Raw genomic sequence first — 461373 nt, 5'->3', positions numbered from 1 at the left:
CTTTTTGTTTTAAAGGAATGTTCGTTTAACTTTTTCCCAGAAGGAATTATTTTTTAATTTTACGGTTTTTATTTTTTTATTACTTAGTTTAATTTCTATTTTTTCAACGTGCCGAATACTTATTGCTTCATTGTCCATACCCATTGTTGGATGATCGTTCCCTTCTTGGCGGACTTTCAACGTAAGCGAATGATCACCACTAAGAATAAATGACGAACCTAACGTTCTGAAGCTATTATTGTTTAATGAAGCAAGTTCGCTTACTTGTAGACAAGGAAGAGCGTGATCAACAATTGCCCCTAAAACTGACTTGTTATAGGCAGTACTCCCAGTAGGGGTTGAAACGATAATACCATCTCCTCGGAACGTTTCAAAATGGAGTTGATCAATAAAAACATCGAGAACGAATGTCTTGATTATGGCTGAACGGATAGTGAATTCGTTTAGACAATTAAAGGTTGCCCCGTCATCAATAATCGCTTCAATAGTGGGATACCGAAGTACTTGAATTTGTTCATTCTGCATGGCTTCAATCATCTGAGGAATTTCATCTAAGTGAAAATCACAATACATATTTAAACTGCCGGTTGTTGATATTCCAGCATAAAGACAATCCTCTTTAAATCCGGTTTTTCTTACCGCTTGTAGAAAGGTACCATCATTGCCAATACTAACAATGATATTTGCTGAATTAGGATTCTCAGCAATCTTAAATCCATAATTTTCGGCCATTTGATAAAGGGGGTCTACCTTTTTTAGCGTTTCAGCGTCGTTGTGATGATAAAAAAATAAATGACTGCGGTCTGACATGTAATTTCCTCTTTTCAACAGAAAAATTTCGCATATTTTTACCATTGCTTCCATTATTTTAGTACAATGATTGATATTGAATAGTTTACCATATTTTTTTAAAACAATTAAAAATTGATTGAAGTTTTAGATAAAGGGAGGAGTTGTTTATATGAACGGAAAACGCTGGGCAGCTTTAGGGATTGCGACTGGATTATTTATTGTTTCCATTTTAATTAATGTGTTAAGCTCATTTGCTTTTTCAAACGTGGAAACGGGATTCAGTGATTTTTTTGCTGCAACAGATCAACCATTTACAGAAGAAATCGTAAAGGATGGGGATGAACTTAATAAGATTGCTGTCTTGGACGTCGATGGAGTGATTCAGGATACTGGTGATGTTGGCTCATTTCTACAAAGTCCTACATATAACCATCGTCTTTTTATGGAGAAACTGGATTACGTTAAAGAAGATGACACGATTAAAGGGATCATCCTCCGTGTCAACTCTCCTGGTGGTGGTGTGGTAGAAAGTGCTGAAATTCACGATAAGCTAGTCGAAATACAGAAAGATACAAAAAAGCCAATATACGTATCAATGGGGGCAACGGCTGCATCTGGTGGATATTATATTTCAACTCCTGCCGATAAAATCTTCGCAAGTAAAGAAACAATGACTGGTTCCCTTGGGGTTATTATGGAAAGTGTTAATTATGCTGGTCTAGCTGATAAATATGGCGTTGATTTTGTCACGATAAAAAGTGGTCCATACAAAGATATCATGAGCCCTACAAGGGAAATGACTGATGAAGAAAGAAATATCTTGCAAACCATGATTAATAATTCATATGAGGGATTTGTCAAAGTGATTTCGGACGGAAGAAAAATTCCGATTGACCAAGTTAAAAAATTGGCTGATGGCCGAATATATGATGGACGCCAGGCAAAAGAATTAAATTTAATCGATGGTTTTGGCTATTTGGATGATGTAATAGCAAATATGAGAAAAGATCTTCACCAAAAGGATGCTCAGGTTGTTCGATACACAGAAAGCTTTGGCTTCGGATCTTTATTTAATATGGGTGCTCAAAAAATTGCTGGCAAAGATGCTGAAGTAGCTAGCATAATGAAGCTGTTGTCTAGGTCGAATTCACCCCGACTTATGTATTTGTATGCTGAATAAGGGAGGTAATTAATATGAACTTTGATCATCAGTTAAACGAAGATGAACCAGGTCAAAATGAAAAAATTATTCAGCCTCCCAACCAATCGGAAAATAAAAATGAAGACAAGGTCTTTAACAATCAAGATATAACGACTAACTCTGAAATGGAGCGCCTTCGGAATGATTTAAGGAGACAAAGTTTTCAAGCATTCCCAATTCGTTATGCTGGTTTTTGGATGCGTTTTTGGGCATATCTTCTTGATTTAATTGTGATTGGGAGCTTAGGGAGAATCTTAATCAAGCCAATATTTCGAGTGTTAGATGTATCCCTTCATGATTCAAGTATGTTTGCACCCATTTCAATTGTGACTGCGCTCATTTTCTATGCCTATTTTGTATTCATGACAAAACTATTTGGGCAAACACTTGGAAAAATGGTTTTTGGATTGAAAGTTGTGACCCTATCTGGCAACCCGCTATCGTGGAATACGGTTCTTTTTCGTGAGTGGATTGGAAGATTTATCTCAACGACTGTCCTTATTGGCTATTGTTTAGTAGCATTTCTTCCCAAAAAACAAGGCTTACATGATTTATTTGTGGAAACGACAGTCATCCATAAAAATTAATGGCTGTTTTCTAAAAGATTGTTGTTTTTGAACTAGTTTTGAATTCATTACCGTTGAAAATGATTGGAGCGGAAGGTGCTCGACTCCTGCGGGAGTAGCGGGACAGGTGGGACCCCGCAGGCGTAAAACGCCGAGGAGGCTCACCGCCCGCCCCGCGGAAAGCGAGCACCTGGAGCGGAAATGAGCCTCCCATAAGTAAATAGCAACAAAGTTTACGAAAACAGCCAAATTAATAAACCCTAAACCTGCTGAACTATAACCAGCAGGTTTATTTTTTTGTTTTTAGCAGATAATAAAAGGCTGAAAGGTAGTGAATAAAATGAAATGGCTAGCCGTTGCTCTTATTATTTTATTTCTTCTTACCACTTTAATTATTTTTTCAAAAATAACCATTTTATTAAATTATCATCACAATAAAGATGATGATCATTTAACTATAAAGTTTAAAGTTTGGTTTGGACTGATCTCCTATAAAATTTCTGTTCCAGTTATTAAAGTTGATGACGATTCACCGGCGATTGTTTATAAAACGAAAGTGAATTCAGGAAAACAGGAAGGTTCAAAAAAGGAAATGACAGAAGAAAAATTTTCTGTTCATGATTTAATAGAAAGTTTGCATGACATGAAGGAATTTTTAAGACATGTTATTGCCTTACACAAAATAATCCGCTATTTTTTACGAAAAATATCAATTAGAAGGCTGGAATGGCATTCGGTAATTGGGATAGGAGATGCAGCACTGACAGGGACGCTTACTGGAGCTTTGTGGTCAGTAAAAGGTGGCTTGATAGGCCTGATTAGTCATTATATGAAACTTAAGGAAATGCCTCAAATGTCGATTACCCCGAACTTTCAAAGGGCGTCCTCACAAACTCTATTGCGATGTATGATTCAATTTCGAATCGGGAATGCTATGTTAGCAGGAATAAGACTAGTGAAATTTTGGAAGGGTGGACGGCCAAAATTTCAATCAAAACAGCTGTCCAAATTATCCAAAGATAAATCAAAAACAATGTAGACTAGGAGGAAGAAAGAATGTCCGATCATCCAATTCAAGGATTAATGACAACTGCAATGGAAAATTTAAAAGAAATGATTGATGTAAATACGATTATTGGTGATCCTGTTGAGACCCCTGATGGCAGTGTAATCTTAACTGTTTCTAAAGTAGGATTTGGTTTTGCAGCGGGGGGAAGCGAATTTATTCTTGATGGTTCAGGTTCTGGGTCGGGATCAGGTTCAGGTTCAAATTCAAATGGAGGTTCTAAGCAACAAGAGCAGAGCGGTTCGAAGCACCCATTTGGTGGAGGTAGCGGTGGTGGTGTTTCCATAACACCAATTGCATTCCTAATTGTCAGTACACATGGTGTAAAAATGCTTCATTTAGATGAAAATACGCATCTTTATGAAAAAATACTAGATTTAGCACCGCAGGCAGTTGATAAAATACAACAAATGATGTCTAAAAAAGATCAAAAAAATCAATCTGGGCAGCAAACCCAAAATGATAGCCCTAAGCAAGACCTAAATGATTAAAAACTCGCCGCCACCCGGCGAGTTTTGCTTTGGATTCAAAATACAGGTTTTTTTGGCTTGGTGCCACTGATTGTTAATTTGAAATCTTCTTAATTGCTTAAATGCTCTTGAAAAGTTATTATTAACACTATAAAAGATGGAATAAATGAGGAGGAAATAAAATGGCATCAATTACGTTTAAAGGGAACCCAGTTACCTTATTAGGAAATGAAGTGAAGGTTGGAGAAAAGGCACCAAATTTTTCAGTTCTTGCAAATGATTTATCACCAGTAACTTTAAATGATTCAAAAGGCAGTGTAAGGCTCATCAGTGTAGTGCCTTCTTTAGATACAGGCGTATGTGACGCTCAAACACGTCGATTTAATCAAGAAGCAGCAAAGTTAGATAATGTGAAAATATTAACAGTCAGCGTGGACCTACCATTTGCCCAAAAACGTTGGTGTGGTGCTGCTGGAATTGAAAATGTCCAAACCGTTTCTGACCATCGTGATTTGTCCTTTGGAGAGGCCTTCGGAGTGGCTATTCAAGAGCTTCGCCTTTTGGCACGTGCCGTATTTGTCATTGATTCAAATGATGTTGTTACATATGCTGAATATGTAAGTGAAGCAACAAATCACCCGAATTACGAAGCAGCAGTTGAAGCAGCAAAGCAAGCAAAATAGTATCGTTCCAGGGCCCTTAATCTTAAGGGTCTTTTTTTTAGGCTCTTTTCAAAAGATTGTTGTTTTTTAATAGGTTTTGCGGAAAGTAAACTGCTGATAATAAAGTTGATTGGAGCGGAAGGTGCGAGACTCCTGCGGGGGTAGCGGGATAGGTGAGACTCCACAGGCGCTTAAGCGCCGAGGATGCTCGCCCCGCGGAAAGCGAGCATCCTGGAGCGGAAATCAACCACACTTCTCTTTTGGTAAATAGCAACAAAGTTTACCTTTTTTTATTACTTGTGATTAGTTCGATTGCCCGTTAAAATAGGAAAATAGAATAAAATGGGGGTAAACTATGCTGAAAATTTCTCCAGTAGAAGAATTATTTACTTTAATGAATGAAACGGCGTTAATTTTACAAGAAGAACTATCGTGTACATATTTGGAAGCATTAGCTGAAACAGGAGAAAATTTATTTCAAGGCTCGATTCTTCAAGAAGAAATAAGTGAGTTGAATAAGAAACGCCTTGAAAAGATGTATCATACTATTCAATTAAGCAAGTATCAAAATGAAGAACTTCGTAAAGCCTATCAGCTCGTTATTTTAAAAGGAATGAAGGAAAGTGTCCAACCTAACCATCAAATGACACCTGATGCTGTCGGTATGCTAATGGGATATTTGGTGAATAAATTTATGAAGGAATCTTCTTTCACACTTTTAGATCCAGCAGTAGGAACAGGAAATTTACTTGCAACCGTTTTAAATCAACTACAACCAAAAGAAATAATGGCAGTTGGCATTGAAATTGATGATTTGTTATTAAAACTAGCTTATGTGAATGCGAATTTACAAAAACATCCGATTCAATTTTATAACCAGGATAGTTTAGATCCGCTTTATGTTGACCCAGTTGATGCTGTAATAGGGGATTTGCCAATAGGTTACTATCCGAACGACGAGAGAGCATCTGAATTTGAGTTGAAAGCTGATGATGGTCATTCTTTTGCACATCATCTATTTATCGAACAAAGTGTACGTCATACCAAGGATGGCGGCTATTTGTTTTTAATCGTACCAAACGGTTTATTTGAAAGCGAACAGGCACCCAAACTACATGAGTTTTTAAAAGAGAAGGTTATTATCCAGGGCCTCCTCCAATTGCCGCTAACCCTATTTAAAACGAAACAAGCAGCAAAAAGTATTCTTATTTTACAAAAAAAGGGGAATCAGGTGGTTGCTCCAAAACAGGTGCTTCTGGTTAATCTGCCTTCTCTTTCGAATGCTAGTGCTGTTTCTAATATATTAGCTCAGATTGATGACTGGATGAAGGAAAATAAATCATCTAAATAAATAGTGAAGTTGACCATGGTTCGATCTAGGGACGATGGTCAACTTATTTTATTATCTTAGTATTATTTTAATAGTCTAAAAATCAGAATATATTTATTTTGCAGTGAAAGCGCTAACAATATTAGTGACATCTTGTAAAGTGAATTTACACATGATTTAATGAGAAATTGAGAGATATATTTATAAACAGTTGTGCAAAATAACATTTGTACAGTTTTAAGGTCTCAGCTTAGATGGGGTTTTTATAAAAGGAGCGGTAGCACGATGTCAAAAATTATAGCAATTAACGCAGGCAGTTCTTCACTTAAATTCCAATTGTTTGAAATGCCGAGCGAGGAAGTTATTACAAAAGGTCTTATTGAACGAATTGGTTTAAATGATGGGATTTTTAATATTACTGCCAATGGTGAAAAAATACAAGAAGTGTTAGATATCCCAGATCATGGCGTAGCTGTAAAGCTTTTACTTGATAAGCTAACAAATTTGGGGATTATCCAATCACTATCTGAAATTGATGGAATTGGTCACCGTGTTGTGCATGGTGGTGAGGCATTTAATGATTCAGTATTAATTACTGAAGAGGTTTTGAATAAAATTGAGGAATTATCTGAATTAGCCCCTCTACATAATCCTGCAAATGTTACGGGGATTAAGGCTTTCCAACAGGTTCTTCCAAATGTACCAGCCATTGCGGTATTTGATACAGCTTTTCACCAAACAATGCCTGAAAGTTCTTATCTTTATAGCTTGCCATATGAATATTATGAGAAATATGGGATTAGAAAATATGGTTTCCACGGAACATCCCATAAGTATGTTTCAGAGCGTGCCGCAGAGATGTTAGGTCGTCCAGTGGAACATTTACGATTAGTTTCTTGTCATCTTGGTAACGGAGCAAGTATTGCAGCAATTGAAGGTGGAAAATCAATTGATACATCAATGGGCTTCACGCCGCTTGCTGGGGTTACGATGGGAACACGTTCAGGAAATATTGACCCTGCGTTAATTCCGTATATCATGGAAAAAACAGGGAAGAACGCTGAAGAAGTATTAACTGTTTTAAATAAGGAAAGTGGTGTCCTAGGGGTTTCTGGATTCTCTAGTGATCTTCGAGATATTGAGTTAGAAGCTTCGAAGGGTAATGACCGCGCTGAATTGGCACTAGAATTGTTTGCAAATAAAATTCATAAATACCTTGGTTCTTATGCTGCACGGATGTTTGGTGTTGATGCGATTATTTTTACAGCAGGTATTGGTGAAAATAGTGAATCGATTCGTGCTCGAGTGCTAAGCGGATTAGAGTTTATGGGTATTTATTGGGATCCTGCTTTAAATAAGGTTCGTGGAAAAGAAGCGTTTATTAACTACCCACATTCACCAGTTAAAGTCCTTATCATTCCAACGAATGAAGAAGTAATGATTGCACGCGATGTTACGCGACTTTCCAATCTGTAAACCTATCGTTAGAGGGCTGTCGAGATTTTTTTCTCGGCAGCCTTTTTTGCGCTTATTTACTGCAGGGGGTCGGTGTTTTTCTACAGTTTGTTGGTTATGTTATACTGTAAAAAAGGGCTTCAGGTTGGGAGGGTTTTGCGGATGCCGCTAACTGAACGAGAAGCAAAAGTTTTACATGAAATATTGGAATGGGAAAATCAACTGAATCAATATTTACCTAACGATTTCGAATTAACCTTTGATAAATATTTAGAACGTTCTTTCTCACTGCTTTCTGAAGATGTCCAGTCGCAGTTTTTTTCGATGCTGGATAGCTGGTTTTTTCATCTTCATGCGTTGATCCAAGGCTCCCAGTTACAAATGGATGCAAAAGAGCGCATCCTGTCAACTGGACGTATTTTTCATGATGACTTAACAAAGATAGAGGAATTACGTCATTTATCGATTGACCAACTACAATACATAGCAGAGCAACAAATATCTCGTCATCGTTTTTACTCACTTGTACAGGGGGGACTTTCAGGAACTGGGGGTACACTTCTTCTCGGAACAGATATACCAGCAATGGCTGTAATTAATTTGAGAGTTGTTCAATTGATTGCCATGACATATGGTTTTGAAGTCAATACACCCTTTGAAATGATGACTTCACTTAAAGTTTTTCACGGAGCATCACTCCCGCTAAGAATCCAAAGTAAAGTGTGGGAAGAAATGTTGAACGACTTAGATCATTCGGGAAATGAATATTTTTATGATGGAAAAGACGATATTACCAATATTACCTGGATGGAACAGCCTTTAAAGCAAATGTTAAAAATTATAGTTATTTCTTTATTCAAAAGAAAAACGATGAAAGGGATTCCGTTTATTGGTGTTGGTATAGGTGCTGGATCCAATTATTTTCTAACAAGAAAGATAACAGACTTTGCTCATAAATATTATCAAATGAGATATCTGCTAGCCAAGAAAGGAGAATAACATGAGTACACAGGAACATAAACAAGCAGCACCTAAAAGTGTGAATTGTAAAATTATCACCGTAAGTGATACGAGAACTAAAGATACCGATAAAAGTGGTAGATTAATGATTGATTTGCTTTCTGAGGCAGGTCATTTAATCTCAGATTATGTCATTGTAAAAGATGAAGCAGGACCGATTCTAGAAGAGGTATTAAAGGGATGTAAGGATCCTAATATTGATGCTATTCTCACAAATGGGGGCACTGGCATTGCGTTACGGGATGTAACCATTGAAACAGTAAGTGGAATTTTTACAAAAGAGATAACCGGATTTGGTGAATTATTTCGCATGTTAAGTTACCAAGAGGATATTGGATCTGCGGCAATTCTATCAAGGGCAATTGCAGGAACGGTGAACGATAAAGTTGTTTTTGCAACCCCAGGGTCGACAGGTGCGGTTCGGCTTGCGATGGTTAAGTTAATTTTACCAGAAATAGGTCATGTTGTTAGCGAACTAAAAAAGGACCTAGGATAGAAGTGCGATAGTGTAAGCCATCCCTTTACGACAAAGACTATGTTAAAGCTCATTGTTGATTTTGCAACTATGTTGATTGGAGCGGAAATCAACAGGCATGTTTAACAGAGCCTCTACAAAAAAAGAGCTTACTCTCCCATAAAGGAAGGCTAAGCTCTTTTTAGAAAGTTTTTTGGGTAATATGCTTGATGAAGATCAAGATGAGGTTAGCTTTTGATGAGGTAAGATTTACATTATTGTTCTAATTTATTTTCATTCATATCATCCGAAGAGCGATACCAAATCCAAAGGTCATTGATTACAGAGGCAAGTTCAGCAATTTCATTGTTTAAACGGCAAGAATACATAAAATCACTTTCGTCAGACAACTCAAGTTGTTTTTGATTAATTTTCTGTTCCAAGTATGCGATTCTATCTGGAATTTGACCTCGGATACCTTCCCAGTGTAAAAGGATTGAATGTTGATCTAGCATATCGAAATCATCCCAATTCCCTTGCATGGTTGGTACAGGAATACCCAAACGATCATCATGGAAAAAATAACCTTCCAACATAATAACTCCTCCAATCTTTTTTTGATTACTTTTATTCTACTACACTATTAAGTTTGTTTCTATTGACATTTTTGTGACATACATCACTGAAAATTATTTTTTGAAAGAATTATAGAATAAGTATTGAAATTTTCCTAAAAAGTTGCTAAAGTGTATTCATATTGAATAAAAATTAAATTTAATGAATGTTTATACAGTAGAATGGAGGAAAAAATAAATGAACAAGCCTAAATTAGTTCTAGCATATTCCGGGGGTTTGGATACTTCTGTTGCAATTAAATGGTTAATAGAAAAGGGTTATGACGTAGTAGCGTGCTGCTTAGATGTCGGAGAAGGAAAAGATTTAGCTTTTATTCAGCAAAAAGCAAAAGATATGGGAGCAGTTGAATCCTATATTATTGATGCAAAAGAAGAATTCGCAAAGGATTTTGCATTAGTTGCCCTACAAGCGCAAGCTTACTATGAACAGAAATATCCACTTGTTTCTGCATTATCTCGTCCATTGATCGCCAAAAAATTAGTCGAAATTGCGGAAAAAGAAGGTGCTGTAGCAGTAGCACATGGCTGTACTGGTAAAGGAAATGACCAAGTTCGTTTTGAAGTTTCCTTCCAAGCATTGAATCCTGATTTGGAAGTACTTGCTCCAGTCCGTGAATGGAAATGGTCTCGTGAGGAAGAAATTGAATATGCAAAAAAACATGCTATCCCAGTGCCAATTAATTTAGATAGCCCTTATTCAATCGACCAAAATCTATGGGGAAGAGCAAATGAATGTGGAATTCTAGAAGACCCATGGGCTGCTCCGCCAGAAGATGCATATGATTTAACAGTTAGTTTAGAAAACGCACCCGACTCTCCAGATGTAATTGAAATTGGTTTTGAAAAAGGTGTACCTGTTACATTAAATGGAGAAGCTCTTCCATTGTCAGAAATCATTTTAAATTTAAATACAATTGCAGGTAAACATGGTGTTGGTCGTATTGACCATGTTGAAAACAGACTTGTTGGAATTAAATCTCGTGAAGTATATGAAATTCCTGGAGCATTGACATTACTTAAGGCGCATAAAGAGCTTGAAGATTTAACACTTGTCAAAGAAGTGGCACACTTTAAACCTATTATTTCGCAAAAGCTTGCTGAAGTAATTTATAATGGCCTATGGTTTTCACCACTAACTGATGCACTTAAAGCATTCCTAAAGGAAACACAAGAGTATGTAACGGGTACAGTTAGAGTGAAGTTGTTCAAAGGACATGTGATTGTTGAAGGCAGAAAATCACCTTATTCTTTATATGATGAAAAATTGGCAACGTACACTTCAGATGATGAGTTTGATCATGATGCAGCTGTCGGATTTATTAAGTTATGGGGGCTACCAACAAAAGTTCAAAGCATTGTACAAACCAAGAAGGTGACAGTGTGAAAAAACTATGGGGCGGAAGATTTACTAAAACAGCAGAAGAGTGGGTGGATGAATTCGGAGCTTCCATTTCATTTGATCAACAGCTAGTGATGGAGGATCTTGAAGGAAGCATCGCCCATGTTACCATGCTTGCAAAATGTGGAATCATCTCACCTGAAGAAGGGGAAATGATTAAAAATGGACTTCTAGCTTTAAAGGAAGAAGCAAAAGAAAACAAGCTGCCCTTTTCTGTAAAACTAGAGGATATCCATCTTAATAATGAAAGCTTTTTAACTGAAAAAATCGGGCCTGTAGGTGGTAAATTGCATACTGGTAGAAGTAGGAACGACCAAGTAGCAACCGATATGCATTTATATTTGCGAAATCAACTAGGTCTGATTGTGGAATTAATAGAAGAATTTCAATCCTCTTTAGTAGAGCAAGCCGAAAAACATGTTGAAACGATTATGCCAGGGTATACTCACCTGCAACGAGCACAGCCAATTTCATTTGCTCATCATCTTTTAGCGTATTTCTGGATGCTGGAGAGAGATAAAGACCGTTTCATTCAGAACCTTAAGAGGACGAACATCTCACCACTTGGAGCTGGCGCATTAGCTGGGACAACTTTCCCAATCGATCGTCACTATAGTGCTGAGCTGTTAGAATTTGCCGGAATCTATGAAAACAGTCTTGATGCTGTTAGTGATCGTGATTTTATACTTGAGTTTCTATCAGCAAGCTCTATTTTGATGATGCACCTTTCACGTTTAAGCGAAGAAATCATTCTTTGGTCAAGCCAAGAGTTTCGTTTTATCGAGCTTGATGATAGCTTCTCTACTGGCTCTAGTATTATGCCACAAAAGAAAAATCCGGATATGGCTGAGCTTATTCGTGGTAAAACGGGTCGAGTTTATGGGAATTTAGTTGGTTTATTAACTGTATTAAAAGGCTTACCACTTGCCTATAATAAGGACATGCAAGAGGATAAAGAGGGGATGTTTGATACAGTTAAAACGGTAACTGGCTCTCTAAAAATCTTTGCAGGGATGATTCGTACTTTAAAGGTTCGCACAGATGAAATGACAAAGGCGACCAAGACTGATTTTTCAAATGCTACTGAGTTAGCTGATTATTTGGCTGAAAAAGGAGTTCCATTTAGAGAAGCACATGAGATTGTTGGAAAGCTTGTGCTTACCTGTGTCAATAAAGGATGCTATCTTGCTGACCTATCCCTTGATGAGTATAAAGCAGCAAATCCGTTATTCGAACAAGATATCTATGTGGCGTTAGATCCATACACTGCTGTAGAACGCAGAAACAGTGCAGGTGGAACTGGATTTAAGCAAGTGAATCTTGCCCTTGAAAAAGCAAAGGAATGCTTAAAAAAATAAACAAATGAAAGAGGCTGACTCTTTGGAGTCAGCCTATTATTATACCTAAAAACTTTAGCGATTAACCGCGTTAATTTATTATGGTGATATTAATAATTATGAATAAATAGGCTGTTAATTAGTTCCGTTGATTTCCGTTCCAGACGCTCGCTTTCCGCGGGGCGGGCGGTGAGCCTCCTCGGCGCTAAAGCGCCTGCGGGGTCTCACCTGTCCCGCTGCTCCCGCAGGAGTCTTCGCGTCTTCCACTCCAATCAACGGGGCGGTTCCAATACAGACCTTCCACTCAACCAATAAATAAAAAAACAAGTGGTGAAATCAATGTTTAAGCCAAACAATTAGAAGGAGAAATAAGAACAAGAGTCGCCTATCGCTGGTTTTTAGGTTTGAAATTCAAGGTCCAGTTCCATTACACTCTACGTTTAGTTGGAGTCGTCAACAAGGTTTTAAGGATACAAATATTTTTCAGGAGCTAATTGATGACTTAAACAAGGCGATAGAAGAGGATAGAATCCGAAGTGGCAGGAAAAACGGGAATCAAAGAGTCGCAATGATGCCCAGCTGCATGGGCTTCGCTACTGCCAGTTACGGGGTTTTAAGAATGTAAGTGAACAGGCTTTCCTTACTACAGCCTGCCAAAACAAAAAAATTGCAACACATTTATCCAGGTTGGATAAGGTGTGTGCAATTCTTTAGGTTGATTTGCCCTTGTTGATTGGAGCGAAGCCCTGGAGCGGAGATCAACAGAACCCTCAGCATAGATGATCTCATATTAAAAATCGGCTTTTATGTTCTAACAAAGTGAAAAATTGCCGAGAAAATAACCTTTTTCGACAATCTGAGGCTGACTCATAGGAGTCAGCCTCTCTTTAAGTATTTTTGGAGTTGGTTTTACTCCGGAATATTGTCGGTCCGAACAACTAAAACATCACAAGATGCATATCGAGTAATGTGTTCTGAGACACTTCCGATAAAGAAACGCTCAACGGCATTTAATCCAGTTGCACCACACATAATCAAGTCTACATCATTCCGTTTGGCAACATCCTTTGGAATTTTTATCTTCGGAGACCCATAGTCTATAACATAATCAACGTTTTTCACACCAGCATCAACTGCTTGCTTTTGATAATTCTGCATCAATTCTGCAGCGAATTGGTCCGCTCTTTCCGCAATGGCACGGTCATAGGCTTCAACAGTTGCAAATGTTCGTGTGTCAATAATGTGTGTTAATAGGAGTTTTGCATCATTTCGTTTGGCAACCTCAATCGCCTTTTTAAATGCCCATTCTGCCTCTTTTGAACCGTCAACAGCAACTAAAATCTTTTTGTATCTTAAGGTCATGAATATCTCCTCCTTTACCTTTATTATACAAATAAATAAAAACCGTGTATATATGTTTCGAAAACTCAAACAATAAGATTTCAGTTCAATATTAAAATATAAGGAGAGGGAAGAAAAATGAAGAAACAAGAAGAAAATAACCAGACAAATTTTTCATATGATGAGCAAGGGGAACAAGAAGTAAGTGAACAAATAATGGAATCGTACAATAGTGGAGTAATAGAACAAGCACAGAATAAAAAAAATGGAAGAGAACAAACTTCATAATTGTTCGTAATCGAAACAACTAGCTGCCGCTTATGGCAGCTTTTTCCTTCTTCTTCAATAACGAGGGTGGTATATTTAAAGTGTATTTCATGCAGGATGGGGGGCTTTTGAATGCGGATTGGTGTGCCAAAGGAAGTAAAAAATAATGAGAATCGTGTAGCAATGACTCCTGCAGGTGTGATGAACCTAAAGAAATTCGGGCATGAACTGTATATTGAAAAAGGCGCCGGCATTGGGTCAGGGTTTAGTGATGAAGATTATTTAGCTGTTGGAGCAAAAATAGTTGACACTGCTGTTGCAGCTTGGTCAATGGATATGGTTATGAAGGTGAAGGAACCGATCCCAAGCGAATACATTTATTTTCGTGAAAATTTAATTTTATTTACATACTTGCACTTAGCTCCAGAACCAGAGTTAACAAAGGCATTGCTTGATAAAAAAGTTATTGGAATTGCGTATGAAACGGTTCAGCTTCCTAATGGTACTCTTCCACTTTTAACCCCAATGAGTGAGGTTGCTGGCAGAATGGCACCACAAATAGGCGCGCAGTTTTTAGAAAAGATTCAGGGTGGAAAGGGAATTTTGTTGTCAGGTGTTCCGGGAGTAGCGCGGGGCAAAGTGACTATTATTGGAGGTGGCGTAGCTGGAACAAATGCGGCAAAAGTTGCGATTGGTTTGGGGGCAAAAGTGACCATGATTGATTTAAATCTTGATCGTCTACGTCATCTAGATGATATTTTTGGTATTGATGTAACGACCCTTATCTCCAATTCTTATAATATTGCTGAAGCTGTTAAAAACTCAGATTTAGTGATAGGAGCCGTATTAATTCCAGGAGCAAAAGCACCAAAAATTGTGACCCAAGACATGATTAAATCGATGAGCCCAGGCTCAGTTGTAGTGGATATTGCCATTGATCAAGGAGGAATCTTTGAAACAACTGATCGCATCACGACACACGATCACCCAACCTATGAAAAGTTTGGCGTGGTTCACTATGCAGTTGCTAACATGCCAGGTGCCGTTCCTAGGACCTCAACCATGGCCTTAACCAATGTAACCATCCCATATGCAATACAGTTGGCTAATAAAGGTTACAAGCAGGCATGCCTTGACAATGAGGCGTTATTAAAAGGAGTAAATACATTGGAAGGCTATGTCACCTATAAAGCGGTCGCAGAGGCTCTCAATTATCAGCATCATGATGCAAGCGTGCTTTTGCAAAAATGAAAATAAAAAGGATCCTCGAGATAACCTCAAAATCTCAGGATCCTTTTTTTATGTTTAAATGTGTTTTACTTGAAGACTTTTCGGGAATTGGGTTAGTACTTCACAGCCTGTTGCGGTCACTAACACATCATCCTCAATTCTCACTCCAGCCACATCTGGGACATAAATTCCTGGTTCGACTGTAAAGACCATTCCTTCCTCTAGCAACAGTGAGTTTTTCTCAGTCACTGAAGGATACTCATGAATGCTAATCCCTAAGCCATGGCCAAGTCGATGTGGGAAAAATTCTCCATAGCCTGCCTCAGCAATGATTCGTCTAGCTGTTAAATCAATCTCCGAACAAGGAACACCTGGCTTGATCGCATTGATTGCCGCAAGCTGTGCCTTCAAAACAGTATTATAGACGTCGAGTTGTTTTTCATTAATATCACCGTAAGCTACCGTTCTGGTAATATCAGAACAATAACCATCAACAATTACCCCTAGATCAAAAAGGACTAAATCGCCTTTTTTAATCTTTGTCTGTCCAGGAGTTCCGTGTGGTGAGGCAGCGTTTGCCCCTGTTAACACCATTGTTGCGAAAGACATTTGTGATACGCCTTTTTTCTTTAGAGCATATTCCACGGCAGCAAGAACCTCAAGCTCTGTTCTACCCTCTTTTATTTCATCCATTCCTGTTTTAATCGCAAAGTCTGCTAGTTCACAGGCTTCTCGCAACTTTACCAATTCTTTTTCGGTTTTGAGCATGCGTAGTTTTCGAAGCTTTTCCTCTGCAGACAAGAATGTTGCTCCCGAAAATAAAGATTTTAACGTCTCGAACCGTTCTACGTTCATATGTTCCTTTTCTATCACCATATTGGAAATGGACTTTACTCTTTTATTTACAGCTTTATGTACTAATTCCCAAGGTTGATCAATATCACTGTAGCCAATTATTTCATACGGCCACCCTGCATTTCGTGCCTCATCTTTTTCCATTCCAGGACAAATTAAAAATGGCTCTTCTTCTTGGAAAATCGCTAAGCCTAGTAAACGTTCGTGAGGATCGCTATTAAACCCGCTTAAATAAAAAACATTCTCAGATGAGGTTAAAAAACAAACCTGAACATCATTTTCTTTCATCCATTTTGAAATTTCATTCAAACCTTCTATCAAAATAAATACCTCCTTTTAAATATGCTACCATTCCAGTTAGTATAGTAGGACTTATTAATTGATTTATGTAATCTTTCATGCTACTTTTCAGATTAGCAAGTAAAGGCGAAAAAGTAAAACCAAAAAAAATTCAGAAGTTTTACGATAAAAAGGTAAACAGTAGGTAATTATGGAAATATTAAAGATAAAAAGCAGAGGAGATGAAAAAATGAACGTATCCTATCACGGACATTCTGTTGTAAAAATCAAAACGGGTGAAACGGTCATTTTATTTGATCCATTTATTACAGGAAACCCCATAACTGATCTAAACGCTGCTGAAGAAAAACCTAATGTTATCATTGTTACCCACGGGCATGGTGATCATTTAGGAGACACGATAGATTTGGCCAAAAAAAATGATTCCTTAGTCATTTCTAATTTTGAGTTAGCTACTTATTTAGGCTGGCAGGGGGTAAAGACACATGGTATGTCAATTGGTGGAGCCTATCAGTTTGATTTTGGAAAAATCAAGTTAACCACAGCTTTTCACGGAACGGGTCTGGTCACAGATAATAAGGAAATTATTTATCTAGGTATGCCGGCTGGAGTTTTATTCACTTCTGAAGGTAAAACTATCTATCACGCAGGTGACACGGGATTATTTTCTGATATGAAATTAATCGGCGAACGGAACCAAATTGACCTAGCTTTCTTGCCAATTGGAGATAACTTTACAATGGGACCTGAGGATGCTGCGACTGCTGCACAATATCTTAAGGCAAAAAAAGTTGTCCCAATTCATTACAATACATTTCCTCCAATCGTCCAGGACCCTAATAAATTTGTAGAGATGCTGGAAGAAGGACAAGGATTGGTTTTACAGCCAGGTGACGAATATCAACTTTAGGCAAAACGATTGATTTAATTGGTCTACTTTTTTTTCATTCCTTTGCATATGATGAAACAAGCCAACTAAGGAGGAGTGAGACCATTGAATAGAAACCGATACTTGCTATGTTTGTTATTATGTTGCGGTATGGTATATTACGCAATCCCTAAGCTCTCCCTATTTGCTACTGGTGTTAAGGGTGCCTTTGCAAGTGCCTGGCTTTTGTTTGCAATGATTGTGATTGCTGGGAATTTATCAGCCTTGCTTTACACACCAAAACGACAAAAAAATGACCGAGGAACATCTAAAAAGTTGAGTTCAAAAAGGAAAATCCGTTCCTTCCACGGCTAACTTCATAAGTTCATCAATATATAAAATTGAATCAAGCAACTATTCACCTTATAATATAAGAATAAGTATTTTTACTAGATGAATTTAAACTTTCGGAAATACTAGAAAAAGGGTGAAGCGCTTGGCTACAAAGCACGAACAAATTTTGCTATATATTGATGAACTGCCGGTGGGTGAGAAAATTTCAGTACGCCAGATTGCAAAAGCAATGAGTGTAAGCGAGGGCACTGCTTACAGAGCAATAAAAGATGCAGAGAACAAAGGTTATGTTAGTACCATAGAGCGGGTTGGCACAATCCGAATTGAAAGAAAAAAGAGGGAAAATATTGAAAAGCTCACCTTCGCAGAGGTAATCAATATTGTAGATGGCCAAGTACTAGGCGGAAGAGCGGGATTACATAAAACTCTTAATAAATTTGTCATTGGAGCAATGAAGCTTGAAGCGATGATGCGATATACGGGTGCGGGAAATTTATTGATTATCGGGAATCGTACAAAAGCTCATGAGTTTGCTTTAAAAGCAGGGGCGGCTGTATTAATAACCGGAGGTTTTGATACAGAAGATCATGTGAAAAAATTAGCAGACGAACTTCAAATGCCAGTAATCTCTACCAGCTATGATACCTTTACTGTGGCAACGATGATCAACCGGGCTATTTATGACCAACTGATAAAAAAAGAGATTGTTCTTGTAGAAGATATTTTAACACCACTAGAAAATACGATTTTTTTGAAAACGGATGATAAAATTTCCGATTGGTATCATCACAACCGTGAAACATTGCATAGTCGGTTCCCTGTTGTTGATCATAATATGAAGATTCAAGGTATGATTACATCGAAGGACGTAATTGGTAATGAGCAGGATACTCAGATTGATAAAATAATGACAAAGAACCCAATGACCGTTAGTGGGAAAACGAGTGTTGCATCGTCAGCACATATGATGGTTTGGGAAGGGATTGAAGTTCTTCCTGTCGTAGATGACTCAAACAAATTAGAAGGAATGATTTCTAGGCAGGATGTTCTTAAGGCATTACAAATGGTTCAGCGACAGCCTCAGGTTGGGGAAACAATTGATGATACAGTGACAAGCCAACTCACCCTTATTCAAGGAAAACCAAAAGGAGAAGAGGTTTATCGATGTCAGGTTACCCCGCAAATGACCAATCATCTTGGAACAATCTCTTATGGAGTGTTAGCAACGATTGTGACGGAAGCGTCCAATAGAGTCTTGAGAAGCTCAAAAAAAGGTGATTTGGTTGTTGAAAATATGACCATTTACTATCTAAAGCCGGTCCAAATTGAAAGTACACTTGAAGTTTGTCCCAAAATACTAGATGTTGGTCGGAAGTTTGGTAAAGTGGATGTAGAGATTTATAATGATGGAGTTTTAGTGGGAAAAGCATTGATGATGTGTCAGTTGATTGATCGAAGTTAATAAAAGCTAATCTATTTGAACTTATAGATCAGCTTCATAACATATCCTATCGACAAAGATTAATTTGTTATTTATGACTCCATTCTTCAGCTTCTTGTCGTGCATAAGGCAGATAAAACTTATACGCTTTTATTCCATTAAGCACACTAAGGCTGCCAATGATGATAAAAAGGGCTGAAACCACATAAGTAACTGTCGTATGGAATAAGAAAAGTTGGTTAATTCCAAACAGACCAACAAAAAGTCCAAGCGTAATACCTGATTTTGCAGAAAGCCAATTTCGTTCAGCAGGGCGATGGGAACGGAAATATTTTGTTTTATAAAAAAGAAATAGGGCAAGGGAGAATACAATCAAAAAAACAAGAATCGGCATTTTTACTTTCCTCCAAGCATTGATAATCTCTTCCTATTTTAGCTATCTTTCAGGCAAAATACCATTATCAAGCTATAAATTTTGAATTTTCATATAAAGGAGTCAGTTATGAAGGGAAAAATACTAGAAGCTATAAGCAAGTATGAAACAATTATCGTACATCGACACGTCCGTCCTGATCCTGATGCTTATGGATCCCAATGTGGACTAGTTGAACTACTGCAAGCAAACTATCCTGAAAAACAAATATATGCTGTTGGCAAGGAAGAGGTATCGCTCCAATTTTTACGAAGGCTCGATTCTATCCCTCAAGAAACATATAATGGTGCACTCGTTATTGTATGTGATACAGCAAATGAAGAAAGAATTTGTGATCAGAGATACAACACAGGGGATATGTTGATCAAAATAGACCATCATCCAAATGAAGATCCATATGGTGATATCGTATGGGTCGAAACAAGTTCTAGCTCAACAAGTGAAATGATTTATGAGTTGGCAAAGGAACAAGGTTTAACTATAAATGATGCAGCGGCAAGACTTCTATATGCTGGAATTGTTGGAGACACTGGAAGATTTCTTTATCCAAGTACAACGGATAAGACATTTTTATATGCAGGAGAACTGATTCATTACAAATTTTCCCGAACAGAGCTTTACGATAAGATGTATGAACTTAAGCCAAATATTGTGAAGTTAAATGGATACGTACTGCAAAATTTTGTGGCAAGACCAACAGGTGTCGCCTCGATGATTTTATCGAAAGAGCTACTACAAAAATTTGATGCGAGAGTTTCAGAAGCATCTCTATTAGTAAGCGTTTTAGGTAATGTAGAAGGAATTGTGGCTTGGGTTTTCTTCATTGAAGAGGATGACCAAATCCGCGTTAGACTTCGTTCAAAAGGTCCAGTTATCAATGGAGTTGCTAAAAAGTATAAAGGTGGGGGTCACCCACTTGCAGCTGGAGCATCGATTCATTCATGGGACGAAGTCGATCATGTCATCCGCGATATCGAGGAATTATGTAAATAAATAGGAATCAGGCTGACCGAAAACGGCCAGCCTCTTCCTTTATTCTTCTAAATGGATGTCTAGTTTAATCGATAGGGTTGTATAAATGAAGATTTCCTTAATTTCCAAGCGGTACCGCTTTCCGCTCACCTTAACTACTTTGTTTTCGATTGTTCTCCTTAATAGCTCTCTACTTTTGTAAACAGTTTCTAAATCCTTCGCAATCACCATATTGATGTCATCTTTAACACCTTCCTCAATTTGATAAATGCTCAGTCGATCCAAATTATACTTTTCCCCATTAGAAATCTTTATTTGAATTTTTTGAAGGGTCATTTGCTCAATATTCTTTTTGTTTAACGCTTGAAATTCATCTTGCCAAATTTTAATATCACTTTTCAATTCTTGAATATCTTCTTCTTGTTTATGAATCTGATTTGCTTGTTTTTCCTGCCAAACACCAAAAATATATAAAAACATACACCAACTAATTGCTCCCCCAATCGCTAATCCAGAAAAAAACTGTTGCCATGATGGTTTATGATAATAGGGAGGAATCCTCATGGCGCTAAATGCTCCTGCGTTAGCCATTTAATTAGGACTGCACCTGTTTGTGCGCCGCCTAATGCTGCTAAAATAAGCAAAAATTGCTTAAATAAATCCTTGGTTTCACCTTCCAGGAACCCTCTTTCAAAGCTGTAAACGGTATCGAAGGTTCCTCCTATTGCTGCGACAATAGCCCAAATTCTCAACAGATTAGAAAGTCGATAAATAGCTGTTAAGGGTGGATTTCCAGTTAGAAACGTTGCCAAACCACCAATAATGGAACCGCCCAGTAATACCCCAACTGCAATAAAATAGCTTTCAATAAATGATGGAAAAAACGACGCTTCCTTCACGAAATCAACCATCCTTTTTTGAGAGACATATTCTATTTTATGGACAAACCTTTGAGAATATGATTTTATCAAAAGTATTTTAATGGTCCGGAAAATTATAAATAAGAACATATTTTCTTTTCTTAATTAGATGTTTAACTTTATAATAAAAATAGATAGAAGTGATAAGGGTGTGAGGAAACTTGTCTTATATTCACCTACATGTATACAGTTCTTATAGCCTGTTATCCAGTACTGCCACAGTTTCCCAGCTTGTTAAGGATGCAAAGGCAAAAGGATTTTCGACGATTGCTTTAACAGATAGAAATGTTATGTACGGCATAATAGCCTTTTATAAAGAATGTCTCAAGCAGTCAATTAAACCCATTATTGGATTGACTGTAGACGTTGTAAGCGAGATAGATGAGATGCAAGCTTTTCCACTCGTCCTGCTTGCCCAAAATTTAACTGGATTTCAAAATTTGCTAAAAATAACCAGTACCATTCAAACAAAATCACCTCAAGGAATCCCAATTAAATGGCTAAAACACTACACAAGTGGTCTCATAGCCTTGACTCCAGGTCTAGATGGAGAAATTGAGGACCATCTTTTAAATGGTGATTCAGAGAGTGCAAAGGAAATTGTTGAATTATACAGTGGGATTTTTGGTGAAGGGGCCTTTTATTTAGCCCTTCAGGACCATGGGACCGCCAAAGAAAAGGAGTTAATTCTGTCATTGACTCAGCTTTCTAAAGTCACTGGTGCTCCACTGGTGACAACCAACCAAGTTCAATTTTTAGAAAAAGAGGATGGATTTGCTCATGAATGTTTACTTGCCATTAAGAATGGAGTAAAACTTCAGGATGAGAACCGCGAACGTTTGGAGACAGACCAATACTACTTGAAAGATGCTAAGGAAATGGTAGATCTTTTCGCGGATTTTCCGGATGCTTTGGAAAATACTATTAAAATTGCCCAAAGGTGCCAAGTTCACTTAGACCTTAATCAAAAACGACTTCCAAAATATCCAATCGAGGATGGACAAACTGCCGAACTCCTACTTGAAAAGCTTTGTATGGAAGGATTTCACCAAAGGTATCATAGTCCGACAAATCTACATAAAAAAAGGCTTCAATATGAGCTAAACATCATCAATAAAATGAAGTTTAGTGATTATTTTTTAATCGTCTGGGATTTTATGAGATTCGCACGTGAAAACGGAATATTAACAGGACCTGGAAGAGGCTCAGCGGCAGGTTCAATGGTGGCGTATGTTTTACAAATTACCGAAGTGGATCCTATCGAGCATCATTTACTTTTTGAGCGGTTTTTGAATCCTGAACGGATTTCAATGCCGGATATCGATATTGACTTTCCAGATACAAGACGTGAAGAAGTGATTCAATATGTCTCCCAAAAATATGGAGAGCTTCATGTAGCTCAGATTATCACATTTGGAACCTTTGCAGCTAAGGCTGCTATGAGGGATGTAGGAAGAGTTTTTGGCTTTAATCCCAAAGAGGTGGATCAGTTATCATTGTATATTCCGCCAAGGGTAGGAATTAGCTTGAAGGATGCTTACCTTGAATCAGAGCCACTTAGAAAGTTCGTCGAGGAATCAGAACAGAATCAGCGCTTGTTTGCTACAGCCAAAAAGCTGGAGGGATTGCCTAGACATACATCCATTCATGCCGCAGGTGTCGTCATTAGCGAACAACCCTTAGTTCAATCAGTCCCAATTCAATCTGGACATAATGAAGTGTATTTAACGCAATATTCAATGGAATATTTGGAAGATGTCGGATTGCTGAAAATGGATTTTCTTGGGTTAAGAAACCTTTCCTTTATGGAGTCCATTTTATCTTCCATCTACCGCCACAAGGGTAAAAGAATTGATATTCGTAAAATTCCTTTAGATGACAAGATAACTTTCGATTTGTTGAGTAAAGGGGATACCACAGGTGTTTTTCAACTAGAGTCAGATGGAATGAGAAAAGTATTAAAGCAACTTAAGCCAACATCCTTTGAAGATATTGTTGCTGTCAACGCATTGTATCGTCCTGGTCCAATGGAAAATATTCCACTTTTTATCAAGCGAAAGCACGGTATTGAGAAAATCGCTTATCCTCACCCTGACTTAGAGCCAATTTTAAAAAATACTTACGGTGTTATTGTTTATCAAGAACAAATCATCCAGATAGCATCAAGTATGGCAGGTTTCTCATTAGGGGAAGCAGATTTGCTGCGTCGTGCGGTTAGCAAAAAACAAAAGCAGACTCTAGATAAAGAACGAAATCATTTTGTAAAGGGAGCCATGAAAAATCAATATAGTGAGAAAACAGCTGATGAGATTTACGATTTAATCGTTCGGTTTGCGAATTACGGTTTTAACCGAAGCCATGCTGTTGCTTATAGCCTAATTGCTTACCAGCTAGCCTATTTAAAGGCAAATTATCCAGTTCATTTTATGTCTTGTCTTTTGACCTCAATCATTGGAAATGAAGCAAAATTGGTTCAGTCTATTCGTGAATTACAACAGATGGAAATTAAACTGCTGTCCCCATCCATTAACAAGAGCCATTATTCCTTTCATGTTGAAAATGGTGCGATTCGTTACTGTTTATCAGCAATTAGGGGAGTAGGCGTTAATGCGTTGAAGGAAATTGTTCAAGCTCGTAGGATAAAGCCTTTCCGTGATTTATTTGATTTGTGCTTGCGAGTTTCATTAAAAACAATTAATCGAAAAACCCTTGAATCTCTCATTTATTCAGGGGCTTTGGATGAGTTTGATCAAGATCGTGCCGTTCTATTAGCTAGCTTAGACGTTGCCATTGAGCACGCCCAACTAATGCAACCCCTAGATTCATCACAAACTGATTTATTTTCTGACGATGAATTTATCATTAAACCGAAATATGTTGAGGTCGATCCATTAACAATCGAGAATAAATTGACCCTTGAAAAAGAAGTATTAGGTCTCTTTCTTTCTGATCATCCAATTGTTTCATTTAAAAAACAACTTCACACCGCAGGGGCTACTCCGCTTGCAGAACTTCACAAAGGATCAAAGCAGGTAGTTGCTGGAGTTTACATTAATGATGTGAAGAAAATTCGTACTAAAAAAGGCGATTCAATGGCCTTTTTATCAGTTAGTGATCAAAGTGGGGAAACAGAGGCAGTCGTTTTCCCGGATGTTTACAAAAGGATTGCTAATAACCTTCAACAAGGGACAATGATAGTGATAGAAGGAAATATTGAAGAAAGAGTTGGGAAAATCCAATTTATTATCAAAAATGGAAAGGAAATTTCTGAATATTTGTTGAAAATGTATAAGTCTACCTTATACTTAAGAATAGAGCTTAGTAAACAAACACCAGAACATCTTCAACAATTAAAAGTATTAGTAAATCAACATTCGGGGGATATTAATGTTGTTTTACATTATGAAGGTTCTGAAAAAAATGTATTATTATCAGATGACGACAGAATAAATGGATCTGAGAAGTGTATAGGTGAATTGAAAGATTTCCTAGGGAATGATAATGTAATATTGAAAAAATAGTATCTTTACATCTAAAACAGGAATGGTATATATTGATATAGACAACGTGGTCAGACCACCATGAGGAAGAATTCAATAGCAAGGCGAGTATGCTATTTATTGGAACAATTGAGGGAGTGGGAAAATTGACTTTACGTGAAGAAGCATTACACATGCACAGAATGAATAAAGGGAAATTGGAAGTAATTTCAAAGGTGAAAGTTCAAAATGGTAAGGATCTTAGTTTAGCCTATTCACCAGGCGTTGCAGAGCCTTGCAAAGATATTTATGATAAACCCGAAACCGTATACGACTATACAATGAAGGGGAATATGGTCGCGATTGTTTCTGACGGGACTGCTGTTTTAGGACTTGGAAACATTGGACCGGAAGCAGCCCTGCCTGTAATGGAAGGAAAAGCAGTTTTGTTTAAAAGCTTTGCTGGTGTTGATGCTTTTCCAATATGTTTAAATACGACTGATGTTGAAAAAATTATCGAAACAGTAAAACTACTTGAACCTAATTTTGGTGGCGTAAATCTTGAGGATATTGCTGCTCCAAATTGTTTTGTGATTGAGGAGCGTTTGAAAAAGGAATCCAATATTCCAGTATTCCATGATGACCAGCACGGGACGGCCATTGTTACGGTAGCTGGGCTAGTCAACGCCCTAAAACTTTCAGGTAAAAAAATGAGTGAAATTAGAATCGTTGCGAATGGTGCTGGAGCTGCAGGAATAGCCATTATTAAGCTTATGTACAGCTTCGGTGTTCGCGATATTGTTATGTGTGATACAAAGGGAGCCATCTATGAAGGCCGCCCTAATGGAATGAATCCTGTAAAGGACGAAGTGTCAAAGTTTACTAATCGTGAGAATCGAATTGGAAGCTTAGCAGAAGTGATTCAAGGCGCGGATGTATTTGTTGGTGTTTCCGCTGCAGGTGCACTAACAGCTGACATGGTTAGATCAATGAATGAAAATCCAATTATTTTTGCGATGGCTAATCCAAACCCTGAAATTATGCCTGCCGTTGCGACAGAAGCAGGGGCAATGGTTGTTGGGACAGGACGGTCAGATTTTCCAAACCAGGTAAATAACGTACTTGCGTTTCCGGGTATTTTCCGCGGTGCATTAGATGTTCGTGCCACCCACATCAATGAAGAGATGAAAGTGGCTGCCGTAAATGCTATTGCCAGCCTAGTTAGTGAAGAAGAGCTGAATGCAAACTATGTAATCCCTGGTCCTTTTGATCCCCGTGTTGCTCCAGCTGTAGCTGCTGCAGTTGCCAAAGCTGCAATGGAAACTGGGGTTGCTAGGTTGAAAGTTGATATTGAGGAGATCAAGGAAAAAACGAGGAAGCTTGCTAGTATCGGAAAAAGTGAGTGACATAAATTTGAATACATCACAGAATTCAAAGGTTTATCTAGAGATAGTCAAACAATTGAGAATGATGATTGAATCAGACAATCTTAAGTCTGGAGATAAACTTCCCTCAGAAAGGGAACTGACAGAGCGCCTAAATGTAGGGCGCTCTTCTGTTAGAGAGGCACTTCGCTCGTTAGAACTTTTAGGTTTAATCGAAACAAGACGAGGAGAAGGAACGTTTATCCGAGACTTTCGTGGCCATCAACTTGTAGAATTACTGAGTACATTTGTTCTTCAAGATAAGCAAGCTAAAAAAGATGTGCCAGAAACGAAATATTTAATTGAATTAGACAGTTTACTACTTATAGTTCAAAGAAATAATGATGAAAAGTTAAATATTTTTTACAATTGGGTCCAAAATAACCCTTTTTCTGATGATGAGTATTTTTTAAACATTGTTAAATTATCCGAAAATCGGTTATTATTAAGAATCTGGTTAATTTTAAAAGAATACTACAATTCATTGCCGTCACATGAGAAGCCTATTCCAACAACTTATTATTCTGCTCTTGTGGAAGCCTTGATTGCTAAAGATCAATTAGCAATCATTTCCGTATATAGCGAACTACGAAAATTGTCGGGATACTAACGACATAATCCTACAGATTTATAATAGACACTCTCATATAATGGATAGACAAGCAGAATATTTTATGTGAGTGGTCTGGCCACTTAGACAATCCCAATGGATTGGGATAATAATGATATGTTGTTACCTGCTTAATTTTTAGCGTACCAACAAGGGAGGTTCCACCTTGCTTAAAGAACTTTTTACAAAGTCAAAAAAGAAGAAATATGCTACTGTTCCTTCAGAAACAGCAAATCAGGATGTACCTGAAGGAATCATGACGAAATGTCCAAATTGCAAAAAAAATATGTATACAAAAGAATTTGTAAAAAATTTAAAGGTTTGCTTACATTGCGGATTCCATCATCCAATGAATTCTAACGAACGTATGGAGAGTTTTCTTGATGAGGGAAGTTTTGTGGAAATCAACCAAAATATGATTTCAACTAATCCACTGCAGTTTCCTGATTATCTGGAAAAACTGGAAAGCGATCATGCAAGAACAGGCTTAAATGAGGCAGTTGTAACTGGAGTCGGCAAAGTAAACGATTTTACAGTGGTAGTTGCGATTATGGACTCTACCTTTCGAATGGGGAGTATGGGGTCTGTTGTTGGAGAAAAAATAACCCGAGCAATTGAAAAAGCCGATGAGTTATCCGTTCCGTTTATCATTTTTACTGCATCAGGCGGGGCAAGAATGCAAGAAGGTGCTTTAAGTTTGATGCAAATGGCCAAGACAAGTGTTGCTTTAAAAAGGTTTAGTGATCATGGTGGGTTGATTATTTCAATCATGACTCATCCAACGACTGGTGGAGTTTCAGCAAGCTTCGCTTCTCTTGGTGATATTAATCTTGCTGAACCAGGGGCATTAATTGGTTTTGCAGGTCGCCGAATTATTGAGCAAACGATTAGAGAAGAGCTTCCGGATGATTTTCAAACCGCTGAATTCCTTTTAAAGTGTGGTCAATTAGATGCAGTTATTACAAGACAGGAATTAAGGGAAAAGATCACAACCATTCTTGACATTCACCAACCGGGAGGTGAGCTTCAATGGTAGGAGAATTAGAATTTGAGCGCCCGGTCATTGAGCTTAGGAAAAAAATTACTGAGTTGAAAGAGTTCACAGTAAAAGCTGATGTAGATTTATCATCAGAAATAGCTAAACTTGAAATTAGGCTTGAAAAGCTAGAAAAAGACATATATGAAAATATGAAACCATGGGATCGTGTTCAGTTAGCCCGACTTCAGAACAGACCAACAACGTTAGACTATATCCCTCATCTTTTTACTGACTTTATTGAATGGCACGGGGATAGAACGTTTAGAGATGATGAAGCCATTGTTGGCGGGATCGCCAAGTTTCACGGTTTGCCACTTACAGTGATTGGTCACCAACGTGGAAGAGATACAAAGGAAAATATCCGAAGAAACTTCGGCATGCCTCATCCTGAAGGATATAGAAAAGCATTAAGGTTGATGAAACAAGCCGAGAAGTTTCGTCGCCCAATCGTTTGTTTTATCGATACTAAAGGGGCATATCCAGGAAAAGCGGCAGAAGAACGGGGACAAAGCGAAGCAATTGCCAGAAATTTGTTTGAAATGGCAAGTCTAAAGGTTCCTGTAATTTGTATAGTCATAGGAGAAGGTGGGAGTGGTGGTGCACTGGCTTTAGGCGTCGGAAATCGCCTCTTTATGCTGGAAAACTCAACCTACTCTGTTATTTCTCCTGAAGGGGCAGCCTCGATCTTATGGCGGGATGCGTCTCTTGCAAAAAAAGCCGCCGAAACAATGAAAATTACAGCTCCAGATTTGAAAGAGTTGGGAATCATAGATGAGATTATTCCCGAGATTAAAGGTGGAGCGCACAAAGATACTAAAATGCAAGCCGAAGAAATTGATAAGATGATCCTTACCTCTTTGAAAGAATTACTCAAGCTCTCAAAAGAGGAACTTGTTGACGATCGCTATGAAAAATTCAAGAAAATCGGCGCATACACATTTTCATCAGAGTTAAGTGTCGTGAAATAAGAACGTAGTCCCGTGGCTGCTATATAACAGTCACGGGTTTTCTATATCTATGTAGTATATGTTTGAGGAATCTGTAAGAAAAATCCTAGAAATGGGTATCGTTTTTCAAGTGAAGCGGTTGCATTTTCCGAATAATTCCGTCTATAAAAAATAAGTCGATGATTAGTTGTTATACGTCTTTCTTCATGTTATTTTAGAAATATTCCTAAGGATAATGTTCATAATAAGAGAGTCAACTTTTTTAAAGGCTTTTATGGGTTATTACATACTTTTTCTTAAATTTAATTAGGTGGTGTCAACATGAAAAGAATTGGCGTTTTAACTAGTGGTGGAGATGCTCCAGGCATGAATGCTGCAGTTCGTGCAGTAGTTCGGAAAGCAATTTACCACGAATTAGAGGTATATGGAATTTATGGTGGCTATGCAGGATTAATTAGTGGCAACATTCAAAAACTCGAATTAGGCTCCGTTGGGGATATTATCCATCGTGGTGGAACAATGCTATATTCTGCGCGGTGTGAAGAGTTTAAAACAAAAGAAGGTCAACAAAAGGGCATCGAGCAATTAAAAGCCCATGGAATTGATGGCTTGGTAGTAATTGGAGGGGATGGATCTTATCGAGGTGCCAAAGCTTTAACAGAACAAGGATTTCCTTGTGTAGGTGTACCAGGTACAATTGATAACGATATTCCAGGTACTGAGGTAACCATTGGTTTTGATACAGCTTTAAATACAGTCATCGATGCAATTGATAAGATTCGTGATACAGCAACTTCGCATGAAAGAACATTTATTATTGAAGTTATGGGCCGAGATGCAGGTGATATCGCGCTTTGGTCTGGATTAGCGGGCGGAGCTGAAACAATTCTTATTCCAGAAGAGAAATACAACATGGATGAAATCGTAGATCGGTTGAAGAAAGGTTCTGAGCGTGGCAAGAAACATAGTATAATTGTCATTGCAGAAGGTGTAGGTAGTGGAGTTGATTTAGGTAAGAAAATTAAGGAAGCGACAAATGCTGATGTTCGTGTTTCTGTATTAGGGCATATGCAACGTGGCGGCTCACCAACGGCAGCTGATCGGGTGTTAGCAAGCAGATTAAGCGCACACGCTGTGGAATTATTAATTAATAATAAGGGCGGACGAGCAGTTGGTATGGAAGGTAATCGTTTAGTTGATTACGACATTATCGAAGCTTTATCTCGAAAACATTCAGTGGATTTTGAATTGGCAAAACTATCAAAAGAGCTTTCTATTTAAGGGATTATTTCTAGAAGGAGGATTTCAATATGCGTAAAACGAAAATTGTTTGTACGATTGGCCCAGCAAGTGAAAGTGTTGAAAAGCTCACTCAATTAATTGAGGCAGGTATGAACGTGGCCCGATTGAACTTTTCACATGGGGACCACGAAGAACACGGCGAAAGAATTAAAAATATTCGCGAAGCAGCTGCAATGACGGGAAAAACTATTGCCATTTTATTAGATACAAAAGGACCTGAGATTCGTACGAACAACATGGAGAATGGAGCAATTGATTTAACATCTGGTCAAGAAGTGAAGATTTCGATGTCTGAAGTATTGGGGACCGTAGAAAAATTTTCAATTACTTATCCAGGGTTAATTGAAGACGTTTTTCCAGGTTCAACCATTCTGTTAGATGATGGTTTGATTGGTCTTCAAGTACTAGAAGTAAATAAAGAAATCGGTGAAATCACCACTAAAGTATTAAATGGTGGCACACTTAAGAATAAAAAAGGCGTTAACGTTCCAGGAGTTCGTGTCAATCTTCCAGGTATCACCGATAAAGATACTCAAGATATCTTATTTGGAATAGAACAAAATGTCGACTTTATTGCCGCATCTTTTGTTCGCAGAGCAACAGATGTTTTAGAGATTCGCCGATTACTTGAAGAAAATCATGGTGTTCATATCAATATCATTCCAAAAATTGAAAATCAAGAGGGTGTTGACCATATTGATGAAATCTTAATGGTTTCAGACGGATTAATGGTTGCACGTGGGGATTTGGGTGTTGAAATTCCTGCAGAAGAAGTGCCTCTTGTTCAAAAGCAATTGATTAATAAGTGTAATGCACTAGGAAAGCCAGTCATTACAGCAACACAAATGCTTGATTCTATGCAAAGAAATCCACGTCCGACTCGTGCGGAAGCAAGTGATGTTGCCAATGCAATATTTGACGGTACCGATGCTATTATGCTATCTGGTGAAACAGCAGCCGGTCAGTATCCTGTTGAAGCAGTTACGACAATGAACAATATTGCTTCACGTGCAGAGACAGCACTAGATCATCGGGAGATTTTATCAAACCGTAGCAAAAACACAGAACATAATTTAACTGATGCTATCGGTCAATCGGTGGCACATACAGCATTAAATTTAGATGTGAATGCAATTATTACACCGACTGAAAGCGGACATACAGCCCGAATGATTTCAAAATACCGTCCAAAAGCTCCAATCGTAGCTGTCACTTCAAACGATCATATTTTACGCAGATTATCTTTGGTTTGGGGTGTTTACCCGCAAATCAGCCAAAGAGCTACAACAACTGACGAAATGCTCGATTTTGCTGTTCAAGAAAGTGTAAATAGCACGATTGTGAAACGTGGAGACCTTGTTGTTATTACTGCAGGAGTACCTGTTGGCGAAACTGGGACAACCAATCTAATGAAGATTCACATTGTGGGTGATGTTCTTGCCAAAGCTCAAGGAATCGGTCGTAAATCAGCTTATGGCAGGGTTGTAATTGCTCAAGACGCAAATGAAGCACTTAACAAGGTAACAGAGGGCGCCATTTTAGTCACGATTGGATCTGATCGTGATATGGTTCCGGCTATTGAAAAATGCAGTGCGTTAATTACTGAAGAAGGCGGTTTGACTAGCCATGGCGCAGTAGTGGGATTAAATTTAGGGATTCCTGTTATTATCGGGGTTGAGAATGCAACCAAATTGTTAACGGATGGTCAAGAAATAACAGTAGATGCTGCAAGAGGCGTTATTTACAATGGCCATGCAAGTGTCCTCTAAGAACGAAGGCTAAAGCGCTAGGTGCATAGCTAGACAGAACGAAAAGTGGAAACTAGACATATAAATTGAGGATGGGACTTTTCCCATCCTTTTTTTGAAATAATAGGGAGATGGGGAGTTGATAAGGAAATGCGCTACTTAATATTACTTTTAATATTAATTCCAGCAGGAGAAATAGGATTTCTTTTATTATCAGGGCATATAATCGGAATCCTACCAACTATTTCCTTGATTATCTTTACAGGGGTAGTTGGTGCATATTTAGCGAAAAAGCAGGGAATGGAAACGATTAGAAAGGCTCAAGAGCAGCTTCGTTTTGGAAGGATGCCAGGAGAAGAATTGCTTGATGGGATATGTATCATAATCGGTGGGACATTGTTGCTCACCCCAGGATTCCTTACAGATGTGTTTGGTTTGGTACTTTTGATTCCGCAAACAAGGATTTATTTTAAAAAGCTGTTAACAAAATTTTTCAGAGACCGGCTCGACAAGGGGAGAATAACGATAATACGATAAAGGCAGGCTCCTAGAAGAGCCTGCCTTTAAGTTAGACTTCATTTCCTTTAATAAATGTCCAAACATCACGGAATACATTGGCACGATTGAGAGTGGTGATAATAACCAAGATAACAGGTCCGGCGATTAAACCAAGGAACCCGATTAATTTAAATCCAACAAAAAGAGCTATTAAGGTTGCGAGAGGGTCAAGTCCAATGTTGGAGGATAATATCTTTGGTTCCATCACCTGTCGTTGAACAAGCACGATAATATAGATGACACCTAAGCCAATCGCTAAACCAGTTTCTCCTGTTATGACTTCATAAATGATCCATGGAACAAAGATAGAACCTGTTCCTAAGTAAGGGATAATATCAACAATTCCTGCAATTAAAGCAATCGTAATGGCATAATCAACACGGAGGATAAGCAATCCGATTAAGATAATCACAGTAGTAATTGAAATAAGTGTTGCTTGTGCCTTCAAGAAACCAAAAAGCGCCCGTTTTAAGTCGACAAATACCGTTTTTCCGCTTGTCTTGGCACGGTTGGGTAAAAATTTGCCCGCCATCGCTGAAAATTTATACCAGTCTTTACTGATAAAAAACGTTGCTAAGAGTGAAAATATTAAAACAGTTGCCGCATTTGGAAACCAAGACAATACATTTGGAATATTCCCGAAAAAGTTTTGAATAAAGCTTCCGACAGTTGTTCCAAATTTTTTGCCAACGTTTTGGATGTTTTCCATGATTGTCCCTTGTTGGCCGGCATCAAGGTTTTGAAATAGATTCGTTAATTGATGGTATAGGGGTAGGATTTGTCCGGCAAATAGTTGTTCTATGTAATTAATCAGTGTATCTAAATGGTCAGGAACTACTGTTGCTAAATAATTTGCCCCAGCAACAATCTCAGCAATTAAGAGTGTAACCAAACCTGCAAAAATAGCAAATATGATAATTAATGTAACTAAAACGGAAAGGACTCTTGGCATCCTGGCCTTTTTTTCAAAGAAATTCACGAGCGGGTTCATCAAAAAGGCAATGACTAATCCGATTAGAAAAGGATAGGTAACTTTTGATAAGTAAAAAAAACTGACTAGGAACAATAAAACAATACCAATCACAAATAAAAAACGAAGCGATAGGTAAATATATTTTTTATTCAATGAAGGACCTCCTCTAGAAATCGATGTTAGTAATATTTTAACATTTTATAGAAAAAATAGCATCGAATATTCGCAAGGTGAGTGCCTGGAGATGAGAACAACAGACAAGTTCAACTCAGCCTAAAGAAAGGATGATCACAATATGAAATTCGAACCTATTTGGTTTTTAATCATATTATTAGTAATTGGTTCCGTTGCAAAAAATCAAACGTTAATCATTGCCGTAATCTGTTTGCTAATCATGAAAATTGCTGGTTTAGATGCGAAAGCCTTTACTTTCCTACAATCAAAGGGAATTAACTGGGGAGTTACAGTAATCACAATTGCTGTCCTAGCCCCAATTGCATCTGGGGAAATTGGCTTTAAGGATTTATCTGGTGCGTTTAAGACCCCTTTTGCTTGGATTGCCTTAATATCTGGAATGGCCGTTGCATTGTTGGCAAAAGGAGGAGTTACTTTATTAGCTGAGGATCCGCATATTACTACTGCTTTAGTGCTAGGGACTATTCTTTCTGTATCTTTATTTAAAGGTGTGGCCGTTGGGCCTTTAATCGGTGCTGGTATTGCTTATACAGCCATGAAAATTGTTCATCTGTTTTTTGTGAAATAATAATTTTGACATTTTAAACACTTTTCGTTCACAAAAGTCTGATAATTGTTTATAATAAGATTTGTAATAGTATCTATCAAAAGATATTACAACCATGTTAATAATGAATTTGTGAAAAATGAAAACCTTTTCTTTTTAGATTATTCAATAATTTTGAATGCAAATGAGGAATTTGGTTAGTATTTTGTCTTTAAACTGGATGTTTTTGAATTCTTTTTAAGAAACAGATTTTATTTTTCCAATTTGGATGTTTTCTGAGCAAGCGCTCAATCAAACTTTTTGATGATTTAACATTGGTCTGTGGCTTGGCTGTTCTCAGCTAACTTTAATTCGGGTGGACTTGTCCTCCCCTATATAGACAAAGGGGTTCTTTTCTGACTTGCTGGAAATGACTGATTTTTTCGGCAAATTAAATCAACGGATACAGACAAAGGGGTATTGGGGAATCTTTATATTGTAAAGGAGAGATTATTATGACAGTTACACGTGGTCTGGAAGGGGTAGTAGCAACGACTTCATCAATTAGCTCAATCATTGATGATACTTTAACTTATGTTGGGTATGACATTGATGATTTAGCAGTAAACGCTAGCTTTGAAGAAGTTATCTACCTTCTTTGGCATCGTAGGCTTCCTACTAGTAATGAATTAGAGGAACTAAAAACTCAACTTGCAGAAAATGCAGAATTACCAAAGGAAATATTAGAGCATTTTAAAATGTACCCTATTAAAAAAGTACATCCAATGGCAGCACTTCGCTCTGCAGTTTCTTTATTAGGTTTATATGATGATGAGGCAGACCTAATGGATGAGGAAGCTAACTATCGAAAAGCGATCCGAATTCAGGCTAAATTGCCGACAATCGTTACAGCCTTTTCAAGAATTAGAAAAGGATTAGAACCAGTTGCTCCTCGTAAAGACTTAAGTCTTGCTGAGAATTTCCTATACATGTTAACTGGGAAAGTGCCTGAAGGAATTGCTGTAGAAGCTTTTAACAAAGCCCTTGTATTACATGCTGATCACGAGTTAAATGCCTCTACCTTTACTGCTCGTGTTTGTGTGGCAACCTTATCTGATGTATATTCCGGAATTACCGCCGCTATTGGTGCATTAAAAGGACCATTACATGGTGGAGCAAATGAAGCTGTAATGAAAATGCTTTCTGAAATTGGTACATTAGCTAATGTTGAACCGTATGTTCGCGGTAAACTAGCAAACAAAGAGAAAATTATGGGATTTGGTCACCGCGTTTATCGTTTAGGGGACCCTCGCGCCAAACATTTAAGATTAATGTCTGAAAAGTTAACTCATTTAACTGGAGAACCACAATGGTATCAAATTTCTACTAAAATTGAATCAATCGTTACTGGGGAAAAGAATCTTCCACCAAACGTAGATTTCTATTCTGCATCGGTTTACCATAGCTTAGGGATTGATCATGATTTATTTACTCCAATCTTTGCTGTAAGCCGCGTATCTGGATGGTTAGCTCACATTCTTGAACAATATGATAACAACCGTTTGATTCGCCCACGTGCGGATTATACTGGTCCTTCATTGCAAAAATATATTGCAATTGAAAATAGAGATAAATAGATAGAGAGAGCATGAGATTTTACTTTTTTAGCAAAAACTGATGTAATATAGGGGACAGTTTTTGTTATTTTTTGATAACGGTGTAGCGACTTTAAGTCCGGTTCTTTTTTAGTATGTTAAAAAAGAACCGGACTGATTCAAGCAATCAAGTTGTCTGCACATTTTCATGAATTTGGAGGGGAAAGAAATGCAAGGAGAAAAAATCACAGTAAAAGACGGAGTATTAAACGTACCAAATAACCCGATTGTTCCATTTATTGAAGGAGATGGAACAGGACCAGATATTTGGGCAGCAGCTTCAAGGGTTCTTGATGCAGCAGTTGAGAAAGCATACAAAGGCCAACGTAAAATTGTTTGGAAAGAAGTTTTAGCTGGTGAGAAAGCATTCAATGAAACAGGAGAATGGCTTCCACAAGAGACTCTAGATGTGATCAATGAATATTTGATTGCTATTAAAGGTCCGTTAACTACTCCAGTTGGTGGGGGAATTCGTTCGTTAAACGTTGCATTAAGACAAGAGCTAGACCTTTTTGTGTGTTTACGCCCAGTACGTTGGTTCGAAGGGGTACCATCACCAGTAAAACGCCCCCAAGATACTAATATGGTAATCTTCCGCGAAAATACTGAAGATATTTACTCTGGTATTGAGTACCAAAAAGGTAGCGATAATGCTAAGAAATTAATAGCATTCTTACAAAATGAATTAGGGGTTAAAAATATAAGATTCCCAGAAACTTCTGGTATTGGTATTAAACCTATATCTGAAGAAGGTACTAACCGTTTAGTGCGTGCAGCAATTAATTATGCAATTAATGAAGGCCGCAAATCTGTAACGATTGTACATAAGGGCAATATCATGAAATATACTGAAGGCGCATTTAAAAATTGGGGCTATGAGCTTGCTGAAAAAGAATTCGGCGATAAAGTGTTTACTTGGGCTCAATACGACAGATTAGTTGCGGAGCAAGGTGCAGAAGCAGCAAATAAAGCTCAAGCTGAAGCAGAAGCTGCTGGAAAAATTATTGTAAAAGATGCAATTGCTGATATCTTCTTACAACAAATTTTAACTCGCCCTCGTGAATTTGATGTCGTGGCAACAATGAACTTGAATGGTGACTTTATCTCTGATGCACTTGCTGCACAAGTTGGAGGAATTGGAATTGCTCCTGGAGCAAATATCAATTACGAAACTGGACATGCCATTTTTGAAGCAACACATGGAACTGCACCAAAATATGCTGGTCTTGATAAAGTAAATCCATCATCCGAAATTCTATCTGGTGTTCTTATGTTAGAACACTTAGGTTGGAATGAAGCTGCTGATATGATCGTTAAATCGATTGAAAAATCAATTGATTCAAAGGTTGTTACCTACGATTTTGCACGACTAATGGATGGAGCTACAGAAGTAAAATGTTCTGAGTTCGGTGATGTATTAATTAAAAATATGGAATAAGTTTGTTTCAACAAGCGGTAACACCTTTTTGGTGTATATTTGGAATGAGAAATAATATTAGTTAGACGATTTTAGGGGGGAACTAAAAATGTCAATACAACGAAAAAAGGTTTCAGTTATTGGGGGAGGATTCACTGGGGCAACTACTGCCTTTCTCCTTGCACAAAAGGAATTAGCAGATGTTGTATTGGTTGATATTCCACAAATGGAAAACCCTACTAAAGGGAAAGCTCTTGATATGTTAGAAGCTAGTCCAGTTCAAGGATTTGATGCTAAAATCACTGGTACTTCTAATTATGAAGACACTGCTAACTCTGATATCGTAGTTGTTACTGCTGGTATTGCTCGTAAACCAGGAATGAGCCGTGATGACTTAGTTCAAACAAACCAAAAAATAATGAAGAGCGTTGCGCAAGAGATTGCAAAATACTCTCCAAATGCGTTTATTGTTGTGTTAACTAACCCAGTTGATGCAATGACGTACACTATTTTCAAAGAGTCTGGATTTCCAAAAAATCGTGTAATCGGACAATCAGGAGTACTTGACACTGCTCGTTTCTGTGCGTTTGTCTCTCATGAACTTAACATATCAGTTAAGGATATAACTGGTTTCGTGTTAGGTGGACATGGTGATGATATGGTTCCACTTATCCGTTACTCTTTTGCAGGTGGTATTCCATTATCAACACTAATTCCAAAAGATCGTTTAGATAAAATCGTTGAACGCACTCGTAAAGGCGGCGGCGAAATCGTAAACCTTCTTGGAAACGGAAGTGCTTATTACGCTCCAGCCGCATCGCTTGTTGAAATGTGTGAAGCAATTCTTAAAGACCAACGCCGTGTTCTTCCGACAATTGCTTACCTTGAAGGGGAATATGGCTATAATGGAATCTACTTAGGTGTTCCAACAATCATTGGCGGAAATGGTATTGAGCAAGTAATTGAGCTTGAACTAACTGCTGATGAAAAAGCTGCTTTGGATAAATCAGTTGATGCAGTTCGTAATGTAATGGCTGCTTTATTATAATAAAGGAGTTCAAGTGAAAAAATCCGGGGAATATCTCCGGATTTTTTTTTATTCAAGATGCCACCATTTGTTGAGTTTATGTAAATTCAACCCTGAAATTGTTGGCGAAAGTAAATTTTTCTACTATGATGAAACTAATAGAAATGACAACGATGACGGAATAGAAAAATTCGGAGGATGTTATTTGTGAAAAAAGTACTTGTGGTGGATGATGAACAATCGATTTTGACCCTTCTTCAATATAATTTGGAACAAGCCGGCTACCAGGTTTTAACAGCCATGGATGGTGAACAGGGCCGAAATATGGCTCTAGAAGATGAATTTGATTTTATTATTCTCGATTTAATGCTCCCAAAATTGGATGGAATTGAAGTATGTAAGCAATTGAGACAAGAAAGAGTGCCAACTCCCATTTTGATGTTAACTGCCAAGGATGACGAGTTTGATAAAATATTAGGACTTGAGCTTGGTGCAGACGATTATATGACAAAACCATTTAGTCCTAGAGAAGTGGTAGCACGTGTAAAGGCTATATTGAGACGAACAGAATTACAGCCTATCGAGAAAGCCCCCAGTAATAATATAGGTGGAGAAGGAAATATCATTGTTAAAGATCTTACTATTTATCCTGAACAATTTGAAGCGTTTTTCAAGGGGGAGCTACTCGAATTAACTCCAAAAGAATTTGAATTACTCGTACACCTTACAAAGCATAAAGGGAAAGTCTTAACCCGAGATCAGTTATTGAGTGCGGTTTGGAATTATGATTTCGCAGGCGATACACGGATTGTCGATGTACATATTAGCCATCTTCGAGAAAAAATTGAGCCTAACACTAAAAAGCCAATTTATATTAAAACCATACGTGGTCTTGGATATAAATTAGAGGAGCCGAAAGGAGAATGATAAAATTTCGGACAAGGCTACTATTTGCCCTTATAATGATTATCTTTGTAGTATTAATTGGATTAGGATTGTTATGGGGACAACTTTTTAAAAATTATTATTCTAATACTTTTAATGAACGGCTTAGCAATGAAAATAGTTTGGTGAAAACCTACATAGAGGAAGACGGAGGGATTGTCTCCTTTAATAGCCAAAAGGTTATTCGATTAAGCAAAGTCCTTGATGCAAGAATAACCCTGGTTGATCAGACTGGAAAAATCCTAAGCGATAGCGGTGAGTTAACGGGAAGTGTAAAAGCTAAAAGGCACCAAGAAATAGTACAGAATATTATCAAAAGCAAAAATATAAAGAAAGAACTTGTCGAAACCAACAACGGATATGATCTCCATTACTATTGGAATCCAATTGTAAAGGGGAAGATAGTAGAAGGATATGTCATAACCAGCACAGAAATGGATTTGTTGAAAAATACTTATGGTCAAATCTGGTGGTTGTTATCGGTAAGTTTTGTGGTTGCGCTTGTTGTCATCATTATCTTGGGTGTAAGTATCACTTCGCGGTATACAAAGCCAATTGAATCAGCTACGAAGGTTGCTATCGAATTAGCAAAAGGAAATTATCGAGCTCGGACTTATGAGGATCATATTGATGAAACGGGTATGTTGAGTTCCTCAATCAATATTTTGGCAAGAAATCTTCAGGAAATGATGAAAGCAAAGGAAATGCAGCAAGACAGGTTAACCACATTGATTGAAAACATGGGTAGTGGATTACTATTAATAGACAATCGTGGATATATTTCATTAATTAATCGAGCATTTAAAGAAAACTTTCAAGTTAGATCTTCTGAATATTTGTATCGCCTATATTATGAGGTCATTGAATATCATGAAATCTCCAACTTAGTTGAGGAGATTTTTATTACTGAACAAAAAATAAAAAGGCAAATGATGATTCCGCTAGGGATTGATTTACGTCATTTTGAAGTTTATGGGGCTCCTATTATCGGTACAAACGATGTTTGGAAGGGTATTCTGCTTGTTTTTCATGATATTACAGAATTAAAAAATCTCGAACAAACGAGGAAAGACTTTGTTGCGAATGTCTCTCATGAGCTAAAAACACCAATTACCTCAATTAAAGGATTTACTGAAACCCTTCTTGATGGGGCTAAAGAAGACCCAAAATCATTGGAGGCGTTTTTAAATATCATTTTTGTTGAAAGTGAAAGACTACAAACTTTAATTGAGGATTTATTGGAACTATCGAAAATAGAGCAACATCGATTTAATTTAGAGATTAAATCATTTGATCTAACTTCGATTATAAGTGAAGTTATTAGAATGTTAGATTTCAAAGCTGTTGATAAAGGGATAACATTGGAATTTAACGTGGATTTGCAAAGCCTTACAATTGAAGGCGACCCATTTAGGTTAAAGCAAGTCTTTATCAATGTTATTAATAATGCAATTATGTACACACCAAATGGAGGAAAGATAACTGTTTCTATTGAGGAAAAGGGCGATCTAATCCTTGTAAAAGTAGCAGATACGGGAATTGGAATAGAAAAACAGGAGATTCCGAGGATTTTTGAACGTTTTTACCGTGTCGATAAAGCACGAAGCCGTAACTCAGGGGGCACAGGGTTAGGGTTGGCAATTGTAAAACACCTTATTGAGGCTCATAAAGGAACAATTTCTGTAGTAAGTGAGCTCGGTAAAGGGAGCATTTTTACCATATCTTTAAAGAAAAAGCTAGGATAAGGGAAGTTAACATTAATTTAAACAGATTTTTATATCTTGTAAACCATTACTTGCTACACTGATTTTAATGCCCCCACAACAATCATTACGTATACAATCGAAGAAGACGAAGGCACCCCCGCTTTCGTCCTTTTTCATTTTGAGTTTGGGGGAATTAGAATGGTCAGCGCCCGACGAGTTTCACTTTATAAATCACTTCATGATAAAATGGAGAATAGATTGAGCTAAGTGAGAGGGGAATTTTGCTTGGAAAAGAAGCTTATTTTAATTGATGGAAACAGTATCGCATACAGAGCGTTCTTTGCTTTGCCATTATTAAATAATCATAAAGGTGTACATACCAATGCTGTATATGGCTTCACGATGATCTTGATGAAAATTCTCGAAGAAGAGAAGCCAACACATATATTAGTGGCATTTGATGCAGGGAAAACGACCTTTAGACATAAAACCTTTAGTGAATATAAGGGTGGAAGACAAAAAACTCCACCAGAACTGTCAGAGCAATTTCCATTTATCAAAGAACTGCTAGATGCTTATGGGATTTCTCGCTATGAGTTGGAGAATTTCGAGGCAGACGATATTATCGGAACAATGTCACGCCAGGCAGAGCAGGATGGATTTGAAGTTAAGGTTATTTCTGGTGATAAGGATTTAACCCAATTGAGTTCCGATAAAATCACAGTGTGTATTACGAGAAAAGGGATTACAGATATTGAAAGTTATACGCCTGACCATATACGAGAAAAATATGGTTTAAGTCCTAATCAGATCATCGATATGAAAGGGCTTATGGGAGACCAATCAGATAATATTCCAGGCGTTCCAGGAGTGGGCGAGAAAACCGCAATCAAGCTTTTGAAAGAATTTGAAACACTTGAAAAACTACTCAACTCCATTGATCAAGTCAGTGGGAATAAATTAAAAGAAAAGCTTGAGGAATTTAAAGACCAAGCGGTAATGAGTAAACAACTTGCAACGATTACAACAGAGGCACCCGTTGAATTACAGCTTTCGGAAATTGAGTATGAGGGATTTCAAAAAGACAAGTTAGTGAGTCTTTTTAAAGAACTAGAGTTTCAAACCTTATTAGACAGAATCGGAACAGAGTTAGTTGAGGATACAACAATAGAATTACAAGAGATTGATTTTCAAATAATCGAAGAAGTGGATAAGCAAATTTTCACTGAAGATACGTCACTTTACGTGGAAATTCTTGATGATAATTACAATCGTGGTGAAATAATTGGCTTCTCTTTGGCTAATAAAAATGGATGCTATTTTATTTCCACTAAGAATGCCCTTAAATCACCAGAATTTAAAAAATGGGCTGAAGATGAGCAGAAACGAAAAACTGTCTATGATGCAAAACGGTCAGTTGTATCTTTAAGACATCAGAATATTGATTTAAAAGGAATAGAATTCGATCTATTACTTGCTTCTTATATTGTTAACCCGGCTGAAGTAATCGATGATATTGCGGAAATAGCCAAACGGTATGGTTTTCATGATGTTCAATCGGATGAAGCATTTTATGGAAAAGGGGCTAAACGTCAGGTTCCGGAAGAGGCAAAGCTCGCCGAACATTTAGTGCGAAAAGTATATGCCATGGATATCCTTACCGAAAAACTTATTAAAGAATTACAGGAAAACCAGCTTTATGAATTGTTTACTGAGTTGGAAATGCCATTATCATTAATCTTAGCCGAGATGGAATTCCAAGGCGTGAAAGTAGACCAGGGTCGCCTTCAAAAAATGGGGCAAGAAAATAACGAGGAACTTGCGAGATTAGAAACCACGATCCATCAATTGGCCGGTGAAGAGTTTAACATTAATTCTCCAAAACAATTGGGAATTATATTATTTGAAAAACTAGGGCTGAACTCCTTCAAGAAAACAAAAACCGGTTATTCGACTTCTGCAGATATATTAGAAAAGCTTGAAAATGATCATGACATCATTAAGGAAATCCTGCACTATCGACAGTTGGGAAAATTGCAGTCAACCTATATTGAAGGTCTGTTAAAGGTCGTCGATCCCGAAACACTAAAGGTGCATACCAGGTATAATCAAGCACTAACCCAAACGGGCCGTCTAAGTTCTACTGATCCCAATCTGCAAAATATTCCAATCCGCCTAGAGGAAGGCAGAAAAATCCGCCAGGCCTTTATTCCTTCAGAACCGGGCTGGATGATGTTTGCAGCAGATTACTCACAAATTGAGTTAAGGGTACTCGCTGACATCGCTGAGGATGAAAAATTGATTGAAGCATTTAAAGAAGGACTTGATATTCACACAAAAACCGCAATGGATGTTTTTCATGTTGCAAAAGAGGATGTAACCTCCAGCATGAGGCGTCAAGCCAAAGCAGTTAACTTTGGAATCATATATGGAATCAGCGATTATGGACTTTCTCAAAATCTTGGTATCACAAGAAAAGATGCTGGGAAATTTATTGATTTATATTTGCAAAGCTATCCGAGAGTAAAGGATTATATGGAGGATATCGTCAAGGATGCAAAGCAAAAGGGTTTTGTTTCCACTCTCCTTCATCGCCGCAGATATATTCCGGAAATAACGAGTCGGAATTTCAATGTCCGTAGTTTTGCTGAAAGAACAGCAATGAATACACCGATTCAAGGCAGCGCTGCAGATATTATCAAAAAAGCAATGATTGATATGGCTGAAAGGTTAAAAACAGAAGGAATTAAAGCACGTTTATTATTGCAGGTGCACGATGAACTAATCTTTGAGGCACCAGAAGAGGAAATAGAAATATTGAAAAAAATCGTTCCTGATGTGATGGAGCATGCGATTGAGCTGAAGGTACCATTAAAGGTGGATTATGCTTACGGACCAACTTGGTTTGATGCGAAATAAGAAAAACAGAAGCGACTAGCTGCTAGAGCTGGACAAAGCGAAAAGCGGAGGCGCCCGGTTTATTATCTTTTTATGAAAGGTGGGGAGCAGGTTGCCTGAACTTCCAGAGGTTGAAACAGTAAAAAGAACATTAGAGGCACTGGTCCTGCAAAAAGAAATTAATAGTGTATCTGTTTTTTGGCCGAAAATAGTGAAACGACCAGATGAAGTTGTTCAATTTCAGGACGCTTTAAAAGGGCAGAAAATCCAAAAAATGGGGAGAAGAGGGAAGTTTTTAATTTTTTACACAGAAGATTATGCTCTTGTTTCTCATTTAAGGATGGAAGGAAAATATGGGGTTTTTTCAACAGAAGCTCCCGTTGAAAAGCATACACATGTTATTTTCCATTTTACAGATGGAACAGAGCTTCGTTATAAAGACATTCGTAAATTTGGAACAATGCACTTATTTTCCAAAGGGACTGAGTTTGAACAGCCACCCTTATCTTTATTAGGCCCTGAGCCATTTTCGGAAAAATTTACAGTGCAATATTTAACTGAAATATTAGCGCGAACAAATAGGAAAATAAAGGTAACTTTATTAGACCAGGCCACTGTTGTTGGGCTTGGAAATATTTATGTGGATGAGACGTTATTTCGTTCAAAAATACATCCAGAGAGACAAGCAGCTTCATTATCGAGCGAAGAAATTACGGCTCTCCACCAAGAAATTGTGGCGACGTTGACGGAAGCTGTAACTAAAGGTGGTAGTACAATTCGGTCTTATCTGAATTCCCAAGGGCAAATCGGAATGTTTCAATTACAATTGTTTGTTTACGGTAAAAAAGACGAACCGTGTCAAAGATGTGGAACTGAACTTCAAAAAATCAAAGTTGGTGGACGTGGTACTCATTTTTGTCCTAGCTGTCAACGACTATAAAAAATAGGCTCTTTTCTAAAAGATTGTTGTTTTTTTTATAGGTTTTTGGAAAGAAAACCGTTGATAAAGAAGTTGATTGGAGCGGAAGGTGCGAGACTCCTGCGGGAGCAGCGGGACAGGTGAGACCCCACAGGCGCTTAAGCGCCGAGGATGCTCACCGCCCGCCCCTAAGGTGCGCGAGCATCCTGGAGCGGAAATCAACCAGTTTACGAAAACAGTCAAAAAATAAGAAACAACTTAACATTGGATTGGCTCCTTCCATATACTATCGTAGCGATTGACAGGAAGGAGCTCTATAAATGGCGCATATCATCTCCCTTTTACTGCTTGCATTTGCTGTCAGTCTTGACAGTTTCAGTGTTGGTTTTACGTATGGGTTGAGGAAAGTACGGATTCCGTTAAAATCAATATTAGTCATATCTGGATGTTCGGCAGTCGTATTAATTTTTGCAATGGCGGTTGGACATTTGATTGAAAATTTTTTCTCACCCAAAATTGCCCAAAATGCAGGGGGATATATTTTAATTTTGCTTGGAGCATGGATTATATATCAATTTTTCCGACCGGAGAAGATGAAAGAACAAACTTCAATTGCAAGCACGATTATCAACTTTGAAATTAAGTCGCTTGGTCTAGTCATTAATATTTTAAGAAAACCAATGTCCGCAGACTTTGACAAATCAGGGACTATTGCTGGATTAGAAGCTTTGTTGCTTGGAATAGCTTTGTCACTCGATGCTTTTGGTGCTGGAATTGGAGCAGCAATGCTTGGATTTTCTCCCCTCTATTTGGCCATTTCTGTTGCGATAATGAGTTCATTATTTGTGTTTGTAGGAATGAAATTAGGATCTGTGTTCGCGCATTTTGAGTGGATTCAAAAGTTTACTTTTCTCCCTGGAATATTACTAATCGTAATTGGAATTTGGAAATTATAAGTTGAACTAGGAAAGGGATAGATTATGTCTTTAATAATTGGATTAACTGGGGGAATTGCTAGCGGAAAAAGCACCGTAACAAGGATGCTACAAGAACAAAATATTCCTGTTATCGATGCAGATGTGGAAGCCCATCTAGTCGTTGAAAAAGGAGAAAAGGCATATTATGATATTGTTTCGTATTTTGGAAAGGACATATTAATGGAGGATGACTCCATTGATCGGAACAAATTAGGAAGCATCATATTCCCTGATAAAGAAAAAAGGACCGTATTAAACAACATTGTTCATCCGGCTGTTAGGGGAAGAATGATCCAAAAAAAAGAACAATACCTTGCCTTGGGTCACAATATAGTAGTATTAGATATTCCTCTTTTGTTTGAAAGTAAATTAACTTACATGGTTGATAAAGTGGTCGTTGTCTATGTAGATGAGCAAACACAACTCGATCGATTAATGGTTCGAAACGGTTTTACGAAAGAAGAAGCAAAGTTTAGGATTGCTTCGCAGTTACCACTGATTGAAAAGCGAAAGTGGGCAGATGCGGTGATTGATAATAATGGGACTCCAGAAGAGACAGAAAAACAGCTAAAAGATATATTAAACAAATGGTTAATAACTATTAATACTAGGACATAAAAAGAAGAGGGGCGGATAGCTCCTCTTCTTTTTGTGTAGGATAATTAGTTGTAACTAGATTAGGTGTTTTCCAACACAGGCGTTGCATGCGTAGCTGGAATGGGTACTTCCATTTTTCTCATTATGTTCTCATATATACGGTTAATAACACTTATAATGGCGGAACTTTAAAAAATATACTTTTTTTGAGTGCAAAATAAAATTAATATGTTATACTAATTACATCTAAACGTAGAATAAAGTATAACATATTGCGGAAGGAGCCATACAATGAAGGCGAAGATAGCGATTAATGGTTTTGGACGAATTGGAAGAATGGTATTTAGAAAGGCAATACTTGAAGATGATATTGATGTGGTAGCCATCAATGCCAGTTATCCGGCAGAAACGTTGGCACACTTAATAAAATATGATACCACTCATGGAAAATTCCCAGGTGAGGTTATCCCTAACGATGATTCTATTATTGTGAATGGTAAGCGTGTTCAATTATTTGCAAGCCGAGACCCAAAAGAATTACCTTGGGGGGATTTAGGCATTGATATCGTGATTGAAGCAACTGGTAAATTCAACTCACGGGATCAGGCAAGTCTTCATTTAGATGCAGGAGCTAAAAAGGTTATCATTACAGCTCCAGGAAAAAATGAAGATATTACAATTGTAATGGGTGTAAATGATGATAAATTGGATATTGAACAACACGATATCATTTCAAATGCATCGTGCACAACCAATTGTTTAGCACCCGTAGTAAAAGTGCTTGATGAGCAATTTGGAATAATTAATGGATTAATGACAACGGTCCATGCCTACACAAATGACCAAAAAAATATTGATAATCCACATAAAGATTTGCGACGTGCTCGTGCATGTGGACAATCGATTATTCCTACAACAACCGGTGCTGCAAAAGCATTGTCATTGGTTTTACCACAATTAGCAGGTAAGTTACACGGAATGTCATTGCGTGTCCCAACACCAAATGTTTCTTTGGTGGATTTAGTTGTGGACTTAAAACAAGATGTAACAGTAGATGAAGTAAATTCAGCATTTTATGCGGCTGCTAACGGACAGCTAAATGGAATTCTAGACATTACGGAAGAACCATTGGTTTCCGTTGACTTTAATACAAATGAACATTCGGCAATAATTGATGGTTTATCTACCATGGTTATTGGTAACAACAAGGTAAAAGTCCTTGCATGGTATGATAACGAATGGGGTTATTCTTGCCGAGTAGTTGACTTATTAAAGCATGTTGCAAAAGTTATGGAAAATTGCCCAGCAGTTAAAGTTGGATGATTTAAATTAACTTTTCAAATACTCAACTAACTGTTTATCTGAGCGATCAGTAAGCAGTTTTTTTTTATTCTTTTTTATTTTTGGCTCTGTTAAATTAGAATGTTGATTTCCGTTCCAGGCACTCGCGCACCTTAGGGGCGGGCGGTGAGCCTCCTCGGCGCTTAAGCGCCTGTGGGGTCTCACCTGTCCCGCTGCTCCCGCAGGAGTCTTCGCGCCTTCCACTCCAATCAACATTGAGCTTTAATACAGTCTAATTTTAAATTCAATAAATAGTTTCCTAGTTTACTATCTACGCAAGTCGCTTAACAATTAGAACTCGCTTTTCTTTGACATGTACTTGTCCTTACCCCGTCTTTTTTATAAGATAGGTATAGAGAAACTTTAATTGAGGTTAATCAGTAAAAATAACTATAGGAATTGGAGAGCTGACAATGAAATGCCCTTCATGCCAATATCATAATACTCGAGTTCTCGATTCACGTCCTGTTGATGATGGAAAAGCGATTCGCCGGAGACGTGAATGTGAACAATGTGGTTATCGATTTACTACATTTGAAAAAGTTGAAGAAATTCCTCTTATTGTTGTAAAAAAAGAAGGAACAAGAGAAGAATTTAATCGAGAGAAGATTTTAAGGGGACTAATAAAAGCGTGCGAAAAACGCCCTGTAGCCTTAAAGGAACTCCAAGATATTACCCAAGAGGTTGAAAAAGAACTTCGGAATCAAGGAGTTTCAGAAATTAAGAGTGACATGATTGGTGAAATGGTAATGGACAGGCTAGCAAAAATTGATGAAGTAGCATATGTCCGCTTCGCTTCAGTTTATCGCCAATTTAAAGACATCAATGTATTTATTGAGGAATTAAAAGAACTAATAAAAAAGGAAATATAACATGAGCTAAAAAGCTTTTTAGCTCTTTTTTTAAAATAAAGAAAATATGTACTTTTATCTTAGTGAACTGTCTAGCTCCAGCGCCCAGCGACTAGTGGACTTCACCCACCTCCCTACGATAAGTCAACATCGGATCGCTTTGCTCTCCGTGTTTCCTTTATCTCAGGCGGTGTGCTCCAGTCCATACGTCGCTGAACGGGCGCTTGCGCTTTTCTTATGAAAGGTTTGGTTGTTATGGCCCAACATTGGCAAGAGCTTATCCCAATTGATCGTTATGTTGTCTCGGTAAACGGATTGATACATGATTTTGATCGGAAAGTCATGACTTTCTTGTATCAACCGTTAATTGGTACGACTAGCTTTAGTTTATATATGACATTATGGGCCGAGCTTGAGGAAAACCGGCTTTGGTCTGAACCAAGTTCCCATCATGGTTTAATGACAATTATGGGCTTGAATTTAAAGGAAATATATGAAGCAAGGCTCAGATTGGAAGGAATGGGGCTTATTACCACCTATGTTCGAAATGAAGGTGGGGAGAGAGCTTTCATTTATCAGCTTCAACCTCCACTAACTCCTGCACAATTTTTTTTAGACGGAATGCTAAATATATATTTGTACCGCAAAATTGGAAAAAAACAATTTGCCAGACTCAAACGATTTTTCAGTGATCAAAAGACTGTCGCACACGAAGGATACCAAAATGTTACAAAGGCCTTTCAGGACATATACGCCTCCGCCTCACCAAATGCATTGAAATCTAACCAAGAAACAGCAGAAGAACTAGCGGAGGGTGAAAGACAAGAATTTATTGGTCGCAAAGAGAACAGTGGAATTCAAATTGAACAAAATACCTTTAATTTTGAGTTATTGGAAACTGGGTTATCAGAATCCCTTGTTCCGAAGAAGGCTCTTACTAAAAAGGTAAAAGAAGCTATAAGCAATCTTGGCTTTTTATATGAAATTGATGCCATTCAAATGAAAAATATTGTCCTTAGTGCGATGACTGAGCATGACGAGATTAACTTGGAAGAGCTACGGAAATCAGCACGTGATTGGTATCAGTTTAACTACCAAGATTCGCTTCCTTCCCTTATAGAACGGACTCATCCGCCATTATACCAATCAAAAACTATTGAACCACAAACGCAGGAAGATAAGTTGATCCATTATTTTGACACTACCTCACCATTAAAGTTTTTAAGTGATTTAGCGGGCGGTGCAGAGGCATCCAATGCGGATATAAAAATCATTGAGGATGTTATGTTTAATCAAAAGCTTTTACCAGGAGTTATTAACGTTCTCATCCATTATGTTATGCTAAAGATGGATATGAAGCTTACAAAGGGATATGTTGAAAAATTAGCTAGTCACTGGGCCCGAAAAGAGGTAAAAACCGTTAAAGCAGCCATGGAGCTTGCTTTAAATGAACATAAACAATATCAACAATGGGCTTCTGGTGAAAATAAAAATAAGAAAAAAACTTCGAAAAAACCAATCCGGACCGAATTGCTGCCTGATTGGTTTAATGAAGAGAGTAATAAACAAGAAGTCAAACAAAAGGACGTTAACAATAAAGATTCAGATTTTGAAACCCGAAAACGGGCATTAGAGGAAAAAATTAAGAATTTAAGGAAATAGGGGGTGAAGGATAAAATATGGAAAATATTAATAAAACTTTAAAAAAACTGGGCGGTAATGAAAATTTTCAAAAGCGCTATCAGCAAAAGCGACGTGAAATTATAAATAACCCGTATGTGCGTGCGTTCTTAGCCGAGCACAGTCATGAAATTACAAATGAAATGATTGAAAAAGGCTTAACGAAGCTCTATGAGTATTCCACCCAAAGTAAGGATTGTCAAAATTGTTCAAGCCTCGATGGATGTGAGAATTTAATTAAAGGTTATTATCCTGAGCTTGTAATCAGAGCTAATTCGATTGATATCCAATATGACCGTTGTCCTCAGCAAATTATGTACGATGAGAAAAGAAAAAATGAAAAACTCATTAAAAGTATGCATTTTCCTAAGGATTTATTACATGTAACTTTCGAAAATATTGATATTCGCGAAAATACACCTGGTCGTGAAGAGGCACTTGATAAAGCCACTTCATTTGTTGCTAATTATACAGCTAGTATAAAGCAAAAGGGTTTGTACTTTTACGGACAATTTGGAGTTGGTAAATCATTTCTTTTAGGAGCGATTGCCAATGAATTAGCAGCAAAAAAAGTGCCATCAATGATCGTTTATGTTCCAGAGTTGCTTCGCGAATTGAAAAACTCGATTGCTAATTCGACCCTAAATGAGAAGATTGAAACCTTAAAAAAACAGCAAGTATTAATGCTTGATGATTTGGGCGCTGAATCGATGTCGAGTTGGACAAGAGATGAAGTATTGGGACCGATTTTACAGTATCGCATGCAAGAGAATTTACCGACATTTTTCACTTCTAATTTTGATTTTCAAGAGCTTGAGCATCATTTAACTTATAGCCAGCGCGGTGAGGAAGAAAAAATGAAGGCCCGCAGGATCATGGAAAGAATCAAATACTTAGCGGATTCCGTTCCAATTGATGGACCTAACCGTCGAATATAAAGTTTAGCCAGCGAAAAAATTCGCTGGCTTATTTTTTACTTTGCCTTTCTCTAGGAATACTTCTATTTTATGACTCTCCCCCATATACATAGAATTAGAGATTTCAAAAAAAGGGGGGATTTGGTTGATTGAAATCCATTTTCAACGAATAGAGGATACTACCGCTTTTTATCAGCAAATTAAAAAGAGCGTGTCCTCTCAGCCTGACAATCATATTCTTCTTGATGAAGATCGTCATATAGTAAAAATTTTAACAGAAACTTTAACAGAACCATCTTTCCACGAAATAAAAAAGGTCTTTTATCATTTTATTCTGCATACTAAATGTGATGATTGGTTTCGTACTCTCATTACTGACCGTTATTTTTATACGGATGAGGAAGAAATCCAACAAATACTTGAAATTATCCATTCTATTTTAGAAGGGGAACGAACGGAACTAACTGTATTTTTAAAGGATGCTGGTGAAAAAAATCTTCTTAAACAAGCTATTAATCAAGTTATGAAAAAGAAGATTTCATTTTCCTTTGATTCCTTTGTCACCTTTCGCTTACGTCCGTTTATCAACAGGCTCGAGAAGTATGTGGAGCTTTCCATAGATGAATATAAAATGGAACAGGAATATCAGATGTTTATTCAAACATTAAGGGATTTTATCTCTAGTCGGTCGGCCCAGAAAAACAGTCTTCATTTATTGATTGATGAGGAAGTGATGTTTTTTAATGAACATTTTTCGGAAATAAAACGGATTGAATTAACAAAAATGATTGATAGAAAGCTTTTGTTTAACCATCCTGTGTATGTGGATTCAACGACAATTGCCCCACTTTTATCAATCGCTCCCCAATTCATTTTTTTATATTCTAAAGATCCGGACCAACCACTTATTCGAACGATCCAAAACATTTTTGAGGAAAGGGTCTTCATCGAAAGTGTTTCACGGTTTCAAGAGAGGCAACAGCTTTATCTTTCGGAAATAAATAAAGAATCCCTTGATTTTCCTGAAATGACACACTATAATAACGTACATAATAACTCAAATAATTTTTTGTGATGATAAGGACAAGGGTATTCTTTTACGGTTTCTAGAGAGGGGAGGCAAGGCTGAAAACTTCCCAGCACGAATGGAATGCTTACCACCTTTGAACTTTAGCTGTGAATGTGAATCAGGCTTGTTTAGCTAACTTTTCACTAGTAATAGCTGACGGAGCTACCGTTACCAGTACCAAAGTCGTTTTTTTCGCTTCTATTTGGCTTTATTTTGCGGAAAAATGTGAACTAGGGTGGAACCACGTGTTAACAAACTCGTCCCTTCTATAGGGACGGGTTTTTTTTATTTTCATTTTTAAGGAGGAAAAAACAATGGCAGACGTTGTAAAAATTTCGTTTCCAGATGGATCAGTAAAGGAGTTTCCAAAAGGAACGACAACAGAAGAAATTGCTGCATCGATAAGCCCGGGGCTAAGAAAGAAAGCCATTGCTGGTAAGCTGAACGGGATTATGTATGATCTTCGTCGTCAGATTGAAGAAGATGGAGCAATTGAAATCGTTACTCCAGAACATCAGGATGCTTTAGAAGTACTTCGACATAGTACTGCTCACTTAATGGCCCAAGCAATTAAACGTTTATATAAAAATGTAAAACTTGGTGTTGGTCCCGTAATCGAAGGTGGCTTTTATTATGATGTTGACCTTGACGAATCATTAACGGCAGAAGACCTACCACTAATCGAAAAAGAAATGACAAAAATCGTCAATGAAAACATCGAAATTGTTCGTCAAGAAGTAAGCCGTGATGAAGCAGTCCAGATTTTTAAAGGGATTGATGATGAATATAAGCTGGAATTAATTGAAGCGATTCCTGCAGATGAGTCGGTTACGCTTTACAAGCAGGGAGAATTCTTTGATCTTTGTCGGGGTGTTCATGTTCCAACAACTGGAAAAATTAAAGAGTTTAAATTATTGAGCATTGCCGGTGCATACTGGCGCGGTAACAGTGATAATAAAATGCTTCAACGTATCTATGGAACAGCTTTTTACAAAAAAGAGGATCTTGCTGAGCACCTTAGACTTCTAGAGGAAGCAAAAGAACGTGATCATCGGAAGATTGGTAAAGAATTAAATTTATTCACTACGTCCCAAAAGGTTGGCCAAGGTTTACCATTGTGGCTTCCAAAGGGCGCTACCATTCGCCGGATTATTGAGCGTTATATCGTCGATAAGGAAGTTAGCTTGGGTTATGATCACGTCTATACTCCAATCATGGCAAGTGTAGAGTTATATAAAACATCTGGGCATTGGGACCACTACCAGGAGGATATGTTCCCGGTTATGGATATGGACAATGAACAACTTGTCCTACGTCCAATGAACTGCCCGCACCATATGATGGTTTATAAAGACAGCATGCACAGCTACCGTGAACTGCCGATTCGGATTGCTGAGCTTGGCACGATGCATCGCTATGAAATGTCCGGTGCCTTATCAGGTCTACAGCGTGTACGGGGTATGACGTTAAATGACGCTCATACGTTTGTCCGCCCTGATCAAATCAAGGATGAGTTCAAACGAGTGGTTAACCTTATTTTAGAAGTGTATAAGGATTTCGATCTTAACGACTATTCCTTCCGCTTATCCTATCGCGACCCGCAAGACACTGAAAAGTATTTTGATGATGATGCAATGTGGGAGAAAGCGCAAAGCATGTTAAAAGACGCGATGGATGATTTAGGTCTAGATTATTATGAAGCAGAAGGCGAAGCCGCTTTCTATGGTCCAAAGCTTGACGTTCAGGTGAAAACAGCGCTTGGTAAGGATGAGACTTTGTCTACTGTGCAGCTTGATTTCTTATTACCGGAACGTTTTGACCTTACTTATGTTGGAGAAGACGGGAAACAGCATCGTCCAGTCGTTATTCACCGCGGGGTTGTGTCGACAATGGAACGTTTTGTTGCCTTCTTAATTGAGGAATACAAAGGGGCATTCCCAACATGGTTGGCGCCAGTCCAAGTCCAAGTCATACCTGTTTCTCCTGATGTCCATTTTGATTATGCAAAAGAGGTTCTAGAGCAGCTGAAGTCACAAGGGTTCCGTGTTGAATTAGACGATCGTAACGAGAAAATCGGCTATAAAATTCGCGAAGCGCAAATGCAAAAAATCCCTTATATGCTTGTTGTTGGTGACAAAGAAGTTGAGACTAAATCTGTTAATGTTCGCAAATATGGTGAGCAAAATTCCGAAACAGTCTCATTTGAACAATTTTTGGCGAATATAAAGGCTGAAGTAAACCACTAATGGTGTTTCTTACCATTTAGCGTATTGTAAAAAAACTCTTGCAAAACTTCGCTAATTTTGTTAAGATTCTCTTTGTTGTTAAAAACTTGTTTGACACACTATCATTCTTTGTGATATAGTAACTCAAGTAATTGAATACAGTTTGAGAAAAAGAAGAAGCACCCGCTTCTCACCTGATTGACGCATTTAGTGTAGTTGATAGGGTTACGTGAAACTAATTTATTTCGTTTTCGTAGTGTGGGTGTGTTCACCCACACTTTTTTATATGCAAAAAATGCGGTTTTTAGGACTGCCGCTTCAACTCTGAGTCATATCAAAAGGTGAGATTCGGATTATTGACGCCTTCTTAAAGATTCTTGATCCAAACTTTGTATTCGTGAAAATAACTTGGAGGTGTCCAACTATTAGCAAAGACATGTTGTTAAACGAGGGTATTCGTGCCCGTGAAGTTCGTCTTATTGACCAGAATGGCGAGCAATTAGGGATTAAGTCAAAAATTGAAGCGCTTGAGATTGCAGCGCGCGTCAATCTTGATCTCGTTTTAGTTGCACCGAATGCAAAGCCTCCGGTAGGCCGTATTATGGACTACGGAAAATTTAGATTCGAGCAACAAAAGAAGGAAAAAGAAGCACGTAAAAATCAAAAGATTATTACGACTAAAGAAGTTCGCTTAAGCCCAACTATTGATGAGCATGATTTTAATACAAAATTAAAAAATGCGATTAAATTCTTGGAAAAAGGCGATAAAGTAAAAGCATCGATTCGCTTCAAAGGTCGTGCGATTACGCATAAAGAAATAGGCCAACGTGTTTTAGTTCGTTTTTCGGAAGCTTGCACTGAAGTTGCAACAGTTGAATCATATCCGAAAATGGATGGCCGGAGCATGTTTATGGTCTTAGCACCTAAAAACGACAAGTAACAAGGAGGAAGCCCTAATGCCAAAAATGAAAACTCATCGTGGCGCTGCTAAGCGTTTCAAGAAAACTGGTTCTGGCAAATTAAAACGTGGTCATGCATATACAAGCCACTTATTTGCAAATAAATCAACAAAAGCTAAGCGTAAACTTCGCAAAGCATCGCTTGTATCTAAAGGTGATTTCAAACGCATTCGTCAATTATTAACTTACATGAAGTAATCTAGAACTACTGAACGATTTATATAGGAGGAAAACTAATGCCACGTGTAAAAGGCGGGACAGTTACTCGCAAACGTCGTAAAAAAGTAATTAAATTAGCAAAAGGTTATTACGGTTCGAAACATACATTATATAAAGTTGCTAACCAACAGGTAATGAAATCTTTAATGTATGCATTCCGCGATCGTCGCCAAAAGAAACGCGACTTCCGCAAATTATGGATCACTCGTATCAATGCAGCAGCACGCATAAATGGTCTTTCTTATAGCCGTTTAATGCATGGTTTAAAGCTTGCTGGTATCGAAGTGAACCGTAAAATGCTTTCTGATCTTGCTATCACAGACGAAAAAGCATTTGCTGAATTAGCAGCAGCTGCAAAAGCTCAAATCAATAAATAATTGACTTTTTCATCCACAAAAGCCATTCTCTTAAGTGAGAGTGGCTTTTATTATTTAGGCTCTGTTAAACTAGAATGTTGATTTCCGTTCCAGGCGCTTCGCTTTCCGCGGGGCGGGCGGTGAGTCTCCTCGGCGCTAAAGCGCCTGCGGGGTCTCAACTGTCCCGCTGCTCCCGCAGGAGTCTTCGCGCCTTCCACTCCAATCAACATTGTGTATAAAATCAACATTGAGTTTTAACAAAGCCATTATTTAAGGGAAGTGATTTTTTTTGTCATACGTGACGACTTTTAATTGGGTATTATTATTTATAAATCTTATTGGTTTTTTTATAATGGGAGAAGACAAACGGAGGGCTAGACAGCACCGGTACCGTATTTCGGAACGAACGCTTTGGATGTTAGCTACCATTGGTGGAGCGGTCGGAATGACCATTGCGATGAAGTATTTTCATCATAAAACAAAGCATACAGCCTTTAAGTATGGTTTTCCGGTACTAGCTATCATCGATATCATTTTGTATGGCTATTATTTTGTTTATTAGCATAAAATGCGTAATGATTCTTATCGCAAAAATGATTGAGGAGGAAATTTCCCAATGTATAATGTAAAGGTTAAATTAATGAATAAGGATGCTCTAGTACCCTTTCAGGCTAATAAAGGTGATGCAGGATTTGATCTGTTTTCTGCCGAAGAAAAGGTAATCAAATCAGGTGAAGCAGAACTAATTAGTACAGGAATAATGATAGAACTACCTGAAGGTACAGAAGCACAAATAAGACCGAGAAGCGGTTTAGCATTAAAACATTCAATTACTGTATTAAATAGTCCAGGGACCATTGACGAAGGTTATAGAGGGGAAATAAAAGTAATATTAATTAATCATGGAAAAAAAGACTTTTTGGTGGAGAGTAAAATGAGAATTGCGCAAATGGTGGTTGCCCCAGTCGCAAAAATCAATCTCATTCAATCAGATGAATTAACGAATACTGAGAGAGGCGAAGGTGGTTTTGGTTCTTCTGGTACAAAATGATTAACAACTTTTTTACATTCTAACTGCTGTTTTGTATAATGGAAAACAAATACTACATATTGAGGGAGTCGAAATAAATGGCTAAATTTGATGAAACATTAATGATGTTAAAAGAATTAACAGATGCCAAAGGTATTCCCGGTAATGAACGCGAGCCTCGCGAAGTGATGAAAAAATACATAGCACCATTTTCTGATGAAATTACCACCGATAATCTTGGTAGCTTAATTGCCAAAAAAGTAGGAAAAGCTGGCGGTCCGAAAATTATGGTTGCTGGCCATTTGGATGAAGTAGGCTTTATGATTACAAATATTGATGACAAAGGCTTTCTTCGCTTTCAAACGGTTGGTGGCTGGTGGTCACAGGTTATGCTCGCACAACGTGTGACGATTGTAACGAGCAAAGGCGAAGTCACCGGGGTAATTGGGTCGAAGCCGCCGCATATCCTTTCTGCTGATGCTCGCAAAAAGCCAGTTGAAATTAAAGATATGTTTATCGATATTGGGGCGTCAAGTCGTGAAGAGGCAAAGAAATGGGGAGTTAAGCCAGGAGATATGGTGGTACCTTATTTCGAATTCACTGTGATGAACAATGAAAAAATGCTGTTAGCAAAAGCTTGGGATAACCGGATTGGTTGTGCAATCGCAATTGAGGTCCTAAGAAGGTTAAAAGATACAGAACACCCTAACGTTGTATACGGTGTTGGAACAGTCCAAGAAGAGGTCGGCACTCGTGGTGCTCGTACATCGGCTAACAAAATCGAACCAGATATTGCTTTTGGCGTAGATGTGGGAATTGCAGGGGACACCCCAGGAGTATCAGAAAAAGAAGCTCTTGGTAAAATGGGAAAAGGACCGCAAATTATTCTTTATGATGCATCAATGGTTTCCCATAAAGGATTACGAGATTTTATTACCAATGTAGCAGATGAACAAGAAATTCCTTATCAATATGATGCCATTCCAGGTGGAGGAACGGATTCTGGTGCTATTCACCTGTCTCATAATGGTGTTCCAGCTGTATCGATTGGGATTGCTACTCGTTATATCCATTCACATGCAGCGATGCTCCATCGTGATGACTTTGAGAACACCGTTAAATTAATTGTGGAATTGATAAAGCGTTTGGACCAAAAAACAGTCGATGCGATAACTTATCAATAAGAAAAAGAGGGTACCGTGTACAGTACGGTACCCTCTTTCCTAAGTTTCAAGCCAAGCTTAACGCTTTAGGCCAGTTTCGAGAAACCCTAGCATTTCGTTGCGGTCCTGCTCGGATGCATTTTGCCAAATGACTTCAAACAAAACACCAAGACCTGGTAGCATCTTTTCCTCACCATTTTGAATTGCATCGACAATCGTATCACGCAGTTCGTCTTGTGAATTACCTGTTACATTTTGGATAATTGCATGCCGTAAATTTAAATCCATCCAAATACACCCCTTTTTTATCCATTTCTAAAACTATCATTAACGAATTTTCATTTTTTTATGTATGAAATTTAAGCTATAATAAAGAAATTCGAAAAAGAAAAAGGAGTGACATTGGTGAAGCACATTCACTCTGTTAAAAACCCACAAATTAAAGAATGGAAAAAGCTCTTAACGAAAAAGGAACGCGATAAAACGGGCACCTTTTTAATAGAAGGTTTTCATCTAGTTGAAGAAGCATTGAAAAAGGAAGATGTGGTCCTGGAATTAATCGTGGACGAGCAGGTTGAACTTCCTGCAAAATGGAATTACGGATCAATTCCGTTAACGCTTGTGACCGTTGAAGTGATTAAGTCATTGTCGGATACCGAAACACCACAAGGGGTCATCGCCATTTGCCGGCAAGAACAGGAAAAGAATACCGATATCATCAAAAAAACATACCTGTTAATCGACTCCGTTCAGGATCCGGGCAACATGGGAACGATGATTCGGACCGCAGACGCAGCCGGAATCGATGCGGTGATTGTAGGGAATGGCAGCGTTGATATATACAATCCAAAGGTTTTACGCTCAGCGCAAGGAAGTCATTTTCATTTACCAATCGTAACTGGTGACCTAGCAAATTGGATTGATAAGCTTTCAATGGAAAACATCCCAGTTTACGGTACTTCACTAGAAAACGGGCAAATATTAACTAATGTTTCGCCGACAGAATCATTCGCATTAATTGTTGGTAACGAAGGGAACGGGGTTAGTCAACAACTGCTTGAGAAAACAACGGAAAACTTGTATATTCCGATTTTGGGACAAAGTGAATCATTAAACGTCGCTGTTGCAACGGGAATTCTTCTTTATTTTTTAAAAAAAGTCTTATAATTATTTGAAACCGTTAGAAAAATATACTATAATTAACAGCAAAATGCATGAACATAAAAACGTTGATGGAGAAAAGTAACTTATATCCTTCCATATAGGGAGAAAATGCCTTAGACTGAAAGCATTTTTATGGGTAGTGGTAAGTGAAGTTCACCTCCGGAGTTGGCATTAGGACCATTTCGATAAGCGGTCATTTCCGCTTTTCTATTGGAAATGTAAAGATGCACCGGCCTAAGCCGTTATCCGAATGAAGCGAACAAGCTCATTTTTTTGCTTGTTAATAAGGGTGGTACCGCGAACCAAACCTCGTCCCTTTTACCGGGAACGGGGTTTTTTTGTTGCAAAAATATGGAGTGAAGCTAAGAAAACGGAATTTATTACAATCCCAAAGCAGGGTTGTGGCAACTACAAAATTTTATTAAGCGTGCAAATAAAGGAGGAAACACACATGCAGGAAAGATTAAAGGAACTGCAAACTGAGGCTCTTCAACAAATTGAGCAATCAACGAATCTGAAAGAACTCAACGACATTCGCGTAGCTTACTTAGGTAAAAAGGGCCCGATTACTGAAGTTCTAAGAGGTATGGGAAAGCTATCTGCTGAGGAACGCCCGAAAATGGGAGCGTTAGTGAACGAGGTACGTGAGGGGATTGCTTCTAAGATTGAACTGAAACAGCAAAAGTTAGAAGAAGCAGCCATTAATGAAAAGTTAGCTGGGGAAACCATTGATGTAACTCTACCAGGTAGACCGGTAAAGGTTGGGAATCACCATCCACTTACAAGAGTCATTGAAGAAGTTGAAGACTTATTTGTGGGCATGGGTTATACCGTTGCTGAGGGTCCTGAAGTGGAAACTGACTATTATAATTTTGAAGCATTAAACTTACCAAAAGGACACCCGGCTCGTGATATGCAGGATTCCTTCTATATTACCGATGATATTTTACTTCGTACCCATACATCCCCAATGCAAGCTCGGACAATGGAGAAGAAGCAAGGAAAAGGTCCTGTAAAAATCATTTGTCCAGGAAAGGTTTACCGTCGTGACAACGATGATGCTACACATTCCCATCAATTTATGCAAATCGAAGGATTAGTCGTTGATGAGAATATTCGCATGAGTGATTTAAAAGGAACCTTGGATATTTTTGCGAAAAAGATGTTTGGAGAAGACAGAGAAATCCGCTTAAGACCGAGCTTTTTTCCATTCACTGAACCATCAGTTGAAGTGGATATTTCTTGTAAAATATGTGGAGGAAAAGGCTGTAACATTTGTAAGGGTACTGGCTGGATTGAAGTGTTGGGTGCAGGGATGGTCCATCCTAATGTCCTTGAGATGGCTGGATATGACTCCGAAAAATACACTGGATTTGCGTTTGGTATCGGTGCGGAAAGAATTGCGATGCTGAAATATGGTGTGGATGATATTCGCCACTACTATACAAATGATATTCGCTTCTTAAAACAATTCTCATTGCACGAATCATTATAAAACAGGGGGAGAATGGTCATGTTCGTATCATATAAATGGTTGCAGGAATACGTAGATTTATCTGATATTACTGCAGCAGAGCTAGCTGAAAAGATCACAAAAAGCGGTATTGAGGTTGAGGGAGTTGAGCTCCTTAACGAGGGATTAAAAGGCATAGTAGTTGGACATGTAGTTGAACGTGTACAACATCCAAATGCTGATAAATTGAGTAAATGCCAAGTAGATCTTGGTGGAGAAGCTCCCGTGCAAATTATTTGCGGTGCCAAAAATGTAGCCCAAGGTCAAAAGGTTGCCGTGGCAACAGTTGGTGCAGTTCTACCGGGTAATTTTAAAATAAAAAAGGCCAAGCTACGCGGTGAAGAATCGAACGGAATGATTTGTTCTTTACAGGAGCTAGGAATTGAAAGCAAGCTTGTAGCTAAGGAATATTCTGAAGGAATTTTTGTGTTCCCGAACGATACAGAAGTTGGGCAAGATGCTTTAGCACTTTTAAATAGAGATGATGAAATTCTTGAGCTAAGCTTAACACCCAACCGCGCTGATTGCCTCAGTATGTTAGGCGTTGCTTATGAGGTTGCAGCGATTCTAGGGAAAGAAGTTAAGTTGCCCCAGGCTGAAATAGAGGCATCAAACACAAATGCTTCAGATTTTATTAAGGTTAGCGTTGAAGCAAACAGTGATAATCCGCTCTATACGGCAAAGGTGATTAAGAATGTTAAAATCGGTCCATCACCGCTGTGGATGCAAACACGGCTTATGGCTGCAGGAATCCGTCCGCATAATAATGTTGTTGATATTACAAATTATATTTTGATTGAATATGGTCAACCGTTACATGCATTCGATTATGACCGTCTAGGTTCAAAAGAAATTCTTGTTCGTCGTGCGTTGGACGGAGAAGAAATCGAAACATTAGATGATGTAAAACGGACATTAACTTCAGAACATCTCGTGATCACAAACGGATCAGCTCCAATCGCCCTAGCAGGTGTAATGGGTGGAGCGAACTCTGAAGTTCAAGCCGATACAACCACTGTTTTATTAGAATCAGCCTATTTCACAGGTGGAGTGATTCGTAAAGCATCTAAGGATCACGGATTAAGAAGTGAAGCGAGTACACGGTATGAAAAGGGAGTTGATCCAAACCGAGTTCGAGCCGCAGCAAACAGAGCCGCAGATTTAATAGCAAAATATGCGAGTGGTGAAGTGCTTGATGGTTCAGTCGAAGTGGATACACTTGAGGCCAATCCTGCAGTTGTTTCAATCACGCTTGATAAAATAAATCGGGTTATCGGCACCCAATTAACGTTATCTGAAGTTCAAGCTATTTTCTCGCGCCTTCAATTTGAGTTTGTAGCAGATAACGATACGATTACAGTCACAGTGCCATCTCGTCGTGGTGATATAACAATTGAAGAAGATTTGATTGAAGAAGTGGCTCGGCTTTACGGTTATGATAATTTACCAATGACCCTTCCAGTGGGTGTATCCACTCCAGGACATCTCACTGACTACCAACAGAAACGTCGAGTTGTAAGGAGATTTTTAGAAGGTGCAGGTCTTTATCAAGCGGTCACTTATTCGTTAACGAGTGAAGATAAGGCGACTCAATTTGCCATTGAAAAAAGAGAGCCAATTCGTCTGGCAATGCCAATGAGTGAAGAACGTAGCATGCTTCGGGTCAGCATTGTTCCGCAATTATTGGAGGCATTAAAATATAACACAGCACGTCAAAACGACAGTATTGGTGTGTATGAAGCAGGAGCAGTTTTCTTAGCGAACGGCAGCGAGACTCTTCCAGAAGAGCAAGAACATTTAGCGGGTGCTATAACTGGTTTATGGCAGTCACATCCATGGCAAGGTGAAAAGAAGCCAGTAGACTTCTATGTGCTAAAGGGAATTCTTGAAGGTTTGTTTGGTAAGCTGGGTCTTACCGACAAGGTAGACTATCGCCAGGTAGCATTGGAAAATATGCACCCTGGACGAACAGCTACAGTGCTTATTAATGGCGAAACAATTGGGTTTATTGGCCAAATCCATCCAAGTGTTCAAAAAGATCTTGATTTGAAAGATACCTATGTATTCGAATTATCATTAAAGGTTTTATTAGAAACAGCAATCGCGCCCCTTCGTTACGAAACGATCCCGCGTTACCCATCGATCACACGTGACATTGCGCTTGTAGTTGAAAAAGAAAAGACTGCTGGGGAGCTTGAACAAATCATTGTCCAAGCTGGTGGGACATTATTAAAAGAAGTAAGTGTATTCGATTTATATGAAGGTGAACGGATGGAACAAGGTAAAAAATCAATCGCCTTCTCTCTAAAATACTTTGATCCAGAACGCACTCTAACAGATGAAGATGTTACAAAAACACATGATAAAGTATTATCAGCTGTTGAAGAAAAAGCAGGGGCCGTTTTAAGAGGCTAACCAAACATCACGATCAAAGAAAAAAGGGGACTCAAACGGGCGATTAAAACTTCCGATTTGAGTCCCCTTTTAATAACGCACTTTCCAGTATATTGACGTTCATGTTATAGTATAGAGTAGGAATTCAAAGGAAAAGGGGGAACAGACATTGTCAGAACCTCGAAAAAATCGAACGACGGTTGAAATATTCGGCCAACAATATACCATTGTAGGCACTGAAAGCAACAGCCATATTCGCCATGTCGCCTCAATGGTTGACGAAAAAATGCACGAAATTAGTACCTCAAATCCTTCACTCGATATCAATAAACTAGCTGTTTTAACTGCAGTAAATGCAGTTAATGATTTTATAAAAATAAAGGAAACACTAGAGTCTTACGAGAAAGATACTGAAAGGGTAAAGGACTAAAAAGCTATGCTTGATCTAATCATTATTATTTTATTTATCTCTGGTTTGTTTATCGGTTTTAGAAGAGGGTTAATTTTACAAATCATCCATCTTACCGGCTTTATTATTGCTTTTATCGTAGCAAAAATGTATGGAAATCAATTGGCTGAGAAGCTAGTTCTATGGGTTCCTTATCCGGACTTTGGCGGTGACACACCAATGAATTTTCTTTTTAATGGTGGTAATCTTGAAAATGCCTATTATCGTGGAATTGCATTTGTGATTATTTTCTTTACTGTGAAGATTGTCTTGCAAATTATTGGTTCGATGCTGGAGTTTATTGCTCATTTACCTTTACTAAAACAAATGAATACTTTGGCAGGTGGGTTCTTAGGATTTATCGAGGTTTATTTGATTATTTTTATTGTTTTATATATTGCCGCCTTAATACCGATTGAGTTTATCCAGACCGCCCTACATAATTCTTTATTAGCTGAAGGTATCGTCAAACATACTCCACTTTTGTCTCAGGATATTAAAGAACTTTGGATTGATGTGAAAGCATAACTTCTCTTCCGAGAGAAGTTTTTCTGTTATTAATAAGGGTAAATTAATAAGAGCTAGACAATCAGAAGGCGGTGGTAAAAATCGAAGCAAATAAAAAAGATGTCATTCGTTTATTGGAAACGATTGCAGTTTATATGGAGTTAAAAGGTGAAAATTCTTTTAAAATCTCCGCTTTTCGAAAGGCTGCTTCAGCGCTTGAAACAGATAATCGTAGCTTGTTGGAAATACCTGACTTTACCACTTTGACTGGAATTGGCAAAGGTACAGCAAGTGTAATAGAGGAATACATCCAAACAGCCCATTCAACTGTTTTAAAAGGGCTAAAGGAGGAAGTTCCAGCTGGATTAATTCCTTTACTTCAGCTCCCAGGCTTAGGTGGAAAAAAGATTGCCAAGCTTTATAAAGAGTTAGCCATTGAAAATGCAGCTGACCTCGAATTAGCCTGTCGGGAAGGTAAGGTACAAGGATTAGCAGGCTTCGGAAAGAAAACAGAAGAGAAAATATTAGCCTCCATTCTCCAGGTTGGAACAAGACCGGATCGATTTCCAATTGCAGTTGTAATACCAATTGCTGAAGCAATTGAAGCGGCACTGGCTAACTTCGATAAGGTTGAAAAGTATTCTAGGGCTGGCAGTTTGCGCAGAATGAGAGAAACGGTAAAAGACTTAGATTTTATCATTGCAACAAACGATCCCAATAGGATAAAAGAACAACTTTTGAACCTTCCTAATATAAAAGAAATCATTGCGGCAGGAAATACGAAAGTTTCTCTGACTTTTGCGTTGAGCTATGCTATATCTGTCGATTTTCGGATTGTAAGCCCTGAGCAGTATGCGTCAACACTCCTTCATTTTACAGGGTCAAAGGATCACAATGTTAAAATGAGGCAGCTTGCAAAGGAACGCGGAGAAAAAATAAGTGAATATGGTGTTGAAAATATTGAAACAGGGGAAATCTTGACCTTTGAAAATGAACCTGAATTTTACCAGCATTTTGGTTTGCCATTTATTCCACCAGAAATTCGTGAGGATGGAAATGAAGTAGATAATTTTTCAGACGAGGCCAGGCTAATTACCCTGAAGGACATTAAAGGTGACCTTCATATGCATTCAACCTGGAGTGACGGTGCTTATTCGATTGAAGAAATGGTTGAGGCTTGTCGCTCACGAGGTTATCAATATATGGCGATAACCGATCATTCTCAGTATTTAAAGGTTGCCAATGGCCTAACCGCTGTTAGATTGAGACAGCAACGTGAAGAAATAAAACGATTGAACGAAAAGTATTCTGATTTTACGGTGCTAGCTGGTGTTGAAATGGATATTTTACCAGATGGAACCCTTGACTATGATGATGAGCTGTTGGCAGAAATGGATCTTGTCATTGCTTCGATTCATTCTGCATTTTCCCAACCAAAGGAAAAAATAATGGAGCGGTTGAAGGCGGCCTTGTTGAATGCCCATGTCGATATTATCGCTCATCCGACCGGGAGAATTATTGGTCGAAGAGAAGGCTACGAAGTTGATATCGATATGCTAATTGAACTGGCAAAGGAAACTAATACTGCTTTAGAACTTAATGCCAATCCCAATCGCTTAGATTTAAAACCTGAATATTTGAGGCGTGCTCAGGAAGCTGGGGTCATGTTGGTTATTAACACAGACGCCCATAAAATTGATACGCTTGCCCATATGGAAATTGGGGTAGCTGTCGCAACAAAAGGATGGATTGAAAAATCATCGGTCTTGAATGCTTTGGATAAAGAAGAGCTAATAGCCTTCCTTAAGCGGAGAGACCTAACTTAAAGTAATGTTTGAAGGAGGATTAGCTCCATGCAGGAAAGAGTAATGAGAGTATTAGAATTTGATAAAATAAAAGAGCAATTGCTTGAGCACGTTTCCTCTTCATTAGGAAGAGATAAAGGGCAAAAATTATTACCATCCTCCAATTTTGAAGAGGTTGTAAGATGGCAGGAGGAAACAGACGAAGCCGCTAACGTCTTCCGTTTAAAGGGGAATATTCCACTTGGAGGAATATTCGATATCCGGGCTCATATCAAACGGGCAGCAATCGGAGGAATGTTGAGTTCGAATGAATTAATGCAAGTGGCTAGTACTGTTCACGTCAGTAGACAAATGAAGCGGTTTATTGAAGACGTTGCCGAGGAAGATGTTTCGATTCCGATTTTAGTCGAGTTTTCAGAGCAAATCATTGTGTTGGCAGAGTTAGAGCAATCAATTAAAATGGCGATTGATGATAATGGGGAAGTGTTAGATGGTGCAAGTGCCACGCTTCGCTCATTACGGCATCAGCTCCGCTCAAAGGAAGCGCGAGTCCGTGAAAAACTGGATAGCATGATTCGGTCCTCAAATGCACAGAAAATGTTATCAGATGCACTTATCACCATCAGAAATGATCGATTTGTACTCCCAGTCAAACAAGAATATCGCAGCCATTATGGTGGAATCATTCATGATCAAAGTTCATCCGGACAAACATTGTTCATCGAGCCACAATCAATTGTTGAATTAAATAATGAGCTTCAGGGAATTCGCTTAAAAGAGGAGCAGGAAATACAGCGGATTTTAATTGAGCTAACTGCTCATGTCGCGGAGTATCAGGAAGACCTTGCAACGGTCGTTGTGGTTTTAACTGAGCTTGATTTCATGTTTGCAAAGGCCCGTTATGCAAAAAGGATTAAAGCATCCAAACCGACGATGAATCATGAGGGAAGAATTTTTCTGAATAAAGCGCGTCATCCATTAATTCCGATTGATGAAGTCGTTGCAAATGATATCACAATCGGGATTGATTTTTCGACGATTGTCATTACTGGTCCTAATACCGGTGGGAAAACGGTCACCTTAAAAACAGTTGGCCTTTGCACGTTAATGGCACAGGCTGGTTTGCAGGTTCCAGCGTTTGACGGGTCGGAGATGGCTGTATTTGATGAAGTATACGCAGATATCGGCGATGAACAGTCAATTGAACAAAGCTTAAGTACATTTTCTTCGCATATGGTGAATATTGTTGATATTCTAAAAAAGGTAGACTCTAACAGTCTTGTGCTGTTTGACGAACTTGGTGCCGGAACAGACCCTCAAGAAGGAGCAGCCCTTGCTATTTCTATTTTGGATGAGGTGTATAAACGAAGCGCCAAGGTCATTGCGACTACTCACTATCCCGAATTAAAGGCATATGGTTATAATCGTGAAGGGGTAAGTAACGCTAGTGTCGAATTTGATGTTGAAACCTTAAGTCCGACTTATAAACTGTTAATTGGTGTGCCAGGTCGGAGCAATGCTTTCGAAATTTCCCGAAAACTGGGACTGGATGAAAGTGTAATAGAAAATGCACGTTCTCATGTAAGTGCAGATACAAATCAAATAGAAAACATGATTTCATCGCTAGAAGCAAGTAGGCGCCAGGCGGAAATCGAACAGGAAGAAACGAATGAACTGCTGCGGAACGCTGAAAAGCTTCATGATAATTTACAAAAAGAGATGATCGCATTTTATGATCGCAAGGATCAAATGTTTGAAAAGGCAGAAGATGAAGCATTAGAAATCGTTGAAAAGGCGAAGTCCGAGGCTGAAGGAGTTATTCGCGATTTAAGAAAAATGAGGATTGAGAAGCAGGCTGAGGTAAAGGAACATGAACTAATTGATGCAAAAAAACGCTTGGAGGCAGCAGCACCTACTAAAACTGTAAAAAGGTCCCCGGTAAAACAAGCTACGAAAAAGCATTCCTTTACTGCGGGTGATGAGGTAAAAGTGGTGAGTTTCGGCCAAAAAGGATTGCTCATTAATAAAACATCTGATCACGGATGGCAAGTGCAAATCGGTATATTAAAAATGAAGGTGGAAGAGGAAGATTTAATATATATTGGTAGTCCTGCACCACAAGAGAAGCGCCATTTGGCGACAGTGAGAGGCAAGGAATATCATGTCAGCCTTGAACTTGATTTGCGTGGCGAGCGGTTTGAAAATGCTTTGATGAGGGTTGAAAAATATATAGACGATGCTTTACTTGCTTCATACCCAAGGGTATCAATAATCCATGGTAAGGGAACTGGGGCGTTAAGACAAGGGGTTCAAGATTATTTGAAAAACCATCGTTCCGTAAAAAAAATACGGTTGGGTGAAGCTGGTGAGGGTGGAACCGGTGTAACCATTGTTGAATTTAAATAAGGTTTTAGGGAGAAGTCGGTATGAACCAATTTTGGGAAAATGAGTTTGTTCAAACAGCTGCCTATTACAGTGTAGTCATTCTCTGTTTAGTTGTTTTTTTAGCGATTTTCGAGCTTGTCACAAAATATAAAAACTGGGAGGAAATCAAAAAAGGAAATATTGCGGTGGCGATGGCAACAGCGGGAAAGATTTTTGGAATTGCTAATATTTTTGCGCATTCAATTTCTAGGCATGATTCGTTGACGACGATGATTGGTTGGGGGATCTTTGGTTTTTTCCTTTTGTTAATCGGTTATTTTATTTTTGAATTTTTGACGCCAAAATTTAAAATTGATGAAGAAATTCTAAATGATAATCGGGCAGTCGGTTTAATTGCAATGGTTATTTCTATTGGTTTATCCTTTGTAATTGGTGCAGGTATTCCATAAGGAGAGGTTAGTATGGAAAAATTAGCAAAAGTCCTTTTAGTTCTTTGCGGTGGTTTCTTAATCATTGGTCTAATTTATATGTTGTTCTTTGTGTAATGGGTAAGCAGGTTTGGAGGTTGACGAAGTCAGCCTCTTTTTTGTTTTTTCATATTGGCTCTGTTAAACATGTTCTGTTGATTTCCGCGGTCTCACCTGTCCCGCTACTCCCGCAGGAGTCTCGCACCTTCCGCTCCAATCAACATCGTTGACAACAATGAGCTTTAACACAGCCTTAATATTAAACGTTTTCCCTATCCACCTCATTGCCACATAAACAAGGTTGCTTTATAATAAAAGTGAATATTCAAATTTTTTACTCAGGAGAGATGGAGGTAATTATAATGGTTGAGCAAAAACCTTGGCTAAAACACTATCCTGATGAAATTCCTGCTGCCCTCACTTACGATGAAAAACCACTCCACTTCTATTTAAAACAAGCCGCTACTGAATTTCCTAATAAGATTGCTATTCATTTTTTGGGCAAAGAAATGACTTATAAGAAGCTTTATCATGAAACCTTGAAATTAGCTAGTTATTTTCAAAAAATTGGTATTGAAAAAGGGGATCGAATAGCCATAATGCTCCCCAATACTCCCCAATCTGTTATTGGCTATTTTGCTGTTCTGATGGTTGGTGGGATTGTCGTTCAAACCAACCCACTTTACACAGAACGAGAATTAGAATACCAAATGAAGGATTCTGGAGCAAAAGTTATCATTTGCCTAGACATCCTGTTTCCTCGAGTTGCAAAAGTCATGCGAAAAACTGACCTAAAACACATTGTTGTAACCGCTATCAAAGACTACCTCCCTTTTCCAAAAAACCTCATCTATCCATTCTTGCAAAAGAAACAATACGGAATGGTTGTCAAAGTTAATCATGAAGGAAACCATCATTTATTTACGGAAATTTTAAAAGGACCAGTTGACACGTTAAATTTCCCTGAAATTGATTTTGAAGAAGATTTAGCACTGCTCCAATACACGGGTGGAACGACGGGCTTCCCTAAGGGGGTTATGTTGACTCACAAAAATTTGGCAGCCAATACGCTGATGTGTAGTGCATGGCTGTATAAGTGTAGACGTGGAGAAGAAACGGTACTAGGCATTTTACCATTCTTTCATGTGTATGGAATGACTACGGTGCTACTATTAACCATTATGGAAGCAAACAAAATGGTATTGTTACCAAAATTTGATGTTGATTTGGTGTTACACACCATTGAAAAACAGCGACCAACGCTATTTCCAGGTGCTCCTACCATCTATATTGGACTTTTAAACCATCCAAAAATAAAACAATTTGATCTATCCTCGATTGATTCCTGTTTAAGCGGGTCAGCGCCACTACCAGTCGAGATCCAACAGAAATTCGAAGAAGTAACAGGGGGAAAACTCGTAGAAGGATACGGTTTGACAGAAGCCTCACCCGTAACTCATGCGAATTTTCTTTGGGACCGTCCAAGAATTAAAGGAAGTATCGGCGTACCTTGGCCTGACACGGATGTCGCTATTTTATCACTCGAAACAGGGGAACCTCTTCCACCTGGTGAAATGGGGGAAATAGCAGTTAAAGGTCCTCAAGTGATGAAAGGCTACTGGAATCGTCCAGAAGATACAGAACAATCAATCCGTAATGGCTGGCTATTAACCGGTGATTTAGGCTATATGGATGCAGAGGGGTACTTCTTTGTTGTGGATCGTAAGAAGGATATGATTATTGCGGGAGGTTATAACATTTACCCTCGGGAAATTGAAGAAGTATTATATGAACATGAAGAAATAGTGGAAGTTGTTGCTGCCGGTATCCCTGACCTATATCGTGGTGAAACCGTTAAAGTGTATGTGGTTTTAAAAGAAGGGGCAACCGTTACAAAAGAAGAACTTGATAAATTTGTCCGAAAACACTTGGCTGCTTACAAGGTTCCTAGAATATATGAGTTTAGAACCGAGCTCCCAAAAACCGCGGTGGGAAAAATTCTCAGAAGGACATTAGTAGAAGAAGAGAGAAAAAGAGTAGAAGAAGAAAAGGAAAAACATGCTTAAGGCCGGATTAAGCCGTTCTCTTTTGAGGTACCCTCATAGTAAAAAGTGGATATAAAAACAACTTTAAAAGCAGTGCGTTTCAAATACGGCATCACATTCCTTTTAGCGTCCGGCTGGTTTAACAATAAGTGCTGTGGCAATTTATATATAAGGACATCTTGGAGCTCTGTCAAGAAAGTGGACACCTAAATAACGAAACTTAATTAATATAGTGTTGCAGTAGCCTCTTCTTCACTTTTCAAATGATAGATGATTCCGTGAAAGCATCAAGCCAAAACCGCTTGACCCTTTCACGGAATCATCTGGCTAGTCGCTAAGTGAAGAAAAGGCAGCTTACTGCTTTTGATTGGTGTTCTACCCTTTATTAAGCCTTCCCCTGCAGTATTGTTGTGAATACTGCACTGGTGATACATATCCAATTGAACTATGAATTCTTTTACGGTTATAGAAAAATTCAATGTAACGATAAATCTCGGTGTAAGCTTGATCTTTAGTTTGAAATTTTCTACCTCTTAATAATTCTTTTTTAACCAGACTAAAGAAGGATTCTGCACAAGCATTATCATAACAGTTTCCTGTACGACTCATGCTCGCCTCCATTTTATATTCCTCAAGTCTTTCCCGGTAATCCTTAGATGCATACTGAGACCCACGGTCTGAGTGGTGAAGCAAACCTTTTTCTGGATTTCTTAACTTATAAGCGTCTTCTAAAGCATCAAGAACTAATTGAGTTTCCAGATGTCCATAAAGGCGCCAACCTACTATTTCTCGAGTGTACAGGTCAAGTACAGTAGCTAAATATAAGCGTCCTTCCCGACAAGGAATATAAGTGATATCTACTACCCATACCTTGTTTGGTGCTGTTGTAGTGAATTCTTGATTTAATCTATTAGGTGCTACAGGGTATTCATGATTCGAATTTGTTGTACAAACTTTAAATTTCTTGGAAACACAAGATCGTAAACCTAGTTCCTTCATGTAAATACTAACTGTTCTTTCCGTGATATTATATCCTTCTTTTAGTAATAACTTAGTAATTTTCGGACTACCATATACACTGTCGGAATCATTATAATAGTGTACAATACGTTCTTTAATCCGTTCCCTTTGTACTCCTTGTTGACTCGGTTTATGATTTCTCCATTTGAAATAACCGCTCGTGGATACCTCTAACACTTTACACATCTTCACCACCGAGAACTCCGAGCGATGGTCTTCAATGAATTGAAACCTCATGTTCTTGGTCTGCTGAAGATGTGCACCGCCTTTTTTACAATGGCCAATTCTTCTTCTGTGACAGCTAACTTTTTGTCTTTTTCCTTTAATTCACGTTCTTTTTCTTTCAATTCTTGTTCTAGCTTTTTTATTCGTTCTTCAACCGCCAAAGGTTCATATTCAAATTGACGATATTTTGTCATCCAGTCATGTAGGCAGCTAAGCGGAACTTTTAACTCATCCGCAATATCTCTCATAGTCTTTTTTTGTTGTTGTTCTTGTGCAAACTTAACTGTTTCTTTTTTAAATTGTTCACTATAACTCTGACGTTGGTCACCCATGGAAACCCCTCCTGGTAAATATCATTATTGCCACAAATGATTTCCGTTAAAGGGGTGTCCACTTTTTATTCTAGTTCCATCTGTTCAGTTATTTTGAAAAAAAGTGTTGTTTTGATAGACTAACCGGACATTGAATTCCTTATTTGTTGTTAAGCGAGCGTTATTCATTTGTTTTTATGTAAATAAGATATCCCATGTCCGCTAAAATAGAAAAAAGGGGAATAAATTAAAATTAGGTCACTTATGTCCGCTAAATACCCTAACTTATTTAGGGAACTTCAAACGAAGGCCGGAAACCGGTCTTTTTTTTACCTTGACAGATAATTGAAGGAATATTATGATAAAATAAATGAATGATTATTCATTCATGCGACAAAAACCGCCATTATACTACCTCTTGAGAGGATGAAAAAAATGAAAAAGGACAGACCAAAATACCGTCAAATTATAGATGCTGCTGTTGTTGTAATCGCGCAAAACGGCTACCACCAAGCACAAGTAGCCAAAATTGCCAAACAAGCAGGGGTAGCTGACGGTACAATTTATCTATATTTTAAAAATAAAGAAGATATCCTGATCTCTCTGTTTGAGGAAAAAATGGGGAATTTTGTAGAAAATATTCAGTCGAAAATAGCAGGATTTAATACAGCGGCAGAGAAATTATTAGTAATGGTCGAAACCCATTTTGAAATGCTATCAAATGACCACCACCTTGCGATTGTTACACAATTAGAACTAAGACAATCAAGTATTGAGCTACGACTTAAGATCAATGATGTTCTGAAGGGCTATTTAAAGGTTGTTGATCAAATATTGCAAGAAGGAATAGAAAATGGCGAATTCCCGGAAAACCTTGATGTCCGGCTAACTCGTCAAATGATATTCGGCACAATAGATGAAATGATTACAACCTGGGTAATGAATGAAGAAAGATATGATTTAACCGCTTTAGCTCCTAAAGTTCACCAATTGTTGCTCAATGGATGTGGAAAACACTAGCATGATAAGTGGAAAAATAAAAGCATAAAGGAGGAAATAAATTGGATTATTTGAAGTGGTCCTCCCAGGATTTGGTAGGAACAATCACTCTAGGAAATGCCCCAGCAAATGCCCTTTCTTCTAAAGTATTAAAGGAATTATCAGGACTTTTGGATGAAATTGAGCATGATGATAACGTTAGGGTAGTTTTAATTCAAGGGGAAGGACGATTCTTTTCAGCTGGCGCAGATATTAAGGAGTTCACCACGATTGAGAATGGGGAACAATTTAGTAATTTAGCCCGTCTAGGTCAAAATTTATTTGAACGCATCGAGAATTTTCCAAAGCCCATTATAGCTGCAGTTCATGGTGCCGCACTCGGTGGAGGCTTAGAACTTGCTATGGCCTGTCATTTCCGACTAGTTAGTGAAAAGGCGAAATTTGGATTACCGGAATTATCGCTCGGTTTAATCCCTGGATTCGCAGGAAGTCAGCGTTTACCACGTTTAGTAGGTACAGCAAGAGCGGCAGAGATGTTGTTAACAAGTGTACCAATTAGTGGGGAAGAAGCTGTGAAAGTTGGATTAGCAAATCATGCTTATCCAGAAAGCGAACTTTTCAAAAACGCTTTAAACATGGCTAAACAAATCTCTAAGAAAAGTCCAGTTTCACTTAAAGCAATCTTAGAGTTGTTAAGTTTTACAAAAACTAATGAGTTTCATGCTGGAGTTGAGCGTGAGGCAGTCTTATTTGGAGCGCAATTCGAATCTGCTGATGGTCAAGAGGGCATTTCAGCATTTATTGAAAAAAGGGAACCAAATTTCGTTGGTAAATAACCAGCAAAATTTTTAACTTAAATTTTTTCAATCTTTTGAACAAAAATAATGTTCAGATATACAGGAGGGAAAACAATTGAAAATTTTTGTATTGATGAAAAGAACATTCGATACTGAAGAGAAGATTACCATTTCCGGTGGCAAGATTAATGAAGATGGTGCTGAATTTATCATTAATCCATACGATGAGTTCGCAATTGAGGAAGCAATTCAAGTGCGTGACGCAAATAGTGGGGAAGTGATCGTGGTTTCTGTCGGAAATGAAGAAAGTGAAAAACAATTGCGTACTGCTTTAGCAATGGGTGCAGATAAAGCAGTATTAATTAATACTGAGGATGATGTAGAAGCAGCTGATCAATATACTACTGCAAAAATAATCGCTGAATATTTAAAAGATAAAGAAGCTGATTTGGTTATTGCAGGAAATGTGGCGATTGATGGTGGATCTGGCCAAGTAGGTCCCCGTGTAGCAGAATTACTAGAGATTCCATATGTAACAACTATTACAAAGCTAACAATCGATGGTAGTAACGCTACAGTTGTCCGTGATGTTGAAGGAGATTCAGAAGTCATTGAAACAACATTGCCATTACTTGTAACAGCACAACAAGGGTTAAATGAACCACGTTATCCTTCATTACCAGGAATTATGAAAGCAAAGAAAAAGCCTCTTGAAGAGTTAGAGCTAGATGATTTAGATCTTGACGAGGATGATGTTGAAGCGAAAACAAAAACAATTGAAATCTATTTGCCGGCTCAAAAAGAGGCAGGTAAAATCCTTTCTGGTGATTTGCAAGATCAAGTGAAAGAGCTTGTTCACTTGCTACATACAGAAGCGAAGGTAGTTTGATTGATTGAGCGCTCGTTCATAATTGGAAAATAAACCAAGCAGGAGGTAGAAATAATGTCAAGAAAAGTACTTGTATTAGGGGAAGCGCGCGAAGGCACATTACGTAATGTTTCCTTTGAAGCCATTGCAGCTGCAAAAACAGTATCAGAAGGCGGAGAAGTTGTAGGTGTTTTAATTGGAGATGCAGTAAGTGGTTTAGGAGAAGAACTTATTCAAAATGGTGCTGATAGAGTTGTAGTGGTTGAAGATGTTCAATTAAAACAATATACATCAGACGGTTTTACTCAAGCATTGATGGCAATTGTTGATGCAGAATCTCCTGAAGGAATTATATTTGGACATACTGCATTAGGAAAAGACCTTGCTCCAAGAATAGCTGGTAAGCTGTCTTTAGGATTAATTTCCGATGTAACTGGTGTGGAGGAAGCTGGTGGAAACATCGTATTCACTCGACCAATTTATTCAGGAAAAGCATTTGAAAAGAAAGTGGTTGTTGATGGAATTATTTTTGCCACAGTTCGTCCAAATAATATTGCTCCTTTAGAAAAGGACGAGTCTAGAACAGGTGAAGTAGCTTCAATCTCAGTTGAAATAAAAAATTTAAGAGCCATCATTAAAGAGGTTGTCCGAAAAGCAAGTGAAGGCGTAGACCTTTCTGAAGCAAAAGTAGTCATTGCTGGAGGACGTGGGGTAAAAAGTGAAGATGGTTTTGAACCTTTAAAAGAATTAGCTAATGTTCTTGGGGGAGCAGTTGGTGCATCTCGCGGAGCTTGTGATGCAGAGTACTGTGATTATTCCTTACAAATTGGACAAACAGGTAAAGTTGTAACACCTGATTTGTACATCGCATGTGGTATTTCAGGTGCGATTCAACACTTAGCTGGAATGTCAAACTCTAAAATAATTGTAGCTATAAATAAAGATTCAGAAGCAAACATTTTCAAAGTGGCCGATTATGGGATTGTCGGAGATCTTTTTGATGTTGTGCCACTATTGACCGAAGAATTTAAAAAATTAAAAGTTCTTTCTTAATAATTGAAGCGAGCAGGTTAATTCCTGCTCGCTTTTTGGTACATAATAGATAGCTTTAAAGGGCATATTATGGTCGCAAACAAATTATTAGCAAGTAAAGTTAAAATGGTGATATACTGTCGTTAAGATTTAGTCTACCTATAGGAGGATTTTGAATGGCAATTTCACATGTAACAGATCAAACATTTTCAGCAGAAACTAACTCTGGCGTTGTGCTGGTTGATTTTTGGGCACCTTGGTGCGGGCCTTGTAAAATGATTGCACCTGTATTAGAAGAGCTTGATAGCGAATTAGGCGGTAAAGTGAAAATCGTTAAAGTAGACGTTGATGAAAATCAAGAAACTGCCGGTAAATTTGGCATTATGAGTATCCCTACTTTACTTGTTTTAAAAGACGGTGAAGTGGTAGATAAAGTAGTTGGATTTTCACCAAAAGAAGCACTTGCAGGAGTTCTTGAAAAACACGTTTAAATCTATTTCGTTTTTTTGACACGATATAGTCTTAGGAGGCTGATCCGAGGTCGTTTTACACGACCGAAGATTAGCTTTTTTATTTTAGGCTGTTTTCTAAAAGATTGTTGTTTTGAATGATTACCGGTGAAAATCATCATTCAAATTTAGAAAATCTCTTTTTGTATCCAAAATGGTTTTCCTCTTTAGCTAAAATGAAGTAACATAATATAATAACTTTGGAAAAAACATCAGGGGCTGAAAAAGAATGAATGAAACAATAAAAAATAAGCTCACTATTTTGCCTGACCATCCTGGCTGCTATTTGATGAAAGATAGACAAGGAACCATCATCTATGTTGGAAAAGCAAAAGTACTTAAAAACAGAGTCCGCTCATATTTTACCGGCTCGCATGATGGTAAAACACTTCGACTGGTAAATGAAATCGTGGATTTTGAATATATCGTTACCTCTTCCAACATTGAGGCGCTTCTTTTAGAAATTAACTTAATAAAAAAATATGATCCTAAATACAATGTCATGCTTAAGGATGATAAAACCTATCCCTTTATTAAGCTGACAGCAGAACGCCACCCTCGCTTAATTACCACTCGAAAAGTAAAAAAAGACAAAGGTAAATATTTTGGTCCGTACCCAAATGTCCAAGCTGCAAACGAAACGAAAAAATTACTTGATCGAATCTATCCATTAAGGAAATGTTCGACTCTACCAGATCGGGTTTGTTTATATTATCATATGGGTCAATGCTTAGCACCTTGTGTCAAAGAGGTAAGTGAAGCAGAATACAAATCCTTAACAGACGAAATTACTCGCTTTCTAAACGGCGGATATAACGATATCAAAAAAGATTTGACTGAAAAAATGACCGAAGCAGCTGAGCAACTTGATTTTGAACGTGCCAAAGATTTTCGTGACAAAATCATTCATATAGATACCATTATGGAAAAACAAAAAATGACGATGACTGATTTTACAGACCGTGATGTATTTGGATATTCTGTTGATAAGGGTTGGATGTGTGTTCAAGTCTTTTTTATCCGGCAAGGAAAGCTGATTGAGCGGGATGTCTCGTTGTTTCCAATTTATGATGAGGCAGAAGAAGAGATGTTAACCTTCCTAGGTCAATTTTATGCAAAATCGGATCATTTCAAGCCAAATGAGATTTTAGTTCCAGAAACAATTGATACAAGTATGCTCGAACAACTTCTTGATGTAAAAGTGCTAATCCCAAAGCGTGGTCAGAAAAAAGATTTAGTGAAACTTGCCGAAAAAAATGCGACCATCGCCTTGAAGGAGAAATTTTCCTTAATAGAACGAGATGAAAAAAGAACCATCAATGCAGTAGAAAACCTCGGTGATAGCTTAGGGATTTATACTCCCCATCGAATCGAGGCTTTTGATAATTCCAACATTCAGGGAACCGATCCAGTTTCGGCATTAGTGGTATTTATTGATGGTAAGCCAAATAAAAACGAATATCGCAAATATAAAATCAAAACAGTAATAGGTCCCGATGATTACGAATCGATGCGAGAGGTTACAAGAAGAAGATATACGAGAGTCCTAAAAGAAAATCTACCTCTTCCAGATTTATTAATTATTGATGGAGGAAAAGGACATGTTGAAGCGGTAAGAGATGTCCTTGAAAATGAACTGGGGTTAGATATACCGATTACTGGACTTGTAAAGGATGATAAACACAGAACGTCCCAACTTTTATATGGAAATCCCTTGCAAATTGTCCCGCTTGCCCGAAATAGTCAAGAATTCTATTTGCTTCAGAGGATTCAAGACGAGGTCCATCGATTTGCGATTACTTTTCATCGTCAGTTACGAGGAAAAAGTGCCTTCCAATCGCATCTTGATGAAATTGCTGGTATTGGTGAGAAACGAAAGAAGCTTTTGCTTAAAACCTTTGGATCTTTAAAGAAGATGAAGGAAGCAAGCATTGAGGAAATGGTCTCGATTGGAATTCCTGCAAATATAGCCAAAGAGCTGTTGGAGAAAATAAATAGTTAGGATTGCTAAATAATATTTTTATATGCTATAATGTTAAAAACTTAAGAGTCGACACTTTAGATCGTTAAAGTGAAGGTAGAGGTGCGAACTTAATCAGTAAAAGCTTGGAGAAGGATGAGCTTCAAGGAAAAGCTTTGAAAGGAAAGTTCGCCGAAGTGAAGATAGTACTCATTGCTTTCTTTGCTGGTCCTGCATTGAATAAATGTTGGATTGTCAAGACGTCTTGTCTTGGAGAGCTATCTCACTGTGGTTACGTACATGATATTGAACGTTTTCACAGCAATGGGATATGATTTCTCATTGCTTTTTCTTATGCCCTGAAAAGGAAAGAAAAAGCAGATATAAAATTCAGATTTCTGCAGAGAGTAGGGGGAATAGTGGTGCTAATTGTTCAAAAATTTGGCGGTACTTCTGTAGGTAGCGTTGAACGTATTTTAAATGTAGCAGAACGAGTGATAGAAGAAAAAAATAGAGGGAATAGTGTTGTTGTCGTTGTATCAGCAATGGGAAAAACAACTGATCAGCTTGTGAGCTTGGCAAAGGGAATTACAGACAATCCGAACAAACGAGAAATGGATATGCTATTAACAACAGGTGAACAGATGACCATTGCTTTATTGGCAATGGCACTGAATGAAAAAGGACATGATGCGGTTTCCTATACAGGTTGGCAAGCCGGAATTATTACCGAAAGCGTCCATGGAAGTGCAAGAATTATGGACATTGAAACGGGAAGATTAAACAATGATTTGGAAGCGGGGAAAATTGTTATTGTCGCTGGATTTCAAGGGGTTTCGATAGATGGAGAAATCACCACTTTGGGTCGAGGTGGCTCAGACACAACAGCTGTTGCCTTGGCTGCTGCCTTAAAAGCCGATAAGTGTGATATATATACTGACGTAACTGGAGTTTTTACGACTGATCCACGTTTTATTCAGGAAGCGCGCAAATTGGGCTCTGTGTCATATGATGAGATGCTTGAATTAGCTAATTTAGGTGCAGGAGTCTTGCATCCAAGAGCGGTAGAGTATGCAAAAAATTATCAGGTTCCTCTTGAGGTCCGGTCTAGTTTGGAAAGGGAATCAGGCACAATAATCGAGGAGGAAGTATCAGTGGAGCAAAATTTAGTAGTGCGCGGAGTGGCATTTGAAGAAGAAATTACCAGAGTATCGGTAGTTGGGTTACCGAACTCATTAACGGGCCTTTCCACTGTATTTACAACTTTGGCATCCAATCGGATTAACGTAGATATTATTATCCAAAGTACTACAGAAAAACATACCACCAATTTATCTTTCTCAATCAAAAGTTCAGATTTGGAGGAAACCCTAGCGGTTCTTGAATCTGTAAAAGAAACTCTTGGCTATGAGAGAATTGAAGCTGAACAAGATTTGGCAAAGGTATCAATTGTAGGATCTGGTATGATTTCTAATCCAGGAGTTGCGGCGGAAATGTTTGAAGTGTTAGCAGCAAACGAGGTTGAGGTAAAAATGGTTAGTACTTCTGAGATTAAAGTTTCAGCAGTAGTTAAACAAAAACTAATGCTACCTGCAGTGGAAGCACTTCATCAAGCTTTTAATTTAGCGAGTGCATCAGTAAAATTATAAAAACATATATAAAGGCTGACTCGGATGAGTCAGCCTTTATATGTAAAAGTGGATAATTAACTGTCTATTTTATCTTGTAAATCCCATTTTACAGTAAACTGAACTTTGGCACCCTTTTTTCGTGGGTGCTCAAACGCCTCTGCCAATGCACCTTTTTGAAATTCTAACTGCTGCGCTAAAAAACCAGCCTCGAGATGGTAGGTAAAATCAGGATTTGTTTTTAGACGTAATGTGATGATGTCACTCTCAAGCTCAAATAGAATTTCTTGCTTGGATTCACTTTTAATCGTTAAAGTACCCCAGCCTGCTTTATTGAAAAAAATAATCGTTTCATCAATCGTATTAAGTTGGTATTTTCGCGCTAACCGCTTTCCAGCCCAATATAAAAGGTCAGGAGTATCTTTTCCGAGCAGATCCTTTAAGAGCTCTTCTCTTATTAAATCATAACCAAAAAAAGGGACTGAAAGAGATTCTTTTTCGGTTATTCTTTCTTGTATCGTAAGTTCACTCAATGTTCTCCCCACTTTCTCTAATTCTATTATATACATTTTTAGTTAAAAATCAGCACACAATTGTCGATTTAACCTGTAAAAGCATAAGGTAATAAAGGAATAATTTATCAAAAAGACAGCAAAAATGAAAAAAATGATAAATTTTTAGGTTTTGAATATAATAAAATAACTAATTATTCTAAAAATGTCTATTTTTCAACAATTTTTGTATCCGTTTTCTTGACGCTTGTAAAAGACAGATGTAAAATGTAAATGTTACACAATTGTTAGAAATAACAGAATCAATTTTAGAATCAGTACTATTCAACAATTTTGAAAATGATGAAGAAACTCGTAACGCCATCATTAAATTATTAGGGGGGGTAAGCTCATGGCAGAGAATCGAGAATTTTTTTATCGAAGATTGCACTCATTATTAGGGGTCATTCCGGTAGGACTTTTCCTTACGCAACATTTAGTTGTCAATCATTTTGCAACCAAAGGAGCAGAAGCATTTAACGACGCTTCACATTTTATGGAGAATCTTCCATTCAAGTGGTTCCTAGAAACCTTTATTATTTTCTTGCCATTATTGTTTCACGCAATCTACGGGCTTTATATTGCGTTTACAGCAAAAAACAATGTGAGTAGATTTGGGTTTTTCCGTAACTGGATGTTTGCCCTTCAACGGGTATCAGGGGTAATCACTCTTATTTTCTTAGCATGGCATGTTTGGGAAACTCGGATTGCGGCAGCAATGGGTGCAAAAGTGGATTTTGATATGATGGCTGATATTCTATCAAATCCTATCATGTTAGCATTTTACATTGTTGGTGTCGTTTCTGCTATTTTCCACTTTGCGAATGGTCTTTGGGCATTCTGTGTTAGCTGGGGAATCACTGTATCACCACGTTCTCAACGAATCTCTACATATGTAACGGTTGGAATTTTCGTTGCTTTATCCATTGTTGGAATACGTGCATTACTGGCTTTCGTTTAATAGTTTTGACGTTTACTAATTTAGTAGACCAATATGGTAGAAGACGTACTAGACGTACTAGCATTTAAGGGAGTGAGCCACGATGAGTAAAGGAAAAGTAATTATTGTCGGCGGTGGTTTAGCCGGCTTAATGGCTACAATAAAAGTTGCAGAATCTGGAACACCGGTAGAACTATTCTCCTTAGTACCCGTGAAACGTTCTCACTCTGTTTGTGCCCAAGGAGGCATTAACGGAGCCGTTAATACAAAAGGAGAAGGCGACTCACCATATGTACATTTTGATGATACCGTATACGGTGGAGATTTCTTAGCGAACCAACCACCGGTAAAAGCGATGTGCGATGCAGCACCAGGAATCATCCATTTGTTTGATCGGATGGGAGTAATGTTTAACCGTACGCCTGAAGGATTACTAGATTTCCGCCGTTTTGGTGGAACACAGCATCACCGTACAGCGTTCGCTGGAGCAACAACAGGGCAACAGTTATTATATGCACTTGATGAGCAAGTTAGAAGCTATGAAGTAGCAGGACTCGTTACCAAGCGTGAAGGCTGGGAGTTCCTTGGTACTGTAATCGATGATGATGGTGTTTGCCGTGGAGTCGTTGTTCAAAATTTACAATCAATGGAAATTAAATCATTTGCAGCTGATGCTGTGATTCTTGCAACAGGTGGACCGGGGATTATCTTCGGTAAATCTACTAACTCTGTTATTAATACAGGGTCTGCTGCTTCAATCGTGTATCAACAAGGGGTTACTTATTCAAATGGAGAATTTATTCAAATTCATCCAACTGCAATTCCTGGTGATGACAAGCTTCGTCTTATGAGTGAGTCTGCACGGGGAGAAGGCGGTCGTGTTTGGACTTACAAAGATGGTAAACCTTGGTATTTCTTAGAAGAAAAATACCCAGCATACGGAAACCTTGTTCCACGGGATATTGCTACTCGTGAAATTTTCGATGTCTGCGTAAATCAAAAGCTAGGTGTCAATGGTGAGAACATGGTGTATTTGGATCTTTCACATAAAGATCCACATGAACTTGATGTTAAGCTTGGTGGTATCATAGAAATTTATGAAAAATTCACTGGTGAAGATCCACATAAATTGCCTATGAAAATCTATCCAGCCGTTCATTATTCAATGGGTGGATTATGGGTTGATTACAACCAAATGACCAATATTCCTGGTTTATTTGCTGCAGGTGAATGTGATTACTCTCAACACGGTGGTAACCGTTTAGGAGCTAACTCGTTATTATCAGCCATTTATGGTGGTATGGTAGCTGGTCCTAATGCATTGAAATATATCAACGGTTTGGAAAAGAGTGCGGATTCTCTACCTTCTTCTTTATTTGATCGTTATGTGAAACAAGAAGAAGAAAAGTGGAACAACGTCATGTCACTAAATGGAACTGAAAATGCTTATGTTCTTCATAAAGAGCTTGGGGAATGGATGACTGAGAATGTTACGGTTGTTCGTTATAATGATAGATTGCAAAAAACAGATGATAAAATCCAAGAGCTTATGGAACGCGCTAAAAACATTAATATTAATGATACAGCTAAATGGAGCAACCAAGGTGCGGCATTTACGCGTCAATTGGATAATATGCTTCAACTTGCTCGTGTTATTACACTTGGTGCTTTAAATCGTAATGAAAGCCGCGGAGCTCATTACAAACCTGATTTTCCAAATCGTGATGATGAGAACTTCTTAAAAACGACTATGGCGGATTTTGTTGATGCAAATTCTGCTCCGAAAATTAGCTATCAAGAGGTTGATGTTTCTTTGATCAAACCTCGTAAACGAGACTATTCTAAGAAGAAAGGGGAGAATTAAACATGTCTGAACAGAAAACAGTTCGTTTTGTTATCACTCGACAAGATGGTCCTAATTCTGCCCCCTATCAGGAAGAATTTGTCATTCCTTATCGTCCGAATATGAACGTAATTTCCTCGTTAATGGAAATTCGTCGTAATCCGACAAATGTAAAAGGAGAAAAAACAACTCCGATTGCATGGGACATGAACTGTTTAGAAGAAGTTTGTGGTGCGTGTTCAATGGTGATTAATGGTAAACCACGCCAATCATGTACAGCGCTAATCGATCAACTGGAACAACCAGTTCGATTAGAGCCAATGCGCACATTCCCAATCGTTCGTGACTTACAGGTAGATCGTAGTCGGATGTTTGATTCCTTGAAAAAGGTTAAGGCATGGATTCCGATTGATGGAACGTATGATTTAGGACCAGGACCACGTATGCCTGAAAAGAAACGTCAATGGGCTTATGAGTTATCTAAATGTATGACTTGTGGTGTATGTTTAGAAGCGTGTCCAAATGTGAATAGTAAGTCAAACTTTATCGGTCCAGCACCGTTATCACAGGTTCGTTTATTTAATGCTCATCCAACAGGTGAAATGAATCGGTCTGAACGTTTAGATGCCATCATGGGTGAAGGTGGATTAACGAATTGCGGTAATTCGCAAAACTGCGTTCAATCCTGCCCGAAGGGTATTCCATTAACTACTTCAATTGCATCATTGAATCGTGAAACAACGTTCGCATCATTCCGTAATTTCTTTGGAAGCGACCAAATTTAATAAATTTAAACAAGCCCTTTTCCGATTTTGGAAAAGGGTTTTAAAATGATTAGCAAAAATCGGGCGATAAAGTTGTGATGTTCTTCTTAAAAAGCTTTCTCCATCAAGGAATTGTAGTCACTAGATAACTTTTACTCACATATGATATGGTGACTAAATATATACCCACCCCGCGGTTCATAGCTGGCGAAGGCAAGGAGGGTTACAGTACTTGAAAGAGAAAGAATATACTCACAAGCCATTACTCACCAAACGAGAAAGAGAAGTATTCGAACTGTTAGTCCAAGATAAAACAACAAAAGAAATTGCTGGTGAATTATTCATAAGCGAAAAGACAGTTCGAAATCATATTTCGAATGCCATGCAAAAGCTTGGCGTAAAGGGGCGCTCGCAAGCTGTTGTAGAGCTCCTTCGTATGGGAGAGCTAGAACTTTAATGAAGACCGGCTACCCGTAAGTAAAGGTGGCCGGTTAACATATTTATGATCTATCAAGTGACAATAGGCCGATGATTTTCACCATTTGCCTATTATTGTTGCTTGAAATTTTTTTGTAAAAGGTAGAAAATAAGAGGAAAAGTCCGAATCGTCAAAGTGCAAATGGGAGATGGATGAAATGAAAGTAGATGAGATGGGTCAGCAGGAAGTTTTCGCTGAGGTCGAAAAAGATCTGCGCTACATATCAGGAATAATAAAACAAAAGGGACGAGAAATCCTAAGTAATTACACGATTACACCTCCACAATTTGTTGCATTGCAATGGCTTTTTGAAGATGGTGACATGACAATAGGGGAACTTTCTAACAAAATGTTCTTAGCATGCAGCACGACCACTGACCTGGTAGACCGTATGGAGAAAAATAATCTAGTGGTTAGAGTGAAGGATTCATCAGATCGCCGTGTTGTTCGAATTCACCTGTTAGAAGAAGGAACAAGGATTATTGATGAAGTAATAAAAAAACGTCAGCTTTATTTAAAAGACGTGTTAAAGAATTTTTCAGATGAAGAGGTTTTTCAAATGAAAAACAGTTTAATCAAATTACACCAAGGTATGCGTGAAGAATGAGGCGATAAATTTGAATACACCAATTGGCATTATTGATTCAGGAGTCGGCGGCTTAACCGTTGCAAAAGAAGTGATGAGACAGCTCCCGTATGAAGAAATAGTATATTTAGGGGACACCGCGCGATGTCCTTATGGGCCTAGGTCTAGTGAAGAAGTTCAACTATTCACTTGGCAAATGACCCATTTTTTGTTGCGAAAAAATATTAAGATGCTGGTCATTGCTTGTAATACAGCAACAGCTGTCGTGTTAGAGCAAATTCAGAGTGAGCTTCCGATTCCTGTTATTGGTGTAATCAATCCTGGAGCCAGAGCTGCGCTAAAACATACTCATAATAATAAAATTGGCGTTATTGGGACTGAAGGAACAGTTAAAAGCAATGCGTACGAAAAAACGCTAAAATCGATTAATAAAATGATAAGTGTGAAGAGCCTAGCCTGTCCAAAATTTGTGCCATTGGTCGAAAGTGGTGAATACTTTGGTCCAGTGGCCAAAAAAATTGTTGCTGAGTCCCTACACCCATTAAAAAATGAAGGGCTAGATACGTTAATATTAGGTTGCACCCACTATCCTCTTTTAGAACCGGTTATAAAAAATATCATGGGGAATGGGGTTAGTGTCATTAGTTCTGGAGATGAAACCGCACGTGAGGTGAGCGCCATTCTATCATATAAAGGAATGTTGAATGATAATGAGGTTGAGCCTCATCATGAGTTTTATACGACAGGGTCTGGCCCGATTTTTGCAAAAATCGCTTCGGAATGGCTAGAGACCTCCATTGACGTTGTGGAAACTATTAAATTAGGCAAAAGGTTTGAATCATAGATTCAGACCTTTTTTTATATTAAATTTTTTCTAAGTCGGTCTAATTATGTGAAAAGCTCGTATACATGTAGTACAAACTGTCTTAGGAGGGATTTATGTGTCTTTAAATAAAAAATCTATTCTTTTTTCCGCTGTCTTGATATTCTCCTTACTTTTGTCAGGTTGCGGTCTGTTAGGTGGTGAGGCAACAAAAAAAATTGATCCTCCCCAAAACGTAACTTATGAAAGTAGTGATAAGGCAAGTTCTAAGGAAGCCAGTACAACAAAGAAGCAGTCAACTGAGGTCAAGAAAGAGGAAGATAAAAACGTGATGACAGAGCTATACTTAGTAGATAAAGAGGGCTATGTTGTTCCTCAAACATTAGCACTTCCGAAAACGACTGGAATTGCAAAACAAGCGATTGAATTTTTGGTTAAAGACGGACCGGTATCTGAAATGCTACCAAACGGATTTCAAGCCGTGATTCCAGCTGATACTCAGCCATCTGTTGATATTAAAGATGGTGTTGCGACAGTTGATTTTTCTAAGGAATTTAAAAACTATAAGGCAGATGAAGAGTTGAAAATTCTTCAGGCAATCACCTGGACGTTGACCCAATTTGATTCAGTAAAGTCAGTTAAACTTCAAATGAATGGAAAAGAATTAACCAAAATGCCTGTTAAAGGGACGCCAATCAACAACGGGTTGAGCAGAGCAGACGGTATTAACCTAGATACAAAGGATGTTGTAGATATTGCGAATACAAAGGCTGTGACCGTATATTATATTGGTGGGGAAGAAGGATCTTATTACTATGTCCCTGTTACTCGTAGAGTGGATAACAAAGTGAAGGATAATATTGAAGCAGCCATAAATGAATTGGTGGATGGACCCAATTATGCCTCTAGTCTTGCAACCGATTTTGTTTCAGGTGTAAAACTTCTCGATAAACCAAAGATTGAAAACGGGAAGGTAACATTAAACTTTAATAAATCTATTTATGGAAGCTTCAAAGAAAAAATTGTATCTGAACATTTATTAAATGCCCTTGTTCTTTCATTAACCGAACAAAAGGGGATTGAGAGTGTTTCCATTCTTGTAAATGGTAAGGCTGAGTTAGTAGATGAGCAAGGTAAAAAACTTTCTGCCCCAGTCACTCGTCCTGAAAAAGTAAATACAGGTAGTTTTTAAAAATTAATTTTTGTTATACTATATAATAAAAGATAAAAGAGGTTGGCAACTTTTGCCACCTCTTCTTTAATGAGAATGACGGGATGATTTGAAATATAATAAAAGATATTTGTAATAAAAGGAGGAAAAAAAGTGCGTTTTGATGGACGGGAAAATAATCAGCTTAGACCAGTAATGATTGAATCAAACTATTTAAAGCATCCAGAAGGATCAGTATTGATTTCTGTGGGTGATACAAAAGTAATTTGTAATGCCAGCGTGGAAGATCGAGTTCCACACTTTATGAGAGGAACTGGGAAAGGGTGGATTACTGCCGAATATTCTATGCTCCCCCGGGCAACAGAACAGCGGAACATCCGAGAATCTTCAAAAGGAAAAGTAACGGGAAGAACAATGGAAATACAGCGTTTAATTGGACGGGCATTAAGGGCAGTCGTTAATTTGGAAGCCTTAGGAGAAAAAACGATCTGGATAGATTGCGATGTGATCCAAGCAGATGGAGGAACGCGGACAGCTTCTATTACCGGGGCATTTGTGGCCATGACCCTAGCAGTGAGTAAATTACATCAGGAAAAAAGAATTTCAAAATTTCCAATTACAGACTTCCTAGCAGCGACAAGTGTAGGTGTCTTATCTGATGGAAAAGTAATTTTAGATTTAAATTACATAGAGGATTCAAAGGCCTTCGTCGATATGAACGTCGTCATGACAGGTAAAGGCGAATTTGTAGAATTGCAAGGAACAGGTGAAGAGTCTACCTTTACTTATAAGCAACTTCATGAGCTATTAGAAGTAGCTCAAAGTGGTGTGACTGAACTTTTTGAGGCTCAAAAGGCAGCTCTCGGAGAAAGTATTGTTAAGAGTATCGAAAAATAGATGAGAAAACATGAATATGGGGTTTACAATATTTCACTTCACAGGGGAGATATAAATTGAACGAGATTATTATTGCGACACAAAATAAGGGGAAAGCGAAAGAATTTGAGCAGATGTTTGCACCACGAGGATATAAAGTGCTGACACTTCTAGATTTTCCAGAGTTGAAAGATGTTGAGGAAACCGGAGCGACATTTGAGGAGAATGCCATTCTCAAGGCGGAAGCAATATCCCAGGCATTAGGAAAGATGGCGATTGCTGATGATTCTGGGCTTGTTGTCGATGCTTTAGCTGGAAAACCAGGGATTTATTCTGCTCGTTATGCAGGGGAAGAAAAGAATGATGAAGCCAATATTGATAAAGTACTAAAAGAATTAATAGAGATTCCTGATCAGAAGAGAACAGCCCATTTTTATTGTGCATTAGCTGTTGCTATTCCGGGTCAGGAAGCGTTTACGTTTTTTGGAACGTGTGAAGGTAAAATATTGCATGAGCGTAAGGGAACAAATGGTTTCGGATATGATCCGATCTTTTTTTCACTTGAAGAAAACCGCTCAATGGCAGAATTATCTGCTGAGGAAAAAAATCGAATAAGCCATCGGGCAAATGCCCTAAAAAAGCTGGACGAGCAGATTGATTTTTTCCTTGCAAAGGAAGCGGAACAATGACGAAAATATTAATAGTAAGTGACAGTCATCGATGGACCGAGGAGCTTGAGGCAGTAAAAAGGAAGCACCAGGCAGAGGTAGATTTGATGATCCATTGTGGCGATTCCGAGCTATCTGCTGATCAACCAGAAATGTCAGGTTTTGTGGTGGTAAGAGGAAATTGCGATTATGGTCAAGAGTTTCCAGAGGAGGCAGAGGTTGAAATAATTGGCCATAAAATTTTCGTGACACATGGACACCTCTTTGCGGTAAAGTCGACTTTGATGAATCTTTTTTATCGTGCTGAGGAATTAAATGCCGATATTGTTTGCTTTGGTCATTCGCATCAGCTCGGTATGGAGTTAATTGACGGAATCCTATTTATCAATCCGGGGAGTATAAGGCTGCCAAGGGGAAGAAAGGAACGTACCTATTGTCTACTTGAATTGAAGGAGGAAGCTGCAGATGTTCGTGTATATGATATACAAAAGGGTGAGATTCCTGAATTACGACAGCAATTTCCGCTTTCCATTCAGAAGTAATTATCCTATAATATAGAGGAAAGAAAATTCGTCTTTCCTCTAAATAAGTTTTCGATAAGTGTTGACATTTTCTTGTTAGACTAATATAATAAGAAATGTCCTTATTATAACAATGTCCCAGTAGCTCAGCTGGATAGAGCAACGCCCTTCTAAGGCGTGGGTCGGGAGTTCGAATCTCTCCTGGGACACTAATAAAAAAATGCCATGTCATATTAAAATGTACCCTATAGAGTAGACACTTAAAAAAAGTCTACCTATAGGGTACTTTTTTGTATAATTAAGAAACACAACTAGAGAAATACAACATGGGACTGGAGAATGGTTATGAGTAAAAGGATTTTTACAGAGAAAGAGATAAAGCTACTATCAGCTAATAATTACGTTAAATCTGTAAGTTCAAAGGGAATCACTTATACTGAGGAGTTTAAACATATTTTTATCGCAGAAAACGAAAATGGAAAGCAACCAAGGGAAATATTTGAGGAATGTGGGTTCGATATAGATATTATTGGTATGGATCGAGTTAGAGGATCGGGAAAGAGATGGCGTGCTAACTATCGTCAAAATGGGGTATCTGGGTTACGAGATACCAGAAAAGGGAACTCAGGAAGACCTAGTGAAAGAGAACTTAGCATAGAGGAGAAATACGTAAGATTGGAAGCTCAAAATAATTTATTAAGGGCAGAAAACGAACTCTTAAAAAAGATTCGTTTGGCAGGAAAGAGGATGAAGAAGAAGTAGTTCTCCCTTCTTTCCAAAAGTATCTTCTAATACGTTCAGTGATTGAAAAATATCGATTAAAACATATGGTGAGTTATTTATGTGATATATCAGGTGTATCAAGAAGTGGTTACTATAATTACTTCTCCCAAAAGTCACAAGAGCAAAGAAAGAGAAAAAATGAACAGGATGAAGAAGTGAAGGAAATCATCTTAAAAGCATTTCACTTCAAAAATCGTAAGAAAGGGGCACGCCAAATCAAAATGACATTGGCGGGTCAATTTAATGTTGTCTACAATTTAAAGCGTATACGACGAATCATGAAAAAGTTCAGCATTATATGCCCTATAAGAAAGGCAAATCCATATAAACGAATGATGAAAGCTACACAGGAACATCGTGTTGCCCCAAATCTCCTAAATAGAAAATTTAAGCAAGGGGTTCCAGGAAAGGTCCTCTTAACAGATATTACGTATCTTCATTTTGGCAAGGGGCTTAGAGCTTACTTATCGGCCATTAAAGACGGATCAACTGGTGAAATCCTAGCCTATCATGTATTAGATCGGATGACCATTGACTTAGCTACAGACACCCTCCTAAAACTAAAGAGAAACAAGAATTTCAAGAAAGCTAAGGACGCTTTAATACACTCAGACCAAGGCGTTCATTACACGCACCCTGACTTTCAAAAGATGGTAAAAAAATTGGGATTACGCCAGTCTATGTCAAGAAGAGGAAACTGTTGGGATAACGCTCCTCAAGAATCTTTCTTTGGCCATCTAAAGGATGAGGCCACTATTAAAGCATGTACAAATCTAGAAGAATTAAGAAAAGAAATTAAGCAATATATGATTTACTACAATCACTATAGATACCAATGGAATTTAAAAAAGATGACCCCTGTTCAATACAGAGATCATCTTCTTAAAACTGCCTAGGCTTTTTAAAAATGTCCTTTACAAAGGGTACACTTTATATTGACATGGTATTTTTTTGTGGTTTTAGGAAAAATTCCTTGCCTGTTTCCCATGTGAGAAAATCTGACATAAAAAACGTGTTTCTTCTATATAATAAAACATAACTTATCGTTCCAATAAGGAGCTCAATCTAATTTTTTGCAAAATCCCTCCATTTTGAAGCCTGAACGATCACTGTTGAACCTTTAAGCTGTGATCCTCTTGTTGATTTGTTAACTCCATTTTTTTGGTAAAATTTCATTGTAAATAGGAAAAAATCCCTATTAATAAATGGAAGAATAAAAAAAATCAAACTTTTTTAAAATTGTGTGAATGTGAATATATCAACAATGTAAGCGGATTCAATTGACGTAACTTATTATAATTATCAAATAATTACTAAAAATGGTGTTGACGAAGGCTTGAATTGGGCGTAAGATAATCCTCAAATATATAAACAAAATATTTTAAATCCTAGAAAAATAAAGACATGTATATAGGGAAATTCTACATTATATTTTCTGAATCTTTGATTAATTAGCTTCAATTGTTTTTATTCATTCTATCTGAATATGAAAAAACGATGAAGAGGATAAGTAATTTTATGAAATAGGGGTTAACAGAGAGCCGGATAAGCTGAGAACCGGTGATCCCGCATAAAATGAACTCACCTCTGAGTATCAGCCTGAAAGAGAAATCAAGTAGGGGTGGTCGGGTGTTTACACACACTCGTTACTAAAAAAGGAACAGAATGTAGTTCATGAGAGCACGCTAGAAAAGCGTGAACAAGGGTGGTACCGTGGAACAGGTTGCAAAGCCTTTTCATCCCTATGCCTAGAAGTAGTAGGCGAGTCGAGGGGGATGGGAGGGCTTTTTATATTGAAAAAAAATGGGATTAAAAGAGGAGGTCAACTCACGATGTTGCAAGGAGCTGCCTTTAAAGAAACGAAGGCGATCAAAAAGGCGTTAACTGGTGCAGACCTAATGCTAGAAGCGTTAAAAAAGGAAAATGTCGATGTGATTTTCGGATATCCTGGCGGTGCAGTCCTTCCGATTTATGACAAGCTGTATGATGCAAATATTCTCCATATTTTACCTAGGCATGAACAGGGAGGAATTCACGCAGCTGAAGGATACGCACGTATTACCGGTAAACCAGGTGTTGTGATTGCCACATCTGGACCGGGGGCAACAAATATTGTTACAGGATTGGCAGATGCATTTTTAGATTCCTTGCCACTCGTAGTTTTTACAGGTCAAGTAGCAACCGGTGTTATTGGCACTGACGCTTTCCAAGAGGCTGATATTTTAGGTATCACTACACCAATTACCAAATATAATTATCAAATTCGAAATACTGAAGATATCCCAAGAATTGTAAAAGAAGCTTTCTATATTGCTTCAAGTGGCAGACCGGGACCTGTCATCATTGATGTACCAAAAGATATTGCTGCAACAATAGTTGGGGAAATTCCTGCTGATGAAGAAATTAACCTTCCCGGCTACCAACCCAATCTTCAACCAAATTATTTACAGATCCGTAAATTGGTTGAAGCAGTAAGTAACGCAAAGCGTCCAGTCATTTTAGCGGGGGCAGGTATCCTGCATTCAAAAGCTTCAGCAGTATTAAAGCAATATGCTGAACAACAGCAAATTCCTGTTATTCATACACTACTAGGACTTGGCGGTTTTCCTGCAGATCATCCACTGTTCCTTGGATTGGCTGGTATGCATGGCTGCTACACTGCAAATATGGCCTTGTATGAATCTGACTTACTCATTAATATCGGTGCAAGATTTGATGATCGATTAACCGGGGATTTAAAGTCCTTTGCTCCAAACGCAGTTGTAGCACATATTGATATTGATCCAGCTGAAATAGGGAAAAATGTCCCAACTGAGATTCCAATTGTAGCTGATGCAAAAGAAGCAATAAAGCAGTTAGTTGAGAAAAATGGCACCAAACCCGTTCATGATGAATGGATGAATACTTTAAACACATGGAAAGAAAAGTATCCATACCACTATGAAAATAGCAAGGAATTGAAGCCACAAAGAGTTATGGAAATGTTATATGAAAAAACAAAGGGTGAAGCAACCGTCGTAACCGACGTTGGCCAGCATCAAATGTGGGCAGCTCAATATTATAAATTTAATAAAGCTGATAAATGGGTAACCTCAGGGGGCTTAGGCACAATGGGGTTTGGACTACCAGCCAGTATTGGAGCTCAGCTTGCTGATCGTGAAGCGAAAGTTTTAGCGATATGTGGTGATGGTGGATTCCAGATGTCCACACAAGAATTAATGGTCATTTCTGAGTTGAATTTACCAATCAAAATTGTTATTTTAAACAATCAATCTCTTGGTATGGTTCGACAATGGCAAGAAATCTTTTATGAAGAAAGATATTCTCACAGTAAAATTCCTGGTCAGCCCCAGTTTGAAAAGTTGGCTGAAGCATATGGAATCAAAGGATATACGATTTCCACTGAAGAGGAAGCTGAGCGTATCTTAACTGAGGTGATTAACAGCCCTGAACCAGTGCTGTTAGATTTCAGAGTTTCACCGACTGAAAATGTATACCCAATGGTCGCACCTGGGAAGGGGCTCCATGAAATGGTAGGTGTTAAGGAATGAAACGAATTATTTCATTAACAGTATTGAATCGTCCTGGAGTCCTTAATCGAATTACTAATTTATTTTCAAAACGTAATTACAACATTGAAAGTATTTCAGTTGGTCATTCAGAGCAGGAGGATATCTCTAGAATCACTTGTGTAGTTAACGTTGATAATGATGGTGTTATTGAACAGGTTACCAAACAATTAAACAAACAAATTGATGTATTAAAGGTAACTGATATCACCGAACAGTCGATTGTTGCAAGGGAACTTGCGCTGATTAAGGTGTTGTCGCTTCCGCATACACGTGGTGAGATTTACTCTTTGATTGAACCGTTCCGCGCTTCTGTTATTGATGTAAGTAAAGATAGTATGGTGATTCAAATTACCGGCGAATCCGAAAAAATAGAAGCTTTTATCGAATTAATCAGACCATACGGAATAAAAGAATTAGCTAGGACTGGAACGACTGCGTTCTCTCGTGGAACACAACGCTCCTCTAATACTCAAAAAAATATATCCATTTTATAAAAAAAGGCAATGTTAAAGCTCATTGTTGATTGGAGCGCCTTTCGCTGTAATCAACAGGCAAGTCTAACGCTGCCTATAAAAAAACAAAAATAACTAGGATGAAAAAGGAGAAGATTACAATGGCAAAAATGTACTATAACGGGGACGCAAACGCAGCATATTTACAAGGGAAAACAGTAGCAGTAATTGGATATGGCTCACAAGGTCATGCTCATTCACAAAACATGAGAGAAAGCGGAGTAAACGTAATCATCGGCCTTAGACAAGGTGGATCTTGGAACAAAGCAGTTGAAGATGGTTTTGAAGTATATTCTGTAGCTGAAGCAACTGCAAAAGCAGATGTAGTAATGATCCTTCTTCCAGATGAGCGTCAAACACAAGTTTACAATGAAGAAATCAAACCAAATTTAACAAACCAAGCGTTAATGTTTGCTCACGGCTTTAACATTCACTTCAATCAAATCAAAGCTCCAAAAGAGAGCGATGTATTATTAGTTGCACCAAAAGGTCCAGGACATTTAGTGCGCCGTACATATACAGAGGGCGCAGGCGTTCCTGCATTATTCGCAATTTACCAAGATGCTACTGGTGAAGCAAAAGAATTAGCTCTTGCTTATGCTCAAGCAATTGGTGCTTTAAGAGCTGGTGTGCTTGAAACAACATTTAAAGAAGAAACAGAAACAGATCTTTTCGGAGAGCAAGCTGTTCTTTGTGGTGGAGTATCTGCCCTAGTAAAAGCTGGTTTTGAAACATTAGTTGAAGCTGGTTACCAACCTGAAATTGCATACTTCGAGTGTTTCCATGAATTAAAATTAATCGTTGATTTAATGTACGAAGGTGGATTAGCTAACATGCGCTATTCTATTTCTGACACAGCTCAATGGGGCGATTTTGTAACTGGACGTCGAATTGTTACACCTGCTGTTAAAGCAGAAATGGGAGCAGTGTTAAAGGATATTCAAGAAGGTCGTTTTGCAAAAGGCTGGATTTTAGAAAACCAAGCTGGTCGTCCAGAATTCACTGCCATCAATGCTAGAGAAAATGAACATCAAATCGAGCAAGTGGGTAGAGAATTAAGAAAAATGATGCCGTTCGTAAACCAAAAGAATAAGGAAGTGGTTGCCGGTGCAAAAAATTAATATCTTCGATACAACGTTAAGAGATGGAGAGCAATCAGCCGGGGTTAATCTTAACCTTTCAGAAAAGCTTGAAATTGCCAGGCAACTGGAGCGCGTGAACGTAGATATTATTGAAGCCGGCTTCCCAGCAGCTTCAAAGGGTGACTTTTTATCCGTTCAAAAAATTGCCCAAACAATTAGAGGCTGTTCGGTTACTGGTTTAGCCCGTGCGGTCATTAATGATATTGATGCAGCGTGGGAATCACTTAAAGATGGAGCAGAACCGAGGTTGCATACTTTTCTTGCAACCTCTCCGATCCATCGGGAATACAAATTAAGACAAACAAAAGAACAGGTTATTGAGACGGCTGTAGAAACCGTCAAATACGCTGCTAAAAAGTTCCCGATTATCCAGTGGTCTGCAGAAGATGCAAGCCGAACTGAATTACCATATTTAGCTGAAATTGTTGAGGCAGTTATTCAAGCAGGAGCAAAAGTAATTAATCTACCTGATACAGTTGGGTACGGTACTCCACAGGAATACGGCAATATGTTTGCATACTTAAGAGAAAACGTACCATCGATTCATAAAGTAAGCCTTTCAACGCACTGTCACGATGACTTAGGAATGGCTGTTGCTAACTCTTTAGCTGCTGTTGAAAATGGAGCTACTCAAGTGGAAGGTACTTTTAATGGGATTGGTGAGCGCGCCGGTAATGCGGCACTTGAAGAAGTTATTATGGCACTTTATATTCGTAAAGATTTCTATAAGGCAGAATCACGGATTGTTTTGAACGAAATCTTCCGAACTAGTACATTAATCAGCAAGTTGACTGGAATGCCGATACCGGCAAATAAAGCGGTAGTTGGTCGAAATGCCTTCGCTCATGAATCAGGCATCCATCAAGATGGGGTTTTAAAGGAAAAAACTACTTACGAAATCATTTCTCCAGAATTAGTCGGTGTAAAATCCAATTCATTAGTTCTTGGAAAGCATTCCGGTCGACATGCATTTAAAATGCGCTTAAGTGAACTAGGGCTTAATGTCCCAGATGAAGAGATTCCACATTTATTTAGTATTTTCAAGGAATTGGCTGATCGAAAGAAAGAAATGACAGATGATGACCTAGTTGCGATTGTTCTTGATGAAAGACTTTCTAAGGACCAAGATCATTTCTACGAATTAAAGTCTGTTCAAATCCAAAATAATTCTGATCAAGTTCATACAGCGACTGTCACATTGTCAGGACGCGATAATGAATTCATTGAAGAATCCTCTACCGGTGCCGGAAGCGTTGAAGCACTTTATAATACTTTGGAACGTTGTGTCAAGGAACATGTTCACTTGCTTGATTACCGCATCCAATCTGTTGGTGCAGGACGCGATGCACTCGCTCAAGTATTTGTGAATTTAAATTATGCAGGAAAAGAATCAAGCGGACGTGGGCTTGCCCAAGATGTGATCGAAGCATCAGCGAAAGCTTATTTAAATGCAGTCAACAGAGTGATTTATTTAGAAGACCAAACTCATGCACTTCCAGAGGGGCTAATTTAATTAGAAAAGCGCAAGCGCCCGGTAAGCGACGTATGGACTGGAGCTCTCTGACTGAGATAAAGGAAACACGAAGAGCGGAAGCGATTCGATGTTGACTTATCGTAGGGAAGAGAGTGAAGTTCACTAGGCGCTGGGCGCTGGAGCTGGACAATTTTCAAAGGTTAAAATTTATTCTTACTTGATAACAAAGGGGATGGAATTCCGTGGAAAAACGTATTGCTGTTTTACCCGGTGATGGAATTGGTAAAGAGGTAACAAACGGAGCGATTGCAGTATTGCAGGCAATTGGCGAACGTTTCAATCATCAATTTAACTTTTCATATGGGAAAATTGGCGGTAATGCTGTAGATACAGACGGTTCTCCATTACCGCAAGAAACGATTGAGCTTTGTAAAGAAAGTGATGCTGTACTATTAGGTGCTGTTGGTGGACCACAATGGGATAACATCAAAGTTGAACTTCGCCCAGAGCAGGGCCTTTTAAAGATTCGTAAAGAGCTAAATTTGTATGCCAATCTTAGGCCCACAAACTATTATCGCAGTTTAGCAGATTCTTCACCTCTTCGTAAAGAGATCATTGAAGGCATCGATATTTTGATGGTACGAGAGCTTACTGGTGGAATCTACTTTGGGACTCCAAGAGAACGGACACAACGAAATGGCGAAGATGGCGCACTTGATACTTTATACTATTCTCGTAGAGAAATTGAAAGAGTCATTCGCACGGCATTTGAATTAGCAAGTAACCGTAGCAAAAAGGTTACATCTGTTGATAAAGCAAATGTTTTGGAATCAAGCAGACTGTGGCGTGAAGTGGCGGAGGAGATTGCTAAGGAATTTCCAGAAGTCAAGTTAAACCACATGCTTGTCGATAATGCAGCGATGCAAATTATTAAAAATCCGAAGCAATTTGATGTGGTCGTAACTGAAAATATGTTTGGAGATATTTTAAGTGATGAAGCTTCCGTGTTAACAGGTTCGTTAGGAATGCAACCGTCAGCAAGTATATCAGAGAATGGTCCGTATTTATATGAACCAATCCATGGTTCAGCCCCCGATATTGAAGGGCAAAATCTTGCCAATCCAATTGGGGCAATTCTTTCAGCAGCCATGATGCTTCGTGTATCTTTTGGATTAACAAAAGAAGCACATGCAATTGAATGTGCAGTAAATCAAGTGCTTGATTCTGGCTATCGAACAGCTGATGTCGCACAAGCAGACAGTAAAAAAGTCTCTACCACTGCAATGATTGAGGAAATTAAGGCGACCATTCTTGATACTGAAGCCTTATTAAAAATCATGAATTGTTACGCGTAAGTCATACCCTCATTTTTTAATCGGGAAAAAAGAATAAAAGGAAAAGGGGGAAAATACATGGGGAAATCAATTATCGAAAAAATCTGGGCTAACCACATCGTTCATCAAGAAGACGGTAAACCAGATTTATTATATATCGACTTGCATCTTGTTCATGAAGTGACCTCTCCGCAGGCATTTTCTGGATTAAGATTAAAAAAACGTCAGGTGAGAAGACCTGATAAGACTTATGCTACGATGGACCATAATGTGCCGACCGATAATCCTTTTGAAATAAAGGATTCAGTGGCGTTAAATCAAATTACCACACTTGAGAAAAACTGTGGTGAATTTAATATTACATTAGCTGATTTGGAAAGTCCGGAACAGGGGATTGTCCATGTTATTGGACCTGAATTAGGCTTAACACAACCTGGAAAAACGATCGTTTGTGGTGACAGCCATACGTCAACTCATGGTGCTTTTGGTGCACTTTCATTCGGTATTGGTACTAGTGAAGTGGAACACGTCCTTGCAACCCAAACCTTGTGGCAAACGAAGCCAAAAACGTTGAAATTAGAAATTAACGGAAGTTTGGCTCCTGGTGTAACAGCAAAAGATGTTATCCTGTTCATCATTGCAAAATATGGTATTAATTTCGGAACTGGTTATGTTATCGAATATTGTGGTTCTGTTATTCGCAATATGTCCATGGAAGAGCGGATGACGGTTTGCAATATGTCTATTGAGGGAGGAGCAAGAGCTGGTCTTGTTAGTCCTGATGAAACTACATTCTCCTATTTAAAAGGAAGAAAGTATGTGCCAACTGGTGAGCAGTTTGATCTGTCTGTTGCAGAATGGCGCGAGCTTGCATCTGATGAAGATGCTGAGTATGACGAAATTATTGCTATTGATGGGACTAGTATCTCACCAATGGTTAGTTGGGGAACAAATCCTTCTATGACTGCACCAGTTGACGGCAGAGTGCCACTATTATCTGAATGCAGTAGTGAAAACGATCGGAAAGCTGTGGAGCGTGCGATTCAATATATGGGATTAAAAGAAGGCCAAAATATTGAAGACATTGCTGTTCAGCATGTGTTCATTGGATCCTGTACGAATTCACGGATTGAGGATTTGCAGGCTGCTGCAGAAGTGATTAAAGGAAGAAAAGTACACCAAAACGTTCGGGCCCTTGTTGTTCCAGGGTCACAGCAGGTAAAAGCACAAGCCGAAGCAGAAGGTTTGGATAAAGTATTCACAGATGCAGGATTTGAGTGGAGACATGCAGGTTGCAGTATGTGCCTTAGTATGAATTCAGACATTGTTCCGGCTGGGGAACATTGTGCCTCTACTTCAAATCGTAATTTTGAAGGAAGACAAGGCTCAGGTGCTCGAACACACTTAGTAAGTCCAGAAATGGCCGCAGCTGCTGCAATTTATGGTCATTTTGCAGATGTTAGAAACCTAGCAACTTCCGAAGCCCTTTAAAAGCGGAAGCGCCAGGTTAGCGAAGTCAACTAGTCGTTGGGCGCTGAAGCTAGACAATAGAACATAGTGATTTAAAAACATAATTTGAGAGGAGGCGCTGTTTTTGAGCGGTTTTAAGGAACTTAACGGAAAAGCCATTGCACTTGATCGTGTGAATGTTGATACGGATCAAATCATTCCAAAACAATTTCTTAAAAGAATAGAAAAAACAGGTTTTGGCCAATTTCTTTTCTATGATTGGCGCTTCAAATCTGATGGTGAATTAAATCCAGAGTTTGAACTAAATTTTCCAGAAAACCAAGGTGCTTCAATATTAATAACAAATGAGAATTTTGGTTGTGGTTCATCACGTGAACATGCACCATGGGCTTTGTTAGATTTTGGCTTTCAAGTCATCATTTCAACCTCATTTGCTGATATCTTTCACCAAAACTGTTTGAAAAATGGAATCTTACCTATTAGGGTGACCCCAGAGGAAATCAAATATCTATTAGAAGCGGCTACAAATCAGCCATACAATTTGACAATTGATCTTGAGCAACAAGTTGTGAAGGACGATAAGGGATTTTTAGCATCATTCGTCATTTCTCCATATTGGAAAAATATGCTCCTTAACGGATGGGATGAAATAGAAATCACTCTTCAAATTCAAGATGAAATCTCGGAATATGAAAAAGCAGGTTCCGGTAAATAAGTGAAATAAGATTCACAGAGAAAGTCTGTGGATCTTTTTTTATCAACTTTTTTACCCCGTTTTTGTTTTTTTTTAACTCCCGTGCTAAACTTACCTCAACCAATTAAAAAGGGAGTTTAAAGGATGAAAAAACGGGATCGATTAATAAAAATGGATAATGTAATACTCTTTCCCGATTACGATAAACGATTAATGGAAAAGGGCCTCGACCGATTGCATGAAAAAAAATATCGAGAAGCAATTGAACTGTTATCAGAAGCTAAGTGTTTTAATCCTGATGGTGAGGATATATACGTTGGATTGGTTCTAGCCTATTTTGAATCAGGAAATTTAGTAGAAGCAAATAGATTAGCAAAAGAGATGCTCCAAGCGGGTATTGGGGAATACTTCCATATAGTTGATATGTACATAATGATATTGGTCCAACAGCATCAGTATGAAGAAATAGTTTTGACAATTGAGGCTTTATTAGAAGAAAGGGAGGTACCTTCTGAAAAATTGGACCATTTTATGAAGATGCTTCAATTTAGCCGGAAAATGGTTCAGGAAAAACCTGAGTTTCCTGAACCAATCCCCTCAGAACAAGAAGAAGAGGAACTAGAATTCGATTTATTCGATTTTTTTGATCAGGGCGATCAAGTGCAAATTGCAGGTAAGTTAGCAAATCATAATGCTCGTTATTATATAGAAGAAATTTCTAATTATATAGCTTCTGAAAAAGGAGATCCCTTTTTCAAAACAATGCTTTTAAATGTATTAAAGGATCAAGACTATGACAAAGAAATCATAGTTGAGAAGTTTGAAAGGCATTTAACCATCATACCAAACCAATTATATGATGTTCAACTTCATCCAGATTTATTATCTATTATTGAGCAGGTAACCGAGGTTCTTGAAAATAATAATCCGATTCTGTTAGACAGTATAAAACAATTAATGGAACGATATTTTTTCTTGCTGTACCCCTTTAGGACCGAAATAGATTTACCACGAGCATGGGCGGCAGCCTTTCATTTTGTAACTCTGGCCTATTTTGGTCAAGAGGAAAAGCTAGATAAGATAGCGGAAATGTACCGTGCTGAAGAAAAAAATGTAAGTGAAGCAATTAGTTTGATTAGCAGAATAGAAGAAATTTCTTACCCGTAATTAAGGCTTGGCAGTTGAAACACAAGGATCGTATGTTATAATATAATGGTTGTATTGTGTGGAAAATAGGGAAAATACTTATTTAATGGGATTTATCTTGTATACGAAGATAGTTTCAATCCAATCCGTTAAGAATGAAAAACGAGAATAGATTGTTGGAGGGAAAAAGTATGTCAGCAAAGTGGGAAAAATTAGAAGGGAACCAAGGGGTTCTCACAGTAGAAGTAGACGCAGCAAAAGTATCTGAAGGATTAGATGCTGCATTTAAAAAAGTGGTAAAACAAGTAAACGTTCCTGGCTTCCGTAAAGGGAAAATGCCTCGTCAAATGTTTGAAAAACGTTTTGGAATCGAATCTCTTTATCAAGAAGCAATCGATTATCTTCTTCCTGAAGCATACACAAGTGCACTTGAGGAAACTGGAATCGAGCCAATTGACCGCCCTGAGATTGATGTTGAACAAATCGAAAAAGGTAAGAACTTTATTTTCAAAGCTACTGTACAAGTTAAGCCTGAAGTTAAGCTTGGTGAGTACAAAGGTCTTGAAATTGAGAAATTTGATACTGATGTAACAGAAGAGGAAGTTGCAGAGGAAATCAAAAAGCTACAAGAACGCCATGCTGAATTAGTCGTTAAAGAAGAGGGTCCTGCAGAAATCGGAGACACTGTTGTTCTTGATTTTGCTGGCTTTGTTGATGGAGTAGCTTTTGAAGGCGGAACTTCTGAAAACTATACATTAGAACTAGGTTCAAACTCTTTCATTCCAGGATTTGAAGAGCAACTAGTTGGGTTAGTTGCTGGAGAAGAAAAAGATGTTGAAGTAACTTTCCCTGAAGAATACCATGCTGCTGAACTAGCTGGCAAACCTGCTATCTTCAAAGTGAAGTTGCATGAAATTAAAGGTAAAGAACTTCCTGAGCTTGATGATGAATTTGCGAAAGATGTGGACGATGAAGTTGAAACTCTTGATGCATTAAAAGAGAAACTTAAAGGCAAACTTGAGCATGACAAAAAACATCAAGAAGAGCATCACATTCAAAACACTGTAGTTGAAAAAGCAACTGCTAATGCTGAAATGGAAGTTCCTGCTGTTTTAATCGAAACAGAAGTTGGTCGTATGCTAAGTGAATTTGAACAACGCTTGCAAATGCAAGGAATGAACCTTGAGCTTTACTTCCAATTCTCAGGTCAAGATGAAAGTGCTCTACGTGAACAAATGAAAGAAGAAGCAGCACAACGTGTTCGTGGAAACTTAACTTTAGAAGCAATTGGAAAAGCTGAAAACATCGAAGTTTCTGAAGAAGATGTTGATGCTGAATTAGAAAAAATGGCTGAAATGTATAAAATGCCAATCGAAGATATTAAGAAGGCAATTGGTGGAGCAGAAGGTGTAAAATCTGACCTTCGCATCAAAAAAACTGTTGAATTCTTAGTTGAAAACAGCGTTACAAAAGCATAATAAAGAAAAGCTTAGGTTCGCTAGGTGCTGAAAGTAGACAGTAATCTAGCTTAAAAAAAACTATATTATTTTTCTTAAAAAAACAAGGCACGATTTTATCGTGCCTTGTTTTATACAAATCATACATACATATATTATAATAGAGATATAAATAATATCTTTAAAAGCAAATGGCTTTACTATTAGTTTCGAGCTTCTTCCTTAATAATTTTTCCGTGGATTTTCTTCCTTCCGATTTAAGTAGTTGATTTATGGTTATGCTTAATTAGTACATATTTTTGATTACGAATTTGGGCTAGCCCCCCTAATATGAAAACTTTTTCCATTCAAGTGTTATCATTTCCTGTCTGATGATAAAATGTGTTACAATCCAATACATAACTGTAGCAGTGTTAAGAAAAGGGCTACCTAAATTCGAGATTATGGTGTTTTTAGAGTATATATCGTAAAAGTTTTTTCAAGGGGTGATGTCATTGTTTAAATTTAATGATGAAAAAGGGCAATTAAAGTGTTCTTTTTGTGGTAAGACACAGGATCAAGTACGTAAATTAGTTGCTGGACCAGGTGTATATATATGTGATGAATGTATCGAATTATGTACAGAAATTGTGGAAGAAGAACTTGGCACTGAAGAAGAAGTGGAATTTAAAGATGTTCCAAAACCAAAAGAGATTCGTGACATTTTAGACGAATATGTAATTGGACAGGATCAAGCGAAGAAGTCTCTTTCCGTAGCGGTTTATAACCATTATAAACGGATAAATTCTAATAGCAAAATCGATGACGTTGAATTATCGAAGAGTAACATTTGTATGATTGGACCTACTGGAAGTGGAAAAACATTACTGGCTCAAACTTTAGCTCGTATTTTGAATGTTCCGTTTGCCATTGCTGATGCAACTTCGTTAACTGAAGCTGGGTATGTAGGGGAAGATGTGGAAAACATTCTATTGAAGCTGATACAATCAGCAGATTATGATGTTGAAAAGGCAGAAAAAGGGATTATTTATATCGATGAAATTGATAAAATCGCTCGTAAATCAGAGAATCCTTCAATAACACGGGATGTTTCTGGTGAAGGCGTTCAACAAGCCTTGCTAAAAATATTAGAAGGCACAGTGGCTAGCGTTCCTCCACAAGGTGGTAGAAAGCATCCACATCAAGAATTCATTCAAATTGACACAACCAATATCTTATTTATTTGTGGTGGAGCATTTGATGGAATTGAACCGATCATCAAACGCCGTTTAGGTCAAAAAGTAATTGGCTTCGGTGGTACCGATAATAAGCAGGTTGATATTAGTCAAAAAGAACTATTAGGAAAAGTTCTTCCAGAAGACTTGCTACGTTTTGGACTTATTCCTGAATTCATTGGGCGTCTTCCAGTAATTGCTAGCCTTGAGCAATTGGATGAAAGTGCTTTAATTGAGATATTAACTAAACCGAAAAATGCACTCGTGAAGCAATATCAAAAAATGCTTGAACTTGACGATGTTGAATTAGAGTTTGAAGAGAAGGCATTAACTGAAATTGCCAAAAAAGCAATTGAACGCAAAACAGGTGCCCGTGGACTTCGTTCAATCATTGAAGGAATCATGCTTGATGTTATGTTTGATTTGCCTTCACGTGATGATATCTCGAAATGTATTATCACTGACGAAACTGTCATTGAAAATAGCATTCCAAAATTAATCCTTGAAGATGGCACTATTTTTGATGAAAAACGAAAAACATCTGCGTGAAATTAAAAAAAACCAACCGAGATTCTTTTCGGTTGGATTTTTTATGGCTAAAATTAACCATGTGCACTGCGCTTTCCTAATTAAAATATTTTTTGTTTATTCCTTCTTTGGGTCGGGGATACTAGCTATTATCATAAGCTACTATTAAATCCAGGAGGGAATACGATGAATTGGACGGGGATTGCCTTATTTATACAGCTTTTTTTCGGGATTGTAATCGGGATTTATTTTTGGAACTTATTAAAAAATCAGCGAAGCCAAAAAGTTTCTATCGACAAAGAATCTCGAAAGGAAATGGAACAGCTACGAAAAATGAGATCAATTGCTTTAACCGAACCGTTGTCAGAAAAAGTACGCCCTTCCAGTTTTGTAGATATAGTAGGACAAGAGGATGGGATTAAATCCCTAAAAGCGGCACTTTGTGGTCCGAATCCGCAGCATGTCATTATATATGGTCCACCTGGGATTGGTAAGACAGCTGCAGCAAGGCTTGTGCTTGAGGAGGCAAAGAAATACAAAAAGTCACCATTCCAAAAGGAATCTGTTTTTATCGAATTGGACGCAACCACTGCGCGATTTGATGAAAGAGGGATTGCTGATCCATTAATAGGTTCCGTTCACGACCCAATCTACCAAGGGGCAGGAGCGATGGGACAAGCTGGAATTCCTCAACCAAAACAAGGTGCGGTAACCAATGCACATGGCGGTGTCCTTTTTATCGATGAAATTGGTGAATTACATCCGATTCAAATGAATAAGCTTTTAAAAGTGTTAGAAGATCGTAAAGTTTATCTTGAAAGCGCATATTATCATGAAGAAAATCCACAAATTCCAAGCCATATTCACGATATTTTTAAAAATGGTCTTCCGGCAGATTTTCGGTTAATTGGAGCTACAACTCGAACTCCAAACGAAATTCCACCGGCGATTAGGTCGCGCTGTATGGAAGTCTTCTTTAGAGAGTTAACACAAGAAGAAATATCCGCTGTAGCCAAAAGAGCAGCTGAGAAAGTGAATTTGACTATCAGTGATGGTGGATTAGATATTCTATCTACATATGCCCGTAATGGACGTGAAGCAGTCAACATGATTCAAATAGCTGCTGGACTCGCCATTACGGAGGAAAGAAATTTTATTAAAGATGAGGAGATTGAATGGATTATTCAATCAAGTCAACTAACTCCGAGAATAGAGAAAAAGATCAACCCTATTTCAACCATAGGACTGGTTAACGGGTTGGCGGTGTACGGGCCCAATTCAGGCTCGATTTTAGAAATAGAAGTAACGGTCATTCCGGCAAGAGACAAAGGATCAATCAATATTACTGGTATTGTTGAAGAGGAAAGTATCGGTGACCGCAGTAAATCCATTCGTCGAAAAAGTATGGCAAAGGGCTCGATTGAAAATGTGATTACGGTACTAAGATCAATTGGAGTACCCGCAGATGAATATGACATTCATGTGAATTTTCCTGGCGGTGTACCAGTGGATGGTCCATCAGCAGGAATTGCAATGGCAACAGGTATTTATTCGGCAATATATAAAATTCCAATTGATCATACGATTGCCATGACTGGAGAAATCAGTATCCATGGAAATGTGAAGCCAATCGGTGGTGTGTATCCAAAGGTAAAGGCAGCCAAAAAGGCAGGGGCCAAGGCAGTTATTATTCCTAAAGAAAACATGCAATCAATTTTACTTGAAATTGAAGGGATTACCATTATCCCAGTCACTCAGTTGCATGAGGTTTTTGAAATGGCCTTTGTGAAGGGAAATCCAAGAGATCAAATTATCTCAGCCACTATTGACTTATCGAAAAAGGAAAGTGTTTAATTTAATACGCTTCGGTTTGCCAGGAATACGTCAAACCGAAGTTTTTATTTGCTTGTCTCCTCTTTTCTTATGGAATTTAATACGTTAAGATTGTACAAACACTTTAACTGAATTATGATTAAAGTGGGTAAAGATAAAGAATTCGCATTTGGAGGTGTAACACTATGACGAAAACTGAAGAGCTCATCGTCCCCCTCCTGCCTCTTCGAGGGTTACTAGTCTATCCAACAATGGTCCTTCATTTAGATGTAGGCCGGGAGAAATCGGTGCAAGCCCTTGAAAAAGCAATGGTAGATGACCATTTAATTTTTTTAACAACCCAAAAAGACGTGTCAATTGATGAACCTGCAGAAGAAGATTTATATCATATGGGGACACTGACTCGGGTGAAACAAATGCTCAAGCTTCCGAATGGTACCATTCGGGTATTGGTAGAAGGCTTGAAACGAGCAGAAATCGTTCTAATGCATGATGATGACAATCATTATGTTGCAAGTCTGAAAACCTTTGAGGACGATCCATCTAAAGATATCGAAGATCAAGCATTAATGAGAACGATGCTCGAACATTTTGAACAATACATAAAAATGTCAAAAAAAATATCTGCTGAAACATATTCTTCTGTCGCAGATATTGATGAACCTGGCAGGATGGCGGATATTATTGCTTCTAATCTCCCATTAAAGCTGAAGGATAAGCAAGAAATTCTTGAAACCGTTGATGTAAAAGAAAGAATGAATCACGTAATCGATATTATTCAAAATGAAAAAGAAGTATTAAATCTTGAAAAGAAAATTGGTCAGCGTGTTAAAAGATCAATGGAAAGAACTCAAAAGGAATACTATTTACGTGAACAGATGAAAGCCATACAGAAGGAGCTTGGAGATAAGGAAGGGAAAACCGGTGAAATTGCCGAGCTAACTGAAAAAATAGAAGACGCAGGAATGACGGACCATGTAAAAGAAGTGGCTTTAAAGGAACTAGACCGGTATGAAAAGGTACCTACTAGTTCTGCCGAAAGTGCCGTAATCCGGAATTATATTGAATGGTTGATTTCCTTACCTTGGACAAAAGCGACAGATGATGACCTTGACATCCATAAAGCGGAACGTATCCTACATAAAGATCATTATGGTTTAGAGAAAGTCAAAGAACGTGTTTTAGAGTATTTAGCTGTCCAAAAGCTAACCAACTCTCTAAAGGGTCCAATTCTCTGCTTATCTGGACCTCCAGGAGTAGGTAAAACAAGTCTTGCACGTTCAATCGCGACTTCGATGAACCGCAACTTTGTCCGTGTTTCTTTAGGAGGCGTCCGTGATGAATCTGAAATACGTGGACATCGCCGGACATATGTGGGGGCAATGCCAGGTAGAATCATTCAGGGAATGAAAAAAGCAGGAACTATTAACCCTGTTTTCTTACTAGACGAAATTGATAAAATGTCTAGTGATTTCCGTGGCGATCCTTCGGCTGCTATGCTGGAAGTATTAGATCCTGAACAAAATAATAATTTTAGTGATCATTATATTGAAGAAACATATGATCTTTCAAAAGTTATGTTTATTGCAACTGCTAATAATTTATCAACTATCCCTGGACCGCTCCGTGACCGGATGGAAATTATCACGATTGCTGGATATACAGAACTGGAAAAGCTTCATATTGCTAAGGATCATTTATTGCAGAAGCAAATTAAAGACCATGGATTAACTAAAGCACAGCTTCAAGTTCGTGATGAGGCGATTACAAAAGTAATCCGTTACTATACCCGTGAGGCTGGTGTACGTAGTCTTGAACGGCAATTGGCAACTATCTGTCGTAAAACGGCAAGAGTGATTGTTTCTGGGGAGAAAAAACGGGTAATCGTAACAGATAAAACGATCGAGGAATTTCTCGGAAAGCCAATTTTTCAATATGGTCAAGCGGAACTGGAAGATCAAATTGGCGTAGCCACTGGACTAGCTTATACGACTGTCGGTGGTGATATCCTTCAAATTGAAGTATCCTTATCACCTGGAAAAGGTAAACTTATCTTGACAGGTAAGCTAGGTGACGTCATGAAGGAATCTGCTCAAGCAGCTTTCAGCTATGTGCGTTCAAAGGCAACGGAACTTGGGATAGATGAAGATTTTCATGAAAAACATGATATTCATATTCATGTCCCTGAAGGTGCCGTTCCAAAGGATGGTCCGTCCGCAGGAATCACGATTGCTACTGCCCTTGTTTCCGCTCTAACCGGAAAACCAATCAGAAGAGAGGTTGGGATGACTGGGGAGATTACGTTAAGAGGACGGGTGCTCCCAATCGGGGGCTTAAAAGAAAAAACATTAAGTGCTCATCGCGCCGGATTAACAAAAATTATTCTTCCTAAGGATAACGAGAAGGATATTGAGGATATACCGGAAAGTGTTCGGGAACAGCTTGAGTTCGTACTTGTTTCAAGTATTGATCAAGTTTTGAAGCATGCATTGATTGGAGAAGGAAATGAAAGTAAATAACGCAGAAATTATTATTAGTGCGGTAAAGCCAGAGCAATACCCAGGTGGAATAATGCCTGAGTTTGCACTGGCTGGTCGTTCCAATGTGGGGAAGTCATCTTTTATAAACAAAATGCTGAACCGCAAAAACTTAGCAAGAACATCTTCTAAACCTGGAAAAACGCAGACCCTTAACTTTTATTTAATCAACGAGCAATTTCACTTTGTAGATGTTCCTGGTTATGGGTATGCAAAAGTATCGAAATCAGAACGAGAAGCATGGGGAAAAATGCTTGAAATTTACATCACCTCGCGGGAGCAGTTAAGAGCCGTTTTATTAATTGTTGATTTAAGGCATCCACCATCCAAAGATGATGTGTTGATGTATGACTTTTTGAAGCATTATCAGATTCCTGTCATTGTCATTGCAACAAAGGCGGATAAAATTCCAAAGTCAAAGTGGCAAAAACATGTACGAATTACTAAAGAAACATTGAACATGCTTGAAAGTGATCTATTAGTCATGTTCTCATCCGAAACAGGCTACGGTAAAGAGAAGGCTTGGGCCGTGCTAGAAAGTTTTATGAAATAAGTAAAGAGGGCAGGGATTTTAAATCCTGCCCTCTTAGATTGTCATAAAAGATTATTTTCTCAGCAATATTCATTTTGTCAGAACATTAAATGCCTGTTTTTTATATAAAATTGTCTATGCTATGGGACTTGTTGATCTCCGCTCCAGGTGCTTCGCTTTCCGCGGGGCGGGCGGTGAGCCTCCTCGTCGCTAAAGCGCCTGCGGGGTCTCACCTGTCCCGCTGCTCCCGCAGGAGTCTTCGCACCTTCCGCTCCAATCAACAAGGGGGTCACCCAAAAGAATTGCAACACAACTTATCCACCTGGCTAAATGTGTTGCAATTTTTTTATTTTTTGGCAGGCTGCAGGAAGGAGAGGCTGTTCACTAACATTCTTCATTCCCGGTAACCGGCAGTAGCGAAGCCCATGCATCTCCATTAAGTCTGCGAAGCTTAGCTCAATTTTTTCTATTCTAAAGGCTGTTTTTACAAAAATTGTTGTTGTCCGAACAAATCTAAACGTTTTTAATACGCCACTAATTCGGAAGACGCTTCGGATATTGATTAGCATTGTAACTCTTCCCATTTTTCCTTGCCACTTCTGATTATGGCATCATAACAGCTCTTTGAGCCCCATTTTCCCACGAGTGTCCTTGAATTTCAAGCCTAAAAACCCACTGTTGACGACGTTTGTTCTCCACCACTTATTTTTTTACTATTGGTTGAGTGGAAGGTCTGTATTGAACCACCTGTTGATTGGAGTGGAAGACGCGAAGACTCCTGCGGGAGCAGCGGGACAGGTGAGACCCCGCAGGCGCTTTAGCGCCGAGGAGGCTCACCGCCCGCCCCGCGGAAAGCGAAGCGTCTGGAACGGAAATCAACAAACCTATTGAGCTGCCTATATATTAATATTTATTTCTATAAATTAACGCGGTGAATCACTAAAGGTTTTGGGTGAAATAATAGACTGTCGAGGGTTTCTCGAAAGCCTTAGAGGGAAAAGATACAATCCTGCCCTCTTTTCTTATTTCTTTTTCATTAAAAAATAGATCCCAAAGAGGATTAAGAAAATTGGCCAAAAGTCCCAGATATAGGTTACTTTGGATTCAACAGTCCCAAACCAGCCCATAACGCTATCCTGAAACAAAAGCAAGGCTGAGAGGATGGCGAACAATATACCTTGAACCAGTCCGACTCCTGTCTTCTGATACTTGAGAATATAGGCTAGAGCGAGGATCAATATAAAAATACCAATTTGGTCTGTCCAAATATGTAAATTGGTTGTTACATAAAAATGTAGGCCAAAACCGAATAAAACCACTCCTGGAAAAATTAATTCACTCTCTCTCCCAACATACCCTTGCCATAAAAATGCCAGACCAACAATCATCAACAAGGTTGGCCAACCAGTAAATTGTTGAAGGAATGCAATATTTGTGTGTTGCAGGAGAAAATAACCACCAAAACCTATAAAAATAATTCCGGAAAAATACCGCTGATTTTTCATTAAATTCACCACTTCCAGTAAGGTTCACTTGTATATTTTTCTTTTTTTTGGTACTGTACAAAAGGAAGTATATGTCGATTTTTTATATATTTAAGGTACCTTTCTAGACACCATCGGTCAACAGGCAATTATAAATTAATTCTTTAAAAGAAAAAATTCTTATCGATTAAAGGTAAGGAAAGCGTTATCAAAACAGACTTTTGAGCATAAACAGACCTCGAAAAAGAGGTGTTTAGACCAGTATTATCACTATAATTTCGGTTTCTGTTCACATCTTTTTAGCAGATAAAAAAAACACACATGTTATAATGAGTTAGGCGAATATGCAATTTTAGTGGGGGTGTCATTTAGAAAATGCATATTATAGTTGTCGGTCTTAATTATAAATCTGCCCCTGTCGAAATACGTGAGAAGTTGACGTTTAATGAGGCAAACATTGGGAATGCAATGCAGACATTGAGATCGAAAAAAAGCATCCTTGAAAACATAATTATTTCTACCTGTAACCGTACGGAAATATATGCGGTCGTTGATCAGCTCCATACTGGCCGATATTATATTAAAGAATTCCTGTCCGAGTGGTTTGGTCTTGAGCAAGACGAATTTTCTCCGTACCTATTTATCTATGAACTAGATGGAGCAGTTGAACATTTGTTCAAAGTAGCTTGCGGCCTAAATTCAATGATTTTAGGTGAAACGCAAATTTTAGGACAAGTACGGTCAAGTTTCTTATTGGCACAACAGGAAAATACGACAGGTACGGTATTCAATCAACTATTTAAACAAGCAATTACAATTGCAAAACGTGGACATTCTGAAACTGATATCGGTGCTAACGCCGTTTCAGTTAGCTATGCGGCCGTCGAATTGGCAAAAAAAATATTTGGAACTCTAATGTCTAAGCATGTTCTTGTTTTCGGTGCTGGAAAAATGGGTGAGCTCGCTATTCAAAATCTCCATGCCAATGGGGCTAGCAAAGTTACGGTCATTAACCGGACATTTGAAAAAGCACAGGGATTGGCAAGTCGTTTTGATGGAGAAGCGAAAACGCTTGAGGAGCTTCATACTTCTTTAATAGAAGCAGATATTTTGATTAGTTCAACGGGAGCAACAGAATTCGTCATCACAAAAGAGATGATGGTAAACATTACGAAATTACGCAAAGGCAAACCGTTATTTATGGTAGATATCGCGGTACCGCGTGACATAGATCCGCAAATCGCTGACTTGGAAAGTGTGTTTTTATACGATATTGATGATTTGGAAGGGATTGTTGAAGCCAATCTTCAGGAGCGTAAAAAGGCCGCTGAAAAAATCATGCTAATGATTGAAAAAGAAATTGTTGATTTCAAACAATGGCTAAATTTACTTGGCGTCGTTCCGGTTATTTCTGCTTTGCGTGAAAAGGCTCTTGTTATTCAAACAGAAACGATGACCAGCATGGAAAGAAAGCTGTCTCATCTATCTGATCGAGATATTAAAGTAATCAATAAACATACAAAAAGTATTATTAACCAGATGTTAAAGGATCCGATTCTCCAAGCCAAGGAGATTGCAGGTGAGCAAAATGCCTCACAAGCATTGGAATTATTTATTAAAATATTTAATATCGAGGAACAAGTTGAGAAACAACAACTCAAAAATAAAGCGGCCGAATCGAGACAGGAAATGATTCATGCACCACAGGCTTCCTTCCAAGCATAAGAGAGGTTCTGTCCATGTTTGACATTTATATGACCCGGCTGCACGAACTAACAGTTCTTGTGTATGCCTTAAGTGTTCTTTTATATTTTATTGATTTTCTTCACAATAACCGGAAGGCTAATCAAGTGGCCTTCTGGTTACTTGCATTTGTGTGGGGGTTGCAAACAACCTTTTTCTTAATCTATGTTGTAAAAACAGGTAGGTTCCCAATCCTATCGGTGTTCGAAGGACTTTATTTTTATACTTGGGTATTGGTCACTTTATCCTTAGGGATCAATAGGTTACTTCGCATGGATTTTATTGTCTTTTTCACCAATATCCTTGGATTTGTCATCATGGCGATTCACACTTTTGCGCCGGTTCAATATAATTCCGAAGTGATTGCTCAGCGGCTTGTTTCAGAACTTTTGTTAATCCATATAACAATGGCTATCCTTTCATATGGGGCGTTTTCCTTATCCTTTGTATTTTCCCTATTGTATTTGATTCAATATGATTTATTGAAGCGGAAAAAATGGGGGAAAAGGCTTCTCAGGATTGCAGATTTATCAAGGCTCGAACACCTCTCATATGTATTAAATGTAATTGGGGTGCCAATGCTTCTTTTAGGACTAATTCTAGGTATGCAATGGGCTTTTATTAAGGTGCCAAATATGACTATTTTCGACGCAAAGGTCATTGGTTCATTTATCGTGTTATGTACGTACAGTATTAATTTATACTTACGTGTTGTAAAAGGGTTACAAGGTAAGTCGCTCGCTCTATGGAACGTAGCAGCCTTTTTAATTGTTTTATTAAACTTCTTCTTATTCGGAAAACTATCATCATTTCATTTTTGGTACGCATGACACTAGGAGGCAGACATGAGAAAAATTATTGTTGGTTCAAGACGAAGCAAGTTAGCGTTAACACAAACGAACTGGGTTATCGATCAATTAAAAAAATTGGGTGGTTCGTTCGAATTTGAGGTTAAAGAAATTGTGACTAAAGGTGACCGTATTTTAGATGTTACTTTATCTAAAGTAGGCGGTAAGGGCCTTTTTGTGAAAGAAATAGAGCAAGCTATGCTTGATAAAGAGATTGATATGGCTGTCCATAGTATGAAAGACATGCCTGCAGTTCTTCCGGAAGGCCTAGTAATCGGAAGTATTCCAAAACGTGAAGATCACCGCGATGTAATTATTTCGAAGGGAAACATACCATTCGATCAATTGAAGCAAGGGGCTGTGATTGGGACAAGTAGCTTGCGCCGCAGTGCACAGCTATTAGCAAAACGTCCTGATTTAGAGATTAAATGGATTCGCGGAAATATTGATACAAGAGTGAACAAACTTGAAGATAGCGAATACGATGCAATTATTTTAGCTGCAGCAGGTCTATACCGTCTTGGCTGGGCGCAAGAAGTAATTACTGAGTTTATTGACGATGAAGTATGTGTACCTGCTGTTGGTCAAGGGGCGCTATCAATCGAGTGTCGCGAGGCTGACAAAGAATTACGAGACTTACTAGATCAATTCACTTGTAAAAATACTGACCGTGCTGTTCGAGCAGAACGTGCTTATCTACAAAAAATGGAGGGTGGCTGTCAAGTTCCAATCGCAGGGTACGCCTATATCAATGACCAGGACGAAGTGGTCATGACTGGACTTGTTGCATCTCCTGATGGAAATATCATTTATAAAGAACAATTGACAGGAAATAATCCTGAAGAAGTTGGAAATATTGTTGCAGACCGTTTAACAGAAAAAGGTGGCAAGGCATTGATTGATCAGGTTAAGCGGGAGCTTGAAAATGAATGACCGCTTCATCCTTGCCCTTATATCATAAAAAGGTGTTAGTCCCGAGGGGAAAAGGGCAAGCAAAGCCCTTTTCCGATTTGGTGAAAAAAAATGGGGGAATTCCGATTGAAATCCCTCTAATAGCTTTTAGGCCTGTCCAACTAAATGATAAACTAAAAGAAATGATTACGAAGCTTCATACATATGACTGGATTATTTTCACAAGTAATGTAACAGTTGATACTTTTTTAAGTATGGTTAATAGCCAAACTCTGCCAAAGGTGGCTGTGATTGGTGCAAGAACAAAACAAGTACTAGAAGAACGAGGTATTCCTGTAGCTTTTACACCTTCGGAATATGTTGCTGAAGGTTTTGTTAGTGAATTTTTGCCGCTCATTCAACCTGGGATGAAGGTATTGATTCCAAAGGGAAACCTTGCCCGAGATTATATTGCTTTAGCGTTAACTGAGCATGGAGCGATTGTCACAGAGTCGGTCATCTATGAAACATACGCTCCAGAGGAGAGCAAAAAAGAATTAGCTGAGATGTTATCAAATGAAGAGCTTGATATTTTAACTTTTACAAGTCCTTCGACAGTAGATCATTTTATTGAAATTGTTCAAGAATATAACTTATCTGATAAACTGAAATCTTGCTTAGTAGCCTGTATTGGGCCGGTGTCGACAAAAAGGGCAAAAGCCCTCGGATTAACGGTTCACGTCTCTCCGACCGAATATACGGTTAAGGATATGATCAAAGCGATTATAGAAAACCTGAATCAAGTTACCAGATAAACAGGAGGTTTATTTTATCATGAAAAAATTACAATTTACGCGCCATCGTCGTTTACGTTCAACTGCCAATATGCGGGCATTGGTTCGTGAAAATCAATTAAATGTAAATGATTTTATCTATCCTCTTTTCGTCATCGAAGGAAATAATATCCGAAATGAAATATCCACTATGCCTGGAGTATTTCAGCTTTCCCTTGATAACCTTGCTGCCGAAATGGATGAAGTTGTGGCATTAGGGATAAAATCTGTATTATTGTTTGGTATTCCTTCCGAAAAAGATGAATGTGGGACTGGAGCTTTCCATGATCACGGAATCGTTCAGGAAGGCACACGATTTATTAAAAAACATTATCCAGACGTTCTTGTTGTAGCGGATACATGTTTATGTGAATACACAAGCCATGGTCACTGCGGCGTCATCGAAAACGGCACAGTCCTAAATGATCCATCACTTGAACTGCTTGTTCAAACAGCAGTAAGCCAAGCAAAAGCAGGAGCAGATATCATTGCCCCATCTAATATGATGGATGGATTTGTCGTAGCAATTCGTGCTGGATTAGACGAAGCTGGCTTCGAAGATGTGCCAATCATGTCTTATGCGGTAAAATACTCTTCAGCATTTTATGGACCGTTCCGTGAAGCTGCTGAAAGCACACCTCAATTTGGGGATCGTAAAGCGTATCAAATGGACCCTGCTAATCGTTTAGAAGCATTCCGTGAAGCAGAATCTGATGTAATTGAAGGTGCTGACTTCTTGATTGTGAAGCCTGGTATGCCATATTTAGATATTGTTCGTGATGTGAAAAATAACTTTAATCTTCCAGTAGTCATTTATAATGTCAGCGGGGAATATTCCATGGTCAAAGCAGCTGCCCAAAATGGATGGATCGATGAAAAGAACGTCGTTATGGAAATGCTAATAGGTATGAAACGTGCTGGTGCTGACTTAATCATTACTTATTTTGCAAAAGATGCAGCGAAGTATTTAAAGGAACAATAAACCTGGTTTCTAAAAATGGAAAAAGGAGATTCAAACATGCGCTCTTATGAAAAATCAATTGCAGCATTCCAAGAAGCCAAAACATTAATGCCAGGCGGTGTTAACTCACCTGTTCGTGCATTTAAATCGGTTAACATGGACCCGATTTTCATGGCAAAAGGAAAAGGCTCGAAAATATATGATATCGATGGAAATGAATATATTGATTACGTATTATCTTGGGGACCACTTATTTTGGGTCACACAAATGACCGCGTAGTGGAAGCTATTAAAAAAGTTGCTGAGCTTGGTACAAGCTTTGGTGCGCCATCCCTAATCGAAAGTGAACTAGCTAAACTCGTTAGAGAACGTGTACCTTCAATTGAGATCATCCGCATGGTTTCATCTGGAACTGAAGCAACAATGAGTGCCTTGCGTCTTGCCCGCGGCTATACGGGCAGAAGTAAAATTTTAAAATTCGAGGGCTGTTACCACGGTCACGGAGATTCTTTATTAATTAAGGCGGGCTCAGGTGTTGCTACTCTTGGTTTACCAGACAGCCCTGGCGTACCAGAAGGTGTCGCCAAAAACACGATAACCGTACCGTATAACGACTTAGAAGGCGTTAAATATGCGTTTGAACAATTTGGGGATGATATTGCTTGTATCATCGTTGAACCTGTGGCTGGGAACATGGGTGTGGTTCCACCTCAACCAGGCTTCTTAGAGGGATTACGGGAAATCACAAGCCAAGCTGGTGCTTTGCTGATTTTCGATGAAGTCATGACTGGTTTCCGCGTTGGCTACAATTGCGCACAAGGATTCTTCGGAATCACACCTGACTTAACCTGCCTAGGAAAAGTTATTGGTGGTGGACTTCCTGTTGGTGCCTTTGGTGGTAAAGCAGAGATTATGGAGCAAATTGCTCCAAGTGGTCCGATTTATCAAGCAGGAACATTGTCAGGTAACCCATTAGCGATGACAGCTGGACTTGAGACATTAAGTCAATTAAGCCCAGAAAACTATGTAGAGTTTGTTCGCAAAGCGGATATGCTAGAATCGGGTTTTAAAGCATTAGCTGAAAAATATGATGTTCCGCTAACCTGTAACCGTGCTGGCTCAATGATTGGATTCTTCTTCACGAATGAAAACGTGATTAATTATGATACAGCCAAAACGTCTGATCTAGAATTTTTCGCTAACTATTTCCGTGAAATGGCGAACCAAGGAGTCTTCCTACCGCCATCTCAATTTGAGGGTATATTCTTATCTACAGCACATAGTGATGAAGATATTCAAAAAACAATTCAAGCTGCTGAAGTGGCATTTTCAAAACTTAAAGGATAAAAGACAGCCTGATTCTCGCTTTTTGCGGGGAATCGGGCTGTTTTTTTTATCATAAAAATCCCTTCTAATTCATAGAGTGTTAATGACATAGTGATTAACGTTAATGGTTTAGAAGGGAGGAAGTCGCTTTGTCTCATGAGCATCAATCGTTTTTACGATTTTCCTTAGAAGAGTCAGTGTGGTTTCAAAGAGGACAGGAAGTCGCAGAGCTAGTTTCGATATCTTTGGATCCAAACATAACTATTGTCGAAAATGATCAGTATGTTGCTATCCGTGGTTCGCTTGAACTTACAGGTGAATACGTGCGGATTAAAGAGGATGGACTTGAAACAGAGGAGGATATCTCCGCCCCTAAATTTATCCAGTCTGTTGAGGAAAGAGAAGAAGGAATTTGTGAATTTACGCACCGGTTTCCAGTTGATATCACAATCCCCAATAATCGCATTCAGAGCATAAACGATATTGGTGTGACCGTAGATTCGTTTGATTATGCAGTACCTGAGCGTAGTTGCCTAAGGCTCGCAGCTGAATTGACCATATCAGGTCTTTACGGTGAACAGCAAAATGTTCCGACTGAAGAGGATCAGCGGGAGCCAGAAGAGGTGCAGTCTTACAATGAGGAAGTAGTGAATGAAGATCATTTAGAGCAAGCTGAGGAAATATTTCTAGAGATTGATCAAGGTGAGGAAACACCTGAACTACAGTTATTACATCGGGCAGGTCAAACTGAAGAGTATGAAGAAACTCAGGGTTACAATCCGAATTTTATTCTTTCATATCCAAATGAGACGGTGTCAGACGAACTTGAAGAAGATGAATCAGGACTTTACGAAATTTCCCAGCCTTTTTCAGCTGAGGCAAAAAAACAGCCTAATGCAAATACTGCCCCCTCAGATTATGCCTGGGGAATCCCGATACAATCGAATCAACCACCTATATCAAAGGGGCCAGATTTCTCCTTTGCATCTCAACGAGAAGATCCGTTGGTTCCCAAAGCCGAAGTAGAATATCCGCAAGAATCTAGTTATGAACAACCTGGTGCTGAAAGTAATGACACTGTTGTGGTGATTGAGGTGGAACTGGATGAGTCATCCTCCTCATCATCTTCTGAACAAATTCAAATAAAAAAGAAAAAGTCCTCCAAGAAAAAAAGTATGTCAATCGCTGAATTTTTAGGTAGGAAAACAGAAAATGAACTTCAAGCAAAATTAAAGGTCTGCATTGTTCAGCATGGTGAAACACTTGATAGCTTGGCAGAACGTTATGCCCTTGGTGTGCAACAAATATTAAAAGTGAATCATTTAGAGGCCACACAGGATGTATACGAGGGGCAAGTCCTTTATATTCCGGAGCCTGCAAATAGTAGATAAGGATTGAATGAGCAGGTGATTTTTGCCTGCTCTCCTATTTTGGAGAAATCGCATTCAGTCCGAAAGAGAGTGAAGTCATGTGAATGCTAACAACAATCTTAATGGGGTAGCATCCATTTTAGCTCATTATGCGGTTGAACCTTATTATGTTGAGGACTTGGGAAAAATACAAAAGGTTTACTCTAACAAAGGTGCTTTTGCCTTGAAAATGATACCGCCGCAATTAGGCACCGAATTTATACGCCATATTCAAACGCTATATCAAAAGGGCTATAACCGAATTGTCCCGATTTACCCGGCAATGGATGGCCGTTATGCAGTCCTTCACCAAAATATGCTTTACTATTTAATGCCCTGGCTAGAGAATGAAGCGAAAGAGGACCCAGTAGAAAGAAATAAGAAATTATTTCGCGAACTGGCTAGGCTTCATACACTATCGTCTCGTGAGGTTCCAATAAAAAAAGAGGATCGAAAAGAACATTATGAAAATACATTGCTCTTGTTGGAAAAAGACGAAGAATTTATAACGGGGTTTCTTGAAAGCTCTGAAAAAAAAATATATATGTCGCCGTTTGAATTACAATTTTGTCTATATTATCATGAGGTCAAACAAGCCATTCAATATTCAAAACGTAGGCTTGAGGCATGGTATGAGAAAACAAAGGACCTAGAGAAGGTTAGGACCGTATTGATTCACGGAAAGTTTTCTCCTGAACATTTCTTGTTTGATGATAAAGGCTATGGATATTTTATGAATTTTGAAAACATCAAGGAGGGTTCTCCCTATCAAGACATTCTTCCCTATTTACATCAGACTTTAAAGGGGTTACCAAAAAGAAGCGAGGAATGTATTGAATGGTTGCTTATTTATTATAAATATTTTCCACTAAAAGAAGAGGAAAAGCATTTAATGTTGAGCTATTTTTCCCATCCTAGTGCCATCATCAAGGTCCTGAAAAAATATCATAAACAGCAACCAGGAAAAAAGGAACGAAAATTTTCACAACAGCTGCAGCGTAAGTATTGGTTGCTTAAAAATACTGAGTATGTGGTGATGCGACTCGAGGAAATTGAACAACAGAAGGCGCAGGCACTAGCACAGGCGCAACAACAAGAAGGAGCCCAAGATTGACAATCGTCAACTTAAGGCTCCTTTTATTGTTTAGCAACAGCACCTAGCCCTCGAGGTCAAAAGACAATCCCCTCCGGAAATCGGGATTTCCTGAAGAGCTCGATTTTTGCTTGTTGGGGATAACCAAGGCGCTTTCGCTTTTCATATCATATCAAATTGAAAGGCCAACGCGAGTAATATCAAAATGGTTAACAGGAGTGCATCGAAGGTAGTTGGCAGGATAATCGTTCGGATGACTTGGAAAACACACAACGGGATAATAAACTGGCAACAACTACCGCGAATATATCGGAGCCATGGCGGAAGTGCGTGAGGATTGTATCTTCGCTTCACCATTCTTCCTCCTTATAATAGCTTTTTGTTCTATAATATGACCTCCACTAGGTAAAAGTGCTATAAATATGTGAAAGGATCCTTAAAAAAATGTATATCCACCAAAAAAATTGGGTAATATGATTGACGATGTTCCCCTTTTTTAGGTAGTATAGCTTATAGAATAAAGTAAACTAACCCATATGTATGGGATACAATTGAAAATAATAGCGAAGATAGGGAAGAGTACAGTGTTATCTGTTTGTAGAGAGGGAAGCTATTAGCTGAAAAGCTTCCTATACAGACCATTGGAAGGTCGCCCTTGAGCATCTCCTGCGAACGGTTAACTAGTAGCCGGAGACGGAAAATCCGTTATCTAAGCAAGTGCCAATTAGGTCTTTTTCTAATTGGAAAAAAGGTGGTACCGCGAAGCTTACTCCATTCGTCCTTTTCATGGCGAATGGAGTTTTTTGTTTTGGAACGAATTTGATTGAGGTGTGTCGGGAGACTAGCTGTCAAACGAAGCTGATTTATTTTTAAAAAAATGGAGGTTTGATTATGGATACGAAGGAGATTTCAATGCCGACGAAGTATGATCCGCAGGCGATTGAACAGGGTCGATATGATTGGTGGCTAAAGGGTAAGTTTTTTGAGGCTAAGGATGATGAAACGAAACAGCCTTATACGATTGTGATTCCGCCGCCAAATGTAACGGGAAAGCTACATTTAGGGCATGCGTGGGATACGACGCTTCAGGATATTTTGACTAGAATGAAGCGGATGCAGGGTTACGATGTTTTGTGGTTGCCTGGGATGGACCATGCCGGAATTGCTACGCAAGCGAAGGTTGAGGAAAAGCTTCGTGGTGAGGGGAAAACGCGTTATGATCTTGGTCGTGATAAGTTTGTTGAGGAAACGTGGAAATGGAAGGAAGAATATGCTGGCCATATTCGCCAGCAGTGGGCAAAAGTTGGTCTTGGGTTAGATTATAGCCGCGAACGGTTCACTCTTGATGAAGGGCTGTCAGATGCTGTTAAAGAGGTATTTGTGAGTCTTTACAAAAAAGATTTAATCTACCGTGGTGAATATATTATTAACTGGGATCCATCAACGAAAACGGCGTTATCGGATATTGAAGTTATTTATAAAGACGTACAGGGCGCGTTTTATCATATGAAGTACCCGTTTGCTGATGGTTCAGGCTATATTGAAGTGGCAACGACCCGTCCGGAAACGATGTTGGGCGATACAGCCGTTGCGGTTCATCCTGAAGATGAGCGTTATAAACATATGATTGGTAAGACGGTTATATTGCCGATTGTCGGTCGCGAGATTCCAATCGTTGGCGATGATTATGTTGATATGGACTTTGGTTCTGGTGCTGTGAAAATTACACCAGCACATGACCCTAATGACTTTGAATTAGGGAATCGCCATAATCTTGAAAGAATCCTTGTTATGAATGAAGATGGATCGATGAATGCTCGAGCTGGACAGTATCAAGGAATGGATCGCTTTGAGTGTCGCAAGCAAATCGTTAAGGATCTTCAGGAACAAGGTGTTTTGTTTAAAATTGAAGATCACCTGCATTCAGTAGGGCATTCTGAGCGCAGTGGGGCGGTTGTTGAGCCTTACCTTTCAACTCAATGGTTTGTTAAAATGCAGCCGTTAGCTGATGCTGCTGTAGCACTTCAAAGTGAAGAAGATAAGGTTAACTTTGTTCCGGATCGCTTTGAAAAGACGTATTTGCATTGGATGGAGAATATCCGTGACTGGTGTATTTCACGTCAGCTTTGGTGGGGCCACCGGATTCCGGCTTGGTATCATAAAGAAACGGGTGAGATTTACGTAGAGAACGAGCCACCAGCTGATATCGAAAACTGGGTTCAGGACAATGATGTTTTAGACACATGGTTCTCGTCAGCGTTATGGCCGTTTTCGACTTTAGGCTGGCCAGATAAGGATTCAGCTGACTTTAAGCGTTATTATCCAACTGCTTGTTTGGTAACAGGATACGACATCATATTCTTCTGGGTATCACGGATGATTTTCCAAGGGATTGAATTCACGGGGGGACGGCCGTTTAATGATGTATTAATTCATGGACTTGTTCGTGATGCACAAGGCCGCAAGATGAGTAAATCGCTTGGTAACGGGGTTGATCCGATGGAAGTCATCGATCAATATGGGGCGGATTCACTGCGCTACTTTTTATCAACTGGTAGTTCACCTGGTCAAGATTTACGATTTAGTGTTGAGAAGGTTGAAGCAACTTGGAATTTTGCTAATAAAATTTGGAATGCATCCCGCTTTGCATTGATGAATATGGACGGTATGACATTTGAAGAGATCGATTTGAGTGGGGAAAAGTCGGTTGCTGATAAGTGGATTTTAACTCGCTTAAACGAAACGATTGAAAATGTTACGCGCTTGTCTGATCGCTACGAATTTGGTGAAGCGGGTCGGGCGCTTTATAACTTCATTTGGGACGATTTCTGTGATTGGTATATCGAAATGGCGAAGTTACCTTTATACGGTGACGATGAAGCGGCGAAGAAAACCACTCGTTCCATTTTAGCTTATGTATTGGATCAAACGATGCGTTTGTTACATCCGTTCATGCCATTTATCACGGAAGAAATTTGGCAAAACCTGCCTCATTCTGGAGAGTCGATTACAACGGCAAGCTGGCCTGTGGTTGATGCGGCGTTGGTTGATGATCAAGCTGCTGGTGAGATGAAGTTGCTGGTTGAAATCATTCGTTCTGTTCGAAATAGTCGTGCCGAGGTGAATACACCGCTTAGCAAAAAAATTAAGATGATCCTGAAGGCGAAGGATGCTGGCGTTCTTGCTGTGCTAGAGAAGAATCGTGGCTATATTGAGCGTTTCTGTAATCCAGAGGAGCTCGTGATCGCTGTTGAGGTGGAAGCCCCAGATAAAGCGATGACAGCGGTTGTTACGGGAGCTGAGATTATTCTTCCATTAGCTGGTTTGATTAATCTGGATGAAGAAAGAGCTCGTCTTGAAAAAGAGGTTGAGCGTCTGAATAAAGAAGTAGAGCGGGTTCAGAAGAAACTTGGCAACGAAGGCTTCGTTAAAAAAGCACCAGCAAAGGTAATCGAAGAAGAGCGTGCCAAAGAGCAGGATTACATTGAGAAACGTGCAGCGGTTCAAGTTCGTTTGAATGAGTTAAAAAGTTTATAATTGTTGTAGCTACTGCTAGCTGCGATTGAATTTTATAAAAAGTAAAGTGTGAGGGGAACCCGTTTTTTCGGGTTCTTTCCTGTTGTAGAATGATTGATTTATGCGGAAAACATAGGTTGGCGGATTGGCGTGTATTTTTCGCGGATTGAGGCTGGATTTTGGCGGATAGAACCGTAAATTTAGTGGGTAGCAGCAATTTTGGAGGTGAAAACAGTGTTTCAAACATACGATGAGGCTTTATCTTGGATCCACGGCCGACTTCGACTCGGAATTAAGCCAGGTTTGAAGCGGATGGAGTGGATGATGGAGCGACTCAACCATCCTGAACAAAAAATCAAAACAATCCACATTGGTGGAACGAACGGAAAAGGGTCAACCCTGACTTTTTTACGATGTATTTTGGAGGAAGCAGGTTACGAGGTTGGAACCTTCACTTCTCCGTTTTTTGAGCATTTTAATGAGCGGATTAGTGTGAATGGAAAGCCAATAACTGATGCTGAAATGCTGGAGCTTGCAAATGTGATTCTTCCATTAGCGGATGAGTTGGATCACTCCGAACTAGGCGGACCAACTGAATTTGAAGTGATAACAGCGATGGCACTGTATTATTTTGCAAAAATAAATCCTGTTGATGTGGCTCTTTTCGAAGTAGGATTGGGTGGCCGCTTTGATTCAACCAATATCATTCACCCGCTATTATCGATTATCACCAGTATTGGCTTGGACCACACCAATATTCTTGGTGATACATATGAAAAAATAGCAGCTGAAAAAGCGGGGATTATAAAAAACGGGACGGCAATCTTAACAGCTGTAAAACAAGACGAAGCAATGGAAGTTATTGCAGCAAAAGCAATGGAATCAAAGGCACCTTTATACCAGCTTGGTTCAGAGTTTTCCATTTCCGGCAATCATTCGTTAATGCGCGGCGAGGAGTTCAATTTCTCCTCCATTTTTCAAGAATTGCCACAGATACAAATATCTATGCTAGGGAAGCATCAAACCGAGAACGCAGCACTTGCCATCATGGCGGCACAGCTATTAAAACAATTCTATGCTTTGCTAATTGATGAACCTCATATCCTTCAAGGACTAAAACGTGCCTATTGGCCAGGCAGACTGGAATTGATTTTAGAGGAGCCGACCATCATTATGGACGGGGCACACAATGAAGAAGGAATTGAGGCCCTAGTGCATGAATTAAAGGCACGGTACAACGACAAACAAATCCAGATTTTATTTACTGCCCTATCCGATAAAAAATTGGACAAGATGATTCAACAATTGGATGCCGTTGCTGACAGTATTACCTTTACTGAATTCGCTTACCCCCGTGCCTCACAGGCACAATTCTTATATGAACTAAGTTGTTCACAAAATAAACATAAAGCCAAAGATTGGAAGCAGTACTTAAGAACGACAATACCAACCTTAAAGGAAAATGAAATCCTAGTCATTACTGGGTCACTCTATTTCCTATCGGAGGTAAAGCCGTTCCTAGTTAATCTTATAAAATAAATAAAAAGCGGATAAACTTCACTAATTGTGGGTTAGATCCGCTTTTTATTTTGAAACAGAATTTATCATTCTAGAAAATCCTTCTTTATTAAAAGTCTAAAATAGGATCCTTTTCGCGGTATCACCTTAAGATTGTAATGAATCTATCTGCCTGTTAAACTAAAAAATATGTCGATAAAACTAGAAATATATATAATGGTATTAGTATGAAGCAATCTAGGGGTGATGATTTACATGAAGAAAATTACTTGTTATTTCTCCTCTGAAAAAGGGATTACTTTGATTGAAATTTTAGCATCGATGGTGATCCTATCAATCATTATTGTGTCACTCATAGCCATGTTCGTTCAATCATCCCGTACTAATGCAATGTCGAAGAATATTATGGATGCCACCTATATCGCAGAAACTAATATGGAGGAAATATACAATATCGTGGTTGCATCCACCAGTTACGACATCGCTACTGCTGCAATCGTAAGTAAGGGATATACCCAAGCAAGCAAGACGACTACTAATGCTTTTTACCAAAAGAATGTCACCGGACATTATGTATCGATTGAGTTAGTACCAACCATTAATAGTTCACTAGTGAAGGTTCGGGTTAAGGTTTTCAAAGATAATACAAAGACAAAAAAAGAGGCGCAAATGGAGATATTACTATCATGGAAAAATTTGTAGGCTTTATTAAAAAAAATGAAAAAGGAATAACCTTAATAGAATTATTAGCGGCACTTGCTTTGGTCTCAATGGTGATACTGCTGGCAAGTTCTGTTCAATTATTTGGTCAAAAACAAGTGAATAACCAAACAAATGAAATTCAGAATCAATCCAATGTCAGACTGGCGTTAAATATAGTTACAAAGGAAATTAGGAAGGCTTCAAATGTAAGTGTGACAAATAATGTTTTAACGATTAACAATACCGATATATACAAACTTGAAAATAATATTCTTAAAAAAAATAACGAACCGTTAATTTCAAATATACAATCATTCACCATTACGAAAACAGAAGATAAAGTGACCATCACAATTACCAATACCCCATCAAATAATCAACCCAAAACAACACTATCAGCAACTATCTATTTAAGAAAATAGGTGATGTCAATGAAAAATTGGTATTCCAAAATAAAATCATTAAACAATGAAAACGGTGTAGCCTTAGTTACAGTACTACTAGTTTTTGTGGTCATCTCCATCATGGGATTCAGTCTTATGGGTCTTGCGGCAAGCAATATAAAAATGACCTCTGGGGAACGGAATAATCAATCATCCTATTACATTGCTGAATCAGGCATTACCTATAAAATGAATGATATTAGGACCAAGCTTAGTACCATTTATGGCCAATCGTTATCCTATACTGATTTTTTTTCTAGTGTGGATAATTTAATGGAATTAGGTCAGGAAAAAACAGTTGAAAATTTATTCGAAGAGTCGTTTGGTGGAAATCCTGTTGTTAAAATAAAAATCGAGAAATTACAGGATGGAACGGTTGTTTCCTATAGCAATAATTATAAAATCACCTCAACCGGCACCATCAATAATCGTTCTAGGACTGTAGTGAAAATCATTCACCTTACTTGGAAACCCAAAAGCGGTGTAACGATTCCAGCAGATACGGTATTATTTGTACAAGAAAATCTTACTTTAAAAAACGTTCCGGTCGATGGGTCAATTGGTACAAATGGAACTGCTACAGATATTACTTTAAACGGAAGCAAAGCAATTGTTACAGGTAATATTTATACGAATGTTGGGACACAATTAAATATTCCTGAGTTTCCTCTTTTTACTATTCCCACAAATGCAGCTAATTTTACAGACACTACATTGAAGATGGACCAAGATATGGTATTAAATAACCTTACTGTAAATGCCAACCAAACGTTAACGATTGATGTTGGTTATATAAACAAGAACTTAGTCGTTAATAATCTTACACTTTTGAGCGGGGCGAAAATTCAAATCGTTGGAAGTGCAAAGCTTTCTATTTATGCTAAAAATATTTCGATGACATCTGGAAGTATCTTGAATACAGGCGGCGATTTCGAAAAGGTTTATATTTTTTTAGAAGGGACAGCCTCGAATATATATGGACTTATTAATGCGTCAATGTATGCCAAAAATTCCAATTTGGTGGTTAACAATTTTGTATCCGGTGTTCAAGGCCACATTGTAACGAGTGGGACGAGTATTTCGATTGTTGGTTCCGGAACAGCTAACTACCCCAAAATGATCTTTGCTCCTAATGCAACTGTCAATATTAATGCTTCGTTTGCAGGTTCGATTATTGCTAAATCTTTATCATCACAAGGGAACGATGATAGTTTTATCTTCAAATTCGTTCAAATAAACTATGACAATTCCCCGCTATTTGTAGATAATGGTACGGGACTATCTCCGGTAAAAGACACGATCACCGGGGAACCAGTTCGCGAGCAATAAATAGAAGTGAATCGTTGAATAGTATAATGGAAAAGTGTGCGAACCTTCGTACACTTTTTTTATTATCGATTATAAGGGGGTTCTATGAACATCTGGTAGAAAAACCTTTTAATTAATCTATTTTGCCTATAATCCTTTAATGATATTCTTTTAAAATAGTATTTGATATTATACAATATGAGAAAGTCGTATATTGTATAAAATTGTTGATTTCACATATAAAAAAAATTTAGATTCCTAGTTAGGGGTGGAAAAATGGAGAGTTTACTATTTGCAGGAGTTTCATTACTCATCCTTTTTCCAATACTTTATTTTTTACCAATAGGCTTTACCGTAAAAGGGAAAGTCTTACTTGCTGTGGCTTCGTTTTTGATTGGACTGTTTGGTTTGGTAGCATCCATTGTATTCTCACTATGGCAAACTGGCTGGATCCTATTAATGTTTGTCGGCACATCTAGTTATTTTATCAATAAAAAGGGGGGGAAATGGCTTTATCTTCCCGAAGTAAACCAGGATCCATTTTTTAAAGAGGAACAACAACCGGATTCTCCTGCCGAAGAAGTGGTCATCAATGATAATTATTCTTATATTGCATCTTCCGATAAAAAAGTGGAATTAGATAAAAGAGACAAAAAATTTGCTAAAAAGCAAAAAACACTTAAAAGTAAAGATTCAGAAGTTATCCAACATACTGCTGAGAACCAAATTGCAGCAGCAGTCATTCAAAAGCCTGTACCAACCACTTTGTTAGAGAAACTTGTCTTTCAAAATGACCATGAACTTTCACTCATCAGAAAACCCGATGAAGACAATCTCGATGACACTGAAATCGAGGAGATAGTGTTGGATGAGGAAGATCGAATCAAACTTAAGAAACCAGTAGGCATTGAGGATTTAACTTCCGCTAAAGGGAATCTTGCCCTAGTCGAGAACGTAGAGTTGGACGTGCTTGATATTGATTTCGTTGAACCTGAACTTCAAGAACCAGGGTTTGCCGATACTTCGGACTCCAAGCTTGAGGATTATCGAATAGATTCTATTGAAATGTTAGAACCAAAATCATCTATTTCTGAAACAACTGATGATTTGGTGTTTGATCTTGAAACGTTACTAGAGGAGGGCGATGAGCCTCTCGAACAACAAGAACCTTCCTCAATAATAATCGAACAATCACATGATTACATGTCAGAAATTGAAAAAATGATTGAAAGTGACGAACTAGGATCAGACTCCATTCAACCATTGGAAGAAATAGCAATCCAGACCCCACAAACAGATGATAGTTTGGAAGTCATTTCAAATCCAAAAGCTCCAAAAGAGGAAATCAGTGAAGATGCTCCAGCACCATCCAATGATTTTGAAGTAGAGATTGAAGAACTATCACTTGAAGATTTGATAAAAGAAATAAATGGCAACGTAGTTCAGGAACAAAAGGCAGTCAAAGAACCAGAGTATGAACTTGAGGAGATGGTCTTTGCAAATCAAAGAATTCAGCGAACTACCACGAATCAAACACCAAAAGAGCAGGTACTTATCGAAAAAAGGTAAGGAAACCATAAAAGTTAAAATTGAAATTAATCGAGCCTGATAGTAAGGGGGTGGGTAATGTGAGGAATGGTAAAAGTATAAAACTGTTTATTGTCCTATTTTTGTGCACTGCATTTATTTATAGTTTCTCACATTTCGGCGCTTTGGCTTACGAATCAATGACTTCGACTAGTGACGAGTTTGCAACAGGTACGAAGATTGGTCCGATTGATGTTTCAGGTAAAACCAAATCCGATGCCTTAAAACTTTTAAGTGCACCGCTCCAAAAATGGCGTTCCGAAACAAAGATTAGCCTCCAATATAAAGAAAAGACGATTCCAGTAGATGTGGGCAAGTTTCAAATTGATTTAGAAAACTCCGTTGCGACTGCAAAGGATGGACAACAAAATGAAGTAATCGTCACGTTCAAATCTAGTGATCTGAGAGAATTGTTAAAAAATGCTTCTAAGGAGCTTGAGGATCCAAAGCTTATTATCGATCCAATCCTTACGGAACTTATATCATATTCTACCAATCTTAGTGCCAGGGAATACCAGCTTTCAGTCGAAAAGTTTTTACCAAAAGACTTCAATAAAAACGAAGTCTTAAGTGAAGCAACAATTACATGTGATTATACTCCGCTTGAATTAGGGATATTGGTTGAGAGATTGTCACCGATTAAAATAGAGGGCTATTCTCAAGTCTCGTTATTAAAATTAATCGAGGCTCAAAAGCTTGCAACGTTTTCTCCAGAAGCAGCCAGTATGCTAGCTACCACTATTTACGAAGCAATCTTATCCAGCAACTTCACGATTGTCGAAAGACAAACTGGGGTAGTTTTACCGGAATATGCCAGTCTTGGAATGGAAGCAAAGGTAGACTTGGACACCCATCTCGACCTTGTCTTTGTCAATCCAAACGATGCAAGTTATGAAATTCAGCTTCAAAGGCAGGATAACACACTAACTGCAACTCTTAACGGAAGTAAGTTCCTTTTCGACTATAAAATAAACATTGCGGAGAAGCAGGAATTTAAACCGAAAACAATTATTCAGTACAGTCCGCTCCTACCAGCCAATGGAACAAAGGTCCAACAGGAAGGCGCAAATGGTTTCCTTATAAAGGTTTACCGGGAAATTTACGATGAAAATGGGGCTTGGATCCGCAAAGAGGCCATTTCAGAGGATTTTTATCCACCTGTTCCACGGATCGAACTTCACGCTTTGACCTCTTCGAAAACAAGTGAAAGTTCTGATGGACAAACAGATACGAGCCAAGCAACCGTAGATTCAGGGCAAAATACCACCCAATACACGAATAATAAGGATGGAACGGCATCAACCCAGCAATCTACTTTGGAAAGTGATTTGTATGGGAAGGAAAATGAAACAATGAAATAAAAAAACGTCAAAGCGGTGATCCGTTATGAAATATACTCGAAAACGACTAGGTGATTTATTAGTGGAAGCTGGACTGATTACAGAGGAACAGCTCCAGTTAACTTTATCCGAAAAAACGCCAGGTCAAAAGCTTGGAGATGCGTTGTTACAAAAGGGTTATCTTACCGAGCAACAACTCATTGAGGTTCTCGAGGTTCAGCTTGGAATTCCGCATCTCAGCCTCTACAACTACCCGTTTGAAACGAATTTATTTTCGCTTGTCTCAAAAGAAGCAGCAATGCGAAATCTATTAATTCCGTTACGAAGGGACGGGGATAAGCTGTTGGTAGCAATGGCGGATCCGATGGATTTCTTTTCAATTGATGACTTGCGCCTTTCAACAGGGTTTCAAATCGAAGCGGTTATATCCACAAAAGATGATATCGTTCGTGCCATCAATAAATTTTACGACATGGACAATGAGTTTGATGATCTCCTTGATGGGATGAAAAAAGGGGATAATCCACAGGAAGAGACAATAACAGATGAGGATTCTCCGATTGTTCGCCTTGTCAACCAAATCCTCGCTAATGCTGTTGCCCATAAGGCAAGCGATATCCATTTTGACCCCCAAGAAACGAAGCTTGTTGTTAGATATCGTATTGATGGGTTGTTACGGGTTGAGCGAGTCCTACCGAAAAATATGCAAAGCTTTCTGACAGCGAGAATTAAAATTATGGCCAATTTGGATATTACCGAACACCGGATCCCGCAGGATGGACGCATCAAAATCAATCTTAATTTTTACCCAATTGATTTGCGGGTATCCACCTTACCGACTGTGTTTGGAGAAAAAATTGTACTCCGGATTCTCGATTTAAGTAACGCCCTGATTGATATCGATAAGATTGGCTTTAATAAGGTAAATTTAACACGTTTTTTACGAATGATTGAAAGGCCGAATGGGATTGTGCTGATCACTGGGCCAACCGGATCTGGTAAATCCTCAACTCTTTATGCTGCATTAAATAATCTTAACAACGAAACGGTCAATATTATCACGATAGAAGATCCGGTGGAGTTTCAACTAGAGGGAATCAGTCAAATTCAGGTCAATCAGAACGTTGGCATGACGTTTGCCACAGGACTTAGATCTATTTTACGTCAGGACCCGAATATTATTATGGTCGGGGAAATCCGCGACAAAGAAACCGCCGAAGTGGGAATTCGTGCCTCATTAACTGGGCACTTAGTGTTAAGTACCCTGCATACAAATGATGCCCTAAGCTCGGTTACACGCTTGATTGACATGGGAATGGAACCCTTTTTGGTGGCAACGTCATTATCTGGTATCGTCGCCCAGCGCCTTATTCGGAAAGTTTGTCGAGACTGTGGCGAACCGCATGATGCGACCAACCGCGAGATTGAAATCTTTGCCAATCGAGGCTTAAAAATTGACAAGATTATGCGCGGTAAAGGATGCGTTTCTTGTAATATGACTGGTTATCGGGGTAGGATCGCGATTCATGAAGTAATCGTGGTTAATGAGGAAATGCGTCATGTCATTATGAATAGTGGTTCGGTTGCTAATCTTCGGCAAATTGCCGTTAAAAATAAAACCATTTTCTTGATAGATGATGGCTTATTGAAAGTGAAACAAGGTCTAACAACAACAGAAGAGGTATTAAGAGTGGCCATTTCTGAATAGAGGTGCAAACTGGTGAGGGAAAGAATCGATCTATTATTACGAGCAGCCTTTGAGCTAAAGGCATCAGATATCCATTTAACAGTATCTGTACAACCCATTTTTCGAATCCATGGTGAATTGAAGCGCTATGGAAAAGAAGTTCTCAAGCCCGAGGATACCGAAGCGATGGCAAGGGCGATTACCCCAGATGGAAAGTGGGGGGTATTTGAAGAAATGGGGGAGTTGGACTTTTCCTATTCGATTCCTAATGTATCACGGTACCGTGTCAATATATTCAAGCAAAGAGGCTGTGTGGCCTTGGCGATCCGGACGGTTCCGACTCGTATTCCGACTATTGATGAGTTAAATCTTCCTGATACGCTACGGAGAATTGTCGAGAAGAAACAAGGTTTAATCCTCGTGACAGGACCAACCGGAAGTGGTAAGTCAACGACGTTAGCGGCGATGATCAATTATATGAACCAAACGATGCACGAGCACATTATTACGCTAGAGGACCCGATTGAATATTTGCACAAACATGGCATGTCAATTATCGACCAGCGCGAAATTGGCTTTGATACGAAGAACTTTGGGAATGCCTTACGGGCAGCACTCCGCCAGGATCCAGATGCGATTCTAGTTGGAGAGATGCGTGACTTTGAAACGATTCAAATTGCCATCACCGCTGCTGAAACAGGCCACTTAGTGTTTGGAACGCTCCATACATCTAGCGCACCTGCTTCAGTGGAACGAATGATTGATGTATTCGAGCCAGCCCAGCAGCCCCAAGTCCGTACCCAGCTTGCATCGGTATTACTATCGATTATTTCACAGCGACTGTTTAAAACGGCAGACGGAAAAGGCCGAAGAGCTGCACTAGAAATATTAATCAATAATGCAGCGATTGCAAACTTAATTCGAAATGATAAAATCCACCAAATTGAGTCGACCATGCAGACGTCTCGGTCACAAGGGATGCAAACGTTAGAAATGAGCATTAAAGAGTTGCTGGAAACGGGAGTCATTGCCCAAGAAGTTGCCGACCCATATTTAAAGGGACCGGTGAACTAAAATGGCGCGCTATAAATATTCAGGCCGAGATCGCAAAGGAAAAAAGGCGGGAACCATTAACGCAGATTCAAAACGTGAAGCCATTGATAAACTTCGTGAGGACGGCATACGGGTCCTCGATTTGACTGAAGTAAAAGATGCAGGTTTAAATAAAAGTATTTCTTTTGGCACACCTGTTAAACTTCAGCATATGGTTATTTATTTACGGCAATTTGCAACTCTTATTAAAGCAGGAGTAACCATTGTCGAGGCAACGAATATTCTCGCCCAGCAAACGGAAAGCAAAAAGCTGCGGGCAGCCTTGATTGACATTGAAAATGAATTGCGTAAAGGAAATCCGTTTTCCGAAGCGGCCGAAAAACACAAGAAAATGTTCACTTCGATGTTTATTAATCTCGTAAAAGCTGGTGAAGCAGGGGGGAATATGGAGGAGACGCTAGAAAGACTTGCTGTTTTCTTTGAGAAACAACACACCACCCGGCAAAAAATAAAGTCTGCGCTTTCCTATCCAATTGTAATTGGAATTGTGGCAATTGGGGTTGTTATCTTCTTATTAACATCAGTTGTCCCTACCTTTGTAAGCATGTTTGCTGATATGGGGGCAGATCTTCCGGCCATTACGAAGTTTGTTTTAAATGCCAGTGAATTCATGCAATCATTTTGGTGGGTTGTCATATTATTTGTAATTTTAATTGCCATTGGATTTGTCGGAGTGAAACGGAACAAAAAAACAAAATATTATTTTGATTATGTATCATTAAGGATGCCATTATTTGGAAAAATGTTACAAAAGGCAGCCTTAGCTAGGGTCACGCGTACATTAAGCTCCCTATTTTCAAGCGGGGTGCCCATTATGCAAGCTCTCTCAATTGTCGAAAATGTTGTTGAAAATGAAGTAATTGGCAAGGTCCTTCGCGCCTCAAAAGATGAATTAGCGAAAGGAAATTCGATGACCGGACCGATGCTCAAACACTGGGCATTTCCCCCATTAATCACGCAAATGATCGCAATTGGCGAGAACACAGGCTCTTTAGATTCCATGCTTTTCAAGGTTGCTGAATTCTATGAACAAGAAGTTGAGAATAGTACGGAAAAGCTAAAATCGCTTATTGAGCCGTTAATGATTGTTTTTTTAGCTAGTATTGTCGGGGTGATTGTTCTTTCGATCATGATGCCGATGTTTGACATGTTCAAAAATGTCGATAAAATGTAGAATGTTGTAAAATCTTCATTATTCCTTTGTGAAATTTCCTTGTATAATGAAATGGTTAGGCTATAAAAATTAACACCATTATCTTTAATAAAAGGAGTGAGAGAGTATGCTACAAAAGTTAAAAAAACGTCTTAAAAATCATAAAGGTTTTACATTAATCGAGTTACTTGCAGTTATCGTTATTTTGGGGATAATTGCAGCAATTGCGATTCCGGCTATTGGAAATATTATTGATAAATCAAGAAATGATGCAGTAAAATCATCTGCAATCCAAGCTATTGATGCTGGCAGGTTATTCATTGCATCAGAAGGGATTCCTACTGATAAAACCATAACTGCGGAAGAATTAAAAACTTATCTGGATAATAAAAATTCTAACATAACAATAACTGAACTCTATGTAGATACGACAGCTACTGGAGGCACTGAAATTTCCATAAAGGCTACTGGTGGAGATTTAACATTCGATTATGCCACTGTAGCTGACATAAATAGCGCGTCAAAAACTGAAACAACAATTGGAAATGGACAGTAAAAATAAGATTTACGGGAGCTAACCCTTGTTATATTTACTACTATTCATATACGGGATATTATTCGGCTCCTTCTACAACGTAGTCGGCCTCCGAGTGCCAGTAGGGCAGTCAATCGTTTCACCACGCTCAGCATGTCCAACATGCGGGCATCAACTTAGAGCTTTCGAACTAATACCAGTTTTATCATATTTATTTCAAGGGGGGAAATGCCGTGTCTGTAAAACGGGCATTTCGCCCATTTATCCTATCATTGAGCTTTTTACCGGAGTGTTGTTTGCAACCGCTCCATTAGTCGTTGGCTGGGGCAGTGAGCTGCTGATTGCCTTGACACTGATTTCACTGTTTATTATTATTCTAGTATCAGATGTTGCGTATATGTTGATCCCTGATAAAGTTTTGCTTGTATTTGCAGGGATTTTTTTAATGGAACGCCTTTTCTTTCCACTTTTGCCATGGTGGGACTCATTACTTGGAGCGGCAATTGGCTTTGTTGTTCTTTTAGCGATTGCGCTTGTTAGTAAAGGTGGTATGGGCGGTGGAGACATTAAACTATTCGCTCTTATCGGCTTTGTTGTAGGGGTCAAAATCTTATTACTAGCATTTTTTTTATCAACCTTGTTTGGTGCTATAATTGGTGGAGCTGGAATGGCTGTACGGATTTTCGAAAAAGGAAAGCCGATTCCGTTCGGCCCGTTTATTGGCGCTGGAACGCTCGTTGCCTATTATTATGGTGATAAGATCATTCAAGCGTATTTTAACTTATTTTTCTCATAAAGCTAGGGGGTCGACACATGGCTTTACCCCTCATCTCGGTTAGTAATAGGCCGATTGATATCATTATTAATGATCATTCGATTCGTTATCTTGAAATGAAACCATCTAACCCTCCGCTTCCAATTAAGTGGGGGGAAAGGTATTTGCCTCCGGGTGTAGTCAAGGAAGGTAAAATCATTGATCCAGATACCTTGAAGATCATTCTTGATGAATGTATTGATATTTGGAAAATTCGGCGACGAAAAGTCCGCTTTTTAGCCCCAGATTCTTATGTGACAATTCGGAGGATCACCATTCCCTCAGATGTTACCTATGATGAAATTAAGGGGTACCTTTATTTAGAAATTGGTTCAAGTATTCACTTACCGTTCGAAGATCCAGTTTTTGATTATATCGTTCTACCTGTACAGGAGGAAAAGAAGGAAATCCTTCTGTTTGCGGCCCATCAGCGCTATGTAATGCAATTTACCGATCTATTCTCAAGCTTAAAGTTAATCCCAGAGGTGGCTGATCTGTCTTCTCTTGCTCTTTATCGTCTTTATCACCAATTAAGGAAACCGAAACAAGAGGAGAAGCTGTTTGTGCTTCAGTTTGATTTGGACCTCGTGGTTATGAGTATTTTTGAAAATGAGATTCCCTTTTTTATTCGCCATATGTATATTCCTTTTGAGGAAAAAGACTGGGACATCCAGATTGGACGCAGTGGATTTCAACAATTAACCTTTATTGGCGAAAAGAATGAATTATATCAACAATTTGATGAATCGTTTAAGGAAGTCAATAAGCTGATAGAGTTCTACCAATATTCATTACATCAAGGTAAGAATGAAATTTCTAAAATATTATTAACAGGTGATCATCCTTTGTTAGATGACATCATGAAGGAACTACAAACTAGATTTGAGATCAAGGTGGAGATCCTTGATGCCGAAGAGCTCCAAACAGATAAAAATAAACCGCTGCCAAGGTCACATTATCTTGCATTTGGACTGGCTTTAAAAGAGGTGTAGTCATGCTTGTTGATATTAACCTGTTACCAAAAAAAGAACCGAAAAATGTAGCTTTTTTGACGATCATTTTTTCAGCGGTTTTTATTTTGCTGGTAGCAGGTATTGTTATATTTTGGCAAGGATACACCCAAGGTAATCAGTTGAAGAGTCTAAAAAACCAAATTTTTGCAGTGAACAAGCTAGCGGAAACTGAAAAAGCTAAGCAAACGAATACGGCTCAAGCCTCGGCTTCCCTCACACAGCTCGAAGCTGCTGTAAAATGGGCTAATGAAGAACCGTTAAAATCTGTTCCTGTGTTAAAGGACATCGATTCTCTCCTGCTTCAGCGTGGTTTAATCCAAACTATCGCTTATACGGAAGCAGGCACAGTAACCTTAACTGCCCAGTTTGATACGAGTCAGGATGCAGCTTATTTTTATAAAACTTTGCTAGATTCCAAATGGATTTCTGAAGCAAAGCTATCTTCACTGACTGTGAGTGAGCTTAAACAAACTAAAACGATTGATTCAGAACAAACCACTTCGGACCAGAGCCAATACATTCCTCGGTACATTGGTCAATATCAGATCACTTTGAATCGGGACTATATCAATCAAGAAGAAAAAGCCGAGAAAGACCAGCAGGGAGGGGATGCTCCATGACCCTTCGCTTTTCAAAAAAAGAAATCATCATTTTGATGGTCACCATATTCTTAACCATCTCAATGATTTTGTCAGGTTATTATTTCTATCTTAGCCCGAAAAAAGAAGAGATTGAAACCAAGTCTGTGGAGTTAAAATCAGCACAGGATTTGCTGACAGCACTTCAGAGTAAACCAACAGAATCAAGTCCAGTTACGGTTGAAAGTGTGGCGGCACTTCAACGGAAGGTTCCGGTTAAGCCACAGTCCGAGAAGTTAATCTTTGATTTAGAAAAAGCAGAGGTCGTATCTGGAAGCGAGATTAAGAATATGGCTTTTTCAGAAGCTGATGTGAGTGTTCCACAGCAAAACACAACCCAGCAACAGCCAGCCGCTACTGACGCCAATCAAAAATCAGATACAACCAAAAAGAATGAAAACACTGATAGCCAGCCGCAAACAACAGAGCAAATTAATGCAAGCACAACCAAAGCTACTGCACAAACACAAAAGGCGGCAGTTCCGACAGGAATCAAAAAGCTAACAGTAACGTTACAAGTTGAGTCACCTAGCTATGATGAATTGAAAATATTTATCAATACATTGGAGAATTCGACACGAATTATTGTTATTGAGTCTGTCGGATTTACTGGAAGTGGGGAAAAAACCAATTTAGACACAGAAAAGAAAAAGCTATCTTTTACAGTTACGCTTTCTGCTTTTTATATGCCAACATTGACCGATTTGCAGAGTCAGTTGCCAGAATTAGTAGTACCTAAATCAGATCCTTTATAGTCTCCTAGAATCTCCTAGCTGAAACTCAAACAAAATAGTCATATGTAACAGCTAAATCTAGTGAAAAATTTGGCGAAAGCATTCGATAACAAGACGACAAAAGTCTTGTTATTTTTTTTTGCCGATATGATAGGATGAAACCAATTAACCGCAGGCGCAAGGAGGGATACATGTGGACAAGCGGGAACCTGGTAAAACCATTACCATCAAAATCAACGGGAAACAGCAATCCTTTGAAGAAACTCGCCAGAAATCTGATCGGAAGCAGGATCAATTCATAAATGATAGGAAAGATATAGTAACAACTGAAAAGGTGCCAATGGAACAAAGATTTGAAAAGACAAAGCCAGTAAAGATGCCACAAAAAGATCGTGAAGATTTCACTACTATAAGTGAAGCAGCGGTAGCTCATGACCCAAGCGAAGAAAGCTTTGACTGGATTCTGCCTGATTCAACATCCGACATTCGAAAGATTAAAGAATACAAAATGACAGCGGAGGCGAATCATTCCCAAAAGAAATCGTCAAAAAAATGGCCGATTGGAAAACGGAAAATTGACAAGAGGATGTTCACGACTATCTTCACAGCTGTCTTTTTGGCGGTATTGCTTGGGACAAGCTTTGGTTTCACCATGCTCAAGCTGGTGTTCATTGAACATCCAGCCCAAACTAGTACTGTTCAAAAACCGACAACAACTCCAGAACCAGAGAAAAAACAAGCAGAGCAACAATCAGGCAAGCTTTCACTTGTACCGCCGACCATCACAACATGGGTCGTCCAAGAGGGTGTATATTCAAATAAGGATTCAGCCACTCAAATAGTAAACTCACTGAAGGAGAAGGGTGCCTCTGCAGCAACCTTTGAAAGCAATGGTCAGTCCTTCCTACTGTTAAGTGTGGCGGATACAAAGGACCACGCCAAGGAATTTGGAGAGATCTTAAAGGAATCGGGAGTGACGGAATTTATCGCAAAGGAAATGAGCTTTAGTGGACATGAAATAAGTGGGCTTCAGGTGCAGGAAAAGACGTACATTGAAGGAATCCCCCTCCTTTTTGAAACGATGACAACAGCCGCCTCTATCGCTTCTGCCACCGATTCATTCCCTAAAGCATTGTTGGATAGCATCAATCAACAGTCTAAAAAATTGGCACCAAAAAAAGACACATTATCAAATGAAAAAATCAAGGAATTAAAGGTACAAGTTGATGCGGCGACCCAAAATATCAATTCAATGGAGAAATCGGTTGGCAAGCAGAAGTTAACCTCGCTTCAACAACAGCTTCTTTCAATTTTAACAGCTTACCAAGCATTGTGACGAAATGACGGATCAAATTGAGTTTGTCGAATATTTTCCGGGCAATAAAAAATGGGTCTGATTGGATATTTATATCCACAGGCTCATTATTTTTGAAGAAAATATGGTTTTTTATATAAAAAATTGTTTGTGATGACAAATTTTGATACGATGAGACTGTATCTCCCCAAATAATACAATGAAAGGTAAGGTGATTTCATCATGCAACACCTCATTTTAGCCTCATCATCTCCACGGCGAAAAGAACTTCTTGAAAATCTTCAATTAATCTTCGACATTTCCAGCAGTGAAACAGATGAAAGCTTTTTACCAGGTACAGCACCTGAAGAAATCGTCATGGATTTGGCGGCTCGAAAAGCAACGGATGTTGCCGAAAAGCATCGTGATTCTATTGTCATAGGTGCTGATACGATTGTCTTCGCAAACAATCAGGTATTAGGGAAGCCAAAAGATAAGATTGAAGCAGTTAAAATGCTCAAAATGCTATCGGGTAACACACATTCTGTTTATACAGGAGTTGCCATTGTTACAGCTGATACAACCGTTCGTTTTTATGAAAAAACAGATGTCACGTTTTGGGATTTAAATGATTCAGAAATTCAAGCTTATATCAATAGCGGGGAGCCTTTTGATAAGGCTGGGGCATACGGAATTCAAGGCTTTGGAAGTATGCTTGTTAAGCGGATTTCTGGGGATTATTTTACGGTAGTCGGCCTCCCTGTATCGAAAACAATAAGAGAATTACAGAAGGCAGGCTTTGTTTTGCCCTATTAGGAATTTGCCCCTCATTATGAGCTCCCTGTATAGAAAGGGAGGATTTAATTGAATACAGATTCAATCATGATTCGTGATTTTCCGCAGGATGAACGACCAAGGGAACGATTTATGAACAGTGGACCGGAAAGCCTGTCGAACCATGAACTAATAGCAATCATGCTCCGAACAGGAACAAAGAGTGAATCGGTTCTGCAATTATCAAATCGCTTGCTTAACCATTTTGAAGGCTTACGATTGTTGAAGGAGGCCTCTTTAGAAGAAATCACGGCTATTAAAGGAATTGGGACGGCAAAGGCAATTCAAGTGTTGGCAGCTGTAGAGATTGGTAGACGCATTGCTAACTTGGTTCATGAGGACCGCTATGTGATCCGTTCCCCAGAAGATGGAGCTAAGTTGGTGATGAATGATATGCGTTTCTTATCGCAGGAGCATTTTGTTTGCCTATATTTAAATACAAAAAACCAAGTTTTGCATAAGCAAACGATCTTCATCGGCAGTCTAAACGCCTCAATCGTCCATCCTCGCGAGGTCTACAAAGAAGCATTCCGCCGTTCAGCAGCATCCATCATTTGCCTTCATAACCACCCCAGCGGAGATCCCGCGCCAAGCCGCGAGGACATTGAAGTTACAAAACGTTTAGCTGAGTGTGGAAAAATTATTGGGATTGATTTGCTAGATCATCTCATAATTGGTGAGAATAAATATGTCAGTTTAAAGGAAAAAGGTTATTTATAGCACTATGATTTTGGTTAGCGTTACGATATAATATTATTTATGATTTTTTGACAAAAACAGGCTAAAAATGAACGCTAAAACTAAAATCATGTGCGAATATTCTTGGAATATTTGAGCTTATCTTTACATTGTTTTTGAAAAAAAGGGGAGATACAAACCATGTTTGGATTTGGAACGAAAGATCTTGGAATCGACTTAGGTACCGCAAACACGCTTGTCTATGTAAAAGGAAGAGGAATTGTTTTAAGAGAGCCATCTGTTGTTGCTTTTCAAACGGATTCTAAACAAATTGTTGCGGTAGGAAATGACGCGAAGAATATGATTGGTCGTACCCCAGGGAATGTGGTGGCGCTTCGTCCGATGAAGGACGGCGTAATCGCTGACTACGAAACGACTGCAACAATGATGAAATATTACATTCGCCAATCAACGAAAACAAAGGGCTTATTTGCCGGAAAGCCATATGTAATGGTTTGTGTGCCATCTGGAATTACTGCTGTTGAAGAGCGTGCTGTTATTGACGCGACTCGTCAGGCAGGAGCAAGAGATGCCTATACAATTGAAGAGCCGTTTGCAGCCGCTATCGGAGCTAATTTGCCGGTATGGGAGCCAACGGGGAGCATGGTTGTTGATATTGGAGGAGGAACGACTGAGGTAGCAATTATTTCTTTAGGAGGAATTGTTACTAGTCAATCCATTCGAATTGCTGGAGATGAAATGGACGATGCCATTATTCTGTTCATCCGTAAGCATTATAACTTAATGATTGGTGAGAGAACTGCAGAAAACATTAAAATGGAAATTGGTTCTGCCGGTGACCCCGAAGGAATCGAAAATATGGAAATTCGTGGTCGTGATTTATTGACTGGTCTTCCAAAAACGATTGAAATTACGGCTGATGAAATTTCTAAGGCCCTTCATGATACAGTGTATGCGATTGTTGATGCTGTAAAGGTTACACTTGAAAAGACGCCACCAGAACTTGCCGCAGATATTATGGATCGGGGTATTGTGCTAACTGGCGGGGGTGCGTTACTCCGTAATCTGGACAAGGTAATTAGTGAAGAGACAAAAATGCCGGTACTCATTGCAGAAAACCCACTCGATTGTGTGGCGATTGGAACAGGAAAAGCACTTGACCATATTCATTTATTTAAAAACAAAGCTAGAGATTCACGTTAAAACGAAAAGCGGAAGACGCCGATGGGGTCTGGAGCTAAACAAAACAGAAAGCTAAGTGCCACATTAGGTACTTAGCTATCCTTTCTTATTTTATAAAAAAAGAGGTGTAAATCATGCCACAGTTTTTTCTAAATAAACGACTGATTATATTGCTCGTCAGCATGATTATTCTCGTGGCATTGATTGGTTTTTCTATACGGGATAGAAAGCAACTCACTTGGCCAGAGCAGTTTATGAAGGACACGACCGGATTTGTACAAAGCCTTGTTTCTAAGCCTGCCAATTATGTTGCTGGCTTTTTCGAAAATTTAAATGATTTGCAGAATACATATAATGAAAATAAGGAACTAAAGAAACGTGTTGACAAGATTGCCTCACTTGAAGCTGAGGTGCAGCTACTAGAGAAGGAAAATAAAAAGCTAAATGATGTTTTAGGCAAAAAGGAAACTCTACGAGACTATGACCCTACCCAAGCTACTGTTATTGCACGGAATCCAGATCGTTGGAACGAACAAGTGATTATTAATAAAGGTAGTGTGAACGGAATCGAGAAAAAAATGGCGGTCGTTACGGCAAGTGGATTGATAGGCAAAGTTAATTCGGTTAACAAGTTTACCTCTACCGTACAGCTATTAAGTGCAAACGATTCTAAGAACCGGATATCTGCGGTGATTTTGGGAGGCGAACAGGAAGTCCATGGCCTTATCATGGGGTATGACGAGAAAAAGAAATTACTTTTGTTAAAACAGATCCCAGCTGATGCCAAAGTGGCTAAGAAACAAAACGTGGTTACCTCCGGATTAGGTGGTATTTTCCCAGAGGGTCTTCCAATCGGTAAGGTTGTTAAAGTGGTTCCAGACGAATATGGATTAACGCAAACTGCTTATATAAAACCGGGTGCGGATTTTTATGATATTGAGAATGTCATGGTCATTCAAAGAAAAATGGCACAGCCGCAAAGCTCTGATATGGTAGATGATAAGGGGGAGGAGCTGTGAGAAGAGTTCTTCTTCCCGTATTATTCACAGGCTGCTTCATTTTTGAAAGTATTTTTATCGAACTCATGCCGGCTAAGTTTTTTAGTGGTCAGCATATCCTAGTCCCGCATTTGTTAATAATGGCGATTTTATTTCTGACGATTTATGGTAACAGAAATCTTGGGATTTTATATGGATTCATCTTTGGATTGCTTTTTGATGTAGTTTATACAGAAGTAGTGGGGATTTATTTATTTATGTTCCCAGTCATCGCTTATTTGATCTCTAAAATAATGAAAGTTCTTCAAACAAACCTCATTATCGTATCTATTGTCACTCTTCTTGGCGTTGGCCTCCTTGAGATTGGTGTGTATGAAATGAACTTTTTAATACATAGGACCACCATGGGATTTCCAAGTTTTTTCGGGAACCGATTAGTGCCAACGCTTGTTTTGAATCTCATTTTTATCATTTTGGTGGCTTATCCTTTAAAGAGACAATTTGAAAAATTAGCAGATCAGTTGCGAAATGAATAGTTTTTTGTCGCGAAAAAACAAATCTAATCAGCGTAATTAAAAAGGATTTTTCAGATTCCTGTCGAATTCTTTTTATCATTGAGGTGAACATTCTACCATGAAAAAAATGCAAAATGTAACCATTAAAGGAACTAAAGACGGAATAATACTGCATCTCGATGACTCATGCTCTTACGATGAGCTAAAAAAAGAACTGGATCAGAAGCTCTCAGCTAATTCTCGTATAAATGAGGATCAGCCCCTCACTTCAGTGAAAGTGCAAATGGGAAATCGCCTTTTAACAGAAAAACAAAATGAAGAGATTAAAGACCTCATTCGACAAAAAAAGAATCTAGTTGTTGATGAAATTGTCAGCAATGTTATTACAATTGAAGAAGCAAAAAGGAAAAAAGCTGAATCAGAGATTAAATCAGTTAACCGGATCATTCGCTCAGGTCAAGTACTTGAGGTTCCTGGTGATTTATTACTTGTTGGTGATGTTAATCCTGGTGGTACGATTAAAGCGGGTGGTAATATATTTGTGATGGGAACCCTAAAAGGAATTGCCCATGCCGGATGCTTTGGAGATGACCAAGCCGTTATTACTGCTTCAATCATGAAGCCATCGCAACTTCGCATTAGCGATTGTATCAATAGATCACCCGATCAATTTGCCGAAACAGAAGAGCGTTTGTTAGAGTGTGCTTTTATTGATGATAACCGACAAATTGTCGTTGATAGAATACAAGTTTTAATGCATCTTAGACCAAATTTAACAAGATTGGAAGGGGGACTTTAATATGGGAGAAGCAATAGTCATTACTTCTGGAAAAGGTGGAGTTGGGAAAACCACCACATCTGCGAACTTAGGGACTGCTCTGGCTTTGCAAGGAAAACGTGTGTGTTTAGTCGATACCGATATCGGCCTCCGAAACTTAGATGTTGTAATGGGGCTTGAAAATCGTATTATTTATGATTTAGTTGATGTAATCCAAGGTCGATGTAAAATTCATCAGGCGCTTGTTAAGGATAAGAGGTTTGAGGATCTGCTTTATTTATTGCCTGCAGCCCAGACACTTGATAAAACAGCGGTGACACCCGAACAAATGAAGAAACTAATCACTGAACTGAAGCAGGACTATGATTATATTGTAATAGACTGTCCAGCAGGTATCGAGCATGGCTATCAAAATGCCGTTGCCGGAGCTGATCGGGCGATTGTCGTTACCACTCCGGAAGTGTCTGCTGTTCGCGATGCAGATCGGATTATTGGACTGTTAGAGAAAGAAGAAAATATGGAAGCGCCGAAATTAGTCATCAATCGTATTCGTAACCATTTAATGAAAAACGGGGATATGCTTGACGTTGATGAAGTTACGGCACATTTGTCTATTGATTTAATTGGTATTGTGGCAGATGATGATGAAGTAATAAAAGCTTCTAATCACGGCGAACCGATTGCACTAAATCCAAATAGCAAGGCATCAATCGCTTATCGCAACATTGCCAGAAGAATTTTAGGGGAGTCTATCCCATTACAATCTCTTGAGGCTGATGAAAAAGGTGTTTTTACAAAAATTAAGCGTTTCTTTGGTGCAAAATAATTACTGCCTGTTTTCGATTTCTTCATCGAAGACGGGCATTTTTTGTTTTTTACAAAATAATAAATTTCAATACTGTGGATTGCTTTAACAAGGATGGACTCGGCCAGCCCCATTCTTATCGTGAGTTTGCGCTTTTGTTCATTTAGGCATACTCTCAACTGTCATTTCATAAACTTGTACAAATGTTTTATAGAAATGGTGGGGTGAATATGCGTTCTAGAGCGGATGATGTCCGAAAAAGAATAGAGAATAGAAAAAAAGGTCGGGAGAGGCAGGCAAGTCAGGTTCACAAACGTTTGTTGACCGTTGATGATGAAGAAAAGCATGGCTTTGACCGGCTACCAACCTATGAATCAGGACCTAACGAAGAAAACCATCCCCTTTTTCGCAAGGAAGTTTTTCTTTTAAAATTGCTAACATCAGCATGTTTAGTTCTGGTCATGGCTATTTTGTTTCGAAATCACGCAGCTTCATTGGATCCTGCCCGAGCCTTTGTCAAACAATCGCTCGATAAGGATTTTCAATTTGCGGCTGTCTCAAATTGGTATGAAGGAAAGTTTGGCAAACCTTTAGCGTTATTTCCAGTATCAGATAAGAAGGACACCACTAATGTTGCAACTGGTCAGCACTATGCTTTACCCGCTTCAGGGAAAATATTGGAGGATTTTGATGTGAGTGGCCAACGCATTACGATTGAAACGCCAAAAGATGCTGCAGTTGAGGCAATGAATGAAGGAATTATTCGTTTTGTCGGCGAAAAGGATGGTTTCGGAAAAACGGTGATCATTCAGCATGCTGACAAAAGTGAGTCATGGTATGGAAATTTAAACAATATTTCTGTCAGTCTTTATGAATATATTGAAAAAGGTAAAAAGGTTGGGACAGTCACCAACACTGAATCAGGTGCTAAAGGGGCGTTCTATTTTGCGATAAAAAAGGATGAAAATTTTGTTGATCCGATCCAGGTGATTCAATTTGAATAAGCTGTTTGAATTGCTAAAACAAGTTAATGTTCACCCGCTCCTATGGCTTGTCATAGCACTGGCAGTTTTGACGGCACGATTTTTAGAATTGTCGATGTTGTTGATAATTATCTTTATTCATGAATTGGGACATGCGGTGGCAGCTTCTGTTTTTTCATGGAGAATAAAAAAAATTACACTCCTACCATTTGGTGGTGTGGCGGAGATGGATGAACATGGTAACCGTCCTTTGTTTGAGGAAGCAATCGTCATATTGGCAGGTCCTTTCCAACATATCTGGTTGATCGGAGGTGCTTTTTGTTTTTATGAACTTTCCTGGCTTAGTCCTGAACACTATAAATTGTTCCTCTCTTATAATATGATGGTTTTGCTATTTAATTTGTTACCAATCTGGCCATTGGATGGGGGAAAACTTGTGTTTTTGCTGTTGTCATACTACAAATCCTTTCCTATCGCGCATCGAATGACCATTCTGGTATCACTAGTCTGTATGGTCCTGTTTGCCGGTTTCACTATAGTGCTCATGCCAAATAATTTAAACGTGTGGATAATCCTCGCCTTTTTATTATTTTCCCTTTATCATGAGTGGAAGCAGCATCGCTTTATTTTTATGCGTTTTTTACTGGAGCGCTATTATGGGAAAAGGAGCGACCTGCGCGTGTTAAGACCGCTTAAGGTTGCCGAAGATGAACTGGTTGTGCATGTCCTCGAACGGTTTTGTCGAGGCTGTAAGCATCCCATCATTATCGAAGAAAACGGAAAAGAAAAAGCCATTCTCGATGAAAATGAAATATTGCATGCCGTGTTTGCGGAAAAATTGTTAACAGCCAAAATTCGTGATTTACTTTACACATACTAATCGTTCTGACGAAAAAGAGAGGCAAACCATTGAAAAAACTAATTGTAAATCATGCTTTAACGGAAAAACGTTTTGCATTGGTTAGTGAAACCAGCGTTGAAAAAATAGTCATTGAACAGCCGCAACAGCAGTCATCGGTTGGCAGCATTTATTTAGGGACAGTTACCAAGGTTCTCCCTGGAATGAATGCTGTCTTTGTTGATATTGGTGAAGAAAAAAATGGATATCTGCAACGTGAAAAACTTTCTAGGTATGTTTTATCGAAAGATTCAGGTGAAGTAAAAAGAAATAAGTCTGTATCGGCATTTTCTTTTCAAGGAGAGAAATTATTGGTTCAAGTCGAAAAGGACGAAACCGGCACAAAAGGTCCAAGATTGACAGGAATCATAGAACTTTATGGTGAGTCGGTGATCCTGTTACCAAAAGGAAGGTCCGTTTCGGTTTCAAGAAAAATTCCTGACAAATTGGAAAGACAAGCATGGGAGAAAATGGCCACTCGTATCAAAACAGAAGAGGAAGGCCTTATTATCCGAACTTCTGCCCAAGGGCAATCGGAACAGAAAGTTAGCACAGAAATTGAGGAACTTCGGAAACAATTTGCTGACTTGATAAAGGCTTCTGAGCAACGAAAAAAACCAGGCATTCTCGTAAAAAGGGATTTATTTTTAGCTCAAATTGAGAAGGAATGTCGAATCCTTACTTCAGGAGAAGTTCTAGTAGATGACCTAGGGCTAAAACAAAGGCTTGAAAAGTTCGTGCGAGAGAATGTCACTGTAACCTACTATCAGGGGAAAGAGAATATATTCCATGTTCATCATATTGAACATGAGATTGAGCAAGCCTTACATAGGAATGTTGAGTTGGAAAATGGCGCCTATTTGGTAATAGACCAGACCGAGGCACTCACTGTAATTGATGTAAATACCGGGAAATTTTCTGGAAAGAATCATTTAGCAGAAACTGTCGTTAAGACCAATTTGGTTGCGGCAGTGGAGGTAGCCAAACAATTACGCTTGCGAGACATCGGCGGAATCATCTTAATCGATTTTATTGATATGAAAAATGAACAGGATCGCATGCAAGTTCAAAAAACATTAGAAATAGAGCTAAGTAAGGACGAGAAGCAATCTAAGGTGATAAGTTTCACTGCTTTGGGCATTCTGCAGCTAACGCGAAAGAAGACGAAACAAGCCTTGTCAGAAGCCTTGACGGTAGCCTGTCTGGTGTGTGAAGGGAGTGGACGGGTCCTTAGCCCAGAAACAGTAGCGTTCCGGCTTGAGAGGGAGCTGTGGGAACATCGTTTTACTGACAATGAAGCGGTTTGGATTGAAACAACGGAAGAAGTTCGTTCTGTCTTTTCTGGGGAAAATAACGTTCATCTATTCCGTTTTCAAGAACTGCTAGGTTTGACCATTTTTCTCACGCTTCAATCAAGTGCCAAACCTTTTTATCTTATTCGGCAATTTGGCAAGGTCCAGGAGCTTAAGGCGAGAATCCAGCTGTAATCACCTTTTTATCTGTAAGGCTGTGTTAAAGCTCATCGTTGTTTAGTAACGATGTTGATTGGAGCGGAAGGTGCGAGACTCCTGCGGGATTAGCGGGACAGGTGAGACCCCACAGGCGCTTTAGCGCCGAGGAGGCTCACCGCCCGCCCCGCGGAAAGCGAGCATCCTGGAGCGGAAATCAACAGACAAGTTTAACAGAGCTATCTGTAAAAATAGTAGGGTGGTATCCTTTGCCTATCAAGATTTTCTGTTGACATGATTAGGATAATTATGATAGGATTCTAATGTTATGTTTATAGCACACCGCACATAACAGGTACTAAGTTTTTGCTTTAATTAGCAATCCCCTGTAATGGCGAGTCTTAATCTATAAGGAGGTGCAAGTTATGTACGCAATTATCGAAACTGGCGGTAAGCAAATTAAAGTAGAAGCAGGTCAAGCTGTTTATATTGAAAAGCTTAACGCAGAAGCAGGCGAAACAGTTACTTTTGACAAGGTTCTTTTCGTTGGCGGCGAAACTGTAAAAGTGGGTAGCCCTGTTGTTGAAGGCGCAACTGTTACAGCTAAAGTTGAAAAACAAGGTCGTCAAAAGAAAATCATCGTTTTCAAGTACAAGTCAAAGAAAAATTATCGTAAAAAGCAAGGTCATCGTCAACCATACACAAAAGTTGTGATTGAAGCAATCAACGCGTAAGGTTTAATACGATGATTCGAATTAAGATTAATCGTACTGAATCCGGAAAAATTCATATGTTTTCAATGAGTGGACATGCCAATTTTGCTGATCACGGCGAGGATATCGTTTGTGCAGGAGCATCCGCAGTTTCCTTTGGTACCCTTAATGCTATCGAAGTGTTAACTGGCTTCGTACCAGAGGTTGACCTAGGAAAAGATGGCTTTCTCCGATGTGTATTCCCAGACAATCTAGCAGAGGATATACAAGAGAAGGTTCAATTGCTTCTTGAAGCAATGGTTGTTTCATTGAAAACAATTGAAAGAGAGTACGGAAAGCATATAAAAATAACCTTCAAAAAGTAGGAGGTGGAATAAATGTTAAGATTAGATCTTCAGTTTTTCGCTTCTAAAAAGGGAGTAGGTTCTACTAGAAACGGTCGTGATTCACAATCTAAGCGCCTTGGTGCTAAGCGTGCTGATGGCCAATTCGTTAGTGGTGGATCTATCCTTTATCGTCAACGTGGTACAAAGATTTATCCAGGTACAAACGTTGGTCGTGGTGGCGATGATACTCTATATGCAAAAGTTGACGGAGTCGTTAAATTTGAGCGTGTAGGACGCGACAAAAAACAAGTAAGTGTTTATCCTGTAGCACAAGAAGCGTAAGCTTTTTAACAGTGAACTCTAACCGTTTCGGTTAGAGTTTTCTTTTTTATTGTCTTTGTTAAACTAGAATGTTGATCTCCGTTCCAGGCACTTGCTTTCCGCGGGGCGGGCGGTGAGCCTCCTCGGCGCTAAAGCGCCTGTGGGGTCTCACCTGTCCCGCTGCTCCCGCAGGAGTCTTCGTGCCTTCCACTCCAATCAACATTGGGAAAAAAATCAACATTGAGCTTTATCACAGCCTTTTTATTAACTTTATTAGAGCTCCAGTCAATATGTCTTTAGCCGCGTAATTCCGCTTTTTTTGCTAAATTCTTCTTTTTTCGTTACGCAAAGTCTGTTTTTTGATATACTATCAGCAAGTAGCCTTATGATGCTAATATGACTATTTAGGAGTGCAGGTATGAGAAAAGACTGGAGTACCGTCGAAGTCCTTGCACATGCACGGCACGACTGGTTGAATAAAATACAATTAATTAAAGGTAATCTCGCTTTAAACAAAATAGAGCGTGTCAAACAAATTATCGATGAAATTGTAATCGAGACAAAACAAGAGGCAAAATTGTCGAACCTTAAAATTCCTCGTTTTGCATCATTACTACTTACAGCCAACTGGGAAGCACACTCCTTTCAGCTTGAGTATGAAGTGGTCCATGAATCTGGCGTTATCTTAAGCTTGGATGATCATCTTCTCTCCGAATGGACAAGTTCATTTTTTGAATGCTTACATACAGCAGTTGATGAAATTCATGAAAATAACCTTGCAGTTTCCGTTGAAACACAAAAAAATGGAATTCGTTTCTTTTTTGATTTTAGCGGAATAATAAAGGATAAGAACAAGTTACAACAGTTTCTAGACGCAAATCATAACAACCAACTTACGATAAAGGTATTGGAATTCTCTCAACAGGAACTTGCATTAGATACTTTTATGCCATTTAGATAGGAATGGTTATGAAAAGAGAGATTCTCGTCTTGAAAGAAAATTTGTTTTGTACTTAGTACAGACGGGAGGAACAAAAATGTTCGTCGATCAGGTGAAAATTTATGTAAAAGGCGGAGACGGCGGGAACGGAATGGTTGCATTCCGCCGTGAAAAATATGTCCCTAAAGGTGGTACAGCTGGTGGGGATGGTGGAAAAGGCGGGGACGTTGTCTTTGAAGTAGAAGAAGGCTTACGTACGCTAATGGATTTCCGCTACCAACGCCATTTTAAAGCACCACGTGGTGAACACGGGATGTCTAAAAATATGCACGGGAGAAACTCTAAGGATCTCATCGTGAAAGTACCACCGGGAACAGTCGTGTCAGATGAGGATACAGGCGAGGTCATCGGTGATTTAACGATGCACGGACAAAGAGCCATCATTGCAAAAGGCGGTAGAGGTGGTAGAGGAAACTCAAGATTTGCTACGCCATCTAATCCGGCACCAGAACTTTCCGAAAATGGTGAACCAGGCCGTGAACGAAACATCATGTTAGAGCTGAAGCTTTTGGCTGATGTAGGCTTAGTAGGTTATCCAAGTGTTGGTAAGTCAACACTTCTATCGGTTGTCTCTTCAGCGAGACCAAAAATTGCCGAATACCATTTTACAACGATTGTCCCAAATTTGGGAATGGTTGAAACGGAAGATGGCAGAAGTTTTGTATTAGCGGATCTTCCAGGATTAATTGAAGGGGCCCATTCTGGTGTTGGCCTTGGACATCAATTTTTACGTCATATTGAAAGAACTCGTGTCATTGTGCATGTCATTGATATGGCAGCAACAGAGGGGCGGGATCCCTACGAAGATTATCTATCAATCAATAAAGAATTGGCACAATACAATTTACGCTTAATGGAACGTCCACAGATTATCGTTGCTAACAAAATGGACATGCCAGGGGCAGAAGAGAATTTGAAGGTCTTCAAAGAGAAGCTAAATGATGAATATCCGGTCTATCCTATTTCAGCTATTTCTAGAAAAGGATTACGTGATTTGTTGTTTGAGATTGCCGATAAAATCGAACAGACTCCTGAATTCCCGCTAATAGAGGAGAAAGAGGAAGAGGAAGTTGGCCTCCATCGCGTTGTTTATAAACATGAAGCGGAGCAAGATGAATTCTTGATTACTCGTGAGTCGGACGGAACCTTCGTAATTTCTGGGGAAAAAGTCGAAAGATTGTTTAAAATGACTGATTTTTCAAGAGACGAATCAGTTCAGCGATTTGCACGTCAACTTCGTAGTATGGGAATTGACGAAGCGCTCCGTCAAAAAGGTGCGAAAGATGGAGATGCGGTTCAGTTGTTAAACTACGAATTCGAGTTTATTGAATAGACCTACGCAATTACGGGGTGGAGAAATGAGACATGATAAATTCGATAAAAAATTCTTTTTAGTTCGTGAAGACGTTCTGCCTGAGGCGATGAAAAAAACTCTGGAAGCAAAAGAGATGATTGAAAGAGGCAAAGCGGAATCAGTTTGGGACGCCGTAAATCGTGTCGATTTAAGCCGTAGTGCATTTTATAAATATCGTGACACGGTGTTTCCATTCCATACGATTGTGAAAGAAAGACTTATTACATTATTTTTTCAACTGGAAGACCGCTCTGGGACTTTATCAAAACTCCTGGAAGTTGTCGCTGTTTCCGGTTGTAATGTGTTAACCATTCACCAAACGATTCCGATTCAAGGCAGAGCAAACGTTACACTTTCGTTAAATGTTGCAACAATGGGGATTGACCTTGATGAGTTGCTTACACAACTTAAGCGGCTTGAATTTGTAGAAAAAGTTGAGGTGTTGGGATCTGGGGCATAGATGAATCTATGTCCTTAGATTTCAACCCGATTTTTATTGGGGGAGAAATCGTGAAGGTAGGATATTTGGGTCCGAAGGCGACCTTTACAGATATTGCAGTTCGTAAAATGTTTCCTGAATACACAGGAGTACCGTATTTAACCATTCCAGAATGTATGGATGCGGTTGTTTTAGGTGAAGTGGATCTTGCAGTTGTTCCGTTGGAAAATGCACTTGAGGGTTCGGTTAATATAACCTTGGATTATTTAGTTCATGAAGTGGACCTGCCTATTCTTGGAGAAATTAATGTGCCGATTCGTCAGCATTTCATGGTTCATCCTGATCATAAGGATACCTGGAAAGAGACCAATCGGATCTTAAGCCACACACATGCCATTGCTCAGTGCCATAAATTTTTACACTCAGAATTTAAAGGTGTATTTTGCGAAAATACGACTTCAACGGCTGCAGCTGCACAGTATATTCAGCAGCATCCTGAAATAAAAGCAGCAGCAATTGCCAATGATTTGGCTGCAGAGGAATACGGTCTAACCATCGTAAAACCAGACATTCACGATATATCATTCAATCATACCCGATTTATCATTTTGGCAAAAAAAACTTTAGCATTGTCTGAGGATCATCCGCATTTTCATGGTTATAAAACTACGATTATGGTGACCCTCCCTGCTGATCATCCAGGTGTTCTCCATCAAGTATTATCAGCATTTGCTTGGCGTAAGCTTAATTTATCTAAAATTGAGTCTCGTCCAATGAAGACGGGGTTAGGAAATTATTTCTTCATTATCGATATTGAGATGAAGGTTGATGATGTGTTAATTCCTGGTGCGATGCAAGAGCTTGAAGCTGTAGGCTGTAATGTAACCTTACTAGGAAGCTATCCTTCCTATAACCTAAAGTAGGCTAGAAATAAAAGGGTTTCGTCCATTTGATGTGGACGAAACCCTTTTGTTTTTTTTGCTGTGTTAAAGTAGAATGTTGATTTCCGCTCCAGGATGCTCGCTTTCCGCGGGGCGGGCGGTGAGCCTCCTCGGCGCTAAAGCACCTGTGGGGTTCACCTGTCCCGCTGCTCCCGCAGGAGTCTCGCACCTTCCGCTCCAATCAACATTGTGCATAAAATCAACATTGAGCTTTAACACAGCCATCTTTTTTAAAAGTAAGGAAGTATAAAACTTTGAACTAGAGAACTGTTTAGCTCCATCGCCCTTGCGGCTAGATTGCTTGCGCTTTTCTTATTCTATTAAGAAATTAGCCATTTCTAGGGCTTGAACCGCATCATCTAAAATCTTTTCAGATGGGGCGGAAATGGTGTGAAGATGGATTCCATTCGTTAGTTCAGATAAATAGGTTGCTTTCGTCATCCTAATTTTATCCATAAAGTGCTTTACATCCTTCCGATTGGCCACCATAATTGAAGCGGTTAAATCGCCATAAACAGGATGCTCGATCTTGACATCTCTTACCGTGACTCCATGATCGACCAGAATGATTAATTCTTCTTCTGTTCGGTCCGGGGGATGATTGCACGCTATCGTACGTTCATAAATGGAAGAGGAAGTAGGTTGTTTTAAATAAATATACCCTTGGCTAGTAGCGATAATCGGCTCTCGTTTTGCTTTTAAAATGGTAATATCGCCAACAATTACTTGTCTGCTTACCTTCGTTTTGGAGGCAAACTCACTTCCTGTAATGGGGACACTACTTTCTTTTAACATTTGTAAAAGAAAAGCTCGTCGTTCTTCTCCTAAAATCTTTTTTTGTTCTTTCATATTTGTACCCACCTTACCCCTGATGATTAAAAATTTTACCATACTTTCACCACTACATTAAGTAGGACCTCCGATAAAAAGTAATGAAAAAATAGTTATCACATATTATTTATTGAAAATGCATAAATATTTTTTGTGGATTGTTAGCAATTTGCCCACTTCAACATACAATGTATGGACTTATGCCACCTTAGGAGGGGAATCGTGTGAAGATCCATATCGTACAGAAAGGGGATACTCTTTGGAAAATCGCCAAGAAGTACGGCGTGAATTTTGAAGAGCTGAAAAAAATGAATTCCCAGCTCAGTAACCCGGATATGATAATGCCTGGTATGAAAATAAAAGTTCCAACCACAGGGGGAACCATAAAAAAAGAAGCCCCGTATGGAGGAGCACCGGCAACTAAAATCAGTATGGGTGCTAAAAAGGAAATGCCAATCAAAGAGCAGCCATTTGTGAAAGAACAACCAATGCAAATGCCAATCAAGGAAGCGCCAATCGCCATGCCGATTAAAGAGGCTCCAATAAAAGAGATGCCAATAAAAGAGATGCCAATTAAAGAAGCACCAATTGCACCTTACGTCCCAAAAATGCCGCAGCCTATCATTCCGGAAATTGACATCAATAATTACTACATGATGAATATGGCCAATATCCAACAACCACCACCACCACCACCGCAGCCACAATTGCCGCCTAAACCAGTGAATATTCTCCCAGTAGTCAAAGAAGAATGCCCTGAAGTACCCGTACAAATGCCAATACAAGGAGGTTGCGAACAGCCTATGTATCCATGTCCGCCATATATATATCCAATTTCACCGGTTTTGCCAGGATCAGGTTTGCCATGTCCGCCTTATCCGCAAGTTGCACCTTGTCCGCCAGTCCAAGGACCTATGCCAGGATACTATGGCATGCCTGGAGTAGAAGGTTCTGCATTTGTGCCACATGTGCATGATGAGTCTTCATCATTTATGCCAAATGCGCCAGTTCAAGGTTTTTCTGAAGCACAAGGGTTCCAACCACCAGGTGGATATCCTGCTGCGTATCCACAAGCAGCGCCATTTGCACAAGCAGCGCCATTTGCGCAAGCACCATATGGTTATCCTTCCTATCCACAAGGACCGACCGTACCCGTTTCACCAGTCTTACCGGGATCTGGCGTACCATATGGACAAATCCCATACGGCCAGACCCCTTATGGATATGGGTACCCAGAAAGAATGTATCCACAAATGCAAGGGCAAACACCTGTTTTTCCACAATATCAGGCTGAGTCAGCCGATATGATGCCATATCAACAAACACAAGGATTACCGACACAATACACAACTCCACCGCCTTTTGCAGGAAAAGCAGATTGTGGTTGCGGTGGACCGAAAGCACATGTTAGTGGAGGGGTCCCGTATCAAGGTATACCACAGTTTGTACAGGGAACACCCCCATATTCACAGGGACTAAACCCATATCCACCAGGAGTAGCGCCAGGGCAACCAGGTGTAGTAAATCCATATCCGCAAGGGATCTCACCTGTTCAAACAGGAACATCATTTTATCCGCAAGGAGGCGTTCCGTATCAGCAAGGGAATGTCCCAATTGAAACAGGGGGACCATCATATCCTCAATGGTCACCAGCTTTTGAGCAAGGAGGTGTCCCTATCCAGCAAGGTATGATGCCACAGGGCTATCCACTCCCTCAAGGCCAAATCTATTCGCCCCCATACGCTCAACAAGGCCTGTATATGAGTCCTTACGGAACTGGTCAAATGGGTGGAAGTCCAACTTCGATGCCTAGACAAAGCGATGAAAGCAGTGAGTATGAAGCATAAAAATGGTGGAGACGATTTGATTACCAATCGTCTCCTCAACATTTTAAAAAAGAGCGTTCCTTTTAAAGTCAACGAAATAAAACAAATACGTAAACATGTTTATTTTGTTAAAACAGATCATAAACCGTATATTTTAAAGGGATATTCTTCCTTACAGCGCTTATATCTACAAGAAGCCTTTACTGAGTCTTTAAAAGCTGAGGGTTTTCATCATTCCTATTCATATTACAGAATATTAGAAACACCCATCTATTTTAACCAAAAATATTTTGGGTGGATTGAATACATCGAGCCCCATCGCGACCGTTTTTCGTATCAATCTTCAAGTGATCGAAAAGAAGGGATACGATTACTTAATCGCTTTCACCGTACGACCAAGAGATTGGCTAAATCGTATGAGATGATGTTACCTCGTATAAATTTATATGAAAAATGGTATGAAAGAAGTAGTCGCTTCCAAAAACATATCCCCCTTTTACGGCACTATTTAAAAGATCAAATGATTAACGAGTTAATGGAATGGTCAAAAATTTCATTAGAGGGATTGAAAAATGAAAATCTTAATTTTGGAAATGATGATCTACAACCGGTCATCCTACACGGTGATGTTGCCCACCATAATTATTTAAAGTCAAAATCGGGAAACTTATACTTAATTGATTTTGATTTAATTTCGATTGGAAATGAAGGTTCTGACCTGCTCCAGTATGCGAACAGAATTTTTCCATTCATTAATTGGTCCATGCATGAATTATCAAAATATGAACACATTAATAAATATTTAAATAACCGGGCGTTTTTACTAGCATTGATGTATCCTACTGATATTTTTCGTGAATGGACTAGAATTATTAAGGATAAGACCTACCAATCGCCTGAAAAAATACTTCCTGTCATGGAACTAACGGTTGATCAATTTCATTTAAGAAGACAATTGATAAAAGACCTAAAAAATGTGGTAAAATAACTTGGAAATATTGTACTCGAAAGGAAGTATTAACAGATGGAGCAAGTCATTGAAAAATTGGTGCAATGGTTACAGCAAAAGGTGAAAGAGTCAGGTACGAATGGGGCAATTGTTGGGGTAAGTGGTGGAATTGATTCAGCAGTTGTAACCCACTTAATAAAAAGGGCATTTCCTAATGATTCCGTTGGATTAATTATGCCAACTAAAAGTAATCCTAAAGACAGGGAAGATGCATTAAAAGTAATTGAAAGCTGTGGGATTAAGCATTTTACTGTTGAATTAACAGAAACTCATAATACATTATTTTCGGAAATTGAATCTCAGTTAAAAGAAACGGGAGATTGGAATGAAGAAAAGTCAAAATTAGGCGATGCAAACACAAGAGCTCGTTTACGTATGACCACTTTGTATGCAGTTGCTAATAATTTTGGTTATTTAGTGGTGGGGACAGATAACGCTGCTGAGTGGCATACTGGATACTTCACAAAATATGGTGACGGTGGAGTAGACTTAGTGCCCCTCGTTCATTTTACGAAAGGGGAAGTGCGCGAGCTTGCTAAAGCTTTAGGTGTGCCTGATGAGGTAATTAATAAGGCTCCAAGTGCTGGTCTTTGGGAAGGTCAAACGGATGAGAATGAAATGGGTACAACATATAATATGATTGATCGGTATTTAAAAGGGGAAGAAATTCCTGAAAAGGATCAAAAAATTATTGATCGACTGCATGCTGTGTCAGAGCATAAACGCAATCTAGCGGCTGCACCTCCAAAATTTTAACTGGACTTATCTTACAGAATGAAACAACCCTCTCACACACAAGCTAAAAATGAGCTAAAGGCTCAATAGCCGCGAGGGGGTTTTTCGCTTGAATAAAAAATCATTACTTTTACCGATTGCTGGCTTTATCTCAATAGCACTAGCAGGCTGTAGCAATAATGGTGAGTCTGCGGGGCAGGCACGACATGTGCAAAAAACACAGCCACTCGGATATTATTCAAATGAAAAGCATCATAATGGCAATGCTCGTATTCTTGATGATAATGACGGTCCTGTAACAGAAATAATGGATCATTCCTTTGGCTCTGAGGGGAAATATGAGCGCAACCAGGAAAGTCGAATTCTTCAAGTTAGAGATGAAAATGGTAATCCTGAAAATCCAACTAAGCCGTTAGCGACAAAGGATCGAAACTTTTTTCAAAAGGACAATCGTTATAGTACAAGCGATGTCAATTACCACGGACATCTAGATGGAAAACAAAGAAAGCTTCGAAGTACGAATGACACAGTTTATGAAGTAAGACTTGCTGATAAAATTGATGGCGTCGCTGCAACAATTCCAAATGTCCAAGATGTCCATTGCGTTGTTTATAAAAACAATGTTCTGGTGGCTGTGGATGTAGCGGATGTTAGTAAAGAAGCGCAAACTAGACAAAAAGTGCTTCAAGCAGTTCAGCCTTATTTAAAAGGGCGTTCGGTAAACATAGTAACCGATGAAGCAACCTTCAGTAGAATTCGCGATATCGAGAATAACATTCGTGGTGGCAGGCTTCGAGACGGGATCGATATGAATATCAGAGATATTTTCGACTCGGTAAATAATCAGTCACGATAAACTTGGGTTGAATGTAGAGCACCAGGGATGAGCTTTAGGTCTAGTAAAAAACACCAAGGCCAATCAACGGCTTTGGTGTTTGATTTTGTTAGTGATAATCAACCGGTACCTCTGGACTACTTTTTATTCAAATTATACATTCGGAATAGTAAAATATCTTTGTTTATCGAACATTGCCAAAAACTTGACATTTTTGATTAGATTTTATGGAGACTAATAATTAACCAGTATTCTGATGTAGATGGATAATTTCCAAATAAATGGTCATTATAACATTGTCATGGATTGAAGTTTTCCGTTTTCCTATTTTTAAAAGAGGTGGTCATTTATGAATGCCAGAATGTCCGTACTAAGTGCAGTTGCAGCCAGCTTCCTGCTTGTTTTTTTTCATGAGTCAATTGGGTGCGCAGAAGGGAAGGCGGTATCTAGACATGAGGCAGAGATTCAGAGAGTAAAGGTAATTTTACAAAGAGTCTATTTAGATGGAGATTTAGGTGAGGAAATCGTAATGGAATCTGTTTTAACAAAACAGGAAATTCAAGAAAAATACAAACAGTGGCAATTAATTGAACAGCAAGGGAATATATTGATTTTCCGAAACCAAGTAGATGATATTTCCCCGCTACTTAAAGCAAATGGATACTTTGGGATCACCAAAGAAGGCACGCTCACCATTTTTAATGGGAGACCCAAACATTCAAAAGTAATCCACTCATTTTTTCAGATTGATGTGGGTAAGCTTGAGAGTAGAAAAAAACAGCAGTTAAAAAGAGGGATTCCTGTTAAGTCCAAGAATCGTTACCAGCAAGTATTGGAGACATTTAAGCCGTATTCAAAATTTGAATAGAGAAATAAAAAGGACCGGTTTCAATAAAACCGGTCCTTACTAATTATTTTTGAATGGCTGTAACAACATATGTATTATCTTTAAGTTCAACTGTATAAGTTACATTATCTTTTGTTTTAACTGTGGCTTTATTTGCATCGCCTTCGACCGTTACATCATCCTTTGTTGTATCTAAGATTGGTTTTGCAAAGAAAGGATCAGCCTTAACGATTGTTTGACCATCAGTTGTTTTTTGATCTGTTACGTAGTAAGTATAAATTTCTTTTGCAATATCTGCACTGTAATATTTTGATAAAAAGGCTTCTGCAGCAGCCTCATCAGCAAAAGTGGATGTAAGGACTGGTGTTGTTTCATCAGCAGCCATTTCCTTTGCAAATACTTCGTTTACTTTTCCTTCAGCAATACGAACAGCATTATACATTTTTGATTTTACTTGATCGGTTAATTCGGAAGTTTTCTCTGTTGCCTTTTTCTCTGTAGTAGTTTTAGAAGTATCATCTTTGGTAGATGAGCAACCTGCTACAGCAAACATTAATGTGAAGATAGTTAAGAATGCTAATAATCTTTTCATCTGTATTGGCCTCCAGTGAGAATTGGAATAATTTTACGACTTTATTATTATAGAATAGAAATTTATACAGTTGCAACATTTTTATTCATTCCTGCAAAAGTGTTATGATACAATGAGGATTAATGCAATAGCTAGACAATAGAGGAGCGAAGGCACTTGTTTGAATACATAAAGGGAACCATTGACTTTGTGGGTCCCGAGTACATCGTCATTGACAACCAAGGAATTGGTTATCAGGTGATTACTCCGAATCCATTTATTTTCTCAAAACAATTAGGGACTGAGGTCCGTATTTATACCTATCATTATGTTCGTGAGGATATCATGGCACTTTATGGTTTCCAGGCGCGCCAAGAAAAAACTCTTTTTACGAAACTATTAAATGTCTCGGGGATTGGCCCAAAAGGAGCACTAGCCATTTTAGCATCTGGGAACCCTGAGCAGGTGATTTATGCTATTGAAAGTGAGGATGAAGCCTTCCTTATCAAATTCCCTGGTGTTGGTAAAAAAACGGCAAGACAAATGATCTTAGATTTAAAGGGCAAATTACAATCAGTTGTTCCTGAAATATTTCCAGACCTTTTCACTGAAGATGCCAGTAGCTTTGATAGACATACCTTAGCAGATTGGGAAGAAGCCTCATTAGCGCTTAAAGCTCTTGGATATTCTGAAAAAGAAATAAGAAAAATTTCCCCAGAGCTTCAGAAAGAAAAGCTCACGACAGACCAATATATTAAGAAGGCGTTACAAAAGCTATTAAGATAGCCATTGTTGCACCTTATTTTCGCATGCAATTCATAAAGTCGCCATATAGAATGATTTAATAGGATAAACGGAGGTGATGGAACCATGGAAGAACGACTTATTTCGGGTGAAGCGGATTACCAAGACGAATCATATGAGCAAAGCTTACGACCACAAACCTTAAACCAATATATTGGACAAGATAAAATAAAGGCCAACCTTGATATATTTATTAAGGCGGCAAAGCTTCGGCAGGAGACGCTCGATCATGTTTTATTATATGGCCCTCCAGGACTGGGGAAGACGACACTAGCGACGATTATTGCTAATGAAATGGGTGTAAATATCCGTACGACTTCAGGACCAGCAATTGAACGACCTGGTGATTTAGCGGCAATCTTAACGGCACTTGAGCCAGGTGATGTCTTGTTTATTGATGAAATCCACAGATTACAAAGATCAATCGAAGAGATTTTGTATCCAGCAATGGAGGATTTTTGTTTGGATATTGTGATTGGGAAGGGTCCAAGTGCTAGGTCAGTTCGGTTGGATTTGCCTCCGTTTACCTTGGTGGGGGCGACCACTCGTGCAGGTTCAATTTCTGCGCCATTACGAGATCGCTTTGGGGTGCTAGGTAGATTGGAGTTTTATACAGTTGAGGATCTTGCCAATATTGTAACAAGAACGGCAGAAATTTTAGAAACAAAAATAGATCCGTTCGCTGCCTCAGAGATTGCCAAAAGATCGCGTGGAACACCAAGGATTGCCAATCGCTTGCTTAGAAGGGTTCGAGATTTCGCTCAAGTAGATGGTAATGGAGAAGTGGATTTTCATCTCGCAAATGAATCGCTTGAGCGATTGCAGGTGGACCGTTTAGGTCTTGATCATATTGACCATAAATTACTTAAAGGGATTATTGAAAGATTCCGTGGTGGACCAGTAGGGTTGGATACAATTGCAGCTTCAATTGGTGAAGAGTCGCAAACGATTGAAGATGTTTACGAACCCTATTTATTGCAGATTGGTTTTCTGCAAAGAACACCAAGAGGACGAGTGGTGACCGATTTAGTTTATCGCCATTTTAATATGGAAACACCTGAAATGTAACGATAAATATGAATATGAACGTAACAGGTAAAGAAGGGTGAAGGATGAAAGTAGATTTGTTTGATTTTGATTTACCGGAAGAATTGATTGCACAAGTTCCACTTGTCAATCGTTCCGACAGTAGACTTATGATTTTAAATAAGCAAACCGGAGAAATAAAACATGAAATTTTTAAAGATATTACCGATCATTTCCAAGCAGGAGATTGTCTTGTCTTAAATGATACAAAAGTCCTTCCAGCCCGATTATTTGGTTCAAAAGAAGAAACTGGAGCCAATGTTGAGGTATTGTTGTTAAAGCAAGTCGAAGGGGATCGTTGGGAAACCCTTGTCAAACCAGCAAAACGGATAAAGGAAGGTACGAAAATTACCTTTGGAGACGGACGCCTTACTGCTATATGTGTCGGGACTTCGGATCACGGCGGAAGAACCCTTGATTTTGGGTATGATGGTATTTTTTATGAGGTACTCGATACATTGGGAGAGATGCCGTTGCCACCTTATATTAAAGAGCAATTAGAGGATCGGGATCGCTATCAAACCGTTTTTGCACGAGAGCGTGGCTCGGCAGCAGCACCAACGGCAGGTCTTCATTTTACAGAAAGCCTTTTAAACGAATTAAGGGACAAAGGTGTTGATATTGCGTTTATCACTTTGCATGTTGGACTTGGAACATTCCGGCCTGTTAGTGTAAATGATATAAACGAGCACGAAATGCATGCTGAGTTTTACCAAATGACTGAGGAAACAGCTCAATTATTGAACAGGGTAAGAGATCAGGGAGGCCGGATTATTTCTGTTGGTACAACCTCGACGCGGACGCTTGAAACCATTGCCTCAGCGCATGACGGGAAGTTTGCCCAAGCTAGTGGCTGGACCAATATTTTCATTTATCCAGGCTATCAATTTAAGGCAATTGATGGGATGATTACTAACTTTCATTTACCTAAATCAACATTAATTATGCTGATTAGTGCATTGGCGGGGCGAGAGAATGTCCTGCGTGCCTACGAAAAAGCTGTTGCTGAAAAATACCGATTTTTCAGCTTCGGTGATGCAATGTTAATCGTTTAACTGAAAAAAAGGAGGACAGAATTAATTGTCTGCGATAACCTATGAATTAATTAAAACATGTAAACAAACAGGAGCACGACTTGGGCGTGTCCATACACCGCATGGTTCTTTTGATACACCTGCATTTATGCCGGTTGGGACATTAGCTACTGTCAAAACCATGTCTCCCGAAGACATTAAATCGATGGGAGCAGGAATTATTTTGAGTAACACCTATCATTTATGGCTCCGACCAGGAAATGAAATTGTCAAAGAAGCTGGTGGACTGCATAAATTTATGAACTGGGACCGGGCAATTTTGACGGATTCAGGAGGTTTTCAGGTCTTTAGTTTAAGTGATTTTCGCAAGATCGAAGAGGAAGGCGTTCACTTCCGAAATCATTTAAACGGTGATAAATTATTTTTATCACCTGAGAAAGCAATGCAAATTCAAAATGATCTTGGTTCTGATATTATGATGGCTTTTGATGAATGTCCGCCGTTTCCAGCCACATTTGAGTACATGAAGAAGTCGGTTGAAAGAACCTCAAGATGGGCCGAGCGTTGCTTAACAGGTCACCAACGACCAAATGATCAAGGCTTGTTCGGAATCGTCCAAGGGGGCGAATACGAAGAACTAAGGAAATTGAGTGCAAAAGACCTAGTTTCTTTAGATTTCCCTGGTTACGCAATCGGGGGGCTTTCGGTTGGGGAACCAAAGGATGTCATGAATCGGGTCCTCGAGTTTACAACACCGTTATTGCCAACGGATAAACCAAGATATTTAATGGGGGTAGGCTCTCCTGATTCATTAATTGACGGAGCTATTCGTGGGATTGATATGTTTGACTGTGTGTTGCCAACGAGGATTGCTCGTAATGGGACGTTGATGACAAGCTCGGGTAGATTGGTTGTTAAAAATGCCAAATTTGCTCGTGATTTTGGGCCGATTGATGAGGAATGTGATTGTTACACTTGTAAAAATTACAGTCGCGCTTATATTCGTCATCTCATTCGATGTGACGAAACATTCGGAATACGGTTAACAACTTACCATAACTTATATTTTCTGTTAAAATTAATGGAGCAGGTCAGACAAGCTATTCGAGAAGACCGCTTAGGTGACTTTAAAGAAGAGTTTTTTGAAAAATACGGCTTCAATAAGCCTGATGCAAAAAACTTTTAACCTATATATTTACTTGAAAGGAGGGGAAAAGATGCAAGGAGGATTACTTGGAACAGTTGGTCCACTTATTCTAATGTTTGCTTTGTTTTACTTTTTATTGATTCGTCCTCAACAAAAGAAACAAAAATCAGTAGCACAAATGCAAAATGAGTTGAAAAAAGGGGACAAAATCGTTACGATTGGTGGTCTGCATGGTATTATTGATGCTTTAGACGAAGGAACTTTTGTCATTAAATGTGGCGATGGAAGCCGTCTTACATATGATCGTAATGCAGTACGCGAAGTAACAGAAAAACTCGAAGATAAAACGATTAAATAAATAAAAAGGAAGCAGACAAACGTTCTGCTTCCTTTTTACTTTTATACCGTCCTAGTTTTTGATGAGGTAAGATTCACTCCTAGAATGCCGCCCATCATGGCGATTAAGATGAAGCAGGTGTGGTAAATGAGCTGCTCTTTGTCAAATAAACTATTAAGCCCAAGATACTGAAAAAGGAATAAGATGATTGAGTTTAGTAATCCAGTGGCTCCCCCAAGCATCCAGCCTTTTTCCTTTCCTTTGCCTCCTGAAATAAAACCTCCAAGAAATAATGAAATAAAGGACACAGCCGTAATTACAACCTGTAAACTAGCTTCCTGAATAGAAGAAAATTTTAGAATGAAGGCAGAAATTAGGCTGCTTACAATGGCAATGATCAAAATTGTAGCTAATCCGTGTAATACGGCTAGACCGAATTGTTTAGATGTAATGTTCATCCACTCCTTCGAGAATGATCTAGCGCAACCGCCAAGCCCCGTTTCAACATCGATACCTGGACGCTTCCGCTTTTCTTAGTACAAACATATTCAGCTTATGAATGGAATAGAATCTAAAGTTTTGCTCGCCCTGCTGTTAATTGGAAATTTCTTCAACTCATGATTTTAGCTTGATTGCAAACACTAGAATGGGCTAAATTTTGAGAGGAAGGGAAATGATGGCGGAGTATTTCATTATAATATTTAGAACATTGCTGCTTTATTTGCTCATTTTAATGATGTTTCGCTTAATGGGTAAACGGGAAATTGGCGAATTAAGTTTGTTAGATTTAGTTGTATTTATGATGATTGCTGAAATGGCAGCAGTGTCGATTGAAAATACACATGAACCAATTATGCGCACAATTCTACCAATGCTACTATTGATGGTGGTACAAATTGTGTTTGCTTTTATTTCTATTAAAAGTAAGAAGTTTCGTGACCTTATTGATGGGAAACCAACGATTATTATTAATAAGGGGAAAATTGATGAAACTGCAATGAGAAAACAACGCTATAATTTTGATGACCTCCTTTTACAATTAAGAGAGAAAGACATTCCTAACATAGCGGATGTTGAATTTGCTATTCTCGAAACTTCTGGTAAACTGTCGGTTATCGAAAAAGAAAAGAATAACGGCCAAACAAAAAGTGGTGGATATTCAGTTCCCTTAATCATTGATGGAACAATTCAAGAAAATAATCTTGTGACGATAAACAAAACAAATCTATGGTTAAGGCAGCAATTACGTCAAAAAGGATATTCAAATACAAAGGATATTTCGTTTTGTAGCTATCAAGATGGTGATTTTTTTATCGATATAAAGGATAAACAATAGAATTTCAGGAATTTTTCTCGTCTATGATCACTATCGTTTCACGTTTTTTTCAAGCCTCATTAGTGGAATATCCATTTAGATAGTGGTCTTCCAATCCAAGGGATACGTTTGACATCATCCTTATATACTAATTTGAAAACGAATAGGAGAATTACGTAAAGAATGGACATTTCGAATGTAGCAATGATGACTTTGACATAAAGTGGTGCTGTGATTGTGAAATGATCCATTATCCAAAATCCGCACCATGTAGTAAGTCCGATAACAATAAACGTTTTTAAATATTCACGGACATAAAAAGAAAACGAAATTTTTTTTAAAACGGTGGCAAAATGGAGAAAAGTTACCAGGACAAACCCGGTTATAATCCCTAATGCGGCCCCGTTGATCCCGAAGCTAGGTTGCCTTGCCAGCAGAAAAATGACTGCAGTCTTTACTACTGCCCCAATGAGACTGTTGATCATGGCGGCCCTTGCTAAGTTTAGAGCCTGCAGGGCTGCTTGCAATGGACCTTGATAGTAATAAAATAAAAAAAATGGGGCCATAATTTTAATAAATTGCGATCCACTTGTGGAGCCATACATCACCTTCATCAGTGGATCAGCCAATACAAACAGTAAGACAACAGAGATACCACCAGTTAGAAACGTGAACCTGAGTGCTTGTTGGAGGCGATACTCGATCAATTTTTTATCATTGTTAGAGTTGGCCTCACTAATTGCTGGAACAAGTGAAGTGGCTAATGAGTAGGTGATAAAGGATGGAAGTAACAAAAGCGGCATCGCGTAACCAGTCAATGCCCCATATTGTTTTGTAGCCGCGACCGTGGCTACTCCTGCAAGTGCAAGACTGTGCGCGACAACAATTGGTTCAAAAAACCAAGAAACCGAACCGATCATCCGGCTTCCTGTTGTTGGTAGCGCGATGGTCATCAGCTCGTTAAAGGTTTCTTTTCCTGAATGAATAAATTTAAAGAAATCCTTACGCAATTTAAAACGCTTCTTTATTTTAAAAGAAGTCACTAAATAAATAAGAGAGACTAATTCTCCAATTACAGAGGAGAACATGGCTGCGGCTGCGGCATATTCAATTCCATAAGGTAAAAATGTTTTGGTTAAAACAGCAATTAAGGTGATGCGAACGATTTGCTCCAATATTTGCGAAATTGCTGCCGGCTTCATATTTTGTCTTCCTTGGAAGTAACCGCGAATAACTGATGATATGGCGACGATTGGAACAATCGGGGCGATAGCGAGTAGTGGCAAATGAGTTCTTGGATCAGTAAATAAGGTTTTTGATAAATACGGTGCTAAATAGATCAGCGCAGGGGTGAAAAGGATCGATAAACAAATCGTGATAGCCAAAGAAACAACTAAAATCTTTTTTATTTTTCCGTAATCACCTTTTGCCTCAGCTTCCGCAACATTTTTGGAAATGGCAACGGGTAACCCCAGTTGGGTAATTGTGATGACTAAGATAAGAGTCGGAAAAGCCATCATATAAAGTCCGACACCTTCTTCTCCGATAAACCGGGCAATAACAATCCGGTTGATAAAGCCTAATACTCTTGTTAGGAAACCAGCGATTAATAGTATAATCGTTCCTCTTAAAAACTTAGACATCTAACTTCCCTGCCTTCTCAAACATGCTGATATCATATACAATTAACTATATGCACCAATGTGGACAAAGCATGACAAGTTGTTTCGGTAATAAACGGTAAATTGACCTGAACTTGGAGGCGGATAAAATGAATTTTGGCCATGACTATGATTGTTTTCATGAAGCAGTGTATCCAGCATTAAAAAGTAAATTGGAAGAGTTTATGCTACTTGGTTATGCAACGATATCGGAGCGGGAATTATGGACTTATTTAACAAATAAGAAGTGGCGAAAGTGTAAGGAAGACATTCACTTATATGAAATTGTCCAGGATATTTTATCTGTTCAAATCGGTGATTATATGAATTTTGCAACAGTGGAAGCATTTAAACAGCCTGATTTTTCATTTGAAAGTGAAGAGGATCGCAAGGAGTTGCTAAAATAGAAATAATATTAACGTTTTTTGACACTTGAAATGGTAAATTGACAGCTATTCCAAACTGTTTCATAATGGGATTATTGGTCAAAAAATGTTGGTCGCATGGCTGGTTAATCTAAGGAGGCTCTATACATAATGGTAAAACGGAATCGCATTGTTGTTTTCTTCCTGCTAATCATTCTAGTAGGCGGTTTGATGGGAACAACAACAAAAAATATCATCGACCGGATTAAACTGGGCTTGGATCTTCAAGGTGGTTTTGAGGTCTTATACCAAGTAAAACCAGCAGAAAAGGGTCAAGTAATTAACAAAGATATGATGGCCAGTACGGCTAAGGCTTTAGATAAACGGATCAACGTTTTAGGCGTAAGTGAGCCGAATATTCAAATCGAAGGAAAAGATCGAATTCGGATTCAATTAGCAGGGGTTGAAGACCAAAATAAAGCCCGTGAGATTTTATCCACTCAGGCGAATTTATCATTTCGCGATGTAAACGATAAATTAATGATGGATGGGTCAGATCTTTCACCAGGCGGGGCAAAGCAAACCTTTGATGAAAATGGAAAGCCGAGTGTCTCATTAACATTAAAGAGTGCTGATAAATTTAAAAAAGTAACCCAAGAAATTGTTAACATGGGTTCTCCAAACAATTTACTTGTTATCTGGCTTGATTTTGAAGAGGGAAAAGATTCTTTCAAAGCGGAAATTGCTAAGAAGGATCCGAAGTACTTATCTGCACCACGAGTAAGCCAAGTATTTAATCAAAAAACCGTATCTATTGTTGGGGATTTCACGCTTGATGAAGCAAAGACTTTATCTTCTTTATTAGATGCAGGGGCACTACCGGTTAAACTTACTGAAATTTACTCAACATCAGTGGGAGCGAAATTTGGGGAACAGGCTTTAAATAATACAGTTTTGGCAGGAATTGTGGGCGTTGTAATCATTTTCCTGTTTATGCTACTTTATTATCGCCTTCCAGGAGCAGTTGCTTGTATCTCGTTATCAGTTTATATTTATTTAATCTTGTTGGTGTTTGATTGGATGAATGGAGTTCTGACCCTCCCAGGTATCGCAGCGTTAATTCTCGGGGTAGGGATAGCTGTGGATGCCAATATCATCACGGATGAGCGATTAAAAGAAGAATTAAGGGTAGGGAAATCTTTGAAATCGGCCTTTCAGGCTGGGAATAAAATTTCCTTTAAGGCTATTTTTGATGGACACATCACGACATTTATTGCTGCAAGTGTCTTGTTCTTCTATGGGAACAGTTCAGTAAAAGGGTTTGCAACGATGTTAATCGTCAGCATTCTTGGTAGCTTCCTTACAGCTGTCTATTTATCGAGATTATTGACGGGTCTATTGGTACACAGTGGATTGTTTAATAAAAAGCTGGGCTGGTTTGGCGTTAAGCTTAGCGAAATTCATAATATAAAAGAAAACTTTGACACGATTGATTTACCGACCAAGTTTGATAAATTTGATTTTGTTAAACATCACAAAAAGTTTTTTGCATTTTCTGGGATTTTAACAGTTTTAGGGATTATCTTCTTAATTGTATTCCATTTGAACCTTTCGATAGATTTTTCAAGTGGAACAAGAGTCGAAATTATGGCTAAGGATACAATTAACTTGGCTGAGGTAAAACAGGAATTAAAATCGCTGCATTTAAATGCTGAAGATATCGTCCCTTCTGGGAAAAATCATGAAGTCGCCGTTGCCCGTTTAAAAGGGGTCTTATCAAAGGATGAGATTTCAACACTGAAATCCCATTTCAAAGATAAGTTTGGGGCAGAACCAAACGTTGGGACTGTTTCCTCAACAGTTGGGAAGGAATTGGCGAAAAATGCAATCATTGCTGTAGCCATTGCTTCAATCGGGATTATCATTTATGTAACATTACGGTTTGAAATGTACATGGCGCTTGCCGCGATTGTGGCATTGCTACACGATGCATTCCTCATCGTGACGGTGTTCAGTATCACAAGGCTTGAAGTAGATTTGACCTTTATTGCTGCTGTTTTGACCATTATTGGTTATTCCATTAATGATACGATTGTTACGTTTGATAGAATGCGCGAAAATATGCATAAGAAAAAGCGCTTGAAGACTTTTGATGATATTGTTGATGTTGTGAATACAAGTCTTCGCCAAACACTTCGACGCTCAGTGAATACGGTGTTAACGGTAATCATCACGGTAGTGGCATTGTTGATTTTCGGAAGTGACTCAATCCAAAACTTCTCTATCGCTTTGTTAATCGGTTTGATCACTGGAATGTATTCCTCTATCTTTATTGCCGCACAATTATGGCTGGTTTGGAAAGGTAAGGAATTGAAGAAAAAAGGTATTATCCGTACGGTTAAGGAAAAACGCAAATACTCCGATCAACCGCAAGTTTAATTAATATAGAGACAATCCACACCTGGGTTGTCTCTTTTTAATGTCTGTATTTTCAATCGTTGAAACGGCTGACAAGCTTCTGTATAATAAAAAGGTTGAGGGGTGTAAACGAATGTTAAAATCAAAAACAAGATGGAAGGTTCGTCAGTCAAATCAAGAAAAAATCCAGGCATTGAAAACAGAACTTAAAATTTCTCCTCTTGTTGCATCATTACTCGTCAATCGAGGATTTGAAACGGTTGCAGATGCACATAATTTTTTATTTACGAATGACCAATCCTTTCACGACCCTTTTTTAATGAAAGATATGGAGAAGGCTGTCGCTAGAATTCATAAAGCCATAGATTTACAAGAGCAAATATTCATATTCGGAGATTACGATGCTGATGGTGTCAGTAGTACAGCGATTATGATGAAGATTCTTCAGGAGCTGGGGGCAAAGGTTCAATTCTATATTCCAAACCGTTTTACGGAAGGATATGGTCCGAATGAACCGGCTTTTCGTTATGCAGCAGAAAATGGAGTTAGCTTGATCATTACCGTTGATACAGGGATCGCGGCCATTCATGAAGCTAATGTGGCTAAAGAACTTGGGATGGACTTGATCATAACTGACCATCATGAGCCCGGACCGGAACTTCCGAGCGCATTCGCGATCATCCATCCAAAATTAGAAGATAGCACATATCCATTTCGTGAATTAGCTGGTGTCGGTGTGGCCTTTAAGTTGGCACATGCACTATACGGAAAATTACCAGAGCATTTGCTCGATATCGCTGTAATTGGGACAATCGCTGACCTTGTCTCACTTACAGGAGAAAATCGCCTCATTGCTACCCGTGGGCTTCAGAAAATGAAGAATACAAAATGCGTCGGTCTTCAAGCACTTTTTAAGAAAACAGGTGTTAACCCGTCGAGTATAAATGAAGAGACAATCGGCTTTTCAGTTGCACCAAGAATAAATGCTGCGGGCCGTTTAGAAAGTGCCGATATCGCAGTTGATTTACTTTTAACAGAAGATATGAATGAGGCTAATAGTATTGCTGAGGAAATGGAAGAGCTCAATAAACAGCGTCAAGCCATTGTTAATAAAATTACTGAAGAAGCGCTTCGAGAAGTAGAAGAACACTTCCCCATCACAGATAACTCGGTATTGGTCATTGGAAAACAAGGCTGGAACGCTGGTGTAATAGGAATCGTGGCTTCAAAGCTCGTGGAAAGGTTTTATCGTCCAACGATTATTCTTAGTTTTGACGAAGAAACCGGCTTAGCAAAAGGATCGGCACGAAGTATCGCTGGATTTGATTTGTTTAAAAATCTGTCAACATGCAAGGAGATTCTTCCTCATTTTGGCGGACATCCGATGGCAGCGGGAATGACACTAAAACTTGATGACGTTGCTGAGCTTCGGAATCGATTAAATGCTCTTGCCAAACAGCAACTGACAGAAAAAGATTTCATTCCAGTTGTAAACATTGATTGTTCCGTCGACTTAACTGAAATAGATTTAGCAGTCATTCAAGAAATGCAGATGCTATCGCCTTATGGTGTTGACAATCCAAAACCAAAGGTTCTACTCGATCGTGTCGGGCTGTCTTCAATAAGAAAAATTGGTTCTGAACAAAACCATTTGAAGGTTACTTTAGAAAAGTCTTCTGCCACACTTGATGGAGTTGGCTTTGGTCTTGGACATTTATTTGAACATATTTCTCCCAATGCCAATTTATCCGTCATTGGTGAATTAGCAATAAACGAATGGAATAACATAAGAAAGCCACAAATCTTTCTGTCAGATTTAGCTGTTTATTCTTGGCAGCTTTTTGATTATCGTGGGGTAAAAAAACAACAAAAGAATTTTGATGCAATTCCTGCTGACAATCGAAAATGGATTGTTTTTCACAAAGACAATCTTAAACTCGTTCCACAGGATCAGCAACAGGATGTGTTATGGATTGATTCTATTGAACAAGCCCGATTAGCGGAAATTGATCAGGCAAATTTGGTATTGTTGGATTTGCCACCTTCAAAAGAAATGATTGAACATTTATTGTTAGGTAAAAAACCGGCACGGATTTATTGTCAGTTCTTCAAACGTGACAGTGATTTTTTCAGTACGATTCCAACCCGGGACCACTTTAAGTGGTTTTACGCTTTTCTTGCAAAAAGAGGGTCTTTTAATATGAAGCAGCAAGGTAATGATTTAGCAAAACATCGAGGTTGGACAAATGAAACAATCGAATTTATGTCACAGGTGTTTTTTGAATTGGACTTTGTTACAATAAATAATGGACTCATTTCATTGCAGGCACAGGCAAAGAAACGGGATTTAACAGAATCAAGTACTTATCAGTTAAAAATGGCACAATATTCTCTTGAAAATGATTTATTGTATTCTTCGTTTCAGCAGTTAAAAGGCTGGTTCGATGGAGTCATTCAAGAGTCGGTTAATAATGAGGAGGAAATACTAGAATGGATTTAAAACAATTTATTACGATTGTTCCTGATTGGCCAAAACCGGGAATCAGATTTAAGGATATCACGACTTTGATGGACAATGGACAAGCCTATAAATATGCCACAGATCAAATCGTATTATATGCTCTTGAAAAACAAGTTGACCTTGTTGTAGGACCAGAAGCGCGTGGGTTTATTATCGGTTGCCCTGTTGCCTATTCTTTAGGAGTGGGCTTTGCACCGGTACGGAAAGAAGGAAAGCTTCCACGGGAAACGGTTAAGGCTGAATATGGTCTTGAATATGGGAAAGATGTCCTAACAATCCATAAAGATGCCATTAAACCGGGACAAAGAGTGCTAATTACCGATGATTTATTAGCAACTGGTGGAACGATCGATGCCACGATTCGCCTTGTTGAACAACTTGGTGGAGTGGTAGCTGGAATTGCTTTTCTTATTGAGCTTTCTTACTTAGAGGGTCGGAGCAAACTTAACGATTACGATATTTTAACGTTAATGCAATATTAATTTTCATTAGAGCACTCGATTGAGGGTGCTCTTTTTTGAATAAAAATTTGTATTGTAATAAGTTGAGGTATCTTTTAAAGATTATTTCGAAAAATAAAAAAACTTTTTGACGATTCGTAATTTTGTAATATAATAGTGTTTTAGGACTTTAATTCGACAAAATTCTACCTTTCCAGAAAAATAACATTTCCTTTCTCTTTACATCTGGCCGTTTTTTTTCGATAATAGTAACAATCATTCAAATTAATATAATACAGTACAAGTCTTTAGGATAGTAAAAATACGTTAATAATAAAGGTGATTATATGGCGAACGATCAAGTCCTTAGCGCCGAACAAGTCATCGACCGAACAAAAGCATACTTAAATGTTGAGCATGTAGAAATGGTGAAAAAGGCATATGATTTTGCCAAACATGCTCACCGTGATCAATATCGAAAATCTGGTGAACCGTATATCATCCATCCTATTCAAGTGGCCGGGATACTGGCTGATTTAGAAATGGATCCTGAAACGGTTGCAGCCGGTTTTCTTCATGATGTTGTCGAAGATACTTCCGTTACCCTAGAGGATATCAAGACTGCGTTTAACGATGAAGTTGCAATGCTTGTCGATGGAGTGACGAAGCTCGGGAAAATTAAATACAAATCACATGAAGAACAACAGGCAGAAAACCACCGAAAAATGTTTGTGGCAATGGCTCAGGATATACGAGTCATTTTAATCAAACTTGCTGACCGTCTTCATAATATGCGGACGTTAAAGCATTTACCTTTTGAAAAACAACGTCGTATTTCCAATGAAACACTTGAAATTTTTGCTCCTTTAGCGCATCGGTTAGGTATATCCAAAGTCAAGTGGGAACTTGAAGATACTGCATTAAGGTATTTAAATCCTCAGCAATATTATCGTATCGTGAACTTAATGAAGAAAAAACGAGCTGAGCGAGAACAATATTTAGTGGATGTCATTGAGGAAGTTCGTGCAAGAATGGGTGAAGTCTCCATTAAGGCTGAACTTAGCGGACGTCCAAAGCATATTTATAGCATATATCGGAAGATGGCTTTACAAAATAAGCAATTTAACGAAATTTATGACTTGCTGGCTGTCAGAATTATTGTCAACAGTATAAAAGATTGTTATGCAGTGCTTGGAATTATTCATACTTGTTGGAAGCCGATGCCTGGTCGCTTTAAAGATTATATTGCGATGCCAAAACCTAATATGTATCAATCGTTGCATACGACTGTGATTGGGCCAAAGGGAGATCCGCTCGAGGTACAGATCAGAACAAGTGAAATGCACGAAATTGCTGAATTCGGGATTGCAGCTCATTGGGCGTATAAAGAAGGCAAGTCGGCATCAGACATTTCATCCTATGAAGCAAAACTTACATGGTTTAGAGAAATTCTAGAATTTCAAAATGAAACAGACGATGCTGAAGAATTTATGGAATCATTAAAAATAGATTTATTCTCTGATATGGTATTTGTATTTACACCAAAGGGTGATGTCATTGAACTTCCAGCAGGATCGGTCCCGATTGATTTTTCTTACCGGATTCACTCGGAAATTGGTAATAAAACAATTGGTGCAAAAGTAAATGGGAAAATGGTTACCCTTGATTATAAGCTAAAAACTGGCGATATTATTGAAATTTTAACATCCAAACATTCTTATGGGCCAAGTCAAGATTGGTTGAAGCTGGCACAAACCTCGCAAGCAAAAAATAAAATTAGACAGTTTTTCAAGAAACAGCGTAAAGATGAAAATGTAGATAAGGGTAAAGAGTTAGTTGAGAAAGAAATTCGTAATATGGAATTTGAAATAAAAGAAATCCTAACAACTGAAAATTTGAAGCGCGTCGCGGAAAAGTTTAATTTTTCTAGTGAAGAGGATATGTATGCTGCTGTTGGTTATAACGGAGTCACTGCATTACAGGTTGCAAACCGCTTAACCGAGAAATGGCGAAAAAAGCGGGATCTTGAGCAAGTTACCAATGTATCAACTGCTGTTTCCGAGCTAAAAGGATTTCCAAATCATAAGAAAAGAGAATCTGGGGTCCGTGTAACTGGCATCGATAATTTACTTATTCGTCTTTCACGGTGTTGTAATCCTGTTCCTGGTGATGAAATTGTTGGTTTTATTACAAAAGGAAGAGGTGTTTCCGTCCACCGAGCTGATTGTACCAATATTAATACAGACGATGCCAAGGACAGACTGATTCAAGTCGAATGGGAAACAGCCTTAAATGATCGGAAAGAGTACAATGTTGATATTGAAATTACTGGCTATGATCGCCGCGGATTATTAAATGAAGTCCTCCAGGCGGTTAGTGAAACCAAGACGAATATTACTGCTGTTACGGGCAAGTCAGACCGTAATAAAGCAGCATCAATTATTATGACGATCGCCATCCACAATGTTGCTCATTTACAAAAGGTGGTTGACAGAATTAAACAAATCCCTGATGTATATGCGGTAAGAAGGATCATGAACTAAGGAGTTATCAAATGCGAATAGTTGTACAACGTAGTAAGGCTGCAAAGGTAATAGTAGACGAGGTAGTTGTCGGTGCTATTAAGCAGGGCTTTGTTTTACTAGTCGGCGTTACTCACGAAGATCAATTAGTAGATGCAGCGTTTTTAGCTGAAAAGGTGGCTAATCTTCGTGTTTTTGAAGATGATGATGGAAAAATGAATTTTTCGTTATTAGATGTTGGGGGCGAAATTTTATCAGTTTCCCAATTTACCTTATACGGTGATTGCCGAAAAGGGCGAAGACCGAATTTTATGGGGGCTGCAAGACCCGACCATGCTCTTGCTATCTATGAGGCTTTTAATGAGCTTTTACGCGAAAAGGGAATAAAGGTCGAAACTGGTGTATTCGGTGCTATGATGGACGTTCAGCTAATTAACGATGGTCCCGTGACTTTGATTGTAGATAGTAAATAAAATAGTTGTGTTGGTGGCTCTCTCATTTGAGGAGCTATTTTTTTTTAGGAAGGCTGTGTTAAAACTCAATGTTGATTTTTTTGCACAATGTTGATTGGAGTGGAAGGCGCGAAGACTCCTGCGGGAGCAGCGGGACAGGTGAGACCCCGCAGGAGCGTTAGCGACGAGGAGGCTCACCTGTCCCGCCCCGCGGAAAGCGAAGCGCCTGGAACGGAAATCAACATTCTAGTTTAACAGAGCTTAATGAAAAGAAAAAGAGGCTGTAGTGGTAACAGCCTCTTTTAAATTAACAATCATTTCTGAAAATAACTAGCCAGTCCTTGGAAGATTCCTGAAGCGGCCTGCTCCTGAAATTGAGGGGAGCTAATAAGAGTTTCTTCGGCTGGGTTACTTAAATAACCTAACTCTAATAGAACAGCATTTTGTTTGTTTTCCCGGAGAACATGGTAATCACCGTACCTGACGCCTCTATCCTTTAAATTAGTATATTGCACTACAGCAGAATGGAGGGTGGATGCTAGACTTTTTTGATAGGAATGATAATAAAAGCCAGTGGTGCCCCGGACGCTTCTATCTGTAATGCTATCGTAATGAATGCTAATAAAAGCATCAGCATTATGATAATGGGATGTTCGAACCCTTGAGTTTAGTGAAATAAATGTATCGTTTGTACGAGTTAACACCACATTGGCTCCAGCCGCTTTTAATTTATTACTTAGCAGAAGGGCGGTCTGGATGGTAATATCTTTTTCTGAAGTGCCTCTGAATCCAGACGTCCCGTCATCTCTACCTCCATGTCCTGGGTCAACAACGATGGTTTTATTTTTCAAATGGATGAATGATCCAGGTTTCTCAACCTGTTGTGAAGAACCATTTGAGTTAACAACCCAACCAGCGACATAAGCAGTATCACCATTTTTGAGATGAATTTCATACCAGTCATTAACTAGTTTTGTCGTTTCGAATGTATCTCCCTGATCAGCTCTTAACATAACCTCAGATTGAACACTTGGTTTCTTCCTGATGTTCGTGCCATTATACAAAATTTCGATCGTGCTACCTTTTAATTCAGAACTGGAGGAGGTTTGAGTAGCTCCCTTTTCTATGTACCATGCTGCAACCCATCCGTATGAACCTGATTTATATTCAATTTTATTCCAGTTATTGCTTTCTTCTAAAATTGGGAATTTATCCCCTTTATAAACTTTCCCGATAACTTTTCCGTCAAAGGAATTTTGGCTGCGAACATACAAGGTTGATGCGGTCACAGTCGCGAATGTATCATCCTTTTTCGAGCTGGGCTTAGTTTGATTTGTTGTTTGGCCTTGTTTTTGTGGTTGATCGATTGGTTCTGCAAATTGGCTACTAATCCATCCACTGTTACCAGTATAGTCAATTTTAAGCCAATCCCCTTTTATATCGGTTATTTCTGCGGTTTTCCCTTTATTAAGTGAGTCAGCAACCTTATAGCTTGTTCCAGGGCCTGATCGTACTCGCAACCCATCGGTTTTAATTTTTATTTCCCCTCCTTTATGGAACGAAGAGGAAGAGGTTGTGCTTTTTTTCTGTTCATATGTAACGAGCCAATTAGCGACCCAGCCCTTTTTATTGTTGTCAAGTTGAATTTGAATCCAATCTCCATTTATTTTAATTGCAGCAAAAGTGTCTCCTTGATTGACTTGTCCAATTTGTTGATAACTTAACCCGGGACCTTCCCGGACATTTGTATGATTTGAAGTAATTTTAATATTGCTGTTATTTGCACTCGTTTTCTGGATGGGTTGCATTCCGGAAAAACTGAGAACAAAAATAAAAATCCAAAATAAATGCTTTTTTCTCACAAAGCGCCACCCCTCTTAGACATAAATCCATTTTAACGGACTACTGTTTGAAAATCATGTTCTTTTTGCTTGTTTCTCACAAAAGAAGATGAAAAGTAACAAAAGTATGAAACATTTTTTAAGCTGATGGGAATAATAAAAACAAGAAAACTTTGCAAAGGGTGAGCAAAATGAGATATGGCAACAAGGACACGTCCGCAATTGAGGGTGAAAATCAATTGTTTGGTGTTGATTTTCATGATTTTATCCAAAGACAACAACAGGCAAATATGTTTGAATTGGCATCGGAATTTGGACTTTCCCTAATGGATGTAAAAAAATTAAAAAAGCACCTTGAGCGTTCATAATGTTTTTATCCTTGACAATCCTTTTAATGCTCCGTATCATAATATAAATAAAATGACTTATTACGACAAGAACCGATGATCGAGAATAGTAATTAAGAACCACATGAAAAGAGAAGGAACGCCGTGGCTGAAAGCGTTTCTACATGATGACTTAATGAATGAACACTCAGTAGGTTTCACTCTGAAAAAGAACGATGTCTTTAGTAGGAGCTGGACGTGTACAGGCGTTAACTGTTTGAGCGGGAGCAAAGTTTGCTTCAACTAGGGTGGCACCACGGGATTAATTACATAACTCTCGTCCCTTTGTTATTTAGGTAACAAGGGACGGGGGTTTTTTGTTTTTTATATTTATAAATAAATAGCTTTTATGATAGATTCTTGGCAGAATGAGGAAAAAAGGAATGTTTTAAGGAGGATAAACATGGCTATTCATATTCCGAGAGGAACTCAGGACATTCTCCCAGGACAAGTGGAGAAGTGGCAGTTGATTGAAAAAAAGGCAAGAGAATTATGTGAAAGATATCAATATCGGGAAATTCGCACACCAATCTTTGAACATACCGAATTATTTCAACGTGGAGTTGGAGATACCACCGATATTGTCCAAAAGGAAATGTATACTTTTACTGATCGCGGCGATAGAAGTTTAACCCTCCGACCAGAGGGAACAGCATCTACTGTAAGATCCTTCGTAGATAATAAAATGTTTGGTAACGCCACACAGCCTGTCAAACTTTATTATATGGGACCGATGTTTCGTTATGAACGTCCTCAAGCAGGTCGTTTTCGGCAATTTGTTCAATTTGGTGTTGAAGCACTAGGGAGTTCTGACCCAGCCATTGATGCAGAAGTCATTTCGCTTGCCATGAATTTATATAGAGAGATGGGATTAACAAAACTTAAGCTTGTTATTAATAGTCTTGGCGACAAACAAAGCCGGGCCAATCACCGTGATGCGTTAATCAATCATTTTCAACCAAGAATCGGTGAATTTTGTTCTGATTGTCAAAATCGGTTAATTAAAAATCCAATGAGAATTCTTGATTGTAAACAAGATCGAGAACATGAATTGATGAAATCAGCTCCATCTATCATTGAGTTTTTGAATGATGAGTCTCGTCAATATTTTGAAAAAGTACAAAAATACCTTTCAGCACTTGATGTTCCGTTTGAAATTGATCCAAATTTAGTTCGCGGTTTGGACTATTATAACCACACTGCTTTTGAGATTATGAGTGATGCAGAGGGCTTTGGAGCTATTACTACTTTATGTGGTGGAGGGCGTTATAACGGTCTTGTCGAGGAAATTGGTGGGCCTGAGACACCTGGAATTGGTTTTGCGATGAGCATTGAAAGATTCCTAGCTGCACTAGATGCTGAGGGAGTTGAGCTACCCATCACTACAGACATTGATTGCTACCTTGTAGGACTTGGGGATGAGGCGAAGGATTATACGGTTTCCTTGTTACATCAACTCCGAAAGGCCGGATTTACTGCTGAACGGGATTATTTAGATCGTAAGATTAAAACGCAATTTAAAGCAGCTGATCGACTTCAAGCGAGATTCGTAGCAGTATTAGGTGATAATGAGCTTAGAGCGAATAAAATCAATGTAAAAACAATGGCAACTGGAGAACAAACAGAAGTAGAGCTTGATACATTCATCGAAACTTTAAAAGAGTTATGCAATTAGGGGGGAATAACATGTTTGGGAGAACATATTTTTGTGGAGAAGTACCAGAAACAGCAATTGGAGAAAAAGTTAACCTAAAAGGTTGGGTATCAAAACGTCGGGATTTAGGTGGTTTGATTTTTATCGATCTACGTGATCGCACCGGGATTGTTCAGGTTGTTTTTAATCCAGCTGTATCTGAGAGTGCGTTAGCGATTGCCGAAAAGGTCCGGTCAGAATACGTTCTTGATATTAAAGGGTTAGTCATTGCCAGAGAACAAGGAACAATAAATGAAAATCTAAAAACTGGAACAATCGAGGTTCAAGTTGAGGAAATAACAATTATTAACGAGGCAAAAACACCGCCGTTTCAAATCACAGATAAAACAGAGGTAGCAGAGGATGTTCGTCTCAAATATAGATATTTAGATATGCGTCGTCCCGTGATGTTCGAAACCTTCAAAATGCGCCATCAAGTGACGAAGTCGATTCGCGAGTATTTGGACGGTGAAGAATTTCTTGATATTGAAACACCGATTTTAACAAAAAGCACGCCTGAGGGTGCGAGGGATTATTTAGTTCCAAGTCGTGTCCATCCTGGGGAATTCTATGCACTTCCACAATCACCGCAACTTTTCAAACAGTTGCTGATGGTTGGTGGGGTAGAACGATATTACCAAATTGCTCGCTGTTTCCGTGATGAGGATTTACGTGCCGATCGTCAACCGGAATTCACCCAAGTCGATATTGAAACCAGCTTTATGAGTCAAGACGATATCATGTCGCTTACCGAAACCATGATGGCTAAAATCATGAAGGAAGTAAAAGACCACGATGTCAAACTTCCATTACCACGTATGTCCTACGATGAAGCGATGAGTCGTTTTGGTTCAGATAAACCTGATACACGATTTGGACTCGAATTAACGGACCTTTCCGAAATTGTAAAGGATTCTGGGTTTAAGGTATTCACAGGGGCAATTTCTTCTGGTGGTCAAGTGAAGGCTATTAATGTTAAAGGCTCAGCGGATCGATATTCCCGTAAGGATATAGATGCTTTAACAGAATTTGTCGCTGTTTATGGGGCAAAAGGCTTGGCTTGGTTAAAAGCAGAAATCGACGGATTAAAAGGTCCGATTTCTAAATTTTTAACAGAGGAAGAACAAAAACAAATTAGCGCTGCACTTAGTGTGGAAACAGGTGACTTAGTGTTGTTTGTTGCTGATAAAAAGAGTGTTGTGGCCGATTCTCTTGGTGCTTTGCGTTTGAAGTTAGGAAAAGAATTAGACCTTATTGATACAAGCTTATATAACTTCCTTTGGGTAACGGATTGGCCGTTACTTGAATATTCCGAGGATGATGGCCGTTATTACGCCGCTCACCATCCGTTCACGATGCCTTTCCGAGAGGATTTAGAGTTTTTAGATTCAGAACCAGGCAAGGTTCGGGCACAGGCATATGATATCGTTTTAAATGGTTATGAGCTTGGTGGGGGATCATTGCGGATATTTGAACGTCCGATCCAAGAAAAAATGTTTAAGGTCTTAGGATTTTCAGAGCAAGAAGCACTTGATCAATTTGGATTCTTATTAGAAGCGTTTGAATACGGAACTCCTCCACATGGCGGAATTGCCTTAGGTTTGGACCGTCTGGTCATGCTTTTGGCGGGAAGTACAAACCTTCGTGATACGATTGCTTTTCCGAAAACTGCTAGTGCTAGTTGTTTGTTAACGGAAGCTCCTGCTCAGGTTAGTTCAGCACAGCTTAGAGAGTTATACTTGGATTTAACTGTAAAAAAGGACAAGTAATTGCCACTTTTGAATTCTTGAATCCTGATAAAAATTATGTTAATATCTAGGTAAGTTAATAAGAAAGAGTCCTGATGTGTTAGTTGAATCAGCAGATGTTTTGACCTAACATTTTAACTTCGGGAGTTTGGAGTTTTCAGGTTGCGTACACGCCTCTTTTTAGGGGACTTACATAGGCTTGGGACAGAACACCCACCTGCAGAGAGCAGGATCAAAACTAAGCAATAAGCGACGGCACGATTGGGACTTTTTTGTAAACAAACCAACACACTCCATGAATGATTCATGGAGTTTTTTCTTGTTAATAATAATTAATTCCTATAGAAATACTTGTTTTTATTCCGAAGTATTATATAATCATTAACGGGAAAAAGATAAGAAGTAATTAAAATTTTATATAAGTATGTTTTTGGAGTGATTAGAGATGTTACATCAATTTTCAAGGAATGAACTAGCCATCGGTAAAGAAGGGCTGGAAAAAATGAAAGGCAGTACAGTTGCTGTACTTGGAATTGGTGGAGTAGGCTCCTTTGCCGCAGAAGCTCTTGCCAGGTCCGGAGTCGGTAGGTTGTTGCTTGTTGATAAAGATAATGTTGATATTACAAATGTGAACCGACAAGTGATCGCTTTATTATCAACTGTAGGAAAACCAAAGGCTGATTTAATGAAAGAAAGGATTAAAGATATTAATCCTGATTGTGAAGTGATCTCTCTCAAAATGTTTTACACAGAAGAAACCTACGAGCAGTTTTTTAGCTATGGCCTTGATTTTGTAATTGATGCATCGGATACGATCGTATATAAAATCCATTTGATGAAGGAATGCTTAAAGCGGAATATTCCGATGATCTCAAGCATGGGGGCAGCAAACAAGATGGACCCAACCCGGTTTCAAATTGCTGATATTTCTAAAACGCATACTGACCCACTTGCAAAAGTCATTCGGACTCGTCTTCGTAAAGAAGGAATTCATAAAGGAATCCCTGTGGTATTTTCTGATGAAAGTCCTATCGTTATTAGAGAAGATGTCCGCAAAGAGGTTGGAAATGATCAAGCGGTGATCCGAAAGGCGCAAATGCCACCATCGTCAAATGCCTTTGTCCCATCTGTTGCTGGTTTAATCATGGCAAGCTATGTCGTACGTCAGCTATTAGCTGGTATTAAAATTCAACGAGTTAAAGACGAAAAATAATAAGTTGAAAATGGCCCTTGAATGCTATCAAGGGCTTTGTATTTTGTGGCGTGAAACGCCATTTTAGTTTTGTGTGAAGCAGGTTGCACTATTTTGGATAAAAAGGTAAGTTGAAAGGGTGTAATACTCTTTAAAGAGAGAGGAGAAACGGTATGGGACCAATCGTCCAAATAGAAAATCTCACAAAAAGGATAAAGGGAAGAACCATTATCGATTCCATCAGTTTTCAAGTACATAAAGGTGAAGTATTCGGATTTTTAGGACCAAATGGGGCTGGGAAAACTACGACCATTCGGATGATGGTCGGATTAATGAACATAACATCCGGGGACATAAAGATTGCTGGTTATAGCATTCAAAGTCATTTTGAAAAAGCAGTGCGGTCCATCGGAGCAATTGTTGAAAATCCAGAAATGTATAAATTTTTATCAGGCTATCAGAACCTGCGACAATACGCAAGAATGGCAAACAATGTTACTGATGAAAAAATAGATGAAATCGTTGAATTGGTGGGGCTAACTGATCGAATCCACGATAAGGTGAAAACCTACTCGCTGGGGATGAGACAACGGCTTGGGTTAGCACAATCCCTTTTGCACGACCCGGAGGTTTTGATTTTAGATGAGCCAACAAACGGCTTAGATCCTGCTGGAATCCGCGAAATCAGAGATTATTTAAGATTACTTGCTAAAGAAAAAAATATGGCAGTGATTGTTTCAAGTCACCTATTATCCGAAATGGAAATGATGTGTGACCGAATTGGAATCATTCAAAATGGAAAGTTAATCGATGTTCAGCTTGTCCACGATTTTGTGCAAGGGACAGAAAAACTATTCGAGTTCGAAGTAGCTCCTGTCGATGAGGCGGTTAAGCTCCTAGAAAATGTCTATCCTAACAACTCAATAAAAAAGAGTGACAACAGAATTACCATGGCACAAAATAAAAAATCTGTTCCTGAAATGATAAAATTACTTGTTAACGCAGATATTGAGGTTTTTGGAGTAAGGGAAATCACCAAATCGTTAGAGGATCGCTTCCTTGAAGTTACAAATGAAAAAGGAGGACAAATCCAATGATGCCCTTAATTCAAAATGAATGGATAAAAGTTTTTCGTCGTCCTGGTACATACGTCATGATTGGTCTATTGGTGATAATGGTTTCAATTGCCGCGGCGTTTATGAAATATCAACACCTAGATGATCAGCCCTCGGAAAATGCTGGCTGGAAACAAACACTCCAAACAGAGAACGACGCGCTCAAGAAACAAATGAAACAAGTTGAACAAAGCCCAATCAACCAAGATGAATACTTCAAAAGAACCATTGCCATTAACGAATACCGAATTAAGCATAACCTTTCACCGAATGAAGCTTATACTTCATGGAGCTTTGTAAATGATGTTTCACAGCTAATCGAGTTTGTCGGATTATTTACGATTACGATAGCCGCCGGTATTGTCGCAAGTGAATTTAGCTGGGGGACGATCAAGTTATTATTAATCAGGCCAATCAGTAGGGCGAAGATTTTGCTTTCAAAATATATCTCAGTATTATTGTTCGGAGTTTTTATGCTCATTCTTTTATTTGGATTATCTACAGCCATCGGAGCGATATTGTTTGGATTCCCTGAGAACACCTCACCATATTTAAATTATTTTGCAGGGAAAGTAACAGAACAGCCAATCTGGGTCCATCTCATCATTTTTTACCTGTTTAAATCAATTAATATGGTGATGTTAGCCACAATGGCTTTTATGATTTCCGCAGTGTTTCGCAATAATTCACTGGCAATTGGGTTATCATTATTCCTTATGTTTACTGGTGGCCAAATTACCTCCCTTTTAGCGATGAAGTATGAGTGGGCAAAATATATTTTGTTTGCTAACACAGATTTAACGCGATATTTTGAAGGGACACCGGTCGTTGCAGGGATGACGTTGTCATTCTCAATCACCATGCTCTTATTGTATTTTTGCTTATTTCTATTTTTGGCCTATTTTGTTTTCAAAAAGAGAGATATCGCGGCATAAAGAAGAGGCTGACATTGCGTCAGCCTCATTTTTTTCTGATTTTTTCATAGACAGTTGCTAGCGCTTGTTCAAATTTCCCGGTTAACTTCGGCTTATAATAAATGCTGTTCTTTAATCTGTCAGGTAAATACTGCTGTTTTACCCAGCCGTTTTCAAAGTCATGGGGATATTTATAGTCAATACCACGCCCGAGCTCTTTCGCTCCTTTATAATGAGCATCGCGTAAGTGTGCGGGGACTTCACCCGACTTACCGCTGCGAACATCAGCGAGAGCAGCTTCTATGGCCAAAACCGCGGAGTTTGACTTAGGTGATAAACAAAGCTCAATGACAGCATTGGCAAGTGGAATCCTAGCCTCTGGAAACCCGAGCCGTTCAGCAGATTCGATTGCAGCAAGAGTTCTTGCACCTGCCTGGGGGTTCGCGAGCCCTATATCTTCATACGAGATCACTAACAGCCTCCTGCTGATGCTTGGCATGTCACCGGCTTCGATTAATCTACCTAAATAATGGAGAGCGGCATTTACATCACTGCCCCGAATCGATTTTTGAAAAGCCGACATGACGTCATAATGACCATCTCCATCCTTATCGTAGGAGAGACTTTTTTTCTGGATACATTCCTCGGCGGTCTTCAGGTCAATATGGACTTTTCCATCATCACTTGCGACAGTTGATAAAACAGCTAACTCGAGTGCATTTAATGAACTCCTGACATCACCATTCGAAGCATTTGCTAAATGGGTTAACGCCTCATCAGAAACTTCGGTATTGTACTTCCCAAGTCCTCGTTCAGGATCATGCAGTGCCGCTGTAAGAGCCAGCTTAATATCATCGGGACTAAGTGGCTTTAACTCAAATATTTGGCAGCGACTCCGAATTGCCGGGTTAATCGCTAAAAAGGGATTACTGGTGGTGGCACCGATTAAGGTAATCATTCCGCTTTCTAAATAAGGAAGTAGAAAATCTTGTTTTCCCTTATCAAGGCGGTGAACCTCATCGAGCAATAGGATTACTTTCCCAGACATTTTCGCTTCTGCTGCAACGATTTCCATATCTTTTTTATTGTTCGTGACGGCATTTAGCATGCGAAAGGCATATTTGGTACTGCCGGCAATAGCACTAGCAATCGAGGTTTTTCCGATTCCTGGTGGTCCATATAGAATCATAGAAGACAGTTGTTTTGCTGTGACCATTCGATTAATGATTTTTCCTTCGCCAACTAAGTGAGCTTGTCCGAACACTTCTTCAATAGTTTTCGGCCTCATTCTAAAGGCAAGAGGTTTATCTGACATATTCATCTCTCCATAGCTATTCGGTACTCTTTTAATAAGGACTCATTCCTTTTAACATATCATGAAGAAAAGAAAATTGCATTTTCTTGTGCTATAATGTGTAATACCTATCAAAATACTTAGGATTTTGATAAAATTTATTTGATATAATGCAGTTTAAGCGAGGTGTTATTAAATGGGGAATAAAAGAAAAGGACAAGTTATTCCAAGGCTATTTATATTTATCCTCGGACTAGCCCTGATGTCTTTAGGGATTTCATTGCAAATAAAAGCAAGTATAGGTGCGTCACCATGGGATGTGCTTCATATCGGTTTATTTTATCAATTCGGGTTAACGATCGGAACTTGGTCGATTATAGTTGGAATTTTCATTTTAATAACAGCTTCGTTGATTTCAAAGGAATTCCCACAATTCGGGGCATTTTTAAATATGGTCCTAATCGGTCTGTTTATTGATTTATATTTAGCACTTCCGTTTTTTTCGACACCCGACACAACAGTAGGTAAAATTATCATGCTGTTAAGTGCTATAATTATTAATGGATACGGTATGGGTATTTATATTTCTGCTCAATTTGGAGCAGGCCCGAGAGATAGCTTAATGATTGCTTTGACCTTAAAAACAGGTTGGAAGGTTAAATATGTTCGGGCATTTATGGAGGTCATGGTATTATTTGTTGGGTGGCTTTTAGGTGGCCCTGTATTTTGGGGAACGGTACTGTTTAGTATATCAATAGGGTATATTGCCGGGTTCGCTTTGCCACAATGCCAGTTCTTTACCAACAAAACGCTAGACAAGTTTAATAAACAATTAACAACAGTTAGTCATTCTTAAGTAAATTCTAAAAGAGGTGCTAGTATATGAAAATTTCTACAAAAGGTAGATACGGTTTAACCATAATGATTGAATTGGCAAAAAAACATGGTGATGGTCCGATTTCGCTAAAATCGATTGCGCAAACAAATGATCTTTCAGAACATTACTTAGAGCAGTTAATCGCTCCATTACGAAATGCAGGCTTAGTAAAAAGTATTCGTGGAGCATATGGCGGTTATGTATTAGGAAACGACCCAAATCATATTACTGCTGGCGACATCATTCGTGTCTTGGAGGGTCCAATTACTCCGGTCGAGGGGATTGAAGAAGAGGAACCTGTTAAACGTCAGCTTTGGATTCGAATTCGTGATGCTGTAAAGGATGTGCTAGACGGTACAACATTAGAGGACTTGGCTAACTTTAATGAAAATGAGGAAACTGACTCGTATATGTTTTATATTTAATTGATAAGGTTAAAAATGGTAACTAGTTAAAAGGCAGGTGGAAAAGGTTTTGGAAAGGATTTATGTAGACCATGCTGCAACTTCGCCGATGCACCCAAACGTGGTTGAAGCCATGCTTAAAGTGATGAATGAACAATATGGAAATCCATCAAGCATTCACTCATTTGGAAGAGAAGCACGCCATTTGTTGGATAATGCTAGAGAAGCAGTAGCGACAAGTATCGGAGCAAAGCCGAATGAATTAATCTTTACAAGCGGTGGAACCGAAGCAGACAATCTAGCGCTTTTTGGGGTTGTATCTGCTAACCAACATAAAGGCAAGCATATCATCACGACTGTCATTGAGCACCATGCCATTCTTCATTCCTGTAAACAACTTGAAAAAGACGGCTTTGACATCACCTATTTGCCTGTAGATGAGACTGGGAGAGTTTCTGTCCAATCGTTAGAAAGTGCTTTGCGTGATGATACGATTCTAGTCTCAGTCATGTACGGAAATAATGAAGTCGGATCCCTACAGCCAATAGCGGAGATAGGCAAAATTCTCACTAACCATCAGGCTGTTTTTCATAGCGATGCGGTTCAAGCATATGGCTTGGAAAAAATAAATGTCCATGATCTTCACCTTGATTTAATGTCTGTTTCTGCTCATAAAATCAATGGTCCTAAGGGGATTGGCTTTCTATTTGTAAAAGACGGGTTAAAGTTATCACCGCGAAGTTTCGGTGGAGAGCAAGAAAGAAAGAGACGGGCAGGAACAGAGAATGTGGCCTCAATCGTCGGATTTCACGAGGCGGTTAAACTTGTTCAAGCGGGATTAGAACAGAAGCGTGTTCAATATCAACAATTTAAACAAATAATGGTTCAAAAATTGACAGAAGCAAAAATAAACTTTTTAATAAACGGATTACTTGAAAATTCCTTACCACATGTTTTAAACTTAAGTTTTCCTGGTGTAAATGTCGAATCTATGCTAGTGAATTTGGATTTAGCAGGGATTGCCGCTTCAAGTGGTTCGGCATGTACAGCAGGTTCAATTGATCCTTCTCATGTCTTGGTTGCAATGTTTGGCAGGCAATCGGACAGAGTGACCAATTCAATCCGTTTTAGCTTCGGTATTACGAACACAACCGCGCAAATTGAAAAGGTTGGCGAAGAAACAGCTAAAATTATTAAAAGATTGACAAGTGAATGAATTTAGAAGGATCGCTATTTTAGCGAGGTGGATATAATGCAAAAAGCACCAAAGGATACACGAGTCGTTGTTGGGATGTCCGGCGGAGTGGATTCATCTGTTGCAGCACTACTTTTAAAAGAGCAGGGCTATGATGTCATCGGTATTTTTATGAAAAACTGGGATGACACAGATGAAAACGGCGTCTGTACAGCAACGGAAGACTATGATGATGTAATACGCGTATGTAATCAAATTGGCATTCCATATTATGCTGTCAACTTTGAAAAACAATATTGGGACAAGGTGTTTACTTATTTCCTCGAAGAATACAAAGCGGGAAGGACACCGAACCCAGACGTCATGTGTAATAAAGAAATAAAGTTTAAGGCATTCTTAGAGCATGCCATAAAGCTTGGTGCCGATTACTTGGCTACAGGGCACTATGCCCGCGTTGAATATCGAGACGGAGCCTATAAAATGCTTCGTGGGATTGATGAAAATAAGGACCAGACTTATTTCTTAAATCAGCTTTCACAAACTCAGCTTGAAAAAGTGATGTTTCCGATTGGTAATTTAGAAAAGTCTAAGGTGAGAGAGTTGGCATTAAAAGCAAATCTTGCCACAGCCACCAAAAAAGACAGTACTGGCATTTGTTTTATTGGTGAGCGGAATTTTAAAGATTTCCTTGGAAATTACCTTCCTGCACAGCCCGGTAATATGGAAACCTTTGATGGAGAAATCATGGGGCGCCACGATGGTCTTATGTATTATACAATTGGTCAGCGCCATGGTTTAGGTATTGGTGGTTCCGGAGACCCATGGTTTGTGATAGGTAAGGATTTGGAGCGAAATATTCTTTACGTCGGTCAAGGATTCGACCACGAAAAGCTTTATTCCGAAGCTATTATTGCTACAGATATTAGCTGGACCACTTCTAAACCTTTTGCACAAGAATTTGAATGTACGGCAAAATTCCGCTATCGCCAGCCCGATAATAAAGTTTTAGTGCAAATTTTGGATGATCAAAAGGTAAAGGTGATTTTCGACCAACCAATTCGTGCTGTTACTCCTGGACAAGCTGTTGTCTTCTATAATGGTGAAGAATGTTTAGGTGGCGCGACCATAGATACAGTGTTTAAGCATGGTGAACGCCTTACTTATGTAGGCTAATCATCGCAAAAAGTAAGCGGCTGACTTGCGTTAAGTCAGTCCCTTTTTTTGTCTTTAAATGTTATACTTTCAGTTAGAACGGAGTGAAATAAATGGATAAAAATCAACTCGGAATTGAAATGATGAAAGAAGGAAAATGGGAAGAAGCCGCTAAAATTTTCATGGAAGAAATTGAAGCGAACCCAACTGACGCTGTTGCTTATGTGAATTTTGGCAATGTATTATCGGCAGTTGGCGATTCCGAAAAGGCACTGAAGTTTTTTCAAAAGGCGATTGAACTTGGTGGCGGAGGCTCAGCCTATTATAGTGCAGGTACCTTATATTATGAAAATGAAAAGTATGATGATGCAAAAACAATGTTTGAACGTGCAGTAAAAGAGGGACTACATACAAGTGACAATTATTTTATGTTGGGAATGTGTTTAGTAAATTCGGGTAATTCACGATTAGCTCTGCCTTACCTTCAAAGAGGTGTAGAATTAAATCAACATGATTCTGAGGGCTTATTTCAGTACGGACTTTGCCTAGCGCAGGAAGGCTTGCTTGATGAGGCAATTGATCAATTGCAAAAATGCTTGAAAATCGAACCTAAGCACGCCGATGCCTATTACAATCTTGGCGTTGCCTTTGCCTTTAAAGAAAATAAACAAGATGCACTCTCAATGCTCGAAAAAGCATTAGAAATTCAGCCAGATCAAGAACTTGCTCAGAATACAAAAACTTTATTAGAGAGTATGGATCAACAAGCACATTAACCTAATCATTAAGAAAGGGGGGGATCCCGTGGAACAACAAAACTCGCTCGATTTGTTTTCGAATCAAGGGAAATTTATCAAGGGTAAACATCTTGTTACGATTTTTCATAATGAACAAAATTTATATACTGTAATGAGAATTCGCGTTGAGGAAACAAACGAGACGTATGAGGATAAGGAAGCTGTGATTACCGGGTATTTCCCCCGGGTCCATGAACAAGAATCATATATTTTCTATGGCGAAATGAAAGAACACCCTCGATTTGGTCTCCAATTTCATGCTACCCACTTTCGAAAAGACATGCCTCAATCTAAACAGGGTGTTATAAATTATTTGTCCAGTGAACTATTTAAAGGGATTGGAAAGAAGACAGCGGAAAAGGTTGTTGAAACCCTAGGGGAAAACACGATTTCTAAAATTTTGAATGAACCGTCTCTGCTTGATTCTATTCCAAAGTTGCCTCCGGAGCGAGCTAAGCTTCTTTATGACACACTCATGGAACATCAGGGTCTTGAGCAAATCATGGTCGCATTAAATCAGTATGGGTTTGGGCCACAAATCTCAATGAGAATCTATCAGGTCTATAAAGAAGAGACACTAGAAAAGATCCAAAAAAATCCCTATCAGCTTGTAGAAGATATCGAAGGAATCGGTTTCGGTAGAGCAGATGAGTTAGGGCACCAACTCGGTATTACAGGATCTCATCCTGACCGTATCAAGGCTGGGTGCCATTATACACTTGAAAATCAAAGCATTCAGGCGGGCCATGTATATGTCGAAGCTTCTAGTTTATTAGATCGAGTCAAAACACTACTTGAAGAAAATCAACGAGATATCATAGAGTTTGCAGATATATCCGCAGAAGTAATTAAACTGGCTGAAGAGGGAAAAATCATCATAGAGGACCAGCGTGTTTATTTACCATCGCTTTATTTCGCGGAAAAGGGAATCGTTAAGCACATGAAACGAATCATGGCTCAAACTGAATACGCGAACCAGTTTCCAGAATCGGAATTTTTGCTAGCCTTAGGCCAACTTGAGGAGCGCATCAGCGTTCAATATGCTCCAACCCAAAAAGAGGCAATTCAAACGGCACTCATGTCACCAATGTTAATTTTGACAGGTGGGCCAGGGACAGGGAAAACAACAGTCATAAAAGGAATTGTCGAGCTTTATGCTGAGCTTCATGGTTGTTCCCTGGATACTAAGGACTATAAAAAAGAAGAGCCTTTTCCATTTTTGCTTGCTGCACCAACTGGGCGTGCCGCCAAACGGATGTCAGAGTCAACAGGACTTCCTGCTGTTACGATCCACCGTTTACTTGGATGGAATGGGACAGAGGGCTTTGATCATCATGAGGACAATCCTTTAGAAGGGAAAATCCTTATCATCGATGAAACTTCAATGGTTGATGTATGGATGGCCAATCAATTATTTAAGGCGTTATCTGAAACCATTCAAGTGATTCTCGTTGGTGATGAGGACCAACTACCATCGGTTGGACCCGGGCAGGTTCTTAAGGATATGCTCCGCTCAGGTGTCATCCCTTTGGTTCGCTTAACCGATATATACAGACAAGCAGAGGGATCATCGATTATTGAACTTGCACATGAAATCAAGCGAGGACGGGTTCCGCAACAAATATCAATCCAACAAAAGGATCGCTCGTTTATTAGATGTTCTACAGGTCAAATGGCTGATGTTGTGGAAAAAGTTGTGCTGAATGCTAAGAAGAAAGGTTTTACCGCGAGGGATATCCAAGTTCTTGCACCAATGTATCGAGGTGTAGCTGGGGTTGATCGCTTAAATGTTTTGTTGCAGGAAATATTCAATCCAAATCCCGATGGTACGCGCAAAGAGCTTCTGTTTGCTGATATAAAATATCGGATTGGTGATAAGGTTCTCCAACTTGTAAATCAGCCAGAAAATAATGTATTTAACGGTGATATTGGAGAAGTCGTTTCGATTTTTTTTGCAAAAGAAAATGTTGAAAAACAAGATATGCTGATTGTCTCCTTTGAGGGGACAGAGGTAACTTATACGCGTCAAGATTTAAATAAGTTAACGCATGCCTATTGTTGTACTGTTCATAAAGCGCAGGGAAGTGAGTTCCCGATTGTTATTCTTCCTGTTGTCAAAAGTTATTATCGTATGCTAAGACGGAACTTAATTTATACAGCGATTACGAGAAGTAAACAATTCCTTATTTTATGCGGCGAGGAAGAGGCTCTTCGTATCGGGGTTGAACGGGCTGATGATCAAGCTAGAAATACCACTTTAACTGAAAAACTTCAAGAGGCATTGCAATTTAATAGCCATGAAGCCAAGGAGCAAATACCGGTCCCAAATGAAACCCTAGATGGACAAGAAATTTCCTACGAGGCTATGTTAATGGAAGTGGATCCGTTAATTGGGATGGACGAAGCTACCCCGTATGACTTTATGTAAGAAAGCGTGAATGACCGAATTTAATACCATGACTGCACCGCAAGATGGAGAAGTAATAGCTATTGACTGAGATTGATGCTGCTTCAACTCAAGCCGATTCTTTGCTAAAATTCTTATCCGTCGTCCGTTTAAACCCAAACGGACACAGAGGACCTTATTTTGATAAAGTTATGCATTTTTTAGATTTACCGGACACAGTGGAGCTCTGTCAAGAAAGTGGACACCTAAATAACGAAACTTAATTAATATAGTGTTGCAGTAGCCTCTTCTTCACTTTTCAAATGATAGATGATTCCGTGAAAGCATCAAGCCAAAACCGCTTGACCCTTTCACGGAATCATCTGGCTAGTCGCTAAGTGAAGAAAAGGCAGCTTACTGCTTTTGATTGGTGTTCTACCCTTTATTAAGCCTTCCCCTGCAGTATTGTTGTGAATACTGCACTGGTGATACATATCCAATTGAACTATGAATTCTTTTACGGTTATAGAAAAATTCAATGTAACGATAAATCTCGGTGTAAGCTTGATCTTTAGTTTGAAATTTTCTACCTCTTAATAATTCTTTTTTAACCAGACTAAAGAAGGATTCTGCACAAGCATTATCATAACAGTTTCCTGTACGACTCATGCTCGCCTCCATTTTATATTCCTCAAGTCTTTCCCGGTAATCCTTAGATGCATACTGAGACCCACGGTCTGAGTGGTGAAGCAAACCTTTTTCTGGATTTCTTAACTTATAAGCGTCTTCTAAAGCATCAAGAACTAATTGAGTTTCCAGATGTCCATAAAGGCGCCAACCTACTATTTCTCGAGTGTACAGGTCAAGTACAGTAGCTAAATATAAGCGTCCTTCCCGACAAGGAATATAAGTGATATCTACTACCCATACCTTGTTTGGTGCTGTTGTAGTGAATTCTTGATTTAATCTATTAGGTGCTACAGGGTATTCATGATTCGAATTTGTTGTACAAACTTTAAATTTCTTGGAAACACAAGATCGTAAACCTAGTTCCTTCATGTAAATACTAACTGTTCTTTCCGTGATATTATATCCTTCTTTTAGTAATAACTTAGTAATTTTCGGACTACCATATACACTGTCGGAATCATTATAATAGTGTACAATACGTTCTTTAATCCGTTCCCTTTGTACTCCTTGTTGACTCGGTTTATGATTTCTCCATTTGAAATAACCGCTCGTGGATACCTCTAACACTTTACACATCTTCACCACCGAGAACTCCGAGCGATGGTCTTCAATGAATTGAAACCTCATGTTCTTGGTCTGCTGAAGATGTGCACCGCCTTTTTTACAATGGCCAATTCTTCTTCTGTGACAGCTAACTTTTTGTCTTTTTCCTTTAATTCACGTTCTTTTTCTTTCAATTCTTGTTCTAGCTTTTTTATTCGTTCTTCAACCGCCAAAGGTTCATATTCAAATTGACGATATTTTGTCATCCAGTCATGTAGGCAGCTAAGCGGAACTTTTAACTCATCCGCAATATCTCTCATAGTCTTTTTTTGTTGTTGTTCTTGTGCAAACTTAACTGTTTCTTTTTTAAATTGTTCACTATAACTCTGACGTTGGTCACCCATGGAAACCCCTCCTGGTAAATATCATTATTGCCACAAATGATTTCCGTTAAAGGGGTGTCCACTTTTTATTCTAGTTCCACAGGATACCTTATGTTCATAAGAACCACTGAATCATGCACGCTTACTAACGAATAAAGGCTCTGGTGACCGTTAACCTATCAAAAACACCCCTTTATGCATTAATAGCGGCATTGGTGTCCGCAAACAGTAAAAGGCTGTTTTCTAAAAGATTGTTGTTTTTGAACGAGTTTTGAATGCATACCTTTGAAAATGAAACTGATTGGAGCGGAAGGTGCTCGACTCCTGCGGGAGCAGCGGGATAGGTGAGACCCCACAGGCGCTTTAGCGAGGCCACTGAAAAACATACGATTTTTACGTCTGTAAATAAATTTTGGTACAAAAAAGGCAATTTATCGTCTGTTTTTGGACGAAAAATTGCCCTTTTCCTTATCTTTTTTTATTCTTTTTCATTGAGGAGTTTTAGTATTCGTTTAAGGTTGACAGCGAATATCGCTGTAGCTCCCTGAATCTTCATGCCTAATAGACCCGCAGATGATGCAATATCATACCCGTGTCTATGTTTCAACTCACTATTTTTCGCTTCAATTTTATAGCGAGATTTCGCTAACTCTTTAAATTCTTCTGTGTTTTGAAATGCCTCCTGATCGGCATGTTCTGTTGATTTGATTGTCACAGAATAAGATTTACTTTTCGCTCCTTCTTTATAACAGCCATCATGAAAAGGGCACACTTTACATTTTTCAATATCAAAAAAGTACTTGATTCTAGGGTTTTTATCTTGTCCCTTTCGTCCTTCATATTTCCTTCTATTAGCCATATGCCCTGCTTTACATACATACATTCCTGCATCTTTATTAAATTCAAACTCTTCTTCTTTTGTGCGTCTGCCATGTGTAATATGCGGATGTAATTTGGAAACAAGTGCTAATTCATTTTCTTTCGCGAATCGAATATTATCTTTCTCAGAGTAGGCTGTATCTCCAATGATTTTGTCAATTTTCATTCCAGTTGCTTGGCTTTTTTTTGTTAAATCCCGCAGATATTTTCCATCACTTTTTTCACCTGTTGTCATAACTGCCGCTGTAATAATCCGTTCATTAGCCATCGCGTAATGCGTTTTGAACCCAAAAAAAGAAGAGTCCTCTGTTTTGTGTCCGACCCGTGCGTCTGGATCATTTGAATAGCTAAGTTGTTCTGTATAATCTTCTACGATCTCTTTTAGAACATTTAATTTTTCTTTGACCGCAGGTACCTTAGCGATTTGTGGTTCTTTTTCGACAACAGTAATGATTCGACGACAATAATCTAATTCATCGGTTACTTCAACAGAAGTTGTTTTCGCAGGGAATTTTTCCTTCATGGATTCATCAATTCGATACACGGCTTTTCGAACATTTTTCGCTTTCTCTTGTAAAAATTCCTTCGGAGATTTTTGGTTATAACGCGCTTTCGTATGTGTGGAATCCACGATAATGGTTTTACTTTTTATGATTTCTTTTTCCAGAGCAATCTCAACTGTTTTGCCAATGAGCAAATCTAATAAATCCTCATCTTGAAGACGGAGTTTACGAAATTTCGTTAAGGAACTAGGATCAATCACGGAATCTTCTGGTGCCATATCCAGGAAATATTTAAACGACATATCATATATTGAACGTTCTACTACATCCACATCAGATAGATCAAATATCGATTTTAGTAATAAATATTTGAACATGCGAATCGGTGAAATGGCATTTCGACCGTTATCAAGACAATATTTCGTTTTTAATTCTTCGAGAATAAATGAAAAGTCCACTAGTTCATTGATTTGGCGAAGCATATTACTTTTTGGCACAACTATTTCGTAGATTGCCATGAATGGGCTAAGATTAAGTGTTTCTTGATTGGAAATCATCGGGATATCACCTACATACATTTAATATCGTTATTATAAGGCAAAAAGACAGTTGAAAGTTTGGTTTAATCAAACTTTCAACTGCCTAAATTAAAAACTTGGACTTTTTCAGTGGCCTCCGCTTTAGCGCCGAGGAGGCTCACCGCACGCCCCGCGGAAAGCGAGCACATGGAGCGGAAATCAGCCTCTCCTCTCATTAGTAAATAGGAACAAAGTTTATGAAAACAGCCTAAAATAATAAAAAATGACTAACAATTTAACGTACATTTTGTTAGTCATTTTTAGTTACATTTTTTAGTGTTTGCGGTAGGAAACGGAACCCGTTGTTAAGCCACAGCTCTTTTTAATTTAGTGACTTATTCCATTGATGCTGAAATTTCTTGAATTTTACGTTCCACTAAAGGATAAAAAACATTTTTTGCATGATTTGTGGAATTACCCCCGAAAAATCCAGTACCTGGACAGGTTTTAACATTATATTCTGGACCCTTATCTAGAACTCTTTCTCCTGATTTCAAATTCCACCAGTGATGATAAGTGATACTGTCAACAGAAGGAGTTAATCCAAATTTTATACAAAGCAGCGCCGTGATATAAACAATGGTTTCCTTTTGTTCCTCTGTCATAACATCATGACCTAAATCAAAATTTCCAACATTTTCAATGCTTAACCCTACAGAATTGGCATTTGACCCAATTGAACCCTCAGGTGCTATATCAAATGGCCGGCAAACTGCTACTTTTCCATCCGGAAAGGTCGTTATGTTTTGAGCTATATTCTTCCAACCCTTTTCTTTTACATGAAAATTCTCCATTCCTTGCAACATTGAAAAATGATTGGAACCATTAAATTGCTTGTATGATGGTAACCATGTGTGATGTTCTTGAATGATCCTAATTTTTCTAGAAAATCTATTTGAAAATAACCAATTCCTAAATTCCTCCTTCGTCATAAGAATATATTGTCCTTGACTTGACCTATTATTGTTTGTGGTATTTTCAGCTGCAAAAGCAGGAGGATTATTCATTTGTATGATGAAAAGCAAACTAAATACAAGCATAGAACACTTTTTCATTTTTACTTTCCTTTCCTGTTGATATCATTTATATTTTTTAAAAATAATTAGTTGTTAATTTAGTCTGTGATTAAGCCGGAGAATCTAATTCTCTAATCCTTTATGACTTTATGGAATAACAGTGTTAATCATCCGGATTTGGAAAACGTTACTCATCATCTTTTTACAATAAACGACGGAAACTATAAATGTTCGAAAAGGTGGGGATAATCTTTGCGGACGTTTTCATTAGTCAAAGGGCTTCCAGTTTATGAGTTAAAAAGTGGGTCTAAACTTGGCGAAGTTTGTGACTTAAGCATCTCGAGTAAAGGGACAGTAAAAGGATTATTGATAAAAAAGCAAACTTTGTTTAAAAAAATGAATTTTATTGATATTAAAAATATCGTTTCTTTTGGTTGGGATGGGGTTATGGTAGGGCAACAGGAAGTATTGGAGCCGATTCCAGAACCACCAGAATATACGATTGAACACAAAAGAAGCTTGGTTGGTAAAATGGTCATGTCAGCAGAAGGTGAAAAGCTTGGTTTGATTGAAGATGTTTATTTTATGGAAGAATTGGGCACAATTGTAGGGTATGAATGTACGGATGGATTCTTTTCGGATATTAAGGAAGGAAAGCGCGTCGTAAAAACCGTTCAATCGCCTGCAATCGGGAAGGATGCCATCATTGTAAATGTAAAATCAATGTGAGGTGTCACCCGTGTTAAAGTGTCCAAACTGCCAAAGCAAGGATATTGGTAAAATCGGAATAAACCAATATTATTGCTGGAATTGTTTTATCGAGCTTACCTTAGGGAAAGACTTGATCCATACCCACCAGGTTGAAGAAGATGGTTCATTGAGTTCACTTGATGATTTATTTGATGAAGAGGTACGAAGGTACAGCATGTAAAATCAAATTAGAGGTGAAACATATGAACAAGGTAGTTTCCTCAGCTCTTGCAATAGGTGCCGGAATGGCTGCTTTTAATCTAATGAAAAATAACAACATGATGTCTACTAGGCAAATGAAAAAAATAGGAAAACGGATCAGTAAAGCTTTTTAATTTCTTCCCCCTCAGTACTGAGGGGGTTCCTTTTTTTTCTCTTTAAACTAGAATGTTGATTTCCGTTCCAGACGCTTCGCGCACCTTAGGGGCGGGCGGTGAGCCTCCTCGTCGCTAACGCTCCTGCGGGGTCTCAACTGTCCCGCTGCTCCCGCAGGAGTCTTCGCACCGTCCACTCCAATCAACATTGTGCAAAAAATCAACAGGGTGGGCAAAATCAGCAATGATATTTACCATAGACTTAGTATAAAATAACCACCACACTCCCAATAATAACAAGGAGGTGGTGGATGTGGACATCCAGGTAAAATGGTTTTATCGACTAGGCTTTTTTCTTTTATTGTTTGGCATCATCTTTATCTTTTTAAAGCTTCAACAAATTTGGTTACCAATTTTCACGGTAGTAATCACTATCTTCATTCCTTTTATCATGGCGGCTTTTATCACCTACTTACTTCATCCTATTATAGAAAAACTGCATCACACTGGGTTGAACCGAGGGATAGCGGTAATCATCATTTATTTATTGTTTTTTGGAGGAATTGGTTTCGGTTTATACAAGGGGATACCGATGATAATCAACCAATTGCAAGACCTGTCCAAAAATATTCCTACCTTTGCCGAACAATATATGATAATGGTCGATGAGATACAAGATCGAACGGAAGCTTGGCCAGATGGAATGAAGGAACGAATAGATTCTGGAATCATCGCATTAGAAGGCATGTTAAATCGGTTTCTTACCAGAATCTTAACAAGCTTAGTCCAGTTGATTAATTCCATTTTCCTATTTGCGATTATCCCGTTTATTGCTTTTTACATGCTCAAGGATTATCACCTATTAAAAAAATCAGTATGGTATTTAACACCAAGGGCTTGGCGTAAACAAGGAATCCTTTTTTTACGTGATGTAGATGACTCGCTGGGGAATTATATAAGAGGACAATTGCTGGTCTGTGTCCTAATCGGGACGATTTCGGCACTGCTCTTTTGGTTTGTTGACATGAAATATCCATTATTGCTAGGGTTTATCATTGGAGTAACCAATGTGATTCCGTATTTTGGACCGATTATCGGAGCGATACCGGCTGTTATCATCGCCGCTACCTTATCGGGTAAAATGGTGATTATCTCGTTGGTCATTATTTTTATTCTGCAGTTTTTAGAAGGGAATATTTTATCGCCTTTTATAGTCGGAAAAAGCCTCCATATGCATCCATTATTTATTATGTTTTCCCTTTTAGCTGGCGGAGAAATTGGTGGGATCCTTGGGCTAATCCTGGCTGTTCCTATATTATCAATATCAAAAGTAGCAATTCTACATGCAAAGGACCACTTTGTTCGGTATAGGCATCCAAAAGAAAATATCCGTCCTTAGCCAAACATTGACAAACTCGTTCTCAGTTTTATATAATTCGGCTATATGCATATGTAACATGAAGAAGGAACAAGTATGTTATAGACCATCATTTTTAGAGAGGAATTTCCTTAGGCTGAAAGAAATTCTTGATGAAGGATAACAGAACGCTAGTCCAGAGTGCAGCTAATCCCTGCCGTTTGCCGCGTTAAGGTGAATTGAGAGGTGGACATAAGAATGAATGTCCATAATCAGGGTGGTACCGCGAGAAGCAAAGCTTTCGTCCCTGTTAGGGATGAGGGCTTTTTATATTGTTTTTTTATAAATAGGAGGGTGTTCTAATGAAAAAGAACTTATCTGGCTCAGATATACGCCGATTGTTTTTAGAATTTTTTAAAGAAAAAGGACATGCTGTCGAACCAAGTGCACCGCTGGTTCCCCATGATGATCCATCATTATTATGGATCAATAGCGGTGTAGCAACGTTAAAAAAATATTTCGATGGTCGTGTGATTCCGGATAATCCAAGAATCACTAATGCTCAAAAATCAATCCGTACAAATGATATCGAAAATGTTGGAAAAACGGCACGACATCATACTTTTTTCGAAATGTTGGGTAATTTCTCGATTGGAGAATACTTTAAAGAAGAAGCAATTGAATGGGCTTGGGAGTTTCTTACTAGTGAAAAATGGATTGGATGGGAACCTGAACGTTTATCGGTCACAATCCATCCTGAAGACACAGAAGCATTTGAAATGTGGAACAAAAAAATTGGAATTCCAGAAGAAAGAATTATTCGTTTGGAAGGGAATTTCTGGGATATTGGTGAGGGTCCAAGTGGCCCGAATACAGAAATTTTTTATGATCGTGGCCCAGAGTATGGTAACGATCAAAATGATCCTGAATTGTATCCTGGTGGGGAAAATGAGCGCTATTTAGAGGTTTGGAATCTAGTGTTTTCACAATTTAATCACAACCCTGATGGGACATACACTCCACTTCCTAAGAGAAATATTGATACGGGGATGGGGCTTGAACGGATGGCTTCTGTTGTCCAGGATGTTCCCACAAACTTTGATACAGATTTGTTTATGCCAATTATAAAAGAGACAGAAGCAATATCTGGTGTTACATACCGTAATAATAAAGAAGCTGATGTTGCATTTAAAGTAATTGCTGATCACATTCGTACTGTTGCCTTTGCTGTTGGTGATGGAGCTTTACCTTCAAACGAAGGAAGAGGTTATGTGTTGCGCCGCTTGCTGCGCCGCGCTGTTCGTTATGCAAAGCAAATTAATATTAATCGACCATTTATGTTTGAATTAGTCCCAGTTGTTGGTGAAATCATGCACGATTTTTACCCGCAAGTAAAAGAAAATGTAGAATTCATTCAAAAGGTCATAAAAAATGAAGAAGAGCGTTTCCATGAGACGTTACATGATGGTTTAGCGATTCTATCAAATGTAATCGAGAAACAAAAAGAACAAAAAAGCGAGGTCATCCCTGGGGAAGACGTGTTCCGTCTCTATGATACTTATGGATTCCCTGTGGAGTTGACAGAGGAATATGCGGAAGAGAGCGGCATGAAGGTTGACCATGCTGGCTTTGAAAAGGAAATGGAACTTCAACGTGAACGTGCGCGCTCTGCCAGACATGATGTTGATTCGATGCAGGTTCAGGGTGGAGTATTAGGCGATATAAAGGTTGAAAGCAAATTTATTGGCTATCAGCAATTAGAAACCGACGCAAACGTCTTAGTTATCCTAAAAGATGGTGAACTAGCAGATGCAGCAAATGTCGGGGATGAAGTGAAGCTAATTTTAGATGTTACCCCTTTCTATGCTGAGAGCGGTGGTCAAATTGCTGACCAAGGGACTTTAGTTGCTACTGGTGTTAAGGTGAAAATTAAGGATGTTCAAAAGGCTCCTAATGGACAGAATTTGCATCAAGCTGTAATTGAAGAGGGAACGCTAAAGCCAAACGCAATGGTAAAGGCAATTGTGAACCAGGAAATTCGTGGCGACATTATCAAGAATCATACTGCAACCCATTTACTGCAACGCGCCTTAAAAGATGTCCTTGGTCCTCATGTTAATCAAGCTGGTTCACTTGTTGAGCCTGATAGATTACGATTTGATTTCTCTCATTTTGGTCAAATCCATCCTGAGGAGCTTGAGAAGATTGAAGCGATTGTCAATGAACAGATTTGGCGGAGCATTCAAGTTAACATTGATTTAAAACCAATTGCTGAAGCGAAGGCATTGGGAGCCATGGCTCTGTTTGGTGAAAAATATGGTGATATCGTTCGTGTCGTGCAAGTGGGAGACTTTAGCCTAGAGCTTTGTGGTGGTTGCCATGTTCCAAATACGTCTGTTATCGGTTTATTTAAAATCGTATCCGAATCAGGCATCGGTGCAGGTACACGCCGAATTGAGGCAGTAACTGGCGAATCGGCTTATAAATTATTAAACGACCAAATTGGAATATTGAAAGAAGTGGCAGCAAAGCTTAAATCAAATCCTAAAGAGGTCGTTAATCGGATTGAAACATTATTAGGGGAAATCAAGCAGCTTCAACGTGAAAATGAATCATTGTCAGCAAAATTGGGTAATATTGAAGCTGGAGGTCTCGTTTCTAAAATCAAAGAAATTGATGGAATTAAAGTGCTTTCCGCCAAAGTTCAAGCATCAGACATGAATAATTTACGCAATATGGCGGATGACTTAAAACAAAAAATTGGTTCCGGAATCGTGTTACTCGGAAGTGTCAATGATGACAAAGTTAACCTTATTGCTGGTGTCACCAATGATTTAATCGAAAAGGGCTATCACGCTGGAAAGTTAATCAAAGAAGTTGCTTCTCGCTGTGGTGGTGGCGGAGGCGGACGTCCTGATATGGCCCAAGCCGGAGGAAAAGATCCTAATAAATTAGAATCTGCACTTTCTTTTGTTGACGAATGGGTAAAATCCGTTTGATAACCGAAAGAAGTAGTGTAAAATATAGATAATCATTACTAGTTTTGCTCCACCAAAAAGCGAGGTGCAAAAAATGAGCTCATTTGACAAAACGATGAGATTTAATTTTCCAGAAGAGCCTATTGAGCATAATGTAACTGAAGTACTAAATCAGGTATATGGTGCTTTGCAGGAAAAGGGATATCACCCCATTAACCAGATCGTTGGTTACCTACTGTCTGGGGACCCGGCCTATATTCCTCGTCATCGGGATGCCCGTAATATCATTCGCAAATTGGAACGGGATGAAATTATTGAAGAACTGGTGAAATCCTATTTGAAAAAACAGCATGAGGATTAATCGATGCGGGTAATGGGATTGGATGTCGGTACGAAAACAGTAGGTGTGGCAGTTAGTGATGAATTGGGCTGGACTGCACAAGGACTGACAACCTTGAAAATTAATGAAGAAGAAAAAGAGTTTGGATTTGCGGAAATTGGTGAGATTATTAAGGAACAACAAGTTAGTAAAATTGTTGTCGGTCTGCCAAAGAACATGAATAATACTATTGGTCCTCGGGGCGAAGCTTGCCAAGCTTACGCGGGTGAATTAGAAAAACTTTTCTCCTTGCCTGTTGTCCTTTGGGATGAACGATTGACCACAATGGCTGCGGAAAGGGTCCTTCTTGAAGCAGATGTTAGCCGCAAGAAACGAAAAAAAGTAATCGACAAAATGGCTGCAACACTTATTTTGCAGGGATTTTTAGATAGTAAATTTTAATGAGGTGGAAAAATGGATCACGGAGAAAATAATATTACTGTAGTAGATGATGAAGGAAACGAGCAATTATGTGAGGTTTTGTTTACATTTGATTCAGAGGAATTTGGAAAGTCTTATGTTTTATACTATCCAATTGGTGCTGATGACGATGATGAAGAAGACATCGAAATTCACGCTTCATCGTTTACTCCAAACGAAAACGACGAAGACGGCGATTTAACTCCAATTGAAACAGATGAAGAGTGGGATTTGGTTGAGGAAATGCTCAATACATTCCTAGAAGAGCAAGAAAACGAAGAATAAGAAAGTTAATAAAAAAGCTGTCCGAGACCACTCGGCAGTTTTTTTTTTGCCTTTTCCTTATCAATTTTGTCGAATGTACCCAAAAAATCCGCTTTCATGTATTTTTTTGCGGTGAAAAATGAAAATATAGTATAATGATTCGGGGATGTAAAAAGATTAGGTAAAGCTCAAGTGAGTGGAGGGAACATTTTTGTCAGATAGGAATCAGGCAATAAAAGACTTTTTTCGCCAAAAAATGATGGAACGGCAAAGTGAAGCAAAGGTTGTTCGTAAAATTGTTCTCATCGTTTCGATGATCATTTTTTTACTAATGGGCGCTGTTGTAGGTGGAGGATATTTTTATATCAAATCTGCAATGAAACCAGTAGATCCAAACGATAAGCATGAGAAAAAGGTCACGATTCCGATAGGATCTTCTGTTACAGGAATTGGCCAGATTTTAGAAGAAAAGGGTATTATTAAAGACGCTAAAGTATTCAAATATTACGTGAAGTTCAAAAATGAAGCTGACTTTATGGCAGGAAACTACAAATTGACCCCAGCCATGACAATTCCAGAAATCATAAGTAGACTTAAGACAGGAAAACTGTTACAAAATGCAGCTTTCAAAATCACGATTCCGGAAGGTAAACAGCTTAAACAAATTGCTGATATTATTGCTGAAAAAACAAACCGGGGACATGACGAAGTATGGGCTCAACTAAATGATCCCGCCTTTGTAAAATCATTAATGGAAAAATATCCTGACCTGTTAACAGATGAAATATTAAATAAAGATGTTATATATCCATTGGAGGGTTATTTATTCCCTGCTACCTATTCTTTTTATGAGGAAAAACCATCAATTGAAAAAGTAGTTATGGAAATGCTGGATAAAACAAAATCTGTTTTAAATGGATACGAAACGCAAATGAGTGAGCAAAAAGTTTCTCCACATAAACTATTGACCATGGCTTCATTAATTGAAGAGGAAGCAACTGAAAAGGCAGACCGAGAGACAATTGCTAGTGTCTTTTACAATCGGGTTCAGGCAGGAATGCCACTTCAGACAGATCCGACCGTGCTTTATGCAACAGGTAAACATAAGGAGAGAGTCCTTTATGAAGATTTAAAGGTTGAATCCCCTTATAATACTTATAAATACAAGGGGTTGCCACCTGGCCCAATCGCTAGTTCAGGGACAATGTCTATTGAAGCGGCACTAAATCCCAAGAAAACAGACTTTTTATATTTCCTAGCTACAGCTGAAGGGGATGTTATCTTTACAAAAACACTGTCGGAACATAATAAACAAAAAGCGGAACATATAACAGATAAATGATTAAATTAGCTTTCTCCCTTCTGATATGATAAAATTATTCGAGTGTTTCGATGCACTATGGCAATAGCGTGACCCACAGATATGATTGGATTGCTTCATGTATCCTATCTGTGACCGCTATTTTTTCTTGTCTAAATGACTTAGTGCATGATCCCTAAATTCAGTTCGACCCTAAGGAAATCGTTGCCAAAGAAATAGAGGTGATGGCGGCTTGGATAAAGAAAAGCTGCAATTATATATAAATGAATTAATACTTGAACGGCCGAAAATTCTATTGGAAATGGAACAGTATGCAGCAGAAAATGGGATACCCATCATGGAATTAGCCGGTATCGAAGCCATGCTACAGCTACTCCGGATTCAAAATCCCAGAACTATTCTTGAAGTTGGAACGGCGATTGGATACTCTGCTCTAAGAATGGCTTTTGCCCTTCCAAATGTAAAAATTGTCACGATTGAGAGAGACAATGAGCGTTTAGAAAGAGCGGTTGACTATATCAAACAGGCTGAAAAGGGAGCACAAATTGTTTTAATTAGCGGAGATGCCCTTGAAGTTGAGGAGCAAATCAAACCTTTCGCCCCCTTCGATGTTATCTTTATAGATGCCGCTAAAGGACAATATCAACGCTTTTTTGAGATGTATTCCCGCTACCTTAGTAATGACGGATTAATAATAACTGATAATGTATTGTTTAAAGGTATGGTTGCTGAGGCAAACATTGAGAATAAGCGGTTACGCAATTTAGTCAAGAAAATTCGTGATTTTAATAGTTGGTTAATGAAGAATCCTGAATACGATACCGTCATTGTTCCAGTAGGTGATGGGGTTGCAATTAGTAAAAAGAGGTGAATAATGATGAAAAAACCGGAATTGTTAGTAACTCCGACAAGTGTTGACGAGATATCCCGTTTGGCAGAGGCTGGTGCTGATGCGTTTGTAATTGGAGAGCAGCGCTACGGCCTGCGTCTTGCTGGTGAATTTAATCGGGATGACATCACAAAGGCAATTGATGCTGCCCATGAACTAGGGAAAAAGGTATATGTAGCGATGAATGCCATTTTCCACAATGAAAAAATCGAAGAGCTAGCTGATTATGTTACATTCCTTAACTCCGCTAAAGCAGATGCTATCGTTTTTGGAGATCCTGCTGTACTGATGACAGCTCGAGAAGTTGCTCCCGAGATGAAGCTCCATTGGAATACTGAAACGACTGCTACAAACTGGTATACATGTAATTATTGGGGCCGCAAAGGAGCAAAACGTGCGGTTTTAGCAAGAGAACTGAGTATGGATGCAATCATTGAAATGAAAGAACATGCAGAGGTTGAACTTGAAGTACAGGTTCATGGTATGGCTTGTATGTTCCAATCAAAACGTAGTTTATTAGGTCACTATTTTGAATATCAAGGTAAGTCTATGGAAATTCAAAATCGTAAATATGAAAAAAATATGTTTTTACATGATAAAGAACGAGAAAATAAATATCCCATTTTTGAAGATGAAAATGGGACACATATCATGAGTCCAAATGATACCTGTATGGTTGATGAGTTGCAGGACATGATTGAAGCGGGTATTGATTCTTTTAAAATAGATGGAATTTTAAAAAGTCCTGATTATATTTTAGATGTGACGAAACTTTACCGAAAAGCAATCGATGTATGTGTTCAAGATCCTGATCAATATGAGGATTTAAAAACTGATTTGCTAGAAGAAATTGAAAAAATTCAGCCCAATCATCGTTCGCTTGACACTGGATTCTTCTTTAAAGAAACCGTATATTAAACAATCACGTTGTGTGCTAAACGAAAAATAAATAAGAAGGAGGCAAAAGGGATGACTGCTAGTGTGAAAAACAATATTTCTAAAATGATAAATGGCAAACGTGTTATTGTTAAAAAACCGGAACTCCTTGCGCCTGCAGGGAATCTTGAAAAATTAAAGATCGCCGTCCAATACGGAGCAGATGCCGTATTTATTGGGGGGCAAGAGTATGGCCTCCGTTCAAACGCCGATAATTTTACTTTCGAAGAAATGAAGGAGGGCGTCGAGTTTGCTAAAAAACACGGTGCCAAAATTTATGTAACGACCAATATTTTTGCCCATAATGAGAATATCGATGGGCTAGAAGAATATATGCTAGGTCTAAAAGAAACAGGGATTTCTGGAATTATTGTTGCAGACCCGCTTATTATTGAAACCTGCAAAAGAGTTGCTCCAGAAATTGAAGTTCACTTAAGCACTCAACAATCTCTGTCGAACTGGAAGGCTATAAAATTTTGGCAGGAAGAAGGCCTTGAACGTGTTGTTTTGGCGAGAGAAACCAGTGCTGTAGAAATACAGGAAATGAAAGAAAAGGTTGATATCGAAATTGAAACCTTTATTCATGGGGCAATGTGTATTGCCTATTCTGGACGATGCACACTGAGTAACCATATGACTGCCCGTGATTCCAACCGTGGCGGCTGTTGTCAATCTTGCCGTTGGGACTATGATCTATATCAGCTCGAGGGTGAAAATGAAACGGCTCTATACTCAGAAAATGATTCACCTTTTGCCATGAGTCCTAAAGATTTAAAATTAATTGAATCTATTCCAAGGATGATTGAAATAGGAATTGATAGTTTAAAGATTGAAGGCAGGATGAAGTCGATTCACTATATAGCAACAGTTGTCAGTGTCTACCGGAAAGTCATTGATACCTACTGTGCAGATCCCGATCACTTCGTCATTAAACAAGAATGGCTCGAAGAATTGGATAAATGCGCGAACCGAGAAACAGCAACAGCGTTCTTTGAAGGGGTTCCTGGGTATAAAGAGCAAATGTTTGGAAATCATAGCAAGAAGACTACATTTGAATTTGCTGGCTTAGTATTGGATTACAATCCTGAGGAAAAAATGGTTACATTACAACAACGCAATCATTTTAAACCAGGAGATGAGGTAGAATTCTTTGGTCCGGAAATTGACAACTTTACTCATGTAGTAGATAAAATTTGGGACGAGGATGGCAACGAGCTTGATGCAGCACGTCATCCACTACAAATCGTAACCTTCAAATTAGATCAACCAGTGTACCCTAACAACATGATGCGAAAGGAGAATTAATGTATGTATCGCAAACCTGTTGTGATAGGTGTTGCTGGTGGATCCGGTTCAGGGAAAACGAGCGTAACCAAAGCGATTTATGAACAGTTTAAAGGTCATTCAATTCTAATGATTGAGCAAGACTATTATTATAAGGATCAAAGCCATTTACCGTTTGAAGAACGTTTAAAAACGAACTATGATCATCCGCTTGCATTCGATAACGATTTATTAATAGAGCATATTGAGCAATTGCTAAAATATGAATCGATAAATAAACCAGTTTATGATTACTCGATTCATACACGTTCCGCCAAGGTTATTCCAGTGAAGCCGCAGAATGTCATTATATTAGAGGGAATCCTAGTTTTAGAAGATGAGCGATTACGTAATTTAATGGATATTAAGTTATTTGTTGATACAGATGCTGATATTAGGATTATTCGTCGTATGCAAAGAGATATACGAGAACGTGGTCGGACGATGGAGTCTGTCATAGATCAATATGTAAATGTTGTTCGCCCGATGCATAACCAATTTATCGAGCCGACTAAGCGTTATGCCGATATCATTGTTCCAGAGGGTGGACATAATCATGTTGCAATTGATCTTATGGTCACAAAAATCAAAACAATTCTTGAACAAAAATCATTTTTATGAAACAATAGCATAAATAATAAAAAAGCACTGGTTTTTGTCCCATCCCATAAGCAGATTAATGATTTCTTGGTTTAATTGTAGTTTATGGGAGAAGGATAGCTCCCGAGGGATTGTAACCGTTCTATTTCGCTTTTTTATGAAAAATAAAAATGGTGCGCGCCCCTTTAAAGGACGCGCTCAAATGTATTTATCTATATACTACATAATTTTTTTTATCCACAATTTCTCTGGGCGATTGTGAAGATTAGAAGGAGTGAAGAGCTTTGGCTATAGAAAAAGTATTCCCAATGACACAGGCTGGTAAAGAAAAACTTGAGCATGAACTAGAACAATTAAAAACAGTTAAACGAAAAGAAGTCGTAGAACGGATTAAAATTGCACGTAGCTTCGGTGACCTTTCAGAAAACTCCGAGTACGATTCAGCAAAAGAGGAGCAAGCATTTGTTGAAGGTCGAATTACGACTTTAGAAAATATGATTCGTAATGCCAAAATTATTGAAGAAGATGAAATGAACAGTGATACTGTTGCATTAGGTCGTTCTGTTACATTTATTGAACTTCCTGATGGAGAAGAAGAAACATACGCAATTGTTGGAAGTGCTGAAGCAGATCCATTTGAAGGTAAAATCTCCAACGATTCACCGATTGCTAAAAGCTTGTTAGGGCGTAAGGTAGGAGATCAAGTATCTGTTCAAACCCCTGGTGGAGAAATGAACGTTCGAATTACTTCTATTAAATAAATTCCAATCATTTGAGTTTGAAAATGTAAAACCTCGTCAAAACTTTTGACGAGGTGTTTTTTATGTTAAAAAAACGAGCATTGATTTGGTTCGCAGGCAGTTTTATATGTTTAGGTCTACTAATGGTTAGATTAATGCAAATACAATTATTTGCCACTGAAAGCTTTTCAAAACACCAAGTAAATTTATTGGAAGCGAGCGTTAAGCAACGTTCCCAGGAAGTGATTCTTGATAGTGGAAGAGGAAACTTTCTAGACAGAAGTGGTCAACCCCTGATTTACGAAAATAAACCTGTACTCATATTATTTCCATTTTTGAATAAGATAGATTGGGATGCTGAAAGAGTAGCGAAAATCATTGAAGTCCAAAAGAAAACTTTGCTTAATAAGGTTCAGAAAGCGAAAGAGCCATTTGCATTGGGCGACCCAGATCCCATGCAGTTAACCGGTTTGCAAATGAAAAAAATTAACGCCATGAAAATTCCTGGTGTGTTTGCTGTTGAACGAAAATATTTACTGAAAAATACACCAGCAGAACAGCTGATTGGGATCGTAAAAGAAAATCAAACAGAATTAAAAAAACGGTATCCAGACAAGGAATTTTCTCCACAAACCACTTTAGGAATTTCCGGCCTAGAAAAGAGTTTTGACGAGTTTCTAATTGCCGAAAGAAAATCAAAATTAGTTTACCATGTGGATGGAGATGGAGCGCCATTGTTTGGGGTGAATGTGAAATACGTTGATCCAGCTAACCCCTATTATCCAGTAAATATTAAAACAACAATAGATAAAGAAATGCAGACGGCTGCCGAAAAACTTGTGGATCAAAATGGCATTAAAAAAGGCGGTTTAATTCTTGTCGATATAGAATCAAATACTGTGTTAGCGATGGTTTCTCGTCCTAGCATCAATAAAAAGGACCCATACCTTGGAAATGGGATTGAAAATGTAATGTTAAATCAACAAATTATGGGCTCAGTTTTTAAAACCGTTGTGGCTGCAGCAGCTATTGATCATGGACTAGATGATCCAACTCGTACGTTTGATTGTAGTCGAAAAATTAATGGCGCGCCCGATTTAAAATACAATTATGGCATGCTGACATTTCAAAATAGTTTTGCTCGTAGCTGCAATCGCACCTTTGGACAAATTGCTAATGAATTAAAGGATATCGATCCCACCCTTATTGAAACATATGCACAAAAACTTGGATTAATTGGGCCGGTAGGTTGGAGAGGGTCTGTGTTTCATATTGAAAATTTCTCACAATTAAAGGATGAAGAAAAGGGCCGGGTATTTTTATCCGAAGGGGCTAAAAAAGATAAAAATTTTGTAGCAATGACCGGAATTGGTCAACATGAAGTAAGAGCAACTCCACTTGCTGTTGCCAATATGATGTCCACAATTGCTAAAGGTGGAAAAAAGGAAACGATCCGTGTTGCTTCAAAGGTAGAATACCAAAATGGGACAAACATGTATGAATTTCCAAAAAAGAAGATGAAGGGCGATACATTAGCCCCATATACAGCGATGAAATTGCAGGCTCTTTTGCGAGAGGTCGTGACAAACGATCACGGAACAGGGAGATGGTTTCAAGATTTACCATATGAAGTAGCTGGAAAATCAGGAACAGCAGAAACGGGAAAATACGCAAATAATCGCCAACTACATAATAAGTGGTTTGCTGGGTATTTTCCTTTTGATCATCCGAAATATGCACTTGTAACGGTAAATTTGGATGTGAATGATGACGAAGGAGGAGTAAACCCTTTATTTGCGGATATGGTGAAATCCATTTATGAAATTGATCACCCAACAGATAAGTTGCAATAAACTCCTTCAAGTTTTAAAGTTGTCATGGTAGAATATTAACAACTTGTCAAAGGAGGATATTTCTTTTGAAAAGCAATTTTGATCAATCAAGAGAAGGTATGCGCTCAATGCAGCGCTCCAAAAGAAGAAAAACAAATATTATCTTAAATGGTCTCATCGGTCTTGTGATTCTCTTAATCATTATTGTTTCTGTTAATATTTTCTCAGGGAATAATGATAATCAAGAAAAAAAGCAGGAGCAAAAAGTCGAAAAAAAGGTCAGCAGTAGTAACAGTGAAAATGATGCCAAAACGGCCTCGGGAACGACTAAACAAAAACAAACTAAAAATACACAAAAAACTACTGGTGATAATGCAAAAGAAGATACATCAAAAGTAGTCACGACAGGTGGCGGAGAAAACGTCAAGGGTACCATTGAAGATCCTGCTTGGGAGCCTGTTGGAACGACCCAGACTGAGCCATTTTCATCTGAAGCAGTCGATTGGGATGAAAGAGTCAAAGCCTTAGCCTATGCTACTGATATGGAAACGAGTAATATGACAGTTTGGTACTTAACCAGAAATGGTTCAGATCAATCAATTGGTACCGTGACTGCTAAAGGAGACTCACAAGCCTACCGGGTTTATCTGGTCTGGAAAGATGGCAAAGGTTGGATGCCAACTAAGGTTGAAGAATTAATAGAGAATGACAAGGGAAAAACCAGCGCTAGCGATAATTAATAAAAAATAAAGGGTCTGACTTCCACATTCATTATTTTATGTTCCTATTTTTTAAAAAGGGGCTAAATAATAGTGTAGGGTTTGACCCTTTTATTTTTTTGGCTCCGTTAAACTAGAATGTTGATTTCCGTTCCAGGCACCCGCGCACCTTAGGGGCGGGCGGTGAGCCTCCTCGTCGCCTACGCTCCTGCGGGGTCTCACCTGTCCCGCTGCTCCCGCAGGAGTCTTCGTGCCTTCCACTCCAATCAACATTGTGCAAAAAATCAACATGGAGCTTTAACACAGCCATTTTTTAAAAAATAAAAGGTATTGAGAGGAAGGACCGGATATGATAAATTAAGAACAAGTTTTATTCTAATTCATAGTATATTTATGTGAATTGTTAGAATAAAACAGGGAGTGGACATCATGGGTAAAGAATTCATCGAGCTGTTTGAACAATGGGCGGATTCTTATGATACAACCGTTTCAGGTAATGACATTGAATATTATGATGTATTTTTCCAATATGACGAACTTCTTCAGAAAGTAAATCATCGCTGCTTCGGACGTATATTAGAATTTGGGGTTGGAACCGGGAATCTAACGAAAAAACTTATAGCTAGTGGAAAAACTGTAACGGGTATCGAACCCTCAACATCGATGAGAAAAATTGCTGCTGCCAAACTAGGGGATACAGTTCGCTTATTTGACGGTGATTTTCTTGATTTTCCAGATGTGGGGGTTGATACAATCGTTAGTACCTATGCCTTTCATCACTTGACTGATGACGAAAAAGGAACATCTATCACGCGCTATGGCAATCTTCTTGCTACTGGTGGTAAAATAGTGTTCGCGGATACAATGTATGAATCTGAAGAAACCTATAAAAGGGCGATTGATGACGCATTGGAAAAGGGCTTTCTAAACCTTGCTGAGGATTTGCAACGCGAATTTTATCCAACCATTCCTTTTTTAAAGAAGTTGATGGAACAAAACGGGTTTCAGGTTTCGTTTGAGCGTTGGAATAACTTTGTATGGATTATGGAAGGCGTAAAACAATAGAAAGAGGTTCTAAAAATGAAAGTAGCAATCATCGGAGCAATGGAAGAAGAAGTTACCTTACTAAGAAACAATATTGAGAACCCAACGATTGAAACAATTGCAGGCTGTGAATTTACCAGTGGGAAAATGGACGGGGTAGATGTCGTTCTGCTACGTTCTGGAATCGGAAAAGTGAATGCAGCCATGTCTACCACAATTCTCCTCCAAAAATTTGCTCCTGATTACATTATTAATACCGGATCAGCTGGAGGCTATAATCCAAGTCTAAATGTAGGGGACGTCGTTATCTCTTCAGAGGTTCGTCACCATGATGTTGATGTTACCATTTTTGGTTATGAATATGGGCAAGTACCACAATTGCCTGCAGCTTTTGTGGCGACGGAAAAATTGGTGCAAATTGCAGAGAAAAGTGCCCAAGAAATATCCGATATTAACGTTGTTAAGGGTCTAATCGCTACAGGGGACTCCTTTATGAATGACCCAGCTCGGGTTGAGTTCGTGCGAACAAAATTTATTGATCTCCAAGCTGTGGAAATGGAAGCAGCGGCTATTGCTCAAGTAGCTCATCAGTTTGGGGTTCCGTTTGTGATCATTCGTTCTCTATCAGACATTGCTGGGAAAGAGTCGAATGTATCTTTTGATCAATATTTAGAAAAAGCAGCTGTAAACTCAGCAACCCTTGTGATGAAAATTGTCTCAGGTTTAAAAAACAGTTAAAGGGGAATATGGTTTGAAGGTTTATCAAAGTGTACACGAGTTAATTGGCAAAACGCCAATCGTCGAGCTTAATAGTTTAGCTTTACCACCCGGTGTTCGCCTTTTCGGCAAGTTAGAGTTTATGAATCCAGGTGGAAGCGTTAAGGACAGGTTAGGGATTGAGCTTTTGCGAGAAGCATTCGAGAGCGAAAAACTACAGGTGGGTGGCACAGTGATTGAACCAACTGCTGGTAATACAGGAATTGGTCTTGCATTAGCAGCGTTGAACAAAGGTGTAAAGGTAATTCTTTGTGTACCAGAGAAATTTAGTAGCGAAAAACAGGATTTAATGAAGGCGTTAGGAGCAGAAATTGTCCATACTCCAACAAGTGAAGGGATGAAGGGTGCGATAGAAAAGGCAACCCAGCTATTACAAGAAATCCCTGGAGCCTATTGTCCACAGCAATTTGCTAATCCCGCTAACCCAAATACGTATTACCAAACAATTGGGCCGGAAATTTGGGAACAGATGGAAGGGAATGTTGACGTTTTTGTTGCTGGTGCTGGATCTGGCGGAACTTTTATGGGAACCGCGCGTTATTTAAAGGAACAGAACTTAGGAATTAAAACGGTTATTGTTGAACCAGAAGGCTCGATTTTAAATGGAGGTTCTCCTGGTCCACATAAGACCGAGGGGATTGGCATGGAGTTTCTACCAGGGTTTATGGACACCTCCTATTTTGATGCGATTCATACCGTTAGTGATGATGATGCTTTTGCCCGTGTGAAAGAGGTTGCAGCGAAAGAAGGTCTTCTTGTCGGTAGTTCATCTGGTTCCGCATTACACGCAGCATTAGCGGAAGCAAAAACAGCCAAACCGGGTACGAACATTGTGGTCATTTTTCCTGACGGAAGCGAACGATACTTAAGCAAAAAGATTTTTGAAGGAGGCATATAGGTTCGATGAAAACTAAGACTAAACTCATTCATGGCGGAATGCCAAGCGATCCTCTTACAGGAGCGGTATCTGTCCCAATTTACCAAGTAAGCACCTACAAGCAAGAAGGGATAGGCGGTCATAAAGGATTTGAATATTCAAGGACGGGGAACCCGACCAGACAGGCCTTAGAGGCGCTAATTAGAGATTTAGAAAATGGAACAGCAGGTTTTGCGTTTGGATCAGGAATGGCCGCTATTACGGCTGTGATGATGCTATTTAATAGCGGGGATCATGTTGTATTAACAGATGATGTATATGGCGGTACTTATCGGGTGATATCAAAGGTTCTTAACCGATTTGGCATCGACAGCACATTTGTCGATACAAGTGCCCTTGAGAATATTGAAGGGGCTATAAGAGAAAATACGAAAGCCATCTACCTGGAAACACCGACCAATCCACTTTTAAAAGTAACTGATATTAAGGAAGTAGCCGCTATTGCGAAAAAGCATAAGCTATTAACCATTGTTGATAATACATTTTCAACGCCATACTGGCAAAATCCAATTGATCTTGGGGCGGATATCGTGTTGCATAGTGCAACAAAATATTTGGGTGGTCATAGTGATGTCGTTGCTGGCTTAGTGGTAGTTAATAGTGTACAGCTTGCTAGTGATTTGCACTTTGTCCAAAACTCCACCGGAGGTATATTAGGGCCACAAGATTCCTGGTTATTAATGAGAGGAATCAAAACGTTGGGCGTACGGATGGAAGAGCATGAAGTAAACACGGCCGGAATTGTTAAATTTTTATCGGAACATCAGGCAGTGAAAAAGGTGTTTTATCCTGGGCTTGAAACACACCCAAACCATGATATTGCTAAAAGGCAAGGACGTGGCTTTGGAGGGATGGTTTCTTTTGATGTTGGTAGTGAGGAAAATGCTAATAAACTGCTAAGTAAGCTGAAATATTTCACGTTAGCAGAAAGCCTAGGGGCAGTGGAAAGCTTGATTTCTGTTCCTGCTAAAATGACCCATGCATCGATTCCAAGTGAGCGTCGAGCCGAACTAGGGATTACTGACGGTTTAGTCCGCATTTCTGTGGGATTAGAAGACCTTGAGGACTTAATCGAGGATTTAACTCAAGCGCTAAAATAAGAATTTAAGGGGCTGACTCATCTCAGCTAGTCAGATTGTCGAGAAAGGCTATTTTCTCGACAATTTTTCATTTTGCCAGAACATTAAATGCAAGTTTTTAATATGAGATTGTTTATGCTAAGGAACCTGTTGATCTCCGCTCCAATTAACAGGGGGCAATCAAACTAAAAAATTGCGGCGATTTCGGACAGCTTTGGCCGGAAAATGGGAATAAAAAGCCTCAATGATGCCCAAAATCAAAGAGTCGTGGAAAAATAGGAATCAAAGGATCGTTTGGAACTAATTAATCAATAGACAAAAATTCATATTCACTGTGGCTAGACTCAATTTGCTTAAACATTGATTTCACTACATATTTTTATTTTCTATTGGTTGAATGGAAGGTCTGTATTGGAACCTCCCTGTTGATTGGAGTGGAAGGCGCGAAGACTCTTGCGGGAGTAGCGGGACAGGTGAGACCCCGCAGGCGCTTTAGCGCTGAGGAGGCTCACCGCCCGCCCCGCGGAAAGCGAAGCGCCTGGAACGGAAATCAACAGACCTATTGAACAGACTATTTAAAAATCATGATTAATAATGTTATAACAAATTAAGACGGTGAATAACTAAAGCTTTTAGGTCTCTGAGGGCTGACTCATCTCGGCTCCTTTTTTCCACCTTTGCTAAATATTACATCATCTATAAATCTGTTCTGTATGTTACAGTAGATTTATAGATTTTTTATAAGGCTAGGTGAGCGAATATGGAGCTTGAAATCGTGAAAAGTTTGTTTGCAAAAATGCTAGACTATAAGCGGTATGGTATTGTATTGCTGGCCGTGGGTGTATTTTTTTACTTAGGTGTGATTATTCCGTCTGTCGCAAAGTCAGATTTAGATATGAATATCATGATGGGGGCATCCCTTATATTTCTTACATTTTCAGTTCTGTTCTTAAATCAATCCAAGATTTGTAGGCGTAGATTGTTAGAATCAGAAGAAGGGCAAGAATACATGACGAAAAAGTAAACGTCCTATTAATCGGGGCGTTTTTTTTTGTATAGTTGTTACAAATGTCACATGTAACACAATGTTCACAATTCAGCAATTTAAATAAGGGGTCAATGTGGTAAATTGAAATTGTAATATTCAGATACTTACTGAGGGGTGTGGGGGATATGTTTTTAATGGTGATGGGACTTATTATTTGTGGGGCTATTGGAAGTATCGTTGCTGCTGAAGTTAGTGCAGATGCATAATAAAAGCACGAGAAAGCATTGACCTTGAGTGAGGTGAATGCTTTTTTACTTTCAAGATGGACATAAAAAAATTATCAGGACAGACAAAAATCCCTCTTTTTTCACATAGGAATTAGTTATAGGGAAAAGACCTAAACTAGTGGGGGTGAAACAATGTCCGGTATTTTGACAGCACTTGGCTACTTAGTTAAGGAAATCGTATTTCTAGTTTCTTATGTAAAAAATAACGCCTTTCCACAGCCCTTGTCAGCAGCGGAGGAACGAAAATATTTGCAGCTAATGGCAAAAGGAGATACACATGCAAGGAATATGCTGATTGAACATAATCTGCGGCTTGTTGCCCATATAGTAAAAAAATTCGAAAATACAGGTGAAGACGCCGAGGACCTCATCTCAATTGGGACAATTGGATTAATCAAAGCGATAGAGAGCTATTCTGAGGGGAAAGGTACAAAACTTGCTACGTATGCTGCCCGTTGTATAGAAAATGAAATCTTGATGCATTTAAGAGCTTTAAAGAAGACGAAAAAAGATGTTTCATTACATGATCCAATTGGACAGGATAAAGAAGGCAACGAAATATCCTTGATTGATGTACTTAAATCAGAGTCAGAAGATGTAATCGATACCATTCAATTAAACATGGAACTTGAAAAAGTTAAAGAATACATTGATGTATTAGATGATCGTGAAAAAGAAGTGATCGTAGGAAGGTTTGGACTTGATCTACAAAAAGAAAAGACACAGCGTGAAATTGCCAAAGAATTAGGAATCTCAAGAAGCTATGTATCTAGAATCGAAAAACGCGCACTAATGAAAATGTTTCATGAATTTTATCGTGCTGAAAAAGAAAAGCGCAAAAATGGAAATGGATGATGGGAATTCGCCATCGTCCATTTTTTTGCCTTAATATTTTTTCTGTTCTTTACTTTTAGCCCAACCATTGAGTGGTATGATTAACAAATGAACAGTTTGGGTATTTTTATAGACATACAAACAAAAAACAGCACCGTATAAGCGCTGTTGTCTTGTTTTCAGACTTTTTTAAGTTTAAATGAACTGACCATTAAAAATGATAGTAAAATGATTAAAAAGAAAAACGTCTGTGGCGGGGAATATGGTATTACAAGGAAACTAAGCGTTACCAGACACCCGGCAGCTGTGATAGGTAAGCCCGTAAAATAGCCATTACATTCAGTAATATTGAATCTGGCAAGGCGAAACGCCCCGCATCCAATATAGAAAACGGTAAAGAATATTCCAGGTGCCCCAAATTCATGCAAAATTCCTTGATATAATAATAGTGCTGGGGCTACTCCAAATGATATAATATCACTCATGGAATCGAGCTGCTTTCCAAGTTCAGATTCAATATTAAATCTCCTAGCGACCATTCCGTCAAAACGATCAGCCAACGCTGCAATAAAAATAAGCAGTAAACTAAGGTTTAGGTTTCCTTTTAGCCCAACAATAATTGCATAACCACCAAGGCCTAAATTTGTTAGGGTTAATACATTTGCTGTTTGACATTTAAGCTTTTTAATGGTTTGATCAACAACTTCTAAAAAAAACAATTCTCCTCACTCCTTAATAGCACGGAAGGGGTATAACTTAATTTATATAATAATATTTTATTTTAAGCTTTTTATGCATGTGCGTAAAGAGTAATTCACATATTTTGGAGGTATATATATTGGTGCAAGGTTTATATCGGCTCATGATTGAATTAACAAATGGGAAGTTTACTTCTAAAGTCTTAAAAAAATTTGCTACCTCAAAGGTTAGTCATTTTATTATTCCTTCTTTTGTTAAAGCCTATAAGATTAATTTACTGGAAATGGAAAAATCATTAGATGAGTATCCAACACTTCATGATCTATTTGTCCGTAGACTTAAGGTTGGAGCAAGGCCAAATGATCAACACCCATTGTCAATTGTTAGTCCGGTAGATGGAGTGCTTGAAGATATTGGGGAAATTAAGAAAACGAATGAGATAACAGTTAAAGGGAAAAATTATTCTATTGCTGAAATGCTTGGAAATGAGCAGGTTTTAGCTAAATATATAAATGGTCTATACATGATTCTTTATTTAAGTCCGAGTCATTATCATCGCATTCATAGTCCAGTTACTGGTGAAATTATCGGGCAATGGACACTCGGTAGGAAATCCTTTCCGGTGAACAAATGGGGCTTGAAATATGGTCATCAGACTCTTTCAAAAAATTACCGTCGGATTACGGAAATAAAACATGAGAGTGGTCATGTAGCAGTCGTGAAAGTAGGGGCAATGTTCGTAAATTCTATTGAAATGGTACATGAGGGCGGCAACATCGGAAAAGGTGAAGAATTAGCTTATTTTACGTTTGGCTCAACTGTTGTATTGCTTTTTGAAAAAGATACATTTGATGCGCTATCATCGATTAAAACACCTAAGGATATTTCAGTAGGTCAAAAACTAGGAGAAATCCGGGCAAAACAACAAAAAAAATAAGCCAAACCGGCTTATTCACTTTAAGAGGATACCTTGATTTTAAGAAATAAAGCTCGTCGTTGCAGTTCCTTTTCAATTAAGCGAATAAAATCGGGGTTAAGTTTAAGTTCTCTGGCCTTATAGTAAGCTTCAATTAGAAGATCATCAGTGAGTTTTTTCATGCCAGCTTGTCACCTCCATTAAAAGTTTTTATTCTATTTAACAAAATTAAGAATATAATGGTATGATCATTTGATGTAACATAACTCTATCAAAATATAGGGGTTGGAACAACCGTTCCCTTATCCACAACAAGCAGTGGATAACCTGTGATTAATTTGTTTATAAACACCGTATTCATAAAAAAACTAAGGTGTATAATGTGAATAAAGTTATCCACAGAAGTGGGTGAAGCGGGAAGTTGTCGAAAACTTTTCTAACTCCGGTGCTAATTTGTTGACATTTCGATAAGATTCTACATATTTCTTTTAAGCTTTAGTCACGACTAGTTTTACTTTGTTGAAAAATAAGCGATAATCATTTATACATATTAGCTTTATTTTGAAAGAGTCGTTCTTTTTCGGTATGATGGAATCGGTATTATGAGAATATGAGGTGTAAATAATTGTTAAAGAAGTTCTTACCAGACCAACATGTAAAAAGTGTGTTTGATATTTCTCCTGTAGCTTTGAAAGAAAAAGGAGTAAAGGGGATCATCACCGACTTAGACAATACCTTAGTCGAATGGGATCGTGAGTATGCTACCCCAAAACTGATTGAATGGTTTGAAGATATGAGAAAACACGATATCCTTGTGACCATTGTTTCTAATAATAATGAAGGACGAGTAAAATCCTTCTCCGACCCACTAGGAATTCCGTTTATTTTTAGGGCAAGAAAACCATTGGGGTTTGCATTTAGGAAAGCATTATCTCAAATGGGTCTGAACAAAGATCAAACCGTTGTCATTGGGGATCAATTATTGACGGATGTCTTTGGAGGAAATAGCAGCGGATTTCATACTATTTTAGTCGTACCTGTCGCAAGAACAGATGGATTTTTCACAAAGTTAAATCGTCAAATTGAAAGAAGACTTTTAAATTGGTTTAGAAAAAAAGGAATGATCCAATGGGAGGATTAATGTGTGAGTGAACAATATGTTTGTATAGGCTGTGGTGTGAAAATTCAGACGGAACAACCTGATGAACTTGGTTTTGCACCAAAATCTGCTTTAGAAAAAGAAACAATCATTTGTCAGCGTTGTTTTCGTTTGAAAAATTATAATGAGGTCCAAGATGTTCATTTGACGGATGATGATTTTTTAAAAATATTAAATGAAATCGGTACTAAAGATGCGCTCATCGTTAAAATTGTTGATATCTTTGATTTTAATGGGAGCTGGTTACCTGGATTACACCGATTTGTCGGGAACAACAAAATATTATTAATTGGAAATAAAGTAGACTTATTGCCGAAATCGGTAAAACCAGCAAAATTAATTCATTGGATGAAACATGAAGCTAAAGAGCAAGGTTTAAAACCAGAGGATGTCTTTCTTGTGAGTGCAGCAAGGGGTCAGTTTATTCAGGAAGCTGTTGCAGCAATTGAAAAACATCGTGATGGAAAAGACGTTTATGTGGTTGGGTGTACAAATGTAGGTAAGTCCACGTTTATAAACAGGGTCATTAAAGAGTTCTCCGGTGGTGAAGATGTCATTACTACCTCTCATTTTCCAGGGACAACTCTTGACATCATTGAAATCCCATTATCTGATGGAAAAGCATTGATTGACACCCCAGGGATCATTAATCACCACCAAATGGCTCATTTTATAGACAAGCGGGATTTGAAATTTATCACTCCAAAAAAGGAAATTAAACCAAAGATTTATCAGGTTAATGAAGGACAAACACTGTTTTTTGGTGGATTAGCTCGGTTTGATTATCTTAGTGGTGGCCGAAGATCCTTCGTTTGTTATATATCAAATGAACTTGGAATTCATCGAACAAAAATAGAAAAGGCCGATGAACTCTATCAAAATCATGTTGGGGAAATGTTAACACCGCCAAGAAAAGAGGGTTTAGACGAATTCCCTGAACTTGTTCGTCATGAATTCATGATAAAAGAAGGAAAAACCGACGTTGTTTTTTCAGGTCTTGGCTGGGTTACAATCAATGACCCAGGCGCAAAAGTTGCTGCCTATGTTCCAAAGGGAGTCCAAGTGATGATTCGAAAATCACTTATTTAGAGACGAGAAAAGAAGTGCTAAGGGGAGAGGAAAGTGAAAAAATTATTTGGAGTAATCGGTGACCCAATTGCCCATTCGATGTCACCAATTATGCAGAATGACCTTTTTCAAAATTATTCAATGGATGCCCATTATTTCCCGTTTCATGTAAAAAAAGAGGAATTGGTAGATGCTATTAAAGGATTGAAGTCTTTAGGGGTCAGTGGTTTTAATATTACGGTTCCGCATAAGGTGGCCATCATCCCTTTATTGGATCAAATTGATCCATTGGCTAGTGCAATTGGGGCGGTTAACACGGTTGTTAATATAGATGGAAAACTGACAGGATTTAATACCGACGGAAATGGCTATGTGAGAGGATTAACAGAGCAAATCACTAATCTCCAAGATAAATCGGTGCTTATGATTGGAGCGGGAGGAGCAGCACGTGCGCTTTACTTTTCATTAGCTAAAGCAGGGGTAAAAAGACTTGATATATGTAATCGTACGAAAGTTAAAGCGTACACGCTTATAGAAGAGTGCCCTTATCACGTTGATTCCACTGCATATGAAATGAAAGAAGCCGAGGAACGACTAGGTGAGTATGATGTAATCATTCAGACAACCTCGATTGGGATGTCCCCACATACTGAGGATATACCATTGAGCCTAGAACACCTTAAAGCTGGAACTTTTGTAAGTGATATTATTTATAACCCGCTTGAAACGGCGCTTTTAAGAGAAGCTAAGCAAAAAGGTGCCATTATCCAAAATGGATTAGATATGTTCGTTTTTCAAGGAGCACTTGCCTTTGAAATTTGGACAGGAATCTTTCCTGATACGGATCGAATGAAGAATATTGTAGAAATGCAACTAGGAGGAAAAAAATGCTAACTGGAAAACAAAAAAGTTTTTTACGTTCAAAAGCTCATCATCTTGATCCAATTTTTCAAGTTGGAAAAGGTGGAGTAAATGATAATATGATTGAACAGATTACAAATGCCTTGGAAGCAAGAGAATTGATGAAAATTAGTGTCTTGCAAAACTGTGAAGAAGACCGGGATGTTGTCGCACAAAAACTAGTTACTGGAAGTCGTTCCGAGCTTGTTCAAGTAATTGGGAAAACGATTGTCCTGTATAAGGAATCGAAAGAAAATAAGAAAATTGAATTGCCAAGATAGCAAGGAGGGCTGGTTTTGAAAAAAATCGGCATACTCGGAGGCACGTTTGATCCTCCACATAATGGTCATCTGCTCATTGCTAATGAAGTTTTAAATGAATTAAGATTAGATGAGATTTGGTTTATGCCTAACCAGGAGCCACCGCATAAGCTAAAATCAGACGGAGCCAGTACGCTTGACCGCTTGAACATGCTTGAATTAGCAATAGATGGACACCCTAATTTTTATATAGAAAAGATAGAGCTCGAACGCTCTGGGCGATCCTATACGATTGATACAATGAAACTCGTCAAGGAGAAATATCCAAGGTTTGAGTTTTATTTTATCATTGGTGCGGATATGGTTGAGTATTTGCCAAAATGGAGCAAGATTGATGAACTTATCAGGATGGTCCAATTTGTTGGTGTAAACCGGCCAGACTATCTTGAAGAAACTATCTATCCCATTATTAATGTAAAGGTGCCGGAGATGGGGGTATCATCGAAATTAGTCCGAAATCGAATTAAAGAAAAAAAACCAATTCGCTATTTGGTACCAGACCTAGTTCGAACTTATATTGAGGAGAATATGCTATATGAATCGTGAAACTGCTTTGAAAATAGTGAAGCCCCAGTTAACGGATCATCGCTACCAGCACACCCTTGGAGTGATGGAAACAGCTATTGTCCTTGCCGACAGATATGGCGCAGATCAAAAAAAAGCGGAGTTAGCGGCAATTTTCCATGACTATGCAAAGTTTCGGTCCAAGGAAGAAATGAAACAAACGATTATTGATCAAGGGATGAATCCCCTACTTCTTCAATTTAATAGTGAACTATGGCATGCCCCAGTGGGTGCCTATCTTGTTGAAAAGGAAGCGGGGATAACAGATGTAGAAATATTGGATGCGATTCGATATCATACCGCTGGAAGACCGGAAATGACCACCCTTGAAAAAATTATTTATTTAGCAGATTATATTGAGCCTGGAAGGCACTTTCCAGGTGTGGAAGAAGTAAGAGATATGGCGAAGGGCAATTTAACAGTTGCGCTAATTCAAGCGATGAAAAATACAATTGTTTTTTTACTTAAGAAAAATCAACCTGTTTTTCCTGATACGTTTGTAACCTATAATTATCTCATAAATAGTGAGGAGAAATAATTTTATGACAGAAAAGAACTTATTGAAAACCGTTGTCAAAGCGGCGGATGATAAAAGGGCAGAAGATATAATCGTCCTAAATATGCAAGGAATCTCAATGATTGCAGATTATTTTGTTATTTGCCACGGGAATTCTGATAAACAGGTTCAGGCCATTGCCCGTGAAATAAAAGAAAAAGTTGAGGAATTACAGCAACCAGTTAAACGAATTGAAGGTTTTGAAGAGGCTAGATGGATTTTGGTTGATCTAGGCGATGTGGTTGTCCATATATTCCATAAGGATGAGCGAAATTATTATAAACTCGAACGTCTTTGGGGCGATGCCAAGATTGAAAATGTATTAAGTGAGTTAAATCAATGACCTATAATAGGTTCGCCTATCTTTATGATGAATTAATGAAAGATACACCCTACGATGCATGGGTTGAAAAGGTTGTTAGTCAAGCTAAGAAGTACCAAGTTCAAGCGCATTCCATCTTAGATGTGGCATGTGGGACTGGTGAATTGTCTGTTTGGCTAGCTGAAGCGGGTTTTGCTGTAACGGGAGTTGACCTCTCTGATGACATGTTAGCTGTTGCCCATGCAAAGGCAGCAGATAGAGGCTTGTCGATTCACTTTTTTCAGCAAAACATGACGGAAATGGAAGGTTTCGGCCAATTTGATGTCATCACTATTTTTTGCGATTCATTAAATTATTTACAAACAGAGGAAGAGGTTATCAAAACTTTTCAGCGTGTATTTGAACATTTACAACCAGAGGGATTGTTTATGTTTGATGTTCATTCTCTGTTTAAAATGAATGAGATATTTAAAGGTGGAAACTTCTCCCTGAATGATGAAAAGATCTCTTATATTTGGCAATGCTTTGAAGGCGAATGGCCTAATAGTGTCGAGCATGATTTAAGTTTTTTTGTGTTGGATGACACTACAGGTCAATATGATCGATTTGATGAACTGCACTTGCAACGGACTTACTCCATCGATCAATATGAACAGTGGTTAAACGAAGCTGGATTTCAATTGCTAGATGTATCAGCGGATTTTAGCGATAATGAACCTCATAAGCATTCCGAAAGAATTTTTTTTACAGCAAAAAAACAATAAAGAAAAAGCCATCATTTTAACGATGGCTCAGGCTGTCGAGAAACTCTCGACAGCCTTTATTTCGCCTAAAAACTTTAATGATTAACCGCGGTCATTCGCTATAATATTATTAATAATTATTAATAAATAGGCTGTTCAATAGGTCTGTTGATTTCCGTTCCAGACGCTTCGCGCACCTTAGGGGCGGGCGGTGAGCCTCCTCGGCGCTAAACGCCTGCGGGGTCTCACCTGTCCCGCTGCTCCCGCAGGAGTCTTCGCGCCTTCCACTCCAATCAACATGGCGGTTCCAATTCAGACCTTCCACTCAACCAATAAATAATAAAAATAAGTGGTGAAATCAATGTTTAAGCCAAAAGGATGAATTAGTTCTGATCAGTTCCACACCACTCTAGGATTAGTTAAAATTGTCAACACTGTAATAAGGATACAAATATTTTCCAAGATCTTTTTGATAAGATTGTTCTTCTAGCGATAACTCATATGATGGTTGGCGTGTGTTTTAATTACAGTTTCTACACACATAAAGGCAAACGCAGATAAACACAAGGTTACAAAAAAGAAGTGGATACTCGGGAATATTTTGAGTACTGCCCACTACTATCCCAATGTACACGGTCAAAAAACAAATTTAAAGTTGTAACATGACATGTATGGGAGCAACACAAGGAAAAGGTATCTAAATCAGGAAAAATACTTTATAAATTTAGGAAGGAAATAATTGAGCGAAGCTTCGCAGACTTAAAAAGTGACGAATGGGCTTCGCTACTTCCGGTTAGGGGAATGAAGAATGTAAGTGAACAGTCTCTCCTTATGGCAGCCTGCCAAAGTATTAAAAAATTGCAACACACTTGGCTAGACTACAAAAGGTGTGTTGCAGTTCTTTAGGGGATTTGCCCCTAGGTTGATTGGAGCGAAGCACCCGGAGCGGAAATCAACCGGCCATTTAGCAGATTAAAAAGATAAACCAAAAAAATTGCCGAGAAAAATACCTTTTCTCGACAATCTTAGCCATCATTTTAACGATGGCTTTTCTTTATTTGATATTTCTAAAAAAACTTAATAATTTCGCAGGATTTTTTAAAAAAATAAAGAATGTTATAAATGGAATTGTTTCCTGACTTTCTCCAAGTCTTCTTTATATTTTTGTTGTGTCGCTAAAAATACATGTTCAAAAACATCTCCTAGTTCTTCTTCTAATATTTTTATTCCTTCGCCGGTAATTCCGCCTTTCACACATACTTTTTCTTGTAACGTGGGTAATGTATAGTATTGATTTTTTAACAATTCTCCAAGTCCAATTAACATTTCACTTGCTAAAGTAATCGCCGTTTCCTTGTCAATTTCTGTTTTCTTTACCGCAGCAGATATAAATCGTTGTGTTAAATAACTAAAAAAGGCAGGACCACAGCTTACCATGTCTGAAGCTACCCGGGTTACTTTCTCTTCGATTTCAACAGGGACGGAGATTCTTGATAATAATTGCACCAGTTTCTGTTTCCATTCCTCGCGACAATTCTCGCCAAATGTCATTAACGAGACGCCTGCTTTTGCTCGATTTGTAATGCTTGGAATGGCCCTTGCTACTGAGCAAGGAACAATCGATTCCAACTGGTGTACACTAACAGGACTTGTAATAGAAACAAGACACTTTTCTCGTGTTAAATAAGGTCGAATATCTTGAACGACACCTAAGACATCTAGAGGTTTCACACAAATGAAAATTAAGTCGGACCGCTTTGCCACATGTGCCGGTTCGTCAACCACTGTAATAGCTGGATATATATTTTTAAGCTCAAGGGCTTTTTTCTTTGATCGATTTACAATTGTCATGTCAGAAGGAGAAACAGCCTTTTCATCAAGCATAGCCTCTGTTATTATCCTTCCCATGTTACCTACCCCTATGATTCCAGTTTTCATCGCTCTATCCTCCTTTAAAAGCAGGTTTCTCATATAACCATATGAAAGTATATGCAGGAATATAACTATTGAAAGGAATGGTACGAATTGAAAGAATGGATTAAGGAGTATAAAATTTTCGTTTCAGTAATATTACTCGTGGTATTTTTATCCGTTTATTACTTTTTTTCACCTGCCCCCCCCCCAACCCTCCCCTCTAATGAAAATATTCCAACAGAAACTTCTGAGATAAAAAATGAACAAACGGAAGCGACTAAAAAGGTCACGCAGAAAATAATGGTTGATTTATAGGGAGCTATTAAAAATCCAGGTGTTTACGAGGCCAGAGAGGGGGAGAGAGTAGTAGAAATAATTAAAAGAGCGGGTGGTTTATCGGACAATGCTGATGAATCAAAAGTGAATTTAGCGATGCATGTTGAAGATGAAATGGTCCTGTATATTCCAATGGTCGGTGAGTTAGTTCAAGAGACACAAGGCTTCGTCCAATCATCAAATGGGGGACTGAGTGCAGGTTCCCTTGGGTCAGAATCTAATAAAATCAATATCAATTCTGCAGATGAAGCAGAGCTTGAAACCTTGCCAGGCATTGGTCCTTCAAAATCGGCAGCAATCATTGAATACCGTACAACGACGGGTCCATTCAAATCAATCGAGGATATCCAGTCCATAAGTGGTATAGGTGAAAAAACTTTTGAAAAATTGAAAGATAAGATTGCCATTGATTAAATTCTCTTGCAGAATAGGGTAGTACTAGCTTTATATAAGAAACTGCATGCACACCCTTATTGGCATGATAAGCGGAGAAATATCTGGAAATTGAGGGAGGAAAAATCATTGGAACGCATTTCTTGGAATGAGTATTTTTTAGCGCAAAGTCACCTGTTAGCACTTAGAAGCACCTGTACCCGATTGACAGTTGGGGCGACGATTGTCAGAGATAAACGGATTATCGCTGGAGGTTATAACGGTTCTATCGCCGGTGGGGATCACTGTATCGATAAGGGGTGTTATGTAATTGATAATCATTGTGTCAGAACCATTCATGCTGAAATGAATGCGCTCCTACAATGTGCGAAATTCGGAGTACCTACCTCAGGCTCAGATATTTATGTGACACATTTTCCGTGTCTACAATGCTGTAAAGCCATTATTCAAGCTGGGATTAAAACAGTATATTATGCTGAAGATTATAAAAATCATCCATATGCACTAGAGTTATTTTCGACGGCAAATGTCCATGTTGAACAAGTTAATAGTAGTCATTCTATTAATTGGAATAACCAAGAAAAAACTGATTTTGTTACATTATTATTATCGGAACTTGAGAAAAATGGTGTCAAAAAAGAAACTTTATCACAATTGACTGAAACAGCAAATGCACTGTTTCGGGAATAAAAAACCGCCGGTTGATGTTCCGGCGGCTTTTTAAACATGCGCTGCTGAAACTTTTGGTTAGCCAATATTAATTAAGGAGCAAGTACTATGAAGGGGAAGGGCATCTATTATTCTATTTGTGCGCTACTTGGGATATTTTGTGCTTTAATTGACTTTTTGCCATTTTTATTTATTTTTTTAATGTATGCGTATGTCCTGTATCGGTGTAAGTCTTTTTCGGTAAAACAAATGGTTTGCCTCATTATGGTATTTCTTATATTTATCATAATCGGAGTCACCGCTAACACTAAGAATAAAACCGTCTTGACCGGAAGCGAGAAGCTATTGTCGGTTCAATTGCAACAATGGGAAATTGACGGTGATCAATTAAAAATCGCGGTGAAGGATGAAAAAACAGATGAGAAGCTATTACTACAATACAGAATAAAATCTTTTCAAGAAAAAAGAAAAATTGAAAGTCAACTCACCTATGGTTCTACATGTACTATAAACGGCCAGCTTGAAACCCCATCATCCTCACGAAACCCCAATGCTTTCAGCTATCAACAATATTTGGCGAACAAACAAATTTATTGGATATTAACCCCTGATGAACTCTCAATTCGCTCATGTTCCCACAAAAAAGCTACTTTATTATCTTTCACAGAAAAAGTTCGCCACCAAGGAATCGACTACGCTAAGGGAAACTTTCCCGAGCCAATGGCCTCGCTCGCAATCGCTCTGCTTTTTGGTGAACGAAGTTTTATGTCAACAGAACTAGTTTCCTCCTATCAAAAAATAGGAATTGTGCATTTATTAGCGATTTCAGGACTACAGGTCAGCTTTTTAACGGGTGTTCTATTTTTAGTCGGAATAAGATTAGGTATTGTTAGGGAAAAAATGATTGACATCTTGCTCGTTTTTCTACCTTTCTATGCCTTGTTGACGGGTGCAACTGCCTCTGTTGTCAGGGCAGTTTTAATGATGTTGGTCATATTAATTAGCTTGAAGGTAAGCAACAATAGGATACAACCCTTAGATGCATTAAGTATTGCATTATTATTGTCATTGTTCTTTGGTCCTTTCCTCATTTTTGATGTTGGATTTCAACTAACATTTATCGCAAGTGCTTCGCTCCTTCTATCCACTGTTTTCCTTTCAAATGGTCAGGGACCCATTTCACAATTACTACTTACATCCATGATTGCTCAAATGTCCACTTTGCCCATTATTCTGTTTCATTTTTACGAATTCTCGGTTTTGTCCTTGCTTGCTAATTTTCTATTTGTTTCATTCTTCTCGGTCATTCTTACTCCGTTTATTTTTTTTGTATTTATTCTCCACCCTTTTTTTGGGGTTCTATTTGAACCGTTATTATGGATAACGAATCAAACCATCAGTTTCGCCAACCGCCTCATTGAGTGGCTTTCACTACTACCGTTTCAAATGATTACTCTAGGGCGTCCCGGGGTTTTGCTGCTTTTGATCTATATTGTTAGCATTACAGTAGTATTTTTTCATTGGGAAAGGACACCGAAAAAAGTGGTGAAAGTGACAATTTTATTGGTGCTCCCCATTCTATTGCAAATTATTGTGAACATAATGGACCCATATGGAGAAATCACCTTTATTGATGTTGGACAAGGGGATGCGATTTTCATAAAACTGCCCTATCATCAGGGAAAATACCTTATTGATACAGGGGGAATCGTTCCATTTGGTAAAGAGGAATGGCAGGAAAAGAATCAAAGCTTTGAGGTGGGGAAGGATGTGATCATTCCCTTTATCAAAAGTAAAGGAATTAGTTCGATTGACAAATTAATTTTGACCCATGGAGATTACGATCATATGGGAGGAGCAGAATCGGTAATGGAAGGACTGAATGTTAAGGAAATTTTGTTACCAAAAGTAAAAAATCAATCAGATCTCGAAGGAGAAATAATCAATTTGGCGAAACGAAAAGCCATTACAATCACTTATGTTTCAGAAGGAGCGGGCTGGAAGATTGGAACAAGCCATTTTCAAATATTATCACCGCCTGTAGAAATGGAAGGGGTAGATAAAAATAATGGGTCCGTCGTTATTTATGTTAAGTTAGGAGGATTGTCATGGTTGTTTACCGGTGACATGGAAGAAGAAATGGAAAAGAAACTTATTAAGAAACACCCCTCACTGCAAATTGACATATTAAAAGTAGGGCACCATGGCAGTCAATCATCTACATCAGAAGAGCTACTTAGGCAATATCATCCCGAAGTGGCAGTTATATCGGTAGGAGAAAAAAACCGATATGGACACCCAAAACCAGAGGTGATTTCCCGCTTACAGGAACATTCTGTTCAAATTTTACGGACCGACCAACATGGGGCGATTACATACATTTTTAAAAGAGGAAAAGGAACTTTTTCAGTGTGGATTCCATAGTATAGGGTAAACCGAAATACCCCTCAAACTTCTTGTTGAATTCGGACTTCTGATGTTAATCATTTCCCTAGCGTACATTTTTTGTTGGTAAAACAGCATCCACTGTAGCATAGTTAAAAAATGGCTCTTTTCAAAAAGATTGTCGTTTTTTAATATGTTTTTGGTAAGAAAACCGCTGATACAGAAGTTGATTGGAGCGGAAGGTGCGAGACTCCTGCGGGAGCAGCGGGACAGGTGAGACCCCACAGGCGCTAAGCGCCGAGGATGCTCACCGCCCGCCCCGCGGAAAGCGAGCATCCTGGAGCGGAAATTAACCACACTTCTCTTTAGTAAATAGCAACAAAGTTTACGAAAACAGCCAAAAAAAAGAAGGCTGCAAGGGAAGTGCAGCCTTTTGAAAAATGAAGCTATGTAGCGGAAATCTTAAGATCCGACAACTTTTATGACAGTTGCAATAATAAACATTGTTGCAAAAAATCCGAATGAAACAAAAAAACCTGCACCTGAATCTAAGGCATCATTACGTTTATCAACTTTATTTTCAAATTCGTTCACAGTCTTTTCCCCTCCCCTATTTCACTTTTTAGTATAAGCGAAACAAAAAGAAAAATCCAGAATTCTCTTTCATCTTCCTTTTATGACAAGAGTTGACACAAATAGTTTGAACTAATCCGGCTAAAATAACATTACACACGTGATACCGTCGCGAATTAAGTTCCTAGGTCTTATATTCACGACGTTTAAATATAATGGGAATTGGTGGACTGGGAGTACATCAATTCCCTCCTAAGTACTTGTCAAATCTCCTGCGCTTCTTTACGATAGAAGTATCAATTTAACAAAATCGAACGGAGCGAAGGACATTGGTTTTTGATTTATGGAAACAAATTAAAAAAAAGCAAATCTCTCCATTATATTTATTATTTGGAACGGAGACGTTTTTTATAAATGAAACTAAACAACTGTTAATAAAGCATGCCTTAGATGAGGACGAGTCTGATTTTAATTTTTCTGCTTATGATCTTGAAGAGACCCCAATTGAAGTTGTCCTTGAGGATGCGGAAACGTTACCGTTTATTGGAGATAGACGCCTCATCCTAGTACATAATCCAGTTTTTCTAACAGCTGAAAAAACAAAAGAAAAGGTCGAACATAATCTATCTAAGCTTGAGGCATACCTTAAGCATCCAGCCCCATTTTCGGTGTTAGTATTTATCGCACCATATGAAAAGTTAGATGAACGGAAAAAATTGACGAAGGAACTGAAGAAAACGGCAGTTACGTTTGAGTCAAAAAAATTGTCTCAACCAGAATTAAAGAAGTGGATACAGGAGCGTGCTTCATTGCATCAGGTTCAAATAACCGATGGTGCTGCTGACAGAATGATTGAACTTGTTGGTGCCAACCTATTTATGCTGACGAGTGAAATGGATAAAATGGCTTTATTTGCTAATGAGTCTAGGTTAATTGATGAAGGGATTGTTGAAAGTCTAGCTTCGAAGTCTTTGGAACAAAATATTTTTACTTTAATTGATAAAATCGTGAGTCGCAATGTCCAAGAGGCATTGCGGATTTATTATGATTTGTTAAAACAAAACGAAGAACCTTTAAAAATACTAGCAATCATTGCTGGTCAATTTAGGTTGATTTATCAAGTGAAGGAGCTTGCAAGGCGAGGTTATGGGCAGCAGCAAATGGCGGGTTTCTTAAAAACACATCCATATCGAGTAAAACTTGCCGCAGGGCATGCAAGGCAGTTTTCAGATGAGGAATTAACAAAAATGATTGATTTATTAGCTGATGCAGATTACCAAATGAAAACAGGTGGCATGAATAAAGAGATGTTGATTGAGATGTTCTTACTTCGTTTAAATCATCCGAATTAAAAAAAACGACCCTTAATGGGTCGTTTTTTATGCATAATTTACGCGTTTAAAGAATTTATTTTTTTCGCTAAACGTGATTTTTTTCTAGCAGCAGCATTTTTGTGGATTAGGCCCTTAGAAGCAGCTTTGTCTAGCTTGCTTGCAGCATCAACGAAAGTTTCTGACGCAACAGTGTCATTGTTAGCGATAGCAGCTTCTGTTTTCTTAACCGCTGTACGCATAGAAGATTTCACTTGGATGTTTTGAGCTTTTGCATTTTCATTTGTTTTAACGCGTTTAATTGCAGATTTAATATTCGGCATTCCGTTCACCTCCTAAAAAGCATCGAGATTATATCAACTCGACTTACACATTCATAACAATTATTAAGAACAAGTGATATTTTATCAAACGCAAGGGTATTTTGCAATACTATCCCTACATTTTGCTTAATAGACGAATGTTTTATTAATAGAAAGGTAAAGATAGTTTTGGATGAACATCTAGGAAGGCGACCAAACCGGTGTTGATCGCTAAAAATATGCTATGTTAAAAAATCTTCCAAAATTGACAATGGAGGGAAACCTATGAAGGATTCACTTGATTTGAGTAAATATTCCATTCGGACAGACCTTGCTGTTGAGGCTCGGGAAATGGCTATTGCTGAAAGAGCCAAGACAGTCCAGAACGAAGAAAATCTCTCGCAAATTGAGGGTGTCATCATTAAGGAAAAAGAAGAAGATGGAATGAAAATTTCCATTGTTGAAATTACCAAACAAGCAGAAGAGGCGATTGGCAAAAAACAAGGTCGCTATTTAACGATAGAAGTAGCGGGAATCAGACAGCAGGATAGTGAATTGCAACAAAAAGTTGCAAAGGTCTTCGCACAGGAATTTGCCCATTTTTTAAAAATGCTAGGTATTAGCGAAACTGCCTCTTGTTTAGTGGTTGGTTTAGGAAACTGGAATGTCACACCAGATGCATTAGGACCCTCTGTTTGTGAAAATTTACTGGTAACTCGACATCTATTTCAATTACAACCAGAAAATGTTGAAGAGGGGTTCCGACCTGTCAGTGCATTTGCTCCTGGTGTAATGGGGATAACTGGGATTGAAACGAGCGATATTATTTTGGGAGTGGTCGAAAAAACAAAGCCTGACTTTGTCATTGCCATTGATGCGCTCGCCGCAAGATCAATCGAGCGGGTCAATTCGACGATTCAAATTTCTGATTCGGGCATTCACCCTGGATCAGGTGTTGGTAATAAGCGCAAAGAAATTAGTCAAGCGACATTGGGTATTCCGGTTATTGCTCTAGGTGTTCCAACCGTTGTAGATGCTGTTTCTATCACGAGTGATACCATTGATTATATTTTAAAGCACTTCGGAAGAGAGTTGAAAGAGGGGAATCGGCCTTCTAAGTCTCTGACACCTGCAGGGATGAGCTTTGGCGAGAAAAAAAAGCTAACTGATGAAGATTTGCCTGAAGAACAACAAAGGAAAACCTTTCTTGGCATGATCGGCGTACTGCCTGATGAAGAAAAAAGAAAATTAATTTATGAAGTCCTAGCACCACTTGGACACAACTTAATGGTTACACCAAAGGAAGTAGACGTCTTTATCGAGGACATGGCAAATTTACTAGCGAACGGTTTGAATGCAGCCTTGCATCAAACCGTAAATCAGGACAACACTGGTTATTATACAAGATAAAAAAGCAAGTGGATTACTTGAATTAAAGTAACGCCCAAAGGTTCTATCCTCTCTAGCAAATTCATAGTATTTAATAGAATAGCTAATAGAGGTGGAATCATGAAACATAATAGGGGAACTGGATTAGTCGTAACCGTACAAGCGTCAAGTATTGTAAAAGCGTTCATTGCCTTTTTGCTGTTTTTATTTTTAGTATTCTCTCTTAGTGGCTTGATGACTTCGCTAAAGCCTGAATTTCGATTAACTTCCTCCTCTGTGAATAATGTAGCGACGAATATGACAGGGGAATGGCTCTATCATTTGATGGGTTCTGAGAATCATTATTTTCTTGGCGCTCTCCCTGTTACAAGTCAGTCTCCGAAGTTAACGAATATCCTGTTTAAAATGTCAGCGAATATTAATTTAGATGATCCTAGAAGTTTGTTAGGAAGAGAATTGCCTGGATTTTCATTGTTTGATGGGAAAATTGTTGTTGCTGGTGAAGGTACTAATTATACAAATATGCCAATGGAATCTGCGCCACCAGTTGAGGTGTTAAAAGCGGAGCAGGAGGCTTCACTTCAAAATACTGAGGGCATAGATGGGACAGGCAATAGCGGTGGTAGTTCACCCCCACCTTTAACAACAGGCAATAGAAAAGTGATGTATTTATATTTTACTCATAATCGAGAGTCCTATCTCCCTTACCTAAAAGGAGTAACTGACCCTGATAAAGCCTATCATTCACAGATTAATGTGATGAATATAGGGGATAAAATGAAAGAGCAATTAGAAAGTAGAGGAATTGGAACTGCCGTAGAAAAGGCTGATATTCAAGCAAATTTAAATAGAAAAGGTTTGGACTATACAAAGTCCTATCAGGAGTCAAGACCCGTTGTCCAAGCGGCGATGGCAAGTAATCGAGACTATACTTATTTTATTGATATTCACCGAGATAGTCATCGCAGGGAGATGACGACTAAAGTCATAAATGGACAATCTTATGCAAAGCTTGCCTTTATCATTGGAGGAAACCAAAGTAATTATGAAAAAAATTTAAAGCTGGCCACAGAGTTGCACAACCTCCTTGATAAAAAATATCCAGGTTTAAGTCGAGGTGTAATTGTTAAAAGAGAAGGAAATGGAAAGTACAACCAAGATCTATCACAAAATGCTATCCTGATTGAATTTGGTGGAGTAGATAATACCTTTGAGGAATTGTATCGATCATCTGATGCATTAGCTGATGTCTTCAGTGAATATTACTGGCAGGCGGAAAAAGTAAATCAAAACACAAACCAACCAACTAATCAAAACTAGCTTGTAGGTGAAATAAATGAAACTATTTATGTTAAAAAGCCTTCTACTTGCCTCCATTATGTTTATTTGTGTTCTGTTCGGGATGCAACAAGCAAATGATGGAATTCATCTAATGAAGGGGTACGATGACCCGAATACAGGTAGTGCTTTTACATTAACTGAGGGGAAACAAGGAAAAATACAAGCTTCTTTCTTAGGAAGAGATGTCACAAGTCATGATTTAGCAAAGAAAAAACAGGAACTAGAGAAGATGAACTCGTATAATTTTTTCTCAGCAACCGGGAAAAAGATTGCACAGGGAATTACTACCGTAACAGAAAAAACGATTGAAATGATTTCTAACTCAAAGGATAAATAGGTGCAGGGTGCGGAATATCGCCTCCTGTTTTTTCTTTGCCCAGGCTGACTCGTCTTTTGTTAGTCGCCGATGGGCGGGCGCCTTCCGGCTTTCTATTGAATGTTAATATCTCAATTGGTATAATGAAGAATAGTGTACATGCGCGAGAATAGTAGGAGTGAACGAGATGAACAGAGAAGAAAAATTAAAGAGACAAGCAAAAATCCGTAATTTCTCCATTATTGCTCATATAGATCATGGAAAATCGACGTTAGCTGATCGGATACTTGAAAAAACCAATGCACTAACAGCTCGTGAAATGAAGGATCAATTATTAGATTCCATGGATTTAGAAAGAGAACGTGGAATCACGATAAAATTAAATTCTGTCCAATTGAAATATAAAGCAAAAGATGGCGAAGAATACACAATGCATTTAATCGATACACCAGGACATGTCGATTTCACATATGAAGTTTCCCGCAGCTTAGCTGCATGTGAAGGAGCGATCCTTGTTGTCGACGCAGCGCAGGGAATAGAAGCGCAAACTCTAGCAAACGTCTACCTTGCACTTGATAATGAATTAGAGATTGTTCCTGTTATTAATAAGATCGATCTTCCAAGTGCTGACCCTGAGAAAGTCCGCCATGAGATTGAGGAAGTCATCGGTCTGGATGCATCGGAAGCGGTACTTGCATCTGCGAAAGCAGGAATAGGGATTGAGGAAATACTTGAACAAATAGTAGAAAAGATACCAGCGCCTGAAGGAGATCCGGATGGACCGCTTAAAGCTTTGATTTTTGATTCATTATTTGATGCTTACCGTGGGGTTGTCGCTTATATTAGGGTGGTTCAAGGATCTGTAAAAGTTGGCGATAGAATCAAAATGATGGCAACGGGAAAAGAGTTTGATGTAACGGAAGTCGGTGTTTTTACACCAAAACCAGTTCTACTTGATGAACTAACGGTTGGAGAAGTTGGTTTTTTAACTGCTGCAATCAGAAACGTCGGCGATACGCGAGTAGGGGACACAATTACCAGTGCGAAAAATGGTGCGACAGAAGCCCTGCCTGGTTATCGTAAGATGAATCCGATGGTGTACTGTGGTCTTTATCCAATAGATTCTGCAAAATTTAATGACTTACGTGATGCACTAGAAAAATTACAATTAAACGATTCTGCGCTTCAATTCGAGCCAGAGACGTCTCAAGCACTTGGCTTCGGTTTCCGCTGTGGTTTCCTTGGACTTCTGCATATGGAAATTATTCAAGAACGAATCGAACGTGAATTTAAAATAGACCTAATTACGACCGCACCAAGTGTTATATACCATGTCGTTATGACAGATGGATCTGACTTGAAGGTGGATAATCCATCCAAAATGCCCGATCCACAAAAAATTGATCGGATTGAAGAACCGTATGTAAAAGCAACCATGATGTCTCCTAACGATTATGTAGGAGCAATTATGGAGATTTGCCAAACCAAACGGGGTATTTTTATTGACATGCAATATTTAGATCAAAATCGTGTCAGCATTGTTTATGAAATTCCATTATCAGAAATCGTCTATGATTTCTTTGACCAATTAAAATCAAGTACAAAAGGTTATGCTTCGTTTGATTATGAGTTAATTGGTTATAAGCAATCAAAACTAGTGAAAATGGACATCCTTCTAAATGCTGAAAAAGTGGATGCATTGAGCTTTATTGTTCATAACGATTTTGCATACGAGCGCGGTAAAGTAATTGTTGAGAAGCTAAAAGAATTAATACCAAGACAACAATTTGAAGTGCCGATTCAAGCCGCAATTGGGCAGAAAATTGTAGCGCGATCAACGATTAAATCGATGGGTAAAAACGTCTTGGCTAAGTGTTATGGTGGAGATATTTCTCGTAAACGGAAGCTTTTAGAGAAGCAAAAAGAAGGTAAAAAACGGATGAAGCAGGTGGGGTCCGTAGAAGTACCACAAGAAGCCTTCATGGCTGTTTTGAAAATGGATGATAATAATACGAAAAAATAAAAAGGACTTGGGGTTAGACATGCTTGTTAACAAGCTGTGCTAGCCTCTTTTTCTTATAGGTGAAATGGAAGGTTGAAAAAATGATAAATGCTGCGTATCTTCATATCCCATTTTGTGAACATATTTGCCACTATTGTGATTTTAATAAAGTATTTCTCAAAGGTCAGCCAGTAACCGAGTATTTATTAGCAATGGAACAAGAAATCAAATTGACTTTTGAACAAAACTCACCCCCAGATAGGCTAAAGACGATCTTTGTAGGGGGAGGAACCCCAACTGCCTTAACCGAGCAGCAACTTCTCTTGTTTTGTGAAATTATTAAAAACAATCTCCCTTTTGATCATGAAACGGAATTTACATTTGAAGCAAATCCGGGTGACTTATCAAAGGAAAAGTTTCAAATACTAAAACAAGCAGGTGTTAATCGGATTAGTTTTGGTGTACAAACCTTTAACAATGAACTTTTAAAGAGGATTGGCAGAACTCATCGAGCAGAAGATGTATTTAAGTCGGTCGAGCTTGCAAAGGAAACGGGATTTGAAAATATTAGTGTCGACTTGATTTATAGTTTGCCGGGTCAAACAATCCAAGATTTTAAACAAACTTTGTCTAAAGCATTTTCTCTAGATATTACTCACTACTCTGGATACTCACTAATTATTGAGCCAAAAACAGTATTTTATAATTTATTAAGTAAAGGTAAGCTCCCGACTCAGAGTGAAGACATTGAAACAGAAATGTATGAAATATTGATGGATGAAATGGATAAGAATGGGTTTAATCAATATGAAATAAGTAACTTTGGTCTGCCGGGGTTTGAGAGTAAACATAATCTAACTTACTGGAATAATGAGTCGTATTATGGATTTGGTGCGGGAGCACATAGCTATGTTAATGGGAGTCGACGTTCAAATTATGGTCCGTTAAAAAAGTATATGGACCCGATTAAACGTGGGCAGCTGCCCATCTTAGATAATCATGAGGTAACTAAGCGGGAGGCAATTGAAGAGGAGATGTTTCTTGGTTTAAGAAAAATTGCAGGAGTATCTTTGTCGCATTTTCGCGAGAAATTTGCTGAAGATCCGTTGGCGTTATTTCAGGATGAAATTGCTGACTTACTAAACAGAGGGTTAATTGAAATTAATCATGACATGATTTTTTTAACAAAACAGGGTAAGTTTCTTGGTAACGAGGTATTTCAATCTTTTATTTGAAACATCTAAACGTTGACACTCTGCTTCATTTTTGATAATTTAATAATAGAATTAGCACTCGTTCATAAAGAGTGCTAACAGAGGTGATGTCCAGTTGCTAACAGATCGTCAAGTATTGATATTCCAAGTAATTGTTGATGACTTTATTCGATCTGCACAACCAATCGGCTCAAGAAGTTTGTCAAAAAAGGAGGAAATTTCCTTTAGTTCGGCGACCATTCGAAATGAGATGGCTGACCTAGAAGAAATGGGGTTTATTGAGAAAACCCATACCTCATCAGGTAGAATTCCTTCTGAAAAGGGCTATCGTTTTTATGTTGACCATTTGCTGTCTCCACCCGTTTTAGAGACTGGTGATGTGACTAAGGTAAAGTCGATTTTTGCCGAAAGAATTTACGAACTTGAAAAAATCGTTCAAAAGTCGGCTAGGATTTTATCTGAATTAACCAATTACACGTCTATCGTACTAGGGCCAGCAGTCAGGGAAAATAAATTAAAAAAAATCCAAATTATCCCTTTATACAATGATACAGCGATTGCGATTATTGTGACTGATACAGGGCATGTTGAAAATCGGATGTTTCACTTACCGGCAACGATGGACACAAGTGAAATTGAGAAACTGGTCAATATTTTAAATGAACGTTTAGTCGGTGTGCCGATTGTTGATTTAAATGAAAAAATATATAAAGAAGTCGCATCACTTTTGCGTCAGCATATTTATCAATATGATTCCATGCTGAGTACAATTGCCGATACATTTAAGCTTCCTACATCAAATAAGTTGTTTTTCGGTGGGAAAACGAATATGTTAAGACAACCAGAATTTCATGACATCGAAAAAATTCGTAGCTTAATGAATATGATCGAGCAAGAGGATGGGATTTATGATCTAATCCAAAGGAATCCTATTGGGATTAATGTCAAGATAGGCAGAGAAAATAACAACTCAGCGATGGAAAACTGCAGTTTAATTACTGCCACCTACTCAGTTGGTACAGAACAACTTGGATCGATTGCAATTCTTGGACCAACTCGGATGGAGTACTCCCGGGTGATCAGCTTGTTGAAAATGCTTACGGGCGATCTTTCCACGGTTTTATCAAAGCTGTATCAAAATAACTGACGCAGGAAATATTGATAAGGGTGGAGCGAGGGTTGTTCCATCCCCTTTCTATGTAATTTCTGGGGATGTGAAAGATTGAGTTAAAAGGCAAGCGACTTGCGTATTTCTTTTTAGGAGGTGAATATATGACACAGGAACAGAATCTTAAAAATGAAGAAGTTGTTGAAGAACAACAAACAGAGGAAACGGTCGAAACCATTTTTGCTGAAACAGACGACTCAGAAGTTGTTGTGGAATCTGGAACAGAAAAAGAGTTAGAAGAAGCAAAAACGAAAATTGCCGAGCTTGAAGGGCAGTTAGAGACTTCAGAAAACCGTTATCTTCGTCTTCAAGCTGACTTTGATAATTTCCGCCGCCGTTCAAGACAAGAAATTGAGGCGAGCGAAAAATATAGAGCACAAAACTTAATTACTGATATTTTACCTGCCATTGACAACTTTGAAAGAGCCCTTTCGATGACAGTTGAAAATGAACAAACAAAATCATTGCAACAAGGGATAGAAATGGTATATAACAACTTGCTAGATGCCTTGAAAAAGGAAGGTGTTGAACCAATTGAAGCCGTTGGTCAAGAGTTCAATCCTCATCTTCACCAGGCTGTGATGCAAGTTGAAGATGCAAATTTTGGATCTAATGTTGTTGTAGAAGAGTTCCAAAAGGGTTATGTCCTTAAGGATCGAGTTATTCGTCCATCAATGGTGAAAGTAAATCAATAAAAAATAAGGTCTATCACTTACATAGTAAGTAATTGGGAGGTTAAGGATTATGAGTAAAATTATTGGTATTGATTTAGGAACCACAAACTCTTGTGTTGCCGTATTAGAAGGCGGAGAACCAAAAGTTATTCCAAATCCAGAAGGCAATCGCACAGCGCCATCTGTAGTTGCATTTAAAAATGGAGAACGTCAAGTAGGGGAAGTAGCAAAGCGTCAAGCTATTACAAATCCTAATACGATTATGTCGATAAAACGTCATATGGGTACGAATTTTAAAGTTGAAGTAGAAGGAAAGGAATACTCTCCACAAGAGGTTTCAGCTATCATCCTTCAATACTTAAAATCTTACGCGGAAGACTATCTAGGAGAGCCAGTAACAAAAGCGGTAATTACAGTTCCTGCTTATTTTAACGATGCTGAACGTCAAGCAACAAAAGATGCTGGGAAAATTGCTGGTCTAGATGTTGAACGTATTATCAATGAGCCAACTGCTGCGGCTTTAGCGTATGGGTTAGATAAGATGCATGAAGATCAAACGATTCTTGTTTATGACCTTGGTGGTGGTACATTTGACGTATCCATTCTTGAATTAGGCGATGGAGTTTTTGAAGTAAAATCTACTGCAGGTGATAATCGTCTAGGTGGGGATGATTTCGACCAAGTTATTATTAATTACTTAGTAGATCAATTCAAAAAGGAAAATAGCATTGACCTTTCTAAGGATAAAATGGCATTGCAACGTCTTAAGGATGCTGCTGAAAAAGCGAAAAAAGACTTGTCTGGAGTAACTTCTACACAAATCTCTTTACCGTTTATCACTGCGGGAGAAGCTGGACCATTACATCTTGAAATTCCATTAACAAGAGCAAAGTTTGATGAACTTACTGCTCATTTAGTAGAAAGAACTATGGGACCAACTCGTCAAGCTTTAAGGGACGCAGGACTTTCTGCATCTGGAATTGACAAAGTTATTCTTGTAGGTGGATCTACTCGTATTCCAGCTGTTGTCGAAGCAATTCGTAAAGAAACTGGCCAGGAGCCTCATAAAGGGGTTAACCCGGATGAAGTAGTGGCTATGGGTGCTGCTATTCAAGGTGGAGTTATTTCTGGAGATGTAAAGGATGTTGTTTTACTAGACGTAACACCTTTATCTCTTGGGATTGAAACTATGGGTGCTGTATTTACCAAGCTAATTGATCGTAATACAACCATTCCAACATCAAAATCCCAAGTGTTCTCAACGGCAGCTGATAGTCAAACTGCAGTTGATATCCACGTTCTTCAAGGGGAACGCCCAATGGCTTCTGATAATAAAACTTTAGGACGCTTCCAATTATCGGATATTCCACCAGCTCCAAGAGGAATTCCGCAAATTGAAGTTACCTTCGATATTGATAAAAACGGGATTGTAAATGTTCGTGCAAAAGATCTTGGCACAAACAAAGAACAGACAATCACGATTAAATCTTCAACAGGCTTATCTGATGAGGAGATTCAAAAAATGGTAAGAGAAGCTGAAGAAAATGCGGATGCTGATAAGAAACGTAAGGAAGAAGTTGAACTTCGAAACGAAGCAGATCAGCTCGTATTTACAACTGAGAAAACATTAAAAGATCTTGAAGGCAAAGTGGATGCTGGTGAAGTAGCACAAGCCAACGAGGCGAAAGATGCTCTCAAAGCTGCAATTGAGAAAAATGACTTGGACGAAATTAAAACCAAGAAAGACGCTTTACAAGAGCTTGTTCAAAACTTGACTGTGAAGCTTTATGAAGAGGCTGCTAAGCAAGCTCAAGCTGCTCAAGGCGCTCAAGGTCAAGATGGAAAAGGCAAAGATGATAATGTAGTCGATGCCGAGTTTGAAGAAGTTAACGACGATAAATAAATTCAACCTTAAGAAAGAGTCAAAGTCAGGTCCTTCATGGCTTTGGCTTTTTCTTTAGTATTGCAAAGTTCAGATTCACAATGTTACAATAACCTTTATGTGAAAGGATGCGGGAGTGGTAGGCATGAATAAACGAGATTACTATGAAGTTCTTGGAATTAGTAAAAGTGCATCAAAGGAAGAAATAAAGAAGGCTTATCGAAAGCTATCAAAACAATTTCACCCTGATATAAATAAAGAAGATGATGCAGCCGATAAATTTAAAGAAGTAAAAGAAGCGTATGAAATATTGAGCGATGAGCAGAAACGTGCCCATTACGATCAATTTGGCCATACTGACCCAAATCAAGGTTTCGGTGGCAGCGATTTTGGCGGTGGCGGTTTCGGTGGATTTGAAGATATCTTCAATACCTTTTTTGGTGGAGGAGGCGGAGGATCAAGACGTCGTGATCCTAACGCACCACGACAAGGTGCTGATTTGCAATATACGATGACACTAAAGTTTGAAGAAGCAGTATTTGGCAAAGAAACTGACATCGAAATCCCACGGGAAGAAGAATGTGAAACCTGCCACGGTTCGGGTGCTAAACCTGGGACAAACCCAGAAACCTGTCCACATTGCCATGGTGCTGGTCAGCTTAATGTCGAACAAAACACACCTTTTGGAAGAATTGTTAATAGAAGAACTTGTCACCATTGTAACGGAACAGGAAAATTAATTAAGAATAAATGTTCTACATGCGGTGGAGCAGGTAAAGTGAAAAAACGTCGGAAAATTCATGTGAAAATCCCTGCTGGTATTGATGATGGTCAACAACTAAGAGTTACCGGTCAAGGTGAAGGCGGTATAAATGGTGGGCCTTCTGGGGATTTATATGTAGTGTTCCACGTTCGGGACCATGAGTTTTTTGAACGTGATGGGGAAGATATTTACTGTGAAATGCCAATTACCTTTTCACAGGCCGCCCTTGGGGATGATATCGAGATTCCAACCTTGCATGGCAAAGTAAAATTAAAAGTCCCTGCAGGTACTCAGACAGGTACGAAGTTTAGACTTAAGGGTAAAGGTGTTCCGAATGTAAGAGGTTATGGTGTTGGAGACCAGCATGTAATCGTTCGAATTATTACCCCATCTAAATTATCGGATAAGCAGAAACAACTTCTTCGAGAATTTTCTGAAGCTAGCGGTAAGGCACCAAATGGCAGTCATGAAGAGAGTATTTTTTCAAAAGTTAAGCGCGCCTTTAAAGGTGAATAAAGGATGAAATGGAGTTGGTAGAGATGAAATGGTCAGAGCTTAGTATTCATACAACAAATGAAGCTATTGAGCCAATCTCAAATATTTTACACGAAGCAGGCGCCAGTGGCGTTGTAATCGAGGATCCCTTTGAGCTAAGTAAGGAAAGGGTGGATCGATTCGGTGAAATCTACCAACTCAATCCTGATGATTATCCCGAGGAAGGGGTTATTATCAAAGCCTATATTCCGATTAACAGTTTTCTAGGGGAAACAGTTGAGGAAATTAAGGATGCAATTAATAATTTAATTCTTTTTAATATTGATATTGGAAAAAATAATGTGACTATCAGTGAAGTAAACGAGGAAGAATGGGCTACTGCTTGGAAAAAGTATTATAATCCTGTTAAAATTTCTGAACGGTTTACGATTGTTCCAACCTGGGAAAACTATACTCCTGTAGGCAGTGACGAGCTAATTATCGAATTGGACCCAGGAATGGCATTTGGTACAGGTACCCATCCAACCACTGTGATGTGTGTACAGTCCCTTGAAAGTACTATTAAATCTGGTGACAATGTCATTGATGTCGGGACCGGAACAGGAGTTTTAAGCATTGCTGCAGCACTATTGGGAGCGGAAAAGGTGACGGCATTAGATTTAGATGAAGTCGCAGTTCAGTCTGCATCGCTAAATATTAAGCTTAACAAGGTAAAAGATTTTGTTACAGTGGCTCAAAATAACCTATTGGATGGGATTGTTGGACCAGTAGATATAGTTGTAGCTAATATTCTTGCTGAAGTGATCCTTCGCTTTACCGATGATGTTGCAAGAGTGGTCAAAAAGGGTGGTTACTTCATAGCTTCCGGGATTATTCAACAGAAAAAAGAGCAAGTGAAAGACGGGATCATAAACGCTGGGTTTACAATTGAAGAAACGCTAGTTATGGAAGACTGGGTAGCGATTATCGCCAAGAAGAATTAGATACTTTTTTAGGGGCCTTTCCCCTACTTATTGCATTACAAAGGCTCGCCCGCTGGCGAGTTTATTTTTTGTATGTTTTAATATACATGGTAAGAAAGAGGGGATTTTCCTTGCAACGTTATTTTGTAAATACCAACCCCGAAACCAATCGTTTTACGATTAATGGTGATGACTATCACCATATTGCTCGTGTGATGAGAATGAAATCAGGCGAAACAATTGTGTGTGTTACCAAAGAAGGCAAAAGTGCAGTTTGTCAAATTGCAGAAATTACCGATGAACAAGTGGTGGCAAACGTTGTAAAATGGGAAGATGAGACAACTGAGCTTCCAATAAAAGTATCTATTGCGAGCGGATTGCCAAAAGGGGATAAGCTTGAGTGGATTATTCAAAAGGGCACAGAGCTTGGTGCAACGGATTTTGTTCCCTTTCTTGCATCTCGCTCCATTGTCAAATGGGATGAAAAGAAAGCGAAAAAAAAGGTTGAACGGTGGCAAAAAATTGCCAAAGAGGCAGCGGAACAATCCTATCGCAGCAAGATACCGCAAGTTTTTTCTCCAGTCCACATAAAAACACTCCTTGAACAGGCTGCGAATTATGATTTTAAACTAGTGGCCTATGAAGAAGAGGCAAAGCAAGGCGAAGTTGCAGTGTTAGCTAAAACGCTTAGTGAAATTAAGGCGGGACAGTCACTGCTAATGGTTTTTGGTCCAGAGGGCGGGCTTTCTACACAGGAAATCTCATTGCTGAAAGAAAATGGGTTTTCTGTTTGCGGACTTGGCCCCCGTATATTAAGAACGGAAACAGCACCCCTTTATTTTTTATCAGCGGTGTCTTATCATAAAGAATTATTGAGGTGATTATTATGCCTACAGTAGCGTTTCATACACTTGGATGTAAGGTAAACCATTATGAAACAGAAGCGATTTGGCAATTATTTAAAGAACAGGGCTATGAGCGGGTGGAGTTTGAAACAACATCCGATGTTTATATTATCAATACATGTACCGTAACGAATACCGGCGATAAGAAAAGTCGTCAAATTATTCGTCGTGCTGTGAGGAAGAACCCAGATGCTGTCATTTGTGTTACTGGATGTTATGCACAGACTTCACCAGCAGAAATCTTGGCAATCCCTGGTGTTGATGTTGTCGTTGGAACACAGGATCGTGTCAAAATGCTAGATTTCATTGAACAATATAAGCAAGAGCGCCAGCCTATTAATGGTGTCAGAAATATTATGAAAAGCCGTGTTTATGAAGAGTTGGATGTTCCTGCTTTTACAGACCGGACTCGTGCTTCTTTGAAAATTCAAGAAGGCTGCAACAATTTTTGTACCTTCTGTATTATTCCTTGGGCACGTGGCTTGATGCGTTCACGTGATCCAAAAGAGGTTGTACGTCAAGCACAACAGCTCGTTGATGCTGGCTATAAAGAAATTGTCTTAACTGGTATTCACACCGGTGGATATGGTGAAGATATGAAGGATTATAACTTGGCCATGCTTTTACAAGACCTTGAAAAAGAAGTAAAAGGCTTAAAGCGCCTCCGTATTTCTTCTATTGAGGCCAGCCAAATTACCGATGAGGTTATTGAAGCAATCAAAAATTCTAATATTATTGTTCGTCACCTCCATATTCCACTACAATCAGGCTCTAATTCTGTTTTAAAAAGGATGCGCCGTAAATATACCATGGAGTTTTTTGCAGAGCGTTTGGACCGCTTAAAAGAGGTTCTACCAGGTTTAGCAATTACCTCTGATGTAATTGTTGGCTTTCCAGGCGAAACAGAAGAGGAATTTATGGAGACCTATAACTTTATCGAAGAACATCAATTTTCTGAGCTTCATGTTTTCCCATATTCCAAGCGAACAGGGACTCCTGCTGCACGGATGGAGGACCAAGTTGACGAGGAAGTGAAAAATGATCGAGTTCATCGACTCATTTCTCTTTCTGATCAATTGGCAAAAGAATATGCTTCGCAATTTGAAGGGGAAGTTCTTGAGGTTATTCCAGAAGAAAAACATCACGAAAACGATGAGAGTCCTTTATACACTGGCTACGCGGACAATTACCTAAAAGTAGTCTTTGCCGGAACAGAGGCAATGATCGGGAAAATTGTCAAAGTTAAAATTACCAAGGTGGGCTATCCATACAACGAAGGTCAATTCATTCGGGTATTGAATGATGATATAGTCCAGGAAGAAGAAGCTGCAATTTAATATAATGCAAACAGGCTACCTAGATGGATCACGGTAGCCTGTTTTTTTATTTGGATCTGTTTAACTAGAATGTTGATTTCCGCTTCAGGCGCTTCGCTTTCCGCGGGGCGGGCGGTGAGCCTCCTCGGCGCTAGCGCCTGTGGGGTCTCACCTGTCCCGCTGCTCCCGCAGGAGTCTTCGCGCCCTCCACTCCAATCAACATTGTTCAAAAAATCACCATTGAGCTTTAACACAGCCTTTTATTTAAATTTGGTATAAATCCTTCCATTTCTTTTTAAACTAAAAGGGCTTGTAAAAACCCCTCGAATTTTCTTTTTGAGAATGATATGATGTAAGAGGTACGGACATCTTCAGGTCTGAAGGGAGAAAACAAATATGTCTAATAATGTTGCAGCAATGATTGATCATACCCTATTAAAAGCTGATGCAAAAAAAGAACAAATTGAACTGTTATGTAAGGAAGCGAAGGAATATAAGTTTGCTTCTGTTTGTGTAAACCCAACATGGGTGAGATACGCAAGCGAACAATTAAAAGATAGCTCCGTTAAGGTATGCACCGTAATTGGTTTCCCACTTGGGGCATCAACAACCGAAACAAAAGCATTTGAAACAAAAAATGCAATTGAAAATGGTGCTGAAGAAGTAGACATGGTTATCAATATTAGTGCGTTAAAAGATGGAAATGACGACTTAGTAGAGAATGATATTCGTGCCGTAGTGAGTGCTGCAAAAGGCAAAGCTTTGACAAAAGTCATCATCGAAACTAGTTTACTTACAGATGATGAGAAGGTACGAGCTTGTCAAATTGCTGTTAAGGCCGGAACAGACTTTGTTAAAACCTCTACAGGTTTTTCTACTGGAGGAGCTAGTGTGGAAGATATCGCACTAATGAGAAAAACGGTAGGACCTGAAATTGGTGTAAAGGCTTCAGGTGGAGTTAGAAATACGAGCGATGCCCAGAGTATGATTGCTGCTGGTGCAACTAGAATTGGCGCAAGCTCGGGTGTAGCAATTGTAAACGGCTTAACGAGTGATGCAGAATATTAAAATGGAAAAGGCTGACTTCTCATAGTCAGCCTTTTTAAATTTTTTTTCCATGGACATATAGGATCCATTTCCCGAAATGTTCAGCAAAAGGTAGTACGAACAAAGATGACATTACATTAAAAATCAAACTGGAATGGGCAAGTTGGACATCAGGGCTACTGGCAGCAACTGACGAGATGGATGCCAGCCAGCCTATTAACGGAAAAAAGATCGTTACTCCGACAACGTTTAACCATATATGTGCATAGGCACATAATTTGGATTCATGTCCAGCCCCAACAGCAGCTAAAAATGCAGTCACACATGTCCCAATGTTGGAACCAAGCATAATCGCGATTCCACTATCAAGGTTGAGGATTCTACCGGATAAAAATCCCATTGTTATACCGGTCATGGCAGTACTAGATTGTATTAATGCGGTGAAAATAGTCCCGAAAATAACGCTTAAAAAATGACTCTGGTTAAGAAACAATAAGATTTTTTCTACAAATGGCATGCTAGTAAGGGGGTGCGATAAAAATTCAAAACCTCTAATTGCAATAAAAACCGCAGACATTCCGAATAAAATAGATCCAGTGCTTTTGATCTTCAGATCTTTAAAAAGCATAAAAATTGCCCCTATAATTGCCATTGGAATAAGAATTTGATTGAAATCAAATGTGATAATTTCTGTCGTAAAGGTTGTGCCAATATTTGTTCCTAATATAATTCCAATCGATTTTGGAAAAGTGAGCATCCCAGCGGAAATTAAGCCTATGGTAATGACCATTACAGCTGCACTACTGTGAAGAGTTGCCGTTACCAGAACACTTGTAATCAGTGCCTTAAATGGGTTGCTGGTGACCTGTTCGAGAAGTTTTTTTAATTTGTCACCCGACAGCTGAAATAATCCGGCTCTTAAAACGGTCATTCCCATAATAAAGGCTCCAATTAGAAGCAAAAAAAGTAAAATGTATAACATGTCCGTCACTCCCTATCTTTATATATGAATGAGGATGGAAATTTAGACATTCCAAAGATGAAAGTATTCGTGATGGTAAGTTGATTTATCAACGTATTAATTATATTTGAATTATGGAAGAATATAGTCGAAATATAAAAATTTTTGCCGATACATAGTAACAATGCCAAATTCAGTTGACCTTATATCATCATTATATTATAATTGTCAAAGTACATGGAACTCCATGTCCTCGATGTTAGTGTGTTGTGTTCGGAGGGAGGGAAAGAGAATGTCTAAAACCGTCGTTCGTAAAAACGAATCGCTTGAAGATGCTCTTCGTCGCTTCAAACGTACTGTATCTAAATCAGGTACTATACAAGAAGCTAGAAAGCGCGAATTCTACGAAAAGCCTAGTGTAAAACGTAAGAAGAAGTCTGAAGCTGCAAGAAAACGTAAGTTCTAAGAGAGGGTGTAATTCATGAGTCTTCTCGAGCGTTTAAATAATGATATGAAACAAGCGATGAAAAACAAGGAAAAAGACAAACTCTCTGTCATTCGGATGATCAAAGCATCATTGCAAAATGAAGCGATAAAGCTTGGAAATAAAGAGCTATCCGAAGAAGAAGAGCTAACAATCCTTTCTCGCGAAATGAAACAACGCAAGGACTCCCTCCATGAATTTGAAAAGGCAGGTCGTGAAGATCTGGTTGAAAAATTGCTTACAGAATTGACATTTGTCGAGTTGTACATGCCGAAACAACTCTCTGAAGAAGAGTTGGCTGAAATAGTAAAACAAACAATTTCAGAAATAGGTGCAACATCAAAAGCTGAGATGGGAAAAGTAATGTCTGCGATCATGCCGAAGGTTAAGGGGAAAGCAGACGGAACACTCGTAAATAAACTTGTTCTACAACACCTTTCATAATAACAACATCAATGGCCGCAGAGTTTACTCTGCGGCTTTTCACCTTTAATAAGAAGTCATCACAGAATCTTTACTGAACCTCTTAAATTAACTGAAACTTTTTTTCCTAACTTGCGTATATATCTTGAGAACATAAACTAAGAAAGGAGGACAGAGCAATGCGGAAGATCCTTGCTTTTTTAGCATTATTATTCATAGTTAGCATATTGATTATTTTCGGTGGTGAGACACAGTCTTTAAGTGGCACCTTTTTGGAGAGTTTGGTTGGATTTCTTACTCATCCTGTTGTAATCACGATTTTGTTGGCTATTGCCAGTTTAGGTTTTGTAATGGAATTGTTTTCTCCAGGTTTTGGCTTTCCAGGGTTAGTCGGGCTTACTGCACTGGTATTGTTTTTTTATGGACATTTGGTTGCCGGATTGGCAGGTTTTGAAACGATCCTGTTATTTGTCCTAGGTATTGGCCTGATTATTTTGGAACTGTTTGTACCAGGTGGAATTATCGGGGTGCTTGGTACCCTATCAATTATTACTAGCTTACTTTTGGCATCTGATAACATGATTAATATGGGGATTTCAATCCTTATTGCCATTGGGTTATCTATTATTGTCGCTATTTTAATGGTAAAGGTGTATGGGAAGAAAATGAGATTATTTAATAAAATCATTTTGACTGACTCTACAAATACGGAAAATGGTTATGTTTCCAATCTAAACAGAACGGATTTACTTGGTAAGGCTGGAATTACCTTCACCGCTTTACGCCCATCAGGAACCGTTTTAATAGACGATGAACGGGTTGATGTTGTCAGTGAAGGAGATTTTATTGTAAAAGGTAAGCAAGTAAAAGTAGTGAAGGTGGAAGGATCTCGAATTGTTGTAAGAGAATGTAATAGTACTTCAAAGGAGGAGCTAAAATTATGAATGCTGGTGTTGCATTATTAATTATTGCCATTGTACTTGGGATCATTGTATTAGCGGTTTTATTTACTTTTGTCCCGGTTATGCTGTGGGTATCAGCACTTGCGGCAGGTGTTAAAGTCAGTATTTTCACCCTGGTTGGGATGAGACTACGGAGGGTTACACCGAGCAGGGTAATTAATCCTCTTATAAAGGCTCATAAAGCTGGGATAAATGTTACAACAAATCAGTTAGAAAGCCATTATTTAGCAGGTGGAAATGTCGACCGCGTAGTAAATGCCTTAATTGCAGCACATCGTGCCAATATTGAATTGCCGTTTGAGCGCTGTGCAGCCATCGATCTTGCCGGTCGTGATGTACTTGATGCTGTACAAATGAGTGTTAATCCTAAAGTCATTGAGACCCCATTTATTGCTGGTGTGGCGATGAATGGGATTGAAGTAAAGGCAAAAGCGAGAATTACCGTCCGGGCTAATATTGAGCGATTAGTCGGTGGTGCTGGTGAAGAAACCGTAGTGGCTCGTGTTGGTGAGGGCATTGTATCGACAATTGGTTCAAGTGAAAGCCATAAAAAGGTTCTCGAAAATCCAGATTTGATTTCCCAAACCGTTCTTTCCAAGGGCTTAGATGCAGGTACTGCCTTTGAAATCCTATCCATTGATATCGCGGATGTTGATATCGGTAAAAATATTGGGGCGGAATTACAAACCGAGCAGGCTGAGGCAGATAAAAAAATTGCTCAAGCTAAAGCGGAAGAACGTAGGGCGATGGCTGTTGCTTTAGAACAAGAAATGAAAGCAAAGGTTCAAGAAATGCGGGCGAAAGTGGTTGAATCTGAAGCAACAGTACCATTAGCATTGGCAGAAGCATTACGAGAAGGCAACATCGGCGTAATGGATTATATGAACTATCAAAATATTTCCGCGGACACGGACATGAGAGGTTCAATCGGAAAAATGTCGGGTGACCAAAAACCTAACGATAAAGACTAAGAATGTGTTGGGCATCTCTTGAAGGGGGAATCTCTAGTGAAAAGTTTGTTTGAAAATCCTTTCATTCTGGTGATTCTGATTGGAATTATTTCATCCGTTTATAAAAAGATGAAAGTGAGCGAGCCTGAAGATGGTAAAAGACGCACTCCTTTATCACAACGCGTTCCGACTTCATTTGAAAATCCGGTAAGGCAAATCAAGAGGGTAAACGAACATGATGAACAGAAAAAAAATGCAAAACAACAACAAAAAGCCCGAAAAAAGCCAAACGCTATTTATGATAAAATGAATCATCAGTTTGAACAATTAACAACTGAAACATCAAAGCTCGGTGAGGCTACCAGAATGACACCAAAGGGAAATGCCGTTAATTTACAAGCAAGGGTGAATTCTCCTAAAGTAAAGCAAGTACAGGTTGACCAATCGACTTTAATTGAAGGGCTAATTTGGTCCGAGGTTCTTGGTCCTCCTCGTGCCAAACAACCTTATCGTCCGATTAACCATAGGCGAAACTAAGGGTACTAGCCAAAAAAATGCGAACCCCCCATTCAATTCATAAATTTTGAAATGAATGGGGGGTTCTTTTACTCTCATCTAATCATTTAATCCCTTTCCATTGAGAATTTGCTGTATACATTTTTCAACCCTTGACTCTCGAGTTTTGGATTGTTTGGGCCCTGAAAAATGAAGAATGTATGCTCTTTGTCGTCCCGGCGTCAAGCTTTTAAAAGCAGTTTTTACGGCAGGGATTTCATCGAATTTATTTTGAAGTTCTTCAGGAATTATGATTTCTGTATTCTTTTTAAAATTCACTTCCAAACCGGCTTTTTCAACTTCAATGGCTTCATAAATATAGGATTTCAAAATGGTTTCCATCTCAACTATTTCTTGAGTATTGGTGAACCGAATCTGGCGCGCCGCCTGTACATTCTCCGTTTGTTGGATTAGAATCCCATGGGCATCCTTTAATAAGGCACCTTTGTGAAATAGAAGTGCGCAATATTCTTTAAATCCATGTATTAAAACTATGTTTTTTTTCTCAAACGTGTAACAAGGATGCATCCACTTAAATTCTTCGGTCAGCTCACAGTCAAGAACGATATTTCTCAACTTCTCATATTCTTTCTTCCACTTGTTAGCCTTACTAATAAATTCATCAACCTTAGGATTCATTTTACTATTTGTCATCAAGGAACACCCCTATTCATTATTCTATCAGCTGCCAGTCAAGTATGATCATTCTCCGGCTGGTGTCCAATGCATAATAGGACATTAATTGGTGTTGTGTCAAGCAGACGTGGATTGGAAAGTTACAGGGAGCTTATGTCGCTAATATGCCCCGTTACTTTAAGTTATGTATGATGGTTAGTGGTTCTTTATTTGAACTTGTCGGCATATTAGATAAACGTGGGAAAACGGAAATCAGGAACAATCAAAAATATCAAGAGAGAAATGATTGATTCATTTTAATTGTGGTATTGATCATCATTTAGTAATCAGGAAGAGAAACAAAGGTGTGTACAGTAATGTCATAAAGGCTTTCTAATCTTAATACAATTGAATAAGGAACTTATCATGGACTTCCTATATACAAATTATATACATATGAGATGGAAGGGGGTTCTATTTTTTATGGCAAAAAAATGGGGCCAATTTGTTCGCGACTGGATAACGAAAAAAATGGATCTTCCCTCAGATGTCATGATGGATTTGCCCAGGATTACGATGGTTGGACAAATTCATATTTATGTTGAGAACCACCGTGGATTACTTACTTTTTCCGATAAAGAGCTTCGTTTACTGTTAAAACAGGGCCAACTTTTAGTAAAAGGTAAGGCTTTTGTTATTAAAATGATATTGCCGGAAGAAATTCTACTTGAAGGAAAAATAGATCAAGTAATTTATATAAATGAGTGATTCAGGAGGAGAGCAATGAAGAACCAATGGATCGAGTTTTATTCCGGTATTGTTTCTGTGAAAATTACCGGGAAAGGGATTGAAAGATTCATTAATAAATTAATTAGAAGTGGTATTTCAGTTTGGAACGTTAAAAGGCACGGTGCAGAAACAGTTATCTTGTTTATGAAACTAAATGATGTAAAAAAACTACGACTGGCTGCTAGAAATAGTGGCTGTTCGATTTCCTTTCAACAAAGAATTGGTTTTCCGTTTTTATTTAAACAACTTTTGAGAAACAGTGGGATTTTTGTAGGGGCGTTCTTATTTCTATTCATCGTACTGTTTTTATCAAACATGGTTTGGCGAGTAGAAATTAGTGGCGCTAACCCAGCCACAGAATATAAGATTTACAAACAATTGGACAAGATGGGAATCAAGACGGGGAGGCTTCAGTTTTTCATTGATGATGTTGAGACGATTCAAAGGAAATTAACCAATAATATTCAAGCGCTAACTTGGGTTGGCGTGGAATTAAAGGGGACAACTTTCCATTTACAGGTTGTAGAAAAGAAGGAACCTGAGCAACCAAAAGTGGTTGGACCTCAAAATTTAGTTGCAAAAAAAGAAGCTGTTATCACGAAAATATACGTAGAAAAGGGAAAACAGCTTGTCAGTGTGCACGAGCATGTAGTTCCAGGGCAACTACTCGTTTCTGGGGTGATTGGAAAAGAAGGGCAGGAAGTTCAAGTTTCGTCAAAAGGTGAAATAATGGGCGAAACCTGGTTCAAGTCAAGTGTTGAACTCCCCCTAAATAGTACTTTTCAAGTGTTCAATGGAAACGAAAAAAGGAAGTATTTTATAAAGGTGGGAAATGTATCGATACCGATTTGGGGCTATGGAAAGACAAGGTTTTCCGAATATGAAACTGATTTAACTAATCATCGTATTCGCTTCCTTAAGTGGGAACTCCCTATTTCGTTTATTAGCATCACCTTAAGGGAGAAGGAACAAGTAACAAGAATTTATTCAAACGAGGAAGCAGTTAACATGGCAAAGGAAATTGCCAGAAAGGATATAAAAAGTAAGCTAACTGAAGATGCTACAATAAAAGGTGAAAATGTTTTACACCAAGCTATTGAGAATGGTAAAGTTACTTTATCAATACATTTCCAAATTATAGAGAATATAGCAGAAAGCCAACCCATAATTCAAGGAGACGAAGAATGACAGAAGAGCGAAAAACAGTAGACGTCAAATTAAATAATCAAAATGAAGCGATTACGTTATTTGGTAATTCAGATGCTAACTTGAAAGTAATTGAACAAGAACTTCAGGTATCCATTATTACAAGGGGGGAAAGTTTAACTATTTCTGGACCCGCCGAACAGTTGGAACTTGCAGCAAAAGTAATTAATAAATTAATTGAAGTCATTAAAAAGGGAATAACCATAAGTCAAAGAGACGTTAGTTATGCCGTGGGAATGGTAATGAAAGGTACTCTTGATTATTTTGGTGAATTATACGAAGAAGAAATCACCAAAAATGCCAAAGGAAAATCGATAAGAGTTAAGACATTCGGCCAGCGCCACTATGTTACTTCGATAAAAGAAAACGATTTGGTTTTTGGGATTGGTCCTGCGGGTACAGGTAAAACTTATTTAGCAGTAGTCATGGCCGTTAACGCCTTGAAAAATGGTCAAGTAAAAAGGATTATTTTAACAAGACCTGCAGTTGAAGCTGGGGAGAGTCTCGGTTTTCTTCCAGGTGACTTAAAGGAAAAGGTTGACCCTTATTTACGTCCTTTATATGATGCCTTGCACGACGTCTTAGGTATGGAGCATACACTTCGCATGATTGAACGTGGAACGATTGAGATAGCACCTTTAGCGTATATGCGGGGTAGAACACTAGATGACGCATTTGCCATTTTAGATGAGGCGCAAAACACGACTCATGCGCAAATGAAGATGTTTTTAACTCGTCTTGGATTTGGTTCCAAAATGGTGATAACGGGTGACAGGACCCAAATTGATCTTCCTAAAGGAGTAAAATCTGGTTTAATTGAAGCAGAGAACATCCTAAAGGATGTTAAAGGAGTGTCCATCGTCTATCTGGAGGCTTCGGATGTAGTCCGCCATCCATTAGTTGCAAAGATTATTACCGCCTATGATAAAGAAGATACAACAAAAAGCTGACTCATCATTTGAGTCTGCTTTTTGCATTTATGCACGAATTTGTTTTAATTATTTAAGATGAAACTTTTTCAAAAAACTGATATTATGTTACATAACATAATGTGCTATCGGGCTTCAGCCATGGTAGGAGGAGTTAGTTTTGGAGAAAATTCAGCTTCAACTTGCAAAAATAAAAAATTTATTCGGTGAAACCTTGTTTCAAATTTTTATATTTTTGATTCTTGGATTGATTCTATTTGGAGAAATGTACAGTAACATAAAACCAGAAAAGCTTGATCTTACTTTGTTTTCCGTTGCTGAACAGACAATCCGATCACCAATAACGGTTGAGGACAAACAAAGTACTGAGAAAAAACGCAAGGAAGCACTTGATCAGGTAAAGGATGTCTATATATTAAAAAAAGAATACACGCAAAATCGAGTTGATTTAATCACGTCCATTTTTGATTCCGTTTCTGAAGTTCAGGTAGAAGTTGCCGATGAAATGAATCAAAAGCAAAAAGAGAGCGTTTCAGATGGTGGAACAGTAAAAGATAGTGCACCATCCATTTCAGATCAATTGACTAGATTAAAGGGTAAACTTACTGAAAATGTTACCAAGGAGATTTCAGATCCTGTCTTTATAGCGCTATTACAATCTTCAAAGGATGAATTATCGATTTCGAAAGATTTAGCCATTACCGCAATCAATAACGTTATGAATTCTCGGATATCAGCAGATAATGTTGAAAATACTAAAAAACGACTTGAAGAAGAATTGAAGTACACTAGTTTAAATAGTAGCTTAAAGAATGCAACGATTGAACTCGGAAGATATGCCATTATTCAAAATGAATTTTATGATCCAAATGCTACCGAAGAGATGCGCCAACTGGCAATTGAGGGTGTTGAACCAGTAAAAATTCTTCAAGGCCAAATTTTAGTTGAAGAGGGTCAATTAATCAGCCGTGACATATATCGCCAGTTAGATCTTGTGGGTTTGCTTGCTCATAACAGTTCGCTGAAACCATTCTTGGGCTTAGCGCTTATCCTAGCTGTTTTATTGGGTGGATTGTATTACTTCTTTCATATTTTGAATATTAAGCAAGAAATGAAACAAACATATGTTTTAATTGTGAGTATTATTTTAATTTTATCTATCTCAATCATGAAGATCCTAAGTTTGTTTTTACAATTAAATTTCTCTGATATCGGTTATATTTTTCCTTCGGCGATGGGCGCAATGTTAATCAAATTGTTAATAAACGAAAGGATGGCAGTTGCCTTTTCAGTTATTTTAGCTATTTGTGGAAGCATCATTTTTAACGAAGGGATAACAGGAACGATGCAAGTAACCGTTTCGATATATATGGTTATTAGCGGACTTGCAAGTGTGTTATTTTTAAGTAAACATAATAATCGAACTAAAATTTTGCAGGCCGGACTTTTGGTTACAGTGGTAAATATTTTGGTCATCCTATCCTTAATGTTTTTGCGGAATGGCCAGTATTCTGGAATGGAATATGGTTTTTATTTAGTCGGTGCACTTATATCAGGGATTGGGTCAGCGGTATTAACGATTGGATTATTACCATTTTTTGAAGCAGGATTTGGAATTTTATCAACGATGAAGCTTATTGAGCTATCGAACCCTAATCATCCACTCCTTAGGAAGATTTTAACCAATGCACCTGGTACTTACCACCATAGTGTAATGGTGGCAAACCTAGCAGAAACGGCTTGTGAGGCAATTGGAGCCAATGGTTTATTGGCAAGAGTTGGTTGTTATTATCATGATATAGGAAAAACAAAAAGACCACAATTTTTTATTGAAAACCAAATGAACATTCAAAATCCACATGATCGAATTCCGGCGCAAACAAGCAAGAATATTATTCTTTCACATGTTATTGATGGAGCAGAAATGCTCCGGAGAAAAAAAATGCCGAAAGAAATCATTGATATTGCAGAACAACATCATGGAACTACACTATTACAATTCTTTTACCACAAGGCTACCCAAAGTGGCATTGAGACAACAAACGAAGCCGATTATCGTTATCCAGGTCCAAAAGCACAAACAAAAGAAGCAGCTGTTATTGGGATTGCTGATAGCGTGGAGGCAGCAGTACGGTCAATGATTCATCCAACACATGAACAAATTGAATCAATTGTTAGAAAAATTATTTCAGATCGCCTCCAAGATGATCAGTTTAGTGAATGCGATATAACATTGAAGGAACTTGAAACAGTTTCACAAGCATTATATGACACATTAAGAGGTATATTTCATTCAAGGATCGAGTACCCAGAAATCATAAAACAGAAGGTGAATCAAGCGTGAGTTTAATTATTGATTTTATTGATGAGACAGAAAAGGTTAATGATGACGATATAAAAATTGTTAAAGAATTATTAGATTTGGCAGCACGGCTTGAAGAAGTTGAAGACGATAGTGAAGTATCGGTAACGTTTGTTACAAACGAGAAGATTCAAGAAATTAATCGTGAGTACAGGGGAAAAGATCAGCCCACTGATGTAATTTCCTTTGCGATGGAAGAGTTAGGCGAAGGGGAAATCCAACTTAATGGGCTGGATATTCCTAGAATTCTTGGCGATATTATCATATCTGTTTCTAAGGCAGATGAACAGGCAGCTGAATATGGCCATTCTTTTAAAAGAGAGTTAGGATTCCTTGCGGTCCATGGATTTTTGCATTTGTTAGGATATGATCATGAAACGAGCGAAGACGAAAAAATAATGTTTTCAAAACAAAAGGAAGTCCTCGATGAGTACGGACTTCAACGCTAAGGTCCAAAAGGTTTATAAGTCCTTTTCCTTTGCGATACAAGGGATTATTCACGCGTTTAAACATGAAAGAAATTTAAAAATTCATTTTGTTGCCGCCTTGTTGGTTATTTTACTGGGATGTTGGCTTCAATTGACGACAACCGAATGGCTATTTGTTCTTCTTGCTATCGGTGGAGTGATTACGCTTGAATTGCTGAACACAGCAGTTGAGAGACTTGTTGACCTGGTGACAAAAGAGGATCATCCACTAGCCAAACAAGCAAAAGATATCGCGGCAGGAGCCGTTTTGGTTTACGCAATCCTTTCAGTTTTGATTGGGTTGATCATTTTTATTCCAAAGTTATTAAACATATTTGGATGAGGGGCTGAACAGAATCAGCCTCTTTTTGTACTCTAATTTTCTTATAATATTTAATGCTTTTTTGTGGATTTGAAATCACTCCTGCATTTAGTTAAAATAACAGAACATGGTGTTGCATAAAATAAAACACTATAATTTTTAGAAAATTCAAACTATTTATGTTGTGATTTTGATACAAACGGTGAAAAGATCGCAAAAATAAGATACAATAATGATACAGCGATCTCACTTCTGAAAGGGAGAATAGTTGTGGATATAAAACAATTAATTGAAGAAGCAAAAGTAGCAAGAGAAAAAGCCTACGTTCCGTATTCGAAGTTTAAAGTTGGAGCTGCTCTTTTGACAGTTGACGGGAAAGTTTACCATGGCTGTAATATTGAAAATGCCGCCTATAGCATGACTAATTGCGCAGAGCGTACGGCATTGTTTAAAGCGGTCTCAGACGGTGACACGGAGTTTGCGATGCTCGCTGTTATTGCTGATACGGAGGGGCCAGTTTCTCCGTGTGGAGCTTGTCGTCAAGTGATTTCAGAGTTTTGCTCAAAAGACATGTTGGTGGTCTTATCCAACCTTAAAGGGGACATCCGAGAAACGTCAGTCGGAGACTTGCTGCCCGGAGCTTTTTCACCGGAGGATTTGAATGATTAATAGTACAGGTAATAAAAATTTTAAATCGGGATTTGTTTCAATAATTGGCAGACCAAATGTTGGGAAATCAACGTTTTTGAACAAAGTTGTTGGTCAAAAGATTGCAATAATGAGCGATAAACCACAAACAACAAGGAATAAGGTGCAGGGTGTTCTAACTACCGATGATGCCCAGTTGGTTTTTATTGATACGCCAGGGATTCATAAACCACAGCATAAACTAGGCGATTTTATGATGAAAGTGGCAATTAACACTCTTAGGGAAGTAGATTTAATTCTATTTATGGTGAATGCTGAGGAAGGCTTTGGACGCGGTGAGGAATTTATTCTTGAAAAATTCCAGGAAGTGAAAACCCCTATCTTTCTTGTTATCAATAAAATTGATTTAGTTCATCCTGATAAGCTTTTTGAAATCATCGTTTCATATAAAGAAAAATATAATTTTGCAGAAATTGTTCCAATATCTGCTCTTCAAGGTAATAATATTGAAAAAGTGTTAGAACAAATAAAACGGTATGTACCTGAAGGACCACAATATTACCCAGCAGACCAGGTAACAGACCATCCTGAACGATTTATCATAACTGAATTAATACGGGAAAAGGCACTTCAATTAACCCATGAGGAAGTACCCCATTCTATCGCCGTGATAATGGAGAAACTTGATCGATCTGATAAAAAGGGAACGATTCATGTAATGGCATCAATTATTGTCGAACGGGATTCCCAAAAAGGAATCATCATTGGCAAACAAGGGAAAATGCTTAAGGAAATTGGTCAACGAGCGCGTAAGGATATTGAAAATCTGCTTGGATCAAAAGTGTTCCTAGAGCTTTGGGTAAAAGTACAAAAAGATTGGCGTAATAAAATGGGACAGCTAAGAGACTTTGGTTTTAGGGATGATGAATATTAATGATTTGCAACCCTAATTAAACTATTTGCAATGAACGAAATTTATGCATGATACCAATTTACAATTTTTTCGTCTCATGATTTTCATTTGACAGGCTATGATAATTGTAAGGGATTTGGGATTCTAGGAATTGCTAGTTGAATATTTGAAAGGTGGGGTTTTCGATGTTAGATTTTACCTGGAAAGTTTTTTCAAGCACAGGTAATATTGATACTTATCTTCTTTTCAAGGAAATTGAGAAGGAAAAACCAGAAATACCCGGTAATCAGGATGATGAGCTAGCAGAAATTGATTTTCCCATTTCGTAGGTTGGTGTCATAGCAGTGGATGGTGACTGCTAATGCTTCAAAAATGTGAAGGCATCGTCATTAGAACTACGGATTATGGTGAAACCAATAAGGTTGTCACTCTATATACACGCGAATGGGGGAAAATTGGTGTGATGGCTCGTGGAGCGAAAAAGCCAAATAGTCGACTTTCAGCTATCACCCAGCTTTTTACATATGGATACTTCCTAATTCAAAAAGGAAGTGGATTAGGAAGCCTTCAACAAGGTGAAATAATCTCTTCCCTAAGGTCCATTCGCGAGGATATTTTTATTACAGCGTACGCAAGTTATGTTGTTGAATTAACTGATAAAGCAACGGTAGATGAAAAAACCCCTAATCCTTTTTTGTTTGAATTGCTTTACCAAACGCTGAACTTAATGAATGAGGGATACGATTTAGATATTATGGCGAATATCTATGAGATGAAGATGTTGGATCTTTTCGGCTTACACCCATGTTTAGACCAGTGCTCAGTTTGTGGAAATACAGATGGACATTTTTCTTTTTCTCTTAGAGAAGGCGGTTTAATATGTCATCAGTGTGTAAATAAAGATCGGTATGCTTTGAAAATTACCCCAGCCACAGTCAAACTTCTAAGGATATTTTATTATTTTGATTTATCACGGTTAGGAAATATTGACGTGAAAGCTGAAACAAAAGCGGAACTGAAAAAGGTAATAACGGCATATTATGATGAGTATTCCGGTTTACATTTAAAAACAAAAAAATTTTTAAATCAAATGGATAAAATGAGAGATATGCTATCGTAACATGTCACTACAACGGCATTGTGTGTTGCTTTCACTTTTCTCCCTTGACAATATAATTTCTATCCTTTAACATCGAATTAAATTTAATATGTTGCAGAGAAGGAAAGAAGTACTTAATTACCTTTAATAAAGCGAGTCTAGAATGGTGGGAGCTAGATATAAAGCATTAAGGAAGGCGTTCTGGAGCAATTTGTTATGAAGAGGCTGCTTATTAGCAGCAAATAGGGTGGAACCGCGGGTTAACTCTCGTCCCTATGCATTTTATGCATAGGGACGAGAGTTTTTTTATTTGGTAAATGAAAGGGAGTATGGATGATGAGCGTTAATATGGAGCAAATTGTTTCCCATGCGAAACACAGAGGTTTTATTTTTCCGGGTTCGGAAATATACGGAGGCTTGGCAAATACATGGGATTATGGACCATTAGGAGTTGAGTTTAAAAATAATATTAAACGGGCTTGGTGGAAAAAATTTGTACAGCAATCTCGCTATAACGTAGGTCTTGATGCTGCAATTTTAATGAATCCAAGAACATGGGAAGCATCTGGCCATATCGGAAACTTTAACGATCCTATGATTGACTGTAAAAAATGCAAAGCGAGACATCGTGCTGATAAATTAATTGAAAATGCTCTTGATGAAAAAGGCATTGAAATGGTAGTTGACGGACTTTCATTTGAGAAAATGGAATTGTTAATTAAGGAGCATCTAATTGCTTGTCCCGATTGTGGAAGTCTTGATTACACAGGTATTCGTCAATTTAATTTGATGTTCAAAACCTTCCAAGGGGTAACTGAGTCGAGTACGAACGAAATTTTCCTTCGCCCTGAAACAGCCCAAGGCATTTTTGTTAACTTTAAAAATGTGCAAAGAACGATGCGCAAGAAGCTTCCGTTCGGAATTGCTCAAATTGGTAAAAGCTTTCGTAATGAAATAACACCTGGTAATTTTACGTTCCGAACAAGGGAATTTGAACAAATGGAATTAGAATTTTTCTGTAAGCCAGGTGAAGAGCTGAAATGGTTTGATTATTGGAAACAGACTGCGGAGCAATGGCTATTATCGCTAGGAATGAGCACTGATAAGTTACGTTTGCGCGATCATGGTGAAGAAGAATTATCTCACTATAGTAATGCGACCACTGATTTTGAATATAAATTCCCGTTTGGCTGGGGTGAGCTATGGGGAATTGCTTCCAGAACCGATTATGATTTAAAGCAACATATGGAATTCTCGGGTGAAGATTTCCATTATCTAGATCAAGAAACAAATGAGAAATATGTTCCTTATTGCATTGAGCCATCATTAGGTGCAGATCGTGTTACACTTGCCTTTTTAATTGATGCTTATGATGAGGAACAATTGGAAGATGGCACCTCAAGAACTGTTATGCACCTACATCCTGCATTAGCACCTTTTAAAGCAGCAGTCTTACCACTTTCTAAAAAATTATCAGAAGACGCAAATGAAGTGTACGATCTATTAGCTAAGCATTTCTTGGTTGATTATGATGAGTCAGGATCTATCGGAAAACGGTACCGCCGCCATGATGAAATCGGTACTCCTTTCTGTATCACGTTTGACTTTGATTCTAGAGATGACAAAATGGTAACCGTTCGTGACCGTGACACGATGGAACAAACACGTCTACCTATTTCAAAATTAGTTGAATTCATCGAAAGCAAAATTGAATTCTAATTTAGAAGGAAATTGTGAAGAAGAAAAGGAAAAAGTGCGGAATATCCGCACTTTTTTCAATAAACACATGGATTCAGTTCTTCTCATCTAGATTTAATAGTATATAATATTTTTATATAGTATAGCCTTGTTAAGAGTAATATAAATTTTTCGACATTAGTTGTCAGATCAGCGGCCAAGGGGCTCGGAGTTAAAAGCCGCATCCGCATTCTAAAAAGGTGGTGAGGAAAATAGAACTTAATAAGCGTCAAGATCTAATTCTCCAGATTGTAAAAGAAAACGGGCCAATAACAGGTGAACATATAGCTGATCAACTAGGTTTAACACGAGCGACTCTTAGGCCGGATTTAGCTATATTGACTATGGCAGGGTTTCTAGATGCACGACCTCGGGTGGGATATTTTTATACCGGAAAATCAGGAGCTCAGCTATTAACAGAAAATCTAAAAAAAATATATGTAAAAGATTATCAGTCCATTCCAGTCGTGGTTCATGAAAATATCTCTGTTTATGATGCTATTGTTACTATGTTTCTTGAGGATGTCGGAACATTGTTTGTCGTGGACCAGGAGTCGATTTTGGTTGGGGTTTTATCTAGAAAAGATTTGCTAAGAGCAAGCCTGGGCAAACAGGAATTGGCAGCTTTGCCAGTAAATATTATCATGACCAGAATGCCTAATATAACAATGTGTCAAAGAGAAGAGCTGTTAATCGACATTGCAATCAAATTAATTGAAAAACAAATTGATGCCTTACCTGTTGTAAAAGAAACGGAAAAGGGTTTTGAAGTAATTGGACGGATAACGAAAACGAACATTACAAAAGCCTTTGTCGCTCTTGCATCGGGAGAATAGGCTAAACAACCCTAGGAGATGGTTTAAAGGAATGAATAAGCTACCAATTATTTATGTTGTATCTGATTCAGTGGGGGAAACAGCTGAGTTAGTTACCAAAGCGGCAATTAGCCAATTTAATGGTGCAAATGTAACAATTAAACGATTTCCCTATGTAGAAGATAAGACAAATATAGATGAGGTAATTTCTTTAGTGAAATTAGACCGAGGGATGCTTGCATATACATTGGTTAAACCAGAGATTCGCAACTATATGCGGGAAATTGCAATTAGGGAAAACATTCATGCTTGCGATCTGATTGGACCACTTATGGACCAAATCGAGTTGCTATGTGGAAAGACACCAGCAAATGAACCGGGACTTGTACGTAAGCTAGATGAAGAATACTTTAAAAAAGTAGAGGCAATTGAATTTGCGGTTAAATATGATGATGGACGAGACCCGCGTGGGATTATTAAAGCAGATATCGTCTTAATTGGTGTATCAAGAACTTCAAAAACGCCACTTTCACAATATTTAGCTCACAAAAGATTAAAAGTAGCAAATGTCCCCATTGTACCTGAAGTGGATCCCCCAGAAGAAATTTTTAAATCTGCACCAGATAAATGCTTTGCATTAAAAATAAGTCCTGAAAAATTAAATCATATACGAAGAGAACGGTTAATTTCCCTTGGACTAAATGATAGTGCAAGCTATGCTAACATTGAACGGATCAAAGCGGAGTTAGCTTATTTTGAAAAAGTCGTGGCTAAAATTGGTTGTCCTGTAATCGATGTAACTAATAAAGCAGTTGAAGAAACTGCAAATGTTATTTTGAATTTGTATCAAAAGAAGGTACATGGGTAATGAATGTAGAATTACTTTAGGGCTGGCACTGAAGGGTGTCAGTCTTTTCTATGGGACAAGCGAAATCTTATTAAAATCAATTAATTATTGTGTCGGTTTTGTAAAATCTCTGATTAAAGAGGCTTTGATTCAAATTTTTTTATTAAATTCAATAGAAAAACGCAATGTTTTATACTATAATAAAAATTTGTGATAAAAAGTATCAGAAATAGGTTTAGAGTTGATTGTGAACGAATAAACTATTTATTGTGAGATGTCAAGGAGACCAACTAAAAAAAAATCGACACTTTTCCCTATTTAAAAGTTGATCTCAAAAGAAGGAATATGTGGAGTGATGTAGAATTATTAGTAATAAAATTAACTAAACGACTCTTTTTGTCGATGCCACGTCCAGTCAAACATGAAATATTGGAAGTTGCAAAGGAATTCTTGTTTGAGGTTATTTTTGTTACATCTTATGGACACATGTCCAACTACTCGTTTGATGAATGTTGGATTTATGTTGAGGAGGAGAAGGATACTGTTGTTACCCAGGATATTAGGGTAGCTTCCACTCTTTTGCCAAAGGAGAATTCTGTTCTCTCTCCAAAAGGAATTTTGTACAAAGAAAAAGACATGGATACAGCTCTTGATTTGAGATTCATTTCAGCAAGGCCCGCCGTCATGGATATTATGGAAAAGGTCCAAAACCATATTCCAAGGGGGATCGGTTGAGATTTATCAAACAATCGACTGTGGTTTTGTCGAAATTTGGAAAAATTCTTTTGTAACAGGATTGTGATGGTGTTGTTTTCATGGCAGAATTAATTGCCGAAGAAAAAATTAATCAAATTCGTCAATCAGTTGATATAGTGGATGTTATAAGCGAATATGTTCAACTGAAGAAGCAAGGACGCAATTATTTTGGACTTTGTCCTTTTCATGGTGAAGGCACCCCTTCATTTTCGGTTTCGCCCGATAAGCAAATTTTCCATTGCTTCGGATGTGGTGCTGGGGGAAACGTATTTTCATTCTTAATGGAAAAGGATGGACTAACATTTCAAGAAGCAGCGTTAAAGTTAGCAGATAAGGCAAACATCGATCTCCAGATTCAGACTAACCTTCCCGCTAAAACGATCCCAAAGGATTTCCAATTAATGTTGGATGCCCACGATTTATTACGTAAATTTTACCATCATTTGTTAATAAATACAAAAGATGGTCAGCATGCTCTTGAGTATTTGTTATCAAGAGGATTTACAACTGAATCAATTGAAAAATTCCAAATTGGATATGCCTTGTCCTCATGGGACTACACCGTCAAATTTTTAACAAAAAAGGGTTTTACTCTTGAACTGCTAGAAAAATCCGGATTGATTGCAAAAAGAGAACGGGATGGTGCCGCGCTTGACAGGTTCCGAAACCGTATCATGTTTCCGATTTTTGATCGAAATGGAAATACGATTGCCTTTTCTGGGAGATCGCTCGGGGGCGAAGACCCCAAATACCTAAATAGTCCCGAAACGGCAATCTTTAATAAAAGTAAAATTTTATATAACTATCATTTAGCAAGGTCGCATATTCGAAAGCACCAACAAGCTGTGCTTTTTGAAGGCTTTGCTGATGTCATAGCGGCAGACCGTTCCGGTGTAGTAAACGGCGTTGCCACAATGGGTACATCTCTCACAGAAGAACATGTAGAAATGATTCGTCGAAATAGCCAGTCTGTAACAATTTGTTATGATGCTGACCATGCAGGTATTGAAGCGGCCTTTCGAGCTGGTAATATGCTGGCAAATGCAGGTATCAACGTATCAATAGGAATTATGCCAGACGGACTAGATCCTGATGATTACATCAAACAATTTGGAGCAGACAAGTTTCTAAATGATGTAATTGGGGCTAGTGTCACTTTTATGTCCTTTAAACTTCTTTATTTTCGCCGTGGAAAAAATCTTCAACATGAAGGAGAACGTCTCCATTATATCGAAGAAGTAATAAAAGAAATCAGCAAATTATCAAAGGCCGTAGAAAGGGACCATTATTTACGGCAGATTTCGAATGAATTTTCACTTTCCTTGGATGCACTTTTACAACAATCACAGATTTACAGTGGTGCTAATCAAGAAAAAAAAGGAACACCGAAAAAAGAACAACGACCACCAATGTTGATCAAAAAACAAATAGATCAATTAAAGCCTGCATATCATAATGCGGAAAGGCATTTAATTGCACACATGCTAAAAAGCAGTCAGGTCACATATAGAGTTCAAGATTTACTGCAAGGAAATACCTTTAACATTGATGAGCACCAGGCTATTTTTACTTACTTACTTGGTTTTTACGAAGAAGGAAATCAACCAGATCCCAGTTTATTTTTAAACTTTATTCATGATAATCGTCTTCATAGAGTTGTAACTGAGATCGAAATGATGTTGGTTAATGAGGAATTAACCGAAAAGGAATTATCTGATTATATCAAGCAGGTGTTGAATTATCAAAAAATGTTAAAGATAAAAGAAAAAGTGGTAGAAGAAAAAGAAGCGGAACGTCAAAAAGATTTTTCTAAAGCAGCTGCTATCGCAATGGAAATCATTCAACTACGCAAGTCGCTATAGATATCAATATCGATTGTTCTTTGATTTTTGGAAGGAGGGGGACATATGGCTGAAAAACCAGCCCGTTCAAAAGAGGTTGATTCAGAGATGACCCTGGAACAAATGAAGGACCAGTTAACACTAACTGGTAAAAAAACAGGTGTCCTTAATTATGATGACATAGCAGAGAAATTGGCTCAGTTTGAATTAGATTCTCATCAAATGGATGAGTTTTATGAGTTCTTAGGGGACCAGGGGATTGAATTAAATGGAGATAGTGATGATGAGGACCCGAGTGGTCCGGATTTATCGAAAGAGGATGAGGAAGAGTTTGACTTAAACGACCTCAGTGTACCTCCAGGTGTTAAAATCAATGATCCAGTTCGAATGTACTTAAAGGAAATTGGCCGTGTCGATCTACTTTCAGCTGAAGAGGAGATCAATTTAGCAACTCGAATTGAAGAAGGCGACGAAGAAGCAAAAAGACGTCTTGCCGAGGCTAATCTAAGGCTTGTTGTCAGCATTGCCAAGCGTTATGTTGGACGCGGAATGCTTTTCCTTGATCTTATTCAAGAAGGCAATATGGGGCTAATTAAGGCAGTTGAAAAATTCGATTATCGAAAAGGTTTTAAATTCAGTACGTATGCTACATGGTGGATTCGTCAGGCCATCACTCGAGCAATTGCCGACCAAGCTAGAACGATTCGTATTCCAGTGCATATGGTTGAAACAATTAATAAATTGATCAGGGTTCAAAGACAATTACTTCAGGATCTTGGGCGTGAACCAACTCCAGAAGAAATTGCCGAGGATATGGATTTAACTCCTGATAAGGTTCGTGAAATTTTAAAAATAGCTCAAGAACCTGTATCTTTAGAAACTCCAATCGGGGAAGAAGATGATTCCCATCTTGGTGATTTCATAGAAGATCAGGATGCCACATCTCCTTCTGAGCATGCTGCCTACGAGTTGTTGAAAGAACAGCTGGAAGATGTGCTCGATACATTGACTGACCGTGAAGAAAATGTACTTCGTCTTCGTTTTGGTTTAGACGATGGCCGCACAAGGACACTTGAAGAGGTTGGTAAGGTCTTTGGTGTTACTCGGGAACGGATTCGCCAAATTGAAGCCAAAGCACTACGAAAACTTAGACACCCAAGTCGTAGTAAACGTTTAAAGGATTTTCTAGAATAAAGTTATTAAAAATAGCTTACTTCCTTTGAAGTAGGCTATTTTTTTATTCTATCTGTTTGAAACAACTTTAGGATGGCATCTAAAATACACTTCAACATTATTTGATATTATTTTACTGAATTATCTTTTAGTTTGCAAATGACTTCTAAAAACGGGTGAAACAAATTCTGAATGTTTTAAATATTTAGAATACCTACTTTGATTATAACTGTAAATGAAAGCGTATTCAATATGAATTTCAGTTCAATTATTATGGTTATTTATACAATCTTTGTAACTTCCTGTGATAAAGTTTACTTTAGGGCTTTTCCTATTTTGAATTTTCAAGTAAAATAGAATTGTTTGTAAGACTTATTTACTGATCGTTATTACATAGGAGGGTAAAATGATGAATCGTAATCCGATCATTCCGTTCGTGGTCATCATGGTGTTTGGAATTGGGTTAATGTTTTTGCTATCATTCAAAGGGCTAGGGGATGCAAAAGATCTTGCTGAAGAGAAAGATGGTGGCGGGACGAAAACTGAAACAGTTGCTGAAAAACCAGAAGACATCTATCAAAAGAGCTGTATCGGTTGTCACGGGGACCAATATCAAGGTGGCGTTGGTCCAAAGTTAAAAGGGGTAGGTACTCGTAGATCTGATGATGAAATTAAAACCATCATCACAAAAGGAAAAAATGCAATGCCTCCTGGTTTAGTTTCTGAGGATAAAGCACCTGAAATGGTAAAATGGTTAAAGACCCTAAAGTAACCTTTAGAAGAAGTCCTTTGCATATGCAAGGGACTTTTTCTATACTTAGGAGAGTGTTATTTAATATAAAGGCTGTGTTAAAGCTCAATGTTGATATTTTGTACAATGTTGATTGGAGTGGAGGGCACGAAGACTCCTGCGGGAGCAGCGGGACAAGTGAGACCCCACAGGCGCTTAAGCGACGAGGAGGCTCACCGCCCGCCCCGCGGAAAGCGAGTGCCTGGAACGGAAATCAACATTCTTGTTTAACAGAGCCAATATAAAAGCAAATGAATGAAAGTGTGGGTACTTATGAATACTGAAATATTATCGCATAGACTACAAACGGTTGTTAAATATATTCCGGATGGTTTTAGATTAGCGGATATTGGCTCAGACCATGCCTATCTTCCTTGTCATGTTGTCCAAAAAGGAATTGTTCCTTTCGCAATAGCTGGTGAGGTAGTAGAAGGTCCGTTTCAATCCGCTGTCAGGCAGGTGGAACTTGAGGGGCTTGTGTCAAAAATATTTGTTCGGCTAGGTGATGGGCTCGAGGTTATTGCACATGATGAGGTCGATTGTATTACGATCTGTGGGATGGGGGGGGCACTGATATCCGCTATTTTAGAACGAGGTAAGTCTAAGCTAGGAAAGATAAAACGATTAGTCCTACAGCCAAATGTGGGCTCTAGTACACTCCGTAAATGGTTAATAAATAATGGATGGAAACTTATTGATGAAGAAATTATTTCTGAAGACGGTAAGGTTTATGAAATACTTGTTGCGGAACAGGGGGATCCTCTTACGTGCTACGACGATGATATTGAAGAAGGACTATTACTCGGTCCTTTCTTAAAAAGACAGCAAAATGAGGCGTTTAAGCAGAAATGGCAAGGAGAAAAGGAAAATTGGCAACGTATCTTGGCAGCAATTGAACATGCAGGGGATAAACCTGAAAATAGGTTAAAAAGACAGGAGCTTTTGCAAAAAATAAAGATTGTTGAGGGGGCTTTAAAAGCATGAAAAAGGTCAATGGTCATGAAATCATAGGATTGTTTGAGCAATTTTCTCCGAAAGGTTATGCCATGGAAGGAGATAAAATTGGGTTGCAAATAGGACGCTTAAACAAACCGGTTGAAAACGTCATGATTACGTTAGACTTACTCGAGAATGTTGTAGATGAGGCGATTCAAAAAAATGTTCAATTAATTATTGCTCATCATCCGCCTATTTTCCGCCCCTTACAAAAAATAGCCACCGACACAGCCCAAGGGCGGACTATCGAAAAATTGATTAAGCATGACATTGCTGTGTATGCTGCGCATACAAATTTGGACGTTGTCAGCGGTGGGGTCAATGACCTCTTGGCTGAAGCACTTGGTTTGCAAAATGTAGAACTGTTAGTACCAACCTATGAAATGAAATTAAAAAAATTAGTTGTTTTTGTACCTAGAACACATAATGAACAGGTTCGGAACGCTTTAGGTGAAGTTGGAGCAGGGGCAATTGGAAACTACAGTCATTGTACGTATAGCGGTGAGGGAACAGGTCATTTTCTTCCCGGAAAGATGGCAAACCCGTTCATCGGAAGTCCCGGAGTAGTTGAAGCGGTTCAAGAGGATCGTATTGAAACAATTTTTCCGGAATCAATCGAAAAAAAGGTACTAATTGCCATGCTAAAGGCCCATCCATACGAAGAGGTGGCTTACGATATTTATCCTTTGGATAATAAAGGGGAACAGCTAGGTCTTGGCAGAATAGGAACGGTAGCTGAAATAAGCTTGGGGGATTTTGCTAATCATGTGAAAAAGGTATTTGGACTAAGCGGCATCCGCGTAGTAGGGGATTTGCGAACTCCAATTAAAAAGGTTGCTGTTCTAGGTGGTGACGGTAATAAGTATTGGAGTCAAGCAAAGTTTAAAGGTGCAGATGTGTATGTAACAGGCGATATGTACTATCATGTTGCCCATGATGCGATGCTTTCGGGCTTAAATATCATCGATCCAGGTCATCACGTTGAAATGGTGATGAAACAGGGGGTCACAAATGTTTTGGAGAAAATGTGTGGTGAAAAGGGCTATGAAGTTAATATCTTCCCGTCAGAGCTCAATACCGATCCATTTCAGTTTGTTTGATGATGGACGGAAGGCAGTGTCCGAAAAAGAATAAAAGTCAACAGAGCTTAAAAAATAAGAGGCTGTCTTTTGAGATAGCCTCTTATTTTCGAGAAAGGTTATTTTCTTGGCAATTTTTCATTTTGTTAGAACATTAAATGCCAATTTTAATATGAGTTCTATGTTAACGGACCTGTTGATTGGAGTGGAAGGCGCGAAGACTCCTGCGGGAGCAGCGGGACAGGTGAGACCCCGCAGGCGCTTAAGCGCCGAGGAGGCTCACCGCCCGCCCCGCGGAAAGCGAAGCGTCTGGAACGGAAATCAACAGACCTAGTGAACAGCCTATTTATTAATAATTATTAATAATATTATAACGCGGTGAATTACTAAGTTTTTTAGGTAAAAGAATAGACTGTCGAGAGTTTCTCGACAGTCTATTCGCCATTTCTTAAGTATTCTTTATCTTCGGTAAAATCTTATTTAAGGGAACTTTCTTTTCTTTTACCCAAGTCAACTCATTAGCTGGATCGAATTGTTCAAGAAACGTGATGACTTCCTTAGTGATAGGTGTAGGAGTGGAGGCACCTGAAGTAACAGCAACCGTCTTTGCATCCTTTAACCAGTCCAAATTCAATTCAGTAATATCTGCGATTCGGTAGGCCTTAGTTGAAGCAATTTCTTCAGAAACTTGGGCGAGCCGGTTTGAGTTATTGCTTTTGGGATCACCAACCACAATTAATACATCAGCCTCACTCGCTTTATCCGCCACTGCTTCTTGGCGCACTTGAGTTGCCATACAAATTTCATTATGGATTTCAACATGAGGAAATTTATTTTTTACTGTTTCCATGATGTGATTGACATCCCATTGGCTCATGGTTGTTTGGTTGGTCACAATAATATGATCTGCAGATAATGTGAGCGACTCGACATCTGCCACTGTTTCTACCAAGTGGACTGCGTGAGGTGCAACTCCGACAGCTCCTTCTGGCTCAGGATGTCCTTTTTTTCCTATATAAATAATTTGGTAACCTTCTTTTTCTTTTTCCAAAATCAAGTTGTGAGTTTTCGTCACATCAGGGCAAGTGGCATCAATTGTCACCAATCCCTTTTGTTTAGCTAATTCACGAACTTCAGGAGAAATCCCATGTGCAGTAAAAATAACGGTACCCTTATCTACTTTCTCGAGGATTTCAAGACGGTTTTTTCCGTCTAAGGTAATAATTCCTTCTTCCTCAAAGGCGTCGGTAACATGTTTATTGTGAACAATCATCCCTAGTATATAAATTGGTCTAGGTAAAGTTTTATCTAAAGCGGCATTTCGAGCAATGACCATAGCATCGACAACACCGTAACAATATCCCCGTGGTGAAATTTTAATAACATTCATGAATTTGTTTCCCCCTAATTTACATAAATAACTCCTTTTATATTTATTTATTATATAAGACTTCTCAATAGAATTCAAAAGCGTGGATATTCGAAGAATGCTTTTATATGAGGTTGTATTGAACATGTCTGTGGATTACCTCTGCAGGCACTAGAAAGCATATTAGGACGGTCCAGGAGCCTCCTCAGCGGGCTCTCCAAAGACCAGCTTCCGCCCACACAGGAGTCTCGCTGTATCCACACCAATCAAAATGTGCGCAAAACCAACAATGAGCTTTAACATAGCGGAATATAAAGAAATTTATCGAAAACTCCAAACAACAAAAAGGCTGCTCATATATGCCAGGTAGGCTATGGGCAGCTTAAAATAAGCATCAATAGTGTCATGGAATCCATAACATAATTATATATAAAGTCTTGGGATAGAGTTTCCTTTTTGAATCGGTTTATCCTCTGACTCATCATCCCAATCGTATTCAGTAGAATGACCTTTCCTTTCTTTATTGGCTACCGATTCACGGGACTTGTTTGTGATTTGGACTTTATTCTTCCTATCCTCGGTGGCGCTAGTGCTTCTCCTTCTTTTTCGGCTTCGATTATCCTGACTTTCTTCCTCGTTTGCCATTCTACCACTAAAATCTCTGTTCTCTACACCATTGGCTGTTAAAGGTTTACTTTTTCGAATGATTGACTGACGAGATTCTGCTCTAGAAGTTTTTTTATCTTTCGAAGTACTTGATGATTCATCCTTACCCTTTGACTCTGTAGATTGATCATCCTGATCTTCTGCGTTTTCTACTGTTCCATCTTTTAATCCACGGTATAGCCTCCACATGGCTGGTAAATTCCGCATGAGTGGTCCGTATTGTGAAACCATCGGTCCGATTTGTTGAGCAGCCCGTAGTACTTGTTGGGTATTATTTAGAAATCCAGAAATTGCAGTTGGGTTGGTGAACGACTTTAAAAAGGAACCTCCAGGTGCTGCTCCTCCACCGGCCATGGGGTTCATTCCAAGGAATCCTCCCCTTGCCGTTTTTCCTTTACCTAGTAGCCTTGAAAGGATTCCCCCACCTTGGCTGCCCTGGGGTGACCGCATTTGCCCCATTCGTGGCATTTGACCCATCTGACCCATCTGACCCATTTGCCCCATAGGTCTGTTCATTCCCGGATTAAAAGGGGGGCGTTGAAATTGACCCATTTGATTAGTGGGTATCCCCCAATTAAATGGCATTTGTTGTCTTTGTGGCATGTCTCATACCTCCTTTCGCACACTCTTTCTCTTTACAGTATGCAGTGAACCTCCATAGGGTTAGGTAGAAAGCGGAAGGCTCGAATGAATAATGTTGGTTCATATTTCGATAGTTGATGAGGATACTAATAAGATAAGTGGAGATTTATCGAAAACTTTATTATAATAAAATGATGGATGTTTTTAGAGAAAAATAAGGAGCAAAAAAAAATGAATAATACCAAGTTTGATCGATATGAATTTAAACCGTTCATAATAGATGCAATAAAAGAATTGGGGTTCCGTGAACCAACTGAAATCCAAGAACGAATCATACCATTAGTTTTAAAAGAAGAAAGCACTATTGGCCAATCGCAAACAGGTACAGGAAAAACGCATGCATACATTTTACCAATCCTGCAAAAAATCGACTGGACCCGTCCAGAAGTACAGGCAGTTATTCAAGCTCCAACCAGAGAACTAGCAGATCAGATTTACAGGGAAATCCTTAAAATGACTGCACATTGTCGACCTGGAGAAGAAATTACCGCCCGTTGCTATATGGGGGGGACGGATAAAAAGAGGACGATTGAAAAATTAAAAATTCAGCCTCATATTGTCGTAGGGACTCCAGGGAGAATCAATGAGCTTGTGAAAGATCTGGCTCTAGTTGTTTTTACTGCAGATATTCTAGTTGTCGATGAAGCAGATTTAGTGCTGGATATGGGATTTATCGAGGATGTTGACCAAGTAGCTTCAAGAATGGCAGGGAAGCTAAAAATGTTCGTATTCTCGGCTACTATTCCAGAAAAGCTAAAACCATTTTTAAAGAAATACATGGAAAATCCCCAATTTGTTCATATTGCACCAAAACACATCGCTGCGGAAAAGATTGAACACTTATTGCTTCCTTCACGTCATCGAAATAAGGTAACCTTAACTTACGAGGCGTTAAAGCTTTTAAACCCTTACTTGGCGATTGTATTTACCAATACAAAAAGGACAGCTGATGAAGTGGCAGATGCTCTTATTCAAAAAGGATTAAAAGTTGGCCGAATCCACGGAGACTTAACTCCTCGTGAACGAAAAAAGGTCATGAAGCAAGTGAAGGATTTAGGATTCCAATACATTGTAGCTACAGATCTTGCAGCACGTGGCATCGATATTGATGGTGTAAGCCACGTTATTAACTTCGAGCTACCAGCTGATTTGGACTTTTATGTGCACCGCGTTGGAAGGACAGCAAGGGCTGGTAATTCTGGAGTGGCACTCACTATTTATGACCTATCTGATGAGGATGCATTGATTCGTCTTGAAAAAATGGGTATTCAGTTCAAGCATGTTGATATCCAAAAGGGAGAATGGGCTGTAATAGGGGAGCGTAACAAGCGGAAAAGTCGTCAAAAACAAAACGATGAAATTAAAGAAAAAGCTAAAGCACATGTCCGTAAACCTAATAAAGTAAAACCTGGCTACAAAAAGAAAATGCAAGCAGAAGTAGAAAAAGTCGAAAAACGCCAAAGACGGTTAAATCGCGGAAATAAATAACATCTGGTGAGAGGGGAGGACGATGTTTATGTTGAAAATTGGATCACATGTTTCAATGAGTGGGAAAAAAATGTTATTAGCTGCTAGTGAAGAAGCGGTTTCTTATGGTGCCAATACGTTTATGGTATATACAGGAGCTCCTCAAAATACAAGACGTAAAAAGATTGAAGACTTGAATATTGAGGCCGGGCAAAAGCATATGGAACTAAATGGAATCGGTGAAATCGTCGTCCATGCCCCGTATATTATTAACATCGGTAACACCACTAACATAGCTACATTCGAGCTTGGGGTTAATTTTTTAAGGACCGAAATCGAACGCTCAGAAGCGATTGGGGCAAAACAAATTGTGCTTCATCCTGGTGCCCATGTAAGTGCAGGAACAGAGTTAGGTATAAAAAGGATAGTTGAAGGTCTTAATGAAGTAATAACAGGAAAAGAGAATATCCAAATCGCACTTGAAACGATGGCAGGAAAAGGATCAGAATGTGGCAAAAACTTTGAGGAACTTGCGATGATTATCGATGGAGTAAACTACAATGATAAACTATCTGTTTGCTTTGATACATGTCACACACATGATGCTGGTTATGATATTGTCGAGGATTTTGACGGGGTCCTAAACCAGTTTGATAAAATTATCGGAGTTGACCGGTTAAGAGTATTACACATTAATGATAGTAAAAATGAGCGAGGCATGAGAAAAGACCGCCATGAAAATATCGGTTTTGGGAAAATTGGTTTCAAAACGCTCAACTATATTGTACATCACCCACAATTAATGAGTGTTCCTAAAATACTTGAGACTCCATATGTTGGGGAAGATAAAAACGATAAAAGACCACCTTATAAGCATGAAATTGCTATGCTACGAAATCAGGTTTTCAATGAAAACCTTCTAGACGAAATCATGCAAGGATAAATTTTTAAATCATCAAAACAAAAAGCTGTGTTGATTTCACACAGCTTTTTGTTTATCTAGTAAATGTAATAAAGAGTTTATTAATTTCAATAGCTGTTTCAGGACCAGCAATTTTGGCGATGTCTTTAATCACTTGAGCACGTTGTGCATCTTGGAAGATATTAAGGCTGCTTCCTCTTAAGTATTTGGCGATTTTTTCTGCCTGACTTTTGGAAAGTTTAAGTTGGAATTGATTGGCATATTTTAATAATTCTTCAGCCGTAATGGATTTCAGCTTGTAATTAATAATGTTTTCAAAAATCTTCACTTCCATCACTCCTCATAATAACTTATGAGTCAAAATTTATAATCGTGACTGTTAATGATAATTTTAGTCCGATTGCATTGGTAGTGAAAAACGGTTTACAAGCATTAGAAGTTATTGTATACTACAACATGTTAAATCGGAATGATTCTGATATACAGGTGATAATATGAACCAAATAGAACCCATTATTCAAATACAACATGTTTCCTACCGCTACGAAAAAGAAAATGTTTTGGAAGACATTAATCTTTTGATTCATAAGGGAGATTTTCTTGGGATTGTTGGACCGAATGGATCAGGTAAATCAACTCTTCTAAAGCTTATTCTTGGCCTAATCAAGCCGCAAACGGGTAATATTCTCCTGTTTGGACAAGAAATACAGCGGTTTAGAGATTGGCAAAAAATCGGATATGTGTCCCAGAAAGCGAATGCATTTAACACTGGATTCCCCGCAACTATTTTTGAAGTAGTGGCAAGTGGATTAACAAAAAAATTAGGTTTGTTTAGGTATCTAACAAAAGAAGATCATGAAAAAGTTGTAAAAGCAATACAAATTGTAGGTATGGAGTCCTTCATTAAGCACAATATCGGGGAGTTATCAGGAGGGCAACAACAACGAGTTTTCATTGCAAGAGCTCTAGTGAGTGAACCCGAACTTCTCATACTGGATGAACCGACTGTGGGTGTTGATGCAAAAAACGTTTATTCATTTTATCAACTTTTGGAGGATTTGAATAAACAGCAAGGGATAACACTGCTACTGGTCACTCATGATATTGGTACAATTACAGATAAGGTAACACATGTTGCCTGTTTGAATAACAATCTCCATTTCCATGGGAAGACAAGAGAGTTTGAAGAACTTAAATTGGGAGATATGACAGAGTTTTATGGTCATGCTGTTCAAGTTCTTTCCCATCATCATATGGATATTGGGGGAACAAATGGATGATATCAGGAATTTTGCATTATGAATTTTTACAAAACGCATTTTTAACAGGAATTATAATAGGAATTATTGCTCCGCTGCTTGGCGTTTTTATCGTTGTAAGGCGCCTGTCGCTTATTGCAGATGCCCTAAGTCATGTGACACTAGCGGGAATTGCAGCGAGCTTGCTGTTGCAAAAGCAATTTGCTATTTTTGCTAATTTAAACCCATTATATTTGGGGATAGCATTTTCCGTTACAGGTTCGGTCTTTATTGAAAAATTACGAAGTGTATATAAACATTATCAGGAATTGGCCATTCCAATTATCCTTTCAGGGGGAATTGGCTTAGGAGTTATTTTTATCTCTTTAGCTGATGGATTTACTACAGACCTTTACAGTTATTTGTTTGGGAGTGTAAGTGCCGTAAGCCGTTCTGATTTATGGACCATCTTAATCATAAGTATTTTTGTGGTCATCATCGTCTTTTCACTTTATAAAGAATTATTTTTGTTATCCTTTGATGAGGAATTTGCAAAAGCTTCAGGAATAGCTGCAAAAAGTGTCCATTTTATTTTTATTGTAATGGTTGCACTTGTTATAGCCGCTTCGATGCGCATTGTTGGAATCTTGCTAGTGTCATCGTTAATGACCTTGCCTGTTGCTGCAAGTATTCGAATAGCAAAAGGGTTTAAACAAACGATTCTATTTTCAATCATATTTGGTGAAATAGCGGTACTTGGTGGTTTATTTATTTCTTATTATTTAGATTTGGCTCCAGGTGGTACGATCGTAATGCTTGCCGTTCTAATTTTAATCTTAACTATTTTATTGAAGAAAATAGAAAATTCACGACCTGTTTGATCGAGTAAACTTCTTTAAGTTAAGGAGTTATGTCCTGCTAAACGGTGTAAAGAGGTGATTTGTGTGAATGTATCAGAAGCACTAAATTTATTAAAGGATCAAGGATTTAAGCATACGGGGAAAAGGGAAGAGATGCTTCAACTTTTCGCTGTAAATAACAAATATTTAACGGCAAAAGATGTCCTAGACCAAATGAAGGATCGTTATCCAGGCTTAAGCTTTGACACAATTTATAGGAATTTATCTTTATTTGTTGAGCTTGGAATTTTCGAAATGACCGAATTATCTGGGGAAAAGCACTTTCGATTTTCTTGCTCACATTCACAACATCATCATCATTTTATTTGTATGGATTGTGGGAAAACAAAAGAAATTGCTGCCTGCCCAATGTCTGGGCTGAAGGAAGATTTAAAGGACTACGATATTTCTGGTCACAAATTTGAAATTTACGGTAAATGCCCTGAGTGCTCATAATTTAACACTTTGTTGATTGCAGCACCTGAAGCGGAAATCAACATCCAAATTTAATTAAGCTTAATAAAAAAACGGCTAAATTTTTTAGCCGTTTTTTAACCATTTTTCCACCCAGACATACGCTTCCTGCCAGTGATTGACTCGTATGACTCCATCCGGAATGGGATTCTGATTGTATGGAGTGTTAAATAAAATGACCGGTATATTACATTCTTCATGAATCATAACTGCATTATCATGTTTGTCCTCAAAAAATACATCCACATTATGATTTTTTGCTGCCTCTATTTTGTGGTGAGAACCAATTAAATCGATGTGGTCAAATTTTAAATCATTATTGATAAACCAATCCTCTGTTATCTTTAATAAGTCAGAACTTCGTGCGCTTATAAAAAATAACTCATGGGTTTGCTCCCATTTCGTTAAAATCTCCTTTGCACCTTTAGCTAGCGGCGAATTAGCATATATTTCAGGTTCTGTTTCAAGAAACCATTTTGCTAATTCCTCACTTGAAACATTTACAAAAGGTGTTAAATCATATTGAGTAATATCATTAAGAGATAAATTTAATTTGAAAGATGAGTTAATATAAGGTATTAATGCAGATGGGCAAGTAACCGTACCATCAATATCGATTCCAAAACGTTTTCTCATTGTGATTCAACTCCTTTTTCTCATAGGATAAATTCATGCCGTCTAAAAAAATGAAACAAACTACATAACAGTCAAACATTAACATAGTGAAAGGGTGATAATTCGCAAACAATAATAAGGCTCCAATAATGAAAGTGAGGGATCAATATGGCAGAAGAACGAAGTAACGGAACTCCAATAAGCGAGTTTAATGATAAGAATACAGTAGATATTCAGCACCGTTTACCTGCACCTGGTTATATTGAAGAAACCTCCACTGAAATTGCAGCTCCAGTAAATAGCAAGGTAGTTGTCACTAACAAAACGACACCTGTTTATCACGAAGAAACTGCGGCAGAATTAGCAGCACCTTTATCTCTAAATCGAAATGTTATCAGGGATCGAGATTCAAAAAATCAAGTTCAGGATAAAACCGAAACAGGGGGGAAAGGGATTGGTTTTACAGCCTTAGCCCTTTCTATCATCTCACTGTTTGTTTTACCTATTCTTTTTGGTGCTGTAGGGATAATCTTAGGGTTTGTAGCTCGACGTAAGGGAGCAGAAAGCCTTGGTAGCTGGGCAATTGGCATTGGTGCCATTGCCATTATCGTAGGTATTTTCATTCTCCCATTTTTTTAAGATATCTTCATTATGGAGCAATAAGAAAGCGCCTGGCACATGTGCCAGGCGCTTTTCTTATACCTTTACGCTTGGTTTTGCGTCTCAGCTAGTTTTGCAAAATACTCTGCCGCAACTTGATCGATTTCTTTTTTTAATTCTTCAACCATTGTGGCCTCAGGGACCTTACGAACGATTTTCCCTTTGCGGAAAAGTAAACCTTCACCTCTTGCGCCAGCAATCCCTATATCAGCTTCCCTTGCCTCTCCAGGCCCGTTAACGGCACAACCAAGAACAGCCACTTTAATCGGTGCTTTAATTTTTTGAATATATTCTTCGACTTCATTTGCGATACTGATAAGGTCGATCTCAATTCTTCCACACGTTGGACAGGAAATTAGGGTAGCTGCATTGGAAGATAGTCCAAACACCTTAAGAAGTTCTCGGGCTACCTTTACTTCTTCAACTGGATCTGCACTTAAAGAAATCCGAAGTGTATTACCAATGCCTTTACTTAAAATCGCCCCTAAGCCGGCAGCACTTTTAACCGTACCGGCAAACAATGTTCCAGACTCGGTTATTCCTAAGTGTAGTGGGTAATCAAAAGCCCTTGCCGCTTTTTCATATGCTTCAATGGCCAAAGTTACATCTGAAGCTTTCATCGAAACTATAATGTCATGGAAATCAAGGTCCTCTAAAATTTTAATGTGATGGAGGGCACTTTCGACCATTCCATCCGCAGTCGGATAGCCGTATTTATCTAAGATCCGCTTTTCCAATGATCCTGCATTTACACCGATTCGAATCGGAATTCCGCGTTCTTTTGCTGCTTTTACGACTGCTTCTACTTTTTCACGTTTACCAATGTTCCCTGGATTGATGCGGATTTTATCTGCTCCTCCAGCGATCGCTATTAATGCTAATTTATAATCAAAATGAATATCAACGACGAGTGGAATATTTATCCGCTTTTTGATTTCCGAGATTGCGTTTGCTGCTCTTTCATCAGGACAAGCCACACGAACCATTTGGCAGCCAGCTTCTTCAAGTCGCTTAATTTCTGCTACGGTTGCTTCAACATCATGAGTCTTTGTAGTCGTCATACTTTGGATTACTAGCTCACTGTTTCCGCCAATCGTTAAGTTCCCAACTTTTATTGGGCGGGTTTTTGTACGATGTATCATTTCACTCAATGGTGGTCGCTCCTTTAAAAAAATGGAATGTTGAATACAAACATCCAGTATAAACACATCCTCATTGTAACAATGAATGACCACAGTTGACAAGAATCACGGCGTCTTACCCTGTTAGTCAGGTTTGGGGTAAGTAGGAAATTTATAACTTTGGCCAATTTGAATTTCTTCTGGTTTTTTTCCTGCATTTAATTTTTGGAAATCTGAAATCAATTTAGTTATTGAGACAGGAAGAGGGTTCTGTGAGTTTTTTTCCACGATGGTAAGCACCGTGGCGCCTGGTTTTACTACCTCTTCAATATAAGTCATATCAGTAACGGTAGAGACTGGAATTGCATCATTCTTTTTATTTTCTGTGGGTAAGGTTCCGTCATTCAGATCGTGGTAAATAACATAGAGGATTAGAACTATTATTAATGCTCCGAATAGCCGTTTCATTTGGACACCTCTTCAAAATAGAAGTTTGTCCCATATATATGCGGATAAAGTAGGGTGTAGAACTAAAAAAGCGCATCATCGCTTGATGCGCTTTAGGTAAGGGGGAAAACTATTTTTTTGCTTGGGGAATTTCCTTAATTGCTAAAAATAGGACAATATAAGCAACGATCCAGTGAATGAAAAATGCTCCTGTAACTTCTGTTTTGATAGCGGCCATTATAGTGAAAAATAATGTTGGTAAGGTCACGCTATAAGCAGACATTCTCCAAAGTTGTCGGTAATGTAACTGTCTGCCTATCATATTTTTAATCATTAATCCAAACAGGGCAAGAATGGATACTTCAATAAACTTTATCCCTGAGGTAAAAATATAGATAACTAAGAATAATAATGGTAGTAAAATTAATAAGGAAGAATCAATGCTATCAATTAAATCTACCAGATCATTTTTTGTTAAGGTAAAATCCTGGGCCATCGAATAAGGATAGGCTTGTGTTTGCCCCCCAGCGATAAAGACCAGTTCGCTTTTTAAAAAGGCGAACCCGTTATCAATATTTTTAAGGTCTTTTTCGTTTGCAGCACCAGTTGAATCAAAAACAATGGCAAAACCATTTTTGGTTATAGTTTTAGGCTTCTCCAAGTCTGATTTTAGCACACCGTTTTTAATGTTAAACGAAGGGAATTCATGACTAACTGTGTCCTTTGCACTACTGACTCCTTCTGTAATGGCTGTACTGAGATGAATGACAGTTGGAATAATGGACAATAAGGAGAGTAAAAACACAAACAGGATTGTTTTTCCGATTCCCTGAAAGCGAAACCGGGCAATGTCTTGAGGAGAATAAATACTTTTTATTAATTGCTTAAAAATGTTCAATTTGATCACCCTTTTTTATAGTTAACACTTTATTTTAGCGTTACCTATGTTTTTGTACAAGTTTTCGGGTTATTCTAATCCTATACTTATTAGAATAGAGGTTTATTAGATGTCTATTTTAGCTTGGATTGTTATTATTTTTTTATTTGTTGTTGCCTTTGTTGGTCTTGTATATCCAATTATACCGAGTGTGTTATTAATAATAGCTGGTTTTATTGCCTATGGTTTTTTGTTTACATTTGAACGGTTTGGGTGGCTATTTTGGCTTATCCAAGGATTATTTGTAGTTCTCTTATTTGGAGCAGATTATATCGCTAATATGGTCGGAATAAAAAAGTATGGGGGCTCAAATGCTGGTATATGGGGAAGTACAATTGGTCTGTTGGTTGGGCCGTTTGTCATCCCAGTCTTTGGAATATTGATAGGCCCCTTTTTAGGTGCTATTCTAGCTGAAATGATCATTAATAAAAAAAGAATAAAAGAAGCTACCACCATTGGGTTTGGGTCAGTGATAGGCTTTGTAAGCAGCGTTATTACAAAGGGTGTGATCCAAGTAATTATGATCATTTATTTTTTCATTGTTGTTCGATAGAAGCAAAAAGATTGTGCACAGGCACAATCTTTTTGCGTAGTTCAATTAATTAACGCCGCATATTTCATAAGGGCAATTTTGACAATCAACATGTGCTTTAATATAAGCTAAATCTTTAACAATAAATTTTTGCTGACGATATATGAGAACATCGTTTTCCCGAAGTTCCTTCAGTAATCTTTGAATAACTTCACGAGTGCCGTAAGTTAGATTAGCTAGTTCTTGGTGTGTCAAAGGTAGGTCAATCAGTATGCCTTCATCTGTCATGACACCATAACTGTTGCAGAGGCGAATAAGGATGGAGTACAATCCACCTTTTTTTCCATTCATAATAAGGTCTTGACATTTCATTTGTGCTTTTAAATACTTCGTACTTATCCAATGACTATAAATCTGAAGGGCCAACATGTTATTTTCCAGGAATTTCTCAAAATCCTCTCTTTTGATCATCAGCATTTCACAGTCTGAGATCGTTTTTGCGCTATAGTGATAACGCGGAGATGGATTAAATACCTGATATTCCACTAATAGATCTTCACCGCTTAAAATTTTTAAGATAAACTCTTTTCCTTTTACATGAACCCGTCCAACCGCTATAGAGCCTTTTAACAAGATATAGACATGTCCGACAGGATCTTTTTCTTGGAACAAAATCGTTCCTGGTTTTATTTTTTGGATTGTTTCATTACTACTAAAATTTCGTATCATGACCTCATAAAGACTGAAACTAGTATTAATCATTTTCCTCACCTCGATGAATGCCTTCAAGTTGATTAAAAAGAAAAGTAAACAGCATGTCAATATTGATTTGGATTAAAACGGGGAGTGAAATGTCACATGCGACAAAAATCATAGACAAATCAAGGGGTTATAAAACTTGACAAATTTTCGAAACTTTATTAAAAACGGACATAAAAGTATAATCCAAAAAGTATAGGGATATTATATTTATGTTTCATTGAGCATTTTATTTGATAGGAGTTTCCAACTTTGGTAAATTAAAAAGGTAATCCTTTAGAAACATTCTAAAATGAGAATAATAGAAATGTTTTTGAAGTAAACTTAAATGTTACATAAGGAGGAATTTTTAATGGCTTTTGAATTACCGCAATTACCTTATGCCTATGATGCACTAGAACCACACATTGACAAAGAAACAATGAACATTCATCACACAAAACACCATAACACATATGTTACCAACTTAAATAACGCATTACAGGGTAACCCTGATCTACTTGGGAAATCTGTTGATGAAGTCATCGCTAATTTAGATGCCGTTCCCGAAGCTGTTCGTACTGCTGTAAGAAATAATGGTGGTGGTCATGCAAATCATTCATTATTTTGGCAGCTACTGTCTCCAAATGGTGGCGGTGAGCCAACAGGTGAATTAGCAGAAGCAATTAACAAAAAGTTTGGTAGCTTTGAAAGCTTTAAAGAAGAATTTGCAAAGGCTGCAACAACTCGTTTTGGTTCAGGTTGGGCCTGGCTTTCCGTTAATAATGGAGAATTAGAAGTGACTAGTTCTCCTAATCAAGATTCTCCTGTAATGGAAGGTAAAACTCCAATCCTTGGTTTAGATGTATGGGAGCATGCATATTATTTAAAATACCAAAACCGTCGCCCAGAATATATTACTTCTTTCTGGAATGTAGTAAATTGGGCTGAAGTAACAAAACGTTTTAACCAAGCAAAATAATAAGAACAGCGAAAGCGCTAGTCGCTGGAGTGAAGTTGAGAAGCGGTGGGCACTTGTTGCCTGCTGCTTCTCTTTTTAACGAATATGATTAAATAACTCTATCCACTTGTATAACCAGACTGTTTTAGTAAAAACTACCCTTTATATAAAAGGGGAGTTTTTTTATGTTCAAAAAATTAATTGGCGAAATCGAATTAACAAGGGACTTTAAATTTTTATTGCTCATTGGTGGGCTCTATTCATTAAGCACTGCACTTTCCAATACATTCGTTAATATTTATTTGTGGAAACAATCTGGACAATTCTCAGATATAGGCTTATACAATCTTGCAGTAGTGGTGCTTCAACCCATTACCTTTATTCTAGCTGGAAGATGGGCAAAAAAAATTGACCGTGTAGTTGTATTAAGAATTGGTGTGTCTTTTTTAGCCCTTTTTTATATTGCAGTTTTGTTATTCGGGAGTAGGGCAGCAGACTTTTTGCTTATTTTAGGTGGACTACTTGGTATTGGGTACGGCTTTTATTGGTTAGCTTTTAATGTACTCATCTTTGAAATCACAGAACCGGAAACAAGAGACTTTTTTAACGGGTTTCTCGGAGTTTTGTCCTCAGTAGGAGGGATGCTTGGTCCCATTGCTGCAGGGTTCATTATTTCACGGTTAGAAAAATTCACTGGGTATACTATTGTTTTTGGACTCTCGTTAGGATTATTCTCCATTGCTGTTTTTCTCAGTTTTTTTCTAAAAAGGAGGCCAGCCCAAGGGAAATATTGTTTTAAGAGAATTTTGGCTGAAAGAAGGAATGACGTTAATTGGCGGATGATTACCAATGCCCACTTTTTTCAAGGCTTTCGTGAAGGAACCTTTGCCTTTGTCATCTCAGTTTTTGTCTTTTTATCAACTGGAAGTGAATTATCTTTGGGAACCTTTGGCCTTATTAATTCTGGTGTATCGTTTTTGGCTTACCTTTTTGTTTCAAGAATGTTAAAAAAAAGTCACCGAAAAAAAGCCATTTTATTAGGAGGTATTATTCTTTATGCTTCGATTTTCCTAATCGTATTTGATATCACTTATATAAAACTTCTGATCTATGCCGCCACTATCGCAATTGCGTATCCATTATTACTTGTCCCATACATGTCGATGACATACGATGTAATCGGCAGGGGGTGGAAAGCTGCTGAAATGAGAATTGAATATATTGTTGTAAGGGAGATATTCCTCAATTTTGGCAGATTTATTTCAATTATTTTCTTCATACTGGCTGTTACCTTATTTGATGAACAAAAAAGCATACCGATATTGTTGCTAATATTGGGTGCAGGACATTCGGTTATATATTTCTTTATAAGAAAAATACATATTTCTATTCTTTGAACGGAAGATTTTTGTTAATCATTCCGTTTTTCTTTGGGGTCACAATTCTAAAGTCAGGCTGTGTTAAAGCTCAATGTTGATTTTTTTCACAATGTTGATTGGAGTGGAAGGCGAGTGCCTGGAACGGAAATCAACATTCTGATTTAACAGAGCCAAAAATAAAAATATTGGTAATCTCACTTCAAAGATAGAAAAATTCCCTGTTTTCTTTTACAATGGAGAATAGACAAGGTGTTGGTGAATTAGGTCCAACCCAAAAGGAAGTGTGCTTTAGTGAATAAAAAGAAAAAGAAAAAAACACATGTACCGTTTCGTCTTAACATGCTGTTTTTTGTTGTGTTTTTGTTGTTTTCAACTTTGATCCTTCGCCTTGGAATTGTCCAAATTGTTTATGGAGATGATTTTAAGCGGGAGATAGAACGGACTGAGGATGTCACGGTAAATAATCCCGTTCCACGCGGAAAAATGTTCGACCGAAGTGGGAAAGTGATTGTTGATAATATTCCGTTGAATGCGATTACTTACACAAAGTATCAAGGAACGGACCAGAAAGAAATGTTAAAGGTAGCCGAGCGACTAGCCAAGCTTATTGATAAAGACGCGTCAAAGGTTCAGGAACGAGATAAAAAGGATTTCTGGATTATGAAGCACCCTGCATTGGCGAAAAAGAAAATTAAACAAAAAGAATGGGACAAATACGAAGCGAAAAAGTTGGATGATAAAGATATATATAAACTCCAATTAGAGCGGATTACCGATGAAGAAATAAAAGACCTGTCAGCAGATGATCTTGAGGTACTGGCCATTTTCAGAGAGTTTAATAGTGGCTACGCGCTTACACCACAAATTGTGAAAAATGAAAATGTGACAGCCGAAGAATTTGCCGCAGTCAGTGAGAATTTAGAAAATCTTCCCGGGGTAGATACGACTACCGATTGGAAGCGAAGCTATGCTTATACTTCTACTCTAAAATCAGTGCTTGGAAATGTTTCATCCTCCGATGAAGGGCTTCCATCTGATCAATTAGATTATTATTTATCACGAGATTACAATCGTAATGACCGTATCGGAAAAAGCTATCTTGAAATGCAGTATGAAGACGTTCTCCATGGCCAAAAGGCAAAGGTGAAAAATAAAACTGATAAAGCTGGAAATGTATTAAGTACTGAGGTTGTATCAGAAGGTCAACGAGGTAAGGATCTTGTCTTAACCATTGATATGGATCTGCAGAATGCAGTTGAGCAAATCATCACCGATGAATTGTGGGCAGCAAAAAAAATGCCAGGTACCGCTTTGCTTGACCGTGCCTATGTTGTACTGGTGGATCCACATACTGGTGAGATTTTAACGATGGCCGGGAAGCGGATTGTCAAAAATGAGAAAACTGGTAAACAGGAAATGCAGGATGATGCACTTGGTACTTTTACGACATCTTACAATGTTGGATCAGCTGTTAAAGGTGCAACTGTTTTAACAGGGTATAACACAGGAGCAATTTCCCCTGGATCATCATGGGTTGATACTCCACTGAAAATTAAAGGAACTCCGGTAAAAAAATCATGGACAACAATGGGTAGAGTGAATGATTTAACTGCCCTTAAACGTTCATCAAACGTGTATATGTTTATGACGGCCATTGCAATCGGAAAAGGTCATTATGTTCCAAACGGACCTTTACCTATAGATACCGAGGCCTTTAACACCATTCGCGACTCGTTCGGTCAATTTGGTCTTGGGGTTAGAACCGGGATTGATTTACCAAATGAAACTGCAGGATTTAAGGGACCCGATAAAAAGCCAGGTTTATTACTTGACTTAGCAATTGGACAATATGATACGTATTCAGCCATGCAACTTGCACAATATGTTTCAACAATTGGTAATACTGGCTATCGGATTCAGCCTCATATTGTAAAGGAAATACGTGAACCACTTTTAGATAGTAATGAACTTGGACCGATTACCAAAGAAATTTCACCTAATATTTTAAACCGGCTTGATATGAAGGATGATTGGATTACACGTGTTCAGGAAGGTTTCCGCCAAGTAATGCAAGCACCTCAAGGGACAGCTGTTAGCTATTTTGGTTCGAAAGCATATAGTCCAGCTGGGAAAACGGGAACTGCGCAAGCATTTTATGATGGACCAGACCGAAAAAAATTCGGAAAAGAACCACCACAGACAATGAATTTAAGTCTAGTTGGATATGCACCGTCGAATAACCCAGAGATTGCCATGGCTGTGCTTGTACCATGGGCGTATCAAGGAAGTGTAGACAATCGGGCAAACTTGTTAATTGGTAGTAAAACCATGGATGCTTATTTCAATTTAAAACAAGCTCGCGAAGCGCAAGCTAACACTCAACAAGGCGCCACTCAAACCGCTGGCCAACCTACTGATCAAACCAGTAGCCAAATTACTGGCCAATAAACAAAGGAAAACTGTCTCATAACGAGGCAGTTTTTTTTGTTTTTGGAGATAATAAAAATATCAATTGTAAGTCGATAAAGCCCTTTATTAAGAAAAACAGTATTCTACCCAAAAACCGACAAATTCACACAAGATTCATGTGAATTTACAAAACCTTTACACTTAGTTAAAACCAGATTAACAGTCAACGCGTATATTTTAACTTGTAGGACAAAATAAAAAACAATCCTTAGGGGGAAATTAGAAATGAAAAGCTTTAAGACATTAGCACTAACTGCATTAATTGGAGGAGTGCTAACGCTCACTGCAGCTTGTGGAAATGCCGCTAACAATAACGCAAAAGGTGGCAAAGCTGGAGAAGATAATAAGCAACTCACAGGTGAAATTAAAGTGGATGGATCATCAACAGTTTATCCAATCATGGAAGCTGTTGTTGAAGAATATGGCACAGTACAGCCTGGAGTTAAAGTTTCTGTTGGGTCCTCAGGTACAGGTGGCGGATTTGAAGCGTTTATTGCTGGTGAAACACAATTGAGTAATGCTTCACGCCCAGTTAAAGATGAAGAAAAAGCTAAATTAGACGAAAAAGGGATTAAATTTACAGAAATGAAATTAGCATATGATGGTCTTTCAGTAGTTGTGAATAAAGACAATACATGGGTTGACCACCTAACAGTTGATGAATTGAAGAAAATGTGGCTTGAAGATGGAACAACAAAAAAATGGTCTGACATTCGTCCAAGCTGGCCAGATAAAGAAATTAAATTTTACTCTCCTGGTACTGATTCAGGAACTTTCGATTATTTCGATGAAGTAATCCTTGGTAAAAAACCGATTGTCCAAAGCGCAACATTATCTGAAGACGATAATATCCTAGTCCAGGGTGTTGAAGGAGAAAAGAATGCAATTGGTTACTTCGGTTTTGCTTACTACCTTGAAAATAAAGATAAGTTAAAAATTGTACCGGTTGATGGCGGGAATGGTCCTGTTACACCAAGTGCTAAGACAATTAAATCTGGTGAATATGCTCCATTATCTCGTCCGTTATTCACATACGTAAAGAATTCGGCAGTGAAAGATCAATCAGAAGTTTATGACTTTGTGAAATATACACTTGAAAATGCTGCGGATCTTTCAGAAGAAGTAGGATATGTTCGTCTTCCAGATGCAGAATACAAGAAGGATTTAGACAAACTAGAAGGTCTAAAGTAACGCTGATAATGAGTATGAGGTGGGAAGCACTTAGTATGTGCTTCTCATCTTGTCGTGTAATTTAACTCTTGTTGATGAAAGGGGTTATCTAAGGTGATCCAAAAGACTAAATCATTTTCTGTCCAGAAACTGATTCAGGAAAAAAAGAAACAGCAAAGTGTAGGGTCAATTTTTGAAAGAATAGTACCATTTTTATTGTTATTGACTGCTATTGTTTCGGTGCTTACAACAGTTGGGATAGTTCTTACTCTAATATTTGAAACCTTTCTCTTCTTCGATAAAGTATCTATTATTGAATTTTTTTCAGCAAAGAAGTGGTATCCATTCTCTGAAACCCATGGTTCATATGGAATATTACCATTAGTATCCGGAACGTTAAAGACAACAGGAATAGCTATTCTTGTTGCGGTTCCTGTCGGAATAGCATCTGCAATTTATTTAAGCGAATATGCGACAGATCGTTCTCGTAGAATCATTAAACCCATTTTAGAAGTCCTAGCCGGAATTCCAACGATTGTCTATGGCTTTTTTGCTTTAACGTTTGTCACGCCAATTTTGCGCTCATTTATGCCTTCCCTTGAAATATTTAATGCACTCAGCCCAGGGATTGTTATTGGAATTATGATTATGCCATTAATCGCCTCTTTGTCTGAGGATGCAATGTCCTCTGTGCCGAATTCGATGCGTGAAGGAGCATTGGCATTAGGGTCCACGAAGCTAGAGGTTTCAATTAAAGTAGTTCTTCCTGCTGCAATTTCAGGGATTATCGCGTCAGTCGTACTCGCTATTTCACGAGCAATTGGAGAAACGATGATTGTTGCCGTAGCCGGGGGCTCGACCCCAAATTTAAACTGGGATGTCACAAGTTCAATTCAAACAATGACAGCATATATTGTCCAAGTAAGCCAAGGTGATGCTGGCTATGGTACGACGATCTATTACAGTATTTATGCTGTTGGAATGACCCTGTTTGTCTTTACCTTGATTATGAATCTTCTTGCCCAATACATCTCTCGCCGGTTTAGGGAGGAATACTAAATGAATTTAGTTGAACATTCAAAGATAATAAAGAAAATGAAATCAAGACTTGTGGCCAATGTTGCCTTCAGAGGACTCTTTTTTGTGGCAACCATGTTTGGTCTGTTGGTTTTAGCAATATTATTATATCGAGTACTCACTCAAGGACTTGGATATTTGGATTTGCAATTTCTCCAAAGCCTGCCTTCAAGGCGACCTGAGCAGGCAGGTGTATATACTGCATTAATTGGATCGATATGGCTCATGGCTGTTGTCGCCCCTGTTTCCTTGATTTTGGGAGTAGGGACCGCCATCTATTTAGAAGAATATGCTAAGAAAAATCGATTTACGGACTTTATTATTATTAATATTTCAAACCTTGCAGGGGTACCATCCATTGTATTTGGATTATTAGGATTAACAGTATTTGTACGAGCGCTCGCACTTGGAACAAGTGTACTTGCGGCAGGTTTTACAATGAGTCTTCTGGTTTTACCGGTTATTATTGTCTCTTCACAAGAAGCAATTCGTGCTGTTCCTAAGGAATTAAGAGAAGCCTCCTATGGGATGGGGGCAACGAAATGGCAAACCATCGTTAGAGTTGTGATGCCGGCCGCTATTCCTGGTATTTTAACAGGCGCAATATTGGCACTATCAAGGGCAATTGGTGAAACTGCCCCGTTAGTAGTATTAGGATTACCACTATTTCTTGCATTTTTACCAAGATCAGTGTTTGACATGTTTACGGTTCTCCCAATGCAAATATATAACTGGACAGGAAGACCGCAAGAAGAATTTCATTCATTAGCAGCAGCAGGGATTATTGTCCTGTTGGCACTATTAATTGTGATGAATTCTATCGCTGTGTTGATTCGAAATAAATATCAAAAACGATATTAATTGATAAAGGATGAGGGAGGTTTTTCACAATGAATGCAACCTTGGAGAGAAAATTTATGGATGAAAATAAAATAGATTCAGCACCAGGCCAAAATAAAGATATAGTATATGAAACAAAGCAACTTAACCTTTGGTATGGAGATAATCACGCTCTAAAAAACATTGACCTTGATATTAACGAAAACGAAGTAACCGCGATTATCGGCCCGTCAGGATGCGGAAAATCAACCTATATAAAAACGTTAAACCGGATGATTGAATTAGTACCAGGTGTCAAGACATCAGGGGTGATCTCCTATCGCGGTCGAAATATTTTCGAAAAGTCTTATCAAGTTGAAGAACTTCGTACAAAAGTAGGAATGGTGTTTCAAAAACCAAATCCGTTTCCAAAATCAATTTACGAAAATGTTGCCTACGGCCCAAAAATACATGGAATCCGGGATAAAAAAATTCTAGATCAAATTGTTGAGAAAAGTTTGCGAGGTGCAGCAATTTGGGATGAGGTCAAAGACCGCTTGAATCAAAATGCATATGGTCTATCTGGTGGACAACAACAACGCCTTTGTATTGCTCGTTGTTTAGCAATTGAGCCAGATGTAATTTTAATGGATGAGCCAACATCTGCTTTGGACCCAATCTCCACCTTGAAAGTCGAAGAACTTGTCCAAGAATTGAAAAAAGAAGTGAGTATTATTATCGTAACCCATAATATGCAACAAGCTGCCAGAATTTCCGATAAAACAGCTTTCTTTTTAAATGGAGAAGTGGTTGAGTTTACTAATACCAATAAGATTTTCTCAACTCCATCTGACAAACGGACAGAAGATTATATCACAGGAAGATTTGGTTGATACCAAGTTGAATCCCATTTATAAATGATTAGGAGGCAACAGTGATGGTGGTACGGGAAAGATTTAATGAGGAATTAAATGAATTACAAAATAAATTGCTTGAGATTGGAAACTTTTCGATTGATGCATTAGGCAAGTCTTTAGAGGCTCTTGAAACAGGGAACGTCGAGTTGGCGTTGAAAGTCATGGAGGATGATACAGATGCCGATATTATGGAGGACGAAATCAATGATTTTGCGATATTGCTAATAGCAAAACAACAGCCTGTAGCAATTGATTTAAGAAGAATCATTGTAGCGATAAAAATTGCTACTGATATTGAGAGGATTGCCGATTTTGCTACCAATATTGCAAAGGCTGCGATTCGAATTGGGAATGAGCCGTTAGTAAAACCAATCGAACATATTAAGATGATGCATGAAATTACCTCAAGGATGTTAAAGCTCTCATTAGAGGCATTTGATGAAGAAGACATCATTAAAGCAAAAAAAGTGGCAGAGATGGATGATGAGGTTGATGATCTATATGGCCAATCGATTAAAGATCTTTTGGTCATTAATCAAAATAGTCCAGAGTTTATGCCCCAGGTTACCCAATTATCGTTTGTGTGCCGATACTTAGAAAGAGCGGCCGACCATGTTACTAATATTGCTGAAAATGTTTATTTCCTAGTTAAAGGTCGTCGTTATGATTTAAATAATTAATTTTGAAGAGGCTGATTTAACTGTCAGTCTCTTTTTATTTTGCTGTTTTCGTAAACTTTGTTGCTATTTACTAAAAGAGAAGTGTGGTTGATTTCCGCTCCAGGTGCTCGCTTTCCGCGGGGCGGGAGGTGAGCCTCCTCGGCGTTTTACGGAGGCCACTGAAAAAGTCCAAGTTTAATTTAGGTAGTTGAAAGTTTGTTTAAACCAAGCTTTCAACTGCCTTTTTACCTTATAATAATGATATTAAATGTATGTAGGTGGTATCCCGATGATTTCCAATCAAGAAACACTTAATCTTAGCCCATTTATGGCAATCTACGAAATAGTTGTGCCAAAAAGTAATATGCTTCGCCAAATCAATGAACTAGTGGACTTTTCATTTATTCTCGAAGAATTAAAAACGAAATATTGTCTTGATAACGGTCGAAATGCCATTTCACCGATTCGCATGTTCAAATATTTATTACTAAAATCGATATTTGATCTATCTGATGTGGATGTAGTAGAACGTTCAATATATGATATGTCGTTTAAATATTTCCTAGATATGGCACCAGAAGATTCCGTGATTGATCCTAGTTCCTTAACAAAATTTCGTAAACTCCGTCTTCAAGATGAGGATTTATTAGATTTGCTCATTGGCAAAACAGTTGAGATTGCTCTGGAAAAAGAAATCATAAAAAGTAAAACCATTATCGTGGATTCCACACATACGAAAGCGCGTTATAACCAAAAATCTCCGAAGGAATTTTTACAAGAGAAAGCGAAAAATGTTCGAAAAGCCGTGTATCGAATTGATGAATCCATGAAGGAAAAATTCCCTGCGAAAACAACTTCTGTTGAAGTAACCGATGAATTAGATTATTGTCGTCGAATCATTACTGTTGTCGAAAAAGAACCACAAATCGCTAAGGTACCTGCGGTCAAAGAAAATTAAATGTTCTAAAAGAGATCGTAGAAGATTATACAGAACAACTTAGCTATTCAAATGATCCAGACGCACGGGTCGGACACAAAACAGAGGACTCTTCTTTTTTTGGGTTCAAAACGCATTACGCGATGGCTAATGAACGGATTATTACAGCGGCAGTTATGACAACAGGTGAAAAAAGTGATGGAAAATATCTGCGGGATTTAACAAAAAAAAGCCAAGCAACTGGAATGAAAATTGACAAAATCATTGGAGATACAGCCTACTCTGAGAAAGATAATATTCGCTACACGAAAGAAAATGAAATAGCACTTGTTTCCAAATTACATCCGCATATTACGCATGGCAGACGCACAAAAGAAGAAGAGTTTGAATTTAATAAAGATGCAGGAATGTATGTATGTAAAGCAGGGCATATGGCTAATAGAAGGAAATATGAAGGACGAAAGGGACAAGATAAAAACCCTAGAATCAAATACTTTTTTGATATTGAAAAATGTAAAGTGTGCCCTTTTCATGATGGCTGTTATAAAGAAGGAGCGAAAAGTAAATCTTATTCTGTGACAATCAAATCAACAGAACATGCCGAACAAGAGGCATTTCAAAACACAGAAGAATTTAAAGAGTTAGCAAGATCTCGCTATAAAATTGAAGCGAAAAATAGTGAATTGAAACATAGACACGGGTATGATGTTGCATCATCTGCGGGTCTATTAGGCATGATGATTCAAGGAGCGACAGCGATATTCGCTGTCAACCTTAAACGAATACTAAAACTCCTCAATGAAAAAGAGTAAAAAAAGACAAGGAAAAGGGCAATTTTTCGTCCAAACACAGACGATAAATTGCCTTTTTTGTACCAAAATTTATTTAAAGACTTAAAAAACGTATGTTTTTCAGTGGCCTCGTTTTACGCCTGCGGGGTCTCACCTGTCCCGCTACTCCCGCAGGAGTCGAGCACCTTCCGCTCCAATCAACTTCTTTATCAACGATTTTCTTTCCAAAAAACTATTAAAAAAACATCTTTTAGAAAAGAGCCTTTTATTTTGCCATTATGTCCAAAAATCTCTTAGAAATATGTCGGTACACTACTAAGAACATGGGAAATCGATGTCGAAAAAACAATTTCCTCATTGTAATTCTTTTGTAAAAAAATATTTTTTCGGCGGCTAACTCTTGTGTAATCTAGTGATGCATAATCCGACAAAAAGCATTTATTGAGAAGGTTTACCAACAATGATAACATGTAAATAACAGAAAATACGGATAATTGTAAAAAAGGAATCATAGAGTATTAGTTTAGGAAAAGACCGATACCTCCAGGATATGAGTGAAGAAGGTACGAAGGGACAAGATTGAAATATAAATACACAGATATAAAGGTGGAGAGGGTGAATAAAATGAGAACCAGTATTTCCTTTCGAATTAAAAAGAAAACAGTAGACTTGACACGAATTCAAACATTGTTAAAGAGTAAAATTGGTTTATGGATCGATGGCAACATCTTCTGGATTCAAAACGGGACTGAAAAACTCATCCCTAAGAAAGCAATTTCTATTAAAATAAATCAAAAGGGTATCCATTCTAAAATAAAGTTTTTGGATATTTTTGTAACAAATCATAATGAGATCAAAAAAGACCTGAAATTAATTGTAATGCATCATTTTGATAAATATTCAAAAAATGATTTTACATTTATATCACCAACTGAAAAGGTGATTTTCCATCTTGCAAATCGTAATTTGTATTTAGTTAATGGTCAAATCAACGGAACCTTAATTGATGACTATACGGTTCAGCCCTCATGGAATATTTATACAGAAAAATTTTGGGATAGTCAGAGGAAAGGGACATTAAAGTATCAGCCGATGTCCCAGGGCCCTTCAACCAGTATTTTTACATTAAATATGGAAATTCCAGCCTTTAAAACACTTCAGGCAAATACATGGAAGATCTCAGGTATTGCAAAAGGCGACCTTCTTCGATTAAATCATTTGGTTTTAAAAAACACACTAGCTTTTCCATATAATAAGTGATATTATAGAAAAGTCGTATGAGCGAACTAGCTTTAAATTGTTTGGAGGGAAATACTATGCGCGTGAATATTACGTTAGCTTGCACAGAGTGTGGAGATCGTAACTATATTTCAACAAAAAATAAACGTAACAATCCTGATCGTCTTGAGCTTAAAAAATATTGCCCAAGAGAAAAACGTACAACAGCACATCGTGAAACAAAATAAGCAGTGGGAGCTTCCTGCTGCTTTTTTTGTTGCCTAAATTTAAGTCATTTAAGTCGGAATGAAGGCACTATATTCCCTTTTTTAAAGATAGGTTCTTTTCTAAAAGATTGTTTTTTTTTAATAGGTTTTGTGAAAAGCAAACCGTTGATAAAGAAGTTGATTGGAGCGGAAGGTGCGAGACTCCTGCGGGAGCAGCGGGACAGGTGAGACCCCGCAGGCGCTTTAGCGCCGAGGAGGCTCACCGCCCGCCCCGCGGAAAGCGAGCATCCTGGAGCGGAAATCAACCACACTACTCTTTTAATAAATAGCAACAAAGTTTACGAAAACAGCCTAAAGATATGATTTGTGAAGAGGTGTTGTCCTTTGGAAAAAAATAAACTTCGCCAAGAAATGAAACAGAAATTAGCATCCCAACAAAAAAAGGTTTACGAAGAAAAGTCAGATAAGATTGCTCAAAACCTTTTCAAAGATTTGAGTTGGGTTAACGCCAAAACGGTTGGGATAACGATATCCAATCCTCCAGAAGTGGATACATATCAAATAATTAAAAAAGCTTGGGAGCTCGGAAAAACAGTGGTTGTGCCGAAGTGTCAACCGAAAAATAGGCAGCTTCGTTTTAGGGTGATAGAGCATTTTTCCCAACTTGAGAAAGTATTCTTTGGCCTATATGAACCGATAGAGTCTATTACAAGCGAAGTTGATTCACACATGATTGATTTGCTCATTGTACCAGGTCTTGCTTTTTCTAGGGAAGGATATAGGATGGGATTCGGTGGCGGGTATTATGATCGATACCTTAAGAATTATCATGGAGACAAGCTGTCATTATGTTTTGATATTCAAATTGTCCCGCATCTTCCTGTTGAAGATCACGATCTACCTGTTGCAAAGATCATAACGGATCATGAGGTTATTAATACAAATGGTTAACATTATACTGTATATAGTTGTTATTTTAGCTACTGTTTTTTCTGGCTATTACCTTCGATACTTAACTTTTTCTGGTTCTGTGACAGCCGCAGCAGTTGGGATTTCTGTTGCACTTGGGTTTGGCTGGAAAGGATTAGTGTTATTGGGGCTATTTTTTTCTACATCAAGTTTATGGTCAAAGTTTAAGGATGATTTTAAGAGTCAAATTGAGCAAAAAAATGCAAAAGGTTCTCGGAGAGATTGGCAACAAGTACTTGCAAACGGTGGCATTGCTGTTGTTTCTAGTTTGCTTTTCTTTTATTATGAACACCCAATCTGGATTTTGGCGTTTTCAGTATCAATCGCAAGTGCAAATTCGGACACGTGGGCTTCTGAAATTGGAACTTTAAGTAAGCACCCGCCATTGTTCATTAGAACTTTCAAAAGGTCAGAAAAAGGAACTTCCGGTGCGGTTAGCCTGCTTGGATCCTTCGCAGCGCTCTTGGGCTCCCTCCTAATTGCTGTTTTTGCTACTTTCCTTTTTAAGTTGGATTTATATTATCTTTCCTTCATCTTCCTGTTTGGCTTTTTGGGCAATGTTTTCGACACTATTATGGGGGCCTTTCTACAAGCTTCCTACCTCTGTCCTATTTGCCAAACTGAAACGGAAAAAACAATCCATTGTAACCAACGGACAAAGCTAAAAAGAGGGATTCCATTTATGAATAATGAAGTTGTTAACTTCCTTTCAGGTCTTTTAGCAACAATTGTCGGTACCCTGTGCTTCTTAAAATAAATGTAACGATTTCTTCATAAAGCTTACGCTTACATTAGAAAAATTGACTTGAAAATGTTTGTGAAATAATGCACAATCTAATTAGCAGCAAAAATAACGTGTTTTTTTAGGCATCATGGAAATAATGATAAAAGAAATCTTATTATTCCGGAGGGTACAAAAATGATAGGTCGAGTGAATAGAGTCGCTTTAATTGGTACTGGTGCAGTTGGATCTAGTTATGCATTTGCTATGTTAAACCAAGGTGTAGTTGAAGAATTTGTACTAATTGATTTAAATAAGGAGAAGTCTGAAGGAGACGCAATGGATTTAAATCATGGTTTACCATTTGCCCCTTCAGCAACGAAAATCTGGTTTGGTGATTATGCTGATTGTAAAGATGCTGATATAGTGGTAATTTGTGCAGGTGCAAATCAAAAACCTGGTGAAACAAGACTTGATCTTGTTGGGAAAAATACAGCAATCTTTAAAGGGATTGTCGAACAAGTTATGGGAAGTGGCTTTGACGGAATTTTCGTCGTGGCAACTAATCCAGTGGATATTTTAACGTACGTAACGTGGAAATTTTCAGGCCTTCCAAAAGAACGAATTATCGGTTCTGGAACCATTTTAGATACAGCACGTTTCCGTTATTTGCTAGGTGATTATTTTGCTGTTGACCCGCGTAATGTCCATGCTTATATTATTGGAGAACATGGAGACACAGAGTTGCCAGTCTGGAGTCAAGCTGATATCGCTGGGCTACCTATCTCAGATTGGACAAAGAATAAACCGAATTTCCAACAAGAAGATCTAGATACGCTTTTCTTGAACGTTAGAGATGCGGCCTACCAAATTATCCAACGCAAAGGTGCAACCTTCTATGGGATAGCCATGGGACTCGTAAGGCTTACAAAAGCCATTTTACAAAATGAAAATTCAGTGTTAACTGTCTCTGCTTATTTGGAAAATAAGTATGGACAGGATGATGTTTTTATTGGTGTTCCAGCAGTTGTGAACCGAAATGGTATCCGTGAGGTAGTCGAAATAACCTTAAGCAAAGAGGAACAGGAGAAATTCAGCCATTCCTCATCTGTTCTAAAAAATCTTTTAGGAACCATTTTTCCTAAATAGTTTTATGAAAAAGACTGTCTACTAGAGGCCACTGCAAAACACTTACATTTTTTAGAAGAAACGCCCTTCGGGGCGTTTTTTTGTTAAAATAAAGATATATTAATTATCTGTATTGGAGTTTAAGCAATGTTACTTAATCATAATCAATCAAGCCTATCCTTTCATTCGGACCTATATTCTTTTGTGCCAGAAAATCATATTTTAAGACGCGTTCATGAACTAGTGGACTTTTCCTTTATTAATAATTTAGTTAAAGAATCATATAGTGAGTTTTACGGTAGACCTGCAAATGAGCCTGAATTGTTGTTTCGTCTCCTATTTCTCCAATTCCTTTATAATTTATCGGATGAAAGAGTAATTGAGGATTCGCAATACAATTTAGCCTATAAGTGGTTTTTAGGTTTAAATCCAGAAGATAATTTACCAGATGCTTCCCAACTTAGCCGATTCCGTGTACATAGACTAGGAGCAAATAGGGTTGAAATGGTTCTTGAGCATATTGTAAAACAATGTGTAGAAAAAGGATTGATTCAGTCTAAGGCTCTGATTATTGATTCAACTCATACTCTTGCTAACGCAGCCAAGGAAAAGCCATTAGATGTTTTGAAAAAAGCAGCTAATCGTCTTCTAAAAGGGGTAAAGAAACAGTATTCCAGTCTTTATAAAAAGCTTCCAACATTTCCAAAATTAAAGGGAACGGATGAGGAAAAGGCGAAACAACTTTTGCAATATTTAGTAGAACTAAAGGATCTATTAGATGAAAAACTCCCAGATGCCGAAGGCAGCTTGCTTGAAAAGATAAACATCGTAAAGCAAATTGTTGATGATGAGAGACTTTTAACTAACAAAGGGATTGCATCTGCAGTTGACCCAGATGCACGTTTTGGAAGGAAATCTAAGTCAAGATCTTTTTATGGATATAAGAATCACATTGCTATGACTGAAGAAGAAATCATTACTGCCATTCATGTTACTCCAGGAAATGAAGATGATGGAAAACAGCTACAAACTTTGGTTAACAAGACAAAAGAACAACAAATAACGATTGATGAAGTTCTTGCCGATACAGCATATTCTAGAAAGGAAAATTTAACCTTCCTTCAAACAGATGAGATTAAAGCTTCGATTCCTTTAAGTCCAGCAGTCTATGGAATTCGAGAAGATGATAAATTTCAATATGACAAGGAAAATGACGAAGTTATATGCCCTGCAGGGCATACAAGTATAAGGAAGGCTAAAACTGGAAGAAAAGAAACGGGTACTAACCAATGCTTAACCTTTTACTTTGATACAAACCTTTGTAAAAAGTGTCCTTTCAAGGAAGATTGTTATAACAATACAAAGGAAAAAACATATTCCATAAGTATTAAATCAGAGGAACATATTCATCAGATGGCATATTTGGAATCTGATGAATATCACCAAAGAAAAGGAATTCGTTCCAAAATTGAACATAAAAATGCTGAATTAAAGAATGCACATAGAATGACCAGGGCAAAATACCGTGGTCAATTTGGTATGCGAATACAAGCGTTTCTAACAGCGTTTGTAGTAAATGTTAAGAGAATGATAAAGCTAAAAATGTCCCTTTCAGTGTGATAGAGGGAACCTAAAATTCACTATGTTCAAAAAAGGAGCCGCCAATTAATGTTTTTCATTAATTGGCGGCTCCTTTTATTAAAATCAAAATGAATTTTTTAGCCTTTTTGCAGTGGCCTCTACTAGGCAGTCTTTTTTCGTGATGTTATGCCTTTTTATTCAGGAATTATTAAGGATAAAATGGAGCAGTATATCACACACTAGTGGTAGGAGGGATGGATTATGCGAACAATAGCTTCGATATTTATGATTGGATTGGCTGGATATTTAGCGTTTCAAAATCGTTTTCGACTCATAAATGTCCTGTTAGGAAGTGGATTTACACGGAAGCTGTTTGTTGGATCATTACTAAGTATTCCTGGAATTCGAAATAAGATGATGCAGACCGTTTTCTCGGGACCAACTGAATGGTAAAAAGGCCTAAATAGGTCTTTTTATTTTTTCTAAAATAGGTAAGTTTGGTTTTATCCTAAGTAATGAAACTCTTGGTCATTTCATTTTATGAATAAATTTAAATATAGTTTATAATAATTTAAATAATAAAAAATCTGCAGACTAAAAACTGCTAATAAAATAATGATAGCCATGCATGTTCAGAGAGAAAGTAGGGGAAGAGTTGGATTTCCAAGAGGATTATTTATTTTGGAGGTTGGCAGATTTTCTAATAATCAATCAAGATTATCGTCTTGTTCAAATGGCCAGCAATGATCAAGAACTTTGGCTTGAAAATGTTTCAAATAAACAAGCGCAACTGATCAGAATTGTTCGACGGAATTTGGATTGGAGCAATTCGCTACAGAGAGATATAGAAATAATTTCATCCGTAGGAGAAAGGTTTAGGAAACGATATTTACGAGGGGAATTACATTTAATTAATATTTACGTAACTCCTTATCCACCTGTGGATGATTATCAATTTCTAATCGATAAGCCATATTTAAATCAAGAGAGTAATAAAACGATCATTACAACTACATTACTAGAGTCAAATCAATTATCCAACTCGCTAAAAGGACTAAGTGACTGTCTCGGTTATCAAATTCCGATTGCATTAGAAAAGGAATATGATGAACAGGATATTAGCTTCCTTAAGCAAATTGCCATATCTCATTCCGCTAATAAGTTGAAAAAAGAAAAGGCAATATTTGAGAATGGAAAGCCATTTTTTACATATATTTTGTTAGTAATCCAAATTGCGGTTTTACTTGTAATGGAGTTAAACGGGGGAAGCACTAATTCAACTACCCTTATTAAGTTTGGTGCGAAGTTTAACCCGTTAATTATTGAAGGTCAATGGTGGCGGTTCTTGACCCCTATTTTCATCCATATAGGTTTCTTGCATTTAATTATGAATTCAATTGCATTATATTATATAGGACCCTTGGTTGAGAGGATTTATGGGAATTTTCGCTTTATTTTAATTTATTTGTTTGCCGGTTTTACAGGAGTATTAGCGAGCTTTGCTTTTAGTGCTAATTTATCAGCAGGGGCAAGTGGGGCCATTTTTGGCTGTTTTGGTGCGTTACTATATTTTGGTCTTATTTATCCAAAGTTATTTTTCCGAACTATGGGAATGAATATCCTGGTCGTAATCGGTCTTAATCTTGCTTTTGGGTTTTCCATGCAAGGAATCGATAATGCAGGACATATAGGTGGATTGATTGGTGGATTTCTTGCATCCGGAATTCTCTATTTTCCAAAAGGGAAAAAACCACTTTTACAAACAGCATTTTTAGTTATCAGCTTGGCTGCAGTATTTGGTTTCCTTCAATTAGGATATGGAGATTCAACTAAAGCTGTTGATACTCATTCAAGCTTTGTATTGGCTCAAACCTATGTTGAAAATGGGGATTACGACCAAGCATATACCGTGCTTAAGGATGTCCAAGATAATGGGGAGAAATCTGCTGAACTATTATTTCTTCTTTCCTACGTTGAAATCAAAAAAGGGATGGAGAATGAGGCGAAAGACCATCTACTGGAAGTCATAAAAATCGATTCGAGTTTTGATGAAGCTTATTACAATTTGGCGCTTGTCTGTATAAATGAACAACAACTAGAAAAAGCAAAAGAGTATGCTCAAAAGGCATTAAAATTGAAGCCGGAAAAAACAGAATACAAAGAGCTAGTGAAAAAAATAAATGCTTATTTAGCACAAAGCTCTGGTGTTGGAGAATCGTTATAGAATAAGAGGGAATGCATCCAGTGAAGATGCATTCAGATTGTCGAAAAAGGTTATTTTCTCGGCAATTTTTCATTTTGTCAGAACATTAAATGCCGATTTTTAATATGAGATTGTCTATGCTAAGGACCTGTTGATCTCCGCTCCAGGTGCTTCGCTTTCCGCGGGGCGGGCGGTGAGCCTCCTCGTCGCTAACGCTCCTGTGGGGTCTCACCTGTCCCGCTGCTCCCGCAGGAGTCTTCGCACCTTCCGCTCCAATCAACAGAGGGCAAATCAACCTAAAGAATTGCAACACACCTTATCCAACCTGACAAAATGTGTTGCAATTTTTTTGTTTTTTGGCAGGCTGCAGTAAGGAGAGCCTGTTCACTTACATTCTTCAATCCCCGTAACCGGCAGTAGGGAAGCACATGGAGCTCTTTTGAGTCTGCGAAGCATCGCTCAATTTTTTCTTTTCTAAATTTATAAAGCATTTTTCCTGATTTAGATAAGCGATTTAACCTTACCTTTTCCTTGTGTTGCTCCCAAACATGTCGTGTTACAACTTTTACCTTTTCTTTTAATGGCTTTTTGCCGTGTTTGATTCTATCCTCTTCTATTGCCTTGCTTAAGTCATCAAAATATTCCCGAGTATTCACTTCCACTTCTTGTTTTGTAAACTTGTGTTTATTTGCTTTTGCCTTTAAGTGTGTAGAATCTGTAAATAAAACACGTCCGCCAACCATCTTATGATTTATCGCTAGAAGAACAATCTCATCAAAAAGCTCTTGAAAAATATTTGTATCCTTAAAACGGTGTTGACGAATAAAACTAATCGAAGAGTGATATGAACTGGTTCCTTGAATTTCAAACCTAAAAACCAGCGGAAGGCGACGTTTGTCCTTATTTCTCTTTCTAATTATCGTTCAGAACGAATGCCATAAAGATAACCAATAAACATCATTGTAAAAAGAATAAGGGGATCAGTAGGGCATCCGTTATCATCGCTATAATAAGGACGGACCTTTTCAAGTAGAAACGAAAAATCGATATATTTGCAATCAAGCGAAGAAGGTGATTGTCTGGGACTAATTCATCAATAGACACAAATTCATATTCACTTTAGCTAGACTCTTTTGGCTTAACATTGATTTCGCCACTTATTTTTATTATTTATTGGTTGAGTGGAAGGTCTGTATTGGAACCGCCCTGTTGATTGGAGTGGAAGACGCGAAGACTCCTGCGGGAGCAGCGGGACAGGTGAGACCCCGCAGGCGCTTAAGCGCCGAGGAGGCTCACCGCCCGCCCCGCGGAAAGCGAAGCGTCTGGAACGGAAATCAACAGACCTATTGAACAGCCTATTTATTAATAACTCAACTTTCGCACCCAGAAAAATGTGCTAAGCTTAAATGTCTGTAAAGCTCGGAGTTGTTGAAATAAAGTACTTGCCCTTAAATATAGGCATGAAAAAGCACCTCTTCGTTTGGTATAGTTGATTTGTCGAGAATCACAATACCATACAGAAGAGGTGCCTCCTATATGATATCGAACAATGGTCAAAATAAGCAACTACCAAATGAACTAACATCCACATTTAAAGAATTACAAGTACTAAAGCATCTAAGAAAAGCTGGTATTACAAAGTCTCTGGGCTTTTCTTGTGGTTATCTTTTTCAATTAATTTTTTGTTTGATCTTTGAAAATAAGAATTGGTATCGGACGCTTGAAAGTAGAAAATCTGCCGATTTTCCTGCTAAGGACTCCGTCTATCGTTTCTTGAATCAGTCCACCTTTGCGTGGCGTAGATTTTTACTGTTTCTTAGTGTTCACACAATTGGAAAAGTAACGAAACTCTCGAATCATGAAAGACCGAAGGTCCTAGTATTAGATGATTCTTCTTATGATCGAAATCGTAGTAAATCCGTCGAATTACTAGCTCGTTGTTTTGATCATGCCTCTCAAAAAATGCGCTTTTATAAAGGCTTCCGTATGCTTACCCTTGGTTGGTCAGATGGTGCAACGTTCATTCCTGTGGACTTTTCTTTATTGAGCTCTAAAATAAGCCAAATTAACGGAATATCAAGTAAAATCGACAAGAGAAGCACCGGCTACAAACGCCGTCTTGAAGCCTTACAAACTGCTCCAGAGCAAATTCCTTATATGATTCAACGTGCATTGAACGCTGGGATTGATGCTTCATATGTGTTGATGGATACTTGGTTTACCCATCAACCACTTATTAAGAACATCAAAGAGCAGGGGCTTGATGTAATTGGCATGGTTAAAAATTTAAAACAACGTTACCTTGTAGATGATAAGCGTGTCAGCTTAAAGGAACTCTATCGTTTGGCAGCACCTATTCAAGGAAAAAAAGGGATTCTTCGCTCCATTCATACTACCCAAGCCAATGGAGTTGTAGTTAAAATGGTATTCGTTCAAAACCGTAATAAAAAGAGCGAATGGTTAGCGATTCTGAGTACAGACTGTACGCTAAGTGACCAAGAAATCATCAGAATTTATGGAATGAGATGGGACATTGAAGTGTTTTTCAAAACAACGAAATCCCTATTAAAACTCCAAAAGGAGTTTCAAGGTCGTTCCTATGATTCCTTAATTAGTCATACAACGATAGTTTTTGCACGATATATTGTTCTGGCCTGGCAAAACAGATGTAGTACGGACCAAAGAACATTAGGCGGTATGTTTTATGAACTTTGTGATGAAATCAGTGACCTCGATTGGGCAATTGCGCTTCAGCAATTAATCGAGCTTCTTGAAGATACCCTTAAAGAGAGTAACAAAAAAATTCAAAAGCTAATTAAAAGTCAACTACAACAATGGATCGCGGGCTTACCTAACTATATCAAGGCATACCTGCCTATTTCAGTCTGCGAAAGTTGAGTTAATAATTATTAATAAAATTATAATAAATTAACGCGGTGAATCACTAAATTTTTTAGGTGAAATAATAGACTGTCGAGAGTTTCTCGACAGCCTGAATGCATCCGGTAAAGATGCATTCTTTTTTTCGGAAATATCCTATTCTGCAGAAACTAGTAATACCTAAAATTGTATGATTTTACCTGTTCTTGTCCATGCTGTTTTATTATGTGTGAAACTATATAGCACTTAAAGGGACGAGGGATTTCAGGTGAGAACAATAAAAAATCCAGTGAAATCTAATATTGAAGAAAACATCGCTTTTTTAAGACCTGAATTAGGTATAGGAAAAAGTTTTGATTTGATTCAACTAGATGTAGAATACGCTGAGCGTAAAATGACCTTATTTATGGTCGACGGCCTTGTAAAGGATAACGCTCTGCATTTATTAATGAAGTTTCTAGCCAAGGTAAAAAAGGAACAGCTTGAATCAAATGTTCTTCAAAAACTTGTTAAAACAGACATCCCATATGTTGAAATAAGTATAGAATCTGATTTAGATAAAGTAGTGGACACCGTCTTGGCGGGACCAACTGCATTGGTAGTGGATGGTATCGATAAGGTCATCATGATCGATGCTCGTACATATCCTGTAAGGGGACCAGAAGAGCCGGACATTGAAAGAGTTGTTAGGGGTGCCAGGGATGGTTTCGTTGAAACGATTGTTTTTAATACTGCGCTTACAAGGAGACGGGTACGGGATCGAACCTTACGGATGAAATATCTCCAGGTGGGAAGGCGTTCAAAAACAGATGTGGTTGTATGTTATATAGAAGACATCGCAAATCCAGAAATGGTAAAGGAAATTATAGAGTCCATTTCGAAAATCGATACAGATGGATTACCTATGGCTGAAAAAACAATAGAGGAATTTATATCAGGCCGGCACTGGAATCCCTATCCTGTAGTAAGATATACAGAAAGGCCAGATACCGCTGCTACCCATTTGTTCGAGGGACATGTAATTATTATGGTTGACGGATCACCAAGTGTCATGATTACCCCGACAACCTTCTGGCATCATTTACAGCATGCAGAAGAGTACCGAAACAAGCCAGTAGTAGGTGCTTATTTGCGTTTTGTCCGTCATATAGCTGTTTGGACATCGCTTTTTTTATTACCCCTTTGGTTTTTGTTAGCGATTGATCCGGAATTATTGCCAAAGCAAATAGCCTATATTGGACCTGATGATCCTGGGAAAGTACCGCTGTTGCTTCAATTTTTGTTAGCGGAGGTTGGCATTGATGTTTTACGAATGGCAGCTATTCACACTCCATCGTCCTTAGCAACTGCATTAGGCCTTGTTGCGGCATTGATGATTGGCCAAGTAGCAGTTCAAGTTGGTTTGTTTACGAACGAAGTGATACTGTATTTGGCCATAGCAGCCATTGGGACGTTTGCTACTCCAAGCTATGAGTTAAGTCTTGCGAACCGGATTGTTCGAATAGGACTGTTAATCTTGACGGCCCTGTTTCATGTCTATGGTTTTGTGATTGGTGTAGTTTTATTTATTATTATGTTATCGAGAATGAATTCATTTGGCGTTCCGTATTTGTGGCCATTTATTCCCTTTAATTTCCGGGCGTTTCGTGATGTGGTCATTCGGTCACCAATCCCACTAAAAAATCGCCGACCACGTTTTTTACATCCTAAAGATCCAGATCGCTAAAATGCTAAGTAAAGAACTTCTTGAGACCCTTTCATGTTTCATTTATAATTTGAGATGAATAGGAATGTGGGGTTATACAATGAAAACTATTTATGATATCCAGCAATTCTTAAAAGGTTTTGGAACATTCATTTATGTTGGTGATCGGTTAGCCAATCTCGAATTAATGGAAGAAGAAATAAAAGAACTTTTTTATTCAAAACTGATTGAAAAGAATGAGCTTTCAAATGCTATGCAGATTTTAAGACATGAAATACAGTTTGAAAGAGAAAAGCAAGAGAGAAAAAACAGGTGATGAATTTGGCTGATAAGTGGGTTGTAGGTGTTGATTTAGGGGGTACCACCACGAAGCTTGCATTAGTTGACTCTATTGGGGACATTATTTGTAAATGGGAAATTCCAACGGATGTTACAAACTCAGGAAAAAACATTACCAAAAATATTGCTAATTCTATTGATCATAAAATTTCAGAGTTGGGAAAATCAAAATCAGATATTTTGGGGATTGGTATGGGCGCTCCAGGTCCAGTTGATTTAGAAAACGGTATCATTTACGAAGCAGTAAATCTTGGATGGAAAACAGAGTTTCCTCTTCAGCGAGAATTAGAGGCTGTTACTTCTCTACCTGCTGTTATTGACAATGACGCCAACTGTGCTGCCTTGGGGGAAATGTGGAAAGGGGCCGGAAATGGGGCCAAAGACCTTGTTTGTATAACTCTTGGAACTGGTGTTGGTGGCGGAGTTATTGCAAATGGCGATATTATTCATGGAATCAATGGGGCTGCAGGCGAAATTGGTCATATAACAGCTGTTCCAGTGGGCGGCGCACCTTGTAATTGTGGAAAGTCTGGATGCATCGAAACAATCGCTTCAGCAACTGGGATCGTGAGACTGGCAAAAGAAAAATTACATAATCAAGAGATCGATGGGGAACTTCTTCAGCTCTATAAAAAAACCGGAATGATTACAGCAAAGGATGTTTTTGATGCCGCCCGAAACGGTGATGAAGTGGCTCAAAACGTCCTTAATGATGTGACTTTGCATCTAGGACTTACCTTAGCAAATGTTGCGAACACACTTAATCCTGAAAAAATTGTCCTGGGGGGAGGAGTTTCAAAGGCAGGTGACATTCTATTGGCATCGGTTACAAAATACTTCGAAAAGTTTTCATTTATTCGAGTTGCTAAATCCACGAAGCTAACCTTAGCGACCTTAGGTAACGATGCAGGTGTTATTGGTGCTGCTTGGCTTGTGTTGAACAAAAAATAGTCTTCTCCGAATCGTTTTGTAGGATAATGGAATTAGAAAATGTTGTTAAATATTACATTTTTGGTTTACGCTTGGTTTTTAGGGAGAGTAGTCCTATGTTAAAAATAAAATGGCCAAATGGATCATTGATTATCCTTGCCACAGTTTTACTTTGGATCAAAACTTATATAGTATATAAAACTAGCTTTGATATAAACATTGAAAATTGGAGACAGGAATTTATTTTACTTATTAATCCACTGAGCTTTATTATGATTGTTTTTGGAATTAGCTTATTTATGAAAGATAAAATACGAAATCGCTACATTCTAAGTGCAAGCTTTATCATTTCAGTTATTTTATTCTCAAATGTTATCTTCTTTCGTTTTTTTAACGATTTTTTAACAATCCCTGTGTTGTTCCAGACCAGTAATATGTATGATCTAGGTAGCAGTGTTCATGAACTTGTTAGAGTTACCGATCTTTTATATTTTTTAGATTTTTTCATTCTTCTTTTACTTATTAGGATAAAACCATCTCTACGTGCTGATTTCTATGTTTCAAAAGCAACTCGCAAGGTTTATTTCCTATTTGCATTCGCAGTAGCTTTTTTAAATCTTGGATTAGCAGAAATAGAACGCCCACAATTATTAACAAGAACATTTGATCGTGAAATGCTGGTTAAAAATATTGGAGCATACAGCTACCAGTTCTATGACGTTTTTTTACAGTCTAAAACCTCTGCTCAACGGGCGTTGGCAGATGGCAGTGAACTAGTGGATATTAATAACTACATAAATGCAAATTACAAAGAACCAAATAAAGAGATGTTTGGGATTGCTAAAGGAAAAAATGTGATTTTGATTTCAATGGAATCCATGCAAAGCTTTGTCATTAATCAAAAGGAAAACGGTCAGGAGATTACCCCGTTTTTAAATCACTTTATTAAAGAGAGTTATTATTTTGATAATTTCTACCATCAAACAGGTCAAGGAAAGACGTCGGATGCTGAATTTTTAACCGAGAACTCGATCTATCCACTTAACAGAGGGGCTGTGTTTTTCACTCATTCTGGAAATGAGTATACAGCGACTCCAGAAATATTAAATAGTCATGGGTATTATACTGCTGCTTTGCATGCAAATAATAAAACCTTCTGGAACCGAGATATTATGTACCAATCTCTTGGATATCAACGTTTCTATAATATGGACGATTATCATATCAATGAGGAAAACTCTGTAGGTTGGGGACTTAAGGATAAAGACTTTTTAGAACAATCGATTCAACATTTAGAAGATATGCCAAAGCCCTTCTACGCTAAGTTTATAACACTTACCAATCATTTCCCATTTGAGCTAAGTGAAGCAGACAGTCTGATTGATCCGTATACTTCTGATGATAAAACTTTAAATAATTACTTTCCAACGGTTCGTTATACGGATGAGGCTTTCAAGAACTTTGTTCAAAAACTAAAAGGTGATGGATTATATGACGACACGGTCATTATCCTTTATGGTGACCATTACGGGATTTCTGAAAACCATAATCAAGCAATGGGTGAATTTCTGGGTAAGGAAATTACCCCTTTTGAAAATACACAATTGCAACGTGTCCCATTCTTTATCCATGTACCAGGACAAAAAGGAAAAACGATGTCTACAGTTGCAGGACAAATAGATGTTAAGCCGACCATTCTCCATTTACTTGGTATTAAAACAAAAGGAAATATTGAATTTGGATCGGATTTATTTTCTAAGGATAAGTTGGATTTCACAGTTTTAAGAGACGGAAGCTTTATTACAAAAGATTATGTCTATACAAGAGGTACTTGTTACCGAAAGGACTCAGGTGAACAAATTGAACCGAGTTATTGTGAGCCTTTTATGGGAAAGGCGAAAACAGAGCTTGAATATTCTGATAAAGTTGTTTATGGTGATTTACTTCGATTCAACAAAAATACGAAGTTACTTCCTAAATCAGGGGTAGGTCAAAAAAAATAAGCTGAGTTCTAATAGGCTATGTTCTCGAATTTATTTCAAAATTTTCGAGAGTATGGCCTATTTTTATTGTTAAGCTGATAGGTTTTTTTTCGGGGAACACCTCATAAAGTATTATAACGGGAAAGGGGGAGCATCATGAAGGTTCGGATAAGGTCAGGAGATAGTTTATGGTACTTTAGTCAAATGTTTATGGTACCTCTTAACCTAATTATCGACTCTAACCCATTAGTGAATCCCCAAAGCCTGGTTGAAGGACAAATGGTAGATATTCCTGGTTTTATAAAACTAGAATATAAGGTAAATCAAGGAGACACATGTTGGAAACTTGCGCATACTAGAAACTTGTCGGCTGATGCTATTGTTCTCCTTAATCCATCTATCAATCCTAATCAACTGGCGATTGGAGAAACCATTTGGTTACCTAAAAGAGTGATGAAACCTATTGTGAATGGAAAGAGGAAATATGACTTTTTGACAATGTTAGGAGAAATTAATGAATTAAGCAAAATATATCCCTTCATCCGGGTAAATTCTATTGGAGATTCAGTCTTAGGAAACCCGCTTAAAGAAATACGAATTGGGAAAGGGTATAAAAAAATCAACATCAACGCTTCCTTCCATGCGAATGAGTGGATAACCACGTCAATCGCCATGACTTTTTTAAACATATATCTATTGTCGTTAACTAATGGCCAGAGCTTAGATGGAGTGAGACTGCTTCCTTTCTATCATGAGATTGAATTGTCAATTGTCCCAATGGTAAATCCAGATGGAGTGAACCTGGTCTTAAATGGTCCTCCAGAATCGCATACGAGGGATATAGTCAAAATGAATAATGGTAGTTCAGATTTTACTGCGTGGAAGGCTAATATTCGGGGGGTAGATTTAAATAATCAATTTCCTGCTAATTGGGAAATTGAAAAGGAACGAAAAGAGCCAAAGGCCCCTGCTTCCCGCGATTATCCAGGAGAAGCCCCACTTACAGAACCTGAAGCCATTGCCATGGCCAAACTAGTTAGGGATTCAGGTTTTGATTGTCTTATTGCGCTTCATACCCAAGGGGAAGAGTTTTATTGGGGCTACGAGGGGCTAGAACCACCTGATTCGGCTGTATTAGCAGAAGAATTTGAAAGAGTCAGTGGCTATAAAGCCATTTGCTATGTCGACAGTCATGCAGGCTTCAAAGATTGGTTCATACAAGAGTGTCGAAAGCCAGGGTTTACACTTGAGTTGGGAAAGGGGATCAATCCTTTGCCACTTTCACAATTTGATAAGATTTTTCAAAGGGTCGCTCCGATTTTTTGGGCAGCCTTAAATATGAAAAAGCAGAAATTTGTTTAAAGAATTTCCTTGTATTTTGACAAAAAAGTCATTAGAATAAAAATCATTGTAGAGCCTTTGGAAAAAAATTCAAAAGCCGACGCATCGGCTTTTTTCTGTAAAAATAAATATCTTTAATGTGAAGTAATAAGTGAAACATTTCCGTGAATATTACGTCCTGTTATATGATGGATAGAGAGGTTGGTCTGGGTATGGTATGTTAACAAAAAGATACACACTGATGCTTTGCATGATTATCATTTCCATATCACTGTTAAATGGCTGCACGGATGCATCATCCGCTAACCCAAACAGTTCAAAAAATGAATCTGGAAATGAATCGGACAAGTCTAATAAATCGTCAAATTCCTTCAAGAAAATCAAGGCGCCATTTACTATTTCAGAAGGTGAATTTGGAGCGATTGAGGGATGGTTAAATGATCAAACTATTGTGTATTTAACAAACACTGATAAAGTTTCTATTTTATGGACTTTTAATTTATATACTGGAAAAAACGTTAAAATGTTTGAGAGTGATAGCCCGATTGTTTCAGTTAATATTAGTCCTTCAAGGGAACGCCTGTTAATCCATTCCTCCTCAACCAGTGAAGAAGGTATTATTACTGTTATTGATAAAAAAGGGAAATCCTTGGCAACAAAATCAATCATTTCCTCAGAAATTACCTTTGTTTGGAATCCATTTAATGATGACTTGGTTCTTGTTTCTTCTTTTAATGAACAATGGGACTTTCAAGTATCCGTCTTAAATATTAAAACGAATGAATTGAAGGATAGCACATTAACACAGCAACCATTTGCTTCTTGGGTAACGAAGGATGAATTAATTTACCTAAATTGGGATAATGATGATCCTGCATTCTTTGCTCCAGTTATAAAGCAGGGGATTTCAGAAGCAACTGGTGAAGAGCTTGAGTTCTCAAACATATTTCAATTGTCTTCCTTTAATGATGTGGTATTGATGATTTCAGTGGATAAAGATAACAAGGAAAAAGCGGTCTATACTTTTTTATCAAATCGTTTTAAAAAGTTAACAACCTTTACTATTCCGCAGTTGACGAAATTCTCTGATTGGCTTGTGCCTTTTTATGATTTCTCCCAAAGCAAAAATCAGTTTTTAACATTTCGCCCACTATCAAGCGGAGAAGTGGATACATACAAAGATGGATTTCAATTAGTGCAATATCATCTTGATAGTAAAGAGGAAAATGTGTTGCTTGAGGGAATGGAGAATAAGCCAATCAGCCTTTCACCTAATGGGAATCTATGTTTATACGGCTTTCAATTAGAAAATATAATCGATTTGCAATCAAAAAAAATAGTTCCACTTGTTAAGGATTAAATTCCTGTAAAGAGAGAGAAAGTAGCAATAATTAAAGACGGACTGCTAAAAAAGCAGTCCGTCTTGTTAATTATTAAGCGATGTAAAGAAAAATTATTAGTGCGCAGTTGGAAATCCGTGGTGTAAAACAGTCATAACGGTAAACCAGCCAAAAACAGCGAAAGAAGCAGCTGCAAAAAATAAGCCAAGGAAATTTTTACTCTTTAAAGTTCTTAATGTTCCGATGGCTGCAAGAATCGTTACTAAAGCAAATACAATGACCAATCCCATAATCATAGCCCCCTTTTTCTACAAGTCGTTTGATGACACGCTCATTTTGAATTGAGCAAAACCCTTTTTGTCCCACTTTGTATGTAATATCCTAAATATTCACATTCGTTTCTATTTTATATTTTTTCTTTGGTTTTGTCGAGATTAAAAATAGGTCTATTTTCGATACACATTAAAATTATTTTATCAACCTTCCGACAGAATCCCCCTTCCTCAAGGAATGTGAAGGGCGAAGCCCGATGAGTAGGGAGGGGATGAATGTCGGTTGGCGATAGCCAAAACTTTCTTCCTTGTGTTATAATAAGAACAAATGTTCCTGTAAGGTGAGGCGAAATATATGCTAGTAAACAAGGCTTACAAGTTCCGCATCTACCCAAATAAAAAACAAATTGAACAGATTAACAAAACCATTGGCTGTTCAAGATTTGTTTTCAATTTCTTTCTTGGTAAACAAAAAGAAAAAGATGCTTACTGGTATATCGTCGAGGAAATGAGACAAAACGGTCAGCTCCCAGCGAATAACTGGAAAGGCAAATTCTTAAACAAATTTGAAACTGTTAAATCGCTACCTGAACTGAAGAAACAGTACTCATTTTTGAAAGAAGTCGATAGTATTGCTTTGCAAAAATCAGTAGAAAATTTAGCTGATTCCTATGATCGCTACTACAAAAAGCAAAATAAACAACCTCGCTTTAAGTCAAAAAAGAATCCAGTGCAATCTATACAACAAAGTATACAAACGGAAATATAGCTATCATAGACAACCACATCAAACTCCCCAAACTAGGGTACGTCCGTTTTGCAAAAAGTCGTGAAGTCGAAGGTCGTATTATAAGTGCCACGATCAGAAGAAACCCCTCTGGTAAATATTATGTTTCTTTAGCCACTGAATCGGGAGTAAAAGAATTGCCTAAAACTAATTCAGCAATTGGTATTGATGTAGGACTGAAAGATTTCGCTATTCTTTCGGATGGAACGATTTACCCTAATCCGAAGTTTTTTCGTTCATTAGAAGAAAAATTAGTCCATGCGCAAAGAGTTACAAGCAGACGAAAGATAGGTGGTGCGAACTGGTATAAAGCCAAAAGAAAAGTCGCACGTATTCATGAAAAAATTGTAAATGCAAGAAAAGATTATTTGGACAAGATTTCTTCCAAGATTGTCAAAAACCACGACATTATTGGGATGGAGGACTTGTCCGTATCGAACATGTTAAAGAACCACCATCTTGCTAAAGCAATCAGCGAAGTATCTTGGTCACAATTCAAATGTATGATCGAATATAAAGCTAAATGGAGCAGCAGACAAGTGGTAACCGTTTCAAAAAACTTCGCTAGTAGCCAGCTTTGTTCTGGTTGTGGCTACAAAAACAAAGACGTTAAAAATCTCGGATTACGTGAATGGGAATGTCCTCAATGTCATACCCATCATAATCGAGATATTAACGCAGGAATCAATCTTAAAAACGAAGCCCTAAGACTTCTAACCGCAGGGACTGCGGGGATCGCCTAATCAATAACTGGTGGATACACTGGTGTTCTTAGGAATCCCCTTCTTCAAACAACCCGTACGGGTGTTAAGGAGGGGTAGTTCAATAACTTATTGTTAAGACCTGATCTATATTGGTAAGCCTTCTTTTACTCTTTTTCAGATCTGATGTAGAATAAGCATGTAAGATTGTGAAAATGGAGGTGCAAAGATGGAGTGGAGAAAGATACCGCTAGGGCCATTACAAACCAATTGTTATCTTTTAATAAAAGAAGAAACATGTTTGGTCATTGATCCGGGTGAAGAAGGGGATAAATTGATTGGGTTAATTGATGAGCTTAACACAAAACCTCAGGCAATATTGTTAACGCACGCTCATTTTGATCATATTGGGGCAGTTGATACAATCCGAGATTATTACAAAATCCCTGTTTATATTCATGAAAAAGAGGCTAAATGGTTGCTTGACCCATCCCTAAATGGATCTCAAATTTTTATGAATGACCATTTGGTTCGAATCAGGCCAGCAGATTATTTTCTCGTTAACGAGGAAACCCGAAAAATTGGCGATTTTTCCTTTAAAATATTTGAAACACCAGGCCATTCTCCTGGCAGTGTATCTTTTTATTTCGAAGATACAGAAATTGTTTTGTCTGGAGATGCTTTATTTAATGGAAGTATCGGTCGTACCGATTTACCAGGAGGAAATCTCGAAACACTATTGCGTAGCATACATGAAAAAATTCTTACTTTGCCAGAAGAAACTAAGGTTTTATCTGGACATGGACCGATAACGACTGTTGGCAACGAAATGGATTCAAATCCATTCCTTCATGGATTTGAATAGACTATGGAAAAGTGAAAAACCCTTCTCACAGGAGAAGGGTTTTTCTGGGGGATGTTCTTTTCATAATGGGAGGGGATTAAGTTAAGCTACCTTAATCTTATTGTAAAGTTAACACTATGTCAATAGTGTAAATTAAAGTAATAGGAGTTATTATGGAATTTTTAATAAAAAAACAAATATTTGATTCACCTCGAGGTTTTATTACGTATGCCGATTTTATTGACACGGTCCTATATCACCGGGAATTTGGTTATTACATGAAGGATGGAATAAAAATTGGTAGGGAAGGTGATTTTTTTACAACCAGCAATGTCTCTGATATTTATGGAAGAATGGTTGCTAAGTGGTACAGCCAGCTGGCATTAAAATTTAGTTTACCTACCAATGTATGTGAAATTGGGGCTGGAACCGGCAGGTTTGCTCAAGCGTTTATCGAAGAGTGGGACAAGTGTGCCACACTCAAACTATCATACACGATGGTAGAAACAAGTCCCTACCATCGGAGGTTGCAACAAGAAAAAATAGTGATGAACGAGAATGTTAAACAGGTTAAAAACTTGGACGAAGTAAACTCGTTTGAGGGTCTTATTTTTTCAAATGAATTGTTTGATGCTCTTCCGGTACATGTCGTTCAAAGGTTGGATAACGAGCTATTTGAAATGATGGTGACTGTCCAAAATGATCAACTTGTAGAGATTCCTGTCCAACTTGAAAACGAAAAAATTATAGAATTTCTATCCACCCAAAATCTTGTCCTTCAAGAATCGCAAAGAATTGAAGTTCCATTGGCAATGACAAATCTAATTGGCTCGATTTCAAATATCCTCACGAAGGGGATTATCCTGACAGTAGATTATGGTTACACCAATAAAGAGTGGATGGACCCCATTCATCGGAATGGAAGCTTAAGAGGCTATTATAGGCATCAACTAATAAACGATATCCTTCAGCATTTTGGTGACATGGATATTACTAGTCATGTCCACTTTGATGCATTGATTGAGATGGGGGAAAATTCTGGTCTTTCATTCATTGATAAATTAAGACAGGATGAATTTTTTCTTTCAATTGGGATATTAAATGAACTTCAAAATCATTATGATTCAAATCCATTTTCGGAGAAAAGTAAGCAAAATCGAGCGATTCGTAGCTTGATCATGCCTTCAGGTTTAAGCCCGTCTTTTCAGGCAGTTCTTCAACATAAGGGCTTACAGGACCAAGCCTCACAAATTTTAATGAAAAAATGGATATAAAAAAGACGATGGATATCCCATCGCCTTTTTTATGGCTAAAACTTAATTTGTTGCTCCCGGTATCAACATAAAGGTTGTCCAGTATGTAAACCCGGCAAAGAAAACCGTTAAATAAGCACCGAATACATACATATACATACGTTCGGACAATTTCAAGTAACTCAATAAGACGAAAAATCCAGTTTGACCGAAGAAAATTAAGGACGCAGTATACATATCGCCTAAATAAAACATTACAGCGAAAATACCTGTCCAAAATCCTAAGACTCTGTACATACGATCCATCGGTATCCCTCCTTTTGCCCTTTTGTCCATCGTACAATATTATATATGAAATTTCATTAAAATGTAAATATTTAAATAATTATTTCATAGTTATACTGTAACTAACGCTTGGTAATTGCAGGAGTGACATCCAGTAATCATATTTTCCTTTTCAATAAGCTCAACAGAATTAAAGAGGGATTCGAACATTCCTTTTAGGAATTCATAATGCATCCCACAAACGGATTCAGTGTGATCAACAGCAACCTCTTTAAAAGGACAATTGAAGATTTCAAAATAAATTTTAGTTTGATCTTCATTTGCTTCAAAGTCAGGGTAAAAGCCGGCCATTGTCGCAGCACTTCTCATAATGTTTAGTTTCTGGTCGAAAGATAAATCTACGCTATTTTGGTGCTGTGAAGCCATTTCTTGTTCAACTAGTTCCATTCCAAACCTTTTTCCAGTAATATAAAGTGCTTTTCTTCCTTCTTCACCTAAAGAAAGCATTGTTTGGATAGCGATATTAGATAGTAACTGGTAATCTCGATACGGAAAGTTAAGTTGAATGACATCATCTGATAAACGATACAGTCTGCTTGGTCTTCCCCCTTTACCTGTTTTCTTTGTTTCAGAAACAAGCATGTTCACATCTTCAAGCTTTGATAAATGAAGTCGTGCCACATTAGGATGGATATTAAAACCATCAGCAATTTCCTGTACTGTTACTTCTTGATGACGTTTCGTAATGTATTGATAAATATAATACCGGGTTGGATCAGATAATACATTTGTTATTTTTAATGTTTGTTCCATTACAGTTCACCTCAGGACTACAATAGTTTAATCTCATTATAATACAGCAATTGGAAGTTGGGAATGGAGTTTCCAAGGTAAACACTATAAGTTTATAAAAAGTTCACAACAAAATGTCGAATTGTTGAACAGAATCAAACTGTTATATAAAAGAAATATGCAAGCGGGGAGTGCTTTCAGCCATTATCTAATATAACTGTTATAATTGAGAACTGTTACTATTTCGAATGTTGAAATATGACAAAACAGGTAATAGGTATCCATTTTTAATACCTGTAGCCAATAAATGGATACAAGATCGAGCCGCCTCCGCTTTTCATCTGTCTAGCTACGGCGGCTAGGGGCTCGAGGTCATAAGCCAATCCGACCAGAAGGTTAAAGAACAACCTTCTGCCCGGCTCGTCTTATGCTTGTCGCCCCTGGTCGAGCCGCCTCCGCTTTCATACTGGGCTAGTAGGGATCGAACCTACGAATGACGGAGTCAAAGTCCGTTGCCTTACCGCTTGGCTATAGCCCAAGGAGTTGTTTATTTATTATTTTATAAACAATCTATTCTTATTATGAAAAAATGTTTTAATTTTATTCAAAAAATATTTATTAAACGGGAAGGAATTAATTGAAGAATAGCGAATCCTACCTTTATCAAATAAAAAGGTGGTGAAAATATATTGTGAGCTCGATCGAGCAATTAGCCGAAAGAGTTATTACCGACGCAGTTCGAAACAACGCAACCGACATCCACTTCCTTCCTCGAAAAAATGACACCTTAGTACAACTACGAATCGGAAACAATTTGATCCCAAAATTTTCTCTTCCCAAACAAGAATGTGATCGACTGATTTCCCACTTTAAGTTTACATCCTCAATGGACATTGGGGAGCGAAGGCGACCTCAAAGTGGTTCGTTTTCTCTCGAGGTGGATCAACATGTCATTGGCCTCCGCTTATCAACATTGCCAGCCAGCAATAGTGAAAGCTTAGTGATTCGCTTACTTCCACAGCAACAACAAATTCCTTTTTTTCAACTTTCTTTATTCCCTATTATGACTAGAAAACTGATTGCCCTCCTTAAGCATTCTCATGGATTAATCATTTTTACTGGACCGACATGAAAAGAATCTAAGGACAACAAAAAAATAACTGGTTTCCCAATAAATTTGGTAGGAAGTCAAAGGTTGGTCTTTAATAATAAAAAACCAACCATGACTCTAATGATTTATGAAGTGGATTTAGTTTCCATGCTCTCATAATATTTACCTGTATAGCTTTTCTAATTGATTACCTTTATACGTATTTCAGTTGAATTACCGATATTTCCCTGCGTACTGTGAGATGTGAAAAAATTCCAAGAAAACTAGTGCATAAAATACTATTATTTAATGAGTTTTAAGTTATTGAGAATAGCGTTCTAATAAGGTTTTTACTGAAAATGTTGACACCCTGCATTTTCTAATCAGATAAAAAAAGAAATCAAACCCATTCCATATTTACCCTAAGGACATGATCAGTAGTTTGTAATAAATTTCATCTAACTCTTGAACAGCTTTGTCATAGAAAAGAATCTCTTCACTAATAATCGAATTCATCTTCGTCCGCTCCATTTTTTGTATTAAAATGGGCAGAGCTTCTAAAATAACTCTTTCGGTTAAGGTTGAATCATTTAACAAGATATAAGGAATATCATCGTTATCCGCTGGGGCTGAACTTACTGTCAGTTCCCAATCACCCTTGGTGAATTTCGCACCCATAGCATAGACATTATTTTTATCAAAGTGGTATCTAGATAATTCCTTTACTCTGAAAATTTTACGATTAAAATCAACTGTCGCTTGTTCCATCTTTTAGCATCTCCTTTAATAATTATTTGGTATTATGGGGTATTAACCTTTTAAATAGTGGATAGATCAATAATTTTTCTGAGGTTTAAAAACATCTATCCACGTCCACAAAACCATACGTACCAAGGGTTGAGGTTGATTTTGGATAGATTGATAGATAAAACCGATAAAGTCACTTAGTATGCCAAAAGCTGAACCCCACATTTTAGGCTCTTCACAATAGCACTTATAGCATTTTTTAAGTGTATATTATTAAAAACATCTATCCATCTATCCAGATAATAGCTTAAACCCTTGGTATTATTGACTTTTTAGTCAGGATAGATTCTTTGGATAGATGGAGGATAGATGGTGATCTATCCTTTAAAGTCTTTGAAAAGTTGTAACTTTTCCATAATTTCCTGAAGGGAATCTGACTTGTCCGAGGTTTTTCCATTTGCGGTGTTTCTTAATAACTGCGTTGATTTGTCGTGCTTGATAAGTAGTTAAAGAGAAGATGGGATTTCCGAGGACTTCAACCCACATATGTTTGGCGCAGGTGTGATCAAAGTCTATCTTTTCTTTACCACCAATAATAAGTCCCTTAACCATATAATAGCCATCTTCCAAAGCTTGTTCGACTTCTCCGTGGTACAGACCAAAGTCTGTGTTGTCAGATTGGACAATTTTCGCCTGTTCTTCTAAGTGCGGTGGAAGGCAAAGCGGTATCTTGGACTCAACCATTTGTTTGTAAACGTGAACAGCTTCTGCCCATAATTGGTCAACATCTGGTCGTATCGCCTTTTCATGCCATTTCTCTTTGACTTCAACAATCCACCATCGACGACCGCCTGTTTCATCCTTTAAAGGATTTTCATCATTGGTTGAAGCAAAGAATACACATTGTCGTTTATGGACTTCTTTTCGTCTAGCATAGGCAGCTCGGTATTCATCAGCCTGCACAGTGATAAACTGTTTAACCTTGTTACTTTCTTTCTTGCTTACTGCGGACATTTCCGCAAGTTCAATGATCCATTTTCCTTGTAATTGTTCTTTGGCATCCTTGCCTTCTACGGTCTCTAAGTTATCAAAGAACCATTCGTCATTAACTGCAAGTAAACGAAGGAAAGATGATTTTCCAAGTCCTTGATTGCCCTTAAACGTAAGGACGTGATCAAACTTACAGCCTGGTTCGAAAACTCTAGCAACCGATCCAACAAAAGCAAGACGTGTCATCGTGTGCGTTAATTCAGTGTTATCAGCGCCAAAGTAATAAACAAGTAGGTTATCAAGTCTTGACTTTCCATCCCATTCTAGGTTGTTTAGATAATCTCTGACAGGGTGGAAAGAGTTCTTTCGTACTAGCTGGGTCATCACATCTCTGATTATTTTTTCACCAACGATTCCATACTTAATTGATAAATAGTTTTGGAGACAAGCATCATCATAATCCGTCATGGCTTTTAACATATCGTTACGCTCCCATGGAAGGTTTCCGATAACTTCTTCCTGCTTGGTGAAAGAGTTAAAGCCAAATTTATCTCGTAAAGCTTCGTCGTTCTCCAACACAAGTAACACATTTCCCACACAGTTCTTTACTGTGCCGTATTGGGTTAATTCAATTTTGTGTTCCCATGCGTCACTTGGAAGGTCATAAAACGGACTATTTGCGGATTTTTTCTTGGTGAGGGTATTATTAAATTCACGATTAAATGCTGATTCTAAAGTTCTCTCAACTTCATCATAGTCTATTGGCTCTGTAAGCAAGTACTGGTTGATAAGTTCAACAGCAATGACGGTGTCTTTCTCGGTTTGGTTAAGTTGTCTTAATCTACAAGCCCAACTAAAAAGAAAATCGTTTCTGCTACCTTCAGTTATTGGATACTCTGGAATTGCATCCTTATTCTTATTACCGTTCCATAAAGGGAATAACCATGAAGGGAGCTCGTTTAGGGGTTCAAGAGAAGTTGTGAGAACGAAACGTTCAGGGGTGTTCTGTGAAGGGAAAACGATGTAGCCTTTATTTGCAACTCTGTAATCAACAATGATTCCAAGTGGTGTAACGTATTTGACTTTCTGATTGATGTCATCACCTGAGTGTTTAAATATAAACTGATATCCGTTTGGAGTTTTTATACTGTGATGATGGATGTTCTCTGATTCGAGGATATTTTTAAGAAGTTGACCTTGGGTGTTGTCATCAATGTCAACAACAATGCAGCTATCTGGAATTCTTGCACCAATCCAATAGCCTTGTTTCAGCTCTTTTTCAACTTGCCAAGGCTCTAAGCCTTTAAAATTTTCGTTGTTCCAACCTGTGAAGGCTGGCCTTTTTGCGTCTTTGTAATCTTTTTTCTTATTGCGGTATGAATAGCCAATAAGCTTAAATGCTTTTGCATTGGGAAGTAATTCCTGAATTTTTTCAGCTGTTGTTTGCATGTTGATAAATCTCCTTTGTAATTTGTATTAATTTGATTTTTGATATTATTGAGAGTGGTTGTAACGATAGCAGAATTGATTAAATGAATAATAACGAGGCTTCTCAGTAGAGGGGAGGGGAAAGTTAAAGATAAGAAATGAAGTTGATACGAGGTTTATAATCCATGGTGCAGTTATTTATTTTTCATATTGTGATTCTCCTTTCTTAAAGACATTTTTTGTATTGAGTGGCCTCGTTACGTGGCATATTATAGCGACCGAGGTTTAAAAAAACTAGATAGGACTGTTTCCATTCCTGCCAATAATGATCAAAGGAAGAGGGTTTTGGAAATTTAGAAAAACAATAAAAAAAAGCCTAACTTAATGCTAGGCTCATTAATCCATCATTTTAGCGGTCTGCTCATTCTTTCTCCTTATTAGTGTACGTTTTGTGATTCCTGTCAATTGCTCGACTTCCTTATATGTATGGTTCTTTAACAGCTTTAAGGCATGTTCAACTTGTTTCTTACTGTGCTTTCGCGGTCTACCTTCTCTAAAATCGTCACGCTGCTTTGCGATCGCTTTGCCCTCCTGGGTACGTTCTACAATCATATCCCTTTCAAATTCCGCAAAAGAAAGCATTACATTGAGTATCAATCTTCCTGTGGGAGTGTTTTCAATTAATCCCATATTTAAGATATGCACTTTAACACCTCTTTCAAATAGTTCTTTTACAGTTTTAATTCCGTCTGCTGTTGTCCTAGCAAAGCGATCTAGTTTAGTAACAACTAATGTATCTCCTTCTTTTAATACAGAAAGCAACTTGTTAAATTGTGGGCGGTCGGTTTTCGTTCCCGTGAATTTTTCATCATAGATAGAATCACAACCCTCTTTTGTTAAAGCCGTAATCTGTGCTGTTAAATCTTGTGACCATGTGCTTACCCTAGCATAACCATATTTCATATGTATTTTCCCCTTATTTATGTCACTAATATATGGCACCTTCTAACCCCCAGATAGTACTACACGCTGAAAGAGGTGTCAATAACTTTAAGTTTTGTCACCTCCTACGAAAGGGTTTTCGTCTGCCCAATGTGGAAGAAAAGGGAAAACACCGTTATTTTATTAAAGGAAAAGTTAGGAAACTTCCCGTAGACTTAATTTACAAGTGATATCCTATTCTTAAATTCTCTTTATTTATATAATTACTCCTCACAGATGCTGTTGGCCCTAAGCGGTCAAGTGAAGTAAAAATTATTACCAGTAAAATTTAAAATTTTTTGATTTTTATTTCAAATCTAATCTTGATCATCTTTTATAGATTTTCGAACCCGGGGGTAGGACCCTTAAAGGTACTTTTCCCTAATTACCTTCCCGTCCCCAGGTAAATTGGTAAAAGCTCCTCCCGTATTTATTTCAAAATTTTATATAGTTCATATCGGTAGCTAATTTAACTAACTGGGAGTTTAAGAAGGAATCATATCCAAAGTCAGTGTTTTCTATTGGCTTTTTTATTTTGCAGTAGAAGGGATTAAGATAGAAATAGGATTACAATCTTAAGTTACTAATTTGAATATAACTTTAAAAGGTATATATCCTTTTTTTGTCGAATATTAGTAATAAAATACGACAAAAGGAGAGGCAAATGAGTTACTTGATCTTTATAGATACTAATGTTGTGCATACTGATTTTTTCTTTAAAAGTAGCGCTATTAAAAAATTACTGAAGTTCACTAATCATGAACCAGTTAAACTTTGCATTACTGAATTTAACTATAATGAAATCATAAAAAAGTATAGAGATAACGTCAGACCAGCAATAAAAGAAGTGAGACAGGTTAGAAATAGTGTAAGTAAAAGAATGGAAGAATTAGGAATTGACGAATTGTTTGATATGGAGAAACTAAGGGCAGAAAAGTATGTTGAGAATTATAAGCAATTTCTAGATGAGATGATTGAAAATAATAATATACAAATAGTTGGTTATCCAACTGGAGAACATGTTACTGCTCAAATATCAGAGAAATACTTTAACGGAATTAAACCTTTCGGTGAAAGTAAAATATCCTTTCAAGATGCAATCATTTGGGAAAGTATTGTTGAATATTGTAAAAATGAAGATCCGGAGACTGTAGTGTTCATTTCAAACAATACTACAGATTTTGCTGATAAGAGCAAAAATAAAATACACAGTGATATAGAAGACGATATTTGCGGGCTGCTTTTTTACAATTCAGTTGGTGCATTTCTTGAACACGAAGAAGATAACTTACATGATTACTTCATCGATAATTATGAATATGATAAAGAACTATTGGAAAGCGAGTTAAGTACCTTTTTCGATGGGAATTCTTCTTTAGATCATACAATCAATGATCTCCTAATGAATTCAGAGTTTGAAGGAGAATACTTTAGCGGATGGGGTACCGACGGTTACATTGATGAGATGGACTTTGAGATACTTGAAGTTACTTTTGATATCGAAGAGAATGAATTATTAATCTCATTTGGCGTAGAGTTAAGTGTTAGTTTTAGTATAGAAACGATAGACCCATCTTTCGAAAGAGGTGATTCTGGAGACGGGATGCTGTCGGAAAGTAGCAGTACAAATATATATCTACAGGGAGATATAACATATTCTCTTAATGAAGGAAAAATGTCTGACTATGTAGAGAAAGAAATAGACTTTCTATAAGTATCTTAGATAAGTATCATGAAAAATTCTTGGGTCCAATAGAGAGTCCCTTTGAGGCTCACTTTATTTGAAGGTAGCGAAGATTCGTCATATTGAAATGAAACAGTTAACAGTAACGGATTTTTGATATTTGTGCTAGTAGTTGCTTATATATCGGTGTCATTAAAAAGGATAGTAATAAACACAATGCAAGTATTTAATTGTTTTCGTTTTTCAATGAGAGTCCTTTTTTTATTTCATATTCTATTCATATACGTTGTTAAGCTATAAGGTGCGTTACTTCAATTATGATATTCAGCTAATGATGGTGTAAATTAGGATTCTACGCCATCTTTTTTATTTTAAACTTGTATAATAAACACAATGTTATTTATATTCATATAAAGTGAAAGGACGAAAAAATGGATTACTTATATATTGATGAAAAAGGACCTCAAGAAACAATTAGGATGACGACTCCCTATGATGAAGAAAAGAAAATTAAGTTAGGAAATGACAACATGTATGTTTATGTTGCTGACTTAATCAAGATAAATGAGGAAACACTCCTTGAAATTGAAGAAAAATATAAGATGTTAGAGAGAAAATACATATCTTCCAGAAAATTTCCTGACGATAGAGAATTAAAAGGAAAAGACATTTTGGACAAGAATTTTAAGTATGGTATCGCTAGTCTTAAAGGTCGTGAACTAGATTTTTATGATTCCTTATTTGACCTACTCCTTGAAAATCACGTTGATAATTTATTATTTTCAATAAATAAAATGTCTCTAGTTGCAGACAATAGATTGACAGGTTGGATTCTTAATTTAGAAGAAAAAAGATATATAGAATCGGCACGGCTTCTAAAATATTCTCTTGTAAAATATTTGGAGATTGAAGCTAGTGATAGTGTGATTCAATCTATTTTTAACTCGAATAAGGGAAATAGAGAAGTTCTTACAGAAATTCAGAAAGATATGGCAGCTTTTGTTGAAAAGAACAAGCATATTCCGAGGATGAAGGTCCAAATACAGGATTATAGGAATATAATTCAAACTATTAGAAAAGCAAAGCATTTTATTCAAGACATTCCTTTTAATGAAGTCTCATTTGATTGGAACAAGGTGTCATTTGACATTGATTTGTGGATTACAGAAATGGACCTTGTAAATAATTTTAATTTGCAATCCTCAGAGTTGATTCTTGATGAAGGGATTCCATTAGAACCGTTCAAGAAATTAAATTTTCCATCAATAAAATTAGATGAAGATTCTAAAAATCATGTTGGACTTCGAATTTCTGATGTTTTGGTGGTGATTTCAGGAAAATATATTTCAAAATTAGCAATTGAACACAGGTATGATAAAAACAATCCAGAAAAAAGAAAACTTTTGCCTAATGAGTGGTTTCAATTAGATGAAAGGCAATTTGATTTATTCAAAAAGATGAAGAAGTATTTTTTCCCTACTAGTTCAACGTATTGTTTTATAGTTGATACATATTTTGATGATGCACTTCTATTTGAAACCTATTTTAGTTATATAAGTTCTTATGAGTTTTTTAATGATTATAGAAAAAATTTGGAAACACATGTAGAAAAATTTTATTTATTAATGGCTAGGAATCTTAGTTCTAAATGGAATACAGCAAGAGAAAACGAAAGTGTAATAAGAAAAGTAAATGGAAGCATGATTTCTGGTATAGAAGCTGGAATTATCCGTCCTTTATGATCAAACAAGTAAATTCGTGGGGACGAATAATGAATGTGACAATTGAAATACATTACAAAGTTAGCAGTAAATTAATGCAACGGAACAACCTCCCACTAAGAGGAAAACGGCATGAATTTGTTGCTTACTAGTGGTGGAAGCAGATAAGAAAAGAAAAAGAGGTGCAATATGCAACAAAAATGGTATCAAAAATCATGGGGGATTATTTTATTACTCCTTTCACTACTTATTTTATTTACTAGTTGTTCACAACAAAATAATACGGAAATCAAAAAAAATAAAAATCAAGAAGTAAGCAAAAAGATATCAGCCTCTGTTGAAAGCAAAAAAAGTACACCTGACGATGAAGCTGAAAAAACGACTAGTGAAAGCGAAGTCAGTCCAAGCGTTCCTGCCACTAGTACACCAACCATAACAAGTGTTAATGGTGACTTTGACTACAGTAAATATACATTAATTGTAGTAGATGGCGGAGATATGTCAGGTTATAGAAAGACGAATGTCCGAGTTGATGTCGGCTTTGGTGACAGGGAATATTGGGCTTTTACAAATGAATACGGTCAGCTAATTCGTGTTGAGGCGAAAAATATAACACTTCAAAATCCGAATACTGATCATGTTTTGTCATCAGGTAGATATTACTCTGATGAAGCAAATGTTCCTGGTACAGAGAGTTCAACCTTGGATAAAGGGCACGTGATTGCTGACTCGCTTGGGGGAGTATCAAACGCTTATAACATTACACCTCAGGACAGCATTCTCAATAGGCACGGCGATCAAGCTTATATGGAAAAAGTGATTCGAGATGCAGGAGGTTGTACAGATTTCGTAGCAGTGATTCAATATCCAAATACTCAGACACAAATACCGAACCATTATAAATTCACATACAAAATTCAGAGCAGGACCATTACAGATGAATTTGACAATGTAAACCCAGACGAAGTGAACAAAAATTTAGGGAAAACGACAGGTACGAGCAGTACGCCACCGAAAACAGACAATGTCTCTGCAAACGAAACGGAAAATAGTAACGAAGATGTTAGTAAGGTAGATACCAATCAGAATGGACAAGTTACGATCGCCGAAGCCAAAGCTGCTGGCTTTAAAATGCCAATTACGAGAGATTCATGGATTTATAAATATATGGATGATCGAGATGGTGATGGCTTAGTAGGTGAATAAATGGGGTTATGATTCCTATGCGATTATGGAGCGTCCTTTTTCAATTTAAAACAACAAAGTGTTATTGTAAACAAATGTAATTAATCTAAAGGGGGCATTACTGGAACAACGGTAATGCTTTTTTCTTATTGAAGTAACGAAGCAGTTTAGTTCGAAGCTGTCGGTTGCCGAAAACTTTATTCCATTCCTGACAGAAAAACCCAATGCAATTGCATTGGGTTTTTCTTTGGTATACCCGCGTTCGCCAAGTAACCCAGTCCATGTAGCCGCATCTGAACAGCAAACTCGGTAGACCAACAGAGCTTAAATGGTGACAAGTTCTGCAAGCTTGGTCACCACGTCTTCTATCGGTTCTTCGGCAGTACTCAGACCACTTCGCGAACCGAGCAAAGGACTGACTTCGCGTAAAGCTTCATACGTTGTGCCGTGAACAATCGGGATGAGCCGCTCTCCAGAGAGGAGTACCGAAAGTTCTTTGTCGGCAATACCCTCTGTTTGGAGGCGACTTAGCAACGCAGGGGTCACCAGCACAAGCCCGACTCGCGATTTCGCCAAGCCCTTGTCTATTGCACGAAGTAACGGCACGCCGAGGCCAACGTCTTTCTCGCTGAACCAGACGGAGACACCTTTTGACTCAAGCAGATCGTGCAGCTCCTTGGCGACTCCCTTCCGGTCGTCCCATGCATGGCAGAGGAAGACGTCCCTAAGGTCAAGGTCAGGTCGCTCTGCCAGCTTTTCGACGCTGTTGCGGATTGGTGTGAGTGCCCTAACTTCTTGAACCGTGTACACCACGGACGAACCTGCTCCCGACCAACGTGGCTTTGCACTGCTGCCGGACCCTCCGCTACTGCTTCCGCCGCCTCCACTTCTATAAGACGGGGAATAAGACGGGGTTGAGTACGACCTGTAGTTGCTACTATAACTCCCACCACACGCTGGGCAGTTGGCTCGTGCGCTTGCTGATTGATGTCCCCTTACTGGGGCCGTGCATCTAGCCATGTTTCTACCTCCCTAATCGAGTGAATAATTCTGACAAATTATATCACTTTTCTCCAATAAAATACAGAGGATTTGGTATTATGAAAGCAAGATTGTGAAAAATGTACTTAAGCTAACGGAGTGCTTTAGCTTCACAACAAATGGAAACGAAGGGAAATTTTTTTATGGTAATGTTTGGTGGGATCATTCTCTTTTTAATAGGTATTGTTTCTTTAATATCGCTATTGGTTTATGGTTATAAAGAATTTAAGGCAGATGAGTCTAAAACATCAAAAAAAGCGGTCTATTTAGTTTTAGGAATACTTGATACCTTTTTCGGTACAGGTGGTGAATTAACGGGATTTGCTCTAATATTATCACTTGCAGCTATCCTTATTGGTCTTGTGATTATGGGGGTATTTCATTAATACATTAATGTGAAAGTTTGTGAAATATTGTACTTAAAGTAACGGGTGCTTTAGTTGAATAAAATGATAAAGATTGCTTATAAAGTGGTCTTTTTCTTTTTGTATTAATGTAGAACGTTTGTTTGTGTATAATAATAAAGAGGTGATTATTATGGCGATACGTGACCGAGGTATAGTTAAATGGCAGGCTGCTTTTCAACTGCCAGAGCTTGTTAAAAGTCAGCGAGATTTTTGGCATGACACTAAACGAATAAGGAAGCCAATTATTATTGATGAACAAGAGACCGAGGAGTTCGATCTGCGAATATTTTACTCGATGGAATATAACCATTCAGTAAAGTTGAAAGTTTGGGATGACGGATTTACTCACGATATTTATGGTCGAGTTCATTATGTGGATCCAATTACGCATGAACTAAGCATTGAAGTGAAGAAGGGTGAATTTGAACGAGTTTCGTTTGATAATGTAGTCGGAGTAAAAGTCGTTGATTAGTAACATTAAAAGCCGAATAGTGATCAACTTTTTATCTTTTATTGTATAATAGTGACAACAAAAGAGGGTGAGATAATGGCTAAAACAGTACAGCCAACATATTATAGCGGTGCATTTAATTGTCCAAGGTGTGACGTTCTATGTCCCCAAAATTGGTTTTCAATAGATAGACAGGCACAGAATTTACCTGAAACAATAATAAACAAAATAGATGAGGAATCAAGAACTATTAGCATACAGCAGTATAATCGCTCGTTAATGAATGGACATGAAAATCAGCTTAATTGGAAACTGGATATAAGTATCTGCCATCATTGCAAAAAATACACAATTTGGGAAAATAGAAAAATTATTTTTCCCTTTGAAACAGCGTTACCTGAACCACATGAGGATATGCCTCAAAATGTACAGGGTATCTACAGAGAGGCTGTGAATGTGTTTAAGGATTCACCAAGGGCATCAGCTGCGTTACTTCGATTAGCTATTGAAACCATGATTCCTCAGCTTGAAGAGTATCAAATAAAAAAGTCGAAAATCAATACTATGATTGCAGAGCTGGTGAAGAAGGATATTCCAGAACATATTCAGCAGGGAATTGATGCTATTCGCATTTATGGCAATGAGGGGATTCATCCAGGTGAGATTGTTTTAAATGATGATCAAGAAACAGTAATGTTTCTATTCGATCTTATCAACATCATGGTGGAAGAACTAATAACGAGGAAGAAAAAGATTCGAAAGTTTTATGGAAAACTACCGGTTGATAAAATTAAAGGGATCTTAAATAGAGATAAAGTTACAGAGGATAGCAAATAAGCTATCCTTTCATACACATTCGGACTAAACAATATAAACAGTAATAGTCTACAACTTTTCTTTATGGATTTCATTTCCATATAATGTATTGATGATTTTTTGTTGTTTTTCCACTTTTTTCCTCAATTCGTAAATTTCTGTTTTCAGTTGTTTAGTGTATCTAGATTGTGTTCTGTCATATAAGAAGAACGCAACCACGACTATAAATGAAATTATGATATAAACAAATCCCACAATGTTCTCCTTCTTTTAGTAATATCAAACGTTGTTTTCCATTTAAAAAAATTAAATGTTCATCATTTAAGCACATCACTGTTATGCGACTGAATCAGGTGCTTTTTTATAAAGCCATCTAATATATTGCCAATATCATTATAATGCCAGTATGGAATAATTAATAATGAGAGATTCTTTTCCTTAGCATATTTAGCCTTTAAAATATCATGTTGTATTTGTTGCTTATATTTCTCCATTCCGCCAAAATATGCAATGGGTTGATAGTGTTGGATTCCTTGAAATTCAATCATCATAACGGGGTTCTGATTGCTAAATATCACGAAATCAAACCTTAATGATCGCTTGCTGATTAAACCTTTAAAAGAATGCTCTTGTTTAAAGGAAATACCACAGTTCTCCAGGTATTTTCTTATTTTTCTTTCCCCTTTAGATTCTGCAATACTTTTGGAGCATCGAGGACAATTTTGACCATTTAAAACATTACTGGGTGTGACATTCCAAACGTACCCACATTTATGTACCAATTCTACTATTGTCCAACTATTAATATACTCACCAATTAATTCGTATTCATTTCCTCTTTTTTTCAACAGTTTTGCTTCAAATGATTCTTTAGTGTCCTTTTTGCTAGGACTGCATTTAGGGCAACGTTGATTTGCAGAGAGGAAAGAGTTTGGCCTCATTTTAAAATATGGAAAATTACTTTCTTTACAATTTACGTGTTCAAAGGTTATCTCATTTTTATTCCCAAGGTACTCTCCGATTACCCTATATTCATCTCCAACTAAATCGAATATTTCCTTTTTAAATTGTTCTGTAGTTTTTTTGGGTGTTCCATAGCAAGATGGGCATCGATGCCCCCCTAAAAAAGAATTTGGGGTCATAGGAAAATAATTGCCACATGAAATATGTAGAAATTCCAGTGTTTTATTTGTTTTTGTATATTCCCCTATTACTTTATAGTCATGTCCAACTAGTTCCTTTACCTCAAATATGAATTGTTCATGTGTTTTGGTTCTGGTTTTAATACTCCTTTCAAGTGCACACTCATTGCAGCCATTACCACCTAATACTGCGTCGGGTGTCGCCCTCCAATAGTGGTTACAATCAAAGGAATAGAACAAAATTTTTTCGTCTCTCTTAATATATGGCTCTTTACTTATTATTCTACTGCCGCACTTTTTAAACAGTCTTTCTTGGAATTGGTCTTCACTAAGTGTATTTTTATTTGCGCCAATCCTTCTACCGCACTTGCTACATCCATTATTTAATAGATGTTGTGCTATCATCATATGTTCTGAATGGCAGCCATTACAGAAAAAACTTATTTTAGAACGATTATTCTTGTAAGGGGATTTTAGGGTGTATTTATTACCATATTTTAGATTAATCTCAGCATAAAATTCCGTGTTTGTTTTTGCTTTTGGCACAATAGCAATTCTCCTAAATGAATATATACTATAGGTATGATTTTACTACAAAATATACCCCTTTGGAATATTCATGTAATTTAACTAGTGAGTTTTACTAACCTTAAGAGGTGGTAAAATGGAGGATTTAGCTAGAAGAATCGGTGATTTGATTAGGCAGCTTAGAAAGAATAAAGGGTTTACTCAAGAGGATTTAGCAGACCAAGCATCATTGCATGAGACATATATTGGAAAAATTGAACGGGGAGAAAAAAACCTAAGCCTAGAAAGTCTAGTAAAAATTTCAAAGGCTATGGATATTTCATTGGGAGAATTCTTCAACATGGTTGAGCCAAATATAGAAAATACTAATAATGTTCTATATGAACTTATTGATTTGCTTAAGGATAGGAGCTTAGAGGAACAAACAGATTTCTTAACGATCACTAAAACGTTCACAAAAATGTTGGATCGGAAATAAAAGTGGATCTTTGTAGGTGGCAGATGCCACCTTATTTTTTATTTAATTAAATGTACCTTTTAGCATCTTGGTGACTATAGTAGTATAGAACCAAGCTCTACTTGAAAAATTGAATTTAGGAGATTACAACATGGCAGAATTAAACTCAAAATTATTTAGTGCCGCAGACAATTTGCGAAGTAAAATGGATGCATCAGAATACAAAAACTACTTATTAGGATTGATCTTTTACAAGTACTTATCTGATAAGTTATTAGAAAAAGTAGTTGAAATAGCAGATGAATCGCTAGAGGAATACAACACACAAGAAAAACAAACTAAATTGTATAGGGATTTATTAGCAGATGAAGATATAAAAAATGACTTGATTGAAACGTTAGTGGATACATTGGGCTATGATATTGAACCAGAGTATTTATTCACTGTATTAACCAATCAAGCTAAACAAAATACGTTTCAGTTGAATAACTTGAATAAAGCCTTTATCGATTTGTCTTCGAAATATGATCAATTCAACGGATTGTTTGATGATGTGGATTTGAAATCAAAAAAACTGGGATCAGATGATCAACAACGAAACATTACCATTACAGAAGTACTGAAGAAACTAAATGATGTCGATGTGTTGGGACATAATGGTGATGTCATTGGGGATGCCTATGAGTTCTTGATTGGTCAATTTGCCTCAGAAGCTGGTAAGAAAGCTGGAGAGTTCTATACACCTCATGAAGTATCTGACATGATGGCTCGTATTGCCGCAATAGGTCAAGAGGACAAAAAATTGTTTAGCGTATTTGACCCAACCATGGGATCAGGTTCCTTGATGTTGAATATTCGAAACTATATTAACCATCCCGAGAATGTAAAGTACCATGGACAAGAACTAAATACAACGACCTATAATCTAGCGAAGATGAACTTGATCTTGCATGGTGTTGATAAAGAAGATATGCGTTTACGCAATGGGGATACATTGAACAAAGATTGGCCCACAGATGAGCCTTACACCTTTGATTCTGTCCTTATGAATCCCCCCTACTCTGCAAAATGGTCTGCAGATGATACATTCTTAGATGATTCACGTTTCAATCGTTACGGGAAGTTAGCGCCACAATCAAAAGCAGACTTTGCCTTTCTTTTACATGGGTTCTATCATTTAAAAGATACGGGAACAATGGCAATCGTATTACCACATGGGGTACTGTTCCGTGGAGCTGCAGAAGGCGTGATTCGTAAGAAATTATTAGAAGATGGAAGTATTGATACCGTGATTGGCATGCCAGCAAATTTATTCTTTGGGACATCGATTCCAACAACAGTCATAATCTTGAAGAAAAATCGTGCCACTCGTGATGTTTTATTTATTGATGCAAGTAATGACTATTCGAAAGGAAAGAACCAAAATAAACTTTCCAAAGAAAACATTGATAAGATTGTCGAAACGTATAAGAAGCGAGAAGATGTGGAGAAATATGCCCACGTCGCAACCTTTGATGAAATAAAGGAGAATGAGTTCAATTTAAACATCCCTCGATACGTAGATACCTTTGAAGAAGAAGCGATTGTTGATATGGCTGCAATTAGTTCAACAATCCAAGACATTCGAAAAGAAAAAGCAGAACTAGAATCTAGCCTATTTGACATGATTTCTTCTCTACAATTTGATGAAAAAAACGCAGAATGGATTAAGGGTGCATTAGAGGTGTTTAATCGTGAAAAATAACCATACACCAGAAATACGATTTTCAGGATTTACTGGAGATTGGGAAGAGCGTAAGTTTGGGGATATGTATGATGTAGTTTCTGGCTATGCATTTAAAATGAGTGATTATGTTCAGGTGGGTGTCCCCATAGTTAACGGCGAGTCAATTCAGCATGGAAGCATTTCTGCTAAAAACTTGAATTTTCTTCCGGAAGAATTTTCAGATAAATATCAAAATTTTATTCTTGATACTGGTGATATTGTATTAGGTCTAAATCGACCAATTACAAATGGAAACTTAAAAATTGCTCAAGTACCAAAGGATTTACATGGTGCACTACTGTATCAAAGAGCGGGAAAAATTATTATTTTAAATAACTCTAATATCAATTTTTCATATCAATTGCTTGGAAAAGAAGTTTCAAAATTTGTATTAAAAGAAGCTGTTGGATCGGATCAGCCGTTTATTTCTACCACTAAATTAAAACAATGGTTGATTTGCGTTCCTACTTTAGAGGAAGAACAAACCAAAATTGGTAACTTCCTTAAGCAACTCGACGACACGATTTCCCTTCATCAGCAAGAACTAACCACCCTCAAACAAACAAAACAGGGATTCTTGCAAAAAATGTTTCCAAAAGAAGGGGAGTCCGTACCTGAGGTTCGGTTCCCAGGATTTACTAGAGATTGGGAACAGCGTAAGTTGAATGAAGTAGCTGAAATTATTGGTGGGGGAACGCCAAGCACGGATGTCCAAGAATATTGGGATGGTGATATTGATTGGTATTCACCTGTAGAAATTGGAAAAGAAACATATGCTTTTGGTAGCCAAAGAAAAATAACTGCACTTGGATTAAAAAAGAGTTCTGCCAAAGTACTGCCTGCGAACAAAACTATGTTGTTCACCTCTCGTGCTGGAATAGGAGATATGGCTATCTTAAAGAAAGATGGAGCTACAAACCAAGGCTTTCAATCTTTAGTAGTAAATAAAAATTACGATATTTATTTTATTTATTCTATGGGATATAAAATAAAAGAGTTTGCATTAAAATATGCATCAGGATCAACCTTTTTGGAAATATCAGGAAAAATATTAGGGAAAATGGATCTATTTGTACCACCATTAGAAGAACAATCTAAAATAGGTAACTTTTTCAAACAGCTAGACGACACTATAGCTCTTCATCAACATGAATTAGATTCCTTGAAAGAAACGAAAAAAGCATTCCTACAAAGGATGTTTGTCTAAGCGAATAGAAGAGAGGAAGACCATGACAAAGATACCACATAACGATGAAGCTGAAGTGGAACGTCGCCTGATCGAAGTACTAGGAGAAGGGCATAATCAGTGGAATTATCGTCCAGATTTAAAATCAGAGGAAGACCTATGGAAAAACTTGCGCCAAAAGATTACGCAAAATAACTTATCAGAAATTGGGGAACATCCCATTTCTAATAAAGAATTTGACACTATAAAAACAGAATTACTATCGAAAACACGGACACCCTTTGAAGCTGCCAGATGGCTTAAAGGGGAGAATGGGATCTCACGGATAACAATTGAACGTGAAGATGTATCTCTGGGTTCAATGTCGTTGGTGTTGTATTCCAATCAAGACATTGGTGGCGGAATCTCTACATACGAAGTGGTTCATCAGATTGCAAAACAAAAGGCAATCGTTGATGGTCGTGATCGTCGATTTGACGTGACACTCTTAATCAATGGGTTGCCAATTGCCCAAATTGAATTGAAACAGGTCGGTGCCAAAGACGGAGTATTCCAAGCCTATAATCAAATCAAGAAATACGCAGAAGAAGGGATGTTTAGAAATAATATCTTTTCTACTCTTCAGTTATTTGTCATTTCCAACGAACAAACGACTCGCTACTTTGCCAATGCGATGCCAAAAGACATGCATAAGAAATTTGTCTTTAGCTGGCGGACCACAGACAATCGAAAAGTAGAAAATCTCTATGAATTTGTGAAACAAGTCTTAAATATTCCAGATGCACATCGCTTGATTGCCAATTATACGATTGTGAGCGAGGACCAAGACAACAAAGTCTTAATGGTGTTACACCCGTATCAAATTCATGCGATTGAAGCTTTGTTTACATCTGCCATGAAACATGAATCCGGATATGTTTGGCATGCGACTGGTTCAGGAAAAACGTTGACAAGTTTTGTTTCTACGAAGTTATTAGCTCGCAAACCAGGTGTAGATCGTACAATTATGCTCATTGACAGAAAAGACTTGGACAATCAAACTACGAGTGAATTCACTAAATTTGCTTCCGAATTTAATACCGGTATTTCTTCTGGTAAAGCCAAGTCTAATAGCTTGATTGTGGGAACTGGAAGTGCGAAAGAGTTAAGTGATACTCTATTATCTGATACTAATTCTAATACAGTGATTATTACCACTCGTCAAAAATTAGAAGCTGCCTTGCGCTATGCCCAAAAACAAGAGGAACAAAAAGGCACCCAGCGCTTTAAGAAACTAATGGGGCAACATATTGTCTTTGTCGTAGATGAATGTCATCGTGCGTTAAGTGCAGAAGGGATGGAAGTGATCAAGGAATTTTTTCCTAATTCCACATGGTTTGGGTTTACAGGTACACCAATATTTGATGTAAACAAGAAACAAGCTAAAGGCCGATTAGCTCGCACCACTCATGATCAATATGGAGAAGTCTTGCACACCTATACCATTAAGAATGCGTTAGATGATGGGGCTGTTTTAGGGTTCCAAGTAGAGCACGAAGATACGATCGAACCAACATCATTAAATAATTATATTTTTAATCAACTTCGTCAAAATGAAAAGTATGTCAATTTTAGTGATGATGAAATTAACGATATGATCGATCAAATGGATGGAATAGAAAAGGAAGTATATCTTGAACCATCTTCTTTCGAAAGTGATGATCATATTCAAAAAGTCATTCATAAGATTTTTCGACCAGATAATGCCTATACCAAGTTTGATTTTCAAAATGGCCGCCCACAAAAGTCTGCCATTTTAACTACAAGTTCCATTGATATGGCAAAACGCTACTATCATGCAATCAAGGAAATGACCAGAGACCCAGAGTGGCTGGCAAAGAAATTTGCTGGACATCCGATTCGTACGGGGCGTACGATTGAAGATCCAGATTTCCCACGGATTGCTATCACCTATTCGATGCAAGAAAACGAAGATAATTCCAAGCAAATTCAAGATGAAATGAAAGCAATTATCAAGGACTATAACGATTATTATCACACTGCATGGTCAATAGAAGATATTGACCGATATAATGGCGATATCAACAATCGCTTAGCTCGTAAGAAAGCAGAGTTCAAAGAATTTGGAAAACAAATTGACTTAGTAATTGTTGTAGAGCGCTTATTGACTGGATTCGATGCACCAACGATGCAAACGTTATTTGTGGATCGTAATTTAAGTTATGCCAATTTGATCCAAGCATTTTCTCGAACCAATCGTACCTATCCAGGAAAGACAAAAGGTTTGATTGTGACATTCCGGAAACCTTCGACCATGGAACAAAATGTGAAGGATGCAACGAAGTTATATTCTGAAGCACAAGAGGAATCTAATCTTGTGTATCCAACTTATGATGAATCGAAAAAACGCTTCAAAAAGGCTAACAAAGTGCTAACAAAGTTAGTTCCAAATCCAACCGATATTAACGAACACTCACCACTTGAAATCCGGATTGAATTTGTGAAAGCATTCCAAGAATTAAACAATGCCTATGAAGCTTTAGTTACGTATGATGATTACAATGATGATATGGAGAAATCAACAGCACTTCAAGAACAGGTGAAGACCTTAGAAGAATATATTGGTGTATACAACACGGTTAAGGGTTCATTAGTAGATGAAGGGGGCGAAGTTGGACCGGGTCCAGATTTCTCAGGCATTGAATTCTATGGAGAAAATGAGATTAAGATCTATGATATTGACTCAACCTACATTGACCGATTATTAGGAACGTACTCAGCCAATAATAAGAATATCCGTGACGAGATCGAAAAAGCACTTCAAAAACTGAAGAAATCAGAAATTGTTAAAGACGTCTACCGTGCGATTTTAAACGCTATTGATACCAAAGAAATAGATTCAGAGGAAGATATTCTTGTTGTGAAACGACGCTTCTTCACTGAAGCCTATAATAAAGCGATTGAAGAATTTGCAAATACTTGGTTTGTAGATGAAAATGAGCTGCATTTATCCGCGATTCAATATGTGTTAGGAACAGACCCTATTCCTAATATTGGGGGAATCATCAACAGCAAGCAATTTGATAAGTATAAAGCTGTACATTCAGATGCAAAACCATTGAAATACGGACCAGAAATGAAACGTCAGTGGAGAAAGACATTAGAAGAAATCATTGTACCTTTGGCTGACGAATTAAGATAAGATCTTTTCAAAGTTAATGTTTTACTTTAAAAGGAATCGGAATTGACAGGGTTGGACTCTTTTTATCAGTAAACTAAATAAAAAAGCCTCTGTAAACGTAAGGAATGGGGTTTACAGAGGTTTGTGTCGGTAGCAAAAATGAAGGCTGTTAATTATCCTTTTTAGAACAGAATATTGGCACCGGTTTGGCACCATATTGGCACCAAACTAAATATTATTAGTGATAACTAGAAATAACATATTTACATTAAATTACTCAAAAACCCTTTTAACTCTTGGATTTTTGATAACTAAAAATAACAAGAGATAACACTTTTCCTCTAACTTCAAAACCGCTTGTGAGCTGCGTGCCAATTAGGTGGGTTCGATTCCCACAGTCCAGCCAAAACATGATATATAGGTGTTTATGAGGGTTTTTATTCCATTTGAAACTAATTAAATTTTTTCAAAATAAATTATTTTAACAATGTACCTATTCTAATCAAATGACCTGTATATGATGTTAATAAAACATTTCCCTTGATTATCTCTTTTCCAAAGTATGGCAAGAATTAACGTGTGAAGTGCCTTGTTAATGCGTTCTTCTGACCATAAATCCCATTCATCTTTGAGTATCTCAAACAATTTTAACCTCAGTTTAATTGAATTAATTTTTTCGGTGTTACTGACTAATAAAGCCGACTGTTTCTTCAGTTCTAATAGTTCGTTCTGTCGTCCTGTCTTACGTTGTCGATATGTTGGTAAATCAATCTCGCCTTCTTCAAATAAAATATCTATGTTGGCGAGTGCTTTCTCAATCCTTTGTATTGCCTTTGAGAGCTGTTCCTTTTCATCATTGTTATTCTCTAAGCCGAAGTCAATCTGTGAAGCCAAAAGAGTGTGTAGGTGTTCTCTGCAAGTCTCTAAGATGTCATTTTTAATTGTTTTTAGTACTTTCTCGTATCTAGCACTCCTGTTACCACATGGACAGTGTTTAATATAAATCCTACCATCTGGTCTTGTGTTACACCCTTGTAACTTACCACAATTGGCACAATAGATAAGATTTGAAGTTGGATAAATTTTATTCTTTGCCCTTGGGGACTTAAAAAAAGGTTTATTTACTATCTTATTTGCTTTGTTCCATATTTCCTCTGATACAATAGCTGTGTGTGCATTATCAATGATAATCCACTCGCTCATTGGTTTATTACCGTTATGTTTGCCAATTAGTTTGTTAGATATGTTAGTGCCCTTGTAACAATCGTTTTTAATGATGCGGAGAACCGAATTATAGCGAAACGAAAAGCCGCCACGGGTCCGAATGGCCTTCTCATTTAATTTTGAAACAATCTGAGGAATGGTTTTACCGTTGACAATTGACTCAAAAATATATTTTATTGTGTTAGCATGTTCGTTAGTCTTTAATTTTTTTGTAATGTTATCCTTAGAATAACCAAGGGGAGGAGCCCCATCTGTCCAAACCCCCTGCATTTGAAGATGTCTCTTACCTCTTCTCATTCGCCTGTGAATCATCTTATATTCCTGTGCAGCTATTAGGCTTGATACACCCACTAGTAGGCTGTCATCGTCGCTATGTAAGTCATATGTGCGTGTTGGTGTCAATATAAGTGTTTCTGTTTCATATAGAATGCGTTTAATATCATTGCTATCGTACTCATTCCTCGACAAGCGGTCAATGTCCATTACTGCTACAGCGTCAAAATGGTATTGCTTAATACGATCTAATAATTTTACCATTTGTGGCCGGTTCTCAATTGTACTAGATGACGCAATTTCCTTGAATACCTCATAACTGCAATTATATTGCTTGCACAAGTCTTTTAAGGCTTTCTCATGACCTTCTAAAAGCTTCTCAATGCCTTTCCCTTCCTCATCTCTTGATCGTCTTAAATAAATGGCTACATGCTTCATTTTTAAGATCCTCCCACTAATATTATGAATGTTATCCCCAAGTTTTATTCTTACAGGATCAGGGAAAACCACAACTCTCTACTCGCTATTAAATGAAACCTCACACCTATTTCAGCGTAACGTCATCACATTAGAAGACCCAATTGAGAAGGATAATGATAAGGTCCTCCAAGTACAGGTCAATGAGAAAGCTGGGGTATCATATACCACTGGTTTAAAAGCAATCTTAAGACATGACCCAGACATTATTATGGTCGGGGAAATCAGAGATGCTGAGACAGCCCAAATAGCCGTTAGGGCGGCATTAACAGGACATCTGGTTTTAAGTACCTTGCATACTCGCAATGCGAAAGGTGCGATATTTAGATTAAAGGAATTTGGTGTAAACTGGCTGGAAATCGAACAAACGCTTGTTGCGGTAACTGCTCAAAGGTTAGTTGAGTTAACCTGTCCGTTTTGTCAAGGTGAGTGTTCGCCATTTTGTTATTCCTACGGGAGAGGGAAACGCGCAAACGTAATGGAATTGTTAAACGGGAAAGCTTTGTCATCAGTACTTAAGGAAGCGAAAGGAGAACAACCTCTGGTCCGATATCCATATCGAACCTTAAAGGACTATATTAAGAAAGGAATTGCTTTAGGATTTATCAAAGAAAACGAATATGATCGTTGGGTGTATATGGATGAATAAGAAATGGAGCAATCAACAACAAGCGTTATTTTTGCAAAGAACGGGTGAATTACTTTCAAGGGGATATTCTCTTTCTGAGGCTATAGATAGCTTGGCCTATTATTTTCCAGCAGCCAGAAAGAAGGACATTAACCAATGTATTGTGGAATTGCGAGAAGGTTATCCACTGTACCAAATTCTTACCAACCTTCATTTCAATAAGAACTTGATAGGGTATGTTTATTTTGCTGAGCAGCACGGTGGATTAGCTGAGGCTTTTAAAGAAGGAAGCACAATTATGTTAAAACGAAGCCAGGATGTTCAGAGATTGATGAGGATGTTGTATTACCCTGCGATACTAATCTTTATAACAGCCATCCTGTTTTATTTTGTCGAACAAGTATTACTTCCGAAATTCACCTCTCTGTTTCAATCAATGGATTTAAAACAGAATTTGTTTACCCGTGTCATATATTTTTTCGGTGACATGGTCCCATACTTTTTAACGTTCCTTCTGGGTCTCACCATTATTCTATTTTTGTATTATATTTTCCGCATACGGCGTCAGTCACCACTCGACCGAAGAAATCAAATGGTGAAAATTCCTGTTATTGGTTCGTTTTGTAAATTGTTGTACACTCATTATTTTTCGGTTCAAATGAGCTATCTATTATCGGGTGGATTATCAGTTTTGGAAGCGTTGAGAATGTTTGAAAAAAATCTTGAGCAACCTTTTTATGGGCAAATTTGCTTAGAAATGAGGGGGAGGTTATCGAAGGGGGATAATTTAGAAATGATTATTTCCAGCTTCTCTGTTTTTGAAAAAGACCTTTCCCATATTGTCAAGCATGGTCAGGAAAAAGGAAAACTATCTCAAGAGCTTTCCTTTTACAGTAAGCATTGTGTGATGGTTTTAGAGGAAAAAACAGAAAGGTGGATAAAAACAATTCAACCTATTCTTTATATGATTATCGGTTTATTAATAGTGTCAATGTACTTAGCTATTTTGCTACCAATGTTTCACCTATTAGACGGAATATAAAGAGGAGTGAGTGAAATGAAAAATGAAAAAGGATTTACTCTAATAGAAATGATGATTGTCTTATTAATTATTTCAGTGTTACTAATTATTACGATTCCTAATGTTGCAAAGCATAATGCAAATATCAATACAAAAGGCTGTCAAGCTTATGTGAAAATGGTTGAAGCACAGGTCCAAGCGTACCATCTTGATCTTCAAAAATACCCAGCAAGTACCCAAGAGTTAATTGATGAGGGTTATTTAAAGAGTGGTGAAACAGCTTGTCCCGATAGTACCAATATTGTGATTGGGGCAGATGGGGAGGTAACCACGACTACAAGTGGTTCCTAATGAAATTGGATCAAAAAGGATTTACCTTGACTGAAATGTTGTTGGTTTTTTCCGTATTCCTCGTAATTTCTTCTATTACCCTCATCATGGTAAAACCTCAGTCTAACATGCTCGAAAAAAATTTATTTTTTTCCCAATTCAAATCTGATATTTTTTGGGCACAGCAGTATGCGATTTCAAATCAAACACAAATTACCGTAAACATCATGTCTGGAGGAAATTATTATTATTTCCGCGAAAAGGTAAGTGGACCGATTATATTGGAGAGGAAATATTCAGAAGGAGTAAAGATTACTGAGGGTTCTTTGCCACTTTACTTTCAATTTTCGGAGAGTGGAAACATCAATCGCTTCGGTTCCTTTTTTATTAGGATGGGGACTACAACCTATCGAATCACTTTCCAAATAGGAAAAGGGAGGTTTTATGTTACGAAGGAGTGAAGGTTATTTTTTGGCAGAATTGCTGTTGTCTTTAACGGCATGGTTCCTAATTACCGGTTTCTTACTTCCAATCGTGATTTTATTAAAGGAACAGGCAGTTCAAGTTTATTTAGAAAACACTGCAGTCCACTTGTTATATGACGAGATGGAGAGACAGATTAATGAGGGTTTCCTAGTTGGTAACAAGACTGAAATCTTAAATGGGATCATTTATGAGATAAGCTGGAGAGATGATACGTCACAAACCGAGGTGTGTGTCGAATATAAAGATGTCAACTCAATCCCCCATAAAAAATGTAAAAGTCCTGAATAGCAATGGATTTACATTGATTGAAATGTTGTTTGCTTTTTCAATTTTTTGTATCATCGTTTCCTTCCTCCCTTTATCCTTTCGATTGATGCTAAATGAGGTACCATTCGAAAAGAGAATCCAGCGCATGGAGTGGGAGGTTTTTACTAGTCAGATAAAAAAAGAAGTAAGAATGAGTACTAACATTACAGTTTTAAATCAAACCCTCTTATTACAAAAAGACGGTCAAACGATTATCTATGAAAAATACGGCACAAATTTAAGAAGAAGGGTAGATTATACGGGGCATGAAATTTTATTGCAGAATGTAGGAACTTTTCAATTTGAAAAGATTGGTAACGGTGTTCGAGTGAAAGTGGTTGATAAATATGGTCATGAATACAGGGAAGATTTTCAGGTTTTTATTCGAGATGTGGTTTCCTAAATGTTCATAAATCAAAAAGGGTTTACCTATCCGCTCTCACTTTGTATGCTCCTGCTTTTCTCAACATTTGTTTTGCTGCATACCCAACTATATTTGAATGAAAAGAAACTTGCCCATGAAACAGAAACCATTTTAAATCAAGAATATTATTTATTATCTTCAGTAAGAAAAATTGAAAGTCAGCTACGAAACGGGGAACCAATTAATAACTCAGGGGTCTTATCGTTTAGGGAGGGGAAAGTGGACTATATTAAAGAGGATTTGGGTGTTTCTTTAAAAATCACATTTACAATGACCCTTAACACTGGTGAAAAATCAATAGGTTTTGGTTATTATGACAAGAACCTAAAAAAAATGATTAAATGGGTGGAGAAGAACTGATTGGAGCTAAAAAATTGGGTAGCAGAATGTCGGTTGACTTAAATGTTAGAAATTGGGCATGCTTATACTGGTAGGAATATGGAGGTATGCTCAATGAAATCAAATGATTACGTCAAATATATTACGCAAACGTTTGTTAAATATATTGATCAACCAAAAGACGAGCGAAAAAAACACAAGTATCAAAAGAAGGATGTTAAAGAACCATTTCTTTTCCATTGGTTCGGGGTCATCCCGTTCCTTTTAATCTCTTTGTTCAAACGGAAGCATTAACTTTTGTGGAGACTGGCTAACTTTGGCTAGTCTCCTTTCCTTTTGTGCCTTGATAGGGACGCTTCCATTCCTAGTTAAATGGCCTTTTCTGTTAAGTAAAACAAACCTCCGTTGATAATGGAGATATTTATTTTTGGTTCATACTGATCTTGTAGGGCGGATTTTTCATTTTCATATCCTTCTTTGTTCTCATCATCCTCGTAAAAGTGCTGTAACAATTCTAGATCCTGCTGCCACCTATTTTTTGCTTCCTCCGCCCAGGTATGATCTTCTAGTTCAAGCGCCCTTTTCAAATAATGCTCTATTCTCGTGATTCCGCTTTTGGGCATCACGAGCGGGGATAGGGTGAAAAAATAATCCGGGATTTTTGGTGTCAATGAAATTCCCAGTAGTTTATCGTGAAAATTTTCAACGATCATCCCATTAATTAGATGTAGACCTATTGATTTAAATACATCCCGCTTTCGGTCACACTGATACGATATTTTAACATTTAACACCAGCCAAGGAAATAAGGGGGTTTGTTTTCCAATATTATGTCCGTTCCCCTCGTAGAGTCTGATATAGCCAGCTAAGCTCTTGGTGGATTGGAAAATTTGGTGAAGGCGCGGAGAACCAAAATGGATTGTTTCTCCTTTCAGATTGTCTGGGACGATTTGCGGGTTTGTAATAAAAGTGAGTTTCATTGGGTTTGGACTTCCACCGGTTTTTTCAAGGTAATGCCAATAAAAGGGGCGGTTCATTAGTTCTTTATCCAGCTCGTTCGTTAACTGTACGACCATGTAACCTTGACCACTTTCCTCAATTTCACAGCTGTTCGAATGAAAATACTGTTCCAAAAAATTATGAATTTCCTGCTGCTGCATTTATTTCACCTGCTTTCATTTCTTCCGCAAATTGAATCATTGAGGTTAAATTTTCCATTTTAATCCGCATTTCACCTTCAGATGAGGAGTGGCCAAATATATCGATCATATGATCTTCGAAATTTCCAAACTCTAATCGCGTTAATATATCATCCAACTCACCCACTACTTTTTCGAAAAGATGAATTTTTTCATATAAGAGTTTTAAGATATGTTCTTCGACCGTATCTTTAGTAGCGAAGTTATAAATCAAAACATCTTTTTCTTGACCAAGTCGGTGAATACGTCCAATCCTTTGTTCAAGTCTCATAGGATTCCAAGGCAAGTCAAAATTGATAATATGATTGCAAAACTGGAGGTTTATTCCTTCACCACCTGCCTCTGTAGCAATCAGCACTTGGGCCTGTTTTTGGAAAAGTTCTCGCATCCAGTCTTTTTTACCACGTTTGAAACCACCCCGAAATGGTACGGACGAAATCCCATGCTGCTTTAAAAACCATTGTAAATACATTTGTGTTGCGCGATATTCCGTAAAAATGATTACTTTATCATTGGCTGATTGTATTAATTCCAACGCTTTATTCGCTTTTGTGTTGGTTTGAATCGCCTCCACTTTGTTTATTAATGATTGAATCATTTCTTGGTAAAAGATTGAAGGCGATTCTTGTTTTTTAAGCATATTTTTTAAGGTAAAGTATACCGCTTCTCTACTGCTACAGGCTTCTCGCTGCAGGGTCATAAGTGAAAACTGGCTTGAAGTCATCCAATCGCCATCGGAACGGAGGCCAGAAATTGAATCATAAAGGTCGCGTTCCTCGTTTGTAAATTCAATTGGAATAGTTTCGACTAGTCGTTTTGTCCACTCTATTCCCGTGTCAGCTCGGCGATTCCGAATCATCACTTTATTGACAAGCTCCTTTAAGTGCTCATCATCATTAATCGATCTTGCGTCACGTTTGTATTTTTCAAAAAAGGCCGATTCATTCCCTAAATGGCCAGGTTTAAGTAAGGATACAAGATTAAAAATTTCCTCAATCCGGTTTTGGATGGGAGTGGCTGTAAGGAGTAAGCAAAATTTCTTTTTTAAGCTTTGAACAAACTCATAGTTTTTTGTTTTATTGTTTTTGAGCTTATGAGCTTCGTCGATAATAATTAAATCATAGTTTTGTTCGAAAATTATCTCACGGTGGGGGCTGCGTTTTGCCGTATCGATAGACGAAACGACTACATCATATTGTTCCCAAACATAGCTTTTTCGTTGGGATATAGCAGGAATAAAAAACTTTGTATTCAATTCCGACACCCACTGGGTAACGAGTGAAGCCGGGACAAGGATCAATACTTTTTTTACAAGACCGCGAATCATATATTCTTTTAAAATTAAACCGGCCTCAATTGTCTTACCAAGTCCTACCTCATCGGCTAAAATGGCTTTACCATTCATATTCTCGACTACTTGTTTAGCGACCTCGAGCTGGTGAGGCAACGGGGTTAAATGAGGAAGATGTTTAGGTGCTTGAAGTCCTTCGAATTCTGGAATGACGGTGTGCTGTTCCACATCCACGGCTAATTTGAATAGTTCCCAGTTTCCCCATGGGCCGTCATTGATCATTCTTTGCAAAAATTCATCCTGCCATGAAGAATCAAAATTGATTTGCACGGACATATATTACAGCTCCTTTTAATTAAATAAATATATTGCTCGACCAGGCTTAGCAATGGTAGGATGAAAATAGTTGATAATATTTTGAAATTTGCCACATTAGTAAGTTTTAAAATAATGTCATCTTATATTCCGTATCATTTGGGTATTATCGTACCCATTCTTTAAAAAAATATTGATGCGAATGATAACAAGGGGAGAGACTACTTTAAGTAGCGCCGAAGGAGCAAGCAGATTAGTGAATCTCTCAGGCAAAAGAACTCTTGTTTGACGCACCTCTGGAGAGCGCTCCTTTTAATGGAGCCACCAAAGGGGAAAGCCGGTAACGGTAAACTCTCAGGTACTAGGACAGAGACCACTCGTTAGATAAACGGGAGGTTTCTGTCCTTTTTTTATTTTGGCTGTGTTAAAGCTCAATGTTGATTTTTTGCACAATGTTGATTGGAGCGGATATAGCGGAGACTCCTGCGGGAGCAGCGGGACAGGTGAGACCACACAGGCGCTTAAGCGCCGAGGAGGCTCACCGCCCGCCCCGCGGAAAGGGAGCGCCTGGAGGGAAATCAACATTCTAGTAACAGAGCCTTTATTTTTAGGAAAAGGGCAAAACACCGCTAACTATTGTTGAGGGGGAAAACAATGTCACAGTTGAAACGAACACCTTTATTTGATGTTTACAAACAATATGGCGCGAAAACGATTGATTTTGGAGGGTGGGAACTTCCAGTCCAATTTTCTGGGATTAAGGAGGAACATGAGGCAGTTAGAACAAAAGCAGGTATATTTGATGTTTCCCATATGGGGGAAATTGATGTAACTGGTCCTGACAGTCTTGCTTATCTCCAAAAAATGATGACGAATGATGTTTCACAATTAAATATTGGATCCGCACAGTACACCGCGATGTGTTATGAAAATGGTGGAACTGTAGACGATTTACTTATTTATAAATTGGCGAAGGATCATTTCCTTCTAGTTGTAAATGCCTCAAATATTGAAAAAGACTTCCAATGGTTAACCAAACACCTTAATGGAGATGTCCGCCTTGTTAATTTTTCAGAAAAAACGGCGCAATTGGCTTTACAAGGTCCAGCGGCAGAACGAGTATTGCAAAAACTTGCGAAAGGGACGAACTTAAGTGAGATTGGCTTTTTCCAATTTCAAACCGATGTAATGTTGAATGAAGCTCAGGCTTTGGTGTCAAGGACGGGGTATACCGGAGAAGATGGGTTTGAAATCTATTGTGATACCGAAGATGTTGCGACCATATGGAACGATATTTTAGCAGTGGGTAGCGCTGATGGAGTGATCCCATGTGGATTAGGTGCTCGAGATACACTTCGGTTTGAGGCCATGCTTGCCCTGTACGGACAGGAACTCTCCTCTGATATAACCCCAATCGAGGCTGGAATTGGCTTTGCGGTTAAGGTAAATAAAGAAGCTGATTTTATTGGGAAATCAGTATTAAAGGCGCAGAGAGAGAATGGAGCTTCTAGAAAGCTAGTTGGATTGGAAATGATTGATCGGGGGATTCCGAGACACGGATATCCAGTTTTCAAGGATGGGAGGAAAATCGGTGAAGTGACTACAGGTACACAATCCCCAACTTTAAAAAGAAATATTGGTTTAGCTTTATTACAAGTTGAATATACGCCATTAGGTACTGTGGTCGAAGTAGAAATTCGTGGCAAACAATTGAAGGCCCAAATCGTCAAAATGCCTTTTTATAAAAAAAAGGTTAAGTAAATTTTTATTTGGGAGGAATGATGAATGAAGCATCGCTATTTACCCATGACAGAAAATGATAAGACTGAAATGCTAGCAGCAATAGGCGTTAATTCCGTCGGTGAGTTGTTCAGCGATATTCCAGAACAAGTTAGGTTTAAAGGCGAGTACCAGATCAAGGAAGCAAAATCAGAGCCAGCATTATTGAAGGAACTTACCATATTAGCTGGGAAAAATGCAGATTTAAAATCACACACATCGTTCCTTGGAGCCGGAGTCTACGATCATTACATTCCAACGATTGTTGACCATGTTATATCACGCTCAGAATTTTACACAGCCTATACCCCGTATCAGCCGGAAATTTCGCAAGGCGAGCTTCAAGCTATATTCGAATTTCAAACAATGATTTGTGAGTTAACTGGAATGGATGTGGCTAACTCTTCAATGTATGATGGGGGAACTGCATTGGCAGAGGCCGCAAGCCTGTGTGCTGGTCAAACACGACGGAAAAAAGTACTAGTTTCAAGTACAGTCCATCCAGAAGCCAAAGAAGTATTAAAGACTTATGCGAGAGGCCAATATCTCGAGGTCATCGAAATCCCATACATGGATGGAGTTACTGATTTAGTCTCTCTTCAGGAGTTAACTACTGATGATGTTGCCGCTGTAATCATTCAATATCCAAACTTTTTCGGTAGAATTGAACCATTAAAGGAAATTGAAGAAATTACTCATGCCAAAAAGGCGATGTTTGTCGTCTCTAGCAATCCACTTTCGCTTGGAGCATTAACTCCACCGGGGAAATTCGGGGCTGATATCGTGGTAGGGGATGCACAACCGTTTGGTATCCCTACAGCGTTCGGTGGACCACATTGCGGATATTTTGCTGTGACCACTAAGCTAATGCGAAAAGTACCAGGTAGACTTGTCGGTCAAACAGTAGATGAAGGCGGACGCCGTGGTTTTGTCCTAACCCTCCAAGCAAGAGAACAGCACATTCGCCGTGATAAAGCGACATCGAATATATGTTCAAACCAAGCCCTAAACGCATTAGCAGCATCCGTGGCAATGACCGCCCTTGGAAAGCAAGGCGTTAAAGAAATGGCATTAGCTAATATTCAAAAGGCACATTATGCGAAAAATGCTTTGGCGGAAAAGGGATTTGAGATTGCTTTTAATGGGCCGTCATTTAATGAATTTATCATTAAACTTGGGAAACCTGTTAAGCCAGTGAATCAAAACTTGCTTAAAAAGGGAATCATCGGTGGTTTTGATCTAGGCCGGGATTACCCAGAACTGGATGGCCACATGTTAATCGCAGTAACGGAATTACGGACAAAACAAGAAATCGATCAATTTGTAAAAGAATTGGGGGAGCATCATGCCTAAACAGGATCAAGCACTGATTTTTGAGTCAAGCACACCAGGCCGCATTGGTTATAGTCTGCCGGAAATGGATATCCCAGTTGTTGATTTAGCTGAATTGATCCCAGTAGGATATTTGCGTGAGAAAGAGCCGGAACTTCCAGAAGTTTCAGAGCTTGATATAATGCGTCATTATACTGCACTCTCAAGACGAAATCATGGGCTCGATTCAGGATTTTACCCCCTTGGTTCTTGTACAATGAAATATAATCCAAAGATTAACGAGTCGGTTGCAAGGTTTAACGGCTTCGCCCACCTACACCCTCTTCAAGATGAAAGCTCAGTTCAAGGAGCACTTGAGCTTCTATATGACCTGCAACAGCATTTAAAAGAGATTACGGGGATGGATGAGGTGACTCTCCAACCAGCAGCAGGTGCTCACGGGGAATGGACAGGGTTAATGTTGATTCGTGCCTTCCATGAAGCCAATGGGGATCTAAAACGGACTAAAGTAATTATCCCTGATTCGGCGCATGGAACAAATCCTGCATCAGCTACGGTTGCGGGGCTTGAAACCATTACGGTGAAATCGAATGAAAAGGGTCTTGTTGACCTCGAAGATTTAAAACGGGTAGTTGGTGAAGACACAGCTGCCTTAATGTTGACAAATCCAAACACACTTGGATTGTTTGAAGAGAATATATTAGAGGTAGCCACAATTGTTCATGATGCAGGTGGAAAGCTTTATTATGACGGCGCTAATCTAAATGCGGTCTTATCAAAAGCACGACCAGGAGATATGGGTTTTGATGTTGTTCATTTGAATTTGCACAAAACTTTTACTGGCCCACATGGTGGTGGAGGACCTGGTTCAGGTCCAGTTGGGGTGAAGACAGAGCTGATTCCGTTTTTGCCGAAGCCTCTTATTGATAAGCATGGAGACGAATATGTCCTAGATTATAATCGTCCACAATCAATCGGGCGTGTGAAACCGTATTATGGGAACTTTGGAATTAATGTTCGTGCCTACACCTATATTCGCTCAATGGGCCCAGACGGTCTGAAGGCGGTAACTGAATATGCGGTGTTAAATGCAAATTATATGATGAGGCGGCTCGCAACCTATTATGATTTGCCGTTTGATAAGCATTGTAAGCATGAATTCGTATTAAGCGGAAGCCGCCAGAAAAAGCTCGGTGTTCGCACACTTGATATTGCCAAACGACTGCTTGATTTTGGCTATCATCCACCAACGATTTATTTTCCATTAAACGTCGAAGAATGTATCATGATTGAACCGACGGAAACAGAATCGAAGGAAACGTTAGATGCTTTTATAGATGCGATGATTCAAATCGCTATAGAAGCTGAGGAAACTCCAGAAATCGTTCAAGAGGCTCCGCACACGACGGTTGTCGGTCGGATGGATGAGGCTTTGGCAGCCCGTAAGCCGGTATTAAGGTATCAAAAGCAGTGATTATATATTTAAAGAAGAAATGGTAATAAAACAGGAGACCTTCCCATCAATGCGGGAAGGTCTCATTTTTTTAAAAATAATCATCGAGGATGAGTCCAATGGCTGATAATAAATTTAAAACAGAGCGGAACAATATATCACAAAGTAACTAAAGGGAATGATATTTATGAAAAGGCTTGTTTTTTCTCTATTAATGATTTTTGCGTTGTTTGCTCCAACTCGAGTTTTGGGAGTACAAAAAGTGCCAATCCTTGTTTATCATTCGATCGATGCGTTCAACGGCCATGGTTCTAGAGAGTTGTATGTGACACCAGAAAACTTTTTAAAACAAATCCTGTATTTAAAAAATCACGGTTATACTTTATTAACATTTGAGAATTGGCAGGATATCAACAAGGTGGAGAAACCTGTTTTTATTACCATCGATGATGGATATAAAAATAATGAGAACGTTTTTGCCATTTTTCAAAAGGTAAAGGATGAACGGTTTAACCCAAGAGCGACCCTCTTTGTGATTTCAGATTTTATTGGAAAGCAAAATAGATTATCAAAATTGGAATTGAAAAGGATGGTCGATTCAGGTATGTTTTCGATTCAGTCTCATACTGCGACACATCTAGATTTAACAAAAAATCCAGATTTTGAAAATGAGTTAAAGGGTTCAAAAGAAAAAATTCAAAAGATTACAGGGAGGCCGGTTATCGCACTTAGTTATCCATATGGGAATTATAATAATCGTGTCATTTCCGAAACGAAAAAGTATTATCAATTTGGACTTACTACTACACCAAGTTTATTTTCAAAAAAGGGAATCGAAAACGAAAATTTCTTCCTCCCACGAATCTATGTAAAATATTCAACAACGCTAGACGACTTTGCTAACATTGTAAAATGATTAATTTTTATTAGAAAATAAAAAGCACTCTCTTATTTAATTAGAAAGTGCCCTTTTTTATTTAGTGAGAACCAGAGGTATTTATGCTTTTTAAATGTTTTTCTTCAATTTTTTTCTCGATTCTTTCCATTTCGAAAGGGTTCGTTTCGATTTCTAACCTGTTTTGATTAACGAGTTGTTGAAAGTTTTTGCGATTTCTTCTTTTCATTGTCATTTCCCTCTTTAATTTACATCATAACAGTAGTGTTAATGATGTGAACGGGTGAAATATTACAATTTTTCGAACACTTAAAAAAGGCAATAGTTTCATCAGTTCTTAACAACAACCGTTAACATTGCGTTTCATAAAAATAGGCTGTATTAAAGCTCAATGCTGATTTTTTGCACAATGTTGATTGGAGTGGAAGGCACGAAGACTCCTGCGGGAGTAGCGGGACAGGTGAGACCCCACAGGCGCTTAAGCGCCGAGGAGGCTCACCGCCCGCCCCGCGGAAAGCGAGTGCCTGGAACGGAAATCAACATTCTTGTTTAACAGAGCCTATAAAATAAAAGGCTGATCGATGGATCAGCCTTTTGGTTAAAAGATCATTGTTATTTTGCTTTTACTTTACCTGTCCAAAGTTTGAACCCGCCTTTTAGATGCGATAGTTCTTTGTAGCCTCTTCTATATAAGAATTGAGCTGCGCGCCCACTTCGCATGCCACTTTGACAATACAAGTATACAGGTTTATCTGGGCGAATTTCCTTCATACGCATTTTCATTTGCGAAAGAGGGATGTTTCTAGCTCCAAGAATATGCCCTGCTTCAAATTCATTCGGTTCACGAACATCAATCAATTGTGCTTTCCGATAACCAGCACGAAATTCTTCTTCTGTCAGGGTTTTAACAATTTTTCGCTGATAGAGCCATGTGAAGACAGAGTAAATTAAAAAAGCTCCGGTAATGATTAGAAGGAAATATAGTGTATCCAATGTTCCTGCTCCTTTCAAGCTTTCATAAGCCAACTTATATTATATAAGGCGAACCACTTAAGAGTAAAGGGAATCCCAAAAAAACTTTGCGGAAAATGAACCAAAATCGTCTTGTTTTGTTTTTAGCAAATGTTTGCTAGAATGTTACCATTGACAGTTTATTAACATAAAGAAGAGGTTTTTGTATGAAAAAAGAAAAAGAAGTTTGGCGTTTCATTGATTCAGGTGATTGCTCACCATCTTTTAATATGGCTTTAGATGAGGTACTTTTACAATGGCATAGTGAAGGGAAAATCCCACCAACTATCCGGTTCTATGGCTGGAATCCTGCGACTTTATCGATTGGTTATTTTCAAAAGGTGGGCAGGGAGATTGATATGGATTCAGTAAAAAAACATGATCTTGGATTTGTCCGCCGTCCAACTGGTGGGCGTGGTGTCCTTCATGAACATGAGCTAACATATAGTGTTATTGTCTCCGAAGATCATCCGCAAATGCCCAAAACGGTTACAGAGGCGTATCGTGTCATTTCTGAAGGCATCTTAAAGGGGTTTCATCACTTAGGACTTGAAGCGTATTTTGCAGTTCCAAAGACGGAGGATGAAAGAGATTCCTTAAAAAATCCACGATCTGCTGTTTGTTTTGATGCCCCAAGTTGGTATGAACTAGTTGTTGAAGGACTGAAAGTTGCTGGGAGTGCTCAAACAAGGCAAAAAGGTGTCATCCTTCAGCATGGTTCAATCCTTTTGGACCTTGATGAGGATAAACTTTTTAGTTTATTCCAGTACCCAAGTGAGCGAGTGAAAGAACGGATGCAAATGGCTTTTAAAAATAAAGCAGTTGCCATTAATGATATTAGCCCTCGGCGGATTACTCTCTCTGAAGCGAAGGAAGCGTTTAGAAAGGGTTTTATCGAAGGGTTAAATATTGAACTCGAGCCATATCAGCTTTCCGCTGAAGAATTAGAGGTTGTAAATAAGCTTGCACAAGTCCGGTATGAAAATGATAAATGGAATTATAAACGTTAAAAAAAGGCGAGGAATCGCTTTTTTATTTTGAATGATAATATTTTCTGATAAAGGAAAGTGCAACCTTCAAATTTTGTTGAAATTTCTCTTTTTATGAGGAATTCCCTAGTATTTCTCTCATATTCTCCATTTTATACTTATTTTTATGTTTGACAAAATAATGATTTGTAAGCTTCAACACAATATGTAGTAGTGTCGAAAATATTCACAATACTATATGTTGAATTAAACCTTTGATTATGATAACTTTAGATTTAACAAACAACTAGATTTACAAATGGTTCTATTATTTTCTTATTAAGAGAAAAAGTAGGACAATTTTTTTGAAGGAGATGTGATCATGTCTGTTGTGCTACCCCAAAAATTGAATATGAACATTGAAAGATTGAACGAGGATATCCGATTATTTCCACAGGTTCATCCGATTACTCCCGATATGAAGATTACGCATAAAGGGGTATCAAAGCTGGTAATGCTGGATCGGTATACGTTTAAAGATACTGAGAAAATTACCTTAACAACTGGAGATTTCGTCGTTCTAACGATTAAAGAAGACCCAAAATTCCCAGCACGCGGACTTGGTTTCATTCTTGATATTGATTGGGAAAGTAAATCTGCAAAAGTTTTGGTAGATGAGGAATTCCGTGGGGTCCTTGATGATCCTGAAGAAGCTGCAACTGGTGTGATCAAGCGACCACTTGACGTAATTGAGAAGCCGCTCGAGGTATTTTATGAGCAGATTGCAAAACGGAATGCAACTGGGCTTGCTTCTGTTGAAAAGACAGATGAAAAGCGGAAAGAATGGTTTGATAAGTTCTATCAAGAGCTTGTGAATTTGAACTTTATTCCGGCTGGTCGTGTTCTTTATGGAGCAGGTGCAGAAACAGAAGTTACGTTCTTTAACTGTTACGTTATGCCATTTGTACCGGATTCTCGTGAAGGAATTTCTGAACACCGTAAACAGGTAATGGAAATCATGAGCCGTGGTGGTGGGGTTGGAACAAATGGTTCAACTTTACGTCCACGAAACACACTGGCAAAAGGTGTAAATGGAAAATCATCTGGATCAGTTTCATGGTTAGATGATATTGCTAAGTTGACGCATCTAGTTGAACAAGGTGGATCAAGACGTGGTGCTCAGATGATTATGCAATCGGACTGGCATCCTGACATTATTGAATTTATTATTTCTAAAATGCAAAATCCAAGAATTTTGCGCTTTTTGATTGAAAATACAAAAGATGAAATGATTAAAAAATTAGCAAAAGATAAATTAAAATTCACTCCATTAACTGAGCAAGAAAACGCGATGTACCAAGGAATTGTAAATTACAAAAGCATTCCTGGTTATGGTGGATTCAGCCAACAGATTATCGCTGACGCTGAAGAAAAGCTTCGCATCGGTGGAACTTACAGTGTTCATAACTCTGAATTCTTAACAGGAGCAAATATTTCCGTTTGCTTAACTAAAGAATTTATGACTGCCGTAGAAAATGACGGTGAATACGAGCTTCGCTTCCCAGATGTTGAAAGCTATGATTCGGAAGGCATGAAGATTTACAATGAAGAATGGCACAAAGTTGGCGACGTTCGTGAATGGGAAAAACTCGGCTACAAAGTGCGCACCTACAAGAAAATTAGAGCAAAAGAGCTTTGGAATCTAATCAATATTTGTTCAACATATTCAGCAGAACCAGGTATTTTCTTTATCGACAACGCTAACGAAATGACCAATGCCCAGGCGTACGGTCAAAAGGTTGTAGCAACGAATCCGTGTGGGGAGCAACCACTCGCACCTTATTCTGTCTGTAATCTTGCAGCAGTAAATTTAGCTGAAATGGCAGATAAGCAAACTAAAACAGTTAATTATGAAAAACTAATCCGTACGGTTGAAGTTGGAGTCAGGATGCAAGATAACGTAATTGAAGCAACTCCATACTTCCTTGACGAAAATAAAACGCAAGCACTTGGAGAGCGCCGTGTTGGACTTGGTGTAATGGGTTTACATGACCTACTTATCTATTGTGAAACAGAGTACGGTTCTGAGGCCGGAAACAAGTTGGTCGATAAAGTGTTTGAAACAATCGCAACAACTGCATATAGGACATCAGTAGAACTTGCAAAAGAAAAGGGTAGCTTCCCATTCTTACAAGGAAACTCCCAAGCAGATACGAATCGTCTACGGGATGCATTCATTCACACAGGCTTCCTGAAAAAAATGCCTGAAGACATTCGTAATTCGATCTTAGAATATGGTATTCGTAATTCACACTTACTGACTGTTGCTCCCACAGGATCTACTGGGACAATGGTTGGGGTATCCACAGGATTGGAACCATATTTTTCCTTTTCTTATTACCGAAGTGGTCGACTCGGTAAATTTATTGAAGTTAAGGCAGAAATCGTTCAAGAATATTTGGATCAACATCCGGAGGCAGATCCTGAAAGCCTTCCAAACTGGTTTGTCGCAGCGATGGAGCTTGCACCTGAAGCCCATGCTGACGTACAGTGTATCATCCAGCGCTGGATTGACAGTTCCATTAGTAAAACAGTTAATGCGCCAAAGGGCTACAGCGTAGAACAAGTTGAAAAATTATATGAGCGTTTATACAAAGGCGGTGCTAAAGGTGGTACCGTATATGTTGACGGTTCACGTGACAGCCAAGTATTAACATTAACAGCCGAAGAAAATAGCTTTGAAGAATCAAAAACAATTTTCAAAGAAAAAGCAAAACAACACGTTGTTCTTGTGGATACTATTAGTGAACTTCGCTCAACAAATATGACAATCGGATCTGAAGTCGGCAACACTTGTCCTGTCTGTCGTAAAGGTCAAATAGAAGAAATGGGCGGTTGCAATACCTGTACGAATTGTGGCGCGCAATTAAAATGCGGTTTGTAAACTAATATGCAAAAGAGGATGGGAATAACTTTTCCCTCCTCTTTTTTTTGTTTTCCGGCTGTTTTGCTCATACTAGAAAAATGCACTCACTAATGAAGAAAAGAGGAAAAAAATGGAGCCATTTATCCCTCAGCTTGTCTATATTGAGCCGCAAGCATTAGAGTACCCAATTGGAAGAGAACTGAAAGAGAAATTCACCAAAATGGGATTAGAAATTCGTGAAACCACCTCACATAATCAGATTCGTGGTATTCCTGGTGATAATGAGTTACAACAATATCGAAACGCCAAGTCCACACTTGTAGTGGGTGTTAGGAGAACGTTAAAATTTGATACATCTAAGCCGTCGGCAGAATATGCGATCCCGCTTGCCACTGGATGCATGGGTCACTGTCATTATTGTTACTTACAGACCACACTCGGTAGCAAACCATACATCCGGACCTACGTCAATTTAGACGATATTTTTGCTCAAGCTCAAAAATATATGGATGAAAGAAAACCAGAAATTACTCGATTTGAAGCAGCATGTACATCCGATATTGTGGGGATAGACCATTTAACTCATTCGTTGAAAAAAACTATAGAGTTTTTTGGACAATCAGAGTTGGGAAAATTACGGTTTGTTACAAAATTTCATCATGTCGACCATTTGTTGGATGCAAAGCATAATGGAAAAACACGTTTTAGATTTAGTGTGAATTCCAGGTATGTCATCAAGAATTTCGAACCGGGAACTTCTTCCTTCGATGAAAGGCTTGAAGGGGCTAGAAAGGTTGCCCACGCTGGGTATCCCCTTGGTTTTATCGTTGCCCCAATCTATATGCATGAAGGCTGGCAGGAAGGCTATTACGAGCTTTTTGATCGGCTAAGTCATGCTTTACAAGGAGTGGACTTGAAGGGGTTAACCTTTGAACTAATTCAGCATCGTTTTACAAAGCCAGCGAAAAGGGTCATTGAAAAAAGATACCCGAAGACTAAGCTAGAGATGGATGAGGAAAAGCGAAAATATAAATGGGGTAGATATGGAATTGGAAAATATGTTTATCCAACAGCCGAAGCCCAGGATCTTGATCAGACACTACGACAATATATTGGATCATTTTTTCCAGAAGCAGAAATAGAATATTTCACTTAAATAACTTGTACGCCGTACTATTTTTTCATGTAAGTGCTTAAAGATGTATCGAAGGAATACATCGATGGGAGTGGCTAACATGCTAATAGACGGTGTTTTTTCAGGTGGTGGTATCAAAGGCTTTGCCTTAATAGGTGCTTATGAAGAGGTTGAAAAAAAGGGTTTCCAGTTTGCAAGGTTAGCTGGAACAAGTGCAGGATCGATTATTGCAGCGTTAGTGACCGCAGGTTATACGAGCAAGGAAATATATAACCACCTTGATGGGCTTAACTTAAAGATGTTTATGGATGTGGGGAGAAGTTTAATTCCATTTCCGTTGGCTAAATGGCTTCTTGTTTATTGGAGGATGGGTTTATATAAAGGAAATCATTTGGAGAATTGGTTAACGGAAAAATTAGCAGCAAAAGGATTGCGAACTTTTTCAGATCTCCCTCCTCATACACTACGTATCATTGCATCGGACTTAACAAGCGGTCAAATGTTAGTATTACCAGATGACCTTACAAAGTATGGGATATCACAAGGCTCTTTTCCTATTGCAAAAGCGATTCGAATGAGTTGTAGTCTTCCATATTTTTTTGAACCAGTTAAATTAAAAACACCGACTGGAACTAATGTTGTGGTGGATGGTGGGGTGTTAAGTAATTTTCCAATGTGGTTATTTGATCAGGATCATATAAAAAAAATTCGGCCCGTTCTTGGAATTAAATTATCGAACCGTTCACAAGATCTTCCAAAAAAAAATATCAATAATGCTGTTAAACTTTTTGAAGCTTTATTTGAAACGATGAAAAATGCACATGATGCTAGGTATATTTCAAGAAAACACGAAAAGAATATTATTTTTATCCCCACAAAGGGAGTTATTAGTTTCGACCTCCAACTAACTGAGGAGGAAAAGCAAGCACTCATGGTATTAGGCAGGAACTCGGCGACAACCTTTTTTAAGACATGGAGTTATTAGCAAAAAAACTTAAAAGAAAAATCGAGTCAAAAAGAGGCTCGATTTTTCTTTTTACCTTTTTTTCCTTCAATGACAGTCAAATGAGCTGTAGGTTTTTTCTTTGATTTCATGTTTTTTTTCATGGTTGTGATCGGAGATACAGACCGGCGCGTCCCTTGACCTGATTCTTTTTGATGTAACCTTTTCTTTGACCTTTTTGCAGCCTTAACAAATGCCCGTTGCTCTCGCTTCTCAGGGTTGGAATTGTAAAACCGTGTTACGATAAAATAAACTGCCGTGCCAACGATAAGTACGACAGCTATACTTTTTAAAAAACCGGTCGGATTGGCAATATAATTACCAGCGACCCCAATAGCTGCCAAAATAATGAGTCCCATTACAATTAAAAGTGAAGTCCGATTTTTCAAGAAAGCCACCTCCCTAAGAGCATAATGAGCAAAAATAACCATTTTTAAACTACAAAGGTAAAGACTTTAGACAATTTCTTCACTTACACCATTTTCTTCTGTCTCTTTCTCTCGCTTTAAAAGTTCTTGAAAAGAAAGAATTGCCACTTCTACTTGTTCATCATTCGGTTCTTTTGTGGTAAGCATCTGTAGCCATAAGCCAGGCAACCCCAGCCATTTTAATACAGGAAGACTTCTCACCTTATTGGTTAGTTGTAACACTTCAAAAGAAATCCCTAATACAACTGGAATCAAGGCTACTCGGTTGACTAGCCGATACCACAATGGATCTGTTGGGACAAACATATAAATAAACACCCCAATAATTACGGTAAATAAAATGAAGCTACTGCCACAACGGTAATGAAGGCGTGGTTGGGATTGGACATTCGTAACTGTTAATTCCAAACCGTTTTCAAAGGTATTAATTACTTTATGCTCTGCACCGTGGTATTGAAACACCCTTTTGATAATTGGGGTAAAGGACACAAAATATATATATGAAAGGAGCAATAAAAGCTTAAAAAAACCTTCAACAAGAACTTGAGCAAAATGCCCAGGGAAAACAGGCTTGGTCATAGCTGCTAGAAAAACAGGAATCAGTGTAAAAATAAATTTTCCAAATAAGAAAGAAATGACACCAATGGTCGCAACCCCAAGATACATAGCCAATTTTGAAGTTTCCTGTTCTTTAAGAAGATGGTCCTCATTTGGATCCACATCGTACCTTTCCGTGGAAAAGTTTAAGTGTTTTGATCCATTAGCGCTGGCTTCAACTATTGCCACAATTCCTCTAATAAATGGGATACGCTTTAAATAAGCGGCAGTTGGATTGGTTTTTCGAGGTAAATGATAATAATCGATTGATGAATCTTTCCTTCGGACAGCAGTAACATAGTGATGTTTTCCGCCAAACATCACCCCTTCAACAACTGCCTGACCTCCGTAAATCGGTTTTTGTTCTTTTGCCATGGGTGTTAACACCAACCTATATTCTGTGATTTGACATAACAGCAAGAAAAGAAACTGTTCCTATCTATATTTATTCTACTAAAAAATAGATAAAACCTCTAGGCTGGAAGATTTCTTTTATTTTAAGTAGTAAGAATGAATAGTTTGTTAAATTTTATTGCTATGCAATGGAATAAATCCTCGTGGACATAATAGAAAATGGAGGTGTATAAAATGGCGGAAGAGCAAGCGAAATTGGAACAAGCAGAACAAGAAAAGCCATTATCATTTATGGCTATGGTCGTAACGATTGGGTTTGTTGGAGGAGTTTTTTGGAGTGCACTTGCTTATTTAGCATATGTGTTAAACTTTACTGAAATTCGACCTAGTGTCATTATTGAACCTTGGACAATTGGGGCATGGAAAGAAGAATGGTTGGGCACAGTTATATCCATTATATTACTTGGTGTTGTTTCGATAGGTGTTGCCATATTATATTACGTGACATTGAGGAAATTTGGAAGCATGTGGGTAGGGATAGGATATGGAGTTGCTCTGTTTTTACTGGTGTTTTTTGTATTAAACCCAATATTCCCAGGAATTCAGCCATTCAATGACCTAAAAAAAATGACTGTCATTACGTCTATTTGCTTTTATATATTATACGGGGTATTTATTGGATACTCGATTTCCTATGAAGAAAGCGAAATCCGAAATAGTGAGAAAAAGGAAAATGAGGTTCCTTCATAAGGGTTCGAGTAGTACGGACAAAATTAATTATGATAAAATGAACATATTCGATTTTGATTTAGAATCGGGTATTAGTTTGAATTAACGAGAAATAGATAACAAAATACCCCCTGATTCGCAAAGGAGAGGAAATACGATGGAAAAGCTTGAGAAATTGCGTTCAAATTTTGATAATCTTGGAATTGATGCTCTTCTGATAACCAGTCCTTATAATCGTCGCTATATGACTAATTTTACCGGGACTGCAGGAGTTGTCCTTATTTCCAAGGAAAATGCATTATTTATTACTGATTTCCGCTACATTGAACAAGCCTCAAAACAATGTGAAGGTTACACAATTGTTAAACACGGTAGTTCTTTGCGGGAAGAAATAGCTAACCAAACTGAAAAATTAGGGATTAAAAACCTGGGATTTGAGCAGGATTATGTTTCTTTTTCAGATTATAGTTCCTATAATGATGCTATAAAAGCAGAGTTAGTGCCAATTTCAGGAATAATAGAAAAGTTGCGCTTGATTAAGACGGATTCAGAGATTAAGATATTAAAGGAAGCAGCGGATATTGCAGATGCCGCATTTAAGCACATATTAGACTTCATTCTCCCAGGCTTAACAGAGCTTGAGGTGTCAAATGAATTAGAGTTCTTTATGAGAAAAGCTGGGGCAACATCATCTTCCTTTGATACAATTGTCGCTTCAGGACTTCGTTCTGCCCTTCCACACGGGGTGGCAACAGATAAAGTGATTGAAAAGGGCGATTTTGTCACACTTGATTATGGTGCATATCATAAAGGGTTTGTATCCGATATTACTCGTACTATTTCTGTTGGTGATCCAGATCCCAAACTTAAAGAGATTTATCAAATTGTCCTCGATGCTCAAGAACGCGGTGTAGAGGGAATTAAGCCAGGAATGTCTGGTAAAGAAGCGGACGCTTTGACTCGAGATTACATAACAGAAAAAGGATTCGGGGAATATTTTGGACATTCAACAGGACATGGTATTGGTCTTGAAGTCCACGAAGGTCCAGCCCTCTCTTTTAAATCTGACATCATCTTAGAACCTGGAATGGTGGTTACAGTCGAACCTGGTATCTATATCCCTGGTCTTGGCGGTGTTCGGATAGAAGATGATACATTGATTACAAAGGATGGCAATGAGCTGTTAACACACTCTACAAAAGAACTGATTATTCTTTAATTGAAACATTTAGGAGGATATTTTGCATGGTTTCTGTAAATGATTTTCGCACAGGATTAACGATTGAGGTTGACGGCAGTATTTGGCGTGTAATTGATTTCCAACACGTGAAGCCAGGAAAGGGAGCTGCGTTTGTACGGTCAAAACTTCGTAATATACGTACAGGAGCGATCCAAGAGAAAACGTTCCGTGCTGGTGAAAAAGTAGCAAAAGCACAAATTGATAACCGTAGAATGCAATACTTATATGCGAGTGGTGATCAACATGTTTTTATGGACAATGAGTCTTATGAACAAATTGAACTTCCGGCAACTGCAATTGAATATGAGTTAAAATTCCTAAAAGAGAATATGGAAGTTTCCATCATGACGTTCCATAGCGAAACACTTGGAGTTGAACTACCAAACACGGTTGTGCTTGAAGTAACTGAAACAGAGCCAGGAATTAAAGGGGACACTGCCTCTGGCGGTACAAAACCAGCCATTCTTGAAACTGGACTATCTGTTCAAGTGCCATTTTTCATAAACGAAGGTGACCGCTTAATTATCAATACTACGGACAGTAGCTATGTCTCTCGTGCATAATAACTTATGATAAAAAACTCGTTGGTCAATGACCAATGAGTTTTTTTATTTTACCCACTATTAGTCTGGATTCTTTCGGTTGGATAATGGAGTGAATCAACTTTTAGTTGCCAAGACCATTGAAAAAGGGGTTTCTTTAAGCTTTTAACAGTGATCATGGTTTTTTATTAAGGCTCTTTTCTAAAAGATTGTTGTTTTTTTAATAGGTTTTTGAAAAGAAAACCGTTGATAAAGAAGTTGATTGTAGCGGAAGGTGATCGACTCCTGCGGGAGCAGCGGGACAGGTGAGACCCCGCAGGAGCTTTAGCGACGAGGAGGCTCACCGCCCGCCCCGCGGAAAGCGAGCACCTGGAGCGGAAATCAATCACACTTCCATAGCAACAAAGTTTACGAAAATAGCCTTTATTAATTAAAGTATATATTTTCACGAAATAGTAATAATTAAAAGGATTTAACTAAAGATAATATTGTTAAAATAATCATAGTAATATCATCATCAACTAAGGAGGGGTGACAGCATTGAAACGACTCACAGCATTACTACTAACTGGAATAATAGCATTGAGTATACTTTCTGGCTGTAGTTCGAATAAAGAAAAGCTTTCATTAGACTCTAAGGACAAGGCATTACCAGATTACGTTTTAAACACATCGGACAAAATTAAAGAAACATATATTATGGCAGCAACATATCCGCAAGTGCTTGCATCAGTACCATGTTATTGCGGCTGTGGCGCAACTGACGGACATAAAAGTAATCTTGATTGCTTTGTTGATAAATTTGGAGACGATCAGAATGTCGAAGAATGGGATTCAATGGGTGTTTCCTGAGACCTCTGTATTGACATCGCCCGGGAGGCGGTAGAAATGGATCAAGCAGGAAAAGATTTAAAATATATCAATCATTACATTGTCGATAAATATAAAGATTTAGGTGAACCAACTCCAACTCCTGAACCAAAATAAGGGGAAATATATGAAAAAACTTTTAATTGGGATCTATATATTGGTAACAATAGGCATCATAGTTGTAGTTAGCAATAGTGGTTTATTGACAAAAAAAGATCATAAAGCCATTGATGCAGGGGAGAGAATTTATAACCAACAATGTTTTGCATGCCATGGAGAGAATGGAAAAGGTGAAGGTGCAAAAGAAGGCACGGCGATAAATAATCAACATTTTCTAAGCGTTTTTTCAGACAAAGATCTATTTAACCAAGTTAAGTATGGTCGAGAAGGAACGGTCATGCCAGCTTATGGTGCTAATTTAAGTGAAGAGGACTTGAAGCATTTAGTTGCCTATATTAGAAATTGGCAAACTAAATCTGTCGATCAAGACGTTCCTAAGAATATTAGTGGTAATCCAGAAAACGGACAGAAATTATACAAATTGTATTGTGCAAATTGTCATGGCTTCGAAGGGGTTGGAAAGAAAAAGATGGGAACTGTTTTAGCAAGTCCACAGTATTTGCGGTACACGAGTGATAAGCAAATCTGGGCAAGCACGGCATATGGTCGTGAAGATACTAGAATGGGTCCATCTTTAAAAGGATTAGAGGGTGTTAGACAATTTAGTGAATCACAAATTAACGATATCGTCACCTATATTCGAACTTTCCAAAATAAATAATCGTAAACACTCTGTATTTTTCAAAAAGTGCAGAGTGTTTTTTGCGTTCAATTGATGAAGGCTAACATTACAATTTTTAGATTATTCGGCGATTATTTGTAAGAAAATGTTCGGAAATGAAATGAATTATTATAGCTTGATTATATTAATATTCCTTTGTAATCCAAAAATAAAATTCACTTGAATAATGATATCTTGAAAAACTAATATCAAGACGGCAAATGTGAATATTTTCCGATTATTATTTGTCAAAAAGTTAACTATTTATGTTTTTAACAAAATGTTCACCGATGTCATCACTTTAGGATGCTAGAAAGGATTATAGTTTTTCTAAGAGGATTATAGTGAAAAATTGATTTAGATGCTAGTGAGGAGGAATATCATGCTTAAAAGATTAGCAACATTGTTCATGACTACGTTATTTTTGGCTAATATTGCCATTCCAAATGCAAAAGCAGAAGGGGAATTTCCTACAGAACAATTCCCGTATAAAGAAATGCAGATTCAAGTGATGCCAGAATTTGATTATCCAGATAATTGGCCAAAAGACCAGCCTTCCTTATTAGTGGGAAACTATGGAACCTACCAGAACAAAACAGGTTCGGACTATAATGGCGAAATTGAATTCCCAATTCCAGTTAACGATAAAAACTTTCAGATATATTTAGTGGCTGAGTTTCCTGCAGCTGATCAACCAGAGGTTCAACGTCCTTTTGAAATTAACAAAGAAAAAGGGGTCGTTACCTGGAAACCATCAAAAGCGGTTAAAAAAGATGGTACGTATCAGTTTGTTGTTGAGTATTATACAAACCCATTTGAAGCAGGAGACACAAAGAAGTTTAACTTTGAATATGTAAACCCTTCCGATGTTGAGAAATTAGATATCATCATGTATGCACCGCTTAATGCGAAGAATTTTAAAACAGACCCTAAAGCGGCCAATACTTCAAAAAGTGATTATGGTGAAGAGCTATATTATTACGAATATACTAACCTAAAAAAAGGGAACTCTGTAAAACTAGCAACTTCATACACTAAAAAAGATAATGAATCTACTTTGTCACTAATTAATAAACAGAACCCGCCAGATGATGCCAACCATAGTGGTACAACTGCTACCGATCAAGTAGCGAACGGCTCAACAGATAATAGCAAAAAAGCAGCAGACCAACCGATTATTGGAATCGGTGGAGCATCGGTCATTGGTGTCTCACTCATTATTGCTGGACTCTTTGTATTCTTTGGTTTAAAAGGTAATGTTCGCGGTGTGAAACCATCTATGAATAGTAATAAAAAAACTCAAAACAAGACAGTCGTTCAAAAAACAAATAAAAAAGATAAAACTGATCAAAAAACAAGTAAAAATGATACGGCAGATCAAAAAAAGAAACTTAGATCATTGTTGCTAAGTGGAAAGATCGATGATGAAACATATGAAAATGAAATGAAAAAATTAGGTTAAAGGGGTAGAGGGAATGAAAAAGAATACCATTGTCATGTTGGGCGGTTTCGTGATTGTTGGAGCAATTATTTTCCTTCTGATGGCTGCAACACCAGGTTCAAGCGGAATTGAATTAAAAATGGACGAACTTCTGAAAAATCAAGAAAAGTATCAAGACGACTATGTTACTGTTGAAGGTCTATTAATAGGAGATTCCATTAAATGGGACGCTGACAAGATTCAGTTGAAATTTGATTTAAAAGATAACGATGGAAACGTAATGCATGTAATCCATGATGGTATTAAACCTGATAACTTTGCAGAGGGTGTTATCGTGATTTTACAAGGGTCTCCAACGAATAAGAATACTTTTGTTGCAGAAACTGTAAAAACAAGATGTCCATCTAAGTATGAAGGTAAAGATATGAAAAACTACGACCCAGAAACGCACAAGGACAAACTTAACAAGAAGCCTTCAAGCGAAGAGTAAGAGGCAAAACTAAAAGAAGGTGACATAATGAATTTATTAGCTAACGCGACAATTTATGTAGGATTTGCACTGGCGATTTACTCATTTCTAATTATGACTCTTGGAATCAGTACCAAAAATCAAAAGCTTGTTAACAGCGGTAAGGGTGGAGTAATTGCAATTTTAGTTTGTTCGTCCCTAGCCATGATAATTCTTCTTTACTTTTTGGGTACATCGCACTTTGAGTACAAATACGTTACAGACTACACAAGCAGCGACCTGCCAGTCATATACAAATTAACTGCATTATGGGCAGGAAACTCTGGATCGCTTTTACTTTGGACATTCTTTTTAACATTATACATGGTGATGATTACCTTCTCTCGGAAAATGAAAGGTAATCCAATGGTTCCTTATATTGCATCGATTTTATTAGCAAATGCAATTTTCTTCTTCTTCATTCTTGGCTTTGTGGCAAAACCTTTCGAACTCTTAAGCCAGATACCAGCAGAAGGAAAAGGACTTAATCCTATGCTTCAAAATCCGGGGATGATTATCCATCCGGTTACTCTTTATTTAGGATATGTGGGACTTGCTGTACCGTTTGCATTTGCAATGGCAGCCCTAATTATGAAGAATATGGATGACTTCTGGATTAAGATGACAAGAAGATGGACGATTATCGCTTGGTTATTCTTAAGCTTAGGAAATATTTTTGGCGGACAGTGGGCATATGTTGAGCTCGGTTGGGGTGGATACTGGGCATGGGATCCAGTGGAAAACGCTTCGTTTATGCCTTGGTTAACTGCAACTGCCTTCTTGCATTCTGTTATGATTCAAGAACGCAAAAATATGCTCAAGGTTTGGAATATCAGCTTAATTGTCATTTCTTATGCCTTAACTTTATTTGGAACGTTCTTAGTGCGAAGCGGAGTACTAACATCTGTGCATGCCTTTGCCGATTCAAATTTAGGATTATACTTCCTTATTTTCATGGGTGTTGCCGTCATTGGTGCACTTTATGTCTTGATGAGTCGTTACAATTTAATCAAGCGCAGTGCTGGTGAATTCCAATCGTATGTTTCAAAAGAAAGTAGTTTCTTAATTAATAATCTATTATTGGTGGGCGCTGCATTCGCAGTTTTCTGGGGAACCATTTTCCCGCTTGTTTCTGAAGCCGTTCGCGGAACAAAGGTGACGGTTGGAATGCCTTTCTTTAATAAAGTTGAAGCACCAATATTATTATCGATGATGTTCATTATGGCTGTCTGTCCACTATTAGCTTGGCAGAAATCAACCTTAAAGAACCTACGAAAAAACTTTTTAATCCCAGCAATTTTAGCTGTGATTGGAATGGTATTAATGGTTATTTTAGGAATTCAAAAAGCATGGGCGGTTATTGGATACGGAGTAATTATTATCTTATTTACCACTCACTTCTTTGAATTCTACCGTGGCGTAAAAGCAAGAAGAAAGATGACTGGAGAAATGCCACTAATTGCGTTATACCGCTTAATGACTAAGAATAGAAGAAGATATGGCGGTTATCTCGTTCACATCGGTATTGCTTTCATCGCAATGGGTATTATCGGCTCACAAAACTATGATCTTCAAACGATGAAAACAATTGAGCTTGGTAAATCGATTGAAATTAAGGATTATAAACTCATTTATGACAAGCTTGATCAGCGTAAAGAGGGGATAAATGATATTGTTTATGCTGATTTGACAGTATTTAAGAATGGGAAAAAATTAGGTAGTTACGAAGCACAGAAAGTCTTCTATGGTAACTGGGAAGAGCCTTCCTCAGAGGTAGCCATTATCAGTTCACTTAAAGAGGATTTGTATATTGTTCTAAGTGCTTGGGAAGATGATGGACGTGGAACGTTTATTGTAAAAGTTAACCCAATGATGAATTGGTTATGGATTGGCTCCTTCATGATTGTGATAGGTTCTTTATTCGCAGTATGGAATGGCAGATATCAAAATATTACTCCTAGATATACCGGAGTAGATAAAGAGGTGTCTTAACGTGAATAGAAAGCTTTCAATAGGGCTTCTCATATTCTTGTTTATCTTTCAAGGTGCCTTGGCTGTTTTTGCGGCGGGAAATAAAAACTACGACTATAAGTCAAAGGAATTCAAGGCAGTAGGGTCACAGTTTATGTGCACATGCGGTTGCGGCCAGGATATCTATAACTGTGATATGCCAGGTTGCAGCGTTTCAAAAACGTTTAAAGAAGAAATAGTTGGCATGATGAATAAGGGAATGGATAAAGATCAAATAAAAAATTATTACGTCAATGCAATTGGGGAAGAAATCTTAACCGCTCCTGAACAGAAAGGATTTAGTTTAGTAGCTTGGATTCTTCCGTTTGCTGTTATGGGCGGGGCTGGAACAGGAGTTTTCTTTGTTATCCGTAAATGGGTGAAGAAAAAAGGAACAAATGAGCAAGGGCAAGAAGAAACCCAATCCCATGACGAAGTAGAAGAAGAAATCCTTTCTAGCATGATCGACTCGGAACGCAAAAAGTATCTTTAGGATGTGAACAGTATGGAGGATATTTCAATCATCTCAATGGTTTTTACAGCCGTTCTTGTACTAAGCTGTTTGTTTCTCATTTTAGCACCGCTGTTTAAATGGGATTCATATGTTCAGTTTCATTCAAATGAACAAAATTCTGCAATTGGAAAAGAAGTTCTATTTTCAACTTTGAATGAACTCGAATTTGAGTACAGGATGGAAAAAATATCCGAGAATGATTATAAGAAATTAAAGAAGCAATATGAAAGTCAAATATCAAAAGTGATGAAAACTGATGAGCTAAAAGCTGAAAAAACGGTTGACCCTTCAATTTTGGCAGAGGTGGAACGTGAAATTGAAGCAACGATGAAGCTTAATAAGGAGAAGAAGGAGGGAGGACGTTGATCAAGAGAATAACCGTGTTCCTTCTAGCCCTCATGCTTTTACCGACATTAAGCGCTTTTGCAAGTTCGGATTCAAAAATCAGCGCTGATATGGAGTATATTGTTTTATCTCCTGGCAATGATGGCTCAACACTAGTTACGGATATGGTGAGCTTTAAAAATCTAACAGACGAAGAGTATAAGGGTGATGGACAGACTGAGGGAGTCTTAAACATCTTATTACCTGTTGGAGCAACCAGCTTTTCGATGATGGATGGGAAAATTCAGTATAAGCTGACAGATACTGGGTTTATTACAACTGACCCAATCCCGGCGAAGGGGTCAACCACTTTGCCGTTCAGCTATCAAGTGAAACAAGGTCAAGATATTGTTCTGAAATTTACTTATCCAGTTGATCTATATCAAGTCTTAATTCCTGAAGGATCAGGTAGTGTTGATATTAAGGATGCAGAATTCACTAACCAAGGATCATTGAACTTTGATGAACAAAACTATACAGGTTATTCCATCCAAAACATTAAAGCAGGTCAAACAGTGACGATTGCTTATGACAAAGATAAACAGCCAACAGGAACAAATGCTACTGGAACTGGTACTACTTCAACTGAAAATAAAAACTTAGGCGATGTAACAAAATCCGCCCCGGCTTTTCATAATCCAGGGCATTTAAGAATGTGGGCTCAGTCACCTTTGCACAAATTTAACCCTCATATTTTGATGATTGTTCTCGGCGCTATTTTATTAGCAGGTATTGGTTATTATTCTTATTTTAAATTGAAGAATAGAGCTAAGAACGAAGCAAACGGAGTAGATAAAGAAGAACAAGTATTCAAACAACTGATGGCAAAGCAAAAGGCAATCTTAGATAAAATCATTGAATTAGAAGATAATCTTGGTAACGGACAGATGACTGAAGATGAATATAAAACAAAATTAGAGGCTTACAAGCAACATCTTGTTCAAGTTAAACTAAGTCTCCGTCAATTTGTTGAATAGCATCTGTGATTGAGGAGGGCCTCTAATGATTGAAATAAAGAAGCTCATAAAACAGGCGGATAATAAAGTAATATTACGAGGCATTGACCTCTCTATTAAAAAAGGTGAAACAGTAGCTATTTTGGGCCCAAACGGTGCTGGGAAAAGTACCTTATTAAAGGTTATTGCTACATTAATTAAACCTTCATCTGGAGAAGTTAACATTAACGGTATGGAATTAAAGAAAAATGCAACTGAGATTAAAAAGCTGATGGGGTATTTACCCCATTCTAGCTTGTTATATGAACACTATTCTCCACTTGAAAACCTTGTTTTCTTCGGGAACCTATATGGTGTTAAGGGAGTAGAGGAAAAAGCAATTGAATTAGTAAAAAGAGTAGGATTGTCATTCTTCTTAAAAGAACCAGTAAAAAACTTTTCACGAGGAATGATTCAGCGTATTGCGATTGCTAGGGCGATAGTGCACGATCCGGAATTGTTATTACTAGATGAACCACATACTGGGTTGGATCAAGGCGCCATTTCAATTTTGAATGAAGTCATTATTTCCATGAAAAATAAGGGTGCGACAACATTAATGGTCACACATGATTTTAAGCAGGCGGCAGAAATTTGTGACCGGATTATTTTTATAAAAGACGGTAAAATTGTCGATGACTTTTTGATGACTGAAAAAGAAATTGATTTGCTAACTGAAAAATATCAACAGCTGATGGAGGGAGTATCATGAGTTTTTTTAAAACAGCCCTCTTAATTGCTCAAAAAGATTTGTACTCTGAACTAAAAACAAAGCAAGTGCTGGCAACGATGATCATTTTTGCGGGTCTTACGATTTTAGTTTTTAGTTTTGCGTTTGACCCATCGAACAACACGACGAAGGCCGTTATTCCAGGTGTTATCTGGGTAATTATCGTGTTTTCGGGCATTTTAGGATTAAACCGTTCGTTCATTTCTGAACAAAAAAATGATACGATGCAGGGTTTATTAATTTCGCCAATGGAGCCTGCTAGTATTTATTTAGGAAAGTTCATGGCGAACTTCACTATGATTGCCATAGTTGAGTTAGTCTCGATTCCATTTTTATTCCTATTATTTGATTTTAATTACATTGGTAGCTTTCCTTATTTTATCTTCGTCCTTCTGATAGGGAGCTTTGGATTTGTCAGTATTGGAACGTTCTTGGCATCTCTCGCAGCTAATTCAAAAAGTAGCGAAATGTTGTTGCCACTTTTGTTATTTCCGGTAACGAGTCCAATCCTTATTGGGGCTGTACAAGCTACAAGAATTATCCTTACCAATATTGAAAAATTGCCAGATGCAATTGCTTGGATCCAGTTAATCGGAGCTTATGATGTCATTTTCTTTGTACTTTGTTTGATATTAATTGATTACGTCCTGGAGGTATAAAAATGAGTATGAATATGGAAAAAGGGCAAAATGGTTTAAAGCCTGTTCCCCCGACTTTTGAGAAAGCATCTACCATCCAAAAAATATTGGCAGCTGCCACTGTTATTGCCTTGATTGCTGGATTATCTTTAGTTTTTCTGTATGCACCAGTTGAAAAGGTAATGGGAATGGTACAAAAGATATTTTTTGTGCATGTTCCAATTGCTTGGGTTGCATTCCTGGCCTTTTTTGTAACATTTGTATTTAGCATACTTTTTCTAGTAACAAGAAAACGCTTATATGATACTTATGCTTATATTTCTGCTGAAATAGGGGTTGTCTTTACAACTCTAGTATTAATAACTGGTATGATTTGGGCAAAATCTTCTTGGAATACATGGTGGGCATGGGAGCCAAGACTTACAACTTCTCTGATCCTTTGGTTTATCTATCTTGCATATGTCATGATCCGTCAAATGGATGGAGTTTGGGAGAAAAAAGCAAGATTAGGTGCAGTATTTGGGATTATTGGTTTTGTTGATGTGCCGATTGTATTCATGGCAATTCGTTGGTGGAATACAAAATTTCATCCAGTTGTTTTTGGAGAAGGTACTAATCAATCTGGTGGAGGGATTTCTCCAGAAATGCTTGTTGCTTTGCTTACGATGATTGCAGCTACAACGCTCCTTTATTCTTTCCTTCTTGTAAGAGGAGTTTCTCTAGAGAAAATGAAAATTAAGGTTGACCATTATAAAGAACAAGTGAGAGAAGCAATTAAATAAGGAGGATGGAATGATGGGTTACATGGTTGCTGCGTATACAATTGCAAGCGTCACTATTTTTGGTTATGTATTGCTTCATGGGGTGCGTCGAAAAAAAATCCATAACGAAATCGAATACCTTAAGCAATTAGACTAAATAAAAGAGTCAAGGCACCTGCTTATCGGTGATCAGCACAAGACAAATTGGCCAGAAGGTCGTTCTTTGACCTTTGGACTGATTGGCTTGTGAACTCGAGCGATGGAGCTGGCGTATCTAACTAACTTACTGATATTTGAAAAGAAAATCTCAAAAGGAAGATCCGGGGGAGAAGTACTCATGAATAAACGAAGTATCAAAATCCTCGTTTTATTGTTGCTAGTAGGTTTATTTGTCTATTTTGGAGTAGCATTAGCAAATAGAGGAAAATTTGTTGATGTTGGTGATAAAGCATATGACTTCCAAATGGAAGATCTTAAAGGGAAAACGATCAAGCTGTCCGATTATAAAGGCCAGGTAGTTGCAGTTAACTACTTTGCCACATGGTGTAATCCATGTGTGGAGGAAGCGCCTGATCTTGAAGCTTTTGACAAAGAATACGGTGACACATACAAACTGTTAATAATTGATCGTGGTGAAACAAGAGACCGTGTAAATAAATTTGTAAAAAAGAACAAAACAACCTCTACCTACTTAATGGACTTCGATAATAAGGTTTCAAAAGCATACAATGTTGTAGCTCAACCAGAGACTTTCATTATCGATAAAAAAGGAGTCATTCGGGAGCATTATATTGGACCTATTTCTAAGGAAGACTTATACGGGCTCGTTTCCAAATATGAATAGTTGAAGGTAAGGACGCAATGCTCAGTCAGCATTGTGTCTTTTTTTATGCTATTCAAGTCAACCAAAGCTATTAACTTGAAACGGAAAATAAGCTTTTATCCGTGCCTGTACAGCTAGTTTCCCGGGCAATACCGGTGTTTGAGCCTCGGACTTTAGGGCCGAAAAGGGGATTGGAACGGGTCTATTAGTCACTTGTTCTTCTAATATTAAATAGGGTATTCGATAAAAGGAAACCCCGAAAGTCCGCGCAAGTGTTTCCGCCTTCTGAACTGCATCCTTTCCAGCTAGCGAAAGCGCATGTTGGTAGAAGGCCTCGGAATTCTTTAAGGAAAATTGGATGCTCTGGACGGCATTCGCCCCATTTTGGACAGAAGCATCGACAATTTTTCCTGCTTCGCTGATTTTAGTAGAAGTAATTTCTAATAAATGGGTGACTCGATAGCCTTGAAAAACCTGTTTTCCATCTTCATATCGATATTGAGGGTCAATGCGATAGTCCACCGTTCTAATGTCATCTCGGATTATTCCCATTTCGATTACACCCGTGATAACTTTAGTAATCATGATTCCATTCTGTGTTTGTGCTGATTGTAATTCTATGCCATCAGTAAAAACACCCAGTGTGATTTTCAAAACATCGGGCTCAGCTGAAACGACACCCTCTCCAAAAACGTGAATTCCATGATTGTTTGAGGATACCCCCATTTTGTTGCCCCCAATCACATTCTTTTTTTTAATGTATTCAGTGATCCTTTTTCTGCTCATAAACAGTCTGAGAAATATTTATTCCACCTCCACAAGTCCTGTTATAGCAAAATTGAAAGTCATATTGTAGCCAAGCAGGCATACATTTTAAATAATGAAAGGCAAGCTTTGAGGAGGAAATATTGTGAAAACCGTTCTATCCTTTTTACCAAACACTATTGCTGATGCAGTAAAAATGCTCCCTCCTATGATAAAGGATAGTGTCGAGGAAATTCGGATCCGAATCAATCGACCTATCGAAATAACCGCCAATGGGATTCCTCAATTTATGGCACATATCGTAACAGAAGTTGATGCCGTTCAGCTCATCAATAAAATCAGTCATTTTTCTATTTATACATTAGAGGAAGAGTTAAAGCGTGGCTATGTCACTATCGATGGTGGTCACAGAATAGGACTAGCTGGGAAAGTTATTCTTGAAAATGGGCAGGTCAAAGCAATTAGAAATATTTCGTCATTTAATATTCGGATTGCCAAAGAAAAAATTGGCATTGCTGATTCTCTTATTCCTTATTTATACAAAGAAAATTGGCAACATACGATGATTATTGGCTCCCCGCAAACAGGGAAGACGACCCTGCTTCGTGATATTGCACGGATTATTTCAAGTGGTTATCTGCCAATGCAATTACCACCATTTAAGGTAGGAATTGTGGACGAACGGTCGGAAATAGCGGGATCTGTAAACGGAATTCCACAACTATCCTTTGGTCCGCGTATCGATGTTTTAGATGCTTGTCCAAAAGCCGAGGGAATGATGATGATGATCCGATCGATGAGTCCAGATGTTTTGGTGGTAGATGAAATTGGTCGTAAAGAGGATGCTGAGGCAATTATGGAGGCAGTTAACGCTGGGATTAAATTGATTATGACGACCCATGGTAACTCGTTAGCAGAAGTCCAGAGACGGCCATCACTTCAATATATTCTTAATCAAGGGATATTTGAGCGATATGTGGAATTAAGCCGAAAAAACGGCCCTGGAACTGTTACATGTATAAAGAACAGTTCTGGGGAAGAGATTTTTCAAAAAGTGAGAGTGAACTAAAATGATAAAAATCATTGGAGCGGTGTTTATCATTGTGGCCACCACCTGGATAGGATTTGAAGCTTCAAGACATTTAAGTGAACGCCCTCGCCAACTTAGATTGCTAAAATCAGCTCTTCATTCATTGGAAGCAGAAATTATGTATGGACATACTCCGCTCCATGAAGCTGCTCGGAGGTTATCTACACAAATGGCAAAACCGTTATCATGGTTTTTTGAAAGCTTTGCAGGAAAATTAACTAGCTCTGAGACAACTGTAAAAATAGCTTGGGATGAAAGCCTTAATGAGATTTGGAAATTAACAGCCTTTAAGCAAGGCGAATATGAAATTATGAAACAGTTTGGTGAGACACTAGGCCGTCATGATCGAGTCTCCCAACAAAAACAAATTATGCTTACGCTTTCTCATCTAGAGAGAGAAGAGGTTGATGCATATGAAAGGCAATCTAAATACGAAAAAATGGTGAAAAGTCTTGGGTTCTTGTCAGGTCTGCTACTGATCATTTTACTGATGTAAATTTAGGGAAAATCGCAACTGTAACTGTATTCATCATAACGATAGGAGTTTAGGGGGAAAACGAATGGGTTTAGAGGTCGATGTAATATTTAAAATTGCCGGTGTTGGTATAGTCGTAGCCTTTTTGCATACCATTCTCGAACAAGTTGGAAAAAAGGAATACGCCCAGTGGGTGACCCTATTTGGATTTATCTATATATTGTTCATGGTTGCATCGATTGTTGATGACCTGTTTCAAAAAATTAAGTCAGTCTTTCTATTCCAAGGATAAAGGAGGGACTCGCTATTGAAATTCTTCAAATTGTCGGAGTAGCGCTTGTCTCAACCTTCCTTGCACTGATTTTAAAGGAGCAAAAGCCCAACTTTGCTTTTCTCCTGATTGTTTTTGTTGGTTGTGCGATATTCCTTTTCCTTGTCGATCAAATTTACGAAATTATCCAAATGATTGAAAAAATAGCTATAAATGCCAAAGTTAACCTGATTTATGTTGAAACCATTTTGAAAATAATTGGAATTGCTTATATCGCAGAATTTGCAGCCCAAATTACTAAGGATGCAGGACAAGGTGCAATCGCCGCAAAAATTGAACTTGCTGGCAAAATACTAATTTTAGCGATGGCTATTCCCATTTTGACAGTGATGATTGAAACCATTATTAAATTAATCCCGAACTAGTCACAGCAAATCCCATCGTTTAGGTAGGTGAATCATTTGAAGCAGCGATTGTCGTTTGTTCCTTTCATCATTCTCTTGGTTTTTATTTTTTTCATACAACCGGTACAAGCCATTGGAAATCAAGATACCTTAAGCCCTGATAAGCTGGTAGATTCGCAATTAGAGAGTTTGAATATTGATGAGTTAAAGCAATATTGGGATGATATCGAGCAAAAATATGGAGGGTTCTTACCAGAAAGCCAAAAAGGGAGTTTATATGATTTCATAAAAGGAAGTAAAGATTTTTCCCTTAAAGAATGGTCTTCAGGAATAGTCAAATTCACTTTTCATGAATTTATCATAAATGGAAAATTGCTTGGTTCTTTGATCATGCTGACAATCTTTAGTATGTTTTTACAATCATTGCAAAATGCCTTTGAAAAGGGTGCTGTTAGTAAGGTTGCTTATGCGATTGTGTTCATGGTTTTGATGATTATTGCGTTAAATAGCTTTCATGTCGCTATCAATTATACAAATGAAGCCATAGGAACGATGATCGACTTCATTCTTGCGTTAATTCCCTTACTCCTGGCCTTAATTGCATCATCAGGTGGCTTGGTTTCTGCAGCATTCTTTCATCCGGTAATTTTGTTTTTAATGAATACCAGCGGGATCTTTATCCAGAATATTATTCTGCCTCTGTTATTCTTATCCACTCTGTTAAGTATAGTGAGCATTTTAACTGAACATTACAAAGTAACTCAATTGGCACACCTTTTGAGAAATTGGAGTATCGGCCTACTAGGGTTATTTTTAACAATATTCCTAGGCGTTATTTCCGTTCAAGGGGCTTCGACGGCTGTAGCGGATGGGATTACCATCCGGACCGCGAAGTTTGTAACCGGAAACTTTATCCCGGTGATTGGCAGAATGTTTACCGATGCTACAGATACTGTGATCGGTGCTTCCGTTTTGCTTAAAAATACAGTTGGGATTGCAGGTGTTGCTATTCTTTTGCTCATCGTAGCTTTCCCAGCGATTAAAATTCTTATGATCGCCTTTATATATAAATTCGCAGCAGCCATTCTTCAGCCGCTTGGTGGAGGTCCTATCATTTCTTGTTTGGATATCATTAGTAAAAGTGTCATCTATGTATTTGCAGCTTTAGCCATTGTATCGCTTATGTTTTTCTTAAGTATTACAGTGATTATTGCAGCGGGGAATTTAACGATGATGGTTAGGTAGGTGAGGGAAAATTGGAGTTTCTTAAAGAGTGGATCACCAATATCATTCTATTTATCTTACTAGCTACTGTAATAGATATGCTTTTACCAAATTCCAATATGCAAAAATACACGAAAATGGTCATCGGGCTCCTGTTAATAACCATTATCCTTTCACCAATCTTTAAACTAATCTCCAGTGATTTTGAAGGGCGACTTGCCAGAATTCCGAGTCTGGAGAAAACGAGTGACAAAAAGATGGGAAATTTAATAGAAATGAAGAAAAAAGAAATACAAGCTTCACAACATGCATATATTTTAGAAACAATGGCTGTCCAATTAGAAAAGGACGCAAAAAAGGAGCTGATGGATCAGTACGGATTACAAATTGCCAATATCGATATTTCTATAAACGAAAAAGATCAGCGAGCTTTCCCTGGGAATTTGGAAAAGGTCATTGTTGATGTTCAAAAGCCTAATCCTAAATCTGATGCAATAGAAGTAATAGAGTCAGTAGACATCAGTACAGCTGAACCTCTTCCATCTAAGCGAAATAATGATAAAGCAAAAATTGCTACACTTCTTTCGAAAAAATGGAATATTGACGAGCAAACCATTGAGGTGGAAATGGTAGAGGGGGGGGGATAGATTAGAATGGAAAATGAAAAAGGTCCAATATCTTGGGTTAAAAAACTAATTTCAAATGATTCCTCGGGGAAAAAAAAGGGCAAATATCAATATTTAATCATTGTGTTTTTGTTGGGAGCAGCCATTATGCTCATTAGTAATATATTTTTAAAAGATAGTACGGCTAACAAAGAATCACCCGTATTCAGTAATATTAAAGAAACTCAGAACAATGGCGGTGATGTAGCTGCCTTTGGTAAAAAAAGTTCTAAACAAAATGGAGAAATTACTGATTACGAGCGTTCATATGAAAATCAGCTAAAGGATGCACTTGAAGGGATTAAAGGGGTTAGTGATGTAACAGTAGTAGTCAACGTTGAAGCAACCGAAAAACAGGTGCTTGAAAAAAACAACAAAACCCAAACACAAGTTACCGATGAAATAGATCGTGAAGGTGGAAAAAGGAAAGTAGAGGATGCTTCGCAAGAAGATTCATTGGTGATAATTCGCGATGGTGAAAACGAAGTTCCGGTGGTTGTAGAAACAAAGAAACCGGAGATTCGAGGAGTCCTTGTGGTAGCAAAAGGTGCGGATAATATTCAAGTGAAAAGCTGGATTATTGAAGCTGTGACTCGAGCATTGGGTGTGCCAAGTCATCGAGTTGCCGTAATGCCCAAAAAAAATTAAGGGGGATTTTATAGATGTTATTGAAAAAGCAAACCGTTTGGCTTCTTACGATGCTAAGTTTAGTGGTGGTTTTATCGGTGTATTACATTACATCACCAGAACAAAAAGTATCGAACATGGCAAATGTTGAAGGTCAGTCAAAGGTAACACAAGAGGAAAAGCCAGCCGATTCAACTACGAAATCAAATGATGGAAAGACTGTCATTTCTGGAGTGGCTAGTGACGAAGCCTTTGAAGCGTTGCGACTGGAATTAGAGGACAAACGAAATCAATTAAAAGAAGAACTAAATACCATTATGGCTTCAACCAACTTACCACCCGAAAAGCGTAGCGATGCATACGATCAAATGAAACAGCTCGATGAACTTTCTACAAAGGAAAGTGTCTTGGAAACAATGATAAAAACAATGGGATATGACGATGCACTGGTGCGTGCAGATGGTGAAAAAGTACGTATTACAGTAAAATCCGCAAAAAACCATTCACCATCAGCAGCAAATGATATAATTCAACTGGTTAGATCCGAAATAGGTGAACTACAAAACGTTGCTGTAACCTTCCAACCCTCAAAGTAAAATAATAATTTGTTTAGATGGGATAATTTTATTTCTTGTGTCCATACTAGACAAATAAAGGGGAGAGCCAAGGTGGCTTTCCCTTTATTTTGAGGTTTATTACGTAGGTAATTGTGAATTTTATAAATTTCGAATAAAAAAAATTCACTTTCTTTTCAGAAAAGTTTATTATATTATTGTAATTTGATTAGCGAATAAACTCAAAGATGAATCCGATGTTGAACTTTGATGAGGTAATATCGTATGATGTTAGTAGCTAGTCATAATAAAATAATATAATTATTGGGGTAGGGGAGTGTCAAAAAATGTTAAAAGTGCAAGAGATTCGGGAATTGATTAAGTTGGTCGATCAGTCTAGTATTAATGAGTTTGTTTATGAGCACGAAGGCTACAAAATTGAAATGAAAAAGAACAATGTTGAAAGAATCGTGGTTTCAGAACCGGTAGCACCAGTTGCACCAGTAGCTGCTGTCCAAGTGGCTCAACCAAAAGTTGTTGAAACAGCAGCTGTAAGTCAACCTGTTGTTCAAGAAGCTCCTAAGGCAGCACCAGTGAATGTTGATCAAGAAAATTTACATAAGATCACTTCACCAATGGTAGGTACATTCTATCAGTCACCATCTCCTGATACAGATGCTTATGTAAAAGCTGGTTCAAAGGTTTCTAAAGACTCAATCGTCTGTATCGTTGAGGCTATGAAACTATTTAATGAAATTGAAGCAGAAATTAACGGTGAAATAGTGGAAATATTGGTTAAAGATGGACAACTAGTAGAATACGGCCAACCTCTATTCCTGGTTAAGCCTGAATGAGGAGCGGTTCTAACATGATAAAAAAATTATTGATTGCAAACCGAGGAGAAATCGCTGTACGTGTTATTAGAGCTTGTCGCGAACTTGGAATAGAGTCAGTAGCCGTTTATTCTGAAGCGGATAAGGATTCTCTTCACGTCCAAATTGCCGATGAAGCTTATTGTATTGGCCCAACTGCTTCAAAGGATAGCTATTTAAATACTACGAATATTATTAGTGTGGCAAAGAAAACTGAGTGTGATGCTATTCACCCTGGGTATGGTTTTTTGGCCGAAAATGCAGATTTTGCCGAGTTGTGTCGTGATGTGAACATTATTTTTGTTGGTCCAACTCCTGAAGCAATTAACAAAATGGGAACGAAGGATGTTGCCCGTGAAACGATGAAGGAAGCTGGGGTACCAATTGTTCCAGGTTCACAAGGAATTATTAAAGATGTGAATGATGCCATTCACCTTGCAACCGAAATGGGATATCCTGTTATCATTAAGGCTACTGCTGGTGGCGGAGGTAAAGGAATTCGTGTTGCTCGTGATGAAGATGAATTAGTAAAAGGTATTAATATTACCCAGCAAGAAGCTTTAACTGCGTTTGGAAATCCAGGTGTATACATTGAAAAGTTTATTGAGGATTTCCGTCATGTTGAGATTCAGGTTTTAGCTGACCAACATGGAAACGTTCTTCACCTTGGGGAACGTGATTGCACGATTCAAAGAAGACTTCAAAAACTTCTTGAAGAGTCTCCATCACCTGCACTTGATGGCGAAACTCGTAAAGAAATGGGTGAAGCAGCAGTAAAAGCTGCAAAAGCAGTTGATTATACTGGTGCTGGCACGATAGAATTTATATATGATTATCGCAATCGGAAATACTATTTCATGGAAATGAATACTCGGATTCAAGTTGAGCACCCAGTAACAGAAATGGTTACGGGTATTGACTTAATTAAAGAGCAAATTAAAGTTGCTTCTGGCGAGCGTCTTCAATATACCCAGGATGAAGTTACTTTCAATGGTTGGGCAATTGAATGTCGGATTAACGCCGAAAATCCATTGAAAAACTTTATGCCATCACCAGGTAAAATTAATATGTATTTAACTCCTGGTGGTTATGGAGTTCGGATTGATTCAGCTGCTTACCCTGGTTATTCAATTCCACCATATTATGATTCCATGATTGCGAAAGTCATTACTTACGGAAACAGCCGTGAAGAAGCGATTGCAAAAATGAAGAGAGCGTTGGGCGAATTTGTTATTGAAGGAATTCATACAACGATTCCATTCCATCTAAAGCTTCTTAACAATGAAACATTTGTGGAAGGGCAATTCAATACGAAATTTTTAGAATTGCATGATGTGATGAAGGAAGACTAACTGGAGGTGCTATTTAGGATGAGTGAGAATATCTTGGAGATGAATCAAGGAAATAATGGGCATGGCAAGGTTGAAATTGCACCTGAAGTGATTGAAGTAATTGCTGGAATCGCTGCGGCAGAGATTGAGGGAGTTTCCCAAATGCGTGGGAACTTCGCCGCCGGCGTAGTAGAACGATTAGGGAAAAAAAATCATGGTAAAGGGGTCAAGGTTGAACTTTCGGATGAAGGCATTAAAGTAGATGTTTATTGCATTCTAAAATTTGGAGTCTCCATTCCGAATGTCGCCCAACAAATCCAAGACAATATTCGCCAAGCACTTCTGAATATGACGGCTCTTGAACCAGTAGAAGTAAACATTCATATTGTCGGAATTCAATTCGAAAATCAAAAGACTGAACCCGACTTTGAACAAGAGGTTTAATCAGAAACCAAAGACACCGTATCGTGTCTTTGGTTTTTCACTTTAAAGGACCATAACTAATCATATTATAAATTTTATAGCTTCGTCTTTCTCTGTTATGTAAATTTTCTTCCTTACCTGGCTATAATTTATTAACAAAAATAGAGAGAAGGGTGCGAAGTATTTTTACATGTGCTATTATCTTTGTAGGAAATCGGTTAATAAAGCCGTAAAGGAGTATTTATTTTGATGAAAAGAAGAACAGCAAGAGAAAAGGCCCTACAGGCATTGTTTCAAATTGATATGAGTCAATCACAACCAATGGAAGCCATTGAGAATGTTTTAGAAGACCAACCACATGATGAGTATTTAACACATTTAGTTACAGGTGTTGTCTTACATAAACAGCAAATCGATGAAATGATTAAAGGCAGCTTAGAGAAATGGACAATAGAACGATTAGCAATTGTTGATCGTAATCTAATGAGAATCGCCGTGTTTGAGTTATTGTTTTGTAAAGAAAGTGTCCCGGCGAATGTTGTCCTTGACGAAGCGATTGAAATTGCTAAATTATTTGGTGATGATCAGTCCAGCCGATTTGTGAATGGAGTTTTATCAAAAATTAAAGAACAAATCAATAGTCTTTAAAAGCTTTTGGAACAAGGGGGAGTAGGTATGTCAGCTGTACTTATTGATGGAAAACAAATTGCAAAAAAGAAAAAGAATGAAATAGCCCAAGAGGTAGAAACATTAAAAAAAGCAGGAATTACTCCAGGGTTGGCAGTTATCCTAGTCGGAAATAATTCTGCTTCACAAACTTACGTGAAGAGTAAACAGAAATCTTGTCTTGAGTTAGGAATGTACTCACTTTTGATCGAGATGCCTGAATCAACCAGTGAGCAGGAACTCTTAAACAAAATTGATGAGTTAAATAAGGATGACGCAATCCATGGGATTCTTGTGCAGTTACCATTACCTTCACAAATTAATGAATCCAACATTATTGAAGCTATTATCCCTGAGAAGGATGTAGATGGGTTTCATCCAATCAACATAGGGAAAATGATGACTGGAAAAGATGCCTTTTTACCGTGTACACCATACGGGGTTATGGTAATGTTGAAGGAAATGGATATTGAAATTGCAGGACGCCATGTTGTTGTTGTCGGTCGAAGTAATATTGTCGGGAAACCCTCTGGACAATTATTTTTAAACGAAAATGCAACGGTTACTTATTGTCATTCAAAAACAGTTGACATTAAATCTTTCACAAAAAGTGCAGATATTCTTGTGGTTGCAATTGGTAGGGCGAATTTTATTACCGCCGATTATGTGAAAAAGGGTGCAGTAGTCATTGATGTCGGGATGAATCGAAACAGTGAGGGCAAGCTGTGCGGGGATGTTGATTTTGAGCAAGTGAAGGAAATTGCTGGCTATATCACACCGGTTCCTGGAGGAGTTGGCCCAATGACGATTACGATGCTTATGTATAATACACTGAAATCAGCAAAGTGGGTTCAACAAAAACTTCAAAGCACAAGTGAAGTGCGTTAATGGAGGAAACCTATTCCAACTTTATTAATTTTGATTTTCCAATTCATTCCTGACCAAGGTGCGAATTGGAATTCTAAATTTATAATAAATGGGATAGGTTTTTATTTTTGATAAAAGGCTGTTTTCGAAAACATTGTTGCAATTAGTGAAGTGGTTGATTTCCGCTCCAGGTACTTGCTTTCCACGGGGCGGGCGGTGAGCCTCCTCGGCGCTAAAGCGCCTGTGGGGTCTCACCTGTCCCGCTGCTCCCGCAGGAGTCAAGCACCTTCCGCTCCAATCAGCTTCATTTTCAACGGTATGAATTCAAAACTCGTTCAAAAACAACAATCTTTAAGAAAACAGCCTAATAAAAAGATAATGAGGTTTTTTCGGTAGCTTATTTTTAGTGGAAAGGAGTTAAACATGGAACAACGTTATTTAACGGTAAATGCATTAACTAAATACATAAAAAGAAAGTTTGACGCTGATCCGCATTTGCAGGACTGTTATGTCAAAGGCGAAATATCTAATTTCAAACAACATTCCAGTGGACATATGTATTTTACGCTAAAGGATGATAAAGCAAGACTCCTGGCGATTATGTTTGCGAGTGCTAACAGGAGCATGAAATTTAAACCTGAAAATGGCATGCAGGTATTAGTTAGTGGAGATCTTTCAGTATACGAAGCAAGCGGACAATACCAAATCTATATAAAAGATATGAAACCAGATGGAGTTGGGGAATTGTTCCTCGCTTTTGAACAACTAAAAGCAAAATTAACAGAAGAAGGTTTATTTTCGCCTGAAAATAAACTAGCACTTCCAAAATACCCAAAAACGGTAGGGGTTGTAACATCTCCAACAGGGGCAGCAATTCGTGATATTGTTTCGACCATTAAAAGGCGGTACCCAATCGCCAATATTTTATTGCTACCTGCGCTTGTTCAAGGAGATCAGGCGGCTGCTTCAATCGCAAAAGCGATTAAATACGCAAATACAACAGGAAAGATTGATGTGTTGATTATTGGTCGTGGTGGAGGTTCCATTGAGGAGTTATGGGCTTTTAATGAAGAGGTGGTTGCAAGGGCAATTTTTTCTTCAAAAATACCAATTATTTCTGCAGTTGGACACGAAACTGATTTTACAATTGCTGACTTTGTTGCGGACCTTAGAGCTCCGACTCCAACTGCAGCAGCAGAGTTAGCCGTCCCACATATTGATGAATTAATCGAGAGAATCTTAAATCGACAAACCAGAATGCTGCGGGCGATGAAGGAAAAAATCAGCTCGCAAAACGAGCGATTAAACCGACTAAATAAATCCTATGCGTTCCGGTACCCACATAAGCTATACCAACAAAAACTCGAACAACTCGACAGGCAGACCGAACAGCTCGTACGGGGATCGAAAAAAATGCTTGATTTAAAAAAAATGCAGCTTGAAAACCAACATAGACGTCTCTTACGGAATGCACCAGATAAAAAAATAATTGAAGCCAAAGAAGAGCAATTCCGATTAAAGAAAGCTTTAAATCGAGCGATGCAAAATATTCTATCTAAAAAGCAAACTGACTTTTCACACAGGATAGCAAAGCTTGAAGCATTAAGTCCGCTCAAGGTGATGGAAAGAGGATACAGTCTTATTTTTACAGAAGATCAAAAACTGGTAAGTAAGGTATCCCAAGTGAAGCAAGATGAAGAAATATCCGTGAGGTTGGCAGACGGAAGCTTACAATGTAAAGTAATCGACATTAAAGGAGAGTTACTAGATGGCTAAAGAACAAATTTTATCATTTGAAGAAGCGATGGAAAAATTGGAGGTCCTTGTTGAAAGGCTTGAAGAAGGCGATGTGCCCCTTGAAGAAGCCATTTCAATTTATAAAGAAGGGATGGGGCTGTCGAAGCTCTGTCATGATAAATTAAAACAGGTTGAAGATTCACTTACGCAAATATTAACTGATGATGGCCAAATTGCTAGTTTTACCATTAATGAGGAGGAATAACGTTGTCTAATCAATCATTGGCCTCTTTTTCAAAAGAACATAAAAATCTACTTGAGAGTCAAATGGAGGCATTAATAAAAAAACTTCATGCACCAGACATTCTAAAAGAATCCATGCTTTATTCGTTAAAAGCTGGGGGAAAACGGATTCGCCCATTACTTTTGTTTGCTACTTTACAGGCCTTTGGAATGGATCCGAGAAAGGGTTTGTATCCTGCAGTAGCAATAGAAATGATTCATACTTATTCATTGATACATGACGATCTTCCAAGCATGGATAACGATGACCTTCGGCGCGGAAAGCCGACTAATCATAAGGTGTTTGGTGATGCTGTTGCCATTTTAGCTGGGGATGGTTTATTAACCTACAGTTTTCAGGTTTTGAGTGAAATGCCGGAGCAAGATAGCGATGTCCGGACAAAGGTTGGTTTAATTTCCTTACTTGCCCAAGCTGCGGGTGCAGAAGGGATGGTAGGTGGACAAGTTGCTGATATTGAGGGTGAAGGAAAACATCTGAATTTAACTGAATTGGAATATATCCATTTACATAAAACAGGCAAGTTATTAGTTTGCTGTGTCATGTCGGGGGCATTAATGGCGAATGCAAGTAAAGAACAGGCCAGCAATCTCGAAGCATTTGCGAAACATTTAGGGATGGCCTTTCAAATTCGTGATGATATTTTAGATTTAGAGGGAAATGAGGAATTAATCGGGAAGCCGATTGGAAGTGACGAGGAAAACTTAAAAAATACCTATCCCTCATTGTTGACGATGGATGGGGCAAAAAAAGCAATGCAACAGCACTTTGAGGCATCCAAATATCATTTAGGGTTAGCTCAATTAAATACCAAAATGTTGGGGGAAATTGCCGACCTTGTTGTAGCTAGGGAATATTAACATTCGGTGAAATTTGAAGAAGGTTTGAGACGACATTATTTTTATGATATAATACAGCCGAAGTATAATTTGATACTTGTACTAATACGAACGAATATACTAAAGGCATTAGTTAGAATAAAGTTTTTGTCCAAAGGATTTAAGCAACTGGCGTCGAGTAGTTAAGCGCCTTGTGCTTGATAAAAATTGGACATTACGGTTGCCGTTATCACTTCTGTGTTAGCGGCTATTTTTTCAATTATTTATCAAATACTAGATATCATTTAGTACGAAAAATATCAGTATTCTGTCGTCAGAACTTAGAAACGAAAGTGAGTGATCCGTTAAATGGATCTTTTATCAATTAAAGACCCTTCCTTCCTTAAAGGGCTAACCAATCAGGAATTGGAACAACTAAGTAAAGAAATTCGCAAATTTTTGATAGAAAAATTATCAAAAACAGGGGGACATATTGGGCCCAATTTAGGTGTCGTCGAATTAACGATTGCACTACATAGATGTTTTGAAAGTCCAAAGGATAAGATTATTTGGGATGTCGGACATCAGGCCTATGTTCATAAAATACTAACTGGACGTGCATCAGAATTTGATACATTACGTCAATTTCATGGATTAAGTGGCTTCCCGAAACGTGGTGAAAGCGAACATGATGTTTGGGAGACGGGACACAGCTCAACCTCATTGTCTGCTGCGATGGGCATGGCAATTGCAAGAGATCTTAAAAAAGAGAAATCCTATATTCTTCCTGTCATCGGTGATGGTGCATTAACCGGAGGAATGGCATTAGAAGCGTTAAATCATATAGGTCACGAAAAGAAAAACATGATTGTGATTTTGAATGATAATGAAATGTCGATTGCTCCAAATGTGGGAGCCTTGCATACTGTTCTAGGAAGACTAAGAACAGCCGGAAAATACAACTGGGTTAAAGATGAACTAGAAATCCTTCTAAAAAAGGTGCCAGCAGTTGGTGGGAAACTTGCTGCCACTGCTGAAAGGATTAAGGACAGCTTAAAATATTTATTCGTTTCAGGAATGTTTTTTGAAGAATTAGGTTTTACTTATTTAGGTCCAGTCGATGGCCATAATTTTGAAGAGCTATTTGAAAACTTAACCAATGCCAAAAAAATTGAAGGGCCAGTCCTTTTACATGTTATTACTAAAAAGGGAAAAGGCTATCAACCTGCTGAGAGCGACAAAACAGGAACATGGCATGGAACGGGTCCCTATAAAATTGAAACAGGTGCGTTTGTAAAACCAGTTAACCCACCTCCAGCCTGGAGTTCACTTGTGAGTGAAACGGTTCGGAGATTGGCCAGAACTGATTCAAGAATTGTGGCTATTACACCTGCGATGCCAGTCGGATCAAAGCTTGAAGGCTTTGCAAGCGAGTTTCCAGATCGAATGTTTGATGTCGGCATTGCCGAACAGCATGCAGCAACTGTAGCAGCGGGACTTGCAACACAAGATATGAAACCATTTTTGGCTATTTATTCAACTTTCCTTCAAAGAGCATACGACCAAGTTGTTCATGATATCTGTCGGCAAAATTTAAATGTATTTATTGGCATTGACAGAGCAGGGTTGGTTGGAGCAGATGGTGAAACTCATCAGGGGGTATTTGATATCGCCTTTTTACGACATGTGCCTAACCTTGTATTAATGATGCCTAAAGATGAGAATGAAGGGCAGCATATGGTCAATACAGCGGTACAATATAATGATGGCCCAATTGCCATGCGTTATGCACGTGGGAATGGTCTTGGTGTCCCAATGGATAAGGAGTTAAAGACAATTGAAATCGGGACATGGGAGGTTTTGAAAGAGGGTAAGGATGCCGCTATTCTAACCTTTGGTACAACAATCCCAATGGCAATGGAGGCTTCAGGTATTTTAGAAAAACTTGGATATTCAATCAAGGTTGTGAACGCACGTTTCATTAAACCACTAGATGAAAGTTTATTGGGTCAGATTCTAGTTGATAATATTCCAATTTTAACGATAGAGGAAGCCATTCTTCAAGGTGGATTTGGTAGTTCGGTGTTAGAATTTGCTCATGATCACGGACATTATCAAGCGATCATTGACCGAATGGGGATTCCGGACCAATTCGTTGAACATGGAGATGTTAATGCATTGTTAAAAGAAATCGAATTGACTACCGAAAATGCAGTTAAGAAGCTGCAAATTCTTGCCGGAAAGAAACAGCAAAGGGCATGAAGATGAAAATTAAAAAAGAACGAGTAGACGTTTTATTAGTAGATAGAGGTCTTATTGAAACAAGAGAAAAGGCTAAACGCGCAATTATGGCTGGCCTAGTATACAGTAATGAAATGCGACTGGATAAACCTGGCGAAAAAGTGAATGAGGATATCCAGTTAACGATAAAGGGCAATGTCTTGCCCTATGTAAGCCGTGGAGGATTAAAGCTTGAGAAGGCGCTTAAGGCATTTGATATTGACGTGAATGAAAAAATTATGATTGATATTGGCTCGTCTACGGGTGGATTTACTGATTGCGCTTTGCAAAATGGAGCCGCGATGTCTTACGCAGTCGACGTAGGCTATAATCAGCTCGCCTGGAAGCTCCGACAGGATGAACGGGTTGAGGTTATGGAACGAACTAATTTTCGTTATATGACCCCTGCAGACCTCCAGAGAGGGATGCCTAATTTTGCATCAATCGATGTATCGTTTATTTCCTTACGGATAATCTTTCCGGTTTTAAAAACACTCCTTGTCCCTGGAAGTAATATTGTGGCGCTTGTTAAGCCTCAGTTTGAAGCTGGACGAGAACAGGTTGGTAAAAAAGGAATTGTTAGAGATCCATCTGTTCATGAAAGTGTTCTCGAGAAAATGATTGAGTTTTCAAGTGGCATTGGGTATACAATTGTTAATCTATCCTTTTCTCCGATTACCGGAGGGGACGGCAATATTGAGTTTCTTCTTCATTTACGATGGGATGGGGAGGATGCAACCACCGGAGAAATATTATTGTCTCAAACTCCGGCTCAAGTAGTAGCGGAGGCTCATCGGGAATTAAAAAAGAAAAAAACAACTGAGGAATAAGCGAGTTGCTGCTTATTCCTTTTCTATATCTATGTAATTTTTTGCAAAATGTTGATTGGAGTGGAAGGCATGAAGACTCCTGCGGAGGCTCACTGCCCGCCCTTAAGGTGCGCGAGTGCCTGGAACGGAAATCAACATTCTAGTTTAACAGAGCCTATCTAATAAGAATGATTGTGTCTAATTCGTGAAAAGTTGTACTTCTTGTTAAATATCGGCTACCATATTATTATAATTACAACAAATTGCGCGAACTTTCGAGTGAATATTTTTTGAGGTGAAATGATGAACAAAGGTCAACGACATATAAGAATACGTGAATTAATTGCAAACAACGATATCGAAACACAGGATGAGCTTGTCGACCGTTTGAAGAACGCGGGATTTAACGTCACCCAAGCTACAGTATCAAGGGATATTAAAGAGTTACATCTTGTGAAAGTACCATTAATGGATGGCAGATATAAATATAGTTTACCTGCTGATCAACGTTTTAACCCATTACAAAAGTTAAAAAGAGCCTTAATGGATGCATTTGTAAAAATCGATAATTCCAGTCATTTGCTCGTAATGAAAACATTGCCTGGAAATGCAATGGCAATCGGTGCTTTAATTGACCATCTTGAATGGGATGAAATCATGGGAACCATTTGCGGTGATGATACGATATTGATCATTTGCAGAACACCAGAAAACACAGAGATTATCTCTAAACGCTTTCTGGATATGCTTTAAGCTGAGGTGACAGACTATGCTAAGTGAATTATCGATTCGAAACTTTGCTATTATTGAAGAGTTGTCCATTTCATTTGAAAAAGGTTTAACGGTATTAACCGGTGAAACCGGAGCGGGGAAATCGATTATTATCGATGCCATCCATCTTCTCGTAGGAGGCAGAGGATCTTCTGAGTTTATTCGACATGGAGAGGAAAAGGCTGAAATCGAAGGACTATTTCTTATAGAAGATCCCGGCCACCCATCTTTTGAGAAAGCCAAGGAAATTGGAGTCGAAATCGAAGATGGAATGGTGGTTTTACGCAGAGATATGACCCGAAGCGGGAAAAGTGTTTGCCGTGTAAATGGAAAACTGGTAACAATCGCTGTGTTGCGAGAGTTTGGCGGAACTTTGATTGACATTCATGGTCAACACGAACATCAAGAACTCATGAATGAATCCAAACACCTATCATTATTAGACCAATTTGGTGGAAGTAATATTACAACAGCTCTTTTAGAATATCAAAGAGTGTACAAACGATATGATGAGACCTTAGCACGATTAAAAGCACTCAGTGAAAATGAACAAAAAATGGCTCACCGGCTTGATTTAATTCAATTTCAGCTTGAAGAAATTCATAAGGCAGATTTGAATTTACACGAGGATGAAATACTATTTGAAGAAAAGGGAAAGCTGTCAAATTTCGAAAGAATATTTGCGGCACTTCAGGCAGGATATTCAGCACTTTCTGGGGAACAGGCTGGTTTAGATTGGATTGGAATGGCCATGGGTCATCTTGAGAATGCTGCCGAGCTGGATGATGAATACAAAGAGATGTATGAGTCCGTATCAAATAGTTTTTACCAAATGGAGGATACCATTCACTCGTTACGAAATAAACTCGAGGTAATGGAATACGATCCACGGCGGATAAATGAAATTGAAGAAAGACTGACTGAAATAAATCAACTAAAACGTAAATACGGGAAAACAATCGAAGAAATTCTCGAGTATGCAGCTAAAATTGAAGAAGAAATTGAAACAATACAGAACAAAGAAACGCATATTCACCAGCTTGAAACTGAGCTGGCCTCACTAACAAAAGATTTACGTTTAGAGGCTAAACAAATGAGTGATCTCCGAAAAAAATCCGCAAAAACTCTTTCTAAGTTAATCCATCGTGAGTTAAAAGAACTCTACATGGAAAAAACAATATTTGAAGTCAATTTTAAGCATTATGACGGATTTTATAAGAATGGAACAGATATTGTTGAGTTTTTCATTTCAACGAACCCCGGTGAGCCATTGAAGCCTTTAGCAAAAATCGCCTCTGGTGGAGAAATGTCTCGTATCATGCTGGCATTGAAAAGTATTTTTTCTATTCATCAAGGAGTAACATCTATTATCTTTGATGAAGTTGATACTGGAGTTAGCGGAAGAGTGGCACAGGCTATTGGAGAAAAAATACACAAAATCTCAAATAATTCACAGGTTCTTTGTATTTCACATTTACCGCAAGTTGCGGCAATGGCGGACATGCATCTGTTTATTACCAAGAAAACAAAGGACGGAAGAACAAAAACTTCAGTCACTCCTTTAACGGAAAAGGAGAAAATTGGAGAAATTAGCAGAATGATTTCTGGAGTGGAAATTACTGATTTAACAAGGCAACATGCAGAGGAATTATTGCATTTAGCCCACGAAATGAAGCCATAACATGCAAAGCTATCCAACTCGGGTAGCTTTTTTATATTGTTGGCAGTTATAAATGGCTCAGAAGCAGGCAAAATTAAAGATGTAGCCAACAATTGTGTGTGGACTAGAAGCGAGGAGAGTGAAGGATTTGAAATATGATCAACTTAGAAAAATAATTGGTGGAATTCTCCTTGTTTCATTAATTGCTCTAGGGTTCTTTAAACCCTTTCAAGAATATATCTCAATTCCCAACCAGATTACCCTTTTCGAGGGTCAAAATTATAAACTTTCGAAAGCTGTTTCTGTTTCAGCATCACTATCAAAAGATGATCAAACGATTCAAATGGCTCAAAACTCAAAATCGTTATCCGTACATGCAAATCAACAAGGAAATGATGAAATGGTGTTAAACCTTGCTGGTATTCCGATAAAAAAAGTGGATGTCAATGTGTTAAAAGATTTTAAGGTCATTCCAGGTGGACAATCAATAGGAGTAAAACTGAATACAGTTGGCGTCTTGGTGGTTGGACACCATCAAGTGGACACACCTACCGGAAAAACTTCACCAGGAGAGCTAGCAGGAATAAAAATTGGTGACATCATTACCCAAATAAATGGTAAGCGAATTGAACAAATGACAGATGTTGCCCCTTATGTACAGGATTCTGGAAAAACCGGAGTACCCCTAGATATTGTTGTTACTCGTGAAAGCGAAAAATTCACGGCTAAACTGAAACCAATGATGGATAAAGATGAACAAACTTATAAGTTGGGGTTATATATCCGAGATTCTGCTGCTGGGATTGGGACGATGACATTTTATCATCCTGAATCTAATAAGTATGGTGCACTCGGACATGTGATTTCAGACATGGATACAAAAAAACCAATTGTAGTTCAAGATGGTCAGATTGTTCGGTCCACTGTTACCTCAATTGAAAAAGGAAGCAATGGGGACCCAGGGGAAAAACTGGCTCGTTTTTCTTCCGACCGTGAGGTAATCGGTGATATAAAAAGAAACAGTCCGTTTGGAATATTTGGTGCATTAAATAAAAACATTAAAAATGGTGTATTGGATAAACCAATGCCAATTGCATTATCACATCAAGTAAAAGAAGGACCAGCTCAAATTTTAACAGTTGTTGATGATGATAAAGTGGATCTTTTCGATATCGAAATCGTTAGTACAATTCCCCAAAAGTTTCCGGCAACAAAAGGAATGGTCATTAAAGTTACCGATCCAAAATTGCTCGAAAAAACAGGTGGGATAGTGCAAGGAATGAGTGGAAGCCCAATCATTCAAAATGGGAAAGTAGTTGGCGCAGTTACCCATGTATTCGTAAATGATCCAACTAGTGGGTATGGCGTTCATATCGAATGGATGTTGAATGAGGCAGGAATCGATATATACCAAAAATCGCATGAAAGAGCTTCGTAAAAAAAATAGGCGAGTAATCGCCTATTTTTTATGGTAAAATTATACTTGATAAAGTTGCCTTAAATATTTTTCGACAAAACCAAAGCTATTTAGTATGACAACTGCCGAAACTAGTCGAAACGGTTAGAATAAGCGAGAATAAATCAGATATGATAGATTTTTTAGAAAATTTTAAATAAAACAAAAGGATTTTCAGTTGCATTGTCGAATTTCTCAATTAGTATAGAACACAGGGATAGGTATAAGAAGAAAACAAAGGGACTGAGGAGGAAACGATTAGTGAAAAAAATAAAAGTGTGCGTTGTTGATGACAATAGAGAATTAGTTGGATTATTAGAGGAATACATTTCATCCTTGGATGATATGGAAATTGTCGGAGTTGCTCATAACGGTCAAGAATGTCTCGATATTTTAGAAGACACCACTCCAGATGTTCTTGTTTTAGATATTATTATGCCACATTTAGATGGTCTTGCTGTATTGGAAAAACTTCGTGAAACGAAAAGAAGTAACTTTCCAAATGTAATAATGCTAACTGCGTTCGGACAGGAAGATGTTACGAAGAAAGCAGTTGAATTGGGTGCATCGTATTTTATTCTTAAACCATTTGATATGGAAAATTTAGCTAACCACATTCGTCAGGTTAGTGGCCAAACCAATACTGGTATGAGAAAGTCAGCGCAGTCCCCGTATCGTCCAGCTCAATCAGAGCAAAAGCCTAAAAATTTAGATGCATGTATCACGAGCATTATTCACGAAATTGGCGTACCAGCACATATTAAGGGTTATATGTATTTGAGAGAGGCAATTTCTATGGTCTATAATGACATTGAACTGCTTGGATCGATTACAAAAGTTCTATACCCTGATATTGCAAAGAAATTTAATACAACCGCAAGCCGAGTTGAACGGGCAATCCGCCACGCAATCGAAGTAGCGTGGAGTCGGGGCAATATCGATTCAATTTCTTCTCTGTTTGGCTACACCGTCAGCATGACAAAAGCAAAACCAACAAATTCGGAATTTATCGCGATGGTTGCAGATAAACTAAGATTAGAGCATAAAGCATCATAATTTTGGAATAAGGGGTTAGACTTCCAACAATTATCAATATTTAGTTACCTATTGTTTTATTGGGTTTCAGATATTGTATTGTGGAGTCTAACCCCTTAATTGTTTATTTTTCTTTTGGAGGGAGAGACCTTTATGACTTTGATTTTTGCACACCGCGGTTATTCGGCGTTAAACCCAGAAAATACGTTGAAGGCATTTGTTGAAGCTGAAAAGGCAGGAGCAGATGGGGTGGAATTGGACGTTCAAATGACCAAGGATGGAGAATTGGTTGTGATCCATGATGAAAAAATTGACCGAACAACTGATGGAACAGGATATGTTAAGGATTTAACCTATAACGAATTGAAGAAATACAATGCGGGACACAAATTTAAAAAGTGGTTTCAAAAAACAACGATTCCTACACTTCAAGAGGTATTTGAATGGATGACTTCTAATAATCTACACTGTAATATTGAATTGAAAAATGGCATCATACCTTATATTGGCATGGAGGAAAAGGTGATCGATCTTATTAGAAGGTACCGATTAAGCGATCGAATCATTATTTCTTCCTTCAATCACTACAGTATTGTTTATAGCTATCGACTTGCACCTGAGATAGAAACAGCACCTTTATTATCCGAGTCCCTTTATATGCCGTGGATATATGCACAATCGATTCAAGCACGGGGAATTCATCCAAAATATTTCCGAGGCTTAGAAGATATTTTCAAACAATCTATCGCTAACGGGATAGCTGTTCGACCGTACACTGTGAACAAGGATCCTGCTTTAAAGCGTTTGTTTGCACTAGGTTGCAGTGCGGTCATAACAGATGATCCTCTTAAAGCTGTTAACCTCAGAAAAGAGTACCAATAAAAAAGAAGGCTCTTTTCTAAAAGATCGTTGTTTTTTTAATAGGTTTTTGGAAAGAAAACCGTTAAGAAAGAAGTTGATTGGAGTGGAAGGCGCGAAGACTCCTGCGGGAGCAGCGGGACAGGTGAGACCCCGCAGGCGCTAAAGCGCCGAGGAGGCTCACCGCCCGCCCCGCGGAAAGCGAAGCGTCTGGAACGGAAATCAACAGACCTGTTGAACTGCCTAATTATTATAAAAAATTAACGCGGTTCACTGCTAAATTTTTTAGGCGAAATAATAGGCTGTCGAGAGTTTACGACAGCCTAGAAAGACCACTATGGTCTTTCTTTTTTTTGAAATCGTGTTTGTACTTTATTCCCCTTGCGATCCTTATGCAAAATAAATCCGGCAATAAAACCTAACCCCAATAAAAATGATAATAACCCGATAATAAACTGTAACCATAAAGTTGGAATGGGTTGTTGTAAAATGCCAAACACCATATCACGCATTAACTTGATTCCTAAAGCAGCCATAAATCCGGGGATTAACATGATTACCAACGCAATAATTCGATCCATATACTAAGTTCCCTTCAGAAATAATCTTACGAAAATCATAATTCATATTTAATATTTGTCAAGGTAAACGAATCCTTTTAAGATGAGAGGGAGGCTGTGAAATATACTGCAGGGTATTTAAAAAAATGTATGAAAAATTTTGCTGAAACGTGAGGGGATATAAGTGCAAACGGTCATGATTGTTGGTGCTGGAAAAGGTGGCACAGCTATTTTCAAAATTCTCAAGGAAACGGCAGCATTTGACATAAAGGTGGTTATTGATAAAAGCAAAACTGCCCCAGGGGTAAAATTGGCGTTTGAAGAAGGAATTCAGATTGGAACAGATTGGCGTCCTTTTATCAATGAAGGAATTGATATAGTCATTGAAGTGACCGGTGATCCTATGATTTTTGAAACGTTAAGGAGATCAGCTGGAAAAAAGACGCTTTTGATTCCTGGAAGTGTCGCCTTCCTTTTCGCGTTGTTGATGGAGGAAAAGGAAAAACTTATTTCAAAGCTTCAAAACCAAACCTATGAGCATGATTTAATTTTTGATTCTGCTGATGAAGGTATGATTGTCATTAATAATCATTCGCGTATTATCCTGTTTAATAAGAGTGCAGAAAAAATAACAGGAATAAGTAAGAGTCGGGCAATTGGCAACCATATCCTTGAGATCATTCCAAATAGTAAGCTTCCGTTTGTCTTAGAAACCCGGAGATTGGAAGCAAATCAAGAACTGCTGTTAGAAAATGGACTGAAAATCATTACCACTCGAATTCCGATGATTAATGAAAGTGGATATTTAATGGGTGCTTTTTGTGTTTTTAAAGATATTTCTGAAATCCTTAGCTTAGCTGAAGAAATTACCAACCTTAAGGAAATCCAAACCATGCTTGGGGCCATTATTCAATCAAGTGATGATGCGATATCAGTGGTCGATGAAACGGGAAGAGGCTTAATCATTAATCCAGCCTATACAAGAATTACTGGTTTAACAGAGCAGCAAGTGATTGGTCAACCTGCGACGGCAGATATTTCCGAAGGCGATAGCATGCATATGAAGGTGCTTCAAACAAGAAGACCAGTTCGAGGTGTTCCGATGCGGGTTGGCCCAAATAAACGAGAAGTCATCGTAAATGTTGCTCCAATCATTGTTGATGGAATTTTAAAAGGAAGTGTCGGCGTCATCCATGATGTTTCTGAAATCCAAAGCCTAACTACTGAGCTAACTCGAGCCCGGCAAATTATTCGAACACTAGAAGCAAAATATACTTTTGAGGATATCATTGGTGAATCTGAAGAGATGAACATTGCCATTGAACAGGCTAAATTAGCTGCGAAAACTCCTGCTACCATTTTACTTAGGGGTGAATCGGGAACGGGAAAAGAGTTGTTTGCCCATGCGATACATAATGCAAGTGATCGAAAATACAATAAATTTGTTCGAGTAAATTGTGCGGCTTTAACGGAGTCATTGTTGGAAAGTGAATTGTTTGGATACGAAGAAGGAGCCTTTTCAGGAGCAAAACGTGGCGGGAAACGTGGCTTATTTGAGGAAGCGAACAATGGAAGTATTTTATTAGATGAGATCGGTGAATTGACTGCCAGCACACAAGCTAAGTTATTGAGGGTATTACAAGAACGTGAAATTGTTAGGGTAGGGGGTACAAAACCAATTTCTATCAATGTTCGAATCATCGCCGCTACGAACGTTAATTTGGAAAAAGGCATTGCCCAAGGCACTTTTAGGGAAGACTTATACTACCGTTTGAATAGGATGCCCATTCAAATCCCCCCTTTACGGAGAAGGATTGAGGATATTCCTGCTTTATGTAGCAGACTTATTCAAAAAATTAATCAAGACTATGGACGGAATGTTGAAGGTGTTTCTAATCTATCCATAGATAGACTAATTAACTATGACTGGCCTGGAAATGTAAGAGAACTTGAAAATATCTTAGGCAGAGCCATTATATTTATGAAAAATTATGAAACGATTATTGATGAGTCCCATTTACCCGATTTAAAGGCTGTCACTCATCATAAAATAGCCGATAATAAAACATCAAATTTTGGTGACTCCCAGTCCTTATCGTTGATAATGGAGCGGTATGAGGAATCAATTATTAGGCAGATGTTAAGGGAACATGGTGGTAATAAAACGAAAACGGCAAAAGCGTTGGCCGTATCCGTTCGGAATTTATATTATAAGCTCGAGAAATACGGTCTTGAATAATTTTGCATGCAGTATTTTTCAGGTTTTGCAATTTTTTGCAGGGATTTGATAGTGAAAATCTTAGCAGATGAGTGTTTTTAATTTGGCACAATTATTGCAAGTATATTTAAGAAGTGCATTCTATTTTATTCCCTAGCTCTTGCACTGTGTTCAACAAGTAATGAAGCATCTTGATAGGGAGGATTTTTAGATGGGAATCTTTGAGAATTTGGAAATATACGATTATGAGCAATTAGTATTTTGTCAGGATAAACAATCTGGATTAAAGGCGATTATTGCCATACATGATACAACTTTAGGGCCTGCTTTAGGCGGCACAAGGATGTGGACATACTCATCGGAGGACGATGCAATTGAAGATGCCCTCAGATTAGCAAGAGGAATGACCTATAAGAACGCTGCTGCTGGGCTAAATTTGGGCGGTGGAAAAACTGTAATTATAGGTGATCCTCGCCGCGATAAAAATGAGGAAATGTTTCGTGCTTTTGGCCGCTATATTCAAGGCTTAAACGGCCGGTATATTACTGCAGAAGATGTTGGTACAACAGTTGCAGACATGGATCTAATTCACGAAGAAACAGATTTTGTCACTGGGATTTCTCCCGCCTTTGGTTCTTCGGGAAATCCATCACCAGCTACTGCGTACGGTGTTTATCGAGGGATGAAGGCAGCCGCAAAAGAAGCATTTGGCACTGATTCATTAGAAGGTAAAGTTGTTGCAATTCAAGGTGTTGGTAATGTAGCAATAAACTTGTGCAAACACTTACGTGGAGAAGGTGCTGAATTAATTGTTACCGATATTCATAAAGAGTCTGTCCAAAGAGCGATTGATGAATTTGGGGCAAAAGCGGTAGAACCAGACGAAATATATGGGGTGGTTTGTGATATTTATGCTCCCTGTGCGCTAGGAGCAGTCATTAATGACGAAACTATTCCACGGCTAAAAGCAAAAGTGATTGCAGGGTCAGCGAATAACCAATTAAAAGAAACAAAACACGGTGATATGATTCATGAATTAGGCATTGTCTATGCACCTGATTACGTAATTAACGCTGGTGGAGTTATCAATGTTGCAGATGAATTATACGGATATAATCGAGAGCGAGCCTTGAAAAAGGTCGAAGGCATTTACCAAACAATTAATAAAGTAATTGAAATATCAAAGCGGGATCAAATTCCAACCTATTTGGCAGCTGACCGATTAGCAGAAGAACGAATTGCCAGGATAAGAAATTCCCGCAGCCAATTTTTGTTGAATGGGCACCATATTTTAAGCCGTCGTTAAGGAAAATAGATCAGGACTTTTCTTCTTTTTTGGAGGTACCTATGACACCCGAATACCGAATTCTTGTGATTAACCCAGGTTCAACATTGACCAAAATAGGTATTTTTGATAATGAAATTCCTTTGTTTGAAAAAGCAATTCGTCATGACGTCGACATGATCCAATCCTGTCTAGGAATCTCTGAACAATATGAGTTTCGAAAACAAACCATCCTGGAAACATTAGAATATGAGGGAATAAATATTTCAAAAATACATGCCGTTTGCGGACGAGGGGGATTACTTCGCCCGATAACTGGGGGAACTTATGCTGTCAATTCCTTGATGCTTGAAGACTTGAAGACTGGCTTTGCCGGGCAGCATGCTTCCAATTTAGGAGGAATACTTGCGTTCGAAATTGCTTCTGGGCTAAATATTCCATCTTTTATTGTAGACCCTGTTGTTGTTGATGAACTCGAGCCAATTGCTAGGATTTCTGGCCTTCCACTTGTGGAAAGGAAAAGTATTTTCCATGCATTAAATCAAAAGGCAGTTGCCAGAAGAATTGCAAAGCAGTTCAACAAAAAGTACGAGGACCTAAATTTCATAGTCATCCATATGGGTGGAGGAATCACTGTCGGAGCTCACAAGCTTGGAAAGGTAATCGATGTCAATAATGGCCTTCATGGTGAGGGGCCATTTAGCCCAGAGCGTGCCGGAACAGTACCTGTTGGTGATTTGATCACCTTATGTTTTTCAGGTGAATATGATCTTGAGGTAATGATGAAAAAACTTGTTGGTGCCGGTGGATTAGTTGGTTACTTAGGAACAAATGATACATTAAAGGTTGAAAGAATGATTAAAAATGGTAATGAAAAGGCTAAATTAATTTATTCGGCCATGGCTTATCAAGTTGCGAAGGAAATTGGTGCAGCTAGTGTAGTGTTAGCAGGTAAGGTTGACGCCATTATCCTTACAGGCGATCTTGCCTACGGAAAAGGCTTTGTCGCAGAAATTACCGAGAAAATAAACTGGATTGCTGATGTGATTGTAGAACCAGGTGAAAATGAACTCCAGTCTTTGGCTGAAGGTGCTTTACGTATTTTACGTGGTGAAGAGGAAGCGAAGGATTATCCAGGCGAATTAATGAAAAGTAACTTGCATTATAGATAGAGGAGGAAACCAAAAGTGGCTCAAGAATATGATTTGGTCATCCTTGGTGGTGGGACAGGTGGGTACGTAGCAGCAATTCGTGCTTCCCAACTCGGGTTAAAAACAGCCATCGTTGAAAAAGCGAAGTTGGGTGGAACGTGTTTACATTCTGGATGTATTCCTAGTAAAGCACTATTGAGGAGTGCTGAGGTTTTTGCCACCATGAAAAGAAGTGCCGATTTTGGAGTTTTTGCTAACGATATCACTTTTGATTTTTCAAAGGTACAAGAAAGAAAAAATAATATTGTTGCTGGTCTTCATAAAGGTGTACAGCATCTTATGAAACAAGGGAAAATCGATGTATATGAAGGGCTCGGGCGGATCCTTGGTCCCTCAATTTTTTCCCCGATGCCTGGCACGATTTCCGTTGAAATGAATAACGGGCAAGAAAATGAAATGCTCATTCCCAAAAATGTTTTAATTGCTACAGGTTCAAGACCTCGTTTGCTTCCTGGTTTAGAAGTGGATGGAACTTTTGTATTATCTTCAGATGAAGCTTTAGCGATGGTAACATTACCAAAAACAATCTTGATTGTCGGAGGTGGGGTTATTGGGATTGAGTGGGCCTCGATGCTCTCAGATTTTGGCGTTCTTGTGACTGTAATTGAGTTTGCCGATCAAATTATACCGACCGAAGATAAAGAGATATCAAAAGAAATGCAACGTTTAATGAAGAAAAAAGGTATTAAAATTGTAACGGGAGCAAAGGTTCTTTCTGAAAGTTTACAAAAGGATAATGGCGTTTCTGTTAGCGCTGAAGTAAAAGGCGAGATTAGACAATTCTCAGCCGAAAAGCTCCTTGTATCGGTAGGACGTCTTGCTAACGTAGAAGGAATAGGAATAGAAAATACCGAGATTCAAATTGATAAAGGTTATATAGCTACGAATCAATTTTTCCAAACGAAGGAATCTCATATTTATGCGATTGGTGATGTGATAGGCGGGCTCCAATTGGCTCATGTAGCTTCTGCTGAAGGGGTTATTGCGGTTGAGCATATTGCTGGACTAACTCCTACTCCGCTTGCATACAATCTAGTGCCAAAATGTATCTACAGTAAGCCTGAGGTAGCCAGTGTTGGACTTACCGAGGACGAAGCAAACAGCAAGGGACATCAAATAAAGATTGGCAAGTTTTCGTTTAGAGCAATTGGAAAGGCACTAGTTTTTGGGGAATCTGATGGGTTTGTAAAAATCATTGCAGAACAAGATACGAATGATATTTTAGGTGTTCATATGATTGGTCCACATGTCACTGATTTGATCTCAGAGGCAGGGCTGGCGATGGTATTAGATGCAACCCCTTGGGAGGTCTCAAAAGCCATCCATCCACACCCCACATTGTCAGAGGCTATATCAGAAGCCGCTTTGGCTGTTGATGGCAAGGCTATCCATTCATAATTATGGTGTAAACCAGATTAAGATTGGCTTTTTTAGTACAAAAATGAGTTATTAGGAGAGGAATTTGCTTGCCTCTCACATTTCCCGTTTGGAGGTTAATCATATGGGTGAAAATCGCCACCAAGCTTTAGGTTTAAGTGATGAGAAGGTTTTGGAAATGTATGAAACCATGCTGTTAGCTCGACGGATTGATGAACGAATGTGGCTACTGAATCGAGCTGGGAAAATACCATTTGTTATTTCGTGCCAAGGACAGGAGGCCGCACAAGTGGGTGCCGCTTTTGCCCTTGATAAAGAGCAAGATTATATCCTCCCATACTATCGAGATCTCGGAGTGGTATTGACATTTGGGATGACCACAAAGGAAATCATGCTGTCTGGATTTGCAAAAGCAGAAGATCCGAATTCAGGAGGTCGACAAATGCCAGGCCATTTTGGGCAAAAGAAAAATAGAATCGTTACTGGATCATCTCCCGTAACAACACAAGTTCCCCATGCTGTCGGAATCGCTCTTGCCGGAAAAATGGAAAAGAAGAATCTTGTCACGTTTGTGACCTTTGGAGAAGGTTCTTCAAACCAAGGGGATTTCCATGAAGGAGCAAATTTTGCAGCGGTTCACAAGTTACCAGTCATTTTCATGTGTGAAAATAATAAATATGCGATTTCCGTTCCGATTTCAAAACAAATGGCTTGCGAAAAGGTTTCTGACCGAGCAATTGGCTACGGTATGCCGGGATTTACGGTAAATGGGAATGATCCACTTGAGGTTTATCAAGTTGTAAAAGATGCATGCGACCGGGCGCGTCGCGGTGATGGACCTACCTTGGTTGAAACAGTCTCTTATCGCTTAACCCCTCATTCATCTGATGATGATGATCGTAGCTATCGTGCACAGGATGAAGTGGCAGAAGCTAAAACAAATGATCCAATCCTGACTTTTGGTGCCTATTTAAAAGAAGTAGGTATTTTGGATGATCAATTAGAAAAACAAATCAATGATCGTTTTTTAAAGATGATCAATGAGGCAACGGATTATGCGGAGCTCGCTCCGTACGCAGAGCCAGAAGAAGCCTTGAAATTTGTATATGGAATTGAGTAAGGGGGACCAATCATGGCAGTAATTTCTTATATAGATGCGGTTACTATGGCCATTCAAGAGGAAATGGAACGAGATTCGAAAGTTTTTGTCCTTGGTGAAGATGTTGGGAAAAAAGGCGGTGTCTTCAAAGCTACTCAAGGATTATATGAAAAATTTGGGGAAGAACGTGTGATTGATACACCACTTGCTGAATCAGCCATAGCCGGAGTTGGAATTGGTGCAGCGATGTATGGAATGCGACCGGTTGCCGAAATGCAGTTTGCTGATTTTATAATGCCCGCAGTCAATCAAATCATTTCAGAAGCAGCAAAAATTCGTTATCGATCCAACAATGACTGGAGCTGTCCACTGGTCATTCGTGCTCCTTATGGTGGCGGAATTCACGGTGCTCTTTACCACTCACAATCAGTAGAAGCAGTATTCGCAAATCAGCCGGGTTTGAAGATTGTAATGCCTTCAACTCCATATGATGTTAAGGGGTTACTTAAAGCAGCAATCCGTGACAATGATCCAGTCTTGTTTTTTGAACATAAACGGGCTTATCGCTTAATTAAAGGGGAAGTTCCTGAGACGGATTATACATTGCCGATTGGAAAAGCAGATGTGAAGCGGAAAGGTGATGATATCACTGTTATCACTTATGGTTTATGCGTCCACTTTGCCCTTCAAGCTGCCGAACGACTAGCGAGTGAAGGAATCTCTGCCCATATTTTAGATTTACGTACAGTATACCCTCTAGATCAGGAAGCCATTATCGAAGCTGCATCCAAAACTGGAAAAGTATTGCTTGTTACAGAGGACAATAAAGAAGGCAGCATAATAAGTGAAGTGGCTGCAATTATTGCCGAAAACTGTTTGTTTGAACTAGATGCTCCGATCAAACGACTGGCAGGTCCTGATATTCCGGCCATGCCATATGCACCTACAATGGAAAAATATTTTATGGTGAATCCTGATAAAGTTGAAATTGCTATGCGCGAACTGGCGGAGTATTAGAATAGAACCACTTGAAAAAGGAGGGTCATCCATTGGCACTAAAACAGATTAAGATGCCTCAGCTTGGCGAAAGCGTTACGGAAGGAACAATTAGTAAATGGCTCGTTTCTATTGGGGATCAAGTAAATAAATATGACCCCCTAGCAGAAGTCATGACCGATAAAGTTAATGCAGAAATCCCTTCATCTTTTGCCGGTGTTATCAAAGAATTAAGTGCTGCAGAAGGCGATACATTGTCTGTAGGAGAAATCATTTGTTTAATTGATGTTAATGATTCAGAGGTTATGTCGAAGGTAGGCCAAACTACTGCCTATCAAGCTCTTGGGGGGGCCCCGACTAATAATCAAGGGAATAAAACCCGTTATTCTCCTGCTGTCCTAAAGATGTCCCAGGAACATGGCATCGATTTAACGCAAGTCCAAGGAACTGGTGCAGAAGGCCGGATAAGCAGAAAAGATTTATTGAGGCTTATTGATTCAGGAATGATACCAAAGGCGGGAGAACCAACTCCATTCTCAGGTGCACGTCAAGAACAGGCTTTGCCACGCCAAGAATTAGAAACTACACAAAAGCAAACAGTTACAGTCCCATCCATTTCAGTTGCAGCAGGTGATCTCGAAATCCCCGTGACTGGAGTGCGAAAGGCCATTGCGGCCAACATGCTAAGAAGCAAGCATGAAGCACCACATGCATGGACGATGATCGAGGTCGATGTGACGACCTTAGTTGAGCTTCGGAATTCCTTGAAAGATGAGTTTAAGCAAAAAGAAAGTTTTAATTTAACCTTTTTTGCCTTTTTTGTTAAAGCGGTGGCACAATCGTTGAAGGAAGTCCCACAGATCAATTCAATGTGGGCTGGTGATAAAATCATACAAAAAAAAGATATCAATGTATCAATTGCGGTGGCAACAGATACGGCATTATTTGTGCCAGTCATTAAAAATGCTGATGAAAAAACAATCAAAGGAATTGCTCGAGAAATTTCCGAATATGCAAACAAAGCACGTTCAGGAAAATTAACCTCTGAAGAAATGCAAGGTGGGACGTTTACGGTAAACAACACTGGATCGTTTGGTTCAGTACAATCTATGGGTATAATCAATTACCCGCAGGCAGCGATTTTACAGGTTGAAACAATCATCAAACGCCCTGTTGTTCTGAACAATAATATGATCGCCATTCGCGATGTAGTTAATCTCTGTATGTCTCTTGATCATCGAGTATTAGACGGTCGGATTTGCGGACGTTTTTTACAGCGTGTAAAAGAAATTCTCGAAAATACAAATAAAGAGAACACCTTAATTTATTAACAAACAAAACCGTTGCCGTTAAGGTGACGGTTTTACTTATGATTTAAGGCTGACTCTGGATGAGTCAGCCTTAAATGAAGCACCTTCGATTCTACGACACGCATCCTTACCAGTGGTGGGCTTTCGCGTTACTTCTCAAAATGATGGTGGTTTGGGTATCTTTAGTTTCTCCGTTCACCTGTGATTTTGAACGTTTCCGCCGTGTCCAGTTGTGGTGAAAAAGCTCTGAGTGTGGATCTAAATGATCTTTATAGCTCATCAAATCACCTCGTAGGTAGGATACTTGAACCGTTGCAATATTCGATAAAGAATATCACACTTTTAGATTTTGTTAAAAAAGAAAAAGTATTCGTGGGAAACATTTTTTAGGCCTAAAGAATGCGGAATTAGTCGATTTATTTGGTATTTTCCCAAAACCATTATTTTACAACCGTGAAATAAAATGATTCTTTCTGAGTTTCTCACGTTGCCAGTTTTGTCAGGATATACTAAAATAATATGGGATGCTTGAATAATTAGAATTTTAATACTATTTTAGCTAAGTAAATAATTGGAGGGAGGGGAGGTTGTCCTTGAGACAGCCGGCTTATGAGTATAAGTAAAATGATCAATGAAGTTTTTCCCGCGGCAACTGCCGAACAATGGAAGCAAAAAGCCGAAGAGACCTTAAAAGGAAAACCTGTTGAGACACTAGGGAAGAGTACATACGAAGATATCAGGTTGAAACCGTTATATTCAAAAGAAGATTTGGAAAACCAAATCGTTTCCCAGTTTCCAGGATATCAGGATTACCGAAGAGGAATTAATCCACTAGGGTATGTGACAAGTGACTGGAAAGTTGCACAAACAATTACAGCAACAAATCCAGATGAATTAAAAGAGTTGCTTTTGTCCTCATTCCAAAAAGGGCAAACAGCTATTTCTTTTGAGGTATCAGAAAAGTTAATTTCAGAAATTTCCTCCATTTTAGCTGATATCGTTACCTCATACCCATTCAATGTAAATGCAAAGGAATTTCAAGCTGAATTATTGAAAGCGGTACAATCCTTAGCAGAAAAGTCTGATGGGAGACAAGAATTATCCGGATATATTGGGATGGATCCAATCGCTATCGCTGTTGAATCAGGTTCTGAAGTTGAAGGTGTTTACGAACAATGGGCAAACACGATTAGGGATACAACAGAAAGCTTCCCAAATCTAAAAACCATCTTAGTTGATACCACTCCTTACCACAATGGTGGAGCTAATGCTGTGCAGGAATTGGCTATCGCCTTAGCTACTGGTGTTGAGCACATAAGCAAATTAACAGAACAGGGACTTAGCTTGGAAACGGTTCTTGATAAAATGGTGTTTAAATTTGCAATCGGTTCCAACTTTTTTATGGAAATGGCTAAATTACGTGCCGCAAGATTACTGTGGAGCAAATTGACTGAAAGCTATGGAGCTACGCCTGAATTGCGAAAAATGGTGATTTCTGCTGAAACTTCTAAATTCACAAAAACAAAGTATGATCCATATGTGAATTTATTAAGAGCAGGAAATGAGGCATTTTCTGCTATCCTTGGTGGAATCCAATATTTGCATGTAAGTCCGTTCAACGAGCCTGAGGGTCAAGCGACTGCTTTTTCTGACAGGATTGCCCGCAATACTCAACTGATTATTAAAGAGGAAGCCCATTTGAAGAAGGTGGTCGATCCAGCCGGAGGTTCATGGTATATTGAATCATTGACCAATGAAGTTGCCCAAAAAGCATGGGATCTTTTCCTAGAAATAGATGCAAAAGGCGGAATTATTTCCACCCTACGCTCAAATTGGCTTCAGGAGCAAATTGCCGCGGTCAAAGAAAAGCGACAAAAAGATATATTCACACGAAAGCAAAGTATTATCGGAACCAATATATATGCAAATCTACAAGACCAGCCACTACAAGTTGCGGAAACTAAAATGAGTTCCAATGCTGAATTCGCTATCAAGCCAATTGCTCAAGAACGTTTGGCCCAGGGTTATGAAGAATTGCGTAGTCGTGCTGAACAATTAACTGAGCAAACAGGTAAAGGTCCAGCTGTTGGCTTGATTGCACTTGGTGCATTAAAACAGCATAAAGCTCGTGCGGATTTTATCACTGGTTTTGTTGCTCCTGGAGGGATCCAAACTGTAAAAAGTGAGGAAATCAATTCATTTGAAGATGCAGTAGCATTTGTAGAAAACACTCCATTAAAGCATTACTGTATTTGTGGAGGTAATGACCAATACAATGAAATTGTACTTGAATTGGTAACGAAGCTTAACAAACAATATCCAAATGTACAGCTATATTTAGCAGGAATCCCTGAAAATCAATCAGATTTTTCCGATGCTGGGGTTACTGATTGCATTACGCTAAAAAGTAATTGCTATGAGACACTCTCAAAGCTTCTAGATGAAATGGAGGTGGAATCAAAATGAAAAAACCAGATTTTAAATCAATAGAAATTTTACAGGACCAAGAAGTTTCAAAAAAAGAGTGGCAAGTTAAAGCAGAAGCAGAGGTTTCTAAATCTCTTGATGATCTGTTATTTGAAACAAATGAATATATCAAGCTTAAACCGCTTTATTCCAAAGATGATCTCGATGGCATGACGCATCTTGACGATAAACCAGGGATTGCGCCTTTCACTCGTGGACCCTATCCGACGATGTATGTAAATCGTCCATGGACAGTTCGACAGTATGCAGGTTTCTCAACCGCTGAGGAAAGTAATGCTTTCTATCGCCGGAATTTAGCGATGGGACAAAAAGGTCTTTCCGTTGCTTTTGACTTAGCAACTCACCGTGGTTATGATTCTGACCATCCGCGTGTAGAAGGTGATGTTGGTAAAGCCGGAGTAGCAATCGACTCGATCCTTGATATGAAAACATTATTTGACGGGATTCCACTCGATCAAATGTCTGTTTCTATGACCATGAACGGTGCAGTTTTACCAATTATGGCTTTCTATATTGTGACGGCTGAAGAGCAAGGAGTAAGCCAGGAGAAATTATCTGGTACGATTCAAAATGATATTTTAAAGGAATACATGGTTCGGAATACGTATATATATCCACCTGAAATGTCAATGAAAATTATTGCTGATATTTTTGAATATACGTCAAAATATATGCCTAAGTTTAACAGCATCAGTATTTCCGGCTATCATATGCAAGAAGCAGGGGCTCCTGCGGATATTGAGTTAGCTTACACTTTGGCTGATGGACTTGAATATGTAAGAACTGGTTTAAAAGCAGGAATTCCAATCGATAAATTTGCGCCTAGACTATCGTTCTTCTGGGCAATTGGCATGAACTACTTCATGGAAGTCGCAAAAATGCGTGCTGCACGTACTATTTGGGCGAAAATGATTCAAACGTTTGAACCTAAAAATGCCAAGTCACTTGCACTGAGAACACATTCGCAAACTTCCGGCTGGAGCTTAACAGAGCAGGATCCATTTAACAATGTCACTCGTACGCTTATTGAAGCTCACGCAGCGACAATGGGACATACTCAGTCACTCCATACAAATGCCTTGGATGAAGCGATTGCTCTTCCAACTGACTTTTCGGCACGGATTGCGCGAAATACGCAGTTATTTTTACAAGAAGAAGCAGGAGTTACCAATGTAATCGACCCATGGGGAGGCTCCTATTATGTGGAGGCCCTTACTGAGCAATTAGTTAAACGTGCTTGGGAGCATATCGAGGAAATTGAAAATCTTGGCGGAATGGCAAAAGCGATTGAAACTGGGCTTCCAAAAATGAAAATTGAAGAAGCTGCCGCCCGCAAACAAGCACAAATTGACTCAGGCAAAGAAATCATCATTGGGGTTAATCAACATCGCCTTGAAAAAGAAGAAGATATTGATATTTTAGAAGTTGATAATACCGCTGTTAGATTAAAACAGCTTGAAAAACTCGATTTGTTAAAGTCAACACGTGATGAGGAAGCGGTTCAAGAAGCACTTGCTGCTATTACTCGTGCTGCTGAAACAGGTGAGGGCAATTTATTGGAACTTGCAGTTAACGCTGCTAGACTAAGAGCGTCACTAGGGGAAATTTCCACCGCGATTGAAGTCGTTGCAAGCCGTCATAAGGCGATCATTCGCTCTATTAGCGGAGTTTATAGCACTGCTTTTTCAAATGAGGAGGAAATTTCCATTGTTAAGCGAATGACAGATGAATTCTTAGAAAATGAAGGAAGAAGACCTCGGATTCTTGTAGCTAAGTTAGGTCAAGATGGTCATGATCGTGGTGCCAAAGTTATCGCAACTGCCTTCAGTGATTTAGGCTACGACGTCGATATGGGTCCTCTATTCCAAACACCTGAGGAAACTGCTCGACAAGCAGTTGAAAACGATGTTCATGTCGTCGGCTTTAGTTCACTTGCAGCTGGACATAAGACATTGTTGCCACAGTTGGTTAATGAATTGAAAAAGCTTGGGCGTGAGGATATCCTTGTTGTAATCGGCGGGGTAATTCCGGCACAAGATTATGATTATTTATATGAACACGGAGCAGCAGCCATTTTTGGACCTGGTACCGTCATTCCGATTGCCGCGCAAAAAGTAATCGAAACGATTTATCAACGATTGGGCTATGAGGAAGTGGTAAAATAATGGGCGTGAACAAAAACACGGATAGGGATGAACCGGGAAATTTGAATCGTATGTCGAATTCCCCTCAAAAACGGTTCAGGAAACGGTCAGATGTTTTTGAACCTAGTGTCGAGGAGCTAGCCACCGGAGTCCGCTCTGGTGATAGGAGCATGCTAGCTCGTGCGATTACTCTCATTGAAAGTAACGCTGAGCATCATTTTCAAAAGGGACAGCAACTTTTACAAAGTCTACTTCCATATTCAGGCAATTCAATCCGTATCGGCATTACTGGTGTTCCTGGAGCTGGGAAAAGTACCCTCATTGAGGCCTTTGGCACATATTTATGTGAACAAGGGCATAAAGTTGCTGTACTGGCTGTTGATCCTAGCTCAAGCATTAGCGGTGGTAGTATATTAGGCGATAAAACGAGAATGGGAGAATTGGCCAATAACCCTCGTGCTTTTATACGCCCCTCTCCTTCACAAGGTAAGCTTGGAGGAGTACACCGCAAGACAAGGGAGACTCTTGCTTTATGTGAGGCTTCTGGTTTTGATGTTATCTTGATTGAAACAGTTGGTGTCGGTCAAAGTGAAGTAGTTGTCCGTAATATGGTTGATTTTTTCATGCTAATTGTTTTAACTGGAGCTGGGGACGAGCTTCAAGGAATGAAAAAAGGGATTATGGAGCTCGCTGATGCGATTGTTGTCAATAAAGCAGATGGGGCCAACAAACCACTTGCTGAAAAGACACGTCTTGAGTATATGCGGATTGTCCATTTTCTGTTGCCAGCAACGAAAGGCTGGGCAACAAAGGTGGCTACATGTTCTGCATTGAATGATGAAGGAATTAATGGGATTTGGGATATCATCTGTGATTTTGATCGTCAAACGAAGGAATCTGGTGTTTTTGATTCACGTAGACGGATTCAAACGAAAGAATGGATTTATGCGATGATCATAGATCAACTCCAATCTAGCTTTTTCCATCATCCAGAAGTCAAATTTTTATTACCAAAGGTGGAAAACGAGGTCATTTCCGGTGACCGAACCGTTACATCCGCGGTTGAAAGCTTGTTTAAAGTATATTTAGGTTAAAGGAAGAAAGGGTGGGTCCTGATCATTTGGGAGTCATCCTTTTTTTCAAGAACAATAGATTTGTCTAAAATAAAACCTGTTTGTTTGAATCATCGCATATGTATTGGTATCATATAAATACAATTAAAAACTTATTAACTAAGAGGAGAGCGATCCAATGAATATAGATTTTAACTTTTTCATGAATGATACGGTTCGTCAAGCACGTCAGGAAATCGTTGCAGCAGGTTATGAAGAACTTACTACACCTACAGCAGTCGATGAAGCCTTATCTAAAAAAGGGACCACCTTGGTTATGATAAATTCGGTTTGTGGTTGTGCTGGTGGCGTTGCGCGCCCTGCAGCAGCACATGCTCTTCATTATGATAAGCGTCCAGATCATTTGGTTACGGTATTTGCTGGTCAAGATAAGGAAGCGACAGAAAAAGCTCGCAGCTATTTCACTGGTTTCCCCCCATCCTCACCATCATTTGCCTTATTAAAGGATGGGAAAATCTTAACAATGGTTGAACGCCACGATATTGAAGGCTATGACCCAATGACCGTGGTCCAAAAAATTCAAAACACATTTGAACAGTATTGTGAGGAAGTATAAAAAAGATGGGGTCTCCCATCTTCAGATTGTCGAGAAAGGTTATTTTCTCGGCAATTTTTTATTTTGTCAGAACATTAGATGCTGATTTTTAATATAGGATTGTCTATGCTAAGGGACCTGTTGATCTCCGCTCCAGGTACTTCGCGCACCGTAGGGGCGGGCAGTGAGCCTCCTCGTCGCTAACGCTCCTGCGGGGGTCTCACCTGTCCCGCTGCTCCCGCAGGAGTCTTCGCACCTTCCGCTCCAATTAACAGGGGTAAATCAACCTTAAGAATTGCAACACACCTTTTCCAACCTGGCTATATGTGTTGCGATTTTTTCTTTCAAAGGCGGTTTTCACAAAGATTGTTGTTTTTCAAACAAATTTAAATGTTTTTACCTAGGAACCTTGGATTTTTGCACGATCTTCATTGGAATCACCTAAGCTGTCCGAATACGCCACTCATCTGGACCGCTTTAGAATTGGTCATCATAGCGACTCTTTGGTTCCTGTTTTTCCACGACTCTTGGATTTTGGTCATCATAGCGAATCTTTGGTTCCCGTTTTTCCGCGACTCTTGGATTTTGGGCATCATAACGGCTATTTAATTCCCTTTCTTTTTTTTGTATTTAATATCTACCTCAACAACGTCGCTGTTGTCCTTTTGAATTATCTGATAAAATAAAATAAGGAAAAGATAGATCATTTATTCAAAATTCATAAAAGAAATATTGGAGAGAAATATGGAATTTAAAATTGGGTATCGTACGATAAAGACTGCTGTCGGAACCTCTCTATCTATCATTCTTGCACAATCTTTAGGACTTCATAATTTCGTATCAGCAGGAATATTAACAATCCTGTGTATACAAGTAACCCGAAGAAAATCGCTAAGAGCTTCTTGGGACCGTTTATTAGCCTGTCTTCTAGCTATGTTATTTGCTTCGGTCTTTTTTGAGATTATCGCCTATCACCCTCTCGTTATCGGTCTACTACTACTATTTTTTATTCCCACCCTTGTGATGTGTAAAGCTCAAGCTGGAGTTGTTTCAAGCAGTGTCATCCTGCTCCATATCTATTCGGCAGGGAAAATTTCATTAGATATCATTTCCAATGAGTTTGGAATCATCATCATCGGAATTGGTGTAGCCTTGATCATGAACCTCTATATGCCAAGTGTTGACCTAAAACTAGATGTCTATCAAGAGAAAATTGAAGAAAAGTTTAAAAAGATATTTATGGAAATTGTTCATTATTTAAGAACAAATGAAAGTGATTGGGATGGAAAAGAAATTACTGAAGTAGCAAAATTGATTGATGAAGCAAAAATTTTGGCGTTTCGTGATGTCGAAAACCGCTTGTTGAAACAGGAAAATATTTACTATCATTATTTCAGAATAAGGGAGAAACAGTTCGAAATAATTGAACGGGTTTTGCCAATTGTTACCTCGATTGAACATATGGTAAGGCAACGTGAAATCATTGCTAACTTCATGGAGGAATTAGCGGAAGGGATTAATCCCGGTAACAGAACTTATTTTTATTTAGAAAAATTAATGAACATGAAACGTGAGTTTGAGAATATGGAAATGCCAAAGTCAAGAGAAGAATTTGAGGCAAGGTCGGCATTATTACATTTCACGAATGAAATGGAACGATATTTAATTATCAAAAGTACATTTAAAGGGCTAGAAAAAAATAGTAAAGCGAATCGAAAGCGGACAACTGAAACAAACTAACTGTAAAAACACCATAAGCAGGTGATTGGATGGTTCAGTTTATTTCCGCTTTCCTTTTTACACTCGCGTTTTCACCTCTATGGCCGTTAGGTACTAACCCAATAGTTGGTGATCCATTTGTGATTGTTAACAAACAGACTAACCAAATTGCATTAGTCGATGAAAATAGAGTACAAACAGTTGTTGGTGTCGCAACCGGAATAACGAATGATTTGACTCCAGAGGGTCTGTTTACTGTTACCGTGAAGGCGATTAATCCCTATTATCGAAAGAAGAATATATACGGTGGTGACCCTAATAATCCATTAGGGACGATATGGGTTGGGTTTGACGCAAGAGGTACAGATGGGCGGATTTATGGATTGCACGGTACAAATCACCCTGAATCGATCGGACGTTACGTTTCTCAGGGCTGTATTCGACTACAAAATGAAGCGATTGAATCTTTGTATGAATATATCCCGCTTGGAACAAAAATATTAATTTTATCAACAAAAAAAGATTTTGAACAATTAGCAAGAGAATATGGGGCTATGGATTAGCAAAAGCGGAATCTGTCCAATTAATCCCCCAAAAAATAAGGCTGTGTTAAAGCTCAATGTTGATTTTTTGCAAATGTTGATTGGAGTGGAAGGTGCGAAGACTCCTGCGGGAGCAGCGGGACAGGTGAGACCCCCACAGGCGCTGTAGCGCCGAGGAGGCTTACCGCCCGCCCCTAAGGTGCGCGAGCGCCTGGAACGGAAATCAACATTCTAGTTTAACACCGGCAAAATAAAAAGAGGCTGGCTCATCATTTGAGTCAGCCTCTTAAATTATCTAGTTTATAGAAATCTTGAAAGACCTAATAGGAGGGTAGAAGCAAGCATAGCACCAAGCATTAGCATAACAATTACTTTTCTAGCTTTTCGGTTTCCCAATGTAAAATCCTCCTTCCAAAAACTAACGAACCTACACTATTCATTTTACAAAAAAAAAATCATTTCAACAAATGAAAAATTTATGAAGGATTTTTGACAAATTAGTAGAATATTTTATATTATTATATTATTCTGAAGAGAGCATGGTGGAGGAAAATGGTGAAAAAGGTCGACCATATTGGGATCGCAGTAAAATCTTTAGAGCAAAGCTTGTCATTTTATACAGAAATTCTTCGTTTGCCATTAATTCAAATTGAAGAAGTTCCTAGTCAAAAAGTGAAAGTTGCCTTTATTCAAGTTGGAGAAACCAATATAGAGTTGCTCGAACCAACAGCTGAAGACAGTCCAATTGCAAAATTTATCGAAAAACGGGGGGAAGGAATCCATCATATCGCTCTTGGGGTTGGTTCTATTCAAGAGAGAATCATGGAAGTTAAAGAAAAAGGGGTAAGAATGATTGACAATGAACCAAAGACAGGGGCACATGGAGCAAAAGTAGCATTTATGCATCCAAAATCAACGGGAGGGATATTATATGAGTTCTGTGAAAAGCAAGGAAGTAACGAACATGCCTGATATTTATGAAAAAATTTATGAACTTTATGATTTAAAAAGAGAAATAGAATTAGGTGGCGGAGATGCCCGCATTGCGAAACAACATGAAAAAGGCAAGTTAACAGCAAGGGAAAGAATTGAGTTATTAGTTGATCCAGGAACATTTGTAGAACTAAATGCTTTTATTGAACATCGTAGTTTGGATTTTGGTCTTGAAAATTTAAAAGGACCAGGTGATGGAGTTGTAACCGGGTATGGCAAAATAAACGGACGTCCAATCTATCTATTCTCTCAAGACTTTACCGTGTTTGGTGGAGCATTGGGTGAAATGCATGCGATGAAGATTGCTAATGTAATGGACCTTGCTGCAAAAAATGGAGCACCGTTCGTTGGTTTAAATGATTCCGGTGGTGCACGGATTCAAGAGGGTGTTGTTTCACTAGATGGGTACGGACAAATATTCTACCGTAACGCCATTTATTCTGGTGTGATTCCACAAATTTCTGTAATCTTAGGACCATGTGCAGGCGGTGCAGTTTATTCACCAGCCATTACTGATTTTGTTTTCATGGTTGAGAAAACAAGCCAAATGTTTATCACTGGACCAAAAGTAATTGAAACCGTTACCGCAGAAAAAATATCAGCTGAAAACCTAGGTGGGGCTAAAGTACATAGTACCATTAGCGGAAATTGTCATTATCATGCGGAAACAGAAGCAGAGGTTATCCAAGCTGTTAGAGATGTACTAAGTTATCTTCCTAACAATTGTAATGAGATGCCACCTCGGTTAGAACCAAGTGAAGATGATGATTACCGCCCTGAATTAACTGAAGTAGTGCCTATCAATGCCACCAAGCCTTATGATGTCCGTGCTGTTATACAACAGGTTGTGGATTCTGAATCTTTTATGGAAATACACAAAGATTTTGCCAGAAATATTGTAGTTGGTTTTGCGAGAATTAAAGGAGAACCCGTCGGTTTAGTCTGTAACCAGCCTAAATTTATGGCAGGAGGGCTTGATATCGATTCTTCAGATAAAGCCGCTCGCTTTATCCGCTTGTGTGACTCTTTCAACGTACCAATCATTACTTTTGAAGACGTAACGGGGTTCTTCCCTGGAGTTAAACAAGAACATGGTGGAATCATTCGTCACGGAGCAAAAATTCTTTATGCTTATTCTGAAGCAACTGTACCAAAACTTACTGTTATCACAAGAAAAGCATACGGTGGCGCCTATGTTGCATTAAACAGTAAATCAATTGGTGCTGATTTAGTTTTTGCATGGCCAAATGCGGAAATCGCTGTTATGGGACCTCAAGGTGCTGCAAACATTATCTTTGCTCGTGAAATTGCAAACAGTCCAGATCCAGAAGCTACTCGTGCTGCAAAAATCGAAGAGTATCGTGAGAAGTTTGCCAACCCTTATGTTGCTGCAAGCCGCGGGATGGTTGATGATGTTATCGATCCTCGTGAAACAAGAATCAAATTGATTCAAGCACTTGAAATGCTTCGTAATAAAGAGGAAAAAAGACCAAAGAAAAAACACGGAAATATACCTTTATAAAACGAAAAGCGTAAGCGCCCGGTTAGCGCACGATAGGACTGGAGCACACCGACTGAGATAAAGGAAACACTACGAGCGGTAGCGATTAGATGTTGACGCAATCGTTGCGGAGGTGGGTGAAGTCCACTAGTCGCTGGGTGCTGGAGCTAGACACTAATAGTATAACAATACAAAAACACAAACGGACCTTGTTCCGTTTGTGTTTTTGTATATTTGCTCAAGAAATAGCATAAGGGTATACTTAGGTAGTGATTACTACAGTATAGTATGGAGGTTTCCAGGATGATCATTAATCAAGAACGATTACTTAATGAATTTTTAGAACTCGTCCAAATTGATTCAGAAACGAAGTTCGAAACAGAAATAGCTAAAGTGCTAAAAGCAAAATTCACCCAATTAGGGGTCGATGTATTCGAAGACGATACAACTTCAATCACTGGACATGGAGCTGGTAACCTTATTTGTACCTTAAAGGGGACCAAAGAAGGAGTTGATACAATCTATTTCACCTCCCATATGGATACGGTTGTTCCTGGTAACGGGGTAAAACCAAGTATTAAGGACGGTTATGTGGTTACCGATGGAACGACGATTTTAGGTGCTGATGATAAAACAGGGCTTGCTGTCATGCTTGAGACTGTTCGACTTTTAAAAGAACAAAATATACCACATGGAACGATTCAATTTATCATTACCGTTGGTGAAGAGTCAGGTTTACACGGGTCAAAAGCGCTAGACCGGAATCTAATTACTGCAAAATATGGTTATGCTCTAGACAGTGATGGGAAAGTAGGAAACATTATCGTCGCTGCACCTACGCAAGCAAAAATCACGGCCGTTATCCACGGGAAAACAGCTCATGCTGGAGTGGCGCCTGAAAAAGGAATTTCCGCGATTACCATTGCAGCAAAAGCAGTTGCAAGAATGTCGCTTGGAAGAATTGATGAAGAAACCACTGCTAATATCGGTCGTTTCGAAGGTGGGAAACAAACAAATATTGTCGCTGATCGCGTTGATATTTTAGCAGAGGCTCGGTCGCTTATCCCTGAAAAAATGGAAAAGCAAGCTCAGAAAATGAAAGAAGCGTTCGAAAGTGCAGCTTCTGAAATGGGTGGAACGGCTGAAGTGACAATTGATGTGATGTATCCAGGCTTTAAATTCGGAGCAGGAGATCATGTTGTAGAAGTAGCTCGAAAAGCAGCAGAAAAAATAGGACGTAATTGTGAATTGCTTCATAGTGGTGGTGGAAGTGATGCAAACGTGATCGCAGGCTTCGGAATCCCTACCGTGAATCTTGCAGTTGGGTATGAGGAAATACATACAACAAACGAACGGATGTCAGTTGAAGAGCTTTATAAATTAGCTGAGATGACGATTGCCATTATTGAAGAGGTTTCAGCCAGTTAATTTTTTTCTATGAAAGAGAGGGGGGGCGAAGACGTTTCGCTCTCCTTTCCTGTTTTGTTATAATTTAAATACAGAATTCCAGCAAAGTGAGGTGGTTTTTATGAAGGAAATGTATCCGAAAAACGGAAGAGTTATTTTGCACGTTGATATGAACAGCTTCTATGCTTCTGTGGAAATGGCACATGATCCTTCATTAAAAGGAAAACCATTAGCCATTGCTGGAAATGTAGAAGAACGCCGCGGTATCATTGTGACCTGTAGCTATGAAGCAAGAAAATTCGGTGTGAAAACAACGATGCCATTATGGCAGGCAAAAAAGCTTTGTCCACAGATTATTGTGCGAAAGCCTAATTTTGATCGGTATCGTGCAGCTTCCACGAGTATGTTTGATATTTTGCGGCGCTACTCCCAATTGGTTGAGCCTGTTTCGATTGATGAAGGTTATATGGACATTACTGATAGCTATGAGCTTGGATCTCCCCTGCAAATTGCTGAGTCGATTCAAGAGGTCCTTTTGAAGGAATTAGACATACCCTGCAGTATTGGCATTGCTCCAAATAAGTTTTTGGCGAAAATGGCTTCTGATATGAAAAAGCCCTTGGGTATCACAATCTTGAGGAAACGGGATATTTCTTCTGTCCTTTGGCCAATGGAAGCGGGCGAGATGCATGGTGTTGGTAAAAAAACGGCAGAAAAGTTAGCGCCTTTGGGCATTCTAACAATTGGTGATTTAGCAAAAGCTAATGATATTCAGTTAAAAGCATTATTAGGAATAAATGGGTTAAGATTAAAGGATCGGGCAAATGGTGTGGATAAACGAACTGTAAATCCTGAGTCAGTCTATGATTTTAAAAGTATTGGAAATTCAACCACACTGGCAAAGGATGTTTCCAATCAGCATTTACTTTTTCAAGTAATTGAAGGGTTAGTTGAAAAAGTAACCCAAAGATTAAAAAGAAAAAAAGTGCTTGCCCAAACGATAAGTGTGACCATCCGTTATAAAGATCGAAAAACGATAACACGCAGTAAAAAGCTGACAAATCCTATTGGAAGCTCTGAAGATATTAATGCAGCCGCCAAAAGGTTGTTTCTCAAGCATTGGAATGGGGAACCGATAAGGCTCTTAGGTGTAACAGGAACCGATCTATTGGAGCAGGATGATGCTATTAAACAGCTTGACCTGTTTTCATTTGAACAGGAAGCCAAAAAAGAACCTCTGTACCATACAATGGAAATGCTTCGGGAAAAATACGGGAAGCATATTATTGAAAAAGCAGGAGATTTGGCAGACCATCAAAAGAGCACGCCCACAATCGGGACAGACACAAGTTTTAACAAGGATTTTCTACAAACTTCTTCTCGGTCATGGAAAAAAAATCACGATAAAAAAGAAATTGAATAAGTCGTTTATTTTCCCCCTGATTTTATAAAAATAAAAGAAGTAGGTTGAATAGTTGAATCTATACTTGAATCTTGCTAAAGTATAGGTTGCATGCAATTTAGGAATAAGTGCTAGAAGGGACGTTAAATCATGAGTAAACAACAAATTGGTGTAATTGGTTTAGCTGTAATGGGCAAAAACCTTGCAATGAACATCGAAAGTAGAGGATATACGGTTTCAGTATACAATCGTTCCCGTGAAAAAACAGACGAGATGTTAGCTGAAGTGGCGGGGAAGAATATTGTAGGTACATACTCTCCTGAAGAATTTGTACAATCTTTAGAAAAACCCCGTAAAATTCTCTTAATGGTCAAAGCAGGTGCAGCTACTGATGCAACAATCGAGCAGTTAAAACCATTGCTTGATAAAGGTGATATCGTCATTGATGGAGGAAATACCTTCTTTGTCGATACTCAGCGTCGAAATAAGGAATTAAGTGCCCTTGGCATTCACTTTATTGGAACAGGGGTTTCTGGAGGAGAAGAAGGTGCTTTACGTGGACCTTCAATCATGCCAGGAGGCCAAAAGGAAGCACATGAGCTTGTTGCTCCTATTTTTGAAGCCATTTCCGCAAAAGTAGATGGCGAACCTTGTACGACTTATATTGGTCCTGATGGAGCCGGTCATTATGTGAAAATGGTTCACAATGGAATTGAATATGGAGATATGCAATTAATTTCTGAAGCCTATTTTCTTTTGAAAAATACTTTAGGATTAAGCGCGTCTGAGTTTCACTCGGTTTTTGCTGAGTGGAATAAAGGTGAGTTAGATAGCTACTTAATTGAGATCACTGCAGATATTTTCACCAAAGTCGATGAGGAAACTGGAAAGCCACTTGTTGATTTAATTCTCGATACTGCTGGCCAAAAAGGTACTGGTAAATGGACAAGCCAAAGTGCTTTGGATTTAGGTGTGCCATTACCAATTATTACTGAATCCGTATTTGCTCGGTTTATTTCAGCGATGAAGGATGAACGCATTGCTGCCAGTAAGCTATTAAAAGGACCGAAAACAAATGGATTTACTGGAGATAAGCAAGCATTTATTGAAGCGGTTCGTAAAGCATTGTACATGAGTAAAATTTGTTCCTATGCACAAGGTTTTGCGCAAATGCGGTCTGCGTCTGAGGAATATAATTGGGATCTTCGCTACGGCGATATTTCGATGATCTTCCGAGGCGGTTGTATCATTCGCGCTCAATTCTTACAAAAAATTAAGGATGCATATGATCTTGACCCAGGTCTAAAGAACTTATTGCTTGATCCGTATTTCAACGAAATCGTCGGAAGCTATCAGGATGCCCTTCGTGAAATTATCGGAGTGGCTGTACAAAACGGTATTCCGGTTCCGTGTTTCTCTGCGGCATTGTCTTATTATGATAGCTACAGAATGGAAACTTTACCGGCCAATCTTTTGCAGGCACAACGTGATTATTTTGGTGCTCACACGTACCAACGGATTGATAAAGAAGGTATCTTCCATACTGAATGGATGGATAAATAGTAATAACGAGAGGGTGACTTCGTTTTGCGAGGTCGCCTTCTTTTTTTGTTGAGAAAATTTGAATTCAATAAGAAACCCGCATCCGTAAGGGATGCGGGTAAAAGTATTAGCATGTTTCAACGTCTAAGTTTGTTACAGGCCACCAGTGGAATCCATCTTTTTCTAACAGGTTAATGGCGCCTTGAGGTCCCATTGTACCCGATTCATAATTTGGATACCTGGTTTCTTTTGTTTTTTCCCATACATTTGAAATATTATCAACGAAGCTCCACGATAGGGCGACTTCATCCCAATGCGTAAAGTTTGTGGCATCACCACGCATGCAATCATAGAGCAACAATTCGTAGGCTTCTGGAGTGTTCATCCCATTAATGCCTTTGTTTGCAAAGCTCAGCTTAACTGGAGTGGCATCAAGGCTTTGTCCAGATTTTTTCGCATTAAAATGGAGCGTAATTCCTTCCTCGGGTTGAATATGAATCACGAGTAGGTTAGGATTTAACATTTTCTCGGTTTGATAATATAAGTTCATCGGAATATCTTTAAATTGGACCACGATTTTTGTTTGCTTTGTTAACATCCTTTTACCTGTACGGATATAGAATGGAACTCCAGCCCAACGGAAATTATCAATCATCAATTTTCCAGCAACAAAAGTTTCAGTATTGGAATTTGGATCAACCATTTCTTCATTTCGATATGCTGGAAGCTGATCCTCGTTTATTTTCCCTTCCCCGTATTGGCCACGGACGAAGTATTTATCAACATCTAGCCCTTGGACTTGTCTTAACGCTCGGAGTACCCGCACCTTTTCTGAGCGAATTTCGTCGGTTGTAAGGCGAATGGGTGGTTCCATGGCTAATAATGCAACCATTTGGAGCATATGGTTTTGAACCATATCCCGAAGTGCTCCACTTTTTTCGTAATAGCGACCCCGTTCCTCCACTCCAAGCACTTCACTTGAGGTGATTTGAATATTGGATATGTAACGATTATTCCAAAGAGGTTCAAACATAGCATTCGCAAACCGAATCACTTCAATATTTTGGACCATTTCCTTTCCAAGATAGTGATCGATTCGGTAAATTTCATTTTCTGAAAAAGCAGTACGAATTTGTTGATTTAATTTCTTTGCAGAGGCTAGGTCATGCCCAAACGGTTTTTCAATGACAAGACGTTTAAAGCCATCAACATTGGTTAACCCATCTAATTTTAAATGTTCGGCAATGGTTCCAAAAAACTCAGGTGCCATCGCTAAATAAAAGATTCGATTCCCATCGAGCTGAAAACTGCTGTCCAGTCTACCTGCAAGCTGGTTTAGAGCAGTATAAGAGCTGGAATTGGTAACGTCATGTGAGTGATAGAAAAAGTGTGAAATAAACTCATCAATATTTTCACTACTATTACCTGAAGATAATATGGAGTCTTTCACATTTTGTTTAAACTGTTCATGTGAAAGTGAGCGTCTCGCTACTCCGATAACAGCGAAACGGTCTAAATTTCCTTTTTCATACAGCTGATAAAGGGATGGAAATAGCTTTCGATTTGCCAAATCCCCTGTTGCTCCAAATATCATGATTAATGCTGTTGGTTTCTCATTCTGTTTCACAATGCTGTACCCCTTTATATATATTCTCGAAAATATGTAGATAATGATGATGACCTATACAAATATTAAATTTTATCTTGTTACTCACATTTAAGCAAATAAAAAGTGACATATACCGATAGTTTTCTTCTTTTTTTGCATCACTATCCTCTTATTTTTCTGGGACGCTCACGGTTTCATTGTATGGTATAGTAATGCTAGCATGTTACAAATGATCTGAAGTTGCATGAACATCAGATTTATTAGATGAAAGGAAGGTAAGTTAAAGTGGACGTTTTCTTTTTAGGAACAGGTGCAGGAATTCCGGCCAAGCTTCGTAATGTCACTTCAATTGCCTTAAAGCTGTTGGAGGAGCGGGGAAGTATTTGGCTGTTTGATTGTGGAGAAGCAACCCAGCACCAAATTTTACATACATCGATCAAACCGCGTAGAATTGAAAAAATATTTATTACCCATCTTCACGGTGACCATATATATGGATTACCTGGCTTACTATCGAGCCGATCGTTTCAAGGTGGGGAAACAGAGGTTATTATTTATGGTCCAAAAGGTTTAAAGGAATACATAACGGTAAGTTTATCTGTTAGCCAAACGTATTTGAAATATCCGTTAAAGGTGATTGAAATCGATGAAGGCATTATTTTCGAAGATGAGCAATTTATCGTGGAGACGCATGTCTTAGAGCATGGCATTCCTTCTTATGGATACCGAATCATTGAAAAAGATCGCCCTGGAACATTGCTTGCCGACAAACTAGCTGAGGCTGGCATTAAGCCAGGTCCGATTTATAAAAAAATAAAAAACGGTGAGAATGTTACAACAGAAGATGGAATGTTCATTAAAGCATGTGAATTTTTGGGGCAGACGCTAAAGGGGCGTATTGTAACCATTCTTGGTGATACAAGACAATGCGATCATGCTGCAAAACTGGCAACCGATGCCGATTTATTAGTTCATGAAGCTACTTTTTCAAAAGGAGAAAAAAGCCTAGCTTACGATTATTTCCATTCAACCACCCACCAAGCAGCCAAAATCGCCAAAAGGGCGGGGGTTAAGAAACTCTGCCTTACCCATATTAGCTCAAGGTATGACCGAGAGGCATGGAATGAGCTAGTGGCGGAAGCGAAGGAAATTTTCCCAAACACGGAAATAGCAGAGGATTTTAAGGAGATTACGGTTCCAGTGGATAAAAACATGGATTAGGTCGAAAACCTGAAAATACTAAAGGACAAGGGTTAGGAGAAATCCCTAACCTTTGTCCTTTTATTTATTTTCATCTTTTTCATTTTCTTCCATATTAAACCAAAGTGGATCGTCGTTATCTTCTTCCCCATTATAGTTAATTAAGATTTCTTCTCCTGCTTTGATGTCTGTGTAAGCAAAAAAATCAAATGTGTGGTTTGAAAAATTAATTTCATAAGTTGCATTAGGTGTATACGAGTGATTAAACAGCATACCATATCCCAACAGCATCGCAGTGTGGTTAATCCCATATTCAAATGCATAATCAGCAAGGAGCGTTTTCTCGATGTGAACATGCTCGTCATTTGGATAAGCAATAACGGGAGCTTCATGGAGTAGCTCACCTTTTTTGATATCACGTTTTGCGAATACTCCTCTATTGAACTCCCCATCGCTGAGTTTGGATGTTTTTATTTCAATCATATTAGTCTCCTTCGAGCGCTTGTCTTTTTAATACTATCTTCTAAGCTAACAGTTGATCTGGATGAAAGCAACTATTTTTAATTATGGGTGAGGAAATCATTATGGGAAAAATCGAATCAAATAGGGATATAACTAACAGAATAATAAAAAAACGGTTATGATAAGAATGGTTATTTGATTTTTGGAAATCGAGGGGAGAAATTTATGTTTTCGAATGAAGAAAGAGAATCCATTTATAAAGTGATCTATCAGAGGCGGGATATTCGTAGTTTTTTGTCTGACCCTATCCCGGAAGAAACGATACATAGAATCTTGAATGCTGCCCATCATGCACCATCTGTAGGCTTTAGCCAGCCATGGAATTTTATCTTAATTTCCTCAGAAAGCATAAAAGAAAAGTTAGCTTGGGCCGCTGACAAGGAAAAGCGAGCATTAGCAATCCATTATGAAGGAGAAAAAGAAACGAAATTTCACGGTTTAAAAGTTGAAGGTTTAAAAGAGGCTCCATTAACGATATGTGTAACATGCGATCCAACTAGAGGGGGTTCACATGTTTTAGGGAGAAATTCCATTCCTGAAACAGATATTCTCTCAACCGCTTGTGCAATTCAAAATATGTGGTTAGCAGCCTGTGCTGAAGGGCTTGCAATGGGCTGGGTTAGTTTTTATAAAAAAAATGATATCCGTGACATTCTAGAAATTCCACCACATATCGATCCGATTGCCTTGATTTCTGTTGGGTACACTGACGAATATCCAGAAAAACCATTACTAGAGCTGGCGAAGTGGGAAAAAAGACAAGAATTAGAACAACTCATTTTTACTAATAAGTGGGGAGAAAAATAATCTTATTTTTAGGGGAGAGGAAGGGAATTAGCTGGATTCCTTCCTCGTCATTCTTATTTGATCCCAATAACTCGAATCCTTTTGTAATCTGCAATCCAGCTTCCATCTTTGTATAAAAGTTTTCTTAAGCTATCTTCGCAATTTGCTATGACAATATCTTTGGTAGTTTCATCTATATCTCCAAATAATCCACTTCCGAACATGTTAAGCCAATTTCTTAAGCCATTCGATCCCTCTAAAGGTGTCGGTCGTTCAAAATGATGTGCAAAGGTTACTTTAAATCCAATTTTCTCCATCATAGTTGTATATTCACCTATTGTCGGAAAATACCATGGGAATTGTTCCATTTCGTATTTAATCCCTAACTTTTCGTACTGATTAAAAATTTCATCTGTTATTGTTCGTACATTTTCGTTACCACCGAATTCTGCAACAAATCTACCACCAGATTTTAAAGCTGTATAAATACTGTTCAATGCCTGTTGTGGAGTTTTGATCCAGTGAAGGGTAGCGTTAGAAAACACGGCATCAAATTCGTTTTGGAAATTCAGATCAATCGCATCTCTAACCATAAATTTCACTTTTGGATACTTCCCTTGTGCTTGTTGGACCATATTTTTCGATTTATCAACTCCGACAATTTTTGCTCCAAGGTCATGGATTCTATTAGCCAAGTCTCCTGTTCCACAGCCAAGATCAAGAATGTGTTCCCCTTTTCTAGGGGCTAATAAGTCGATTAGATCATGACCAAACCTCGATACAAATGAGTGTTTACCATCGTATAATTCCGCATCCCAACTGTCCTTTTTAAAATGAACTTGTTCCAATCCACTTCACTCCCAACATTCTAATATGGAATCTTGATTCTTGTTAATTGAATTATATGTCAAAAGTTATATAATGGAAATTAACAAAAATGGAGAATATTAATAACGGTTTGTTATTAAGGTAGGGGATAGCATGGATATTAAATGGCTAAAGACTTTTATCGTTGCCGCTAAATATGAAAACTTTCGGCAGGCATCTGAAGAGCTCTTTTTAACTCAACCTGCAATCACCAAGCACATTAAACGGCTTGAAGAAAATCTTAATATTCCCTTGTTTAATAGAATGGGGAAAAATGTTTCGCTATCGCCAGCAGGTCATAAATTCCTTCCGTTTGCTCTTGAAATGATAGACCAGTATGATAAAAGATTAGAAGAGTTTGAAGCGTGGAAACAGGGGTATAATCGGAAGTTAATGATTGCAACTGCCCCACAAATTGCCTCATCCATTCTACCTTCCATTCTTAGGAAGTTTATCGATGAGAATCCAGATATTGAAGTGATCATAAACGTTGTTAAATCTTATGATATTGGCGAGGAAATTAGTTCAGGCAAAGCAGATCTAGGGTTAACCAGGATACAGCCTGTTCAAACAAACGTTAACACTGAAATGGTTCACAAAGAACCAGTTATATTAGTTGGACCTATTGATAAACAAAAGGGTGCATCCCTTGCTGAAGAGCAGGTCCTTCAAAAATACAGACTACTCACTCATAACCACCCAGAATATTGGGATGACCTCTTAAACGACATTAAGAGGCACTATCCAATCATTCGCACCATGACTGTTAATCAAGTAGAAATCACAAAACGTTTCATTGAAGAGGGGCTTGGCGTTTCATTTTTGCCTTTGACGATGGTTAAAGAAGAAATCAACAATAATAAAATGGTTCAAATATCCCCTGATAAAATCAGCCTTCCCACATCCTCAACCTATGTCGTAACAAAGGTTGAAACAAATGAAGTAGTTGCGTTTATTAAATTTTTCAAAGATGAGCTTGAGAGTATGTGTATGTAGACAAAGATCCAGCTGCCATTTCAGCTGCAGCTGGATCTTGTTCATACCTTATTATCCACCGAAGAATAGGTCAATAATATTTGAAGCTGCCGATGTTTTTTTGTTATAAAACTCGGAATACCCACAGTTCTTGCAAAAAACTACCGTGAAGGTATTATGTTGAAGATCAAACATTTTTGATAGACCTGTGCCTGTCATGGCTACTTCTTTCGTTCCAGTCTCTCTGCTTCCACATTTAATACAACCTTTTTCGCTCATAATATCCCTCCTGGTATATCATTTCTCTTATTATCTACGATTAAACCGATTAAAAGTTTCCTGTTTCTAATTCAATATTAATTAAAATAGTTAAAAAATTTGTCCATATACCATAGGTATGGCATTAATGTTGACTTTCTATTTAGTACTATGGATATTCTATTACAGGCTAGGCAGTTTAGTTTAAAAATTGAAAAAGTAGCCACTTAATTATAATAGGTGGCTTTCTTTATTTCCTTGATTTAAATAATTTTACCTGGATAAAATAATAGATGCTATTTGTGAATCGGGCTACTAAAAAAAAGAAATAAAAGTATTAAGAAGAGAAAGGAGTGTTTGCTTATGCTGTCTAAAAGGCGCTTGGCTTTTAATACTGTTCTGATATTACTTCCTTGGCTATCATTGTTATTTTTAGGAAAGCGTACTATAAAACATTTTTTTCTAGCAGGGTTAGTAACTGTAATTTTTGAAGTGTTTAACGCTAAAATTGGACAAAAGCGTAAGTGGTGGTTTTTTTATGATAAAAGAAACTCATTTATTTCAAATGAACTGCCTTTTAGTATAGGTCCATATTTACCTCTATCAATTTGGATGCTAAAATTTTCGTACGGGAACTTTAAAAAGTTCCTGTTACTTAATACTATTTCAGATGGATTTTTTGCTTTTCCCTTACTTAAATTTCTCAAAAAGGTGAAAATAGTAAAATTATACAGATTAAATGAGGTTCAATTTTTTCTGTACTTATTTTATAAAGCATTTTCATTGTATAGCGTCCAATACTTTGTTGAGTATAAAAAGCGATTGAAAATAAAGAAAATAGCTCAGTTGAACTGAGCTATTTTCTTTATTAATTACAAAAAAACCGCCGTTATATGAGGTGCGATTTGTCATACAGAAATCCCAAATCTTAAGACTAATAATTCCAGCCTCGTTCATACTGTCTAGGGCTTTCTATTTTCACACCAAGCTGCTTGGCTGCTGTTCTTGGCCAATAGGGATCACGCAGTAGTTCTCTAGCAAGAAGGATTAAATCGGCGCGATCATTTTGCAAAATTTCTTCAGCATGTAATCCAGATGTAATCAGTCCGACCGCGCTAGTTGGAATTCCGGCCTGATGCTTGATCGTTTCTGAGAGCGGTACTTGATAGCCTGGATAGATTGGAATGCTTGCATGTACTAATCCACCCGAACTCACATCAATCAAATCGACGCCTTGTTCCTTCATCCAGCGACCTATCGTAACATAATCTTCGACGCCTAAGCCATGACTATTGTAATCATTTGCCGTTACTCTAACGAACAATGGCCCATCCCAAACCGTTTTTACCGCTTCAATAACTTCTCTTAAAAAACGATAGCGATTTTCTGCGGACCCACCATATTCATCTGTCCGCTGATTTGTTAATGGTGATAAAAATTCATTGATTAAATAACCGTGTGCTCCGTGAATTTCAATCACATCAAAGCCGGCCCGTTTTGCTCGTTGGGCTCCTTGTTTAAATGCTTCAATTGTTTCTTTAATTTCTTCTAACGTCATTTGTTTTGGTGTTTTCGACTTATCATCAAAGGCAATCGCTGATGGAGCCAGGATTTCTCCATCAACTCCAGCTTTTCTTCCGGCATGGGCTATTTGTATGCCAATCTTGGTTCCGTGTTCTTTCACTAGTTGAGTTAGCTTCGTGAAACCTTCCACATGTTCGTCGTTCCAAATTCCTAAATCGTAATTAGAAATTCGACCTTGGGGAGTAACTGCTGAGGCTTCAACAATGATCAATCCAACTTGGCCAACCGCTCGGCTTACATAATGGGTGGTGTGCCAGTTACTCATTGTTCCGTTCTCCTTTTCGGAGGAATACATGCACATTGGTGCCATGACAACACGGTTTTTCAAGGTTAGCCCTTTAATTGAATAGGGAGAAAATAATTTTGCAGTCAAAATAAAAAAGCCTCCTTTTATTTCGTGAATCAAAAGATATCACTAGTATACCAGAGGCTTTTTTAGAATGTAATTTTATCCAATTGATTTTTGCTAAATATTTTAGGAATTATTTCACCGGATATAGTTCATCACTTAGTGCGATTCCAAGCCGTTTTGATTGTGCTGTTGCTTCTTTAATACAATTAATAAATGCCTTTTGCACATCGAATGACTCTAACACGCGAATCCCTGCCTCAGTTGTGCCGCCTGGACTGGTTACTTCAGCGCGCAATTGTTGGGAAGGTTTTGTTGATGTTGCGACCATTTCGGCAGCACCAAGTAGTGTTTGCACAATTAGTTCCTTAGCTACTTGTTTGTCGAGTCCGATCTCATCGGCACCTTTTTCCATTGCCTCAATGAGATAATAAATATAAGCTGGGCCGCTTCCTGAAAGGCCAGTAATGGCATCAATCTGACTTTCTTCTACAAATGTGGTTAAGCCAACTGTTTCAAAAATTGTTTGGACAATATCTTTTTGACGATCGGATACACGATTATTGATCGCAAGTCCGGTTGCTGATTTGCCGACTGTTGCTGATGTATTTGGCATTGCTCTAACAACGGGTAACTTCTTTTCAGCAAGCAGTTCAATGTTTTCAATCGACACACCTGCTAAGACACTAATCAGCATTGTATTTTCGGTTAGATAAGAGCGGATTTGTGAAATAGCAGTAGCGGTATCTTTTGGCTTCATTGCTAAAATTACTGCATCAGCATTCTCCAACAGCTCACTTAATTCATATGTGCCGTTAACTCCATATTTCTGGTTGAGGTTGTCTAATTTTTCTTGATTGCTTCGGTTCGTCACCCAAATTTGCTTACCAGTAAGCAATTGACTTTCGACAATTCCAGAAATCATTGCTTCTGCCATCGAACCGGCGCCAATAAATGCAAGTTTTTTCATGTTCTTTTTATACCCCTTTATATTAAAGATTTGGTAATTTTATACAATTAACCAAAAAGACCCTTCGCCCGTAAAAAGGACGAAAGGTCTTAGCTTCCGTGGTACCACCTTCATTCACCTTTTTAAAATATTGAAAAGGTGCAACTCAACTCCGCTAACGTCGGATTCACGTTTAGGTTTCCCTAACAGCTCGTATGGTAGGTTCAATGGGGAATAGGACGGTGAAGCTTTTCAGCCGAGGGCTTCACTCTCTTTCGTCTTTTTCCATTTACTAGTCATACTCATAGCCTATTTTCAAAAGTAAATTTTAATTGTGATTATGCAAGATGGATAGCTTGTCTGTCAAGTGATTACTAAAAGAATTTTCTTATTTTTTCAAAAGTGAATTATGTGAAAATAATGACAATTTGGTTAATTTTAGGTTATACTTATTTTTATACTTTAACATATTAAGTTAGTCTATTTTCAATTACTTCACCTTGTTCCTCAGTTTTTATCGAAATATAATGTTTTGGAGTTGGTAGAATGACAAAATGGAGAAATGGTATTGCTAAAATTGCGCTGCCGACCCCTTTTCCCGTTGGTGATGTGAATGTTTATCTCATTAAAGGAGATCAATTAACACTAGTTGATGCCGGAACAAATACAAATGAAGCATGGAATGCCCTAGTTAAACAGCTCAATGATTTGCACTTAACCCCAAATGATATTGAGCAAATAATACTTACCCACCATCATCCGGATCATGCTGGGCTATTAAATTACTTTCCGGAAGCAGTTGGAGTTTATGGACATCAGCTTAATCAGCGCTGGTTAACGATAACAGAGCCGTTTATTGAGGAAAATGAAGCCTTTTTTATTCGGACTATACAAGAGTTTGGTGTATCTGAGCGCTTTCTCTCTTTGAAAAATGAGTTTCGCAAAAGGACAAAGTACTCCTGCAACCGAACTTTATCTGGTCATCTTGTCGAAGGTGATACACCGCCGGGCTTAAGTGGTTGGAAAGTGCTCGAAACACCTGGTCATGCCTCAAGCCATATCGGGCTGTTTCGAGAAACGGATGGTGCTTATATCGGTGGCGATCATTTGCTTCCGCATATATCACCAAATCCAATTCTAGAGCCACCATTACCTGGAGACCTAGAGCGTCCGCAGCCACAGCTACAGTTAAACGCCTCTTTGAAAAAAATATCCAAGTACCCGATTCAATGGGTTTATCCGGGTCATGGCGATGAAATTACTGAAGTCGGACCCTTGATTGAAAAACGTCTTGGACGTCAGCATGATCGGGCTATGCAAGTGAGAAAATGGCTTGCAGAGGATGCGATGACGGTTTATGAAGTTTGCCAACGTTTGTTTCCACATATTTATGAGCGGGAACTTATTTTGACCTTATCTGAAACGGTTGCTCAGATAGACTATTTGCTTTCATTGCAGGAAATTACTATGATTAATAGGGAGTTTCCTTATCGATATAAAGCAAATTGAGGTGTCTATAATGAAAAATGACCGACTTAAAGGGAAAAATATTTTGATTACTGGAGCATCAGGGGGAATTGGCGCCGAAATGGCGGCACTTTGTGCTGAGTCTGGAGCACGACTTGTCCTGATGGCCAGAAGCATAGATAAGTTAGAAAAACTTAAAGATGATTTGCAAGCACGGTATCAGGCTGAAGTGCTCGTATATCAGCTTGATGTGTCGGACACGAACGCAATAAAAATCGTTTTTTCAGACGTGTTTGATCGATTGGGGCATGTAGATATATTAGTAAATAACGCCGGCTTTGGCATTTTCCGAGCGGCTCATGAAGCGCCCATCGAAGAAATCAAAAGCATGTTTGAGGTGAATGTGGTAGGGCTAATGGCCTGCACAAGCATGGTTCTTCCTATCATGCGTGAACGACGCTCTGGCCATATCATTAACATTGCCTCCCAAGCTGGAAAAATGGCTACGCCGAAATCAAGTGTGTACTCGGCAACGAAGCATGCTGTCCTTGGCTATTCAAACAGCTTGCGGATGGAGCTTGATGACCTCAATATTTATGTAACAACTGTTAATCCTGGTCCAATCGCCACCAATTTTTTCAATATTGCTGACGAAGAAGGAACCTATTTGAAAAATATTCAAAGATGGGTTTTGAAACCTGAATATGTCGCACGCCAAATCGTCGAGCGCATGCTCACCAGAACGCGGGAAATAAATCTGCCGCGCTGGATGAATACCACAAGTATCTTTTACACGTTGTTCCCTCGTGTTGTCGAACGGTTAGGGAAGCGGGCGTTTAATCAGAAGTAATGAGGTAACCTTTTCTGTTCTTTTCCGTCGATAATGGTAAGAGGTGGTTGTTGATGCGGATTAAAAGGCTTGTTGCTGTGGTAATTTTTTTAGCTATGTTTTCGGTATTGGCAGGGTGCAGCAGTTTTAGTCGTACTACTGATTTGACGAAAGCAAAAACAGGCTATATTACTGATATTGCTAATATGCAAATTCTCGTGAACGATACATGCTTTTCTGCTGATAAAAATACAGAAGTTGTCTCTGAAAAAGGAGAGCAAATGAAATTTACCGATCTCGCTATCGGGGTAAAGGTCGAACCCTGGTTTGAAGGCGGTATACGCGAATCCTTTCCAGCTCAGGCAGATGTGAAAAAGATTGTTGTTATAACAGATAAGGACAGCGGGCTGATGCAGACTGCCGTTAAGGCAATTGTTGATTATGCGAGAGCAAATTATGGAAATACAGTTATTTTTCAAGATACCCAAGTGAGTAAAGCGTATTTTCAAGCGACGATCGCCGGTGTAACCTTGGGAAATCCGAACCCTGTCACGATTCAGTACGATTTTGAGACGAAGCAAATCTTGAAACAATAAAATGGTGCCATCCTCACGGTTTGGAGGAGGCACCTTTTTGCGCTAACCAGGGCACTTGCACTTTTCTTATAATATTTTTCTGATTGCGATAAAATAGACGACGATTTGCACCGCAGGAATGATCATGACCATCAAAATTGGGAAGTATGGAAATGCAGTCTGGATGAGAGGATAGATGGATAATAAAATTGCAATGATTGGTGCTGAGTACCAAGTAGATATAAAAGCTTTTCGGCAGGCTTCTCCTGATATCATCTTCTCCCGCTCATCGTCCTCAGAGAATTGAAGTGGAAAAAGCCAGAATGAAATCGGTTTTTTCTTCTTTTGTTTAATCACTAAATACACCACGGTTAATATTAATCCGAAGGTGAGAAGGGAAAATAGGGGAATAGCGTTCATACTGATTTCCCATGGTGGTTCAGGATATTTCATAATTTTTGCGAATTGTATGTTCGCATTATACAGTGATGTAGTTGCCCATCCTATAAAAAACAGTGACGCAAGACTTAAAATTAGTGTACTTACTGCACGTTTCAAATTTCTCCCTCCTTTTTCTTCAACCAGAATATTTCTTCCATCGGCAAATGAAAAATATCGCATAGTAAGAGCCCGAGCAATAGGGAAGGAACATAGTCGCCTTTTTCAATTGCAGCGATTGTCTGGCGGGTTACGCCAACCTTTTCGGCTAAGTCCGATTGTGAATAGCTATGCTTTGCTCTCAGTTCTTTCACGCGGTTTTGGATTGCCACATTTATGCTCCTCCTCGTTAAAATGGTAATTTAGGCTAACATATTTTCTTTTTATTGTATAGTTAACTTAACATTTTGTAAAGTTAATATAACACTGATATCCAATTTTTTACAAAAGATAGATATGCTATTGATAGATGATAGTTTTCTGATGATTAAACCCTCCAAAAAATTCCATTGAAAACGAACGTATATTCGCTTAAGATTAGGAGTACAATAAAAGAACTAACGTTCGTATTTTGAGAGGGGACCATTATGGTGGATTACAGCACAATGCCAAAACAGCATGTATTATGTGTCGACATGAAGAGCTTTTATGCAAGTTGCTCTGCTGTCATACTTGGCCTGGACCCGCTGGAATGCTACTTGGCGGTGGTCGGAAACCAAGACCGGCAAGGCAGTGTTGTCCTTGCTTCCTCTCCCCGTATGAAAAAAGAATATGGTATTAAAACTGGATCACGTATGTTTGAGATCCCAAAGGATCCGCAAATTCGCGTTGTTGAACCGATGATGGCGATGTATTTGCGCATTTCCACCGAGCTTACGCGTGTGTTTCATCGCTACGTTCCAAAAGAAGCCATTCATGTTTATAGTGTTGACGAGAGTTTTTTGAAGGTGGACGGTGCATCTAACCTTTGGGGGGATGTCTGGACGATTGCCCGAAAAATTAAAGATGATATCGAAAGAGAGTTTCAGTTGACCTGTACGATCGGTATTGGTCCGAACATGCTGATGTCAAAGCTGTGCCTTGATCTAGATGCAAAAAAGACCGGCATCGCTGAATGGACGTATGATGATGTTCAAACTAAGTTGTGGCCCGTTTCGCCTTTACGGGAAATGTGGGGGATTGGCAGACAAGTGGAAAAAACGTTAAATAGCATGGGGATTTTCTCCGTTGGTCAGCTTGCCCGCTATGATTTAAAGAAACTCGAGAAGAAATTCGGCATTATGGGCAACCAGCTTTATTATCATGCCTGGGGAGTCGATTTTTCCGAGATTGGAGCTCCGATTATAGAGGGGCAAGTTAGCTTTGGAAAAAGTCAGATTTTGCTTCGAGATTATAAAGATGAGCATGAAATTAAGAGTGTGATTCTTGAGATGTGTGAAGAAGTGGCTAGAAGGGCGCGCAACCGTCGGAAAGCAGGCAGGACGATTAGCTTTAGTCTTGGCTATAGCAAGGATGAGTTTGGCGGTGGCTTTCATCGTTCGCGAACCATTGCCGAGCCGACTAATATTACGATGGATCTTTATCGGGTATGTCTAGAACTTTTCCGTGAGAACTATCAAGGAAAAACAGTTCGGCAAATCGCCCTTTCATTAGGTAACCTTGTTGATGACCATGAAATGCAGTTAAATCTGTTTGAAATGAATAGGTGGAAAAAGCGGGAGCTTGGTTACGTTGTTGATGGGATTCGTAATCGGTTCGGTTCGGGTTCCTTATTACGTGCCGTTTCTTACACGGAAGCCGGGACATCAAGGCATAGAGCCAAGCTGGTGGGCGGGCATAAAAGATAGGTTTTATTTTTGAAAAGAAGAGGTGAACCGGGATGATTCGTGATCGCGGTAGAATTAAATGGACATCGATGATGCTTCCTGAGCATGTAAAAATGCTACGGGATTGGGTGAAAGAAGATACGTACGAGTACAAAAAGCAATTGGATGAACAACAGCTTGATTTGATGAATGAAACGATTTCGAGTGCAATGGAATTTAATCAAGTGGTAACGGTCACCCATTACTGTGCAAAACATTATGAACTGGTGATTGGGAAAATTCATCATTGGGACGCACTTGATCAGAGGCTCCAAATTATTGACCGATTTGATGAGGTTCATCAAATTAAGCTGTCAGATATTTTCGATGTTCGGTTGTCGGATTAGGATAGAAACACGGTTTTACAGTCATAAAAAGAGAAACGGAAATTGCAAATATGCTAAAATAGGGGGGCACAAAGGGAAGGGGAAAAAACATGAAGATTACAATCAGTGAGGCAGCAGGAAAGAAAATTAGTGAAAAGACATCTGGAAAAAATGGTTATTTAAAGCTAGTGTATGATATAGATGGTTGTGGCTGTGCAGTTAACGGTGTACCGGTGTTATGGTTCGTGGCAGAAGTGGAAGCTGATGACGTGGAAGTGAAAACCAATGATCGATCTATTTACGTCGAGAAGGACAAGCAAATATTTTTTGATGAAACGATGCAGGTTGATTTTTCGCCTAGCAGTAATACTTTCCAATTAAAAAGTACCAGTCAGTATTTAAATCCGCGGATGAGTTTGCTGGATCAAACAAAATAAATATATATGGACATCTGTTCCGTTATTTTGACAAAAAGGGTTGTTTTGATAGGCTAACCGGACACTGGATTCCTTATTTGTTGATAAGTGAGCATGATTCATTTGTTTTTATGTAAATAAGATATCCCATGTCCGCTAAAGTAGAAAAAAGGGGAATAAATCAAAAATAAGGTCACTTATGTCCGCAAAATGCACTACCTCAATATGTTTTTATTGTTGCTGATACTCCAAAAGAGAACGGCTTACCCAATTGTGGTCAGCCCTTTTTAACTATTCCTCCTGGTGCTCCCGAAACACAAACTCCTCCAAAAATTCATCAACGACATTCTCATAATCTTTTCGGTTTTCATTAAAGGATTGGGCATGAACACCATTGGCAGCTAGAAATAGCTTCTTTGGACCCTTTTTCTTTTCATATAAAGCCTCAGACATCGATGGTAAAATGAAGTCATCCATCTGGCTGTGAATAAAAAGAATCGGGTTTTTAATGTTTTCAATTACGGAAATAGGTGAAACCTCTTTCACTGAGTATTTGTCACGAAGCCGCAAAAATAAATCGCCAATCGGGAGCACCAGGCGAGGTGGCAATTTCATGTCTTCTTTAATCTGGTAGGTCAGCTGTTCCTTAAAATCAGAAAAAGGACAATCGGCAATATAAAAATCGGCTCCATCTTGGATCATTCCTGCGTAAAGCAGCATCGTAGCAGCGCCCATTGACTCACCATGAATGCCTAAAAGAAGCTCTGGCCCTTTTTCCTTTTTGAGCCAATCTACCACTGCCTTTAAATCCAATTTTTCATAGTGGCCAAAGCTCGTTGTTTTACCCCCAGATTCCCCGTGACGACGATGATCATAAATCACTGCGTTAAAGCCTCGTTCAAGAAAAAGGTTCATATATTTAACCGAATTCACCTTAGTTTCGGTAACACCATGACAAATAATAATATAGCGGTTTGTATGATGTGGTTCGACCAAAATGGTCTTTAGTGTATATCCAAACGGAGAAGCAATTGACACCTCCTGTTTAGGTAAGCTTTCAAACTTAACTGGATCATACCGTCCTGACTCGGTTTCCCGCTTCAGAATTAATTTCTCATCTTTCTTTTTCATATACATAAGGCGATTTGAAAAGTATACGCCAATGGAAGCCGTCACTAATAAGAAAGACGCGAAGTAACGAAAAGTCTTTTTCAAGCCAACCCCTCCAAACCGATGTTTTCTTTATTTTACCACTATTGTGAAGTTGTAGACAAAAACCCAACCTTGCATGGAAAAGAATGAATAAAGAGCAGTACCCCAACATAATAAGGCGGTGTGAGCAGAGCTAACTTCAACTATATAAAGTGAAAGACGTATGTTTCTCACAACATATAGTTAAGTTGATTTATTTATGCGGCGCTCCGCCCCTTTTCCACAAAAAAAGAGGTGATCCAAATATGGAGTCACCCTTCTAAAATACTACTGTTTGGCATTTTGTCGTTTGGTTGGATGGAGGGCTTTTTCCATATCCTCTGAAGCCATCACTGGTCTGGTTGTATCACTTGAGGATTTTCCTTTTTGACTAAATCCTTTTGCACGCTTCTGACTCATGTTTAACATCCCCTTTCCCTTATAAGATGGATGAAAGACGGCAACGTTATACATGCTGAACTTTCCTGGAAATGATATAATAGTAAGGAAACTTTCAGTGGGGGATTATCATGAAAAAACAACATTCAAAATTAAAACAAAAACCTAAAAAAGATGAAGCCGCTGTGACATTAGGCGATATGCTGGGTAGCGATTTAGTGAATCAGTTAAAAAATAAACAACAGGAACTTAAAGCAGAAGAAGAGCGTAAGAAGGAAGCGGAAGAACAGCGCCAGAAAGAGGAGAGAAGATTAAAAGAGAAAAATAAATCCTTTGAAGAGCTGTTAAAAGAAAGCCCGATGAATTGGAAAGAATTTAAATAAGAAAATTCAATAAACCAAGGTATTCACCGACGATAAAAAGATAACTCAGTTACTGCGACAACGCAGTATCAGGGTTATCTTTTCTTATAGGATAAGAAAGTATAAAATTTTGAACTTAGATGGATGTCTAGCGGAAGGCGCCATCGGCTAGTGTACTTCGCTCTTTTCCCTACGATAAGTCAACATCGAATCGCTGGCGCTCTTCGTGTTTCCTTTATCTCAGTCAAAGCGCTCCAGTCCATACGCCGATAGGCGGGCGCCTTCCGCTTTTTTAATTCCATTAGCGGTGTTGGGTATAACGATTGGCTTTTGCTAAACTTCGGATTAACTCAACTTCATCGTTTGTTAGCGGGCTACTGCATACGGCGGCAGCGTTGGCCTGAAGCTGATCAACTGAACTGGCCCCGGTAACAATTGATGTAACCGCTGGGTTCGCTAAGTTATACTGCAAGGCAATTTCTGTGAAGGAACGTGCGGAAGCCAGTTTTTCTTTTAGCAATGGAAGCAACCCTGCTAATTCACCAAAGGAATAATTTAAATAACCCTTCGATCGCACAGCAGCGGAAGCCTTTTCAAGCAGATGATTGCTGAGTAAACCGTGTGCTAATGGGCCGCGAGTCACCACACCTATTCGGTTTTTTTGTAACAGTGGCAATGCTTCCTCTTCAGGGCGTCGATCCAGGATGCTATACTGCATCATCACAGATACAATATTGGATTTACTTATATATGCGCGGATCACATTTGGACGAATCGATGAGATCCCATAGTGTTTGATAAAGCCTTCAGCGCGTAATTCTTCAAACGCTTCAATTGTTTCGTCGATAGGATCATCAAGCGTACCACCATGCAGTTGGTACAAATCGATATAGTCAGTGCCGAGTCGCTTTATGCTTTGTTTCACTTCTTCTTTAATATAAGCCTTTGAAGGATCCCAGCTCCAGCTTTTCTTTGAGTCCGTCCAGCGATTGCCCACCTTAGTAGCAATGATCACCTGTTCACGGATGTTTTTTAGGGCTTGTCCAACAATATTCTCATTTTTTCCGAAATCGTATAAATCAGCGGTGTCAAAATAATTAATGCCTTCCGCCAATGCTGCTTCGATGATTTCGTGAGCTGCTTTTTCGTCTGTCCCAAGCGACATGCAACCTAGACCAAGTCGACTGACATAAAGATCAGAGCAGCCTAATTGGCGTTTTTCCATTTGCCTCACTCCATTCCCACGTTTTTTGTCTTTATTTTAACGAATGGAAGAAGCCAGACACAAATTTGAGGATCCATTACTTGGAGACATCCTCGACCCAATCCTTCAGTAAATCAAATTGGCGTCGGTATTCCGCAAGCTTTTGTCGTATTTCCGATGCTTTTCCTACGAGGATAAATCCTTTATCATGACCATAAATTTTCATTCGTTACTCCCCCAAAATAAAGTATGATAAAATGTATGAGTCTAATATCGGAATAGAACAGGAGTGACGAAAAAAATGAGTCGCCTTGAAGAAAAAACAATTAGAACAGAGCAAATCTTTGCCGGCAAAGTGATCAGCCTTCAGGTTGATGAAGTGGAATTACCGGATGGAAAAATAGCAAAAAGGGAATTAATAAAACATCCAGGTGCCGTTGCCATTATTGCCGTAACAGATGAAGGCAAAATTGTGATGGTTGAGCAATTTCGTAAAGCACTTGAACGAAATATAGTGGAGATTCCTGCAGGTAAACTTGAAAAAGGCGAAGAACCACTTGCGTCTGCTGCTCGGGAGTTAGAGGAAGAAACAGGTTATGTGTGTGAAACGCTAGAGTTAGTGACTTCATTTTATACATCACCAGGCTTTGCTGATGAAATTGTGTATGTATATGAAGCACGAGGTCTTTCGAAAAAAGAAAATCCAGCCGCACAAGATGAAGATGAATTCATCAATCTAATTGAATTGTCGCTAGACGAAGCGTTAGAATATATAGCACAGCAAAAAATCCACGATGCCAAAACGATTTTTACCGTTCAATACTTACAGTTGAAAGAGGCGTTAAATCGTTAATGAACCACTACTATGTTGATTTACATATACATATCGGCAGAACATTTACAGGCAAGGCTGTAAAAATTACCGGGGCAAAATCATTAACCTTTTCGAATATCATTGATCATGCTCGAAATGAAAAAGGCTTGAATATGATTGGAATCATTGATTGCCACTCGCCCGAAGTAATTATGGAAATGGAAAAATTAATGGAGTCCGGTGAACTGACGGAGCATCCCGACGGAGGACTCAACTATGGGGGCTTAACCGTTATCCCGGGCTCGGAGCTGGAAATCTACGATGATGATTGTCAAGGACCCATCCATTTACTTTGTTATTTCCCAACGCTTCAGGTCATGAAACAGTTTTCAGGTTGGCTTTCCGGTCATTTGAAAAATATTAACCTTAGCTCACAGCGAATTTATGTCAGCGGCAGGGAGCTGCAAAAAAAGGTCAAGGAGCTGTCTGGAATCTTTATTCCGGCACATGTGTTTACTCCTTTTAAAAGCCTTTATGGTAAGGGAGTCGTCCGCTCATTAACTGAAGTATTGGATCCAGAGCAAATTGACGGAATCGAACTCGGCTTGAGCTCAGATACGTTTATGGCTGATCAGTTAGAGGAGTTGCATCAATATTCATTTGTAACGAATTCTGATGCGCATTCATTGCCGAAGATTGCCCGTGAATACCAGGTAATCGCCATGAAAGAGCCGTCATTCGCCGAACTTGCAAAAGCGTTAAACCGCCAAGGTAATCGAAGAATTGTCGCCAATTACGGTTTAGATCCATTGCTTGGTAAGTATCATCAAACCGTTTGTGCAACTTGTCAAAATCCATACTCGCCAGAAGAATCGCAGTGCCCACATTGTCAGGATACAAAAACAGTGAAGGGCGTTGCTGATCGGATTTTGGAATTGAAATCGGATGCAAATCCTCCCGAAGATCGTCCGCCATATGTTCACCAAGTCCCGCTTGATTTCATTTCAGGACTTGGACCGAAGTTACTAAGAAAGCTGCTTGATCATTTTGGCACTGAAATGGCGATTCTCCACGAAGTTCCAGCAGAAGCACTTAAACAGGTGATTCCCGAAAAGGTTGCTGAGTTGATTATCAAGGCCCGCCAAGGAGAGTTAAAACTTGCCGCTGGCGGGGGTGGAAAGTATGGCAAAATTGCCGACTAAAGTGGATAAAACATGGTCTGTCCAGATACTTTGGGCAGGCTTTTTTTGCATAAAAGAGTAACTGATAAGGTGTAAATTGTAATAAGTTTTATGTGATAATTTCCACATTGACCCACAAAATCAGAAAAGCGACCCATAAAATCCGAAACAACTCACCTTCCTCCAAAAATTACTAGATTCGGAGTCATAGATAAGCTAGACAAGCATAGAATGTAATAATTAAATCTAGGAGGAAGACAATGAAGAAGAGATTATACCAGAACATCGCGGCCAATCATTTTCGTGAATATTCCTCAGTCTATATATTCGTGATTGTGCTTTTTTTAATGGGAGTCATTTTTGGGGCAGTTGTCGTCAACAGCTTGAGTTTTTCACAAAAAGAGGATTTATTCTATTATTTGTCACAATTTTTTGGTCAGCTATCAGATGGTAAAGAAGTGTCAGCAAATGATTTGTTTGTACAAAGCTTGCTTCATAACAGCAAATTTATTGGCTTAATGTGGTTGTTGGGCATTTCAATCATTGGCTTGCCGATTATTCTTATCCTTCTATTTATTAAAGGAATGGTAGTTGGATTTACCGTCGGTTTCTTGGTCAATCAAATGGGCTGGGATGGGTTTTTGCTGTCGTTTGTGTCTGTGCTACCACAAAATTTTATTATCATTCCTATTTTTATCATTATGGCCGTCATTTCGATTACCTTCTCATTACAAATGGTGCGAAGGCAGTTTATGAAAAAGATAAGCCATCCGATTTTACCATTGTTATCACGATACCTCGTCACGTTAGTAGTAGCAGTTGTTTTTTTAACCGCGGCGGCTGCGATTGAGGCATACCTTTCTCCTTCACTAATGAAGTCGGTTATTGGTGCTCTTCATTAAATTGTAATCATTATTATATGATAAGTAATATTTTTTCTTATTTAGAATTATTTTTTTTGAAACTGGCTCTCCTTCTGTTATAATGAGAATGGAAAGTGGCGAGGGAGGGACCTGTAGTGACTGAGAGTATGGAAAGTAGAATTGAACGGATAAAAAAACAGCTTCATTCATCTAGCTATAAATTAACACCACAGCGTGAAGCAACGGTTCGAGTCTTGTTAGAACATGAAGAGGATCATTTAAGTGCGGAAGATGTTTACCTCCTCGTTAAAGAAAAATCTCCGGAGATTGGTCTAGCAACTGTATACCGAACATTGGAATTACTAACAGAATTGAAAATAGTTGATAGAATTAATTTTGGTGACGGAGTATCCCGTTATGATCTCCGTCAAGAGGGTGCTGCACATTTTCACCACCACTTAGTTTGTATAGAATGTGGAGCGGTGGATGAAATTCAAGAGGATTTACTTGATGATGTCGAGGCAGTTGTTGAACGGCAATGGAAGTTTAAGATCAAGGATCACCGTTTAACATTTCATGGAATCTGCCATCGCTGTCAAGAAAAAAACGCTAAAAAAATTGCTGAATAAACCAAAGAGGTCGAACTCATTTCAGTTTCATCCATTTTTATTTTTCTTGGGTGTTCAAAAAAAGAGTTTACCTCTTTTTAATTTATCATTTTTTTGCTAAAAATAGTGCTGTAGGTATAATTCCTGCCGGGTTTGGCATACCTTGTACTAGTATGCATTGGCTGGAGGATGTAAAATGAAAGCATGGTTTAGGCTATTTTTCAAATCAATAAGGGTATTTGTTTTGTTCACAGGATGCACAGTCCTTTTTTATTATGGGATGATGTGGGTTAATGAAGAATATCAAAATTATCATCGTTATGATGAGCCACAAGGGTCCGCACTAAAGGTATCGGCATCAGTAGATAGCAAGAGTATGCCCTGGCTTGATCGCCTAAAACTGTTTTATTTAAACGGGGAGTAATGATATCATGGAAGATCGACTTCGAGATTTTATCCACTTTTTAATTGTAGAAAAGGGACTTGCCAAAAACACAATCGTTTCCTACGAACGGGATCTTCACGGCTATCTTCACTATTTAAAGTCGATTGAATTGCTGAACGATTTAAATGAAGTCCAGCGATTTCAAATTATTCGTTTTTTAGCACAACTAAAAGATCAAGGGAAGTCTTCGAAAACGCTCGCGCGTCATATTGCCTCGATTCGAGCATTCCATCAATTTCTACTAAGAGAAAAAATAGTAGAACGCGATCCAACTGTTCACATCGAATCGCCAAAGAGAGAGCGTTCCCTCCCAAAGGTTCTAAGTATCCAAGAAGTAGAAAAATTGTTGGATTCCCCGCAGGTTCACGACCATTTTGGCAAACGGGACAAAGCCATGATCGAACTTCTCTATGCCACAGGTATTCGTGTGAGTGAATTAATTGGTTTAGATTTGGGCGATGTTCATTTAACGATGGGCTTTGTTCGTTGTATGGGAAAAGGAAGTAAGGAACGAATTATTCCAATCGGAAGAACGGCTACACATGCGATTCAAGAGTATCTGGAGAATGGTCGACCTTTATTTTTAAAAAAACAGAAGGATGACGCCTTGTTTTTAAATCACCTTGGAAAAAGGTTAACCAGGCAGGGTTTCTGGAAAATATTAAAGCGCCTTACAACAAGTGCAGGGATTAGCAAAGACTTGACTCCACATACATTAAGGCATTCGTTTGCGACCCATCTTTTGGAAAATGGAGCTGACCTACGGGCAGTCCAAGAAATGCTAGGACATGCGGATATCTCAACTACACAAATATATACGCATGTAACGAAAACGAGATTAAAGGATGTATATAGTCAATTTCATCCGCGAGCATAATAGTTTAATAGAGAGGGGAAAAGCCGCCGTGAAATTTTGCGGCTTTTTCTTGTCTATTGGGAGTATTTATTAGTACAATGTAGATGTCAGACTTCTGACGAATAAAGATGATTATTCGGATTAAAGTAGGGAATTCTATTAGGTATATTTGAAACGGATCAACCGAAGGAGGATGAAACGGATTATGCATACATATAAGCGTATTTTTATTATTGTAATGGACTCGGTCGGAATTGGTGAAGCACCTGATGCCGAAGTATTTGGAGATCAGGGTTCAAATACGATTGGTCACATCGCTGAAAAAATGAATGGCTTGAATATGCCGAACATGGCAAAGTTGGGGCTTGGTAATATAAAAGAAATAAGCGGAATTGACCAAACGGGTAAGCCGCTTGCTTTTTATACAAAAATGCAAGAAGCATCTAATGGAAAAGATACGATGACAGGACATTGGGAAATCATGGGCTTGAATATTCAAACACCATTCAGAGTGTTTCCAGATGGTTTTCCGGATGAGTTAATCTCTGAGCTTGAATCTCGAGCTGGTAGAAAGATTATTGGGAACAAACCGGCGAGTGGAACTGAAATATTAGTTGAGTTAGGCGAAGAGCACGTTAAAACGGGTGCCTTAATCGTCTATACGTCTGCGGATTCAGTCCTGCAAATCGCAGCACACGAAGACATCATCTCTATCGAAGAGCAATATAAAATTTGTAAAATAGCCCGGGAATTAACCTTGGATGAAAAATATATGGTGGGACGCGTTATTGCTCGCCCATTTGTTGGAGAGCCTGGTAACTTTAAAAGAACCTCGAACCGTCATGATTACGCATTAAAGCCATTTGGTCGCACAGTGATGAATGAGTTGAAGGATTCTGGATTAGATGTTGTGGCAATTGGTAAAATCGCTGATATATACGACGGTGAAGGGGTCACGAAATCACTAAGAACCATTTCGAACATGGATGGAATGGATAAATTGTTAGAGTCTTTCGATATGGATTTTACTGGCATTAGCTTTGTTAATCTAGTTGATTTTGATGCTTTATATGGTCATCGCCGCGATCCGATTGGTTATGGAAAGGCGTTAGAAGAGTATGATGCTCGGTTACCGGAAGTTTTTGAAAAAATGAAGGATGATGATTTATTAATTATTACGGCCGACCATGGAAATGACCCTGTTCACCCGGGCACAGACCACACGAGAGAATACGTGCCACTCATCGTTTATTCAAAAAACATGAAAGAAGGTAAAGAACTACCAGTTCGCGAAACCTTTGCAGATATTGGAGCAACCGTTGCGGAGAATTTTGAAGTGAAGGCACCAAGCTTTGGGAAAAGCTTTTTGCATGATTTAAAATAGAGTGGGGTGAAGACAATGAACAGTGAAAATGCAGCAATATTTTTAAAAGAAAAATATACTAAAACTCCAAAAATTGGACTGATCTTAGGTTCAGGTTTAGGAGTTTTAGCTGACGAAATTGAAGAACCAGTGAAAATACCCTATCACCAAATCCCGGATTTTCCAGTATCAACGGTTGAGGGGCACGCAGGCCAACTCGTATTCGGGTTGTTAGATGGCGTTCAGGTCGTAGCAATGCAGGGACGTTTTCATTATTATGAAGGTTACAGTTTTGAAAAGGTAACGTTTCCGGTTCGCGTTATGAAACAATTAGGAGTCGAGATATTAATCGTGACCAATGCAGCCGGGGGAATTAATGAGAATTTTGAGCCAGGAGATTTAATGCTAATCTCTGATCATATTAATAATATGGGTTCCAATCCATTAATCGGGAAAAACGATGCCAAACTTGGACCGCGGTTCCCGGATATGTCGGATGCCTATCGTCATGATTTACGAGAACAAGCAAAAGTAATTGCGAATGAGTTACAGATTCCTGTCAAAGAAGGGGTCTATGTCGGGAATACCGGTCCAACTTATGAAACTCCTGCAGAAGTGAAAATGCTGAGAATCCTTGGCGGTGATGCAGTCGGCATGTCAACTGTTCCAGAGGTAATTGTTGCACGGCATGCTGGTTTAGACGTATTGGGAATCTCCTGTATATCCAATATGGCTGCCGGGATTGTAAATCAGCCCCTTTCTCATGAAGAGGTAATGGAGACAACGGAAAGGGTAAAAGCAAATTTTCTTAAATATATAAAAGCGATTGTTGCCTCGCTTAAATGAGAACAAACAAAGCTAATATTGAGAAATGTGGTGTCCATAATGAGAATGGTCGATTTAATCGAAAAAAAACGTGATGGCCTTGAACTTACTAAAGAGGAAATAAAATTTATTATAGATGGTTATACGATTGGATCCATCCCAGATTATCAAATGAGCGCCCTAACGATGGCGATTTATTTTCAGGGGATGACTGAAACCGAGCGAGCCGATTTAACAATGGCGATGGTTGAATCTGGTGATCAAATTGATTTGTCTGAAATTGAAGGGATAAAGGTAGATAAGCATTCAACAGGTGGTGTAGGTGATACAACGACGTTGGTGCTTGGTCCTCTTGTAGCTGCAGTGGGTGTACCTGTAGCTAAAATGTCTGGACGCGGATTAGGCCATACGGGTGGGACGATTGACAAGCTTGAGGCGGTCGCGGGCTTTCATGTTGAAATTAAAAATGAAGAATTCATTGAACTTGTCAACAAGAATAAATTAGCGGTGATTGGTCAAAGTGGCAATTTAACACCAGCAGATAAAAAGCTTTATGCGTTGCGTGATGTGACAGCAACCGTAAACAGTATTCCGCTCATTGCTAGTTCGATTATGAGTAAAAAAATTGCCGCCGGTGCAGACGCTATAGTGTTGGATGTGAAAACGGGTGCCGGAGCTTTCATGAAAACACTAGAGCAGTCACGAGAACTTGCTAAGGCTATGGTGGGAATCGGGAATAATGTTGGTCGGAAAACGATGGCGGTCATTTCTGATATGAACCAGCCACTTGGATATGCGATTGGAAATGCCCTTGAGGTAAAAGAAGCGATTGATACGTTAAAGGGTGAAGGTCCTGAAGATTTAACTGAACTTTGTTTAACATTAGGAAGCTATATGGTTTTATTGGCTGAAAAAGCGGAGACGCTTGAAGCAGCCAGAAAACTGCTTGAAACAGCGATCAATGATGGTTCCGCTCTTGAGAGTATGAAGTTATTCCTACGTTCACAAGGTGGAGATGGCTCAGTCGTGGATGATCCGACCAAGCTACCACAGTCAACCTATACCTTTGAATTACCAGCGTTGGCTGATGGGTATGTCGCTGAAATCGTTGCTGATGCGGTAGGAACCGCGGCGATGTTACTCGGAGCAGGAAGAGCGACAAAAGAATCGGAAATAGATTTGGCTGTGGGTCTGATGTTGCGTAAGAAAATTGGTGATAAAGTGGCGAAGGGCGAATCACTTGTAACGATTTACAGCAATTTTGAAAACGTCACTACTGTGGAGGAAAAGCTCTATCAAAGCATCAAACTTTCCAATACAGCAGTTAAAGCCCCAAAACTAATTTATGAACAAATAACAGAATAAGCTCAGCTGAGAAAGCGCCAAGGTTAAACATGATCTTCAGATTGGCCATGCTAACGGACCTGTTGATTTCCGCTCCAATCAACAGGGCGTCAACCTAAAGAATTGTAACACACCTTAGCCTACCTGACTAAATGTGTTGCAATTTTTTTATGTTTTGACAGGCTGCAGTAAGGAAAGCCTCTTCACTTATATTCTTCAATCCCCGTTACCGGAAGTAGCGAAGCATCGCTCAATTTTCCCTTTTCTAAGGGCTGTTTTCACAAAGATATTTGTTTTCCCAACAAATATAAATGTTTTATCTAGAAACTCTGATTTGGGCAAGACCTTCCTTGGTACCATCAAAGCATTCGGACGACGCTTCGGATTTTGGGAATCAAAGCGGCTCATTGATTCCCATTTTTCCGCGACTCTTGGATTTTGGGCATCAAAGCGGCTCATTGATTCCCATTTTTCCGCGACCCTTGGATTTTGGGCATCAAAGCGGCTCATTGATTCCCATTTTTCCGCGACCCTTGGATTTTGGGCATCATAGTGGCTCATTGATTCCCATTTTTCCACAACTACCCTTGAATTCATCAAAGCTACTTTCTCCTTTTCTTCTAATGCGAATGCCATAAAGATAACCAATAAACAGCATGTTTAATTGGTTGAGTGGAAGATCCTTATTGGAACCACCCTGTTGATTGGAGTGGAAGGGGCGAAGACTCCTGCGGGAGCAGCGGGACAGGTGAGACCCCGCAGGCGCTTTAGCGCCGAGGAGGCTCAGCGCCCGCCCCGCGGAAAGCGAAGCGCCTGGAACGGAAATCAACAGACTTATTGAACAGCCCATATTTTAATAATGTTATAACGAATTTACGCGGTGAATTACTAAATTTATTAGTTAAAATAATAGACTGTCGAGAGTTTCTCAAAAGCGCCAAGGTTAAACATAACCTTGGCGCTTTTTTGTGCGATTGAATATGAAAATTTTACCTAAACAAGAAATTATTTGTATAAAAAGGATTTGAATGGTGAAAAATGAAGGCATTAAGAATGGGAGGTTTATGGTAATGAAACGAATTATGCCAATCGTAATAGCGATATTACTTACACTAACTTTTGTTATACCATCAGTTTCAGCAGAGGAACAAAGTACACAGCTTGTCGACAACGCCAGGTCTGCCATTTTAATTGAACGAGATACAGGCACGGTGCTATACGAGAAAAATAGTAACGAACAATTGCCGCCGGCCAGTATGACAAAAATAATGACTATGTTACTAATCATGGAGGCTCTTGATAAGGGAAAGATTGATATCAACGAAAAAATTCGCACAAGTGAATATGCTGCATCAATGGGTGGATCACAAATTTTCTTAGAGCCTGGCGAAGAAATGACTACACAAGAAATGCTAAAAGGAATTGCGATTGGCTCCGGGAATGATGCTTCCGTTGCAATGGCCGAACGGATTGCAGGCTCAGAACCAGCATTCGTAGAAATGATGAATAAAAAGGCCAAAGAATTAGGATTAAAAGATACCAAATTTCAAAATACAACAGGTTTACCAATTCAGGACCACTATAGTACTGCCCATGATATGGCCATGATGGCTAAGGAACTTTTAAAATATCAAGACATCACTAAATTTACGGGGACGTATGAAGCCTATTTGCGAGAAAATACCGATAATAAGTTTTGGCTTGTGAATACAAATAAGCTTGTTCGTTTCTATCCTGGTGTAGATGGCTTAAAAACAGGATTCACAAATGATGCTAAATATTGTTTAACAGCAACCGCACAAAAGGACGGTATGCGTGTCATTGCGGTTGTATTTGGTGCTCCAACATCAAAGGAACGAAATGCTCAGGTGACAAAGTTGTTGGATTACGCATTTGCTCAATACAAAACTCATCCAATCTATAAGCGCAATATTGCCATTGGCGAAGCAAAGGTAAGTAAAGGAAATAAGAAAAAATTAACCGTGGTGACCAGCGAGTCGGTTTCTCTTTTAACCAAAAAAGGAGAAAGTATTAACGATGTAAAGAAGCAGATTATCATTGAGAAAAAAATAAAAGCACCGATCAATAAAGGTGATAAAGTCGGGACACTACAGCTTGTTAGTAAAGGAAAAGTAGTTGTCCAAAGTCCGTTGGTTTCAGGTGATAAAGTGAAAACAGCAACATGGTGGGAATTATACAAACGATCATTTGGTATGTTTTCTAAAATAGGAGATTAACCACTGTCGAAACATTGTTTTTGAAAACTACTTTTAGCGAATCAACACTAGTTTTGTCCTTAAAGAAGGATTCAGTTCTACCAGCAGCGAATTGACTCACTATATCAAAGTAAGGAGGCATTGGATAGTGAGTCTAAACATTGAATTGGTTATCAAGCATGATGTATTATGCATTCGTTTAGCTGGAGAATTAGACCACCACACCGCAGAAGAGCTTCGCGAACTTGCATCCAAAGCAATAGAGGAATCTAATATCCGTCATATTGTGTTAAACCTCGAGAGACTGACATTTATGGATAGTTCTGGATTAGGGGTTATTTTAGGAAGATATAAGCAAATCAAGCAGGTCCATGGTGAAATGGTAGTATGTGCGATTTCTCCGGCAATTGAAAGACTATTTGATATGTCAGGTTTATTTAAAATCATTCGGCTAGAGCAGACGGAAGAATTTGCTTTACAAAGATTGGGGGTAGCCTGACATATGAAAAATAAAATGCAACTTCAATTTAGTGCATTAAGTCAAAATGAATCATTTGCCAGGGTCACAGTAGCTGCATTTATTGCACAACTTGATCCAACCATGGATGAATTAACCGAAATTAAGACAGTTGTGTCCGAAGCCGTAACGAATTCAATTATTCATGGCTATAATCATGATCCAAATGGGATTGTTTATATCACTGTAACGATTGAGGATGGTTTGGTTGAAATGAAAATTAAAGATGAGGGAATCGGTATTGTTGATGTGGAAGAAGCACGACAACCTCTTTTTACAACAAAACCTGATTTAGAAAGGTCAGGGATGGGCTTTACAATCATGGAAAACTTCATGGATGAAGTAGAGGTTTCTTCGCAAACAGGCAATGGAACTGAAATCACGCTAAAAAAGCATTTATCTAACAGCAAAATGCTATGTAATTAAGGAGTCCTGCTATGGATGTGGAGGTTAAGAACAATAATAAGCAAATTTATCTAAAGGACCATGAAGTAAAGGAACTGATAAAAAGAAGTCAGACAGGTGATCAAGACGCACGTGATTTGATTGTCGAAAAAAACATAAGACTAGTATGGTCTGTTGTTCAAAGATTTCTTAATCGTGGCTATGATCCAGACGATCTTTTCCAAATTGGTTGCATTGGACTATTAAAGTCAGTTGATAAATTTGATTTATCATATGATGTTAAATTTTCCACCTATGCAGTTCCGATGATTATTGGAGAAATCCAGCGTTTTATCCGCGATGATGGAACGGTTAAGGTAAGTAGATCATTAAAAGAATTGGGAAATAAAATTCGCAAGGCTAAGGATGAACTCTCAAAGAATTTCGGGAGAATTCCTACTGTAGGTGAGTTATCTGAGTACTTGGAGATTTCTCCAGAGGATATTGTAATGGCTCAAGAAGCAAGCCGGACACCATCTTCTATTCATGAAACTGTATTTGAAAATGATGGGGACCCAATCACCCTATTAGATCAAATAGATGATGGAATGGAAGAGAAGTGGTTCGATAAAATTGCATTAAAAGAAGCTATTCTTGAGCTTGAGGATCGGGAACGATTGATTGTTTACCTAAGATATTACAAGGATCAGACGCAGTCAGAGGTCGCGACCAGACTTGGTATTTCCCAGGTGCAAGTTTCAAGATTGGAGAAAAAAATACTTCAACAAATGAAAGGCCGTATGGATATCTAATCCGTACGGTCTTTTTTTCCTATTATGGCTATTATTTATGCCATTTCCTCCATATTTTGGCCATGATGAAAAAATTACATTAAACTCATACTACCTATAAGAAATCATTGTGTTTGGGAAGTGAATGGGATGGAAAAAACAATCTACATTCGCATGCGTAATCGCAGTCAAGTTCGACAAGAAGGAACCGTTTATTTAAAGGATATCGCACAAATTATTGCAGATGATGATATTTATAAAGCGCTTCAACAGCTAAAAGTACACAAAGTAAAAGAAGAAGATCGCAACATGATTGTTGTCGATGCAATGACCGTCATCAAATATATTACAAAGGTTTTCCCAACTGTAGAGGTGCAAATCGTTGGACCTTCACAAACTATTGTAGAAGTAATTTTTAAAAAGAAAAGAATCTCAGTCCCGCTCTTTTTGTTAATTTGGTTTTTATTATTTTTCGGGGCGGCTTTAACAATTATGAATTTCCATGAAGATGTTAGCATGCAAGCGGTCCAACAGCGCTTGTATACCGTAATTACGGGAAGGGTAGCAGTAAAACCGCTCTTATTCCAAATTCCCTACTCGTTTGGCTTAGGATTAGGGATGGTACTTTTTTTTAATCATTTTTTTCGTAAAAGGTTTAATGAAGAACCAAGTCCATTAGAAGTGGAAATGTTTAATTACCAGCAAGATATCGATCAATATGTCGTGATGCACGAAAACAAAGAAAGTATGAAACAAATTGATGATCATTAGTATTTTAATCGTTGTTTTTATCGGATTTGCTGGGGGACTTTCTGTTGGGGCAGGATTTGTTGCCTTTTTAGCCGTTTTAGGAATTATTCCAAGGTTGACTCAACTGTCTAAAACCATGAAGATGATTCATTGGTATGAATGGGGAATTGTTTTTGGAGCCATTGCTGGAACATTTTCCAGCTTAAGGGATCCAACCTTTTTTCTACCCGTTCTTTTGCTTATTCCTCTTGGTGTGTTAGGTGGAGTATTTGTGGGGATGTTGGCTGCTGCGTTAACTGAAGTTTTGAATGTTTTCCCAATTTTAGCAAAACGAGTCGGGATTGAAGAAGAAGGAATTAAAATTCTCTTAATGGCCATTGTTTTAGGAAAAGTATTTGGGTCGTTATTCCATTGGATTTATTTTGTGAGTTGAAACAAAAAAACGCAAGCGTATGGTTAGCAACGTATAACCTTGACCACTCTTTATGCTGGCGTAAACGAAAGAGGGATCAAAACATGAGTGAACGACGACGGGTGATCTTAGTTACGGATGGTGATGAGTATGCCAAACGGTCAGTGCAAGGAGTAGCATCTGAAATTGGTGGTAGATGCATTTCTATGTCACAAGGGAACCCGTCAGTCCTAACTGGCCCAGAACTTGTGAAGCACATCAAAAGAGCCAAAAATGATCCGGTATTTGTAATGTTTGATGATAGTGGTTTTATAGGTGAAGGTGCAGGAGAAATCGCCTTGAAATATGTCGCAGAGCATAATGAAATAGAAGTGTTAGGAATAATAGCTGTAGCTTCTAAAACAAGACAAGAAGAATGGACAAAAGTGGACGTTTGTATAGATCGGGACGGAGTATTAACTCCGTATGGAGTAGATAAATTTGGTGTTCCTGAATTTGAACTTGGCAGGATAAACGGTGATACCGTTTATTGTCTTGACCAGTTAAAAGTTCCTATCATAGTAGGAATTGGAGATATCGGTAAGATGTCACAACATGATCATTTTGAACAGGGTTCTCCAATTACCAAAAAGGCTGTTGAGATTATCTTAGAAAGGAGTGGATATTATGGCAACCACGACAAAGGAAAGGCATCCGATTCCGGAGTCAGTCGATGAAATAGAAAAATATTTCAAGGAACGGATCGGTTTAGGTGTAAGCTTTGACCTAGGAGTCCGTAAGCTTAAAATAAATAAGAGAAGTGTGCACCTCTATTATGTTAATGGGTTATGTGATACAAGTTTCATTATTGAAATTATGGAAACGCTTCTTAGGATTAATGAGCATGAAAAACTATCGACCAATCTTTTTAATAATATCGAAAACAATCTTGTCCATCAGTCGGTCACACCGATTAAAACATTGGATGAAGTTGTTGATCAAGTATTGAGTGGTTTAATGGTTGTAGTGGTAGAGGGTGTGCAGACAGCATTATCTATCGATGTCCGTAGCTACCCAGGAAGGCAACCACAGGAACCTGATACGGAGAAGGTAGTTCGTGGTTCACGGGATGGTTATGTTGAAAACATCATTGTGAACACGGCGTTAACGAGAAGAAGAATTCGGGATGAGAGATTGCGTTTTGAAATCATAAAAGTGGGGGAAAGATCTAAAACGGATATTGCCATTGCCTATATTAAAGATATTGCTGATGAAGATCTGGTTGAGGTTATTAAAAAAGAAATTAAAGCGATTAAAATCGATGGCCTCACGATGGCAGAGAAAGCTGTTGAAGAGTTTTTATTAAAGCAAGGATATAATCCTTATCCATTGGTACGATACACGGAGAGGGCTGATGTGGGAGCAACCCATTTGTTAGAAGGGCATGTCCTGATTTTTGTGGATACATCTCCAAGTGTAATTATTACACCCTCCACTTTTTTTCATCATTTACAGCATGCAGAGGAATTTAGACAATCTCCAGCAGTTGGGACCTTTGTAAGATGGGTTCGATTTCTGGGGGTAATCATCTCCTTGTTCTTGTTACCCTTATGGTTCTTATGGGTTCTTGAACCACATCTCTTACCGGAAAAGTTAGCCTTTATTGGACCAAATGACAGTACAAATATTCCGATTGTGATTCAACTGTTTCTTGCAGATATTGGGCTTGAATTTTTACGACTTGCCGCCATCCATACCCCAACCCCACTTTCGACCGCAATGGGCTTAATTGCAGCTGTGTTAATTGGGCAAATTGCCGTTGATGTCGGACTGTTTGTTCCAGAAGTAATATTATATGCATCGCTAGCGACAGTCGGGACATTTACTACTCCAAGCTATGAATTAAGTATTGCGAACAAAATGGGTAGACTTGCATTATTGGTTGCCGTTGCCCTATTTCATGCTCCGGGGTTTGTTATCGGTAACACCTTATATTTCTTGTTCTTGGCTGGAATTCGGTCATTAAATACGCCCTATTTATGGCCACTCCTTCCCTTTAATCCACAGGCATTTCTTCAAATCATTATCCGGACAAGCGTTCCTGGCTCAAAAAAACGGCCAAGTATCGTTCATCCTAAGAACCGTTTTAAACAGCCTGCTAATTCCTAGAAAACCATTTACAGAGTGCTGTTGTTATGATAAAGTTGGATTAATTTATTTTTGGATAGGTTGTGTTAAAGGAAATTGTTGATTTTTAGCACAATGTTGATTGGAGCGGAAGGTGCTCGACTCCTGCGGGAGCAGCGGGACAGGTGAGACCCCGCAGGCGTATAACGCCGAGGAGGCTCAGCGCCCGCCCTGCGGAAATCAACATTCTAATTTAACACAGCCTTTGGATAAAAGAGACAAATAGACAGTATCTCTCGTAGAAACTGTCTATTTTATTATATTTGAAGTGCTTTAACGGAGGGGAAAAGAATGTATTTTCATGGAACAACAAAAGTAAATGACAAGGGGCACCTAGAAATTGGTGGTTTAGATACAATCGACTTAGCTGAACAGTTTGGGACACCACTATATGTTTATGATGTGGCCTTAATTCGGGATCGAGCTCGAGGATTTAAAAAAACCTTTGATCGACTAGGGGTACCCGCGCAGGTTGCTTATGCCAGTAAAGCTTTTTCTACTATTGCAATGCTTCAATTAGCTAATGAAGAAGGATTATCCCTTGATGTCGTGTCAGGAGGAGAATTATATACGGCACTTCATGCTGAATTTCCAGTAGAGAAAATCCACTTTCATGGAAATAATAAAAGTAGAGAAGAATTAGATATGGCGATTAAAGCGAAAATTGGCTGTATTGTGGTTGATAATTTCTATGAATTGGAGCTTTTAAACCAAATTTGTGCGGACAAGAAAATTAAAACAAAAATTTTGTTACGAGTAACACCTGGAATTGAAGCGCATACACATGATTATATTTTAACTGGACAGGAAGATTCAAAATTTGGATTCGATTTGCAAAACGGCCAAGCTGAAAAGGCAGTGACCATCGCAATTAAATCGGAATGGCTGGACTTGCTTGGGGTTCATTGTCATATCGGTTCCCAAATTTTTGAAACAACAGGTTTCTTGTTAGCGGCAAAGAAAATTTTTGAAAAGTTAGCTGATTGGAAACACAAGTTTAATTTTAGTTCAAAAGTATTAAATTTGGGCGGCGGTTTCGGAATTCGTTATACAAATGAAGATGAACCGATGCAACCGCACCATTATGTAGAGGAAATCATTGCTGAGGTAAAGATACAGGCAAAACAATTAGAAATGAACATGCCTGAGATTTGGATTGAACCAGGAAGATCTTTAGTAGGGGATGCAGGAACGACCCTTTATAAGGTTGGTTCGCGTAAAGAAGTCCCAAATGTCAGAAATTATTTAGCTGTTGATGGAGGAATGAGTGATAATATTCGCCCAGCTCTTTATCAAGCAAAATATGAGGCCGTATTGGCCAATCGTCCATTAGCTAATATAGAAGAAACTGTGTCAATTGCTGGGAAATGCTGTGAATCAGGTGACATGCTTATCTGGGATCTTCCTTTGCCTAAAGCAGAAGATCAAGAAATATTAGCAGTGTCATGCACGGGTGCTTACGGATATTCAATGGCAAATAACTACAATCGAATTCCGCGTCCTCCAGTAGTTTTTGTTGAAAATGGTGAAGCAACCCTTGTGGTAAAAAGAGAAACCTTTGAAGACCTTTTGAGACTTGATTTACCGTTAAACTCAAAAGTAGAAATCTAAGCTGTGATTTATTTGCAGCTTTTTTCTTTTGCTTAAAAAAATTTTTAGGAGAGTAGAAGAAAGTTTTGGAAATCCATGCTTTACAAATTACAGGATAGGGTAGTATGATAATCAACAGTTTCATATTTCTAATTCGCTTAATCCAAAAGGAACGGGGAAACCAGATTGTGAGCAAAAAGTTGTTCACTCGGGGTGAATCCTTTTTTTATGTCTAGCTGTAGCGGCAAGCCCTCAATGGGTTGAAGGAGACGCTTTTGCTTTTCATATTAAGAGGTAGGGCTATTCTATGGTCCGAATCCGACAGCTAACCTCGTAAGCGTTATGGGAGAGGAAGATGACACTGATGCGACATCGTTAATATGTCCACAGGGGTATTTTTCATGCTCTGTGGACTTTTTTTGTTTAGATAACTTATTACCTTTTTGGGTAACCTAACTTTCAACAAGATGATGGTGGTGGAAACATGTTTACTTCGGTTAAAAGGTTTTTAATCGGTCGGCCATTAAAATCGGCCGAGCTTGGTGAGCAAAAACTTAACAAGCTAAAAGCTTTAGCTATACTTTCTTCTGATGCATTGTCCTCGGTTGCATATGGGACAGAGCAAATCTTACTCGTGTTGGTCACGGTGAGTACACTGGCATTTTGGTACTCCTTGCCTATTGCAGTAGGCGTATTATTCCTATTAACTGCACTTATATTATCGTACCGGCAAATAATTTTTTCCTATCCACATGGTGGAGGAGCATATGTCGTTTCTAAGGAAAATATTGGGGTTAACGCAGGGCTTGTAGCGGGCGGGTCTCTATTGGTTGATTACATCTTAACCGTTGCAGTTAGTGTTTCAGCTGGAACAGATGCGATTACATCTGCTTTTCCTCGGTTACACGAACATACGGTTTTAATTGCAATTATTTTGGTTATCTTAATTACGATTTTAAATCTTAGAGGAGTCACGGAATCTGCCACAGTTTTAGCTTATCCAGTTTACCTGTTTGTGTTTGCTATGGTATTTATGATTGGTTTGGGAATATACCATATTGTAACTGGAGATGTGTCTCCGGAACTACACCCGGAAATTGGGACACCTGTTGCAGGGATTACCTTATTTTTATTATTAAGAGCTTTTGCCTCAGGTTGTTCTGCCTTAACTGGTGTAGAAGCCATTTCTAATGCTATTCCTAACTTTAAAGATCCTGCACCTAATAATGCTGCGAAAACGTTAATATTAATGGGATCTCTGCTTGCAGTTTTATTCACAGGAATTACGTATTTAGCCTTTTACTATGGGATTTCACCATCTGGTAAAGAAACGGTCGTATCTCAAATAGCTGCGCAAATATTTGGAAGAAACGGAATGTATTATTTTGTCCAGGGTTCAACTGCGCTTATTCTTGTTTTAGCAGCAAATACTGGTTACTCAGCCTTCCCTTTACTTGCCTATAATTTAGCTAAGGATAAATATATTCCGAGAATGTTTACAATCCGAGGAGACCGTTTAGGTTATTCAAATGGAATCTTGACGTTAGCAATTGGTTCAATTGTTTTAATTATTGCTTTTAAAGGACAAACAGATCAGCTTATCCCACTTTATGCAGTGGGGGTTTTTATTCCCTTTACGTTGTCGCAAACAGGAATGATTATAAAGTGGTTTCGTGAAAAACCAAAAGGGTGGGTTTATAAATTTATTATCAATTTGGTTGGAGCCTTAATTAGTTTCACCGTTATGATGATATTCTTTATCACAAAATTCGGTCAGGTTTGGTCAGTGCTAATCTTTTTACCGGTTATTGTTTATGGATTCCATCGGATATCTAAACATTATGATTCAGTTGGTGAGCAATTGCGGCTTAAAGCAGGAGAAGCCGCCGTTCCGATTAATGGAAATATCATTATTGTTCCGGTAGCTGGAATTACCCAAGTGGTTGAGAACTCGATTAATTATGCTAAAACTTTAAC

At 38.4% G+C, this 461373-nt stretch carries 445 protein-coding genes, 2 tRNA genes, 1 other RNA gene, 6 pseudogenes, 3 riboswitches and 8 other annotated features (1 of these 465 only partly in view); of the genes and pseudogenes, 379 read left to right on the top strand and 75 right to left on the bottom strand.

Annotated elements, in window-relative coordinates; genetic code table 11:
- Nucleotides 1-9: 9 nt before the first annotated feature.
- Nucleotides 10-810, bottom strand: coding sequence for an NAD kinase (locus B1NLA3E_RS17945; RefSeq protein ID WP_015595254.1), 801 nt, complete (start codon nt 808-810; stop codon nt 10-12).
- Nucleotides 811-961: 151 nt separating this feature from the next.
- Here B1NLA3E_RS17945 and sppA point away from each other — a divergent pair, with 151 nt between their 5' ends.
- The 9 genes from sppA (at nt 962) to B1NLA3E_RS17900 (ending at nt 9058) form a co-directional block, all read left to right on the top strand.
- Nucleotides 962-1972: a signal peptide peptidase SppA gene (gene sppA, locus B1NLA3E_RS17940; RefSeq protein ID WP_015595253.1), complete on the top strand. Its 1011-nt coding sequence runs from the start codon at nt 962-964 to the stop codon at nt 1970-1972.
- 146 nt (nt 1973-2118) lie between these two features.
- Nucleotides 2119-2580 (top strand): RDD family protein, encoded by a 462-nt coding sequence (locus tag B1NLA3E_RS17935; RefSeq protein ID WP_041581189.1) that lies wholly within the window; start codon nt 2119-2121, stop codon nt 2578-2580.
- 319 nt (nt 2581-2899) lie between these two features.
- The gene (locus tag B1NLA3E_RS17930; protein ID WP_041580655.1) at nt 2900-3598 is read left to right on the top strand and encodes a DUF2953 domain-containing protein; all 699 of its coding nucleotides are present in this window, start codon (nt 2900-2902) and stop codon (nt 3596-3598) included.
- A gap of 17 nt (nt 3599-3615) precedes the next feature.
- Complete coding sequence (gene ytfJ, locus B1NLA3E_RS17925; RefSeq protein WP_015595250.1) at nt 3616-4116, top strand: GerW family sporulation protein; 501 nt, start codon at nt 3616-3618, stop codon at nt 4114-4116.
- A 161-nt stretch (nt 4117-4277) separates the two neighbouring features.
- Nucleotides 4278-4778 carry a thiol peroxidase gene (tpx, locus tag B1NLA3E_RS17920; RefSeq protein ID WP_015595249.1) on the top strand — a complete coding sequence of 167 codons (501 nt, stop codon included), beginning with the start codon at nt 4278-4280 and terminating at the stop codon, nt 4776-4778.
- 337 nt (nt 4779-5115) lie between these two features.
- Nucleotides 5116-6108 carry a class I SAM-dependent methyltransferase gene (locus tag B1NLA3E_RS17915; protein ID WP_041581188.1) on the top strand — a complete coding sequence of 331 codons (993 nt, stop codon included), beginning with the start codon at nt 5116-5118 and terminating at the stop codon, nt 6106-6108.
- 264 nt (nt 6109-6372) lie between these two features.
- Complete coding sequence (locus tag B1NLA3E_RS17910; RefSeq protein ID WP_015595247.1) at nt 6373-7563, top strand: acetate kinase; 1191 nt, start codon at nt 6373-6375, stop codon at nt 7561-7563.
- Between the two features lie 141 nt (nt 7564-7704).
- Nucleotides 7705-8541 carry an EcsC family protein gene (locus B1NLA3E_RS17905; protein WP_015595246.1) on the top strand — a complete coding sequence of 279 codons (837 nt, stop codon included), beginning with the start codon at nt 7705-7707 and terminating at the stop codon, nt 8539-8541.
- Between the two features lies 1 nt (nt 8542).
- Nucleotides 8543-9058 (top strand): MogA/MoaB family molybdenum cofactor biosynthesis protein, encoded by a 516-nt coding sequence (locus tag B1NLA3E_RS17900; RefSeq protein ID WP_015595245.1) that lies wholly within the window; start codon nt 8543-8545, stop codon nt 9056-9058.
- Nucleotides 9059-9291: 233 nt separating this feature from the next.
- On the opposite strand, the gene B1NLA3E_RS17895 is transcribed toward B1NLA3E_RS17900, so the two are convergent.
- On the bottom strand, nt 9292-9609 hold the full coding sequence (locus B1NLA3E_RS17895) for a hypothetical protein (protein WP_041581187.1): 318 nt from the start codon (nt 9607-9609) through the stop codon (nt 9292-9294).
- A 220-nt stretch (nt 9610-9829) separates the two neighbouring features.
- Here B1NLA3E_RS17895 and B1NLA3E_RS17890 point away from each other — a divergent pair, with 220 nt between their 5' ends.
- Both B1NLA3E_RS17890 and argH read left to right on the top strand, forming a co-directional pair.
- A complete protein-coding gene (locus B1NLA3E_RS17890; protein ID WP_015595243.1) occupies nt 9830-11035 on the top strand; it encodes an argininosuccinate synthase in 1206 nt (401 codons plus the stop codon).
- The gene (gene argH / locus B1NLA3E_RS17885) at nt 11032-12408 is read left to right on the top strand and encodes an argininosuccinate lyase (protein WP_015595242.1); all 1377 of its coding nucleotides are present in this window, start codon (nt 11032-11034) and stop codon (nt 12406-12408) included. The genes B1NLA3E_RS17890 and argH overlap by 4 nt, the downstream gene beginning before the upstream one ends.
- 888 nt (nt 12409-13296) lie before the next feature.
- Here argH and B1NLA3E_RS17880 read toward each other — a convergent pair.
- Nucleotides 13297-13749, bottom strand: coding sequence for a universal stress protein (locus tag B1NLA3E_RS17880; protein WP_015595241.1), 453 nt, complete (start codon nt 13747-13749; stop codon nt 13297-13299).
- 117 nt (nt 13750-13866) lie between these two features.
- Between B1NLA3E_RS17880 and B1NLA3E_RS25405 the strand changes: the two genes are divergently transcribed.
- Together B1NLA3E_RS25405 and ald are read left to right on the top strand one after the other, a co-directional pair.
- Nucleotides 13867-14016, top strand: coding sequence for a hypothetical protein (locus B1NLA3E_RS25405; protein WP_187292114.1), 150 nt, complete (start codon nt 13867-13869; stop codon nt 14014-14016).
- 111 nt (nt 14017-14127) lie between these two features.
- Nucleotides 14128-15246: an alanine dehydrogenase gene (gene ald, locus B1NLA3E_RS17875; protein ID WP_015595240.1), complete on the top strand. Its 1119-nt coding sequence runs from the start codon at nt 14128-14130 to the stop codon at nt 15244-15246.
- 54 nt (nt 15247-15300) lie between these two features.
- Here ald and B1NLA3E_RS17870 read toward each other — a convergent pair whose 3' ends face one another.
- Entirely contained in the window at nt 15301-16401 is a 1101-nt protein-coding gene (locus tag B1NLA3E_RS17870; protein ID WP_015595239.1) for a M24 family metallopeptidase, read from the bottom strand.
- Nucleotides 16402-16609: 208 nt separating this feature from the next.
- Between B1NLA3E_RS17870 and B1NLA3E_RS17865 the strand changes: the two genes are divergently transcribed.
- From B1NLA3E_RS17865 to B1NLA3E_RS17855, 3 genes are all read left to right on the top strand, one after another.
- Complete coding sequence (locus B1NLA3E_RS17865) at nt 16610-17290, top strand: metal-dependent hydrolase (protein WP_015595238.1); 681 nt, start codon at nt 16610-16612, stop codon at nt 17288-17290.
- Between the two features lie 84 nt (nt 17291-17374).
- The gene (locus B1NLA3E_RS17860; protein ID WP_041580654.1) at nt 17375-17623 is read left to right on the top strand and encodes a hypothetical protein; all 249 of its coding nucleotides are present in this window, start codon (nt 17375-17377) and stop codon (nt 17621-17623) included.
- A gap of 121 nt (nt 17624-17744) precedes the next feature.
- A complete protein-coding gene (locus B1NLA3E_RS17855) occupies nt 17745-19064 on the top strand; it encodes a CBS domain-containing protein (protein WP_015595237.1) in 1320 nt (439 codons plus the stop codon).
- Nucleotides 19065-19131: 67 nt separating this feature from the next.
- On the opposite strand, the gene B1NLA3E_RS17850 is transcribed toward B1NLA3E_RS17855, so the two are convergent.
- Nucleotides 19132-19437, bottom strand: a complete 306-nt coding sequence (locus tag B1NLA3E_RS17850; RefSeq protein WP_015595236.1) for a YtpI family protein — start codon at nt 19435-19437, stop codon at nt 19132-19134.
- Between the two features lie 108 nt (nt 19438-19545).
- Here B1NLA3E_RS17850 and B1NLA3E_RS17845 point away from each other — a divergent pair, with 108 nt between their 5' ends.
- Nucleotides 19546-20469, top strand: coding sequence for a DHH family phosphoesterase (locus B1NLA3E_RS17845; protein ID WP_015595235.1), 924 nt, complete (start codon nt 19546-19548; stop codon nt 20467-20469).
- A 39-nt stretch (nt 20470-20508) separates the two neighbouring features.
- Here B1NLA3E_RS17845 and ytrI read toward each other — a convergent pair whose 3' ends face one another.
- A complete protein-coding gene (gene ytrI / locus B1NLA3E_RS17840; protein ID WP_236619585.1) occupies nt 20509-21039 on the bottom strand; it encodes a sporulation membrane protein YtrI in 531 nt (176 codons plus the stop codon).
- Nucleotides 21009-21458 carry a YtrH family sporulation protein gene (locus tag B1NLA3E_RS17835; RefSeq protein WP_015595233.1) on the bottom strand — a complete coding sequence of 150 codons (450 nt, stop codon included), beginning with the start codon at nt 21456-21458 and terminating at the stop codon, nt 21009-21011. The genes ytrI and B1NLA3E_RS17835 overlap by 31 nt, the downstream gene beginning before the upstream one ends.
- Before the next feature lie 71 nt (nt 21459-21529).
- Between B1NLA3E_RS17835 and dnaE the strand changes: the two genes are divergently transcribed.
- The 8 genes from dnaE (at nt 21530) to B1NLA3E_RS17795 (ending at nt 32454) form a co-directional block, all read left to right on the top strand.
- Nucleotides 21530-24889, top strand: a complete 3360-nt coding sequence (gene dnaE, locus B1NLA3E_RS17830) for a DNA polymerase III subunit alpha (protein WP_015595232.1) — start codon at nt 21530-21532, stop codon at nt 24887-24889.
- A 125-nt stretch (nt 24890-25014) separates the two neighbouring features.
- Complete coding sequence (locus B1NLA3E_RS17825) at nt 25015-26253, top strand: NAD(P)-dependent malic enzyme (RefSeq protein WP_015595231.1); 1239 nt, start codon at nt 25015-25017, stop codon at nt 26251-26253.
- Nucleotides 26254-26317: 64 nt separating this feature from the next.
- On the top strand, nt 26318-26881 hold the full coding sequence (locus tag B1NLA3E_RS17820; protein WP_051120232.1) for a FadR/GntR family transcriptional regulator: 564 nt from the start codon (nt 26318-26320) through the stop codon (nt 26879-26881).
- A gap of 166 nt (nt 26882-27047) precedes the next feature.
- Nucleotides 27048-27917: an acetyl-CoA carboxylase, carboxyltransferase subunit beta gene (accD, locus tag B1NLA3E_RS17815; RefSeq protein ID WP_015595229.1), complete on the top strand. Its 870-nt coding sequence runs from the start codon at nt 27048-27050 to the stop codon at nt 27915-27917.
- Nucleotides 27911-28888 (top strand): acetyl-CoA carboxylase carboxyl transferase subunit alpha, encoded by a 978-nt coding sequence (gene accA / locus B1NLA3E_RS17810; protein WP_015595228.1) that lies wholly within the window; start codon nt 27911-27913, stop codon nt 28886-28888. Before accD ends, accA begins: the two co-directional genes overlap by 7 nt.
- Nucleotides 28889-29188: 300 nt before the next feature.
- Complete coding sequence (gene pfkA / locus B1NLA3E_RS17805; RefSeq protein ID WP_015595227.1) at nt 29189-30148, top strand: 6-phosphofructokinase; 960 nt, start codon at nt 29189-29191, stop codon at nt 30146-30148.
- Nucleotides 30149-30177: 29 nt separating this feature from the next.
- Nucleotides 30178-31938, top strand: coding sequence for a pyruvate kinase (gene pyk / locus B1NLA3E_RS17800; RefSeq protein WP_015595226.1), 1761 nt, complete (start codon nt 30178-30180; stop codon nt 31936-31938).
- 129 nt (nt 31939-32067) lie between these two features.
- Nucleotides 32068-32454 (top strand): FxsA family protein, encoded by a 387-nt coding sequence (locus tag B1NLA3E_RS17795; protein WP_015595225.1) that lies wholly within the window; start codon nt 32068-32070, stop codon nt 32452-32454.
- A gap of 31 nt (nt 32455-32485) precedes the next feature.
- On the opposite strand, the gene ytvI is transcribed toward B1NLA3E_RS17795, so the two are convergent.
- The gene (gene ytvI / locus B1NLA3E_RS17790) at nt 32486-33601 is read right to left on the bottom strand and encodes a sporulation integral membrane protein YtvI (protein WP_015595224.1); all 1116 of its coding nucleotides are present in this window, start codon (nt 33599-33601) and stop codon (nt 32486-32488) included.
- A gap of 142 nt (nt 33602-33743) precedes the next feature.
- Here ytvI and B1NLA3E_RS17785 point away from each other — a divergent pair, with 142 nt between their 5' ends.
- The 22 genes from B1NLA3E_RS17785 to B1NLA3E_RS17680 all read left to right on the top strand — a co-directional run bounded on the left by B1NLA3E_RS17785 (nt 33744) and on the right by B1NLA3E_RS17680 (nt 58141).
- Nucleotides 33744-34211, top strand: coding sequence for a DUF441 domain-containing protein (locus B1NLA3E_RS17785; protein WP_015595223.1), 468 nt, complete (start codon nt 33744-33746; stop codon nt 34209-34211).
- Nucleotides 34212-34684: 473 nt separating this feature from the next.
- On the top strand, nt 34685-35806 hold the full coding sequence (gene citZ / locus B1NLA3E_RS17780; protein ID WP_015595222.1) for a citrate synthase: 1122 nt from the start codon (nt 34685-34687) through the stop codon (nt 35804-35806).
- Between the two features lie 187 nt (nt 35807-35993).
- Nucleotides 35994-37262 carry an NADP-dependent isocitrate dehydrogenase gene (gene icd, locus B1NLA3E_RS17775; protein WP_015595221.1) on the top strand — a complete coding sequence of 423 codons (1269 nt, stop codon included), beginning with the start codon at nt 35994-35996 and terminating at the stop codon, nt 37260-37262.
- A gap of 88 nt (nt 37263-37350) precedes the next feature.
- A complete protein-coding gene (gene mdh / locus B1NLA3E_RS17770) occupies nt 37351-38289 on the top strand; it encodes a malate dehydrogenase (protein WP_015595220.1) in 939 nt (312 codons plus the stop codon).
- A gap of 177 nt (nt 38290-38466) precedes the next feature.
- Nucleotides 38467-39195 (top strand): response regulator transcription factor, encoded by a 729-nt coding sequence (locus B1NLA3E_RS17765; RefSeq protein WP_041580652.1) that lies wholly within the window; start codon nt 38467-38469, stop codon nt 39193-39195.
- Nucleotides 39192-40958 (top strand): two-component system histidine kinase PnpS, encoded by a 1767-nt coding sequence (gene pnpS, locus B1NLA3E_RS17760; RefSeq protein ID WP_015595218.1) that lies wholly within the window; start codon nt 39192-39194, stop codon nt 40956-40958. The genes B1NLA3E_RS17765 and pnpS overlap by 4 nt, the downstream gene beginning before the upstream one ends.
- A gap of 246 nt (nt 40959-41204) precedes the next feature.
- Nucleotides 41205-43838 (top strand): DNA polymerase I, encoded by a 2634-nt coding sequence (gene polA, locus B1NLA3E_RS17755; RefSeq protein WP_015595217.1) that lies wholly within the window; start codon nt 41205-41207, stop codon nt 43836-43838.
- A 91-nt stretch (nt 43839-43929) separates the two neighbouring features.
- Complete coding sequence (gene mutM, locus B1NLA3E_RS17750; RefSeq protein ID WP_015595216.1) at nt 43930-44757, top strand: DNA-formamidopyrimidine glycosylase; 828 nt, start codon at nt 43930-43932, stop codon at nt 44755-44757.
- Between the two features lie 299 nt (nt 44758-45056).
- Nucleotides 45057-45692, top strand: coding sequence for a sporulation membrane protein YtaF (gene ytaF, locus B1NLA3E_RS17745; protein ID WP_015595215.1), 636 nt, complete (start codon nt 45057-45059; stop codon nt 45690-45692).
- A gap of 24 nt (nt 45693-45716) precedes the next feature.
- Nucleotides 45717-46331, top strand: a complete 615-nt coding sequence (gene coaE, locus B1NLA3E_RS17740) for a dephospho-CoA kinase (protein WP_015595214.1) — start codon at nt 45717-45719, stop codon at nt 46329-46331.
- 270 nt (nt 46332-46601) lie between these two features.
- Nucleotides 46602-47633: a glyceraldehyde-3-phosphate dehydrogenase gene (locus tag B1NLA3E_RS17735; RefSeq protein ID WP_015595213.1), complete on the top strand. Its 1032-nt coding sequence runs from the start codon at nt 46602-46604 to the stop codon at nt 47631-47633.
- Between the two features lie 431 nt (nt 47634-48064).
- Entirely contained in the window at nt 48065-48523 is a 459-nt protein-coding gene (gene nrdR / locus B1NLA3E_RS17730) for a transcriptional regulator NrdR (RefSeq protein WP_015595212.1), read from the top strand.
- A gap of 234 nt (nt 48524-48757) precedes the next feature.
- Nucleotides 48758-50164: a replication initiation and membrane attachment family protein gene (locus tag B1NLA3E_RS17725; protein ID WP_041580650.1), complete on the top strand. Its 1407-nt coding sequence runs from the start codon at nt 48758-48760 to the stop codon at nt 50162-50164.
- 17 nt (nt 50165-50181) lie between these two features.
- Nucleotides 50182-51120, top strand: coding sequence for a primosomal protein DnaI (gene dnaI / locus B1NLA3E_RS17720; RefSeq protein WP_015595210.1), 939 nt, complete (start codon nt 50182-50184; stop codon nt 51118-51120).
- Between the two features lie 124 nt (nt 51121-51244).
- Nucleotides 51245-52174, top strand: a complete 930-nt coding sequence (gene ytxC / locus B1NLA3E_RS17715) for a putative sporulation protein YtxC (protein WP_015595209.1) — start codon at nt 51245-51247, stop codon at nt 52172-52174.
- A gap of 308 nt (nt 52175-52482) precedes the next feature.
- Nucleotides 52483-54414 (top strand): threonine--tRNA ligase, encoded by a 1932-nt coding sequence (gene thrS / locus B1NLA3E_RS17710; RefSeq protein WP_015595208.1) that lies wholly within the window; start codon nt 52483-52485, stop codon nt 54412-54414.
- Nucleotides 54415-54558: 144 nt separating this feature from the next.
- Nucleotides 54559-54683 (top strand) — a sequence feature (ribosomal protein L20 leader region).
- Between the two features lie 146 nt (nt 54684-54829).
- Nucleotides 54830-55333: a translation initiation factor IF-3 gene (gene infC, locus B1NLA3E_RS17705; RefSeq protein ID WP_015595207.1), complete on the top strand. Its 504-nt coding sequence runs from the start codon at nt 54830-54832 to the stop codon at nt 55331-55333.
- A 16-nt stretch (nt 55334-55349) separates the two neighbouring features.
- A complete protein-coding gene (gene rpmI, locus B1NLA3E_RS17700) occupies nt 55350-55550 on the top strand; it encodes a 50S ribosomal protein L35 (protein WP_015595206.1) in 201 nt (66 codons plus the stop codon).
- 38 nt (nt 55551-55588) lie between these two features.
- On the top strand, nt 55589-55948 hold the full coding sequence (rplT, locus tag B1NLA3E_RS17695) for a 50S ribosomal protein L20 (protein WP_015595205.1): 360 nt from the start codon (nt 55589-55591) through the stop codon (nt 55946-55948).
- 277 nt (nt 55949-56225) lie between these two features.
- Entirely contained in the window at nt 56226-56489 is a 264-nt protein-coding gene (locus tag B1NLA3E_RS17690; RefSeq protein WP_015595204.1) for a DUF1294 domain-containing protein, read from the top strand.
- 54 nt (nt 56490-56543) lie between these two features.
- Complete coding sequence (dut, locus tag B1NLA3E_RS17685; RefSeq protein WP_015595203.1) at nt 56544-56978, top strand: dUTP diphosphatase; 435 nt, start codon at nt 56544-56546, stop codon at nt 56976-56978.
- A 77-nt stretch (nt 56979-57055) separates the two neighbouring features.
- Nucleotides 57056-58141 carry a M42 family metallopeptidase gene (locus B1NLA3E_RS17680; RefSeq protein ID WP_015595202.1) on the top strand — a complete coding sequence of 362 codons (1086 nt, stop codon included), beginning with the start codon at nt 57056-57058 and terminating at the stop codon, nt 58139-58141.
- A 57-nt stretch (nt 58142-58198) separates the two neighbouring features.
- On the opposite strand, the gene sspI is transcribed toward B1NLA3E_RS17680, so the two are convergent.
- A complete protein-coding gene (sspI, locus tag B1NLA3E_RS17675; protein WP_015595201.1) occupies nt 58199-58408 on the bottom strand; it encodes a small acid-soluble spore protein SspI in 210 nt (69 codons plus the stop codon).
- A 117-nt stretch (nt 58409-58525) separates the two neighbouring features.
- Here sspI and B1NLA3E_RS17670 point away from each other — a divergent pair, with 117 nt between their 5' ends.
- The 9 genes from B1NLA3E_RS17670 (at nt 58526) to B1NLA3E_RS17630 (ending at nt 70869) form a co-directional block, all read left to right on the top strand.
- Nucleotides 58526-59287: a TrmH family RNA methyltransferase gene (locus B1NLA3E_RS17670; RefSeq protein ID WP_015595200.1), complete on the top strand. Its 762-nt coding sequence runs from the start codon at nt 58526-58528 to the stop codon at nt 59285-59287.
- A 53-nt stretch (nt 59288-59340) separates the two neighbouring features.
- Nucleotides 59341-59604, top strand: a binding site (T-box leader).
- A 131-nt stretch (nt 59605-59735) separates the two neighbouring features.
- Nucleotides 59736-60779, top strand: a complete 1044-nt coding sequence (pheS, locus tag B1NLA3E_RS17665) for a phenylalanine--tRNA ligase subunit alpha (RefSeq protein WP_015595199.1) — start codon at nt 59736-59738, stop codon at nt 60777-60779.
- 18 nt (nt 60780-60797) lie between these two features.
- Nucleotides 60798-63212, top strand: a complete 2415-nt coding sequence (gene pheT, locus B1NLA3E_RS17660) for a phenylalanine--tRNA ligase subunit beta (RefSeq protein WP_015595198.1) — start codon at nt 60798-60800, stop codon at nt 63210-63212.
- 148 nt (nt 63213-63360) lie between these two features.
- Nucleotides 63361-63621 (top strand): cell division protein ZapA, encoded by a 261-nt coding sequence (gene zapA / locus B1NLA3E_RS17655; protein ID WP_015595197.1) that lies wholly within the window; start codon nt 63361-63363, stop codon nt 63619-63621.
- A 6-nt stretch (nt 63622-63627) separates the two neighbouring features.
- Nucleotides 63628-64167 (top strand): CvpA family protein, encoded by a 540-nt coding sequence (locus tag B1NLA3E_RS17650; RefSeq protein WP_015595196.1) that lies wholly within the window; start codon nt 63628-63630, stop codon nt 64165-64167.
- Between the two features lie 80 nt (nt 64168-64247).
- On the top strand, nt 64248-65972 hold the full coding sequence (polX, locus tag B1NLA3E_RS17645; RefSeq protein WP_041581184.1) for a DNA polymerase/3'-5' exonuclease PolX: 1725 nt from the start codon (nt 64248-64250) through the stop codon (nt 65970-65972).
- Between the two features lie 27 nt (nt 65973-65999).
- Nucleotides 66000-68357 carry an endonuclease MutS2 gene (locus tag B1NLA3E_RS17640; RefSeq protein WP_015595194.1) on the top strand — a complete coding sequence of 786 codons (2358 nt, stop codon included), beginning with the start codon at nt 66000-66002 and terminating at the stop codon, nt 68355-68357.
- Between the two features lie 20 nt (nt 68358-68377).
- On the top strand, nt 68378-68785 hold the full coding sequence (locus B1NLA3E_RS17635; RefSeq protein ID WP_015595193.1) for a DUF350 domain-containing protein: 408 nt from the start codon (nt 68378-68380) through the stop codon (nt 68783-68785).
- Nucleotides 68786-69165: 380 nt separating this feature from the next.
- Nucleotides 69166-70869 carry a long-chain-fatty-acid--CoA ligase gene (locus B1NLA3E_RS17630; RefSeq protein WP_015595192.1) on the top strand — a complete coding sequence of 568 codons (1704 nt, stop codon included), beginning with the start codon at nt 69166-69168 and terminating at the stop codon, nt 70867-70869.
- Between the two features lie 354 nt (nt 70870-71223).
- On the opposite strand, the gene B1NLA3E_RS17625 is transcribed toward B1NLA3E_RS17630, so the two are convergent.
- Together B1NLA3E_RS17625 and B1NLA3E_RS17620 are read right to left on the bottom strand one after the other, a co-directional pair.
- The gene (locus B1NLA3E_RS17625) at nt 71224-72105 is read right to left on the bottom strand and encodes an IS3 family transposase (RefSeq protein WP_015592685.1); all 882 of its coding nucleotides are present in this window, start codon (nt 72103-72105) and stop codon (nt 71224-71226) included.
- Nucleotides 72102-72425 carry a transposase gene (locus tag B1NLA3E_RS17620; RefSeq protein WP_015592686.1) on the bottom strand — a complete coding sequence of 108 codons (324 nt, stop codon included), beginning with the start codon at nt 72423-72425 and terminating at the stop codon, nt 72102-72104. The genes B1NLA3E_RS17625 and B1NLA3E_RS17620 overlap by 4 nt, the downstream gene beginning before the upstream one ends.
- A 414-nt stretch (nt 72426-72839) precedes the next feature.
- On the opposite strand from B1NLA3E_RS17620, the gene B1NLA3E_RS17615 reads away from it, so the two are divergent.
- From B1NLA3E_RS17615 to B1NLA3E_RS17580, 7 genes are all read left to right on the top strand, one after another.
- Nucleotides 72840-73424 carry a TetR/AcrR family transcriptional regulator gene (locus B1NLA3E_RS17615; protein ID WP_015595191.1) on the top strand — a complete coding sequence of 195 codons (585 nt, stop codon included), beginning with the start codon at nt 72840-72842 and terminating at the stop codon, nt 73422-73424.
- 41 nt (nt 73425-73465) lie between these two features.
- Nucleotides 73466-74239, top strand: a complete 774-nt coding sequence (locus B1NLA3E_RS17610) for an enoyl-CoA hydratase (RefSeq protein WP_015595190.1) — start codon at nt 73466-73468, stop codon at nt 74237-74239.
- Between the two features lie 76 nt (nt 74240-74315).
- Complete coding sequence (locus B1NLA3E_RS17605) at nt 74316-75089, top strand: electron transfer flavoprotein subunit beta/FixA family protein (protein ID WP_015595189.1); 774 nt, start codon at nt 74316-74318, stop codon at nt 75087-75089.
- A gap of 54 nt (nt 75090-75143) precedes the next feature.
- On the top strand, nt 75144-76121 hold the full coding sequence (locus B1NLA3E_RS17600) for an electron transfer flavoprotein subunit alpha/FixB family protein (protein ID WP_015595188.1): 978 nt from the start codon (nt 75144-75146) through the stop codon (nt 76119-76121).
- Between the two features lie 155 nt (nt 76122-76276).
- Nucleotides 76277-76591 (top strand): thioredoxin, encoded by a 315-nt coding sequence (gene trxA / locus B1NLA3E_RS17595; RefSeq protein ID WP_015595187.1) that lies wholly within the window; start codon nt 76277-76279, stop codon nt 76589-76591.
- A 247-nt stretch (nt 76592-76838) separates the two neighbouring features.
- Nucleotides 76839-78611 carry an excinuclease ABC subunit UvrC gene (uvrC, locus tag B1NLA3E_RS17590; protein WP_015595186.1) on the top strand — a complete coding sequence of 591 codons (1773 nt, stop codon included), beginning with the start codon at nt 76839-76841 and terminating at the stop codon, nt 78609-78611.
- A 68-nt stretch (nt 78612-78679) separates the two neighbouring features.
- Nucleotides 78680-78858: riboswitch (Lysine riboswitch) on the top strand.
- A 130-nt stretch (nt 78859-78988) separates the two neighbouring features.
- Nucleotides 78989-80218, top strand: coding sequence for an aspartate kinase (locus tag B1NLA3E_RS17580; protein WP_041580649.1), 1230 nt, complete (start codon nt 78989-78991; stop codon nt 80216-80218).
- A gap of 56 nt (nt 80219-80274) precedes the next feature.
- On the opposite strand, the gene B1NLA3E_RS17575 is transcribed toward B1NLA3E_RS17580, so the two are convergent.
- Nucleotides 80275-80730 (bottom strand): YslB family protein, encoded by a 456-nt coding sequence (locus tag B1NLA3E_RS17575; RefSeq protein WP_015595183.1) that lies wholly within the window; start codon nt 80728-80730, stop codon nt 80275-80277.
- Between the two features lie 370 nt (nt 80731-81100).
- Here B1NLA3E_RS17575 and B1NLA3E_RS17570 point away from each other — a divergent pair, with 370 nt between their 5' ends.
- From B1NLA3E_RS17570 to yihA, 25 genes are all read left to right on the top strand, one after another.
- A complete protein-coding gene (locus B1NLA3E_RS17570; RefSeq protein ID WP_015595182.1) occupies nt 81101-81709 on the top strand; it encodes a succinate dehydrogenase cytochrome b558 subunit in 609 nt (202 codons plus the stop codon).
- A gap of 82 nt (nt 81710-81791) precedes the next feature.
- Entirely contained in the window at nt 81792-83552 is a 1761-nt protein-coding gene (sdhA, locus tag B1NLA3E_RS17565; RefSeq protein WP_015595181.1) for a succinate dehydrogenase flavoprotein subunit, read from the top strand.
- 2 nt (nt 83553-83554) lie between these two features.
- On the top strand, nt 83555-84316 hold the full coding sequence (gene sdhB / locus B1NLA3E_RS17560) for a succinate dehydrogenase iron-sulfur subunit (RefSeq protein WP_015595180.1): 762 nt from the start codon (nt 83555-83557) through the stop codon (nt 84314-84316).
- A 211-nt stretch (nt 84317-84527) separates the two neighbouring features.
- Nucleotides 84528-84752 carry a spore germination transcription factor GerE gene (gerE, locus tag B1NLA3E_RS17555; RefSeq protein ID WP_015595179.1) on the top strand — a complete coding sequence of 75 codons (225 nt, stop codon included), beginning with the start codon at nt 84528-84530 and terminating at the stop codon, nt 84750-84752.
- Nucleotides 84753-84930: 178 nt separating this feature from the next.
- Nucleotides 84931-85380 carry a MarR family winged helix-turn-helix transcriptional regulator gene (locus tag B1NLA3E_RS17550; RefSeq protein WP_015595178.1) on the top strand — a complete coding sequence of 150 codons (450 nt, stop codon included), beginning with the start codon at nt 84931-84933 and terminating at the stop codon, nt 85378-85380.
- Nucleotides 85381-85390: 10 nt separating this feature from the next.
- Nucleotides 85391-86203 carry a glutamate racemase gene (gene racE, locus B1NLA3E_RS17545; RefSeq protein WP_015595177.1) on the top strand — a complete coding sequence of 271 codons (813 nt, stop codon included), beginning with the start codon at nt 85391-85393 and terminating at the stop codon, nt 86201-86203.
- Nucleotides 86204-86300: 97 nt separating this feature from the next.
- The gene (locus tag B1NLA3E_RS17540) at nt 86301-87374 is read left to right on the top strand and encodes a GerMN domain-containing protein (protein ID WP_015595176.1); all 1074 of its coding nucleotides are present in this window, start codon (nt 86301-86303) and stop codon (nt 87372-87374) included.
- Between the two features lie 132 nt (nt 87375-87506).
- Nucleotides 87507-88250, top strand: coding sequence for a ribonuclease PH (rph, locus tag B1NLA3E_RS17535; RefSeq protein WP_015595175.1), 744 nt, complete (start codon nt 87507-87509; stop codon nt 88248-88250).
- A 56-nt stretch (nt 88251-88306) separates the two neighbouring features.
- Nucleotides 88307-88918: an XTP/dITP diphosphatase gene (locus tag B1NLA3E_RS17530; protein WP_015595174.1), complete on the top strand. Its 612-nt coding sequence runs from the start codon at nt 88307-88309 to the stop codon at nt 88916-88918.
- Complete coding sequence (locus tag B1NLA3E_RS17525; RefSeq protein WP_015595173.1) at nt 88915-89439, top strand: metallophosphoesterase family protein; 525 nt, start codon at nt 88915-88917, stop codon at nt 89437-89439. The genes B1NLA3E_RS17530 and B1NLA3E_RS17525 overlap by 4 nt, the downstream gene beginning before the upstream one ends.
- Before the next feature lie 114 nt (nt 89440-89553).
- Nucleotides 89554-89627, top strand: a tRNA-Arg gene (locus tag B1NLA3E_RS17520).
- A gap of 136 nt (nt 89628-89763) precedes the next feature.
- A protein-coding gene (locus tag B1NLA3E_RS24290) for an IS3 family transposase (RefSeq protein WP_442852646.1) occupies nt 89764-91097 on the top strand; the annotation gives its coding sequence in 2 pieces (ribosomal slippage) (nt 89764-90160 and nt 90160-91097; 1335 coding nt in all).
- A gap of 592 nt (nt 91098-91689) precedes the next feature.
- Nucleotides 91690-91948, top strand: a binding site (T-box leader).
- Between the two features lie 85 nt (nt 91949-92033).
- Nucleotides 92034-93752 carry an acetolactate synthase large subunit gene (ilvB, locus tag B1NLA3E_RS17505; RefSeq protein ID WP_041581180.1) on the top strand — a complete coding sequence of 573 codons (1719 nt, stop codon included), beginning with the start codon at nt 92034-92036 and terminating at the stop codon, nt 93750-93752.
- Entirely contained in the window at nt 93749-94267 is a 519-nt protein-coding gene (gene ilvN, locus B1NLA3E_RS17500; protein WP_015595169.1) for an acetolactate synthase small subunit, read from the top strand. Before ilvB ends, ilvN begins: the two co-directional genes overlap by 4 nt.
- A 119-nt stretch (nt 94268-94386) precedes the next feature.
- Nucleotides 94387-95406 (top strand): ketol-acid reductoisomerase, encoded by a 1020-nt coding sequence (gene ilvC, locus B1NLA3E_RS17495; protein WP_015595168.1) that lies wholly within the window; start codon nt 94387-94389, stop codon nt 95404-95406.
- The gene (locus tag B1NLA3E_RS17490) at nt 95393-96940 is read left to right on the top strand and encodes a 2-isopropylmalate synthase (RefSeq protein ID WP_015595167.1); all 1548 of its coding nucleotides are present in this window, start codon (nt 95393-95395) and stop codon (nt 96938-96940) included. Before ilvC ends, B1NLA3E_RS17490 begins: the two co-directional genes overlap by 14 nt.
- Before the next feature lie 203 nt (nt 96941-97143).
- The gene (gene leuB, locus B1NLA3E_RS17485) at nt 97144-98256 is read left to right on the top strand and encodes a 3-isopropylmalate dehydrogenase (protein ID WP_015595166.1); all 1113 of its coding nucleotides are present in this window, start codon (nt 97144-97146) and stop codon (nt 98254-98256) included.
- Between the two features lie 57 nt (nt 98257-98313).
- Complete coding sequence (gene leuC / locus B1NLA3E_RS17480) at nt 98314-99726, top strand: 3-isopropylmalate dehydratase large subunit (protein WP_015595165.1); 1413 nt, start codon at nt 98314-98316, stop codon at nt 99724-99726.
- A gap of 103 nt (nt 99727-99829) precedes the next feature.
- The gene (gene leuD / locus B1NLA3E_RS17475; RefSeq protein WP_015595164.1) at nt 99830-100420 is read left to right on the top strand and encodes a 3-isopropylmalate dehydratase small subunit; all 591 of its coding nucleotides are present in this window, start codon (nt 99830-99832) and stop codon (nt 100418-100420) included.
- A gap of 123 nt (nt 100421-100543) precedes the next feature.
- A complete protein-coding gene (locus tag B1NLA3E_RS17470) occupies nt 100544-101566 on the top strand; it encodes a tetratricopeptide repeat protein (RefSeq protein WP_015595163.1) in 1023 nt (340 codons plus the stop codon).
- A gap of 170 nt (nt 101567-101736) precedes the next feature.
- Entirely contained in the window at nt 101737-103023 is a 1287-nt protein-coding gene (gene tig, locus B1NLA3E_RS17465; RefSeq protein WP_015595162.1) for a trigger factor, read from the top strand.
- Nucleotides 103024-103496: 473 nt separating this feature from the next.
- On the top strand, nt 103497-104765 hold the full coding sequence (gene clpX / locus B1NLA3E_RS17460) for an ATP-dependent protease ATP-binding subunit ClpX (protein ID WP_015595161.1): 1269 nt from the start codon (nt 103497-103499) through the stop codon (nt 104763-104765).
- Between the two features lie 165 nt (nt 104766-104930).
- Nucleotides 104931-106598, top strand: coding sequence for an ATP-dependent protease LonB (lonB, locus tag B1NLA3E_RS17455; protein ID WP_015595160.1), 1668 nt, complete (start codon nt 104931-104933; stop codon nt 106596-106598).
- Nucleotides 106599-106762: 164 nt separating this feature from the next.
- A complete protein-coding gene (lon, locus tag B1NLA3E_RS17450) occupies nt 106763-109096 on the top strand; it encodes an endopeptidase La (protein WP_015595159.1) in 2334 nt (777 codons plus the stop codon).
- Entirely contained in the window at nt 109083-109667 is a 585-nt protein-coding gene (yihA, locus tag B1NLA3E_RS17445) for a ribosome biogenesis GTP-binding protein YihA/YsxC (protein ID WP_015595158.1), read from the top strand. The genes lon and yihA overlap by 14 nt, the downstream gene beginning before the upstream one ends.
- A 305-nt stretch (nt 109668-109972) precedes the next feature.
- Here the strand turns inward: yihA and B1NLA3E_RS26055 are convergent.
- Both B1NLA3E_RS26055 and B1NLA3E_RS17435 read right to left on the bottom strand, forming a co-directional pair.
- Nucleotides 109973-110119 (bottom strand): annotated as a pseudogene (locus B1NLA3E_RS26055) (IS5/IS1182 family transposase); the annotation flags it as partial.
- A 549-nt stretch (nt 110120-110668) separates the two neighbouring features.
- A complete protein-coding gene (locus B1NLA3E_RS17435) occupies nt 110669-111151 on the bottom strand; it encodes a LiaF transmembrane domain-containing protein (RefSeq protein WP_015595156.1) in 483 nt (160 codons plus the stop codon).
- A 354-nt stretch (nt 111152-111505) separates the two neighbouring features.
- Between B1NLA3E_RS17435 and hemA the strand changes: the two genes are divergently transcribed.
- The 8 genes from hemA to ysxE all read left to right on the top strand — a co-directional run bounded on the left by hemA (nt 111506) and on the right by ysxE (nt 120255).
- Complete coding sequence (gene hemA / locus B1NLA3E_RS17430) at nt 111506-112855, top strand: glutamyl-tRNA reductase (RefSeq protein WP_015595155.1); 1350 nt, start codon at nt 111506-111508, stop codon at nt 112853-112855.
- Nucleotides 112856-112869: 14 nt separating this feature from the next.
- Nucleotides 112870-113703, top strand: a complete 834-nt coding sequence (locus B1NLA3E_RS17425) for a cytochrome C assembly family protein (RefSeq protein ID WP_015595154.1) — start codon at nt 112870-112872, stop codon at nt 113701-113703.
- 15 nt (nt 113704-113718) lie between these two features.
- A complete protein-coding gene (hemC, locus tag B1NLA3E_RS17420) occupies nt 113719-114654 on the top strand; it encodes a hydroxymethylbilane synthase (RefSeq protein ID WP_015595153.1) in 936 nt (311 codons plus the stop codon).
- A complete protein-coding gene (locus tag B1NLA3E_RS17415) occupies nt 114651-115427 on the top strand; it encodes a uroporphyrinogen-III synthase (protein ID WP_015595152.1) in 777 nt (258 codons plus the stop codon). Before hemC ends, B1NLA3E_RS17415 begins: the two co-directional genes overlap by 4 nt.
- A gap of 19 nt (nt 115428-115446) precedes the next feature.
- Entirely contained in the window at nt 115447-116427 is a 981-nt protein-coding gene (hemB, locus tag B1NLA3E_RS17410) for a porphobilinogen synthase (protein ID WP_015595151.1), read from the top strand.
- Between the two features lie 36 nt (nt 116428-116463).
- Nucleotides 116464-117753, top strand: coding sequence for a glutamate-1-semialdehyde 2,1-aminomutase (gene hemL, locus B1NLA3E_RS17405; protein WP_015595150.1), 1290 nt, complete (start codon nt 116464-116466; stop codon nt 117751-117753).
- A gap of 128 nt (nt 117754-117881) precedes the next feature.
- Nucleotides 117882-119123 carry a stage VI sporulation protein D gene (gene spoVID, locus B1NLA3E_RS17400; RefSeq protein WP_015595149.1) on the top strand — a complete coding sequence of 414 codons (1242 nt, stop codon included), beginning with the start codon at nt 117882-117884 and terminating at the stop codon, nt 119121-119123.
- 79 nt (nt 119124-119202) lie between these two features.
- Entirely contained in the window at nt 119203-120255 is a 1053-nt protein-coding gene (gene ysxE / locus B1NLA3E_RS17395) for a spore coat protein YsxE (RefSeq protein ID WP_015595148.1), read from the top strand.
- 141 nt (nt 120256-120396) lie between these two features.
- Here ysxE and B1NLA3E_RS24280 read toward each other — a convergent pair whose 3' ends face one another.
- On the bottom strand, nt 120397-120591 hold the full coding sequence (locus B1NLA3E_RS24280) for a hypothetical protein (RefSeq protein ID WP_083935128.1): 195 nt from the start codon (nt 120589-120591) through the stop codon (nt 120397-120399).
- 200 nt (nt 120592-120791) lie between these two features.
- Nucleotides 120792-121020, top strand: a binding site (T-box leader).
- Between the two features lie 105 nt (nt 121021-121125).
- Between B1NLA3E_RS24280 and B1NLA3E_RS17390 the strand changes: the two genes are divergently transcribed.
- The 33 genes from B1NLA3E_RS17390 (at nt 121126) to pheA (ending at nt 153845) form a co-directional block, all read left to right on the top strand.
- On the top strand, nt 121126-123771 hold the full coding sequence (locus B1NLA3E_RS17390; protein WP_015595147.1) for a valine--tRNA ligase: 2646 nt from the start codon (nt 121126-121128) through the stop codon (nt 123769-123771).
- Between the two features lie 213 nt (nt 123772-123984).
- Nucleotides 123985-125289: a bifunctional folylpolyglutamate synthase/dihydrofolate synthase gene (locus B1NLA3E_RS17385; protein WP_015595146.1), complete on the top strand. Its 1305-nt coding sequence runs from the start codon at nt 123985-123987 to the stop codon at nt 125287-125289.
- Nucleotides 125290-125523: 234 nt separating this feature from the next.
- Nucleotides 125524-125970: a prepilin-type N-terminal cleavage/methylation domain-containing protein gene (locus tag B1NLA3E_RS17380; protein ID WP_041580648.1), complete on the top strand. Its 447-nt coding sequence runs from the start codon at nt 125524-125526 to the stop codon at nt 125968-125970.
- Nucleotides 125955-126392: a PilW family protein gene (locus B1NLA3E_RS17375; RefSeq protein ID WP_015595144.1), complete on the top strand. Its 438-nt coding sequence runs from the start codon at nt 125955-125957 to the stop codon at nt 126390-126392. The genes B1NLA3E_RS17380 and B1NLA3E_RS17375 overlap by 16 nt, the downstream gene beginning before the upstream one ends.
- 9 nt (nt 126393-126401) lie before the next feature.
- Nucleotides 126402-127742, top strand: a complete 1341-nt coding sequence (locus B1NLA3E_RS17370) for a PilX N-terminal domain-containing pilus assembly protein (RefSeq protein ID WP_041580646.1) — start codon at nt 126402-126404, stop codon at nt 127740-127742.
- Between the two features lie 255 nt (nt 127743-127997).
- Complete coding sequence (locus B1NLA3E_RS17365; protein WP_015595142.1) at nt 127998-129290, top strand: hypothetical protein; 1293 nt, start codon at nt 127998-128000, stop codon at nt 129288-129290.
- A 59-nt stretch (nt 129291-129349) separates the two neighbouring features.
- Complete coding sequence (locus tag B1NLA3E_RS17360) at nt 129350-130669, top strand: VanW family protein (RefSeq protein WP_041580644.1); 1320 nt, start codon at nt 129350-129352, stop codon at nt 130667-130669.
- A gap of 25 nt (nt 130670-130694) precedes the next feature.
- Nucleotides 130695-132356 carry a GspE/PulE family protein gene (locus B1NLA3E_RS17355; protein ID WP_015595140.1) on the top strand — a complete coding sequence of 554 codons (1662 nt, stop codon included), beginning with the start codon at nt 130695-130697 and terminating at the stop codon, nt 132354-132356.
- Between the two features lie 12 nt (nt 132357-132368).
- Nucleotides 132369-133409, top strand: coding sequence for a type IV pilus twitching motility protein PilT (locus B1NLA3E_RS17350; protein WP_015595139.1), 1041 nt, complete (start codon nt 132369-132371; stop codon nt 133407-133409).
- Between the two features lies 1 nt (nt 133410).
- Nucleotides 133411-134622, top strand: a complete 1212-nt coding sequence (locus tag B1NLA3E_RS17345) for a type II secretion system F family protein (RefSeq protein WP_015595138.1) — start codon at nt 133411-133413, stop codon at nt 134620-134622.
- Nucleotides 134623-134728: 106 nt separating this feature from the next.
- A complete protein-coding gene (locus tag B1NLA3E_RS17340) occupies nt 134729-135157 on the top strand; it encodes a type II secretion system protein (RefSeq protein ID WP_015595137.1) in 429 nt (142 codons plus the stop codon).
- Between the two features lie 25 nt (nt 135158-135182).
- Complete coding sequence (locus B1NLA3E_RS17335; RefSeq protein ID WP_041580643.1) at nt 135183-135932, top strand: prepilin peptidase; 750 nt, start codon at nt 135183-135185, stop codon at nt 135930-135932.
- A gap of 17 nt (nt 135933-135949) precedes the next feature.
- A complete protein-coding gene (pilM, locus tag B1NLA3E_RS17330) occupies nt 135950-136942 on the top strand; it encodes a type IV pilus biogenesis protein PilM (RefSeq protein ID WP_015595135.1) in 993 nt (330 codons plus the stop codon).
- 2 nt (nt 136943-136944) lie between these two features.
- Entirely contained in the window at nt 136945-137583 is a 639-nt protein-coding gene (locus tag B1NLA3E_RS17325; RefSeq protein WP_015595134.1) for a DUF3185 family protein, read from the top strand.
- Nucleotides 137580-138356 carry a pilus assembly protein PilO gene (locus tag B1NLA3E_RS17320; protein WP_015595133.1) on the top strand — a complete coding sequence of 259 codons (777 nt, stop codon included), beginning with the start codon at nt 137580-137582 and terminating at the stop codon, nt 138354-138356. Before B1NLA3E_RS17325 ends, B1NLA3E_RS17320 begins: the two co-directional genes overlap by 4 nt.
- A gap of 172 nt (nt 138357-138528) precedes the next feature.
- Nucleotides 138529-139671, top strand: coding sequence for an SPOR domain-containing protein (locus tag B1NLA3E_RS17315; RefSeq protein ID WP_015595132.1), 1143 nt, complete (start codon nt 138529-138531; stop codon nt 139669-139671).
- A 201-nt stretch (nt 139672-139872) separates the two neighbouring features.
- Nucleotides 139873-140445, top strand: a complete 573-nt coding sequence (locus tag B1NLA3E_RS17310; protein WP_015595131.1) for a Maf family protein — start codon at nt 139873-139875, stop codon at nt 140443-140445.
- 66 nt (nt 140446-140511) lie between these two features.
- On the top strand, nt 140512-141183 hold the full coding sequence (gene radC / locus B1NLA3E_RS17305; protein ID WP_187292196.1) for a RadC family protein: 672 nt from the start codon (nt 140512-140514) through the stop codon (nt 141181-141183).
- 159 nt (nt 141184-141342) lie between these two features.
- Nucleotides 141343-142365 carry a rod shape-determining protein gene (locus tag B1NLA3E_RS17300; RefSeq protein WP_015595129.1) on the top strand — a complete coding sequence of 341 codons (1023 nt, stop codon included), beginning with the start codon at nt 141343-141345 and terminating at the stop codon, nt 142363-142365.
- 113 nt (nt 142366-142478) lie between these two features.
- On the top strand, nt 142479-143363 hold the full coding sequence (gene mreC / locus B1NLA3E_RS17295) for a rod shape-determining protein MreC (protein WP_015595128.1): 885 nt from the start codon (nt 142479-142481) through the stop codon (nt 143361-143363).
- Nucleotides 143360-143878, top strand: a complete 519-nt coding sequence (gene mreD / locus B1NLA3E_RS17290) for a rod shape-determining protein MreD (protein WP_015595127.1) — start codon at nt 143360-143362, stop codon at nt 143876-143878. Before mreC ends, mreD begins: the two co-directional genes overlap by 4 nt.
- A gap of 97 nt (nt 143879-143975) precedes the next feature.
- The gene (gene minC, locus B1NLA3E_RS17285; RefSeq protein ID WP_015595126.1) at nt 143976-144656 is read left to right on the top strand and encodes a septum site-determining protein MinC; all 681 of its coding nucleotides are present in this window, start codon (nt 143976-143978) and stop codon (nt 144654-144656) included.
- Nucleotide 144657: 1 nt separating this feature from the next.
- Nucleotides 144658-145461 carry a septum site-determining protein MinD gene (minD, locus tag B1NLA3E_RS17280; protein ID WP_015595125.1) on the top strand — a complete coding sequence of 268 codons (804 nt, stop codon included), beginning with the start codon at nt 144658-144660 and terminating at the stop codon, nt 145459-145461.
- A 209-nt stretch (nt 145462-145670) separates the two neighbouring features.
- Entirely contained in the window at nt 145671-146444 is a 774-nt protein-coding gene (locus B1NLA3E_RS17275; protein WP_015595124.1) for a M23 family metallopeptidase, read from the top strand.
- Nucleotides 146437-147303: a M50 family metallopeptidase gene (locus B1NLA3E_RS17270; protein WP_015595123.1), complete on the top strand. Its 867-nt coding sequence runs from the start codon at nt 146437-146439 to the stop codon at nt 147301-147303. The genes B1NLA3E_RS17275 and B1NLA3E_RS17270 overlap by 8 nt, the downstream gene beginning before the upstream one ends.
- 29 nt (nt 147304-147332) lie before the next feature.
- Nucleotides 147333-148808 carry an Rne/Rng family ribonuclease gene (locus tag B1NLA3E_RS17265; RefSeq protein ID WP_015595122.1) on the top strand — a complete coding sequence of 492 codons (1476 nt, stop codon included), beginning with the start codon at nt 147333-147335 and terminating at the stop codon, nt 148806-148808.
- 292 nt (nt 148809-149100) lie between these two features.
- Nucleotides 149101-149181, top strand: a sequence feature (ribosomal protein L21 leader region).
- A gap of 13 nt (nt 149182-149194) precedes the next feature.
- Complete coding sequence (rplU, locus tag B1NLA3E_RS17260; protein ID WP_015595121.1) at nt 149195-149503, top strand: 50S ribosomal protein L21; 309 nt, start codon at nt 149195-149197, stop codon at nt 149501-149503.
- 11 nt (nt 149504-149514) lie between these two features.
- On the top strand, nt 149515-149847 hold the full coding sequence (locus B1NLA3E_RS17255) for a ribosomal-processing cysteine protease Prp (protein ID WP_015595120.1): 333 nt from the start codon (nt 149515-149517) through the stop codon (nt 149845-149847).
- Between the two features lie 12 nt (nt 149848-149859).
- Nucleotides 149860-150150, top strand: coding sequence for a 50S ribosomal protein L27 (rpmA, locus tag B1NLA3E_RS17250; RefSeq protein WP_015595119.1), 291 nt, complete (start codon nt 149860-149862; stop codon nt 150148-150150).
- A 397-nt stretch (nt 150151-150547) separates the two neighbouring features.
- Nucleotides 150548-151090 (top strand): sporulation initiation phosphotransferase B, encoded by a 543-nt coding sequence (locus B1NLA3E_RS17245; protein WP_015595118.1) that lies wholly within the window; start codon nt 150548-150550, stop codon nt 151088-151090.
- A gap of 76 nt (nt 151091-151166) precedes the next feature.
- Complete coding sequence (gene obgE, locus B1NLA3E_RS17240; RefSeq protein ID WP_015595117.1) at nt 151167-152462, top strand: GTPase ObgE; 1296 nt, start codon at nt 151167-151169, stop codon at nt 152460-152462.
- Between the two features lie 25 nt (nt 152463-152487).
- A complete protein-coding gene (locus B1NLA3E_RS17235) occupies nt 152488-152943 on the top strand; it encodes an ACT domain-containing protein (protein ID WP_015595116.1) in 456 nt (151 codons plus the stop codon).
- Between the two features lie 50 nt (nt 152944-152993).
- Nucleotides 152994-153845: a prephenate dehydratase gene (pheA, locus tag B1NLA3E_RS17230; RefSeq protein WP_015595115.1), complete on the top strand. Its 852-nt coding sequence runs from the start codon at nt 152994-152996 to the stop codon at nt 153843-153845.
- Between the two features lie 330 nt (nt 153846-154175).
- Here the strand turns inward: pheA and B1NLA3E_RS17225 are convergent, their stop codons facing one another.
- Nucleotides 154176-154712, bottom strand: a complete 537-nt coding sequence (locus B1NLA3E_RS17225) for a transcription repressor NadR (RefSeq protein ID WP_015595114.1) — start codon at nt 154710-154712, stop codon at nt 154176-154178.
- A gap of 206 nt (nt 154713-154918) precedes the next feature.
- Between B1NLA3E_RS17225 and safA the strand changes: the two genes are divergently transcribed.
- The 5 genes from safA (at nt 154919) to B1NLA3E_RS17200 (ending at nt 159967) form a co-directional block, all read left to right on the top strand.
- Nucleotides 154919-156541 (top strand): SafA/ExsA family spore coat assembly protein, encoded by a 1623-nt coding sequence (gene safA, locus B1NLA3E_RS23370; protein WP_015595113.1) that lies wholly within the window; start codon nt 154919-154921, stop codon nt 156539-156541.
- The gene (locus B1NLA3E_RS17215) at nt 156531-157508 is read left to right on the top strand and encodes a phosphotransferase (protein WP_015595112.1); all 978 of its coding nucleotides are present in this window, start codon (nt 156531-156533) and stop codon (nt 157506-157508) included. The genes safA and B1NLA3E_RS17215 overlap by 11 nt, the downstream gene beginning before the upstream one ends.
- Nucleotides 157509-157544: 36 nt before the next feature.
- Nucleotides 157545-158285, top strand: a complete 741-nt coding sequence (nadE, locus tag B1NLA3E_RS17210) for an NAD(+) synthase (RefSeq protein ID WP_015595111.1) — start codon at nt 157545-157547, stop codon at nt 158283-158285.
- Nucleotides 158286-158373: 88 nt separating this feature from the next.
- Nucleotides 158374-159120, top strand: coding sequence for a YhcN/YlaJ family sporulation lipoprotein (locus B1NLA3E_RS17205; protein WP_015595110.1), 747 nt, complete (start codon nt 158374-158376; stop codon nt 159118-159120).
- 328 nt (nt 159121-159448) lie between these two features.
- Nucleotides 159449-159967, top strand: coding sequence for an intercompartmental signaling factor BofC (locus B1NLA3E_RS17200; RefSeq protein ID WP_015595109.1), 519 nt, complete (start codon nt 159449-159451; stop codon nt 159965-159967).
- 43 nt (nt 159968-160010) lie between these two features.
- On the opposite strand, the gene B1NLA3E_RS17195 is transcribed toward B1NLA3E_RS17200, so the two are convergent.
- Entirely contained in the window at nt 160011-160538 is a 528-nt protein-coding gene (locus B1NLA3E_RS17195; RefSeq protein ID WP_015595108.1) for a hypothetical protein, read from the bottom strand.
- Nucleotides 160539-160694: 156 nt separating this feature from the next.
- On the opposite strand from B1NLA3E_RS17195, the gene ruvA reads away from it, so the two are divergent.
- The 5 genes from ruvA to yajC all read left to right on the top strand — a co-directional run bounded on the left by ruvA (nt 160695) and on the right by yajC (nt 164946).
- The gene (gene ruvA / locus B1NLA3E_RS17190) at nt 160695-161303 is read left to right on the top strand and encodes a Holliday junction branch migration protein RuvA (protein ID WP_015595107.1); all 609 of its coding nucleotides are present in this window, start codon (nt 160695-160697) and stop codon (nt 161301-161303) included.
- Between the two features lie 84 nt (nt 161304-161387).
- Nucleotides 161388-162389 (top strand): Holliday junction branch migration DNA helicase RuvB, encoded by a 1002-nt coding sequence (gene ruvB, locus B1NLA3E_RS17185; protein WP_015595106.1) that lies wholly within the window; start codon nt 161388-161390, stop codon nt 162387-162389.
- Nucleotides 162390-162433: 44 nt separating this feature from the next.
- Complete coding sequence (gene queA / locus B1NLA3E_RS17180; RefSeq protein WP_015595105.1) at nt 162434-163462, top strand: tRNA preQ1(34) S-adenosylmethionine ribosyltransferase-isomerase QueA; 1029 nt, start codon at nt 162434-162436, stop codon at nt 163460-163462.
- A 25-nt stretch (nt 163463-163487) separates the two neighbouring features.
- Nucleotides 163488-164627, top strand: a complete 1140-nt coding sequence (gene tgt / locus B1NLA3E_RS17175) for a tRNA guanosine(34) transglycosylase Tgt (protein WP_015595104.1) — start codon at nt 163488-163490, stop codon at nt 164625-164627.
- Between the two features lie 31 nt (nt 164628-164658).
- Nucleotides 164659-164946, top strand: a complete 288-nt coding sequence (yajC, locus tag B1NLA3E_RS17170; RefSeq protein ID WP_041580641.1) for a preprotein translocase subunit YajC — start codon at nt 164659-164661, stop codon at nt 164944-164946.
- 41 nt (nt 164947-164987) lie between these two features.
- Here the strand turns inward: yajC and B1NLA3E_RS17165 are convergent, their stop codons facing one another.
- Nucleotides 164988-165383, bottom strand: a complete 396-nt coding sequence (locus B1NLA3E_RS17165) for a TIGR04086 family membrane protein (RefSeq protein ID WP_015595102.1) — start codon at nt 165381-165383, stop codon at nt 164988-164990.
- 218 nt (nt 165384-165601) lie between these two features.
- On the opposite strand from B1NLA3E_RS17165, the gene B1NLA3E_RS17160 reads away from it, so the two are divergent.
- Nucleotides 165602-166261, top strand: coding sequence for a DUF421 domain-containing protein (locus tag B1NLA3E_RS17160; protein WP_015595101.1), 660 nt, complete (start codon nt 165602-165604; stop codon nt 166259-166261).
- A 59-nt stretch (nt 166262-166320) separates the two neighbouring features.
- Here the strand turns inward: B1NLA3E_RS17160 and spoVB are convergent, their stop codons facing one another.
- Nucleotides 166321-167883, bottom strand: a complete 1563-nt coding sequence (gene spoVB / locus B1NLA3E_RS17155) for a stage V sporulation protein B (protein WP_015595100.1) — start codon at nt 167881-167883, stop codon at nt 166321-166323.
- A 128-nt stretch (nt 167884-168011) separates the two neighbouring features.
- Here spoVB and B1NLA3E_RS17150 point away from each other — a divergent pair, with 128 nt between their 5' ends.
- From B1NLA3E_RS17150 to dtd, 6 genes are all read left to right on the top strand, one after another.
- Nucleotides 168012-168308: a post-transcriptional regulator gene (locus B1NLA3E_RS17150; RefSeq protein ID WP_015595099.1), complete on the top strand. Its 297-nt coding sequence runs from the start codon at nt 168012-168014 to the stop codon at nt 168306-168308.
- 129 nt (nt 168309-168437) lie between these two features.
- Complete coding sequence (secDF, locus tag B1NLA3E_RS17145; protein ID WP_015595098.1) at nt 168438-170705, top strand: protein translocase subunit SecDF; 2268 nt, start codon at nt 168438-168440, stop codon at nt 170703-170705.
- A gap of 112 nt (nt 170706-170817) precedes the next feature.
- Nucleotides 170818-173184: a single-stranded-DNA-specific exonuclease RecJ gene (gene recJ, locus B1NLA3E_RS17140; protein WP_041580640.1), complete on the top strand. Its 2367-nt coding sequence runs from the start codon at nt 170818-170820 to the stop codon at nt 173182-173184.
- A complete protein-coding gene (locus B1NLA3E_RS17135; RefSeq protein WP_015595096.1) occupies nt 173175-173687 on the top strand; it encodes an adenine phosphoribosyltransferase in 513 nt (170 codons plus the stop codon). The genes recJ and B1NLA3E_RS17135 overlap by 10 nt, the downstream gene beginning before the upstream one ends.
- Nucleotides 173688-173992: 305 nt before the next feature.
- On the top strand, nt 173993-176188 hold the full coding sequence (locus tag B1NLA3E_RS17130; protein WP_015595095.1) for a RelA/SpoT family protein: 2196 nt from the start codon (nt 173993-173995) through the stop codon (nt 176186-176188).
- A gap of 11 nt (nt 176189-176199) precedes the next feature.
- Entirely contained in the window at nt 176200-176640 is a 441-nt protein-coding gene (dtd, locus tag B1NLA3E_RS17125; protein WP_015595094.1) for a D-aminoacyl-tRNA deacylase, read from the top strand.
- Between the two features lie 293 nt (nt 176641-176933).
- On the opposite strand, the gene B1NLA3E_RS17120 is transcribed toward dtd, so the two are convergent.
- Nucleotides 176934-178481 carry an SH3 domain-containing protein gene (locus B1NLA3E_RS17120; protein ID WP_015595093.1) on the bottom strand — a complete coding sequence of 516 codons (1548 nt, stop codon included), beginning with the start codon at nt 178479-178481 and terminating at the stop codon, nt 176934-176936.
- A gap of 170 nt (nt 178482-178651) precedes the next feature.
- Here B1NLA3E_RS17120 and B1NLA3E_RS25400 point away from each other — a divergent pair, with 170 nt between their 5' ends.
- The 7 genes from B1NLA3E_RS25400 to B1NLA3E_RS17090 all read left to right on the top strand — a co-directional run bounded on the left by B1NLA3E_RS25400 (nt 178652) and on the right by B1NLA3E_RS17090 (nt 185529).
- Nucleotides 178652-178828, top strand: coding sequence for a hypothetical protein (locus tag B1NLA3E_RS25400; RefSeq protein WP_015595092.1), 177 nt, complete (start codon nt 178652-178654; stop codon nt 178826-178828).
- Nucleotides 178829-178894: 66 nt separating this feature from the next.
- Nucleotides 178895-179134 (top strand) — a binding site (T-box leader).
- 115 nt (nt 179135-179249) lie between these two features.
- Nucleotides 179250-180521 carry a histidine--tRNA ligase gene (hisS, locus tag B1NLA3E_RS17110; protein ID WP_015595091.1) on the top strand — a complete coding sequence of 424 codons (1272 nt, stop codon included), beginning with the start codon at nt 179250-179252 and terminating at the stop codon, nt 180519-180521.
- A gap of 11 nt (nt 180522-180532) precedes the next feature.
- Nucleotides 180533-182308, top strand: coding sequence for an aspartate--tRNA ligase (aspS, locus tag B1NLA3E_RS17105; protein WP_015595090.1), 1776 nt, complete (start codon nt 180533-180535; stop codon nt 182306-182308).
- A 65-nt stretch (nt 182309-182373) separates the two neighbouring features.
- A non-coding RNA gene (gene ssrS, locus B1NLA3E_RS24265) (6S RNA) lies at nt 182374-182559 on the top strand.
- Nucleotides 182560-182732: 173 nt separating this feature from the next.
- Entirely contained in the window at nt 182733-183500 is a 768-nt protein-coding gene (locus tag B1NLA3E_RS17100; protein ID WP_015595089.1) for a tRNA threonylcarbamoyladenosine dehydratase, read from the top strand.
- A gap of 152 nt (nt 183501-183652) precedes the next feature.
- The gene (locus B1NLA3E_RS17095; protein WP_015595088.1) at nt 183653-184576 is read left to right on the top strand and encodes an ABC transporter ATP-binding protein; all 924 of its coding nucleotides are present in this window, start codon (nt 183653-183655) and stop codon (nt 184574-184576) included.
- A complete protein-coding gene (locus B1NLA3E_RS17090) occupies nt 184573-185529 on the top strand; it encodes an ABC transporter permease (protein WP_015595087.1) in 957 nt (318 codons plus the stop codon). The genes B1NLA3E_RS17095 and B1NLA3E_RS17090 overlap by 4 nt, the downstream gene beginning before the upstream one ends.
- Nucleotides 185530-185554: 25 nt before the next feature.
- On the opposite strand, the gene B1NLA3E_RS17085 is transcribed toward B1NLA3E_RS17090, so the two are convergent.
- Nucleotides 185555-186823 carry a replication-associated recombination protein A gene (locus tag B1NLA3E_RS17085; protein WP_015595086.1) on the bottom strand — a complete coding sequence of 423 codons (1269 nt, stop codon included), beginning with the start codon at nt 186821-186823 and terminating at the stop codon, nt 185555-185557.
- A gap of 175 nt (nt 186824-186998) precedes the next feature.
- On the opposite strand from B1NLA3E_RS17085, the gene B1NLA3E_RS17080 reads away from it, so the two are divergent.
- The 6 genes from B1NLA3E_RS17080 to recD2 all read left to right on the top strand — a co-directional run bounded on the left by B1NLA3E_RS17080 (nt 186999) and on the right by recD2 (nt 193655).
- Nucleotides 186999-187658 (top strand): YczE/YyaS/YitT family protein, encoded by a 660-nt coding sequence (locus B1NLA3E_RS17080; protein WP_015595085.1) that lies wholly within the window; start codon nt 186999-187001, stop codon nt 187656-187658.
- Between the two features lie 26 nt (nt 187659-187684).
- Nucleotides 187685-188104 carry a cysteine metabolism transcriptional regulator CymR gene (gene cymR, locus B1NLA3E_RS17075; RefSeq protein WP_015595084.1) on the top strand — a complete coding sequence of 140 codons (420 nt, stop codon included), beginning with the start codon at nt 187685-187687 and terminating at the stop codon, nt 188102-188104.
- Between the two features lie 49 nt (nt 188105-188153).
- Nucleotides 188154-189299 (top strand): cysteine desulfurase family protein, encoded by a 1146-nt coding sequence (locus B1NLA3E_RS17070; RefSeq protein ID WP_015595083.1) that lies wholly within the window; start codon nt 188154-188156, stop codon nt 189297-189299.
- Nucleotides 189300-189335: 36 nt separating this feature from the next.
- A complete protein-coding gene (gene mnmA, locus B1NLA3E_RS17065) occupies nt 189336-190451 on the top strand; it encodes a tRNA 2-thiouridine(34) synthase MnmA (RefSeq protein WP_015595082.1) in 1116 nt (371 codons plus the stop codon).
- A 92-nt stretch (nt 190452-190543) separates the two neighbouring features.
- Nucleotides 190544-191206 (top strand): tetratricopeptide repeat protein, encoded by a 663-nt coding sequence (locus tag B1NLA3E_RS17060; RefSeq protein ID WP_015595081.1) that lies wholly within the window; start codon nt 190544-190546, stop codon nt 191204-191206.
- Nucleotides 191207-191234: 28 nt separating this feature from the next.
- A complete protein-coding gene (gene recD2, locus B1NLA3E_RS17055; RefSeq protein ID WP_015595080.1) occupies nt 191235-193655 on the top strand; it encodes an SF1B family DNA helicase RecD2 in 2421 nt (806 codons plus the stop codon).
- Nucleotides 193656-194048: 393 nt separating this feature from the next.
- On the opposite strand, the gene B1NLA3E_RS17045 is transcribed toward recD2, so the two are convergent.
- The 4 genes from B1NLA3E_RS17045 to B1NLA3E_RS17030 all read right to left on the bottom strand — a co-directional run bounded on the left by B1NLA3E_RS17045 (nt 194049) and on the right by B1NLA3E_RS17030 (nt 198244).
- On the bottom strand, nt 194049-194930 hold the full coding sequence (locus tag B1NLA3E_RS17045; RefSeq protein WP_015592685.1) for an IS3 family transposase: 882 nt from the start codon (nt 194928-194930) through the stop codon (nt 194049-194051).
- Nucleotides 194927-195250 (bottom strand): transposase, encoded by a 324-nt coding sequence (locus B1NLA3E_RS17040; RefSeq protein WP_015592686.1) that lies wholly within the window; start codon nt 195248-195250, stop codon nt 194927-194929. Before B1NLA3E_RS17040 ends, B1NLA3E_RS17045 begins: the two co-directional genes overlap by 4 nt.
- A 457-nt stretch (nt 195251-195707) precedes the next feature.
- On the bottom strand, nt 195708-197168 hold the full coding sequence (locus B1NLA3E_RS17035) for an IS1182 family transposase (protein WP_015592366.1): 1461 nt from the start codon (nt 197166-197168) through the stop codon (nt 195708-195710).
- 356 nt (nt 197169-197524) lie between these two features.
- Nucleotides 197525-198244, bottom strand: coding sequence for an N-acetylmuramoyl-L-alanine amidase (locus B1NLA3E_RS17030; protein WP_015595079.1), 720 nt, complete (start codon nt 198242-198244; stop codon nt 197525-197527).
- Between the two features lie 213 nt (nt 198245-198457).
- Here B1NLA3E_RS17030 and B1NLA3E_RS17025 point away from each other — a divergent pair, with 213 nt between their 5' ends.
- From B1NLA3E_RS17025 to sigK, 22 genes are all read left to right on the top strand, one after another.
- Nucleotides 198458-198934: a PRC-barrel domain-containing protein gene (locus B1NLA3E_RS17025; RefSeq protein WP_015595078.1), complete on the top strand. Its 477-nt coding sequence runs from the start codon at nt 198458-198460 to the stop codon at nt 198932-198934.
- 10 nt (nt 198935-198944) lie between these two features.
- Entirely contained in the window at nt 198945-199136 is a 192-nt protein-coding gene (locus B1NLA3E_RS17020; protein WP_041580636.1) for a hypothetical protein, read from the top strand.
- A 22-nt stretch (nt 199137-199158) separates the two neighbouring features.
- On the top strand, nt 199159-199290 hold the full coding sequence (locus tag B1NLA3E_RS24260) for a YrzQ family protein (RefSeq protein WP_083935127.1): 132 nt from the start codon (nt 199159-199161) through the stop codon (nt 199288-199290).
- Between the two features lie 292 nt (nt 199291-199582).
- A complete protein-coding gene (locus B1NLA3E_RS17015) occupies nt 199583-200668 on the top strand; it encodes an AI-2E family transporter (protein ID WP_041580635.1) in 1086 nt (361 codons plus the stop codon).
- A gap of 320 nt (nt 200669-200988) precedes the next feature.
- Entirely contained in the window at nt 200989-203625 is a 2637-nt protein-coding gene (alaS, locus tag B1NLA3E_RS17010) for an alanine--tRNA ligase (protein ID WP_015595075.1), read from the top strand.
- Between the two features lie 73 nt (nt 203626-203698).
- Nucleotides 203699-203965, top strand: coding sequence for an IreB family regulatory phosphoprotein (locus B1NLA3E_RS17005; RefSeq protein ID WP_015595074.1), 267 nt, complete (start codon nt 203699-203701; stop codon nt 203963-203965).
- Nucleotides 203966-203968: 3 nt separating this feature from the next.
- Nucleotides 203969-204385 carry a Holliday junction resolvase RuvX gene (ruvX, locus tag B1NLA3E_RS17000; RefSeq protein ID WP_015595073.1) on the top strand — a complete coding sequence of 139 codons (417 nt, stop codon included), beginning with the start codon at nt 203969-203971 and terminating at the stop codon, nt 204383-204385.
- A gap of 12 nt (nt 204386-204397) precedes the next feature.
- Complete coding sequence (locus B1NLA3E_RS16995; RefSeq protein WP_015595072.1) at nt 204398-204688, top strand: DUF1292 domain-containing protein; 291 nt, start codon at nt 204398-204400, stop codon at nt 204686-204688.
- A 235-nt stretch (nt 204689-204923) separates the two neighbouring features.
- A complete protein-coding gene (gene mltG, locus B1NLA3E_RS16990) occupies nt 204924-206009 on the top strand; it encodes an endolytic transglycosylase MltG (protein WP_051120229.1) in 1086 nt (361 codons plus the stop codon).
- A gap of 211 nt (nt 206010-206220) precedes the next feature.
- Complete coding sequence (locus tag B1NLA3E_RS16985; RefSeq protein WP_015595070.1) at nt 206221-206859, top strand: O-methyltransferase; 639 nt, start codon at nt 206221-206223, stop codon at nt 206857-206859.
- 6 nt (nt 206860-206865) lie between these two features.
- Entirely contained in the window at nt 206866-207795 is a 930-nt protein-coding gene (locus B1NLA3E_RS16980; RefSeq protein WP_015595069.1) for a peptidase U32 family protein, read from the top strand.
- 51 nt (nt 207796-207846) lie between these two features.
- Nucleotides 207847-209118 (top strand): peptidase U32 family protein, encoded by a 1272-nt coding sequence (locus B1NLA3E_RS16975; RefSeq protein WP_015595068.1) that lies wholly within the window; start codon nt 207847-207849, stop codon nt 209116-209118.
- 3 nt (nt 209119-209121) lie between these two features.
- The gene (gene udk / locus B1NLA3E_RS16970; RefSeq protein WP_015595067.1) at nt 209122-209757 is read left to right on the top strand and encodes a uridine kinase; all 636 of its coding nucleotides are present in this window, start codon (nt 209122-209124) and stop codon (nt 209755-209757) included.
- Nucleotides 209758-210020: 263 nt separating this feature from the next.
- Nucleotides 210021-210497, top strand: a complete 477-nt coding sequence (gene greA, locus B1NLA3E_RS16965; protein ID WP_015595066.1) for a transcription elongation factor GreA — start codon at nt 210021-210023, stop codon at nt 210495-210497.
- A gap of 62 nt (nt 210498-210559) precedes the next feature.
- Nucleotides 210560-212329 carry a peptidoglycan D,D-transpeptidase FtsI family protein gene (locus B1NLA3E_RS16960; RefSeq protein WP_015595065.1) on the top strand — a complete coding sequence of 590 codons (1770 nt, stop codon included), beginning with the start codon at nt 210560-210562 and terminating at the stop codon, nt 212327-212329.
- Nucleotides 212330-212394: 65 nt separating this feature from the next.
- A complete protein-coding gene (locus B1NLA3E_RS16955) occupies nt 212395-213048 on the top strand; it encodes a YrrS family protein (RefSeq protein ID WP_015595064.1) in 654 nt (217 codons plus the stop codon).
- Nucleotides 213049-213456: 408 nt separating this feature from the next.
- On the top strand, nt 213457-214092 hold the full coding sequence (locus tag B1NLA3E_RS16950) for a class I SAM-dependent methyltransferase (RefSeq protein ID WP_015595063.1): 636 nt from the start codon (nt 213457-213459) through the stop codon (nt 214090-214092).
- Between the two features lie 15 nt (nt 214093-214107).
- Nucleotides 214108-214809, top strand: coding sequence for a 5'-methylthioadenosine/S-adenosylhomocysteine nucleosidase (gene mtnN, locus B1NLA3E_RS16945; protein ID WP_015595062.1), 702 nt, complete (start codon nt 214108-214110; stop codon nt 214807-214809).
- A gap of 13 nt (nt 214810-214822) precedes the next feature.
- Nucleotides 214823-215746: a PLP-dependent cysteine synthase family protein gene (locus tag B1NLA3E_RS16940; RefSeq protein WP_015595061.1), complete on the top strand. Its 924-nt coding sequence runs from the start codon at nt 214823-214825 to the stop codon at nt 215744-215746.
- Nucleotides 215747-215751: 5 nt separating this feature from the next.
- Nucleotides 215752-216885 carry a bifunctional cystathionine gamma-lyase/homocysteine desulfhydrase gene (locus tag B1NLA3E_RS16935; RefSeq protein WP_015595060.1) on the top strand — a complete coding sequence of 378 codons (1134 nt, stop codon included), beginning with the start codon at nt 215752-215754 and terminating at the stop codon, nt 216883-216885.
- Nucleotides 216886-217624: 739 nt separating this feature from the next.
- Nucleotides 217625-217888, top strand: a complete 264-nt coding sequence (locus tag B1NLA3E_RS16930) for a YrhC family protein (protein ID WP_015595059.1) — start codon at nt 217625-217627, stop codon at nt 217886-217888.
- A 383-nt stretch (nt 217889-218271) separates the two neighbouring features.
- Complete coding sequence (gene sigK / locus B1NLA3E_RS16925; RefSeq protein ID WP_015595058.1) at nt 218272-218994, top strand: RNA polymerase sporulation sigma factor SigK; 723 nt, start codon at nt 218272-218274, stop codon at nt 218992-218994.
- 158 nt (nt 218995-219152) lie between these two features.
- On the opposite strand, the gene pssA is transcribed toward sigK, so the two are convergent.
- Complete coding sequence (gene pssA, locus B1NLA3E_RS16920; protein WP_015595057.1) at nt 219153-219692, bottom strand: CDP-diacylglycerol--serine O-phosphatidyltransferase; 540 nt, start codon at nt 219690-219692, stop codon at nt 219153-219155.
- Nucleotides 219693-219811: 119 nt separating this feature from the next.
- Here pssA and B1NLA3E_RS16915 point away from each other — a divergent pair, with 119 nt between their 5' ends.
- Nucleotides 219812-220609: a phosphatidylserine decarboxylase gene (locus tag B1NLA3E_RS16915; protein ID WP_041580634.1), complete on the top strand. Its 798-nt coding sequence runs from the start codon at nt 219812-219814 to the stop codon at nt 220607-220609.
- Nucleotides 220610-220629: 20 nt separating this feature from the next.
- Here the strand turns inward: B1NLA3E_RS16915 and B1NLA3E_RS16910 are convergent, their stop codons facing one another.
- A complete protein-coding gene (locus tag B1NLA3E_RS16910) occupies nt 220630-220770 on the bottom strand; it encodes a sporulation histidine kinase inhibitor Sda (RefSeq protein ID WP_015595055.1) in 141 nt (46 codons plus the stop codon).
- 443 nt (nt 220771-221213) lie between these two features.
- On the opposite strand from B1NLA3E_RS16910, the gene B1NLA3E_RS16905 reads away from it, so the two are divergent.
- From B1NLA3E_RS16905 to B1NLA3E_RS26050, 9 genes are all read left to right on the top strand, one after another.
- Nucleotides 221214-221729: a YqeG family HAD IIIA-type phosphatase gene (locus tag B1NLA3E_RS16905; protein ID WP_015595054.1), complete on the top strand. Its 516-nt coding sequence runs from the start codon at nt 221214-221216 to the stop codon at nt 221727-221729.
- Nucleotides 221730-221732: 3 nt separating this feature from the next.
- Nucleotides 221733-222836, top strand: a complete 1104-nt coding sequence (yqeH, locus tag B1NLA3E_RS16900; protein ID WP_015595053.1) for a ribosome biogenesis GTPase YqeH — start codon at nt 221733-221735, stop codon at nt 222834-222836.
- 33 nt (nt 222837-222869) lie between these two features.
- The gene (gene aroE / locus B1NLA3E_RS16895; RefSeq protein WP_015595052.1) at nt 222870-223709 is read left to right on the top strand and encodes a shikimate dehydrogenase; all 840 of its coding nucleotides are present in this window, start codon (nt 222870-222872) and stop codon (nt 223707-223709) included.
- Nucleotides 223703-223996 (top strand): ribosome assembly RNA-binding protein YhbY, encoded by a 294-nt coding sequence (yhbY, locus tag B1NLA3E_RS16890; RefSeq protein WP_015595051.1) that lies wholly within the window; start codon nt 223703-223705, stop codon nt 223994-223996. Before aroE ends, yhbY begins: the two co-directional genes overlap by 7 nt.
- A gap of 15 nt (nt 223997-224011) precedes the next feature.
- The gene (locus B1NLA3E_RS16885; protein ID WP_015595050.1) at nt 224012-224581 is read left to right on the top strand and encodes a nicotinate-nucleotide adenylyltransferase; all 570 of its coding nucleotides are present in this window, start codon (nt 224012-224014) and stop codon (nt 224579-224581) included.
- Nucleotides 224571-225137, top strand: coding sequence for a bis(5'-nucleosyl)-tetraphosphatase (symmetrical) YqeK (yqeK, locus tag B1NLA3E_RS16880; protein WP_015595049.1), 567 nt, complete (start codon nt 224571-224573; stop codon nt 225135-225137). Before B1NLA3E_RS16885 ends, yqeK begins: the two co-directional genes overlap by 11 nt.
- Nucleotides 225138-225141: 4 nt before the next feature.
- Entirely contained in the window at nt 225142-225498 is a 357-nt protein-coding gene (gene rsfS, locus B1NLA3E_RS16875) for a ribosome silencing factor (protein WP_015595048.1), read from the top strand.
- The gene (locus tag B1NLA3E_RS16870) at nt 225495-226241 is read left to right on the top strand and encodes a class I SAM-dependent DNA methyltransferase (protein ID WP_015595047.1); all 747 of its coding nucleotides are present in this window, start codon (nt 225495-225497) and stop codon (nt 226239-226241) included. The genes rsfS and B1NLA3E_RS16870 overlap by 4 nt, the downstream gene beginning before the upstream one ends.
- Nucleotides 226242-226931: 690 nt before the next feature.
- A complete protein-coding gene (locus B1NLA3E_RS26050; protein ID WP_144061603.1) occupies nt 226932-227126 on the top strand; it encodes a transposase in 195 nt (64 codons plus the stop codon).
- 210 nt (nt 227127-227336) lie between these two features.
- On the opposite strand, the gene comER is transcribed toward B1NLA3E_RS26050, so the two are convergent.
- Entirely contained in the window at nt 227337-228158 is an 822-nt protein-coding gene (comER, locus tag B1NLA3E_RS16865) for a late competence protein ComER (RefSeq protein WP_015595046.1), read from the bottom strand.
- A 297-nt stretch (nt 228159-228455) separates the two neighbouring features.
- On the opposite strand from comER, the gene B1NLA3E_RS25705 reads away from it, so the two are divergent.
- The 3 genes from B1NLA3E_RS25705 (at nt 228456) to B1NLA3E_RS16850 (ending at nt 231956) form a co-directional block, all read left to right on the top strand.
- On the top strand, nt 228456-228884 hold the full coding sequence (locus B1NLA3E_RS25705) for a helix-hairpin-helix domain-containing protein (RefSeq protein ID WP_083935126.1): 429 nt from the start codon (nt 228456-228458) through the stop codon (nt 228882-228884).
- Nucleotides 228885-228992: 108 nt separating this feature from the next.
- On the top strand, nt 228993-229553 hold the full coding sequence (locus tag B1NLA3E_RS16855) for a ComE operon protein 2 (protein ID WP_015595044.1): 561 nt from the start codon (nt 228993-228995) through the stop codon (nt 229551-229553).
- A gap of 87 nt (nt 229554-229640) precedes the next feature.
- Nucleotides 229641-231956 (top strand): DNA internalization-related competence protein ComEC/Rec2, encoded by a 2316-nt coding sequence (locus B1NLA3E_RS16850; RefSeq protein WP_015595043.1) that lies wholly within the window; start codon nt 229641-229643, stop codon nt 231954-231956.
- A 423-nt stretch (nt 231957-232379) separates the two neighbouring features.
- On the opposite strand, the gene B1NLA3E_RS24245 is transcribed toward B1NLA3E_RS16850, so the two are convergent.
- Nucleotides 232380-232511: a YqzM family protein gene (locus B1NLA3E_RS24245; RefSeq protein WP_015595042.1), complete on the bottom strand. Its 132-nt coding sequence runs from the start codon at nt 232509-232511 to the stop codon at nt 232380-232382.
- Nucleotides 232512-232819: 308 nt separating this feature from the next.
- Here B1NLA3E_RS24245 and holA point away from each other — a divergent pair, with 308 nt between their 5' ends.
- Complete coding sequence (gene holA / locus B1NLA3E_RS16840) at nt 232820-233842, top strand: DNA polymerase III subunit delta (protein ID WP_015595041.1); 1023 nt, start codon at nt 232820-232822, stop codon at nt 233840-233842.
- 38 nt (nt 233843-233880) lie between these two features.
- On the opposite strand, the gene rpsT is transcribed toward holA, so the two are convergent.
- A complete protein-coding gene (gene rpsT, locus B1NLA3E_RS16835; RefSeq protein WP_015595040.1) occupies nt 233881-234144 on the bottom strand; it encodes a 30S ribosomal protein S20 in 264 nt (87 codons plus the stop codon).
- Nucleotides 234145-234408: 264 nt separating this feature from the next.
- Here rpsT and gpr point away from each other — a divergent pair, with 264 nt between their 5' ends.
- The 13 genes from gpr (at nt 234409) to deoC (ending at nt 249618) form a co-directional block, all read left to right on the top strand.
- On the top strand, nt 234409-235533 hold the full coding sequence (gene gpr, locus B1NLA3E_RS16830) for a GPR endopeptidase (RefSeq protein WP_015595039.1): 1125 nt from the start codon (nt 234409-234411) through the stop codon (nt 235531-235533).
- Nucleotides 235534-235632: 99 nt separating this feature from the next.
- Entirely contained in the window at nt 235633-236832 is a 1200-nt protein-coding gene (locus tag B1NLA3E_RS16825; protein ID WP_015595038.1) for a stage II sporulation protein P, read from the top strand.
- A 16-nt stretch (nt 236833-236848) separates the two neighbouring features.
- Complete coding sequence (locus B1NLA3E_RS16820) at nt 236849-237190, top strand: YqxA family protein (RefSeq protein ID WP_015595037.1); 342 nt, start codon at nt 236849-236851, stop codon at nt 237188-237190.
- A 166-nt stretch (nt 237191-237356) separates the two neighbouring features.
- Complete coding sequence (lepA, locus tag B1NLA3E_RS16815) at nt 237357-239192, top strand: translation elongation factor 4 (protein WP_015595036.1); 1836 nt, start codon at nt 237357-237359, stop codon at nt 239190-239192.
- A gap of 80 nt (nt 239193-239272) precedes the next feature.
- Nucleotides 239273-240406 carry a radical SAM family heme chaperone HemW gene (hemW, locus tag B1NLA3E_RS16810; protein ID WP_041580633.1) on the top strand — a complete coding sequence of 378 codons (1134 nt, stop codon included), beginning with the start codon at nt 239273-239275 and terminating at the stop codon, nt 240404-240406.
- A gap of 94 nt (nt 240407-240500) precedes the next feature.
- Nucleotides 240501-241532, top strand: coding sequence for a heat-inducible transcriptional repressor HrcA (gene hrcA, locus B1NLA3E_RS16805; RefSeq protein WP_015595034.1), 1032 nt, complete (start codon nt 240501-240503; stop codon nt 241530-241532).
- Between the two features lie 125 nt (nt 241533-241657).
- Nucleotides 241658-242248, top strand: a complete 591-nt coding sequence (gene grpE / locus B1NLA3E_RS16800; RefSeq protein ID WP_015595033.1) for a nucleotide exchange factor GrpE — start codon at nt 241658-241660, stop codon at nt 242246-242248.
- A gap of 49 nt (nt 242249-242297) precedes the next feature.
- Nucleotides 242298-244130, top strand: coding sequence for a molecular chaperone DnaK (gene dnaK / locus B1NLA3E_RS16795; protein WP_015595032.1), 1833 nt, complete (start codon nt 242298-242300; stop codon nt 244128-244130).
- Nucleotides 244131-244254: 124 nt separating this feature from the next.
- On the top strand, nt 244255-245388 hold the full coding sequence (dnaJ, locus tag B1NLA3E_RS16790; protein ID WP_015595031.1) for a molecular chaperone DnaJ: 1134 nt from the start codon (nt 244255-244257) through the stop codon (nt 245386-245388).
- A gap of 23 nt (nt 245389-245411) precedes the next feature.
- On the top strand, nt 245412-246350 hold the full coding sequence (prmA, locus tag B1NLA3E_RS16785; protein WP_015595030.1) for a 50S ribosomal protein L11 methyltransferase: 939 nt from the start codon (nt 245412-245414) through the stop codon (nt 246348-246350).
- Nucleotides 246351-246460: 110 nt separating this feature from the next.
- A complete protein-coding gene (locus B1NLA3E_RS16780; protein WP_041580632.1) occupies nt 246461-247210 on the top strand; it encodes a 16S rRNA (uracil(1498)-N(3))-methyltransferase in 750 nt (249 codons plus the stop codon).
- 5 nt (nt 247211-247215) lie between these two features.
- Complete coding sequence (mtaB, locus tag B1NLA3E_RS16775; protein WP_015595028.1) at nt 247216-248571, top strand: tRNA (N(6)-L-threonylcarbamoyladenosine(37)-C(2))-methylthiotransferase MtaB; 1356 nt, start codon at nt 247216-247218, stop codon at nt 248569-248571.
- A gap of 375 nt (nt 248572-248946) precedes the next feature.
- The gene (gene deoC, locus B1NLA3E_RS16765) at nt 248947-249618 is read left to right on the top strand and encodes a deoxyribose-phosphate aldolase (RefSeq protein WP_015595026.1); all 672 of its coding nucleotides are present in this window, start codon (nt 248947-248949) and stop codon (nt 249616-249618) included.
- Between the two features lie 34 nt (nt 249619-249652).
- Here deoC and B1NLA3E_RS16760 read toward each other — a convergent pair whose 3' ends face one another.
- Nucleotides 249653-250579 carry a Na/Pi symporter gene (locus tag B1NLA3E_RS16760; RefSeq protein ID WP_015595025.1) on the bottom strand — a complete coding sequence of 309 codons (927 nt, stop codon included), beginning with the start codon at nt 250577-250579 and terminating at the stop codon, nt 249653-249655.
- 271 nt (nt 250580-250850) lie between these two features.
- On the opposite strand from B1NLA3E_RS16760, the gene rpsU reads away from it, so the two are divergent.
- From rpsU to B1NLA3E_RS16735, 5 genes and pseudogenes are all read left to right on the top strand, one after another.
- Entirely contained in the window at nt 250851-251024 is a 174-nt protein-coding gene (gene rpsU, locus B1NLA3E_RS16755) for a 30S ribosomal protein S21 (protein ID WP_015595024.1), read from the top strand.
- Between the two features lie 15 nt (nt 251025-251039).
- Entirely contained in the window at nt 251040-251486 is a 447-nt protein-coding gene (locus B1NLA3E_RS16750; RefSeq protein ID WP_015595023.1) for a GatB/YqeY domain-containing protein, read from the top strand.
- Between the two features lie 245 nt (nt 251487-251731).
- Nucleotides 251732-252409, top strand: a pseudogene (locus B1NLA3E_RS16745) (NfeD family protein); the annotation flags it as partial.
- Nucleotides 252406-253398, top strand: coding sequence for a flotillin-like protein FloA (floA, locus tag B1NLA3E_RS16740; RefSeq protein WP_015595021.1), 993 nt, complete (start codon nt 252406-252408; stop codon nt 253396-253398). The pseudogene B1NLA3E_RS16745 and the gene floA, both read left to right, overlap by 4 nt.
- Nucleotides 253399-253434: 36 nt before the next feature.
- Nucleotides 253435-253914: a hypothetical protein gene (locus B1NLA3E_RS16735; protein WP_015595020.1), complete on the top strand. Its 480-nt coding sequence runs from the start codon at nt 253435-253437 to the stop codon at nt 253912-253914.
- Nucleotides 253915-253992: 78 nt separating this feature from the next.
- Here the strand turns inward: B1NLA3E_RS16735 and B1NLA3E_RS16730 are convergent, their stop codons facing one another.
- Nucleotides 253993-254586 (bottom strand): YdeI/OmpD-associated family protein, encoded by a 594-nt coding sequence (locus B1NLA3E_RS16730; protein ID WP_015595019.1) that lies wholly within the window; start codon nt 254584-254586, stop codon nt 253993-253995.
- Nucleotides 254587-255030: 444 nt separating this feature from the next.
- Here B1NLA3E_RS16730 and yqfC point away from each other — a divergent pair, with 444 nt between their 5' ends.
- From yqfC to B1NLA3E_RS16635, 19 genes are all read left to right on the top strand, one after another.
- On the top strand, nt 255031-255315 hold the full coding sequence (gene yqfC, locus B1NLA3E_RS16725) for a sporulation protein YqfC (RefSeq protein ID WP_015595018.1): 285 nt from the start codon (nt 255031-255033) through the stop codon (nt 255313-255315).
- A gap of 15 nt (nt 255316-255330) precedes the next feature.
- Nucleotides 255331-256524 carry a sporulation protein YqfD gene (gene yqfD / locus B1NLA3E_RS16720; RefSeq protein WP_015595017.1) on the top strand — a complete coding sequence of 398 codons (1194 nt, stop codon included), beginning with the start codon at nt 255331-255333 and terminating at the stop codon, nt 256522-256524.
- Entirely contained in the window at nt 256521-257492 is a 972-nt protein-coding gene (locus B1NLA3E_RS16715; RefSeq protein ID WP_015595016.1) for a PhoH family protein, read from the top strand. The genes yqfD and B1NLA3E_RS16715 overlap by 4 nt, the downstream gene beginning before the upstream one ends.
- Before the next feature lie 139 nt (nt 257493-257631).
- On the top strand, nt 257632-259815 hold the full coding sequence (locus B1NLA3E_RS16710; protein WP_015595015.1) for an HD family phosphohydrolase: 2184 nt from the start codon (nt 257632-257634) through the stop codon (nt 259813-259815).
- Nucleotides 259812-260282 (top strand): rRNA maturation RNase YbeY, encoded by a 471-nt coding sequence (ybeY, locus tag B1NLA3E_RS16705; protein WP_015595014.1) that lies wholly within the window; start codon nt 259812-259814, stop codon nt 260280-260282. The genes B1NLA3E_RS16710 and ybeY overlap by 4 nt, the downstream gene beginning before the upstream one ends.
- Complete coding sequence (locus tag B1NLA3E_RS16700) at nt 260260-260643, top strand: diacylglycerol kinase family protein (protein ID WP_015595013.1); 384 nt, start codon at nt 260260-260262, stop codon at nt 260641-260643. Before ybeY ends, B1NLA3E_RS16700 begins: the two co-directional genes overlap by 23 nt.
- A 249-nt stretch (nt 260644-260892) precedes the next feature.
- The gene (locus B1NLA3E_RS16695) at nt 260893-261291 is read left to right on the top strand and encodes a cytidine deaminase (protein ID WP_015595012.1); all 399 of its coding nucleotides are present in this window, start codon (nt 260893-260895) and stop codon (nt 261289-261291) included.
- Nucleotides 261284-262204: a GTPase Era gene (gene era / locus B1NLA3E_RS16690; protein WP_015595011.1), complete on the top strand. Its 921-nt coding sequence runs from the start codon at nt 261284-261286 to the stop codon at nt 262202-262204. Before B1NLA3E_RS16695 ends, era begins: the two co-directional genes overlap by 8 nt.
- 164 nt (nt 262205-262368) lie before the next feature.
- On the top strand, nt 262369-262512 hold the full coding sequence (locus B1NLA3E_RS24240; RefSeq protein WP_015595010.1) for a YqzL family protein: 144 nt from the start codon (nt 262369-262371) through the stop codon (nt 262510-262512).
- Nucleotides 262513-262544: 32 nt separating this feature from the next.
- Nucleotides 262545-263303, top strand: a complete 759-nt coding sequence (gene recO / locus B1NLA3E_RS16685; protein WP_015595009.1) for a DNA repair protein RecO — start codon at nt 262545-262547, stop codon at nt 263301-263303.
- A gap of 87 nt (nt 263304-263390) precedes the next feature.
- Nucleotides 263391-263560 (top strand) — a binding site (T-box leader).
- 58 nt (nt 263561-263618) lie between these two features.
- Complete coding sequence (locus tag B1NLA3E_RS16680; RefSeq protein WP_015595008.1) at nt 263619-265001, top strand: glycine--tRNA ligase; 1383 nt, start codon at nt 263619-263621, stop codon at nt 264999-265001.
- A 221-nt stretch (nt 265002-265222) separates the two neighbouring features.
- Entirely contained in the window at nt 265223-265855 is a 633-nt protein-coding gene (locus B1NLA3E_RS16675; protein ID WP_187292113.1) for a helix-turn-helix transcriptional regulator, read from the top strand.
- Nucleotides 265856-265886: 31 nt separating this feature from the next.
- Nucleotides 265887-266702: a pyruvate, water dikinase regulatory protein gene (locus B1NLA3E_RS16670; protein ID WP_015595006.1), complete on the top strand. Its 816-nt coding sequence runs from the start codon at nt 265887-265889 to the stop codon at nt 266700-266702.
- Nucleotides 266703-267026: 324 nt separating this feature from the next.
- Nucleotides 267027-267416, top strand: coding sequence for a DUF188 domain-containing protein (locus tag B1NLA3E_RS24235; protein ID WP_015595005.1), 390 nt, complete (start codon nt 267027-267029; stop codon nt 267414-267416).
- Between the two features lie 80 nt (nt 267417-267496).
- Complete coding sequence (dnaG, locus tag B1NLA3E_RS16655) at nt 267497-269299, top strand: DNA primase (RefSeq protein ID WP_015595004.1); 1803 nt, start codon at nt 267497-267499, stop codon at nt 269297-269299.
- A 45-nt stretch (nt 269300-269344) separates the two neighbouring features.
- Nucleotides 269345-270472, top strand: coding sequence for an RNA polymerase sigma factor RpoD (rpoD, locus tag B1NLA3E_RS16650; RefSeq protein ID WP_015595003.1), 1128 nt, complete (start codon nt 269345-269347; stop codon nt 270470-270472).
- 388 nt (nt 270473-270860) lie between these two features.
- Entirely contained in the window at nt 270861-271223 is a 363-nt protein-coding gene (gene cccA / locus B1NLA3E_RS16645) for a cytochrome c550 (RefSeq protein WP_041580626.1), read from the top strand.
- Nucleotides 271224-271514: 291 nt separating this feature from the next.
- Complete coding sequence (locus B1NLA3E_RS16640) at nt 271515-272225, top strand: tRNA (adenine(22)-N(1))-methyltransferase (protein ID WP_041580625.1); 711 nt, start codon at nt 271515-271517, stop codon at nt 272223-272225.
- Nucleotides 272222-273337 carry a Nif3-like dinuclear metal center hexameric protein gene (locus tag B1NLA3E_RS16635; RefSeq protein ID WP_015595000.1) on the top strand — a complete coding sequence of 372 codons (1116 nt, stop codon included), beginning with the start codon at nt 272222-272224 and terminating at the stop codon, nt 273335-273337. Before B1NLA3E_RS16640 ends, B1NLA3E_RS16635 begins: the two co-directional genes overlap by 4 nt.
- A gap of 427 nt (nt 273338-273764) precedes the next feature.
- Here B1NLA3E_RS16635 and B1NLA3E_RS16630 read toward each other — a convergent pair whose 3' ends face one another.
- Both B1NLA3E_RS16630 and vrrA read right to left on the bottom strand, forming a co-directional pair.
- A complete protein-coding gene (locus B1NLA3E_RS16630) occupies nt 273765-274706 on the bottom strand; it encodes a 4-hydroxy-3-methylbut-2-enyl diphosphate reductase (RefSeq protein WP_015594999.1) in 942 nt (313 codons plus the stop codon).
- A 402-nt stretch (nt 274707-275108) separates the two neighbouring features.
- Complete coding sequence (gene vrrA / locus B1NLA3E_RS23355) at nt 275109-275954, bottom strand: VrrA/YqfQ family protein (protein ID WP_015594998.1); 846 nt, start codon at nt 275952-275954, stop codon at nt 275109-275111.
- Nucleotides 275955-276164: 210 nt separating this feature from the next.
- Here vrrA and B1NLA3E_RS16620 point away from each other — a divergent pair, with 210 nt between their 5' ends.
- Together B1NLA3E_RS16620 and B1NLA3E_RS16615 are read left to right on the top strand one after the other, a co-directional pair.
- Entirely contained in the window at nt 276165-277481 is a 1317-nt protein-coding gene (locus tag B1NLA3E_RS16620) for a DEAD/DEAH box helicase (protein WP_015594997.1), read from the top strand.
- A 28-nt stretch (nt 277482-277509) separates the two neighbouring features.
- The gene (locus B1NLA3E_RS16615; RefSeq protein ID WP_015594996.1) at nt 277510-278403 is read left to right on the top strand and encodes a deoxyribonuclease IV; all 894 of its coding nucleotides are present in this window, start codon (nt 277510-277512) and stop codon (nt 278401-278403) included.
- Nucleotides 278404-278455: 52 nt separating this feature from the next.
- Here B1NLA3E_RS16615 and B1NLA3E_RS16610 read toward each other — a convergent pair whose 3' ends face one another.
- Complete coding sequence (locus B1NLA3E_RS16610; RefSeq protein ID WP_015594995.1) at nt 278456-278716, bottom strand: DUF2624 domain-containing protein; 261 nt, start codon at nt 278714-278716, stop codon at nt 278456-278458.
- A 160-nt stretch (nt 278717-278876) separates the two neighbouring features.
- Between B1NLA3E_RS16610 and B1NLA3E_RS16605 the strand changes: the two genes are divergently transcribed.
- The 3 genes from B1NLA3E_RS16605 to B1NLA3E_RS16595 all read left to right on the top strand — a co-directional run bounded on the left by B1NLA3E_RS16605 (nt 278877) and on the right by B1NLA3E_RS16595 (nt 280975).
- Entirely contained in the window at nt 278877-279662 is a 786-nt protein-coding gene (locus tag B1NLA3E_RS16605) for a metal ABC transporter ATP-binding protein (RefSeq protein WP_015594994.1), read from the top strand.
- The gene (locus B1NLA3E_RS16600; protein WP_015594993.1) at nt 279659-280501 is read left to right on the top strand and encodes a metal ABC transporter permease; all 843 of its coding nucleotides are present in this window, start codon (nt 279659-279661) and stop codon (nt 280499-280501) included. Before B1NLA3E_RS16605 ends, B1NLA3E_RS16600 begins: the two co-directional genes overlap by 4 nt.
- Before the next feature lie 63 nt (nt 280502-280564).
- Nucleotides 280565-280975: a Fur family transcriptional regulator gene (locus tag B1NLA3E_RS16595; RefSeq protein ID WP_015594992.1), complete on the top strand. Its 411-nt coding sequence runs from the start codon at nt 280565-280567 to the stop codon at nt 280973-280975.
- Nucleotides 280976-281059: 84 nt separating this feature from the next.
- Here B1NLA3E_RS16595 and B1NLA3E_RS16590 read toward each other — a convergent pair whose 3' ends face one another.
- A complete protein-coding gene (locus B1NLA3E_RS16590) occupies nt 281060-281629 on the bottom strand; it encodes a nucleotidase (RefSeq protein ID WP_015594991.1) in 570 nt (189 codons plus the stop codon).
- Nucleotides 281630-281776: 147 nt separating this feature from the next.
- On the opposite strand from B1NLA3E_RS16590, the gene B1NLA3E_RS25700 reads away from it, so the two are divergent.
- Nucleotides 281777-282247: a DUF4190 domain-containing protein gene (locus B1NLA3E_RS25700; protein WP_015594990.1), complete on the top strand. Its 471-nt coding sequence runs from the start codon at nt 281777-281779 to the stop codon at nt 282245-282247.
- Nucleotides 282248-282312: 65 nt separating this feature from the next.
- Here the strand turns inward: B1NLA3E_RS25700 and ispG are convergent, their stop codons facing one another.
- The 3 genes from ispG to B1NLA3E_RS16570 form a co-directional block, all read right to left on the bottom strand.
- Nucleotides 282313-283410 (bottom strand): flavodoxin-dependent (E)-4-hydroxy-3-methylbut-2-enyl-diphosphate synthase, encoded by a 1098-nt coding sequence (gene ispG, locus B1NLA3E_RS16580; RefSeq protein ID WP_144061602.1) that lies wholly within the window; start codon nt 283408-283410, stop codon nt 282313-282315.
- Between the two features lie 123 nt (nt 283411-283533).
- Complete coding sequence (locus B1NLA3E_RS16575) at nt 283534-283857, bottom strand: hypothetical protein (protein WP_015594988.1); 324 nt, start codon at nt 283855-283857, stop codon at nt 283534-283536.
- Between the two features lie 109 nt (nt 283858-283966).
- Nucleotides 283967-284743: a DUF1189 domain-containing protein gene (locus B1NLA3E_RS16570; protein ID WP_442852645.1), complete on the bottom strand. Its 777-nt coding sequence runs from the start codon at nt 284741-284743 to the stop codon at nt 283967-283969.
- A 100-nt stretch (nt 284744-284843) separates the two neighbouring features.
- Between B1NLA3E_RS16570 and B1NLA3E_RS16565 the strand changes: the two genes are divergently transcribed.
- Nucleotides 284844-285326: a DUF456 domain-containing protein gene (locus tag B1NLA3E_RS16565; protein WP_015594986.1), complete on the top strand. Its 483-nt coding sequence runs from the start codon at nt 284844-284846 to the stop codon at nt 285324-285326.
- Nucleotides 285327-285371: 45 nt separating this feature from the next.
- On the opposite strand, the gene B1NLA3E_RS16560 is transcribed toward B1NLA3E_RS16565, so the two are convergent.
- On the bottom strand, nt 285372-286067 hold the full coding sequence (locus B1NLA3E_RS16560; RefSeq protein ID WP_015594985.1) for a Crp/Fnr family transcriptional regulator: 696 nt from the start codon (nt 286065-286067) through the stop codon (nt 285372-285374).
- 349 nt (nt 286068-286416) lie between these two features.
- Between B1NLA3E_RS16560 and B1NLA3E_RS16555 the strand changes: the two genes are divergently transcribed.
- The 17 genes and pseudogenes from B1NLA3E_RS16555 (at nt 286417) to B1NLA3E_RS16475 (ending at nt 305290) form a co-directional block, all read left to right on the top strand.
- On the top strand, nt 286417-287025 hold the full coding sequence (locus tag B1NLA3E_RS16555) for a superoxide dismutase (RefSeq protein WP_015594984.1): 609 nt from the start codon (nt 286417-286419) through the stop codon (nt 287023-287025).
- A gap of 164 nt (nt 287026-287189) precedes the next feature.
- Complete coding sequence (locus B1NLA3E_RS16550) at nt 287190-288401, top strand: MFS transporter (protein ID WP_015594983.1); 1212 nt, start codon at nt 287190-287192, stop codon at nt 288399-288401.
- Nucleotides 288402-288674: 273 nt separating this feature from the next.
- The gene (locus B1NLA3E_RS16545) at nt 288675-290831 is read left to right on the top strand and encodes a peptidoglycan D,D-transpeptidase FtsI family protein (protein ID WP_015594982.1); all 2157 of its coding nucleotides are present in this window, start codon (nt 288675-288677) and stop codon (nt 290829-290831) included.
- A 246-nt stretch (nt 290832-291077) separates the two neighbouring features.
- A complete protein-coding gene (locus B1NLA3E_RS16540) occupies nt 291078-292043 on the top strand; it encodes a PstS family phosphate ABC transporter substrate-binding protein (protein ID WP_015594981.1) in 966 nt (321 codons plus the stop codon).
- A gap of 93 nt (nt 292044-292136) precedes the next feature.
- On the top strand, nt 292137-293081 hold the full coding sequence (pstC, locus tag B1NLA3E_RS16535) for a phosphate ABC transporter permease subunit PstC (RefSeq protein ID WP_015594980.1): 945 nt from the start codon (nt 292137-292139) through the stop codon (nt 293079-293081).
- Nucleotides 293082-293960, top strand: coding sequence for a phosphate ABC transporter permease PstA (gene pstA / locus B1NLA3E_RS16530; RefSeq protein ID WP_015594979.1), 879 nt, complete (start codon nt 293082-293084; stop codon nt 293958-293960). It begins immediately after the preceding gene.
- Nucleotides 293961-294016: 56 nt separating this feature from the next.
- The gene (pstB, locus tag B1NLA3E_RS16525; protein ID WP_041581167.1) at nt 294017-294811 is read left to right on the top strand and encodes a phosphate ABC transporter ATP-binding protein PstB; all 795 of its coding nucleotides are present in this window, start codon (nt 294017-294019) and stop codon (nt 294809-294811) included.
- A gap of 44 nt (nt 294812-294855) precedes the next feature.
- Nucleotides 294856-295515, top strand: coding sequence for a phosphate signaling complex protein PhoU (gene phoU, locus B1NLA3E_RS16520; protein ID WP_015594977.1), 660 nt, complete (start codon nt 294856-294858; stop codon nt 295513-295515).
- Between the two features lie 268 nt (nt 295516-295783).
- Nucleotides 295784-297243: pseudogene (locus B1NLA3E_RS16515) on the top strand (IS1182 family transposase).
- A gap of 594 nt (nt 297244-297837) precedes the next feature.
- Nucleotides 297838-298482 (top strand): hypothetical protein, encoded by a 645-nt coding sequence (locus tag B1NLA3E_RS16510; protein WP_041580624.1) that lies wholly within the window; start codon nt 297838-297840, stop codon nt 298480-298482.
- A gap of 56 nt (nt 298483-298538) precedes the next feature.
- A complete protein-coding gene (rpmG, locus tag B1NLA3E_RS16505; protein ID WP_015594975.1) occupies nt 298539-298688 on the top strand; it encodes a 50S ribosomal protein L33 in 150 nt (49 codons plus the stop codon).
- 363 nt (nt 298689-299051) lie between these two features.
- Nucleotides 299052-299618 carry a 5-formyltetrahydrofolate cyclo-ligase gene (locus B1NLA3E_RS16500; RefSeq protein WP_015594974.1) on the top strand — a complete coding sequence of 189 codons (567 nt, stop codon included), beginning with the start codon at nt 299052-299054 and terminating at the stop codon, nt 299616-299618.
- Nucleotides 299611-300393: a DUF92 domain-containing protein gene (locus tag B1NLA3E_RS16495; protein ID WP_015594973.1), complete on the top strand. Its 783-nt coding sequence runs from the start codon at nt 299611-299613 to the stop codon at nt 300391-300393. The genes B1NLA3E_RS16500 and B1NLA3E_RS16495 overlap by 8 nt, the downstream gene beginning before the upstream one ends.
- A gap of 162 nt (nt 300394-300555) precedes the next feature.
- Entirely contained in the window at nt 300556-301506 is a 951-nt protein-coding gene (locus B1NLA3E_RS16490; protein ID WP_015594972.1) for an L-lactate dehydrogenase, read from the top strand.
- 126 nt (nt 301507-301632) lie between these two features.
- A complete protein-coding gene (locus B1NLA3E_RS16485) occupies nt 301633-303105 on the top strand; it encodes an IS1182 family transposase (protein WP_144061501.1) in 1473 nt (490 codons plus the stop codon).
- Nucleotides 303106-303327: 222 nt separating this feature from the next.
- Complete coding sequence (locus tag B1NLA3E_RS16480; protein WP_041580623.1) at nt 303328-303519, top strand: hypothetical protein; 192 nt, start codon at nt 303328-303330, stop codon at nt 303517-303519.
- Nucleotides 303520-303721: 202 nt separating this feature from the next.
- Nucleotides 303722-305290, top strand: a complete 1569-nt coding sequence (locus B1NLA3E_RS16475) for a rhomboid family protein (protein WP_041580621.1) — start codon at nt 303722-303724, stop codon at nt 305288-305290.
- A gap of 275 nt (nt 305291-305565) precedes the next feature.
- Here the strand turns inward: B1NLA3E_RS16475 and B1NLA3E_RS24230 are convergent.
- Nucleotides 305566-306373, bottom strand: a pseudogene (locus tag B1NLA3E_RS24230) (transposase).
- Between the two features lie 432 nt (nt 306374-306805).
- Here B1NLA3E_RS24230 and B1NLA3E_RS16460 point away from each other — a divergent pair.
- The 7 genes from B1NLA3E_RS16460 to B1NLA3E_RS16430 all read left to right on the top strand — a co-directional run bounded on the left by B1NLA3E_RS16460 (nt 306806) and on the right by B1NLA3E_RS16430 (nt 315806).
- Nucleotides 306806-308167, top strand: a complete 1362-nt coding sequence (locus tag B1NLA3E_RS16460; protein ID WP_015594968.1) for an IS4 family transposase — start codon at nt 306806-306808, stop codon at nt 308165-308167.
- A 250-nt stretch (nt 308168-308417) separates the two neighbouring features.
- Nucleotides 308418-309875: a spore germination protein gene (locus tag B1NLA3E_RS16455; RefSeq protein WP_015594967.1), complete on the top strand. Its 1458-nt coding sequence runs from the start codon at nt 308418-308420 to the stop codon at nt 309873-309875.
- A 79-nt stretch (nt 309876-309954) separates the two neighbouring features.
- Nucleotides 309955-310170 (top strand): YqgQ family protein, encoded by a 216-nt coding sequence (locus tag B1NLA3E_RS16450; protein WP_015594966.1) that lies wholly within the window; start codon nt 309955-309957, stop codon nt 310168-310170.
- A 5-nt stretch (nt 310171-310175) separates the two neighbouring features.
- Entirely contained in the window at nt 310176-311144 is a 969-nt protein-coding gene (locus B1NLA3E_RS16445; RefSeq protein ID WP_041581165.1) for an ROK family glucokinase, read from the top strand.
- Between the two features lie 95 nt (nt 311145-311239).
- On the top strand, nt 311240-313126 hold the full coding sequence (locus B1NLA3E_RS16440) for an LTA synthase family protein (RefSeq protein WP_015594964.1): 1887 nt from the start codon (nt 311240-311242) through the stop codon (nt 313124-313126).
- Between the two features lie 135 nt (nt 313127-313261).
- Entirely contained in the window at nt 313262-314467 is a 1206-nt protein-coding gene (locus B1NLA3E_RS16435; protein ID WP_015594963.1) for a M14 family metallopeptidase, read from the top strand.
- Nucleotides 314468-314663: 196 nt separating this feature from the next.
- Nucleotides 314664-315806, top strand: coding sequence for a hypothetical protein (locus tag B1NLA3E_RS16430; RefSeq protein ID WP_015594962.1), 1143 nt, complete (start codon nt 314664-314666; stop codon nt 315804-315806).
- A 96-nt stretch (nt 315807-315902) separates the two neighbouring features.
- On the opposite strand, the gene B1NLA3E_RS16425 is transcribed toward B1NLA3E_RS16430, so the two are convergent.
- On the bottom strand, nt 315903-316076 hold the full coding sequence (locus B1NLA3E_RS16425) for a DUF2759 family protein (RefSeq protein ID WP_187292112.1): 174 nt from the start codon (nt 316074-316076) through the stop codon (nt 315903-315905).
- A 337-nt stretch (nt 316077-316413) separates the two neighbouring features.
- On the opposite strand from B1NLA3E_RS16425, the pseudogene tnpB reads away from it, so the two are divergent.
- The 3 genes and pseudogenes from tnpB to B1NLA3E_RS16410 all read left to right on the top strand — a co-directional run bounded on the left by tnpB (nt 316414) and on the right by B1NLA3E_RS16410 (nt 319664).
- Nucleotides 316414-317588, top strand: a pseudogene (tnpB, locus tag B1NLA3E_RS16420) (IS200/IS605 family element RNA-guided endonuclease TnpB).
- 187 nt (nt 317589-317775) lie between these two features.
- Nucleotides 317776-318411 (top strand): MBL fold metallo-hydrolase, encoded by a 636-nt coding sequence (locus B1NLA3E_RS16415; RefSeq protein WP_015594958.1) that lies wholly within the window; start codon nt 317776-317778, stop codon nt 318409-318411.
- Nucleotides 318412-318563: 152 nt separating this feature from the next.
- Nucleotides 318564-319664: a class I SAM-dependent methyltransferase gene (locus B1NLA3E_RS16410; RefSeq protein ID WP_015594957.1), complete on the top strand. Its 1101-nt coding sequence runs from the start codon at nt 318564-318566 to the stop codon at nt 319662-319664.
- A gap of 42 nt (nt 319665-319706) precedes the next feature.
- Here the strand turns inward: B1NLA3E_RS16410 and B1NLA3E_RS16405 are convergent, their stop codons facing one another.
- The 3 genes from B1NLA3E_RS16405 to B1NLA3E_RS16395 form a co-directional block, all read right to left on the bottom strand.
- On the bottom strand, nt 319707-319949 hold the full coding sequence (locus B1NLA3E_RS16405; protein WP_015594956.1) for a DUF2626 domain-containing protein: 243 nt from the start codon (nt 319947-319949) through the stop codon (nt 319707-319709).
- Nucleotides 319950-320039: 90 nt separating this feature from the next.
- The gene (locus B1NLA3E_RS16400) at nt 320040-320741 is read right to left on the bottom strand and encodes a helix-turn-helix transcriptional regulator (protein ID WP_015594955.1); all 702 of its coding nucleotides are present in this window, start codon (nt 320739-320741) and stop codon (nt 320040-320042) included.
- Nucleotides 320742-321186: 445 nt separating this feature from the next.
- A tRNA-Gln gene (locus tag B1NLA3E_RS16395) sits at nt 321187-321258 on the bottom strand.
- Between the two features lie 153 nt (nt 321259-321411).
- On the opposite strand from B1NLA3E_RS16395, the gene B1NLA3E_RS16390 reads away from it, so the two are divergent.
- Nucleotides 321412-321852: an ATPase, T2SS/T4P/T4SS family gene (locus B1NLA3E_RS16390; protein ID WP_041581162.1), complete on the top strand. Its 441-nt coding sequence runs from the start codon at nt 321412-321414 to the stop codon at nt 321850-321852.
- Nucleotides 321853-322227: 375 nt separating this feature from the next.
- Here the strand turns inward: B1NLA3E_RS16390 and B1NLA3E_RS16385 are convergent, their stop codons facing one another.
- The 3 genes from B1NLA3E_RS16385 to B1NLA3E_RS16375 all read right to left on the bottom strand — a co-directional run bounded on the left by B1NLA3E_RS16385 (nt 322228) and on the right by B1NLA3E_RS16375 (nt 325938).
- Nucleotides 322228-322578 (bottom strand): hypothetical protein, encoded by a 351-nt coding sequence (locus B1NLA3E_RS16385; protein ID WP_015594954.1) that lies wholly within the window; start codon nt 322576-322578, stop codon nt 322228-322230.
- A gap of 363 nt (nt 322579-322941) precedes the next feature.
- Nucleotides 322942-324996, bottom strand: a complete 2055-nt coding sequence (locus B1NLA3E_RS23345; RefSeq protein ID WP_015594953.1) for a VapE domain-containing protein — start codon at nt 324994-324996, stop codon at nt 322942-322944.
- Between the two features lie 375 nt (nt 324997-325371).
- On the bottom strand, nt 325372-325938 hold the full coding sequence (locus B1NLA3E_RS16375) for a recombinase family protein (protein WP_041580617.1): 567 nt from the start codon (nt 325936-325938) through the stop codon (nt 325372-325374).
- A 682-nt stretch (nt 325939-326620) separates the two neighbouring features.
- Between B1NLA3E_RS16375 and B1NLA3E_RS16370 the strand changes: the two genes are divergently transcribed.
- From B1NLA3E_RS16370 to B1NLA3E_RS16360, 3 genes are all read left to right on the top strand, one after another.
- A complete protein-coding gene (locus B1NLA3E_RS16370) occupies nt 326621-327670 on the top strand; it encodes a PIN domain-containing protein (protein ID WP_015594951.1) in 1050 nt (349 codons plus the stop codon).
- Nucleotides 327671-328071: 401 nt separating this feature from the next.
- Nucleotides 328072-329382, top strand: coding sequence for a hypothetical protein (locus B1NLA3E_RS16365; RefSeq protein ID WP_015594950.1), 1311 nt, complete (start codon nt 328072-328074; stop codon nt 329380-329382).
- Nucleotides 329383-329550: 168 nt separating this feature from the next.
- Nucleotides 329551-330567, top strand: coding sequence for a DNA/RNA non-specific endonuclease (locus tag B1NLA3E_RS16360; protein ID WP_015594949.1), 1017 nt, complete (start codon nt 329551-329553; stop codon nt 330565-330567).
- A 303-nt stretch (nt 330568-330870) separates the two neighbouring features.
- Here the strand turns inward: B1NLA3E_RS16360 and B1NLA3E_RS16355 are convergent, their stop codons facing one another.
- Entirely contained in the window at nt 330871-331359 is a 489-nt protein-coding gene (locus tag B1NLA3E_RS16355) for a toll/interleukin-1 receptor domain-containing protein (RefSeq protein ID WP_015594948.1), read from the bottom strand.
- Between the two features lie 371 nt (nt 331360-331730).
- On the opposite strand from B1NLA3E_RS16355, the gene B1NLA3E_RS16350 reads away from it, so the two are divergent.
- The 3 genes from B1NLA3E_RS16350 (at nt 331731) to B1NLA3E_RS16340 (ending at nt 333282) form a co-directional block, all read left to right on the top strand.
- Nucleotides 331731-331973 (top strand): hypothetical protein, encoded by a 243-nt coding sequence (locus tag B1NLA3E_RS16350; RefSeq protein WP_041580614.1) that lies wholly within the window; start codon nt 331731-331733, stop codon nt 331971-331973.
- Between the two features lie 151 nt (nt 331974-332124).
- Complete coding sequence (locus B1NLA3E_RS16345) at nt 332125-332466, top strand: YolD-like family protein (protein WP_041580613.1); 342 nt, start codon at nt 332125-332127, stop codon at nt 332464-332466.
- 75 nt (nt 332467-332541) lie between these two features.
- Nucleotides 332542-333282 carry a DUF4145 domain-containing protein gene (locus B1NLA3E_RS16340; protein ID WP_015594945.1) on the top strand — a complete coding sequence of 247 codons (741 nt, stop codon included), beginning with the start codon at nt 332542-332544 and terminating at the stop codon, nt 333280-333282.
- Between the two features lie 48 nt (nt 333283-333330).
- Here the strand turns inward: B1NLA3E_RS16340 and B1NLA3E_RS16335 are convergent, their stop codons facing one another.
- Nucleotides 333331-333516: a hypothetical protein gene (locus tag B1NLA3E_RS16335; RefSeq protein ID WP_015594944.1), complete on the bottom strand. Its 186-nt coding sequence runs from the start codon at nt 333514-333516 to the stop codon at nt 333331-333333.
- 62 nt (nt 333517-333578) lie between these two features.
- Nucleotides 333579-334949: a hypothetical protein gene (locus tag B1NLA3E_RS16330; protein ID WP_015594943.1), complete on the bottom strand. Its 1371-nt coding sequence runs from the start codon at nt 334947-334949 to the stop codon at nt 333579-333581.
- A 118-nt stretch (nt 334950-335067) separates the two neighbouring features.
- Here B1NLA3E_RS16330 and B1NLA3E_RS16325 point away from each other — a divergent pair, with 118 nt between their 5' ends.
- The 4 genes from B1NLA3E_RS16325 to B1NLA3E_RS16310 all read left to right on the top strand — a co-directional run bounded on the left by B1NLA3E_RS16325 (nt 335068) and on the right by B1NLA3E_RS16310 (nt 341541).
- Nucleotides 335068-335409, top strand: coding sequence for a helix-turn-helix domain-containing protein (locus B1NLA3E_RS16325; protein ID WP_015594942.1), 342 nt, complete (start codon nt 335068-335070; stop codon nt 335407-335409).
- Between the two features lie 130 nt (nt 335410-335539).
- Nucleotides 335540-337132, top strand: coding sequence for a type I restriction-modification system subunit M (locus B1NLA3E_RS16320; protein WP_015594941.1), 1593 nt, complete (start codon nt 335540-335542; stop codon nt 337130-337132).
- On the top strand, nt 337122-338360 hold the full coding sequence (locus tag B1NLA3E_RS16315) for a restriction endonuclease subunit S (RefSeq protein ID WP_015594940.1): 1239 nt from the start codon (nt 337122-337124) through the stop codon (nt 338358-338360). The genes B1NLA3E_RS16320 and B1NLA3E_RS16315 overlap by 11 nt, the downstream gene beginning before the upstream one ends.
- Before the next feature lie 22 nt (nt 338361-338382).
- A complete protein-coding gene (locus B1NLA3E_RS16310) occupies nt 338383-341541 on the top strand; it encodes a type I restriction endonuclease subunit R (RefSeq protein WP_015594939.1) in 3159 nt (1052 codons plus the stop codon).
- Nucleotides 341542-342018: 477 nt separating this feature from the next.
- Here B1NLA3E_RS16310 and B1NLA3E_RS16305 read toward each other — a convergent pair whose 3' ends face one another.
- Nucleotides 342019-343455 carry a recombinase family protein gene (locus B1NLA3E_RS16305; protein WP_015594938.1) on the bottom strand — a complete coding sequence of 479 codons (1437 nt, stop codon included), beginning with the start codon at nt 343453-343455 and terminating at the stop codon, nt 342019-342021.
- 52 nt (nt 343456-343507) lie between these two features.
- Between B1NLA3E_RS16305 and B1NLA3E_RS16300 the strand changes: the two are divergent.
- The 8 genes and pseudogenes from B1NLA3E_RS16300 to B1NLA3E_RS16265 form a co-directional block, all read left to right on the top strand.
- Nucleotides 343508-344143, top strand: a pseudogene (locus tag B1NLA3E_RS16300) (ATPase, T2SS/T4P/T4SS family); the annotation flags it as partial.
- Nucleotides 344136-345164 carry a competence type IV pilus assembly protein ComGB gene (gene comGB, locus B1NLA3E_RS16295; protein WP_015594936.1) on the top strand — a complete coding sequence of 343 codons (1029 nt, stop codon included), beginning with the start codon at nt 344136-344138 and terminating at the stop codon, nt 345162-345164. The pseudogene B1NLA3E_RS16300 and the gene comGB, both read left to right, overlap by 8 nt.
- A 15-nt stretch (nt 345165-345179) precedes the next feature.
- Nucleotides 345180-345494, top strand: coding sequence for a competence type IV pilus major pilin ComGC (gene comGC / locus B1NLA3E_RS16290; protein ID WP_015594935.1), 315 nt, complete (start codon nt 345180-345182; stop codon nt 345492-345494).
- The gene (gene comGD, locus B1NLA3E_RS16285) at nt 345494-345934 is read left to right on the top strand and encodes a competence type IV pilus minor pilin ComGD (RefSeq protein WP_015594934.1); all 441 of its coding nucleotides are present in this window, start codon (nt 345494-345496) and stop codon (nt 345932-345934) included. The genes comGC and comGD overlap by 1 nt, the downstream gene beginning before the upstream one ends.
- The gene (locus B1NLA3E_RS16280) at nt 345918-346247 is read left to right on the top strand and encodes a hypothetical protein (protein ID WP_015594933.1); all 330 of its coding nucleotides are present in this window, start codon (nt 345918-345920) and stop codon (nt 346245-346247) included. Before comGD ends, B1NLA3E_RS16280 begins: the two co-directional genes overlap by 17 nt.
- Entirely contained in the window at nt 346165-346668 is a 504-nt protein-coding gene (gene comGF, locus B1NLA3E_RS25850; RefSeq protein ID WP_328285110.1) for a competence type IV pilus minor pilin ComGF, read from the top strand. The genes B1NLA3E_RS16280 and comGF overlap by 83 nt, the downstream gene beginning before the upstream one ends.
- The gene (comGG, locus tag B1NLA3E_RS16270) at nt 346669-347049 is read left to right on the top strand and encodes a competence type IV pilus minor pilin ComGG (RefSeq protein WP_015594931.1); all 381 of its coding nucleotides are present in this window, start codon (nt 346669-346671) and stop codon (nt 347047-347049) included.
- Between the two features lie 93 nt (nt 347050-347142).
- Entirely contained in the window at nt 347143-347322 is a 180-nt protein-coding gene (locus B1NLA3E_RS16265) for a YqzE family protein (RefSeq protein WP_015594930.1), read from the top strand.
- Nucleotides 347323-347396: 74 nt separating this feature from the next.
- Here B1NLA3E_RS16265 and B1NLA3E_RS16260 read toward each other — a convergent pair whose 3' ends face one another.
- Nucleotides 347397-348188: a YqhG family protein gene (locus tag B1NLA3E_RS16260; RefSeq protein ID WP_015594929.1), complete on the bottom strand. Its 792-nt coding sequence runs from the start codon at nt 348186-348188 to the stop codon at nt 347397-347399.
- Entirely contained in the window at nt 348166-349854 is a 1689-nt protein-coding gene (locus B1NLA3E_RS16255) for a DEAD/DEAH box helicase (protein WP_015594928.1), read from the bottom strand. The genes B1NLA3E_RS16260 and B1NLA3E_RS16255 overlap by 23 nt, the downstream gene beginning before the upstream one ends.
- A 181-nt stretch (nt 349855-350035) precedes the next feature.
- Nucleotides 350036-350124: riboswitch (glycine riboswitch) on the top strand.
- Nucleotides 350125-350487: 363 nt separating this feature from the next.
- On the opposite strand from B1NLA3E_RS16255, the gene gcvT reads away from it, so the two are divergent.
- From gcvT to B1NLA3E_RS16235, 4 genes are all read left to right on the top strand, one after another.
- Nucleotides 350488-351594: a glycine cleavage system aminomethyltransferase GcvT gene (gene gcvT / locus B1NLA3E_RS16250; RefSeq protein WP_015594927.1), complete on the top strand. Its 1107-nt coding sequence runs from the start codon at nt 350488-350490 to the stop codon at nt 351592-351594.
- Between the two features lie 24 nt (nt 351595-351618).
- On the top strand, nt 351619-352965 hold the full coding sequence (gcvPA, locus tag B1NLA3E_RS16245; protein WP_015594926.1) for an aminomethyl-transferring glycine dehydrogenase subunit GcvPA: 1347 nt from the start codon (nt 351619-351621) through the stop codon (nt 352963-352965).
- On the top strand, nt 352958-354418 hold the full coding sequence (gcvPB, locus tag B1NLA3E_RS16240; RefSeq protein ID WP_015594925.1) for an aminomethyl-transferring glycine dehydrogenase subunit GcvPB: 1461 nt from the start codon (nt 352958-352960) through the stop codon (nt 354416-354418). Before gcvPA ends, gcvPB begins: the two co-directional genes overlap by 8 nt.
- Nucleotides 354419-354584: 166 nt before the next feature.
- Complete coding sequence (locus tag B1NLA3E_RS16235) at nt 354585-355313, top strand: polysaccharide deacetylase family protein (protein ID WP_015594924.1); 729 nt, start codon at nt 354585-354587, stop codon at nt 355311-355313.
- Nucleotides 355314-355374: 61 nt separating this feature from the next.
- Here the strand turns inward: B1NLA3E_RS16235 and B1NLA3E_RS24225 are convergent, their stop codons facing one another.
- Together B1NLA3E_RS24225 and B1NLA3E_RS16230 are read right to left on the bottom strand one after the other, a co-directional pair.
- A complete protein-coding gene (locus B1NLA3E_RS24225; protein ID WP_144061499.1) occupies nt 355375-355521 on the bottom strand; it encodes an FbpB family small basic protein in 147 nt (48 codons plus the stop codon).
- A 383-nt stretch (nt 355522-355904) separates the two neighbouring features.
- Complete coding sequence (locus B1NLA3E_RS16230) at nt 355905-356285, bottom strand: rhodanese-like domain-containing protein (RefSeq protein WP_015594923.1); 381 nt, start codon at nt 356283-356285, stop codon at nt 355905-355907.
- A gap of 185 nt (nt 356286-356470) precedes the next feature.
- On the opposite strand from B1NLA3E_RS16230, the gene B1NLA3E_RS16225 reads away from it, so the two are divergent.
- The 4 genes from B1NLA3E_RS16225 (at nt 356471) to B1NLA3E_RS16210 (ending at nt 362317) form a co-directional block, all read left to right on the top strand.
- The gene (locus B1NLA3E_RS16225; RefSeq protein ID WP_015594922.1) at nt 356471-357313 is read left to right on the top strand and encodes a lipoate--protein ligase family protein; all 843 of its coding nucleotides are present in this window, start codon (nt 356471-356473) and stop codon (nt 357311-357313) included.
- A gap of 340 nt (nt 357314-357653) precedes the next feature.
- Nucleotides 357654-360215: a vitamin B12-dependent ribonucleotide reductase gene (locus B1NLA3E_RS16220; protein WP_015594921.1), complete on the top strand. Its 2562-nt coding sequence runs from the start codon at nt 357654-357656 to the stop codon at nt 360213-360215.
- A gap of 112 nt (nt 360216-360327) precedes the next feature.
- Complete coding sequence (splB, locus tag B1NLA3E_RS16215; protein ID WP_015594920.1) at nt 360328-361353, top strand: spore photoproduct lyase; 1026 nt, start codon at nt 360328-360330, stop codon at nt 361351-361353.
- Nucleotides 361354-361432: 79 nt separating this feature from the next.
- Nucleotides 361433-362317 carry a patatin-like phospholipase family protein gene (locus B1NLA3E_RS16210; RefSeq protein ID WP_015594919.1) on the top strand — a complete coding sequence of 295 codons (885 nt, stop codon included), beginning with the start codon at nt 361433-361435 and terminating at the stop codon, nt 362315-362317.
- Nucleotides 362318-362343: 26 nt separating this feature from the next.
- Here B1NLA3E_RS16210 and B1NLA3E_RS16205 read toward each other — a convergent pair whose 3' ends face one another.
- Nucleotides 362344-362733: an SA1362 family protein gene (locus B1NLA3E_RS16205; protein WP_328285183.1), complete on the bottom strand. Its 390-nt coding sequence runs from the start codon at nt 362731-362733 to the stop codon at nt 362344-362346.
- A 57-nt stretch (nt 362734-362790) separates the two neighbouring features.
- A complete protein-coding gene (locus B1NLA3E_RS16200; protein WP_015594917.1) occupies nt 362791-363735 on the bottom strand; it encodes a DUF1385 domain-containing protein in 945 nt (314 codons plus the stop codon).
- Nucleotides 363736-363948: 213 nt separating this feature from the next.
- On the opposite strand from B1NLA3E_RS16200, the gene B1NLA3E_RS16195 reads away from it, so the two are divergent.
- The 16 genes from B1NLA3E_RS16195 to B1NLA3E_RS16125 all read left to right on the top strand — a co-directional run bounded on the left by B1NLA3E_RS16195 (nt 363949) and on the right by B1NLA3E_RS16125 (nt 376701).
- Complete coding sequence (locus B1NLA3E_RS16195; protein ID WP_015594916.1) at nt 363949-364464, top strand: YqhR family membrane protein; 516 nt, start codon at nt 363949-363951, stop codon at nt 364462-364464.
- Nucleotides 364465-364600: 136 nt separating this feature from the next.
- Nucleotides 364601-365662 (top strand): M24 family metallopeptidase, encoded by a 1062-nt coding sequence (locus tag B1NLA3E_RS16190; RefSeq protein WP_015594915.1) that lies wholly within the window; start codon nt 364601-364603, stop codon nt 365660-365662.
- A gap of 26 nt (nt 365663-365688) precedes the next feature.
- On the top strand, nt 365689-366246 hold the full coding sequence (gene efp / locus B1NLA3E_RS16185; RefSeq protein ID WP_015594914.1) for an elongation factor P: 558 nt from the start codon (nt 365689-365691) through the stop codon (nt 366244-366246).
- A 519-nt stretch (nt 366247-366765) separates the two neighbouring features.
- Nucleotides 366766-367212 carry a PCYCGC motif-containing (lipo)protein gene (locus B1NLA3E_RS26045; RefSeq protein WP_442852644.1) on the top strand — a complete coding sequence of 149 codons (447 nt, stop codon included), beginning with the start codon at nt 366766-366768 and terminating at the stop codon, nt 367210-367212.
- Between the two features lie 10 nt (nt 367213-367222).
- A complete protein-coding gene (locus B1NLA3E_RS16175) occupies nt 367223-367876 on the top strand; it encodes a c-type cytochrome (protein WP_051120164.1) in 654 nt (217 codons plus the stop codon).
- Between the two features lie 382 nt (nt 367877-368258).
- On the top strand, nt 368259-369338 hold the full coding sequence (locus tag B1NLA3E_RS16170; protein ID WP_015594912.1) for a hypothetical protein: 1080 nt from the start codon (nt 368259-368261) through the stop codon (nt 369336-369338).
- A gap of 13 nt (nt 369339-369351) precedes the next feature.
- Nucleotides 369352-369807 (top strand): cytochrome c maturation protein CcmE, encoded by a 456-nt coding sequence (locus B1NLA3E_RS16165; RefSeq protein WP_015594911.1) that lies wholly within the window; start codon nt 369352-369354, stop codon nt 369805-369807.
- Nucleotides 369808-369834: 27 nt separating this feature from the next.
- The gene (locus B1NLA3E_RS16160; protein ID WP_015594910.1) at nt 369835-371817 is read left to right on the top strand and encodes a heme lyase CcmF/NrfE family subunit; all 1983 of its coding nucleotides are present in this window, start codon (nt 369835-369837) and stop codon (nt 371815-371817) included.
- A 1-nt stretch (nt 371818) separates the two neighbouring features.
- Nucleotides 371819-372328: a cytochrome c-type biogenesis protein gene (locus B1NLA3E_RS16155; RefSeq protein WP_015594909.1), complete on the top strand. Its 510-nt coding sequence runs from the start codon at nt 371819-371821 to the stop codon at nt 372326-372328.
- A gap of 12 nt (nt 372329-372340) precedes the next feature.
- Nucleotides 372341-372715 (top strand): hypothetical protein, encoded by a 375-nt coding sequence (locus B1NLA3E_RS16150; RefSeq protein WP_144061498.1) that lies wholly within the window; start codon nt 372341-372343, stop codon nt 372713-372715.
- Entirely contained in the window at nt 372712-373710 is a 999-nt protein-coding gene (locus tag B1NLA3E_RS16145) for a hypothetical protein (RefSeq protein ID WP_015594907.1), read from the top strand. Before B1NLA3E_RS16150 ends, B1NLA3E_RS16145 begins: the two co-directional genes overlap by 4 nt.
- Before the next feature lie 25 nt (nt 373711-373735).
- Nucleotides 373736-374440, top strand: coding sequence for a heme ABC exporter ATP-binding protein CcmA (ccmA, locus tag B1NLA3E_RS16140; protein ID WP_015594906.1), 705 nt, complete (start codon nt 373736-373738; stop codon nt 374438-374440).
- Nucleotides 374437-375117 (top strand): heme exporter protein CcmB, encoded by a 681-nt coding sequence (locus B1NLA3E_RS16135; RefSeq protein ID WP_015594905.1) that lies wholly within the window; start codon nt 374437-374439, stop codon nt 375115-375117. Before ccmA ends, B1NLA3E_RS16135 begins: the two co-directional genes overlap by 4 nt.
- Before the next feature lie 2 nt (nt 375118-375119).
- Entirely contained in the window at nt 375120-375878 is a 759-nt protein-coding gene (locus B1NLA3E_RS16130) for a cytochrome c biogenesis protein (RefSeq protein ID WP_015594904.1), read from the top strand.
- Between the two features lie 10 nt (nt 375879-375888).
- Nucleotides 375889-376014 carry a CcmD family protein gene (locus B1NLA3E_RS24215; protein WP_083935119.1) on the top strand — a complete coding sequence of 42 codons (126 nt, stop codon included), beginning with the start codon at nt 375889-375891 and terminating at the stop codon, nt 376012-376014.
- Nucleotides 376015-376194: 180 nt separating this feature from the next.
- Complete coding sequence (locus tag B1NLA3E_RS16125; protein ID WP_041580611.1) at nt 376195-376701, top strand: TlpA family protein disulfide reductase; 507 nt, start codon at nt 376195-376197, stop codon at nt 376699-376701.
- Nucleotides 376702-376758: 57 nt separating this feature from the next.
- Here the strand turns inward: B1NLA3E_RS16125 and B1NLA3E_RS16120 are convergent, their stop codons facing one another.
- Nucleotides 376759-377406 (bottom strand): SIMPL domain-containing protein, encoded by a 648-nt coding sequence (locus tag B1NLA3E_RS16120; protein ID WP_051120163.1) that lies wholly within the window; start codon nt 377404-377406, stop codon nt 376759-376761.
- Between the two features lie 184 nt (nt 377407-377590).
- On the opposite strand from B1NLA3E_RS16120, the gene spoIIIAA reads away from it, so the two are divergent.
- From spoIIIAA to B1NLA3E_RS16005, 23 genes are all read left to right on the top strand, one after another.
- A complete protein-coding gene (gene spoIIIAA, locus B1NLA3E_RS16115) occupies nt 377591-378514 on the top strand; it encodes a stage III sporulation protein AA (protein WP_015594901.1) in 924 nt (307 codons plus the stop codon).
- Between the two features lies 1 nt (nt 378515).
- Complete coding sequence (gene spoIIIAB, locus B1NLA3E_RS16110) at nt 378516-379031, top strand: stage III sporulation protein SpoIIIAB (RefSeq protein WP_015594900.1); 516 nt, start codon at nt 378516-378518, stop codon at nt 379029-379031.
- 64 nt (nt 379032-379095) lie between these two features.
- Entirely contained in the window at nt 379096-379302 is a 207-nt protein-coding gene (gene spoIIIAC, locus B1NLA3E_RS16105; protein ID WP_015594899.1) for a stage III sporulation protein AC, read from the top strand.
- Nucleotides 379299-379706: a stage III sporulation protein AD gene (gene spoIIIAD, locus B1NLA3E_RS16100; protein ID WP_187292193.1), complete on the top strand. Its 408-nt coding sequence runs from the start codon at nt 379299-379301 to the stop codon at nt 379704-379706. Before spoIIIAC ends, spoIIIAD begins: the two co-directional genes overlap by 4 nt.
- Before the next feature lie 36 nt (nt 379707-379742).
- Nucleotides 379743-380930, top strand: coding sequence for a stage III sporulation protein AE (gene spoIIIAE, locus B1NLA3E_RS16095; protein ID WP_041580609.1), 1188 nt, complete (start codon nt 379743-379745; stop codon nt 380928-380930).
- Between the two features lie 11 nt (nt 380931-380941).
- The gene (spoIIIAF, locus tag B1NLA3E_RS16090; protein ID WP_015594896.1) at nt 380942-381556 is read left to right on the top strand and encodes a stage III sporulation protein AF; all 615 of its coding nucleotides are present in this window, start codon (nt 380942-380944) and stop codon (nt 381554-381556) included.
- A gap of 6 nt (nt 381557-381562) precedes the next feature.
- Nucleotides 381563-382222 (top strand): stage III sporulation protein AG, encoded by a 660-nt coding sequence (gene spoIIIAG, locus B1NLA3E_RS16085; RefSeq protein WP_015594895.1) that lies wholly within the window; start codon nt 381563-381565, stop codon nt 382220-382222.
- Nucleotides 382223-382236: 14 nt separating this feature from the next.
- A complete protein-coding gene (locus B1NLA3E_RS16080) occupies nt 382237-382797 on the top strand; it encodes a SpoIIIAH-like family protein (RefSeq protein ID WP_015594894.1) in 561 nt (186 codons plus the stop codon).
- 305 nt (nt 382798-383102) lie between these two features.
- On the top strand, nt 383103-383609 hold the full coding sequence (gene accB, locus B1NLA3E_RS16075; RefSeq protein ID WP_015594893.1) for an acetyl-CoA carboxylase biotin carboxyl carrier protein: 507 nt from the start codon (nt 383103-383105) through the stop codon (nt 383607-383609).
- A gap of 14 nt (nt 383610-383623) precedes the next feature.
- Nucleotides 383624-384979: an acetyl-CoA carboxylase biotin carboxylase subunit gene (gene accC / locus B1NLA3E_RS16070; RefSeq protein WP_015594892.1), complete on the top strand. Its 1356-nt coding sequence runs from the start codon at nt 383624-383626 to the stop codon at nt 384977-384979.
- An 18-nt stretch (nt 384980-384997) separates the two neighbouring features.
- Nucleotides 384998-385402, top strand: coding sequence for an Asp23/Gls24 family envelope stress response protein (locus tag B1NLA3E_RS16065; RefSeq protein WP_015594891.1), 405 nt, complete (start codon nt 384998-385000; stop codon nt 385400-385402).
- Between the two features lie 228 nt (nt 385403-385630).
- Nucleotides 385631-386029, top strand: a complete 399-nt coding sequence (nusB, locus tag B1NLA3E_RS16060) for a transcription antitermination factor NusB (RefSeq protein ID WP_015594890.1) — start codon at nt 385631-385633, stop codon at nt 386027-386029.
- Nucleotides 386030-386056: 27 nt separating this feature from the next.
- The gene (gene folD / locus B1NLA3E_RS16055; protein WP_015594889.1) at nt 386057-386935 is read left to right on the top strand and encodes a bifunctional methylenetetrahydrofolate dehydrogenase/methenyltetrahydrofolate cyclohydrolase FolD; all 879 of its coding nucleotides are present in this window, start codon (nt 386057-386059) and stop codon (nt 386933-386935) included.
- Between the two features lie 402 nt (nt 386936-387337).
- The gene (gene xseA / locus B1NLA3E_RS16050) at nt 387338-388690 is read left to right on the top strand and encodes an exodeoxyribonuclease VII large subunit (protein ID WP_015594888.1); all 1353 of its coding nucleotides are present in this window, start codon (nt 387338-387340) and stop codon (nt 388688-388690) included.
- Nucleotides 388683-388916, top strand: a complete 234-nt coding sequence (gene xseB, locus B1NLA3E_RS16045) for an exodeoxyribonuclease VII small subunit (RefSeq protein WP_015594887.1) — start codon at nt 388683-388685, stop codon at nt 388914-388916. The genes xseA and xseB overlap by 8 nt, the downstream gene beginning before the upstream one ends.
- A 2-nt stretch (nt 388917-388918) precedes the next feature.
- Nucleotides 388919-389812, top strand: a complete 894-nt coding sequence (locus B1NLA3E_RS16040) for a polyprenyl synthetase family protein (protein WP_041580608.1) — start codon at nt 388919-388921, stop codon at nt 389810-389812.
- A 327-nt stretch (nt 389813-390139) separates the two neighbouring features.
- Complete coding sequence (dxs, locus tag B1NLA3E_RS16035) at nt 390140-392032, top strand: 1-deoxy-D-xylulose-5-phosphate synthase (RefSeq protein ID WP_015594885.1); 1893 nt, start codon at nt 390140-390142, stop codon at nt 392030-392032.
- Nucleotides 392033-392034: 2 nt separating this feature from the next.
- Complete coding sequence (locus B1NLA3E_RS16030) at nt 392035-392880, top strand: TlyA family RNA methyltransferase (RefSeq protein WP_015594884.1); 846 nt, start codon at nt 392035-392037, stop codon at nt 392878-392880.
- Between the two features lie 282 nt (nt 392881-393162).
- Nucleotides 393163-393612 (top strand): transcriptional regulator AhrC/ArgR, encoded by a 450-nt coding sequence (gene ahrC, locus B1NLA3E_RS16025; RefSeq protein WP_015594883.1) that lies wholly within the window; start codon nt 393163-393165, stop codon nt 393610-393612.
- A 16-nt stretch (nt 393613-393628) separates the two neighbouring features.
- Nucleotides 393629-395311 (top strand): DNA repair protein RecN, encoded by a 1683-nt coding sequence (recN, locus tag B1NLA3E_RS16020; protein WP_015594882.1) that lies wholly within the window; start codon nt 393629-393631, stop codon nt 395309-395311.
- A 127-nt stretch (nt 395312-395438) separates the two neighbouring features.
- Nucleotides 395439-396728: a SpoIVB peptidase gene (spoIVB, locus tag B1NLA3E_RS16015; protein ID WP_041580607.1), complete on the top strand. Its 1290-nt coding sequence runs from the start codon at nt 395439-395441 to the stop codon at nt 396726-396728.
- 279 nt (nt 396729-397007) lie between these two features.
- Complete coding sequence (spo0A, locus tag B1NLA3E_RS16010) at nt 397008-397802, top strand: sporulation transcription factor Spo0A (protein ID WP_015594880.1); 795 nt, start codon at nt 397008-397010, stop codon at nt 397800-397802.
- A gap of 132 nt (nt 397803-397934) precedes the next feature.
- The gene (locus tag B1NLA3E_RS16005; protein WP_041580606.1) at nt 397935-398663 is read left to right on the top strand and encodes a glycerophosphodiester phosphodiesterase; all 729 of its coding nucleotides are present in this window, start codon (nt 397935-397937) and stop codon (nt 398661-398663) included.
- Between the two features lie 311 nt (nt 398664-398974).
- Here the strand turns inward: B1NLA3E_RS16005 and B1NLA3E_RS16000 are convergent, their stop codons facing one another.
- Complete coding sequence (locus B1NLA3E_RS16000) at nt 398975-399220, bottom strand: DUF2627 domain-containing protein (protein WP_015594878.1); 246 nt, start codon at nt 399218-399220, stop codon at nt 398975-398977.
- Nucleotides 399221-399383: 163 nt separating this feature from the next.
- Here B1NLA3E_RS16000 and B1NLA3E_RS15995 point away from each other — a divergent pair, with 163 nt between their 5' ends.
- The 7 genes from B1NLA3E_RS15995 to B1NLA3E_RS15965 all read left to right on the top strand — a co-directional run bounded on the left by B1NLA3E_RS15995 (nt 399384) and on the right by B1NLA3E_RS15965 (nt 408716).
- Nucleotides 399384-401438, top strand: a complete 2055-nt coding sequence (locus B1NLA3E_RS15995; protein WP_041580605.1) for a sigma-54 interaction domain-containing protein — start codon at nt 399384-399386, stop codon at nt 401436-401438.
- A gap of 190 nt (nt 401439-401628) precedes the next feature.
- Entirely contained in the window at nt 401629-402723 is a 1095-nt protein-coding gene (bcd, locus tag B1NLA3E_RS15990) for a branched-chain amino acid dehydrogenase (RefSeq protein ID WP_015594876.1), read from the top strand.
- Nucleotides 402724-402764: 41 nt separating this feature from the next.
- Nucleotides 402765-403874, top strand: coding sequence for a butyrate kinase (buk, locus tag B1NLA3E_RS15985; protein ID WP_015594875.1), 1110 nt, complete (start codon nt 402765-402767; stop codon nt 403872-403874).
- Nucleotides 403875-403889: 15 nt separating this feature from the next.
- Entirely contained in the window at nt 403890-405311 is a 1422-nt protein-coding gene (gene lpdA / locus B1NLA3E_RS15980; RefSeq protein WP_015594874.1) for a dihydrolipoyl dehydrogenase, read from the top strand.
- 103 nt (nt 405312-405414) lie between these two features.
- Nucleotides 405415-406410, top strand: a complete 996-nt coding sequence (locus tag B1NLA3E_RS15975) for a thiamine pyrophosphate-dependent dehydrogenase E1 component subunit alpha (protein WP_015594873.1) — start codon at nt 405415-405417, stop codon at nt 406408-406410.
- A 12-nt stretch (nt 406411-406422) separates the two neighbouring features.
- A complete protein-coding gene (locus tag B1NLA3E_RS15970) occupies nt 406423-407406 on the top strand; it encodes an alpha-ketoacid dehydrogenase subunit beta (RefSeq protein ID WP_015594872.1) in 984 nt (327 codons plus the stop codon).
- Between the two features lie 53 nt (nt 407407-407459).
- Complete coding sequence (locus B1NLA3E_RS15965; protein ID WP_442852668.1) at nt 407460-408716, top strand: dihydrolipoamide acetyltransferase family protein; 1257 nt, start codon at nt 407460-407462, stop codon at nt 408714-408716.
- A gap of 106 nt (nt 408717-408822) precedes the next feature.
- On the opposite strand, the gene B1NLA3E_RS24210 is transcribed toward B1NLA3E_RS15965, so the two are convergent.
- Nucleotides 408823-408975: a YpzG family protein gene (locus tag B1NLA3E_RS24210; protein ID WP_015594870.1), complete on the bottom strand. Its 153-nt coding sequence runs from the start codon at nt 408973-408975 to the stop codon at nt 408823-408825.
- 344 nt (nt 408976-409319) lie between these two features.
- Here B1NLA3E_RS24210 and B1NLA3E_RS15960 point away from each other — a divergent pair, with 344 nt between their 5' ends.
- The 6 genes from B1NLA3E_RS15960 (at nt 409320) to B1NLA3E_RS15935 (ending at nt 417276) form a co-directional block, all read left to right on the top strand.
- Entirely contained in the window at nt 409320-411161 is a 1842-nt protein-coding gene (locus B1NLA3E_RS15960; RefSeq protein WP_236619582.1) for a methylmalonyl-CoA mutase subunit beta, read from the top strand.
- Nucleotides 411158-413347, top strand: a complete 2190-nt coding sequence (gene scpA / locus B1NLA3E_RS15955; RefSeq protein ID WP_015594868.1) for a methylmalonyl-CoA mutase — start codon at nt 411158-411160, stop codon at nt 413345-413347. Before B1NLA3E_RS15960 ends, scpA begins: the two co-directional genes overlap by 4 nt.
- Nucleotides 413348-413397: 50 nt before the next feature.
- Complete coding sequence (gene meaB, locus B1NLA3E_RS15950) at nt 413398-414420, top strand: methylmalonyl Co-A mutase-associated GTPase MeaB (RefSeq protein ID WP_041581155.1); 1023 nt, start codon at nt 413398-413400, stop codon at nt 414418-414420.
- 157 nt (nt 414421-414577) lie between these two features.
- Nucleotides 414578-415015 carry a BrxA/BrxB family bacilliredoxin gene (locus tag B1NLA3E_RS15945; RefSeq protein WP_015594866.1) on the top strand — a complete coding sequence of 146 codons (438 nt, stop codon included), beginning with the start codon at nt 414578-414580 and terminating at the stop codon, nt 415013-415015.
- A 723-nt stretch (nt 415016-415738) separates the two neighbouring features.
- The gene (locus B1NLA3E_RS15940) at nt 415739-416734 is read left to right on the top strand and encodes an aromatic acid exporter family protein (RefSeq protein WP_015594865.1); all 996 of its coding nucleotides are present in this window, start codon (nt 415739-415741) and stop codon (nt 416732-416734) included.
- A 29-nt stretch (nt 416735-416763) separates the two neighbouring features.
- Nucleotides 416764-417276, top strand: coding sequence for a L,D-transpeptidase (locus tag B1NLA3E_RS15935; protein WP_015594864.1), 513 nt, complete (start codon nt 416764-416766; stop codon nt 417274-417276).
- Nucleotides 417277-417555: 279 nt separating this feature from the next.
- Here the strand turns inward: B1NLA3E_RS15935 and prli42 are convergent, their stop codons facing one another.
- A complete protein-coding gene (prli42, locus tag B1NLA3E_RS25395; protein ID WP_187292111.1) occupies nt 417556-417651 on the bottom strand; it encodes a stressosome-associated protein Prli42 in 96 nt (31 codons plus the stop codon).
- Nucleotides 417652-417807: 156 nt separating this feature from the next.
- Between prli42 and mce the strand changes: the two genes are divergently transcribed.
- The 5 genes from mce (at nt 417808) to gndA (ending at nt 424121) form a co-directional block, all read left to right on the top strand.
- Entirely contained in the window at nt 417808-418227 is a 420-nt protein-coding gene (gene mce / locus B1NLA3E_RS15930) for a methylmalonyl-CoA epimerase (protein WP_015594863.1), read from the top strand.
- Nucleotides 418220-419770: an acyl-CoA carboxylase subunit beta gene (locus B1NLA3E_RS15925; RefSeq protein WP_015594862.1), complete on the top strand. Its 1551-nt coding sequence runs from the start codon at nt 418220-418222 to the stop codon at nt 419768-419770. Before mce ends, B1NLA3E_RS15925 begins: the two co-directional genes overlap by 8 nt.
- Before the next feature lie 285 nt (nt 419771-420055).
- Nucleotides 420056-421177 (top strand): M20/M25/M40 family metallo-hydrolase, encoded by a 1122-nt coding sequence (locus tag B1NLA3E_RS15920; protein ID WP_041581154.1) that lies wholly within the window; start codon nt 420056-420058, stop codon nt 421175-421177.
- Between the two features lie 100 nt (nt 421178-421277).
- Nucleotides 421278-422579, top strand: coding sequence for a DNA polymerase IV (locus tag B1NLA3E_RS15915; protein WP_015594860.1), 1302 nt, complete (start codon nt 421278-421280; stop codon nt 422577-422579).
- Nucleotides 422580-422708: 129 nt separating this feature from the next.
- The gene (gene gndA, locus B1NLA3E_RS15910; RefSeq protein ID WP_015594859.1) at nt 422709-424121 is read left to right on the top strand and encodes an NADP-dependent phosphogluconate dehydrogenase; all 1413 of its coding nucleotides are present in this window, start codon (nt 422709-422711) and stop codon (nt 424119-424121) included.
- Nucleotides 424122-424227: 106 nt separating this feature from the next.
- On the opposite strand, the gene zwf is transcribed toward gndA, so the two are convergent.
- Entirely contained in the window at nt 424228-425727 is a 1500-nt protein-coding gene (gene zwf / locus B1NLA3E_RS15905; RefSeq protein ID WP_015594858.1) for a glucose-6-phosphate dehydrogenase, read from the bottom strand.
- Nucleotides 425728-425994: 267 nt separating this feature from the next.
- Here zwf and rnz point away from each other — a divergent pair, with 267 nt between their 5' ends.
- Nucleotides 425995-426930: a ribonuclease Z gene (rnz, locus tag B1NLA3E_RS15900; protein ID WP_015594857.1), complete on the top strand. Its 936-nt coding sequence runs from the start codon at nt 425995-425997 to the stop codon at nt 426928-426930.
- Between the two features lie 60 nt (nt 426931-426990).
- Here the strand turns inward: rnz and B1NLA3E_RS15895 are convergent, their stop codons facing one another.
- Nucleotides 426991-427392: an SET domain-containing protein gene (locus tag B1NLA3E_RS15895; protein ID WP_015594856.1), complete on the bottom strand. Its 402-nt coding sequence runs from the start codon at nt 427390-427392 to the stop codon at nt 426991-426993.
- Between the two features lie 204 nt (nt 427393-427596).
- Between B1NLA3E_RS15895 and bluB the strand changes: the two genes are divergently transcribed.
- Complete coding sequence (bluB, locus tag B1NLA3E_RS15890; protein WP_015594855.1) at nt 427597-428238, top strand: 5,6-dimethylbenzimidazole synthase; 642 nt, start codon at nt 427597-427599, stop codon at nt 428236-428238.
- 53 nt (nt 428239-428291) lie between these two features.
- Here the strand turns inward: bluB and B1NLA3E_RS15885 are convergent, their stop codons facing one another.
- Nucleotides 428292-429065, bottom strand: a complete 774-nt coding sequence (locus B1NLA3E_RS15885) for a class I SAM-dependent methyltransferase (protein WP_015594854.1) — start codon at nt 429063-429065, stop codon at nt 428292-428294.
- Between the two features lie 133 nt (nt 429066-429198).
- Here B1NLA3E_RS15885 and B1NLA3E_RS15880 point away from each other — a divergent pair, with 133 nt between their 5' ends.
- On the top strand, nt 429199-430080 hold the full coding sequence (locus B1NLA3E_RS15880) for a LysR family transcriptional regulator (protein WP_015594853.1): 882 nt from the start codon (nt 429199-429201) through the stop codon (nt 430078-430080).
- Nucleotides 430081-430131: 51 nt separating this feature from the next.
- Here B1NLA3E_RS15880 and B1NLA3E_RS15875 read toward each other — a convergent pair whose 3' ends face one another.
- The 3 genes from B1NLA3E_RS15875 to proC form a co-directional block, all read right to left on the bottom strand.
- A complete protein-coding gene (locus tag B1NLA3E_RS15875; RefSeq protein ID WP_015594852.1) occupies nt 430132-430338 on the bottom strand; it encodes a zinc ribbon domain-containing protein in 207 nt (68 codons plus the stop codon).
- Between the two features lie 913 nt (nt 430339-431251).
- Nucleotides 431252-432274 carry an NADPH dehydrogenase NamA gene (namA, locus tag B1NLA3E_RS15865; RefSeq protein ID WP_015594850.1) on the bottom strand — a complete coding sequence of 341 codons (1023 nt, stop codon included), beginning with the start codon at nt 432272-432274 and terminating at the stop codon, nt 431252-431254.
- A gap of 109 nt (nt 432275-432383) precedes the next feature.
- Nucleotides 432384-433220, bottom strand: a complete 837-nt coding sequence (gene proC / locus B1NLA3E_RS15860; protein ID WP_015594849.1) for a pyrroline-5-carboxylate reductase — start codon at nt 433218-433220, stop codon at nt 432384-432386.
- A 72-nt stretch (nt 433221-433292) separates the two neighbouring features.
- Nucleotides 433293-433514 (bottom strand) — a binding site (T-box leader).
- Nucleotides 433515-433745: 231 nt separating this feature from the next.
- Between proC and B1NLA3E_RS15855 the strand changes: the two genes are divergently transcribed.
- From B1NLA3E_RS15855 to B1NLA3E_RS15845, 3 genes are read left to right on the top strand one after another with little or no spacing between them, the layout of a single operon-like run.
- Nucleotides 433746-434708, top strand: coding sequence for an MBL fold metallo-hydrolase (locus B1NLA3E_RS15855; RefSeq protein WP_015594848.1), 963 nt, complete (start codon nt 433746-433748; stop codon nt 434706-434708).
- A gap of 10 nt (nt 434709-434718) precedes the next feature.
- Nucleotides 434719-435516, top strand: a complete 798-nt coding sequence (locus B1NLA3E_RS15850) for an SDR family NAD(P)-dependent oxidoreductase (RefSeq protein WP_015594847.1) — start codon at nt 434719-434721, stop codon at nt 435514-435516.
- A 53-nt stretch (nt 435517-435569) separates the two neighbouring features.
- A complete protein-coding gene (locus tag B1NLA3E_RS15845; protein WP_015594846.1) occupies nt 435570-436091 on the top strand; it encodes a DUF3221 domain-containing protein in 522 nt (173 codons plus the stop codon).
- A 66-nt stretch (nt 436092-436157) separates the two neighbouring features.
- Here the strand turns inward: B1NLA3E_RS15845 and B1NLA3E_RS15840 are convergent, their stop codons facing one another.
- Nucleotides 436158-436628 (bottom strand): hypothetical protein, encoded by a 471-nt coding sequence (locus B1NLA3E_RS15840; RefSeq protein ID WP_015594845.1) that lies wholly within the window; start codon nt 436626-436628, stop codon nt 436158-436160.
- Nucleotides 436625-436840 carry a helix-turn-helix transcriptional regulator gene (locus B1NLA3E_RS15835; RefSeq protein ID WP_015594844.1) on the bottom strand — a complete coding sequence of 72 codons (216 nt, stop codon included), beginning with the start codon at nt 436838-436840 and terminating at the stop codon, nt 436625-436627. Before B1NLA3E_RS15835 ends, B1NLA3E_RS15840 begins: the two co-directional genes overlap by 4 nt.
- Nucleotides 436841-437095: 255 nt before the next feature.
- Here B1NLA3E_RS15835 and B1NLA3E_RS15830 point away from each other — a divergent pair, with 255 nt between their 5' ends.
- The 3 genes from B1NLA3E_RS15830 to B1NLA3E_RS15820 all read left to right on the top strand — a co-directional run bounded on the left by B1NLA3E_RS15830 (nt 437096) and on the right by B1NLA3E_RS15820 (nt 439136).
- Nucleotides 437096-438355 (top strand): Y-family DNA polymerase, encoded by a 1260-nt coding sequence (locus B1NLA3E_RS15830; RefSeq protein ID WP_015594843.1) that lies wholly within the window; start codon nt 437096-437098, stop codon nt 438353-438355.
- A gap of 32 nt (nt 438356-438387) precedes the next feature.
- A complete protein-coding gene (locus B1NLA3E_RS15825; protein WP_015594842.1) occupies nt 438388-438720 on the top strand; it encodes a YolD-like family protein in 333 nt (110 codons plus the stop codon).
- An 89-nt stretch (nt 438721-438809) separates the two neighbouring features.
- Nucleotides 438810-439136, top strand: coding sequence for an iron-sulfur cluster biosynthesis family protein (locus B1NLA3E_RS15820; RefSeq protein WP_015594841.1), 327 nt, complete (start codon nt 438810-438812; stop codon nt 439134-439136).
- Nucleotides 439137-439406: 270 nt separating this feature from the next.
- On the opposite strand, the gene B1NLA3E_RS15815 is transcribed toward B1NLA3E_RS15820, so the two are convergent.
- Together B1NLA3E_RS15815 and B1NLA3E_RS25845 are read right to left on the bottom strand one after the other, a co-directional pair.
- Nucleotides 439407-440330, bottom strand: coding sequence for an alpha/beta hydrolase (locus B1NLA3E_RS15815; RefSeq protein ID WP_015594840.1), 924 nt, complete (start codon nt 440328-440330; stop codon nt 439407-439409).
- Nucleotides 440331-440594: 264 nt separating this feature from the next.
- Nucleotides 440595-440726, bottom strand: coding sequence for a hypothetical protein (locus B1NLA3E_RS25845; RefSeq protein ID WP_268870637.1), 132 nt, complete (start codon nt 440724-440726; stop codon nt 440595-440597).
- Between the two features lie 110 nt (nt 440727-440836).
- Between B1NLA3E_RS25845 and B1NLA3E_RS15805 the strand changes: the two genes are divergently transcribed.
- Entirely contained in the window at nt 440837-441088 is a 252-nt protein-coding gene (locus tag B1NLA3E_RS15805; protein WP_015594839.1) for a YqkE family protein, read from the top strand.
- Between the two features lie 280 nt (nt 441089-441368).
- Here the strand turns inward: B1NLA3E_RS15805 and B1NLA3E_RS15800 are convergent, their stop codons facing one another.
- On the bottom strand, nt 441369-442292 hold the full coding sequence (locus B1NLA3E_RS15800) for an aldo/keto reductase (protein WP_015594838.1): 924 nt from the start codon (nt 442290-442292) through the stop codon (nt 441369-441371).
- 76 nt (nt 442293-442368) lie between these two features.
- Entirely contained in the window at nt 442369-442497 is a 129-nt protein-coding gene (gene mciZ, locus B1NLA3E_RS24200; RefSeq protein ID WP_015594837.1) for a Z-ring formation inhibitor MciZ, read from the bottom strand.
- Nucleotides 442498-442572: 75 nt separating this feature from the next.
- Here mciZ and B1NLA3E_RS15795 point away from each other — a divergent pair, with 75 nt between their 5' ends.
- From B1NLA3E_RS15795 to B1NLA3E_RS15755, 9 genes are all read left to right on the top strand, one after another.
- On the top strand, nt 442573-443124 hold the full coding sequence (locus B1NLA3E_RS15795) for an NUDIX hydrolase (RefSeq protein ID WP_015594836.1): 552 nt from the start codon (nt 442573-442575) through the stop codon (nt 443122-443124).
- A complete protein-coding gene (locus B1NLA3E_RS15790) occupies nt 443124-444287 on the top strand; it encodes an endonuclease Q family protein (protein ID WP_015594835.1) in 1164 nt (387 codons plus the stop codon). Before B1NLA3E_RS15795 ends, B1NLA3E_RS15790 begins: the two co-directional genes overlap by 1 nt.
- A gap of 239 nt (nt 444288-444526) precedes the next feature.
- Entirely contained in the window at nt 444527-445168 is a 642-nt protein-coding gene (gene spoIIM / locus B1NLA3E_RS15785) for a stage II sporulation protein M (protein WP_015594834.1), read from the top strand.
- Nucleotides 445169-445296: 128 nt separating this feature from the next.
- Entirely contained in the window at nt 445297-445758 is a 462-nt protein-coding gene (gene fur / locus B1NLA3E_RS15780; RefSeq protein ID WP_015594833.1) for a ferric iron uptake transcriptional regulator, read from the top strand.
- 175 nt (nt 445759-445933) lie between these two features.
- Nucleotides 445934-446161 carry a YqzK family protein gene (locus tag B1NLA3E_RS15775; RefSeq protein WP_015594832.1) on the top strand — a complete coding sequence of 76 codons (228 nt, stop codon included), beginning with the start codon at nt 445934-445936 and terminating at the stop codon, nt 446159-446161.
- A 7-nt stretch (nt 446162-446168) separates the two neighbouring features.
- Nucleotides 446169-447059, top strand: a complete 891-nt coding sequence (gene xerD / locus B1NLA3E_RS15770) for a site-specific tyrosine recombinase XerD (RefSeq protein WP_015594831.1) — start codon at nt 446169-446171, stop codon at nt 447057-447059.
- Nucleotides 447060-447243: 184 nt separating this feature from the next.
- Nucleotides 447244-448422, top strand: a complete 1179-nt coding sequence (deoB, locus tag B1NLA3E_RS15765) for a phosphopentomutase (RefSeq protein ID WP_015594830.1) — start codon at nt 447244-447246, stop codon at nt 448420-448422.
- 15 nt (nt 448423-448437) lie between these two features.
- Nucleotides 448438-449247, top strand: coding sequence for a purine-nucleoside phosphorylase (locus B1NLA3E_RS15760; RefSeq protein WP_015594829.1), 810 nt, complete (start codon nt 448438-448440; stop codon nt 449245-449247).
- 39 nt (nt 449248-449286) lie between these two features.
- Entirely contained in the window at nt 449287-450591 is a 1305-nt protein-coding gene (locus tag B1NLA3E_RS15755) for a pyrimidine-nucleoside phosphorylase (RefSeq protein ID WP_015594828.1), read from the top strand.
- Nucleotides 450592-450786: 195 nt separating this feature from the next.
- Here the strand turns inward: B1NLA3E_RS15755 and B1NLA3E_RS15750 are convergent, their stop codons facing one another.
- Nucleotides 450787-451170 (bottom strand): hypothetical protein, encoded by a 384-nt coding sequence (locus tag B1NLA3E_RS15750; RefSeq protein ID WP_144061497.1) that lies wholly within the window; start codon nt 451168-451170, stop codon nt 450787-450789.
- Between the two features lie 470 nt (nt 451171-451640).
- On the opposite strand from B1NLA3E_RS15750, the gene B1NLA3E_RS15745 reads away from it, so the two are divergent.
- The 10 genes from B1NLA3E_RS15745 to B1NLA3E_RS15700 form a co-directional block, all read left to right on the top strand.
- The gene (locus B1NLA3E_RS15745; protein WP_015594826.1) at nt 451641-452807 is read left to right on the top strand and encodes a D-alanyl-D-alanine carboxypeptidase family protein; all 1167 of its coding nucleotides are present in this window, start codon (nt 451641-451643) and stop codon (nt 452805-452807) included.
- Nucleotides 452808-452934: 127 nt separating this feature from the next.
- On the top strand, nt 452935-453285 hold the full coding sequence (gene spoIIAA / locus B1NLA3E_RS15740) for an anti-sigma F factor antagonist (RefSeq protein WP_015594825.1): 351 nt from the start codon (nt 452935-452937) through the stop codon (nt 453283-453285).
- Between the two features lie 3 nt (nt 453286-453288).
- On the top strand, nt 453289-453729 hold the full coding sequence (gene spoIIAB, locus B1NLA3E_RS15735; RefSeq protein ID WP_015594824.1) for an anti-sigma F factor: 441 nt from the start codon (nt 453289-453291) through the stop codon (nt 453727-453729).
- Nucleotides 453730-453740: 11 nt separating this feature from the next.
- Nucleotides 453741-454499, top strand: coding sequence for an RNA polymerase sporulation sigma factor SigF (gene sigF / locus B1NLA3E_RS15730; protein WP_015594823.1), 759 nt, complete (start codon nt 453741-453743; stop codon nt 454497-454499).
- A gap of 129 nt (nt 454500-454628) precedes the next feature.
- A complete protein-coding gene (locus B1NLA3E_RS15725) occupies nt 454629-455249 on the top strand; it encodes a stage V sporulation protein AA (protein WP_015594822.1) in 621 nt (206 codons plus the stop codon).
- Nucleotides 455239-455661 carry a stage V sporulation protein AB gene (locus B1NLA3E_RS15720; protein ID WP_015594821.1) on the top strand — a complete coding sequence of 141 codons (423 nt, stop codon included), beginning with the start codon at nt 455239-455241 and terminating at the stop codon, nt 455659-455661. Before B1NLA3E_RS15725 ends, B1NLA3E_RS15720 begins: the two co-directional genes overlap by 11 nt.
- Before the next feature lie 83 nt (nt 455662-455744).
- A complete protein-coding gene (locus tag B1NLA3E_RS15715; protein ID WP_015594820.1) occupies nt 455745-456356 on the top strand; it encodes a stage V sporulation protein AE in 612 nt (203 codons plus the stop codon).
- Nucleotides 456307-457788 carry a spore germination protein gene (locus B1NLA3E_RS15710; protein ID WP_015594819.1) on the top strand — a complete coding sequence of 494 codons (1482 nt, stop codon included), beginning with the start codon at nt 456307-456309 and terminating at the stop codon, nt 457786-457788. Before B1NLA3E_RS15715 ends, B1NLA3E_RS15710 begins: the two co-directional genes overlap by 50 nt.
- Before the next feature lie 309 nt (nt 457789-458097).
- Nucleotides 458098-459417, top strand: coding sequence for a diaminopimelate decarboxylase (lysA, locus tag B1NLA3E_RS15705; protein ID WP_015594818.1), 1320 nt, complete (start codon nt 458098-458100; stop codon nt 459415-459417).
- Nucleotides 459418-459541: 124 nt separating this feature from the next.
- Nucleotides 459542-459752: riboswitch (cyclic di-AMP (ydaO/yuaA leader) on the top strand.
- 128 nt (nt 459753-459880) lie between these two features.
- Nucleotides 459881-461373, top strand: partial view of an APC family permease gene (locus tag B1NLA3E_RS15700; RefSeq protein ID WP_015594817.1) — the 5' portion only. Its footprint extends 331 nt past the window's final position; only the first 1493 of its 1824 coding nucleotides appear in the window; it begins with the start codon at nt 459881-459883; the stop codon falls past the right edge of the window.

It is taken from the genome of Bacillus sp. 1NLA3E, from assembly GCF_000242895.2.
In the GTDB taxonomy this organism is placed as follows: Bacteria; Bacillota; Bacilli; order Bacillales; family Cytobacillaceae; genus Bacillus_BU.
This window is presented reverse-complemented; position numbering and strand designations above follow the sequence as displayed.

Bases quoted from the DNA above. Each gene is read 5' to 3' on its own strand.
- B1NLA3E_RS17945 (WP_015595254.1), bottom strand. From the start codon at position 810: ATGTCAGACCGCAGTCATTTATTTTTTTATCATCACAACGACGCTGAA.
- sppA (WP_015595253.1), top strand. From the start codon at position 962: ATGAACGGAAAACGCTGGGCAGCTTTAGGGATTGCGACTGGATTATTT.
- B1NLA3E_RS17935 (WP_041581189.1), top strand. From the start codon at position 2,119: ATGGAGCGCCTTCGGAATGATTTAAGGAGACAAAGTTTTCAAGCATTC.
- B1NLA3E_RS17930 (WP_041580655.1), top strand. From the start codon at position 2,900: ATGAAATGGCTAGCCGTTGCTCTTATTATTTTATTTCTTCTTACCACT.
- ytfJ (WP_015595250.1), top strand. From the start codon at position 3,616: ATGTCCGATCATCCAATTCAAGGATTAATGACAACTGCAATGGAAAAT.
- tpx (WP_015595249.1), top strand. From the start codon at position 4,278: ATGGCATCAATTACGTTTAAAGGGAACCCAGTTACCTTATTAGGAAAT.
- B1NLA3E_RS17910 (WP_015595247.1), top strand. From the start codon at position 6,373: ATGTCAAAAATTATAGCAATTAACGCAGGCAGTTCTTCACTTAAATTC.
- B1NLA3E_RS17905 (WP_015595246.1), top strand. From the start codon at position 7,705: ATGCCGCTAACTGAACGAGAAGCAAAAGTTTTACATGAAATATTGGAA.
- B1NLA3E_RS17900 (WP_015595245.1), top strand. From the start codon at position 8,543: ATGAGTACACAGGAACATAAACAAGCAGCACCTAAAAGTGTGAATTGT.
- B1NLA3E_RS17890 (WP_015595243.1), top strand. From the start codon at position 9,830: ATGAACAAGCCTAAATTAGTTCTAGCATATTCCGGGGGTTTGGATACT.
- B1NLA3E_RS17880 (WP_015595241.1), bottom strand. From the start codon at position 13,749: ATGACCTTAAGATACAAAAAGATTTTAGTTGCTGTTGACGGTTCAAAA.
- B1NLA3E_RS25405 (WP_187292114.1), top strand. From the start codon at position 13,867: ATGAAGAAACAAGAAGAAAATAACCAGACAAATTTTTCATATGATGAG.
- ald (WP_015595240.1), top strand. From the start codon at position 14,128: ATGCGGATTGGTGTGCCAAAGGAAGTAAAAAATAATGAGAATCGTGTA.
- B1NLA3E_RS17865 (WP_015595238.1), top strand. From the start codon at position 16,610: ATGAACGTATCCTATCACGGACATTCTGTTGTAAAAATCAAAACGGGT.
- B1NLA3E_RS17850 (WP_015595236.1), bottom strand. From the start codon at position 19,437: ATGCCGATTCTTGTTTTTTTGATTGTATTCTCCCTTGCCCTATTTCTT.
- B1NLA3E_RS17845 (WP_015595235.1), top strand. From the start codon at position 19,546: ATGAAGGGAAAAATACTAGAAGCTATAAGCAAGTATGAAACAATTATC.
- ytrI (WP_236619585.1), bottom strand. From the start codon at position 21,039: ATGGCTAACGCAGGAGCATTTAGCGCCATGAGGATTCCTCCCTATTAT.
- B1NLA3E_RS17835 (WP_015595233.1), bottom strand. From the start codon at position 21,458: ATGTTCTTATTTATAATTTTCCGGACCATTAAAATACTTTTGATAAAA.
- B1NLA3E_RS17820 (WP_051120232.1), top strand. From the start codon at position 26,318: ATGATTGAATCAGACAATCTTAAGTCTGGAGATAAACTTCCCTCAGAA.
- accA (WP_015595228.1), top strand. From the start codon at position 27,911: ATGGTAGGAGAATTAGAATTTGAGCGCCCGGTCATTGAGCTTAGGAAA.
- pfkA (WP_015595227.1), top strand. From the start codon at position 29,189: ATGAAAAGAATTGGCGTTTTAACTAGTGGTGGAGATGCTCCAGGCATG.
- pyk (WP_015595226.1), top strand. From the start codon at position 30,178: ATGCGTAAAACGAAAATTGTTTGTACGATTGGCCCAGCAAGTGAAAGT.
- B1NLA3E_RS17795 (WP_015595225.1), top strand. From the start codon at position 32,068: ATGCGCTACTTAATATTACTTTTAATATTAATTCCAGCAGGAGAAATA.
- B1NLA3E_RS17785 (WP_015595223.1), top strand. From the start codon at position 33,744: ATGAAATTCGAACCTATTTGGTTTTTAATCATATTATTAGTAATTGGT.
- citZ (WP_015595222.1), top strand. From the start codon at position 34,685: ATGACAGTTACACGTGGTCTGGAAGGGGTAGTAGCAACGACTTCATCA.
- icd (WP_015595221.1), top strand. From the start codon at position 35,994: ATGCAAGGAGAAAAAATCACAGTAAAAGACGGAGTATTAAACGTACCA.
- mdh (WP_015595220.1), top strand. From the start codon at position 37,351: ATGTCAATACAACGAAAAAAGGTTTCAGTTATTGGGGGAGGATTCACT.
- B1NLA3E_RS17765 (WP_041580652.1), top strand. From the start codon at position 38,467: ATGTTATTTGTGAAAAAAGTACTTGTGGTGGATGATGAACAATCGATT.
- pnpS (WP_015595218.1), top strand. From the start codon at position 39,192: ATGATAAAATTTCGGACAAGGCTACTATTTGCCCTTATAATGATTATC.
- ytaF (WP_015595215.1), top strand. From the start codon at position 45,057: ATGGCGCATATCATCTCCCTTTTACTGCTTGCATTTGCTGTCAGTCTT.
- coaE (WP_015595214.1), top strand. From the start codon at position 45,717: ATGTCTTTAATAATTGGATTAACTGGGGGAATTGCTAGCGGAAAAAGC.
- B1NLA3E_RS17735 (WP_015595213.1), top strand. From the start codon at position 46,602: ATGAAGGCGAAGATAGCGATTAATGGTTTTGGACGAATTGGAAGAATG.
- nrdR (WP_015595212.1), top strand. From the start codon at position 48,065: ATGAAATGCCCTTCATGCCAATATCATAATACTCGAGTTCTCGATTCA.
- B1NLA3E_RS17725 (WP_041580650.1), top strand. From the start codon at position 48,758: ATGGCCCAACATTGGCAAGAGCTTATCCCAATTGATCGTTATGTTGTC.
- dnaI (WP_015595210.1), top strand. From the start codon at position 50,182: ATGGAAAATATTAATAAAACTTTAAAAAAACTGGGCGGTAATGAAAAT.
- thrS (WP_015595208.1), top strand. From the start codon at position 52,483: ATGGCAGACGTTGTAAAAATTTCGTTTCCAGATGGATCAGTAAAGGAG.
- infC (WP_015595207.1), top strand. From the start codon at position 54,830: ATGTTGTTAAACGAGGGTATTCGTGCCCGTGAAGTTCGTCTTATTGAC.
- rpmI (WP_015595206.1), top strand. From the start codon at position 55,350: ATGCCAAAAATGAAAACTCATCGTGGCGCTGCTAAGCGTTTCAAGAAA.
- rplT (WP_015595205.1), top strand. From the start codon at position 55,589: ATGCCACGTGTAAAAGGCGGGACAGTTACTCGCAAACGTCGTAAAAAA.
- dut (WP_015595203.1), top strand. From the start codon at position 56,544: ATGTATAATGTAAAGGTTAAATTAATGAATAAGGATGCTCTAGTACCC.
- B1NLA3E_RS17680 (WP_015595202.1), top strand. From the start codon at position 57,056: ATGGCTAAATTTGATGAAACATTAATGATGTTAAAAGAATTAACAGAT.
- sspI (WP_015595201.1), bottom strand. From the start codon at position 58,408: ATGGATTTAAATTTACGGCATGCAATTATCCAAAATGTAACAGGTAAT.
- pheS (WP_015595199.1), top strand. From the start codon at position 59,736: ATGCAGGAAAGATTAAAGGAACTGCAAACTGAGGCTCTTCAACAAATT.
- pheT (WP_015595198.1), top strand. From the start codon at position 60,798: ATGTTCGTATCATATAAATGGTTGCAGGAATACGTAGATTTATCTGAT.
- B1NLA3E_RS17650 (WP_015595196.1), top strand. From the start codon at position 63,628: ATGCTTGATCTAATCATTATTATTTTATTTATCTCTGGTTTGTTTATC.
- B1NLA3E_RS17640 (WP_015595194.1), top strand. From the start codon at position 66,000: ATGCAGGAAAGAGTAATGAGAGTATTAGAATTTGATAAAATAAAAGAG.
- B1NLA3E_RS17635 (WP_015595193.1), top strand. From the start codon at position 68,378: ATGAACCAATTTTGGGAAAATGAGTTTGTTCAAACAGCTGCCTATTAC.
- B1NLA3E_RS17630 (WP_015595192.1), top strand. From the start codon at position 69,166: ATGGTTGAGCAAAAACCTTGGCTAAAACACTATCCTGATGAAATTCCT.
- B1NLA3E_RS17625 (WP_015592685.1), bottom strand. From the start codon at position 72,105: ATGAGGTTTCAATTCATTGAAGACCATCGCTCGGAGTTCTCGGTGGTG.
- B1NLA3E_RS17620 (WP_015592686.1), bottom strand. From the start codon at position 72,425: ATGGGTGACCAACGTCAGAGTTATAGTGAACAATTTAAAAAAGAAACA.
- B1NLA3E_RS17615 (WP_015595191.1), top strand. From the start codon at position 72,840: ATGAAAAAGGACAGACCAAAATACCGTCAAATTATAGATGCTGCTGTT.
- B1NLA3E_RS17600 (WP_015595188.1), top strand. From the start codon at position 75,144: ATGTCAAGAAAAGTACTTGTATTAGGGGAAGCGCGCGAAGGCACATTA.
- trxA (WP_015595187.1), top strand. From the start codon at position 76,277: ATGGCAATTTCACATGTAACAGATCAAACATTTTCAGCAGAAACTAAC.
- uvrC (WP_015595186.1), top strand. From the start codon at position 76,839: ATGAATGAAACAATAAAAAATAAGCTCACTATTTTGCCTGACCATCCT.
- B1NLA3E_RS17570 (WP_015595182.1), top strand. From the start codon at position 81,101: ATGGCAGAGAATCGAGAATTTTTTTATCGAAGATTGCACTCATTATTA.
- sdhA (WP_015595181.1), top strand. From the start codon at position 81,792: ATGAGTAAAGGAAAAGTAATTATTGTCGGCGGTGGTTTAGCCGGCTTA.
- sdhB (WP_015595180.1), top strand. From the start codon at position 83,555: ATGTCTGAACAGAAAACAGTTCGTTTTGTTATCACTCGACAAGATGGT.
- B1NLA3E_RS17550 (WP_015595178.1), top strand. From the start codon at position 84,931: ATGAAAGTAGATGAGATGGGTCAGCAGGAAGTTTTCGCTGAGGTCGAA.
- B1NLA3E_RS17525 (WP_015595173.1), top strand. From the start codon at position 88,915: ATGACGAAAATATTAATAGTAAGTGACAGTCATCGATGGACCGAGGAG.
- ilvB (WP_041581180.1), top strand. From the start codon at position 92,034: ATGTTGCAAGGAGCTGCCTTTAAAGAAACGAAGGCGATCAAAAAGGCG.
- ilvN (WP_015595169.1), top strand. From the start codon at position 93,749: ATGAAACGAATTATTTCATTAACAGTATTGAATCGTCCTGGAGTCCTT.
- ilvC (WP_015595168.1), top strand. From the start codon at position 94,387: ATGGCAAAAATGTACTATAACGGGGACGCAAACGCAGCATATTTACAA.
- leuC (WP_015595165.1), top strand. From the start codon at position 98,314: ATGGGGAAATCAATTATCGAAAAAATCTGGGCTAACCACATCGTTCAT.
- B1NLA3E_RS17470 (WP_015595163.1), top strand. From the start codon at position 100,544: ATGAAAAAACGGGATCGATTAATAAAAATGGATAATGTAATACTCTTT.
- tig (WP_015595162.1), top strand. From the start codon at position 101,737: ATGTCAGCAAAGTGGGAAAAATTAGAAGGGAACCAAGGGGTTCTCACA.
- lonB (WP_015595160.1), top strand. From the start codon at position 104,931: ATGAATTGGACGGGGATTGCCTTATTTATACAGCTTTTTTTCGGGATT.
- lon (WP_015595159.1), top strand. From the start codon at position 106,763: ATGACGAAAACTGAAGAGCTCATCGTCCCCCTCCTGCCTCTTCGAGGG.
- yihA (WP_015595158.1), top strand. From the start codon at position 109,083: ATGAAAGTAAATAACGCAGAAATTATTATTAGTGCGGTAAAGCCAGAG.
- B1NLA3E_RS17435 (WP_015595156.1), bottom strand. From the start codon at position 111,151: ATGAAAAATCAGCGGTATTTTTCCGGAATTATTTTTATAGGTTTTGGT.
- hemA (WP_015595155.1), top strand. From the start codon at position 111,506: ATGCATATTATAGTTGTCGGTCTTAATTATAAATCTGCCCCTGTCGAA.
- B1NLA3E_RS17425 (WP_015595154.1), top strand. From the start codon at position 112,870: ATGTTTGACATTTATATGACCCGGCTGCACGAACTAACAGTTCTTGTG.
- hemC (WP_015595153.1), top strand. From the start codon at position 113,719: ATGAGAAAAATTATTGTTGGTTCAAGACGAAGCAAGTTAGCGTTAACA.
- B1NLA3E_RS17415 (WP_015595152.1), top strand. From the start codon at position 114,651: ATGACCGCTTCATCCTTGCCCTTATATCATAAAAAGGTGTTAGTCCCG.
- hemB (WP_015595151.1), top strand. From the start codon at position 115,447: ATGAAAAAATTACAATTTACGCGCCATCGTCGTTTACGTTCAACTGCC.
- hemL (WP_015595150.1), top strand. From the start codon at position 116,464: ATGCGCTCTTATGAAAAATCAATTGCAGCATTCCAAGAAGCCAAAACA.
- B1NLA3E_RS24280 (WP_083935128.1), bottom strand. From the start codon at position 120,591: ATGGTGAAGCGAAGATACAATCCTCACGCACTTCCGCCATGGCTCCGA.
- B1NLA3E_RS17390 (WP_015595147.1), top strand. From the start codon at position 121,126: ATGGATACGAAGGAGATTTCAATGCCGACGAAGTATGATCCGCAGGCG.
- B1NLA3E_RS17380 (WP_041580648.1), top strand. From the start codon at position 125,524: ATGAAGAAAATTACTTGTTATTTCTCCTCTGAAAAAGGGATTACTTTG.
- B1NLA3E_RS17375 (WP_015595144.1), top strand. From the start codon at position 125,955: ATGGAAAAATTTGTAGGCTTTATTAAAAAAAATGAAAAAGGAATAACC.
- B1NLA3E_RS17370 (WP_041580646.1), top strand. From the start codon at position 126,402: ATGAAAAATTGGTATTCCAAAATAAAATCATTAAACAATGAAAACGGT.
- B1NLA3E_RS17365 (WP_015595142.1), top strand. From the start codon at position 127,998: ATGGAGAGTTTACTATTTGCAGGAGTTTCATTACTCATCCTTTTTCCA.
- B1NLA3E_RS17355 (WP_015595140.1), top strand. From the start codon at position 130,695: ATGAAATATACTCGAAAACGACTAGGTGATTTATTAGTGGAAGCTGGA.
- B1NLA3E_RS17345 (WP_015595138.1), top strand. From the start codon at position 133,411: ATGGCGCGCTATAAATATTCAGGCCGAGATCGCAAAGGAAAAAAGGCG.
- B1NLA3E_RS17340 (WP_015595137.1), top strand. From the start codon at position 134,729: ATGCTACAAAAGTTAAAAAAACGTCTTAAAAATCATAAAGGTTTTACA.
- pilM (WP_015595135.1), top strand. From the start codon at position 135,950: ATGGCTTTACCCCTCATCTCGGTTAGTAATAGGCCGATTGATATCATT.
- B1NLA3E_RS17325 (WP_015595134.1), top strand. From the start codon at position 136,945: ATGCTTGTTGATATTAACCTGTTACCAAAAAAAGAACCGAAAAATGTA.
- B1NLA3E_RS17320 (WP_015595133.1), top strand. From the start codon at position 137,580: ATGACCCTTCGCTTTTCAAAAAAAGAAATCATCATTTTGATGGTCACC.
- B1NLA3E_RS17310 (WP_015595131.1), top strand. From the start codon at position 139,873: ATGCAACACCTCATTTTAGCCTCATCATCTCCACGGCGAAAAGAACTT.
- radC (WP_187292196.1), top strand. From the start codon at position 140,512: ATGATTCGTGATTTTCCGCAGGATGAACGACCAAGGGAACGATTTATG.
- B1NLA3E_RS17300 (WP_015595129.1), top strand. From the start codon at position 141,343: ATGTTTGGATTTGGAACGAAAGATCTTGGAATCGACTTAGGTACCGCA.
- mreC (WP_015595128.1), top strand. From the start codon at position 142,479: ATGCCACAGTTTTTTCTAAATAAACGACTGATTATATTGCTCGTCAGC.
- minC (WP_015595126.1), top strand. From the start codon at position 143,976: ATGAAAAAAATGCAAAATGTAACCATTAAAGGAACTAAAGACGGAATA.
- minD (WP_015595125.1), top strand. From the start codon at position 144,658: ATGGGAGAAGCAATAGTCATTACTTCTGGAAAAGGTGGAGTTGGGAAA.
- B1NLA3E_RS17275 (WP_015595124.1), top strand. From the start codon at position 145,671: ATGCGTTCTAGAGCGGATGATGTCCGAAAAAGAATAGAGAATAGAAAA.
- rplU (WP_015595121.1), top strand. From the start codon at position 149,195: ATGTACGCAATTATCGAAACTGGCGGTAAGCAAATTAAAGTAGAAGCA.
- B1NLA3E_RS17255 (WP_015595120.1), top strand. From the start codon at position 149,515: ATGATTCGAATTAAGATTAATCGTACTGAATCCGGAAAAATTCATATG.
- rpmA (WP_015595119.1), top strand. From the start codon at position 149,860: ATGTTAAGATTAGATCTTCAGTTTTTCGCTTCTAAAAAGGGAGTAGGT.
- B1NLA3E_RS17245 (WP_015595118.1), top strand. From the start codon at position 150,548: ATGAGAAAAGACTGGAGTACCGTCGAAGTCCTTGCACATGCACGGCAC.
- obgE (WP_015595117.1), top strand. From the start codon at position 151,167: ATGTTCGTCGATCAGGTGAAAATTTATGTAAAAGGCGGAGACGGCGGG.
- B1NLA3E_RS17235 (WP_015595116.1), top strand. From the start codon at position 152,488: ATGAGACATGATAAATTCGATAAAAAATTCTTTTTAGTTCGTGAAGAC.
- B1NLA3E_RS17225 (WP_015595114.1), bottom strand. From the start codon at position 154,712: ATGAAAGAACAAAAAAAGATTTTAGGAGAAGAACGACGAGCTTTTCTT.
- B1NLA3E_RS17215 (WP_015595112.1), top strand. From the start codon at position 156,531: ATGAAGCATAAAAATGGTGGAGACGATTTGATTACCAATCGTCTCCTC.
- nadE (WP_015595111.1), top strand. From the start codon at position 157,545: ATGGAGCAAGTCATTGAAAAATTGGTGCAATGGTTACAGCAAAAGGTG.
- B1NLA3E_RS17200 (WP_015595109.1), top strand. From the start codon at position 159,449: ATGAATGCCAGAATGTCCGTACTAAGTGCAGTTGCAGCCAGCTTCCTG.
- B1NLA3E_RS17195 (WP_015595108.1), bottom strand. From the start codon at position 160,538: ATGAAAAGATTATTAGCATTCTTAACTATCTTCACATTAATGTTTGCT.
- ruvB (WP_015595106.1), top strand. From the start codon at position 161,388: ATGGAAGAACGACTTATTTCGGGTGAAGCGGATTACCAAGACGAATCA.
- queA (WP_015595105.1), top strand. From the start codon at position 162,434: ATGAAAGTAGATTTGTTTGATTTTGATTTACCGGAAGAATTGATTGCA.
- yajC (WP_041580641.1), top strand. From the start codon at position 164,659: ATGCAAGGAGGATTACTTGGAACAGTTGGTCCACTTATTCTAATGTTT.
- B1NLA3E_RS17165 (WP_015595102.1), bottom strand. From the start codon at position 165,383: ATGAACATTACATCTAAACAATTCGGTCTAGCCGTATTACACGGATTA.
- B1NLA3E_RS17160 (WP_015595101.1), top strand. From the start codon at position 165,602: ATGGCGGAGTATTTCATTATAATATTTAGAACATTGCTGCTTTATTTG.
- spoVB (WP_015595100.1), bottom strand. From the start codon at position 167,883: ATGTCTAAGTTTTTAAGAGGAACGATTATACTATTAATCGCTGGTTTC.
- B1NLA3E_RS17150 (WP_015595099.1), top strand. From the start codon at position 168,012: ATGAATTTTGGCCATGACTATGATTGTTTTCATGAAGCAGTGTATCCA.
- secDF (WP_015595098.1), top strand. From the start codon at position 168,438: ATGGTAAAACGGAATCGCATTGTTGTTTTCTTCCTGCTAATCATTCTA.
- recJ (WP_041580640.1), top strand. From the start codon at position 170,818: ATGTTAAAATCAAAAACAAGATGGAAGGTTCGTCAGTCAAATCAAGAA.
- B1NLA3E_RS17135 (WP_015595096.1), top strand. From the start codon at position 173,175: ATGGATTTAAAACAATTTATTACGATTGTTCCTGATTGGCCAAAACCG.
- B1NLA3E_RS17130 (WP_015595095.1), top strand. From the start codon at position 173,993: ATGGCGAACGATCAAGTCCTTAGCGCCGAACAAGTCATCGACCGAACA.
- dtd (WP_015595094.1), top strand. From the start codon at position 176,200: ATGCGAATAGTTGTACAACGTAGTAAGGCTGCAAAGGTAATAGTAGAC.
- B1NLA3E_RS25400 (WP_015595092.1), top strand. From the start codon at position 178,652: ATGAGATATGGCAACAAGGACACGTCCGCAATTGAGGGTGAAAATCAA.
- hisS (WP_015595091.1), top strand. From the start codon at position 179,250: ATGGCTATTCATATTCCGAGAGGAACTCAGGACATTCTCCCAGGACAA.
- aspS (WP_015595090.1), top strand. From the start codon at position 180,533: ATGTTTGGGAGAACATATTTTTGTGGAGAAGTACCAGAAACAGCAATT.
- B1NLA3E_RS17100 (WP_015595089.1), top strand. From the start codon at position 182,733: ATGTTACATCAATTTTCAAGGAATGAACTAGCCATCGGTAAAGAAGGG.
- B1NLA3E_RS17095 (WP_015595088.1), top strand. From the start codon at position 183,653: ATGGGACCAATCGTCCAAATAGAAAATCTCACAAAAAGGATAAAGGGA.
- B1NLA3E_RS17090 (WP_015595087.1), top strand. From the start codon at position 184,573: ATGATGCCCTTAATTCAAAATGAATGGATAAAAGTTTTTCGTCGTCCT.
- B1NLA3E_RS17085 (WP_015595086.1), bottom strand. From the start codon at position 186,823: ATGTCAGATAAACCTCTTGCCTTTAGAATGAGGCCGAAAACTATTGAA.
- B1NLA3E_RS17080 (WP_015595085.1), top strand. From the start codon at position 186,999: ATGGGGAATAAAAGAAAAGGACAAGTTATTCCAAGGCTATTTATATTT.
- cymR (WP_015595084.1), top strand. From the start codon at position 187,685: ATGAAAATTTCTACAAAAGGTAGATACGGTTTAACCATAATGATTGAA.
- mnmA (WP_015595082.1), top strand. From the start codon at position 189,336: ATGCAAAAAGCACCAAAGGATACACGAGTCGTTGTTGGGATGTCCGGC.
- B1NLA3E_RS17060 (WP_015595081.1), top strand. From the start codon at position 190,544: ATGGATAAAAATCAACTCGGAATTGAAATGATGAAAGAAGGAAAATGG.
- B1NLA3E_RS17045 (WP_015592685.1), bottom strand. From the start codon at position 194,930: ATGAGGTTTCAATTCATTGAAGACCATCGCTCGGAGTTCTCGGTGGTG.
- B1NLA3E_RS17040 (WP_015592686.1), bottom strand. From the start codon at position 195,250: ATGGGTGACCAACGTCAGAGTTATAGTGAACAATTTAAAAAAGAAACA.
- B1NLA3E_RS17035 (WP_015592366.1), bottom strand. From the start codon at position 197,168: ATGATTTCCAATCAAGAAACACTTAATCTTAGCCCATTCATGGCAATC.
- B1NLA3E_RS17030 (WP_015595079.1), bottom strand. From the start codon at position 198,244: ATGAAAAAGTGTTCTATGCTTGTATTTAGTTTGCTTTTCATCATACAA.
- B1NLA3E_RS24260 (WP_083935127.1), top strand. From the start codon at position 199,159: ATGAACAAGGTAGTTTCCTCAGCTCTTGCAATAGGTGCCGGAATGGCT.
- alaS (WP_015595075.1), top strand. From the start codon at position 200,989: ATGAAAAAGAACTTATCTGGCTCAGATATACGCCGATTGTTTTTAGAA.
- B1NLA3E_RS17005 (WP_015595074.1), top strand. From the start codon at position 203,699: ATGAGCTCATTTGACAAAACGATGAGATTTAATTTTCCAGAAGAGCCT.
- ruvX (WP_015595073.1), top strand. From the start codon at position 203,969: ATGCGGGTAATGGGATTGGATGTCGGTACGAAAACAGTAGGTGTGGCA.
- B1NLA3E_RS16995 (WP_015595072.1), top strand. From the start codon at position 204,398: ATGGATCACGGAGAAAATAATATTACTGTAGTAGATGATGAAGGAAAC.
- mltG (WP_051120229.1), top strand. From the start codon at position 204,924: ATGATGGAACGGCAAAGTGAAGCAAAGGTTGTTCGTAAAATTGTTCTC.
- B1NLA3E_RS16980 (WP_015595069.1), top strand. From the start codon at position 206,866: ATGAAAAAACCGGAATTGTTAGTAACTCCGACAAGTGTTGACGAGATA.
- B1NLA3E_RS16975 (WP_015595068.1), top strand. From the start codon at position 207,847: ATGACTGCTAGTGTGAAAAACAATATTTCTAAAATGATAAATGGCAAA.
- udk (WP_015595067.1), top strand. From the start codon at position 209,122: ATGTATCGCAAACCTGTTGTGATAGGTGTTGCTGGTGGATCCGGTTCA.
- B1NLA3E_RS16960 (WP_015595065.1), top strand. From the start codon at position 210,560: ATGTTAAAAAAACGAGCATTGATTTGGTTCGCAGGCAGTTTTATATGT.
- B1NLA3E_RS16950 (WP_015595063.1), top strand. From the start codon at position 213,457: ATGGGTAAAGAATTCATCGAGCTGTTTGAACAATGGGCGGATTCTTAT.
- mtnN (WP_015595062.1), top strand. From the start codon at position 214,108: ATGAAAGTAGCAATCATCGGAGCAATGGAAGAAGAAGTTACCTTACTA.
- B1NLA3E_RS16935 (WP_015595060.1), top strand. From the start codon at position 215,752: ATGAAAACTAAGACTAAACTCATTCATGGCGGAATGCCAAGCGATCCT.
- B1NLA3E_RS16930 (WP_015595059.1), top strand. From the start codon at position 217,625: ATGGAGCTTGAAATCGTGAAAAGTTTGTTTGCAAAAATGCTAGACTAT.
- sigK (WP_015595058.1), top strand. From the start codon at position 218,272: ATGTCCGGTATTTTGACAGCACTTGGCTACTTAGTTAAGGAAATCGTA.
- B1NLA3E_RS16910 (WP_015595055.1), bottom strand. From the start codon at position 220,770: ATGAAAAAACTCACTGATGATCTTCTAATTGAAGCTTACTATAAGGCC.
- yhbY (WP_015595051.1), top strand. From the start codon at position 223,703: ATGCTAACTGGAAAACAAAAAAGTTTTTTACGTTCAAAAGCTCATCAT.
- yqeK (WP_015595049.1), top strand. From the start codon at position 224,571: ATGAATCGTGAAACTGCTTTGAAAATAGTGAAGCCCCAGTTAACGGAT.
- rsfS (WP_015595048.1), top strand. From the start codon at position 225,142: ATGACAGAAAAGAACTTATTGAAAACCGTTGTCAAAGCGGCGGATGAT.
- B1NLA3E_RS16870 (WP_015595047.1), top strand. From the start codon at position 225,495: ATGACCTATAATAGGTTCGCCTATCTTTATGATGAATTAATGAAAGAT.
- comER (WP_015595046.1), bottom strand. From the start codon at position 228,158: ATGAAAACTGGAATCATAGGGGTAGGTAACATGGGAAGGATAATAACA.
- B1NLA3E_RS16850 (WP_015595043.1), top strand. From the start codon at position 229,641: ATGAAGGGGAAGGGCATCTATTATTCTATTTGTGCGCTACTTGGGATA.
- rpsT (WP_015595040.1), bottom strand. From the start codon at position 234,144: ATGCCGAATATTAAATCTGCAATTAAACGCGTTAAAACAAATGAAAAT.
- gpr (WP_015595039.1), top strand. From the start codon at position 234,409: ATGAAGGATTCACTTGATTTGAGTAAATATTCCATTCGGACAGACCTT.
- B1NLA3E_RS16825 (WP_015595038.1), top strand. From the start codon at position 235,633: ATGAAACATAATAGGGGAACTGGATTAGTCGTAACCGTACAAGCGTCA.
- B1NLA3E_RS16820 (WP_015595037.1), top strand. From the start codon at position 236,849: ATGAAACTATTTATGTTAAAAAGCCTTCTACTTGCCTCCATTATGTTT.
- lepA (WP_015595036.1), top strand. From the start codon at position 237,357: ATGAACAGAGAAGAAAAATTAAAGAGACAAGCAAAAATCCGTAATTTC.
- hemW (WP_041580633.1), top strand. From the start codon at position 239,273: ATGATAAATGCTGCGTATCTTCATATCCCATTTTGTGAACATATTTGC.
- grpE (WP_015595033.1), top strand. From the start codon at position 241,658: ATGACACAGGAACAGAATCTTAAAAATGAAGAAGTTGTTGAAGAACAA.
- dnaK (WP_015595032.1), top strand. From the start codon at position 242,298: ATGAGTAAAATTATTGGTATTGATTTAGGAACCACAAACTCTTGTGTT.
- dnaJ (WP_015595031.1), top strand. From the start codon at position 244,255: ATGAATAAACGAGATTACTATGAAGTTCTTGGAATTAGTAAAAGTGCA.
- prmA (WP_015595030.1), top strand. From the start codon at position 245,412: ATGAAATGGTCAGAGCTTAGTATTCATACAACAAATGAAGCTATTGAG.
- mtaB (WP_015595028.1), top strand. From the start codon at position 247,216: ATGCCTACAGTAGCGTTTCATACACTTGGATGTAAGGTAAACCATTAT.
- deoC (WP_015595026.1), top strand. From the start codon at position 248,947: ATGTCTAATAATGTTGCAGCAATGATTGATCATACCCTATTAAAAGCT.
- B1NLA3E_RS16760 (WP_015595025.1), bottom strand. From the start codon at position 250,579: ATGTTATACATTTTACTTTTTTTGCTTCTAATTGGAGCCTTTATTATG.
- rpsU (WP_015595024.1), top strand. From the start codon at position 250,851: ATGTCTAAAACCGTCGTTCGTAAAAACGAATCGCTTGAAGATGCTCTT.
- B1NLA3E_RS16750 (WP_015595023.1), top strand. From the start codon at position 251,040: ATGAGTCTTCTCGAGCGTTTAAATAATGATATGAAACAAGCGATGAAA.
- floA (WP_015595021.1), top strand. From the start codon at position 252,406: ATGAATGCTGGTGTTGCATTATTAATTATTGCCATTGTACTTGGGATC.
- B1NLA3E_RS16730 (WP_015595019.1), bottom strand. From the start codon at position 254,586: ATGACAAATAGTAAAATGAATCCTAAGGTTGATGAATTTATTAGTAAG.
- yqfC (WP_015595018.1), top strand. From the start codon at position 255,031: ATGGCAAAAAAATGGGGCCAATTTGTTCGCGACTGGATAACGAAAAAA.
- yqfD (WP_015595017.1), top strand. From the start codon at position 255,331: ATGAAGAACCAATGGATCGAGTTTTATTCCGGTATTGTTTCTGTGAAA.
- B1NLA3E_RS16715 (WP_015595016.1), top strand. From the start codon at position 256,521: ATGACAGAAGAGCGAAAAACAGTAGACGTCAAATTAAATAATCAAAAT.
- B1NLA3E_RS16700 (WP_015595013.1), top strand. From the start codon at position 260,260: ATGAGTACGGACTTCAACGCTAAGGTCCAAAAGGTTTATAAGTCCTTT.
- era (WP_015595011.1), top strand. From the start codon at position 261,284: ATGATTAATAGTACAGGTAATAAAAATTTTAAATCGGGATTTGTTTCA.
- B1NLA3E_RS24240 (WP_015595010.1), top strand. From the start codon at position 262,369: ATGTTAGATTTTACCTGGAAAGTTTTTTCAAGCACAGGTAATATTGAT.
- recO (WP_015595009.1), top strand. From the start codon at position 262,545: ATGCTTCAAAAATGTGAAGGCATCGTCATTAGAACTACGGATTATGGT.
- B1NLA3E_RS16680 (WP_015595008.1), top strand. From the start codon at position 263,619: ATGAGCGTTAATATGGAGCAAATTGTTTCCCATGCGAAACACAGAGGT.
- B1NLA3E_RS16670 (WP_015595006.1), top strand. From the start codon at position 265,887: ATGAATAAGCTACCAATTATTTATGTTGTATCTGATTCAGTGGGGGAA.
- B1NLA3E_RS24235 (WP_015595005.1), top strand. From the start codon at position 267,027: ATGTGGAGTGATGTAGAATTATTAGTAATAAAATTAACTAAACGACTC.
- dnaG (WP_015595004.1), top strand. From the start codon at position 267,497: ATGGCAGAATTAATTGCCGAAGAAAAAATTAATCAAATTCGTCAATCA.
- rpoD (WP_015595003.1), top strand. From the start codon at position 269,345: ATGGCTGAAAAACCAGCCCGTTCAAAAGAGGTTGATTCAGAGATGACC.
- cccA (WP_041580626.1), top strand. From the start codon at position 270,861: ATGAATCGTAATCCGATCATTCCGTTCGTGGTCATCATGGTGTTTGGA.
- B1NLA3E_RS16640 (WP_041580625.1), top strand. From the start codon at position 271,515: ATGAATACTGAAATATTATCGCATAGACTACAAACGGTTGTTAAATAT.
- B1NLA3E_RS16635 (WP_015595000.1), top strand. From the start codon at position 272,222: ATGAAAAAGGTCAATGGTCATGAAATCATAGGATTGTTTGAGCAATTT.
- B1NLA3E_RS16630 (WP_015594999.1), bottom strand. From the start codon at position 274,706: ATGAATGTTATTAAAATTTCACCACGGGGATATTGTTACGGTGTTGTC.
- vrrA (WP_015594998.1), bottom strand. From the start codon at position 275,954: ATGCCACAAAGACAACAAATGCCATTTAATTGGGGGATACCCACTAAT.
- B1NLA3E_RS16620 (WP_015594997.1), top strand. From the start codon at position 276,165: ATGAATAATACCAAGTTTGATCGATATGAATTTAAACCGTTCATAATA.
- B1NLA3E_RS16615 (WP_015594996.1), top strand. From the start codon at position 277,510: ATGTTGAAAATTGGATCACATGTTTCAATGAGTGGGAAAAAAATGTTA.
- B1NLA3E_RS16610 (WP_015594995.1), bottom strand. From the start codon at position 278,716: ATGGAAGTGAAGATTTTTGAAAACATTATTAATTACAAGCTGAAATCC.
- B1NLA3E_RS16605 (WP_015594994.1), top strand. From the start codon at position 278,877: ATGAACCAAATAGAACCCATTATTCAAATACAACATGTTTCCTACCGC.
- B1NLA3E_RS16600 (WP_015594993.1), top strand. From the start codon at position 279,659: ATGATATCAGGAATTTTGCATTATGAATTTTTACAAAACGCATTTTTA.
- B1NLA3E_RS16590 (WP_015594991.1), bottom strand. From the start codon at position 281,629: ATGAGAAAACGTTTTGGAATCGATATTGATGGTACGGTTACTTGCCCA.
- B1NLA3E_RS25700 (WP_015594990.1), top strand. From the start codon at position 281,777: ATGGCAGAAGAACGAAGTAACGGAACTCCAATAAGCGAGTTTAATGAT.
- ispG (WP_144061602.1), bottom strand. From the start codon at position 283,410: ATGATACATCGTACAAAAACCCGCCCAATAAAAGTTGGGAACTTAACG.
- B1NLA3E_RS16575 (WP_015594988.1), bottom strand. From the start codon at position 283,857: ATGAAACGGCTATTCGGAGCATTAATAATAGTTCTAATCCTCTATGTT.
- B1NLA3E_RS16565 (WP_015594986.1), top strand. From the start codon at position 284,844: ATGTCTATTTTAGCTTGGATTGTTATTATTTTTTTATTTGTTGTTGCC.
- B1NLA3E_RS16560 (WP_015594985.1), bottom strand. From the start codon at position 286,067: ATGATTAATACTAGTTTCAGTCTTTATGAGGTCATGATACGAAATTTT.
- B1NLA3E_RS16555 (WP_015594984.1), top strand. From the start codon at position 286,417: ATGGCTTTTGAATTACCGCAATTACCTTATGCCTATGATGCACTAGAA.
- B1NLA3E_RS16550 (WP_015594983.1), top strand. From the start codon at position 287,190: ATGTTCAAAAAATTAATTGGCGAAATCGAATTAACAAGGGACTTTAAA.
- B1NLA3E_RS16540 (WP_015594981.1), top strand. From the start codon at position 291,078: ATGAAAAGCTTTAAGACATTAGCACTAACTGCATTAATTGGAGGAGTG.
- pstA (WP_015594979.1), top strand. From the start codon at position 293,082: ATGAATTTAGTTGAACATTCAAAGATAATAAAGAAAATGAAATCAAGA.
- pstB (WP_041581167.1), top strand. From the start codon at position 294,017: ATGGATGAAAATAAAATAGATTCAGCACCAGGCCAAAATAAAGATATA.
- phoU (WP_015594977.1), top strand. From the start codon at position 294,856: ATGGTGGTACGGGAAAGATTTAATGAGGAATTAAATGAATTACAAAAT.
- rpmG (WP_015594975.1), top strand. From the start codon at position 298,539: ATGCGCGTGAATATTACGTTAGCTTGCACAGAGTGTGGAGATCGTAAC.
- B1NLA3E_RS16495 (WP_015594973.1), top strand. From the start codon at position 299,611: ATGGTTAACATTATACTGTATATAGTTGTTATTTTAGCTACTGTTTTT.
- B1NLA3E_RS16490 (WP_015594972.1), top strand. From the start codon at position 300,556: ATGATAGGTCGAGTGAATAGAGTCGCTTTAATTGGTACTGGTGCAGTT.
- B1NLA3E_RS16485 (WP_144061501.1), top strand. From the start codon at position 301,633: ATGTTACTTAATCATAATCAATCAAGCCTATCCTTTCATTCGGACCTA.
- B1NLA3E_RS16480 (WP_041580623.1), top strand. From the start codon at position 303,328: ATGCGAACAATAGCTTCGATATTTATGATTGGATTGGCTGGATATTTA.
- B1NLA3E_RS16460 (WP_015594968.1), top strand. From the start codon at position 306,806: ATGATATCGAACAATGGTCAAAATAAGCAACTACCAAATGAACTAACA.
- B1NLA3E_RS16450 (WP_015594966.1), top strand. From the start codon at position 309,955: ATGAAAACTATTTATGATATCCAGCAATTCTTAAAAGGTTTTGGAACA.
- B1NLA3E_RS16440 (WP_015594964.1), top strand. From the start codon at position 311,240: ATGTTAAAAATAAAATGGCCAAATGGATCATTGATTATCCTTGCCACA.
- B1NLA3E_RS16435 (WP_015594963.1), top strand. From the start codon at position 313,262: ATGAAGGTTCGGATAAGGTCAGGAGATAGTTTATGGTACTTTAGTCAA.
- B1NLA3E_RS16430 (WP_015594962.1), top strand. From the start codon at position 314,664: ATGTTAACAAAAAGATACACACTGATGCTTTGCATGATTATCATTTCC.
- B1NLA3E_RS16425 (WP_187292112.1), bottom strand. From the start codon at position 316,076: ATGGGATTGGTCATTGTATTTGCTTTAGTAACGATTCTTGCAGCCATC.
- B1NLA3E_RS16415 (WP_015594958.1), top strand. From the start codon at position 317,776: ATGGAGTGGAGAAAGATACCGCTAGGGCCATTACAAACCAATTGTTAT.
- B1NLA3E_RS16410 (WP_015594957.1), top strand. From the start codon at position 318,564: ATGGAATTTTTAATAAAAAAACAAATATTTGATTCACCTCGAGGTTTT.
- B1NLA3E_RS16405 (WP_015594956.1), bottom strand. From the start codon at position 319,949: ATGGATCGTATGTACAGAGTCTTAGGATTTTGGACAGGTATTTTCGCT.
- B1NLA3E_RS16400 (WP_015594955.1), bottom strand. From the start codon at position 320,741: ATGGAACAAACATTAAAAATAACAAATGTATTATCTGATCCAACCCGG.
- B1NLA3E_RS16385 (WP_015594954.1), bottom strand. From the start codon at position 322,578: ATGGAACAAGCGACAGTTGATTTTAATCGTAAAATTTTCAGAGTAAAG.
- B1NLA3E_RS23345 (WP_015594953.1), bottom strand. From the start codon at position 324,996: ATGCAAACAACAGCTGAAAAAATTCAGGAATTACTTCCCAATGCAAAA.
- B1NLA3E_RS16375 (WP_041580617.1), bottom strand. From the start codon at position 325,938: ATGAAATATGGTTATGCTAGGGTAAGCACATGGTCACAAGATTTAACA.
- B1NLA3E_RS16370 (WP_015594951.1), top strand. From the start codon at position 326,621: ATGAGTTACTTGATCTTTATAGATACTAATGTTGTGCATACTGATTTT.
- B1NLA3E_RS16365 (WP_015594950.1), top strand. From the start codon at position 328,072: ATGGATTACTTATATATTGATGAAAAAGGACCTCAAGAAACAATTAGG.
- B1NLA3E_RS16360 (WP_015594949.1), top strand. From the start codon at position 329,551: ATGCAACAAAAATGGTATCAAAAATCATGGGGGATTATTTTATTACTC.
- B1NLA3E_RS16350 (WP_041580614.1), top strand. From the start codon at position 331,731: ATGGTAATGTTTGGTGGGATCATTCTCTTTTTAATAGGTATTGTTTCT.
- B1NLA3E_RS16345 (WP_041580613.1), top strand. From the start codon at position 332,125: ATGGCGATACGTGACCGAGGTATAGTTAAATGGCAGGCTGCTTTTCAA.
- B1NLA3E_RS16340 (WP_015594945.1), top strand. From the start codon at position 332,542: ATGGCTAAAACAGTACAGCCAACATATTATAGCGGTGCATTTAATTGT.
- B1NLA3E_RS16325 (WP_015594942.1), top strand. From the start codon at position 335,068: ATGGAGGATTTAGCTAGAAGAATCGGTGATTTGATTAGGCAGCTTAGA.
- B1NLA3E_RS16320 (WP_015594941.1), top strand. From the start codon at position 335,540: ATGGCAGAATTAAACTCAAAATTATTTAGTGCCGCAGACAATTTGCGA.
- B1NLA3E_RS16310 (WP_015594939.1), top strand. From the start codon at position 338,383: ATGACAAAGATACCACATAACGATGAAGCTGAAGTGGAACGTCGCCTG.
- B1NLA3E_RS16305 (WP_015594938.1), bottom strand. From the start codon at position 343,455: ATGAAGCATGTAGCCATTTATTTAAGACGATCAAGAGATGAGGAAGGG.
- comGB (WP_015594936.1), top strand. From the start codon at position 344,136: ATGAATAAGAAATGGAGCAATCAACAACAAGCGTTATTTTTGCAAAGA.
- comGC (WP_015594935.1), top strand. From the start codon at position 345,180: ATGAAAAATGAAAAAGGATTTACTCTAATAGAAATGATGATTGTCTTA.
- comGD (WP_015594934.1), top strand. From the start codon at position 345,494: ATGAAATTGGATCAAAAAGGATTTACCTTGACTGAAATGTTGTTGGTT.
- B1NLA3E_RS16280 (WP_015594933.1), top strand. From the start codon at position 345,918: ATGTTACGAAGGAGTGAAGGTTATTTTTTGGCAGAATTGCTGTTGTCT.
- comGF (WP_328285110.1), top strand. From the start codon at position 346,165: ATGATACGTCACAAACCGAGGTGTGTGTCGAATATAAAGATGTCAACT.
- comGG (WP_015594931.1), top strand. From the start codon at position 346,669: ATGTTCATAAATCAAAAAGGGTTTACCTATCCGCTCTCACTTTGTATG.
- B1NLA3E_RS16265 (WP_015594930.1), top strand. From the start codon at position 347,143: ATGAAATCAAATGATTACGTCAAATATATTACGCAAACGTTTGTTAAA.
- B1NLA3E_RS16260 (WP_015594929.1), bottom strand. From the start codon at position 348,188: ATGCAGCAGCAGGAAATTCATAATTTTTTGGAACAGTATTTTCATTCG.
- B1NLA3E_RS16255 (WP_015594928.1), bottom strand. From the start codon at position 349,854: ATGTCCGTGCAAATCAATTTTGATTCTTCATGGCAGGATGAATTTTTG.
- gcvT (WP_015594927.1), top strand. From the start codon at position 350,488: ATGTCACAGTTGAAACGAACACCTTTATTTGATGTTTACAAACAATAT.
- gcvPA (WP_015594926.1), top strand. From the start codon at position 351,619: ATGAAGCATCGCTATTTACCCATGACAGAAAATGATAAGACTGAAATG.
- gcvPB (WP_015594925.1), top strand. From the start codon at position 352,958: ATGCCTAAACAGGATCAAGCACTGATTTTTGAGTCAAGCACACCAGGC.
- B1NLA3E_RS16235 (WP_015594924.1), top strand. From the start codon at position 354,585: ATGAAAAGGCTTGTTTTTTCTCTATTAATGATTTTTGCGTTGTTTGCT.
- B1NLA3E_RS24225 (WP_144061499.1), bottom strand. From the start codon at position 355,521: ATGAAAAGAAGAAATCGCAAAAACTTTCAACAACTCGTTAATCAAAAC.
- B1NLA3E_RS16225 (WP_015594922.1), top strand. From the start codon at position 356,471: ATGAAAAAAGAAAAAGAAGTTTGGCGTTTCATTGATTCAGGTGATTGC.
- B1NLA3E_RS16220 (WP_015594921.1), top strand. From the start codon at position 357,654: ATGTCTGTTGTGCTACCCCAAAAATTGAATATGAACATTGAAAGATTG.
- splB (WP_015594920.1), top strand. From the start codon at position 360,328: ATGGAGCCATTTATCCCTCAGCTTGTCTATATTGAGCCGCAAGCATTA.
- B1NLA3E_RS16210 (WP_015594919.1), top strand. From the start codon at position 361,433: ATGCTAATAGACGGTGTTTTTTCAGGTGGTGGTATCAAAGGCTTTGCC.
- B1NLA3E_RS16200 (WP_015594917.1), bottom strand. From the start codon at position 363,735: ATGGCAAAAGAACAAAAACCGATTTACGGAGGTCAGGCAGTTGTTGAA.
- B1NLA3E_RS16195 (WP_015594916.1), top strand. From the start codon at position 363,949: ATGGCGGAAGAGCAAGCGAAATTGGAACAAGCAGAACAAGAAAAGCCA.
- B1NLA3E_RS16190 (WP_015594915.1), top strand. From the start codon at position 364,601: ATGGAAAAGCTTGAGAAATTGCGTTCAAATTTTGATAATCTTGGAATT.
- efp (WP_015594914.1), top strand. From the start codon at position 365,689: ATGGTTTCTGTAAATGATTTTCGCACAGGATTAACGATTGAGGTTGAC.
- B1NLA3E_RS16175 (WP_051120164.1), top strand. From the start codon at position 367,223: ATGAAAAAACTTTTAATTGGGATCTATATATTGGTAACAATAGGCATC.
- B1NLA3E_RS16170 (WP_015594912.1), top strand. From the start codon at position 368,259: ATGCTTAAAAGATTAGCAACATTGTTCATGACTACGTTATTTTTGGCT.
- B1NLA3E_RS16165 (WP_015594911.1), top strand. From the start codon at position 369,352: ATGAAAAAGAATACCATTGTCATGTTGGGCGGTTTCGTGATTGTTGGA.
- B1NLA3E_RS16160 (WP_015594910.1), top strand. From the start codon at position 369,835: ATGAATTTATTAGCTAACGCGACAATTTATGTAGGATTTGCACTGGCG.
- B1NLA3E_RS16150 (WP_144061498.1), top strand. From the start codon at position 372,341: ATGGAGGATATTTCAATCATCTCAATGGTTTTTACAGCCGTTCTTGTA.
- ccmA (WP_015594906.1), top strand. From the start codon at position 373,736: ATGATTGAAATAAAGAAGCTCATAAAACAGGCGGATAATAAAGTAATA.
- B1NLA3E_RS16135 (WP_015594905.1), top strand. From the start codon at position 374,437: ATGAGTTTTTTTAAAACAGCCCTCTTAATTGCTCAAAAAGATTTGTAC.
- B1NLA3E_RS16130 (WP_015594904.1), top strand. From the start codon at position 375,120: ATGAGTATGAATATGGAAAAAGGGCAAAATGGTTTAAAGCCTGTTCCC.
- B1NLA3E_RS24215 (WP_083935119.1), top strand. From the start codon at position 375,889: ATGATGGGTTACATGGTTGCTGCGTATACAATTGCAAGCGTCACTATT.
- B1NLA3E_RS16125 (WP_041580611.1), top strand. From the start codon at position 376,195: ATGAATAAACGAAGTATCAAAATCCTCGTTTTATTGTTGCTAGTAGGT.
- B1NLA3E_RS16120 (WP_051120163.1), bottom strand. From the start codon at position 377,406: ATGGGGGTATCCTCAAACAATCATGGAATTCACGTTTTTGGAGAGGGT.
- spoIIIAB (WP_015594900.1), top strand. From the start codon at position 378,516: ATGATAAAAATCATTGGAGCGGTGTTTATCATTGTGGCCACCACCTGG.
- spoIIIAC (WP_015594899.1), top strand. From the start codon at position 379,096: ATGGGTTTAGAGGTCGATGTAATATTTAAAATTGCCGGTGTTGGTATA.
- spoIIIAG (WP_015594895.1), top strand. From the start codon at position 381,563: ATGGAAAATGAAAAAGGTCCAATATCTTGGGTTAAAAAACTAATTTCA.
- B1NLA3E_RS16080 (WP_015594894.1), top strand. From the start codon at position 382,237: ATGTTATTGAAAAAGCAAACCGTTTGGCTTCTTACGATGCTAAGTTTA.
- accB (WP_015594893.1), top strand. From the start codon at position 383,103: ATGTTAAAAGTGCAAGAGATTCGGGAATTGATTAAGTTGGTCGATCAG.
- accC (WP_015594892.1), top strand. From the start codon at position 383,624: ATGATAAAAAAATTATTGATTGCAAACCGAGGAGAAATCGCTGTACGT.
- B1NLA3E_RS16065 (WP_015594891.1), top strand. From the start codon at position 384,998: ATGAGTGAGAATATCTTGGAGATGAATCAAGGAAATAATGGGCATGGC.
- nusB (WP_015594890.1), top strand. From the start codon at position 385,631: ATGAAAAGAAGAACAGCAAGAGAAAAGGCCCTACAGGCATTGTTTCAA.
- folD (WP_015594889.1), top strand. From the start codon at position 386,057: ATGTCAGCTGTACTTATTGATGGAAAACAAATTGCAAAAAAGAAAAAG.
- xseA (WP_015594888.1), top strand. From the start codon at position 387,338: ATGGAACAACGTTATTTAACGGTAAATGCATTAACTAAATACATAAAA.
- xseB (WP_015594887.1), top strand. From the start codon at position 388,683: ATGGCTAAAGAACAAATTTTATCATTTGAAGAAGCGATGGAAAAATTG.
- dxs (WP_015594885.1), top strand. From the start codon at position 390,140: ATGGATCTTTTATCAATTAAAGACCCTTCCTTCCTTAAAGGGCTAACC.
- B1NLA3E_RS16030 (WP_015594884.1), top strand. From the start codon at position 392,035: ATGAAAATTAAAAAAGAACGAGTAGACGTTTTATTAGTAGATAGAGGT.
- ahrC (WP_015594883.1), top strand. From the start codon at position 393,163: ATGAACAAAGGTCAACGACATATAAGAATACGTGAATTAATTGCAAAC.
- recN (WP_015594882.1), top strand. From the start codon at position 393,629: ATGCTAAGTGAATTATCGATTCGAAACTTTGCTATTATTGAAGAGTTG.
- B1NLA3E_RS16005 (WP_041580606.1), top strand. From the start codon at position 397,935: ATGACTTTGATTTTTGCACACCGCGGTTATTCGGCGTTAAACCCAGAA.
- B1NLA3E_RS16000 (WP_015594878.1), bottom strand. From the start codon at position 399,220: ATGGATCGAATTATTGCGTTGGTAATCATGTTAATCCCCGGATTTATG.
- bcd (WP_015594876.1), top strand. From the start codon at position 401,629: ATGGGAATCTTTGAGAATTTGGAAATATACGATTATGAGCAATTAGTA.
- buk (WP_015594875.1), top strand. From the start codon at position 402,765: ATGACACCCGAATACCGAATTCTTGTGATTAACCCAGGTTCAACATTG.
- B1NLA3E_RS15975 (WP_015594873.1), top strand. From the start codon at position 405,415: ATGGGTGAAAATCGCCACCAAGCTTTAGGTTTAAGTGATGAGAAGGTT.
- B1NLA3E_RS15970 (WP_015594872.1), top strand. From the start codon at position 406,423: ATGGCAGTAATTTCTTATATAGATGCGGTTACTATGGCCATTCAAGAG.
- B1NLA3E_RS15965 (WP_442852668.1), top strand. From the start codon at position 407,460: ATGCCTCAGCTTGGCGAAAGCGTTACGGAAGGAACAATTAGTAAATGG.
- B1NLA3E_RS24210 (WP_015594870.1), bottom strand. From the start codon at position 408,975: ATGAGCTATAAAGATCATTTAGATCCACACTCAGAGCTTTTTCACCAC.
- B1NLA3E_RS15960 (WP_236619582.1), top strand. From the start codon at position 409,320: ATGATCAATGAAGTTTTTCCCGCGGCAACTGCCGAACAATGGAAGCAA.
- scpA (WP_015594868.1), top strand. From the start codon at position 411,158: ATGAAAAAACCAGATTTTAAATCAATAGAAATTTTACAGGACCAAGAA.
- meaB (WP_041581155.1), top strand. From the start codon at position 413,398: ATGTCGAATTCCCCTCAAAAACGGTTCAGGAAACGGTCAGATGTTTTT.
- B1NLA3E_RS15945 (WP_015594866.1), top strand. From the start codon at position 414,578: ATGAATATAGATTTTAACTTTTTCATGAATGATACGGTTCGTCAAGCA.
- B1NLA3E_RS15940 (WP_015594865.1), top strand. From the start codon at position 415,739: ATGGAATTTAAAATTGGGTATCGTACGATAAAGACTGCTGTCGGAACC.
- B1NLA3E_RS15935 (WP_015594864.1), top strand. From the start codon at position 416,764: ATGGTTCAGTTTATTTCCGCTTTCCTTTTTACACTCGCGTTTTCACCT.
- mce (WP_015594863.1), top strand. From the start codon at position 417,808: ATGGTGAAAAAGGTCGACCATATTGGGATCGCAGTAAAATCTTTAGAG.
- B1NLA3E_RS15925 (WP_015594862.1), top strand. From the start codon at position 418,220: ATGCCTGATATTTATGAAAAAATTTATGAACTTTATGATTTAAAAAGA.
- B1NLA3E_RS15915 (WP_015594860.1), top strand. From the start codon at position 421,278: ATGAAGGAAATGTATCCGAAAAACGGAAGAGTTATTTTGCACGTTGAT.
- gndA (WP_015594859.1), top strand. From the start codon at position 422,709: ATGAGTAAACAACAAATTGGTGTAATTGGTTTAGCTGTAATGGGCAAA.
- B1NLA3E_RS15895 (WP_015594856.1), bottom strand. From the start codon at position 427,392: ATGATTGAAATAAAAACATCCAAACTCAGCGATGGGGAGTTCAATAGA.
- bluB (WP_015594855.1), top strand. From the start codon at position 427,597: ATGTTTTCGAATGAAGAAAGAGAATCCATTTATAAAGTGATCTATCAG.
- B1NLA3E_RS15880 (WP_015594853.1), top strand. From the start codon at position 429,199: ATGGATATTAAATGGCTAAAGACTTTTATCGTTGCCGCTAAATATGAA.
- B1NLA3E_RS15875 (WP_015594852.1), bottom strand. From the start codon at position 430,338: ATGAGCGAAAAAGGTTGTATTAAATGTGGAAGCAGAGAGACTGGAACG.
- proC (WP_015594849.1), bottom strand. From the start codon at position 433,220: ATGAAAAAACTTGCATTTATTGGCGCCGGTTCGATGGCAGAAGCAATG.
- B1NLA3E_RS15855 (WP_015594848.1), top strand. From the start codon at position 433,746: ATGACAAAATGGAGAAATGGTATTGCTAAAATTGCGCTGCCGACCCCT.
- B1NLA3E_RS15850 (WP_015594847.1), top strand. From the start codon at position 434,719: ATGAAAAATGACCGACTTAAAGGGAAAAATATTTTGATTACTGGAGCA.
- B1NLA3E_RS15845 (WP_015594846.1), top strand. From the start codon at position 435,570: ATGCGGATTAAAAGGCTTGTTGCTGTGGTAATTTTTTTAGCTATGTTT.
- B1NLA3E_RS15830 (WP_015594843.1), top strand. From the start codon at position 437,096: ATGGTGGATTACAGCACAATGCCAAAACAGCATGTATTATGTGTCGAC.
- B1NLA3E_RS15825 (WP_015594842.1), top strand. From the start codon at position 438,388: ATGATTCGTGATCGCGGTAGAATTAAATGGACATCGATGATGCTTCCT.
- B1NLA3E_RS15820 (WP_015594841.1), top strand. From the start codon at position 438,810: ATGAAGATTACAATCAGTGAGGCAGCAGGAAAGAAAATTAGTGAAAAG.
- B1NLA3E_RS25845 (WP_268870637.1), bottom strand. From the start codon at position 440,726: ATGAGTCAGAAGCGTGCAAAAGGATTTAGTCAAAAAGGAAAATCCTCA.
- B1NLA3E_RS15805 (WP_015594839.1), top strand. From the start codon at position 440,837: ATGAAAAAACAACATTCAAAATTAAAACAAAAACCTAAAAAAGATGAA.
- B1NLA3E_RS15800 (WP_015594838.1), bottom strand. From the start codon at position 442,292: ATGGAAAAACGCCAATTAGGCTGCTCTGATCTTTATGTCAGTCGACTT.
- mciZ (WP_015594837.1), bottom strand. From the start codon at position 442,497: ATGAAAATTTATGGTCATGATAAAGGATTTATCCTCGTAGGAAAAGCA.
- B1NLA3E_RS15795 (WP_015594836.1), top strand. From the start codon at position 442,573: ATGAGTCGCCTTGAAGAAAAAACAATTAGAACAGAGCAAATCTTTGCC.
- B1NLA3E_RS15790 (WP_015594835.1), top strand. From the start codon at position 443,124: ATGAACCACTACTATGTTGATTTACATATACATATCGGCAGAACATTT.
- spoIIM (WP_015594834.1), top strand. From the start codon at position 444,527: ATGAAGAAGAGATTATACCAGAACATCGCGGCCAATCATTTTCGTGAA.
- fur (WP_015594833.1), top strand. From the start codon at position 445,297: ATGGAAAGTAGAATTGAACGGATAAAAAAACAGCTTCATTCATCTAGC.
- B1NLA3E_RS15775 (WP_015594832.1), top strand. From the start codon at position 445,934: ATGAAAGCATGGTTTAGGCTATTTTTCAAATCAATAAGGGTATTTGTT.
- xerD (WP_015594831.1), top strand. From the start codon at position 446,169: ATGGAAGATCGACTTCGAGATTTTATCCACTTTTTAATTGTAGAAAAG.
- deoB (WP_015594830.1), top strand. From the start codon at position 447,244: ATGCATACATATAAGCGTATTTTTATTATTGTAATGGACTCGGTCGGA.
- B1NLA3E_RS15760 (WP_015594829.1), top strand. From the start codon at position 448,438: ATGAACAGTGAAAATGCAGCAATATTTTTAAAAGAAAAATATACTAAA.
- B1NLA3E_RS15755 (WP_015594828.1), top strand. From the start codon at position 449,287: ATGAGAATGGTCGATTTAATCGAAAAAAAACGTGATGGCCTTGAACTT.
- B1NLA3E_RS15745 (WP_015594826.1), top strand. From the start codon at position 451,641: ATGAAACGAATTATGCCAATCGTAATAGCGATATTACTTACACTAACT.
- spoIIAB (WP_015594824.1), top strand. From the start codon at position 453,289: ATGAAAAATAAAATGCAACTTCAATTTAGTGCATTAAGTCAAAATGAA.
- sigF (WP_015594823.1), top strand. From the start codon at position 453,741: ATGGATGTGGAGGTTAAGAACAATAATAAGCAAATTTATCTAAAGGAC.
- B1NLA3E_RS15725 (WP_015594822.1), top strand. From the start codon at position 454,629: ATGGAAAAAACAATCTACATTCGCATGCGTAATCGCAGTCAAGTTCGA.
- B1NLA3E_RS15720 (WP_015594821.1), top strand. From the start codon at position 455,239: ATGATCATTAGTATTTTAATCGTTGTTTTTATCGGATTTGCTGGGGGA.
- B1NLA3E_RS15715 (WP_015594820.1), top strand. From the start codon at position 455,745: ATGAGTGAACGACGACGGGTGATCTTAGTTACGGATGGTGATGAGTAT.
- B1NLA3E_RS15710 (WP_015594819.1), top strand. From the start codon at position 456,307: ATGGCAACCACGACAAAGGAAAGGCATCCGATTCCGGAGTCAGTCGAT.
- lysA (WP_015594818.1), top strand. From the start codon at position 458,098: ATGTATTTTCATGGAACAACAAAAGTAAATGACAAGGGGCACCTAGAA.